This window comes from Mesorhizobium sp. P2_D5 (assembly GCF_056404355.1).
In genome coordinates this window covers 225157-668602 of record NZ_JBFUEE010000003.1, presented here as the reverse complement: position 1 = coordinate 668602, position 443446 = coordinate 225157, and the positions used below count along the sequence as shown (strand labels likewise).

The 443446-nt window shown below is 63.3% G+C and carries 454 protein-coding genes, 1 tRNA gene, 13 pseudogenes and 1 riboswitch (2 of these 469 running past the window's edge); of the genes and pseudogenes, 207 read left to right on the top strand and 261 right to left on the bottom strand.

The window, feature by feature from the left end:
- From AC1DYW_RS16560 to AC1DYW_RS16510, 11 genes are all read left to right on the top strand, one after another.
- Window positions 1-930: the final stretch of an alpha-2-macroglobulin family protein gene (locus AC1DYW_RS16560; protein ID WP_477226936.1), read on the top strand. The gene continues 4551 nt to the left of window position 1, outside the view; the window shows 930 of its 5481 coding nt (coding positions 4552-5481); its start codon lies off the left edge, out of view; its stop codon occupies window positions 928-930.
- A 108-nt stretch (window positions 931-1038) separates the two neighbouring features.
- On the top strand, window positions 1039-3129 hold the full coding sequence (pbpC, locus tag AC1DYW_RS16555) for a penicillin-binding protein 1C (protein WP_477226935.1): 2091 nt from the start codon (window positions 1039-1041) through the stop codon (window positions 3127-3129).
- Between the two features lie 18 nt (window positions 3130-3147).
- On the top strand, window positions 3148-3870 hold the full coding sequence (locus tag AC1DYW_RS16550; RefSeq protein WP_477226934.1) for a M15 family metallopeptidase: 723 nt from the start codon (window positions 3148-3150) through the stop codon (window positions 3868-3870).
- A 167-nt stretch (window positions 3871-4037) separates the two neighbouring features.
- A complete protein-coding gene (locus AC1DYW_RS16545; protein WP_477226933.1) occupies window positions 4038-8327 on the top strand; it encodes an autotransporter outer membrane beta-barrel domain-containing protein in 4290 nt (1429 codons plus the stop codon).
- Between the two features lie 80 nt (window positions 8328-8407).
- Complete coding sequence (locus AC1DYW_RS16540) at window positions 8408-9511, top strand: TIGR03032 family protein (protein WP_477226932.1); 1104 nt, start codon at window positions 8408-8410, stop codon at window positions 9509-9511.
- A 227-nt stretch (window positions 9512-9738) separates the two neighbouring features.
- Window positions 9739-10767 carry a sulfate ABC transporter substrate-binding protein gene (locus tag AC1DYW_RS16535; protein WP_477226931.1) on the top strand — a complete coding sequence of 343 codons (1029 nt, stop codon included), beginning with the start codon at window positions 9739-9741 and terminating at the stop codon, window positions 10765-10767.
- A 22-nt stretch (window positions 10768-10789) separates the two neighbouring features.
- Window positions 10790-11641, top strand: coding sequence for a sulfate ABC transporter permease subunit CysT (cysT, locus tag AC1DYW_RS16530; RefSeq protein WP_477226930.1), 852 nt, complete (start codon window positions 10790-10792; stop codon window positions 11639-11641).
- Window positions 11634-12518 carry a sulfate ABC transporter permease subunit CysW gene (gene cysW, locus AC1DYW_RS16525; protein WP_095091461.1) on the top strand — a complete coding sequence of 295 codons (885 nt, stop codon included), beginning with the start codon at window positions 11634-11636 and terminating at the stop codon, window positions 12516-12518. Before cysT ends, cysW begins: the two co-directional genes overlap by 8 nt.
- A gap of 13 nt (window positions 12519-12531) precedes the next feature.
- Window positions 12532-13572 (top strand): sulfate/molybdate ABC transporter ATP-binding protein, encoded by a 1041-nt coding sequence (locus tag AC1DYW_RS16520; protein ID WP_095091460.1) that lies wholly within the window; start codon window positions 12532-12534, stop codon window positions 13570-13572.
- A 226-nt stretch (window positions 13573-13798) separates the two neighbouring features.
- Window positions 13799-14785, top strand: a complete 987-nt coding sequence (locus AC1DYW_RS16515) for a sulfate ABC transporter substrate-binding protein (protein WP_457152513.1) — start codon at window positions 13799-13801, stop codon at window positions 14783-14785.
- 353 nt (window positions 14786-15138) lie between these two features.
- The gene (locus tag AC1DYW_RS16510; protein WP_013530871.1) at window positions 15139-15588 is read left to right on the top strand and encodes an RrF2 family transcriptional regulator; all 450 of its coding nucleotides are present in this window, start codon (window positions 15139-15141) and stop codon (window positions 15586-15588) included.
- On the opposite strand, the gene AC1DYW_RS16505 is transcribed toward AC1DYW_RS16510, so the two are convergent.
- The 7 genes from AC1DYW_RS16505 to AC1DYW_RS16475 all read right to left on the bottom strand — a co-directional run bounded on the left by AC1DYW_RS16505 (window position 15585) and on the right by AC1DYW_RS16475 (window position 23559).
- Window positions 15585-16124, bottom strand: coding sequence for a gluconokinase (locus AC1DYW_RS16505; protein WP_477226929.1), 540 nt, complete (start codon window positions 16122-16124; stop codon window positions 15585-15587). The two genes, AC1DYW_RS16510 and AC1DYW_RS16505, sit on opposite strands and share 4 nt — an antisense overlap.
- Window positions 16125-16126: 2 nt before the next feature.
- The gene (locus AC1DYW_RS16500) at window positions 16127-17113 is read right to left on the bottom strand and encodes an ABC transporter permease (RefSeq protein WP_457152511.1); all 987 of its coding nucleotides are present in this window, start codon (window positions 17111-17113) and stop codon (window positions 16127-16129) included.
- Complete coding sequence (locus tag AC1DYW_RS16495) at window positions 17110-18090, bottom strand: ABC transporter permease (RefSeq protein WP_457152510.1); 981 nt, start codon at window positions 18088-18090, stop codon at window positions 17110-17112. Before AC1DYW_RS16495 ends, AC1DYW_RS16500 begins: the two co-directional genes overlap by 4 nt.
- Entirely contained in the window at window positions 18087-19634 is a 1548-nt protein-coding gene (locus AC1DYW_RS16490) for a sugar ABC transporter ATP-binding protein (protein ID WP_477226928.1), read from the bottom strand. Before AC1DYW_RS16490 ends, AC1DYW_RS16495 begins: the two co-directional genes overlap by 4 nt.
- Before the next feature lie 79 nt (window positions 19635-19713).
- On the bottom strand, window positions 19714-20841 hold the full coding sequence (locus tag AC1DYW_RS16485) for a sugar ABC transporter substrate-binding protein (protein WP_095091454.1): 1128 nt from the start codon (window positions 20839-20841) through the stop codon (window positions 19714-19716).
- 304 nt (window positions 20842-21145) lie between these two features.
- Entirely contained in the window at window positions 21146-22174 is a 1029-nt protein-coding gene (gene gntR / locus AC1DYW_RS16480; protein ID WP_457154921.1) for an HTH-type transcriptional regulator GntR, read from the bottom strand.
- 155 nt (window positions 22175-22329) lie between these two features.
- Window positions 22330-23559 carry an MFS transporter gene (locus tag AC1DYW_RS16475; protein WP_477226927.1) on the bottom strand — a complete coding sequence of 410 codons (1230 nt, stop codon included), beginning with the start codon at window positions 23557-23559 and terminating at the stop codon, window positions 22330-22332.
- Window positions 23560-23733: 174 nt separating this feature from the next.
- Between AC1DYW_RS16475 and AC1DYW_RS16470 the strand changes: the two genes are divergently transcribed.
- Complete coding sequence (locus tag AC1DYW_RS16470) at window positions 23734-24021, top strand: DUF3175 domain-containing protein (protein WP_457154684.1); 288 nt, start codon at window positions 23734-23736, stop codon at window positions 24019-24021.
- A gap of 18 nt (window positions 24022-24039) precedes the next feature.
- Here the strand turns inward: AC1DYW_RS16470 and AC1DYW_RS16465 are convergent.
- Window positions 24040-24815 (bottom strand): annotated as a pseudogene (locus tag AC1DYW_RS16465) (FadR/GntR family transcriptional regulator).
- Between the two features lie 102 nt (window positions 24816-24917).
- A complete protein-coding gene (locus AC1DYW_RS16460; RefSeq protein ID WP_457154686.1) occupies window positions 24918-25814 on the bottom strand; it encodes an NAD-dependent epimerase/dehydratase family protein in 897 nt (298 codons plus the stop codon).
- Window positions 25815-25933: 119 nt separating this feature from the next.
- On the opposite strand from AC1DYW_RS16460, the gene AC1DYW_RS16455 reads away from it, so the two are divergent.
- Entirely contained in the window at window positions 25934-26872 is a 939-nt protein-coding gene (locus AC1DYW_RS16455) for an NAD(P)-dependent oxidoreductase (RefSeq protein ID WP_457154687.1), read from the top strand.
- Between the two features lie 149 nt (window positions 26873-27021).
- Here the strand turns inward: AC1DYW_RS16455 and AC1DYW_RS16450 are convergent, their stop codons facing one another.
- Window positions 27022-27807 carry a FadR/GntR family transcriptional regulator gene (locus AC1DYW_RS16450; RefSeq protein WP_095091450.1) on the bottom strand — a complete coding sequence of 262 codons (786 nt, stop codon included), beginning with the start codon at window positions 27805-27807 and terminating at the stop codon, window positions 27022-27024.
- Between the two features lie 183 nt (window positions 27808-27990).
- Complete coding sequence (locus AC1DYW_RS16445) at window positions 27991-28980, bottom strand: sugar-binding protein (RefSeq protein ID WP_095091449.1); 990 nt, start codon at window positions 28978-28980, stop codon at window positions 27991-27993.
- A gap of 470 nt (window positions 28981-29450) precedes the next feature.
- On the opposite strand from AC1DYW_RS16445, the gene AC1DYW_RS16440 reads away from it, so the two are divergent.
- The 12 genes from AC1DYW_RS16440 (at window position 29451) to AC1DYW_RS16385 (ending at window position 40308) form a co-directional block, all read left to right on the top strand.
- Window positions 29451-30191 (top strand): ATP-binding cassette domain-containing protein, encoded by a 741-nt coding sequence (locus tag AC1DYW_RS16440; RefSeq protein WP_095091448.1) that lies wholly within the window; start codon window positions 29451-29453, stop codon window positions 30189-30191.
- A gap of 35 nt (window positions 30192-30226) precedes the next feature.
- Window positions 30227-31225 carry an ABC transporter permease gene (locus AC1DYW_RS16435; protein WP_095091447.1) on the top strand — a complete coding sequence of 333 codons (999 nt, stop codon included), beginning with the start codon at window positions 30227-30229 and terminating at the stop codon, window positions 31223-31225.
- 87 nt (window positions 31226-31312) lie between these two features.
- A complete protein-coding gene (locus AC1DYW_RS16430; protein WP_457153249.1) occupies window positions 31313-32080 on the top strand; it encodes an SDR family oxidoreductase in 768 nt (255 codons plus the stop codon).
- A gap of 186 nt (window positions 32081-32266) precedes the next feature.
- The gene (locus tag AC1DYW_RS16425) at window positions 32267-33094 is read left to right on the top strand and encodes a helix-turn-helix domain-containing protein (protein WP_477226926.1); all 828 of its coding nucleotides are present in this window, start codon (window positions 32267-32269) and stop codon (window positions 33092-33094) included.
- Window positions 33095-33227: 133 nt separating this feature from the next.
- A complete protein-coding gene (locus AC1DYW_RS16420; protein WP_184875027.1) occupies window positions 33228-33671 on the top strand; it encodes an SRPBCC family protein in 444 nt (147 codons plus the stop codon).
- A gap of 12 nt (window positions 33672-33683) precedes the next feature.
- Window positions 33684-34478: an FAD binding domain-containing protein gene (locus AC1DYW_RS16415; protein ID WP_457153251.1), complete on the top strand. Its 795-nt coding sequence runs from the start codon at window positions 33684-33686 to the stop codon at window positions 34476-34478.
- 60 nt (window positions 34479-34538) lie between these two features.
- On the top strand, window positions 34539-35021 hold the full coding sequence (locus AC1DYW_RS16410) for a (2Fe-2S)-binding protein (protein ID WP_477226925.1): 483 nt from the start codon (window positions 34539-34541) through the stop codon (window positions 35019-35021).
- An 11-nt stretch (window positions 35022-35032) separates the two neighbouring features.
- Window positions 35033-36400 carry a xanthine dehydrogenase family protein molybdopterin-binding subunit gene (locus tag AC1DYW_RS16405; RefSeq protein ID WP_477226924.1) on the top strand — a complete coding sequence of 456 codons (1368 nt, stop codon included), beginning with the start codon at window positions 35033-35035 and terminating at the stop codon, window positions 36398-36400.
- Between the two features lies 1 nt (window position 36401).
- On the top strand, window positions 36402-37406 hold the full coding sequence (locus AC1DYW_RS16400) for a xanthine dehydrogenase family protein molybdopterin-binding subunit (RefSeq protein WP_457153626.1): 1005 nt from the start codon (window positions 36402-36404) through the stop codon (window positions 37404-37406).
- A gap of 9 nt (window positions 37407-37415) precedes the next feature.
- Window positions 37416-38297, top strand: a complete 882-nt coding sequence (locus tag AC1DYW_RS16395) for an AAA family ATPase (protein ID WP_457153628.1) — start codon at window positions 37416-37418, stop codon at window positions 38295-38297.
- A gap of 5 nt (window positions 38298-38302) precedes the next feature.
- Window positions 38303-39421 (top strand): vWA domain-containing protein, encoded by a 1119-nt coding sequence (locus tag AC1DYW_RS16390; protein WP_457153629.1) that lies wholly within the window; start codon window positions 38303-38305, stop codon window positions 39419-39421.
- Window positions 39421-40308 carry an amidohydrolase family protein gene (locus AC1DYW_RS16385; protein ID WP_457153630.1) on the top strand — a complete coding sequence of 296 codons (888 nt, stop codon included), beginning with the start codon at window positions 39421-39423 and terminating at the stop codon, window positions 40306-40308. The genes AC1DYW_RS16390 and AC1DYW_RS16385 overlap by 1 nt, the downstream gene beginning before the upstream one ends.
- 51 nt (window positions 40309-40359) lie before the next feature.
- Here AC1DYW_RS16385 and AC1DYW_RS16380 read toward each other — a convergent pair whose 3' ends face one another.
- The 8 genes from AC1DYW_RS16380 to AC1DYW_RS16345 all read right to left on the bottom strand — a co-directional run bounded on the left by AC1DYW_RS16380 (window position 40360) and on the right by AC1DYW_RS16345 (window position 50055).
- A complete protein-coding gene (locus AC1DYW_RS16380) occupies window positions 40360-40890 on the bottom strand; it encodes an N-acetyltransferase family protein (RefSeq protein ID WP_477226923.1) in 531 nt (176 codons plus the stop codon).
- 30 nt (window positions 40891-40920) lie between these two features.
- On the bottom strand, window positions 40921-41328 hold the full coding sequence (locus AC1DYW_RS16375) for a carboxymuconolactone decarboxylase family protein (RefSeq protein ID WP_457153631.1): 408 nt from the start codon (window positions 41326-41328) through the stop codon (window positions 40921-40923).
- A 153-nt stretch (window positions 41329-41481) separates the two neighbouring features.
- Window positions 41482-42978, bottom strand: coding sequence for a sugar ABC transporter ATP-binding protein (locus AC1DYW_RS16370; RefSeq protein ID WP_477226922.1), 1497 nt, complete (start codon window positions 42976-42978; stop codon window positions 41482-41484).
- Entirely contained in the window at window positions 42978-44033 is a 1056-nt protein-coding gene (locus AC1DYW_RS16365) for an NHL repeat-containing protein (protein ID WP_457152276.1), read from the bottom strand. Before AC1DYW_RS16365 ends, AC1DYW_RS16370 begins: the two co-directional genes overlap by 1 nt.
- The gene (locus tag AC1DYW_RS16360; RefSeq protein ID WP_477226921.1) at window positions 44030-46153 is read right to left on the bottom strand and encodes an ABC transporter permease; all 2124 of its coding nucleotides are present in this window, start codon (window positions 46151-46153) and stop codon (window positions 44030-44032) included. Before AC1DYW_RS16360 ends, AC1DYW_RS16365 begins: the two co-directional genes overlap by 4 nt.
- Window positions 46154-46242: 89 nt before the next feature.
- On the bottom strand, window positions 46243-47268 hold the full coding sequence (locus AC1DYW_RS16355) for a sugar ABC transporter substrate-binding protein (RefSeq protein ID WP_457152278.1): 1026 nt from the start codon (window positions 47266-47268) through the stop codon (window positions 46243-46245).
- Between the two features lie 99 nt (window positions 47269-47367).
- Entirely contained in the window at window positions 47368-48354 is a 987-nt protein-coding gene (locus AC1DYW_RS16350) for an ABC transporter permease (protein ID WP_457152279.1), read from the bottom strand.
- A gap of 267 nt (window positions 48355-48621) precedes the next feature.
- Window positions 48622-50055, bottom strand: a complete 1434-nt coding sequence (locus AC1DYW_RS16345) for a DHA2 family efflux MFS transporter permease subunit (RefSeq protein ID WP_477226920.1) — start codon at window positions 50053-50055, stop codon at window positions 48622-48624.
- 118 nt (window positions 50056-50173) lie between these two features.
- Between AC1DYW_RS16345 and AC1DYW_RS16340 the strand changes: the two genes are divergently transcribed.
- Window positions 50174-51175, top strand: coding sequence for an ornithine cyclodeaminase family protein (locus AC1DYW_RS16340; protein WP_477226919.1), 1002 nt, complete (start codon window positions 50174-50176; stop codon window positions 51173-51175).
- Window positions 51172-52689 (top strand): HAL/PAL/TAL family ammonia-lyase, encoded by a 1518-nt coding sequence (locus AC1DYW_RS16335; RefSeq protein WP_477226918.1) that lies wholly within the window; start codon window positions 51172-51174, stop codon window positions 52687-52689. The genes AC1DYW_RS16340 and AC1DYW_RS16335 overlap by 4 nt, the downstream gene beginning before the upstream one ends.
- On the opposite strand, the gene AC1DYW_RS16330 is transcribed toward AC1DYW_RS16335, so the two are convergent.
- The 15 genes from AC1DYW_RS16330 to AC1DYW_RS16260 form a co-directional block, all read right to left on the bottom strand.
- The gene (locus tag AC1DYW_RS16330) at window positions 52654-53454 is read right to left on the bottom strand and encodes a 3-methyl-2-oxobutanoate hydroxymethyltransferase (RefSeq protein WP_477226917.1); all 801 of its coding nucleotides are present in this window, start codon (window positions 53452-53454) and stop codon (window positions 52654-52656) included. The two genes, AC1DYW_RS16335 and AC1DYW_RS16330, sit on opposite strands and share 36 nt — an antisense overlap.
- Before the next feature lie 34 nt (window positions 53455-53488).
- Entirely contained in the window at window positions 53489-53803 is a 315-nt protein-coding gene (locus AC1DYW_RS16325; RefSeq protein WP_477226916.1) for a MocE family 2Fe-2S type ferredoxin, read from the bottom strand.
- An 11-nt stretch (window positions 53804-53814) separates the two neighbouring features.
- A complete protein-coding gene (locus AC1DYW_RS16320; RefSeq protein WP_477226915.1) occupies window positions 53815-54906 on the bottom strand; it encodes a fatty acid desaturase family protein in 1092 nt (363 codons plus the stop codon).
- Between the two features lie 20 nt (window positions 54907-54926).
- Window positions 54927-55841, bottom strand: a complete 915-nt coding sequence (locus AC1DYW_RS16315; RefSeq protein WP_477226914.1) for a sugar phosphate isomerase/epimerase family protein — start codon at window positions 55839-55841, stop codon at window positions 54927-54929.
- A 57-nt stretch (window positions 55842-55898) separates the two neighbouring features.
- Entirely contained in the window at window positions 55899-56987 is a 1089-nt protein-coding gene (locus AC1DYW_RS16310; RefSeq protein ID WP_477226913.1) for a Gfo/Idh/MocA family protein, read from the bottom strand.
- Between the two features lie 181 nt (window positions 56988-57168).
- Window positions 57169-57621: an aconitase X swivel domain-containing protein gene (locus tag AC1DYW_RS16305; RefSeq protein WP_477226912.1), complete on the bottom strand. Its 453-nt coding sequence runs from the start codon at window positions 57619-57621 to the stop codon at window positions 57169-57171.
- Window positions 57618-58868, bottom strand: coding sequence for an aconitase X (locus tag AC1DYW_RS16300; protein WP_477226911.1), 1251 nt, complete (start codon window positions 58866-58868; stop codon window positions 57618-57620). Before AC1DYW_RS16300 ends, AC1DYW_RS16305 begins: the two co-directional genes overlap by 4 nt.
- A gap of 71 nt (window positions 58869-58939) precedes the next feature.
- Window positions 58940-60007, bottom strand: coding sequence for an ABC transporter ATP-binding protein (locus AC1DYW_RS16295; RefSeq protein ID WP_477226910.1), 1068 nt, complete (start codon window positions 60005-60007; stop codon window positions 58940-58942).
- Window positions 60007-60795 carry an ABC transporter permease gene (locus AC1DYW_RS16290; RefSeq protein ID WP_477227088.1) on the bottom strand — a complete coding sequence of 263 codons (789 nt, stop codon included), beginning with the start codon at window positions 60793-60795 and terminating at the stop codon, window positions 60007-60009. Before AC1DYW_RS16290 ends, AC1DYW_RS16295 begins: the two co-directional genes overlap by 1 nt.
- Entirely contained in the window at window positions 60795-61658 is an 864-nt protein-coding gene (locus AC1DYW_RS16285) for an ABC transporter permease (protein WP_477226909.1), read from the bottom strand. The genes AC1DYW_RS16290 and AC1DYW_RS16285 overlap by 1 nt, the downstream gene beginning before the upstream one ends.
- 67 nt (window positions 61659-61725) lie before the next feature.
- Entirely contained in the window at window positions 61726-62787 is a 1062-nt protein-coding gene (locus AC1DYW_RS16280) for an ABC transporter substrate-binding protein (protein WP_477226908.1), read from the bottom strand.
- Between the two features lie 55 nt (window positions 62788-62842).
- Window positions 62843-63817: a PfkB family carbohydrate kinase gene (locus tag AC1DYW_RS16275; RefSeq protein WP_477226907.1), complete on the bottom strand. Its 975-nt coding sequence runs from the start codon at window positions 63815-63817 to the stop codon at window positions 62843-62845.
- Complete coding sequence (locus tag AC1DYW_RS16270; protein ID WP_477226906.1) at window positions 63814-64854, bottom strand: ADP-ribosylglycohydrolase family protein; 1041 nt, start codon at window positions 64852-64854, stop codon at window positions 63814-63816. Before AC1DYW_RS16270 ends, AC1DYW_RS16275 begins: the two co-directional genes overlap by 4 nt.
- Window positions 64855-64857: 3 nt before the next feature.
- On the bottom strand, window positions 64858-65583 hold the full coding sequence (locus tag AC1DYW_RS16265; RefSeq protein ID WP_457151264.1) for a GntR family transcriptional regulator: 726 nt from the start codon (window positions 65581-65583) through the stop codon (window positions 64858-64860).
- Between the two features lie 211 nt (window positions 65584-65794).
- Window positions 65795-65938: a DUF982 domain-containing protein gene (locus AC1DYW_RS16260; RefSeq protein ID WP_477226905.1), complete on the bottom strand. Its 144-nt coding sequence runs from the start codon at window positions 65936-65938 to the stop codon at window positions 65795-65797.
- 129 nt (window positions 65939-66067) lie between these two features.
- Between AC1DYW_RS16260 and AC1DYW_RS16255 the strand changes: the two genes are divergently transcribed.
- Window positions 66068-66325 (top strand): hypothetical protein, encoded by a 258-nt coding sequence (locus AC1DYW_RS16255; RefSeq protein WP_457151265.1) that lies wholly within the window; start codon window positions 66068-66070, stop codon window positions 66323-66325.
- 278 nt (window positions 66326-66603) lie between these two features.
- Here the strand turns inward: AC1DYW_RS16255 and AC1DYW_RS16250 are convergent, their stop codons facing one another.
- The 8 genes from AC1DYW_RS16250 to AC1DYW_RS16215 all read right to left on the bottom strand — a co-directional run bounded on the left by AC1DYW_RS16250 (window position 66604) and on the right by AC1DYW_RS16215 (window position 73713).
- On the bottom strand, window positions 66604-66768 hold the full coding sequence (locus tag AC1DYW_RS16250; RefSeq protein WP_457151266.1) for a DUF3309 family protein: 165 nt from the start codon (window positions 66766-66768) through the stop codon (window positions 66604-66606).
- A gap of 240 nt (window positions 66769-67008) precedes the next feature.
- A complete protein-coding gene (locus AC1DYW_RS16245; protein ID WP_477226904.1) occupies window positions 67009-67713 on the bottom strand; it encodes a hypothetical protein in 705 nt (234 codons plus the stop codon).
- 474 nt (window positions 67714-68187) lie between these two features.
- Window positions 68188-68823, bottom strand: coding sequence for a methyltransferase family protein (locus AC1DYW_RS16240; RefSeq protein ID WP_477226903.1), 636 nt, complete (start codon window positions 68821-68823; stop codon window positions 68188-68190).
- A 502-nt stretch (window positions 68824-69325) separates the two neighbouring features.
- The gene (locus AC1DYW_RS16235) at window positions 69326-70348 is read right to left on the bottom strand and encodes an ABC transporter substrate-binding protein (protein WP_457151269.1); all 1023 of its coding nucleotides are present in this window, start codon (window positions 70346-70348) and stop codon (window positions 69326-69328) included.
- On the bottom strand, window positions 70341-71120 hold the full coding sequence (locus AC1DYW_RS16230; protein ID WP_477226902.1) for an ABC transporter ATP-binding protein: 780 nt from the start codon (window positions 71118-71120) through the stop codon (window positions 70341-70343). Before AC1DYW_RS16230 ends, AC1DYW_RS16235 begins: the two co-directional genes overlap by 8 nt.
- Entirely contained in the window at window positions 71117-71872 is a 756-nt protein-coding gene (locus AC1DYW_RS16225; RefSeq protein WP_095091792.1) for an ABC transporter permease, read from the bottom strand. The genes AC1DYW_RS16230 and AC1DYW_RS16225 overlap by 4 nt, the downstream gene beginning before the upstream one ends.
- A gap of 102 nt (window positions 71873-71974) precedes the next feature.
- A complete protein-coding gene (locus tag AC1DYW_RS16220; protein ID WP_095091410.1) occupies window positions 71975-72583 on the bottom strand; it encodes a YkoF family thiamine/hydroxymethylpyrimidine-binding protein in 609 nt (202 codons plus the stop codon).
- Window positions 72574-72687: riboswitch (TPP riboswitch) on the bottom strand. (Overlaps the previous gene by 10 nt.)
- A 105-nt stretch (window positions 72688-72792) precedes the next feature.
- A complete protein-coding gene (locus tag AC1DYW_RS16215; RefSeq protein ID WP_477226901.1) occupies window positions 72793-73713 on the bottom strand; it encodes a LysR family transcriptional regulator in 921 nt (306 codons plus the stop codon).
- A gap of 145 nt (window positions 73714-73858) precedes the next feature.
- Between AC1DYW_RS16215 and AC1DYW_RS16210 the strand changes: the two genes are divergently transcribed.
- Both AC1DYW_RS16210 and AC1DYW_RS16205 read left to right on the top strand, forming a co-directional pair.
- Entirely contained in the window at window positions 73859-74596 is a 738-nt protein-coding gene (locus tag AC1DYW_RS16210; protein WP_477226900.1) for an SDR family oxidoreductase, read from the top strand.
- Window positions 74597-74780: 184 nt separating this feature from the next.
- The gene (locus AC1DYW_RS16205) at window positions 74781-75875 is read left to right on the top strand and encodes a nucleotidyltransferase family protein (RefSeq protein ID WP_477226899.1); all 1095 of its coding nucleotides are present in this window, start codon (window positions 74781-74783) and stop codon (window positions 75873-75875) included.
- 82 nt (window positions 75876-75957) lie between these two features.
- Here AC1DYW_RS16205 and msrA read toward each other — a convergent pair whose 3' ends face one another.
- Together msrA and AC1DYW_RS16195 are read right to left on the bottom strand one after the other, a co-directional pair.
- On the bottom strand, window positions 75958-76476 hold the full coding sequence (gene msrA / locus AC1DYW_RS16200; RefSeq protein ID WP_477226898.1) for a peptide-methionine (S)-S-oxide reductase MsrA: 519 nt from the start codon (window positions 76474-76476) through the stop codon (window positions 75958-75960).
- Window positions 76477-76610: 134 nt separating this feature from the next.
- The gene (locus AC1DYW_RS16195) at window positions 76611-78155 is read right to left on the bottom strand and encodes a glycosyltransferase family 39 protein (protein WP_477226897.1); all 1545 of its coding nucleotides are present in this window, start codon (window positions 78153-78155) and stop codon (window positions 76611-76613) included.
- Between the two features lie 195 nt (window positions 78156-78350).
- Between AC1DYW_RS16195 and AC1DYW_RS16190 the strand changes: the two genes are divergently transcribed.
- Window positions 78351-79058: a hypothetical protein gene (locus tag AC1DYW_RS16190; protein WP_477226896.1), complete on the top strand. Its 708-nt coding sequence runs from the start codon at window positions 78351-78353 to the stop codon at window positions 79056-79058.
- A 118-nt stretch (window positions 79059-79176) separates the two neighbouring features.
- Here AC1DYW_RS16190 and AC1DYW_RS16185 read toward each other — a convergent pair whose 3' ends face one another.
- The 5 genes from AC1DYW_RS16185 to AC1DYW_RS16165 are packed head-to-tail and all read right to left on the bottom strand — an operon-like array spanning window position 79177 to window position 80827.
- Window positions 79177-79500 (bottom strand): hypothetical protein, encoded by a 324-nt coding sequence (locus tag AC1DYW_RS16185; protein WP_095091790.1) that lies wholly within the window; start codon window positions 79498-79500, stop codon window positions 79177-79179.
- Window positions 79500-79685, bottom strand: a complete 186-nt coding sequence (locus tag AC1DYW_RS16180) for a hypothetical protein (RefSeq protein ID WP_477226895.1) — start codon at window positions 79683-79685, stop codon at window positions 79500-79502. The genes AC1DYW_RS16185 and AC1DYW_RS16180 overlap by 1 nt, the downstream gene beginning before the upstream one ends.
- A complete protein-coding gene (locus AC1DYW_RS16175) occupies window positions 79670-79897 on the bottom strand; it encodes a hypothetical protein (RefSeq protein ID WP_477226894.1) in 228 nt (75 codons plus the stop codon). Before AC1DYW_RS16175 ends, AC1DYW_RS16180 begins: the two co-directional genes overlap by 16 nt.
- 1 nt (window position 79898) lies before the next feature.
- Entirely contained in the window at window positions 79899-80120 is a 222-nt protein-coding gene (locus AC1DYW_RS16170) for a hypothetical protein (protein ID WP_477226893.1), read from the bottom strand.
- Window positions 80120-80827 (bottom strand): glycoside hydrolase family 108 protein, encoded by a 708-nt coding sequence (locus AC1DYW_RS16165; protein ID WP_477226892.1) that lies wholly within the window; start codon window positions 80825-80827, stop codon window positions 80120-80122. The genes AC1DYW_RS16170 and AC1DYW_RS16165 overlap by 1 nt, the downstream gene beginning before the upstream one ends.
- Before the next feature lie 57 nt (window positions 80828-80884).
- Between AC1DYW_RS16165 and AC1DYW_RS16160 the strand changes: the two genes are divergently transcribed.
- Entirely contained in the window at window positions 80885-81982 is a 1098-nt protein-coding gene (locus AC1DYW_RS16160; RefSeq protein WP_477226891.1) for an acyltransferase family protein, read from the top strand.
- 132 nt (window positions 81983-82114) lie between these two features.
- Here AC1DYW_RS16160 and AC1DYW_RS16155 read toward each other — a convergent pair whose 3' ends face one another.
- Window positions 82115-82381: an acyltransferase family protein gene (locus tag AC1DYW_RS16155; protein ID WP_477226890.1), complete on the bottom strand. Its 267-nt coding sequence runs from the start codon at window positions 82379-82381 to the stop codon at window positions 82115-82117.
- On the opposite strand from AC1DYW_RS16155, the gene AC1DYW_RS16150 reads away from it, so the two are divergent.
- On the top strand, window positions 82376-84478 hold the full coding sequence (locus AC1DYW_RS16150) for an acyltransferase family protein (protein WP_477226889.1): 2103 nt from the start codon (window positions 82376-82378) through the stop codon (window positions 84476-84478). The two genes, AC1DYW_RS16155 and AC1DYW_RS16150, sit on opposite strands and share 6 nt — an antisense overlap.
- 2 nt (window positions 84479-84480) lie before the next feature.
- Here the strand turns inward: AC1DYW_RS16150 and AC1DYW_RS16145 are convergent, their stop codons facing one another.
- From AC1DYW_RS16145 to AC1DYW_RS16090, 12 genes are all read right to left on the bottom strand, one after another.
- Window positions 84481-85617 (bottom strand): acyltransferase family protein, encoded by a 1137-nt coding sequence (locus AC1DYW_RS16145; protein ID WP_477226888.1) that lies wholly within the window; start codon window positions 85615-85617, stop codon window positions 84481-84483.
- An 87-nt stretch (window positions 85618-85704) separates the two neighbouring features.
- On the bottom strand, window positions 85705-87819 hold the full coding sequence (locus AC1DYW_RS16140; protein WP_477226887.1) for an SGNH/GDSL hydrolase family protein: 2115 nt from the start codon (window positions 87817-87819) through the stop codon (window positions 85705-85707).
- Window positions 87820-88895: 1076 nt separating this feature from the next.
- Window positions 88896-89369 carry a hypothetical protein gene (locus tag AC1DYW_RS16135; RefSeq protein ID WP_477226886.1) on the bottom strand — a complete coding sequence of 158 codons (474 nt, stop codon included), beginning with the start codon at window positions 89367-89369 and terminating at the stop codon, window positions 88896-88898.
- Window positions 89370-89547: 178 nt separating this feature from the next.
- On the bottom strand, window positions 89548-89862 hold the full coding sequence (locus AC1DYW_RS16130; RefSeq protein ID WP_457155048.1) for a hypothetical protein: 315 nt from the start codon (window positions 89860-89862) through the stop codon (window positions 89548-89550).
- Between the two features lie 8 nt (window positions 89863-89870).
- Window positions 89871-92405, bottom strand: a complete 2535-nt coding sequence (locus AC1DYW_RS16125; RefSeq protein ID WP_477226885.1) for a hypothetical protein — start codon at window positions 92403-92405, stop codon at window positions 89871-89873.
- Window positions 92405-92908, bottom strand: coding sequence for a hypothetical protein (locus tag AC1DYW_RS16120; RefSeq protein WP_477226884.1), 504 nt, complete (start codon window positions 92906-92908; stop codon window positions 92405-92407). Before AC1DYW_RS16120 ends, AC1DYW_RS16125 begins: the two co-directional genes overlap by 1 nt.
- A 3-nt stretch (window positions 92909-92911) precedes the next feature.
- The gene (locus tag AC1DYW_RS16115; RefSeq protein WP_477226883.1) at window positions 92912-93619 is read right to left on the bottom strand and encodes a hypothetical protein; all 708 of its coding nucleotides are present in this window, start codon (window positions 93617-93619) and stop codon (window positions 92912-92914) included.
- 261 nt (window positions 93620-93880) lie between these two features.
- Window positions 93881-96340 (bottom strand): phage tail protein, encoded by a 2460-nt coding sequence (locus AC1DYW_RS16110; RefSeq protein ID WP_477226882.1) that lies wholly within the window; start codon window positions 96338-96340, stop codon window positions 93881-93883.
- On the bottom strand, window positions 96340-96960 hold the full coding sequence (locus AC1DYW_RS16105; protein WP_477226881.1) for a phage connector family protein: 621 nt from the start codon (window positions 96958-96960) through the stop codon (window positions 96340-96342). The genes AC1DYW_RS16110 and AC1DYW_RS16105 overlap by 1 nt, the downstream gene beginning before the upstream one ends.
- Before the next feature lie 550 nt (window positions 96961-97510).
- Complete coding sequence (locus AC1DYW_RS16100) at window positions 97511-98500, bottom strand: Coat protein (RefSeq protein ID WP_477226880.1); 990 nt, start codon at window positions 98498-98500, stop codon at window positions 97511-97513.
- 42 nt (window positions 98501-98542) lie between these two features.
- Window positions 98543-99454, bottom strand: coding sequence for a hypothetical protein (locus AC1DYW_RS16095; RefSeq protein WP_477226879.1), 912 nt, complete (start codon window positions 99452-99454; stop codon window positions 98543-98545).
- A 121-nt stretch (window positions 99455-99575) separates the two neighbouring features.
- A complete protein-coding gene (locus AC1DYW_RS16090) occupies window positions 99576-100148 on the bottom strand; it encodes a hypothetical protein (protein ID WP_477226878.1) in 573 nt (190 codons plus the stop codon).
- 313 nt (window positions 100149-100461) lie between these two features.
- Here AC1DYW_RS16090 and AC1DYW_RS16085 point away from each other — a divergent pair, with 313 nt between their 5' ends.
- On the top strand, window positions 100462-100782 hold the full coding sequence (locus AC1DYW_RS16085) for a YMGG-like glycine zipper-containing protein (protein ID WP_477226877.1): 321 nt from the start codon (window positions 100462-100464) through the stop codon (window positions 100780-100782).
- Window positions 100783-100932: 150 nt separating this feature from the next.
- Here the strand turns inward: AC1DYW_RS16085 and AC1DYW_RS16080 are convergent, their stop codons facing one another.
- Together AC1DYW_RS16080 and AC1DYW_RS16075 are read right to left on the bottom strand one after the other, a co-directional pair.
- A complete protein-coding gene (locus tag AC1DYW_RS16080) occupies window positions 100933-101256 on the bottom strand; it encodes a Bbp19 family protein (RefSeq protein ID WP_477226876.1) in 324 nt (107 codons plus the stop codon).
- Entirely contained in the window at window positions 101253-103040 is a 1788-nt protein-coding gene (locus AC1DYW_RS16075) for a portal protein (RefSeq protein ID WP_477226875.1), read from the bottom strand. The genes AC1DYW_RS16080 and AC1DYW_RS16075 overlap by 4 nt, the downstream gene beginning before the upstream one ends.
- Window positions 103041-103350: 310 nt before the next feature.
- On the opposite strand from AC1DYW_RS16075, the gene AC1DYW_RS16070 reads away from it, so the two are divergent.
- The gene (locus tag AC1DYW_RS16070; RefSeq protein WP_477226874.1) at window positions 103351-103968 is read left to right on the top strand and encodes a class I SAM-dependent methyltransferase; all 618 of its coding nucleotides are present in this window, start codon (window positions 103351-103353) and stop codon (window positions 103966-103968) included.
- Between the two features lie 434 nt (window positions 103969-104402).
- On the opposite strand, the gene AC1DYW_RS16065 is transcribed toward AC1DYW_RS16070, so the two are convergent.
- Window positions 104403-104972, bottom strand: coding sequence for a hypothetical protein (locus AC1DYW_RS16065; RefSeq protein ID WP_477226873.1), 570 nt, complete (start codon window positions 104970-104972; stop codon window positions 104403-104405).
- 139 nt (window positions 104973-105111) lie between these two features.
- Between AC1DYW_RS16065 and AC1DYW_RS16060 the strand changes: the two genes are divergently transcribed.
- Entirely contained in the window at window positions 105112-105483 is a 372-nt protein-coding gene (locus AC1DYW_RS16060; protein ID WP_477226872.1) for a nuclear transport factor 2 family protein, read from the top strand.
- Between the two features lie 260 nt (window positions 105484-105743).
- Here AC1DYW_RS16060 and AC1DYW_RS16055 read toward each other — a convergent pair whose 3' ends face one another.
- The 4 genes and pseudogenes from AC1DYW_RS16055 to AC1DYW_RS16040 form a co-directional block, all read right to left on the bottom strand.
- Window positions 105744-106499, bottom strand: coding sequence for a phage terminase large subunit family protein (locus tag AC1DYW_RS16055; protein ID WP_477226871.1), 756 nt, complete (start codon window positions 106497-106499; stop codon window positions 105744-105746).
- A gap of 291 nt (window positions 106500-106790) precedes the next feature.
- A pseudogene (locus AC1DYW_RS16050) lies at window positions 106791-107435 on the bottom strand (terminase large subunit domain-containing protein); the annotation flags it as partial.
- On the bottom strand, window positions 107377-107784 hold the full coding sequence (locus tag AC1DYW_RS16045) for a hypothetical protein (protein ID WP_477226870.1): 408 nt from the start codon (window positions 107782-107784) through the stop codon (window positions 107377-107379). The gene AC1DYW_RS16045 and the pseudogene AC1DYW_RS16050, both read right to left, overlap by 59 nt.
- The gene (locus AC1DYW_RS16040) at window positions 107777-108271 is read right to left on the bottom strand and encodes a hypothetical protein (RefSeq protein WP_477226869.1); all 495 of its coding nucleotides are present in this window, start codon (window positions 108269-108271) and stop codon (window positions 107777-107779) included. Before AC1DYW_RS16040 ends, AC1DYW_RS16045 begins: the two co-directional genes overlap by 8 nt.
- A 507-nt stretch (window positions 108272-108778) precedes the next feature.
- Here AC1DYW_RS16040 and AC1DYW_RS16035 point away from each other — a divergent pair.
- Together AC1DYW_RS16035 and AC1DYW_RS16030 are read left to right on the top strand one after the other, a co-directional pair.
- Entirely contained in the window at window positions 108779-109048 is a 270-nt protein-coding gene (locus AC1DYW_RS16035; RefSeq protein WP_457153820.1) for a hypothetical protein, read from the top strand.
- A 116-nt stretch (window positions 109049-109164) separates the two neighbouring features.
- Window positions 109165-109470 (top strand): hypothetical protein, encoded by a 306-nt coding sequence (locus AC1DYW_RS16030; protein ID WP_457153819.1) that lies wholly within the window; start codon window positions 109165-109167, stop codon window positions 109468-109470.
- Between the two features lie 141 nt (window positions 109471-109611).
- On the opposite strand, the gene AC1DYW_RS16025 is transcribed toward AC1DYW_RS16030, so the two are convergent.
- Both AC1DYW_RS16025 and AC1DYW_RS16020 read right to left on the bottom strand, forming a co-directional pair.
- Window positions 109612-110049: a VOC family protein gene (locus tag AC1DYW_RS16025; protein WP_457153818.1), complete on the bottom strand. Its 438-nt coding sequence runs from the start codon at window positions 110047-110049 to the stop codon at window positions 109612-109614.
- Window positions 110050-110146: 97 nt separating this feature from the next.
- A complete protein-coding gene (locus tag AC1DYW_RS16020; RefSeq protein WP_457152621.1) occupies window positions 110147-110605 on the bottom strand; it encodes a DoxX family protein in 459 nt (152 codons plus the stop codon).
- 218 nt (window positions 110606-110823) lie between these two features.
- Between AC1DYW_RS16020 and AC1DYW_RS16015 the strand changes: the two genes are divergently transcribed.
- The 5 genes and pseudogenes from AC1DYW_RS16015 to AC1DYW_RS15995 all read left to right on the top strand — a co-directional run bounded on the left by AC1DYW_RS16015 (window position 110824) and on the right by AC1DYW_RS15995 (window position 112507).
- Window positions 110824-111015, top strand: coding sequence for a hypothetical protein (locus tag AC1DYW_RS16015; protein WP_095091787.1), 192 nt, complete (start codon window positions 110824-110826; stop codon window positions 111013-111015).
- A gap of 38 nt (window positions 111016-111053) precedes the next feature.
- Window positions 111054-111338 carry a DUF3606 domain-containing protein gene (locus tag AC1DYW_RS16010; RefSeq protein ID WP_245331371.1) on the top strand — a complete coding sequence of 95 codons (285 nt, stop codon included), beginning with the start codon at window positions 111054-111056 and terminating at the stop codon, window positions 111336-111338.
- Between the two features lie 102 nt (window positions 111339-111440).
- Window positions 111441-111885, top strand: a pseudogene (locus AC1DYW_RS16005) (GFA family protein).
- 126 nt (window positions 111886-112011) lie between these two features.
- Window positions 112012-112248, top strand: coding sequence for a DUF982 domain-containing protein (locus tag AC1DYW_RS16000; protein ID WP_095091372.1), 237 nt, complete (start codon window positions 112012-112014; stop codon window positions 112246-112248).
- Between the two features lie 13 nt (window positions 112249-112261).
- Window positions 112262-112507: a DUF982 domain-containing protein gene (locus AC1DYW_RS15995; RefSeq protein WP_095091371.1), complete on the top strand. Its 246-nt coding sequence runs from the start codon at window positions 112262-112264 to the stop codon at window positions 112505-112507.
- A gap of 21 nt (window positions 112508-112528) precedes the next feature.
- Here AC1DYW_RS15995 and AC1DYW_RS15990 read toward each other — a convergent pair whose 3' ends face one another.
- The 3 genes from AC1DYW_RS15990 to AC1DYW_RS15980 form a co-directional block, all read right to left on the bottom strand.
- Entirely contained in the window at window positions 112529-112819 is a 291-nt protein-coding gene (locus AC1DYW_RS15990) for a hypothetical protein (protein WP_477226868.1), read from the bottom strand.
- Window positions 112820-112975: 156 nt separating this feature from the next.
- The gene (locus AC1DYW_RS15985; protein WP_477226867.1) at window positions 112976-114052 is read right to left on the bottom strand and encodes a sensor histidine kinase; all 1077 of its coding nucleotides are present in this window, start codon (window positions 114050-114052) and stop codon (window positions 112976-112978) included.
- Between the two features lie 154 nt (window positions 114053-114206).
- A complete protein-coding gene (locus tag AC1DYW_RS15980; protein WP_477227093.1) occupies window positions 114207-114554 on the bottom strand; it encodes a hypothetical protein in 348 nt (115 codons plus the stop codon).
- On the opposite strand from AC1DYW_RS15980, the gene AC1DYW_RS15975 reads away from it, so the two are divergent.
- The 7 genes and pseudogenes from AC1DYW_RS15975 to AC1DYW_RS15945 all read left to right on the top strand — a co-directional run.
- A complete protein-coding gene (locus tag AC1DYW_RS15975; protein WP_477226866.1) occupies window positions 114517-114810 on the top strand; it encodes a hypothetical protein in 294 nt (97 codons plus the stop codon). The genes AC1DYW_RS15980 and AC1DYW_RS15975 overlap by 38 nt on opposite strands.
- 135 nt (window positions 114811-114945) lie before the next feature.
- Window positions 114946-115236 carry a hypothetical protein gene (locus AC1DYW_RS15970; protein ID WP_457152616.1) on the top strand — a complete coding sequence of 97 codons (291 nt, stop codon included), beginning with the start codon at window positions 114946-114948 and terminating at the stop codon, window positions 115234-115236.
- Window positions 115237-115333: 97 nt separating this feature from the next.
- Window positions 115334-115407: transfer RNA gene (locus tag AC1DYW_RS15965), tRNA-Gln, on the top strand.
- A gap of 382 nt (window positions 115408-115789) precedes the next feature.
- Window positions 115790-117046 (top strand): glycosyltransferase family 2 protein, encoded by a 1257-nt coding sequence (locus AC1DYW_RS15960; protein WP_477226865.1) that lies wholly within the window; start codon window positions 115790-115792, stop codon window positions 117044-117046.
- 11 nt (window positions 117047-117057) lie between these two features.
- On the top strand, window positions 117058-118104 hold the full coding sequence (locus tag AC1DYW_RS15955; protein WP_095087775.1) for an HlyD family secretion protein: 1047 nt from the start codon (window positions 117058-117060) through the stop codon (window positions 118102-118104).
- Between the two features lie 1232 nt (window positions 118105-119336).
- Window positions 119337-119711, top strand: a complete 375-nt coding sequence (locus AC1DYW_RS15950; RefSeq protein WP_477226864.1) for a hypothetical protein — start codon at window positions 119337-119339, stop codon at window positions 119709-119711.
- A 175-nt stretch (window positions 119712-119886) separates the two neighbouring features.
- Window positions 119887-120144 (top strand): annotated as a pseudogene (locus AC1DYW_RS15945) (CbtA family protein); the annotation flags it as partial.
- A gap of 210 nt (window positions 120145-120354) precedes the next feature.
- On the opposite strand, the gene AC1DYW_RS15940 reads toward AC1DYW_RS15945, so the two are convergent.
- Entirely contained in the window at window positions 120355-121182 is an 828-nt protein-coding gene (locus tag AC1DYW_RS15940) for a DUF4344 domain-containing metallopeptidase (RefSeq protein ID WP_477226863.1), read from the bottom strand.
- A 286-nt stretch (window positions 121183-121468) separates the two neighbouring features.
- Here AC1DYW_RS15940 and AC1DYW_RS15935 point away from each other — a divergent pair, with 286 nt between their 5' ends.
- The 8 genes from AC1DYW_RS15935 (at window position 121469) to AC1DYW_RS15900 (ending at window position 125804) form a co-directional block, all read left to right on the top strand.
- Entirely contained in the window at window positions 121469-122266 is a 798-nt protein-coding gene (locus AC1DYW_RS15935) for an STM3941 family protein (protein WP_477226862.1), read from the top strand.
- Between the two features lie 80 nt (window positions 122267-122346).
- On the top strand, window positions 122347-122490 hold the full coding sequence (locus AC1DYW_RS15930) for a hypothetical protein (protein WP_477226861.1): 144 nt from the start codon (window positions 122347-122349) through the stop codon (window positions 122488-122490).
- Window positions 122491-122521: 31 nt separating this feature from the next.
- Entirely contained in the window at window positions 122522-122806 is a 285-nt protein-coding gene (locus tag AC1DYW_RS15925; RefSeq protein ID WP_457155158.1) for a hypothetical protein, read from the top strand.
- Between the two features lie 80 nt (window positions 122807-122886).
- The gene (locus tag AC1DYW_RS15920) at window positions 122887-123036 is read left to right on the top strand and encodes a hypothetical protein (protein WP_477226860.1); all 150 of its coding nucleotides are present in this window, start codon (window positions 122887-122889) and stop codon (window positions 123034-123036) included.
- Between the two features lie 132 nt (window positions 123037-123168).
- Entirely contained in the window at window positions 123169-123519 is a 351-nt protein-coding gene (locus tag AC1DYW_RS15915; protein ID WP_477226859.1) for a hypothetical protein, read from the top strand.
- 802 nt (window positions 123520-124321) lie between these two features.
- Entirely contained in the window at window positions 124322-124858 is a 537-nt protein-coding gene (locus AC1DYW_RS15910) for a DnaJ domain-containing protein (protein ID WP_477226858.1), read from the top strand.
- A 226-nt stretch (window positions 124859-125084) separates the two neighbouring features.
- Window positions 125085-125318: a hypothetical protein gene (locus tag AC1DYW_RS15905; protein WP_477226857.1), complete on the top strand. Its 234-nt coding sequence runs from the start codon at window positions 125085-125087 to the stop codon at window positions 125316-125318.
- Window positions 125319-125597: 279 nt separating this feature from the next.
- Complete coding sequence (locus AC1DYW_RS15900) at window positions 125598-125804, top strand: hypothetical protein (RefSeq protein ID WP_457155303.1); 207 nt, start codon at window positions 125598-125600, stop codon at window positions 125802-125804.
- 79 nt (window positions 125805-125883) lie between these two features.
- Here the strand turns inward: AC1DYW_RS15900 and AC1DYW_RS15895 are convergent, their stop codons facing one another.
- Window positions 125884-126123: a hypothetical protein gene (locus AC1DYW_RS15895; protein WP_095091359.1), complete on the bottom strand. Its 240-nt coding sequence runs from the start codon at window positions 126121-126123 to the stop codon at window positions 125884-125886.
- Between the two features lie 270 nt (window positions 126124-126393).
- Here AC1DYW_RS15895 and AC1DYW_RS15890 point away from each other — a divergent pair, with 270 nt between their 5' ends.
- Window positions 126394-126690 (top strand): hypothetical protein, encoded by a 297-nt coding sequence (locus AC1DYW_RS15890; protein WP_477226856.1) that lies wholly within the window; start codon window positions 126394-126396, stop codon window positions 126688-126690.
- Between the two features lie 458 nt (window positions 126691-127148).
- Here AC1DYW_RS15890 and AC1DYW_RS15885 read toward each other — a convergent pair whose 3' ends face one another.
- The 3 genes from AC1DYW_RS15885 to AC1DYW_RS15875 form a co-directional block, all read right to left on the bottom strand.
- A complete protein-coding gene (locus AC1DYW_RS15885; protein ID WP_477226855.1) occupies window positions 127149-127406 on the bottom strand; it encodes a PilZ domain-containing protein in 258 nt (85 codons plus the stop codon).
- A gap of 66 nt (window positions 127407-127472) precedes the next feature.
- A complete protein-coding gene (locus tag AC1DYW_RS15880) occupies window positions 127473-127814 on the bottom strand; it encodes a low affinity iron permease family protein (RefSeq protein WP_477226854.1) in 342 nt (113 codons plus the stop codon).
- Window positions 127815-128081: 267 nt separating this feature from the next.
- Window positions 128082-128390 (bottom strand): DUF1236 domain-containing protein, encoded by a 309-nt coding sequence (locus AC1DYW_RS15875; protein ID WP_477226853.1) that lies wholly within the window; start codon window positions 128388-128390, stop codon window positions 128082-128084.
- Between the two features lie 389 nt (window positions 128391-128779).
- Here AC1DYW_RS15875 and AC1DYW_RS15870 point away from each other — a divergent pair, with 389 nt between their 5' ends.
- The 5 genes from AC1DYW_RS15870 to AC1DYW_RS15850 all read left to right on the top strand — a co-directional run bounded on the left by AC1DYW_RS15870 (window position 128780) and on the right by AC1DYW_RS15850 (window position 135332).
- Window positions 128780-128932 (top strand): hypothetical protein, encoded by a 153-nt coding sequence (locus AC1DYW_RS15870; RefSeq protein WP_477226852.1) that lies wholly within the window; start codon window positions 128780-128782, stop codon window positions 128930-128932.
- 417 nt (window positions 128933-129349) lie between these two features.
- Window positions 129350-129565, top strand: a complete 216-nt coding sequence (locus tag AC1DYW_RS15865) for a hypothetical protein (protein WP_477226851.1) — start codon at window positions 129350-129352, stop codon at window positions 129563-129565.
- Between the two features lie 81 nt (window positions 129566-129646).
- Window positions 129647-130651, top strand: a complete 1005-nt coding sequence (locus tag AC1DYW_RS15860) for an aldo/keto reductase (RefSeq protein ID WP_477226850.1) — start codon at window positions 129647-129649, stop codon at window positions 130649-130651.
- Window positions 130652-130917: 266 nt separating this feature from the next.
- Window positions 130918-132132, top strand: coding sequence for an efflux RND transporter periplasmic adaptor subunit (locus AC1DYW_RS15855; protein ID WP_477226849.1), 1215 nt, complete (start codon window positions 130918-130920; stop codon window positions 132130-132132).
- Entirely contained in the window at window positions 132129-135332 is a 3204-nt protein-coding gene (locus AC1DYW_RS15850; protein WP_477226848.1) for an efflux RND transporter permease subunit, read from the top strand. The genes AC1DYW_RS15855 and AC1DYW_RS15850 overlap by 4 nt, the downstream gene beginning before the upstream one ends.
- An 80-nt stretch (window positions 135333-135412) precedes the next feature.
- Here the strand turns inward: AC1DYW_RS15850 and AC1DYW_RS15845 are convergent, their stop codons facing one another.
- Together AC1DYW_RS15845 and AC1DYW_RS15840 are read right to left on the bottom strand one after the other, a co-directional pair.
- Window positions 135413-135745 carry a hypothetical protein gene (locus tag AC1DYW_RS15845; RefSeq protein ID WP_457153404.1) on the bottom strand — a complete coding sequence of 111 codons (333 nt, stop codon included), beginning with the start codon at window positions 135743-135745 and terminating at the stop codon, window positions 135413-135415.
- A gap of 243 nt (window positions 135746-135988) precedes the next feature.
- Window positions 135989-137665 carry a winged helix-turn-helix domain-containing tetratricopeptide repeat protein gene (locus AC1DYW_RS15840; protein ID WP_477226847.1) on the bottom strand — a complete coding sequence of 559 codons (1677 nt, stop codon included), beginning with the start codon at window positions 137663-137665 and terminating at the stop codon, window positions 135989-135991.
- Between the two features lie 89 nt (window positions 137666-137754).
- On the opposite strand from AC1DYW_RS15840, the gene AC1DYW_RS15835 reads away from it, so the two are divergent.
- The gene (locus AC1DYW_RS15835) at window positions 137755-138132 is read left to right on the top strand and encodes a hypothetical protein (RefSeq protein WP_477226846.1); all 378 of its coding nucleotides are present in this window, start codon (window positions 137755-137757) and stop codon (window positions 138130-138132) included.
- Between the two features lie 149 nt (window positions 138133-138281).
- Here AC1DYW_RS15835 and AC1DYW_RS15830 read toward each other — a convergent pair whose 3' ends face one another.
- On the bottom strand, window positions 138282-140270 hold the full coding sequence (locus tag AC1DYW_RS15830) for an AI-2E family transporter (protein WP_477226845.1): 1989 nt from the start codon (window positions 140268-140270) through the stop codon (window positions 138282-138284).
- Between the two features lie 339 nt (window positions 140271-140609).
- Here AC1DYW_RS15830 and AC1DYW_RS15825 point away from each other — a divergent pair, with 339 nt between their 5' ends.
- The 3 genes from AC1DYW_RS15825 (at window position 140610) to AC1DYW_RS15815 (ending at window position 141673) form a co-directional block, all read left to right on the top strand.
- Window positions 140610-140963, top strand: coding sequence for a hypothetical protein (locus tag AC1DYW_RS15825; RefSeq protein WP_095091345.1), 354 nt, complete (start codon window positions 140610-140612; stop codon window positions 140961-140963).
- A gap of 98 nt (window positions 140964-141061) precedes the next feature.
- Window positions 141062-141307, top strand: coding sequence for a DUF982 domain-containing protein (locus AC1DYW_RS15820; RefSeq protein ID WP_095091344.1), 246 nt, complete (start codon window positions 141062-141064; stop codon window positions 141305-141307).
- Window positions 141308-141439: 132 nt separating this feature from the next.
- Complete coding sequence (locus AC1DYW_RS15815) at window positions 141440-141673, top strand: DUF378 domain-containing protein (protein ID WP_477226844.1); 234 nt, start codon at window positions 141440-141442, stop codon at window positions 141671-141673.
- 92 nt (window positions 141674-141765) lie between these two features.
- On the opposite strand, the gene AC1DYW_RS15810 is transcribed toward AC1DYW_RS15815, so the two are convergent.
- From AC1DYW_RS15810 to AC1DYW_RS15800, 3 genes and pseudogenes are all read right to left on the bottom strand, one after another.
- On the bottom strand, window positions 141766-142839 hold the full coding sequence (locus AC1DYW_RS15810) for a D-alanine--D-alanine ligase family protein (protein ID WP_477226843.1): 1074 nt from the start codon (window positions 142837-142839) through the stop codon (window positions 141766-141768).
- Window positions 142840-142863: 24 nt separating this feature from the next.
- Window positions 142864-143480: pseudogene (locus tag AC1DYW_RS15805) on the bottom strand (C39 family peptidase).
- A 198-nt stretch (window positions 143481-143678) separates the two neighbouring features.
- Window positions 143679-144098, bottom strand: coding sequence for a VOC family protein (locus tag AC1DYW_RS15800; RefSeq protein WP_477226842.1), 420 nt, complete (start codon window positions 144096-144098; stop codon window positions 143679-143681).
- A gap of 379 nt (window positions 144099-144477) precedes the next feature.
- Here AC1DYW_RS15800 and AC1DYW_RS15795 point away from each other — a divergent pair, with 379 nt between their 5' ends.
- Entirely contained in the window at window positions 144478-144732 is a 255-nt protein-coding gene (locus tag AC1DYW_RS15795; RefSeq protein WP_477226841.1) for a hypothetical protein, read from the top strand.
- 17 nt (window positions 144733-144749) lie between these two features.
- Here AC1DYW_RS15795 and AC1DYW_RS15790 read toward each other — a convergent pair whose 3' ends face one another.
- From AC1DYW_RS15790 to AC1DYW_RS15780, 3 genes and pseudogenes are all read right to left on the bottom strand, one after another.
- Window positions 144750-145949 (bottom strand): aminotransferase-like domain-containing protein, encoded by a 1200-nt coding sequence (locus AC1DYW_RS15790; protein ID WP_457150700.1) that lies wholly within the window; start codon window positions 145947-145949, stop codon window positions 144750-144752.
- Window positions 145950-146091: 142 nt separating this feature from the next.
- A pseudogene (locus AC1DYW_RS15785) lies at window positions 146092-146544 on the bottom strand (N-acetyltransferase family protein).
- A gap of 284 nt (window positions 146545-146828) precedes the next feature.
- The gene (locus AC1DYW_RS15780; protein ID WP_477226840.1) at window positions 146829-147317 is read right to left on the bottom strand and encodes a hypothetical protein; all 489 of its coding nucleotides are present in this window, start codon (window positions 147315-147317) and stop codon (window positions 146829-146831) included.
- Window positions 147318-147426: 109 nt separating this feature from the next.
- Here AC1DYW_RS15780 and AC1DYW_RS15775 point away from each other — a divergent pair, with 109 nt between their 5' ends.
- Window positions 147427-148023: a DUF922 domain-containing Zn-dependent protease gene (locus AC1DYW_RS15775; RefSeq protein WP_245331366.1), complete on the top strand. Its 597-nt coding sequence runs from the start codon at window positions 147427-147429 to the stop codon at window positions 148021-148023.
- A gap of 2 nt (window positions 148024-148025) precedes the next feature.
- Here the strand turns inward: AC1DYW_RS15775 and AC1DYW_RS15770 are convergent.
- Window positions 148026-148565 (bottom strand): annotated as a pseudogene (locus AC1DYW_RS15770) (RBBP9/YdeN family alpha/beta hydrolase).
- A gap of 108 nt (window positions 148566-148673) precedes the next feature.
- Between AC1DYW_RS15770 and AC1DYW_RS15765 the strand changes: the two are divergent.
- Complete coding sequence (locus AC1DYW_RS15765) at window positions 148674-149153, top strand: Lrp/AsnC family transcriptional regulator (RefSeq protein ID WP_477226839.1); 480 nt, start codon at window positions 148674-148676, stop codon at window positions 149151-149153.
- Window positions 149154-149191: 38 nt separating this feature from the next.
- Here AC1DYW_RS15765 and AC1DYW_RS15760 read toward each other — a convergent pair whose 3' ends face one another.
- Entirely contained in the window at window positions 149192-150730 is a 1539-nt protein-coding gene (locus tag AC1DYW_RS15760) for an acid phosphatase (protein ID WP_477226838.1), read from the bottom strand.
- Window positions 150731-150983: 253 nt separating this feature from the next.
- On the opposite strand from AC1DYW_RS15760, the gene AC1DYW_RS15755 reads away from it, so the two are divergent.
- The gene (locus tag AC1DYW_RS15755; protein ID WP_477227087.1) at window positions 150984-152216 is read left to right on the top strand and encodes a cytochrome-c peroxidase; all 1233 of its coding nucleotides are present in this window, start codon (window positions 150984-150986) and stop codon (window positions 152214-152216) included.
- 183 nt (window positions 152217-152399) lie between these two features.
- Entirely contained in the window at window positions 152400-154841 is a 2442-nt protein-coding gene (locus tag AC1DYW_RS15750; protein ID WP_477226837.1) for a putative bifunctional diguanylate cyclase/phosphodiesterase, read from the top strand.
- An 86-nt stretch (window positions 154842-154927) separates the two neighbouring features.
- On the opposite strand, the gene AC1DYW_RS15745 is transcribed toward AC1DYW_RS15750, so the two are convergent.
- The 4 genes from AC1DYW_RS15745 to AC1DYW_RS15730 form a co-directional block, all read right to left on the bottom strand.
- On the bottom strand, window positions 154928-155986 hold the full coding sequence (locus tag AC1DYW_RS15745; protein ID WP_477226836.1) for a Gfo/Idh/MocA family protein: 1059 nt from the start codon (window positions 155984-155986) through the stop codon (window positions 154928-154930).
- A 34-nt stretch (window positions 155987-156020) separates the two neighbouring features.
- On the bottom strand, window positions 156021-156470 hold the full coding sequence (locus AC1DYW_RS15740; protein ID WP_477226835.1) for a hypothetical protein: 450 nt from the start codon (window positions 156468-156470) through the stop codon (window positions 156021-156023).
- Between the two features lie 23 nt (window positions 156471-156493).
- Window positions 156494-157198 carry an SDR family oxidoreductase gene (locus AC1DYW_RS15735; RefSeq protein ID WP_477226834.1) on the bottom strand — a complete coding sequence of 235 codons (705 nt, stop codon included), beginning with the start codon at window positions 157196-157198 and terminating at the stop codon, window positions 156494-156496.
- 131 nt (window positions 157199-157329) lie between these two features.
- Window positions 157330-157791: an Lrp/AsnC ligand binding domain-containing protein gene (locus AC1DYW_RS15730; protein WP_095091332.1), complete on the bottom strand. Its 462-nt coding sequence runs from the start codon at window positions 157789-157791 to the stop codon at window positions 157330-157332.
- 132 nt (window positions 157792-157923) lie between these two features.
- On the opposite strand from AC1DYW_RS15730, the gene AC1DYW_RS15725 reads away from it, so the two are divergent.
- Window positions 157924-158919: an ornithine cyclodeaminase family protein gene (locus AC1DYW_RS15725; protein ID WP_477226833.1), complete on the top strand. Its 996-nt coding sequence runs from the start codon at window positions 157924-157926 to the stop codon at window positions 158917-158919.
- A gap of 73 nt (window positions 158920-158992) precedes the next feature.
- On the opposite strand, the gene AC1DYW_RS15720 is transcribed toward AC1DYW_RS15725, so the two are convergent.
- Complete coding sequence (locus tag AC1DYW_RS15720) at window positions 158993-159547, bottom strand: cytochrome b (RefSeq protein ID WP_477226832.1); 555 nt, start codon at window positions 159545-159547, stop codon at window positions 158993-158995.
- Between the two features lie 178 nt (window positions 159548-159725).
- On the opposite strand from AC1DYW_RS15720, the gene AC1DYW_RS15715 reads away from it, so the two are divergent.
- A complete protein-coding gene (locus AC1DYW_RS15715; RefSeq protein WP_477226831.1) occupies window positions 159726-160409 on the top strand; it encodes a YoaK family protein in 684 nt (227 codons plus the stop codon).
- Window positions 160410-160437: 28 nt separating this feature from the next.
- On the opposite strand, the gene AC1DYW_RS15710 is transcribed toward AC1DYW_RS15715, so the two are convergent.
- Window positions 160438-160908: a MarR family winged helix-turn-helix transcriptional regulator gene (locus tag AC1DYW_RS15710; protein WP_477226830.1), complete on the bottom strand. Its 471-nt coding sequence runs from the start codon at window positions 160906-160908 to the stop codon at window positions 160438-160440.
- Between the two features lie 125 nt (window positions 160909-161033).
- On the opposite strand from AC1DYW_RS15710, the gene AC1DYW_RS15705 reads away from it, so the two are divergent.
- Window positions 161034-161849, top strand: coding sequence for a p-hydroxycinnamoyl CoA hydratase/lyase (locus AC1DYW_RS15705; protein WP_457150680.1), 816 nt, complete (start codon window positions 161034-161036; stop codon window positions 161847-161849).
- Between the two features lie 37 nt (window positions 161850-161886).
- Complete coding sequence (locus tag AC1DYW_RS15700) at window positions 161887-163401, top strand: AMP-binding protein (protein ID WP_477226829.1); 1515 nt, start codon at window positions 161887-161889, stop codon at window positions 163399-163401.
- Between the two features lie 11 nt (window positions 163402-163412).
- Here AC1DYW_RS15700 and AC1DYW_RS15695 read toward each other — a convergent pair whose 3' ends face one another.
- Complete coding sequence (locus AC1DYW_RS15695; protein ID WP_477226828.1) at window positions 163413-164135, bottom strand: 3-keto-5-aminohexanoate cleavage protein; 723 nt, start codon at window positions 164133-164135, stop codon at window positions 163413-163415.
- A 186-nt stretch (window positions 164136-164321) separates the two neighbouring features.
- On the opposite strand from AC1DYW_RS15695, the gene AC1DYW_RS15690 reads away from it, so the two are divergent.
- Window positions 164322-164516: a hypothetical protein gene (locus AC1DYW_RS15690; RefSeq protein ID WP_167392369.1), complete on the top strand. Its 195-nt coding sequence runs from the start codon at window positions 164322-164324 to the stop codon at window positions 164514-164516.
- A gap of 77 nt (window positions 164517-164593) precedes the next feature.
- Here the strand turns inward: AC1DYW_RS15690 and AC1DYW_RS15685 are convergent, their stop codons facing one another.
- The gene (locus AC1DYW_RS15685; RefSeq protein ID WP_477226827.1) at window positions 164594-166690 is read right to left on the bottom strand and encodes an EAL domain-containing protein; all 2097 of its coding nucleotides are present in this window, start codon (window positions 166688-166690) and stop codon (window positions 164594-164596) included.
- Between the two features lie 251 nt (window positions 166691-166941).
- Between AC1DYW_RS15685 and AC1DYW_RS15680 the strand changes: the two genes are divergently transcribed.
- Window positions 166942-167070 carry a hypothetical protein gene (locus AC1DYW_RS15680; protein WP_477226826.1) on the top strand — a complete coding sequence of 43 codons (129 nt, stop codon included), beginning with the start codon at window positions 166942-166944 and terminating at the stop codon, window positions 167068-167070.
- A gap of 164 nt (window positions 167071-167234) precedes the next feature.
- Here AC1DYW_RS15680 and AC1DYW_RS15675 read toward each other — a convergent pair.
- Window positions 167235-167327, bottom strand: a pseudogene (locus tag AC1DYW_RS15675) (ester cyclase); the annotation flags it as partial.
- Between AC1DYW_RS15675 and AC1DYW_RS15670 the strand changes: the two are divergent.
- Window positions 167293-167691: a phosphatase PAP2 family protein gene (locus tag AC1DYW_RS15670; RefSeq protein ID WP_477227086.1), complete on the top strand. Its 399-nt coding sequence runs from the start codon at window positions 167293-167295 to the stop codon at window positions 167689-167691. The pseudogene AC1DYW_RS15675 and the gene AC1DYW_RS15670 overlap by 35 nt on opposite strands.
- A gap of 86 nt (window positions 167692-167777) precedes the next feature.
- Here AC1DYW_RS15670 and AC1DYW_RS15665 read toward each other — a convergent pair whose 3' ends face one another.
- Both AC1DYW_RS15665 and AC1DYW_RS15660 read right to left on the bottom strand, forming a co-directional pair.
- Window positions 167778-168308, bottom strand: a complete 531-nt coding sequence (locus AC1DYW_RS15665; RefSeq protein ID WP_457152610.1) for a hypothetical protein — start codon at window positions 168306-168308, stop codon at window positions 167778-167780.
- A 121-nt stretch (window positions 168309-168429) separates the two neighbouring features.
- Window positions 168430-168756 carry a DUF1330 domain-containing protein gene (locus AC1DYW_RS15660; RefSeq protein ID WP_095091320.1) on the bottom strand — a complete coding sequence of 109 codons (327 nt, stop codon included), beginning with the start codon at window positions 168754-168756 and terminating at the stop codon, window positions 168430-168432.
- A gap of 174 nt (window positions 168757-168930) precedes the next feature.
- Between AC1DYW_RS15660 and AC1DYW_RS15655 the strand changes: the two genes are divergently transcribed.
- Complete coding sequence (locus AC1DYW_RS15655; RefSeq protein ID WP_457152609.1) at window positions 168931-169623, top strand: winged helix-turn-helix transcriptional regulator; 693 nt, start codon at window positions 168931-168933, stop codon at window positions 169621-169623.
- A gap of 53 nt (window positions 169624-169676) precedes the next feature.
- On the opposite strand, the gene AC1DYW_RS15650 is transcribed toward AC1DYW_RS15655, so the two are convergent.
- Entirely contained in the window at window positions 169677-170075 is a 399-nt protein-coding gene (locus tag AC1DYW_RS15650; RefSeq protein ID WP_184875228.1) for a helix-turn-helix domain-containing protein, read from the bottom strand.
- The gene (locus AC1DYW_RS15645) at window positions 170075-170371 is read right to left on the bottom strand and encodes a type II toxin-antitoxin system HigB family toxin (protein ID WP_457152607.1); all 297 of its coding nucleotides are present in this window, start codon (window positions 170369-170371) and stop codon (window positions 170075-170077) included. Before AC1DYW_RS15645 ends, AC1DYW_RS15650 begins: the two co-directional genes overlap by 1 nt.
- Window positions 170372-170508: 137 nt before the next feature.
- Between AC1DYW_RS15645 and ada the strand changes: the two genes are divergently transcribed.
- The 4 genes from ada to AC1DYW_RS15625 all read left to right on the top strand — a co-directional run bounded on the left by ada (window position 170509) and on the right by AC1DYW_RS15625 (window position 173494).
- On the top strand, window positions 170509-171639 hold the full coding sequence (gene ada, locus AC1DYW_RS15640) for a bifunctional DNA-binding transcriptional regulator/O6-methylguanine-DNA methyltransferase Ada (protein WP_457152612.1): 1131 nt from the start codon (window positions 170509-170511) through the stop codon (window positions 171637-171639).
- Window positions 171640-171647: 8 nt separating this feature from the next.
- Entirely contained in the window at window positions 171648-171884 is a 237-nt protein-coding gene (locus AC1DYW_RS15635) for a hypothetical protein (protein ID WP_457152606.1), read from the top strand.
- Window positions 171885-172187: 303 nt separating this feature from the next.
- Complete coding sequence (locus AC1DYW_RS15630; protein WP_457152605.1) at window positions 172188-172754, top strand: methylated-DNA--[protein]-cysteine S-methyltransferase; 567 nt, start codon at window positions 172188-172190, stop codon at window positions 172752-172754.
- Complete coding sequence (locus AC1DYW_RS15625) at window positions 172751-173494, top strand: 2OG-Fe(II) oxygenase (RefSeq protein ID WP_477226825.1); 744 nt, start codon at window positions 172751-172753, stop codon at window positions 173492-173494. Before AC1DYW_RS15630 ends, AC1DYW_RS15625 begins: the two co-directional genes overlap by 4 nt.
- Window positions 173495-173502: 8 nt before the next feature.
- Here the strand turns inward: AC1DYW_RS15625 and AC1DYW_RS15620 are convergent, their stop codons facing one another.
- The 4 genes from AC1DYW_RS15620 to AC1DYW_RS15605 form a co-directional block, all read right to left on the bottom strand.
- The gene (locus AC1DYW_RS15620) at window positions 173503-174438 is read right to left on the bottom strand and encodes a sigma-70 family RNA polymerase sigma factor (protein WP_457152604.1); all 936 of its coding nucleotides are present in this window, start codon (window positions 174436-174438) and stop codon (window positions 173503-173505) included.
- Between the two features lie 88 nt (window positions 174439-174526).
- The gene (locus AC1DYW_RS15615) at window positions 174527-175462 is read right to left on the bottom strand and encodes an alpha/beta hydrolase (protein WP_477226824.1); all 936 of its coding nucleotides are present in this window, start codon (window positions 175460-175462) and stop codon (window positions 174527-174529) included.
- Window positions 175463-175567: 105 nt separating this feature from the next.
- Window positions 175568-176449 (bottom strand): SDR family oxidoreductase, encoded by an 882-nt coding sequence (locus AC1DYW_RS15610; RefSeq protein ID WP_477226823.1) that lies wholly within the window; start codon window positions 176447-176449, stop codon window positions 175568-175570.
- Between the two features lie 131 nt (window positions 176450-176580).
- Entirely contained in the window at window positions 176581-177168 is a 588-nt protein-coding gene (locus AC1DYW_RS15605) for a dihydrofolate reductase family protein (protein WP_477226822.1), read from the bottom strand.
- Window positions 177169-177279: 111 nt separating this feature from the next.
- Between AC1DYW_RS15605 and AC1DYW_RS15600 the strand changes: the two genes are divergently transcribed.
- The gene (locus AC1DYW_RS15600) at window positions 177280-177702 is read left to right on the top strand and encodes a winged helix-turn-helix transcriptional regulator (RefSeq protein WP_477226821.1); all 423 of its coding nucleotides are present in this window, start codon (window positions 177280-177282) and stop codon (window positions 177700-177702) included.
- Window positions 177703-177774: 72 nt separating this feature from the next.
- On the opposite strand, the gene AC1DYW_RS15595 is transcribed toward AC1DYW_RS15600, so the two are convergent.
- Entirely contained in the window at window positions 177775-178488 is a 714-nt protein-coding gene (locus AC1DYW_RS15595) for a DUF899 domain-containing protein (RefSeq protein WP_477226820.1), read from the bottom strand.
- A gap of 209 nt (window positions 178489-178697) precedes the next feature.
- On the opposite strand from AC1DYW_RS15595, the gene dinB reads away from it, so the two are divergent.
- Together dinB and AC1DYW_RS15585 are read left to right on the top strand one after the other, a co-directional pair.
- Window positions 178698-179945, top strand: coding sequence for a DNA polymerase IV (dinB, locus tag AC1DYW_RS15590; RefSeq protein WP_477226819.1), 1248 nt, complete (start codon window positions 178698-178700; stop codon window positions 179943-179945).
- Between the two features lie 128 nt (window positions 179946-180073).
- Complete coding sequence (locus AC1DYW_RS15585) at window positions 180074-180415, top strand: hypothetical protein (protein WP_477226818.1); 342 nt, start codon at window positions 180074-180076, stop codon at window positions 180413-180415.
- A gap of 70 nt (window positions 180416-180485) precedes the next feature.
- Here the strand turns inward: AC1DYW_RS15585 and AC1DYW_RS15580 are convergent, their stop codons facing one another.
- The 8 genes from AC1DYW_RS15580 to AC1DYW_RS15545 all read right to left on the bottom strand — a co-directional run bounded on the left by AC1DYW_RS15580 (window position 180486) and on the right by AC1DYW_RS15545 (window position 190043).
- Entirely contained in the window at window positions 180486-182087 is a 1602-nt protein-coding gene (locus AC1DYW_RS15580; protein WP_477226817.1) for an FGGY-family carbohydrate kinase, read from the bottom strand.
- 172 nt (window positions 182088-182259) lie between these two features.
- The gene (locus AC1DYW_RS15575; protein WP_477226816.1) at window positions 182260-182985 is read right to left on the bottom strand and encodes an SDR family oxidoreductase; all 726 of its coding nucleotides are present in this window, start codon (window positions 182983-182985) and stop codon (window positions 182260-182262) included.
- 22 nt (window positions 182986-183007) lie between these two features.
- Window positions 183008-184261: a sugar ABC transporter permease gene (locus AC1DYW_RS15570; protein WP_457151763.1), complete on the bottom strand. Its 1254-nt coding sequence runs from the start codon at window positions 184259-184261 to the stop codon at window positions 183008-183010.
- The gene (locus AC1DYW_RS15565) at window positions 184258-185079 is read right to left on the bottom strand and encodes an ATP-binding cassette domain-containing protein (protein WP_477226815.1); all 822 of its coding nucleotides are present in this window, start codon (window positions 185077-185079) and stop codon (window positions 184258-184260) included. The genes AC1DYW_RS15570 and AC1DYW_RS15565 overlap by 4 nt, the downstream gene beginning before the upstream one ends.
- 143 nt (window positions 185080-185222) lie before the next feature.
- Window positions 185223-186299, bottom strand: a complete 1077-nt coding sequence (locus tag AC1DYW_RS15560) for an ABC transporter substrate-binding protein (RefSeq protein WP_477226814.1) — start codon at window positions 186297-186299, stop codon at window positions 185223-185225.
- A gap of 249 nt (window positions 186300-186548) precedes the next feature.
- Window positions 186549-187433: a helix-turn-helix domain-containing protein gene (locus tag AC1DYW_RS15555; RefSeq protein ID WP_477226813.1), complete on the bottom strand. Its 885-nt coding sequence runs from the start codon at window positions 187431-187433 to the stop codon at window positions 186549-186551.
- A 344-nt stretch (window positions 187434-187777) separates the two neighbouring features.
- The gene (locus tag AC1DYW_RS15550; protein ID WP_477226812.1) at window positions 187778-188899 is read right to left on the bottom strand and encodes a L,D-transpeptidase; all 1122 of its coding nucleotides are present in this window, start codon (window positions 188897-188899) and stop codon (window positions 187778-187780) included.
- The gene (locus AC1DYW_RS15545) at window positions 188859-190043 is read right to left on the bottom strand and encodes a Gfo/Idh/MocA family protein (RefSeq protein ID WP_477226811.1); all 1185 of its coding nucleotides are present in this window, start codon (window positions 190041-190043) and stop codon (window positions 188859-188861) included. The genes AC1DYW_RS15550 and AC1DYW_RS15545 overlap by 41 nt, the downstream gene beginning before the upstream one ends.
- Before the next feature lie 123 nt (window positions 190044-190166).
- Here AC1DYW_RS15545 and AC1DYW_RS15540 point away from each other — a divergent pair, with 123 nt between their 5' ends.
- The 16 genes from AC1DYW_RS15540 (at window position 190167) to AC1DYW_RS15465 (ending at window position 208448) form a co-directional block, all read left to right on the top strand.
- A complete protein-coding gene (locus AC1DYW_RS15540) occupies window positions 190167-191054 on the top strand; it encodes a MurR/RpiR family transcriptional regulator (RefSeq protein WP_477226810.1) in 888 nt (295 codons plus the stop codon).
- 78 nt (window positions 191055-191132) lie between these two features.
- Window positions 191133-191915, top strand: a complete 783-nt coding sequence (locus AC1DYW_RS15535; RefSeq protein ID WP_477226809.1) for an SDR family oxidoreductase — start codon at window positions 191133-191135, stop codon at window positions 191913-191915.
- The gene (locus AC1DYW_RS15530; protein ID WP_477226808.1) at window positions 191912-193450 is read left to right on the top strand and encodes a mannitol dehydrogenase family protein; all 1539 of its coding nucleotides are present in this window, start codon (window positions 191912-191914) and stop codon (window positions 193448-193450) included. The genes AC1DYW_RS15535 and AC1DYW_RS15530 overlap by 4 nt, the downstream gene beginning before the upstream one ends.
- Before the next feature lie 139 nt (window positions 193451-193589).
- Window positions 193590-194504: a sugar phosphate isomerase/epimerase family protein gene (locus AC1DYW_RS15525; protein WP_477226807.1), complete on the top strand. Its 915-nt coding sequence runs from the start codon at window positions 193590-193592 to the stop codon at window positions 194502-194504.
- A gap of 163 nt (window positions 194505-194667) precedes the next feature.
- Window positions 194668-195702, top strand: coding sequence for an ABC transporter substrate-binding protein (locus AC1DYW_RS15520; RefSeq protein ID WP_095091300.1), 1035 nt, complete (start codon window positions 194668-194670; stop codon window positions 195700-195702).
- Window positions 195703-195869: 167 nt separating this feature from the next.
- The gene (locus AC1DYW_RS15515) at window positions 195870-197444 is read left to right on the top strand and encodes a sugar ABC transporter ATP-binding protein (RefSeq protein ID WP_477226806.1); all 1575 of its coding nucleotides are present in this window, start codon (window positions 195870-195872) and stop codon (window positions 197442-197444) included.
- Entirely contained in the window at window positions 197441-198415 is a 975-nt protein-coding gene (locus AC1DYW_RS15510) for an ABC transporter permease (RefSeq protein WP_477226805.1), read from the top strand. The genes AC1DYW_RS15515 and AC1DYW_RS15510 overlap by 4 nt, the downstream gene beginning before the upstream one ends.
- 88 nt (window positions 198416-198503) lie before the next feature.
- Complete coding sequence (locus AC1DYW_RS15505) at window positions 198504-199490, top strand: ABC transporter permease (protein WP_477226804.1); 987 nt, start codon at window positions 198504-198506, stop codon at window positions 199488-199490.
- Between the two features lie 528 nt (window positions 199491-200018).
- Window positions 200019-200684: a hypothetical protein gene (locus AC1DYW_RS15500; RefSeq protein ID WP_095091773.1), complete on the top strand. Its 666-nt coding sequence runs from the start codon at window positions 200019-200021 to the stop codon at window positions 200682-200684.
- Window positions 200685-200778: 94 nt separating this feature from the next.
- Window positions 200779-203754, top strand: coding sequence for an OmpA family protein (locus tag AC1DYW_RS15495; RefSeq protein ID WP_477226803.1), 2976 nt, complete (start codon window positions 200779-200781; stop codon window positions 203752-203754).
- Between the two features lie 13 nt (window positions 203755-203767).
- The gene (locus AC1DYW_RS15490; RefSeq protein WP_477226802.1) at window positions 203768-204262 is read left to right on the top strand and encodes a Rab family GTPase; all 495 of its coding nucleotides are present in this window, start codon (window positions 203768-203770) and stop codon (window positions 204260-204262) included.
- 3 nt (window positions 204263-204265) lie between these two features.
- The gene (locus AC1DYW_RS15485; RefSeq protein ID WP_457154433.1) at window positions 204266-205336 is read left to right on the top strand and encodes an adenylate/guanylate cyclase domain-containing protein; all 1071 of its coding nucleotides are present in this window, start codon (window positions 204266-204268) and stop codon (window positions 205334-205336) included.
- 219 nt (window positions 205337-205555) lie between these two features.
- Complete coding sequence (locus tag AC1DYW_RS15480) at window positions 205556-207355, top strand: winged helix-turn-helix domain-containing protein (protein ID WP_477226801.1); 1800 nt, start codon at window positions 205556-205558, stop codon at window positions 207353-207355.
- Window positions 207356-207549: 194 nt separating this feature from the next.
- On the top strand, window positions 207550-207849 hold the full coding sequence (locus AC1DYW_RS15475) for a DUF4242 domain-containing protein (RefSeq protein WP_477226800.1): 300 nt from the start codon (window positions 207550-207552) through the stop codon (window positions 207847-207849).
- Window positions 207850-207935: 86 nt separating this feature from the next.
- Window positions 207936-208139, top strand: a complete 204-nt coding sequence (locus AC1DYW_RS15470; protein ID WP_477226799.1) for a DUF1127 domain-containing protein — start codon at window positions 207936-207938, stop codon at window positions 208137-208139.
- A 39-nt stretch (window positions 208140-208178) separates the two neighbouring features.
- Complete coding sequence (locus AC1DYW_RS15465; RefSeq protein ID WP_477226798.1) at window positions 208179-208448, top strand: hypothetical protein; 270 nt, start codon at window positions 208179-208181, stop codon at window positions 208446-208448.
- 132 nt (window positions 208449-208580) lie between these two features.
- Here the strand turns inward: AC1DYW_RS15465 and AC1DYW_RS15460 are convergent, their stop codons facing one another.
- Window positions 208581-210083 carry a helicase HerA domain-containing protein gene (locus AC1DYW_RS15460; RefSeq protein ID WP_457153091.1) on the bottom strand — a complete coding sequence of 501 codons (1503 nt, stop codon included), beginning with the start codon at window positions 210081-210083 and terminating at the stop codon, window positions 208581-208583.
- A 419-nt stretch (window positions 210084-210502) separates the two neighbouring features.
- Between AC1DYW_RS15460 and AC1DYW_RS15455 the strand changes: the two genes are divergently transcribed.
- The gene (locus tag AC1DYW_RS15455) at window positions 210503-210808 is read left to right on the top strand and encodes a hypothetical protein (protein WP_095091288.1); all 306 of its coding nucleotides are present in this window, start codon (window positions 210503-210505) and stop codon (window positions 210806-210808) included.
- Window positions 210809-210827: 19 nt separating this feature from the next.
- Here the strand turns inward: AC1DYW_RS15455 and AC1DYW_RS15450 are convergent, their stop codons facing one another.
- Window positions 210828-211580: a GntR family transcriptional regulator gene (locus AC1DYW_RS15450; protein WP_477226797.1), complete on the bottom strand. Its 753-nt coding sequence runs from the start codon at window positions 211578-211580 to the stop codon at window positions 210828-210830.
- A gap of 102 nt (window positions 211581-211682) precedes the next feature.
- Between AC1DYW_RS15450 and AC1DYW_RS15445 the strand changes: the two genes are divergently transcribed.
- Window positions 211683-212228: an autotransporter gene (locus AC1DYW_RS15445; protein ID WP_477226796.1), complete on the top strand. Its 546-nt coding sequence runs from the start codon at window positions 211683-211685 to the stop codon at window positions 212226-212228.
- 49 nt (window positions 212229-212277) lie between these two features.
- Here AC1DYW_RS15445 and AC1DYW_RS15440 read toward each other — a convergent pair whose 3' ends face one another.
- The 3 genes from AC1DYW_RS15440 to AC1DYW_RS15430 form a co-directional block, all read right to left on the bottom strand.
- The gene (locus tag AC1DYW_RS15440) at window positions 212278-213108 is read right to left on the bottom strand and encodes an aldo/keto reductase (protein WP_477226795.1); all 831 of its coding nucleotides are present in this window, start codon (window positions 213106-213108) and stop codon (window positions 212278-212280) included.
- Window positions 213109-213216: 108 nt separating this feature from the next.
- Complete coding sequence (locus AC1DYW_RS15435) at window positions 213217-213849, bottom strand: Vgb family protein (protein ID WP_477227085.1); 633 nt, start codon at window positions 213847-213849, stop codon at window positions 213217-213219.
- Window positions 213850-213895: 46 nt separating this feature from the next.
- Window positions 213896-215116, bottom strand: a complete 1221-nt coding sequence (locus AC1DYW_RS15430) for a helix-turn-helix domain-containing protein (RefSeq protein WP_477226794.1) — start codon at window positions 215114-215116, stop codon at window positions 213896-213898.
- A 453-nt stretch (window positions 215117-215569) separates the two neighbouring features.
- Between AC1DYW_RS15430 and AC1DYW_RS15425 the strand changes: the two genes are divergently transcribed.
- The 4 genes from AC1DYW_RS15425 (at window position 215570) to AC1DYW_RS15410 (ending at window position 218246) form a co-directional block, all read left to right on the top strand.
- Entirely contained in the window at window positions 215570-216322 is a 753-nt protein-coding gene (locus tag AC1DYW_RS15425) for a DUF899 domain-containing protein (RefSeq protein ID WP_477226793.1), read from the top strand.
- 232 nt (window positions 216323-216554) lie between these two features.
- Complete coding sequence (locus AC1DYW_RS15420) at window positions 216555-216830, top strand: hypothetical protein (RefSeq protein WP_477226792.1); 276 nt, start codon at window positions 216555-216557, stop codon at window positions 216828-216830.
- Entirely contained in the window at window positions 216827-217831 is a 1005-nt protein-coding gene (locus AC1DYW_RS15415) for a zinc-dependent alcohol dehydrogenase family protein (RefSeq protein WP_477226791.1), read from the top strand. The genes AC1DYW_RS15420 and AC1DYW_RS15415 overlap by 4 nt, the downstream gene beginning before the upstream one ends.
- A gap of 142 nt (window positions 217832-217973) precedes the next feature.
- The gene (locus tag AC1DYW_RS15410; RefSeq protein ID WP_477226790.1) at window positions 217974-218246 is read left to right on the top strand and encodes a hypothetical protein; all 273 of its coding nucleotides are present in this window, start codon (window positions 217974-217976) and stop codon (window positions 218244-218246) included.
- Window positions 218247-218342: 96 nt separating this feature from the next.
- Here the strand turns inward: AC1DYW_RS15410 and AC1DYW_RS15405 are convergent, their stop codons facing one another.
- The 8 genes from AC1DYW_RS15405 to AC1DYW_RS15370 form a co-directional block, all read right to left on the bottom strand.
- Complete coding sequence (locus AC1DYW_RS15405) at window positions 218343-219200, bottom strand: sigma-70 family RNA polymerase sigma factor (RefSeq protein WP_477226789.1); 858 nt, start codon at window positions 219198-219200, stop codon at window positions 218343-218345.
- Window positions 219200-219673 carry a carboxymuconolactone decarboxylase family protein gene (locus tag AC1DYW_RS15400; RefSeq protein ID WP_095091770.1) on the bottom strand — a complete coding sequence of 158 codons (474 nt, stop codon included), beginning with the start codon at window positions 219671-219673 and terminating at the stop codon, window positions 219200-219202. The genes AC1DYW_RS15405 and AC1DYW_RS15400 overlap by 1 nt, the downstream gene beginning before the upstream one ends.
- A 136-nt stretch (window positions 219674-219809) precedes the next feature.
- Window positions 219810-220808 (bottom strand): bestrophin family protein, encoded by a 999-nt coding sequence (locus AC1DYW_RS15395; protein WP_477226788.1) that lies wholly within the window; start codon window positions 220806-220808, stop codon window positions 219810-219812.
- Window positions 220809-220999: 191 nt separating this feature from the next.
- Window positions 221000-222157, bottom strand: coding sequence for a substrate-binding domain-containing protein (locus tag AC1DYW_RS15390; RefSeq protein ID WP_477226787.1), 1158 nt, complete (start codon window positions 222155-222157; stop codon window positions 221000-221002).
- 80 nt (window positions 222158-222237) lie between these two features.
- On the bottom strand, window positions 222238-223242 hold the full coding sequence (locus AC1DYW_RS15385) for an ABC transporter permease (RefSeq protein WP_477226786.1): 1005 nt from the start codon (window positions 223240-223242) through the stop codon (window positions 222238-222240).
- Complete coding sequence (locus tag AC1DYW_RS15380; RefSeq protein WP_477226785.1) at window positions 223239-224816, bottom strand: sugar ABC transporter ATP-binding protein; 1578 nt, start codon at window positions 224814-224816, stop codon at window positions 223239-223241. Before AC1DYW_RS15380 ends, AC1DYW_RS15385 begins: the two co-directional genes overlap by 4 nt.
- Before the next feature lie 104 nt (window positions 224817-224920).
- The gene (locus AC1DYW_RS15375; RefSeq protein ID WP_477226784.1) at window positions 224921-225673 is read right to left on the bottom strand and encodes a DeoR family transcriptional regulator; all 753 of its coding nucleotides are present in this window, start codon (window positions 225671-225673) and stop codon (window positions 224921-224923) included.
- Between the two features lie 148 nt (window positions 225674-225821).
- Entirely contained in the window at window positions 225822-226442 is a 621-nt protein-coding gene (locus tag AC1DYW_RS15370; protein ID WP_477226783.1) for a TetR/AcrR family transcriptional regulator, read from the bottom strand.
- A gap of 288 nt (window positions 226443-226730) precedes the next feature.
- Here AC1DYW_RS15370 and AC1DYW_RS15365 point away from each other — a divergent pair, with 288 nt between their 5' ends.
- The 6 genes from AC1DYW_RS15365 (at window position 226731) to AC1DYW_RS15340 (ending at window position 234456) form a co-directional block, all read left to right on the top strand.
- Entirely contained in the window at window positions 226731-227228 is a 498-nt protein-coding gene (locus AC1DYW_RS15365; protein WP_477226782.1) for a (2Fe-2S)-binding protein, read from the top strand.
- Complete coding sequence (locus AC1DYW_RS15360) at window positions 227225-228283, top strand: FAD binding domain-containing protein (RefSeq protein ID WP_477226781.1); 1059 nt, start codon at window positions 227225-227227, stop codon at window positions 228281-228283. The genes AC1DYW_RS15365 and AC1DYW_RS15360 overlap by 4 nt, the downstream gene beginning before the upstream one ends.
- Window positions 228273-230531, top strand: coding sequence for a xanthine dehydrogenase family protein molybdopterin-binding subunit (locus AC1DYW_RS15355; RefSeq protein WP_477226780.1), 2259 nt, complete (start codon window positions 228273-228275; stop codon window positions 230529-230531). The genes AC1DYW_RS15360 and AC1DYW_RS15355 overlap by 11 nt, the downstream gene beginning before the upstream one ends.
- 174 nt (window positions 230532-230705) lie before the next feature.
- Window positions 230706-231185 carry a (2Fe-2S)-binding protein gene (locus AC1DYW_RS15350; RefSeq protein ID WP_457151307.1) on the top strand — a complete coding sequence of 160 codons (480 nt, stop codon included), beginning with the start codon at window positions 230706-230708 and terminating at the stop codon, window positions 231183-231185.
- The gene (locus AC1DYW_RS15345) at window positions 231182-232165 is read left to right on the top strand and encodes an FAD binding domain-containing protein (RefSeq protein WP_457151306.1); all 984 of its coding nucleotides are present in this window, start codon (window positions 231182-231184) and stop codon (window positions 232163-232165) included. The genes AC1DYW_RS15350 and AC1DYW_RS15345 overlap by 4 nt, the downstream gene beginning before the upstream one ends.
- Complete coding sequence (locus tag AC1DYW_RS15340) at window positions 232162-234456, top strand: xanthine dehydrogenase family protein molybdopterin-binding subunit (protein ID WP_477226779.1); 2295 nt, start codon at window positions 232162-232164, stop codon at window positions 234454-234456. The genes AC1DYW_RS15345 and AC1DYW_RS15340 overlap by 4 nt, the downstream gene beginning before the upstream one ends.
- Window positions 234457-234684: 228 nt before the next feature.
- On the opposite strand, the gene AC1DYW_RS15335 is transcribed toward AC1DYW_RS15340, so the two are convergent.
- The gene (locus tag AC1DYW_RS15335; protein WP_477226778.1) at window positions 234685-235695 is read right to left on the bottom strand and encodes a zinc-dependent alcohol dehydrogenase family protein; all 1011 of its coding nucleotides are present in this window, start codon (window positions 235693-235695) and stop codon (window positions 234685-234687) included.
- 97 nt (window positions 235696-235792) lie between these two features.
- On the opposite strand from AC1DYW_RS15335, the gene AC1DYW_RS15330 reads away from it, so the two are divergent.
- Window positions 235793-236722 (top strand): LysR family transcriptional regulator, encoded by a 930-nt coding sequence (locus AC1DYW_RS15330; protein WP_457151303.1) that lies wholly within the window; start codon window positions 235793-235795, stop codon window positions 236720-236722.
- Between the two features lie 43 nt (window positions 236723-236765).
- On the opposite strand, the gene AC1DYW_RS15325 is transcribed toward AC1DYW_RS15330, so the two are convergent.
- From AC1DYW_RS15325 to AC1DYW_RS15315, 3 genes are all read right to left on the bottom strand, one after another.
- Window positions 236766-237524: a slipin family protein gene (locus AC1DYW_RS15325; protein ID WP_095091267.1), complete on the bottom strand. Its 759-nt coding sequence runs from the start codon at window positions 237522-237524 to the stop codon at window positions 236766-236768.
- Window positions 237521-238912 carry an NfeD family protein gene (locus tag AC1DYW_RS15320; protein WP_457151302.1) on the bottom strand — a complete coding sequence of 464 codons (1392 nt, stop codon included), beginning with the start codon at window positions 238910-238912 and terminating at the stop codon, window positions 237521-237523. Before AC1DYW_RS15320 ends, AC1DYW_RS15325 begins: the two co-directional genes overlap by 4 nt.
- 108 nt (window positions 238913-239020) lie before the next feature.
- On the bottom strand, window positions 239021-239902 hold the full coding sequence (locus tag AC1DYW_RS15315) for an EamA family transporter (RefSeq protein ID WP_477226777.1): 882 nt from the start codon (window positions 239900-239902) through the stop codon (window positions 239021-239023).
- 96 nt (window positions 239903-239998) lie between these two features.
- On the opposite strand from AC1DYW_RS15315, the gene AC1DYW_RS15310 reads away from it, so the two are divergent.
- From AC1DYW_RS15310 to AC1DYW_RS15265, 10 genes are all read left to right on the top strand, one after another.
- Window positions 239999-240433, top strand: coding sequence for an ATP-binding protein (locus AC1DYW_RS15310; RefSeq protein WP_477226776.1), 435 nt, complete (start codon window positions 239999-240001; stop codon window positions 240431-240433).
- A gap of 305 nt (window positions 240434-240738) precedes the next feature.
- Entirely contained in the window at window positions 240739-241620 is an 882-nt protein-coding gene (locus AC1DYW_RS15305; RefSeq protein ID WP_477226775.1) for a helix-turn-helix domain-containing protein, read from the top strand.
- A gap of 179 nt (window positions 241621-241799) precedes the next feature.
- Window positions 241800-242177, top strand: coding sequence for a nuclear transport factor 2-like protein (locus AC1DYW_RS15300; RefSeq protein ID WP_457151299.1), 378 nt, complete (start codon window positions 241800-241802; stop codon window positions 242175-242177).
- A gap of 134 nt (window positions 242178-242311) precedes the next feature.
- Window positions 242312-242959: a hydrolase gene (locus tag AC1DYW_RS15295; protein WP_457151298.1), complete on the top strand. Its 648-nt coding sequence runs from the start codon at window positions 242312-242314 to the stop codon at window positions 242957-242959.
- A gap of 45 nt (window positions 242960-243004) precedes the next feature.
- Complete coding sequence (locus tag AC1DYW_RS15290; protein ID WP_477226774.1) at window positions 243005-244084, top strand: ABC transporter substrate-binding protein; 1080 nt, start codon at window positions 243005-243007, stop codon at window positions 244082-244084.
- Window positions 244085-244653: 569 nt separating this feature from the next.
- Window positions 244654-244824, top strand: coding sequence for a hypothetical protein (locus AC1DYW_RS15285; protein ID WP_477226773.1), 171 nt, complete (start codon window positions 244654-244656; stop codon window positions 244822-244824).
- A complete protein-coding gene (locus AC1DYW_RS15280; protein WP_477226772.1) occupies window positions 244824-245999 on the top strand; it encodes an acyltransferase family protein in 1176 nt (391 codons plus the stop codon). Before AC1DYW_RS15285 ends, AC1DYW_RS15280 begins: the two co-directional genes overlap by 1 nt.
- Window positions 245996-247102 (top strand): glycosyltransferase family 2 protein, encoded by a 1107-nt coding sequence (locus tag AC1DYW_RS15275; protein ID WP_477226771.1) that lies wholly within the window; start codon window positions 245996-245998, stop codon window positions 247100-247102. Before AC1DYW_RS15280 ends, AC1DYW_RS15275 begins: the two co-directional genes overlap by 4 nt.
- Window positions 247103-247107: 5 nt before the next feature.
- A complete protein-coding gene (locus AC1DYW_RS15270) occupies window positions 247108-248142 on the top strand; it encodes a glycosyltransferase family 2 protein (RefSeq protein ID WP_477226770.1) in 1035 nt (344 codons plus the stop codon).
- Between the two features lie 9 nt (window positions 248143-248151).
- A complete protein-coding gene (locus AC1DYW_RS15265; protein WP_477226769.1) occupies window positions 248152-249984 on the top strand; it encodes an ABC transporter ATP-binding protein in 1833 nt (610 codons plus the stop codon).
- 2 nt (window positions 249985-249986) lie between these two features.
- Here AC1DYW_RS15265 and AC1DYW_RS15260 read toward each other — a convergent pair whose 3' ends face one another.
- The 8 genes from AC1DYW_RS15260 to AC1DYW_RS15225 all read right to left on the bottom strand — a co-directional run bounded on the left by AC1DYW_RS15260 (window position 249987) and on the right by AC1DYW_RS15225 (window position 257370).
- A complete protein-coding gene (locus tag AC1DYW_RS15260; protein ID WP_477226768.1) occupies window positions 249987-251453 on the bottom strand; it encodes a coiled-coil domain-containing protein in 1467 nt (488 codons plus the stop codon).
- A gap of 646 nt (window positions 251454-252099) precedes the next feature.
- Window positions 252100-252372: a cell division topological specificity factor MinE gene (minE, locus tag AC1DYW_RS15255; protein WP_024501686.1), complete on the bottom strand. Its 273-nt coding sequence runs from the start codon at window positions 252370-252372 to the stop codon at window positions 252100-252102.
- Complete coding sequence (minD, locus tag AC1DYW_RS15250; RefSeq protein ID WP_477226767.1) at window positions 252369-253184, bottom strand: septum site-determining protein MinD; 816 nt, start codon at window positions 253182-253184, stop codon at window positions 252369-252371. Before minD ends, minE begins: the two co-directional genes overlap by 4 nt.
- A gap of 60 nt (window positions 253185-253244) precedes the next feature.
- Window positions 253245-254069 (bottom strand): septum site-determining protein MinC, encoded by an 825-nt coding sequence (gene minC / locus AC1DYW_RS15245; RefSeq protein WP_477226766.1) that lies wholly within the window; start codon window positions 254067-254069, stop codon window positions 253245-253247.
- Between the two features lie 219 nt (window positions 254070-254288).
- The gene (locus AC1DYW_RS15240; RefSeq protein WP_477226765.1) at window positions 254289-255362 is read right to left on the bottom strand and encodes a serine/threonine protein kinase; all 1074 of its coding nucleotides are present in this window, start codon (window positions 255360-255362) and stop codon (window positions 254289-254291) included.
- Window positions 255362-255784: a DUF3010 family protein gene (locus tag AC1DYW_RS15235; RefSeq protein WP_477226764.1), complete on the bottom strand. Its 423-nt coding sequence runs from the start codon at window positions 255782-255784 to the stop codon at window positions 255362-255364. The genes AC1DYW_RS15240 and AC1DYW_RS15235 overlap by 1 nt, the downstream gene beginning before the upstream one ends.
- A gap of 198 nt (window positions 255785-255982) precedes the next feature.
- Entirely contained in the window at window positions 255983-256762 is a 780-nt protein-coding gene (locus tag AC1DYW_RS15230) for an RES family NAD+ phosphorylase (protein ID WP_477226763.1), read from the bottom strand.
- A gap of 68 nt (window positions 256763-256830) precedes the next feature.
- Window positions 256831-257370 carry a hypothetical protein gene (locus tag AC1DYW_RS15225; RefSeq protein WP_477226762.1) on the bottom strand — a complete coding sequence of 180 codons (540 nt, stop codon included), beginning with the start codon at window positions 257368-257370 and terminating at the stop codon, window positions 256831-256833.
- A 1399-nt stretch (window positions 257371-258769) separates the two neighbouring features.
- Between AC1DYW_RS15225 and AC1DYW_RS15220 the strand changes: the two genes are divergently transcribed.
- Window positions 258770-259516 carry a bestrophin-like domain gene (locus AC1DYW_RS15220; RefSeq protein ID WP_477226761.1) on the top strand — a complete coding sequence of 249 codons (747 nt, stop codon included), beginning with the start codon at window positions 258770-258772 and terminating at the stop codon, window positions 259514-259516.
- 155 nt (window positions 259517-259671) lie between these two features.
- Here the strand turns inward: AC1DYW_RS15220 and AC1DYW_RS15215 are convergent, their stop codons facing one another.
- The 3 genes from AC1DYW_RS15215 to AC1DYW_RS15205 form a co-directional block, all read right to left on the bottom strand.
- Window positions 259672-260184: an OmpA family protein gene (locus tag AC1DYW_RS15215; RefSeq protein WP_095091251.1), complete on the bottom strand. Its 513-nt coding sequence runs from the start codon at window positions 260182-260184 to the stop codon at window positions 259672-259674.
- Window positions 260185-260194: 10 nt separating this feature from the next.
- Window positions 260195-260854, bottom strand: a complete 660-nt coding sequence (locus tag AC1DYW_RS15210; RefSeq protein ID WP_477226760.1) for a L,D-transpeptidase — start codon at window positions 260852-260854, stop codon at window positions 260195-260197.
- A gap of 169 nt (window positions 260855-261023) precedes the next feature.
- Entirely contained in the window at window positions 261024-261317 is a 294-nt protein-coding gene (locus tag AC1DYW_RS15205; protein WP_477226759.1) for a hypothetical protein, read from the bottom strand.
- A 92-nt stretch (window positions 261318-261409) separates the two neighbouring features.
- Between AC1DYW_RS15205 and AC1DYW_RS15200 the strand changes: the two genes are divergently transcribed.
- Both AC1DYW_RS15200 and AC1DYW_RS15195 read left to right on the top strand, forming a co-directional pair.
- Window positions 261410-261940 carry a FecR domain-containing protein gene (locus tag AC1DYW_RS15200; protein WP_477226758.1) on the top strand — a complete coding sequence of 177 codons (531 nt, stop codon included), beginning with the start codon at window positions 261410-261412 and terminating at the stop codon, window positions 261938-261940.
- 6 nt (window positions 261941-261946) lie between these two features.
- Window positions 261947-263815, top strand: coding sequence for a CHASE2 domain-containing protein (locus tag AC1DYW_RS15195; RefSeq protein WP_477226757.1), 1869 nt, complete (start codon window positions 261947-261949; stop codon window positions 263813-263815).
- Window positions 263816-263838: 23 nt separating this feature from the next.
- Here AC1DYW_RS15195 and AC1DYW_RS15190 read toward each other — a convergent pair whose 3' ends face one another.
- Window positions 263839-264264 carry a globin family protein gene (locus tag AC1DYW_RS15190; RefSeq protein ID WP_477226756.1) on the bottom strand — a complete coding sequence of 142 codons (426 nt, stop codon included), beginning with the start codon at window positions 264262-264264 and terminating at the stop codon, window positions 263839-263841.
- A gap of 691 nt (window positions 264265-264955) precedes the next feature.
- On the opposite strand from AC1DYW_RS15190, the gene AC1DYW_RS15185 reads away from it, so the two are divergent.
- Genes AC1DYW_RS15185 through AC1DYW_RS15175 form a run of 3 tightly spaced genes read left to right on the top strand, consistent with a single transcriptional unit; the run spans window position 264956 to window position 270191 of the window.
- The gene (locus tag AC1DYW_RS15185) at window positions 264956-269074 is read left to right on the top strand and encodes a Pls/PosA family non-ribosomal peptide synthetase (RefSeq protein WP_477226755.1); all 4119 of its coding nucleotides are present in this window, start codon (window positions 264956-264958) and stop codon (window positions 269072-269074) included.
- 26 nt (window positions 269075-269100) lie between these two features.
- Window positions 269101-269532, top strand: a complete 432-nt coding sequence (locus tag AC1DYW_RS15180) for a GNAT family N-acetyltransferase (protein WP_477226754.1) — start codon at window positions 269101-269103, stop codon at window positions 269530-269532.
- Window positions 269529-270191, top strand: coding sequence for a 4'-phosphopantetheinyl transferase family protein (locus AC1DYW_RS15175; protein ID WP_477226753.1), 663 nt, complete (start codon window positions 269529-269531; stop codon window positions 270189-270191). The genes AC1DYW_RS15180 and AC1DYW_RS15175 overlap by 4 nt, the downstream gene beginning before the upstream one ends.
- 48 nt (window positions 270192-270239) lie before the next feature.
- Here the strand turns inward: AC1DYW_RS15175 and AC1DYW_RS15170 are convergent, their stop codons facing one another.
- From AC1DYW_RS15170 to AC1DYW_RS15135, 8 genes are all read right to left on the bottom strand, one after another.
- Complete coding sequence (locus tag AC1DYW_RS15170) at window positions 270240-270389, bottom strand: hypothetical protein (RefSeq protein ID WP_023677295.1); 150 nt, start codon at window positions 270387-270389, stop codon at window positions 270240-270242.
- 14 nt (window positions 270390-270403) lie between these two features.
- Window positions 270404-270721: a DUF2934 domain-containing protein gene (locus tag AC1DYW_RS15165; RefSeq protein ID WP_477226752.1), complete on the bottom strand. Its 318-nt coding sequence runs from the start codon at window positions 270719-270721 to the stop codon at window positions 270404-270406.
- A 184-nt stretch (window positions 270722-270905) separates the two neighbouring features.
- Window positions 270906-271226, bottom strand: a complete 321-nt coding sequence (locus AC1DYW_RS15160; RefSeq protein ID WP_477226751.1) for a hypothetical protein — start codon at window positions 271224-271226, stop codon at window positions 270906-270908.
- Window positions 271227-271470: 244 nt separating this feature from the next.
- Window positions 271471-271989 (bottom strand): DoxX family protein, encoded by a 519-nt coding sequence (locus tag AC1DYW_RS15155; RefSeq protein ID WP_477226750.1) that lies wholly within the window; start codon window positions 271987-271989, stop codon window positions 271471-271473.
- Between the two features lie 257 nt (window positions 271990-272246).
- Window positions 272247-272726 (bottom strand): tetratricopeptide repeat protein, encoded by a 480-nt coding sequence (locus AC1DYW_RS15150; RefSeq protein WP_477226749.1) that lies wholly within the window; start codon window positions 272724-272726, stop codon window positions 272247-272249.
- Window positions 272727-272900: 174 nt separating this feature from the next.
- Window positions 272901-273872, bottom strand: a complete 972-nt coding sequence (locus tag AC1DYW_RS15145; RefSeq protein WP_477226748.1) for an MBL fold metallo-hydrolase — start codon at window positions 273870-273872, stop codon at window positions 272901-272903.
- Window positions 273873-273984: 112 nt separating this feature from the next.
- The gene (locus AC1DYW_RS15140) at window positions 273985-274227 is read right to left on the bottom strand and encodes a DUF680 domain-containing protein (protein ID WP_095091240.1); all 243 of its coding nucleotides are present in this window, start codon (window positions 274225-274227) and stop codon (window positions 273985-273987) included.
- A 321-nt stretch (window positions 274228-274548) separates the two neighbouring features.
- On the bottom strand, window positions 274549-275670 hold the full coding sequence (locus tag AC1DYW_RS15135) for a KamA family radical SAM protein (RefSeq protein WP_477226747.1): 1122 nt from the start codon (window positions 275668-275670) through the stop codon (window positions 274549-274551).
- 163 nt (window positions 275671-275833) lie between these two features.
- On the opposite strand from AC1DYW_RS15135, the gene AC1DYW_RS15130 reads away from it, so the two are divergent.
- A complete protein-coding gene (locus AC1DYW_RS15130; protein ID WP_477227084.1) occupies window positions 275834-276769 on the top strand; it encodes a hypothetical protein in 936 nt (311 codons plus the stop codon).
- Window positions 276770-276798: 29 nt separating this feature from the next.
- On the opposite strand, the gene AC1DYW_RS15125 is transcribed toward AC1DYW_RS15130, so the two are convergent.
- Both AC1DYW_RS15125 and AC1DYW_RS15120 read right to left on the bottom strand, forming a co-directional pair.
- The gene (locus AC1DYW_RS15125) at window positions 276799-278355 is read right to left on the bottom strand and encodes a serine hydrolase (protein WP_477226746.1); all 1557 of its coding nucleotides are present in this window, start codon (window positions 278353-278355) and stop codon (window positions 276799-276801) included.
- Between the two features lie 105 nt (window positions 278356-278460).
- Window positions 278461-280164 carry a BTAD domain-containing putative transcriptional regulator gene (locus AC1DYW_RS15120; protein WP_477226745.1) on the bottom strand — a complete coding sequence of 568 codons (1704 nt, stop codon included), beginning with the start codon at window positions 280162-280164 and terminating at the stop codon, window positions 278461-278463.
- Between the two features lie 134 nt (window positions 280165-280298).
- Between AC1DYW_RS15120 and AC1DYW_RS15115 the strand changes: the two genes are divergently transcribed.
- From AC1DYW_RS15115 to AC1DYW_RS15100, 4 genes are all read left to right on the top strand, one after another.
- On the top strand, window positions 280299-280964 hold the full coding sequence (locus tag AC1DYW_RS15115) for a peroxiredoxin (RefSeq protein ID WP_095091235.1): 666 nt from the start codon (window positions 280299-280301) through the stop codon (window positions 280962-280964).
- Window positions 280965-281079: 115 nt separating this feature from the next.
- Window positions 281080-282222: an NAD(P)/FAD-dependent oxidoreductase gene (locus tag AC1DYW_RS15110; protein WP_477226744.1), complete on the top strand. Its 1143-nt coding sequence runs from the start codon at window positions 281080-281082 to the stop codon at window positions 282220-282222.
- Window positions 282223-282415: 193 nt separating this feature from the next.
- Window positions 282416-284074, top strand: coding sequence for an acyl-CoA synthetase (locus AC1DYW_RS15105; RefSeq protein WP_477226743.1), 1659 nt, complete (start codon window positions 282416-282418; stop codon window positions 284072-284074).
- A gap of 72 nt (window positions 284075-284146) precedes the next feature.
- Window positions 284147-285040 (top strand): hypothetical protein, encoded by an 894-nt coding sequence (locus AC1DYW_RS15100; RefSeq protein WP_477226742.1) that lies wholly within the window; start codon window positions 284147-284149, stop codon window positions 285038-285040.
- Between the two features lie 68 nt (window positions 285041-285108).
- Here the strand turns inward: AC1DYW_RS15100 and AC1DYW_RS15095 are convergent, their stop codons facing one another.
- The 3 genes from AC1DYW_RS15095 to AC1DYW_RS15085 are packed head-to-tail and all read right to left on the bottom strand — an operon-like array spanning window position 285109 to window position 287015.
- Window positions 285109-285321, bottom strand: a complete 213-nt coding sequence (locus AC1DYW_RS15095; RefSeq protein ID WP_127263805.1) for a tautomerase family protein — start codon at window positions 285319-285321, stop codon at window positions 285109-285111.
- A 31-nt stretch (window positions 285322-285352) separates the two neighbouring features.
- Complete coding sequence (locus AC1DYW_RS15090) at window positions 285353-286249, bottom strand: SDR family oxidoreductase (RefSeq protein ID WP_477227083.1); 897 nt, start codon at window positions 286247-286249, stop codon at window positions 285353-285355.
- Between the two features lie 7 nt (window positions 286250-286256).
- Window positions 286257-287015 (bottom strand): SDR family oxidoreductase, encoded by a 759-nt coding sequence (locus AC1DYW_RS15085; RefSeq protein ID WP_477226741.1) that lies wholly within the window; start codon window positions 287013-287015, stop codon window positions 286257-286259.
- A 103-nt stretch (window positions 287016-287118) separates the two neighbouring features.
- Between AC1DYW_RS15085 and AC1DYW_RS15080 the strand changes: the two genes are divergently transcribed.
- Together AC1DYW_RS15080 and AC1DYW_RS15075 are read left to right on the top strand one after the other, a co-directional pair.
- Entirely contained in the window at window positions 287119-288012 is an 894-nt protein-coding gene (locus tag AC1DYW_RS15080) for a LysR family transcriptional regulator (RefSeq protein WP_477226740.1), read from the top strand.
- Window positions 288013-288251: 239 nt separating this feature from the next.
- Entirely contained in the window at window positions 288252-290792 is a 2541-nt protein-coding gene (locus tag AC1DYW_RS15075) for a bifunctional diguanylate cyclase/phosphodiesterase (protein WP_477227082.1), read from the top strand.
- A 13-nt stretch (window positions 290793-290805) separates the two neighbouring features.
- On the opposite strand, the gene AC1DYW_RS15070 is transcribed toward AC1DYW_RS15075, so the two are convergent.
- Window positions 290806-292428, bottom strand: coding sequence for an ABC-F family ATP-binding cassette domain-containing protein (locus AC1DYW_RS15070; protein WP_477226739.1), 1623 nt, complete (start codon window positions 292426-292428; stop codon window positions 290806-290808).
- Window positions 292429-292683: 255 nt separating this feature from the next.
- Here AC1DYW_RS15070 and AC1DYW_RS15065 point away from each other — a divergent pair, with 255 nt between their 5' ends.
- Window positions 292684-292983 (top strand): hypothetical protein, encoded by a 300-nt coding sequence (locus AC1DYW_RS15065; RefSeq protein WP_457150289.1) that lies wholly within the window; start codon window positions 292684-292686, stop codon window positions 292981-292983.
- Window positions 292984-293291: 308 nt separating this feature from the next.
- Here the strand turns inward: AC1DYW_RS15065 and AC1DYW_RS15060 are convergent, their stop codons facing one another.
- Window positions 293292-293990: an SDR family NAD(P)-dependent oxidoreductase gene (locus AC1DYW_RS15060; protein WP_457150288.1), complete on the bottom strand. Its 699-nt coding sequence runs from the start codon at window positions 293988-293990 to the stop codon at window positions 293292-293294.
- Window positions 293991-294151: 161 nt separating this feature from the next.
- Between AC1DYW_RS15060 and AC1DYW_RS15055 the strand changes: the two genes are divergently transcribed.
- Window positions 294152-294781 carry a glutathione S-transferase family protein gene (locus AC1DYW_RS15055; RefSeq protein ID WP_477226738.1) on the top strand — a complete coding sequence of 210 codons (630 nt, stop codon included), beginning with the start codon at window positions 294152-294154 and terminating at the stop codon, window positions 294779-294781.
- Window positions 294782-294921: 140 nt separating this feature from the next.
- Window positions 294922-295410 (top strand): RrF2 family transcriptional regulator, encoded by a 489-nt coding sequence (locus AC1DYW_RS15050; RefSeq protein WP_095091225.1) that lies wholly within the window; start codon window positions 294922-294924, stop codon window positions 295408-295410.
- 212 nt (window positions 295411-295622) lie between these two features.
- Here the strand turns inward: AC1DYW_RS15050 and AC1DYW_RS15045 are convergent, their stop codons facing one another.
- The 3 genes and pseudogenes from AC1DYW_RS15045 to AC1DYW_RS15035 all read right to left on the bottom strand — a co-directional run bounded on the left by AC1DYW_RS15045 (window position 295623) and on the right by AC1DYW_RS15035 (window position 297400).
- Window positions 295623-296042, bottom strand: coding sequence for a cupin domain-containing protein (locus AC1DYW_RS15045; RefSeq protein WP_477226737.1), 420 nt, complete (start codon window positions 296040-296042; stop codon window positions 295623-295625).
- Window positions 296043-296105: 63 nt separating this feature from the next.
- Window positions 296106-296853, bottom strand: a pseudogene (locus tag AC1DYW_RS15040) (SDR family oxidoreductase).
- Between the two features lie 67 nt (window positions 296854-296920).
- Window positions 296921-297400 (bottom strand): carboxymuconolactone decarboxylase family protein, encoded by a 480-nt coding sequence (locus AC1DYW_RS15035; protein WP_457152168.1) that lies wholly within the window; start codon window positions 297398-297400, stop codon window positions 296921-296923.
- A gap of 104 nt (window positions 297401-297504) precedes the next feature.
- Between AC1DYW_RS15035 and AC1DYW_RS15030 the strand changes: the two are divergent.
- A pseudogene (locus AC1DYW_RS15030) lies at window positions 297505-297615 on the top strand (helix-turn-helix domain-containing protein); the annotation flags it as partial.
- Between the two features lie 139 nt (window positions 297616-297754).
- Here AC1DYW_RS15030 and AC1DYW_RS15025 read toward each other — a convergent pair.
- Complete coding sequence (locus AC1DYW_RS15025; RefSeq protein WP_457152170.1) at window positions 297755-298354, bottom strand: YdeI/OmpD-associated family protein; 600 nt, start codon at window positions 298352-298354, stop codon at window positions 297755-297757.
- A gap of 186 nt (window positions 298355-298540) precedes the next feature.
- Here AC1DYW_RS15025 and AC1DYW_RS15020 point away from each other — a divergent pair, with 186 nt between their 5' ends.
- Together AC1DYW_RS15020 and AC1DYW_RS15015 are read left to right on the top strand one after the other, a co-directional pair.
- Window positions 298541-298885: a VOC family protein gene (locus AC1DYW_RS15020; protein ID WP_457152167.1), complete on the top strand. Its 345-nt coding sequence runs from the start codon at window positions 298541-298543 to the stop codon at window positions 298883-298885.
- Between the two features lie 91 nt (window positions 298886-298976).
- Window positions 298977-299588 (top strand): hypothetical protein, encoded by a 612-nt coding sequence (locus tag AC1DYW_RS15015; RefSeq protein ID WP_457152166.1) that lies wholly within the window; start codon window positions 298977-298979, stop codon window positions 299586-299588.
- A gap of 21 nt (window positions 299589-299609) precedes the next feature.
- On the opposite strand, the gene AC1DYW_RS15010 is transcribed toward AC1DYW_RS15015, so the two are convergent.
- The gene (locus AC1DYW_RS15010) at window positions 299610-300083 is read right to left on the bottom strand and encodes a cupin domain-containing protein (protein ID WP_477226736.1); all 474 of its coding nucleotides are present in this window, start codon (window positions 300081-300083) and stop codon (window positions 299610-299612) included.
- A gap of 65 nt (window positions 300084-300148) precedes the next feature.
- Here AC1DYW_RS15010 and AC1DYW_RS15005 point away from each other — a divergent pair, with 65 nt between their 5' ends.
- Complete coding sequence (locus tag AC1DYW_RS15005; RefSeq protein WP_477226735.1) at window positions 300149-300610, top strand: MarR family winged helix-turn-helix transcriptional regulator; 462 nt, start codon at window positions 300149-300151, stop codon at window positions 300608-300610.
- A 59-nt stretch (window positions 300611-300669) separates the two neighbouring features.
- Here the strand turns inward: AC1DYW_RS15005 and AC1DYW_RS15000 are convergent, their stop codons facing one another.
- Window positions 300670-301575, bottom strand: a complete 906-nt coding sequence (locus tag AC1DYW_RS15000) for a S1C family serine protease (RefSeq protein ID WP_095091217.1) — start codon at window positions 301573-301575, stop codon at window positions 300670-300672.
- 241 nt (window positions 301576-301816) lie between these two features.
- Here AC1DYW_RS15000 and yghU point away from each other — a divergent pair, with 241 nt between their 5' ends.
- The gene (gene yghU, locus AC1DYW_RS14995) at window positions 301817-302683 is read left to right on the top strand and encodes a glutathione-dependent disulfide-bond oxidoreductase (protein WP_477226734.1); all 867 of its coding nucleotides are present in this window, start codon (window positions 301817-301819) and stop codon (window positions 302681-302683) included.
- 122 nt (window positions 302684-302805) lie between these two features.
- Here the strand turns inward: yghU and AC1DYW_RS14990 are convergent, their stop codons facing one another.
- Complete coding sequence (locus AC1DYW_RS14990) at window positions 302806-303108, bottom strand: DUF1236 domain-containing protein (RefSeq protein ID WP_477226733.1); 303 nt, start codon at window positions 303106-303108, stop codon at window positions 302806-302808.
- A gap of 871 nt (window positions 303109-303979) precedes the next feature.
- On the opposite strand from AC1DYW_RS14990, the gene AC1DYW_RS14985 reads away from it, so the two are divergent.
- A complete protein-coding gene (locus AC1DYW_RS14985) occupies window positions 303980-304186 on the top strand; it encodes a hypothetical protein (RefSeq protein ID WP_477226732.1) in 207 nt (68 codons plus the stop codon).
- Window positions 304187-304565: 379 nt separating this feature from the next.
- On the opposite strand, the gene AC1DYW_RS14980 is transcribed toward AC1DYW_RS14985, so the two are convergent.
- From AC1DYW_RS14980 to AC1DYW_RS14920, 13 genes are all read right to left on the bottom strand, one after another.
- Window positions 304566-305117, bottom strand: a complete 552-nt coding sequence (locus AC1DYW_RS14980; protein WP_477226731.1) for an isochorismatase family protein — start codon at window positions 305115-305117, stop codon at window positions 304566-304568.
- A gap of 43 nt (window positions 305118-305160) precedes the next feature.
- On the bottom strand, window positions 305161-306771 hold the full coding sequence (locus tag AC1DYW_RS14975) for a WD40 repeat domain-containing protein (RefSeq protein WP_477226730.1): 1611 nt from the start codon (window positions 306769-306771) through the stop codon (window positions 305161-305163).
- Window positions 306772-306892: 121 nt separating this feature from the next.
- Window positions 306893-307669: an exodeoxyribonuclease III gene (locus tag AC1DYW_RS14970; protein ID WP_457152156.1), complete on the bottom strand. Its 777-nt coding sequence runs from the start codon at window positions 307667-307669 to the stop codon at window positions 306893-306895.
- A 4-nt stretch (window positions 307670-307673) separates the two neighbouring features.
- Window positions 307674-308318 (bottom strand): alpha/beta hydrolase family protein, encoded by a 645-nt coding sequence (locus AC1DYW_RS14965; RefSeq protein ID WP_095091212.1) that lies wholly within the window; start codon window positions 308316-308318, stop codon window positions 307674-307676.
- Window positions 308319-308532: 214 nt separating this feature from the next.
- Window positions 308533-309645, bottom strand: a complete 1113-nt coding sequence (locus tag AC1DYW_RS14960) for a tetratricopeptide repeat protein (protein ID WP_457152561.1) — start codon at window positions 309643-309645, stop codon at window positions 308533-308535.
- Window positions 309642-310550: a non-homologous end joining protein Ku gene (gene ku / locus AC1DYW_RS14955; protein WP_457152560.1), complete on the bottom strand. Its 909-nt coding sequence runs from the start codon at window positions 310548-310550 to the stop codon at window positions 309642-309644. The genes AC1DYW_RS14960 and ku overlap by 4 nt, the downstream gene beginning before the upstream one ends.
- Before the next feature lie 204 nt (window positions 310551-310754).
- Window positions 310755-313247 (bottom strand): DNA ligase D, encoded by a 2493-nt coding sequence (gene ligD, locus AC1DYW_RS14950; protein ID WP_477226729.1) that lies wholly within the window; start codon window positions 313245-313247, stop codon window positions 310755-310757.
- A 61-nt stretch (window positions 313248-313308) separates the two neighbouring features.
- Window positions 313309-313533, bottom strand: a complete 225-nt coding sequence (locus tag AC1DYW_RS14945) for a hypothetical protein (protein ID WP_184875376.1) — start codon at window positions 313531-313533, stop codon at window positions 313309-313311.
- A 121-nt stretch (window positions 313534-313654) separates the two neighbouring features.
- Window positions 313655-313807, bottom strand: a complete 153-nt coding sequence (locus AC1DYW_RS14940; protein ID WP_477227081.1) for a Flp family type IVb pilin — start codon at window positions 313805-313807, stop codon at window positions 313655-313657.
- Between the two features lie 201 nt (window positions 313808-314008).
- Window positions 314009-315226 (bottom strand): GNAT family N-acetyltransferase, encoded by a 1218-nt coding sequence (locus tag AC1DYW_RS14935; RefSeq protein ID WP_477226728.1) that lies wholly within the window; start codon window positions 315224-315226, stop codon window positions 314009-314011.
- Window positions 315227-315382: 156 nt separating this feature from the next.
- Entirely contained in the window at window positions 315383-316627 is a 1245-nt protein-coding gene (locus tag AC1DYW_RS14930; RefSeq protein ID WP_477226727.1) for a GNAT family N-acetyltransferase, read from the bottom strand.
- Between the two features lie 3 nt (window positions 316628-316630).
- A complete protein-coding gene (locus AC1DYW_RS14925; RefSeq protein ID WP_477226726.1) occupies window positions 316631-317944 on the bottom strand; it encodes an MATE family efflux transporter in 1314 nt (437 codons plus the stop codon).
- A complete protein-coding gene (locus AC1DYW_RS14920) occupies window positions 317941-319110 on the bottom strand; it encodes a glycosyltransferase family 4 protein (RefSeq protein WP_477226725.1) in 1170 nt (389 codons plus the stop codon). Before AC1DYW_RS14920 ends, AC1DYW_RS14925 begins: the two co-directional genes overlap by 4 nt.
- A gap of 314 nt (window positions 319111-319424) precedes the next feature.
- Here AC1DYW_RS14920 and AC1DYW_RS14915 point away from each other — a divergent pair, with 314 nt between their 5' ends.
- From AC1DYW_RS14915 to gloA2, 4 genes are all read left to right on the top strand, one after another.
- On the top strand, window positions 319425-320594 hold the full coding sequence (locus AC1DYW_RS14915) for a DUF1972 domain-containing protein (protein ID WP_477226724.1): 1170 nt from the start codon (window positions 319425-319427) through the stop codon (window positions 320592-320594).
- On the top strand, window positions 320591-321847 hold the full coding sequence (locus AC1DYW_RS14910; RefSeq protein WP_477226723.1) for a glycoside hydrolase family 5 protein: 1257 nt from the start codon (window positions 320591-320593) through the stop codon (window positions 321845-321847). The genes AC1DYW_RS14915 and AC1DYW_RS14910 overlap by 4 nt, the downstream gene beginning before the upstream one ends.
- A gap of 263 nt (window positions 321848-322110) precedes the next feature.
- Window positions 322111-322344: a hypothetical protein gene (locus AC1DYW_RS14905; protein WP_095091204.1), complete on the top strand. Its 234-nt coding sequence runs from the start codon at window positions 322111-322113 to the stop codon at window positions 322342-322344.
- 168 nt (window positions 322345-322512) lie between these two features.
- The gene (gloA2, locus tag AC1DYW_RS14900; RefSeq protein ID WP_477226722.1) at window positions 322513-322896 is read left to right on the top strand and encodes an SMU1112c/YaeR family gloxylase I-like metalloprotein; all 384 of its coding nucleotides are present in this window, start codon (window positions 322513-322515) and stop codon (window positions 322894-322896) included.
- 199 nt (window positions 322897-323095) lie between these two features.
- Here the strand turns inward: gloA2 and AC1DYW_RS14895 are convergent, their stop codons facing one another.
- Window positions 323096-323998 (bottom strand): LysR family transcriptional regulator, encoded by a 903-nt coding sequence (locus tag AC1DYW_RS14895; protein WP_477226721.1) that lies wholly within the window; start codon window positions 323996-323998, stop codon window positions 323096-323098.
- Window positions 323999-324129: 131 nt separating this feature from the next.
- Here AC1DYW_RS14895 and AC1DYW_RS14890 point away from each other — a divergent pair, with 131 nt between their 5' ends.
- From AC1DYW_RS14890 to AC1DYW_RS14880, 3 genes are all read left to right on the top strand, one after another.
- Window positions 324130-324855, top strand: coding sequence for an SDR family NAD(P)-dependent oxidoreductase (locus AC1DYW_RS14890; RefSeq protein ID WP_457152335.1), 726 nt, complete (start codon window positions 324130-324132; stop codon window positions 324853-324855).
- Complete coding sequence (locus tag AC1DYW_RS14885) at window positions 324849-325334, top strand: RidA family protein (protein WP_457152334.1); 486 nt, start codon at window positions 324849-324851, stop codon at window positions 325332-325334. The genes AC1DYW_RS14890 and AC1DYW_RS14885 overlap by 7 nt, the downstream gene beginning before the upstream one ends.
- Before the next feature lie 138 nt (window positions 325335-325472).
- Window positions 325473-326240, top strand: a complete 768-nt coding sequence (locus AC1DYW_RS14880) for an alpha/beta fold hydrolase (RefSeq protein ID WP_457152333.1) — start codon at window positions 325473-325475, stop codon at window positions 326238-326240.
- A gap of 207 nt (window positions 326241-326447) precedes the next feature.
- Here AC1DYW_RS14880 and AC1DYW_RS14875 read toward each other — a convergent pair whose 3' ends face one another.
- Window positions 326448-327794, bottom strand: a complete 1347-nt coding sequence (locus AC1DYW_RS14875; RefSeq protein WP_477226720.1) for a VpsF family polysaccharide biosynthesis protein — start codon at window positions 327792-327794, stop codon at window positions 326448-326450.
- Between the two features lies 1 nt (window position 327795).
- On the bottom strand, window positions 327796-329850 hold the full coding sequence (locus AC1DYW_RS14870) for a GumC family protein (RefSeq protein ID WP_477226719.1): 2055 nt from the start codon (window positions 329848-329850) through the stop codon (window positions 327796-327798).
- Between the two features lie 315 nt (window positions 329851-330165).
- Between AC1DYW_RS14870 and AC1DYW_RS14865 the strand changes: the two genes are divergently transcribed.
- The 3 genes from AC1DYW_RS14865 to AC1DYW_RS14855 all read left to right on the top strand — a co-directional run bounded on the left by AC1DYW_RS14865 (window position 330166) and on the right by AC1DYW_RS14855 (window position 333282).
- Window positions 330166-331665: a glucosamine inositolphosphorylceramide transferase family protein gene (locus AC1DYW_RS14865; RefSeq protein ID WP_477226718.1), complete on the top strand. Its 1500-nt coding sequence runs from the start codon at window positions 330166-330168 to the stop codon at window positions 331663-331665.
- A gap of 94 nt (window positions 331666-331759) precedes the next feature.
- The gene (locus tag AC1DYW_RS14860; protein ID WP_477226717.1) at window positions 331760-332980 is read left to right on the top strand and encodes an FAD-dependent oxidoreductase; all 1221 of its coding nucleotides are present in this window, start codon (window positions 331760-331762) and stop codon (window positions 332978-332980) included.
- Window positions 332981-333072: 92 nt separating this feature from the next.
- Complete coding sequence (locus AC1DYW_RS14855) at window positions 333073-333282, top strand: hypothetical protein (RefSeq protein WP_457152328.1); 210 nt, start codon at window positions 333073-333075, stop codon at window positions 333280-333282.
- A gap of 70 nt (window positions 333283-333352) precedes the next feature.
- Here the strand turns inward: AC1DYW_RS14855 and AC1DYW_RS14850 are convergent, their stop codons facing one another.
- Window positions 333353-334432, bottom strand: coding sequence for a LacI family DNA-binding transcriptional regulator (locus AC1DYW_RS14850; protein ID WP_477226716.1), 1080 nt, complete (start codon window positions 334430-334432; stop codon window positions 333353-333355).
- 191 nt (window positions 334433-334623) lie between these two features.
- Here AC1DYW_RS14850 and AC1DYW_RS14845 point away from each other — a divergent pair, with 191 nt between their 5' ends.
- Window positions 334624-335655, top strand: coding sequence for a hydroxyacid dehydrogenase (locus tag AC1DYW_RS14845; protein WP_457152326.1), 1032 nt, complete (start codon window positions 334624-334626; stop codon window positions 335653-335655).
- Window positions 335656-335754: 99 nt separating this feature from the next.
- Here AC1DYW_RS14845 and AC1DYW_RS14840 read toward each other — a convergent pair whose 3' ends face one another.
- Complete coding sequence (locus AC1DYW_RS14840; RefSeq protein WP_457152325.1) at window positions 335755-335970, bottom strand: hypothetical protein; 216 nt, start codon at window positions 335968-335970, stop codon at window positions 335755-335757.
- Between the two features lie 431 nt (window positions 335971-336401).
- Here AC1DYW_RS14840 and AC1DYW_RS14835 point away from each other — a divergent pair, with 431 nt between their 5' ends.
- Window positions 336402-337127, top strand: coding sequence for a Crp/Fnr family transcriptional regulator (locus AC1DYW_RS14835; protein WP_477226715.1), 726 nt, complete (start codon window positions 336402-336404; stop codon window positions 337125-337127).
- Here the strand turns inward: AC1DYW_RS14835 and AC1DYW_RS14830 are convergent, their stop codons facing one another.
- Window positions 337128-337421 (bottom strand): hypothetical protein, encoded by a 294-nt coding sequence (locus AC1DYW_RS14830; protein ID WP_477226714.1) that lies wholly within the window; start codon window positions 337419-337421, stop codon window positions 337128-337130.
- Between the two features lie 234 nt (window positions 337422-337655).
- On the opposite strand from AC1DYW_RS14830, the gene AC1DYW_RS14825 reads away from it, so the two are divergent.
- Together AC1DYW_RS14825 and AC1DYW_RS14820 are read left to right on the top strand one after the other, a co-directional pair.
- Entirely contained in the window at window positions 337656-338396 is a 741-nt protein-coding gene (locus AC1DYW_RS14825; protein WP_477226713.1) for an XRE family transcriptional regulator, read from the top strand.
- Window positions 338397-338575: 179 nt separating this feature from the next.
- On the top strand, window positions 338576-340615 hold the full coding sequence (locus AC1DYW_RS14820) for an acyltransferase family protein (RefSeq protein WP_477226712.1): 2040 nt from the start codon (window positions 338576-338578) through the stop codon (window positions 340613-340615).
- A gap of 274 nt (window positions 340616-340889) precedes the next feature.
- Here the strand turns inward: AC1DYW_RS14820 and AC1DYW_RS14815 are convergent, their stop codons facing one another.
- On the bottom strand, window positions 340890-341639 hold the full coding sequence (locus tag AC1DYW_RS14815; protein WP_477226711.1) for an SDR family NAD(P)-dependent oxidoreductase: 750 nt from the start codon (window positions 341637-341639) through the stop codon (window positions 340890-340892).
- A 131-nt stretch (window positions 341640-341770) separates the two neighbouring features.
- Here AC1DYW_RS14815 and AC1DYW_RS14810 point away from each other — a divergent pair, with 131 nt between their 5' ends.
- Together AC1DYW_RS14810 and AC1DYW_RS14805 are read left to right on the top strand one after the other, a co-directional pair.
- Complete coding sequence (locus AC1DYW_RS14810; protein ID WP_477226710.1) at window positions 341771-342664, top strand: LysR family transcriptional regulator; 894 nt, start codon at window positions 341771-341773, stop codon at window positions 342662-342664.
- A 115-nt stretch (window positions 342665-342779) separates the two neighbouring features.
- Window positions 342780-343091 (top strand): hypothetical protein, encoded by a 312-nt coding sequence (locus AC1DYW_RS14805; RefSeq protein WP_477226709.1) that lies wholly within the window; start codon window positions 342780-342782, stop codon window positions 343089-343091.
- A 50-nt stretch (window positions 343092-343141) separates the two neighbouring features.
- Here the strand turns inward: AC1DYW_RS14805 and AC1DYW_RS14800 are convergent, their stop codons facing one another.
- Window positions 343142-343744 carry a DUF6456 domain-containing protein gene (locus tag AC1DYW_RS14800; RefSeq protein WP_477226708.1) on the bottom strand — a complete coding sequence of 201 codons (603 nt, stop codon included), beginning with the start codon at window positions 343742-343744 and terminating at the stop codon, window positions 343142-343144.
- A 245-nt stretch (window positions 343745-343989) separates the two neighbouring features.
- On the opposite strand from AC1DYW_RS14800, the gene AC1DYW_RS14795 reads away from it, so the two are divergent.
- The gene (locus AC1DYW_RS14795; RefSeq protein WP_477226707.1) at window positions 343990-344268 is read left to right on the top strand and encodes a DUF982 domain-containing protein; all 279 of its coding nucleotides are present in this window, start codon (window positions 343990-343992) and stop codon (window positions 344266-344268) included.
- Between the two features lie 123 nt (window positions 344269-344391).
- Entirely contained in the window at window positions 344392-344700 is a 309-nt protein-coding gene (locus tag AC1DYW_RS14790) for a DUF982 domain-containing protein (RefSeq protein WP_457150586.1), read from the top strand.
- Window positions 344701-344818: 118 nt separating this feature from the next.
- On the opposite strand, the gene AC1DYW_RS14785 is transcribed toward AC1DYW_RS14790, so the two are convergent.
- The gene (locus tag AC1DYW_RS14785) at window positions 344819-345517 is read right to left on the bottom strand and encodes a GcrA cell cycle regulator (protein WP_477226706.1); all 699 of its coding nucleotides are present in this window, start codon (window positions 345515-345517) and stop codon (window positions 344819-344821) included.
- Between the two features lie 609 nt (window positions 345518-346126).
- Between AC1DYW_RS14785 and AC1DYW_RS14780 the strand changes: the two genes are divergently transcribed.
- Window positions 346127-346831, top strand: coding sequence for an XRE family transcriptional regulator (locus AC1DYW_RS14780; RefSeq protein ID WP_095091188.1), 705 nt, complete (start codon window positions 346127-346129; stop codon window positions 346829-346831).
- A gap of 78 nt (window positions 346832-346909) precedes the next feature.
- Here AC1DYW_RS14780 and AC1DYW_RS14775 read toward each other — a convergent pair whose 3' ends face one another.
- The 6 genes and pseudogenes from AC1DYW_RS14775 to AC1DYW_RS14750 all read right to left on the bottom strand — a co-directional run bounded on the left by AC1DYW_RS14775 (window position 346910) and on the right by AC1DYW_RS14750 (window position 351608).
- Complete coding sequence (locus AC1DYW_RS14775; protein ID WP_477226705.1) at window positions 346910-347212, bottom strand: hypothetical protein; 303 nt, start codon at window positions 347210-347212, stop codon at window positions 346910-346912.
- A gap of 168 nt (window positions 347213-347380) precedes the next feature.
- Complete coding sequence (locus AC1DYW_RS14770; protein ID WP_477226704.1) at window positions 347381-347554, bottom strand: hypothetical protein; 174 nt, start codon at window positions 347552-347554, stop codon at window positions 347381-347383.
- 315 nt (window positions 347555-347869) lie between these two features.
- The gene (locus AC1DYW_RS14765) at window positions 347870-348886 is read right to left on the bottom strand and encodes an ABC transporter permease (RefSeq protein ID WP_477226703.1); all 1017 of its coding nucleotides are present in this window, start codon (window positions 348884-348886) and stop codon (window positions 347870-347872) included.
- Window positions 348883-349977: a sugar ABC transporter ATP-binding protein gene (locus tag AC1DYW_RS14760; RefSeq protein WP_477227080.1), complete on the bottom strand. Its 1095-nt coding sequence runs from the start codon at window positions 349975-349977 to the stop codon at window positions 348883-348885. Before AC1DYW_RS14760 ends, AC1DYW_RS14765 begins: the two co-directional genes overlap by 4 nt.
- Window positions 349951-350379: pseudogene (locus tag AC1DYW_RS14755) on the bottom strand (ATP-binding cassette domain-containing protein); the annotation flags it as partial. The pseudogene AC1DYW_RS14755 and the gene AC1DYW_RS14760, both read right to left, overlap by 27 nt.
- A 281-nt stretch (window positions 350380-350660) precedes the next feature.
- Window positions 350661-351608, bottom strand: coding sequence for a substrate-binding domain-containing protein (locus AC1DYW_RS14750; RefSeq protein WP_378917828.1), 948 nt, complete (start codon window positions 351606-351608; stop codon window positions 350661-350663).
- Between the two features lie 377 nt (window positions 351609-351985).
- Here AC1DYW_RS14750 and AC1DYW_RS14745 point away from each other — a divergent pair, with 377 nt between their 5' ends.
- From AC1DYW_RS14745 to AC1DYW_RS14715, 7 genes are all read left to right on the top strand, one after another.
- Window positions 351986-352321: an ArsR/SmtB family transcription factor gene (locus tag AC1DYW_RS14745; RefSeq protein ID WP_477226702.1), complete on the top strand. Its 336-nt coding sequence runs from the start codon at window positions 351986-351988 to the stop codon at window positions 352319-352321.
- Window positions 352318-352812 carry an SRPBCC family protein gene (locus tag AC1DYW_RS14740; protein WP_477226701.1) on the top strand — a complete coding sequence of 165 codons (495 nt, stop codon included), beginning with the start codon at window positions 352318-352320 and terminating at the stop codon, window positions 352810-352812. The genes AC1DYW_RS14745 and AC1DYW_RS14740 overlap by 4 nt, the downstream gene beginning before the upstream one ends.
- Window positions 352802-353626, top strand: a complete 825-nt coding sequence (locus tag AC1DYW_RS14735; RefSeq protein ID WP_477226700.1) for an alpha/beta fold hydrolase — start codon at window positions 352802-352804, stop codon at window positions 353624-353626. The genes AC1DYW_RS14740 and AC1DYW_RS14735 overlap by 11 nt, the downstream gene beginning before the upstream one ends.
- 137 nt (window positions 353627-353763) lie before the next feature.
- Window positions 353764-354642, top strand: coding sequence for a pseudouridine synthase (locus tag AC1DYW_RS14730; protein WP_477226699.1), 879 nt, complete (start codon window positions 353764-353766; stop codon window positions 354640-354642).
- Window positions 354643-354691: 49 nt separating this feature from the next.
- Window positions 354692-355438, top strand: a complete 747-nt coding sequence (locus tag AC1DYW_RS14725) for an SDR family NAD(P)-dependent oxidoreductase (RefSeq protein ID WP_477226698.1) — start codon at window positions 354692-354694, stop codon at window positions 355436-355438.
- 42 nt (window positions 355439-355480) lie between these two features.
- A complete protein-coding gene (locus AC1DYW_RS14720; RefSeq protein WP_477226697.1) occupies window positions 355481-356527 on the top strand; it encodes an RNA polymerase subunit sigma-70 in 1047 nt (348 codons plus the stop codon).
- Window positions 356528-356605: 78 nt separating this feature from the next.
- Complete coding sequence (locus tag AC1DYW_RS14715; protein WP_477226696.1) at window positions 356606-357019, top strand: VOC family protein; 414 nt, start codon at window positions 356606-356608, stop codon at window positions 357017-357019.
- A 2-nt stretch (window positions 357020-357021) separates the two neighbouring features.
- Here AC1DYW_RS14715 and AC1DYW_RS14710 read toward each other — a convergent pair whose 3' ends face one another.
- The gene (locus AC1DYW_RS14710) at window positions 357022-357603 is read right to left on the bottom strand and encodes a histidine phosphatase family protein (protein WP_457150571.1); all 582 of its coding nucleotides are present in this window, start codon (window positions 357601-357603) and stop codon (window positions 357022-357024) included.
- Between the two features lie 207 nt (window positions 357604-357810).
- Here AC1DYW_RS14710 and AC1DYW_RS14705 point away from each other — a divergent pair, with 207 nt between their 5' ends.
- On the top strand, window positions 357811-358260 hold the full coding sequence (locus AC1DYW_RS14705; RefSeq protein WP_457150572.1) for a universal stress protein: 450 nt from the start codon (window positions 357811-357813) through the stop codon (window positions 358258-358260).
- A gap of 10 nt (window positions 358261-358270) precedes the next feature.
- On the opposite strand, the gene AC1DYW_RS14700 is transcribed toward AC1DYW_RS14705, so the two are convergent.
- A complete protein-coding gene (locus tag AC1DYW_RS14700; protein ID WP_477226695.1) occupies window positions 358271-359020 on the bottom strand; it encodes a sulfite exporter TauE/SafE family protein in 750 nt (249 codons plus the stop codon).
- Window positions 359021-359041: 21 nt separating this feature from the next.
- Window positions 359042-359239 carry a hypothetical protein gene (locus AC1DYW_RS14695; RefSeq protein WP_477226694.1) on the bottom strand — a complete coding sequence of 66 codons (198 nt, stop codon included), beginning with the start codon at window positions 359237-359239 and terminating at the stop codon, window positions 359042-359044.
- A 136-nt stretch (window positions 359240-359375) separates the two neighbouring features.
- Here AC1DYW_RS14695 and AC1DYW_RS14690 point away from each other — a divergent pair, with 136 nt between their 5' ends.
- The 7 genes from AC1DYW_RS14690 (at window position 359376) to AC1DYW_RS14660 (ending at window position 365166) form a co-directional block, all read left to right on the top strand.
- The gene (locus AC1DYW_RS14690; protein WP_477226693.1) at window positions 359376-360248 is read left to right on the top strand and encodes a LysR substrate-binding domain-containing protein; all 873 of its coding nucleotides are present in this window, start codon (window positions 359376-359378) and stop codon (window positions 360246-360248) included.
- Window positions 360249-360408: 160 nt separating this feature from the next.
- Window positions 360409-360909 carry an Lrp/AsnC family transcriptional regulator gene (locus tag AC1DYW_RS14685; RefSeq protein WP_095091173.1) on the top strand — a complete coding sequence of 167 codons (501 nt, stop codon included), beginning with the start codon at window positions 360409-360411 and terminating at the stop codon, window positions 360907-360909.
- Window positions 360906-362066, top strand: a complete 1161-nt coding sequence (locus tag AC1DYW_RS14680) for a saccharopine dehydrogenase family protein (RefSeq protein WP_477226692.1) — start codon at window positions 360906-360908, stop codon at window positions 362064-362066. The genes AC1DYW_RS14685 and AC1DYW_RS14680 overlap by 4 nt, the downstream gene beginning before the upstream one ends.
- A 105-nt stretch (window positions 362067-362171) precedes the next feature.
- A complete protein-coding gene (locus tag AC1DYW_RS14675) occupies window positions 362172-362960 on the top strand; it encodes an ABC transporter substrate-binding protein (RefSeq protein ID WP_477226691.1) in 789 nt (262 codons plus the stop codon).
- A gap of 93 nt (window positions 362961-363053) precedes the next feature.
- Window positions 363054-363725, top strand: coding sequence for an amino acid ABC transporter permease (locus AC1DYW_RS14670; protein WP_457150578.1), 672 nt, complete (start codon window positions 363054-363056; stop codon window positions 363723-363725).
- A complete protein-coding gene (locus tag AC1DYW_RS14665; RefSeq protein ID WP_477226690.1) occupies window positions 363722-364396 on the top strand; it encodes an amino acid ABC transporter permease in 675 nt (224 codons plus the stop codon). Before AC1DYW_RS14670 ends, AC1DYW_RS14665 begins: the two co-directional genes overlap by 4 nt.
- Window positions 364397-364422: 26 nt before the next feature.
- Window positions 364423-365166, top strand: a complete 744-nt coding sequence (locus tag AC1DYW_RS14660) for an amino acid ABC transporter ATP-binding protein (protein ID WP_477226689.1) — start codon at window positions 364423-364425, stop codon at window positions 365164-365166.
- 103 nt (window positions 365167-365269) lie between these two features.
- Here the strand turns inward: AC1DYW_RS14660 and arsK are convergent, their stop codons facing one another.
- The 11 genes from arsK to AC1DYW_RS14605 form a co-directional block, all read right to left on the bottom strand.
- Window positions 365270-366511, bottom strand: coding sequence for an arsenite efflux MFS transporter ArsK (gene arsK / locus AC1DYW_RS14655; protein WP_477226688.1), 1242 nt, complete (start codon window positions 366509-366511; stop codon window positions 365270-365272).
- On the bottom strand, window positions 366504-367928 hold the full coding sequence (locus AC1DYW_RS14650) for an NAD(P)-binding domain-containing protein (RefSeq protein WP_477226687.1): 1425 nt from the start codon (window positions 367926-367928) through the stop codon (window positions 366504-366506). The genes arsK and AC1DYW_RS14650 overlap by 8 nt, the downstream gene beginning before the upstream one ends.
- 44 nt (window positions 367929-367972) lie before the next feature.
- Window positions 367973-368293 carry an ArsR/SmtB family transcription factor gene (locus tag AC1DYW_RS14645; protein ID WP_095091165.1) on the bottom strand — a complete coding sequence of 107 codons (321 nt, stop codon included), beginning with the start codon at window positions 368291-368293 and terminating at the stop codon, window positions 367973-367975.
- Between the two features lie 63 nt (window positions 368294-368356).
- Window positions 368357-368779, bottom strand: a complete 423-nt coding sequence (arsC, locus tag AC1DYW_RS14640; protein WP_477226686.1) for an arsenate reductase (glutaredoxin) — start codon at window positions 368777-368779, stop codon at window positions 368357-368359.
- Complete coding sequence (locus AC1DYW_RS14635) at window positions 368776-369465, bottom strand: aquaporin (protein WP_477227079.1); 690 nt, start codon at window positions 369463-369465, stop codon at window positions 368776-368778. Before AC1DYW_RS14635 ends, arsC begins: the two co-directional genes overlap by 4 nt.
- 67 nt (window positions 369466-369532) lie before the next feature.
- Complete coding sequence (locus AC1DYW_RS14630; RefSeq protein ID WP_095091162.1) at window positions 369533-369865, bottom strand: ArsR/SmtB family transcription factor; 333 nt, start codon at window positions 369863-369865, stop codon at window positions 369533-369535.
- Window positions 369866-369982: 117 nt separating this feature from the next.
- Entirely contained in the window at window positions 369983-370681 is a 699-nt protein-coding gene (locus AC1DYW_RS14625) for an RES family NAD+ phosphorylase (RefSeq protein WP_477226685.1), read from the bottom strand.
- Window positions 370675-371103: an antitoxin Xre/MbcA/ParS toxin-binding domain-containing protein gene (locus AC1DYW_RS14620; protein ID WP_477226684.1), complete on the bottom strand. Its 429-nt coding sequence runs from the start codon at window positions 371101-371103 to the stop codon at window positions 370675-370677. The genes AC1DYW_RS14625 and AC1DYW_RS14620 overlap by 7 nt, the downstream gene beginning before the upstream one ends.
- Window positions 371104-371233: 130 nt before the next feature.
- Entirely contained in the window at window positions 371234-371596 is a 363-nt protein-coding gene (locus tag AC1DYW_RS14615; protein WP_477226683.1) for a hypothetical protein, read from the bottom strand.
- 209 nt (window positions 371597-371805) lie between these two features.
- Window positions 371806-373239, bottom strand: coding sequence for an aldehyde dehydrogenase family protein (locus AC1DYW_RS14610; RefSeq protein WP_477226682.1), 1434 nt, complete (start codon window positions 373237-373239; stop codon window positions 371806-371808).
- Window positions 373240-373614: 375 nt separating this feature from the next.
- Entirely contained in the window at window positions 373615-374082 is a 468-nt protein-coding gene (locus tag AC1DYW_RS14605; RefSeq protein WP_477226681.1) for a GNAT family N-acetyltransferase, read from the bottom strand.
- Between the two features lie 287 nt (window positions 374083-374369).
- Here AC1DYW_RS14605 and AC1DYW_RS14600 point away from each other — a divergent pair, with 287 nt between their 5' ends.
- Entirely contained in the window at window positions 374370-374960 is a 591-nt protein-coding gene (locus tag AC1DYW_RS14600) for a cation efflux transmembrane domain-containing protein (RefSeq protein ID WP_477226680.1), read from the top strand.
- A 12-nt stretch (window positions 374961-374972) separates the two neighbouring features.
- On the opposite strand, the gene AC1DYW_RS14595 is transcribed toward AC1DYW_RS14600, so the two are convergent.
- The 4 genes from AC1DYW_RS14595 to AC1DYW_RS14580 are packed head-to-tail and all read right to left on the bottom strand — an operon-like array spanning window position 374973 to window position 377503.
- Window positions 374973-375713, bottom strand: a complete 741-nt coding sequence (locus AC1DYW_RS14595) for an SDR family oxidoreductase (protein WP_477226679.1) — start codon at window positions 375711-375713, stop codon at window positions 374973-374975.
- Between the two features lie 17 nt (window positions 375714-375730).
- On the bottom strand, window positions 375731-376720 hold the full coding sequence (locus AC1DYW_RS14590) for an aldo/keto reductase (RefSeq protein ID WP_477226678.1): 990 nt from the start codon (window positions 376718-376720) through the stop codon (window positions 375731-375733).
- A gap of 12 nt (window positions 376721-376732) precedes the next feature.
- The gene (locus tag AC1DYW_RS14585) at window positions 376733-377104 is read right to left on the bottom strand and encodes a DUF2255 family protein (RefSeq protein WP_477226677.1); all 372 of its coding nucleotides are present in this window, start codon (window positions 377102-377104) and stop codon (window positions 376733-376735) included.
- 3 nt (window positions 377105-377107) lie between these two features.
- Entirely contained in the window at window positions 377108-377503 is a 396-nt protein-coding gene (locus AC1DYW_RS14580; protein WP_477226676.1) for a (R)-mandelonitrile lyase, read from the bottom strand.
- A 153-nt stretch (window positions 377504-377656) separates the two neighbouring features.
- Here AC1DYW_RS14580 and AC1DYW_RS14575 point away from each other — a divergent pair, with 153 nt between their 5' ends.
- Window positions 377657-378550: a LysR family transcriptional regulator gene (locus AC1DYW_RS14575; RefSeq protein ID WP_477226675.1), complete on the top strand. Its 894-nt coding sequence runs from the start codon at window positions 377657-377659 to the stop codon at window positions 378548-378550.
- 111 nt (window positions 378551-378661) lie between these two features.
- Here AC1DYW_RS14575 and AC1DYW_RS14570 read toward each other — a convergent pair whose 3' ends face one another.
- The 8 genes from AC1DYW_RS14570 to AC1DYW_RS14535 form a co-directional block, all read right to left on the bottom strand.
- On the bottom strand, window positions 378662-379384 hold the full coding sequence (locus AC1DYW_RS14570; protein ID WP_477226674.1) for an ATP-dependent DNA ligase: 723 nt from the start codon (window positions 379382-379384) through the stop codon (window positions 378662-378664).
- 162 nt (window positions 379385-379546) lie between these two features.
- Complete coding sequence (locus tag AC1DYW_RS14565) at window positions 379547-379885, bottom strand: slr1659 superfamily regulator (RefSeq protein WP_184875499.1); 339 nt, start codon at window positions 379883-379885, stop codon at window positions 379547-379549.
- A 16-nt stretch (window positions 379886-379901) separates the two neighbouring features.
- Window positions 379902-380462 carry a slr1658 superfamily regulator gene (locus tag AC1DYW_RS14560; RefSeq protein WP_206073834.1) on the bottom strand — a complete coding sequence of 187 codons (561 nt, stop codon included), beginning with the start codon at window positions 380460-380462 and terminating at the stop codon, window positions 379902-379904.
- Window position 380463: 1 nt separating this feature from the next.
- Window positions 380464-382830 (bottom strand): SpoIIE family protein phosphatase, encoded by a 2367-nt coding sequence (locus AC1DYW_RS14555; RefSeq protein ID WP_477226673.1) that lies wholly within the window; start codon window positions 382828-382830, stop codon window positions 380464-380466.
- Window positions 382827-384005, bottom strand: a complete 1179-nt coding sequence (locus tag AC1DYW_RS14550) for a methyltransferase domain-containing protein (protein WP_477226672.1) — start codon at window positions 384003-384005, stop codon at window positions 382827-382829. The genes AC1DYW_RS14555 and AC1DYW_RS14550 overlap by 4 nt, the downstream gene beginning before the upstream one ends.
- Window positions 384002-384529, bottom strand: coding sequence for a ubiquinone biosynthesis methyltransferase UbiE (locus AC1DYW_RS14545; RefSeq protein ID WP_425352334.1), 528 nt, complete (start codon window positions 384527-384529; stop codon window positions 384002-384004). The genes AC1DYW_RS14550 and AC1DYW_RS14545 overlap by 4 nt, the downstream gene beginning before the upstream one ends.
- A 162-nt stretch (window positions 384530-384691) precedes the next feature.
- Complete coding sequence (locus AC1DYW_RS14540) at window positions 384692-386386, bottom strand: putative bifunctional diguanylate cyclase/phosphodiesterase (protein WP_477226671.1); 1695 nt, start codon at window positions 386384-386386, stop codon at window positions 384692-384694.
- Window positions 386387-386766: 380 nt separating this feature from the next.
- Window positions 386767-387906, bottom strand: coding sequence for a helix-turn-helix domain-containing protein (locus tag AC1DYW_RS14535; protein WP_477226670.1), 1140 nt, complete (start codon window positions 387904-387906; stop codon window positions 386767-386769).
- A 232-nt stretch (window positions 387907-388138) separates the two neighbouring features.
- Between AC1DYW_RS14535 and AC1DYW_RS14530 the strand changes: the two genes are divergently transcribed.
- From AC1DYW_RS14530 to AC1DYW_RS14515, 4 genes are all read left to right on the top strand, one after another.
- Window positions 388139-388441, top strand: a complete 303-nt coding sequence (locus AC1DYW_RS14530) for a hypothetical protein (RefSeq protein WP_477226669.1) — start codon at window positions 388139-388141, stop codon at window positions 388439-388441.
- A gap of 116 nt (window positions 388442-388557) precedes the next feature.
- Window positions 388558-388788: a hypothetical protein gene (locus tag AC1DYW_RS14525; protein ID WP_477226668.1), complete on the top strand. Its 231-nt coding sequence runs from the start codon at window positions 388558-388560 to the stop codon at window positions 388786-388788.
- Between the two features lie 142 nt (window positions 388789-388930).
- Window positions 388931-389317 carry an ester cyclase gene (locus AC1DYW_RS14520; protein WP_477226667.1) on the top strand — a complete coding sequence of 129 codons (387 nt, stop codon included), beginning with the start codon at window positions 388931-388933 and terminating at the stop codon, window positions 389315-389317.
- A 136-nt stretch (window positions 389318-389453) separates the two neighbouring features.
- The gene (locus AC1DYW_RS14515) at window positions 389454-390515 is read left to right on the top strand and encodes a YeiH family protein (RefSeq protein WP_477226666.1); all 1062 of its coding nucleotides are present in this window, start codon (window positions 389454-389456) and stop codon (window positions 390513-390515) included.
- Between the two features lie 23 nt (window positions 390516-390538).
- Here the strand turns inward: AC1DYW_RS14515 and AC1DYW_RS14510 are convergent, their stop codons facing one another.
- The 5 genes from AC1DYW_RS14510 to AC1DYW_RS14490 all read right to left on the bottom strand — a co-directional run bounded on the left by AC1DYW_RS14510 (window position 390539) and on the right by AC1DYW_RS14490 (window position 394212).
- Window positions 390539-391036, bottom strand: coding sequence for a GAF domain-containing protein (locus tag AC1DYW_RS14510; RefSeq protein ID WP_477226665.1), 498 nt, complete (start codon window positions 391034-391036; stop codon window positions 390539-390541).
- A 265-nt stretch (window positions 391037-391301) separates the two neighbouring features.
- Entirely contained in the window at window positions 391302-391616 is a 315-nt protein-coding gene (locus tag AC1DYW_RS14505; RefSeq protein ID WP_095091143.1) for a GYD domain-containing protein, read from the bottom strand.
- A gap of 281 nt (window positions 391617-391897) precedes the next feature.
- On the bottom strand, window positions 391898-392056 hold the full coding sequence (locus AC1DYW_RS14500; RefSeq protein ID WP_167458376.1) for a hypothetical protein: 159 nt from the start codon (window positions 392054-392056) through the stop codon (window positions 391898-391900).
- 142 nt (window positions 392057-392198) lie between these two features.
- Window positions 392199-393827, bottom strand: coding sequence for a chaperonin GroEL (gene groL, locus AC1DYW_RS14495; protein ID WP_477226664.1), 1629 nt, complete (start codon window positions 393825-393827; stop codon window positions 392199-392201).
- A gap of 70 nt (window positions 393828-393897) precedes the next feature.
- Window positions 393898-394212, bottom strand: coding sequence for a co-chaperone GroES (locus tag AC1DYW_RS14490; RefSeq protein ID WP_477226663.1), 315 nt, complete (start codon window positions 394210-394212; stop codon window positions 393898-393900).
- A gap of 247 nt (window positions 394213-394459) precedes the next feature.
- Here AC1DYW_RS14490 and AC1DYW_RS14485 point away from each other — a divergent pair, with 247 nt between their 5' ends.
- Entirely contained in the window at window positions 394460-394708 is a 249-nt protein-coding gene (locus AC1DYW_RS14485; protein ID WP_457153813.1) for a hypothetical protein, read from the top strand.
- Window positions 394705-394971 carry a DUF1488 family protein gene (locus AC1DYW_RS14480; protein WP_457153814.1) on the top strand — a complete coding sequence of 89 codons (267 nt, stop codon included), beginning with the start codon at window positions 394705-394707 and terminating at the stop codon, window positions 394969-394971. The genes AC1DYW_RS14485 and AC1DYW_RS14480 overlap by 4 nt, the downstream gene beginning before the upstream one ends.
- A 67-nt stretch (window positions 394972-395038) precedes the next feature.
- Here AC1DYW_RS14480 and AC1DYW_RS14475 read toward each other — a convergent pair whose 3' ends face one another.
- The 4 genes from AC1DYW_RS14475 to AC1DYW_RS14460 all read right to left on the bottom strand — a co-directional run bounded on the left by AC1DYW_RS14475 (window position 395039) and on the right by AC1DYW_RS14460 (window position 396980).
- Window positions 395039-395260, bottom strand: a complete 222-nt coding sequence (locus AC1DYW_RS14475) for a DUF6500 family protein (protein WP_477226662.1) — start codon at window positions 395258-395260, stop codon at window positions 395039-395041.
- Between the two features lie 73 nt (window positions 395261-395333).
- The gene (locus AC1DYW_RS14470) at window positions 395334-395525 is read right to left on the bottom strand and encodes a hypothetical protein (protein WP_258595293.1); all 192 of its coding nucleotides are present in this window, start codon (window positions 395523-395525) and stop codon (window positions 395334-395336) included.
- A 5-nt stretch (window positions 395526-395530) separates the two neighbouring features.
- Window positions 395531-395737, bottom strand: coding sequence for a hypothetical protein (locus AC1DYW_RS14465; RefSeq protein WP_477226661.1), 207 nt, complete (start codon window positions 395735-395737; stop codon window positions 395531-395533).
- Window positions 395738-395906: 169 nt separating this feature from the next.
- Window positions 395907-396980 carry a diguanylate cyclase domain-containing protein gene (locus AC1DYW_RS14460; protein WP_477226660.1) on the bottom strand — a complete coding sequence of 358 codons (1074 nt, stop codon included), beginning with the start codon at window positions 396978-396980 and terminating at the stop codon, window positions 395907-395909.
- Between the two features lie 266 nt (window positions 396981-397246).
- Here AC1DYW_RS14460 and AC1DYW_RS14455 point away from each other — a divergent pair, with 266 nt between their 5' ends.
- The 5 genes from AC1DYW_RS14455 to AC1DYW_RS14435 all read left to right on the top strand — a co-directional run bounded on the left by AC1DYW_RS14455 (window position 397247) and on the right by AC1DYW_RS14435 (window position 403572).
- Window positions 397247-398284 (top strand): LacI family DNA-binding transcriptional regulator, encoded by a 1038-nt coding sequence (locus AC1DYW_RS14455; protein ID WP_477226659.1) that lies wholly within the window; start codon window positions 397247-397249, stop codon window positions 398282-398284.
- Between the two features lie 63 nt (window positions 398285-398347).
- A complete protein-coding gene (locus AC1DYW_RS14450; RefSeq protein ID WP_477226658.1) occupies window positions 398348-399595 on the top strand; it encodes an ABC transporter substrate-binding protein in 1248 nt (415 codons plus the stop codon).
- Between the two features lie 197 nt (window positions 399596-399792).
- Window positions 399793-400722 (top strand): carbohydrate ABC transporter permease, encoded by a 930-nt coding sequence (locus AC1DYW_RS14445; RefSeq protein WP_477226657.1) that lies wholly within the window; start codon window positions 399793-399795, stop codon window positions 400720-400722.
- The gene (locus AC1DYW_RS14440) at window positions 400722-401579 is read left to right on the top strand and encodes a carbohydrate ABC transporter permease (RefSeq protein WP_095091133.1); all 858 of its coding nucleotides are present in this window, start codon (window positions 400722-400724) and stop codon (window positions 401577-401579) included. Before AC1DYW_RS14445 ends, AC1DYW_RS14440 begins: the two co-directional genes overlap by 1 nt.
- Before the next feature lie 22 nt (window positions 401580-401601).
- A complete protein-coding gene (locus AC1DYW_RS14435) occupies window positions 401602-403572 on the top strand; it encodes a glycoside hydrolase family 127 protein (protein ID WP_477226656.1) in 1971 nt (656 codons plus the stop codon).
- Window positions 403573-403608: 36 nt separating this feature from the next.
- Here AC1DYW_RS14435 and AC1DYW_RS14430 read toward each other — a convergent pair whose 3' ends face one another.
- The 8 genes from AC1DYW_RS14430 to AC1DYW_RS14395 form a co-directional block, all read right to left on the bottom strand.
- Window positions 403609-404184 (bottom strand): dihydrofolate reductase family protein, encoded by a 576-nt coding sequence (locus AC1DYW_RS14430; RefSeq protein ID WP_477226655.1) that lies wholly within the window; start codon window positions 404182-404184, stop codon window positions 403609-403611.
- 200 nt (window positions 404185-404384) lie between these two features.
- Complete coding sequence (locus AC1DYW_RS14425; protein WP_477226654.1) at window positions 404385-404918, bottom strand: SRPBCC family protein; 534 nt, start codon at window positions 404916-404918, stop codon at window positions 404385-404387.
- Window positions 404915-405283: an ArsR/SmtB family transcription factor gene (locus AC1DYW_RS14420; RefSeq protein ID WP_477226653.1), complete on the bottom strand. Its 369-nt coding sequence runs from the start codon at window positions 405281-405283 to the stop codon at window positions 404915-404917. The genes AC1DYW_RS14425 and AC1DYW_RS14420 overlap by 4 nt, the downstream gene beginning before the upstream one ends.
- Window positions 405284-405371: 88 nt before the next feature.
- On the bottom strand, window positions 405372-406091 hold the full coding sequence (locus tag AC1DYW_RS14415) for a gamma-glutamylcyclotransferase (RefSeq protein ID WP_477226652.1): 720 nt from the start codon (window positions 406089-406091) through the stop codon (window positions 405372-405374).
- Between the two features lie 213 nt (window positions 406092-406304).
- Window positions 406305-407339 (bottom strand): hypothetical protein, encoded by a 1035-nt coding sequence (locus tag AC1DYW_RS14410; protein WP_477226651.1) that lies wholly within the window; start codon window positions 407337-407339, stop codon window positions 406305-406307.
- On the bottom strand, window positions 407339-408319 hold the full coding sequence (locus AC1DYW_RS14405) for a hypothetical protein (protein WP_477226650.1): 981 nt from the start codon (window positions 408317-408319) through the stop codon (window positions 407339-407341). Before AC1DYW_RS14405 ends, AC1DYW_RS14410 begins: the two co-directional genes overlap by 1 nt.
- A gap of 144 nt (window positions 408320-408463) precedes the next feature.
- The gene (locus AC1DYW_RS14400; RefSeq protein WP_167392362.1) at window positions 408464-408616 is read right to left on the bottom strand and encodes a hypothetical protein; all 153 of its coding nucleotides are present in this window, start codon (window positions 408614-408616) and stop codon (window positions 408464-408466) included.
- 252 nt (window positions 408617-408868) lie between these two features.
- Window positions 408869-409777, bottom strand: a complete 909-nt coding sequence (locus tag AC1DYW_RS14395; protein WP_457151667.1) for a LysR family transcriptional regulator — start codon at window positions 409775-409777, stop codon at window positions 408869-408871.
- 112 nt (window positions 409778-409889) lie between these two features.
- On the opposite strand from AC1DYW_RS14395, the gene AC1DYW_RS14390 reads away from it, so the two are divergent.
- Window positions 409890-411104: an MFS transporter gene (locus AC1DYW_RS14390; protein ID WP_457151666.1), complete on the top strand. Its 1215-nt coding sequence runs from the start codon at window positions 409890-409892 to the stop codon at window positions 411102-411104.
- A gap of 62 nt (window positions 411105-411166) precedes the next feature.
- Window positions 411167-411859, top strand: coding sequence for a DUF2270 domain-containing protein (locus tag AC1DYW_RS14385; RefSeq protein ID WP_457151665.1), 693 nt, complete (start codon window positions 411167-411169; stop codon window positions 411857-411859).
- 108 nt (window positions 411860-411967) lie between these two features.
- On the opposite strand, the gene AC1DYW_RS14380 is transcribed toward AC1DYW_RS14385, so the two are convergent.
- Window positions 411968-412111, bottom strand: a complete 144-nt coding sequence (locus tag AC1DYW_RS14380; RefSeq protein ID WP_095091124.1) for a hypothetical protein — start codon at window positions 412109-412111, stop codon at window positions 411968-411970.
- A 33-nt stretch (window positions 412112-412144) separates the two neighbouring features.
- Here AC1DYW_RS14380 and AC1DYW_RS14375 point away from each other — a divergent pair, with 33 nt between their 5' ends.
- Window positions 412145-412417, top strand: coding sequence for a hypothetical protein (locus tag AC1DYW_RS14375; protein WP_477226649.1), 273 nt, complete (start codon window positions 412145-412147; stop codon window positions 412415-412417).
- Here the strand turns inward: AC1DYW_RS14375 and AC1DYW_RS14370 are convergent, their stop codons facing one another.
- The 3 genes from AC1DYW_RS14370 to AC1DYW_RS14360 form a co-directional block, all read right to left on the bottom strand.
- Entirely contained in the window at window positions 412418-415501 is a 3084-nt protein-coding gene (locus AC1DYW_RS14370; RefSeq protein ID WP_477226648.1) for an ATP-binding protein, read from the bottom strand.
- 97 nt (window positions 415502-415598) lie between these two features.
- A complete protein-coding gene (locus AC1DYW_RS14365) occupies window positions 415599-417563 on the bottom strand; it encodes a hypothetical protein (protein WP_477226647.1) in 1965 nt (654 codons plus the stop codon).
- A 48-nt stretch (window positions 417564-417611) separates the two neighbouring features.
- Window positions 417612-418235, bottom strand: coding sequence for a nuclear transport factor 2 family protein (locus AC1DYW_RS14360; protein ID WP_477226646.1), 624 nt, complete (start codon window positions 418233-418235; stop codon window positions 417612-417614).
- A 276-nt stretch (window positions 418236-418511) separates the two neighbouring features.
- Between AC1DYW_RS14360 and AC1DYW_RS14355 the strand changes: the two genes are divergently transcribed.
- Both AC1DYW_RS14355 and AC1DYW_RS14350 read left to right on the top strand, forming a co-directional pair.
- Window positions 418512-419576, top strand: coding sequence for a M35 family metallo-endopeptidase (locus AC1DYW_RS14355; protein ID WP_477226645.1), 1065 nt, complete (start codon window positions 418512-418514; stop codon window positions 419574-419576).
- Window positions 419577-419693: 117 nt separating this feature from the next.
- A pseudogene (locus AC1DYW_RS14350) lies at window positions 419694-419771 on the top strand (IS5/IS1182 family transposase); the annotation flags it as partial.
- Between the two features lie 12 nt (window positions 419772-419783).
- Here the strand turns inward: AC1DYW_RS14350 and AC1DYW_RS14345 are convergent.
- Entirely contained in the window at window positions 419784-420065 is a 282-nt protein-coding gene (locus AC1DYW_RS14345; protein WP_477226644.1) for a hypothetical protein, read from the bottom strand.
- Window positions 420066-420611: 546 nt separating this feature from the next.
- On the opposite strand from AC1DYW_RS14345, the gene AC1DYW_RS14340 reads away from it, so the two are divergent.
- The gene (locus tag AC1DYW_RS14340; RefSeq protein WP_095091117.1) at window positions 420612-420899 is read left to right on the top strand and encodes a hypothetical protein; all 288 of its coding nucleotides are present in this window, start codon (window positions 420612-420614) and stop codon (window positions 420897-420899) included.
- A 92-nt stretch (window positions 420900-420991) separates the two neighbouring features.
- Here AC1DYW_RS14340 and AC1DYW_RS14335 read toward each other — a convergent pair whose 3' ends face one another.
- The 4 genes from AC1DYW_RS14335 to AC1DYW_RS14320 are packed head-to-tail and all read right to left on the bottom strand — an operon-like array spanning window position 420992 to window position 424840.
- Window positions 420992-421237, bottom strand: a complete 246-nt coding sequence (locus tag AC1DYW_RS14335; protein WP_095091116.1) for a MoaD/ThiS family protein — start codon at window positions 421235-421237, stop codon at window positions 420992-420994.
- A complete protein-coding gene (locus AC1DYW_RS14330; RefSeq protein ID WP_477227078.1) occupies window positions 421237-423501 on the bottom strand; it encodes a xanthine dehydrogenase family protein molybdopterin-binding subunit in 2265 nt (754 codons plus the stop codon). Before AC1DYW_RS14330 ends, AC1DYW_RS14335 begins: the two co-directional genes overlap by 1 nt.
- A gap of 2 nt (window positions 423502-423503) precedes the next feature.
- Window positions 423504-423980, bottom strand: a complete 477-nt coding sequence (locus AC1DYW_RS14325; RefSeq protein ID WP_095091114.1) for a (2Fe-2S)-binding protein — start codon at window positions 423978-423980, stop codon at window positions 423504-423506.
- Window positions 423980-424840, bottom strand: coding sequence for an FAD binding domain-containing protein (locus tag AC1DYW_RS14320; RefSeq protein WP_457154204.1), 861 nt, complete (start codon window positions 424838-424840; stop codon window positions 423980-423982). The genes AC1DYW_RS14325 and AC1DYW_RS14320 overlap by 1 nt, the downstream gene beginning before the upstream one ends.
- Before the next feature lie 261 nt (window positions 424841-425101).
- On the opposite strand from AC1DYW_RS14320, the gene AC1DYW_RS14315 reads away from it, so the two are divergent.
- Window positions 425102-425545, top strand: a complete 444-nt coding sequence (locus AC1DYW_RS14315; RefSeq protein WP_457155191.1) for an SRPBCC family protein — start codon at window positions 425102-425104, stop codon at window positions 425543-425545.
- Window positions 425546-425750: 205 nt separating this feature from the next.
- On the opposite strand, the gene AC1DYW_RS14310 is transcribed toward AC1DYW_RS14315, so the two are convergent.
- Complete coding sequence (locus AC1DYW_RS14310) at window positions 425751-426752, bottom strand: NADP-dependent oxidoreductase (protein ID WP_457155192.1); 1002 nt, start codon at window positions 426750-426752, stop codon at window positions 425751-425753.
- 67 nt (window positions 426753-426819) lie between these two features.
- Entirely contained in the window at window positions 426820-427635 is an 816-nt protein-coding gene (locus AC1DYW_RS14305) for an oxidoreductase (RefSeq protein ID WP_477226643.1), read from the bottom strand.
- A gap of 103 nt (window positions 427636-427738) precedes the next feature.
- On the opposite strand from AC1DYW_RS14305, the gene AC1DYW_RS14300 reads away from it, so the two are divergent.
- The gene (locus AC1DYW_RS14300) at window positions 427739-428305 is read left to right on the top strand and encodes a TetR/AcrR family transcriptional regulator (RefSeq protein WP_477226642.1); all 567 of its coding nucleotides are present in this window, start codon (window positions 427739-427741) and stop codon (window positions 428303-428305) included.
- On the opposite strand, the pseudogene AC1DYW_RS14295 reads toward AC1DYW_RS14300, so the two are convergent.
- Window positions 428302-429005 (bottom strand): annotated as a pseudogene (locus tag AC1DYW_RS14295) (IS5 family transposase). The gene AC1DYW_RS14300 and the pseudogene AC1DYW_RS14295 sit on opposite strands and share 4 nt — an antisense overlap.
- Window positions 429006-429066: 61 nt before the next feature.
- On the opposite strand from AC1DYW_RS14295, the gene AC1DYW_RS14290 reads away from it, so the two are divergent.
- Window positions 429067-429648, top strand: coding sequence for a hypothetical protein (locus tag AC1DYW_RS14290; RefSeq protein ID WP_457153184.1), 582 nt, complete (start codon window positions 429067-429069; stop codon window positions 429646-429648).
- Window positions 429649-429799: 151 nt separating this feature from the next.
- Here AC1DYW_RS14290 and AC1DYW_RS14285 read toward each other — a convergent pair whose 3' ends face one another.
- Both AC1DYW_RS14285 and AC1DYW_RS14280 read right to left on the bottom strand, forming a co-directional pair.
- A complete protein-coding gene (locus tag AC1DYW_RS14285; protein WP_477226641.1) occupies window positions 429800-429937 on the bottom strand; it encodes a hypothetical protein in 138 nt (45 codons plus the stop codon).
- 342 nt (window positions 429938-430279) lie between these two features.
- On the bottom strand, window positions 430280-430594 hold the full coding sequence (locus tag AC1DYW_RS14280; protein ID WP_477226640.1) for a hypothetical protein: 315 nt from the start codon (window positions 430592-430594) through the stop codon (window positions 430280-430282).
- 170 nt (window positions 430595-430764) lie between these two features.
- Between AC1DYW_RS14280 and AC1DYW_RS14275 the strand changes: the two genes are divergently transcribed.
- Window positions 430765-432786 carry an amidase gene (locus AC1DYW_RS14275; protein ID WP_477226639.1) on the top strand — a complete coding sequence of 674 codons (2022 nt, stop codon included), beginning with the start codon at window positions 430765-430767 and terminating at the stop codon, window positions 432784-432786.
- 172 nt (window positions 432787-432958) lie between these two features.
- Here the strand turns inward: AC1DYW_RS14275 and AC1DYW_RS14270 are convergent, their stop codons facing one another.
- The 3 genes from AC1DYW_RS14270 to AC1DYW_RS14260 form a co-directional block, all read right to left on the bottom strand.
- Entirely contained in the window at window positions 432959-434392 is a 1434-nt protein-coding gene (locus tag AC1DYW_RS14270) for an aldehyde dehydrogenase family protein (protein WP_477227077.1), read from the bottom strand.
- Window positions 434393-434479: 87 nt separating this feature from the next.
- The gene (locus tag AC1DYW_RS14265; protein WP_477226638.1) at window positions 434480-435124 is read right to left on the bottom strand and encodes a ThuA domain-containing protein; all 645 of its coding nucleotides are present in this window, start codon (window positions 435122-435124) and stop codon (window positions 434480-434482) included.
- A 39-nt stretch (window positions 435125-435163) separates the two neighbouring features.
- Window positions 435164-436186, bottom strand: coding sequence for an LLM class flavin-dependent oxidoreductase (locus AC1DYW_RS14260; protein WP_457153188.1), 1023 nt, complete (start codon window positions 436184-436186; stop codon window positions 435164-435166).
- A 213-nt stretch (window positions 436187-436399) separates the two neighbouring features.
- Between AC1DYW_RS14260 and AC1DYW_RS14255 the strand changes: the two genes are divergently transcribed.
- A complete protein-coding gene (locus AC1DYW_RS14255; protein ID WP_477226637.1) occupies window positions 436400-437605 on the top strand; it encodes an ROK family transcriptional regulator in 1206 nt (401 codons plus the stop codon).
- Between the two features lie 15 nt (window positions 437606-437620).
- On the opposite strand, the gene AC1DYW_RS14250 is transcribed toward AC1DYW_RS14255, so the two are convergent.
- The 6 genes in view from AC1DYW_RS14250 to AC1DYW_RS14225 are tightly spaced (at most 21 nt apart) and all read right to left on the bottom strand, a layout consistent with a single transcriptional unit that may run on beyond the window.
- Window positions 437621-439636 (bottom strand): beta-N-acetylhexosaminidase, encoded by a 2016-nt coding sequence (locus AC1DYW_RS14250; RefSeq protein WP_477226636.1) that lies wholly within the window; start codon window positions 439634-439636, stop codon window positions 437621-437623.
- 21 nt (window positions 439637-439657) lie between these two features.
- The gene (locus AC1DYW_RS14245) at window positions 439658-440134 is read right to left on the bottom strand and encodes a GNAT family N-acetyltransferase (RefSeq protein ID WP_095091103.1); all 477 of its coding nucleotides are present in this window, start codon (window positions 440132-440134) and stop codon (window positions 439658-439660) included.
- Between the two features lie 21 nt (window positions 440135-440155).
- Window positions 440156-441094 (bottom strand): ABC transporter ATP-binding protein, encoded by a 939-nt coding sequence (locus tag AC1DYW_RS14240; protein ID WP_477226635.1) that lies wholly within the window; start codon window positions 441092-441094, stop codon window positions 440156-440158.
- The gene (locus AC1DYW_RS14235; RefSeq protein ID WP_477226634.1) at window positions 441091-441906 is read right to left on the bottom strand and encodes an ABC transporter ATP-binding protein; all 816 of its coding nucleotides are present in this window, start codon (window positions 441904-441906) and stop codon (window positions 441091-441093) included. The genes AC1DYW_RS14240 and AC1DYW_RS14235 overlap by 4 nt, the downstream gene beginning before the upstream one ends.
- Entirely contained in the window at window positions 441903-442805 is a 903-nt protein-coding gene (locus tag AC1DYW_RS14230; RefSeq protein WP_477226633.1) for an ABC transporter permease, read from the bottom strand. The genes AC1DYW_RS14235 and AC1DYW_RS14230 overlap by 4 nt, the downstream gene beginning before the upstream one ends.
- A protein-coding gene (locus tag AC1DYW_RS14225) for an ABC transporter permease (RefSeq protein ID WP_111543179.1) crosses the window boundary here: on the bottom strand, window positions 442802-443446 show its 3' portion. It continues 339 nt past the right edge of the window; only the last 645 of its 984 coding nucleotides appear in the window; its start codon lies beyond the right edge, outside the window — the gene reads right to left on this strand; the stop codon is at window positions 442802-442804. Before AC1DYW_RS14225 ends, AC1DYW_RS14230 begins: the two co-directional genes overlap by 4 nt.

The window sequence follows — 443446 nt, the reverse complement described above, 5'->3', positions numbered from 1 at the left end:
AGCCCGATGGCGGTTGCCCAGTTGGCGGCGAGCCTGGCGCTCTACGGCGACACGCCGCGCGCTGAAGCGACGTTCAAGACTGCGCTCCAGCTCGCCAAGGCGACAACCGACTATGACTACTACCGCTCCGACTATGGCTCGCCGCTGCGTGACGGCGCGGCGATGCTGGCGCTGGCGGCGGAATCGAAGCCGGTGCCGACGATCGTACCGGAGCTTATCAAGCTGGTGACGAAAGAACGCGCCGAAGCCGATTGGACCACCACCCAGGACGAATCCTGGATGCTGCTGGCGGCCCGCGCATTGAAGGAAGGTAATGATTCGATCACGCTGACCGTCAATGGCGCGCCGCATTCAGGCGGTTATTCCAACCAGATCAACGGCAGCGACCTGGTCGACAGCCCGCTCGCCATCGCCAACACCGGCAAGACCCCGCTGCAGGCCGTCGTCACCACCGTGGCGTCGCCGATCCAGCCGCTGCCGGCCAGCGGCGACGGCTTCACCATCGGCCGAACCTACTACAAGCTCGATGGCACCGAAGCCAACGTCACCGAGGCGACGCAGAACGAACGCTATGTCGTTGTGCTCAAGATCTACGAGCAGAACCGCTGGCCTTCGCGCCTCCTGATCACCGACTTGTTGCCGGCAGGCTTCGAGATCGACAATCCGGGCCTGGTCTCCAGTGCGCAATTGTCGAACTTCTCCTGGCTCGCCCAGACCGACGCGGCCCATCTCGAATTCCGCGACGACCGTTTCGTCGCGGCGTTCAACCCCAATGACGGCGATGGCGACCGCAACATCACGCTGGCCTATGTCGTGCGCGCGGTGACGCCGGGCACCTACGCCCATCCGGCGGCGACGGTGGAGGATATGTACCGGCCGCAATATTCGGCCCGCACCGCCACCGGCATGATGGAGGTCAAGGCGCCGTAAGGCGCCGATGGTGGCGATCATGAACAGAACGATGGCGCCAGCGACATCCCCCTTCTCCCCGTCACCAGACGGGGAGAAGGTGCCGGCAGGCGGATGAGGGGCAGCACCATGCTCTCCAGAAAAGTCCTGCGCCGCGCAGCCGTCACCGCAGCTTCCTGCACCGGCATCCTTGCCCTTTCCGTCGCCTCCCTCTGGGAACTCGACCGCGCCTTTCCGCCGCCGCTCCCGGCCGAGCTCACGGTCTCGACGGAAGTCCAGGACCGCGACGGCCAGCTGTTGCGCGCCTTCGCCACGCCGGACGGTTATTGGCGGCTCGAAACCAGGCTCGACCAGGTCGACAAGCAGTTCGTCGACATGCTGGTCACCTATGAGGACAAGCGCTTCTGGGACCATGGGGGCGTCGACGTTCTGGCGCTGGCCCGCGCCGCCGGCCAGTTCGCCACAAGCGGCCATATCGTCTCCGGCGGCTCGACCCTGTCGATGCAGCTCGCCCGACTGATCGAGCCGCGCGAAAGCCGCAGCCTCGGCTCCAAGATCAAGCAGATGCTGCGTGCCATCCAGATCGAGCGGCGGCTGTCCAAGCGCGAGATCCTCGAACGCTACCTGACGCTGGCGCCGTATGGCGGCAATCTGGAAGGCGTGCGCGCCGCCTCGCTGGCCTATTTCGGCAAGGAGCCGAAGCGGCTCACCGTTTCCGAAGCCGCCCTGCTCGTAGCCTTGCCGCAGCTGCCGGAAAAGCGCCGGCCCGACCGCAACCTGCAGATCGCCCACGCCGCGCGCGACCGGGTGCTGACCCGCATGGTCTCCTCCGGCCTGCTCGGCGAGCGCGAGGCGGCGCGTGCCGCCCTCGACGATGTGTCGGGCCTGCGCCGCACCTTGCCGGCGCTCGCCGCGCACGCCGCCTATGCGATGCTGCCTAAGGCCGTGCCCGGCCAACCCGTGCAGCTGACGATCCGCAAGAGCGTCCAGGAGGGGCTGGAGCAGGTCGCCAGGGACGCCGCCACCAAGTTAGGGCCTCGCCTCTCCGTTGCCATGGTGCTGGCCGACGCCCGCACCGGCGACATTCTCGGCGAGGTCGGCTCGGCCAATTTCTTCGATGCCAGCCGCTCCGGCTGGATCGACATGACCAAGATCGTCCGCTCGCCCGGCTCGACGCTGAAGCCGTTCATCTATGGACTTGCCTTTGAGCAGGGCCTGGTGGCGCAGGAAACGCTGATCGACGACAGCCCGGTCGATTTCTCCGGCTACCGGCCGAAGAATTTCGACATGGGCTACCAGGGCGACGTCAGCATCCGCCAAGCGCTGCAGCTGTCGCTCAACGTGCCGGCGATCCGCGTGCTGGACGCGGTCGGGCCAACGCGGCTGATGGCGCGCTTTCGCCAGGCTGGCGTCAGCCCCACGCTGCCGGTCAACGAGGCGCCGGGCCTGGCCATCGGCCTCGGCGGCGTCGGTGTGTCGCTGCGCGATCTCGTCCAGCTCTACACAGGCCTCGCCAATGGCGGCAAGACGCACACGCTGCATGACGGCACCGAGCCGGCCAATGCCGAGCGCACCACCGCCACCATCCTCGACGGTCAGGCCAACTGGCAGATCATCGACATCCTCTCTGGCGTCAAGCCGCCCGAGGGCGCCTCGCAGCGCGGCATCGCCTACAAGACCGGCACCTCCTATGGCTACCGCGACGCCTGGTCGGTTGGCTTCGACGGCCGCTACGTGCTGGGCGTCTGGGTCGGCCGCCCCGACGCCGGCGCGGTTCCCGGCCTCTCCGGCTACGTCTCGGCCGCCCCGATCCTGTTCGAGGGCTTTGTCCGTTCCGGCCTCGCCACCGTGCCCTTGCCGGGCAAGCCTCCCGGCGTCTTCAGTCCCAAACGCGAGGACCTGCCTATGACGCTCGCCCGTTTCGGCACCGGCTCGGACGGCCTGGTGCAGGCGACACCGACCGAACCCGCGCCGACCATCATCTTTCCGCCGGACGGCGCTCGCGTCGACCTCGGCACCAACTCAGCCGCTGCCTCGCCGCTGGTGCTGAAGCTGCAAGGCGGCCGGGCGCCGTTCCGCTGGCTGGCCAACGGCAAGCCGCTGACCGGCATCGACCGCCGCCGCACCGCAACCTGGCAGCCGGATGGCGCCGGCTACTCGACGCTGACCGTGATCGATGCCGCTGGACGCGCAGCAAGCGTGAAAGTGTTCGTCGAGTGAAAGCGTTCCTTGAATAGAATGCGCCAGGCGATTCAGTGCATTGGCTTTTGCGCGCTGATGGTGGCGGCTTTCGCTCTGCCGACACATGCCGACACCCTGCCCGCCGGCTTTGTTCACCTCACCGCCATCGACCCTTCGATCCGCCAGGACATCCGTTACGCCGGATCGGGCAATTTCCTGCGCCGCAAGGTGAACGGCTATGAAGCGCCGGCCTGCATCCTCACCGAGCAGGCGGCCAAGGCGCTTTCGGACGTCCAGAAGGCGATTGCCGCCAATGGCCTGACGCTGGTCGTGTTCGATTGCTACCGCCCTGCCCGTGCCGTCACCGACATGGGGCAATGGTCGCGAGAGGGCGGGCCGCCCGATCCGCAGTGGTATCCGCGGGTCAAGCGAGGCGACCTCATCGCCAAGGGCTATGTCGGTGAACTGTCCAGCCATTCCCGTGGCTCGACGGTCGATGTCGCCATCGCGCGAGCCGACAGCAGATCCGCCTCGAAACCGGCCTGCGGTGCTGTCGAAGCCGACACGCTCGATTTCGGCACCGGCTTCGACTGCTTTGACCCGATAAGCGAGACCGCACACCGCGGGCTCGCCGGCGAAGCCGCGGTAAACCGCAAGATGCTTCTCGATGCCATGCGCACCGGCGGCTTCAAAAACTATGCGCGCGAATGGTGGCATTTCACGCTGGCAAATGAACCGTTCGCCAAGCAGCGATTCGACTTTCCCGTCACCGCCAGGTGAGACAGCCACCAAACCGGTGGAACTGCTGTTCAGCGACCTGATACTTCAACAAGTTGTTGTATAAATACAACTTAAATTGCCCGTCACTAGTGATTGCCCTGAAATCACGCAGACTCGAATTGCAATTCCCTTCCGCAAGGATACGCATGGCCGCTGGAGGGCTTCCAATGGGTTTTACGTCGGGTTTTGACGTCGTGTTCGTGCGCGACGTCGTTCAACTATGTCCAAAGCGTCGCCGCTCGCTGCTTTTGGGCACGGCGCTCGGCTCGACGCTGGTAGCGCTCTGCGCGTCCCCGTCATTCGCGGCAAACTGCACGCAGCCGGCCTCGCCCTCGCCGATCACGGTCAACGGCGCTGCAACGCCGATCTCGTGCACCAACACCGTCGTACGCACTGCAACCGTGGCTGGCGACAACGCCATCGGCATTGTGACGACCGGCAATGGCAACATCGTCGACATCACCAACAGCGGGCCGCTGACCACGACTTCGACTTCACTCATTCCGGGGCCGACTTTCTCGCAGTCTACCGGCGCGCGTGGCATCTATGCCGGCACCAACGGCATTGGCGCTGACATCACCATCAACAACACCGGCACCATCAACTCGTACAGCGACAGCATCAAGGCGACCGACGCCGCCACGAGCGGCACCGTTTTCAGCAGCGACACCCACATCACCATCACCAATTCAGGCAACCTGACCGCAGGCCCCAACGCCGAGGGCATCTACGCCAATGCCGGCTACGGGTCCAACAACGTCGTGACGATCAACAACAGTGGCGTCATCCAGACCGGCGCCAGTGCCTCTCAGATCGGCACATCGTCCGGCATATTCGCCACCGTCGACGGCGACAACAGCCAGATCAACATCGCCAACAGTGGCGCCATCAGCACGATCGGCGACACCGCTTCGGGTATCTCGGCGATCGCCAACTACTACAATGGCGACAATGGCAGCATCGTCATCGGCAACAAGGCAACCATCACCACGACGGGCGCCGGCGCCGATGGCATCCTCGCCAAGGCCGGCAATCCGGACCATGGCGGCACGGTCAAAATCACCAACGCCGCCACCGTCAGTGCCGGCAATATCGGCATCGCCAGCTTCACCTATGGCGCAGGCGGCAACATCACCATCGACAACAAGGGCAATATCACGGCCGGCACAGGCGGCGCCAATGCCTCCGACGGCATTATGGCCGTCGCCTACGGCAGTGACGCGACCATCACCATCACCAATGGTGGTACCATCGACACGACCGCCGGCGGTCACCGGTCTGTCGGCATCCAGGCGACGGCTGGCTACTACGACTACAGCAACGCGCACATTTCAGTGACCAACACAGCCAGCATCACCACTGGCGCCTATTCCGAAGGCATCCTCGCTCGCTCCTATGGCACCGGCGCCACGGTCACCATCGACAACAGCGGCGCCCTCAACGCCGGCTCGCTCGGTATCGTCGCCAACGTCTACGGCGACAGCAGCCAGATCAGCGTAACCAACAGCGGGGCGATCACAACCACGGATCCGAACGCGAATGGTATTACGGCGGTCGCTATTTCCTATGGCAGCAGCGGCGACAGCATTGTGATCGACAACAAGGCCGGCGGCACCATCGACACCAGCACCGGTACGTTCGGCATCTTCGCGCTGGCAGGGAGCAACGGCAATACCGACCCCGACAATGGCGGCACCATCACTATTACCAATGCCGCCACGATAAGTTCCGGCCACACCGGCATCGCCGCCATCACCTATGGCAATGGCGGCGACATAACGGTTTCAAACTCGGCCGCGATCACAGCCGGAAAACTGGGCGACAACGGTTCCTACGGCATCCTGGCTGTTGCCATCGGCAGCGACATAGCCATCGATATCACCAACAGCGGCGCCATCGACACGACCGCCGGCGGTCCTAACGCGACGGGCATACAGGCCTCGGGCACCTATTCCTCGGCCAGCAACGTGCACATTTCGGTCACCAACAGCGCCAGCATCACTACGGCCGCCAATTCCGAAGGCATATTCGCCCAGGCCTACGGCGACGGCGGCATGGTTACCGTCGACAACAGCGGCGCCATCAAGACCGGCGACAGCACCTCGACGAACGGTCGTTCGTCCGGCATCGCCGCCAATGTCAATGGCGACAACAGCCAGATCAGCGTCACCAACAGTGGCGCGATCACAACCATCGGCGTCGGTGCGAACGGCATCACCGCGATCGCCAACCTCTATGGCACCTGCAGCTGCCAGGGCCCCCTTTTCCCGGCCACCAGCAACGGCAGCATCGTCATCAGCAACAAGGCTGGCGGCACGATAACCACGACAGGAAGCTATGCGTCGGGCATCTTTGCACAGGCCGGCAACAAGGATCCGTCCGACCCGGGCAATTCCAATCCCGACGATGGCGGCACGATCAACATTACCAATGCCGCCGTGATCAAATCGGGGGGCAAGGGTATCGCCGCCGGCACTTACGGAGCCGGAGGCACCATCAGCGTCACCAACAGCGGCGACATCGCCTCGACGGCCGGCGAAGGCCTCTATGCCAAGTCCATTGGCGACAACAGCAGCATTGCCGTCGCCAATACGGCATCCGTCGATGCCAAGGGCGGCGTTGCCGGGCTGGCTGCCTACACGAGCGGCGCCGGCAGCAACATCGTCATCGGCAACAGCGGAAACAATGCGGAACTGTTCGGCAGCGTGGGCTTCGGCGCAATCGCTGGCGCGACCGGTACATCGAGCACGATCCTCGTCACCAACGATGGCAAGATCAGCGGCGAGCTTGGCGGCCTGCAGGTCAATTCGACCGGCGGCTCCACGGTCACCATCGGCACGTCGGGCTTTGTCGGCGCCAACAACAACCTGGCCATCAAGTCGACCGCCGGAACAACCAGGATCGACGATGCCGGCGTGATTGCCGGCCGGGTCGAATTGAGCGACGCCGGAAATGTCATGAACGTCAATGATACCGGCGTCTTCAGGGCATTCACCGACAGCAAATTCGGCGCCGGCAGCGATACGCTCAACAATGGCGGCACCCTCTACGCATCGGGCAGCTTCTTTGGCTCGTCACCGAGCACCGTCAGCTTCATCGGCCTCGATAGCTTCGTCAACGGCAGCCTGGGCTCCGGAGCCGGCCTGACGACGATGATCGATGGCGTGGCCGGCGACAAGCTGATCACCAGCGGCAACTTCACCGGCCAGGGCAATTCGAAGCTCGGCGTCGACGCCAACTTTACCACCGGCGTCGCCGACACTCTGACAATCGGCGGCAATTCGTCCGGTCATACCGATTTGGTCGTGAATGTCGTCGGCGCCGGCGCGCCGGCGGTCTTCATCCCCGTAGTCACGGTGACCGGAACAACCGCCGACAGCGATTTCGATCTGGCTGGTCCCGTCAATGCCGGCTTCTTCACCTACGGCCTGTTCCTGCAGGGCAACACACACGGCCTGCGTTCCATCGGGCTTGACAATGCCGGTTTCGAACTGCCTGCCGGCGTGACCGGGGCACAGGATGTGTGGCTGGATACGACCGGCTTCTGGCAGGACCGCATGGCGGATCTGCGCACGCAGGAAAGTGGCGTCCACAATGCGGATATGCCGGAGGAAAAACTCGCCGCGCGCATGGGCGGCCTCTGGGCGCGGGTGTCCGGCGATTGGTCAAATCGCGACAGCAGCGTCAGCTTCACCGATCCGGTCTCGCTGCAGGCCGAGACCCTCAACCTCGATCGCAAGCAGCGCACCAGCGCCTTCCTCGGCGGCATCGACATGGGGCTCGAAGGTGTCGCCGGCGGCGATATACTGTTCGGCGTCATGGGCGGCTACGTCACCTCCAAGCTCGACTTCAAGGCGACGGACGACAGCTGGGACTACAAGGGCGGCACGGTCGGCGCCTATGCTACCTACCTGAATGGCGGCTTCTACCTCGACGGCCTCGTCAAGGCCGATTTCCTCGATGTCGACATCAACGACGTCGGCGGCAAGGCGAGCACCAACGCCACCAATATCGGCGCGCGCCTCGACGCCGGCTACCGCGTCGCCATGGGCCGGGGCTTCATCGAGCCGCAAGCCAGCCTGGAATGGGTCCGCACCAATATGGATTCGGTATCGCTGTTTGGCGGCGACATCGACTTCCAGAACGGCAGCAGCGGCCGCGCCAGGATCGGCGTGCGCATCGGCACCGATATGCAGATGAACGGCATGACCGTCAGTCCGGACCTGACGCTGAGTGTCTGGAACCATTTCGGCGACAGCAACGCCGTCGACATCAACTTCCCCGGCAGCGCCTTCTCCGCCACCGACAGCGCCGGCAACGGCACGTTCGGCGAGGTCGGCGTCGGCGTGAACGTGGCCAGCGCCAGCAACTGGTCCGGCGTGGTCCGCGGCAGCGTCCGCTTCGGCAACAATTACAGCGCCGGCTCCATTGGCGCGGCACTCCGTTACGGCTGGTAGTCCAGCGGATTGCATCTGAACTTCTTGCGCCGGCCCTCGCGGCCGGCGTAGTCATGACTAGGTCCACCCATGGAGCAAGCGTGAGCACATCCAAGGCCACTGACGAGGCCCCGGCGAAACCGCCCGAAGCCGCGTCTCCGAGCGCGGCCGAACAGCGGACCAACATCTCGCTGTCGCGCGGCTTCATCAACTGGATGGAGACGGCGCAGTGCTCGCTGGCCTTCACCTCCTACCAGACCGGGCAATTGTTCCTGGTCGGCCTTACCGGCGACAGGAAGGCCTCGATCCACCAGACCAGTTTCGTCAGGGCCATGGGCGTGACCGTTGCCGGGCAGCGCATCATCCTAGCTTCCGACACGGCGGTGTGGCGGCTGGAAAACATCCTCGGACCCGACCAGGTCGCCAACGCCATTTACGACCGCATGTATGTACCGCGCGCCGCTTCTTACACAGGCGACCTCGACATCCATGAACTGGCCGTGCGCGAAGACGGGCAGATCGTGTTCATCAACACCAAGTTCTCTTGCCTGGCGACGCTGAGCCCGACGCATTCCTTCCGGCCGTTGTGGAAGCCCTCCTTCATCAGCAAGCTGGTGCCTGAGGACCGCTGTCATCTTAATGGTCTCGCCATGCAGAACGGGCGCGCCCGCTATGTCAGCGCGATCAGCCGGTCGGACTCGGTCGGCGGCTGGCGCGACCGCCGCTGGGAAGGCGGCATGATCATCGACATCACCGAGGACCAAGTGGTGGTCGACGATCTGTCGATGCCGCATTCGCCACGCGTCCATGACGGTGCGCTGTGGGTGCTGGATTCCGGCCGCGGCTTCCTGGTCCGCATCGATCCCGGAACCGGACAGCGGCAGAACATCGCCTTTTGCCCCGGCTTCCTGCGCGGCCTGAGCTTTCATGGCCGCTTTGCCATCGTCACCACCTCGCTGCCGCGCGATGGCCTGTTCAAGGACCTGCCGCTACAGGACAATCTGCAGACGCGCGACGCCGAGCCGCGCTGCGCGCTCTACATCATCGACCTGCATACCGGCGGCATAGCCGAGTGGATCGAGTTGAAGGGACACATCACCGAGCTTTTCGACGTCGCCGTCATTGCGGGCTGCCGCTGCCCTTCGTCCGTGCCGCTCAACAGCCCGAACATGGCTTCGCTGATCACCATCGACAGCGAAGGCTGAGCGCGCGAATCGGGCCCGGCAGGCGAAGTCCTTGTCCCGGCCGGTCCAAAGCCTAGATCAAACATCAGGCAGGCTCGCCGTTCGCTCAGTGCAGCCATGAGGAAGAAATTTCTCCGCACAGCGAAATATCGTCGAACATTTTCTTCAGGGGGCCAAAAAAGGCAACATTGAATGCATCTAATTTCTATCAATTCGGTAGATTTGGCGCCGGTTCAACGGAGGCAGAAATGACCAAACCTCATTTCAGGAAACTGCTCGGCGCACTGGTCGCCACATCTGTCCAGTTCGGCACGCTCGGTTTCGCGTTTGCCGACACCACCATCCTCAACGTGTCCTACGATCCGACGCGCGAGCTCTACAAGGCCTATGACGAAGCCTTCGCGGCGCATTGGAAGGCCGAGACCGGCGAGACGGTCACCATCCAGCAATCGCATGGCGGATCGGGTGCCCAGGCCCGCGCCGTGATCGACGGCCTCGACGCCGATGTGGTGACGCTGGCGCTCGAAGGCGACATCAACGCCATCGTCTCCAAGTCGAAGAAGATCAATCCCGACTGGCGCACCAAATTCGAAAACAATTCAGCGCCTTACACCTCGACCATCATCTTCCTTGTCCGCAAGGGAAATCCCAAGGGCATCCATGACTGGAACGACCTGGTAAAGGACGGCACCCAGGTGATCACGCCCAATCCCAAGACCTCCGGCGGCGCGCGCTGGAACTATCTCGCCGCCTGGGCCTACGCCAACGCCAACGACGGCGGTGACGAGGCCAAGACCAAGGAATTCGTCGGCAAGCTCTATGCCAATGCCCCGGTGCTCGACACCGGTGCCCGCGGCTCGACCGTGACCTTCGCGCAAAAGGGCATCGGCGACGTGCTGATTGGCTGGGAGAACGATGCCTATCTGGCGCTCGACGAATTCGGCGCGGACAATTTCGACATCGTCTATCCCCCGACTTCGATCCTGGCCGAGCCGCCGGTGGCGGTGGTGGACGCCAATGTCGACGCCAAGGGCACGCGCAAGGTCGCCGAAGCCTATCTGGGCTGGCTCTATTCCAAGGAAGGCCAGACAATCATCGCCAAGAACCACTATCGTCCGGCCAAGCCCGAACTTGTGGCTCCGGCTGATCTTCCCAAGACACCCGACATCAAGCTGATCTCCATCGACGATCCGCTTTTTGGCGGCTGGAAGAAAGCACAGCCTTATCATTTCGGCGACGGTGGTATATTCGACCAGATCTACAAGCCGGCCCAGTGAGCTAGATCTAGATCAGGACGATATGACCACAGCACCCGCGCAGGCGGGGTGGCGGTTCAGACAGCCGAGTGTCATTCCGGGTTTCGGACTGACGCTCGGCTTCTCGCTTGCCTACCTCACCCTCATCATCCTCATCCCGCTATCCGGGCTGCTCTGGCGCTCGATCGCCCTTGGCTGGCCTGAATTCTGGGCCATCGCCACCGATCGCCGCACCATCAAGGCGCTGGAAATCAGCTTCGGCACCGCCTTCATCGCGGCCGCCGTCAACGTCGTCTTCGGCACGCTGGTCGCCTGGGTGCTGGTGCGCTACCGCTTTCCCGGCCGCCGCATCGTCGATGCCATGGTCGACCTGCCCTTCGCGCTGCCGACGGCGGTGGCCGGCATCGCGCTGACCACGCTCTACGCGCCGAACGGCTGGATCGGCAAATTGCTGATGCCGCTCGGCATCAAGGTCGCCTATACGCCGCTCGGCATCGTCATCGCGTTGGTCTTCATCGGCCTGCCCTTCGTCGTGCGCACCGTGCAGCCGATCATGGAGGAGATCGACAAGGAGGTTGAGGAAGCTGCCGCCACGCTTGGCGCCAGCCGCTTCCAGATCATCACCCGCATCCTGTTTCCAGGGCTGGCGCCGGCCATCGTCACCGGCTTTTCGCTGGCCTTCGCCCGCGGCGTCGGCGAATACGGCTCGGTCATCTTCATCGCCGGCAACCTGCCTTACAAATCCGAGATCGCGCCGCTGCTCATCGTCATCCGGCTGGAGGAATACAACTATCCGGCTGCGACCGCGATCGCGGCGATCATGCTCGCTCTGTCGTTCGTCATGCTGCTGGTCGTCAATCTCGCGCAGACATGGAGCCGCAAGCGCTATGGCTGATCCCGAGATCAAATCCTACGAGCCGCATCACGAGAGCCAGTCGGCGGCCGTCACGGAAAGCCGCCCGGCGCGCGTGGCGCTGATGACCGTTGCCTTCACCTTCCTCGGCATCTTCCTGCTGCTGCCGCTGATCATCGTCTTCAACGAGGCACTGGCGAAAGGCGTCGGCGCCTATACGCAATCGCTGAGCGATCCCGACGCACGCTCGGCGATCCGGCTGACGCTGCTTGTCGCAGCGATCTCGGTGCCCCTCAACATCGTCTTCGGCATCTCCGCAGCCTGGGCGATCGCCAAGTTCGAGTTCAAGGGTAAGGCCTTCCTGACCACGCTGATCGACCTGCCCTTCTCGGTCTCGCCAGTCATTTCAGGTCTGGTCTATGTGCTTTTGTTCGGCGCCCAGGGGCTGCTCGGCGGCTGGCTGAAGGCGCATGGCATCGTCATCCTGTTTGCGGTGCCGGGCATCGTGCTGGCCACCGTCTTCGTGACCTTTCCCTTCGTCGCCCGCGAACTGATCCCGCTGATGCAGGAACAGGGCAATGGCGACGAGGAGGCAGCCCTGTCGCTCGGCGCCAATGGCTGGCAGACCTTCTGGTACGTGACCTTGCCCAACGTCAAATGGGGGCTGCTCTATGGCGTGCTTCTGTGCAATGCACGTGCCATGGGCGAGTTCGGCGCCGTGTCGGTGGTGTCGGGCCACATACGCGGCCTGACCAACACCATGCCGCTGCATGTCGAAATCCTTTATAACGAGTACAACGCCGTCGGCGCCTTTGCCGTCGCTTCATTGCTTGCGGGCCTGGCGCTCGTCACGCTGGTCTTGAAAACACTTCTCGAGATGCGCTACGGCGCCGAGATCGCCGCGACGCGCGGACACTGATAGAGGGGTTTGCATGGAAGTTCGCGTTGCCAACGTGCGCAAGGAGTTTGACCGGTTTCCGGCGCTTCACGACGTGTCGCTCGACATCAAGTCGGGTGAGCTGATCGCGCTTCTGGGGCCGTCCGGTTCCGGCAAGACGACGCTGCTCAGGCTGATTGCGGGGCTGGAGCGGCCGACGCGAGGAAAAATCTTCTTCGGCGACGAGGACGCCTCGCAGAGGTCGATTCAGGAGCGCAATGTCGGCTTCGTCTTCCAGCATTATGCGCTGTTCCGGCACATGACGGTGGCCGACAACATCGGCTTCGGCCTCAAGGTCCGGCACGGGCCGTCGCGACCGCCGGCGCAGGAGATCCGCCGCCGCGCTTCCGAACTGCTCGACCTCGTCCAGCTTTCAGGGCTGGAAAAGCGTTATCCGGCTCAGCTCTCCGGTGGCCAGCGCCAGCGCGTGGCGCTGGCGCGCGCCATGGCGATCGAACCCAAGGTGCTGCTGCTCGACGAGCCGTTCGGCGCGCTCGACGCACAGGTGCGCCGGGAGTTGCGCCGCTGGCTGCGCGAAATCCATGACGCCACCGGCCACACCACCGTCTTCGTCACCCATGACCAGGAAGAGGCGCTGGAGCTTGCCGACCGCGTCGTGGTGATGAGCCAGGGCCGCATCGAGCAGGTTGGCACCGCCGACGACATCTACGACACGCCGAACTCGCCCTTCGTCTATGGCTTTATCGGTGAATCGAGCTCGCTTCCCGTCAAGGTCGAGAATGGCGAGATCTGGCTTGCCGACCGCCCGATCGGACTTGCCGCGCCACACGAGCCCTCGGGCGACGCGACGCTGTTCTTCCGCCCGCACGATGTCGAGCTGCTCGACGGCTGCAGCGGCTGCATCGCCGGCACGGTCGCGGCCAGTCGCCGCGTCGCCGGCACGCGGCGAGTGGAACTCGAGATCGGCGGCGAGCGCCAGCGGGTCGAAATCGAACTGCCGGTCGATCACCCCGCGGCGCAGAAAAGTCGGGTGGCCTTCCGCCCCGGTCGCTGGAAGCTCTTCCCGACCGCTTGATCCAATCCGCCTGCCCATCGTTCGGGAAGGATTGTGCGCGCACGCAGCGTCGTTGTGCCGGCTGGGGCATCGAAAATATCCATGCCAGAAAAGAGATCCTAACAGCCGGCCGTTTTGGCGATATCTTTTCTCGTGGCTAGGGCACGGGCCGCTGCGCGTGCCTCGTCCCGTACCCTGCGCCACGGCTATGGTTCGACCATAAACACATTGCATCGGAGCCCGTTTCATGAAGCGATTTTTCCTTGGCGTCGCCGCCATAGCCGGCCTGTTCCTCGCATCCTCCCAAGCCTGGTCGGCCGACAAACTGCTCAACGCATCCTACGATGTCGGCCGCGAACTGTTCGTCCAGGTCAACAAGGCCTTCATCGCAGGGCATCCAGGCGTCACCGTCGACCAGTCGCATGCCGGCACCTCGGCGCAGGCGCGCGCCATCGCCGAAGGGCTCGGCGCCGATGTCGTCACCTTCAACCAGGTCACCGACATCGATTTCCTGGTCAAGAAGGGCCTCGTTTCGGCTGACTGGCAGAAGGATTTTCCCGACAACGCCTCGCCCTTCTATTCGCTGCCGTCCTTCCTCGTGCGCGCCGGCAACCCCAAGCACATCAAGGACTGGAACGACCTCGTGCGCGACGACGTCCAGGTGATCTTCCCCAACCCGAAAACCTCGGGCAATGCGCGCTACACATATCTGGCGGCCACCGCCTACGCCAAGGAAGCCTTCAAGGGCGACGACGCCAAGGTGAAGGAATTCATCACCAAGCTGTTCAACAACGTTCCGATCTTCGACACAGGCGGCCGCGCCGCGACCACCACCTTCGTGCAGCGCGAGATCGGCGACGTGCTGATCACCTTCGAGTCCGAGACGCGCGGCATCCGCAAGGAATATGGCGACGACAAGTTCGAGCAGGTCACGCCCTCGGTTAGCCTGCTGGCCGAATTCCCGGTAGCGATCGTCGACAAGGTGGCCGACGAGCATGGCACCCGCGATCTGGCCAAGACCTATCTCGACTTCCTCTACACGCCGGAAGGCCAGGACATCCTCGCGCAGAACGGCAACCGGGTCCGCGACGCGACCGTCGCCGCCAGATACAAGGCCGACTTCCCCGATGTCCGCCTGCTGACGGTGGACGACGTCTTCGGCGGCTGGGACAAGGTGCAGAAGGAGCATTTCGCCGCCGGCGGCCTGCTCGACCAGACCTACGGCAGCCGCTGACGGGGCAGCATCCGAGGTGAACGCGAAAGCCGGCGCTGTGCCGGCTTTTTTCGTTTCGTGCGCCGGCAATCCGGTATTCAGCGGACCAAAGCATGATCCCGAACAGCGGAATCCGGTTTTCGCCAGAATCATGTTCGAGCCGAGAAGCAGAGTTCCATCCCGATTCTATCGGGTGGAACATGCTCTATCGGCTTCATCATGCAAAACGTTACAAAGAATCAACGCGTTTGTGCCTAACGTGCCATCTGGCGGCTTGTTTTCGCGAAACGTCATCGCGCGGCGAAAACGTCATTATTTGCACACAAACAGTCGCCAGATGCGGGTGGTTGGGGCTTCAATGGGTTGATCTGGGCATGCTGACTAAAAAAGGCAAATACGGCCTCAAGGCCCTTGTGCATCTGTCCGGCCTGCCGGCTGGCCAACTGGCCTTTGTCAACGACATCGCGGTCGCCAACAACATCCCGAAGAAGTTCCTCGATGCCATCCTGGGCGAGTTGCGCAACGCCGGCTTCGTCCAGAGCCGCAAGGGCAAGGAAGGCGGCTATCGCCTTGCCCGGCCGGCCTCCGAAATCAAGATCGGCCATGTCGTGCGCGTGCTTGACGGACCGCTGGCGCCGATCCCCTGCGCCAGCCGCACACAGTATCAGCGCTGCGAGGACTGCGACGAGGCGACCTGCCAGGTCCGGCACATGATGTTGGAAGTACGCCAGGCGATTGCCGAAGTGCTGGACAATCGCAGCCTCGCCGCCATGCGCGACGCCGACAATGATGATTTTCCGGTCGAACTGACGTCGCAGATTTAGCGCATCTGACGAACCGCGGCAGCGACAAGTTCGCCGACCGGGCGCATCGCGTCGAGCGTCAATGCCCGCTCATCCGCCGCCGGTGGCTCGAGGATGGCGAACTGGCTGTCGACCAGGCTTGCCGGCATGAAATGACCCTTGCGGCCGGCGACGCGTCGCCTCGCCGTGGCAGCGTCGATCTCCAGGTAGAGGAAGACGATCTCCGGGCAGAAGCCGCTCAGCCGCTCGCGATAGCTGCGCTTCAACGCCGAGCAGGCGGCAACCACGCCTTCGCCCTGCCCGACCGACGCCACGATGCGCTCGCCGATCGCGTCGAGCCAGCCTTCACGGAGTTGATCGGTGAGCGGCTCGCCGCTTGCCATGCGCGCAACGTTTTCGGGCGGATGCAACCTGTCGCCCTCGATGAAGATGGCGCCCAGCACGGCGGCCAGCGCGGTGCCGACGGCCGACTTGCCGCAGCCGGCGACACCCATCACCACAATGGCCGGCACCGAACCGGGAGCGCCCGTTGGCGCCTGTTCTGTCTTTTCGTCCACTGTCAGCGGCTTGCCGGCGCGCGGCCGTAGAGCAACAGCATGGCAACGATGACGATGCCATAGATGATCTGCCGCCCCGCCTCCGGCATCTGCATGACCGACAGGATGGATTGCAGCAGCGTGATCAGGATGACGCCTGCAACGGTGCCGAGATAGGAACCGCGCCCGCCCAGGATCGAGGTACCGCCAAGCACCACTGCCGCGATTGACGGCAACAGGTAGGCGTCGCCCATCGATTGCGCCGCCTTCGAAGCATAGCCGGCCAGAAGCACGCCGCCGAAGGCCGAAAGCCCGCCGGAGACGGCGAAGGCGATCATCACCACGCGTCGCGTGTCGATACCCGAAAGATAGGCGGCGCGCTCGCGGTTGCCGATGCCGTAGACGGCGCGGCCGAAGCTGGTGCGGGTCAGTACGAACACCATCGCCGCGCCGATCAGCGCCCAGATGATGACCGCGTTGGGCACGCCCGGAATGGCAAAACCAGTCGCCAGGTAGCGCATCGCGCCAGTCGCCGAATCCTGTGGCGAGAAACCGCCGGTGTAGACCACCATCAGCCCCTGCGCGACGGCGTTGGTGGCCAGCGTGATGATCATCGAGGGGATGCGCAGATAGGCGACGCCGATGCCGTTGACAACGCCGATCAGCATGCCGCAGACGATGCCGAATGGGATGGCCACCGCCACGCCGACCGGACCATAGGCGGCTGCCGCACTGGCCATCATGGCGCCCATTGCGACCGACCATGGCACCGACAGGTCGATCTGGCCAAGCAGGATGACCAGCATCATGCCGGTGGCGATGACGCCGAGGAATGACGCCACCTTGAGCTGCTGCAGAAGGTATTCAGGTGACAGGAAGCTTCTGGAATAGAGGCTGCCGAGGAACAGCAGCAGCACGATGCAGGCAAAGGCCGTCAGCACCGCCGGATCGGCGCGCCGGATGAATCTGGGCATGCGGCCGGCAATGCCGCCAAGCGTCGTTTCGCTCACAGGAACCACTCCAGCCGGTTGCGGACCCGAAACAGGGCGAAGGCGCCGAGGCTGACCGCGATCAGCAGGATAACGCCCTGGAACAGCGGTTGCCAGAGCGGATCGAAATCGAAGACGAAGAGCAGGTCACCGATGGTGCGGAACGCCAGCGCGCCGAAGATCGCGCCGATGGCGCTGCCCTTGCCACCGAACAGCGAGACACCACCGAGCACGACGGCGGCGATCGAGAACAGCGTATAGGCGTTGCCGCTGGCATAGGCTGCGTCGCCGGTATAGGTGAAGAAGGTCAGGAATAGCCCGCCGACTGCGGCAAGCAGCCCGGCCAGTGCGTAGGCGGCGAATTTGCCACGGCGGATCGGCACGCCGGACATGTAGGCGGCCGTCTCCGACGAGCCGGCTGCGTAAGCCGCACGACCGAGCACCGAGCGGCTGAAAGGCACCCAGACAAACAACACCACGGCCAACAGCACGACCAAGCTTGCCGGCACCACGCCGAACAGTCGTCCGGTCAAAGCGTCGGCGAGGTCCTCATTGACCGAGCCGCCGGGAAAAGGTCGCAGCAGCAGGGCAATGCCGAAGTAGACGGCGCCGGTGGCGATGGTGGCGACAATAGGCTGCAGCCTTCCATAGATGACGATGGCGCCGTTGATCGCCCCGCACAGCAGCCCGGTGCCGAGCACCGCGAGGACGCCGAAGGCGGTTTCGATGCCAGTGCCGATGACCAGCCAGGACGCCAGGCAATTGGTCAGGGTGAAAATCATGCCCACGGACAGGTCGATGCCGGCGGTGATCACCACCAGCGTCTGGGCCATGGCGACGAAGGCGAGCAGCACGCCCTTGTTCGCTGCCGTCTGCACGACATTGGCGGTGAAGCCGGCCGGGTGGTTCGAGGTGTAAATGACGAACATGACGATGAAGATGCCGAGCGCCAGCAGCGTCCCGCGCTGCTCGGCCAGCCAGTAGCGCCAATCCTTCACGCGTTTGCTCCCAGGCTCACGGGGCTCTCCTCGCCATGGATGTTGAGCGCGCTGGCGATCAGCGCCCGCTCGGTGATCTCGGCGCCGATCAACTCGCGCTTGACCGCCCCATCATAGAGCACCAGCACGCGGTCACAGCAGCCGATCAGCTCGTCATAGTCGGTCGAATAGAACAGGATCGCAGCACCGGCATCGGCGAGCTTGCGCATCAACTGGTAGAGCTCCTGCTTGGTGCCGACATCGATGCCGCGCGTCGGATCGTTGAGCAGGATGATGCGCGGCTGGCGCATCAGCCATTTGGCGATGACCACTTTCTGCTGGTTGCCGCCCGACAGCGCGCCGACCGGAATGTCGAGCCCCGCGGTCTTGATCGCCAGCAGGCCGACCATGTCGTCGATCAGCCGCTGCTCGGCGGCACGGTCGATGATGCCGGCTTTGGACAGCCGGTCGAGCGCGGCGAAGGACAGGTTTTCGCGAACCGTCATCGGCAACATCAGCCCTTCGGTCTTGCGGTCTTCGGGAATGAGCGCCATGCCGATACCGTCTTCACGTGCGGCGGCGGGGCTGGCGATGGCAACGGGCTTGCCGTCGATGAGGATCTGGCCCGACAGGCCGCGCAACACCCCGAAGAAGGCAAGCAGCAGTTCGCGTTGGCCCTGACCGTCGAGGCCGCCAAGACCGAGGACCTCGCCTGCCCCAACAGTCAGCGAGACATTGTCCAACCGGTCGGTCCATGAAAGCTTGCGTGCCTCCAACACCGGAACGGCGGCAGCCGAAGCGCGTGGCGGCTTCGGCGGAAAGATGTGGCTGTATTCTCGCCCGATCATCAGTTCGACGACTTCATTGTCGCTCTTTGTGCCCGCCGCGTAACTGGCGACATTGCGACCGTTGCGAAACACCGTGCATTGGTCGGCCAGTTCGGCGATCTCGTTCATGCGATGCGAGATATAGAGCAGCGCCAGCCCTTCCGAGCGCAGTCGCTTCAGCACGCCGAAAATCTTGGCGACATCCGTCGCGGTCAGCGCCGAGGTCGCCTCGTCGAGGATCAGGATGCGCGGCTTGCGTGCCAGCGCCTTGGCGATCTCGACCATCTGGCGGCGCGACAGCGGCAGGTCCTTGACCAGCGCCAGCGGGTGGATATCTGCTGCGCCCGCGCGCGCCAACGCTTCCTCCGCAATCCGGCGTTGTGCCTTGCGGTCGATCATGCCGAACCGCGTCGGCGGGTCTGAGATAACAATGTTGTCGGCAACGCTGAGTTCAGGAACCAGCGACAGTTCCTGGAAGATGCAGACGATGCCGGCCTGGTTGGCGGCAGCCGGCGAAGCGAACGTCACCTCGCGGCCATCTAACGTCATGCGCCCTTCGTCGGGCGCAACGACACCGGCCATCACCTTGATCAGCGTCGATTTGCCGGCACCGTTTTCGCCGAGGATGCCGTGAATGCTGCCGGATGAGACCGAAAGCTCGGCCTTTTCCAGCGCCCGCACACCACCATAGCGCTTGGATATGCCTTCCATCCGGAAGAGCGGAATCGCACCGTCCATCGGGCCTCCCGAGGCTCTTTGACGACTAGGGATATCGAGTGGTCGGCGCCGCGGAATATCCCGCGGCGCCTGGGTGCAGCTACTGGTCGGCCTTGGTCTGGCCCATGATTTCCTGCGCGGTGAAATTGATACCGCAGGTCGGGAAGGAATTGCCGACGAAGAAATTGTCGGACTGATCAGGGAAGAAATCCTGACCTGCCTTGAAGTTCGGATCCTCGACGATCGCAAGCGGCAGCTTGACCGACTGCGGGACGACATTGCCTTCAAGGGCTGCGATCGCCGTCTTGATGGCAACCGCCACCTGGGCGGGGCCGGTACCGGCTGACGAGCATTTCAATCCGTCCGCCGCATGGGCCGCGCAGAATTTGCGGAAGCCGTTCTCTGTTTCGCCGCCGAACGGCACGAACGGATGCTTGGCGTCGATCATCGCCTGCACGATGCCGGTGTCGCCACCCTGGCCGGTGATGCCGACGAACGGACCATTGGTGGCGATCGCGTCAGCCGTGACTTTCTGTGCCGTCGGATCGTCCCACTTGCCGGCGACTTCGGTGACGTCCCATTTCTTGCCCGAAGCGTCGAGAACCTCATGGATGCCATTATGGCGATCGGTGTCGACCGACGTGCCGGCAACGCCGCGGACTTCAAGAATCTTGCCGCCTTCGGGTATATGGCCGGTCAGCCATTTGCCCCAAAGTTCGCCAAGGCCCTTCTGATCGACATTGACGTTGATGGCATCCTTGGTATCGAGAATGTTGTCGAAGGCGACCAGCACCACGCCGGCTTCCTTGGCGCGCTTGATGACCGGCGCGAAAGCGGTCGGGTTCTGCGCGTTGACAACAATGGCGTCATAGCCGGAATCGATGAAGTTGTTGATCGCCGAGATCTGCGCCGGCACATCCTCGCCGGTCGACACCACCTTGAATTCCTTCAGCTTGGCGGCGACGTCCTTCTGCGCTGCGTAAGCCTTGGCGGTCTGGATCATCTGGATGCGCCAGGTGTTGGCGATATAGCCATTGGCGAGCGCGATCCGGTATGGGCCATCTTTTTTGGGAAACTTGAAGAACTGCGTATCCGCGGCCCAGGGCGCGAAGCAGTCCGGTTCGGCGGCTGGTCCCTTCACGACTTCGGGGCCGGCGGCCATTGCGGCCGAGTTGAGCATGACAAATGCAGTGGCGGCAACGATGCCACCCACGAGTGACTTGATCATCGATATTCCTCCCAGTTGCAGTTTTGATTGTTGTTGGCTGCCATGCACTTCACGCGTCCGGCCAGACACCTCCTGTCTTGCCTCTCGCGCTTTCTTAAGTCGCCAATGTCGACCCGATTCCCTCCTTTGCCACCTCCAAATCGGAAACAAAAACTATCATATTATACATAATAAACAAGCATCAGCTGTCGCTTATATATAATAAACAGGACTTGGCCTTTGCCGTAAATTTCCATTTTGGGGAATTGGTAGCGCTACCATGACGTTGTGTAAACCGGCATTCACACAGTCGCTTCTGTGTGTTTCAACGGGCAGTGCTCTCGCGGCGCTTGAGTTCGAAGCCGAGATCGACGATCCGTTGTTCCGGCCTGTTACCGGCGATCGCCGCCAGCGCCATGGCGACCGCACGTCGGCCAATCTCATAGCGGTGGGTGCGGATGCTGGTGATCGAAGGAAACGCCACCTGCATCATGTCGAGATCGTTGAAGCCGACGATGCCTATCGTCTTCGGCACCGCGATCGAGGCGCGATGGCACTCGAACAACACGCCGAGCGCGATGTCGTCATTGTTGCAGAACACACCGTCGAGCGTCGGTACCTTGGCCAGCGCGTCGCGGAGCATTTCGCGCCCGAGCGGCACGCTCGACAGCACTGGCGTGGTGGTGACGAGGCGTGGGTCGAACAGCCCGGCGGCCTCCATCGCCGCGCGATAGCCGGCCAGGCGCCGCTGCGAGCGCGGATCCATGCGCGCGCCGATGAAGCCGATGCGGCGGTAGCCTGTCTCGATCAGATGCTCGGTCGCCGTCCTGCCGCCGTCGAAATGCGAGAAGCCGACCATCATGTCGACAGGATCAGGCCCGGTTTCCATGACCTGCACCACCGGGCAGCCGGCGCTCTCCAGCAGTTTTCGCGAGGTCGGTGTCTGGTCGATGCCGGCGACGATCAGCGCTGCCGGCCGCTGCGAACCGAAGACCTGCAGCAGCCGCTCTTCTTCGAGGCCGGAATAATGGGTGTTGCCAAGCTGGATACGGAACGGGCTGGCCGACAGGCTGTCATAGATGCCGCGCACCACCTCGGCAAAGACGTTGTTGGTGAGCGACGGCACCAGCACGCCGAACACCTCGGCGCGCGCCGAAGCCAGTGCCCGCGCATTCGGGTCCGGCACATAACCAAGTTCGTCGACCGCGGCCTGAATCTGGCGGCGCAATTCCTCCGAGACGCGCACCGGCTCGCGCAGGGCGCGCGACACGGTGATGGCGCCGACACCGGCCTTGCGCGCGACATCGGCAATGGTCGGGCGGCCACCGCCCCGGCGCGAGCGCGGCTTGATCAAGGACCCGCTCCCTCGGAAGAGCACCCACCAAAGCGCGCGGATACGATCGTCCTTGCTGTCGTCATCTCACCCGGCTTGCCTTGCCGCACCCACTCGTGTTCTGGCGTCGCGCAGCCTTTCGCCCTTGTCAAGCAACTCGAAGTAGCTCAGCCCGTTCAAGCCATCGCCACGGCACGTTGCCTTGCCTTCCAAAACAACAGACCGATCGCCAGTATGTTCAGCAGATTCCAGGCGATTCCGTTGAGGAATGCCGCGGCGTAGGAGCCGGTCAGATCGTAGATCCAACCCGACATCCAGCCACCGATCGCCATGCCGAAGATCGTCGCCATCATGACGATGCCGATGCGCTGGCCGGCCTCTTTGGCCGGCATGTATTCGCGCACGATGATCGCGTAGCAAGGCACGATGCCGCCTTGCGACAGGCCGAACACCAGCGACACGACATAAAGCGAGGCAAGTCCGTCGAAGGGAATGTAGAACAGCAGTGATAGGCATTGCAGCACCGAGCCTATGAGCAGCGTCTTCACGCCACCGATGCGGTCGGCGAGAAACCCGGAGGCCAGCCGGCTGACGACGCCCGCCGCCATCATGATCGACAGCATGTCGGCGCCGTGCGCCATGCCGTAGCCGAGGTCCATGCAATAGGCGACGATATGCACCTGCGGCATCGACATCGCCACGCAGCAGCCGAGGCCGGCGACGACCAGAAGCACCTGCAAGGCCGCCGGCGACAGCGAGATCGGCTGCACCGGCCGGCTTCCCGGCGAACCAGCTGCGGCAGTCTCCGGAGCACCGCGCCGCAGCAACAGCACCAGCGGCACCATGGTCACCAGGCAGAAGACGCCGATCGCGGCATAGGTGAAGCGCCAGCCTTCAGCCTTCATCAGCGTCGGCATGATGGTTGGCCAGATCGCTCCGGCAAGGTAGTTGCCGGCGGCCGCCGCGGTCACCGCGACACCGCGCCGGCGGTTGAACCAGTGCGAGATATCGGCGATCAGCGGTCCGAAGATCACCGACGTGCCGACACCGATAGAAAGCCCTTGAGCTATGGTGAATTGCAGGATGGAGGTCGACAGCGCCGCGAGCAGGAGGCCGGCGGCGAGCGCAATCGAGGAGAGCAGCGCGGGGATCCAGTAGCCCATGCGGTCGATGGCGCGGCCGACCAGCACGTTGCCGGCGGCGAAACCGACCATGGTCGCGGTGTAAGGCATGGACGCCGCGGCGCGATCAACGCCGAACTCGGCCTGCACAGCGGGCAGCACCACGACGACAGCCCACATGCCGACGCCGCCGATCGTCGCCAGCAGCATCGAAATCGCGAGCCGCATCCAGGCATAGCTGCTGTCGATCCCGGGGCTCGGCCGGCTCAAGTCGGTTCGGGTCAAGGCGTTTCCTGTCGGCGGTCTCGAAAATCGGCTGCCGTTTGCGCCACTATCGGCACATTCGCAACGCGCAGCAGCGCCACGGCAGGCAAATCCGTCGCACCAGACAAGACCAATGGGGAACCGATGCCAAGGTGTGGAGTTTCCCGGCAAGCCACCCTGCAAAGGAGTCCTGCCATGACCGCGAAGAAGAAATGGTCGGCCGAGGTGACCGAGCACAGCGACGCTATGGATCTCGAGGACCACGTCTTCGAATCCGATGACGCCAGGAAAATCGCCGCCTCCCTCAAGCGATCCGCCGAACACAGCCTCCGGCGCAAGGCCGAGCCGTTCCAGTCCGCCATGTCGATGCTGAACTTCTACATCAACCGCGCCGGCAAGAATCTGCCCGCTTCGCGCAGACAAGTGCTTGAGAACGCCAAGGACGAGCTTCGAGCCGCCTTCGGGCGGGAGAAAGAGGATTAGCCGCGACCCATTAGGCTCCTAGCGCGAACGGATGACGCCGTCGGTGTTGGCCAACAACTTGCGCACCGCGTTGCGCGCCGCATCCGGTCGCTGCAGGCGATGTTCCTCTCGATCGCCTCGTGCAGCTTCTGTGCGTGCTGCAAATCATCCAGCTCCCGTGTCGTATAGGCGAACAGGTGGTCGAACGCGGATTCGATGAGCACGCCGAGTGGCACCAAAAGGTCGTTGCCGGATGCCCGCAGGATCGCCAGGTGGAAACGCGTATCGGCACGCGTGCGCTCCTGCAGGCTCGTCGCCTCGCCCATCTCGCGGCAGGCCTGGCTGATCTCGGCCATCTGCTCATCGGTCCGCCGCATGGCGGCAAAGGCGGTCGCTTCCGGCTCGATGATGTGGCGGAACTCCTGCACGGTCTTCAGGAACACCTCGCGATCCGGGGACGTCGCGTACCAGGCGAGCACGTCGCGATCGAGCAGGTTCCAGCGTTCCTTCGGCTCGACCCAGCTGCCGATCTTGGGGCGCGACGCCAACAGGCTCTTGGCCATCAGCATCTTGATCGCTTCGCGCACCGCCGAGCGGCTGACGCTGAAGGTCTCCGACCATTTCGCTTCATTGGGCAGGATGGTGCCGGGCGGGTAGTCGCCGCGCACGATCCTAAGGCCAATCTCGCTGGCCAGCGAAGCATGGACGCTCGAGCCGGGGATGCGCGCCGCGTCTGGTCGGCGAACGCCCGCCGGGCGCTCGCCGGAGGCCGCTTTCGCTGGCGATTTTTCCTTGTTCGGCTTCGCGTCCCGCATAGGCTCCAGAAAGGCCGGATTGCAGGGGCTGTCAAGCGCGGCAAGCGGCTCAGGCGGCAAAGCCGGCCGCTGTGCACAGATCAGCCCGATTGCTCCGACGGATCAGGCCTGCTTGACGTATTTGCGCCAGCTGTGCTCCGGGCGGAAGCCGAGAATATCCCGCGCCTTGCGGTTCGACAGCAGCGTCTCGTATTCGCCGAGGTCGGCCTTGACCGGTACGCTGGGATAGAACCGCTTCAGGAGTTCGGCGGTCGGCAGGTCGGATGAGGTATCGTCATTGGCGGCGTTGAACACCTGATAGCCGAGCCCGTCCTTCTCGATGGCACGCAGGGTGATCTGGCCAAGGTCGCGCGCGTCGACATAGCTCCAGGCGATGCGCTTGCGGAACCCCGGCTCGGCGAACCATTTCGGAAACAGCGAATATTCATGTGGCTCGATGACGTTGCCTATGCGCAGCGCATAGATGTCGATGCCGCTGCGCAGCGCAAAGGCGCGCGCCGTCTTCTCGTTGACGACCTTGGACAGCGCGTAGCTGTCCATCGGATCGACGTCATAATCCTCGTCGAGCGGGAAATACTGGGGATCACGCGGCTCGTTGGCGAACACCAGCCCATAGGTGGTTTCGCTTGAGGCAATCACCACCTTGCGGATGCCGAGCTTCACCGCCGCCTCGATGACATTGTAGGTGCCGAGCGCATTGATGCGGAACACCTCGTTGTCGGTGGTGATCATGATGCGCGGGATGGCGGCGAAATGCACCACCGCATCGACCGGTTGGGCGCGTAGAGACGGGTCGAATTCGTGCAATCCCATATAACTCGACAGCGCGTTGAACACCTGTCCGCTGTCGGTGATGTCGGTGATCAGCGTGCGCACTTTGGGATTGTCGAGCGGCTTTGTGTCGATGTTGAGCACCTGGCAGCCCTGCTCCACCAGATACTGCACGACATGGCGTCCGGCCTTGCCGCTGCCGCCGGTGAACATGATCCGCTTCGTCATTTTGCTCTCCACATCCGCTGGGATTTATGTGTATTGTCAGACAAAATCGCAATCCGCAACCACCCTCGCCTGCAAAACGGCAGCGCTGATCATCAATCATTGCAACAGGACTTGAAGACATGAACACGACTGCCGCGAGCGAAAAGATCGGCTTCATCGGCCTTGGCCTGATGGGGCACGGGATCGCTAAGAACATCGTCGACAAGGGCTACAGCCTGACCTTTCTCGGCCGCAAGAACCGCAAGCCGGCGGAGGACCTGCTTGGCCGCGGTGCCGCGGAAGTATCGACCTCGCGCGATGTCGGGGCGGCATCGGACATCGTCTTCATCTGCGTCACCGGATCGCGCGAAGTCGAGGCTATCATTCGCGGCCCCGGCGGCCTCAAGGAGGGCTTGAAAAAGGGCGCGGTCGTCGTCGACTGCTCGACCTCCGATCCGGTCTCGACCATTGCACTGGCGGCTGAACTCAAGGCGCTCGGCATCGACTACGTCGACGCGCCGCTGAGCCGCACGCCGAAGGAAGCCTGGGAAGGCACGCTCGACGCCATGGTCGGCGCGCCGGACGCCGTCTTCGCCCGGCTGAAGCCGGTGCTGGAAACCTGGGCCGGCCGCATCGTTCATATCGGCGACACTGGTGACGGCCACCGCATGAAACTGCTCAACAATTTCATCTCGCTCGGCTATGCCGCGATCTATTCCGAGGCGCTGGCGCTGGCGCAGAAGGTCGGCATCTCGCCGCCGCGCTTCGACAGCGTCATCCGCAACGGCCGCATGGATTGCGGCTTCTACCAGACCTTCATGCGCTGGACGCTGGAGGGCGACCGCGACGCCCACAAATTCTCCATCGCCAACGCCTTCAAGGACCTGACCTATCTGGAATCGATGGCCGGCGCGGCCGGCATCGCCAACCCGCTCGGCAACGCCACCAAGAACTCTTTCGCCGGCGCCTTCGCCACCGGCCCCGCCGAGCAATTCGTGCCGATGCTGGCAACCCATATCGGCAAGGTCAACGGCGTCGACCTGATGCCGACCAAGGATGGCAAGAAACAGACGATTTGAGGTGAGAACCGGTCCGCGCAACTGACGAAAAGCCAATTGCTTGGCTTTTCGAGTTTCGAACGGTGAAGGCCGGGTCCGCTTCCGGGCGGAAAAAAGGGCCAGTGGACATCTTAGAGGGAAAGCCCAAAGGGCCGGCGGTCACTGCCGCACTACCATCGCCTTGACCGTCCGATCCCTTCATCGGTGTTCTCAAGCAGTTTGTGCACGGCGTTGCGCGCGGCTGTCGGACGCCGCAGCCGGATGTTCTTCTCGATCGCCTCATGCAGCTTCTGCGCCTGCCGCTGATCACCGACCCTCTGCGTCGTGAAGTCGAAGAGATGGTCGAGTGCCGATTCGATCAGCACGCCGAGCGGCACCAGCAGATCGTTGCCGGAGGCGCGCAGGATGGCGAGATGAAAACGCGTGTCGGCGCGGATACGCTCCTGCAGGCTCAAGGCATCGCCCATCTCGCGGCAGGCCTGGCTGATCTCGGCCATCTGCTCGTCGCTGCGCCGCATGGCGGCAAAGGCCGACGCTTCCGGCTCGATGATATGGCGAAACTCCTGCACGGTGCGCAGGAATGCCTCGCGATCGGGCGCTGTCGCGTACCAGGCCAGCACGTCGCGGTCGAGCAGGTTCCAGCGCTCTTTCGGCTCGACCCAGCTGCCGATCTTGGGGCGCGAGGCCAGAAGGCTCTTGGCCATCAACATCTTGATCGCTTCGCGCACCGCCGAACGGCTAACGTCGAAGATTTCGGCCCATTTGGCCTCGTTGGGCAAGATGGTGCCGGGCAGATAATCGCCGCGCACGATCCTGAGACCAATCTCGCTGGCTAGCGAGACATGAACGCTCGCTCCCGAAAAGTGTGCAGCGCCAGCCCTGCGCATGACAACTGGACGGAGGCTGTCTTGTGCCTTGGCCCGGTCGGTTCGCTTCTTTGACTTCTTGTCCGGCATCCACGTTCCAATGCGTCGGCCGTCTGTCGTCCGGACTGGTCCGGACCCGCACGGCACGCCGATCTCGTTGCCGAAAAATCCAGACCATGGACGCGGCAAAGCCGGAGCCTGCCGCCCCAACCGCAGTGTCCCGTTCAGGAATCGACGGGGGGCGCCCGTTGCCGAGCGCCCCAAATCGAGAACCTACTTCTGGATGCAGGTGTCGACCGTGTCCTTGGTGCATTCGTCGAGACCGGTAAACACCGGATCGGCGACGGTCTTGCCTTCGATCAGGTCGATCATCACCGAGGGCGCCTTGTAGCCCATTTCGAACGGCCGCTGGCCGACCAGTGCGGTGACCAGGCCGTCACGAGCAATCGCCACCTCGTCGCCAATCGTGTCGGCTGCGCCGATGACGAAGTCGTTGCTGGCGATGCGGTCCTTGAGCGGCCCGAACAGATCGCGATAGGGCTGCGGCGCACCGAAAAGCGGCCAGCCGCCCATGATGCCGAACGCGTCGAGCTTGGGGTTGGCGGCGAGGATATCGGTCATCGCCTGAACGCCCTTGGCGCCATCGTCATTGGTGAACACCGGGCAGCCGGCGACTTCGGTCCAGCCACCTTCGCCGGCGAGCGCCGCGAGGCCTTCCTTGCCCGACAGTGCGTCACGCATGCCTTGCGCACGACGCAAGATGTTGTCGGCCGCAGGATTGCCCTCGATGGTGCAGATCGTGCCGCCATTCGGCTTGCCCTTCTTGATGTACTCGCCGATCTTCTTGCCCATCAAGTAGTTGTCGGTGCCGAGATAGGTCTTGCGCAGCGCCGCATCTTCCTTGCTGAGGTCGGCATCGACCGTCATGATCGGGATCGTCGGATTGGCGGTCTTGATGGTCTGCGCGATCAGCGGCGCGTTGGATGGCGAAATCGCCATCGCCACGGTGTCGGCCTTGCTCAACATGTCCTGGACGATCTGCGCCTCGCCGGCCTCGTCCGAGGTCGAGGCAGGGCCGGTGTAGAAGCATTCATATTCCGAGCTGGCGTTTTCCTTGTTCCATTTCTCGCAACCCTGGTGGATGGCTTCGAAGAACGGATTGTCGAGACCTTTCACGACAATGACGAGCTGTTTCTTGGCCAAAGCCGGTCCGGCGCCAAGCGCCATCATGGCGGCGGCGGCAAGCAAAAGTGATTTCCTCATATCAGTCCTCCCTTGAAACAGACGGACACGGCGTGCCCGCCACACAGATCGACCGGACGCGTGATGACCGAGGTTCGTTTCGCGAGCTCTCGTATCGCCAAGACAGATCGATAAGCATTTCCAGATGCGGCCTTGGACCGGCTCAACACACGGGGTGCAGCCGAAACCTCGACCGATAAACCTCCACCGATTCCACCCGGCGAACCGCAGGCAGGGACCGGCATAATCTCCTCCGACGCTTAGCTAATATCGGCTCGCCGCCAACGTCAATGCTATTTGTCCTACAAAACGGATTTTTAGAATAATCCAACCTTAATTCGTCCGACAATTGATTGACGCGCGCCGGCTTTTGCGTAAAAGAACGCTAACGCTGTTTCCGGGAGGAGCTGGGAAGAGCGAGGCCAAAGCAGCGCCGGCATTGACGCCGGGAACAGCAGCAGGTCGCAAAGCACGGGGAGGCAAGAAGGCTGGTGGCGGTTCTCGAACTCACCAACATATCGAAGCATTTCGGCGCCATCCAGGCGGTCAACGACGTGTCTTTGTCGATCGAGCCCGGCCAGGTGGTCGGCCTGATGGGCGACAATGGCGCCGGCAAGTCGACGCTGGTCAAGATGATCGCCGGCAATTTCCGCCCGAGCCACGGCACCATGCAGATGGACGGCAAGGATTTGATTCTGCACAAGCCGGTCGAAGCCCGCCAGCACGGCATTGAGATCGTTCACCAGGACCTGGCGCTCTGCAACAATCTGACGGCAGCGGCGAATGTCTATCTCGGCCGTGAATTGCGCCGCGGCGTCGGCCCCTTCCGCATCCTCGACTACGCTTCTATGTACAAGCGCGCCGGCCAGATCTTCGCGGAGCTCAAGTCCGAGACCCGCCCGCGCGACCTCGTCAAGCAGATGTCGGGTGGCCAGCGCCAGGCGGTGGCGATCGCCCGCACCATGCTGTCGCAAGCCAAGATCGTGCTGATGGACGAGCCAACGGCGGCGATCTCGGTGCGGCAGGTCGCCGAGGTGCTCAACCTGATCCGTCATTTGCGCGACCAGGGTATTGCCGTCGTGCTGATCAGCCACCGCATGCCCGACGTCTTCACCGTCGCCGACCGCGTCATCGTCATGCGGCGTGGCCGCAAGGTCGCCGACAAGACGATCGCGTCCAGTTCGCCCGAAGAAGTCACCGGGCTGATCACTGGTGCTATCGAACAGGTTTGATTTCAGCGCGTTCCACCGGCAGATAAAGGTCGATAATGGCAGTCACCCTTGACCAGACGATCGCACAGAAACAGCACACCTTGCTGTCGAAGCTGTTTGCCAGCCAGACCTTCTGGGTGGTGATCGCGGTCATCCTCGCCTGCCTGTTCCTGTCGTTTGCCACCGACGCCTTCGCCACGCAGAAGAACCTCTACAACATCACCCGCAACATCACCTTCGTCGCCATCATCGCGCTCGGCATGACCTTCGTCATCATCACCGGCGGCATCGACCTCTCGGTCGGTTCGGTGCTGTGCCTGTCGTCGATGGTGCTGGCCGTCACCATGCATGCCGGCTACTCGATCGAGATCGGCATCCTGGCCTCTATCGCAACGGCGCTTGCCATCGGCGCCTTCAACGGCATCCTGATCGCCTATCTCGGCTTTCCGCCGTTCGTGGTGACGCTCGGCATGTTGTCGATCGCCCGCAGCCTGGCCATGGTTGCTTCCAACAACACCGTCGTCTTCCAGTTCGGACCGGACCACAACAAGCTGCTGGCGCTGGGCGGCGGCGCCTGGGTGTTCGGCATCGCCAATCCAGTGCTTTACATGATCCTTTTGGCGCTGATCACCGGCTTCATCTTGCGCTGGACCAAGTTCGGCCGGCACATCTTCGCCATCGGCGGCAATGAGCATGCTGCGACGCTGACCGGCGTTCCGGTGCGCCAGATCAAGGTCGCCGTCTACATGATTTCGGCGCTCTCGGCCGGCATTGCCGGTATCATCCAGACCGGATGGCTGGGCGCCGTCACCACCAATCTCGGCACCGGCATGGAGCTTCAGGTCATCGCCGCCACCGTCATCGGCGGCGCCAACCTTGCCGGCGGCGTTGGCACCGCCTTTGGCGCCATCGTCGGCGCGGCGCTCATCGAGGTGATCCGCAACAGTCTCGGCCTGCTCGGCATCAATGCGTTCTGGCAAGGCGTGTTCATCGGCGGCGCCATCCTGCTGGCGGTTCTGTTCGACCGCATCCGCAATTTCCGCCGCAACGACTAGGACCATGATCCCGAAAAGTGGAAACCGGTTTTTCGGACAAACGGAAACCGTTTGTCCAGAGATCATGGTCGAACAGAAGACAGCCTGATGGCAAACTCGCTGTTCAGCCTTGAGGGCCGGCTGGCGCTGGTAACCGGCTCTGGTCAGGGCATAGGTTTTGCCCTGGCGCGCGGCCTGGCTGAACATGGCGCCGGCGTGGTGCTGAACGGCCGCGATGCCGCCAGGATCGGCGGCGCCGTCGAAAAGCTGCGCGATGCCGGCTTCAAGGCGCACGCCTCGACCTTCGATGTCACCGATTTTCAAGCGGTCAACGCGGACATCGCCCGCATCGAAGCCGAGATCGGCGCCATCGATATCCTCATCAACAATGCCGGCGTGCAGTTCCGCGCCCCGCTCGAAGACTTTCCCGAGGAGCAATGGGAGCGGCTGTTCAAGACCAATGTCTCAGGCGCCTTCCATGCCGGCAAGGCGGTTGCCCGCCACATGATCGCGCGCGGCATGGGCAAGATCATCAACATTGGCTCGGTGCAGAGCGAACTGGCCCGGCCGAACATCGCGCCGTACACCGCAACCAAGGGCGCGATCAGGAATCTGACCAGGGGTATGTGCACCGACTGGGCAAAACACGGCCTGCAGATCAACGCGATCGCGCCCGGCTACTTCCGCACCGAAATGAACCAGGCGCTGGTCGACAATCCCGAATTTTCCGCCTGGCTGGAGAAGCGCACGCCGGCCGGGCGCTGGGGCAATGTCGACGAACTGATCGGCGCCGCTGTGTTCCTCGCCTCCGACGCATCGTCCTTCGTCAACGGCCACACGCTCTATGTCGACGGCGGCATGACGGCTTCGGTTTGAGGCACCGACGCCGGCGCGGCCATCCACCGTTGTTCGGTTCACTGCCTATCGCTCAGTCTGAAAATCCACCGGCATCGGCCGTCATCCACCCTCGCCACAGGCCCACGTCTTGACGCGGCCCCGAACTCAGCCGCACAATCCGCCCCGCAGGCGAAGGGAGGCCAGTCGTCTGCGGGAGGAATACCCATGACGGAAGCGATCAGGCTCTACTGGGGCCGGTTCGGACATGTTTCTGTCCTGAATGTCGCAAGCGACTTCGTCACCCATGCCCACGTCGAAGCACATTTGATCATCTGGCTTGAAGGCACTGCCGGCGAGATGACCATCGGCCGCGAGACGGTACGGCTTGGCCCGCGCACCGCCGCCGGCATCAACTCCTTTCAGCCACACAGCCATGTCCTGTCGCGAAACGGCACGCCGGGCCTGTTCCTCGCCTTCTACATCGATCCCGACTGGGCGCGGCGGCGCCGCGACCTGCCTTCGTCCGCACCGCTGTTCTCGCAGGCCGCAATCACGCTGGAACCCTGGCTGCACCAGGCCGCCGCCAGTCTGCTCGATCACCTCATCGACAATGAAAGCGTCGACGATGTCGCCAATTACGAGATCGAGCGTTTCATCGACAGCGTCCTCGATGCCGCGGACGCTTCGGCGCCCCAGGAAGCGCGCGTCCGCATAAACACTATGCAGGATTTCCGCGTCCGCAAGGCAATCCAGCTGATGAGAGCCAATGTCTGCGAGCGCATCTGCTTCGACGACGTGGCGCGTGCCGTCGGCCTGTCGCGGCCGCACTTCTTCGCCCTGTTCAAGGAACAGACCAATCTGACACCCAATGTCTACTGGAACACGCTGCGCATGGAGGAAGCGGTGCGGCAATTGCAGTGGTCGCAGGAACCGCTGATTTCGGTCGCCTGCAATCTCGGCTTCACCACGCAGGGCAATTTCTCGCGCTTCTTCCGCGACCATGTCGGCGTGCCGCCGACGCTCTACCGCGAAGCGGCGCGGATGATCGCCTGAGCCAACCGGCCGCTTTTTCAGGCTCCCACCCTTTTTCAGACTCCTTGATACGGGCTCAAGACGCATTGATAAGCGTCTTTGACTTGGCCGCCCTACCCTTGCCCAACTGCCGCATCTGCAAGGGGACATCCATATGGCGAACGTCACCATCTCAAGCGTCATAGACGCACCGGTCGAACAGGTCTGGGCGCGCATTCGCGACTTCAACGGCCTGCCAGGCTGGCACCCGCGAATGGTGGAAAGCCATATCGAGGACGGCAAGGACGCCTCGACGATCGGCTGCGTGCGCAATTTCCAGCTCGCCAGTGGCGCCCGCATTCGCGAAAAGCTGCTCGACTTCTCCGACAACAATTTCCTCGTCAGCTACTCGATCCTGGAGACACCGCAGCCGCTCACCAACCACAAGGCGACGCTGCAGTTGCGACGCGTGACCGATGGCGACCGAACCTATGCCGAATGGACCGCCAGCTTCGACGCGGCGCCCGAGGAAGCCGGCAAGCTGGCCGAGGGCATGGGCGCCAACGTCTTCCAGGGCGGCTTCAATGCCCTGAAGAGCCATTTCGCCGGCCAGAGCTGAGGGAGCCCGGCTATGGCGCTAGCACTGCAGACTTTTGCGACGGTGAAGGAGGCCAACGCGGCGCTGAAATCCCAGGGCAGCCGCTATCTCGGAGGCGGCACGCTGGTCGTGCGCGCCGCCAATGAAGGCGATGTTTCGGTCTCCAGCCTGATCCGTTCGACCGAGCCGTCGCTTTCATCAATTGCCGTCACTGACAGCAAGGTCCGCATCGGCGCTTCGGTGACCATGGCGGCGGTCGCCCGTCATCCGGATCTCGGTTTCCTTGCCAAGGCCGCACGCGCCGTCGGCGGCCCGGCGGTCCGCAACATGGCGACCGTTGGCGGCAATCTGTTCGCACCGGCGCCTTATGGCGACTTCGCCGTTGCCCTGCTGGCGCTCGATGCCACGATTGGCACCGATGACGGCGAAACGCCGATCGAAACCTTCCTGGCAGGGCGCGACAGCAACCGCGCTATCGTCACTTCGGTCGCTTTCGCGCTTCCGAAGGCAGACGGCTTTCGCTTCCTGAAAGTGTCGCGGGTCAAGCCAAAGGGCGTCTCGGTGCTCAGCATCGCCGCCGTGCTTGAACTGGCCGGCGACGGTGCCGTGTCCTCGGCGCGGATCGCGCTCGGCTGCATGGCAAACCGGCCGATGCGCGCCAAGGCCGCGGAAAAAGCACTGATCGGCCAAAGCCTGACCAAGGACGGCATCGCCCCGGCGCTCGCTGCGGGCAACAAAGGCACCTCGCCCGCCACCGATCCGATCGCCAGCGCCTGGTATCGCAACGAAGTGCTGCCGGTCCATCTCGGCCGGCTGCTGCTGACCTGAAACACCCGTTGGGGGGCGCGCGTCTGTCCGATCAATCGGGCAGGCGCGCAAGGAGGAAACATGGCAAAGGTCCCGGTCCAGTTCACGCTCAACGGCTCTGAAAAGGCCGAATTCATCGACAGCGGCACGACGCTGCTCCACGCACTGCGCGACAAGATCGGCGACACCTCGCCGAAAGGCGGTTGCCATCAAGGCACCTGCGGCGCCTGTTCGGTCATCATCGACGGCGAGCTCCGGCTGTCCTGCCTGACGCTGGCCGAGACGTGCAATGGTGCTGCCATCACGACGACATCGGGGCTTTCGGAAGGTGGCGTCCTGCACCCGCTGCAGCACGCCTTCCTCGACACCTTCGCCACGCAATGCGGCTTCTGCACGCCGGGCATGATCATGGCCGCCAAGGTGCTGCTCGACCATACACCCAATCCCAGCCGCGACGACGTGGTCGAGGCGCTGTCGGGCAACATCTGCCGTTGTACCGGCTACGAGCCGATCATCCAGGCGGTGCTGCGTGCAGCCCGCGCCAATTCGCAGAACGCGGCCTGAGGGAAGCAAACATGGAACTGCGCAAGAGCTACTTCGCCGATGTCCGCAAGGATGATCTGCACGAGATCGGCCAGCCCCGGCCGCGCTCGGATTCACCCGGTCATGTCACCGGCAAGACCGCTTTTTTCGCCGACCGCAGTTTCCCCGGCATGCTGCACCTGAAGATGGTGCGCAGCCCGCATCATCACGCCCGCATCCGCTCGATCGACACCGCCGAGGCGGAAAAGCATCCAGGCGTGGTGAAAATCCTGACCGCCAAGGACGTGCCGCACAATGTCTACACCATCCTGATCCTGATCCAGATTGGACCGGAGGACGAGACGGTGCTCGCCGACGGCAAAGTGCGCTGGAAGGGCGAGGCCGTCGTCGCCGTTCTGGCCGAAACCGAGCGCGCCGCCCAAGAAGCCGCCGCCAAGGTCAAGGTCGACTATGAAGTGCTGCCGGCCGTCTTCGACATGGAGGAAGCACTGAAGCCCGGCGCGCCGCTGGTCAACGAGTACCACGGTCAGAACTATTATCTCTATGACAGCGGCGAATGCCGCAAGGTGCGTTTCGGCGATATCGAGGCAGGCTTCGCGGGCGCGGACCACATCCTCGAGCAGAGCTACCAGTCCTCGCCGATCGAGCATGCGCCGACCGAGACCACCGGCTGCGTGGTGGCGCCCGAAGGCAATGACCGCTTCACCTGCTACACCAACACGCAAGCGATGTTCTTCACCCTCGACAACGCCTCGATTATCCTGCACATGCCCGGCAACAAGCTCCATTTCGTCGGCGGCACCGTCGGCGGCGGCTTCGGCGGCAAGGTCGACGTCATCGTCGAGCCGATCGCCATTCTCGGCGCCAAGCTCACCGACCGTCCGGTTTCCTTCATCTACAGCCGCGAGGAGGAGATGCAGATCTCCTCGCCGCGCGCCGCCGAAAAGGTGGTCATCAAGGACGGCGTCATGAAGGACGGCCGCATCGTCGCGCGCAAGGTCACCGGCTATACCGACGCCGGCGCCTATTCGCGCCATTCGCCTTACGGCGCGCAGAAGGGGGCCGGCCACTATCCCGGCCCCTACACCATCCCCAATGTCTGGATCGACACCTACTGCGTTTACACCAACCGCACGCCCTCCTCCGCCATGCGCGGCTTCGGCGTCACCATTGGCGACTTCGCTCTGGAGGTGCAGATGGACAAGCTGGCGCGGCTGATCGGCATGGATCCGCTCGAATTCCGCTTCATCAACGCCTATCGTGACGGCGACATGAAGGCGCATCGCCAGCCGACCGAGGGTGCGGCGCTGATCGAGTGCATGCAGGAAGCCTCGCGCGCCGCCAACTGGCCGGTGGCGGAAAAATTCATGGCGATGTCTTCCTACGTGAAGGGAGCTTGAGATGGCGATCAGGCGCGGACGCGGCGTTGCCGCCATCAACTATCCAACCGGCATGAACCTTGGCGGCGACCCGACCCAGGCCCTGGTGCATTCGACGCCGACCGGCAATTTCATGGTCACACTGTCATCGGTCGATCTCGGCCAGGGCATGAAGCAGATCATGGCGCAGATTTGCGCCGAGACGATCGGCGTGCCGACCGACCGCGTCGTCGTCGACACCGCCGACACCGATACCGGCCCGCACTGCATGGGCACCTTCGCCTCGCGCGGCACCCACCGCGCCGGCAACGCCGTCATCCAGGCCGCCAGGGAAGCCCGCCAGGTGATGCTGGAAGTGGCCGCAGAGGAGCTGGAAGTGAACGCCTCCGACCTCGAGACCGATGGACAGGGCAACATCCTGGTCAAGGGCGCGCCGCAAAAATCGATCTCGATCTTCGACGTCGCACTGTCGGCTCATTTCAAGCGCGGCCGCTCGATCTCCGGCCGCGGCATGTTCCTGATCCCGCGCTCCTATCCCGAGAAAGAGACCGGCGCGATGAAGCCGTCGACCTGCTATGCGCATGCCTGCACCGTGGCCGAGGTCGAGGTTGATGACGAGACCGGCGAGGTCACAGTGCTGACGGTGAAGAACATTTTTGAGATCGGCCGTGCGCTGAACCCGAAAATGGTCGAGCAGCAGCTCGTCGGCGGCTCATGGATGGGCATCAGCCATGCGCTTTACGAGACGACCGAGCCCTACTATCCCAACCGCGACCATGGCGGCACCGACTTCAACCAGTATCTGATGCCTGGCCCCGGCGATCTTGCCGAGACCGAGATCATCGTGCTGGAGCGGCCGTCGGCCGACGGGCCTTATGGCGCCAAGGGGCCGGGCGAAATGTGCGCAAACCCGCAGATCCCCGCCGTTGCCAATGCCGTCTTCGACGCCGTCGGCGTGCGCATCGACACGCTGCCGATCACGCCCGAGCGCATCCTGCGCGCGCTCAGGGCGCAAGCGGCGAACTGAGTGATCGAAATGCCCGAGGTGAACGCCGAGACATCGCCGACCTCGCCGGAGGCTGTGGCGCAGCACCTGGCCGCCTCGCGCTATCTAGCCGATGACAGCCTGGCAACCGCCATCTTCCTGGCTATCCGGCTGGGCAAGCCGCTCCTGCTCGAAGGCGCGCCGGGCGTCGGCAAGACGGAAGCGGCCAAGGCGATCGCACAGTTGCTCGGCCGCGATCTCGTACGGCTGCAATGCCACGAAGGCATCGACGCCGCGCACGCGCTCTACGAATGGAACTACCAGCGCCAGTTGCTCGCCATCCGCCACGCCGGCGAGCACGAGATCGACATCTATGACGATCGCTTCCTGATCGCCCGGCCGCTGCTGCAGGTGCTGAAGGCGCCGGAGCAGCGCGTGCTGCTGGTCGACGAGATCGACCGATCGGACCATGAATTTGAGGCGCTGCTTCTGGAATTCCTCTCCGATTTCCAGATCAGCATTCCCGAGCGCGGGACCATCCGCGCCACAGCTCAGCCGATCGTCATCCTGACCTCGAACCGCACCCGCGAACTCGCCGAGGCGCTGCGCCGACGCTGCGTCTACCACTGGATCGGCTATCCCGACGCCGAGCGCGAGGCCGCCATCATCATGCTGCGCGCCGGCGATGTGGCGCAAGACACCGCACGCGCAGTGGCGACAGCCGTGCAGAGCATCCGTGCGCGCCCGCTGGCCAAGCCGCCCGGCATTGCCGAGGCGGTCGAATGGGCCAACGCAGCGACCATTCTGGAAAGGGGCGGCAGCCCGTGGCCCGAAGCCTTCCGCCGATCGATCGGCGTGCTGATCAAGGACGAAGAAGACCTGACCTACATCGCGCCGGAGCTTGGCCGGATTGTCGAGGAGGCCATGGCGTGAACGCCCTGCCCCGCGCGGCCGCGCCGTTCCTCGGCTTCGGCCGGCTGCTGCGCCGTTACGGCTTTGCCGTCGCGCCGGAGCAGGTGTCCGGCTTCATGCAGGCCGTGACATTGCTCGGGCCGCGTTCGATGGCCGACATCCGCGAAGCGGCCCTTGCGACGCTGGCGCCGCCGCCAGACCGCCGCGACGAATTCGAGGCGCATTTCCAGAACCATTTCTACGGCAACGCATCCGCCGTGGTCGAAGGAGACGGAGATGAGGAAATCAATATCAAGGATGATGGCGGCGCTGACGTCGAACGGATCGAAGCCGAGCACAGCCAAGAAGGCGGCGAACTGTCCTCGGCCCTGGAGCAATTGAGCGCGCGCGATTTCCAGCGCGACGACGATAGGCTGGCCGCCTTCCGCCGCAAGCTGTCCCCGGCCTTGCCTGCCCGCCGCTCCTTCCGCACCGTGCGCACCCACTCGCGCGGCAAACTCGATCTGCGCCGGTCGCTCAGGGAAATCGTCAGTGCCGATGGCGACGTGCCCTCGCCGCTGCTGCGTCGCCGGCAGACTGTGCCGCGCAAGCTGCTGATCCTGATCGACGTCTCCGGCTCGATGAAGCTGCACACGTCAGACTATCTCAAGCTCGCCCATGCCGCAGTGCAAGGTGCTGACCGCGCCGAAATCTTCACCTTCGGCACCCGGCTCACCCGCATTACCGCCGCACTGCGCATTCGCGACCGCGACCAGGCGCTGGCCCGCGCGGCGGCGCAGGTCGATGACTGGGACGGCGGCACCCGCATGGGGCCGACGCTGCTCGCTTTCCTGTCGGTGCCACGCTTCTCCGCTTTCGCCCGCGGTGCAGCGATCGTCATCCTCTCCGATGCGCTGGAGCGCGGCGATCATGCCGAACTGGAGACAGCGATGCGTCGGCTGAGCGCGCGCGCTTTCCGATTGTCTCTCGCGACGCCGCTCGCCGGCGACCCGCGCTTCTGGCCTGCAACGGCAGCACTGCGCGCCATCCTGCCGGTGCTCGACGATCTCATCGACGGCTCGTCGCTCAAGGGCCTCACCGATTTCATCCTGTCGCTCGCCCGCCCGACCCCGGCGGCGGCGGCAATCTGGAAGAGGGTTTCGTGATGCAGAAAGCAATCGACGCGCATTTCCACATCTGGCGCCAACAGGACCAGCCCTGGCTGGTCGGACCGATGGTGCCGCGCATCTTTGGCCCCTATGAGCCGATCCGCCGCGACTACCCGATCGAGGAATTCTTGGCCGACCAGAAGGGATCGGGCGTCGAAAAAGCCGTCTATGTCCAGACCAACTGGGCCAAGGAGGATTTCGAGAAGGAGGTCGCCTTCCTGCAGAAAACCGCGGATGAGACCGGCTGGCCACACGCCATCGTCGGCTACACCGACATGACCGTGGACGATATCAGGCCCCAGATCGACCGGCTGAAGAAATATCCGCTGCTGCGCGGCGTGCGCATGCAATTGCACTGGCACGAGACGCCGGCCTTCCGCTTCGCCACTTCGGCCGACCAGGTCATCGATCCCAAGGTCCGCGCCAATGTCGCCCGGCTGAAGCACTACGGCCTGTCCTTCGACCTTCAGCTATTCCCTGCCCAGATGAAGGACGGGCTGACGCTGGTCGGCGAGAACCCGGAGACCAATTTCATCCTCACCCATGCCGGCATGCTCACCGGCATGGAGCCCGAAATCACGGAAGCCTGGAAGGCAGGCCTGCGCACGCTGTCGGCCGCGCCCAATTTCCATGCAAAACTGTCCGGCCTCGGCACCTTCGTCCACGGCAACCACCCGGCTCTGATCGCTTACATCGTCGACAATGCGATCGACATCCTGGGCGCGGACCATCTGATGTTCGGCTCGAACTTCCCGATCGAGAAACTGTGGACCAGCCACGCCGAGCTGATCAAGGCGCATCGCGCGGCGGTGGCCAAGCATGGCGCGAAAGCTGAGGCGGATATTTTCTGGAACACGGCCGAGAGAGTTTATCGGCCTGCATAGCACACGCCTTCCCTTCTCAAGAAGGTGGCCAAGCGCCTTTGATGTATCTGCTCACAACGGCCGGCCTAAAACCTGGACCATATGCCGTTTCGCCCCAATACTGACTGGCCCCGCCATCCGCACCAGCTTGAAGCCCTGCCGCTGCCAAAAGCGAAGAGCCTGCTCATTTTCTGTGATCACGCCGAGTTCCACCCACTTGACGTTCTGGGATTTCAGCCACCTGAAAAAGTCGTCGCACAGTGTACGCCCCAACCCTCTTCCGCGAAGTGCTTTGTCGATCATGAACAACGCGATCCACCAACACTCCACTCGCGGATAATTGCGGTCGCAGGCCAGCAAGCCCACGAATTCACCATCGATTGCCTTCACCCCGAATACGAATTTGTCGGCTTCCGTTCGGTTCGGTGGAAAGTTCTCAAATTCCTCCTTTGCGGTGGCAACGTTGGGCGGCTCGCCTCGTTCCAGCACGACATAGTCAGAGCGGCCCTGATACAGCGGCACCAGTCGTGAAGCGTCAATTCCAATCAGGCCTTCAATCTCGTAGCCAGAGAGCGACGTTGGAAATCTGGTGCTTTTGTCCATGAAAGTTCCAGCCGCGGGAAGCAACCGCCCTCACTTCACCTCGAACTGCGGATCGACGGGGATCTGCATCGCCGTGACCAGATGGTTGGTCTGGCCGGCCAGCCCGATGATCGAAACCAGTTCGCCATGCTGCACGTCTGTCATGCCCTTCGCCCGGGCCGCCGCCGTGTGCGAGTGGACGCAGTAGGAGCAGCCATTGGCGGTCGACACCGCGATATAGATCATCTCCTTGGTCAATGGATCGATGGCGCTGTCAGCGACCATCACCACCTTCAACTGTTCCCAGATCCGCTTCAGCGCCGGTGGATCATTGGCCAGCCCCCGCCAGAAATTGTTGACGAAATCGGCTTTGCGAGTCGCGCGGATGTCGTCGAACACCGCCTTCACAGCCGGGATCTTCTCCACCTCGGCATCGCTCAGAAGTTTCGTGGTGGCCATGGCTGGTCCTTTCGTTTGAACGTCTTGTGAATTAAATCAGGTCTTGAGCAATCGCAGCCAATCCATTTGCCCGATTCACTTTTTAGCGACGGAGTGGCGATTTTGCTCAGGAAGCCCAGGAAGCCGCCATTTGCAGGCCGGCCTCACCTGAATCTAGTGAACCGCCGCGTACATGATCTTTTCCTCGGTTGCCTCCGCCGGCGAAAACTCTTCGACGATACGGCCTTGCCGGCAGACCAGGATGCGGTCCGACAGGTTCATGATCTCCGGCAGGTAGGAGGAAATCACGACGACAGCGAGGCCCTCATCGGCCAGCCGGTTGATGATCTGATGGATCTCGGCGATCGCGCCGACATCGACGCCGCGCGTCGGCTCGTCGAAGATGACGATGCGGGGCCGCTGCACTAGCCCCTTGCCGATCACCACCTTCTGCTGGTTGCCGCCGGATAGCTCGACGACGCGTGCATTGTCGTTGATCGCCTTGATGTTCAGCGTCTTCGTCCATTCGGCCGCAAGCTGCCGCATCTCCTGCTGGTCGATCACCCAGGCCTTTTCGCGGCCCGCCGCCAACAGCCCGCCGAACAGGTTCTCGGCAATGCCCATCGTCTCGAAGATGCCCTCGCTCTTGCGGTCCTCGGTGACATAGACGATGCCGTCGGCCACCGCCTCGCTCGGCACGAGATAGCGCACCGGCTTGTCGTCGAGTTCGATCGCCCCGCCACGCAGGAAATCGCGCTTGTAGATGCCGGAGACGATCTTAAACGTCTCGGTGCGGCCAGAGCCGATCAGCCCGAACACGCCGGTGATCTGGCCCTTGAAGATAGAGAACGAATTGTTGCGCACGACATTGCTCATCGAGATGTCCTGCACCGACAGAACCTTCTTGCCGGCCTTGCGCAATTTCGCCTCGTCGCGCTGCCGATAGATCTGCCCCGACAAAGTACGCCCGACCATGGCGGCGACGATCCGGTCGCGGTCGAAGGCGGATGTGTCGTCGGTGATGACCAACTCGCCGTCGCGCAAGATGGTGATGCGGTCTGCGATATCAAGCGCTTCTTCAAGCGCGTGACTGATGAAGACGATCGACACGCCGCTCGCCTTCAGCCGCCGGATCAGCGCGAAGAAATGCCGTTTCTCCTCTGGCGTCAGCGTCGCCGTCGGCTCGTCGAAGATGATGACCTCGGCATTGTGGTGGACGGCGCGCGCGATCTCGACCATCTGCCGCTTGGCGGCACCCAGCGTCGCCACCATCGCGTTCGGGTCGACGGGAAAGTTGAGGGACTGCAGGAACTGCTGCGCCGAAATGTAGGTGCCGCGTAGCCGGTTGAGGAATTTTTCGGCGCCGAGATAGAGGTTCTGCGCCACCGTCATCGACGGCACCAGGCTGGTTTCCTGGAACACCATGGCAATGCCGGCTTCGAGCGCCGCATGCGGCGAGGCGTAGGCGATTTCGGCGCCCTTATGGAACATCCTGCCGGAGGTGGCGTCGACCACCCCGGCGACGATCTTGGTCAGCGTCGACTTACCCGCGCCATTCTCGCCGAGCAGCGCGTGGATCTCGCCCTTGCGCAGGTCGAAGCTGACGTTCTTCACCGCGGGCACGCCGCGATAAGTCTTGGTGACGTTTTCCAGGCGGACGATCGGTTCCATCAAAACCCTCCCGACGCGAGGTCGACGGACAACACGCAGTCGCCGCCCCTGGAGGCGATGAACAGAAGGCCGGCCCTTTCGGCGACGCTGCAAATGCCGTGGCGCGTGCCGTTGGCGCGGCTGTGCAGGCTGAATTGCGGCTGCAGCTTCTGGTCGAGCCTTACCACCAGCCCGTAGGAGCGGCTTGGCGACCAAGGCTTGTGGATGCCCATGGTGCGGATGCCACCGCATTGCAGCGGTTCAAGGAAGCTGCGGCTGGAAGCCAGGGCCGGCGCGATCCAGTAGGCCGGTGGCACCTGATTGATCATGTCCTGCCGGTAGTGCGTTTCCTGCAGCACGAATTCGATCAGCCGGTTGCGCGGCGCAAACAAGGTCAGCCACGCACCGCCATCGGCGGTCGGCGACAGCCGTGCGGGATAGCCGGGCAGATGCGCCAGCACCGTCGAGCGGTTGCCGGTCGCGCCGTCGAAGCGGACGAGCTGGTGGCGCCAGCTTTCGCTGACCAGCACATCCTGCCCTATGGGATGGAGCCCATAGGGAAAGGCGATCTCGCCTGCCACCTTGCGGAACCCACCGCCCGCCGCATCCCGCTTCCACAGCGAACCGGACGCGCCCTTCTTCATCAGGTCGGCGGCCCATTGCGACGGCGCGTGTTCAGCCGAACCGTTGGCCAGCCACAACATGCCATCATCTGCATAGGCAAGTGCGGTGATGCAGCGCATTCCGGCCGGCAACGAAACCTCCTTGCCGGCAATCAACAGCCTGCCACTCTCCAGCCCGACCGTCAGTTCGCCTGATGGCGACAGCGCCAGCGCCGTGACCGGAGATGGAAAAGTCTCGACCACGGTTGGCACAGCGCCGGCAGCGATAGCGTGTATGGCATTGCCGCTGGAGGCTAACAGCCTGTCGCTGGAAATCAGCAGATTGTCCGGCTCGGTCAGCTCAGCGACAGCCGGCGCGTCGTCCAGCCGCGTGTTCGGGCGGAAGGCGCCGTCGAGCGGCGGAATGGTCACCGCCTTGCCGCGAAACAGGTCAAGCACCGGATCGAGGATCATGAGGCCGCCCCCCAGTAGGAAGCGGGGCTGGTCCAGTTCGGGTCGGCGCCTGATATCTTGTAACGACCGATGCGGTTGTTGAGGATACCGCCGACAAACAGATACCCCCTGTGCTCGCGCATCGAGGTGACCATCGGGTGCGCACCGCCGGTAAGGTCGCCCATCGCCTCGACGATGCCGCCCTTTTCGTTGAACTTCACCACGCCGCCGGTGTTGATGTTGGGGAACAGCCATTCATCCTGCGGCAGCCGGCGCGTCATGCGCTTGCGCATGTCGGGATGGCGCAGCGACAGGTCGAAGCTCGGCGTGCGCATACCGAGCCACGCCATCCAGTAGTTGCCGTCGGAGGCGCGGTTGATGTTGTCGGGGTAGCCCGGCATGTCGCGGATGACGCATTCGGCCGTGCCGGCCTTCGGCCCTTCCAGCCAGTAGCGGTGCACGCGGCAGGCCCAGCTTTCGGCGAAGAACAGCGACTTGCCGTCATGCGCCATGCACACACCGTTGGTGTAGCGGTAACCGTCGAGCAGTGTCTTGGTCGAGCCGTCCTTCGGGTCGTAGACCAGCAAGCGGCCGGTGGCGCGGTTCTCGATCGAATCCAGCGCCCAGTCATGGGCGTCGTAGCGCTTGGTCGAGTCGGTGAAATAGATACGGCCGTCGGGTGCCACGTCGCAGTCATTGGGATCACGCAGTCGCGCATCGTCGACGATCGAGGTCCAGGAGCGCGAGGTCTCGGCCGACAGGCGTTTGACCTCGCGCGTCGGCGACACGGAATAGAGCCCCATGGCGCCGACACAGCTGATCAGGTTGCCTGATTTGTCGAAGGCAAGTCCAAGCGGAAAGCCGCCAATATGGGCAAACACTTCCGACCTGACGTAGTCCGGCGCGAAGAAGCGTACGATCTCACCATGGCGGGTGCCGCAATAGAGATTGTCGTCGCGGTCGAGGATGACATCCTCCGGCCCCTCCAGTTCGCCAAGCCCGATGTGGTCGGCAGCCGAGAGCCTGTTGTCGAGTTCGTATGGCGTGCCCGAACCGGGCGCCGCCGACTGTGTCGCGCCCATCTTGAGATAGACCGGCGCGACATAGACCTCGTTCAGCACCTTGTGGCGGTTCTTCAGCCAGCGGATGTCGATGGTCACCGCCACCGCCAGCATGATGCCGAGCACCATCTGGTTGGTTCCGGTGCCATAGCCCAGCCGGATCAGCCCATTGGTCATGGTCAAGACGATGATGGCGCCCATCAGCCCCTTGATCACCGAGCCGCGCCCACCGCCCAAGCTGACGCCGCCGACCACCGCCGCCGTCAGCGCCATGATCTCGAGATTGAGGCCGGTGCCCGGCCCTGCCCCGCTCAGGCGGCAAGCGATGAGGAAGCCACCGATCGAGGCGCAGAAACCTGAGAAGACATAGGTCATGAACACGGTGCGGCGCACCCGAATACCGGCATTGTGCGCCGAGCGCCTGGAGCCGCCGACCGCCAGCACGTGCCAGCCCGGTCGCGAACGGGTCAGCGCGATATGGGTGACGATGGCGAGGATGATTGCCAGCCAGACCGAGACCGACAAGCCCCAGAAGGTGCTGTCGCCGATGAAGTCGAGCACATCCGACGTGGCTGTCGAGAGCTGCACATCAGCGGCATAGGTGGTGACCAGGATGTCGAACAGTGCCCGCCCGAAGATGAAGGTGACCAGCGTAGTGAGGAAGGCGCGCAGGCGGAGATAGCCGACGAGACAGCCATTGATTGCGCCGAAGACGAGGCCGGTGGCAAGCGAAGCGGCCAGCGCCAGCCAGATCGACTGTTCGAGGATGAAGAAGACATAGACGGCCGAGAAGCACGACAGCGCGAAGATCGAGCCGACCGACAGGTCGATGCCGCCGCCAAGCATCACCACCGTCATGCCGGTCACGACCATCGAGAACTCGCCGAGCTGGCGGGTCGATTCCTGCAGCGAGGTCAGCTTGAAGAAGCCCGGAATGATCGAGCCAAAGGTCGCCAACGTCACCACCAGCGCCAGGAACGGAATGGCGTTGTCGGTCCAGCGCTTGGTCAGGATCTCGCCGACAAGATGGTCGGGCACGAGATTGTAGCGCCAGGACTGGAGGCGTTCGCGAAAGGACATCGGGTCACTGCTGCCAAATCTGGGCTGCTAGAGAAAGAGGTGGCCGGGCAATCCGGCCACCTCGTTGATTGGTGTTGGCAAGGATCGGTCTATTTCGCCGCCGCTTCGGCCTGCAGCGCCTTCAGGTCCCAACAGCTGTCGGGCTTGAGGTCGGCCTTGGTCGTCGCCTTCTCCAGGGTGTAAATGTAGGTGTGCGAGGTGCCGGCCGGCTGGCCGCTCTGCAGCAGGAACTTGATGATGGCGTTCATGTCGCCCGACTGACGGGCAAGCTCGGTCATCACCACGGCGCCATAGGTGCCGTCCTGCAGCTTGTCGCAGTCCGCCGCCTTTTCCCCGCCGCCGGTGGTGACCAGGAACACCTTGCCCTCGAGCTTGGCGTCTCGGATCGCGGCCGAAGCGCCGGTGGCGTCACCATCCCAGAAGTCGATGATCGAGCAAATGTCCGGGTTCTGCTGCAGCATCGTCGTCGTCACGTTGCGCGAGGTCGTCGCATCCCAGTTGGAGTCGGGCTTGGCCACCACCTTGAAGTCGGGATGCTTGTCCAGAACCTTCATGATGCCGGCATACTGATAAAGGCTGGAGGAGTTCGCCTGGTCGCCCTGCACCAGGCCGATCTTCTTCGACGAGTTTTCGCCGCAGCCCTTGATCGCCGCTTCGGCCTCGAGCTGGCCTAGACGGTCCCAGTCGCTGCCGACAAAGGCGTCGGCCGGGAAGTTGGCAGGATTGTCGACCAGGAGCACGTAGGTGCCGGCCGCCTGCGCCTTCTTCATCAGCTTGGAATAGGAGTTGAGGTCCGGCGCATGGATGATCAGCACGTCCGGCCGAGTGTCCGACGAAATGGCGTCGGTGATCGCCTGCGCGCCGGCATCGACGACCCAGTTCGGATCGCGCGTCTCGAACACGCCACCCCAGGCCTCGACTTCGGTCTTCAGATAATGCGCCCAGCCCTGCGCCAGGTCGAAGCCCATCGCCAGCGGCACCAGCATGACGCGCTTGCCCTTCAGCGACTGCGCATAGGCGGCCGGGCCCGGATCGTCGGCGGCAAAGGTGGGCGCGACGAAGGCGGTAACGACAAGCGCTGTGGCGGCGGCCAAGAGTGTTTTGATCAGTTTCATGTCACATCCTCTGTTTTGGTCACTGTGGTTCACCGACGGCCCAACCGTCCGCGTTTGGTCAAGTCTTCTGGTTCAAGAATGATCTCTTAGGGATCATGCTTAGATATCGCCCTGCTGCGCGGTCTGTTCGTCACGTGGGTTGATGACGCCATCGACGATGATCGCCCCCAGAAGGATCGCCGCCTTGATCAGGTTCTGGTAGAGCAGCGGAATGTCGATGATGGTCATGGCGTTGAGCAGGATGCCGATCAGCGCCGCCCCGACCAGCACGTTACGCACCCCGCCCCGCCCGCCGGACAGGCCGATGCCGCCGATCACCGCCACCAGCACGATATCGTAGAGCAGCGTCGAGTTGACGACGCGGGTGTTGATCGAATGTAGGCTGGCCGCCGTCAGCAGGCCGGCAATCAGCGCGACGAAGGCCGACAGCACATAGCGCAGCACCAGCATCGGCCGCACAGGAATGCCGATGTTGCGCGCCGCGACCGGATTGTCGCCGGCGAAATAGATGTAGCGGCCCCATTTGGTGTAGCGCAGGAACAGGTAGAACAGGAAGGCGAGGCCCGCGAAGACGAACACCTCGATGGGAATATCGAGGAAGCGTAGGCCGCCGAGCAGCTCGACCCAATGGCCCTGCGGCACCGGCACGGCATCCTGCGTGATCAGTTGCGAGCGGACGTAGCCGAAGACGAAGGAACCGGTCGCCAGCGTCACGAAGATCGCCGGCACGTCGGCATAGGCGACGAGGAAGCCGTTTAGCAGGCCGATCGCGAGCACGCCGGCCAGCACATAGGCGAAGGCCAGCCCATCCGGCGTTCCTGAATTCAGAAGTTGCAGATACCAGGCGACAGACATTGCCATGATCGCCACGGCCGAGAGGTCGATGCCTCGGCCGATGATGACGACAGCCATGCCGAGCGCCAGTATGCCGAGCACCGACACCGAGCGGACGATGGCCACGAGATTGTTTGGGTCGATGAAGCCCGGCAGGCCGATGGCAGCGGCAATAAACAGCACCACGGCGATGGCAAAGACAATGCCTTCCTGATTCAGGCTCCTGAAATTCGGCCAGCCGATCGCGTTCATGTCCCGCTTACGCCCCAATGGCAGCGCTGCCATCCCACGGAAAGCTAATCGGCTTAGCGCCGGTTCGTCAAATGAATCCGCGTTCAGAAGCCCGGCCGGTGGCGATATTCATCGAGTGGACGCATCGATTGCCAAAACTGGCGCAATGCCCGGAAAAGCCTGGATTTTTAGCAAATGATTGCGTCAATGCGATCGCTTGCGAAAGCACCGACCAAGGCGAAAGGGCAAGGCGGAATTTATCTCCGCATCAGGTGGAAGAATTCGATTTCAGTTCCCCCGTGCGTGGCCGGAAACCTCGGCACCCGCACCTGGTGGCAGCGCGAGGAAACGCAACGCCGCCACCAGCCCGATGGCGCCGATCGCCAGAAAGGCGATGCGAAAATCGACGAGGTCGAGCGCCGGCCGGTCCCTGGCGATCTGCGACAGGTTCAGGATCGCCGCCGCCACCGCGACGCCGAACAGCATCGCCACTTGCTGCAGCATGCTGGACAGTGTCGCGGCCGAACTGCGTTGCGCCGCGTCGATATCGGCGAAGGCCAGCGTGTTGAGGGCGGTGAACTGCATCGAGCGCGACAGGCCGGCGATCAGCATCAGTAGGATCACTAGCGCTTGCGGCGTCTGCGGTGAGATCGCCGCGCACGCCATGATCGACGCCGAGGCGATCAGGCCGTTGACGACCAGCACAGATCGAAAGCCGAAGCGCCGCAACGTCGGCGTCGTCACCGTCTTCATGCCGAGATTGCCGAGGAAATAGGCCAGGATCATCATGCCGGCATCGACGGGGCTGAGACCGAAGCCGACCTGGAACAGAAGCGGCAACAGGAACGGCGTGGCGTTGATCGCCACCCGGAAATTGGTGCCGGCGGCAAGCGTCGAGATGGCGAAGGTCAGCACCTTGAACGATGAGAGGTCGAGCAGCGGATGCGGTGCGCGCCTGAGATGGCGCACCGCCAGCCAGCCGATGGCGACACCGAAGGCGATGAGCGCCACCGTCGGCAAGACACCGTCTTCTGGATGCGCGATGCGTTCGAGCCCGTACAGAAGGCAAGCAAGTCCCGCCGATGTCAGGAAAAAACCCGGCCAGTCTAGCGGTTTTGGGTTGGCCTCGCGGTCGCCGGGAATGAAGCGGGCGACCAGCGCCAGCCCGATTACGCCGAGCGGGATGTTGATGAAGAAATTCCAGTGCCAGGACAGATAGGTGGTGATGAAGCCGCCCAGCACCGGCCCGACCACCGGCGCGAACAGCGCCGGCCAGGTGATCAGCGCGGTGGCGTTGAGCAGCTCGGACTTCGATGCATTGCGCAAGACGAGAATGCGGCCGACCGGCGTCATCAGTGCACTGCCCAGCCCTTGCACGACACGTGCGGCGACGAACTGGGTCAGGTTTTGCGAGAAGCCGCAGGCGAGCGAGGCCAAGGTGAAAAGGATGATTGCCAGCAGGAAGATATTGCGCGCACCAAACCGGTCGGCGAGCCAGCCCGACAGCGGCACGAACACCGCCATGGTCAGCATGTAGACGGTGATGCCGATGCTCATCGCCACCGCCGGCACGCCGAAGGAAGCGCCCATCTGCGGCAACGATGTCGAGATGATCGTCGAATCCAGCAACTGCATGAAGAAGGCGATGGCGACGATCAGCGCCACGCGCCGCGCATTGGTGGCCGTTTCGGGTAAGGCTTCACTGTCGGGAATGGCAGTCATGACGGAACCGGTTTGAACAGCAATTAGCCGGCCGCGTCCATAGACGGCGTAACAAACTTTCGTGTCGCGCCACGGCCTGTTATGGATGAGAGGCGACCGGGGAAAGTGCACGCAGCAGATGAAACCCATCTATATCGACTATCTCAATGCCCTCGATATCGACGCCCTTGCCATGTCCGATGGTGAAATCATTGCCGCCGTAGAGGCCGGCCTGGTGGCGCAAGGCAATGGCCAGACGGTGATCGAGCCGCGCGTCCATCTCGAGCCGGACCCGTCCTTCCACGGTCATTTCAATGTCCTGCGCGGCTACGTCGCGCCTCTCGACACCGCCGGCGTCAAGATCGTCGGCGACTATGTCGACAACTACCTGCACGGCCTGCCCTCCGAATTCGGCATCCTCAATCTGTTCGATCCGCGCACCGGCACGCCGCGCGCCATCCTCGACGCCACCGTCATCACCGACATGCGCACCGGTGCCGTCACCGCCATCGGCGCCAAGCATCTGGCGCGCAAGGGCTCAAAAGTGCTGGCCCATATCGGCGCGCGCGGCACCGCCTACTGGAACGTGCGCCTGCTCGACCATCTCTTCGACTTCGACGAAATCCGCGTCCATTCGCGCCGCCCGGAAAGCCGCGACGGTTTCGCCGCAAAACTCTCCGCCGATCTCGGCAAGCGTGTCACCGCTGTGGCCGACTGGAAGAGCTGTGTCGAAGGCGCCGACATCGTGGTCGAGGCCTCGCGGCTGCCGGAACCGCAGCCCTTGTTGAAGACCGAATGGATCAAGCCCGGCGCGCTGGTCGTGCCCTACGGCACCATGAGCGCCGTGGAGCTGTCGCTGACCGACATCATGCAGAAGATGGTCGTCGACGATTGGGGCCAGTGCAAGGGCGGCAAGTTCGGCTCGCTGCGCGCCCATGTCGAGACCGGGCGGCTGAGCGAAAAGACGCTGCATGCCGAGCTTGGCCAGATCGCCGCCGGTCTCAAGGCCGGGCGAGAGAATGACAGCGAGACGATCCTGTTCTGGCACCGCGGCCTGTCGCTGTCCGACATTGCGTTGGGCAAGGCGATGCTGGCCAAGGCGCAGGCGCAAGGCATCGGCCAGCGGCTGCGCTTCGCATGAGTGCGCTCGTCCTCACCGGAGCCGGCGTGGGCACTGCGGATGTCGCCGCTGTGGCCCGCGAAGCGCGCAAGGTGGAGGTCCGATCCGATGTCCTCGGCAGGCTGCAGAAGGCGCGAACAGTGCTCGACCAGGCCGCCGCCTCCGGCCAGCAGATCTATGGCCTCAACACCGGGCTCGGCGCCAATCTCGGCACGACGGTCGAGGGCGACGCCAGCGCCTTCCAGCGCCAGCTGCTGGAAGGACGCAGCGGCGCGGTCGGCGAAGCGCTGCCGGTCGAGACCGTGCGGGCAACTATGTTTGCCCGCGCGGCGATGCTTTCAACGGGAGGCTCCGGACTTTCGCCCACCGTGTTTGTCGCTTTGGTCGACGCGCTCAATGCCGGCGTCCACCCGGTGATGCCGTCGCTCGGCTCGATCGGCGCCGGCGATCTGGTGCTGATGACGGCGCTTGCCCGCCTGCTGACCGGTGAAGGAGACGCCGACTATCAGGGCCGGCGCATGCCGGCGGCCAAGGCGTTGATGATGGCCCGCCTCGTCCCCATCAGCCTGGCGCCCAAGGACGGGCTGTCGCTGATTAACGCTTCGGCTGTTTCAGCGGGCAGCGGTGCGCTCGTGGTGACGGATGCGCTGTCCGCCCTTGCCCAGCAGCACCAGGCCGGCGCGCTGACCATGGAAGGTATCGGCGCCAATCGCACCATCCTCGACCAGCGCCTGCATATGGCGCGGCCGGCGGCCGGCCAGCAGGAAGCGGCCAAGGCCTTGCAATATCTGCTCGCCCGCGACGAGGCACCGGCGCCGACCACCTTGCAAGATCCCCTGTCGATCCGCTGCATGCCCTCGATCCATGGCGCGCTGATCGAGGCGATCGGCCAGGCGAGACATGCCGTCGAGATCGAACTCAATGCCGCCGCCGACAACCCGCTGGTGCTCAGCGACGACGGGCTGGTGCTGTCGACCGGCAATTTCCACACTGCTTCGCTGTCGCTCGCCTTCGAAACGCTCGGCCTGGCGATCGCCCAGAGTGCCGCCGCGAGCGCTGCCCGCTTCATCCAGCTTACTGGCTCCGGCCGTAACGGCCTGCCGAAATATCTGTCGCCGGTCGGCGGCGCCTCGGCCGGCTTCGTGCCGCTGCAGAAGACGGCGACATCGATCCTGGCCGCCATCCGCCACAGAGCCAATCCGGTGATGCTGGATTTCTTGGCCGTCTCGGAAGGCGTCGAGGACCATGCCACGCAGACACCGCTGGCTGTCGCGAAATGCGCTGGGATGGTCGCGCTGTGGCGGCGGCTAATCGCCTTCGAATTGATGGCGGCGGCACAGGCGGTCGACCTGCGCGACGGGCTCACCCTGGCGCCACGCACCGCCGCAATTCACACGGCGATACGCGCGCTGGTCCCTAGCCTGAAGGAGGATCGGCCACTCGGCATCGACGCCGAAGCGCTCTTCGCCGCACTCGCCAACGGACCCTGGCAGGTGACCTTACGCCCGGCCGACCTTGTCGAGGAACAGCCGTAGTTCACCCGGATCCATGTGCACGACATGCCTGTCCTCGGGATAGGCCAGGCTGTTGACGTCGGCGACATATTCGGAGAACGCCGCGATCCGCTCAGCCTGCAAACGATCATATTCGGCGGCGAAATTGCGATAGACCTTGGAGTGGCGAGGCATGTGCCCACGGTTCTGGCCGAGAACGTCGTCGGCGAACAGATATTGCGCGTCGCAGCCGGTCCCCGCCCCCATCGACAGCATGATCAGCGACGTCCGCTCCGAGATCGCCTTCGCCACCTCGACCGGCACCACTTCGATCTCCGCGCCGATGGCGCCGGCGGCCTCCAGGTGCTTCACCGCTGCGAAGACCTCCATGGCGGTGTCGGCTGTCTTGCCAACAGCCTTGAAGCCGCCCGTCCAGGTGGCGCGCGATGGAATGAGGCCAACATGGCCGATGACCGGGATGGCGTCGTCGGCCATCCGCTTGATCGTGGCGTAGCCGGCGCTGCAATAGACCGCGTCTGCGCCGGCCTTATAGAGCCGGAAGGCCCAGCGCAGGAAATCGTCCGCCGTGCCGATCTCGAAGAAATTCTCCCCCGGCATGGTGAACAGGCTGGGCGCCGCATCGCGGTATTGCGGGTTGAGCACCAGTTCGGGCGGCACCGAGACGATGTCGACCCCTGCCCGCTCGGCGGCCTCGGCCTCGTCCATCGTCAGCACGCGCAGCATGGTCAGCTGGCGCTTGCCCTTCATGGCGCGCAGGTCCGCCACCGTCGGTCTTTTTCGGCTCATCGAAAGAATTCCCTCTGTTACGTGCTGCGGCAGGTCAGCCGATCTGGATCATCACTTTGCCAGCCTCGACCTTCACCGGATAGGTCGCGAGATCGACGCACACTGGTGCGCCCTTGGCGGCACCAGTCTTGTAGTTGAAGCGGCCATTGTGCTTGGGACATTCGATGATGTCGTCCATCACCAGCCCGTCAGCCAGATGCGCCTTCTCATGCGTGCAGTAGCCGTCGGTGGCGAAGAATTCGTCATCCGGGCTGCGATAGATGGCGAAGGTGCGACCGCCATGGTCGAAGCGGATGACGTCTTCTTCCTCGACATCATCGACGCCACACGCTTCAACCCAGCCGGCCATCTGGTTCTCCCCTATTCCGCTGCCGCCGGGACGGTCAGCGCATGGAATTCGTCGCGGTACGGCCGTGCCGTCGGCGGCAATTCGCGCTTGAGAAAATAGTCCTCGTACTGGAGCTGTTTGATCAGTACCGGGCAGACCTCGCGATAAGCATGCCACATCGAAGGGTTCGGTTCCGGCAGATCACGCTTGATCAACTCATGCAGCTTCGGCAGCGCATGATAGGGCACCATCGGAAACATGTGATGTTCGACGTGGTAGTTCATGTTCCAATAGATGAAACGGCTGATCGGGTTCATGTAAACGGTGCGCGTGTTCAGCCGATGATCGGTGACATTGTCAGCCAGCCCGATATGCTGCAGCAGGCCGGTCAGCACCATGTGCCAGCTGCCGTAGAGGCGCGGCAGGCCGATCAGCACCAGCGGCAGGAACGACCAGAGGTAGAGCGCCAGCGCAATCGCAGCGAGATAGATAGCGATCTGCCAGCGCGCGGCGATGACCGCCTTGTGCTGCTCCATCTCCGGCACGAAGCTTTTCTCGTCCGGCGAGAGTTTGCCGAACGCATTGCGCACCAGCGTCGGCAGCGAATAGCGGAAATCGAGGGCGCCGGTGAAGGCAAGTGCGGCGCGCAACAGGTCCGGCGGACGCATCACCGCGATCTCGGCGTCGCGGCCAACGATGATCGTGTCGGTGTGATGTCGGGCATGGCTCCAGCGCCAGGTGACCGGATTGCGCATCAGCATGAAGCTCGCGATCTGGTAGACGACGTCGTTCATCCAGCGGGTGCGGAAGGCTGTGCCGTGGCCGCATTCGTGCCAGCGCGAGTCGCTGGAGGAGCCGTAGAGCACACCGTAGACGCAGAAGAACGGCACGCACCACCATGAACCCCAAAACCAGATGCCGCCGGCAGCCGAGCCCAATATGGCGGCGATCCAGATGAGGGTGTCGCGGATCGCCGGCATATCGGAGCGTTGCATCAGCTCCTTCATAGTCTTGCGCGGCACGTCCGTGTGATACCACTCGGCGGAGGCCAGCCCGGTCTCGATCGCGATCCGCGTGCTTTCACCGACCAGGCTGTAGTCGCGCTTTGTCTTGACTGTCGCCATCGTCGCCTCCCGTGCGGTCCTCAAAGGCCGTTGGCGCGGAATTTTCCATCGAGGAATGTCTTGGCGCGTGGCACGTCGTCCTCGGTCAGATGCTCGATGATGACCGGGATGTTCGGGTGCTTTTCGCTGAGCCGCTTGAGATAAAGATCATAATTGAGCGAACCGAGGCCGGGCGCCGGCAATTCGATCTCGCCGACGCCGCGAAAGGTGAGGCCTTCCGAAGCATCGTCATCGCCAATGTCGGCGTGCTTCTCCGACTTGTCGCTGCCGGAGCGCTTGACATCCTTGGCATGCGCGATCCTGATCTTGTCGGTCAGCGTGTCGAACACCTGGTTCAGCACCTGGTCCATGCGGTCGATATTGTGCGCCTCGAAATAATTGGTCGGATCCATAAGCAGGCCAAGACCAGGATGGTCGACCTGCGCGAACATCTTGACCGTTTCCTCGACTGAGCCGACGACATTGTTGACATAAGTTTCGAGAAGGAAGACCGCGCCATGGTCATAGGCCGTCTGGGCAAGGTCGGAGATCGCCTTACGGCATTCCTCGAATCCTTCCTCAGTCTTGTTCCTGGGGTGGTGCACCCAATCGGATTCCGTGTTGTAGGTGCCTGTTTCCGAGATCACGTAAGGAGAGCCGAATTCGCGCGCGTTGCGGATGATCTCCTTGAGATAGCCGACGCGCTTGTCGCGCTCGACCTTGTCCGGGTGGATGATGTTGGTGTAGCCGGAAATGCAGCAGACCGGCAGATTGTGGTCGCGGAACGTATCCCGCACAGTCCTCGCCTTATCCTTGGTGATCTGCCCAGCCGAGAGGTCGATATCCCTGAAATGCAGATCGAGTTGTACCGTGTTGAAATCGAGCGCGCGAATGCGCCTGGCCGCCTCTTCGGGGCCATAGGGAAAATAGCCGGTGAAGATACCCGCCTGCATCATGATGTGAACTCCTCCGGGTAAGCGATTCAGCCGCCACGCAATTCGGCGGCCAGATGTTCAGTCGATCGATATCTCGGACAGCTTGACCGTGCGGCCCTCCGCCATGGAGCGGTAGCCGGCCTCGACCAGCGCCATGGTCTTGACGTTGTCGGCGACGGACAGCGCCGGTGGAGTGCCCGTCTTCACCGCGTGCTGCAACTGTTCCATCACACCAATGAAGGCGTGCGGGAACCACATCGTGTCCCAGTTGGGACTGACCCATTCGCCGCCCGTCGTCTCGGTCGAGGCATAGGTCAGCGTCGAAGCCACGCCCGTCGGCCAGCCGATGGTGCCCTTGGCGACACCCTTGGTGCCGTCTACACGCCAGTTGATGTGCTGGTCGTCCTTGTAGCCCTCCTTCCGGGGACCGGACCAGACATCCTCCAGCGACACGGCGAGCACGCCGGACGGGAAGCGCAACGTTGACACGGTGATACCGTCGGAATGGTCGAATTTCGTGCGCGGATCCTTGCGCGTCAGCGTCGTGATCTCTTGCGGATCGCCGAAAAGGAAACGCAGCACGTCGAGATGATGCACGCTCATGTTGGCGAGCGTCAGCCGGTCATAGTCGGCAAGAAAAGTCTGCCAGTGCGGGATCGCATGCATGTCGATCTGCGCGAAGACGATGTCGCCCAGCGCGCCACTATCGATGATTTGTTTCAGCACGCGCATCGACTGGTCGTAGCGCATGTTCTGGTTGATCGAGAGGATCTTGCCGGACCCGGCCGCTTCGTTGCGCAGCCTGACCGCTTCTTCGACCGACAGCGCCAATGGCTTCTGCGCCAGGATCGCCTTGATGTGCTTCTGCTTCAGCGCATGGCGGATCAACGCCGGTTGCTGGTCGGGCGGAAAGGCAAGATCGACGATCTCGACCCGGTCGTCCTCGATCAGCTGTTCCGGCGTCTCATGAACGGTTGGGATGCCCCAGCGCCCGGCCACTTTTTCGGCGCTGGCTTTCGTACGCGAAGCGATCGCGACCACCGGGAAGCCGGCCTTTTCATAGGCGGCGAGATGGCATTCGGCCATGATCATGCCGGCACCGACGCAGCCAATCCGGTATTCCCTGGTGCGAATCTTCGCATCCGGCTCGAAATCCGTGCCTGCCATCCATTCCTCCCGTGGAGGACTGGATATAACGCGATGGCCTGCGCCTCGGCCAAGGCCGACACCATCATTTCCCATCATGGGGTGTGACGACCGAACCATTCAGACCAGGAATGACGAAGGCCGCGCTGACAAGCGCGCGCCGTCTGTCGAAGTGGCAACGCGAGGCAGCACTTCCAGCCACTCAGTCTGGGCGTCTCCCAATGCTGACGATCGCCCGGCCATCCGCGCCGAGGGCGATCGCTATCCGGTCGCCGGAGGCGACACCGGAAATGTCGCACACCACCAGCGGCATGCTGATGTCGTAGAGGAATTCGGCGACGATGGTGCCCACGGCAACGATCGGGTCCGGACGCTCCAGGAGAATACCGGCAGGCGCCGTGCCCCTGCGGATCGCCTCTGCCAGAACCGAGGATGAGGAGGACGAGCCACGCCCGCTCGGCATCACCAGGATCTTGCCGGTGATATTCTGGCCGAGACCGGGATGCGAATGGTCAATGATGTCGCCAGTCTCGGCGTCGACGCCGCCCCAGAAGCTGAGCGGCTGCGAAAACACCAGCGCCTGGCCCTCGGCCTCACCGGCCAGTTGGAAGGTGCCGAACCGCTCGACGGGCCTCGTTTCCGCCGATTGCGTCATGACGCACTCCGCACGACATGTCCGACTGCAGCCGAGCGGATGCAATCCCGCATGTCGGCGAAGGCCACGGACACGCCGATATTGCCCGGCGCGTAATGCGCCCATTTGCCGGAATTGGTCATCACCACGCCGTCTAGGCGCTTGAGGATCGAGGTGACATAGGTGCAGGTGTCGGCGACCGGGATCAAGCCGAACCCCTCCATGCCTGCCAGCGCGCCCTCCTCCTGCAATCGCGTCAGCGTCGCGCGACCGGTGTTGACATAGATCGGGATACGCCTGGCCGGCGCGATCTCGCGCACCATCGGCAACAGACGCATCCATTCGTCATGGGAAAAGTGCGGCGTGCCCAGTGACACGGCCGCCAGCGGCGCACCATCAGGCACGGTCGATAGCCTGGCCAGCGCGTGATCGATGTCGGCGCGACTGATGCGGATCGAAGCCTCTGGCGCATGGCCTTGGAACGCCTCATCGAGCGTCTTCGCTTCTGGCGTAATGCCGACCGCATGGAACAGCGCCACCGCGCCGGTGGTTGCCGCCGCAGCACCCAGCGCCTTCAGTTGGTCCTCGTCACGCGGTTGTGGCAGGCCGGCGATCACCGGAATCTGATCGCCGCTCGCCTGCCCGATGAACAGCCCGACGCCGACGAACAGGCTGTCGCTCGGCTCCGGCTCAGGAACGGCCAGGTCGAACAGGATGCGGCCGCGCCGGTTCTCGCTCAGATGCAGGCCCCAGGCCGGTGCACGCGCGGTCATGGCGCAGCAAAGGTCGATGAAATCGCCATAACGGTTGGTGCGCGCGCCGATAACCGAATTGGCAAAGACGATGGCATTGGATTCACCCCAGGCGATCTGCTCGCCGAAGCCCGGCCGGAACCGCGTCTGGTAGGGTGCGCAGGTGAACGTCGCCTGGCAGCCGAGTTCGAGATGCGCCTTCATCAGACGCCGCGCCGGCGCTTCCTCCGCCGCCGGCATCTTCACAATGCCGGGATGGATGAGATCGAACGAACCGACATTGAGCGTCGTCGGCACCCGGACACGGCCACCGCCCTCGACCAGCCGTTCGACGAAATCGAGCCCGGCCTTGCCGTGGTAAAGGCAGCCATCGATATGGGCGCCGGCAATATCGAGCAGGCTGCCGGCTCCAACTGCATTGGAAAACGCGACCAGGATTTTCATCGCAGCGGCTGCCGACTGGCCCTGCTCGCCATCGAGCATCGACTGGTCCCGCCCACTCAGTTCCAAGGTCATCGCCACTCCGGACTCTTGCCCGGCTATGCTGTCCCTGATTGCGAACGGTCTGGCAAGACCCGTTGCAGATCTCAGCCCGCAGCGATCAGCACCGTGCTCTCCGGCGACCAGCGCAGCACCACGTCCTGGCCCTCCGACAGCCGCTCGATGCCGGTGTTCTGCACAATGACCTTCAGCGTCTGGCCGGCACGGTCGACGAAGTACGTGCTGTTGTTGCCGGCGAAGATGCGCTTGGAAACCTGGCCCTTGAGCACGTTCGTGTCGGTGGCATTGGAAACCCCGGCATCGGTGGCAATGCGGATGCGTTCAGGCCGCACGGCGCAGCTCGCCTTGGCGCCGACAGCAAGGGTCGCGCCCGCGCCCGCGGCAATCGCGGTGCCGTCCGCCAGGCGGATGCCGCTGCCCGTCGTGTCGCCGCGAAAGATATTGGCGTCACCGAGGAAAGTGGCGGCGAACTCGCTCTTTGGCCGGTCATAAATTTCCTCCGGCGGCCCTTCCTGCACCAGCCTGCCGTCGCGCAAGATGCCGATGCGGTCGCTCATCGTCAGCGCCTCTTCCTGATCGTGGGTGACGAAGATGGTGGTGATGCCGATCTCGCGCTGGATGCGCTTCAGTTCGATCTGCATGTCGACGCGCAGCGCCTTGTCGAGCGCGCCAAGCGGCTCATCGAGCAGCAGCACGCGCGGCTTGGTGACGATGGCCCGTGCCAATGCCACCCGCTGGCGCTGACCGCCCGACAGCTGGTGCGGGCGCCGGCCGCCGAGCTTGCCGAGTTGCACGAGATCGAGCGCACGCTGCACCTCGGCGACAATCACCGCCTTGGCCTCGCCGCGAACCGACAGGCCGAAGGCGACATTGTCGGCAACGCTCATATTGGGAAACAGCGCATAGTTCTGGAACACCATGCCGATGCGGCGCTTCTCGACCGGCACCCGCTCGACGCTCTCGCCGCCAATGGCAATGCGGCCGGAATCGGGAAAGTCGAACCCCGCGATCTGGCGCAGCAGCGTGGTCTTGCCACTGCCCGACGGCCCAAGCAGCGCATAGAAGCCGCCATCGGCGAAATCGATGGAGACATCGTCCAGCGCCTTGTGCGCGCCGAAGCTGCGCGAGACGTTCGATACCTGTACGCCGGCCATTATTTCTCTCCGCCGAATTTGAAGAAGCGCGCCGTGAGCAGCATCAGTGCCATCGACACGACAATGATGATCGTCGAGACCGCGTTGATCTCGGGCGTGAAGCCCTTGCGGATCGCGGCGTAGATTTCGACCGGCAGCGTCGTCTGGCCCGGCGTCGCCAGGAAATAGGACACCACGAACTGGTCGAACGAGACGGCGAAGGCGAACAGCCCACCGGCAATGACGCCGGGCATGATCCACGGCAGCGTGACACGCCACGTCACTTGCCACTGGTTGGCGCCGAGCGAGCGCGCCGCCTCTTCCAGTTCCGGCGCGAAGGTCTGCAGCCGAGCCGAAACGACGACGATGACATATGGCAGCGCCAGCGCCACATGGCCAAGCAGGATGGCATGCAGGCCGCGGCCGATGCCGACGCCGAAGAAGAAGATCAGCATCGCCGTGCCGGTGATCAGCCAAGGAATGGCGATCGGCGGGAAAAGCAGCGCCTGCAGGAATTTCTTGCCGCGAAATTCATAACGATAGAGCGCCAGCGACGCCGCCGAGCCAAGCACCGTGCAGACGATGGTGGTGATGACGGCGATCTCGACGCTGTTCCAGGTGGCGGCAATCAGTTGATCGTTCTGCCACAGCGATGCGTACCACTCCGTCGTCCATTCGAACGGCAATTGGTAGAAGGGCGAAACGTTGAACGACATCAGCGCCATGATGATGATCGGCAAATAGAGGAAGGCCAGCAGGAGCCAGATGTAAAGGCGGCCAAGCCATTCGAGGATGCGGGTTGTCGCCATCACGCGGCCCTCTTGAGTACTGGCGAGGCAGCCGCCAGGATCACCAGGACGACGGCCAGCAGGATGAAGGAGAGCGCCGCACCGAGCGGCCAGTTGAACACGGCGACGAACTGGTCCTCGATGACCGTGCCGTAGAAGGTGCCTGTGCGGCCGCCGAGGATGCGTGGCTCCATGAACGAGCCGACAACCGGCACGAAGATGAGCGCAGCGCCGGCCACCAATCCGGGCATCGACAGCGGAATGATCACGCGCTTCAGCACCTGTAGCCGCGAGGCGCCGAGCGAGCGCCCGGCCTCGATCAGCGAGTCGTCGATCGCCTGCAGCGTCAGGTAGCAGGTCAACACCATGTAGGGCACATAGGAATGCACCAGCCCGATGATCACGGCCGGATAGGAATACATGAGGTCGATATTGATCTTGAACGGCAGCACGGCGTTGAGCGCCGTATCGAGGATGCCGCCTTCGCGCAGCACCATCGCCCAGGAGAAGATGCGCACTAGGCCGTTCGACCAGAACGGCAGGATGACGAGCAGGAAGATCGCCTCGCGGCTGCGGCCCTTCAGCACCTTGGCCAGCACGTAAGCCGCGGGATAGCCGATGACGATGCTCCACAGCGTCACTTCGAGGCCGAGCCGCAGCGAGGCGAGCAGCAGTGTCAGATAGAGGCTCTGCGAGAAGAAGGCGGCATAGTTTCCGAGCGTGAACGCCCACGGCTTCCCCGACAGCGGCAGCTCGGTCATGAACGAGAAGAAGACCATGGCCGAGAGCGGCAGGAAGATCGCCAACGTCAGCCAGAGATAGGCCGGCGCCAGCAGCGGCAATGCCGATCTCAGCCCGCTTCGCGACGCTGTCGCAGCTGCCATGATACCCTCCTCCCCAGGATTGAAAGAACCAGCCGGCGCGAACTGCCGGCTGGCCCGGATGTCGGCTCTATTTCACGTCGACCTTGAGCTGCTGCCACAGCGCCAGATAGGCTTCGCGCTGCGCGTCGGTTATCGGCGCCTGGAACTGGATGCGCTTGGCCACTTCGGGGTCCCCCATCACCTTGCGGTTGAAGGCATCCTCGGGCAGCGCTTCCACCGCCTTCGTGTTGGCCGAGACCGGAGCGCCGACCTTGGTGACCCATTCGACATAGAATTTCGGGTCGATCATGTAGTTGATGAAGGCCTCGGCGCCGGCGACGTTCTTGGCGCCGACCGGAATGGAAAAGGCATCGAGCCAGGCGACGGCGCCTTCCTGCGGCACGACGAGCGAGACCGGGAGCTTGAAATGCGTCTTGGCGCGGTCGGCAGAACCGCTCCAGTAGGTGCCGATGTCGATCTGGTTGGAGGCGACCATCTGGTTCCAGTCGTTCTCCGAACTCCAGAAGGTCTTGATCTGCGGCATCAGCGAGGTGAGCTTCGTCTTGACCGCATCCATATCCTTGATGTCGTTGATGTTCTGGCCGGTGGCGATGGCGCCGAACTGCACCGCCTCGACGGCGTCGTCACGAATGACGACGCGGCCCTTGTGGGCGGCATCCCACATCGCGGCGATGCTGGTCGGTGGCTTGTCGAAGGATTTCTCGTTGATGGCGAGCGCTGTCAGTCCCCACACCCATGGCACGCCATAGACCTTGCCGTCATGGACAAGCATCGGCGATCCCGCCTTGTCCTTGCTGATGTCGGCGTAGTTCGGCAACTTGGACGTATCGATCGGCTGGATCAGCTTTCCGTCCATCGCCTGGTCGTTGAAGGCGGCATTGATCATGACGACGTCATAGAGGCCGGGATTGGTCCGGATCTTGGTCAGCATTTCCTGTTCGGAATTGAAGAAGTCGTTGATGACCTTGTTGCCGGTGGCCTTTTCGAAAGCCTCGACGGCCCACGGCTCGTCGGTTCCGTAGCCCTTCCAGTTGAGCACATGCACTTCGTCGGCCTTGGCGGCAAACGCAAGTGCGGAGGTAAATACGGCGGTCGCCGTCAAAAGAGCAGTCAAGTCAGGCATGCGCATGGTTGGTTCCTCTCTGTGTTTGCCCGCTTCCCGGGCTTGTCAGGCTTTCTGGCAGTTATGCATTGGCCTTCTGTGTCCGGCCCTGTGCGCCCGACGGGTCCGCGGCATGGCTCAGGAATGTCTGGATCTCGTGATCGGTCGGCGCCGAAGAACCGCCATGGCGGGTCACCGAAACCGCCGCCGCTGCATTGGCATAGCGCGCTGCCTCGAAAGGCGGGATGCCGCGCGACAGCGCGCTGACGAAGGCGCCGATATGTGTGTCGCCGGCGCCGTTGGTGTCGATGGCGGAAACTTTGAAGCTGGCAACGGTCTGCACCGAGCCGTCGGCCCGCCGTACGTGACAGCCATTGGCCCCGGCGCGGATGATCACGCCCGCTGCCTTCGGGCAATGGACTTCCAGCAACCGCGCGGCAACCGTTTCAACGTCGCCCGGACCGGCAATCTCGACCGCTTCCGTCGCGTTGCAGCTTAGCCATGTGGTGCGGGCCAGCACCCGTGACAGGATGAGGCGCGGAATGTCCGATATCACCGGCGTCGGATCGAAGACGAAGGGAGTGTCCGCCGGCAGTGTTTCGATCCAGTCGGTGAGCACGTCACGGCTTGCGGGGTAGCTCAGCGTGTAGCCGGAGGTGAACACCCAGTCACCCGGTGTGACCAAGACGGGCGCCATCATGTCGAGGCTGAGCACGCTCTCAGCACCTGGCCACGACACGAAGGTGCGTTCGGCGTCGCTCGAGATCATGGCGACGCAATTACCGCTATCCATCAAGGGCGATGGCGGCGTCAGCGTCTCGATGCCCTCGTTGGCGAAAGCGGCCCGCAGGAAGTCGCCGTTCGGTCCACTGCCGAGCTGGCCGCCGAACACCACCTTCATGCCGGTACGGCTGGCCGCTACCATCATGTTGAAGCCGCCGCCGGCGACCTGGGCGAAGCTCGATGCGGTCTTCTCCGTGCCGGGCGCCGGCAAGGCATCGATGCGGTAGACATAGTCGACCACGGCACTGCCGATATGGACGAGGCGCCCGCTCATGCCGCCGCGTCCTTGCCGGAACCTTTTTTCGCCACCCTTGCCGCCATGAGATCGGAGGCAAGGGCGCGAACCTCCGACATGTCGATGCCAACAAGCCTGGCGATATGCTGCTGCGGCAATCGGGAAAAGCCGGTGCAGGCTCCCGCCATGCCGGCAGCGATGGCGCCGATCGTGTCGGTGTCACCGCCGAGATTGGCGCTGATGACGGCCGCTTGCCACGGATCGCCGCCGGCGACATCCAGCACCGCGAAGGCGGCCGGAACCGATTCCTGGCTGGCGACGCCGGTGCCGACCAGATCGGTGATCAGCCGGATCGCATCCTTCATCACCTTGCCACGCACGATATCCTGCGCCCAGACGATGCGCGCGGCGATGTCGCCGCCGGTTACCCAATGGCCGAGCGTGGCCCCGCGCCTTGCTGCCGCAACGGCGCTGTCGGATGCGGCGCGCCAGCCACCGCCGGCGACGCCACGGCTGACGGCGGCAGCGACTGCGGCGGCCGAAGCAATGGCGATCGAAGTGTTGTGCGTCGCCTGGCAGGTCTCCGCCACCTTGGCGACCAGCGCGTCGAGCGGCTCCAGCGGCATCATGATGCCGACCGGCGCAATGCGCATCGCCGCACCATTGGTGTCGCCGCCGCGCCCTGCTTCCTCCGCCGGCACGCCATTGTTTATGGCATCGATGGCGCGCTTGGTCGACGGTCCCAGCAGATCGTAGCTGCCGCGCGCCTTGACCTCGCGCTCCCAGTCGAGCAGTGCGTTGACCCAGCGCGCATGGTCGAAACGGTCACCGGACTCCACAAGGATGCGGCCAAGCAGCAGTGCCTGCTCGGTGTCGTCGGTGACGGTGCCGGCCAGCAGCCCTTTCGACACCGGATGGTCGGCAACCGGGGCGACGAAATCGTCGACATGGCCATAAAGCTCGGCGATCCGGGCCGGCGACAGGAGTTGCGTCGGCATGCCCAGCGCATCGCCAATCGCCCCGCCGACAAGTGCGCCCATGGCGCGGTCGATCGCCTTGCTGGCTGCATCCGACATCGCTCAGAACCTCATATGCAGCGCGAAATGCGCCGGGTTGAGCAGGCTGGTGACATACTCGATCGGCCGCTCGTCGGCGGCGCGGGTCAACCGCCGGCCGCGCAGGAACGGCGAGCCTTGCGGACAACCGAGGATGGCGGCATCCTCGGCATTGAGCATCTCGATTTCGACCCATTCCTCACCATGGTCAGGAATGAGCCCCGCGTCGCGCAGCGTCTGGTGCAGCGAACCCTCGCGCAGGCCGCGCAGCGGCACGTCCTCCAGTTCCGGCGACAGCGGCAGCCGGCTGCGTTCGATGGAAATGGCATGGCCGTCGCTGGCGTTGGTGCGAACCCGGTCGACGGCGATGAAAAACGGGCTCTCAATGCCAAGCCAGGCAGCCAGGTCTGCGTCCTCGATCACCTCCAGTCGCAGCGTCCGCGTCTCGGCATTGGCGCCGGCATTGGCCAGCGCCCGCGACCAGCCGACCGCGTCGTCGACCGGCATGCCGTCAAAGGTGACGAACGAGCCGATGCCGACCTTGGTGGTGATCAGCCCGCGGCTGGACAGTTCCTCGAGGCCCTTACGAATCGTGTTGCGGCTGACGGAGAAGCGCTGGACCAGCTCGTTCTCGCTTTGCAGGCGGTCGCCGAAGCCGAGCACGCCGGAGCGGATTTCATGCTCCAGAACAGTGGCGATCTGCTCGGGCTTGCCCGTGCCGGGAGACAGTTGAACCGCGCGCCGCTTCATATGCGTACCTGTCTAGTGAACCTGTATAGTCCTGTTCAATATATGGACGTGGGTACCATGTCAACGGGATGCCGAAGGCAAGCCAAACGGCCAGCGAATGGTGCGGAAGTGTCTGCAAGGCGTCGGCGGGCCGGGCAGCATGAACCCGAAAAGCTGATCGTGATCGCCGAAAACACCGCAATCAATCAAGAGGATAGAGCCAAGTCTTGATTCAATTTTGGCCGGACGGCATCGACATCTCACGGGGTTCAACGAGGATATCCGCTTCGATTGCGGCGCTAATGAACGCCGCTCGTGCCGCCGAGGCTTCCTTCCTTCCCTCAAGCACGGCCAGGCAGACCTTACGGGCTGCCATGTGCCTTTGCCCCGAGCGCAATCCTCACCGGCTCATCGAAACGCTGGTCCTGCACCACGCCACCTCCCGAAATCGAACGTGCCGACCTAGTTCCTTGTAGTGTGATAGATTTCCTGAGGAAGGTGCAAGATGTCCGATTCCCAAGGCCAGAAAAGTCCCAGACTGATTGTCGTGGTCGCGTTCGACCGCGGCGATGACGGCGAGTTGTTTCCGGCCTTCGGCCCTGCCGACCAGCAGAGCGAGGACCGTGCCATACGCACGGCCAGGGCGCTGGCGGCAAAACATGTCGGCGTCATCGCCTGGAGCCGCGAGGCCGACCCGACACTTGGCGAGTACGGTCCGCCGAACACCCTGTTCGTCAGCGGCGACGTGCCTGACATGGAGTAATCGATCGGCCCCGGCCCCTGGCCCGAACTCGATGTCGGCGGCAAGCCGGTTTCCTAGACCGCCAAGCAAAAGCCCGCCACGGGCGAACCGGAGCGGGCCTTGGAGGAGGACAAGGGGTGGGACCCTTTCCTCTTGTTTCCACGGGGGGTGTGGACCGCGATCACCTTACAAAGTTTTCCAAACAAGCCGGATCACAAGCCGGCTTGCGAAGTTCACATTCCGGTGCGCGCCGAAATCGATGCGGTCACGGGATTGCGATCGGTTCGGCAAGCAAGCGGCTAGATCCGCCCGAGCACGACAAGCACGATGATGATGAGCAGCACGAGCCCCAGACCGCCGCCGCCATAGTAACCGGTGCCATAGAATGGACCGCCACCGAGGCCACTGAAGCCCCCAAGCAGCGCTAAGACAAGAATAATGATTAGTATGGTTCCCAAGCTCATGGTCTTCCCGCTCCCTTTTGTGCGCTTCTGCGCCAGCTGAACACTGCGCCATTCGCGTGTTGCCGAGATGTAAACGCTCTCGACGCAATGGCGTTCCGCCGCCGCAGCGACGACGGACGCCCGGGAACAATCATGCAGGTGTGCGGAAAGCCCGCCGGGATGGCGGGCTTTCCGACCGGACGGACGCCAGGAGAGTGCGGTTAAAGCCTCACGGCCAGTCCGCTCCCGGCGCTCTTGGCGTCAGCGACGTGCGATCAAAAGGCACAGTTGGCGCAGGTCGCGGTCGTAGTCCCCGGAACTGCCGAGGACATCGACGCAGCGCCTCTTCAACCGTGCCACTTGACTGTCCGACATGTCGGCGACGACACCCGGCAGGTTCGGATGTCCCAAAGTACGCGGTGTTCCGAAGTTGCCCAGGTTCCCTGTTGTGCCCGGATTACCGGGATTGCTCGGGTTGATTGAACCAACGCCTCCGCCAACGCCGACGCCGACTCCACCCGTTCCACCAACACTGGCGCCGAGGTCGGCAGTGATGCCGCCAGCCCCGCCGACATCGGCGCCGGCACCGGCATTGATGCCGTTGCTGCCGCCTACGGAAGCACCGAGGCCTGCGTTGACGCCTCCAGTGCCGCCGACCGACGCACCGGTACCAGCATTGACGCCTTTGCTACCGCCTACGGAAGCGCCGAGGCCCGCACTGACGCCGCCGCCGACCGACGCACCGACGCCGGCATTGACGCCGCCGCTACCGCCTACGGAAGCGCCGAGGCCCGCACTGACGCCGCCGCCGACCGACGCACCGACGCCGGCATTGACGCCGCCGCTACCGCCCACCGAGGCGCCTGCGCCAAGACCGAGCCCTGCAGTATACGCTGGCAGCGAAAGAACGAAGACTACCGCACCACTTGCCAACACACTGGCGACTGTTTTGATCGAAAAAGTCATAACACTCTCCCTGTTGCCGTTGAGATAAGGCAGTCAGCCAGAGGCCGATTGCGAATTAACCTACGCAGGGAGTGAACTTAAGTTTCACAAAGCGCTTCGCCAGCGCGATTGATGGTGTTAATTTTTGAAATTGTAAAAGTATAAAAATAATAAAATTGACGTACAATCTTCGTGATAACGATGTGAAGCGGATCGTTATGATCGATATGTATTTCGAAGTTTGTTAAGAATCGATTTTTATGGAATTTGTTCGAGGCGGCGCCAGGCCAGAGACCGCATGAACTTTTTGGTCAGGCCGCCGCGATGGGTCCCCGAGCCCGTCAGCGAAAGGTCCGCATCAAAACGCAACGCATTGGCGTCACGGCTGCCCCGATGACGTCAATTTGCGCCAGACAGGAATAGAAGGCGGGTCATGCCAAAACGCTGCCTGCGCGATTGCCGACAAAACGACGACGTTGTGCACAGGCCTTGTTGTCAGACGATCCCGTAGTACAGCCTGTAGCGGACGCGCTTCATATAGTCCCGATATTCCGCCGTGGCGGCAAGCAGCGCCTCTTCGCGCAGGATGCGATGCACCTGGAAGAACGTGATGACGGCGTAGACGGCGAGATTGTAGAAGGAAAAGGCCGACAGCAGGAACAGGACATGGCCGACCAGATAGCCGGCATAGATCGGGTGTCGCACCAGGCGGTAGGCACCCCCGGTCATCACGCCGCGATTGCCCGGCAGAATGGCGAACGAACGCCCCAGCGATGCCTTGCCCCAGATCACGAAACTCAACGCCAGGGCTTGCAGCGGCGCGGCGACATAGACCGGGATGATGGCAACGCCCGGCTCGAAGGTGATGAAGCCGACACCGAAGCTGGCAATCACGGATACGATCACCGTGAGCGGGTTCCAGTCGCGAACCTGCGGCCGCCGCGACAAAAGCAGCCAGGTAAAGGTTAGGATCTCGGACGTCGCCACCAGTGCCACATTGATACGGGTCGGGTCGAGCATGAGGTGGTGTATGCCGCGATAGACAAACAGCCCCGCGAAAGCCAGCGCGCAGAGCCGAAAGAAGCCTTCCCGCAGGTCGACCAGGATTTCCCGCTTTCGGGCTGCGGACAAAATCCCTTCGTCGTTGACGTGCGAAAGGGTTTCAATTTTTGACATGAGCAAGGCCAAGCACCCGGTTATCCCTCGGGGCGACCTTTGCACGCAACCATTGCCGTACGGTTAATCAAGAAGATCAGATCGGCAGTAAAGCGCTTATGTGTCTCCGGACGCCAGCGAACGCCTTCAACGATCGTGCGAAACACGAGCAGGATGTCTCCGGCCCCAGGCAAAGATCGCGTCTCTGCTGTCTTCGGCTCCACAGCAAAGCCGCCGAGGCGCTGCGTGCACAATTGGCCGTGCTCAACCATGTCATGTCGCGGGAAACCGGAGCCACCTGTCGCGTGGCGAAACTCTGCGCAGCCGCTTTGTCGCTGCAGGGTGAACCCGGGCGGCATAACCACTCTGCTCTACGAGATCGCGAGGAATTAGCTGGAATCTGCCAATGCGTGCGCGTTTGACGGGAAGCTGCCACGCCACGCGAGTCCTTCGAAGTTTCGAGAATCAGATAGGCTCCCTACCCCAGAGTTGAGTTGCTGAAGTACTCCGCGAATTCAGGGCGTTGCGTCAGAACTTTGCCATCGGCATCGCGCAGAATGCCCGCAGCGAAGAGGTAGTCGCCAATCGCGTGCATCTTGGTCGGATCCATCGTGCCGATTGCGCCATTGTCCCCGCGCAAATAGTGGCCATCGATCAGTGCCTTCAGCGAGGCTTCGATCAGCGCCGGATTTGTCAATGTGTCCTTATTGGCGGCGATCAGAAGTGCGGCAGCCGCATCGGGATGGTCGACGGCGAATTGGTAGCCGCGCCGCGTCGCTTGGACGAAGGCGGCCGCAGGTTTGGGGTTTGCCTGGAGATAGGCCTCGCTCGAGGAGATCAGGGTCGTGTGCTCATCAGGCACGCCATAGTCGGCGTAGACGAAGCTGCGCTGCTTGACGCCTTTCAACCCGGCTTCGACACCTTCCCAGGTCGAGACCTCCAGCGTGAAATCGACCGAACCGTTGGCCAGCGCTTCATAGGCTGAAGTGCCGAGTGTCACCGTCTCGAAATTGCCCTTACCGCCATCGTGGCGGATGATGGTGCCGATCAGGGCGTTTTCCCAGGCGCTGCCGAAGCCGCCATAGGTCAGGCCGTCAAGGTTCCTCGGACTTTTTATCTCGCTGCGTGCCGCGTTGAACACCAGCCGGCCGGTTTCGGATTGCACGACGGCATAGACGCCCTTCAGGTCGGCTCCGGCGGTTTTCTGGGTGAACAGGCTGATGGTGCCGTTGATGCCGAAATCGGCGACGCGGTTGGCGACCAGGGTGCCGGCACCGGTATCGCTGTAGGGCAGGATGTCGACCTCGAGCCCGGCTTCGGAATAGAACCCTTTGTCGCGGGCGACGAACAGCCCGATGTGGTTGGTGTTGACCGTCCAGTCGAGGGCGACGGTGACCTTTTGCGCAGCCGATTGTGCTTGGGCATGGCCAGCTCCGGCCACCAGCGGAAGACCGGAGACAAGGGTGAGCAACAAGGCCTGCCGGCGCGTCAAGTCAGTCATGGTCGTGTCCTTTGGATGAGTGCGGGTTGGGCTCGGGGTTGAGCAGGATGTCGAGTATCTCGGCCTCGATTGCGCTTGTCTGCAACGCGTCAGCGCCGCCAAGGCTGCGCGGGCGCGGCAGCGGCACCTTGATTTCGCGGACGATGCTGGCCGGACGCGCCGACAGCACATAGATGCGGTCGGACAGGAAGACGGCTTCGCGCACATCGTGGGTGATCAACAGTGCCGTCCAGCGATGGCGCCGCCACATCTGCTCGAGCCAGCGCTGCATGGCGGTGCGGGTCAGTGCATCGAGCGCGCCGAACGGTTCATCGAGCAAAAGCATGTCGCGCTCCTGCACCACGGTGCGCAACAGCGCCGCGCGCTGGCGCATGCCGCCCGAAAGCTGCGCCGGAAAATGCCGTTCGAAGCCGGCAAGCCCGAACTCGGCAAACAGCGGCGCAACGCGCGCCCGCGCCGCCTTGCGCCTGATGCCTTGCACTTCGAGCCCAAGCGTCGTGTTGTCGAGGATGCGTCGCCACGGCATCAGCGCGTCACGCTGCGGCATAAAGGCGAAATGCCTGCCGTGGTCGTCGAGCGGCGTGCCGTCGAAGAACATCTCGCCCTCGCCGTGCTGCGCGCCGGTCAGAAGCTGGAACAGCGTCGACTTGCCAGCGCCCGACGGCCCGAGGATGGAGACGAATTCACCGGCGCCGACGCTGAGCGAAATGTCGGCGAGCACGTCGAGCCGGCCAAATGCCTTGCGCACATGCCGCAGTTCGAGCCGGCTCATCGCCACGGCCCCGTCCCGGCGGGGTGCTGGCCGGCGGCCCGTTCCCAGGGCATGGCAAGGCGCTGCAGGAGCACCGTCAGCCCAAACAGAGTGAGCGTGAGCGCGGCGCTGACACCGACGGCGGCCAGCACCAGATCGGGGCGGAAATTGTTCTTGGCGTTGAGCATGTAGATGCCCAGCCCCTTCGCGGCACCGGCATATTCGGCGAAGATGGCGCCGACCACGGCATAGGTGATGGAGATCCTCAGGCCGGCGAAGAAATAGGGCAGCGCCGAGGGCAGTCGCGCCAACAAGAAGACGCGCCAGCGCCCTGCCCCCATGGCGCGCAGCATCTGCCCGATCTCGGCCTCCGTCGCCTCGTAGCCCTGCACCAGCGCCACCAGCATCGGAAAGAAGGTGACCAGCGCCACCAGCATGATCTTGGGCATCAACCCGAAGCCGAACCACAGCACCACCAGCGGCGCGATCGCCACCAGCGGCAAGGTCTGGCTGACGATGAAGACGGGAAACAGCGCACGCCGCAGCGGCCGGAAGAAGTCGACCAGCATCGACAGCGCAAAGGCCGCGCTGAGCGAAAAGGCAAAGCCGATCAGCGTGGCCCGGATGGTCGGAATGGCATTGTCGACCAGCGCTTCGCGATTGAGCATCGCCTGCTCGAACACACGCGAAGGCGCCGGCAGTGTCGTCGACTTGATGCCGGAATAAGTGGCATAGAGCTCCCAAGCCAGCAGCAGCAACCCGACCGAAATCATGGCCGGCGCTGCCTTGACAAGAAGGCTCGCGATCGGGCGGCTCGAAGCGGCTGATGATGAGACCACGGGCATAACCTTTGACGGGGTCGCGAATGCGGCCGCTCAGCTGGCCGACGGGCTGTTCGCCGAGACCGTGACGTCGAGGGTTACGTGGCCGGCGCCTGGCCCGAAGCGGCAGAAGGCTTCGTCCAGCGCCGAAAAGATCGCGCCGGCATCCCCGCGCAATTTCGTGCAGAAATGCTTCGAGCGCTCATAGACGCCGGACTGCTTGAGAAAATCGATGCAGCCGTAGATCTCTTCCATGTGGTCGTCGGTGCCCATCACATAGAGCGAGAACTGCGCTGCCGCCGGCTGGCCGGTCAAAGCCGCGCCACGCACCGCGGCGATTGCCGCATCCTTGCGCGGGCCGAGGGGGCCGACAGGCCCACCAAGCGCATCGGAACGGCAGATCGGATCATCCGGCTCGCCAGGGCAGCCGCGCGAGATGGTGGCTGACAACACGCAATGTTTGCCGCTGCGTGCCGCCGCCACGAACAGGTCTCGCATCGCCGGAAACAGCACTTCGGGCGGCCCGACCAGCAAGGTCGAGATGTCGTCGGTCTCGATCCTGAGCCGATCGCGGTAGGGGTCGAGCCCATCCAGCGCGCCAAGGATGACGCCGACGAAATCGTCGGCCATGGGATATAGGGAAATCTGTGCGCCTGAAAACATCGCCCGCCTCGCTCCGCTGGTATTACCCAGATCAGCTTCTAGGGTCTGTGGGCTTGCCACCCCCGTCTCAGCCCCGACCGTACGGAGCACCCCTGTGGATGCGCGGGTTAAAGCACCATTCGAGTTGAAGCGAAAGCCGTTTTTTTGGTGTGCTCCTCCAAAAAGCATTGCGCCAGGCCTGCGAAACCGGACCGTCGAGCGACAAACTTTCAACCAACAGGCGTTGTCTGGCGCCCGGTATGCGCATGGCGCAGGAAATCGACGAAGGCCAGTACGGTTGGTGCTGTATGACGCTGCTTCTGATAGCAGAGGAACCAACCGGGAAAGGCCGCGCACCAATCATCCAGCAGCGACACCAGCTTGCCGGCATCGATCAACGGGCGCACGAGGTCTTCAGCCCAAAAGGCGATGCCGACGCCCTGCACGGCGGCGGCAATCGCCATGTCGCGGCTGGAGACGACAAGCGGACCATTGACCACGACCGAGAACCATTCGCCGCCTCTGGCGAATTCCCATGCGTAGGGCCCGGCACTGCCCGGCCGGCGCCAATTGATACAGCGGTGCTGGAGCAGATCGGCCGGTGCCGACGGCGATCCGTAACGGGCGAGATAGTCCGGCGAGGCCACTGCGAGCTGGCGCTGCGTGCCGCCAAGCGCCACCGCGACCATGTCAGCTTCGAGAAATTCGCCGAGCCTGGCGCTGACATCATAGCCGGCCTCGACAATATCGACGGCGGCATCGTCGATCGTCACATCGAGCACGATGTCCGGCCATGCCTCATGAAAACGGCCAAGCAGCGGCTCCAGATATGTGGCGGCGGCAACGCTGGGCATATGGACGCGCAAGACGCCGGCCGGTGTGTCGCGCAAGGCCGTCGCATCGCCGACCGCCGCCTCCATCTCGGCCATAGCCGGCGCGAAGCGCGCATGCAGGCGCGCGCCGGCTTCGGTCAAGGAGAGGCTGCGGGTCGTGCGGTTGAGCAGGCGCAGGCCAAGCCGCGTTTCGAGCTGACGGATCGTCTGGCTGAGCGTCGACGCTGAAATCCGCAGATCTTCAGCGGCACGGGCGAAGCTGCCATGCGCCACGACAGCGGCAAAGGCTTTCAGCTCGGCATAGTCGCTACCTCGCATTATGCCAGATTCTCCAATGAGTATGATGGCATCCTATCGCATTTTCGGTATGGCGTCTGCTGCCTAGCTTGAGGACATGCCTCGAACGGCTGCAATAATCGGCATCGAGCACACCTGAATTTCCCTCTGAGCAGGAGCAACGAACATGCAGAAACTCAACGGAAAAATCGCTTTGGTGACCGGCGCCTCCTCGGGCATTGGCGCGGCAACCGCGCTGGCGCTGGCGGAGCAAGGTGCTGTCGTCGCCATCGCGGCGCGACGTCGGCAGCGTCTCGACGACCTGGCGGCACGCATCCGCGACAACGGCGGCGAGGCCTTGGCCATCGAGACCGACATCACCGACGAGGCGCAGGCCACAGCCATGGTCCGGCGCGTGCTGGAAAGCCATGGCCGGCTGGACCTGCTGTTCAATGTTGCCGGTGTCGGCGTCGCCGCACCCTTCCAGAACACCACCACCCGCGAATACCGGGAGATGGTCGACCTCAACATTCTGGGTCTGCTCTACACGATCAACGCGGCGCTGCCGTCAATGAAACGGCAGGGATCAGGCCACATCGTCATCGTTTCGTCGGGCACCGGCCGCTACATCCACCCGTCGGTGGTCTATTCCGGCACCAAGCATGCGGCCAGCGCTATCGCCGAATCACTGCGCCGCGAAATCGGCAAGGACGGTATCCGCGTCACGGTGATCGAGCCGGGCGCGGTCAGGACCGAGTTCACCGCCAATATGCGCGACGATGTTCGGCTGGCTGTCGAGCAAAGGTTGGGCGACATGGAGCAACTGGAGAGCGAGGACATCGCCGCCGCCATGCTCTACGCGGTCTCGCAGCCGCCAAGGGTCAACGTCAATATCCTGACCCTCTATCCGACACAGCAGGCTTGACAATCCGCCGCAGCCCCGTTCCCCGCCGCAATGGATTGCTCCGTGGCGTATGAGCGTGGCGCCAGTCCGACAGTTATAAGTTTTTCGCAATTTTCTTATAACTCACTTGAAATGCGGAGCAAAAGTGCGAGCTATAAGAGAACCGCAAATTTCTTATAACCTAGAGACATTGGTCGAACACACGATGAAATCGATCGACATCGCTTATCACACCTTGTTCGCTGAACTCGTGCAACGAAGCCTGGACGCGTCGTTCCAAACCGACTTCTCGACCGCGGGCAATTTCGTGCGAGTCCCCGTAAAGGGCCGCGACTACTGGTATTTTGAGGAGACTCGGCCGAAGACAACAAGACGATATGTCGGCCCGGCCGACGATCCCGAGATCGCAAAACGCGTCGCCGCCTTCAGGGAAATCAAAAGCGACCTGAAGAGCCGTCGCAAGCTTGTATCGACGCTTGTCCGCGAGGCTGGGTTGATGGAGCCGGAGAAATTTACCGGTGATATCGTAGAAGCCCTTGGCAAGGCCGGGTTTTTCCACCTGCGAGGCGTACTGGTCGGCACCGTCGCGTTCCAAACCTACGCCGGATATCTAGGCGTAAGGCTGCCGGGGGTGGCGCTGCAAACAGGCGATGCCGACTTTGCTCAATTTCACTCGGTTTCCGTCGAAGTCAACGACAGTCTGCCGCCGATCATGGATGTGCTGCGCGATATCGATCCTTCGTTTCGCGAAATTCCAAACCGAACGGATGCCGGTCGCACCACACAGTTCGAAAACGCTTCCCGGTATAAGGTCGAATTCCTGACCCCAAATCGGGGCAGCGACGACTACGCCGACCACGCGAGCGCGATGCCGTCTCTGGGCGGCGCATCGGCGCAGCCTTTGCGATTCCTGGATTTTCTGATCCGCGAACCCGTACGAACCGTCTTGCTGCATCGTTCCGGAGTCCCGGTGCTGGTCCCCTCACCCGAGCGATATGCTGTCCACAAACTGATTGTTGCCTCCCTGCGCCAAAAGAACGCAAACGGTGCCGCAAAGCGGGAAAAGGACGTTCTTCAGGCAAGCTTGCTTGTCGAGGCGATGAAAACTGCCCGCAGGCAAGACGACCTCGCCGCGGTGTTTGCCGAAGCATGGAACCGTGGCACCAGTTGGCGTGATGCGATCCAGCGGGGTCTTCGTATGCTCGATCCCGATCGGCAAGACATGGTCGAAACAATCGTTCGAAGGGCACTTTCGGACATTGGTGAAAAGCTGGACGGCTTCACCAACGCGGCAAGCTGACTGAAAAAGGCGTTTGGAATGCAACGATGCCGCTCGACGACCTCGTCAAGCGGCATGCCTGGCAGAACCGGCGCTGTAGACCCTACGAAACCGCCTTCTCGCGAACCGGCAGCTTCCAGCCCGGTCTGACGAAGTGGCAGGTGTAGCCGTTGGGGTATTTCTCCAGATAGTCCTGATGTTCAGGCTCGGCCTCCCAGAAGGGGCCAACCGGTGCGACCTCGGTGACGACCTTGCCCGGCCACAGGCCAGATGCGTCGACATCGGCGATGGTGTCTTCGGCGATTAGCTTCTGTTCATCGCTCGTGTAAAAGATCGCCGAGCGATAGCTCATTCCGACATCGTTGCCCTGCCGGTTGCGGGTCGTCGGATCGTGGATCTGGAAAAAGCGCTCCAGCAGCGTGCGATAGCTGATCATGGCCGGATCGAAATTGATCTCGATGGCCTCCGCATGGGTGCCATGGTTGCGGTAGGTGGCATTGGGCACATCGCCACCGCTGTAGCCGACACGGGTGGAGATGACGCCGGGATAGCGCCGTATCAAATCCTGCATGCCCCAGAAACAGCCGCCGGCAAGCACTGCGCGTTCGGTCGAAGTCGCCATATCACGTCTCCTCAAAAAGCAATTCCAGGAAAAATGCGTAGTGGTTTTCCGTCTGGAATTGCGCAAAAGCAAGTTGGATCTCCCCATAAATGGGCATTGTCTCTTGCTTCGTCCAGCGGACCGGCCGACCTGCTTCAGTTGCCGGGTTGGGCGAGGCTGTCGATCACACTCGGCAGCTGCGGCGCGCCGGGCGGAACGGCGGCAAAGCTGATCGCCATCGGCGGCGCCTTGAGCGACCAGTCGAAGAGAACGGTTTTGACCGGCAGTTTGCCTAGCCACGCCTGCAGATAGGGTGGCACGTCGCGCCCGGGCCAGACCAGGAGTATGCCGTGATCGCGCAGCCGCTGCTTGGTGATCCAGGGGGCGTACTGCATGTTCAGCTCGGTGAAGATCGACGGCTTGTCATATGCATTGAGGCCCGCCAGCGGCGCAACAATGTTATGGCCGCCGACGATGTCGAGCCGACCGGGCGTCGCCGCGTGCCAGACGGCTTCTGCCTCATCCGAGATCTTCTGCGCCGGCCAGCAGACGGCGTCCATGCGCCCGCGCAGATTGCATTTCGTCCAGCGGATGCCCGCATAGGCACCAGATATGGCGATGATGCAGATGAGCGCGCAGATTACCAGCTTTCGCATCTCGACGGCGCCGAGACGGTGGCCCAGGAAGGCGAGCGCCACGACGCCCGCAAGATTGTACATCGGCGCGCCCCAGGCCTCGCCTGTGCCGGTGAACAGGGACGCCACCATGATGAGGATCGCCGGGCCAAGTCCCATCCACAGGAGATAGACGAGCGTACCGCGCCCGACCGGCTCTTGCGGCGGGGGCGAGCGCCGCAGCAGCCCCGATATCGCCAGCACCAGAAAAAAGCCGCAGAGTCCGGCCGTCTGGACGCCGATATAATAAAAGCGGGAGCGATGCGCCATCACCCACTGATCGCGCCAGGCGGCGTAGGTCAGCGGCAGGAAATCGACGCGGTAGAGCTCGATGGCCAGCGGCGCCGCGACAGCGACGAAAACCGCAAGCCCAAGCCATGGCCAAGGCGTGGCGAGCCGGCTGCGTGCCCGCGCGTCGGACAACAGCCAGATCGCGCCAAACAGCAACAGCAGGCCGGTCGAGAACTTGGCGTAGAGCCCGACGCCCGACACCAGTCCGAGCGCCAGCCACCAGACCGGCCCACCGCCGCGGCCCGCACGCCACAACAGCCAGCAGATAGCGGCCCAGAAGGGCATCTGCGCGTAGTCATGATTGAACTGCGGGGTCGGCCAGCCGAAGAAATAGAGCGACGGCATCAACAGCACGGCGGCCAGCGCACGCCTCTGCCCGAGCATGTCGCGGGCCAGCAGATAGACCAGGACGAACGTCGCCGAGATCGTCAACTGCGCCACGAGATATTGCGGCCAGCGGAACGATCCGGTCAGGAGATGGCTGGTCTCGAGCAGCCATGCCGGAAGTTGCGGATGCTTGTAGGTCAACAGCACCCATTCGCGTCCCCACATGAAGCCTTCGACGACATCGTTGGGCGGTGAGACGTTGATAAGCGCCGGTGCCACCGTCCAGCACAGGATCTGCATCAGGCACAAAAGCGCAAGCAAATGCCAGGGATGACGGATCAGATTGGACAAAACCGATGGGGAATGGACGCCGGCGGCGGGCAATCCCGCCGGCACCAAGTGATCCATGGATCCATCTATCCCCGCCATGCGGCGCTTAAATCACATAGTCCGGTTTGACGAACAGCCCCAAAAATCGAAGCTTACGAAAAAGTATAGCTGTGTGCCATTGCAGCACCAAGATCGGGCAGGAGCATCGGCGCTCCTCTCTCCAGGCAGGACAGCGTTGCACGTCTGACCCTGTATGAAAAAATCCGGGTCCCGATGCGCCACCACCATGCCGTCATCCACTACCGTGCGCTCGACTTCTGGATGGCGCGTGCGGCCGTCCTCGTCATCATCTGCTTGCAGCTTCTGGTCATCAACAACCTCTCCTTCGGGCCGCGCTGGCTGGCGCCGGCGCTAGAAGCCGCCCTGCTGCTGCCCTTGTCGGTGGCGACGGCCTGGACACAGGTCGCCACAAGAAAGGCGGTCGAGGATCACGAATGGCATGCGATCGGCCAGTTTCGCATCATGATCCGCAGAACGGCCCTGACCATGACCGCCATCATCAGCGTCATGAATTGCGGCTCGCTGGCCTTGCTGGTGCGAGCCTTGCTGGAGGGCCACGCCGGCAACAGCGGCACGACGCTGTTGATCGACGCGCTCAACATCTGGGTGACCAACGTCATCGTCTTTGCCCTGTGGTTCTGGAGCACCGACCGGGGCGGACCGCCGACCTGCGGCCTCGTCAAGCTCGCGCAGGCTGATTTCCTGTTTGCGCAGATGACGCTGAACGACCGTGATCTCCGGGATTGGCTGCCCGGCTTCGTCGACTATTTCTTCCTGGCCTTCACCAATGCGACAGCCTTCTCTCCGACCGACACGCTGCCACTCAGCCAACGCGCGAAGCTGCTGATGATGGCCGAGGCCATGATCTCGCTGCTGACCATCGCGCTGGTCGCGGCACGCGCCGTCAACATCCTTGCCTGATCGGGCCGGAACGCAAAAAAGCCCGCCACCTTGCGGCGGCGGGCAGGCTCTGGAGTGCTAGGGATCAACCAAGCATAGGGTCAACGAGCGGCGGAGGGGTTGGTTGCCGTTTGCGGTTTCACTCCTGCACCCCCGGCTTGAACCTGCGAACGACAAACTCGAACAGGATGTCAGAGATCCACATGGCGCAGACGCCGATCAGGAAAGCCGCTGCAAGCGTGGTGGTGTCGTCGGCGGGGTCGGGCATCGGCAGGCCGGCGATCCTGACATAGGACACCACCGGCAGCGTCAAATAGGCCGCGGCAAGCGCGCCGCAGATCGGCGAAGCCACCATTTCGCGCAGCTTGTAGCGATGCCGCGACAGCGCCCGCAGGACGCCACCGGCAAGGCCGGCGGCGACGACCGGTCCCTTGATGCCGAGCAGGTCGAACAGATCGTGCATCACGGCCTCCATCCACAAAGTGCCTGGCCCTTTTCATTGTGCGCCAGGATCGCCGCCACCGTCGCGCCGGAAAGAGTCGCCACTTCTGCCTTTGCCAGCCGGATGGGATGCTCGACCGCGCAGAACGACCCGCCAGCACTTGCGCAGCCGGCCAGCAGGACCGAGAGCACTATGATCTTGACCATTTCGCCAGCCTCCCCCTGTTGTCGGCCGGCGTCCGGCCGGCAACGGCGTCGTCGATCTTCTGGGCTTGGCTGCGCGCGGCGGCGTCGGCGGCATCTTGCCTCGCCTTCTGGCTGGCCTTGCCTTTGGCGTAGGCCGTCCAGAGACCGGCGAGCGCGGCACCCATTGCAAGCAGATACGGCCAGAACTGACCAAGCAGGGCGAGCGCTCCCATCTCATTTCTCCTCGACCGGCGGCGGCGCGACCATGCCGAGCGGACCGTCACGCACCGCGTTGATGATGATCTTGGCAAGCGCAATGGCGCCGCTGATCTGAAGCGCGGTGCGATCGGTGACGCCGAACATCGTCCAGTCGAAGCCGACCAGGGCGCCACCGCAGATGATCGCGATCAGCGTGTTGAGCAGATTGTGCAGCGCGTTGGTGTTGAGGAATTTCATCAAAAGAGGCTCCCGAAAATATCGGTGACGTGCTGCCGGAAGGCCGCGAGCGCTCCGGCGATGAGGACGAGGATGCCGGCCGCGGCAGCAGTCTTGACGGCCGGCGGCACGGGCTGGGCCGCCGGCGCCCCGCCAATGGGCTTTTCGACGCCGGGCGACAACGCGGCCGGCACAGGCGCCGGCGCGGTCACAGGTGTCGCCGACATCAGCAAGGCCTGAGCCCGCACCGACGTGACGCGATCGGACCAGCCGCGCCCGAATGTTGCCCATGTCGGCAGCCGTTTGAGAAACGCCAGCCGCGCATCGCATAGCGCGTCGATGGTGACGCCGGCCGGCCTTGCCCTGGCCGCGGCAAGGGTGGCCGGCCCGATCCGGCCGTCCTGGGCGACGCCCAGGCACGCCTGCAGGGTTTTCGCCGCCCTGCCCGGCCCGCTGTTCACGGCGAAATCGAACACGGCATGGTCGACCCCGTCGGGCAATTCGGCGCCGAGCACCGCATCCCAGTAGTAGCGGCGAAAGACGGTAGCGACCTGCTGGTCGCTGATCTTGCGAAGGTCGGCCTTGGTGGCACTCGCCTTCACATACCGGCGGAAGTTGGCGAGCGTCACGCCCTTCATGGTGGCGCCGCCGGGGTCGGCCGGATTGTCCGACCACCCACCTTCCGATTTCAAGACGAGCGCAAGCGCCCGCGCAAAGTTGCGGTCCATGGCAGTTCCTTTCCGCCCTCTCCGGGCAGGTTGCTGAGTTTTGGAATTTGGCTATAGTTGGCGCAGGACGAGGGAAATAACTTGCTGAACAACAATGCGCGAATATTCGCGCTCGATGGGCTGCGCGGCATCGCCGCGCTGTCAGTCTTCCTTCAGCATTTCGCGACCGACACACCCTGGCATCCCCTCACCTTTGCCTGGTGCGGGCTCATCGGCGTTGAACTGTTTTTCGTGCTGTCCGGGTTTCTGATGGGCAGGAAGTATTCGACTGCGCCAATTTCAGGCTTGGCGGTGATCGACTTCTGGGTCAAGCGCGCGGCGCGCGTCCTTCCACTGTTCTTGATCTGCGTGACGGCAGCCTATGCCTGGCTTTTGCTGACAGGTCGCGACCAGCCTTTTTACGGGTTGAAATGGGATGGATGGTGGCACCATTACGTTTTCTGGGCCGGCCAATCCGTGTTCTGGACGATCCCGAGAGAGATCCAGTTCTATCTGGTTTTTCCGCTGATCTGGTGGATTTGCCAGCGTCTGGGCAATGCTGCCAACTTCCTGCTGCTCGCGGCGGCGGCCATTCTCCTGGGAGCCGCTATCGGCACGCCCGTTCTCATGCAGGCCGCCCCTCTGTTTCTCGCCGGCGTCGTCGCCGGGCGTATCGAGCTTGAGCCGGACAAGTCGTACGATGTCCCATTGGTTGCGCTGCTGGTCCTCTACGTCTTGTCCTGGCCTGGAATGATCGATGTCCTGGAATTGCCAAGATCCCTTTTCGGCGGCACGCTGTACCTTGTCTATCTGCCTTCTCTCGTCCTGGTTTCGACAGCCTCCCCGCTTGCCCAGCGCCTGTTGGGACGGGGCGTGCTGAAGTGGTATGGCGACATCTCCTATTCCCTCTATCTGCTCCATCTGCCCATCCATGTCGCGCTCAAGATGTGGACGCCAATTTCGCTTTTGCCCAAACCCATCTGGTTCGGGCTGACATTGATCGTTGTGACGATCGCCAGCTACTGTTCATTCCGCTACGTCGAGACGCCGCTGCGCAGACGCATATCGCGCCTGGCGCCCAAGCCACCGGCGCCTCAGCAACCGGTTGCCAATGGAGGTGTTAGATCCGGCCAGCCAGCACCGGAGGAAGCCTCGGCGGCGCCGGCGCTCACATAGCGGACGTTGGCGAACATCACACTGGATGGAACAGCTCGGGTTGGGGAAATACCACTCTGAACCCGAAACGCTCGGCGAGTGGTCCCAGGCACTCGGCCGGCTGGATTGTCGAAACCCTGACGCGCATTCCGATCAAGGCATTGCAGACCCTGTCCAGCAGCCATCGCTCGACACGGCAAACCGGCCCCTGTCCATGGACTGGCTGCCGGCCCTTTCTCCAACGGTGTAGATGATGAAGCCCGAAATAACGAAGAAGATGTCGACACCGCCAGGCCCGAAATTGTAGATGTAAGGCGTTGTCCAGTACCCCCGCATCGGCACGAAGGGGTGAAGCACATGACTGACCAGGACCATCAATGACGCGACGGCGCGCAGGAACTGGACGTTCCGATAGTGCATAGCCCCGAAGTCTCCAAAGCCATCCTCTATCGGCGGTTGCCGGGCAATTCCAGCATCGCACCGCCGCCCGATGCGATGACAAGGATTGGGGATTATCGGCACCCGGAAGGCGCAATGGATTGCCTGGAATATGGCCTTCGCGTAGAGACGATTTCTATGAATCAAATGGTAGAAGCCAAGTCGACCACGGATATTGGCAGCAGGTCGGATCATCGTTCAGATATCGACGTCTTGCGGGCGATTGCGGTTGCTGCGGTCGTGCTGTTTCATCTCGGCTGGACGACGGTTAGCGGCGGGTTTGTTGGCGTTGATATTTTCTTCGTAATCAGCGGATATCTGATATCACGCATCATCTGGACTGAGAGCGCGCAAGGTCGGTTCTCACTCAAGAATTTCTACGCTCGGCGCGCTCGCCGGCTGTTGCCAGCCCTGTTTGCAACCATCATCGTCACCTTCGTCGTCGCCGCTTTTCTGTTCATACCGGAGCAATTCCAGGATCTGTCGAGGTCAGCGATATTCTCTCTGCTTGGACTGGCCAACGTCGATTTCTGGATGCAGTCAGGCTACTTCGATTCCGGCGCAATTCTGAAGCCGCTGCTTCACATTTGGACGCTCGCCGTTGAATTGCAGTTCTACGCGTTCTGGCCCTTCCTCATCGCCATGGCCGTTCGAAAAAGCTATTGGGTGGCCTTCTCTTTGATCGCTGCAGCCTTCGCTGCATCACTTGCGGGTTGCCTGTGGATGATGGGGTACGATCCGACGGCGGCCTTTTTCCTCGTCCCATTCCGGGTCTGGGAGTTCGCTACAGGCGGGCTGGTGTTTCTTACCGAGAGACGGTTGTCGAAAGTGTATGCGGACCTGCTCTATGTCGTGGGGCTGGCCGCGATCCTGTTTGCCATCTTCGGCTATTCAGGACGGACGGCTTATCCTGGCGTTGCCGCTCTCGCGCCCGTCCTGGGCGCGGTATTGATGCTGCTCGGCGGTCAAGGCCGGCTGGCAAGACAGGCTCAGTTCAGACCGGCTATCTACCTCGGCAAGATCAGCTATTCGGTCTATCTGGTTCACTGGCCGCTGGTTGTCTTCATGGTGTATAGATTTGGCGCCTTGGAAGGGTGGCAGATCCTCGCCTCGCTTGTTGCAACCTTGGCCCTTGGCGCAGCCAGTTACCATTTCATCGAAGTGCGCTATCGCAAGCCGCGCCCGTTGAAGTTGGGGAAGACGTTGATTTTCGCCTGCCTCACTGCCGGCTTCATGGCAGCCGCCACACAGAGCTGGGCGACAGATGGGTGGGTCTGGCGGATGCCTGCTGCATTCCGTAGTGCTTATGTTTTGGACCTGAGAAAAGAACACACATACACCTTTTCGAACTCCACTCCGTTGCTGACACCGCACGATTTCAAAACCACCAAAAGGCATCTTCTGATCATTGGAGACTCTCAGGGAGCGGATATCATTAACCTGCTCGTTGAGACTGGCGCGGCAAAACAATTCGAAATTATCTATCGCCAACTCGATTGGCGGTGTGGCGTACCGACCCTCCCTGTCGACCTGTCTGACAGGTATTGGAAATCAATAAACCCGTTTGCTGCAGCAGTTATGAAACCCTGCAACGAAGCGTACTCACTCATCCGGTCTACACCGGCGTCGCTAGAGCATGCCGATCTGGTGATGATCGCGCTGTATTGGCAAGATTTCGCATTTCCATACGTCCAGACTTCGGTTGACGAAATGCGATCCCAAACAAGCGCTCCAATCTACGTTGTCGGCAGCAAAAATTTCACAGGCAGCAGCCTTCAGTTGCTTAATAAGCACGGCACCTTTGCAGGCATCGACGAGTACGCATTTCGAGAAATCAGCCCCGTGGCTAGAAAGATCGACACTTTCCTCAAGACGCTATCGCACGTAAGTTATATCGATCCGTTGGTTGCCGTATGCCCGCATAACCAGTGCGAAATATTTACCGACAAATCCGCGCCGGTTTTTTGGGATAGCATGCATTGGACGAAAGCCGGTGTGCAACTTATAGCGGCCAAGAACGGCGTAGCCATCTTCCCGTTTCTCGACACAAAGCAGGCGGCCGGCAAGAACTCACCCTAGGGTTAGGCGGCGACAGGCACTGCCGGCCTCTCGACTTTGACCCCATCAATCTCGACACGCTTTTTGCCGGCGCGTCGCGAGGCAAAGCGTTTGCCCCATTCATTGGTCCAGTTCTCCCATGCGTGGAAAGTCAGCGTTGCGACCGGGACGATACACAGTAACGATATTGCGAGCGCAAGCGCATAGGCCTGAAGTTCGCTGAGCCCTGAGTGCCTAAGCCGTCCGAACAACGGAAAAAGAGCAGCAATAATCGGACCATGCACTAGGTAGACCGAATAGCTGATATCGCCTAGCCATCTCGTTGCCGCGTTGACCAGCGGCTTGATGGGGAACAGGTAGAGCCCAACCAGCAGGCAAAAAAACATCGGCCCTTGCCAATAGATAGCCGGGCCAAATGGCACCCTACCCGTGACAATCACATAGAACTGAAGCGGCACGAACGCCAGCAGGACGGCGCCGATCGCCCGTCTATGGTTCCATTCGCCGGCAACCTGAACCACATGAAACGCGATGATTCCGAACATGAACATCGGCGCCAGGTCAAATATCGATTGACGAATGTAGATGCCCGGGTCTGCCACTAGATCCCCGATGACCGAGCGAAAGACCGTGGCCACGACGAGCGCAATGACAAGCGCTCGGATCGCCAAGGTTACACTTTTGGTCTTGGCGTAAATGAAGGGGAACACCAGGTAGAACGCCATCTCAACACCAATCGTCCAACCCGCAAAGATGATGGAGGTCTGGTAGCCACGGCCTGGGATGAAGTTGAAAATAAACGTCAGGTTCGCCAGGATCGTTTTGAGATTGTAGGGAAGGCCGGCCGGGTTCCACCAATACGAAAAGATTACGACGGCATAGAACAGCGGAGCTATCCGAAAAAACCTCCGCAGCATGAAGCCGAGATATGGCCTCTGTTCGTTGTCGTGCTTCGGCATTGTGAGACAGAGGGAAAAGGCGCTCACAAGGAAGAACAGATTGACGCCCATGACGCCGCTTCGGACTAATGTTTCCGGCCACCATGAAAGCACAAAGCGCGGATTGGGCATCAGCGCGACGTGAGCCATCACGACCCACAGGGCGGCTATACCACGCAGCGCGCTGAGGTAGGGGAAGCGATCCGACTTGCCCGGCGTCATTGTTTTTCCCAGATCGACCCCACCGCCAAACCGTGATGTCCCTGCCGTACATGGATTAGAATTTCGACGCAAGATCACCGCCGGGCGCTAATGCTCGATGTCGCGAAGGTCGGTGACGATGATGGTTTTGCCTGCGCCGTTCGCGCGCGCCCCCATGAAGCCGCCAAGGTATGGCCCGGTGAGCGCCACGGTGCCAAGGTTGGCACCGCTGACGAAGACTTGAAGGTTAGACGTACCGGCCGCAAGGATAAGCCGCCATTGGCGGGCCACACCGCTAAAATCCACGGCGTTAAGAGCGGTCGTTGCGTATGTGGCGGCGCCTGTCAACTGGTAGACGTTGACGAAGCCGGAGGCATCCAGTCCGACGCCGACTCCCATACGGGCTGTAAGGGGGCCAGCACCACCAGAGGCTACTGTCGTGACGCCGTACAGGATGAATTGAGTGTCCTTCGCCATGTTTGAGTTGAAGGTGATGTCGAGCCCACCCGCTGCAAAATGCGGCGAGATCAGGAGATCGTCTTCAATGAAGGCGCTGTCTGGACCGGCCCCATAGTGCGTAATCGTCTGCAAGGCGCGATCCCTCCAAAGGTCACGGCTTTGCGCACCTCCGACGAATGCCTTCTTGGTTCTCGTCCTTCTCGATCTAACGTAGCTAAGGCCGAGGGAGGCTGTCCCGCCACCGGATGCCATGGTGAGCAGATGGAGCCCAACGGGAACGTCCCGCGCGATGCACACTTCGTGATCATGCACAAAGTCACCGCCAAAAGCGGCTGTCGACAGTTGGTTGATACCACCGACCGACACTTGATCCCAAGCGACGTCAACACCGTTCTTGCCGCCAGTCCAGATGGGATAGGCGATGCAGATGTCTAACCCCGGCACGTCGACGCGCACCGCAACCTTGAGGCTCTTGGCGTGGTCTATGGCGTCCGAGATTAACTGGAAGCCTGTCCGTGTGGCCGGCGCAGGGAGGGGCGCATTCGCTGGATCGATGGTAACGGCTCCCTCGATGGTCGATATAAACTGTTCAGGACCAGCAAGACCAGCATGAGGATGCAAGAAGGGGGTCGCCATCTGTAAGCCAATAGCCCGATAGGTGATTACCGTGGGGTGGCATCCATCCGGCACAAGGTCCGACACGCGGTAGCGGCCAGTGCGCACCCATGAGTTGATCATGTCGTAAACCTCGATGAGAGGCGCATCGGTAGCCAGTGCCACGTCCCGCATGATCTGAACGTAGTTCTTCAGTCGGTTTGCCTTGTCGGGCGTCCCCAAGGCGGCAATAGCAAACATCGGATTGGGCGTCTGCAGGATCGGAATTTTGCCGTACTTGATGCAAGCATTGACAAATGCCAGCAGGTTTTTCCGATACTGATCCGGTGTGGTTGGAGGTATGTTCTGGCAGTCATTGATGCAGTGATTACAGATGACGATCTCCGCAGTGCTGACGGCCATCTTGGCTTCGAATGTTGAGCCGGAACCATCGGTGCCCTCAAGCATCTGCTGTGAACGGGAACCGCTGACCGCACGATTGGTGACCGTAACGGCAGAGCTAAAATAGTAATCCCGCAGCACGGATTGCAGCTTGTCCGGGGCGGGCTGTGGAGTAATCCCTCCAAGACCGCTGTCAACACCGAGCATAGTGCTGTCCCCAAAGCACTCAATCTGTGTGGACACGCCGTTCCACATGTCAACGGCCTTTGCCGCCAGCGCGGCCTTTGCGCCGCCGTAGGCAAGCAAAATGTTATTGTCCACATAGGCTTTGACGCTTTGCTGTGTGGGCACTTTTTGATCGCTGTTTGAGTGCATGTCATATTCATCGACGATGTCAGATTTCAGCACCGGATCGGCATCCCCCGTAATGCTGAGGCTGGTAGTGCCGATGACTGGGTCGACAGTGTTAAACTGGTACGTTTTCGCGCCGTTCCCCGACCCCAGTTGCACGTAGACAGTGGTCCCCTTCTGCATAGTCCGCGACGTGCGCGCGTCAGCTGCGCGGTACCATACGCCTTCGCTGGCCGTGTAGATGCCATTGGTTGATTGGTCCGATTGGTTCGTCACCAGCACCCGGTCGCCGACCTCGGTCAGCACGCCGTCGATGGTCTTCAGACCCGACAAGTTGATGTTGGCTGTGGTTGCCAGGCGCACCGGTTCGCGCTCGCCGGTCAACAGGCGAACGGCGGCAGTTGCAGGTCGGGCCATAAGGCTTGCTCCATGAAAAAAGCCTCGCGAAAGCGAGGCTGTGAAAGTTGCGGATTGTGTGGCGGTTTAAATGCGGCCTGGCCCTGCTTTGAAACAGCCTGGCCCGGAATTACCGTGCCAGTGTGCACTCAAGTCCGTTCGGCCGTCATTGTGTGCAGGCGGGAAGGCGAGGCAGGCGCCGAAATGAGAAACGTCGGCCGCAGACGCAATTAGCATGCGCTTAATTAGTTCCGGAAAATTTTAACGAATCGTTGACCGCGCTGTCCCAGAATAGGACGGCGCGGTCAACCCCAACCGGACTGCGCCGGCGGCTCCGGCATACAGCGCCCCCCGCACTGTCGGAGCCGCTACTTACACTCCCTAATATACCAGCGATGGTTGAATCAACTGTTACCGCACGTGCTTTCCACGGCCCTTTCCCGATCGTTAAACTTTGATGGAACGCCGGGATTGGCTTGCCACAGCGGTCCCAGAGCCGTTGAACCGGACGCAGAGGAATTGCGGTGACACTGCGCCTTGCGCAGGGCTGTCGGCCGGCCGGTGGGCGGCGAGGCATGCCTGGATCGGATTGCCGGGCAAACTGGAAAGCCCGCGAAATCCGGAAAACGAGTCAGGTGGCGAAAAGAAACCGTGCACAGTCACCGTATTTGCGCCAACGAATATGGTCTGGTCCCATCTCATCCAAAAGAGGTAGCTTGCAACGCGGTGGCGGACCCGCAATCAGCTTTGGCAAGACGCTCGGCGGCACACGGCAGCAAGCACTGGCCGCCGAAAGGCACAACCGCTACGGAATTAAGCCTACCTAAAGCGCAAAAGCCATCGACATAGCGCAACGAGGTGCCCTTCTGCAGGCGCGAGCGGTGCGACTACAGTGACGGTGCACTTCCCTGTTCGTCTGGCTGCCACTGCGGGTAGGTTGAACGTAGAGGGAGGGAGGATGGCGGCGAAAAGGTGGTGCACTGTCAGCACAATTCCGCGCAATTTGCCGGCTCAGCCCATCCCGCGATGTTTGCACAACTGTCTCTGTCTCTGTCGCTTGCGCGAGGCCGGACCCTGACACACCTGCCGACCACACATTACTCTTGAAGCAGCGGCAGAACCTTTTCGTCCAGGAATTTGAGACGCCTACCCAACATTTCCGCGTTGGCGGGATTCGCCGGAACATTGACAGGAATCAGCTTCGCAACGGACTTCCCCTTCCGAGCGGCTTCAACCCATTCTTCCATGGCGCCAATGTATCCATCCAGCGCCGCATACGGAGTTCTAACGTCGTCGCCTGGCATGTAAGCTGGAGGCACATCACCCACGATCACCCATATCCATGCGGGTACATCTGGCCTTCCAGGCAATATCTCGAAGAGAAAAATGTATACTATGCCCTCGGCACCATATCCAAAATACTCCGCCTTGATATTCTTCCCCCACTCAAAAAATTCAATGTATTCACGGGCCTCGCCAAGGGCAGTGTTAAAATTGTCGTCCGCGTCCGGATCGTCCGCCGCAAGCGGCAAGCGACTGACCTTGCTGAGATCTGGGGCGATTGCATTCATACTCCGTCTCCACCAATCAAGTTCTTCTTGCGCCATCGCCTCTTAGCCCAGCGCGCAAAATCTCAGCATCTTGATGATGCCTTATATGGTCGTCTCGGGAACGAGGCTTCGCATTCAATACGTGATCTCCCCCACCATCGGCCAGCGGTAGATCATGGGAAACGTCCATAAGACGAAACTAACTCAGCTCCGATTCTTTCGGCTCATCAGGCATCTTGGCACGCTTCCACGGCGAGGTTTTTGTATCGCGCCAAGCATGCCAGCCCAACGGCAAATCCGCCAACTGCGCAACAGTTTGATCAAGCTCTACCACCTCGACCAAGGCCACCAAAATTAGGTCATCTTGATCAATCTCAGCCTCACTTCCATAGAATTGCCACGACTCGTCATCGTCATCATGTGATACATACGCAATCCAACCTGCACTACTGAATACTTTCCGAGTAGATATGACGGCCAAATTTTTTTTGTCTTTGAACTTCCAGCTGCCCATCTCATTACCTATTTGTTTGATTTGTCCAAATTCTCAAACCTGGCGAGAATCTGGAGATTTTTGTAGCTATTTGATCCAGGTGATTTCGTCTTGTCGGCAGGATTAACTGGATCTATGTGATCAATATGCGCTTCATTTTTGGGAGGAGTAACACCTCTCCTACTTTGATTTGGTGCAGTTACCTCTATTCCGCTCTTATCTGATCTTAGATAACCACCGTTGATTTTCATGTTTTCCTTAAATATGGCTATTCTCTGCTTCTTTGTTGGTTTGTTGCCTGGAGCAACGTTGGGAGGATCCTCCAAATGTGCATACGGCCTCCTTATTTCGTCTGCCTTGCCAGTCGAAACCGGAATCTCTTCTGTACTAGTTGTCGAGATAGAGCCCGGCCCATTATCCGGAGCGATATCGGGTTTAGCAATGCTGGAGCGCTCGGCGAGCCTTGCCAACACCTGGCTGCCAATTGCACTAAGCCCTTCGGCAAGGACATTGCCGCTGGCACCCCAAAGCGCGCCATTGGCAATCCCCCAGGGGATACTCCCGCCAGTGTTGTAGGCGGATGCGCCGCCGTAAGCGCCACCCGCCGCGCCCCCAGCGGCGGTTCGGGCGGCAAAGCCAGTCAAGCCACTCTCCGTCGCCGCGCCAATCCCTGCCCAGCCCAGCAAAGCGGTTACGCCCTTCGCCAGGCCATATCCGGTCAAGCCGGCGCCGAGGGCCTCTGCCGCCCAACGGGCTGAGCCGGCCCGGTCCTCGGCATCCTCGGTCCGGGTCTGCTCCTTTTTGAGAAGGTCCTCGTAGCTCCCACCCGACAAAGCGGAATCGAGCCCGGCGGAGATCGCGTCCGCACCGCCGGCGGTCCCGCCCTTAGCGGTGAGGCGACCGACATCCCCGAATGCCAAGCCGAACTGCTGCAACAGCGGCATGGTGCTGTACTGGGCTCGGGCCGGATGTTCGCCGATCCAGGCCAGTCCGTTCTTCAGCTCGGCAAGCTGGGCTTCCAACAACTCTGGCGTGATGTTCGAATCCTGGGCCGCCCTGGCTCGCCATTGGGCTTGCGCCGCCAAGGAAATCTGTTCAGCCACCGCCTTGCGCGCGCCCGGGTCGCGAACCGCCAGGACAATCGCACTCAACTCCGCAAAACGCTTCTCGAACGGAACGCTTGGGTCGATGTATTGCGTGGCTCGTTGGCTCGAAACTGCCCGGGGCAGGGGAAGTTTTCTGTCGAAACCCAACTCTTGCTGCGCAGCGAGGGCCCAAGTCACGGCAGCCTGGAAATCCTCAGGCGTCGAGACCTTGCTCCAGTCGGGGGCCGGCCCCGGGAACATCTGGCTGACGTAGTCGACAGGGTCGTCGCGCCTGGCGCCCAGCACCAATTGCGCCGCGCCAGCCTTAATCTCGTATTGCTCGCGCTGTTCCGGCGAGCCATCAGGACCTGGCTCAAAATCCCGAAGCTCGGCATGGATCGCCTGGTTTGGCGCACGGCGCATTTTGAAGAATGCTTCGGCGAGGGCGGTCGTTAGATTGAAGATTTGGAAACGGGCCGCGCCCTCGCCTGCGCCGTAGATGTTGACGAAATCCTGTGCGGTTGGTTTCTCCTCGGGATATTGACCCGTGCTGGCGATGACCGCCGGCGCATTCTGCTCTGCGAGTTGCACCTTGGCGCGGGCATCGACCAACTGCGCGGTGGTCGCCGTGTTGGCCTGATCGAGTAGCGCGGCAACATCGCCTGGCGCCAAATAGGTAATGGCGTCGAGCGATACGGCGGCTATCTGGCCATCCAGCGGTGTCGAGTTGGTTGCGCCAACGGCCTCGGCGCTGTCGTCCTTGGTCCGGCCTCCAGCCTGCGCCGTGCCTAGCATCTCGGCAGCGCGCTTCGGATCCTGCGCGATCATCGCTTGGACCAACGCCTTGGCCGTGTTGCTGCGCCAGGCCACTTCCGCCGCTTGCCGGGCGAGCGGGTTGCCGATCTTGGCGATCAGGTCAAGCCCGCTCTGCCGGATCGCTTCGAAACTTCCGATGTCGTTCGGATTGCTCTTTGCGATCGCGCTGGTCGAGATGTTGTCGACCTCGGTCAACTCGGCCAGTTCATAATCATCACGCCGCGCTTGCTGCCTTGCGGCCATGCGCAGCGAGCCGGGCGCGCGCATCGCCTCCTTCTGGCTGGCGAAAGCGGCGCGCTGGCTCTCGGGCATGGTCGGCAAGGCATCGTCGAACAGCGTGTCGAACAGGCCTGGTTTGACCACGCGGCCGGTGCGCGGATCGACCTGGCCGTACATGGCGTCATGCAGGCCTGCGCCGTCGGCCGGCGCATTGGCCGTCACCTCGTCTTCCGCCTGCGCGATGCGGCCGTTGAAGCGGCGGCGCGCGATCTCGGCGTCGAACGCGTCCTGCCGCTCCTTCATCTGCCGGTAGCGCTCGGCGACGGCGGAAAGCTCGTCGCCAAAACCCTGCATCGCCCGGCCGACCGGCGATCCCTGCGGGTATTGCACCGCATTGCCGGTCTCGAGCCGGCGCTGGGCTATTTGGAGAGGAATGGTCGCCATCAGTAGAGACCCCCGGTGGAAAAGCCGCCCGGTGGCGGCGGGAAGGCGCCCTTGCCGAAGGTCACCGCCTTGGTCGGGTCGTAGAGGCCGGAGAGGCCCGATCCGAGGCTGCGGCCGGCGTTGAAGATCGACGCCGCCACCGCCTGCTTGCCGGAAAAGCGCGAAATGGCACCTTGCGTGCCGAGATTGTTCTGGCGCAGCAGCGCGCTGTACTGGATCGCCTTGAGGTCGAGCTGGCCCTGCCCGGCGTTGGCCGCCAGCACCTCGGCCGGCGAGCCGGCCATGCCGACGCCGGAAGCGCCGGCCTGGGCGCGCGCCTGCGCCTGCAGGAGATCCTGCCTGTGGCGCTCCTGGCCCTGTTCGAAGGCGGCGCTTTGCGCGTCGGCCCGCGCCTGCTGCTCGTAGGCCCTGGCTTGGGCGTCGGCCATCTGCTTCGATTGCCGGCCCTCGGCCAGCGCGCCGCCGACCGAAAGAGCGGTGCCGAGAAGAGCGAGTGTGCACATGGTTCAGCCTCGTTCGCCCAAGGGTTTGGTTGCGGGAAGGAATTGGCTCTTGACGCCCTCGGGGCGCCTGACGTCGGGGGGCCTGACCTCGACGCGCTTGACCGGCGCGCCGAGCGCCGGGCGCGGGTCGAGCGCGCCGCCGGGGCTGAGGAAGGTCAGCAGGAGCCTGTCGGCCTGCAGCGCCGGCCGGCTGAGCCGGGCGGGTGCTGCGGCACGCGGCCCGGCCATGGCAGTGCGGCGGGTGGTGGTCAGGTTCACCTTCAAATCGGCGACGCCGGCGGCGTCGAACAGGCCGTTGGCGGTGGAAATGGCGCGGACGAGCGCATCGGCCTCGAACAATTGCTGGCGCAGCTCTTCGACCAGCCGGTGGACGCAGCGCCAGCGCTCGCCAAGCAGGGCCGCCCTCGCCGTGATCTCGTCGCCAAGCGCTGCGATGTCGGCGCGGGCTTCGCTCTGCGCGACCTCCGCGCGGCGCTTGCCGGCGGTGTCGATGGTCTTTTCCAAGAGCGCGATTGCCGCGTTGCAGTCGTCGAGCGCGGCACGCGCGGCGGCAAGGTCGCCATCGCCGAACACCGCGCGGTCCTCGGCTTGCGCCAGCTCGGCTCTGCGGCGACGCGCGTCGTTGAGGTCGGTGTCGAGCAAGGCGATGACGGCAGCGAATTCGGCAGCCGTCCGCGCCCTGCCGAGTTGCTCGGCATGGGGGGATGTCATGGGGTGGGTCCTTTTGGGGGAGTGAGGGGGCGATCCGCGAAGCGGAAAGGATCAACGCCGACGGGACAGCACCCCCCTCTGGCCTGCCGGCCATCTCCCCCGCAAGGAGGGAGATTGGCAGTTCAGACGTTGCCGCTGCGCCTACAACGTTGGCGATTGGCGAAGGCAGGGGTGCCGTCTGATCTCCCCCCTTGCGGGGGAGATGGCCGGCAGGCCAGAGGGGGGTGGGCGGGAATGCAGCCTTCGGCTTGCGCCTCGCCGCTAAGGCTCCGCGTCGAACACCGGCGTGAAGGCGCGGATGGTGCAGGGTGTCGGGTTGACGTGGCGGATCCTCACCCTTCCCTGCCCTTCCCAGCTGTCGTCGATCGGCACCTCGACATTGCCGGTGAACAGCGTTGCCCCGCCGTCCGGCGCGACGATCGAGGGCATCCGCACCGGCTCCCAGCGGCCGCGCATGAGCGACTGCACTTCGAGCCCCGTTGTGTCGGTCTCGAGCAGCGACAGGATCGCTTTCGCCACCTTCTTGCGGCGGCCGATGATCGAGCCGTCGCGGCCGCCGACATCGAGCTCCAGCGTGTCGGCGCCCGCCGCATAGGGCAGGCCGAGCTGCCATTTGGCGGATGCGGCCGACCCAGGCGGCAAGGTCACGGTGCCGCCGCTGCTGACCGTCAGGCCGCGATAGACCTTTGCGCCGGCCAGCACATCGACGGACTGGCCGGCGAGATGTAGCGCGCCGCCCACCGTGGTCACCGCCGCGCCGGAGTAGGTCAGGCCGCAATCGACCTCGAAGGCGTCGGCGATAGCGCCATACTCGAAGGGCGCGGTCTTGATCTCGATGAAGCGCCTGGTCGCGCCGCCAATGGTGCGCTTGACGACCAGCCAGAGATCGTCGTTGCCGTTCTGGCCGGGCGTCACCACGGCACTTTCGACAATCGCCCGTCCCAATCCGCCGAAGTCGCCGCCCAGGCGATGCCGGTGCATGCCTCGGACTTCCTGCGATGGCTGATGGGTATAACCGCCAAGCTCGCCATTGCCGAGCGGGAACCACAGCAGGGGATCAGGGTCGGTCTGGAAGGCCAGTTCGACCACGCCAAGTTTCGGGATATGCTCGGAGATCTGGCCGACATCGTCGGAGGTGAAACGGCTCTGCGCAGTCTGCGTCAGCTCGGCGATCGATTTGCGCGAGCGCGTGACATAGAGAAACGACTGGCCGGCATCGACCGGGCGGATGCGGGCGCAGCCGAAGGTGCGCGAACGCCGGTTCTTGAACGAGGTCGGCGTCAGCGCCTCGTCGATGCCCGAGCCCGACAGGGCCCGCACGCCGCCCGACGTGCCAATCAGCAGCGCGCCGTCGGATTCGGCGATCCAGACGATGTCGTTGGCCTGGCCGCCGCCGGCCTGCACGAACTCCAGCGCGTCGTCGTCCTTCTCGCCGAGCGCGAAATTGTCGAAATCGCCGGTGGCCGAGGCATAGACCGAAAATTTCCGGCTGAAGGCCAGGCGTTCCTCATAGAGCGAGCCCGACTGGACGTACTTGCCGGGAACGAAGGTGCCGAGCCGCCAGCGGGTGATCGGGCCGAGGTCAGGCAGAGCGAAGCCATAAAGCTGGATGGTGACCACGGTGGTGCTGGTGCGGGCGATGATCTTGGCCCAACGCCAGCGCCCGTCCGAGCCGAACAGGCGGACAGCGCGGCCGACATCGCTGGCCTGGAACCCGGTGCCGCCATTGATGCCGACGGTGGAGGAGGCCGTCAGGTTGAACGGCGTCTGGCTGGCGGCGGCGCGATTGAAGGTCAGTTCGGCGAAGTCGACATCGGTGGCGCCGTCGATCGCCTTCCAGGTGAAGCGATGGTATTCAAATCCGGTCTTGTTGACGAACTCGTAGAAGCGGGTTTCACCGGCGTTCCAGGCGATCTCGCTGGTTCGGGTGTCGAGCGCCACCCATGTCGTGCCGTTGTTCGACCCTTCGAGCACCCAGTTCGTCGGCGTCCTGTCCTGGGTGCCGCCCGAGCGTGCGGTCAGCGTGTAGTTTTCGACGATGACCTGCGCGCCGCCGGCCGTGCGGTAGGTGACGGAACCGGTATCACCGACAGTGCCGACGTGGCTGACGCTGTCCTTGTCGAACACTTTCCACGCGTCCACGGACCCGCTAAAGCCCGACACCGTGCCGCTTGGCGCGGCGTTGGATGTCATCGGCGGCGTCAGCGAACCGTAGTCGGACGGGACCAGCGCCGTCGCATGGGCATTGATCGGGTCATAGGGACCGTCGAGGAACTGGTAGTCGCTCAGGGCCCATGCGGTCTGCGCGGTGCGCGTCAGCACCTTGGTCGGATAGGTCTCATGGGTGATCCACATCTGGTCCGCGGATTGCACGAACTGGAGGTTGAACAGGTCGGCCTCGAGATACGGCGTCACCACCTCGACCGTGCCGACGCGGGCGCCATAGGCGTACACGCGGATGTAGAGGTCGCCGAATTCGAGCGCGTAGGCCTGGTTGGCCGAAAAGATGAAGGGGATCAGCCGCGTCTTCTTCGTCGAAATCTTCACCTCGCCGGCAAAGTAGGTGCCGCCACGCTTGCGGATGCCGCCATGCGGCAGCGTGACGAAGTTCTCGCATTTGGCCAGTGCCGCCCGATAGAAATCGAGCGAGGCGCGTGCATGCAGGCGCGGCGAGATCTCGCCGCGGGTGAAGACGTCCTGGATCGGATAGAGCGTCGTCATCAGCGCATAGTCCTGCTGTCGCCGGGCGCAACCCTGTTGTCGCCGCGCTGGTGCGCCCAGGACGCGGTGTAGGACCGGCCGCCGCGCTGGATGGCGCTGGCGTTGAGTGCGGCGTCAAGCGCCCGGTCGTAGGCCGAGCGGGCAATGTCGATCATGCCCGACTTGTGGGTCAGCGGATGCGCGACCTTGATGGCAAGTGCCGCCACCAGCACTTCGGTGAACAGCGCGTCCCAGTCGTTCGGATCGGTGAGGTTGGCGACATAGCGGATCGCCAGCGGCCCGGGCTGATCGCTGTAGATCAAGTCGGCCTCCTGCCGCCACGAGACCGGCACGCCATCCGGTTCGCCATTGCGGGTCGGCGGCAGCGGCCGCAGGCAGTCGGCCGGCAACTCATAGGCGAAGTTCAAGCTGGACGCGTCGCCGCCGGTGTCCGAGCCCGCCACCGTGGCGCGCAGGATCGCGAACACCCAGGCATATTTGGTCAGCTCCGCCTCCCGCGTCAGGTCGAAATGCAGGTTGATGAGGCGTGCAGCCTTGACGTCCTGGTCGAGACTGTCGATCGGCGCCTCGTCGAGCACGGCAAGCGCCATGTTGGCGATATCGAGTGGGGTGATGGCCATGGGGTCAGCGCCTCCGTGAACGGGGTTGATGGGGATAGTTCGGGCATGAAAAAAGCCGCTGCGAAGCGGCTTGGGATTTTGTGTCGATGAAAGTTTGGAGCTGGCGGGCTATAGCCTGTCAGATTAGCCACTTGTGCCAAATCATGGTGGAGAACAACGCCAAGACGACGAGAGCACACCATACCAGCTGCAAGCCGAACAAGAGCAAACACCACCAGGCGAAACGATCGCCCCGGTCGGCCTGTCGCTTGAGAGCGCCATACTTTGCCCAACTCGAGATTGAATAGAGCATCGAGTACAGGGAATTGCCCCTTGGAGGGTCAGCCTCGATTTCCTCTCCGAGAAGATGGCCTCCGTACAATTGAAACGGCGCGGACAGGACAAGGCCTATGATGATGGCAGGAAAGAACCAGTTCAAATTAATATTCTCGCACCGCAGTAGACCGCCATTCTAGCTGCCCTCGGCAAGGAAACAGTTACGTCACCATTTACAATTCGACTATTCGTGCAGGGAGCGGGAGCTCGTCGCCCCCGCCCCTCGCCCGTTTGATCAGGCCTCGGTCGTCTTCAGCGCGATGAACGTCATCGCCTTCACGCTCGACGCGGTGCGGTCCCAGTTGGCCGCCAGCGCGAGTTCCGCATCGGTGGCGAATTCGCCGGCCGAGGCGGCGTCGAGGAAGCGGGTGCCGGGAACATGCGGCACGAAGTGGCGGCGGCCGACCATTTCGGTGACGCCGCCGCCATGGCCCTGGCGAGGCTTGCGGTCGAACTCCAGCGGCCCGCCCTCGGTGTTAACCGGCAACTCATTCCACAGGATCGCCTTGTCCTTGAACATGAACGCCGTGTAGACGCCGGCCACTACGGGAATGTCGTCGTCGACGACGGCGCGCAGCCCCATGTAATAGGGGATCAGCGGCCCGCCCTGCTGCGACGACGGCACATAGTCGATGAGGTCGGCGAGCTTCAGCGCCTTCATCTGCTTGGAGTGCATCCAGATCGTCTTGAACTTGTCGGCGCGGTCGCCCATCAGATAGGCGGCCTCGATGATGTCGGTGTCGACGATGGAGGCGCCGGTGCTGCGCACCAGATCGCTGCCGTCATTGGCGATGTTGTCGGCGACGACGCCTTTCAGGATGCCGAGCAAGGTCAGCTTGTTGGCGCGCTGCCAGTACTCGGTCTGCCGCTTGACGATCAGCTTCTGCGGATCGTCACCCGCCAGGATCGAGGTCAGGTCCGGAACGCCCCACGCCTGGGCACGGACATTGCGGGCGGCGACCTCGCGGCGCGAGCCGATCTTCTTCATCTCGATCGAATCGGCCGGATCGTCATTGACCGGCTCGGACGGGTCGTTGCCGAGATCCTTCCAGCCGGGCATGTCGACCGAGCGGCCGCCCATCGACAGTTTCGAGGCGATGGCCGGATCGGAAAACAGGATTCCGGCCTGGTAGATTTCGAGCGACTGGACATGTTCCTCGAACGCATATTGCGCATAGACGGAGGGAACGATCGCGTCCGCGATACGGGTGTAGGCATCTGCCATTTTTCTCTTCCTTTTGCGTTGGTTAGCGGTGATCTCTCAAAGTCAGCGAGGATTATTCGGCATCCACCGATCCGGGTTCTCACCGGCTTCGCGGGCCAGCCTCCGGGCACGGGCGGGGTCGCTTTTGACGAGGGCTGAAATCGCCGAAATGTTGCGTTCGCCGGCGGCGTTGCGCTTGAACGGATTGGCTCCGCTGAAAGCAGCGCCGCCGTCGATGGTGTCTTCCGTGAACATCGCCTCGCCGATGGCGTGGAACGCCTTGGCGATCTGCGGATCGGTCAGCGCCCCGTCAGGCAGAAGGATGCCCTTCGCCTTGTAGGCGTCGACCAGGCCGAGCTTCTTCATCGCCCGGTTGGCGACCTCGAGCTTCCGGCGAAAGCCGTCGCTGTCGGTCGGCCCCCAACCCCTGACAAGGTCGTCATGGGTGGCCTCGACCGAGCGGGCGAGCGCGATCTCCTGTGCTTTTGCCTGCTCGGCCATGTAGCCGACGAACTTGTCGTGATAGGCCTGCGCGGTCCTTGGCGAGGCACCGGCTTCGACCGCCCAGGCCTTGGACGCCTGGGCGAGTTCGTCCGAATAGGCGAAATTTTCCGGCAACCCTTCCGGGCGCCGGTACTCGACCTTTTCGGACGAGGTGACCGGACGCATCGCCTCGGGCAGCCGGGCATGAAACCGGTCCCAGTCTTCCCGGGATGCGTCGGGCTGGGGAATGCGCAGGCTCTCACCCTGCTGCCGCTCCAGCTCCGCATAGGATGTGAAAACCCGATCGAGGCTTTCAGGCTTGGTCCAGCCCTTGGTTTCAGCGAGCTTGCGGTTGCCTTCGGAAAGACCGTCAAACCAACTTTGGCCGACAGGCGCGGCGGACCCGTTGTCCGCACCGGCCGGTGACCGTGCCGGGTTGCCCGCCGGCTGCGCACGCGCCGCCACGGACCCGGCGTCTGCCAGATCTGTCATGTGATGTTCCTTTGTGAGGGGTTAGAAAAGAGCCGGCGGCAAAGCTGCCAATCTCCCTCCACGAGAGAAGAGATCGGCCGTCATCGCCGCTTGCGTCAATCGCCTATGTTTGTGGGCGCGCCTAGATATTATCCCCCCAGTTCTCCCACAGCACCGTAATCGTGCCGGTCACCGCGATCGTCCCGTCGGCATCGATATCGGTGCCGGTGGGCAAGGCGAGGTTGAGATAGAGATCGACCGGCGTGGCGGTGCCATCCAGAGTCGCGGCGGCGGCGATGTCGGCGGTCGAGGCGGTGGAGAGTGCCGCACCGGCGCCGTCGAGCGTGCGAGCGGTGGCGGCGAGCACATTGACCATGGTCGAGGCCAATGTCGCGCTCGATGCCGGCGCCGAGCCGAGCGACCAGGTGAGTGCTGCATTGTCGTTGACGGTCGCCGCGCGCGCCGTCAGCACGGCGAACTGCAATCTTGCCGTGCCGCCCTTGATGCGCACCTTGCCGTCGGCGAAGTCGAAGATCTTCTGGCTGGCATAGGCCAGCGCGTCCGTGACCGGCACCGGCATGGCACTGAACGAAAAGACGGTGCGGAAGGCGCCGCCCTGCCCTGATGTGACGGCTTTCAGGCCGGCTTTCGGCGGGGCAAGGCCGGCGTCGCGGGCGGCGGCGCGAACAAGTGTGCGGGGAAGACCTCGGGTCATTGGTATGTCTCCATTGTTTGAGTGAGGAGTGGTGCGCGCAGCGCATGGGAAGCCAATTGCTTGGCTTTCCAAACGACGAACGCCCGGAGCGATAGCGAAGGGCCGGGCGCAGCCAGGCCGAACCGGCAAAGGCTGAATCATTCTGACAAGGATCGGCGCTACCGCCTTGTTCGCATGAGGTGTTTTCGGGCCTCGATCCATCAACGCCCGAGAAACCCTGTCTTATATCGTGAGGCCTGGTGCCCCCGTTCCGCCGCAATGCGGCGGCACGTGGCGAGCGATAGGGATTTCAGGCATTCAAGGGAGACTTCATATGAACTTTCACAAAGCCATCGCCGCCTTGCTGATGACCGCAGCACTTGCAGGCTGCGCACAGACCGAAGGCCAGCAGAGAGCCGGAACCGGCGCGCTGATCGGCGGCGCCGGCGGTGCCCTTGTCGGCCAGGCCATTGGCGGCAACACCAAGAGCACGGTCATCGGCGCGGCCAGCGGCGCGCTGCTCGGCGCGGTCGTCGGCTCGGCCACCACCCCGCAACCGCAGCGCCGCGGCGAACAGATGTGCCGCTACCAGGACCGCGACGGCCGCATCTACACCGCGCCCTGCGACGACCGGTATTATAACGGCGATTATTGATCGTTAGCCCCTTCTCCCCGTTCAACGGGGGGAAGGTCCCGGTAGGGGGATGAGGGGCAGCGCCATGTTGCGAAATGCTGGCACCGCCCCTCACCTGCCTGCCGGCATCCTCTCCCCGTGAACGGGGAGAGGGACGCAGCTTGAGCGTTCCTACCCCTCCTCCGCCCTTGCCGCGTTCTCCAGCGCCACCAGCTGCGCCTCGTCCAGCGTCAGAAATCCCATGATGTGCTGCACCACTTCGGCGCGTGCGTTGCTGAGCGCGCTGTGCAGCTCGAAGCCGTTGGGTGTGCGGGTCCGCGCCATCCACTCGCCATAGGATGGGCGCCTGTAGTAGCCGACCGTCGCCGCGAGGTCGGCCAGCACCATCTCGCCGTCGGTGCCGGAAAACACCCTGAGATACGCCTTGGCCAGCGCCTCGCGTGCCTTGGTTGGGCCGCCTGCCTGCTCGGAATGGGCGAAGCGTTTGTGGCTCATGCGCCGCCACCCGCAGCGCCCCGACCACCCGCCGCTCCCGATGTTCCCTGTACACCTTCACCAGCCGGCCCGGCGTGTCCCTGCAGCATGCCTTGCAACCCGTCGAGCAGCCCGCTGTCGCGCGCCTGCACGGCCGCCGGCACGGCATCCTTGGCCGCCTTTCCGGCGCTGGCGATCGCCGCCATGCCGGCCTGAGCCTGGCTTGCCTTGGCGCGGGCATCGCGCAGGCTGTCGACCTCTTGCCTGCGGCGGAAAATGCGCTGCGGGCTGCGGCCGGCGCCCTGCACGATCTTGATCGCCTCGTCACTGTCGATGTTGTCCATCACGCCGGGATCGAACTGCGCCATCTGCATGGCCGTCGTCACCACCTGGATGGTGTCGCGCGCCTCGGCCGAGCGGCGCAGCACGTCAAGCGGGCCGGTGAAGGTCGGCCGCACGGCCTTGCCGGCGAGGCTCGCCGGCGGCAGGAATCGGCTGTCTTCGTCATAGAGCCCCTTGTCCTCGAGAATGCCGAGCTCGCGGTCGAGATTGGTGGCAAAGCCGGCCTGGATGATCGAGCCGGAGGGCCCGAGCAGCGCGCCCTTTTCTTCTTGCCTGATCAGCGCTTCGGTGGCCGTCATCTGCGGGTTCTGCACCAGTGTCTGGAACAGGTTGACGAACATCATGTCGCGGATCTCGTCGGCGCGGCTCTGAGCGTAGTTGAAGGCATAGGTCGGGTTCTGCCCGGTCGAGATCGGCGCGATCAGCGGCCTGCCATTGTCGTCGATCAGGCCGGGATAGTTCTCGCCGGGACTGAGCACAGGCACATAGTCGAGCCTGGCTTTCGAGGCGGTGGCCGGATCGGTGATCTGCTGCAGCGCGCGCAAGCCCGACCGGCGCACGGCGTTTTCCTCGCGCACGGTGGTCAGCGCCTCGATGGTCGGCGAGATGCCGTACGGATCGCCCTCGTAGCGGCGCCAGTTGAAGGTCGACACCGGGAAGGTGCGAAAGCCGCTTTCCCGCACGATCTCCTCCTCGTCCTCGATGACGTGGTAGGAGGCAAACGCCGTGTCGAGATACTGTGTGTGGTCGCCCAGCCTGTACATCTTGCGCTCGTCGCGCGGCTGGATGCACTGGACCAGCGAGATCTTGGTCTCGCATTTGGCCGGATCGTCGACCAGCATCTTGATGCGCACCGGCAGCTTTTCATAGCCGAGCAGCTGTGCGGCCTGCCGCGCGGTGCGCTCGTAGCGGCGGTGAAAGATGTCGACCTGGCCCCAGCGGTTGCGGCTGAGATAGCCTTCGACCACCGGGATCGAGGCATAGCGGATCAGCGTCGAGCCAAATCCTTCCTCGGCATAGAGATAGGCCGGGCCATAGCGCACGACATTGCGCAGGCAGGCCTGTGTCGCCGGCACGAAGTTCGAATTGGCGGAGTAGCGCAGCGAAAACAGGAAATCGCGCAGGGATTCCGCCCACTCCTTTTCCTCGTCGGTCTCCTCGTCGTTCATTTCGGCGGTCGACAGGCCGTGCCATTTTTCCGACTGCGGAATGATCAGGCTTTCGAGGCCTGCGGCAAGCCGGTTGGCGGCCGAGTTGATGGTGTTGGCGTAGACCCGCGCCCCCCGCCGCTCCTGCCGCTCGGCCTGCGAACCCGCCCCACCGCCGCGGCGGCCGCCCCATATGTCGGGCGCGTCGGGATCGCAGAACTCCGCCACCTGCTCCCACACCGCCTCATACTGGCTGCGCTCGCTCTCGAGCTCGGACTGGCGGGACAGGATATCGCGGGCACGGGAATCGGTCATGGGATGTCTCACTTGTTTGGCGCTGCGGGGCTGCCGATTGATTGGAAATGCAGAGGGACAGCACCCCCCTCTGTCCTGCCGGACATCTCCCCCGCAAGGGGGGAGATCGGACGTCGCGACCGCCTTCTCCAAGCGCGAACGTTGCAGGAAAAGTAAGGCCATGAAGCCGCCAATCTCCCCCCTTGCGGGGGAGATGTCCGGCAGGACAGAGGGGCTGTGAAGGATCGCCAGCCTCTCAATCGCCCCTGTCATCTTTTGCCCACCTGGCGGTACTACGAGTTTCTCGCGGCGGGTTTTGGAGGAGGTCGATGTGACGACGACAAGCCTTGCCGGCACCCTGAAGAACCGCGGCAAACAGGTGGCCAAACGCCTGCTTGGCTATGATTCCCGCAACTGGCTGCGCATCCGCCAGATCGAGGCGTTCACCGTCTTCCTCGAAGCCGGAAACCGCAAAGCCGCCGACGTGATCGAGATCTCGCCCGGCTGGAACCGCACCTGGCGGGCGATGTGCCCCAACTACCGCTGCGTCGATTTCCCCGCCTTCGACATCTGCAAGGACCGCACCGACGAGCAATATTCCATCGTCATCGCCGACCAGGTACTGGAACATGTGCGGCGGCCGCTGGCGGCGGTGCAGAACATCCACACCATGACCCGGTCCGGGGGCTGGGCGATGGTGGCGACGCCCTTCCTGTTCCGCGTCCACGCCAGGCCGCACGACTACAACCGGTGGACACCGGCCGGCCTCAAGCAATTGATGGTCGATGGCGGTTTTTCCGAAGCCAGCGTCAAGGTCCACGGCTGGGGCAACAAGGCCTGCGCCAGGGCCCACATCGGCGGCCCCGTCCGCGCCTACGGCCTGTGGCGCGATCTCAGCAACGACGAGGAATACCCGCTGATGGTCTGGGCGTTTGCCAAGAAGGGGTGAGCTATAAGCATCGAGGGGCGCGACAGCTCTCGACGGACAGCAGCGGCGAAGCTGCCAATCTCCCCCCTTGCGGGGGAGATGTCCGGCAGGACAGAGGGGGGTGCTGTCCCTCCCGCCTATCAGCCAAACACAACTCTGCCTTCGACCGACTTTCGTTGAGAGTGAGATATGGGAAGGTTGGCGATCCTTCCCACCCCCCTCTGCCCTGCCGGGCATCTCCCCCGCAAGGGGGGAGATCAGCTGACCCTCACCCCCGCCTTCTCATCAACCGCGCATGCCGGCGCCAATACCACCACGCCAGCACGCGCTTCCTGAAACTGCGCTTCATCGCGGTCATGGTCTAAAGCCCCAGAAGCACGCGGCGCTGGCCGGTGAGGCTTGCCGGCGCGAGGTCGGTCTTGATGGTGCTCAGCGTTCCCTGGCGCTGTTCGAGCTCAGCCCTGAGCGCCGCCTCGCGCGCCTGCACATCCTTGTCCTCGGCCGTCGGCGTCGGCGGCAGCGGTTTCAGTTCCGGTGGCTTTTGAAACAGGCACATGGTTCCAGCCTTCCCTTGTCCAGTCATAGAGGAAAAAATCTTCGCCGTTCCTGCCGTAACCCGGCAGCAGGCAGCGTTGCGTGGCGCCAAGCCGGCCAAGCCAGCGCAGCGCCAGTTCATTGGCAGCCAAGGCGCGGGCCTCGACCCGCCAGGCGCCCCGCGCCGCGACTTGGCGAGCCAGCACGGTGTGAAAGAATTCGGTGATACCAGGCACGCAGCGCCGCATGCGGCGCGTGCCCCAGCTCCAGGCGATCCACAGCCCGCTACGCTGTTCGGCGGCGCCAAAGCCGGCCTCCGGATTCCCGTCGAGCTCGGCGACATAGGCAAACCCCTGCAACGCCGTTAGCGCCAGCAGCGCCGGCGACCACTGGTCAATCTGGCAGTCGATCTCGGCGCGGTCTTCCGCGCGCAGGTTGGCGGCGATGTAGGAGAGATCGCGCAGCGTGGCGGGGACGATGCGGAGGGTCATGAACTGGCCAGAGCGATGGGGTGCGCTTCCCGCTTTCGGGCGGAGTCTCGAAGGCCCGCGCACTTGACCGGCCCTGTCGCCAGTGACCTACTTCGGACATCGAACACGCAGGCTACCGACAACTGGAGGAGACGGGCGAATGGACATTCGATCGACGCTGACGGAGCTATGCGACGCCTTCAACGCGCACGATCTCGATCGCATCATGGCGTTCTTTGCCGAGGATTGCGTCCTGGAGATGCCGCGGGGGAGCCAGCCCTGGGGAACGCGTTGCGAGGGCAAACGCAATGTACGAGACGCGCTGGCGACACGCTTCGACGGTTTGCCCGATGTCCACTACGGCAACGGCCAGCATTTTGCCGACGCGGCCGCCGATACCGGCATCTCGAAATGGACCCTCACAGGCACCACCCGCGAGGGTGTGAGAAAGGAAGTCCAAGGCTGCGACTTCTACACGTTTCGCGACGGCAAGGTGATCCGCAAGGATTCTTACTGGAAAATCGTGGAGTGACCCACGGGATCAATTCGAGACATCGCAGCTATTCGAAGCGGCGGGAACGATATGGACGGCATGGCGGCCGAAGCCTCGCCACTTCGTCATCCCGGGGCGAAGCAGGAGCGAAGCGACGTCGCGGAGACCCTGGGATCCATGCCGTGACCTCGGCCGACGCATGCAGCGGCGCAGAATTTCTGTGCCGTCGCGACGCTGGAAGTCGCGGCATGGATCCTCGGGTCAAGCCCGAGGATGACGAAGCACGTGGCACTTTGCCCTCACCTAAATTCCCCCAGCGGATCACTCTGCCTCGCCTGTCGCCGCGAGCTCCTGAACTCCGCCGGATCGACCATCGCCTCCCGCAGCATCATCACGCCATAACGGGTCGCCGCCATCAGATCGTCGCGCAGTTTTACAACCTGGCCGTCCCTGCGATGATAAAGTCGAAATTCCTCGAACCAGGGCGCAAGCGTCGAAAACACCTTGAAGCGGCCGGATTGCATGCGGTCGAGCATCTCCATCAGCCCGGCCTCGACCGAGACGGAACCGTCGGGGAACTGCGCGTGGCGGGTCAGCATGTTCAGCCCGTGCGCGGAATATTGCCGGGCAAGCGCCACGCCCGCCCCTTCCAGCGTTTCGCGGCGGCCATCGCGCGGCCACGCCCAGGGCAGCCAGTCGCCCCATGGCTTCAGGGTCAGCGTCTGCATCGCCGGAGTCTGCTGCGAAGCGCGGCAGGCTTTCGCGACATAGACGACGTCGGCCTCGGTATCCCAGGCAAGCTCGACCGCGGCCGACGGATGGTCCCAGCCGAAATCCAGCGCCCCGATGCGCGGCCAGTAGCGCGGCAGCCGGAACGGCGCGCAGGCGATCATTTCCTCGGCCACCGGAAAGATGCGGCCGGAGCCCAGCACCGGAATGCCGCGAGCACGCGCCTCCCGCTCATGCGCCGGATAGGCGGCGACAATCGCCGCGCGCTCCTGGGGTGAATAATGCTCGGCATCGTCGATGGTCATGAAGGTGACGTGACGGGTCATGGTGAACTCCTGAATCACCTTGCGAGGCGAAGGGGTATCGTTTTGTTTAGGCGCGATTTTCGAGCTAGGCGCGGCGGGTCTCTCCTTCTCCCCTTGTGGGAGAAGGTGGATCGGTGCGCAGCGCCGAGACGGTTGAGGGGTGCTGGAAGAAATGCCTTCACTGCCCAGCTGGAACACCCCTCATCCGACCGAGCTTCGCTCGGCCACCTTCTCCCACAGGGGGAGAAGGGAAGTCCTGCGTCCTCACCCCTTCCCCATTCCCTCCACCTCCTCCGCCGACAGGAACAACAGCACCACGTCCGACATGCCGAGCAGCGGGGTGAAGGTGACGATGGTGATGCCGCCGGTGGCGTTGGTGCGGGTCAGGCCTTCGGAATAGATGTCGAGCGGCGGTTCCTCGTCGAACCAGACGCCGTGCAGCGTCTCGCCCTGCCATTTCTCGCGGCCCTTTTCGAAGCTCTTGAACGACAGCACCGATTCATCGGCCTGCACGTCGCCGCCGCCGCCCCAGCGCACCACGACGCTGTCGAGCGCGCCCGGCGCGCCGCGCCCCATGATGGTGTGCACAATAGCGTCGGCCGGGATCATGCCGGTGCCCCAGGCCGCCTGCTGCTGCGGCGGGCCGACCAGCACGCGCTGCGGGTTGTCGCGCGTGCCCTCGCCGGTCACGCCAGCCGCCCACAGCCGAACCGCGCCGTCAAAGACCTTGCCCCGCCACCACGAGGGGTAGCGGCCGGTCAGGTGCATGGCCCATTCGGCGCCGCCGGCCCTTGTCTTGCCAAGCTGGTTGCCGGCCATGAACAGCCGTTCGCGGTTCTGCGCGCCCGCGGCATGGAACTCGGCTTGCCTGGCATAGGGCCGGTAGGCGGCAAGCTGGTTAGTGCGGCGCCTGCGGTCCAGTTCCGCCAGCAGCGCCAGATATTCCGTCTTCGCCATCGAGGTCTTCGAGGAACGGCTTGAGGGCGGCTTCGAGGCCGCGGATACGGCTGCGGATCTCGTCATCGCTTAAGCCGTCCAGTTGGTTGATGGAAACATGCAGACCCTTTGGCAAATCCTTGGGCAGCACCGAAAGCACGATCTTCAGATACTGGTCGGGCTTGTCGGCACGCACCTCGGCAATGACCCCGGCGCCATGGGTGCGGAAATCGGCGCGCACCGCGGCCAGGAAATCATCACCGAGAGTTTTTTTCGCGCGCTTCGGCTGGCGCTTTGCGGCGGGCTTGGTGGCTGGCGTCGCGGTACGGCGCTTCGGCGCCCAGCGAGCCGGCGGCGGTTTGTCAGCCATGCTCGCCCCCTGTGGTCTTTGCCGCGGTCGTCCTGGATTTCGCCACCGTGGATTTTGATCGAGCGGTTCTTTTTACCCTCGATTTCGCCACTTTGGATTTTGATCGGGCGAGGCGCTTGCGCGGCTTGCCGGCTGCCCGAGCCGGCTTGGCCGGACCAGCCTCCGTCTCTGTCGCGCCGGCTGGTGTTGCCGCTTTGGAGCTCGCCACGCCGGAACCCGCCGCACCAGAGTGGCCGGCAAGGCGCAGCCGCTTCATCAGCCGTGCCGCCCCGATCGCCAGGTCGCTGCCACCCAGCGATCCCAGGCCAAAGCCGAAGCCGCCGGCCGCATCGACCGGACCGCCGCGCACCATGCCGATCAGCACGCCGGGCGCGACCTGTTCGATGAGCCCGAGACGCGGCTGCGGCGCCGCCCCCTCGAACGCGCCAATGGCGCTGACGACCTCGCGGCCGTCATCGTCGGTGATGATGGTGGCGTAGCGGCGCATGGGAGTTCTCGTGGATATTGCGAAGGGTCGTCGGGCAAAGGATGGCGTTCCGTCACGCCCCCCTCTGTCCTGCCAACGTTCAAGTGGTTTTCAAGGGCGCATCGATAGACAGACGCCAGAAACAAAAAACCCGCCTCGGCGGCGGGTCGTTGGCGCAAATCAGCACCATGGACAAATATGTAGCATAGCTGCCCTCACCCAGTCAACGATTTTCTGAGAAAAAATTCCTATAAGCCCTTTTTCGACGCCCGCCAACCAAGCTCCCGCGCATCGCTGAAGGGCAGCCGAAAAACAAAAAACCCACCGGCGCGGCGGGTCTGGAGGTCGTTGGCGCAAATCAACACCATACCCAAATCAATAGCATGCCCTCACCGGACAACCCGATCGGCATGCGAGCGGGCGGCAAGGCCAGACTTTCGTGTCGACTTTTCATAAGCCGACATCTGTGAGACCGTTAGCTGAAGCTCATGGAATGATTCGCGTCGTACGGCCTTGTAGGAGAGGGCGATGGACAGACCAACCATGGCATCCGTCTTCAGGGTGCGGCATGCGCCGGCCACGGTTTCGGGTGTGCGAAGCACCGGTCAGGGACAGGCGGACCCGATCATCCGCGTGCGCTCGCTCGGCGAGGCGATCCGCTTCGTCGCCCACGCCTACCCCCAATACGACATCAGTGCCGTCGCCATCGCCGCGGCAGATCCCTCGATCCCCCGCCTCGGGGGTCTGGACGTGAAAGCGCTGTGGCGCGAATATGGCGAGCGCCTGACGCAGGAATAGGCATTTCCAGGCAGCCAGCTCTGTGATCTTTTGCGACCTCGACTACGCCCTGCCCTCACCGCCGGAGCGGAAACGCCGCTGGCGCGTTTTCGATCATAGCCACGGGAGCAATCGCCATGAACGTCGCCAATCTGCAACTCGAAGGCCTGCTGATGGCCGTCGCGTCGATCAACCACCTCCTGGTCCAAAAGGGGGTGCTGACGGCGGAGGAAATAGACCTGGCCTTGCGCAAGGCCGAGGCCGGCGAAATCAGCCAGGAGCGGTCCGAAGGCATGTCCGCGTCAAGCCGCGACGCCGTCAGCTTTCCGATACGGCTGCTGGAACTGGCCAATCAATGCCAGCCGGAGGCGGACATGCCCTCCTTTTCAAAGCTCGCCCGCATGGTCGGCCAGATCAAGGAGCCCTACAACGACCAGATATGAAGGACGCCAACGCGGGCTTGCCGCTGCGGGATGGTCGCGCGCCTGGGCCTGGCTCCCGGCAAGGCGTAGCGGAGACCACGGGAATGCCTGAACGCGCTCTCTGACCCCTGGTCGCCCTTCGTCATTGTCGTCGTATTGCGCTCAGCCGAGTTCTTGGGCGAGTCCGATGAGCAGCCCTTCAGGCCCGCGGATGTAGCAGAGCCGATACACGTCCTTGTACTGGACCACTTCGCCGACGAGCTGCGCGCCGCGATTGCGGAGCCTTTCAAGCGTCTCGTCGATGTCGTCCACGGTGAACATGACGCGGAGGTAGCCCAGAGCGTTGACCGGGGCGTTGCGGTGATCCGCGACGACAGGTGGCGCGAGGAAGCGGGATAGCTCGAGCCGGCCGTGGCCATCCGGTGTGCGCATCATGGCAATCTCGACGCGCTGATCGCCCAGTCCAGTGACACGTCCGGCCCATTCTCCTTCGATCGTGGCCCGCCCTTCGAGCTCGAGGCCGAGCTCGCGAAAGAAATCAATCGTCTGACCGAGGTCATCGACGACGATCCCTACATTGTCCATCCGTTTGAGCGCCATGTGTCCATCTCCAAGGGTTTCGTCTAGGCCGTAAACTCATAAACTGCTTGCCAGGTGAGCAAATGGTTGATCCGGGGCTAGCGACGGGCTCCTGCGCCTACGCCCGGCCCGGCCATCCTGGATTCAGCGAGAGCACCCTGCCCGGGCCATGCACCGCCGCGAACAGCAGTCCGGCCATGAACGAAAAATGGTCGATGAAGAAGCCGAACTCGGCCTGGTTGCCGGCCCAGTGGCTGGGTCCGTGGAAGGAAAAGCCGAGGAACAGCACATAGGCGGCGGCGACCAGGGCCGCCGGCGTGAAGAAGGCGCCGGTCAGCAAGCACAGCACGAGCGCGGCTTCCAGCAGCGCCGCGCACCAGGCCAGGAACAGCGGAAACGGAAAGCCGGCGGCAGCGATATAGCCGGCGGTGTCGCCCATACCCATGAACTTGAAGGTCACGGCCATCAGGAAGACGCCGGCGAAGATCAGGCGGGCGATGAGAAGTGCCGCGGTCTGCCACGGTGCCTGAATGCTTTGCGACTGAGTGGTTTGCGACTGAATGATTTGCGACGACATGGTCTTTTCTCCAGGATTGCAATGGGCTCCGGCCCAAGGACGGGCGACCGGCGCCAAATCCGACACATCAGCCAGATTTTTTGTGGGAATCCCCGATGCAGGCGCCGTGCCCCGGCGCCAAGACACCTCTAACCCGTTGAATCCACTGTTGCGGCAAAACCGATTTCACTTTGCCGGCTGATGTTATGATGGCGCCGCACTCAAACGGGGAACAGGACATGGCCAAGGCATTGACCATCGCTGCGCCGCAACATCCGGTGACGAGCGCCGCCTATGAACAGGAATGCAGGGAGATGCTCGTCCCGCATCTCGACGCGCTGCTCAACAAGGTCGAGGCCGCCGGCTGGGAGCGCGGACAGGCCGCGTCGGCGCTGATGTATCTCGCCGCCAAGCGCCTCACGCCCGCCTGATGCCATAGCGGCAAGGCCGGCGGCACGGCGATATTGTCGTGGCCTTGGAACTCGCGACGGCCGATCTGTGTTATGTCCTGTTGATCGTGGAATCGGGCGCCGACGGCTGCGCGTTTCCACGGCAACAGAAAGCGAGGCCTGAAATGGCTGACGACAAGTCGAAGACGAAGCAGGACCGCAAGCTGGTTTCGAGCGAGGAGCCTTACGAGGTCGCCGCCTTTGCCCGGAAATACGGCATTCCGCCAAGCGAGGCGCAAACCATCATCAAGCGCTATGGGCCGTCGCGCAAGAAGCTCGACGCCCATATGGCGGCCCGCGGCTAGGTCCAATGGGATCGGGATGGGGCTTTGTCCTGGACGAAACATCTGGGACGATCTCCTGTCCCGCCCGGCCCCGCAGCAGACTGACAAGATGGAGGTCGCATCATGTCCGACACCATACGCAGGACCGGCAGTTGCCTGTGCGGCGGCGTGCAGTTCGAGGTCCACGGCGCGCCGCTCAGAATCGGGCTCTGCCATTGCAAGGACTGCCGCAAGGCCAGCGGCTCGGTCTATTCGGGCCTATGCCATCTGGCCGCGCGAGGCCTTCGAGACGACGGGCATCGTCAGTTCCTATGGCACGCGAAGCTTTTGCCCGACTTGCGGCGGTCGTGTTGCCTGGGTCGACGACAACGAGGCCGAGGTGATGATCGGCAGCCTCGACATCGCGCCGACCGATCTCATGCCCGAATACGAGTTGTGGACCAGCCGGCGCGAGACATGGCTGCATGCCTTGCCCGGCACCGAGCAGTTCGAGCATGACCGGCCAACGGCGAACGCCGCTGAATTGCCGCCGCCGAGGCCCTTGTCGGACGCCGTTGCGGGCGACTGAAATTTTGATCTCGAAGGCAGGGAACCCTGCCCTGTTGCCGACGTTAACCGGCGCCTCGTTTTGTGCATGTCGTCCCGAAACCTCCGCGCACTTTCGGACGGCATGCACCAGTCAAGGAGACGACCGTTGAACGACAAGATGTTTCCCCATCCGATCAGACTGAAATTTAGCCCCGGGCGCGAGCGCGTGGTGCGCAGTGCCTGGGAAAGCCTCGAATGCCTCGGCGACTGGCCGGCGGGCCAGGGCCGGCGCTACCGGGCGGCATTGCGCAGCTGCCGCGATGCACTGGATGGCTGGACGCCGCCGGAAAAGGCGATGCGGGCAATGGTCGACGCCGCGCGCGAAGCAAAACTCCTCCATTAGCGGGAAAACAGGAATGGCCGAGCCGATGCTGTCGACACCGATGCGGATCAGGCCGCATGGCTCGGACACGATCCGCGACATCACCACGCTGAAGGATGCCAGCGAAATCCTGATCGACTGGCCGCAGGCCGAGCGCGGCCCGTTCTATCAGGCCGCGCGCGAGCAGGTCGAAGCGGCGCTGGAAAACAAGGCGGGTGCCGCCCAGGCGCAGGAAGCTTTCGTTGCCCTGTGCAACCAGGCCGGCGTGCTGGTTCGCTAATCCTTTCGGCTGCCGTGCCTCCTACTGTGCCGGCGGCTGGGCCGGCACTTCGCCCGGCTTGATGACCGGTGTCTTGCCTTCATCGGGGGCCGGCGTGGCCATCCCCTGATCGCCGGTGGCCGGCGGTTTCAGCACCCCGCCGCAGTCATTGAGCGTGTCCGTCAGATTGTCGCTGCCAGGCTGCTGTTTTGCGCCTTGTTCGGTCTGGACCCGGCATTTGTCGGTCTGCGACCCAGGGTCCTGCTGCTGGCCCGTTTGCGCCGCTGCCGACAGCGCCAGCAGGGTGAATGGCACGATGGCGAGGATTCTCATCTCGGCCTCCTTGTTCCCGTCACGGCCGCTCGCGGCGACCCTTCCCTTCACGGGGACAACGCCTGTCGATGGAAAAGGTTGGCCGTCGGCGAAGCCGGGTTGAGTTCAAGCCGATGCAGCGCCCCAAAGGTTAGGTGAACCGACCGGGCCGGACCCTCACAGGTCGAAAGACGACTCCGCGGCAGCCATTTCGGCGCCGAGCTGCGGAACGACGATCGATTCCACCGGCGCCGTCAGCGACCAGCTGACACGACCCGGGTTGCGCTCCAGGACCGCCGAGCCGTTCAGCGATTGCGGCGCGACCCGCTGCAGGACGACCGTGCCAAAGCCCTTGCGCGTGGCTTCGTCTTGCCGTCCCCCTGGCCGGTCGCCTTCAGGCACCGGCATCGTTTCGTCCCAGACGAGATGGATTTCCCGCTTGCCCGAAGCACCGGCGGCGATCTGCCAGGTGATCTCGAGCCTCCCGGCATCGACCGCCAGCGCGCCATATTTGGAAGAGTTGGTGCCAAGCTCGTGAAATGCCATGCCGAGATTTTGCACGGCGTTCGGCTGCAAGGTCAGCAGCGGTCCCGACAGCGATACCTGTGCCTCGTGGCCGAACGGCTTGAGCTGCTCCTGGATGAGGTCGAAGAGGCTGGCACCCGCCCATTCCGAGTTGACCAGCAGGTCGTGCGACCGCGATAGCGCCATGATGCGGGAGCGGATGAGCTCTTCGAATTCGCGCGGATCGGTCGAGCGCTTGCTTGTCTCCCTGACCATCGAGAGGATCACCGCGAACTGGTTCTTGACGCGATGGTTCACCTCCCGCAACAACAGCCTGATCCGGCGCTCGCTCTCCTTGGTCGCGGTGATGTCGCGGGCGATCTTCGAGGCGCCGACGATCTCGCCCGTTGCGTTTCTGATCGGCGAGACGGTCAGCGATACGGCAATGAACCCGCCATCCTTGCGTCGCCGGATCGTCTCGTAGCTGGCGACGAGTTGACCATTGCGAACCCGGCTGATGATATCGACCTCTTCATCCCTGAGGTGATCGGGAATGAGCATCAGCACCGATTTGCCGACAGCCTCCTCGGCGGTGTAACCGAACATGCGCTGCGCCGCCCCGTTCCAGCTGGTGATGATGCTGTTCAAATCCTTGCTGATGATGGCGTCGAACGATGAATCGACGATAGCCGCCAGCCGTGCGTCGGCGGGAGGGTCGAGCGGACCATCGATGCTTGCCAAATCTGTCATTGCCCACCTTCCCCCGTCACGTCGCTCTCACGGCGTGACAACGTTCCACCCCATGCCCAGCAATGCATGGTGGCGCGTTTGGTTGCAATCGACGGGCGACATTCCTTGGCCGGCGGCGACAGCCACCGAAGTGCGCGGACCAAAAGCTTCGCAATCAGTTCGGTTCGGGGGCGGCGTCGTCCGGGGCGTCAAGCGGAGGATCGGCGTCGGGATCCCGTTGCGGACAATCCTCGTAGCGGTGGTCGCGGCCGCCGCAAAAGGAACAACACATGGCTTCGCGATCCTCGTCTCCGGGTGGCCATTGCGGGGTCTCGTAGGGTTTCCTGCCGTCCATCCCCAGCAATGCGCGACGCGGCATTTGGTTGCGCCGCAAAAAACGGCCAACTGGCTGTTGCGGAACCGCTGGAAGGGATGCGAGTTTCGGGTGACACGTTTGCTTGGTACGTGAAACGCTGAGGTACGCCATGCTCATCCGCCGAATTGCTTTGACGACAGCGGCCATGCTGCTTGCCGCAACCAGCCTCGCCGAGGCCCGGCCCGACACCCGCACGATGGGCTGCCAGGAGCTTCAGCAGCTGATCCAGAGCCGCCGCGCCGTGGTGCTGACCACCGGCCCCAACACCTATGACCGCTATGTCAGGCAATTCGGCATCGAATGCGACTGGCCGGAGGTGCCGACGTCGGCCTATGTCCCGACCCGTGACGGCAGCTGCCCGGTCTACCGCTGCGACCAGGCGATCGGCGATCTCCCGGATTGACGGCGACGGCTTGCCGCCAATTGCCGATCGCCAGTTACTCGATTAAAATAGGATCGCGCTGTTGCGGAACCGCTGGCGGGATGCGAGTTTTGCGTGACACGTTTGCTTGGTACGTGAACCGCTGAGGTAACCACCATGCCCATCCATCGAACTGCCCTGACGACTGTAGCGATGCTGCTTGCCGCGACCGGTCTCACCGAGGCCCGGCCCGACACCCGCACAATGAGCTGCCAACAGCTCCAACAACTGATCCAGAGCCGCCGCGCCGTGGTGCTGACCACCGGCCCCAACACCTATGACCGCTATGTCAGGCAGTTCGGCAACGAATGCGACTGGCCCGACGCTCCGACGTCGGCCTATGTCCCGACCCGTGACGGTCGCTGCCCGGTCCACAGGTGCGCCGAGCCGGTTGGCCGTCTCCCGTGACGGCGACGGCTTTGCCGACCGCCAGTGGCCGATCACAAGAGGATCGCGTTGATCCCGGCGCGCGAACCGGCTAGGGGTGTCGGCGCAGGTTGCATTTTCCCGCTTCGTCTAATGGTAGGACAGCGCCCTTTGAAGGCGTGAATCGTGGTTCGAGCCCATGAGCGGGAACCAAGAAAATCAATGACTTAGACAAAATTCGTGGCGGCGGTACCGATAAGAGACCCAATCCGCAATCTGCGGTCCCGACAAGAGACCCGAAAAGCAACCCACAGAATCCATTTTCTGAATGTTACGCTAACGACGGTCTTCGGATCGGTTCCTCTCGTTTTGCGCTAAACGCTGGCGTGGCGCGTCCTTGCGGCCACCACGTACGTAAGCGCCAGCGCCTCCAGTCAGCAAGGGCAACGCCGACAATGTAGCCCGGCAGCAGCCGGCGACTGGAAGGGTGCGCTTCGTGGTCTATTAAGCAAGCCCGATGAATCCAAGCGCCGATAGTCGTGGTTTCAGCGCTTTCGTGCTTAGCTACCAAGTTACATTTCGGGAGATGGCCAGCATGCTCGCGATGGTGCAAACGCTGTCCGAAACCAATCTGTTCCTGCTTGCCTTTTCGGCGTTGATCTTCGACATACCGCGCTACACCTTGTCGCTGGTGTCATTGGTTCTGTTCGGAACATGGCGGAAGTCGCAGTACGGCCCAGTGCGCTCCGACCATCCTTCGGTGAGTGTGATAGTGCCGACGTTCAACGGCGGGGCTGGACTGCACCCGACAATCGCCTCGTTGCATCGCCAGACCCAACGGCCGGTCCAAATCATCATCGTCGACGACGGTTCGACAGACGATACGCGCGCGACCGCGGAGCAGGCGCGCGCTCTCGGCCTTGTCGACATGGTGATTTGCCATGGTACTCGCTGCGGTCGAAGCGCGGCGATCAACGCCGCAGCCAGGTTCGCAAGCGCTGACCTACTCATGACCGTTGATGCGGACACGATTTTCGAATCCACCGCGGTCGAGCGGCTCGCCTCGGTGTTCAGCGATCCGCGGGTGGGTGGCGCGAGCTGCAACATTGGGATTGTCAACGAGAGCGAATCGCTTTGGACCGGCCTTCAAAGCATCGAGTACCTGATGTCGATTAGCGCTGGGCGGTCCGTGCTCGACATCGTCGGCGCCATCGCGTGCCTTTCGGGCGCCTGCTCGACCTATCGGCGCGAGGTATTCCTGCGGCAGGGCGGGCTCGACGTCGGACCTGGTGAGGATCTGGAGTTCACGCTGCGGCTGCGACGACTGGGTTATGTGGTTCGCTTCGTCCCCAACGCCTGGGCCGGAACGCTCGGTCCGGTCAGTGGCGTCAGCCTGTTGCGCCAACGCGCCCGATGGGATCGTGATGCGCTGCGTGTCCGCCTGATGATGTATGGCGAGCTAGGCTTGTTCCAAGGCCGCGAGCGCCTGAGGGACTCGTTGCAACGGCTGGACTTCATCATATTCGACCTCGTCCCGACCCTGAGCCTTCCGTTCTATCTGGCCTATGTGGTGCTGCTGTTCGGCAGCCAAGCGCTTACGTTCCTCGTCGCAATCTATGTCCTGCTGCTCTGGTTATCATTTTTCAACATGGCACTCGCCTTGGTTATGTTTGACCGATCGGCCAGTTTTTTTCGGCTGGGCTTGGCGCTGATCTTTCCATTCTACCAAGGTGTCTACCTGAAATGCGCCCGCTTCTTCTCCTATTCGTCGGAGATCATCTTTGCCACATCGCGGCATGACGACTTTGTTCCACCGCGCGTCCGTCGTGCGCTGTTCGGAGGCCCCGTTTGAAGGAGGGTGTCATGAACATAACGATCAACCGCCTCGATCCCAATGTGCCTGACCCGATCGAGAGCCGCCGGCGCGCGGCCGGGCGCCTTGTGCGGTTCGCATATGGCGCTACCGTATTTGGCATCCTTGCGTTCTTCGTCGTCTATTTCGGCGCGCCCTTGGTGTTGCTGAGCGGACCCGGCACCGTAACAGCTCCCCGCTATGTGGTCTCACTGCCCCATATCGTACAGATCAAGACCATGAACGTGGTGCCCGGAGCCACGGTCAAGGCCGGTCAAGTGATAGGTACGGTCAACTCGCCACAGGTCGACAGCGTCATCGCAACCTACATGAACGCTCTGGCGGACATCGCGGTTCGCAGGGCCGAGCTACGGGTCAAACTCCGGGTGGCACAGGAATCGCTGGCGTCCTCGCGCTCCTATCTACGACTCACCGAGGAAACCATCGCACACATCGAGGAGATGTCGTCCGCCAGCCTCAGTTATCGCGTCGACATGTACCGCGAGCGAGCGCAAGCCCTCAGGACCGTGGTTTCGCAAGAAGCGGAAATCGCCGAGGCCACTGTTCAGCTTACCGACCTAGACAAATTCAACCAGAAGATTCGCGGTCACATGGATGCCATCGAGGGCAGTTTCGCAGGCGGCGAAGTCCTGGCGCCGGTTGCGGGGGTGGTATCAACCAATGTCGCGTATGCCGGCCAGTCCCTGGTGGCGGGCGCGCCGATCGCCGAGATCCTCGATCCGACGGACATCTTCGTGGACTGGTACGTTCCCAACGAGCGTCTGGCCAATCCCACGATAGACGATCAGGTCCAGGTGTTGTTCGGCAACCGTCGAATTCCTGGGACGATAATCGACATTCTGCCGGTCTCGGATATTTACGCTGGCCGGCAGCCGCAGTTCGGCGGCGACCGACAGGCTACCCAGATTGCGCGAGTCCGCTTCAACAACGGCGTGACCCCGCCGCCGCTCAGCTCAACGGTTTACGTTCACATGTATTACACCCACTTCACCGCCCGAATCGCTAAGTGGTTGATCCAGCTGCTGCGACTCGACTGAACGGCAACACCTGATGCAAATTGAAACCGACCAGTCGCAGTGCCCCGCTTGTGGTGGCGCCCTCAAGCTGTTCCCGGTGTTCCATCATATGATGTGCGCGTATGTTGGCCCGGAATACGATTTTGTGCCATCAGCCGGTGGCTACGGCTGCCCAAAATGCCGACGCCTCATCCTATCGGGCGATTATGCCTGCGAGATTGTCGGAACAAGCGCGCTATGCAGCCGGTGCCACAAAGAGATGGTCGTGTCTTCGGCGGGCAAGGCTCCGCTGTGACGCATGAGGCCTCTCCGAATCTGCAAGAGCCTTAAGTATCGCATCCGCATAGGCATACCCTCGCCGAACATCGGGGGACTGGGGAAGCCCAGGCTGACGCGATAGCGGTGGATCATCGGTCCTGTTGTGACAGCCATTGTGATCGACCTGTTGGTGGTCCTCGGTTGACGGCAAGGCCCTAACCTACGCGGTCACACCATACGAGAACGGACCGTCTTACCCTACCTGGAGGCGGGGGCGGACTTTCGAGCCCGTCTCTGGCCGGCGCCTGTTACCCCAAAGCCCCCCGCCCAATAGGCGTCGGCCTACTTCCATCAGAGATGATCCTAGCTGCTCTCGAAAGTCGGTTTCCAGTCGCGGTTCCGTGCCTGCTGCTGGCCGGCGTAGTCGGGAATGCACGTGAAGAACACCGGGCTGCGGCCGCGACCCTCTGCCTTGCAATCCGAGCAGTCAAAGCGCCCGACCAGATCCCAATGCATTGACCCATGATCAGGCCCGAGCCTGTCGATCAGCAACTGGATATCGAGCTTTGTCGACTTGCAGCACATCGGGTGACCGCAATTGACGTACATCGTTTCGCGAGCGGCCAGAGTGTCGGCGAGCGACGCACCGCTAGCGGAAAAAGGCCCGCCACCGGATAACGATGGCGGGAGCGGCTGCTCGGGGAGTGACTGCCGAGCAGAATCAGAACTTCCACTTTCTGCAACGGGTTCCAGCCTCGCGCACAAAAAAGCCCGCCACCACGAGGCAGCGGGCCAGGGTCTTATGGAGTGCTGGGATCAACCAGCATCGGATCAACGAGCGGCGGTGGGGTTGGTTGCGAACTACAAACGAGGGATGACGCTCAGCGCGGCGGCGATAAGCGAAGGCCGCCGCCCTGCGCGGTGTCCGATTTTCAAGGGGCCGGTATTGGGGTAAATTGCCCTAGGCTCATGCCGCTCACGCCGGGAGCATTATTATGCCTTGGGATAAAAATAGGGCTATTTCCTTTGCGCGAGGACATGCTGGTGCTGGCGGAAGTCATGGCAAAGGTCATTGTGCAAGATCTGTAAGGGAGGCAATTGAAAGCGGCGGCATAACGTTGGTTCCAACTGGTGACGCGAAAGATTACGGACGGAATCTAACAAACGCTGGATTTGTTGAGACAAATATAACCATGCCAATTGCTGGAGACGTTGTAGTTATACAGGGAATAGATGGGCATCTTTCCGGACACATGGCTATCTATGACGGTAGAATATGGGTTTCCGATTTCATACAAAATGAAAGCCTTTACCTAAATCTGGCTTATCGCCAAATAAAGCCTAAATATAAAATCTACCGTCACCCCTGAGAGCACGCCGATGGCGTGGTTTGAAGTGCCGCGAATGAGAGGCCTCAGTCTTCAGCCGCGGGCCTGAACTTCCGGACGATCATCTCGAACAGGATGTCCGAAATCCACATGGCTGAAACGCCAATGAGAAATGCCGCTGTCCTAGACCGCCAAAGCGCTCCGCGCGGCCTGGCGCCTATGGAAGCAGCTCGGAGCGTGGAACGCCTCGATCATAGCCGGTATCGCTTTCCTGATCGTGTTTGCGCTGGTCAAGGTGGCGCTGCCCGACATCAACGAGGTGCCGGAGAAGTTCTCGGCCGTGCTGTTGTGGCAGTTCCGCGTCGCGTCGATGGGGATCCAGCTCATCCTGTGGACGGTGATCGGGCTCTTGTTCGGCGTCGTGGCTGAGCGGAAACTCGCGGCCGCCAGCCAAGCCCGCCTCGCGCGCGCTTGAAATCCCATGCGGTGGCCGCCAAGGTTTCGTGCCCTGGCGGCCATTTTCTTTTTGGCCGTTTAGCCCTGGCTTTTGCCTATCGCAACCGCCGAGGCGCATAGCGAGTTTGGCGATTCGCAACCGGCAAGTCGGGGCACACGGATCTTCGAATCGTGCGCGGCCGGCTTAGCTATGATGAGTTCGGGCCGCACGGCCGGCACGACACCGCCACTATCCACTCGGCCGTAGCCAACCCTTGTCGAACACCTTTTTAGCACGATGACGGTCGACATGTGGCTCGATCAGCTTCTTGTACGCATAACTGACCTGTTGGTATTCGTCTGCGCAATCCTCGGCTCGTTCCTTCGGCAAGTATCCCTTATCGACGATGTAGCCGAACTGCTCCTTGTCGGCACCATAGGCTAAGCACAACTCGTTGTAGAAGCGTTGCGCTGGCGTGCCATGTACGTCCGCAAATTTCGCCATTTGAGGTGGAGCTGTCGCGGCCTCCGCCTCGGTCTTATACGCGTAGGCGGTGCCCCCGACGATCCTGCGTGCCTCGTCCTTATGGAGTTCCAGCGTGATGTAGGCAGACACCTGATCAGCGGCGTCTTCCTCGCGTCCAAACACCGGCACCCGCAGCATCTCGAATAGGGCGTGGCCAAATTCATGGAAACAGGTATCCAACAAGGGACCCGTGACGGCGTCGTCCGGCGTGACGCCGGCCAACGTGGTGTTTGCGGGCATGGTTTTCCGGAGTTGCTCAATGTACTCGTAGCAAATCGTTATCACGTTGTCTTCATACCAGGCATTGGCGTCACCGTCGCATCCCTCCACCTTTACCAGCAAAGGGCGCGGCAGTCGGAACGGACTGAGAAATTGCTGCAACCTCTCCAGAAACCTGACTTCCTTCAGTTGTTCGTAGATCGGCTGATGCGCTGAATTCTTGGGAAGCACATAGCTCACGGTCACCCGGTTGGCTTGAGCGGCAAGTGCTGTCGTCAAGGTGTCCGGCGCGACTACCGCCCAGGTGATAAGCAACAGCAAGATCACTCTCATCACGTTCTCCTCTATGCCATCGCGGCATTGTCTGACGTCTGCGCAGTGGCAGCCCTGCCCTTGTGTCTGGACAACCTCTGCCGTGCCTGCCTGATGCAGTCGCGGCCGACAAATGCTGTCGTTTTCTCACACCCACGCACAATCTGTTACTGATCAGATGACGCGCTAATCATCGCGCTGATCCTGGACGAGGGAAAGTAGGTCACTGTTAAGAGCGGCCGAATGGGCAGAGATTTATTCTCGAATGTCAGCTTGCTGGCGGCAGCGGCGGCCTTCGGGGGAAATCATGCAGGACGCGACCGAACCAGTCGAGCCTCAGACCATAAGAGGGTCACGCGCCAAGAGCCTTTTCTATCTCCTCGGAGGCATCGCCTTCGTTTGGATGGGAGCTCATATGGTCCGCGACTTCGCCGCTCAATCTGGCCTGGTCGCGGTCAAGTACGAAGTTGTGGGATGGGTTGCCATAGTCTTCTTCGGACTGGCTGCGCTGGGCGGCGCATTATCGTTCATCCGCCCGCGTGCTTTGATCCTTGACGGGAGTGGCTTTGCGATCGGCGGCGGCTTTGTTCGATCTCCGTTGAAGATTGCATGGCGGGACATTCAAGGCTTTCACGTCCGGAAGCAGAACCGCTACAAGTCGATCGGCTTTCGCTTCGAACTTGGCGCCAAGTCGCCGTTGAACCGGAGGCCTGGGATGGAGCTTGGCCTGTCCGGTTCGGGATGGCCGCTATCGACTGAGAAGATGGTCGAAGTCCTTAACACCTATCGGCAGCAGGCACTGAGCAACGAAGCCGAGCCGGTGAGCGCGGTGGCCGGGGCTCACTCTGCCATTCTTTCATCGGCCGGAAATTTGCCTTCAGATCGGCCAGCGGGAATGCCTCTCGGGAAGGCCCCCGGGCACGTCATTATTTCCTTCAAGCAAGCGATCATCCTGGGGGCGCTTGTCGCATTTGCTGTAGGGTGTCTGCAGTATGCGCTTGCCCCGTGGCCGAACCCGATCGGCACGCTCGCCCTCGACGCACAAATAGGGGCCATAGTGTCGGCAATCGCCTACCGGCTTGTGTTCGGCTGGCAAGTACGCTAGCGCCGCGATTGCGGCCAGGTGACCAGGGCCCCTACCAGCGCGTGCCCTCTGTCCGCTCGCCTACGCCCTGGCGAAGGAAAATGCACAAGACGCTGAAGATGACGCCAGCAATGGCCGCTGGCGTTTCCGCTACACTCTGGTCAATTGACGATATTTGCGAGAAGATGAATGCAGTTGCGCCGAAGCTGGGGCTGCGGCCCTTACAAGCGAAAGCCGTCGCCTGATGCCGATAAAAGATAGCACCGGGAGGGCCGCGTGAAACGCGCGTTTCTATTTGGGCTCGCGGCCCAGCTAATCTTCATTAGCGCGATCTTTCTACTTTTTGGTGACCTAATGCTGCCAATGACGCGGTCTCCGGTCATTGGCATTCTCGCATTGGGTTTGGGCGTCGCGAGCGCATTTTTCGCTTGGAAGGCGACCCTTCATTCGTCCTGGCTGGTCAAGATCGGGATGTGGATTGCCGGCTTCGTTGCTATCTACGTGGTAATCCCCCTCATCGAAGTCCTCGGCGTGCTGATCATTCCGGTTATTTCAGACTGAGCCACTCCTCCATTAGCGGTAGCTTGTATTTCGCCTGAACTGGAGTCATCATGCAGGGTGGTTTCAAGGGGTGAAATGTCATGGAATTCGCCAGTTGCTATGACCAGAGCGGGATCGTTCTTGCGTTCCTAAACATCACTGCGGTGTTCACAATTCTGGCCGCCTTTGCCGGTGCACGGTTGATTGCAATGTCAGGCGGGACGCCTCCCGAACAGATTCAGACCGCGTAAAAATCGCAAGCTCTCAAGGGAACTTGGGCAAGGTCCACCATCATCCGGCGCCAATCAGGCTGACCGTTAGCGAAAGCACCTCACGAAGCGATGGCATGAAGCGCTGGCAGTGGGCTGGCGAAAGGCGAGGCGATGAAGCGCGTTTGCCTGGCAGAGCTATTGGCAGCAACGGCCGCTCTGTCTGCGCACGCCGATGGCGAGCGCTGGGGCATGATACCGGCGTGCGATTCGGCCGTCAGGATGATGTCGGCACTCAGGACAGCTTCGGCCGTCAGGACAGTTAGGTCTGTTCGCCTATACGACGGCTATCGGCTCCTGCATGCCGAAGAAGATTTCGCCGCCCGCGAAGCAAGGATTGAGTACGCGACGCGGGACGACCACGGCACATTTGTCCATCATTCGGCCCAGTGCCTTTTTTGGCATCGCCGCATGAGTGGGATGAGCATCGACGGAGATGTCGAGGGACACATCATTGTGGACTGAGCCGTTCACCGCGGGTTGGATTTGTCGGGGTGCTCGCGTCCAGGTTTCCTTGCCGGCTCGATCTTGCAGGCTCCATCTTGCAGGCTCCAAGGAGGCACCGAGCCAGGCAGACGCCATCAAAAACAACGAGAGGCAGGCGCGGCGGCGGCCTGTATCATTTTAATACAATCCCCAATTTGTAGACTCGCGCGGTGCACCGGCATTTAGCTAGTCCTGCGCGGGCCAAGGGGAAAAACGCCCGCTGCACGGGAGGAAGCAATGTCTGTGCAAAACGACGATTATCGAACGAACAGGGCCGACTATGCGATTGCCGCGAAGCATGGCGCGGAAGGCGCTCGCGATGAGCTGCTGGCAAGAAAAAAGACCGCCTTGTGGCTGAGAGACAGGCGATCCGCCAGATTGACCGCAAACCCGTCGGAAAGCAGGCCAGGGCCGAAGGCTAGACCGCGCGGTTAGTGCATGTGCCCAAAAGTGGCCCGGTTTTGGGATAGACGAAATGCACAACACAAAGACCCAAAGCGCGTCGCCTGAATACGTTCAAACGCGACGCGCTTTGGCTGGCGATCGCGGCATCTAAACAAGGCTCGCGCCGCCGCTGACTGGTTATGTCAGGCATTTTGACGCTGCATTTACCATCTCAGGTCCACGGACCATGGTCCAGCTTGCGACAGTGCGGTAACAGGCGCACTCTTCGAAATGAACCCGACGACAAGGGCCTGTGATCGCAACTCTTTCGCGGCCAGGCCCTTTGTCTTATTAAGACCAATGCATTGCCTGACAACGATGTCGTGGGAGCACCGATTTGTTCGTTGATTACTATGAACTTTTGGAAATCAGTCCGAACGCCAACTCGGAAACGATAGAACGGATATTTCGTTATTTTGCCATGCGCTACCATCCCGACAACCGGGACACCGGGGACGAATCCCGCTTCAGTGAAATCATAGATGCCCACAATACGCTCAAAGATCCGGTCAAGCGCGCGCAGTACGACATCGAGTATAAAGAGCATTTGAACATTCGCCACGGGTTGAGCGAGGAAGCCAGCAACGCCAAAGGCATAGAACGGGATGCCGTCATTCAGGCCAAAGTGCTCTCGTTGCTCTATGTCAAACGCCGACAAGACGTCAACAATCCCGGCATTGGCGATACAGAACTCGAACGCATGGCAGACTGCCCGCGTGAACATCTGGAGTTTCATCTTTGGTATCTGAAAGCCAAAGGCTGGATAGGAAGGATCGAAAACGGGACGTTCGCGATCACCGTGGAAGGCATCGATCGCACCCATACCGAACATCGTCGTGATCCCACCACCAGACTGCTGGATCATACAAGCTGAAGCGGCAGCTCGCCGTGCTGTAGTTCCATGCCGCCGAAGTGCCTCGCGCATCCCTGGCACTTCTCCGCTCGCCAGGTTGGGCAATGCGGATTGGTTTTTTAGCGACCGCGAAACCAAGCTCGCACTTCCGCGTTGAAGCTCATCCAATATGGGAGCTCAGGGAATGGATTCGGCAACCGCGGCAGTGATGCTTTTGCTTTCGTGCAGCCCGGGGGGAGAAGCTTCCGTGTGCAAACCCATCGATACGGCGTCGACGATGTACACATCGCTTGACCAGTGCCGGGCTTCGCTGGCGCGGAGGCTGGCAAGCTCTCCCAACGGCGAAATCGTCGGAAGGTGCAAGTCGATCGACCCGAACGTCACCGCATCCCTGCCCGCGCAATACACGACGGTCGTGGTCAAGCGAGGAATTGGGCAAGGCACGGTGACCAGCTATCTCGTGCCACGCGAGACAAAATGAAAAGAGCCGGTGCCGGAAGCGCGCGTGGCCGCTTGGCCACCCTGAAGATAATCCCGCAAAGGCAAAACCGGGCGACCCGCATCATCGATGATAAGCAACTCGCCGGGGCAGCCCCAACGCCCTCCCCAGCGAGCCAGTTGCTCCGCGTAGAACGAGAAATGGAGCAACTGGAGCCCTATACGAACCCAGGCTCCAATAAGTTTCACCTCCAGCCATCCTGAAACCATTTTGTCGAACCTGCGTTGACGACCGGGGGCCGTCAGACCCAGGAGATATCCCATGACCGTCAACTGCCGCATCTCGATCGACAACCGGCCGGAAGCCACCGATGCCGTCTTCCAAGCGGTTCCCCGGATCGGCGAAAGCGTTTCGCTGTCGATCAACGGAAATGCGCAGGACCTGCGGGTATCGCGTGTGGTGCATGTGACGAATGGCACGCTGGAAGGTGCGGCGATCGTCGTCGAAGTGACGACCAGCATCCTGTAGGGGTCGAGAGCAGTCGGGTCCCGGCCTGTCAGCCGGCGCCCGCTGCCGTTTGCGACCAACTGACCAGCTCAGTTGCGACCTACTCCTTGTCGCCCTCGGCAATCCCATTGCCGTCGGTGGGCAGGATTCCAAAATCCTGCGACTTCACCCCCTGCTCCGCCGTCAGGAACCCGTCCGAGGCCAGACCGCGCCGCAGCAGTTCCCTGACCGCAGCCGAGCGGCTCGGCATGCGCTTGTCATATCGCCAGTTCTCCAGCGCGGCCAGTTCGTCAGCCGTCAGCATGATCTGCAGTCGTTCGGGGCGTTCCAGTTCAGCCATGGCGCTTCCTCGCTCAGGACCAAGAATGTGTTGAGTTAGTATCTGTCTCACTCAGCTTATAATTATGATAGGCCGCATTATGCGTCAAGACCCTGCGATGGGTGAACGGCGTTTCCCACACATGATAAGCATCAAACGCCGGCTTCGCATTTGTGTAACTATGCTAACTAACTGATTTAATTGAGTATTTTGTATATTTCACTTGCCATGAGTTTACGCCCGGCGCATAGTGCACTCTGAACAGAAAACCGATCCCTTTGGGAGGTTTCGATGCGATATGATTACTCGGCGCGCTTGCGCGATGACGTCAATTCAGCGGTCCTGACGGCATTCAGGACGGCGGGCATCGTCAACATCTCGATGGTTGCGGAGCAGGTCAGGATCAGGAATCTGGCCGAGAATGTCGCCCTCGAGGACATTGAACGCCTGGTCCTGCAGGCGGCTCAACTCATTGGCGCGGCAATCGAATTCGACGGCATGGCCGGTTTGCTCGTGGATGACCTTGCCGACGCAGATGGCGAGCGCATTTCCCCGCTTGACCTGCCTCATCTGGCCTCGATCCAATAGGCAGCCAAAACGGCGGGCTGCCTGTAAGCGCTGCGCCATTCGACCAGACGCAGGACGCTGCCGTCCCGCTCCGTGCCTTGCGGCGCTGTGCGCCTGAGGCGGCTTTCAGTCGAAACGGCTGCGACATTAACCACGTTGCCATCAGCATGGACCCCAAAGCGGGTGTTGAGCGTTTCCCATTATGGAAAATCAACAACACCGATTCTATTGCCACATCGAGACAGACGGAACCTGGGCGGTTTGGGATCGTATTGCCAATGCGCCGGCGAGCTTGGGAGGGCGGGACCTGATTGGTTGCACATCCCAGCGAGCCAACGCCGCGGAAGGCGTGCTGACGCGGATCTATGACAACGGATTGGATGCGGTTGCCGCTCGGATATCAGGGATAGCGCATTCTCGTCAGGGGTAGCGCAGTCCCGACCTGGCCACCCACTGGCCGGGCCAGGGATGATCCTGGTTCAATAAATCTGCACGCCAAGCCGCTCGTTCCGTCTCCACCGCACCACGGCACGATAGCTGGCGTCGTCCGCGGGCACGTGAAGGACGAAACGGTCGGGAATTGTTACGCCTGGGTCCACCCGCAACTCCGCGCCGTGAACGTGCTGATTCCTGACCGAGCAACTGATCTTGGCATCGTCCGTGATAATGATCGCATCCTTCAGAACAATCCCCCGTGCATCAGCGCGTCGTTCTACTGGCGGATCCGTGGGGCTCATCGTTCATTCCTCCTGGAACCCTGCAAGGCGGCGTGCCGCAGATCTTCCTTGTCACGCAATGGGGATTCATGCCGGCCCAATTGTTCGGGCCGCTTCTTCTTCGAGCTTCACAAGCTTTGCCCGGATCTCTTCCGGTTCGGCATGCTCCAACCCGACAACGTCGTTTCGGGTTTCGTCAAGGGCAATGATGATCTCATTGAGTTTGGCGTGGATGGCGGCGGTGTCGCGATAGCCCTGTATGAGGACAACACCGGTGATCACGATGGCCGCAACCGACAGCGCATAGGTAACAGCATTTGTCAGCCCGAAAGGCACCAGCGCAGTGCAAAGTACCATGGCTATGAGCATCACATAGAAACCCGGGGGCCGGGAAAGAAAGTCGGCCGCGACGAACAGGAAGCGGTTCATGCTAACCGTCCCCGTTCCCGACTAGCCAAGCCTCGAGATCGCGCCGGCAGCCTGCTATATTGTCCATCATAGCCTAGCCAAGGCGAAGACAGCGATCAGCGCGGTGACCGCCACGCAGACAGGCACTGCCAGGAGCATGCCCGCCTCCAAAAACCGGGTCTCTTTGTCAGTGAACATTAGTGATTCCTCATATGACTGCAACGGAGAAATGCATGGAGCCCGCTTCCCGAAATAGATCGCGAAGCGGGCTCGCCTGCTGCGGCAGACCTACTCGATGATCTGCACGACCTTGCGGGTATCGGGATCCACGAGAACGGCGTGGTCGCCGATGACCGTGTACTTGTATTTGACGTCGGGCACCTCGATGGCGTGAAGCTCGACCGTGTCCGGAAGGGCCGTGCCGACGTTGAGTTCGACACCCAGCAGGCTGATGGATGCGAGCTTCTGCTTGTGGATGTATTCGCGAACCACCGTCTGCTGTTCCGGCTTGAGAATTACGACGTTTTCCGCGAGGGCAGCACCAATTCCAGCGACCAGCGCGAGGCCTGCGACTGCACTGACAAGATATTTCTTCATGACAAAATCTTTCCTTCTTGCGCCAATTTGGCAGCCAGGTTTGACTGCCAATCACGAGTCAGCAACGAGCCCCACAGCATTGCGTTCCGCCGCTCAGGCTAAGGTCCGGGGGTGGTACGACTGAAGTCTTAGCGGGCAACCTATGCCTGGCCGATACGTTAGAACCGCGCGAGAACTGGGGCCCCGAGCACGAGCCCTTTTCCTCGGCATCAACCGAGAGTCCACCATTTCCCCACACAGCGGGGTACCACCTCTAGCGTCCCCGCAGCGGCGGCGTGGCGTTTCCCACAGCGAGGCGAACAGTGACCTGTATCCAGAGACCGAGCACACATGATGACGACACCCGACCAGCAAATGACAACCATGCTCGCGTCCCCGAGGTGCTTTCCGTGCTTGATCTCATCCCCTCTCCCGACGACCACGAGATTGCTGATATTGTCAGGCGCACAGAACGCCTTGCGATGGCGTTGGTCATCGGAATGGCGATTTGCTTGATCTCCGCACCGGCAGTCTATCTTACCCTGGCCTACTACTCTCACTGACACATAAGGGCTGAGACTTGAGGGTTTGCTCGCCGCACAGGTGCGGCGAGCAAACCCTATCAGCGCAGGAAGGGACGTGGCTGCGCCGATCGGAAAAGTTCGAGGTCGATCCTTGGAGGTCGGTCAGCCGAAGGTAATTCCAATCACCATAAAAGTGATGGCAACCGCGAAGATCGGTGCGAGCAACCAGCGTGCCTGGCCAACACTCCTATCCATAGCTTCCTCCAGCAAATCTGCAGCGGACAACGACCGTGAGAGCCGACTGTTCCCAGCGGCGCCACCGGCAAGACCATTGCGGTTTGTGATCGGACTTAGGTCGCATGCGCCGCTCGACCCAAGCCCAACCCGGGAACATCCGCGGGTGGAACAAGTCGCGCCATCGGAAATTATCCCGTCGCCCAACAGGAGGAGGACGTTGTGAAAGGTCTGCGCAGTCTCCTTGCCGAACTGTCTTTGAGCTGGCTCAGGCGCCGCAAGGCGCAAGCGCCGCAAACCGCCAACCTTAAGACCGCGACCCCCAAGACCTTGAACACGGTCAAAGCCGCGCCCCGCAAAGCTGAACACAAGACAAGGCAGCGTCCGGCCCACAAGCCCAAGCCACTGTCTTCCCGCGACGTGGCCTCGAACATGTGAAGACAGCGCGGCCGAAAGGCTGTGGGAAATGAGCGAGCGGCCGCTATAGTCTGGTGATCCCCCCACCGGAGAACGCCAGCCATGACCCTGAAAACCCACAAGCTCGGCAGCCAAGGGCTGCAGGTCTCGGCCATCGGCCTTGGCTGCATGGGCATGAGCCAGTCCTACGGTCCGGCCGACGAGGGCGAATCCATTGCCACCCTGCACCGCGCCATCGAACTCGGCTGCAGCTTCCTCGACACCGCCGAGGTCTATGGCCCTCATACCAACGAGGCCCTGCTCGGCCGGGCGCTGAAGGGCAAGCGCGACCAGGTGACCATCGCCACCAAATTCGGCTTCCGCATCGAAAACGGCAAGCAGCTCGATGGAACCGACAGCCGGCCCGAGCATATCCGCGCGGCTGTGGAAGGCTCGCTCGGCCGGCTCGCCACCGACCATATCGACCTGCTCTACCAGCACCGCGTCGACCCGGCCGTGCCGATCGAGGAGGTCGCCGGCGCTGTCGGCGAATTGGTCGCGCAAGGCAAGGTGCGGTTCTTCGGCCTGTCCGAGGCGGGTGCGGCCAACATCCGCCGCGCGCATGCCGTCTATCCGGTGTCGGCGGTGCAGAGCGAGTATTCGCTGTGGGAGCGCAATCTGGAGCCGCAGATCATCCCGCTGCTCGGCGAACTCGGCATCGGCCTGGTGCCGTTCTCGCCGCTCGGCCGCGGTTTCCTCACCGGCGAGGTTAGTCGTGCGGAAAACTATCCCGAGGGCGATTACCGCCGCAACGACCCGCGCTACCAGGGCGAAAACTACGACGCCAATGTCGAGGCGGCGGCCAAGGTGCGCGACATCGCGGCGGCCAAAGGCGTCAAGCCCGGCCAGGTCGCATTGGCCTGGCTGCTGCACAAGGGCACCGGTTTTGGCATCGACATCGTGCCGATCCCCGGCACCAAGCGGAGAAAATACCTGGAGGAGAATATCGCCGCCGTCGCAATCAAGCTCGATGCCGCCGAGATGGCCGGGCTCGACGAAGCGCTGGCGCCGGGAAAAATCTCCGGCCCGCGCTACGGCCAGCGCGGGTTGGCGATGGTCGACCGGTAGGGGTCTGGGCATAGCCGGCGGAAATCTGAGCCATTCCAATAAGCCAGAAATACCAACCGGGAGCGCGAGGATTTAAGCGCAGCGCCTCTGCGCACGCTTTCGACTGGCTTTAGCCCGGTGCGGGGCAGCCACGGGGTGGACATTTCAGCCCACATGGAAAATGATCATGTTGCCCTGCACAACACTGCAGTGCTCTGATCTCGACGAACAAGCCTGAGCGTAGAAGCGGATCAACCGACCTCCGGGTCCAGCGAGCGAGGACGCAAATGGACACCCCTGAGGATGCGCAATGGCATCGCGACGCGGGCGGGCAACCCCGTCGATCGGCCGGCTGGCTTGCCCGCGCCGCCGTGTCGGCGGCGTTCCTGCTCGGCATCGCTTTCGGCAGCACTGCGTTTGCGCAGGACCAGCCGCTACCCGTGGTGACGGCGGCCAAGCCGGTGGTCCGTGAAATCGTCGAAGACGACGAGTTCGTCGGGCGATTCGAAGCCGTCGACCAAGTCGCCATCCGCTCGCGCGTCAGCGGCTATCTGGACAAGGTCAGCTTCCAGGACGGCGCACTGGTCAACAAGGGCGACCTGCTCTTCACCATCGACCAGCGTCCGTACCAGGCGGCCTATGATGCCGCCAAATCGCTAGTCGACGTCGCCAAGAGTCTGCTCGAATTCTCCAAGATGCAGCTGGATCGCGCCGACGAACTCGCCAAGACCGGCAATATCTCAACCTCGACGGTCGACGACCGCCGGCGGGAATACCTTTCCGCGCAGGCGCAGATGCAGGGCGCGACGGCTGCGCTGAGGACGGCCAGCCTGAACATGGAATTCACCGAGATCAAGGCGCCCTTGTCCGGCCGCATCGACCGCCGGCTGGTGTCGGTCGGCAACCTCGTGCAGCCGGATTCTACCTTGCTGACGACCATCGTTACGCGCGATCCGATCGACTTCTATTTCGACGTCGATGAGCGCCTGTATTTCAGCTACGCCCGCGACGCGAAGGAGCGCGGCGGCAGCATGCAGGAAGGCGACGGCGGGCTCGAGGTGGTGGTTCGCGTCGCCGACCGCGCGGAGGCGGTATTCAAAGGCAAGCTCGATTTTGCCGAGAACCGGATCGACAACGCGACCGGCACCATGCGGGTGCGTGCAACGTTTCCCAACGCCGACGGCATTCTCCAGCCAGGCATGTTCGGGCGCATCAACGTGCCGGGGTCGCTGCCGCATAGCGGCGTGCTGGTGCCCGACGAGGCGATCGGCGCCGATCAGGATCGCCGCATCGTGTTCCTGGTGGATGAGGCCGGGATGGTGTCAGCGAAGCCCGTGCGCACCGGCCCGCTTCTCGACGGCTACCGGGTGATCCGCCAGGGCCTGACCGGCGACGAGACGATCATCGTCAACGGGCTGATGCACGCCAGGCCCGGCACCAAGGTGAAGGTCGAGATGGTGACGTTGCCGCCCAAGGCCGAGACCGCCGGGTTGCAGCAATGAGGTTCGCACATTTCTTCGTCGACCGTCCGATCTTCGCATCGGTCGTTTCGATCGTCCTGCTGATCCTCGGCGGGATTGCTTATACCCAGCTGCCGGTCGCCCAATATCCCGAGATCGCGCCGCCGACCATCGTCGTTCGCGCGCAGTATCCGGGCGCCGACGCCGAGACGATCGCAGCGACGGTGGCAACGCCGATCGAGCAGGAGATCAACGGCGTCGAGGGCATGCTCTACATGTCGTCCTATTCGTCGGGCGACGGGGCAATGGCGCTGACCATCACCTTCAAGCTGGGCACCGATCTCGACCAGGCGCAGGTGCTGGTGCAGAACCGCGTGTCGATCGCCCAGCCGCGCCTGCCCGAAGAAGTCCGCCGCCTCGGCATCACCACCACCAAGAGCTCGCCCGACCTGATGATGGTCGTGCACATGCTGTCGCCCGACAATACCTACGACCAGCTCTACGTCTCGAACTACGCCCGCTCGCAGGTGCGCGACATACTGCTCAGACTCGACGGCGTCGGCGACCTCACCATCTTCGGCGAACGCGAATATTCGCTGCGCATCTGGCTCGATCCGGAAAAACTGTCCGCCCTGGCGATGACCTCGGGCGATGTGGTGCAGGCGCTGCGCGACCAGAACGTCCAGGTGTCGGGCGGCTCGATCGGCGCGCCGCCGACCAACACCGGCACGGCGTTCCAGTACACGGTCACCACGCAAGGCCGCTTCAACGACGCACGCGACTTCCGATACGTGATCGTCAAATCGGCCGACGACGGCCGCCTGATCTCGCTGCAGGACGTGGCGCGCATCGAGCTCGGCGCCAAGGATTACGTCACCAACTCCTATCTCAACGGCAAACCGGCGGTGGCGCTCGCCATCTTCCAGCGGCCGGGCACCAATGCCCTCGCCGCAGCCGCGCAGATCCAGGACAAGATGAAGGAGCTTTCCCGCGACTTCCCGAAGGGGTTGAGCTACGACATCGTCTACAATCCGACCGAGTTCGTCGCCGAGTCGATCCAGGAGGTCTACAAGACGATCCTCGAGGCGATGGTGCTTGTCATCATCGTCATCATCGTCTTCCTGCAATCGTGGCGCATGGCGATCGTGCCGATCGTGGCGATCCCCGTGTCGCTGATCGGCACGCTGGCGGTGCTCTACGCCGCCGGCTTCTCGCTCAACATGCTGACGCTGTTCGGCCTCGTTCTGGCGATCGGCATCGTCGTCGACGATGCGATCGTCGTGGTCGAGAACGTCGAGCGCAATATCGCCAGAGGGCTGGCGCCCAATCCTGCGTCGCACCTGACCATGGACGAAGTCGGAACGGCGGTCATCGCGATCTCGCTGGTGCTGATAGCCGTGTTCGTGCCGACAGCCTTCATCCCCGGCATTTCTGGGCAGTTCTACCTGCAGTTTGCGATCACCATCGCGGTGTCGACGGCGATCTCGGCATTCAATTCGCTGACGCTTTCGCCGGCGCTGGCCGCACTGCTGTTCAAGCCGCACCACGCCGCGGCGGCGCCGCCGCGCTTTTTCCTGGCACGGTTCGCACGGGCGCTCGCCGACGGCTTCAATCGCGGCTTCGACAGGGTCGCCCATTGGTATTCGAGCATCATCCGCGTTCTGGTCGGCTCGTGGATAACGATCGCCGCCATGCTGGCCGTTTTCGCTGCCCTCATCTGCGCCACGGTCTACATGGTGCAGGCGGTGCCGCGCGGTTTCATTCCGACGCTCGACCAGGGCTATGCGATCGTCGTCGTCCAACTGCCGGACGGCGCCTCTCTGTCGAGGACCGATGCGGTCATTAAGCAGGCGTCGCAGATCATCCAGAAAACGCCAGGCGTCGACTACGCAGTCGCCTTCGCCGGCTTCTCCGGCGCGACCTTCACCAACGCCAGCAATGCGGGCGTGATCTTCGCCAGGTTCAAGCCGTTTGACGAGCGACTGAAAGCCGGCCAGTCGGCGACCAAGGTCATCGGCAATCTGTTCGGTAGCCTGCAAACCATCAAGGAAGCCTTCATCATCGCACTGCCGCCGCCGCCGATCCGCGGCGTCGGCAATGCCGGCGGCTTCAAGCTGCTGATCCAGGAGCGCAACAGCGCCGACATGCGGCAGGTCCTGGCGCTTGCCAACGACATCGCCGGCCAGGCCAACAAGACGCCGGGGCTGACGGGCGTGTTCACGACGTTCTCCGCGTCGAGCCCGCAATTCTTCCTGGCGATCGATCGCGACAAGGCGCGCATCCTGAACGTGCCGATCCCCAACATCTTCGAGACGCTGTCGATCAATTTGGGCACCGCCTACGTCAACGACTTCAACGCTTTCGGGCGCGTCTACCAGGTGCGGGCGCAGGCCGACCAGGCGTTCCGCCTCGATCGCGCCGACATCTTGAAACTGAAGGTGCGCTCGGCGACCGGCGCGCTGGTTCCGCTCGGCACGTTGATCGAGATCCGCGACGTCACCGGCCCGGCGCTGGTCCAGCGCTACAACATGTACGTCTCGGTGCCGCTGCAGGGCAACGCCGCGCCCGGCGTTTCCACGGGCGACGCGCTGGCATTGATGGAAGGGATCACGGCAAAGACGCTGCCGGCCGGTACCTCCTATGAATGGACCGAGCTCGCCTATCAGGAGCGCAACACCGGCAATGCCGCTGTCTATATCTTCGGACTGTCGGTGCTGTTCGTGTTCCTGGCGCTGGCGGCGCAATATGAAAGCTGGGTGCTGCCGTTCGCCATTGTGTTGGTGGTGCCGCTCGGCGTGCTCGCGGCGTTGATCGGCGTGTCTTTCCGAGGCCTGGACAACAACATCCTCGTGCAGATCGGCCTCATCGTGCTGATCGGGCTTGCCGCCAAGAACGCGATCCTGATCGTCGAATTCGCGCGGCAGGCGGAGGAACGCGGCCTGTCGGCCGCCGAGGCTGCCGTCGAAGCTTGCCGGCTCAGGCTGCGGCCGATCCTGATGACCGCCTTCTCGTTCATCCTCGGCGTCGTGCCGCTGATGATCGCAACGGGCCCGGGCGCGGAAATGCGCCAGTCGCTCGGCACCGCGGTGTTCTCCGGCATGCTCGGCGTCACCTTCGTCGGCCTGTTCCTGACGCCGGTGTTCTACGTCACGCTCCGGTCGCTGTTTTCACGGCGCAAGCCCCGTGCCGAGGCCGCGCCTTCGGGGCCGACAGAGGCGCCATCGGAGACGGCCATCGAGTAGGGTTACGAATTCGCCGCGCCGGGCGCGGCTTTATCGGCGCGGCGCGGCAACGATCCCGGTAGCGACGCGCAGTATTGACCTTAACCTGGGAGGAGTAGGGAGATCTTCACGCGCGGCGCGAAAAAACAACGCAAATACAGCTGATTGGTTACGACGTAGGTATTCTCGCAGATATGGTATTGGTCGTCCGGGGATTCCTGCACGCGGTCCCGTGGGATGATGAAGTTATGCGGCAAGTAAATGTAACCGCCGTCGCCCCTCATCCGCACCGAAGAACGAGGTATGGCGCGGCAATCAGAACCACCGCAACACTTGAATTTCGTCTGCGGATCGAACTTGTTTTCGTACCAATCATGGGCGCTGGCGACTGTTGCGGCGGCGATACACACCGCCGTGACGATGAACCTTCGCATGGCCTTCCTCAACTATCTGGCAGGCGCTGCTCCTTTGAGCGTCCATGTATATTAGCGTTCCTTTAGAAATGCCATTGGCCCTCGGCTGACTGGCGCAAGCCGGTCCCATTACCGACTTTCCCGCACCCAATATTCCTGCGAAGGATGATCTTGCTTTTGAGGGCAACTACCGCCCACAATCCAAAGGCTTCAACGGTTTTTATGCGGCCAATTGGCTTCTGCCAGGCCGCATACGGTCGGCCGTCACTCCGGCAACCCTGCGAACCGCATCTGCTTGATCCAGCGGTCGAGGCTTCCGGGTGCGGTCCAAATCTTATCCCACTCCCTTCGTTCTTTACTGATGGATTCACTGGGAGTGTTTTGGAGGAAAACCGTAAGCGCTTCCTTTGCCTCTCGTTTGTTTCCTAGACAAGCCTGGATCCCCGCAAGCATGCGCTGTGCGCCGCTCGGGATCCTGGACATTTTCCGCATCGCCGCCAGCGCTGCCCCACAATCATTCTTTTCCCAGAGCGCCCAGCCCATCTGCCAGTGGAACCAGTCAGGGTGGAAGGGATCGATGCCCTTGGCCTGCTCGATCCGATCGATCGCTTCGTCGGCGCGGCCAACATACAGCAGCACGTTCGTACTCATGACGAGGATATGCGAGTCGCTGGGGTTCAAGGCGATCGCCTGATCGTACTGGGCAAGGGCCTGCTCGACCTCTCCAGCTTCGGTTTGGATGCTGGCGAGGACCTCATGCGCTCCAGCGTCATTAGGAGCGAGCAGGATGGCCTTGTCGGCGTTTTCGGCAGCGAGTTTCAGCGCCTCGTCCCGGTTGTGTTCCTGCGCGTGCCACCCGAATACCGCGTCATTGCGATAGGACCAGGCCAGCCCGATATAGCCGAACTGGGAGTTCGGATCCGCTCCGATCGCCTTGAGGCTGAACTGCCTAAAGAGATCGTTCCCCTCGGCTGAGATATCCTCTCCGATCTTGGCCCTCCCCATCAGGTAATAGCGGAGCGCGCTGACATGCGCGGCGCCGCTCCTTGGCAGCGGGCGCTCGATGCTCTGCCCGACCCGATCCGCAAGCGTTCGGATGATCTCCTCCTGGACGACGAAAAGATCGCCAATCTCCCGGTTGTAGGTGTTGGCCCACACATGCGATCCATCATGCGCATTCAGCAACTGCGCGGTCACTTTCAGCCGGTCTCCAATCTTCTGCTGGCTGCCTTCGAGCAGGTAGTCGACGCCGAGTTCATCTCCGATCTGCCTAATATCAACCGGCTGGCCGCGGTACTTGAAGCTCGAGTACCGGGCGATGACGGCATAGGTCTTGCTCCGCGCAAGCTCGGTGATGATCCCCTCGGCGACGGCATCACTAAGATATCCCTTGTCCCCGCCGGCACTGAAGTCGTCGAAGGCAAGGATTGCAATCCTCGGCATGTCGCTCGAACGAACGGGAGCGGCTTGCCATGTTTCCGCGCCGTAGTATGCGCCGATCGCTGCCGCGACGAGAACGATCGCAGCAAGAATGAAGCCGCGCGGCGAAAACCGTGTCTTGGCTCGTTCCATGCCGGCCGCGGCGTTTGGGTCCGCCGCGGCCGATGGATCGGCATTCAGTCGGTAGCCTCTCTTGGGCAAGGTTTCCACGATCGCATGCGCGTCGTCCCCCAATGCGCGGCGAATATCGGCAATGCATTGGGTCAGGCTGTCGTCGGTCACGAAGGTGTCGGGCCAGACCGCCTGCATCAGCGCGTCCTTGGACACGATCTCGCCCGGTCGCGCCGCGAGCAGGCAGAGCACCTCAGTGGACTGGCTGCGAAGATCGACCGCTTTACCGTCGACGGTCCGGAGTTGTTTGCTTTTCGTCAGCGAGAAAAAACCGCCGAATGTGATCGTTTCAGCAGGTTTCGGGTCAATTTCAGGAGCCTTTCGGGACATTTCACCCTCTTGGCGCGCTTCCTAGCTTATCCCTTTCGGCCTTCGCTTCCAAGTGATCCCACCAGTGCCGGATTGGACGGGAGGATGACATGAAACGCGCCAGGCTCATCATCGCTCTCGCTCTTCTCGTGACAGCGCCAACGGCTGCGAAAGCGGATTCCCGCATCGCGAAACTCTGCGGCTCTGATCACGTCATCGAGGCGGCCTCAGACGACGTCCGTCCCAACCCCGGCGCCTATTATGCCGCCAGCCTTAGGTCGATGGATGACTGCATGTTCACCACCTTCGCTGTCACAATCCTTCTGACCGACCAGGGGGAGCTGGTCAGGATCCCCCAAGTGAAACCCATGACCTCCATGGCCGAGTGCAGAGCTTGGACCCATCAACAGGAGTTCATGCGCGTACTCCCCGGCTATCTCGCCAGCTTCCATTACTGCGACTATGCATCGGAGGCATCAAAACCGTGACCTTGCAGGTTCCTGGTTGTTCACGCTTGGACCGAAGGATGGCACCAGCGCGACCAAGGTCGTCGAGATCGGACCCCGTCCCGCCGGTCAGGGCGAGCGCGTATTTGCTGCGCGTAAATCGTGCCGGTGCGCCCGGTGCCAAGACGCCCCTAGCTCGCGGTTGCTGCCTGAACCTTCTTGGGCGCGGCCCGCTGCCGGCGCATGCGGCGTTTGGTGACGAGCTTGAGGGCAACCGGCGGCTCGTTTGACAGCGCGCCGACCACGGCGTCGACCATGCCATAAGCGACGAAATCCGCGTTCATGTCCTGGCCCAGCCTGGCGGTCGCCTCCTTGTCGTCATTGCCGGTCTCCGACCAGAACACGATGCCCACCCGCAGCGCCGCCTTCGCACGCTTCAGCCGGCGAACCAGGAAACGCGCGTGCTTGACGGAATCCCGGTTCAGGAAGCTGATCACGACGGTGTCGATGGCATCGAGTTCGAGGCGGCGGATGCTCGCCGGTTCCATCTCGGCGAAGCCCGCTTTCGATGCTGTCGCACCCTGCACTTCCAGCACCTGCGCCAGCATCGCGGCCGCGGCATCGTCGAGTTCGCCTCGCCCACCGGCACAAAGCACCGACATGTCAGTGCCATCGGGAAGGTCGGCCTCGTCCACGCCGGTGCCATCGCCATTATCGCCGGGCTCCCCGGCCTCGGCCGGGTCATCCTCCTCGGCCGCTTCCTGTTGCGCCTCATCGTCGAGGTTGGCCACCAGCGTCAGGGCACTGTCCGCCACCTGCCGTCTTTGCAGGTCGCCCATGACGCCGCGCACACGGTCGCGCTCGCCCAGCAGAAGTGCCGGAATGGCCACCTTGTCGTAGAATTCGAACAGATACTTCTCTTCCAGCATCTCCTCGGCGTGGTCGGTGGCTTCCTCCGGATCGCCAGCCAGCAGCCGCTGGTAGAGGCGCGCATGGGGCTCGAGCACGGGCTCGTTGCCGAACAACACGTCGAGGAATTCGAACTGCGGCACGTGTCTGCCCAGCACCACCAGGCAGACAGTGAGCGGCGTCGACAGGACCAGTCCGAGCGGCCCCCAGAGCCAGGTCCAGAAGATGGCGGCCACGATGATCGCCAGCGATGACAGCCCCGTTCGCGAGCCGTAAAGCCAGGGTTCGACGACGTTGCCGGTGACCAATTCCATCACCACGAACAGGGCGGCCGTCCACAGGACGAGCGACCAGCCGGGTGCCACGGCCAGCGCCAGGAACAGCGGCAGCAGCATGCCGATGGCCGGACCGATATAGGGAACGAAACGCAGCGCCAGCGCCAGCAGCCCCCACAGCAGTGCATTGGGAATGCCGAGGATCCACAGTCCGAGCGCAATCGGTATGGCGTAGACGATGTTGACGACCAACTGCATGAGCAGATAGCGGCCCACCCGTTTGGCTGCATCCTGCAGCGCCTCGGTGGTGCGGTGAAGGTCGCCATAGCCGACAAGCCGGATGAAGCGGTCGCGCAGATCCTCCCGTTCGAGCAGCATGAAAATAACCACGACGATGATCAGTCCGGCCGATCCGAGCGGGCTGATCAGCGGACCGACGATGCTCTGCAGGACTTCGAGCGGCTTTTGGCGCGCGACGATCACGACGGGCACCGGCTCGCGCGCCGGCTTGTCCGGAGTGGCCGCGGGCGGCGAAGCGTCCTGCCTGTCTATCTCCTGTCCGACACGCTCGACCACGTCGCTCAACCTGGCAATGATGCCTCCCCCGACGCCGGTTTCCTTGAGTGAACGGATCTTGGTCAGGATGTTGATCTGGTAGGTCGGGATGTTCTGTGCCAGTTCGCTGACCTGCGAGGCGACAATGAAGCTGAACAGGGCGAGTGCCGCGAAAGCGCTGAGAACGCTGACGATGACAGCCGCGATCCTGGGGATGCCGACGCGTTTCAGCGCCGCGACCAGCGGCGCGAGCGCGAAGGTCAGCAACAGCGCGATGGCGATCGGCAGGAAAACCTCGCGTCCGAAATACAGCGCCGCCACCGTCGTGACGGTGGTTGCCACATTGGGCAATGAGGTTCGCGGGTGGGGCGCGGCGGCCGAAAGAATGTCCTCCAACCCATGCGCCGGAGACGCCATGCCGTTTCGACGATTGGTCGCCACTTGGTCTCTCCCCTGCCAACGGTCATGATCGGGCATATTGAGCCGGCGTGCAACTTTCGCCGGTGACGAACTGCTCGTCACCGGCTGCAGGTCGATGATCGGGATGGCGCGAGATGGCCGCGCGACGAAGCAATGGCGCCGGGAAATCTCCGGCCAGTGCTATCCCGGCCGCGCCCTGGCGATGGGGTAGAACGAGCACGTTGGGCCAGAAAAGAAAATTCATGTCCCTCGGTAGATCAACTGCACCGAGAACTGTATTCCCCCAGTCTGACCATAGCTGTCCCCTTGTCGCAGGGACGGTTCTGTGTACTTTCGAAAATCCTCTGGAGAAGACCCGGCATGAGACTTGCAGTGTTAGTCGCGTTGGCCACGGCAGCAACTGGATGTGTGAGCTCTCCCGTCGAGTATGGAGCGTCGCTTTCGACGCAAGACCCGAAATGGGTATCGCCGGAATGTCAACAGGCCCGTGTCGACGCTTCGAACTATGATGCTCGCGAAAAAGAGCATCCCGGTTGGGGGACTGGTGTGTTCCTTGGGCCCTACGGACTGGGGCTGGCCGCAGCCATCAAAGAGCACGAGCAAAAGGAGCGAAAGATCTTCGCCCGCGAAATCCATTTGCGGTGCTCAAGTTTGCCGCTGCCGAAGGAACTCGAGGGCGAGCCGAGCCCCCCCGCCACGACAAAGTATCCATAAGCCAAAGTTGGGCGACGATCCTCACGCTACAGTGATTGGCGGCGATGCAACCTCGCGCCGCCAGAAGCGTTTACGACTGCAACGCAGTCGAGGTTCCAATGCAAACCGCATGGTTCTCCAAACCCGTGGTGGTTTCGGTCGGCGTCACCGGGTCCACCCGCAACCTGTCCAACACCGAGCAGGCCATCGAATTGCTCACGACACATTGGCGCGATGCCGGCAGCCTGAAACATCAGTCCGCGCTACGCGCCTGCCGCCGGGCAACGAGCGGCGAGGTGTCCCCCGATATCGCCAGGGAGGCGTTTGTCGAGGCCGCGCGCGAGGCGCATATCCTGGTCGAGTAAGCCGGGTCGGGTAGGCTGGTTGCATTCACGGACAATAGCGGTCGTTCACAATTTCGTGATCGAAGGAACCGTTTGAAACGGAAGGCGTTTTTTTTCAGACGTCTTTTTGTCAGGCAACCTTAGGAGGCGTTTATGCGTAACATGAACCTCGTCACACTCGCCCTGATCATCCTTGGCGGTCTCAACTTCCTGTCCATGGGTGTAACGGGCTATGACGTAATCGGGACTGTCCTCGGCGGCGCCACGCTGGCCCGCCTGGCCTATCTGATCATCGGCCTTGCGGCCATATGGCAGCTCATGCCAGGCTTCCAGAGCTTTACGGTTGGCGAAGTCGATGCCGAAAGGCATCTCCATCATCATCCGTGACCGGTAAGATGCGGGGCGGCGGAAAACCCGCCGCCTCACATCCCGTAAAGGCCCGATCAGGCGGCCGCCATCAGCGTTCCCCGGCGAAGATTTTAGACCGTTCTCGCGCCATGCCTGGCCAGCGCGTGCTCGATTAGCACGTCGATGGTGTGGCTGTAGCCTGTGCCTGATGCCGCCAGCGCCTTGGCATACATCGAGATGTCGGTGAAGCCGGGAATGGTGTTGACCTCGTTGACGAGCAGCGAACCGTCGGCGCGCAGGAAGAAATCAACGCGCGCCATGGCTTCGCAGCCGAGCGCCTGGAAGGCGCGCCGTGCCATGTCGCGTGCCATGTCGGCAACCGCGGCCGGGACATCGGCGGGCACCTTGACCACCGCGCCGTCGGCATCGAGATATTTGGCCTCATAGGTGTAGAAGCCGTGCTTGCCGGCCGGAATGATCTCGCCGGGCAGCGACACCGTCAACGTGCCGTCGGCCCGCTGCAGGACCGAGCACTCGATCTCACGTCCCTCGACAAATTCTTCCACCAAAACCTTGTTATCATGATGGAAAGCCGCCTCGACGGCGTCGGCGAAACTGGCGCCGTCGACAGCCCTGCTCACCCCGAAGGACGAGCCCTGGCGCGCCGGCTTGACGAAGACCGGCAGACCCAGCCTTGCCCTGACGTCGTCGAAGGACACAGGCTCGCCACCCAGCAAGGTGGCGGAGCGCGCGACGGCAAGGCCGGCTTCGCGCATCAGCCGCTTGGCGACATCCTTGTCCATTGCGGCGGCCGAGGCGAGGATGCCGCAACCGACATAGGCGACATCGGCGACTTCCGCATAGCCCTGCACCGAACCGTCCTCGCCGAACGGCCCGTGCAGCACGGGAAAGACGACATCGACGGGGTCGGGCTGCGTTCCATCCCGCGACACGGCGACCAGCGTTCCCTTGCCGCCGGGCAACAGCGCGACCTCCACGCCGTCCTCGGACACCGGAGCCCCTGCCGCATCGCCGAGGGACGAAGCTTGCAGCAGCCATCTGCCGTCCCTGGAAATGGCGATCGGCACGATCTCGTAGCGCGTCCGGTCGATTGCCTTCAGCACATTGGCGGCCGAAAGGCGCGACACGTCATGTTCGGCCGAACGCCCGCCATAGAGGATGGCCACCCTTGTCTTGCCCGTCATCGAAATCCCTCAACTGTCAAAAAATCAAATGGCAACCGCAATGCCGCGATTGGCGAAGAAGCGGTCGAAATCGACCGGTGCCAACACTGCGTTCTCCTGTGTGGCGCTGGTATGGCCGGACGGATTGTGAAAGCGGAAACCCTGGTCCGACGCCGCGGTGACCAGCACCAGATGGCCTCCCTTCGCCGGCGGCTCGCGCTCGGGCCAGCGGATCCAGCTGCTGACCGAGGCGATGAAGAACCGCGACCGCGCCAGGATCGCCGGAATGTCCGATGTCGCGACATTGGTCATCACTTCGGCCCGCAGGCCGAAGGTCTCCCGCACGAAGCTGACGAAGGGTGCATAGATCAGCCCCTTGATCGATCCCTCGTTGACGACATAGCCGCCATAGGAGGTGCAGCGCCTGGCGAGCTCGATCGTCGGCACGATCTCGCCGCGCGTCGCCAGGATCATCTTCAGGCACGCCATGCCGCAGATATGGCGGCCCAGACTGCGTATTCGTCCGGTGTCTCAGCCCCCGAATTTTGCCACAGCGGATCGCGCCGCAGCGCGACTTCAGCACCTTCGGCGAGCACCTCCATGGTCATGTCCGGCGTTTCCCACTGGCTGAAAAACGGCACGGTTTCAGACAGTGGGCTCATGCGCTTCCTCGATCAGATTCGGATTCTCGTAAACGAGGATACACGGCGATTGGAAACCCGCTCAGAGACCGTTTCGACATTCGCTCTGGCGGTTGAGGCTTCGAGGCCCGGAGCGCCGCGGACATTTGGGTCTGTGAGCACCGGAAGCGCAGAAGACGCCGTTAGATGGCCGCCGGAGTAGAATTTCCCAATAGTCTCTCAGAAGGTGATCGTCACGGACGCGGCGCTGCGCTTTGCCGGGCCGTGATGCACCGCCTCGATGTTGTTGCCGTCCGGATCGAGCAGGAAGGCGGCGTAGTAGCCGGGATGATAGGGCCGCTCGCCCGGCGCGCCATTGTCCGTGCCGCCGGCTGCGAGCCCGGCCTTGTAGAACGCATCGACCATGGCGTGGTCCCTTGCCTGGAAAGCGAGATGATGACGGCCGGTGAGCTTTCCCTGCGCCGCCCGGCTGTCGGCGCTGGAAACGAACAGTTCGTCGGCCCAGAAATAGTCGTCGTCGACACCGCCGATCGGCACATCGAGTACCTGCAGGACCGCCTCGTAGAAACGCCGGCTGGCGGCGAGGTCCCTCACCACGAGTTGGATATGATCGATAAGCCGGCCGCGATGCAGTTCCATGAAAATTCCTCCTTGTGAGCTTGCGAACTTAGGTCCGCACAGGGCGGCGTCAACACAGGTGCCTGCCGACCGCCAGGTCCCACCACACGTCCGGCCATGGAGCCCGCGGTCGATCCTTCAAACGGAAAAGCCCGCCGGGAGGGGGATCCGACGGGCCTTTGGAAAGCTGGTACCGAGCTTTCAGATGTCTGACGGGGGGTCAGACACGGTGACAACTTTTATGTGCCGCAGAGGTTCCACTCGAACAAAAAAGATTGCCAACGGGTCGTCGAATTCACGCAGATTCAAGCGGTGGAGGCGATTTCTTTTCGCAAAACCCCTCTCAGCCGGAACTTTCCCCGCCAAGGCAAGTTTTGAGGCGCGGCTGGGAGGAATCAAATTGGACAGTTTTCAGAGGCTTGAGGCGCTGGTCGACAGCGCCAGTGTCGACGATGTCGAAGAAGCAAACGCCTTGCTGCATCGCTTCAAGGGCAGATCGCAGAAGATCGCGACGGCTATCGACGAATTCATGCTGGATTTCATGACACTGGTCTTCGTCGTCGAGACCGGCGAGGAAGAGTTCGAAAAGCCAATCCGCAAACTGGCTCGCAGCCGGCTTTCGAAGCTCAATCACATGGTGAACGTGGCGGCATAGCTGCGCCCGGCATGGGCTCACCCCTTCAGGATGGCCGCCAGCCGCGGTATGCCCTCGCTCACCGCGCGGCGGTCGGCGAGCGTGAAGGAGAGCCGCAGCGTGTTGCGCCCGGTTGCGTCGGCAAAGAACGCGCTGCCGGGCACGAAGGCGACGCGCGCCTCCTTCACGGCTCGCGCCAGAAGTGCCGTGGCGTCGGCGCCCTCTGGCAGCGTAGCCCAGACGAACATGCCGCCTTCCGGGCGGCTCCAGCTCACGCCTTCAGGCATGTTGGCTTCAAGTGCTGCGAGCAGGCCGTCGCGGCGCTCGCGGTAGGCGCCGATGAGCTTTTCCACCTGGCCGTCGAATACGGCTTCGGCGACGCGGTGCATCACCACCTGGTTGATCGATGGGCTGTGCAAGTCGGAGGCCTGTTTCATCAGCACCAGCTTCTCGACGATATGGCGCGGCGCGCAGACCCAGCCGACACGCATGCCTGGCGAGAGGATCTTCGAGAACGAGCCGCAATAGAGCGTGCGCGCCTTGTCGATAGAGCCGGAGCGAGCACAGTCGAGCGCCAGGATCGGCGGCACGCCCTCGCCGTCATAGCGCAGCGCGCGATAGGCGGCGTCCTCGATGACGGCGATGTCGAGTTCGCCGGCGAGGTCGAGCACCGCCTCGCGCTGCTGGCGGTTCAAGGTTTGGCCGGTCGGGTTGGCGAAATCCGGCACCAGATAGGCGAACTTGACCTTGCCGCCATTCGCGGCGGCGGCCGCGTGATAGGCCGCCGGCGTCATGTTGCCGCCTTCGACCGTCAGCCGGTCGTAGCGCGGCTCGTAGGCGTTGAACGCCTGCAGCGCGCCGAGATAGGTCGGCCATGTCACCAGTGCGGTATCGCCCGGCGACAGGAACAGTTTGCCGAGATAATCGAGCGCCTGCTGCGAGCCGGAGGTGATGAAGATGTTGGCCTCGTCGCAGGCGACGCCGAGCTTGCCCATCTGCCCGGCCAGCCAGCGCCGCAACGGCAGATAGCCTTCCGAAACCTGGTACTGCAGCGCCGCGCCCGCCTCGCCGCCGCCGAGCACCGAGGCATAGGCGTCGCGGATCGCCTCGGCCGGAAACAGCGCCGGATCGGGAATGCCGCCGGCAAACGAGATGATGTCGGGCTGGTCGAGCAGCTTCAGGAGTTCGCGGATTTCGGACGCCTTCATGCGCGACGAGCGCGAAGCCAACAGATTCATCAAGGTCAAGGCGCGCCTCCCGCGACAATTTTGATATAGGTCAACCTAGCTGACCTATATCAGCTCTCCCCGGCAATTTGAATAGAGCCTGACAGCCTTCCGCTATACGCCAGTTGCCGCCGGCCCGGAACCACGCCGGGCATCACAAGGTCTTCTTGTAGCCGAGATGGCTGCCGGTGAAGCCGAGATCCTCATAGAAGCGGTGCGCGTCCGCGCGCGACCTGTCGGTGGTGAGCTGGACCAGGCTGCAGCCGCGCGCCCGGCATTCTCCGATCGCCCATTCGATCATCTACCTGCCGATGCCGCCTGAGCGCCGGTGGCTGGCGATGCGGACCGCCTCGATCTGCCCGCGCCAGGCGCCCTTGTGCGAGAGGCCGGCAAGAAAGGTGATCTGCAAGGTGCCGATCACTTCGGCGCCGTCCACGGCCACCGCCAGCAGCTGATTGGGATCTGCGTCGATAGCATTGAAGGCATCGACATAACCGCGCGCCAGCGGCAGCGAGACGTCCTCACGGCCGGCGCCCAGCGGATCGTCGGCCAGCATGGCGACGATATCAGGCAGGTCGGACGCTTGCGCTCGGCGGAATTCGATCATGGTGCATGACTTACGGCGCAGTGCCGGTGGCGGCAAGGCACTTGAGTTGGCAACGGGAGCGCCGCCCCTCATCTGCCTGCCGGCATCTTCTCCCCGTATAGTGACGGGGAGAAGGACGCCGTCACCGATGATTTCGCCAATCGCCAGCGTTGCAGAAAAGCGCCGGCGTTGAAGCTGCCCATTTCTCCCCGTCACTATACGGGGAGAAATGTCCGGCAGGACAATGAGGGGCAGCGCCAGTGTTTGAGGTTCAGCGACCAGGCTCCACGAACCCGGCAGGCAAATCAATCCGCATCCCCAGCCTTAGCCTTGCCGCACTGCGCCAGCACCTTGCCGATTGCCGCGCTTGAGCCCTTCAGCGGGAAACTGGTCTGGCCGTATTTTTCGGCGCTGACCAGCACATCGCCTTTCCCACGCAGCAGATCCAGCAGCGGATCGGCTTTGGCCAGGTTCACCACGAAGTAGTTGTACATGGCTTCGAGCTGCAGCGTCTTCGTCACCGTCTTGCCGTCGGCCTTGAAGTCGAACGCGCCGCTGATGCCGGGCTCCAGTTGCTGGCCGGTGGCGCCGAGGTCGTAGCTCAGCACCGGCGTGTCGAAACAGGCCAGCATCAGATGCGCATCGCCTTTCGGCCCGCCGCACACCGAGGCGGTCAGCACGCTGCCGCCCTCGTCCTCCTCCATCTCAGCGCTCCAGCCGCCGCAGGACGCGGCCAACGCCGGCTGTACGGCCTGCAACACCGCCACCGCACCCGCGACGATCAGATATCTCATGACTTCCCCCTCAGGCATTTGCGGCCGCACCCATCGGCATTCTATAGGAAAAGCGGTTCCGTGGCATCGCCCGTCGCGGCGTGCCATCCTGATTGTGCGGAGAGCGGTGTTGAGAGCCTGTGTTCGTCTGTGCCTGTCGCTGGCCGCCCTATTGGGCTTGCCGCTCGCCGCCCATGCCGACTGGAAGCCGGTCGAGAAGGTCGAGACCTACGCCATATCAGGCCAGTCCGGGCCGGAGCTCTACCGCTCGATCGGCGACAACGGACCGAAGGTCGGCATTGCCCGCGCCATCGCCCACACCAATTTCAAGCTGACCTGGACCAGGGACTATCAGGCGCGAGCGGGAGCCTGCGTGCTGGTCTCGGCACGGCCGAAGCTCATCATCACCTACACCTTGCCCAGCCCCTCCTCGCCACTGCCGCCAGCAATCCAGAAGAATTGGGAGGTTTTCATTGCCGGCGTCAGCGCCCATGAGAAGGTCCACGGCGCAACCATTGTCGACATGGTGCGCAAGATCGAAGCGGCGACCGTCGGCCTCAGCGTCGCCGACGACCCCAAATGCAGCAAGATCCGCGCCGAGATGACAAAGCGCCTGTCCGGACTGTCTCAGGCACAGCGACAGGCGAGCCGCGATTTCGACCGCATCGAACTCGGCCAGGGCGGCAATCTGCAAAAACTCATCCTTGCCCTGGTGAATGGCGGCTGACGCTAGCCTCGAGCCTCCGAAACCAGACCGTCGAGAAGCGCAGCACCTTCCGGCCAGTCGCCCAGGCCACTCTGCGCGTTGATGTGGCCGAACGCGCCGATGACGGCAAGGCCGCTGCCCCACTGCTTCGCCCTCGCCTCGGCATAGTCCGGCGTGCCATAGGGATCGTTGGTGCTGGTCACCACAAGCGAGGCAAACCGCAGCCGGCCCTCGGGAATTTTGGCAAAGGCCATCCCGTAAGCCGGGAACACGGCCGCCGCCGGATCGGGAACACCGACCAGCAAGGCCGCCTGGACCGACCGCCGCGAGATCTTCTGCCAATGCGCGATCAGCAGGCAGGACAGGCTGTGCGCGACCAGCACCGGCGGCTCCGGCGCCTCGATCACGGCAGCCTCGAGCGCCGCCAGCCAGTCGGTGAAATCCGGCAGGTCCTAGCTCGAGGGCTGGAACCGCCGCATCGCCGGATTGGCGCTTTCCCAGCGCGATTGCCAGTGGGCTGGACCCGAACCGCCGCTGCCGGGCAGGATGATGAAATGCGCCATGTCGCCTTGCTCCTATCTCTTGAAGGAGGATGGTGGCGTCTTGCAATGATCCTGGGAATGGGAAATCATCGGAAAAGTCACGGCATTTCCGATGGATTCAAGGTCGCCATGAAAAACAACGATGAGCGCGCGCCGCTCGACCCGACCGACATCGCCATTGTCGAAGCCTTGCAGGAAAACGGCCGCATCGGCATGTCCGAGCTTGGCCGCCGGGTCGGCCTGTCGCAGCCGGCGACCTCCGAGCGGGTGAAACGGCTGGAGGAGCGCGGCGTCATTGCCGGCTACACCGCGGTGATCGATCCGGCCGCACTTGGCCTCGGCATGATGGCGATCATCCGGGTGCGCACCACGCATGAGCACATCCGGCCCTGCCTGAAGCAGTTCGCCGAGATGCCGCAGATCACCGAGGTGCACCGGCTGACCGGCGAAGACTGCTTCATCCTGAAAGTGGTCGTCCCCTCGCCAGCGCAGCTTGAAACCATCGTCGACGCGGTGGCCCGCCACGGCGCGGTCACCACGGCGCTGGTGCTGCGCAGCGAGGCGCCGAAGCCGATCGGCCGCGACCTGATCCGGAGATCAGGCGGCTAGAGCAATGAGGGCTCGCCGCACCGAGGTCCTGAGCTGTCCTAGCGGCTGAGATCGAGCGCCGCGCTTAAATCGCCCATCGGCGGCTGGTCGTTGTTGCGCAGCGCCTTGTCGCGGGCGACGATGCCGGGCAGCACCGGCAAATCGTAACGCGCGGTGATGAAGCGCAGGATCGACGTCGTGTCGTATTGCGTGTGGTCGACAGTACCCATCTTCGCATAGGGCGAGATGATGAAGGCGGGGATGCGGTTGCCCGGTCCCCAGCGGTCGGCCTTCGGCGGCGCGACATGGTCCCAGAAGCCGCCATTCTCGTCATAGGTGACGACCACCAGCATATGGCTCCATTGCGGGCTTTTCTCCAGGTGCGAGACGACGTCGGCGAGATGCTGGTCGCCGCTCGCCACATCGGCGTAGCCGCCATGCTCGTTGAGATTGCCTTGCGGCTTGTAGAAACTCACCGCCGGCAGCTTGCCGTCGTCGATCGCCTTGATGAATTCGGTCCCGTCGAGGCCGCCATCCCTAAGATGTTCTGCCCGCGCGGCCGTGCCGGGCGCGTATGCCGCGAAATAGTTGAATGGCTGGTGGTGGAATTGGAAGTTCGGCACCGGCGTCGCGTTCTTGCCGTCGAGCGTTGCCTGCCAGGCGCCGGAATACCAGGCCCAGCTGACGCCCTTCAGCGACAACAGATCGCCGATGGTGATGTCGTGCTGCGGCGGCAGCGTAGTCGGCTGCGCCGGATCGGCCAGTGCCTTGTCGCCGCCTTCGGCCGGCTTGTTGGCGCTCGGCTGATAGGGCGGCTGCATGGTGTTGACGGCATGGAAGTCTGGCGTGATGGCACCGTCATTGACGAATTTCGGCGCCCCGCCGAGGGCCGAGGCCGGCGAATTGTCGGCGAGCTTCAGTGTCGTGCCATCGGCCCCGACCACGGCGATCTGCCCCTTGACCGGGCTGGTGTCGGCGTTGGGATAGACCGGCACGCAGGCGCAGGCGAGCATGATATGGTTGAGGAAGGAGCCGCCGAAGGCGCCCTGGAAGAAATTGTCGGCCAAAACGTATTTCTTCGCCACCGCCCACATCGGCAGCACCGAGCCGTCATAATGACCCATCACCAGGCCGCCGGAATCGGCCCAGGCGACGAACTTGTCGTTCTTCCCGCCGTCGATCTGCATCTGCTCCTGATAGAAGCGGTGCCAGAGGTCGCGCGTGATGACGGAGGTCTTCTCGTTGAAGCCGCTGGCGTCGTCGATGGCGAAGCTGGCATTGCTGAGATGGGCCGTCTGCGCCTCGGTCACCGGCGGCGTCACGCCCTTGGCGGTCAGGCCACCCCAGGCCGGCGGCAGTTCGCTCAGCGGCTTGCCGTCGCGGTCGAGCTGGCGCACCTGGCCGGCCGAAAGGTTGGCCAGGCCGTTGGCGCCGGGGAAGCCGCCATAGAGATTATCGAAGCTGCGGTTTTCGGCATAGATGACGACGACGGTGTCGATCTTGTCGAAGCCGGGAGGGGCTGCGTTGGCTGTAGCCGGAATCGAGGCCAGCGCCGTGCCGGCCAGGCAAAGCGAGGTGAAAAGCGTGAACCGCGTCATGGGAGGTCCTCATGGCTAGGGTGATGGCTAGAGGGCAGTGTATGGCTTGGGGGCGACGAGCCATGGCTTCGGACGCTAGGTCGATGCTTTGTCACCTTTGTGACATTTATCGCCCATCCGAACACGGTTGCGTGAGCGGGTGGACCGGTCATCAATCCGTTGCAGTGCGGACCTAATTGCGGAACAAATCGGACTGAACCTTATGACCGCAAGACGATGGAAAGGCTTGATGATCGCGACCGCCGCGGCATCGATGTTTGGCCTCGCCACCATCCTGCCCGGCAACGCCGTCAGCGCCGGTAGCGGCAGTGTCCATCCCGGACCGATGTCGCGCGCGGATGCCTTCGCGCGGGCGCAGGCGCTGACAGCGCTTGGCCGAAAGATGTTCTTCGACCCGTCGCTGTCGGCTTCAGGCAAACAATCCTGCTCGTCCTGCCATGATCCGCACCATGCCTTCGGTCCGGCCTCGGCGGCACCGGTCGAGATGGGCGGTCCGAAGCTGGACCAGCCCGGACTGCGCGCCGTGCCGTCGCTGCGCTACCTTCAGGCGATGCCCGCCTTCACCGAGCATTTCTACGATTCCGAGGATGAAGGCGACGAAAGCGTCGACAACGGCCCAACCGGCGGCCTGACCTGGGACGGCCGCGCCGACCGCGGCCGCGACCAGGCCAAGATCCCGCTGCTGTCGCCATTCGAGATGGCCAACAAGGATGCCGCCGCCGTCACCGCCGGACTGCGAAAGTCCAGCTATGCCGATGAATTCAAGGCCGCCTTCGGCGACACCGTGTTCGACCACCCGGACGACGCCTTCGAGGCCGCTGCCGAGGCGCTCGGCACTTTCGAGCAGAGCAGCACCGACTTCTACCCCTATTCCAGCCGCTACGACGCCTTCCTCGCCGGCAAGGCGACGCTGTCAGCGCAGGAATTGCGCGGGCGCGCGCTGTTCGAGGACGAAACCAAGGGCAATTGCGCCAGTTGCCACCTGAGCGAACCCGCCAATGACGGCGAGCCGCCGCAATTCACCGATTTCGGCCTGATCGCCGTCGCCGTGCCGCGCAACCCGGCCATCCCGGCCAATGCCGACCCCGCCTATTTCGATCTCGGCCTGTGCGGGCCGCTCAGGACGGACTTCCATGGCCGGGCTGAGTATTGCGGCCTGTTTCGCACGCCGACGCTCCGCAATGTCGCGCTGCGCAAAAGCTTCTTCCACAACGGCTACTTCCACACGCTGCGCGACGCAGTCGCCTTCTATGCCAGCCGTGACAGCGATCCCGGCCATTGGTATCCTCGGAATGCCGATGGCAAAATCCGGAAAAACGACGATTTGCCAAAGGCTTACTGGGCCAATCTCAACCAGGACCCGCCCTTCGGCAAGAAGCCCGGCGACAAACCGGCACTGACCGACCCCGAAATCGACGACATCGTCGCCTTCCTGCAAACGCTGACCGATGCCGATCAGCAGGCCGGGGCGGTACCGGCGAACTGATTGCCTGGACCTTGCGCGTGCCCAGTCGCTTTCTCGCATCGGCAAAACAGGTTTCCGGATCTTGCCGGATTGGGGTGCGGGGGCGCCGGGGCCGCAAGGAAGGGCATTGGCTATTGGCGCTTACTCATTAGCGCTTCCTAAACTGCTCTGGGGTATCCCTTACCAATTGATGGTGGGACGCCGATGAACGCATTCTGGCGAGCAGTCGGATTTGTTGTGATCCTTGTCACCGGCGCAGCGATGCTGGCGGCCTTGCATATCGACGCCCAGCGGAACTTCGCGCTTGCCAAGGAACGCTACATCGAGAACTCCCAGGCGGCAGCACGGACAACCGCCAAGACGGTCGAAGACGCCTTGCGGGCCGTCTACGAGAATGTGCGGACGCTGAGCTACCTGCCAAGCGTCCGAAACCTCGACCGGCATGGCACGAACCTCGGCGACGAGGGCCGCGCGACAATCCAGCAGATCTACAACAACCTCGCCAACAACGTCTCCATTTCCGAGGTCTACTTCCTGCCGCTGGATTTCGACCCCGACCGCTTCGATGCCGTGACCGGAAAGCTCGAGGAGCCGATCCTCCAGTTCGACCAGCTGATCGTGAATGCCAGGGCGCGGTCCGACGCAGCAGCCGCAAAGTCCGGAAAGCTTGACGAGAACGCGCTGACCCGGCCCGCCGAAGAGGTCGAGACCTATGAGTACCAGGAACTGGCCAAACAGCTCGCCTGGCTGAAGGCGAACTATCCGAATTCGAGCGCCATTGACGGGCTGAATGTGCCGATCATCGGCACCAAGGAGCTCATCACCTGCGACAACACAGATTTCATCCACACCGGCAATGACGCGGATCGCTCCGGTTTCATCCTTTCGGTCCCGGTCTTCGGCCAGGATGGCAGCCTGCGCGGCTCCGTCTCGGCAATCATGCTCACCTCGGCACTGAGGAAACTGTTGCCGAGCAGCGACTATGTCATCGTCAATTCAAGCTACGGATTTGAATCCGACCAGCACAAGATGTCGACGGCCCTGGCGGCGGATTCCCGTGCCTTCACGGCAGCCGACCCCAATCTGATCTATTCCGAAGTCATCCCGCTCTCGCTCAACGATCCCAGAAGCGCCTGGCGTCTCTGGGCCGGTTTTCCCAACAGCAGATACGACAGCAACATGGACGCCCTGTCGGTGCGGCAATTCGAACTGGCTGGTTATGCGGCGGTCGCGGTGGTCACGCTGCTGGCGCTGGCCTGCTGGTATGCGATCGGACGCACGATGATGATGCAGACCGATGCCGCCGAGACTTTGGAGCGGCGGGTCGAGGAACGCACCGCCGAGATCCAGCACCTCGCCACGCATGACATTCTCACCGGCCTGCCCAACCGGGGCCTGCTGGCCGACACGATGGACGAGGCACTGAGAAGCCTCAGGGATGGCGAGAAGCTGGCCGTCCATTGCGTCGATCTCGACCGTTTCAAACCGGTCAATGACACGCTCGGCCATCCGATCGGCGATGAGGTTCTCGGTGCGGTGGCGAGGCGCCTGAAGCAGCAGGCGGGTGAAACCGCCATGGTCGCGCGAACCGGAGGCGACGAGTTCGTCATCCTCCAGCTCCTGATCGATGGCGACGAAGAAGCGGGTGTGCTGGCAAGCCGGGTCATTCACGCCCTGGCCGTCGAATTTTTGATCCAGGGCCACAAGATCAACATCGGCAGCAGCATCGGCATCGCTGTCTTCCCGGACGACGGACAAAGTTCGGAAATCCTCATCCGCAATGCCGACCTGGCCTTGTACAAAGCCAAGATGGAAGGCCGCGGCACTTGCAGGTCGTTCGAGCCGGGAATGGATGCAAGACTGCAGGAGCGGCGCCAACTCGAATCCGAACTGGCTCTCGGCGTCACAAACGAGCAGTTCGTCGTGTACTATCAACCGCTGCACGACGCCAAGACCTCGAAACTCACCGGCTTCGAAGCCCTGGTGCGATGGAACCATCCGCGCCTCGGCCTGCTGCCGCCGGCGGAATTCATCCCGATGGCCGAGGAGACGGGCGTCATCGACACACTTGGCGAGTGGATCATGCAGCGGGCTTGCGCCGACGCCGCCAAATGGCCCCTGCCCGTCAAGGTCGCGGTCAATCTCTCGCCCGCCCAGTTCAAACAGCAGGGGCTGCCGCTTCAGGTTGCCGCGGCGCTCGCGGCTTCGAACCTGCTGCCGTCACGGCTCGAGCTGGAGATCACCGAATCGGTACTGCTGGCGCACAATGAAAACACCATAAACACGCTGTACAGCCTGCGCGACCTCGGCATCAGCATCGCCATGGACGATTTCGGCACCGGCTATTCCTCGCTGAGCTATCTCAGATCGTTCCCGTTCAACCGCATCAAGATCGATCGCAGCTTCGTCAGCCTGATGTGCGAGAGCGGCGAAAGCCGGGCAATCGTCAAGGCCGTCGCCGAACTCGGCGCAACGCTCGGCATGACCACGACCGCGGAAGGCGTCGAGACCGAGGACCAGTTCAGGCTGGTCAGGGAGAATGGCTGCACGGATGTCCAGGGCTGGTTCTTTGGCCGTCCAATGCCGGCTTCCGAGCTTCATACGCTTTTCGAACAGCCCGAACTGCAAGATGCCTTGACCGCATAAGCAGCACCAACGGGGCAAGTACGTGAGCACCGGAAGCGCAGAAAACCAGCGTTTGCAGGCCGGCATCACTTGGATATCAACAAACCCTATTGCGTGTCGGCATTCGCCTTCAGCTCCGACCGCTTCTCGTCCGACACCACGGCGAGGTCGAGCACCTTTTGCAGGCCGGCGGCGTGGCGGAAGCTGGGCCCGCTCTGCACCCCGCCGGTGACGGCGTCGACGAAACGCTGGTAGTTGGTTGGCACCGAGCCGGCGTCGAGCTCTTCCCATTTGGCGTTCTCGACATTGTCGCCGACGCAGGCCTTGAGCAGCGACCCGTCGAGATTGTGCACCACCTCGATGCCACCCCTGTCGCCATAAATGCGCAGGCGCAGCTCATTGAGATGGCCGGTCGCCCAGCGGCTGGCATGCACCACACCGAAGGCGCCGTTGGAAAAATCCAGCGTCATGGCGAAGCTGTCATTGGCGTCGAGTTCGTAGTCGCCGATGCGGTTGCCTGGCGCCTTGTCGAAGGCGCGCAGCCGGCAGAAGACATGGTCGATGTCGAGAGCCGCACCATAGCTGGCGAAATCGAGGATGTGGATGCCGACATCGCCGAGCACGCCATTCGAGCCGTGGCCGCGCGACAGGCGCCAGAGCCATTTCGGATCGGTGTGCCAGTCGCCCCAGAACTTCGACACCAGCCAGCTTTGCAGATAGGACGCCTCGACGTGCCTGACCGTGCCAATTTCCCCCGCCTGCACCATCTGGCGGGCCTTCTGCAGCGCCGCGACATTGCGATAGGTGAGGTTCACCATGTTGACGATGCCGGCAGCCTCGGCGGCATCGGCCATCTCGGTGGCCTTGCCGAAGTTCTCGGCCAGCGGCTTCTCGCACAGCACCGGCTTGCCGGCGGCGATCAGCGCCATGGTCGTCGGATGATGGATGCGGTCCGGCGTGACATTGGCCACCGCATCGAAGCCGCCCCATTTCAGCGCCTCCTCCAGTGAGGTGAAGCGGTTGGGGATGTTGAAGCCGTCGGCGAATTCGCCGACGCGCGCCGCATCGACATCGACGGCACCAACGATGTCGACGCCCTCGATGGCGCCGAACCGCCTTGCATGTTCTTGCGCCATCCAGCCGGTGCCGAGTATCAAAAGCCGCATTTCTTGCTCCTTGGAATATTCAGAATCCGACGTCTCAGAGGCGCTGCCAGATCGCCTTCAGCGGCGAGCCCATGGCTTGCTCGATCGCCCGCAACTGCTCGCTGGCCAAGGAGGTCACTCCCGGATTGACGACCGTCAACGCGCAGACACCGAACGCCGCCGGCCAGACGTAGCGCAGGTTGTTCAGCGACGTCGGCCGCTGGCAGCACGGCGTGGTGACAGACAGGTCCTCGAAGCGTGACGCAGCGGCCTGGTCCATCGCGTCGCCCCACCATTCCTCCAAATCGCTGCCGCAGAACGGGCAATGGACGCTTTCCGTGTTCGCTCCGGCGTCGAAGAACGTCACGCCTTCTTCGGATTCGACGGCGACATTCTCGGCCAGCGGGAACAGCTCACGCGCAACCTTCATGGTTGCTGCGGCCGCCGGCCCGTCTGGGTGCCAGCGCGGATCATGAGGCACGAAACACAGATAGGTATCGGACATGGCTCCTCCTCCCGGTCGGCGCCTCAGATAGCGCGGATGATGCCGCCGTCGACGCGGATGTTCTGACCGGTGATATAGCCGGCGCCGTCGGACGCCAGGAAGGCGATGGTCGCGGCGACCTCTTCCGAGGTGCCGTAGCGCTGCATCGGCACGCTGTCGCGGCGCTCCTCGGTGGCCGGCAGGCTGTCGATCCAGCCGGGCAGCACGTTGTTCATGCGCACATTGTCTGGTGCATAGGTGTTGGCGAAGATCTTGGTGTAGGCGGCAAGCCCGGCCCGGAACACCGCCGAGGTCGGAAACATCGGGCTCGGCTCGACCACCCAGGCGGTCGAGATGTTGATGATGGCGCCGCCCTTCTGCTTGACCATTTGCGGTGCCACGATGCGCACCGGCCGGATGACGTTCAGCAGATAGACGTCCATGCCGGTGTGCCATTGCTCGTCCGTGATCTCGAGGATCGGCGCGCGCGGCCCGTGGCCGCCACTGTTGACCAGCGCGTCGATGCGGCCATAGCGCTCCAGCGTCAGGTCGACGAGGCGTTGCAGATCATCATTCGACTGGTTGGAGCCGGTAACGCCAAGCCCGCCAAGCTCCTTGGCCAGCGCTTCGCCCTTGCCGGACGAGGACAGGATCGCGACGTTGAAGCCATCCGCCGCCAGGCGCTTCGCCGCCGCCGCACCCATGCCGCTGCCGCCAGCCACGACGACCGCTGTTTTTTCTGAACTCATCTGATTTTTCCTTCTCGGGTTGGCGGGCGCGAAGCCTTGGCAGTTGGCGGTGTATAGCCGGTTTCGTCAGCCAGTTCGAACCAGAAAGCCTGAACCAGCATGCAGAAAAAATCTCTCATGTCGCTGCGAGTTCAGACAGGCAGCAGGGCGTCGGGCTTCACATTGGCGATCGAGGCATAAGTATGCGTTTCCCGGACGCCGGGCAGCGGCAGGATGACCCGCTGCAGGAAATCCTGGAACACCGCCATGTCGGCGATGCGCGCCTTGACCAGATAGTCGAAACCGCCGACCACCATGTGGCATTCGATGATTTCCGGCGCCCGCAACACCGCCTCGGCGAAGCGGTCGAAGACTTGCGGCGCTGTGTGGTCGAGTCGCACCTCGATGAACACGAGCTGTGCCTGCCCGATCCTGGCGGGGTCCAGAATGGCACGCACGGCGCGGATGAACCCTTCGGCGAACAGCCGCTTGACGCGCTGCGCCGCCCCTGTCGGCGACAGGCCGACCCGCCGCGCCAGATCGAGCGTCGTGCGGCGGCCGTCCTCCTGCAACAAGCGCAGCAGCGAGCGATCGATACGGTCGAGATCGTCCATTTCAGGATTCACACATTTGAGCCAGGACTAGCGTGATAGTCACGCCAAAATCGCAAAAACAGCATATTTCATCACGCCGTCAGATCGCAATACCGTTGCCGTGCACTCCAGCCGACAACGAAAGCGGATCCCATGACACCAGCCCTATCGATCTCCCGCAACGCCCAGGCCAAGGGCGATACACCAGTGCTCTTCTTGAGCGAAGCCGAGGTGAAAACCTGCATCGACCTTCGCCAGCTTCTCGACGCGCTGGCCGGCGGCTTCAAGGCGCTGTCCGATGGCAAGGTCGTCAATCCGGCGCGGCCGCAGCTCGATATTCCCCATGCAGGCTATTCACTGGCGATGCCGGCCTGGACGGCGGGCATGCATCTGACGGTGAAGATCGTCAACGTATTCGAGGGCAACATTGCCAAAGGCATCCCCAGCCACCTCGCCACCATCCATCTGTTCGACACGCAGACCGGCATGCCGGTCTGCGTGATGGACGGCACCTACATCACCGCCGTGCGTACCTCCGGCTCAGCCGTGCTGTCGGCGCGCGAACTCGCCCGGCGCGACGCCAAGGTGGCGACGGTGGTGGGCGCCGGCGTGCAGGCCGGCCAGCACTTGCACCTTCTGCCGCTGGTGCGCGACTTCGCCGAGATCCGCGTCGCCTCGAAGGAATTCGCCGATGCGCAGGCGCTTGCCGCGCAGCATCCCGGCGTCGTCGCCGTCCGCGATCTCGAAGGCGCGGTGCGCTCGTCGGATGTCGTCTGCCTGGCGACGCATTCCTACGCACCGGTGATCTCGACCGACTGGGTGCGCCCCGGCACCCATGTCTCGTCGGTGGGCGTCGCACCGCCGGGCGGTGAACTGCCGGTCGACCTCATCAGGCGGGCAAGCCTGTTCGTCGAGACAAGCGAAGCCTTCGCCCCGACCCCGGTCGGCTCCAGCGAGCTCGCCGGTCTCGATCCGCAAACCGGAACCGAACTCGGCGAAATGCTGCTCGGTCTACGGCCGGGACGCGTCAGCGCCGAGCAGGTCACCGTCTACAAGGCGATGGGCGTTGCCATGGAAGACATGGTGGCGGCCGACCTCGCCTATCGCGAAGCGGTTCGGCGGGGATTGGGGCGGGCTGTTGCGTTGTAGCGGGCTGGCCGGGCTCATCGTTAAAGTCGGCGCTGCCCCTCATAGCCCGTACGATGGGCAGGCCGGTTGAATATCAACGCGCCTTGGGCAAGCCGGGCAGCATCTGGCTCAGCAGGCGATCGCCAAGGAAGACGTGATGGAAGATGGCCGCGGCGGCGTGCAGGCCGGCGAGCCAGAGGATGATATCGCCAAGCGTGCCGTGGATGTCCGCCAGCGATGCGCCGGCGCCCCACGGGTCAAAAAACGGACCGATGGCGCCGACACCGTAGACCGTCACCGGGTGACCGCCGAACCATGCGCCGAGCATGGCGGTCGCCGGAACCGCGAACAGAAGCGCATAGAGCGCCCAGTGCGTCACCTTGGAGGCGACGTCCATCCATGCGGGCATCGGCGGTGCATCCGGAACGCTGTCGAACAGGCGCCAGACCAGACGAGCGACCAGCAGCCAGAAAACGGCGAAACCGAGTGACTCGTGAAGCAACAGGGTCGAGGCGCGGGCCTCGGAATAGACCCGCGCCGGCGGACCGCCTTCGGAGACCAGGAAGGCGATGAGCACAAGCAGCGCCGTCAGCCAGTGAAATGCCTGGGCGAGGCTTCCGTAGCGGGTTGTCGTACCGGACAGCGACATGCAAAAGCTCCGTTGGACACAATTGTCGTCAAGTGAACATCCGAGTTTGCCGGTCTTGTGGCGGCGACCTCGCGATGGCGAAGAGGCCGCGCGGGCGACGGCAAGATGCCGCGCGGAGGTGGAACGCTCCGCCGGGATATGAGACGCTGACCGCAAAGCCTGGCCAGGAGATGCAACGATGAAACCCACACTGCCGCTGCTGTTGAGCCTCAATGGCGGCTATGTCGATACGGCCGGGTTCCTGGCGCTGCAGGGCCTGTTCACGGCGCATGTGACGGGAAATTTCGTCACCCTGGGCGCCTCCCTGGTGCTCGGCATCTCGGGCGTGCTGGCCAAGCTTTTGGCGTTGCCGGTGTTCTGCATCGTCGTCATCCTGACCCGGCTGGCCGGCGAGCGCTTGCGCAGGCGGGGACGGCAGGCGCTTGGGCCACTGCTGACGGCCAAGCTCTTGCTGCTGATTGCTGGTGCTGCGCTGGCGATCCGCTTTGGCCCCTTCGCCGGCGGTGATGGTGCGGCGGCAATCGTCACCGGCATGGTGCTGGTCGCCGCCATGGCGATCCAGAACGCGGTGCACCGCGTCCATCTCGCGGCCGCACCGCCATCGACGCTGATGACCGGCACCACCACCCAGATCATGATCGACGTCAGCGATCTTCTGGGCGGCGTGAAGCCAGAGGCCCGCCCTGCCCTCATTGCCCGCCTGCGGCGCATGTCGGTGGCGGTCGCCGTGTTCGCGGCCGGCTGCGCCGCAGCCGCACTTGGCTTTGCCTTCGCCAATGTCTGGTGCTTCGTCGTGCCCCCGGTGATTGCGCTCTTTGCCCTGCTGCTGCGGCTTGCGGACGAGGAACCAGCCAGAGCATGATCCCGATTCCATCGGGATGGAACAGGCTCTAGCCCTCTTCATCCGTCCAGATCAGGCGCAGCAGGCGCAGCAGCGTTGCCCGCTCCTTCTTTGTCAGCCGCTGCAGGAACCGGTCCTCGTGCCGGCGAACCTGTTGCCGCCATCCGGGCATGGCCTCCCTGGCGGCCGGCGTCAGGGCAAGCATCTGCACGCGCCGGTCGCCGGCATGGTCGTCGCGCTCGACTAGCCCGCGCTCTTCCAGTTCGGCAAGCAGCGGTGCCATGTTGGCGCTCTTCATGCCGAGCAGGCGGCAGAGCTCGGCGGCGCGGATGCCGGGCTTCTCGTCGATCAGCGCCAGCATGCCATAGGTGACGGGGCGCAGTGCCGCATCCGCCAGCTCGACCGCGAAATCATTGAGCACAACGGCCGAGGCGCGTTTGAGATTGTAACCGATCTGCGCGTCCAGCGCGTCTTCAGGTGTCGCGACTAGCGCCCTGCTACTGATATGAGCCTCGTCCATGCTGCAACCGATCGCCGCGATCAAGGCCCTTGTCAAGCGAAAAAGACTATGCGACATAGCAAATATGATCGCTATGTTGCATAGCAATTTTCACCAATGCAGCAGCGAAACGGGAGGACCCGACCATGACCGAAGAGACCGTTGCCTTCGACGTCGAGAACGGCATCGCCTGGGTGCGCTTCAACCGTCCGGACAAACGCAATTGCATGAACCCGGCGCTCAACCGGCGAATGATGGAGGTTCTTGACGAGTTGGAATTCCGCGACGATGTCGGCGTGCTGGTGCTGTCCGGCGAAGGCAGCGCCTGGTCGGCGGGCATGGACCTCAAGGAGTATTTCCGCGAGACCGAAGCCAAGGGCCTTGGTGCCATCCGCAAGGCGCAGTCCGAAGCCTATGGCTGGTGGCGGCGGCTGCGCTGGTACGGCAAGCCGACCATCGCCATGGTCAACGGCTGGTGCTTCGGCGGCGGCTATGGCCCGCTCTTCGCTTGCGACCTCGCCTTCGCCGCCGACGAGGCGCAGTTCGCCCTGTCAGAGATCAACTGGGGCATCCTGCCGGGCGGCGGCGCCACCAAGGTGGTGGTCGACCTCTTGTCGATGCGCGACGCCATGTACCACGCGCTGACCGGCGAGCTCATCGACGGCAGGAAGGCCGCCGCCTGGAAACTGGTCAATGAAAGCCTGCCGCTGGCGGATCTGAAGGCACGTGTCACCGAGGTCGCCACGCTCTTGCTGAAGAAGAACCCGATTGCCCTGAAGGCGACCAAGGACGCCATCCGCCGCGTCGCCGAGATGACCTACGACAATGCCGAGGACTATCTCGTGCGGGCGCAGGAGGCGGCCAATTCCCACGACAATGAGGGCCGCAAGGAAGGCATCCGCCAGTTCATCGACGAAAAGAGCTACAAGCCGGGTCTCGGCGCCTACGACAAGGCTAGGTGATCCGCAAAGCACAGGCAATCCTTGGGAGGAGATGCAGATGCCGGCCTGGACGACATCAAACCCCGTGTCCCTGCACGCCAGGGCGCAGCCGGATCGTCTCGCTTGTGTCGACCTGGCCACCGGTCGGCGCTGGACCTATTTCGCGCTGGACGAAGCCATCCAGCGTGCAGTCGGCGTTCTCGAAGCCGGCCATGACATCGCGGCCGGGCAACGGATCGCGACGATAGCCCGCAACAGCGCCGATCTCTTGATCCTGCAGCAGGCCGCGATGCGGCTCGGCGCCATCTTCGTGCCGCTCAACTGGCGGCTTGCCAGCGCCGAGCAGAAGACGATCCTCCAGGATTGCGATCCGGTGTTTCTGTTGCATGACTCGGCCCTCGATATGACGCTGCCCAAAGGCTGCAGGCCGGTCGAAGTCGCGGCCTTCGCGGCGGCGGTCGAGGCGCATCCGCAGGCAGCGCGCCGCCCGTTGCCGGCGGACGATACGCCGTCGATCATCCTCTACACATCCGGCACGTCGGGCCGGCCGAAAGGGGTTATCGTCACCGAGCGCAACGCCTTGGCCACCGCGATCAATTTCGGCGTGCTGGGGCAGGTCGGCAACGCCAGCATCTTCCTCTGCGACGCGCCGATGTTCCATGTCATCGGCCTCATCACCAACCTGCGGCCACCTCTGCTTCAGGGTGGCACGGTGCTGATCTCGCCCGGCTTCGACGCCGGCCTCACCAACCGTCGCCTCGCCGATCCCGCACTTGGCGTCACTCACTATTTCTGTGTGCCGCAAATGGCCAGAATGCTGCGCGACCATCCGGATTTCGCGCCTGCGAACTGGACTTCGCTCACCGCCATCTTCACCGGCGGAGCGCCAAACCCGGCAGCCGATATCAACTGGTGGCTGGCGCGAGGTGTGCGCATGGCCGACGGCTTCGGCATGACCGAAGCCGGCACCGTGCTCGGCATGCCGGTCGAGGCCGACCAGATCGCCCGCAAGGCAGGCTCGGCCGGTCTTGCGGCGCCGACGATCGGCCTGCGCATCGTCGACGACGATGGCCGCGACGTCGCCCCCGACGAACGAGGCGAGATCTGGCTGTCCGGCCCCGGCATCACATCGGGCTACTGGAACCGGCCGGAAGAGACGGCGCGCGCCTTCACCGCCGATGGCTGGTTCCGCACCGGCGACATCGCGCGGCAGGACGGCGAAGGCTTCGTCACCCTCGTCGACCGCCGCAAGGACATGTTCATTTCTGGCGGAGAGAACGTCTTTCCGGTCGAAGTCGAGATGGCGCTGCTCGATCATCCCGACATTGCCGAAGCGGCAGTGATCGGCATCGCCGACCAGCGTTGGGGCGAAGTCGGGCGCGCCTTCGTGGTGGTCAAACCCGGTCGAGTTGTCGACCCGGCCGATCTGGCAAGCCACTGCGGCGCCCGCATCGCCCGCTACAAGGTGCCGAAGGAGTTCTTGCTCACCGATACCCTGCCGCGTACCGCATCCGGCAAGATCCAGAAACACATTTTACGCGGCTGGACATCACCGACCAGCGGGCAAGCCTGAGGCTCGACCGTTTAGCCCGCAGGCGCGGACCGAAAAGACGCCGCGGCCGCCGCAACGATTTCCGCATTGTCCCTGGCAACGCTGCCATCGGCGAGCGTCTTGCCGTCCTCCAGACCGACCCGCGTCGACCAGCGCTTGCGATGCGCAAGCGCGACGAACGGCCAGACCGTGGCGTCGACGCCGTGCAGCAGGATCGGCCGCCGCACCCCGGCACGCTCGAGCACGGCGGCGATGCCATGCGCCTCGTCCAGTGCAGCCGGCAGGTCCTGTATGTCGATCTCGATCAGGATGCGCAGCACGCGGCTGTGGTCGGTAAGACCGACGAAGCGCTCGGCATCGGCCACAATGGCAAGTCCCGCCTCGATGCCAACGCCGCGCTGGAGCAGCAGCTCCATTACGGCGGGCGCATCGACCTCCGACAAATTGACCGACGCATAGTCGGGCAGTTCCTGCCACGCGCCGATCGCGGCGCGGGTCCGCGCGACATCATTCTCGATCCAGGCGCCGGTAGACACGCCAATCAGCGTTCCCGGGCAGGCCCGGCGTACCGCCAGCACAGCGGCATCCACCGCCGCCAGGCTTTCGCGCCCGTCAATGCGCGGATGGATGTGCAGTTCGGCCGCACCGGCGGCGACGCAGGCCGCGGCGTCGCTGGTCATCGCCTGTACATCGAGCGGCAGCCTGGGGTGGAAATCACGTGGACGCGCGCCGTTGATGCAGGCCTGGACGATCATCGATCTCGACTCTGACAAGGGAGGTCGCAGTCTAGCCGCGCAGCAGGACAAGGCAAAGAGCTGGAGACTTCGCTCCTGACAGCGCGCGACATTCGACGGCATTTGAATAAAAGCCGCCTGTGGATATTTACCCCGAATTCCGCCAGGCCCGCCAAGATAGATTAGGGCGGGATCATGGAGAGACCATTGACCAGTGATTTTTCAGCGGCCCGCATCCACCTCGAACGCGCCTATCACTATCTACAAGGCAGTGACGAGACGAGCCGCATGGCATGTGAGGCCCTCGATCTGTTGATCGAAACGGTGGCAGAGGCACAGCACAGGCCGTCCGAGGCTGGAGTGCTGGAATTTCCGCAATCGACGGCGCGGCGAACCGCCTAAGATGTTTTGAGACTCAGGCCGGCTGGCCCGGCCTGAATCTCAACACACCTGAATCTCAATATACCTGGATACCTGGATCACGATGCCTTTCGGGCCGCCACCACTTCGGTCGCGCGCGAAACGATCGCCTCCAGCGGTTCGGGCCGGTGCAGCAGGAACCCCTGGCCGAAGGCGACGCCCATATCGCTCAGCATCGTCAACGTATCCTGCCGTTCGATCTTCTCGCCCACCACAGCGCAGCCCAGGCTGCGGGCAATGCTGGTGATAGCCAGCACGATCTCGCGGTCGAAGCGGCTTTGCGTGATGTGCTCGATGAAGGAACCGTCGATCTTGATCGTGTCGACGGGGAAACGCCTGAGATATTCGAACGAACTCATGCCGGCACCGAAATCGTCGAGGCTGACCCGGCAGTGCCGCTCGCGCGCCTTGCGCACGAATTGTTCCGCGGCGTCGAAATTCGTGACCGCGGCAGTCTCGGTAATCTCGAAGCCGATGCCCGAATGCGGCGCCCCGGTCTCCTCGATGACGCTGTCGACGAACGCCCACAATTGCGGATCGCTCAACGTCTGCGCCGACAGGTTGAAGCCGAGCGTCAGCGCGCCCGAGCGCAAGGCCGCGCCGTGCCGCGACAGCGCGGTGCGGATGATCCAGCGGTCGAGCCTGGAAGCGATGCCGAACCGCTCGGCCACCGGAATGAACTCGCCGGGCGACACCAGGCGGCCATTGCGTGCGGTGAGCCTCGCCAGCACTTCGACATGGCGACTCTCTTCCCAGGGCCTGCCCAGCAGATGGATTTCCTGGCCGAACAGTTTCAGCCGTCCGTCTTCCATGGCATCGACGGTGTCGGCGGCGATGCGCGCCGCATTCAGCCCGCCCGACCCCGATGCCGTCTTGACGGAGAACACAGCGAAACGGTTTCGCCCGGCAGCCTTGGCCGCGTAGCAGGCATCGTCGGCGCAAGCCAGCGCGTCGGCCACCGTGGTGCTGGCGTCATCGACGAAGGCGATACCGATCGAGGCCGCCAGCTTGCGCGTCGATGCGGCCGGGCCGAGATCGGCTTCGCGCACCGCGCCAAGCACGGCGGTGGCGATCCGCTCGGCCTGCGCGGCATCGCAATGCGGCACCACCAGCGCGAATTCGTCGCCGCCCAGCCGCGCCGCATGCGCCGATGGCGGCAGACAAGCACGGATGCCGGCGGCAACGCTCTTCAGCGCCAGGTCGCCGGCGGCGTGGCCGGCAAAATCGTTGAGCGCCTTGAAGTAGTCGAGATCGACATAGAACACGGCGAGCGGCGCACCTGCCGTGATATGGTCGGCGAGCAGCCGGTCGAAGGCGGAGCGGTTCCACAGGCCGGTCAGAGCGTCATGGCGGGCCGCGTAGGCGAGCTCCTGCTCGCGCAGCTTTTCCTCGGTGATGTCGCGCACCGTGCCGAGGATCTGGCCGGCGGACCCCGCGGCGGCGACGAAGCGGACCAGCGATTCGATGTGGCGGATCTCGCCGTCGCGCCTGATGATACGGTATTGATTGGCGATGACGGCGTCCGTTCCCATCGGTGCCCGGTGCGCGCGTTCGGTGGCTTCCTTGTCCTCGGGATGCAGATAGCTGTGCCAAAGGTCGGCCGTTACCTCGTCGGTGTCGGCGACGAGGCCGAACATGTCCCTGGTACGGGTGTCCCAATAGCTCTTGTTGGTGGCGATGTCGTAGTGCCAGATGCCGGTGCCGCTGGCGGCGAGCGCCAGGCGGAAGCGCACATTGACCTTTTCGAGCTCGGCTTCGGCCGCCTTCTGCTTGGTGATGTCGGTCTGCACGCCCATCAGCCGCAGCGGCTTTCCGGACGCATCGCGCTCGACGATGCCGCCGCGATCGAGCACCCACACCCAGTGGCCGTGCTTGTGCTTCAGCCTGAGTTCGGTCTCGATGGCGTCGGTCTGTCCGGCGATGTGGCGGTCGCCGCTGGCCAGCGCCCGCTCGCGATCGTCGGGATGGGTCAGTTGCAGCCACAGGTCACTGGTGTTGGCAAGTTCGCTTTCATCATAGCCCAGCATCCGCGCCCAGGTCGCTGAATAGAAGCACGCGCCGGTCGCAAGATCCCAGTCCCAGACACCAAGATGGGCGCGTTCCAGGGCCTTGGCCCAGAACGTTCCATTACGAGTTTTCTTGTCCTGACGCGCCATCGTCTGTTTCGCTCATCCCCACCAAGGGGGCAATCTGCAGCAAAACCAGAGAAGAAACAGTTACCGAAGGAAGACTGCCCCAGAACGGCGATCCTGCGTTGCCAGCTTGCGTGAGCGTTGCCGGCACGTTCCCGCCTTTCGATTGGCCGGCAAGAACCGGAGTTTTGCCCCCAATGGATCGTCCTAGTGCTTGCCCAGGGTCATCGGCGAAGACCGGTGATCCCCAAGACAAACAGGAAGAGGACCTCCCAATGACCAAACAGGAAGACAACAAGGCCGTCGTCGTCAGATGGTTCACCGACTTCTGGGGTGAAACCTGCGACCTGTCGGTGGTCGACGACATCTATCCAAGTAAAATTTTATTCGCCACACAGTTATAATTCACAATTTGTTGGCAAGGATTCATTGACAACGATGTTGCGCCGCAACGCACCTGCGACATTCGCCGCCATCCGAGGCTTTCGACCGTTGCAGGCTGCCTTTCCATCAGGCTTCGGCCGCGATTGAACGTGGGGCCATCGCCTGGACGGCGATGGCCCAGCGATCAGGCGGCCTTGACCAGGCCGAGCTGGGTGAGGGCGGCGACGCCGTCGTCGAGGCCGATCTCCTCGACGATCCTGCCGTCGACCACTTTCACTGAGAACGGCTCCGCCGCACCGGTTTATATCTATGCCAACTATCTGCTTGCAGCCTACAGGAGCGGACGTCCTGAGCTGGGCAGCGGCATCTCAGCCATGCCAAGCATGCATGTCGCCTTCGTTACGCTCAACGCGCTCTTCCTGACCGGTTTCGGTCGTCGCTGGGCCATCGTCGGCTGGTCCTTTGCGGCCTTCATCCTGTTCGGCTCGGTCTATACCGGCTGGCACTATGCCGTGGATGGCTACCTCTCGATCCTTGTCGTCTCCCTGCTCTGGTATGTGACGGGGCGTTTGCTCCTGCCGCAAACGAGCCGGGACATCGCCGAGCTGGGATCGGCGATCCCCGATCCGGTAGCACAATGACCGGGCCTGGCTGACGCCGGACAGCCGCGCCCCACAGGCCTCGGGCGAGTGGCCAGGCGGCATTGGCGCCGCCTGGCCATTGCCGGCTACTGGCTCGGCGCCATCGCGTGTTCGCATGACACTTTCGGGTTCATGTCGGCGAAGGTGCCGGTCGGGTTGCCTTTCCAGGCCCAGACATGCAGTTCGTAGAACGCGCCCAGGCCATAGCGATTGGGCGCGCTGTTGAAATTGAACAGCTGTCCGTCCAGCGACGCCGGCCCTTTCGAGGTGATGTATTCGACGGCCACCAGCCTCAGCGTGCCGTCGGCCATCGGCTCGTACATCACGGCTTCGGGACGGGCGATGTCGATCTTGTCATCCTTCAGATACTGGCCGCTGACGTAGTGGATGCCCATGGCGCCGCCGGTGATGCCGCTGGCGCAGGGAATAGGCGCATAGCCCTCGGCCGTCGCGGCCTTGACGTCGACAAACCGGCTGTTGGCAGCCCGTACCTTGTCGGCCAGCGGATTGGGGCCGGACGCAGCTGCTTCCTGATGGGCCTGCGCGAATGCGGTGCAGACGGCCAGCATGGCCCCCGCCATGAGAAGCCTGTTTCGGAAGTTCGATATCATGTTCATTCCATTCTTCTTGAAAAAGCACAGCTGGCAGGCGGCCGAAAATACGGAGGCCCGACACGCAAGCGCTGTGACTGTTGTTGCTTGGAGATCCAGCAATCGATGCGACGAATGCCGGGAACGGTCATCCCTTCGGCAGATACGGGATCGTTCCGGCCAGATCGGTGTTGTCGATCATCTGGAAACGGCTGTCGCTGCCATCCTGTCGGGCCGAAACGAAGGGCGCATACGCCGGATCGTTGGTGAAGGCACGCGCCGCCGCTTCCGACGGGAACGCCATCAGGGCGATCAGCGTGGTGTCGAGCGGCTTGCCTTCGAGCGTCTTCACATTGCCGCTGCGCGACAGGTATCTGCCGCCATGCTTGTGGACGAGATCGTGCACCGAGGCGGCATAGGACGGCATCCACTGCGGGTCCTTCACCTTGATGTCTGCGATGATGTAAGCGGTCATGGTCGTCTCCTGGTTGTGGCGCAAGGGGTATCCCGTGCACCGGCCAAGAGGTCGCATGGCAGGACGCCGGCCAACCAGTCCGCGATCTGTACTGGGGTGGTACAGTTTCCGTACTGGCCGCTTCCTTCATGAAGGCCTAATATTCAGCTCAGGTTCGAGGGAGAGGCACCAATCATGACCCAGCACGGATACAAGCAGTTCTGTCCGCTATCGATGGCAGCCGAGGTGCTCTGCACCCGCTGGACCATGGTTCTGCTGCGCGAACTTGTGGCAGGCTCGACCCGTTTCAACGACCTGCGCCGCGGCGTGCCGAAAATGTCACCGACCCTTCTGTCGCAACGGCTCAAGGAGCTCGAACTGGCCGGGATCATCGAGCGCAAGGAAGTGCCGGGCGAGAAAGGCATCTTCGAATATCGGCTGACGGAAGCCGGCAGGGATTTGCGCCCAGTCGTCGAGGCGATGGGCTTCTGGGGACAGAAATGGGTCGAGTCCCGGCTGTCGCTGAAAAACCTCGATCCGTCGTTGCTGATGTGGGACATGCGGCGCAACCTGAACCCCTCGCCGCTGCCCGATGGGCGCACGGTGATACAATTTCTGTATCAGGAGCTACCGGCGTCCAAACGGTCGTGGTGGCTGATCGTCGAGAAGCACGGTGAGGTCGATCTGTGCTGGTACGATCCGGGCTTTGACGTCGATCTCTACGTCTCGACCGACTTGCACACGATGACGGCGATCTGGATGGGGTTGATCACGGTCGAGAAGGCCGGGGCAAAGGTCGCGTTGACCGGCGACCAGCACATCGCGAGGAAAATGCAGACCTGGTTGGGTCTCAGCCCATTTGCGATCGAACCCAAGCGGGCGGCGTAGCAACGACGGCTCGGGCGACGGCGGTCGGCGGCGCTTGGCAGTCCGGCGACGGCTCAGGCGCGCTTGCGGCCTCTGGCATTTGCAAGATGGTAGGGCTGCACGAGGACATCGGCGGGAATGTTCCATTCCTTGTTCAGTTTGAAGATCATATCCAGGGTCAAGGCGCGCTTTCTGTTCAGCACCTCAGTCGCCCGAGGCGACGACCCGATCACCTCGGCCAGAGCCTTTCGCGACAGGTTGAACAGTTCCATGTGTGAGTGAATAGCTTCGACGGGATCGGGTGCCTTAATCGGATAGTGCTTATCCTCATAAGCTTCGATCAGAGTTGCGAGAATGTCGAATCGGTCACCATCGAGGGAGCCAACCTCCGGCTCATTCTCGAAATACTTGGTGATTTCGGCGATCGCCCAATCGTAATCGGCTTCGGTCTTAATGGGTCGAATATTTTCCATCACACCTTCTCCGGATCAATCTTGTCATACTCTTTGTGTGTCCCGACGAATTTGATCAGAACGCGGTGAAACTTGTAGGCGACGTGGACAATCAAGCGAAACTTATTGCCGCCGATGTCGAAAATGACGCGATTGTCACCCACGAAGTCGACTGTCGCCCCAAACGCGTCCTTGATGTCAGCCGGGGTCTTCCAATCAGCATTGCCAACAGCCACATACCAAGCTGTCAAAGGAGCTTCGGCCTGGTTGTGTTTGGCCCAAAAGTCCTTCAGGGCTTTCTTGGCAATTATCTGCATGGCCTGATATAGCAAGTTCCCAATTTGGGAACAAGAGGGTTTCCCCAATCAGGAAAGGCAGTTATGAGGCTTGCGCCTCCTGACACTTGGCAGGAAACGGGTGGCGAGGCCGGCTTTTGGCGGCTTCAATGCCGGGCATGTTCATCACCCTGGCCAAGAATCTGAAATCCACGCCGCTGCCGGTTGCCGACGATCCGCGCTGGGCGCGCATCGTTTCGCGTGACAAATCGGCCGACGGAGAATTCTGGTATTCGGTGGCGACGACCGGCGTCTATTGCCGGCCCTCCTGCCCGTCACGACGCGCCAACCCGAAGAACGTGCAATTGCACGACACTATGGACCAGGCGAAGGCGACCGGCTTTCGTCCGTGCCGGCGCTGCAATCCGGATGGCCCGTCGCTGGAGGCCGGGAACGCCGCGATGGTCGCCGACGCCTGCCGCAGGATCGAACGGAGCGAGGAAGAACCGTCGCTCGCCGAACTGGCGGCCGCCGCCGGGCGCAGCGCCGGCTATTTCCACCGCGTCTTCAGGGCCGTCACCGGGCTGACGCCGAAGGACTATGCCGCCGCGCAGCGCGCCGCCCGCATCCGCCAGGGCCTTGAGGACGGCGCCAGCGTGACATCGGCGATCTATGATGCCGGCTTCAATTCGAGCGGACGTTTCTACGAGAAATCGACCGGCATGCTCGGCATGACGCCGACGCGCTATCGCGCCGGCGGCGCGCATGAAGAAATCCGCTTTGCCGTCGGCGAATCCTCGCTCGGCGCCATCCTGGTCGCATCGAGCCAAAAAGGCGTCGCCTCGATCCTGCTCGGCGACGAGCCGGACACGCTGGTGCGCGACCTGCAGGACCGTTTCCCCAGGGCGCGGCTGATCGGCGGCGACCGCGACTATGAGGCTCTGGTCGCCCGCGTCGTCGGTTTCGTCGAAGCGCCGGCGCTTGGCCTCGACCTGCCGCTCGACGTGCGCGGCACCGCGTTCCAGCAGCGCGTCTGGCAGGCCTTGCAGGACATCCCGGTCGGCCACACGGTTTCCTATGCCGAGATCGCGGAGCGCATCGCTGCGCCAAGGGCGGCCCGCGCCATAGCCGCCGCCTGTGCGGCCAACAGCCTTGCCGTCGCCATTCCCTGCCACCGCGTGATCAGGAAAGACGGCGCGCTGTCCGGCTACGCCTGGGGTGCGGAGCGCAAGCGCGCGCTGCTCGACCGGGAGGCGGTGTCCGGCTCATCGGGCGGGGCGAGACCAGACCATCGGTCTTCTCAGACCTAGGAGACGCAATGCGCGCGATGGCCAGGTCTCCCGACACTACCGCTGATGGGAGCAGCCAAACCCGCGACAGTTCACGCGACCGGCGCGCCGATGACGCGAAATCACTGGTGATGACCGTCGTTAGCCAGATGGTCGATAATGGCAAGGTCGAGTGGAACCTGACCGCGACCGGCGAGATCGAGCTGCGGCTCCTGACCGGCGAAGTGTTCCTGCTCGGTGAAATCTCCGTCACCCGTGTCGCATGACAAAATGGGAATGGTTTCAATATCAGCGCTCTACGGCGCCCCCCTCTGTCCTGCCGGACATCTCCCCCACGAGGGGGGAGATCGGCTGTCACCACGACCTTGGCCAATCTCCAGCGTTGCAGGAAGAGAAGCCGGCGGCAGAACTGCCAATCTCCCTCCTTGTGGGAGATGTCCGGCAGGACAGAGGGGGGCGCCGTAGAGCACATACTTTTGCGCTCGCGATTTGAATTTGAAAGCAAGCACCGGAGTGAGGCACGGCCGGCATGCGACTAGGGTTCAGACACGGATAAAGGAGTGAAGGCAATGAACCCCATGCAAACTCGAACGGCAGTACAGACAGCGATAGCACGCAACGCTACCGCTACCCTCGACACCATCGCCTATGCCATTGGCCAGTCCGCGATCGGCAAGATCCTGGCGGCGCGCAGCGATATCGGCGTCTGCGCCATCCTGATCGGCTCGGACACCGACGCGCTCGAGCAGGACCTTGGCAATCGCTTCCCCGGCAAGATGCTGGTCGAAGACGAGACCGCCTTGCGCGACGATCTCACGGCGATAGCGCGCTTCGTCGAAACACCTAGCGCCGGTCTCGACCTGCCGCTCGACATGCGCCATGGCACGCCGTTCCAGCAGAGGGTGTGGGACGTGCTGCGCACCATCCCGTGCGGCGCCACCATCACCTACACCGCCCTTGCCCGCCGCCTTGGTCAGCCGAACGGTGCCCGCGCCGTGGCGACAGCCTGCGCGGCCAACGCCATCGCGATCGGCATTCCCTGCCACCGGGTCGTCCACACCGACGGCACGCTGTCCGGATACCGCTGGGGCATCGAGCGCAAGCGCGTTTTGCTCGACAAGGAGGCAACGCTATGAACGCCCATGCCAAGGTTGCCGCTTCCGTGGTCGAGGCCGCTGAGACGCGTGTCGCCGCGTACGACTGGCCAGCCCTTGCCACCGAGCTCGACGGCTTCGGCTGCGCGGTGATCGAAAAGCTGCTCTCGCCCGAGGAGTGCCGGCGGATCGCCAGCCTCTATCCTCATGAGCAGCACTTCCGCAGCCACATCCACATGGCCAGGCACGGCTTCGGCAAGGGCGAGTACCGTTATTTCCGCTATCCCTTGCCCGACCTCCTGGGCGGCTTGCGCAGCGCGCTCTATCCCAGGCTGGCCGGCGTCGCCAATCAGTGGAACGAGCGCATGGGGCAAGCCATGCGCTATCCAGCGACGCATGCCGAGTTTCTCGAACAGTGCCATGCCGCCGGCCAGACCCGGCCGACGCCGTTGTTGCTGCAGTATGTACCCGGCGACTTCAACTGCCTGCACCAGGACCTCTATGGCGACCTCGCCTTCCCGCTGCAGGTGGCGATCCTGCTTTCCGAACCGGGCGAAGATTTCACCGGCGGCGAGTTCGCGCTGACAGAACAGCGGCCGCGCATGCAGAGCCGTGTCGAAGTGGTGCCCTTGCGCCAGGGCGACGCGGTTGCCTTCGCCGTCCACAACCGGCCGGTGCAGGGAACCAAGGGCAACTACCGCGTCAACTTGCGCCACGGCGTCAGCCGCCTGCGCTCAGGCATGCGCCACACGGTCGGCATTATTTTTCACGACGCCAAGTGAGGCCGACTTCATCCGGCGTCGGCGGATGCCATATCCAGGATCCAGGGACACGCATAGTAGTCGCTGATATGATCGATCACGCCGCCGTCGGCATGGATCCGCACCAGATACGCCAGCCGCCAGACCACGCCATGCAGCCTGTCGACGAGCAGCACGTTTTCCCCTTCGAAGGCGCCTGGCCGTATGCGCCAGGGCAGCTCGCTGCGCTCAAATTCGGCGAAGTAGGGCGAGCTGGAGAGCAAGCCATTGTAGCAGTCCGAAACGCGCAGCCGGGCATCGGCGCTGGTCAGCGCCCGCACCCCGTCCCAGTCTCGTTTGTTGAACAATTCGACATAGCGGTCGAGCAGCCGCGCCAGTTCGGCATCGTGTAGCGGTGCCGCGATCGGCTGCGCCGGCAAGACGGCGAGCTTGGCGCGACCGCGGTTGAGCGCCGACTTGACACCGCCCGATGTCGAGCCGACCAGATCGGCGATCTCCTCAAGCGAATGGTCGAAGACATCCTTGAGCAGCACGCAGGCGCGCTCCTTCGGCGGCAAATGCACGACCAGCCGCTCGATGGCACGGCCGGCGCCGGGACCGGCGGGCTCGACAGGCAGCACGATCTCGTCGCCGGCATAGCCGGCCTCGGCTCGCTGCCGGGCGCGGCGGCTCCTGATGAAGTCGATGCAGCGGTTGTGGGCGATACGGAACAGCCAGGGCCGCAGCGCCTGCGCATCGTCGAGCAATTCGATCTTGCGATAGGCCTCGAACAGCGCCTCCTGCATGATGTCCTCGCCATCGAGGGCCGAACCGGTCATGCGCGCGCAGTACCGGTGCAGCTTGACGCGCAGATGCGAAACCGTCTCCAGGAACTCTTTGTAGCGCTGGTCGAACAGGCCTTCGGGGTCAAGCCGCGGCTGCATCCCTTGTGCCGGTTCGACGGGTTTGCGGATCTGCTGGTTCATCGCGGCATATCGGTCAGCGTCACCACACCATTGCGCAAGTGCTGCACGTCCACAAGCACGAAGCTCGATACGACCAGCCGGCGCATGCTCACGCCGCTCTGTCGCTGGTAGCTGGTAAGCCCAGCCTCGGCCGCACCCAGGTGGCGAGGCGGCCGATCGCATCGTCGGCTTCCGGCGCCTTGCCGGCCATCATCTGGAAGGAATGCAGCATGCCGTCAAAGACGTCGAGCCGCGTCTCGAGGCCGGCCAGCCTGGCGCGCTCGGCGAACATGCGGCTTTCGTCGACCAGCGTCTCGTCCGCGCCGGCTTGCAGGAAGACAGGTGGAAAACCGCTGAGGTCGGCATAGAGCGCACTGACCAGCGGATCGAGCCGATCGCCATCGTCGATGAAGTTCGTCACCAGCCAGTCGACGGCAGCCTTGGCGAAAGCCGGGTCCTTGTCGCGGTTGGTCTCATAGCTGGCGCCAGTCAGCGCCATGTCGAACCAGCCGGAGATGATCAGCGTCGCGGCAGGCAGCGGCCTGCCTTCCGCACGAAGGCACTGCAGCACGCCATAGGTCAGCACCGCGCCGCAGGAATCGCCGGCAAGTGCGATGTGCCTGGTGTCGAAGCCTTGCCGGGTGCGGTCGGTGAGCCAGTTCCAGGCGGTCATCGCCGCATTGAGCTGGGCCGGATGCTTCGCCTGATGCGCCAGCGGATAGCCGTAGAGCAACGCCCGGCAGCCGACGGCCTTGGCCAGATGCCCGACCAGCTTGCGGTGCGTGTAGATCGAGCCGCCGATGAAGCCGCCGCCATGCGCGTAGAACAGCACCCGCTGCTCGTCCGCGCCCTTCGGCACGATCCACATCGCCGGCACGCCACCGGCATCGACCTCGATATAGTCGACGCCGCCGGGTTCGCCGGTCAGCGCCGTCCAATGCGTGTCGTTGTAGTCGATGATCGCTTGCGGACTAGTCAGTTTGCCGGCATTGGCAGCCAGCGCCGCATAGTGGTTCCTGTTTGCCTCGCTCTGTATGCTCGCCATTATGGTCTCCCGGGGTTGCGGATCGCGGGCCGCGCGACCTTCGAAGCCTAGGACGAACGGGCGGTCGGAAAGGATACGTGGCCGCGGAAGTTTTTTCGCGCGCGGCTAGTGCTCGCCGCCAAACATTGCAGCATGACGCCGGGCGAATTCGACGAACGGCGTTGCCCGCACGCCGAACATCTCGTGCGTCGCCAGATGCACCCGCGATTTCGGCCGCCGCAGCCGCTCGGCCAGTTGCTCGTCCAGCGCATCGGCGAAGTCGGTTGGAACGCCGCCGGCCAGCAGATTGCGGCGCCGCACTTCAGGGCTCACATTGACATAGCGAACCGACTTGCCAATCGCTTGCGATATCCGCGCCGCGACATCGCACATCGTCAGCGCCTCGGGCCCGGTCATGTCGAGGCTCTCGCCTGCATGGCCGCCATCGCGCAGCAGCCGGAAGGCCACCTTGGCGATGTCCTCGACATCGACCGGCGACAGTTCGGTGTCGCCGAGTGCGAGACGGAAGACGCCCTCGGCGGCAATGGTTGGCGCGTCGCGCAGATAGACCTGCATGAACTGGCTGGGGCGCAGATGCGTCCACGCCAAGCCTGCCCCTTCCAGATAGCGCTCGATCTCCTCATGCATCCGCGTGAAGCGGAATTTCATCGCGTCATAGCCGATGTTGGATTCCGCGCCTGAAAACTTCACCACATGGGCGATACCGGCCTGCTTGCAGGTGTCGATGAAGCGGCACTGCGTTTCCGTCATGTCCTCGGCGGCGGTCGAAATCATCAGCACGCGGTCGATGCCGTCGAGTGCAGCGCCCAGCGTTTCAGGCCGGCGCATATCGCCCTCGATCAGTTGTATCCCGGCAAGCTCGTCGAGCCCCGCCGCCGAGGCCCGGGCCGGGTCCCGCACCAGCGCCCTCACCTCATGCTTCTGCCGTGCGAACTCGCGCACGATCGCCTTGCCGTTCAGGCCCGTGGCGCCTGTCACCAGGATCATGGTCTTGTCTCTCCGTTCAGGATTGATGCGCCCGCCCTGCTGGCGACCGCACGTTGAAGACGAAGAGACGCGGGCAAAGGATTCCGCACAAACATCTTTTTATCGGCGAGATGCCTTCGTGATGCCTCGGATCACGCCACTGGCGCGTAGCGGTTGACCACCATCCCGCAGGCATAGGCTTTCGAGCCGAGCAGCCGCAGGGTCTCGAAACCGCCCTGGTCGAAGATCCGCCGTCCCGCGCCCAGCACCGCCGGGTTGACGAACAACTGGAACTCGTCGACCAGCCCTGCCGCGATGAGTGAGGAGGCGAAACCGGCGCCGCCGAAGACGGCCATGTCGCCGCCCTCGCCTGCCTTCAGCGCCTTGACCTCGCGCGGCAGGTCGCCACTCGCCACCGTTGTGCGCTCCCACCGCGAGGCTTTGAGCCTGTCGCTCAGCACCACCTTTCGTGCTTCGACGACGCGTTGCGCAAAGGCATAGAACGGATCGTGCGGAAATTTCTTCGCCGCATTGCCCCAATGGGTCAGGTAACCCTCCTCGGCCATCTTGCGGCTGAGCAGGATGGTGTCGACGCCGGCGAAGACGGCGTTGAAGTCCCGCTTCAGCTCGTCGTCCCAGGCGCTGTCGTCGCCCCATTCCCAGAGCTGCCAGTGATGATCCTCGTCGGCGCCGACAAAGCCGTCGACCGACATCTGCATCTGCAGGATCAGTTTTTTCATGGCCATTCTCCGGTTTGTCCGACACTGACGAATGATTTACTTCTGGAACCATTTGACGCACGGCGGAGAATGATGTCAATAGTAAATTGATTTAAAAATGGAACCATAGACATGTCGACCAAGGGAAAGTCCGGCTGTCCGATCAACCTGTCGCTCGAACTGCTCGGCGACCGCTGGACGCTGCTCATCATCCGCGACCTGATCTTCGCCGGGAAAAAGCATTTTCGGGAATTCCTGCAGTCCGACGAAGGTATCTCCTCGCGCACGCTGGCCGAGCGGCTGCAGACGCTCCAGGACGAAGGCATCCTCACCCGCAGCGAAGACCCTACACACGGGCTGAAAACGATCTACCGGCTGACCGAGGCCGGCATCGACCTGCTGCCCGTGCTGGCGACGCTCGGCGCCTGGGGCAGCAAGCACCGCAGGGCCGATGACAAGCTGTCCCGGATCGCCGACGAATTGGCGGCCGGCGGTGATGCTGCGCTGGACCAGATGAAGGCAGCGTTGCGGGCGGAGCATCTGGCGAACACATGATCGCCGAAGCTATGAAAGACGCCCGGAGGCCAAGGCAGGGCGTTGGCTAACTGTGCGGCGATAAATGGATAATCATCGACCATCATACTGATCGTGAAGACGGACCCAATCGCCCAGCGTATGTGACGGCCCATTTTCATTGCGGCCGACGGGAGTGAGGTCGAGATAGCTATAGGTCCCGATCAGGTTCTCGCCACCACGGCCCCGCACCTGGAAAGTGCAATAGATCTTGCCATCATCATCTTTGTAGAAAACGGTAGCACCACCGCGATCTCTGCCTGATATCGCGACCTCCTCGAAATTGAATAACACCTTGCCCGAGTTGATCTGGTCCTCGGTGAACGATACCTGGAAGTCGAAATTGAAATCGCTTCCGAATGACGACACCCAGTCGAACTGCCAATTCATCCGCGCCTTGAAGTCCAGTAGCTCGGCGAGAGGAGCGCGCGAGCAGACGGCCAGGGAGACGTCGTGATGCATCAGATGCTGGTTGGCGGCGTCGATGTGGTCGCAAAGGAATGAACAGCCGGTGCACCGATAGTCTGCATTGGGCGGAAACATGAAGTGATAGATGATCAACTGGCTGCGGTTCTTGAAGAGATCGGCCAACGATTTCCTTCCCTGGGTCGTATCGAACTCGTAGGGCTTGTCGATCCGCAGCCACGGCAGTGCCCGCCGGTCCGCCGCGAGTTGTTGACGCTGGCGCGTGAACGCCTTTTCTTTCTCGAGATGCGCTTTGTGCGCTTCAAACCAATCCGTGTAAGGCGCGATGATGTGGTCGGTCATGTCGTCCTCCTTCCGCACTCTGGCGTGTGCTGACGGTGTCGTTGCCTGTCTTAAAGACGTTGTTGAAAACCGCGATCCGACGTCGCCTGAACAATTTGTGCTGAAGAACGCGGCTGATAGCACCGGACGCCGACATTCAGCTTGACAGTCGTGCGCGCTTTGTTCTCTATATGTTCCAATCTATCAGCAACTGCGGATGTGCGGTCTGGATGGAAACGACAGCCACCATCCTGCATGCCGATCTCGACGCCTTCTATGCTTCGGTCGAGCAGTTGCTCGATCCGTCGCTGCGCGGCAAACCAATTGCGGTCGGCGGCGGCGTCGTGCTTGCCGCCTCCTACGAGGCCCGCGCCTTCTGCGTGCGCGGCGGCATGCCCGGACGCAAGGCGCGCGAACTCTGCCCGCAGCTGATCTTCGTCGGCGGCAATTTCAGCGACTACCAGCGCCTGGGCGACGCGGCGATCAAGGTGCTCGACGACTTCACGCCCGTGGTTGAGCGCATCTCCATCGACGAAGCCTTTGCCGATGTCGCGGGCTGCACTCACCTGTTCGGATCCCCGCAAGAGATCGCCACGACCATCCGCCGCCGCGTCCGGGCAGAGCTCGGCCTGCCGATCTCGATCGGCGTGGCGCGCACCAAGCATCTGGCCAAGATCGCCTCGCAGGTCGCCAAGCCCGACGGGCTGGTGGTGGTCGACCCAGGCACCGAGATCGCATTTCTGCACGACCTGCCGGTCGGGCTGATGTGGGGCGTCGGCCCGGCGACGAAGGCGCGGCTGGCCGAAATCGGCATCGAGACCATCGGCCAGCTGGCCAGGACGCACAGCGGCGCGCTGATGCGGCTGCTCGGTCCCGCCGCCGGCGAAAAGTTGTCGGCGCTGTCATGGAACCGCGACCCGCGCAAACTGGAGACGAAGCGCCGGGCGCACTCGGCCGGCGCGCAATCTGCGCTCGGCCAGAAGCCCGCCGTTGCAGGGGTCATCGTGCCCACTTTGCTGCATCTGGCCGACCGCGTCGCCAGCCGGCTGCGCGCCAAGGCAAGGCCCGGCCGCACGGTGACGGTGCGCGTGCGCTTTGCCGATCTCAGCGCCGTCACGCGCTCGATCACGCTTGACCAGCCGATCGCGGCGACCGCGATGCTGGCCGAGATCGCCGGCGACCTGGTGCGCGGCGCGCTTGCCGACCACCCTTACGAGAAGACGATCTCGCTGCTGGCGATCTCGGTCTCGCATCTCGAGGAAAGTGCCGAGCTGCAACTCGAACTGCCGCTCGGCCTCGCCGATGAGAAGCGCCGTCCGGGCACTCGAAAAGGCCTGGCACGCTTCGGTGCCGACCGCGCCATCGACAAGATCCGCGAGCGCTTTGGCAAGCAGGCGGTCGGCTACGGCACGGTGGCGCTGGAGGCCGCACGCTCCGTGCCCGACGAATTCAGGGAATTGGCGCAGAAGGAGCTCTGAGGGCCGCCGAAGCCAATCGTGCCCTGCATATGACCGCGCAAGTTGTAACTGGTAGCAGCAAAAGAGTGACTTGATTTCAGGCCCTGGCTATTCGAGTAAGGTGCAGCGGCCACAAGCCATGGAATGCGATGTTCACAGCCTTCATCGTTTGCGCGTCAGTCACAGCTCTCAGCGCGGTCGTCAGTCTCGGTTTCTCCTTGGCTGCCGCCATGAACGAAACCGGCAACGCCCGGACAATAGCTTTCTACGGTTGTGCACGCAGCGTGGCCTTGGTGGTCGCAAGCGCCGTGCCGTTTTTTACGGGTTCGACGGAATGGCTTGAAGCCATCGCCTGGATAATGATCCTTGTGCAGGCTGGGGATGCGATCATAGGCGCCACGATCGATGATCGGATGAAAACCTTCGGCCCGGCCGGCATGTCGCTCGCCAACCTTCTGGCTCTCCTATGGCTCATCCAGTCTGTTCAATGAGACGACGACAGACAGCCTAGGCGCACGTGTGTTCCTCTGCCATTCAACGCCATTCTTGTGGCTGCCTGCTTCAGCCTCTGATCGCCTTGCCGGCTTGCTGCAACTGCTCGAACGCCGCGAAACGCTTGGCGTGCCAGCCAGACAGCGAAGCGTTGGGATGATAGACCTCGCCGAGTTCCGACATGCCCGCCATGGCCGTCACCAGGTCCTTGTATGCTCCTGCGGCGACGGCGCCCAACATCGCCGAGCCGAGCAGCACCGGCTCCGGCGAGGTCGACGCCACCACCACCATGCCTGTCGTGTCGGCCAGCAGCTGGCGCACCAGCGGGCTTTGCCCGGCGCCGCCGCTGACGACGATGGTGTCGACAGGGATGCCCTTCTCATGCTCGGCCCGCACGATCTGGCGCGCGCCGTAGCCCAGCCCGCAGACGCCGGCGACATACAGCCCGACCAGGCTTTGGTGGCTGGTGTCGAGATCGAGCCCGGCAATCAGCGCGCGCGCATCCGGGTCGGCGAAAGGTGCGCGGTTGCCGAGGAATTCCGGCACGACATGGATCTCGCCGACCAGCGCCGGCATTGCTGCGGCGCCCCCACGGCCTTGCGCCTGCAGCGACAGCCAGGCGCTGAGGCCGAGCCCTTCGGCCTGCGCCCTGGCCGCGGCTTCGCCGGCCGCCGGGTGCATGCGCACCAGATGGTCGATGGCTGCACCTGCCGCCGATTGACCACCCTCGTTCAGCCACAGCTCCGGCACCATGGCCGAGAAATACGGACCCCAGACGCCGTCGACGAAGGCCGGTTCGGCGGTCGACGACAGGGTGCAGGCCGAGGTGCCGAAGACATAGGCCATGCGCGACAGGACACTGCCGAAATCGCCGCGCGCCCCGACCGTGCCGACACCGCCGGCATGCGCATCGATCAGCCCGGCCGCCACCGCGGTGCCGGGGGCGAGGCCAAGGTCGGCCGCCGCCTGCGCGGTCAGTCCGCCGCCCAGCGATGCTCCCGCCGGCACGATCTCGGTGCCGATGCGCGCAAACGCCTCGTCGGCCAGCGCGCCGAGGCCGATGTTGCGGAAATAGGTCTCATCCCAGCGGCTCTCATGCGCCAGATAAGTCCATTTGCAGGTCACCGTGCAGACCGAGCGGGCAAGGCTGCCGGTCGCCCGCCAGGTCAGGAAATCGGCGAGGTCCAGGAACTGCCAGGCCGCGTTGAAGGTGGCGGGCATGTTTTCCGCAAGCCATAGGAGTTTCGGTGTCTCCATCTCAGGCGAGATGACACCGCCGACATAGCTCAGCACCGCCGCGTCGCTGCGGTTGATGCGGCGCGTCTGCTCGATCGCGCGGTGGTCCATCCAGACGATGATGTTGCGTTCTGGATTGTTGGACGGACCCACCGGCAACGGCACGCCGCCCTCACCCAGCACCACCAGCGAACATGTGGCGTCGAAACCGATGCCGGCGATCGCCTCGGGCGCTATGCCGGCTTCAGCGACAGCGGCGCGGGTGGCAATGCAGACCGCCCGCCAGATGTCGTGGCTCGACTGCTCGACGATGTCGCCGGCCTCGCGCCAGACCTCGATGTCGTGCTTGGCCGAGGCAAGCAGGTTTCCCGCCTGGTCGAACACCCCTGCCCGCGCGCTGCCGGTGCCGACGTCGATGCCGAGATAATGGGGCATGGGGAAACCTTCGGTTAGGGGAGTAGGGGAGTAAGGCAGGCAGTAGGGGAATAGGCAGCAGGCGAATAGCGACTAGATTTGAGCCCGGACTTTGGACCGCAGAACAACATACTGCCCTACTCCCCTACTCCCGTACTCCCCTACTCCCGTACTCCCCTATTCCCCTACTCCCTTAAAGATCATTGCTCTGCGGCAGGATCACCAGGTCCCGGATAGTCACGTTGCGCGGCCGGGTCAGCATGAACATCACTGCCTCTGCGACCTCGCGCGGCTGCATCAGACCGCCGGCGGCGAGCTCTTCCTCGAGCTTGGCCTTCGGCCAGTCGTCGACCAGCGCGGTCACCACCGGGCCTGGCGCCACGGCACCGACGCGCAGGCCGTGCTTGGCCACCTGCCGGCGTACTGTGTGGACGAAGGCCTGCACGGCATGCTTGGACGCGGTGTAGATCGGCTCCCAGACCACCGGAACCAGCCCGGCGATCGAACTGGTGACGATGATATCGCCGGTCTTGCGCTCGACCATGTGCGGCAACACCGCGTGGATCGAGCGGAAGACGGCGTTGATGTTGAGGTTCAGCATGCGGTCCCAGGTGTCTGGATCACCGGTCAGCACCTCGCCGCCGACATAGGCGCCGGCATTGGCATGGAAGATGTCGAGCTGCCCGGCCTTTTCCAGGATCTGCGGCATCATGGTGGCGACGCTTGATGGCTGCATCAGGTCGATCACCAGCGGGATCGCCTTGGGGCCGAGGTCGGCGCACAGGCTGTTCAGCGTCGCCTCGGCGCGGTCGACCAGCACCACGCTGGCGCCAGCCGCCAGCATGTATCTTGCGCATTCGAGGCCGATCCCCGACGCCGCCCCGGTGACGGCCGCAACTTTTCCGGACAGTTGAGTCATAGCTCTCTTCCTGTTGATGGGTTCAGGCCCGGCCATGGGAAACACGCGAACGGCGAGCCAGCGAGTCGACGATGACTGCTATGGCAAGCACGGCGCCTGTGATCATGTACCGAAGCGACGAGGACAGATCGAGCAGCGTCAAGCCGCTGGCGATCGACTGGATGACGATGATGCCGAGCAGTGCCGAATAGGCGCTGCCGCGGCCGCCGAACAGGCTGGTGCCGCCGATGACGGCCGCCGCGATGGCGTTGAGGTTGACGTCGCCGGTGCCGGCCTGCTGGCTGGCCGACGCAAGCCGGGCCGCCGACAGCACGCCGCCGAAAGCGGCCAGCATCGAGCACAGCACGAAGGCGCTGGAATAGATCAGCCGCACATTGATGCCGGCGCGCCGCGCTGCCTCGCGATTGCCGCCGACCGCCGACATCGAGCGGCCCCATTTCGTCCGCGTCAGCGCGTAGTGCATGGCAATGACCAGGCCGACGAACAGGCCGAACATCCACGGGATGCCGCGCGCCTGGTTGAGGTAGAAGACGATGAGTTCGAGCACGATCGTGATCGCCACCGCCCGCGTGACGATGCCGCCGGTCGAGGGTGCCGACAGGTTGGCGGCGCGGCGGCGCGCAACGGTGCGCAGGCCGGTGATCAGCATGACGATGCCGGGCACAGCCGCCAGCCCGAACGACACGAATTTCGGCATCACCAGAAGCTGGCCGAAATTAACCAGGTTCGAGCCGTAAGGCAGGTTGATCGAGCCGGTGGAGCCAAGGATGTAGAGCTGCAGGCCGAGCACCGCGAGCAGTCCTGCGAGCGTCGAGACGAAGCTCGGCATGCCGAGCCGGTTGAACAGCAGCGCGTAGAGCGCGCCGATGAAGCCGCCGACGGCGACCGCGGCGAGGATGGCGAGCGCCACCGGCCAGCCCTGGTTGACCCACAGCGTGCCGACCAGCGCCGAGGCAAAGCCGCTGATCGAGCCGACCGACAGGTCGATCTCGCCGACCATCAAAACGCAGACGATGCCGAGCGCAATGACGCCGACGGTGGAGGAATCGAACAGCAGATTGACCAGGTTGCTGCTCGACAGGAAGATCGGATTGATGCTGGCGAACACCGTCCAGATGATGACCAGCCCGACGATGACCGGCAGCGAGCCGAGATCGCCCGAGCGCACGCGGTCGACGAAGGCGCGGATGCTGCCGCTCAAGCCCGCCTCGTGCTTGACGCGCACGTCGGCGCGGTCGAGCTGCGGCGGAGCTGCCTGTTCGACTTGACGGCTCATGGGTGTGGCTCCTGGGTTTGATCCTGCCGCGCTTGCCGGCGTTCGGCGCGTCGCGACACCGAATTGTTCGACGCGCCGGTGATGGCGCTGACCAGCTCCTGGTTCGAGGCGTCTGGGGTGAAGATGCCGTTGTTGCGGCCAAGCCGCAGCACGACGATGCGGTCGGCGACCGCGCGCACGTCTTCCATGTTGTGGCTGATGATGACGACGCCGAGCCCGCGGTCGCGCACCCGCTCGATCAGGTTGAGCACTTCGGCCGTCTGTGCGACACCAAGCGCCGCCCTCGGCTCGTCGAGCAGGATCAGCTTGGGTTCGAGCAGCAGCGAGCGGGCGATCGCCACCGTCTGGCGCTGGCCGCCCGACAGCGACGCAACCACTTCGCGCACACTGGGGATGCGCGCCGAAAGCTCGTTCAGCAGCGTCCAGGCGCGCACTTCCATCGCCACCTCGTCCAGCCGCAGCGGGTTGAGCTCGCGGCCGAGGAAGATGTTGGCGACGATGTCGAGGTTCTCGCACAGCGCCAGGTCCTGGAACACGGTGGCGATGCCGAGCGTCAGCGCCGCACTCGGGTCGGCCAGCGTCACCTGCTTGCCGCGATAGCTGATGGTGCCGGAGCTCGGCTGATGCACGCCGGCGAGGATCTTGACCAGCGTCGACTTGCCGGCGCCGTTGTCGCCGACCAGCGCCACCACCTCGCCGGCATGGACATCGAGATCGATGTCGGTGAGCGCCGAGACGGCGCCGAAATTCTTCGAAATGCCGCGCAGGCTGAGCACCAGCTCGCCTGTCGGAACCGGTTCATCCGGGGTATCGATCATGCCTGGAATACCTTTCAAGAAAGGACCGGTTCAAAAAGCGGGTGGGCGCTGCCTGGCCGCCGCCAGAGCTCCAGCCCGATGTATTCGGGATGGGGCTCCAACCTATTTTTCGGCCAGGGAGCGGAATGGGGCAAGGGTCGCGGTCAGTTCCCGATGCCCAGCTTCTTGCAGCCTTCCGCGTAGCGATCGACGCAGAGTTCGGCCGCGGTGTTGATCTTCTTGTCGATGATCTCGGCCTTCAGGTTTTCCTGCGTCACCACCGCCGGCGTGAACAGCTGCGAGGGCGTGTCGTAGAGCGTCATCTCGGCCTTCGGCGTCTCGCCCGAAAGCAGCTTGATGGCGACGTTGGCAGCAGCTGCCGCCACGATCTCGCTCGGCTTGGAGATGGTGTTGTACTGGTCGCCGGCGATGATCAGCTGCAAGGCGGCGATCGTCGCGTCGTTGCCGGTCACCGGGGGTACCGGATCGACGCCGGCTGCCTTGAAGGCCGCGATGGCGCCACCACCGGTGCCGTCATTGGCGGCGACGACGCCGAGGATCTTGGGCCCGAAGCGGGTGATCTGGCCGCCGGCCCATTGCTGCGCCTTCGGCGGCGCCCATTCCGGCGTGTCGAATTCGGCCAGGATCTGGTAGCCGCTGTTGTCGAGGCCTTCATGGATGCCCTTCTTGATCAGGCCTGCCGCCGCGTCGGTCGGCGAGCCGTTGATCTGCAAAACGCCGCCGGTGGCCGGATCGACCTTCAGCGCCTTCAGATGCGCGACCAGCGAGTCGGCGATAGCCTTGCCGATGCCTTCATTGTTGAACGAGACATAGAAGTCGGCCGGTGCGGTCGGGATCGGCCGGTCATAGGCGATGACCTTGATGCCCTGGCTCTGCGCCAGCTTGACCAGCGAAGCGGCGGCGGTCGAGTCCACGGGATCGAGCACGATCGCCTTGGCGCCCTGCGAGATCACCGAGTTGAACTGCTGCTGCTGGCGCGAGGCGTCGGCATCGGCGTTCTGGTAGAGCACCTTGCAGCCCGGGCACAGCTTCTTCATCTCGGCGGCGAAGCCGGGATAGTCGTGCTGTTCATAACGGGTCGAGGCCTGGTCGGGCATCAGGAAGGCGACGGTGGCGTCGGTGACCTCGGCGGCCCTTGCGATCGCGGCGGTGCCGGCCAACAGCGACAGCGCAATTGCTCCCATGCCGGCGGACTTCAATGAAGATGAAAATCGGGTCATTCGGTCTTCTCCGTTTCTGGATATGGTTGTAAGAAGGTCGTTGACTGCTTTGTTGTGAAGACACGCCTCCGCCCTCGCCCCAACTGCAATTGGGAACCAGGGCCCGGCACCGGCCTCTTGGCCGCGCCGACATCCTCCGCTGACGAAGGATTTCTAGGACAAGCGCTCTCCATCGCGGACCGCGTTATGCGGGCCACGTTGTCAGGCGAAAAATGTGGTTCCTCCCTTGGTTCCTCCCTGGCTCCTCCGTTAAGCGGCTTTTCCCGCGTTGATGTTGTCGGCCAGCAGGCGCCTGAAACGCGAGGGCGGCATGCCCTTCTCCGCCAGGAACTGCCGGTTGAAATTGGACAGATTGTTGAAGCCGACCTCGTAGCAGATGTCGGTGATCGAGGCCTGCTCGTCGCTCATCAGGATCTGGCAGGCGAGGTTGATGCGCAGCCGCTTGACATATTGCACCAGCGACATGCCGGTGTGGCGGCGAAACGAGCGTGAGAAGGCGCCGGTCGACTGGCCGGCAATGGCCGCCAGATCCGTCTCGTCGAACAACTGCGTCAGGTTTTCACGGATATATGCCAACGCCTTGTTCATGCCGGCGGTCATATAGCCCGAGGGATCGGGCCGGTAGCTGGCGCTGGCGAGCAGCTGGAACTCCTGGGCCCGGCTGAGCAGGCCCGATATCATCATGAACAGCTCGATGCGGCGCACGCCTTGCGCCTGCATCATCTCTTCCATCAGCGGCGCCAGCTCCTTGCTGGTGCGGCTGGAAAACAGCACGCCGCGCCGCGACGCCTCGAGCAGTGGGCCGAGCCCCGCCAGTTCCGGCAGCACATGCATGGCATCACCAATGAAGCTTTCCGAAAACTGGATGATGCGGCCGCGCAGCGGAATGGAGCTGTCCCTCGGGATATCGCTCACCCAATTGTGCGGCAGGTTCGGACCGGTCAGCACCAGATTGCCTGGCTCGAACTCGCCGATGAAGTCGCCGACGAAATAGCGGCCGTTGGTGAAGATCACCTGATGCAGTTCATATTCGGGATGGAAATGCCAACGCACCGTGTGGAAGGGGTAGCCATGCGACCACGCCTTGAAGGACTCACCGCGTCGTATCTGGACAACTTCCAGGTCCGGTTCCATGTCCGTCTCCTCCGGGCCGGCACGGATCGTTGCCGCGTTCGACCCACATTCCCTAAACCGGCCGAATTGGTTTCGGCTCTGCATTTCGAGACCACGCTACCGGCTCATGACAGCAGGCGCCACCACGATTCAGGGCAGTGGATGATACTTTTTTAACCGGGAAAGGGACACGGAAAGGCAATATTCGGGCAGGATGGGATCAGCACCGCTGACCGCAACGCGCCTGGTTCGGGCCGAAGCAACTGCCCCAGTTGAACCTGCGCTCCCGGCCATCCGCCTCGGATCAAGACACGCAAGCTGGGTCAAAGCCACCTCGTGTGCGACCGCCGTAAGCGGAAACCTCCTCAATCCGTCGCCGACATGACGACGAAGTCCTGGCCGGAGCGGCTGTCGGGATGCAGCGGCGCGTCGGTGAGCACCATCACCATGCCCGGATGCATCCTCGCCTGCATGGCGTCGAGGAAGCTCTTTTGCGTGCTGAGCCGCTTGAGCATGTCTTGCTCATTGTTGAAGAACGAACCGGAACTGGCGCTGCGGCTGATGTCGACCCATTGCCAGTCATTGGCGGCGCCCGCCACCTGCAAGGTCAGCACATGGCTGCCAAGCCCGCCGGAGCCGGTGATGGTCAATGGCGCCTGCGCCACGACCACGCCGTTCTCGATCAGCATGATCTCCTTGTCGCCCGACGAGGCGATGATCGAGGTGACCGGGAAATCCTCCGGCTCGACCCAATCGGCGGCGCGCTTGTGGCCGTCCTTGGAAGCGACGACGTTCTGGAACTGCCCGGCCGCGTAGCCACCCAGCACCATTCCGGGATTGGTCAGTTCGGCCGGGTCGCCGCGCGCGCCCGAAATGATGACCGGCGTGCCGATATGGGTGATGCCAAACAGATTGCTGGAAAAGGCGAGCGGCAGCCGCACGCAGCCATGCGAGGCCGGATAGCCCGGCAGATTGCCGGCATGCAGCGCGATGCCCGACCATGTCAGCCGGTTCATGTTCGGCATCGGCGCATCATTGTAGGTGCTCGACTTGTGGTCCTTGTCCTTTTGGAGAATGACGAAGATGCCGGTCGGCGTCTCATGCCCGGGCTTGCCGGACGAACAGGTCGAGACGGCTATGCGCACGCCGTTGCGATAAACATGCACGCGTTGCTGCGGCAAGGAGACGATGATGGCGACCGGCCCCTTCTTCTGGCGTTCCGGATGCCAGGTGAACTCGCCGGGCTTGAGATCCTTGATGTCCTCAAGCGTCTCGGCGGCGAAGCTTCGCGCCGCCGGCAACAACGCCAGCACGCCGGCGCCAAGAACCAAATGCCGTCTGTCGAGCCCCATGCCGCCCCCCTCGTCATGACCAGCCGTCAGTCTAGAGGCTTTCCGGCCCGGATAGAAGCGGTCATGTTTGGGCGGATCGGGTCGCGCCTCGCTCTCACCCGAACCGGGCTTGCGTCCACGCTCCACCAGCTGCATTCGACTCCACCGCCGCCGCGACGAACTTTACGCCGCGCGCGCCGTCGACGACGTCAGGCACTTGCGCCGCCCGGGCCGGATCGACCGCCGCGCCCGAGCGATGCGCGCGAATGATATCGGCGGCGTCGCGGTAGAAATTGGCGAAGGCCTCGATGTAACCTTCAGGATGCGCCGCAGGCATGCGCGACACCCGCCGGCTCTCCTGCGTCGAGCCATGGCCGCCGCGCACCAGCGTGCGGCTTTCCTCGCCGTAGATGGAGAAGCGCAGTTCCTCAGGCCGCGCGCCCGACCATTCCAGCCCGGCTCTGTCGCCATAGATGCGCACGGACAAATCATTGTAGTGGCCGGGCGATGTCTGGCTGGCCAGGATTGTGCCGCGCGCTCCGCCGGCCCAGCGCACCAGCACATGGGCATTGTCGTCGAGCCGGCGCCCCGGCACCGCGGTGAACAGGTCGGCCGAAACCGCCTCGGCCTCACAGCCCGAGATGTAGCTTGCCAGATTGAAGGCATGCACGCCGATATCGGCCAGCACCGCCGACTGCCCAGCGCGCGCCGGGTCGGTGCGCCACTCCGCCTGCTTCTGGCCTTCGGCGTCGATCGGTCTGGTCAGCCAGTCCTGGATGTAGGCGCCGTGCACCGACACGATGCGCCCGAGTTCGCCGGCCACCACCATCTCGCGCGCCTGGCGGACCATGGCGTAGCCGGTGTTGTTGAGGGTGACGACGAAGCGGCGTTTCTTCGACCGCGCCAGCGCCACCAGCGTTTCGGCGTCGGCCAGCGTCGTCGACAGCGGCTTGTCGCAGATCACGTCGATGCCGGCTTCGAGGAAGGCTGTCGCGATTGGTGCGTGCAGATGGTTTGGCGTGACGATGACGACGGCCTCGATGCCGTCCGGCAGCGCGGCTTCGGCCTGCGCCATGACGCGATAGTCGGCATAGCTGCGCTCCGGCGCGATACCGATCTCGGCGGCCGAGGCGGCGGCGTTCTCCGGGTCGGATGACAGCGCGCCGGCGACCAGCACGATCTGGTCGTCAAGCCGCATAGCCAGCCGGTGCACGGCGCCGATGAAAGCATTGCGGCCGCCACCAACCATGCCGACCCGCAAGCGTTGGCGTGTCGAGCCGTCCGATGTTGCATAGACCATGATTTTCAAACTCCTCCGGACAGGCGATTTCTGGGGGGGCAAGCCTAAGACATCGCCAGAGCTTTCGAACACGATTTCCAATTTCCATATTGTAAAACGATCGTGCCGCGCTAGCCTGAAATCATGAGTGGGGCAGGCAAAACATCGGGACGATCCGTTGCCGACGAAGCAGCGACCCGCAAACGCGGACGCTCGCTGGCGGCACTCGGCTACATCCAGCCGCAGACCTATGAGGAGTTGCGCGCGGTTCTGTCGTCCGGCACCGTGCATTTCCCCAAGCGGTTGCGTCAGGTCGCCATCTTCCTGTGGCAACATCCGAGCGACGTCGCGCTCGGCACCATCGCGCAGGTAGCGGCACAGGCCGGCGTGCAGCCCTCGACGCTGGTGCGCTTCGCCCAGATCTTTGGCTATGCCGGCTTTTCCGATTTCCAGGGCCTGTTCAAGGACCATATCAAAGGGTCGTGGCCGGACGGACGCGGCGAGCAGCGGAGCGAACCCAACGCCGATCTGCATTTCCTGCACGGCATGGTCGGCGCCTCGCAGGCCTCGCTTGGCCGCGTCGAGAGCGGTTTCGACATCGAGAGTTTCGAGAAGATGGTGACGCTGCTGGCGGCCGCCGACCTGATCTATGTCATCGGCTCCAAGCGCGCCTTCCCCGTCACCACCTATCTGTCGCTGACGCTCTCGCAGCAGGGCGTGCGCAACGTGCTGGTCGACAATGTCGGCTCCACCGCGCTCGACCAGGTCGGCTGCATCGGCAGGCAGGACGCCGTGCTGGCGGTGTCCTTCAGCCCCTACAATTCGATCACACCCGACCTCGTCGCCGTGGCGCATGAGCGCAACGCCGGCATCGTCACCATCACCGACAGCACCTTCAGCCCGCTGATCCGGCTGTCGGACACCTGGCTGGAGGTGGTCGAATCCGACTTTGCCGGCTTCCGCTCGCTGGCGGCGTCGCTGGCCGTCGGCATGGCGCTGGTCCACGCAGTCGTCGCGCGCCGCGGCCAATGAGGCGCTGCTGGCACAATTGACTGCCGGGAATTGACGTTCCATATTTCGAAAAATAGAAACTTTGTTCCGGGAGGAGGAATGGAGCTTCAGCTCAAAGGCAAGGTGGTGCTGGTCACCGGCGCGACGCAAGGCATTGGCCGAGCGATTGCCGAAACGCTTGCGCGTTCGGGCGCCGGTGGTCTGCTGGTCACCGGTCGCGAGAAGGCGCGCGGCGATGCCGTGGCAGCTGAGCTTTCGCGGCTCGGCACGCCCACTGTCTTCGTCGCCGCCGATCTCTCCGACCCTGAAGCCCCTGCCCTGCTGGCGCAAGCCTGCATCGATCGCTTCGACCGCATCGACGGCCTTGTCAACGCCGCCGGCCTGACCGACCGCGCGTCCTTCCTCGATGCCGACCTCGATGACTGGGCAGCGCTGTTCGCCGTCAATGCGCGCGCACCATTCTTCCTCATGCAGGCGGCGATTGCCGATATGAAGAAGCGCGGCCAGGGCGGCGCCATCGTCAACATCCTGTCGATCAATGCCCATTGCGGCTCGCCGGAGCTCGCGGTGTACTCGGCCACCAAGGGCGCGCTGGCGACGCTGACCAAGAACGCCGCCAACGCCCACCGCTTCGACCGCATCCGCGTCAACGGCATCAATGTCGGCTGGACCGACACACCGGCCGAACGCACCATGCAGGCCGAGACGCTCGGCAACGGTCCGGGCTGGCTCGACGCCGCCAAGGCCTCGCAGCCTTTCGGCCGCCTGTTCTCGACAAGCGATGTGGCGAACCTCGCCGTCTTCCTGCTTTCCGACACGGCCGGACCGATGACCGGCACGCTGGTCGACCAGGAACAGTGGGTGATCGGGGCGAACCGGTGAGCGTCGCCCCCTCCCCCGAGACACTTGGGCCGGCGCTGCTCGCCCGGTTGCCAACCACCGTCCAGAAACCGGCCTATGACCGCGCGGCGCTCGCGCCCGGCATGGCGCACCTCGGCGTCGGCGCCTTCCATCGCTGCCACCAGGCCGAATACACCGACGATCTGCTGGCCAGCCATTTCGACCGCTGGGGCGTCGTCGGCATCAACATCCGGCCACCCCGCCTTGACGACACACTTGGCCGGCAAAGCTGTCTCTACACGCGGTTGATCCGCGAGAACGGCAACGTCGAGGCGCGCGTCATCGGCAGCATCATAGAGGTCGTCGACAGCCAGGCGAGTGCCGCACCCGCGCTCGATGTGCTGTCCTCCTCCGACATCGAACTGGTGACGACGACGGTGACCGAGAAAGGCTATTGCCACATCCCGTCCAGCGGCGAACTCGATCTCGACCATCCCGACATCGTCCACGACCTCGCCAACCCCGGGATGCCACGCAGTGTGCCCGGCCTCCTGGCGCGGGCGCTGGAAGTGCGCCGGGCGACACATGGCCGGCCGCTGACGCTGCTCTCCTGCGACAACATCCCGGCCAATGGCACTATCCTGGCCAATGTCGTGCAGGCTTTTGCCGAACGGCGCGGCAACGGCCTTGCCGACTGGATCTCGGCCAACGCCGCCTTCCCGTCGGCCATGGTCGACCGCATCGCGCCGGCGGTCACGCAAGCCGACCTCGACGGCGTCGAGCAGCGTTTCGGCTACCGAGATGCGGCGGTCGTCGTCGGCGAGCCGTTCCGGCAGTGGGTGATCGAGCAGAAATTCGCCGGCCGCGTGCCGCGCTGGGATCGGGTCGGCGCCAGCTTCGTCGACGATGTCACGCCGTTCGAGCATCTCAAGATGCGGGTGCTCAACGGCGCCCAGACGACGCTCGCCACGCTTGGCGTGCTGGCCGGCCTCGAACACACATTCGATGCGATCGCCGACCCGCTGCTGTTGGCCTTCGTGCAACGCATGCTTGTCGAAGAGACGCTGCCGACGCTGCTGCCTGTGCCCGGCATGGAACCGCTGGCCTATGTCGCGCAGAGCCTCGGCCGGCTGCGCAATATCGCGATCCGCCACCGCAACCACCAGATTGCCACCGACGGTTCGCAAAAGATCGTCCAGCGCCTGCTCAACCCGATCCGCGACCGCCTGAGCCAGGGCCAAAGCATCGCGCTGCTGGCGCTCCCGGTCGCCGGCTGGATGGCCTATCTGATCCAGGCCTCGGCACGGTTCGGCAAACGCTGGCCGGTGTCGGACCCCTATGCCGGCAAGGTCGCCGACATATCGGACGCAACCGGCCGCGATCCACAGGCACTGGTGGCCGGCATCCTTGCCATCGACACGATTTTCGAGCCCGGCCTTGCCGCGAACGATGTGTTCCGCAGGTCCGTCACATCAACGCTCGGCGAGCTGCTGTCGGACGATCCGATGGCCGCCGTCAGGCACAGTCTGGAACAGGGCGAGGCGGTACGGTTGAAGCGGCCCGCACAATCGGCATAGTGGAAGTCGGTCATGAAGCCACGACGAGAGCAATTCCAGGAAAAGTGTGAAACGGCTTTCCGCCCGGAATTGCGGCAAAAACAAAGGGATAGAACGGTTCCTCGTTCCGTGAAACGATGAACTGTTCAGGGGAGGCATGATGAAACTTGGACTACTCACCGCACCTTTCGCGGAGACGCCGCTTGGCGAGGTCGCCGGCTGGGCAAGCTCCGCCGGCTTCGAGGCGCTGGAAATCGCCTGCTGGCCGAAATCGTCGGGCGCCAGCCGCCGCTATGCCGGCACCAGCCACATCGACGCCGCCTCGACTTCCGCCGCGCAGGCCAGGGAGATCGTCGCCTTGCTGGCGGAGAAGAACCTCTCGGTCTCCGGCCTCGGCTACTATCCCAACCCGCTGCACCCCGACGCCGCACACCGCGAGGCTGTCATCGGCCATCTGAAGAAGGTGATCGTGCTGGCCGCCAATATGGGCGTAACTGTCGTCAACACTTTTTGCGGTGGCGATGCCGCCAAGACCGTCGACGTCAACTGGCAGGAGGCGCTCAAGGTCTGGCCCGAAATCGTCGCCCATGCGCGCGGCCATGGCGTCAAGCTCGCCTTCGAGAACTGCCCGATGATCTTCAGCTATGACGAGTGGCCGGGCGGGCACAACATCGCCTATTCGCCGCAGGTCTGGCGCCGCATCCTGGAAGCCTGGGGCGGCGATGTCGGCATGAATTTCGACCCTTCGCACCTGGTCTGGCAGATGATCGACCAGGCCCGCTTCATCCGGGAATTCGGCCCCTACATGCTGCATGCCCACGCCAAGGACCTGATGATTGATCATGATGGACTCTACGAGCGCGGAATCCTCTCGGCTGGCATAGGCTGGCAGGTGCCGCGCATGCCGGGGCTCGGCGATGTCGACTGGAGCGGCCTCTTCTCCGGCCTCTACCGGGCCGGCTATGACGGACCCATCATCATCGAACACGAGGACAGGCGATTTGAAGGCAGCGACGATCAGGTGAAGCGGGGCTTTCTGCTCGCCCGCGACGTGCTGCGTCCGTTCGTGAAATGACGGCGCAAATGCATGTCGCCCAAAGCGCGGAGGAGCGATTTTGGGACAATGACATGCATGGAACAAGCACAAGAACTTAAGGCGCGCCGCGTGAATCTCTTTCTGCGCGACGCGGTTTAACGGCTTGGAACTGAACTGAAAAACAATGTGGAGGAAGTCTGAAATGAAGAAATATCTGACCATGGTCCCGCTACTTGCCGGCGCGGCCTTCCTGGCCTCAGTGGGCGCCTCGTCCGCCGCTGGCAAATACACCATAGGCATCTCCAACACCGTGCAGGGCAATGGCTGGCGCGAGGAGATGGTGTGCGCCATGAAGGCGCAGGCGCTGGCCTCCGGCGAGGTGGCCAAGCTCAACATCGCCCACCGCAACACCGATGCGGCCGGCCAGCTCGAAGACATCCGCAACCTGATCAGCGCCAAGGTCGACGCCATTGTCGTCAACCCGGCCGATCCGGCCGGCATCAAGGCGGGCCTCGAGGAAGCCACCAAGGCCGGCATCGTCGTCGTTGCCGTCGACCAGGCGGTCACCGAACCGTCTGCCTACATCATCTCCAACAACCAGGAGCAGTACGCCTATCTCGGCGCCAAATGGCTGTTCGGACAGATGGGCGGCAAGGGCGAAGTGTTCTACATGCGCGGTGCCGCCGGCGCGTCCGCCGACAGCGACCGCGACAAGGGCTTCAAGAAGGCGCTGGCCGAATTCCCAGACGTGAAGGTCGCACAGGAAGTCTTCACCGGCTGGCAGCAGGACCAGGCCAAGCAGCAGATCCTTTCTTTCCTCTCGACGGGAACGCCGATCAACGGCATCTGGACCTCCGGCATCGACAACGTCATCGTCGACGCGCTGGTCGAGTCGCAGGCGCCGCTGGTGCCGATCGTCGGTGCCGACAATGCCGGCTTCGTCGGCCAGTTGAGCTCGGTGAAGGGTCTCGTCGGCGCCGCAGTCACCAACCCCGGTTCGATCGGCGGCGCTGGCGTGACGCTGGCGCTGCAGATCCTCGACGGCAAGAAGCCGGCACAACAGACCGTGCTTGTCGAGCCGCAGCTGTGGGAGAACGCCACCGACGAAGGCAAGGCCAAGCTGAAGGCCGCCGCCGACCCGTCGCTGAGCCCCGAATGGCCGGTCTCGATCTCGATCCCCGACTGGACCACCTACACCAAGGACCAGATCGTCGCCTGCAAAGGCCCGGGCGAGTAAGTCTGGGCTTTCGCTAACGGCCGTCGGTCGGCGCCGCCCCTCACCTGCCTGCCGGCATCCTCTCCCCGTATAGAGACGGGGAGAGGAACGTCGTCGTCCGGCAGGACAGTGAGGGGCGGCGCTGACATTCGCAGTGATCCGAGCACGCAACCCGAGAACCACCGGATTTGACCAGCAACCCGCTCCTCGACGCCACCGGCGTCGCCAAGAATTACGGCGCCGTTGCCGCGCTGCGCAACGCATCGCTTTCGGTGCTGCCGGGAGAGGTGCACGCGCTGATGGGCGCCAACGGCGCCGGCAAGTCGACGCTGGTGAAGATCCTGACCGGCGCTATTCCTGCCAATGCCGGGCGTATCCTGATCCGTGGCGAGGCCCGCGACATACGCTCGCCCGCCGCCGCCCGCCGCGCCGGCCTTTTACCCGTCTACCAGGAACCGTCGCTGATCCCCGATCTCGACGTGCTGTCCAATCTCAGGCTGACCGGCACGCCGGTCGAGCCGTTCCGCGCCTGGGTGCGCGAACTCGGCATTCCCGATCTCGATATCCGCGACACCGCCCGCGACATTCCGCTGGCCGTGCTGCGCGTGCTCGACCTGGCGCGTGCGCTGGCCGTCGAGCCCGACGTGCTGCTGCTCGACGAGATGACGGCGGCGCTGCCCGCCAACCTCGCCGAAAAGGTCCTGGAAGTCGTGCGCCGCCAGGGTGACAGCGGCCGCGCGGTGATCTTCATCTCGCATCGCTTCGTCGAGATCTCGGCGCTGTGCGACCGCGCCACCGTGCTGCGCGACGGCGAGACCGTCGGCGTCGTCGACATCGTGCCCGGCGTCGAGGAAAAGATCGTCGAGCTGATGCTCGGCACACGCATCGTCAAGACCCATGTCGCCGCCCGCAGCGCCAGCCAGAAGGCCGCAGCCGCCCCTGCCCGCCCGCGGCTGGCGGTGCGCAATCTGCGCGTCGGAACCAAGCTCAACGATGTCTCTTTCGATCTCGCCGATGGCGAGGTCGCCGGCGTCGTCGCGCTTGAGGGCCAGGGCCAGGACGAGCTGTTCGCCGCTCTTGCCGGCTCGATCCGTCCATCGGGCGGCGCAATAGAGGTCGACGGCCAGCCTGCGAAATTCTCCCACCCGATCGACGCCATCAGCGCCGGCCTCGCATATGTGCCAGGCGACCGCGCCGAGGCGCTGGCCATGCAGCGCTCGGTGCGCGAGAACATCGCGCTGCCCTTCAGTGCCGCCTTGCGCAACTGGGGGCCGATCGCCATGCGCCAGGAGCGCGCCAAGGTGGTCAGCGCCATCGAGCGGCTGCAGATCGACACCCGCGCGCAAGGGGAAGTGCAGCGTCTCTCCGGCGGCAACCAGCAGAAGGTGACCATCGCCCGCTGGATCGCCGCCGACACACGGACCCTGCTGTGCTTCGACCCGACGCGCGGCATCGATGTCGGCACCAAGCAGGAGATCTACAAACTGCTGCGCGAGGTCGCCGGCCACGGCAAGTCGGTGCTGTTCTACACCTCCGAACTGGAGGAGGTGCAGCGTGTCTGCGACCGCGTCATCGTGATCTTCGGCGGCCGCGTCGTCGACATCTTCGCGGTCGAGGAGGCCGACGAGCCGGCGCTGATGCGCGCCGCCTACGGCCTGCCGCGCGGCGCCAAGGCCGACATCGGCATTTTGGCAGATCCCCACGCTTCTTCGCCTGAGAGCGCGAGTTCCTCGGATTCAAACACGCCGGGGCCGACGCCATGAGCCATTTCCTGCGCCGCCAGGGCTGGGTCGCCGGCCTGTTCGCCCTCTTCGTCGTCCTGTTCATCATCACAAAACTGATCCAGCCGGCCTATGGCAGCGGCGATTTCGGCTCGCTCGTACGCGCCGTGCTGCCTTACGCCTTCGCGGTCGCCGCCCAGACCGTCGTCGTCATCGCCGGCGGCATCGACCTGTCGGTCGCCGCCATGATGGCGCTGACCAGCGTCACCGCCGCCTCGATGATGTCAGGCGCCAGCGAAGAATATGCGCTGTTCGTGGTGCCGTTCGTGCTCGCCGTGGGGTTCGTGCTCGGCGCCATCAACGGAATGCTGATCGTCGTCACCCGGGTGCCCGACATCGTCGTCACACTGGCCACTTTGTTCGTGCTGCAAGGCGCTGCCCTTTTGGTACTCGATGCGCCGGGCGGTGCGGCGGCCGAATGGCTGAAGGCGCTGATCTCGGGCACGGTGTCGATACCCGGCCTGCCCGACGGCATCGATGCCTGGCTGCCCAAGGCTTTGCTGCTGCTCATCGTCTGCCTCTGCATCATCTGGATACCGCTCAGGCGGTCACGCCTCGGCCTCTCCATCTATGCCATCGGCTCGAGCGAGCTGGCGGCGTTCCGCAGTGGCGTCCCGGTGGCGCGCACCCGCATCATCGCCTATGCGCTGTCGGGCCTGTTTGCCGCTTTTGGCGGGCTGGCGCTGACCATGAGCACCGGCATCGGTGCGCCCATTCCCGGCCCCTATCTGCTCGCCAGCGTCGCGGCGGTGGTTCTCGGCGGCGTCGCACTCGGTGGCGGCAAAGGCGGCCTCCTCGGCCCCATCGTCGCCGTCTTCGTGCTGCGGCTGGTGCGCACCGACCTGACGCTGCTTGCCATCGACCCCAACGTCACCGCCATCATCGAAGGCGCTATCATGGTCGCCGTGGTGATGTTCGGCGCCTTCATCACCATGCGGAGCCGGCAGTCATGAGCGGGCATGAAATGGGGCGTCGTGGAGCACTATCCCCTCCCGTCAACCGAACCAACATCGGGCGAAACCAATCGCGAGCACGAGCGTCATGAGCACAACCGCGATCTCTCCCCAACCTGTCCCCTTCGGCCGCCGCGTAAAGCGCTTTATGGCCGACCGACCGCTGATCCCGCTGATCATCCTGCTCGTCATCCTGGTGGTGATCCTGCAGATCCTGCGCCCCGGCATCGTCAACGAACGCTGGATCGCCAACACCATCAAATTCGCCATTCCCTTGGCGATCCTCGCCGGCTGCCAGACCATGACCATGCTGACCGGCGGCATCGACCTGTCGATTGGCACGGTGGCGACGATGAGCGCCTTCATCATGGCCACGCAAATCGTCAACCAGGACCCGGCGGTGGCCTTCGCGCTGGCGATGATGCCGGCGGTGCTGATCGGACTGGTCAACGGCATAGGCGTCGGCGTCTTCCGCGTCCATCCGCTGATCATGACGCTGGGCACCAGCCTGATCGGCACCGGCTGCCTGCAGGTCTACCAGCGCACGGTGATCGCGTCGGGCGCCAAGATCCCAGACTTCCTCGCCTGGCTCGGCACCGGCCTGACATATGGCGTACCCAACGCCCTGCTGCTGTTCGTGCCGCTGGCCGCACTCATCGTCTTCACCTTGAGCCGCACCGGCTTCGGCCGCCTGCTCTACGCCGTCGGCGACAATGAGCGCGCGACCCGCCTCTCCGGCGTGCGATACTGGCAGGTCATCACGGCGCTCTACGTCATCTCCAGCGTGCTCGCCGGCATCACCGGCCTGCTCTATATCGGCCTGATCAAGGCCCCCTCCCTGTCGCTCGCCGAACCGCTGGTGCTGCCTTCGGTGGCGGCAGCCGTGATCGGCGGCACCTCGATCTTCGGCGGCCGCGGCGGTTACACCGGCACCATCATCGGCGCCCTGATCCTCACCGTGCTGACGACGCTGCTGACCATCCTGCAAATGCCGGAAGGGGCCAGGCGGATCTTGTTCGGGCTGATTGTGCTGTTCGTGACGGCGGCGTATCTAAGGATTGTGGAGGAAAGGTAGGGGTGGGCGCGGAAGCGAATTTCCGCTTCGCGCCGCGTTTCGGCCACAGAGGCAACAGGCAGCCTTGCCGCCGACAACGGTCGCTGTCCCCGGCATTCTCGAACAGCCATTCTCCGTCCCGAAAGAAGACCCTTCCTTCCAGCTTTGGGCCCGCATCGCAAGCCGGTGGTCGCAGTATACAGCTGGATGTGACGCAGTATATGCGAGCCGACATGTCAGCGAGCTGCGATGGATCGAAAGACTCTTGGAAGCTCATTTGCGCTCCAGCAGCTATAGCCGACTTTGTCTCACTCCCTTGGCAAGTAGACTTCATCCAACTGGCGATTGGCTTAGCCGGCTTTGGCCGCCACTACAAAGAAATACAAGAGTGACACCAATCGGAACTCGTGCCTTTGTTGCTGGTCCAAGAGGCGAAAAGGGGACGCTGGGATCGGCTTAAGCTAAGAAGATTCTAGCTTGCAGCCTTGCTAATTTACTGACATATTTATCTGTTTCCGAGTTTTGCACTATGGCAATTGGGGCAAAAAGATGGCCAAGGAATCTGCGAATGCCGCTTCTCCAGCAGTTAAAGCGGACGTAAATCTGATGGGTAATGCAGAGGGTAACGGGCTGAACTTCATGGCGGCCCAGGCTCGCGAGGGCGGAGGCTCCGGCGACGCTGTAGGTGTCGACAAGATACGCGATCTGCTGTTCGGCAACCAGATGCAGGACTATGACCGCCGGTTTTCCAAGCTTGAAGAACGGTTCTTGCAGCGCTTCAAGGATGTCGAATCCGAGGCCAAGCGCAATCTCGAAATGTACGAGTCAAATGCAAAGAAGCAGGTCGAATCGCTTGCGGCGCAATTGCGGAACGAAAAAGACGCACGAGCCGAGGCCGACAAGGAGATTGACCGGAACCTTCGCGAGCAAAATCAGGCACTTGAAAAGCAGGTGCGCGCGTTGTCGGATCAATTGAGCGAGCTTGAGCGCGATGTTGCGGATCGGATGAATCGAAATGATCATTCGCTGCGTGAGGATATCAAGCAAAAGAATGAAACCGTTCAGATGATCATGGAGAAAATGTTCTCCGATCTCAGCAACGTCAAGACCGACCGAAATCTTTTGGCTGGCCTGTTTGTCGAGGTTGCAAAATGTCTGAATCAGGATCCCGTAGGTAACAAGAACAACTCGGAACGCAGCTGGAAAGTGAGTTGATCGGAATTTGACGTCAACCGTCGACCCAGTCAACCTTCCTCAAAGTACAGCCTCGAACGATACCGAGATTGATCGCGAGGCTCTGGCTAGGCTGTTGGTCGAAATTGCCCGGAACGTCGATCCGGACAATCATGCGCATTTCGACGTTCCAGCCGCCGACCATCGCATGGACACACTTCGCGAGCTGCTGGTCGGCCGCGAAATTTCTGAGCTTTCACGCGTTACGCACCTGCTCGACGAACCCGAGCAGCTTGCGGCCGCAGTGGGGGACGTTCTCCCCAGCGCAGCCGCATCGGCGTCTCATGCGCAACTCGGCGAGGCCTTTGCGCCAGTTGTCGAGCGGGCCGTGCGACGGTCCATCCAGAAGAACCCGCGCACGCTGACGGATATATTATACCCGGTGTTTCTGCCGGCTATTCGCAAGTCGATCGGCGAAAAGATCGACCAGACCTTTCAGTCGCTGAACGAATCTTTAAGGCATATATTTACCTGGCATGGACTTAAGTGGAGATTTGAAGCTTGGAGGACAGGAACGAGCTTCTCAGAAGTTGTCCTTAAGCATTCCCTCTCCTATCAAGTAGAGCATGTCTTTCTCATTAACCGCAATTCCGGGCTATTGATTACACATGTAGCCGCCGAAAATGCAACGAGCGAAGACCCTCAACTAATTTCTTCGATGCTTAGTGCAATTCAAGATTTTGTGAAGGACTCATTCAACGAGAAAGAACAGAGCGGACTGGACACTATCCGTTTCGGGGAGCTTCGTCTTTGGTCGGAAGTTGGACCGTTTGCGACCTTGGTTGCGGTGATCCGCGGAAATCCGCCAGAGGAATTACATGAAATAATTCGCGACGTACTGCTTCGCATCCACGATGAGAGCTCAGAAGCTCTAGAGCAGTTTGACGGCGACAGTTCGCAGTTGGCCGGCGTAGAGGCGCAGCTACAGACCTGTGTTGAACTGAAGCAGGAGGATTCAAACGAGGGATTTCCGTGGCTGGTGGTGGCTGCAGTCCTGCTGGTTTTGGTACCCGCAGGCGGTTGGTTCTTTCTTTCCTGGCAAGCCGGGCAGCGCTGGCAGGCCTATGTGTCGCGACTGGAGACCCAGCCGGGCATCATCGTTGCGGAACACCAGATGCGCGGCGGCCAATTCTATATCGCCGGCCTGAGAGACCCGCTTGCCGCCGACCCGCAGTCGCTGTTGTCCGGAACGCAAGTCGATCCCGCTCGAGTTCATTCGCAGTGGCAATTCTATCAGAGCCTTGAGCCGGAGTTCGTGTTGAAGCGGCTGACGGCGTCGCTGGCCCCGCCGGATACAGTACGACTTTCGATCGTCAACGGTCGCATCGTTGCCGAGGGTGAGGCTCCCGACACGTGGATCGACCGGGCGCGTGCCACCGCCCAACAACTTTCGGCAGGCGGGCCGGTCTTCGATATCTCCAAGGTTCGTGATGTTAGCCCCGAAGCACGCGCAGCGGAGCGCTGGCAGGCCTATGTGTCGCGACTGGGGGCCCAACCGGGCATCATCGTTGCAGATCAGAAGATACGCGATGGCCAATTCTATATTGCCGGCCTCAGAGACCCACTTGCCGCCGACCCGCAGTCGCTGCTGTCCGGAACGCAGGTAGATCCCGCCCGGGTTCATTCGCAGTGGCAATTCTATCAGAGCCTTGAGCCGGAGTTCGTGTTGAAGCGCCTGACGGCGTCGCTGGCTCCGCCGGATTCGATACGGCTTTCGATCGTCAATGATCGCATCGTTGCCGAGGGTGAAGCTCCCGACACGTGGATCAACCGGGCGCAGGCCGCGGCCCAGCAGCTTTCGGCAGGCGGGCCGGTCTTCGATATCTCCAGAGTCCGCGATGTAAGCCCCGAAGCACGCGAGGCGGAGCGCTGGCAGGCCTATGTGTCGCGACTGGGGACCCAGCCGGGCATCATCGTTGCAGATCAAAAGATACGCGATGGCCAATTCTATATTGCCGGCCTGAGAGACCCGCTTGCCGCCGACCCGCAGTCGCTGCTGTCCGGAACGCAGGTCGATCCCGCCCGGGTTCATTCGCAGTGGCAATTCTATCAGAGCCTTGAGCCGGAGTTCGTGTTGAAGCGGCTGACAGCGTCGCTGTATCCGCCGGATACAGTACGACTTTCAATCGTCAATGATCGCATCGTTGCCGAGGGTGAGGCTCCCGACACCTGGATAGACAAGGCGCGCGCAGCAGCCCGACAGCTTTCGGCAGGCGGACCGGAATTCGACATCTCCAAGGTTCGTGATGTGAGCCCCGACGCACGAGCGGCAGAGCACTGGCAATATTATGTGTCGCGACTTGAGGCTCAACCGGGAATCATCGTCGCCCAACAAACAGCGAGGGGTGGACATTTCTACATTTCCGGCCTGAGAGACCCGCTTGCCGCCGACCCGCAAGCTCTGCTGTCCGGAACGGAGGTTGATCCTGCCCGCGTTCATTCACAGTGGCAATTCTATCAGAGCCTTGATCCGAAGTTCGTGGTGAAGCGGCTGACGGCGTCGCTGACCCCGCCGAAATCGGTTCAGGTTTCGATCGTCCAAGGTCGCATCGTTGTCGTGGGTGAGGCTCCTGCCGCCTGGATCACTCGGGCGCAGGCCGCCTCCGAGCAACTTTCGGCGGACGGAGTGGTTCTGGATGTCTCGCAGCTGCGTGAGCTAAACCTTGCAGAACTTAATTATTTGAGAGAAGCCATCCAGACGACCGATATTTTCTTCTCGTCCGGCAAAGTTGTGCCGGGACCAGAGCAGGTGCCGGTTCTCGACAGGTTGGCGGATCAAATCAAGGAATTCGCCCAGAATGCCCGCAAGTCAGGCGTAACAGCGCGGTTCATGTTAACCGGGCATTCGGACGCCACTGGCCGTGAGACGGCCAACGCGTCGATCAGCGCCGCCCGCGCCGAGACAGTTCGCGCGCTTCTCAACAAGCGCGGCGTCCCTCCGGAACTGCTGCTGGTTCGGGGCGCGGGAACTTTTGAGCCGTTGGTGCCTGAAAATATTCAAACTGGTAGCTCCACCAATCGCCGGGTTTCGGTTACGGTAAACCTGGACTAGGGCGGGGCCCACGATGCTGCAAAAAAAGATCTGCATGTTGGGCGGGTTCGCTGTCGGAAAGACGAGCCTGGTGCGCAGGTTCGTGCAAAGCATCTTTTCGGAAACTTACTTGACCACGGTGGGAGTGAAAATCGACAAGAAGAGTGTCGTACTCGCGGACAAAACCGTGGATCTGATTTTGTGGGATTTGGCCGGCGAAGACGATATCGGCTCATTCCGCGTCAGCTATGTGCGAGGTGCGACCGGGCTCGTGCTTGTCGTCGATGGAACCCGCGCCGCCACTCTTGCCGTGGCGCTCACGCTGCGCGAGCGGGTCGAGGCCGAATTCGGGCCCATGCCGTTCGTGTTGCTGTTCAACAAATCCGATCTGGCCGATCGGTGGGCAATACCGGATAGTGAGATTGACGGACTGAGGCAACTTGGATGGCAAATCTATCTGACAAGCGCGCTTTCGGGTGAATGTGTCGATGACGCATTTCGTCAGCTTGCTTCGATGGTCACCGAATAGACCATGCATGGATTGCCAAGAGAAGTCAGAAGCTGGATTTTCAACTTCTTCTATCGTGAGCACTCTGTCGCGTATCTGAAAATTGACGCAGAGCTTTGCATAGTTGCGAAGGGCGGCAATCTTAAACATTACGAACTCTCATCACTTCGCATTGGTAAGCCTGTTGCCGATCAGCTTGCATTCATGGAAGGCTTGCTGCCTTGCCCGGAGCTTCCATTTCATATGGCCATGATCGAACTGCCCGGCGGGCGTGTCGCGGACCTTCATCTTTTTGCTGACGATGACTGCGTGTGGCTGCTCTTTCTTGACGCCACTGCCGAACGCGACAACAGGCAGCGGCTTCAACAGAAGGCTTATGAAATGACGCTCCTGCAAGAGAGGGAGCGTCAACTCAACGAGAAATTACGATCGACGAACGAGGCGTTGAGGGAGAGCCAGGAGGGATTGTCGCGTGAATACCAGCGCGCCGAAACCCTGCTCCTCAACATTCTTCCGGCGTCGATCGCGGAGCGGCTAAAGGCGCACGAACAGATTGCGGACAACCACGCAGAGGTGAGTGTGCTTTTTGCCGACATCGTCGGTTTTACGGAAAGAGCGCGCAGCGTCGGAGCCGTGACGACGCTCGCTATCTTGAATTACTTCTTCAAGGTGGCGGATCAGCTCTCGGAAAGATATGGCTGCGAAAAGATCAAGACAATCGGCGATTGTGTGATGGTGGTCGCCGGCCTGCCCGCCGCGCGATCCGATCATGCGGAAGCCCTTGCGCACTATGCACTTGAACTGCGCGAGGCGGGTCGGCGCGAACGCTTCGCAGGAGAACCGCTAAGACTGAGAATTGGAATTCACTCAGGACCGATCGTCGCCGGCGTCATCGGCAAAAAGCGGTTTGCCTATGACCTGTGGGGCGACACCGTCAATCTCGCCTCACGGATTCAAACGTCCGCCGAGCCCGATGAAATCCGTATTTCGGATGCAACTCACACACTGCTTGGACCAGATTTCGCTTGCGACCCACTCGAGGAAACGGAATTGCGTGGCACAGGTCGTGTGCGCATGTGGCGGCTGCGGGCCTGATTTGCCACTTGGCTGTGCCAACCCTGCAGCGCATTTCATTTCAAGCCAGCGAATGTCATCTTTCGCCAAGCCAACCAAGCAAGACACGTTCCGTGAACCACAAGAATGACAGTCGCGGCCGCCTTTCTTTGCAAGCTTAAGTCGGGTTGCCGTCAACTAGAACGGGGCCGCTCCCATATCTGAGATCGATAAGGTAGACTGCAGCATCGGAAGACGGCGATGCACCATTCGTTTGGACAATTCGAACTTGATGAAGCTGCCCGCAAACTGTCCCTGGAGGGCGTTGGGCAGAAAATCCAGCCGCTTGTCTTTGACTTGCTCGCGTATCTGGTTCGCAACGCAGGCAGAGTTGTACCCAAAGAGGAGTTGATGGACGCTCTTTGGCCGGATGTCATTGTGACAGAAGCTTCGCTTCAACGGGTGGTTAGCCTTACACGCAAGGCCCTTGCAGCGGGCGGATTGCAGGACGCAATACACAGCTACGTCCGCCACGGCTATCGCTTCGCAATCGATGAGCCAGGATTGGGCTACGTGCGGCCTGCCACGTTCGCGGGAGACGACAACCTTGCGCAGGCTCGCAGGCTAGCGTCGGCACGCGATTGGAGCGCGGCAGCAAAGCTCTTCGCAGGTCTTGCGGATATTGAAGCTCTCTCTCCGGCGGATATCGATCTTTGGGCTTTGGTCGTTGAATGCGGAGGGCGGCCGACCGAGGCGATCCCTGTGCTGACCCGCGCCGTTGCTGCTCATATCGAGGCTGGGGATTCAGCGCGCGCCGCCAGATCCGCTGTGACACTTGCCAAGATCCAAGCCGAACGGGGAGCGGCTGCCGTTGCGGAGGGATGGCTGGAACGTGCTGCTTCGCTTCTTTCTCAGTCCAAGGACGCGAGCACGGAATCGTATCTGCTATGGATGAAGTCGCGTCTTGCATCCTCAGGCGGCCGCCCTGAGGAAGCGCTTCAATTGGCTTCGGCCGCCCACTCGATAGCTGAACATTGCGATGACCCTGGCCTGCGAGCCCTGACCCTGACCTACAAGGGATTTTACAATCTGGCGCTTGGCAAGATCGAGGAGGGCAACGAGCAGCAAAACCATGCGGCGGCGATCGCGTTGTCGAGCCAGGTGGACCCGATCACCGGTAGCCTGGTCTACTGCAACATCCTCTGGAGCTGCAGGACTTTCGCCGATTGGTCGCGTGCTCGCCAGTGGAGCGAAGGTTTTGAAAGCTGGTGTACCGCAAGCTTTGCCCAAACGTCAGGGGCCTGTGACCTTCATCGTGCCGAAGTGGTTGCGGCGCAGCAGATTTTGCCCGAGGCCCTGGCTTGCATAAATGACGCGCTTCCTAAACTTTCTGCAGAGGAATCCTGGTCGCTTGGCGAGGGCTTTCGGGTCCGTGGCGATATCTTCGCCATGATCGGCGATCTCGCGTCGGCGCGAGCTGACTACGATCAGGCCTATGCACTCGGCTGGGACGCGGAACCGGGCAATGCCTTGCTGTTGTTCGAAACCGGCGACTTGGAAGGTGCGCTCGCTGCAATTGACCGTGTCTTACAAGGGGTGTCATGGTTCCATCTTCAGCGGCGCGGAAACCTGTTGGTCAATGCAGCCTGCATTGCAGCACGCGGCGGACGCTCGAACCAAGCATCAATCTATCTGACCGAAATCGATGCACAACCACAACGCTGGCGACAACCGGCGACACAGGCGCTGATAGCCGAAACAAAGGCTGCACTCTGCACGCCGGACGACCCGAACAAAAATCGCCTTCTGCTGTTGGCCCGGCAACTCTGGACAAGCGCCGGTGTCGATTATCATGCGGCGAGGATTCGCCTGCAGTTGGCAAGAGCTCTGCTCGGCTCGGGCGACATCAGCGGCGCGAAAGTAGAGATCACGGCGGCCGAAAGATCGGCTCGTCACCTTGGATCGCAGCGCCTGGACCAAGAAGCCGCACTGCTTCGCCACAGCCTTTTGCCCGATAGCCAATCGCTCATCGATGGTCTCAGGCAAGAGCTCATCACCTGAACGCGGCTGGCTTGCCTGCCGCGATGAGCTACGGATCAGCTCTTGCCGCCTAAGCCAGGGCGAAGATCAGCCAATGATAAGCTCGAGATAAGGACGGTCAGTCCCCTCAGCAGGTAATTTTTCCCCGTCATGCAGACACGCATGGCACCAGCGGCGCCGACAATGGGTCGGCGCGATAGCGAAAGGGAAAAATCGTGAACCTCTATGTCATCCGTCGCCCTAGCGCATGGGCATCTCTGCAGGAACTCGAAGCCGCCGGCGCGAAATCAGCAAAGGTGGCCAAGGAACAGATGCCTGGCCAAGTCCGCTGGATCCGCAGTTACGTGGTGAATGAACCCGATGGGCGCATCGGCACCTTCTGCATCTACGAGGCGAAAGACGGCGAGGCCATCCGGGATCACGCCAAGCGCGTCGGCATGCCGGGAGAGGAATTCTACCCGGTGGCCGACACCGTCATCCTTCAAAACGATCCGATTTCAGCAGCGGCCGCCTGACGGAGTCCAGTTGCTGCCTCACGTCATCAGCGTGGGGCAGCATCACGCAACCAACAGGCAATGAACAGACGGCGCTTGCAGGCGGCATGCCCGCATACCAGCACCGCGAATCCTACCGAATGGAGAAAACAATGTTTCACTACCTCAAGCATGTTTCGATTGGGCTGAAGGCTCGCAGAACCGAGAGGGCTTTACGCGCTCTGCCAGACCATATCCTGAAGGACATAGGCCTTCGACGCGATGCAATCTCGTATGCCGTTCGAGAGCATCTGAAGCACGATCGTATTTGATCGTTCGCAACTAGATGGAATTGGAAAATGGAAATTCTTATGAACATGGCGAACATCATGTATGTGGTCGCCTACTTCACGCTGGATATTTTGCGGCTGCGGATACTGACGACTGCAGCAGCAACCTGTCTCGCGGTGTACTTCTACAGCCAGCCGGCGCCGCTCATGAGCGTGGTCGGCTGGAATGTCTTCTTTGTGCTTCTGAACCTCATCCAGATCGGCCGCATCTTGACGTCTCGCTACGTCAAGGTGCGGTCACACTCTCGGCGGGAAAATGCCGGCGGGCGTATGCGAAATGGCCACTCTTGAACGACATTGGCGCTCGAAACCGAGACATCAAGTAATGAGGCGCATGGTTCCGAAAAGGTGCGGCCAGCGGCTGCTGGCGACTGTCGGCACTGGCGCAAATTCGCGGCAGGCCGGAAACCTGAGGCGGCCGCCTCACACCGCCAGGCGCCCCTGCTCCGCCTCCTCGGCATTGGGGTCGCCCGGGGCCGTTGCCCAGGCGAGTTCGACCAGCGTCACGGTGCGCCGGCCTACCCCGTCGAGCTGGCAGACGATGAGGCCTTGCTCCTCGATATAGGTGAGGAGACGCCGGGCACGGCGCAGCGAGTGCGAGCCGTAGGCGCGGGCGATCGCGGCGTCGCTCGGGCAAGGCCAACCCTCCTTCGCCGCCCTGGCGATCATCATGAACACGCCCTGCATATCATCAGGCAGCAGCGAGGCACGCACCGAGACGTCCTGCCAGGCGTCATCCCCTGCTGCCATGTCGGAGCCGAGCCCGGCGCGGGCGCGCGTCAGCATGCGGCGGAACTCCGGCAGATCGGGCACCACCGAGGCAAGGCCCTCGATGCGGCAGCGCACCACGAACTCTTGATAAAGCACGCCTATGACACGGAAGCCCGCGTCGGGCTGCGCCAGGATGGCGCGCAGCACACGGTCCACACGCTCGCGGCGCTCGGCCAGGTCCTCCGCGCTGATTTGCGGCTCCACCGGCTCGGGGCGGATTTCGAGTGCCGCCGACTTCGCCGCCATCAGTTGATCGAGCAGGTCCGGCGACGACCGGCGTTGCGGCCGCACGGTCTCGGGCGGCGGCGCTGCCAGGATGATGGCGCGTGCGTCCTCAAGGGCTGCTTCCGGCAGCGGCATCAGCCGCGGCGTGCCGTTGCGCGGACTGGTGTCGGTCGGGCCGATGCGCAGGCCGAGCGGCCGGCGTGACAACGCCGGACCGAGCGCCATGAACTGGCCGCGCTCCAGGTCGCGAAACGCCTCCGCCTGGCGCCGCTCCATGCCCAAGAGGTCGGCGGCGCGCGCCATGTCGATATCGAGGAAGGTGCGGCCCATGAGGAAATTGGACGCCTCGGCAGCGACGTTCTTGGCGAGCTTGGCTAGCCGCTGGGTGGCGATGATGCCGGCAAGCCCGCGTTTGCGGCCACGGCACATCAAATTGGTCATCGCGCCAAGCGAGAGCTTGCGCGCCTCGTCCGAAACCTCGCCGGCCACCGCCGGCGCGAACAGCTGCGCTTCGTCCACCACCACCAGCATCGGATACCAGTGGTCGCGGGCGACCTCGAACAGCCCGCCGAGGAAGGCGGCGGCCCGCCGCATCTGATTCTCGGCGTCGAGCCCCTCGAGATTGAGCACGGTGGAGACGCGGTGGATGCGCGCCCGCTCGCCGGCGCTCTGCAGGCCGCGCTCGGTATGCTCCTCGGCATCGATCACCAGATGGCCGAAACGGTCACCCAGCGACACGAAGTCGCCTTCGGGGTCGATGATGGTCTGCTGCACCCACGGGGCGCTCTGCTCCAGCAGCCGCCGCAACAGATGCGACTTGCCGGAGCCCGAATTGCCCTGCACCAAAAGGCGCGTCGCCAGCAGCTCCTCGAGATCGAGCGTCGCCGCGGCGCCTGCGGTCGTGTGTCCCATCTCGATCGCAACGGTCATCTCGACTCAGGCGCTCCTTTCGCAGACGGGCTTATCAACCCGATCACAGCCCGTCGAGCGCGCATGGCCGCCCGCGCCGTGTTGCGCACAGGCCAAGGGCCGTCTCCGGATCATCCACAACAAGGGAGCCCTGTGGATAGTAACCACCTGTTCACCATGTGACGGCGTTCCGATTGAAGCCGCGCCGCATCCGCTTAGCCTGACCTTGCATCGCGTCCCCAACGTGGTGCGTCCCAACCGCCCCCTGGCGACCGACGTTTTCAAGTTCCCTCTCGCAGTATATGTCGGTCGCCAACCTCGCCTGATCCCGCCAAGTTCCAACAGCGTCGAGACTCGCCCGCTGGCGCAAACTTTGGGTTGACCGCCCCGGAGCGCGAGGCGACACTTCCCCAACGCTGGAAGTGCGAGGAGGAAAAGCGATGGACGAGCCCGAACGGTGGCGCCACATGTCGACGGCGCCGAGGGATGGCAGCCGCATCCTGGTCACGGTTCGCCCGTCCGAACAGGGGCCGGCGGAAGTCGACCTCGCCTATTGGTCGCGCGCCGACCAGTTCGCCAGCGAAGGCTGGCGCGCGTCGGACTCCTCGCCGGGACGCGTCGTCGAATACGCCGAACCGGAACTGAAATGCTGGATGCCGTTGCCGACAGCCAATCTCAGCCGCGCCTCCATGCCGGCCCCCTGGGAGGGCGACGACGCCCAGCAGCTCGACGGCTCGGGGATTTGAGGCGCGAAGCCTCAGGCCATCAAGCGAAGTCTTGCAGATTGGTTTCCCGGAGCTTGGCGCCTGCCAGCAGGGCTTCGAGCACCTGCTTCTTGAGATTGAGGCACTGCGAGCGGGCAAGTTTGACGATGCCGGAAACGTCGCTCACCTCGCAGGCATGAACCAGGTCCTTCTGCTGACCGATGATCAGCTGCGTGAAGTCGCGCGACCTGAATCCGAGGTGGAGAGCCCTTTCCGACTGGTCGAGTATCTGGCCCAGCAACTGCGCCAGGCGTGAATTTCCGGACAGCTCCGCCAAGGCAAGACGAAAGGCACGATCCGCCGCCAGGAATGCAACGTGGCTGCGCAGCGTCTCCGGCTTCAGCACCTTTCTGGCTGCCTGCCTGACATCTTCGAGCCCGCGCTCGGTGAGGCCCGACGCACCCACCCTGAACACTTCCGGCTCGATCAGACCGCGGACATCGAAGATCTCGGTGACATCGCGCAGCGTCAGTGGCGTGATGACATAGCCACGTCGCGGCTCGCTCCTGACCAGGCCCTCCTGCATCAGCCGGGTCAGCGCCGCGCGGATCGTCGCCTTTCTGATCAGGTATCGATCGCCAATCTGCTTTTCTGTCAGCGTTTCACCGGGGCGAAGCACGCAGGCGACGATGTCGCTCTTCACCTGCTCGTACGCCTGCTCGCTGCGCAGCAGATCGGCGGTCGACGGGGCCGCGGCCGTGCCAGTGGACAGTGCCGGTTTCGTCGATGCGGCAGTCAAATCACGAGGAGTCATGCTTGTTCCGTTCTGGCGATCCGGTTGACGCCGCCATCGACTTTAAGTAGCCTTGAGCATCTCAGAATGATCATCTGGTCACCTCAAAAGGGATAAGTGGAAATGGCTGTTCCGGTTGGCTCGCCTCTCTACGCGGTTGTCGATGATATCGTCAACGCTGCCGGAAGTCCCGATCCCCTCGCACGAATAAGGGCGGTGTTGGGCGACCATACGAACCGTCTCCATGCCTTGGGGGTGCTCGTTCATGAAGAAGAGGACGACGAGGTGCTTCTCCATGCAAGCCGGAATTTGACGATCTATCACATCACGCTGTCGCCTGGTCTGCAGTACCCGCCGCACAACCACCTGATGGACGCGCTGATCGGCATCTACAGGGGTGGCGAGACGAACTTCATCTATCCCGATGCCGCCAGCAAGCTCGATGCCCCGCGACGGCAGGACTCCACCGCGCCCACCGTGCTGCACCTGCCCCGGCATACCGTGCATTCGGTCGCCAACACCGGCAGCGCACGGTCCGGCGCGCTTCATGTCTATCTGGGCGATCTCCCGGCGACCCACCGACAACTCTGGGATCTGCAAAGCAATCAAGCCGAGCCGTTTGACAACGATCGCTATCTGGCCGGCGCTCAGCCCATCGAGCGATCTTGAGGCAGGCGCCCTTCTCCCACAAACAAGGGGGGAAGGGAGAGCCTTCCCCTCAGAACAGGAACGACGCCGTGGCGGGGTTTGGGCCGGTGCGGCCGTTTGGCGAATCCATTCCCCGGATCGCCTGCAGGTCCTGCGCATCCAGCTCGAAATCGAAGACATCGAAATTGGCTGCTATGCGATCCCTGCGGATCGACTTTGGAATGACGATCAGCCCTTCCTGAAGGTGCCAGCGGATGATCGTCTGCGCCGCGGACTTGCCATGCTTGCCGGCAATGCCCTCGATGGTCCGGTCGTTCAGCAGCCGGCCGCTGCCCAGCGGGCTCCAGCTTTCGATGCGGATGTCGTGGCTGGCATGAAAATCCCTGACGCCACGCTGCTGGAACTGGGGATGCAGCTCGATCTGGTTGACCGCTGGCGTCACGCCGGTCTCGCCGATGATCCGCTCCAGATGATCCTGGTTGAAATTCGAAACGCCGATCGACTTGATGCGGCCGGCATGCCTGAGTTCGACCAGTGTCTTCCACGCCTCGACATATTTGTCCTGGCTAGGCACCGGCCAGTGGATCAGGAACAGGTCGAGCTGCTCTATGCCGAGCTTCTCCATCGTCTCGTCGAAGGCGCGCAGCGCCGCATCGCGCTGGTGTGCGCCGTTGCGCAGCTTGGAGGTGATGAACAGCTCGCCTCTCGGCACGTCGGAGCTGCGGATCGCCTCTCCAACCCCATCCTCGTTCCGATAGCCCTCGGCGGTGTCGATCAGACGATAGCCGGCCTCGATCCCCCAACCCACCACCCGGGCGGTGATATCCTGGTCGACTTGCCACACGCCAAGTCCGAGCTGGGGAATGGCGGAGCCGTCGTTCGACGGTATCTGTTCAGGCATGGCAGGTCCTTTGCAAAAGATGATCCGGGCGGTCCCGGCGCATGCCCTATCTAGGTTCGACAGGGAGCAACGACCAGTCGACATCGGTCGAATTCGCCGGGTGCAAGCTCAGCTCGGCCGGCGCACCGCCCGCACCACCCCGGCGGATACGCTGCCGCAGAACAGGCGTCCGCCGCCATCGGATTCCAGCCCCGAGACGCCCATGCCGGCCGGCATGTCGAGCTTCTGCAAAACCTTGCCGGTTTGCGGGTCGACGCGGCGCAGGTCGCTCTGCTCGTCCTCCCAGGTGGCGTGCCACAGCTCGCCGTCAACCCAGGTCACCCCGGTGACGAAGCGGTTGGATTCGATGGTGCGGAGGATTGCCCCGGTTTCGGGGTCGATCTGGTGAATCTTGCGCTCCCGGTATTGGCCCACCCAGAGCGTTCCTTCGGCCCAGGTGAGCCCGGAGTCGCGCCCGCCGCCAGGCGCCGGAATGGATGCCAGCACCTCCCCGGTGTCGGGGTCGATCTTCTGGATGCGATCCCCGGCAAGCTGGAAGAAATGCCGGCCGTCATAGGCGGTGCCAGCGTGCGCGGCGACATCGATCGATCGCAGCGCCTGCCCGCTTTCCGGATCGAAGGCGTTCAGTTTCTCACCGGAGGCAAACCAGACGTTGCGCCCGTCGAAGCTTACCCCGTGCACGGTGTCGACGCCCGGAAAGGGTCCGTATTCGCGCAGGATTTCGGCCGCTGAATGTTTCATGTCTTTGTCCTCACTGAGATGATCGGGCATTTTCGGGGATCATGCTCTAACCGTTTGGCAGCGGGGCCGGGAGTAACAAGGTCGTCGTGAATCCGGCCACAGGCGGCGTCATCCAGCGGCGCGCCCGGCCGTGCCCGAACGACTGCACCTTGCAGGCCTCGCCTAGCTGCTCCAGCGCCCGCTGCACGCTGCGCTGGCCGGTGCCAAGCGCCAGCGCCAGCGCCGAACTCGCCCAGGATTCACCATCGGCAAGCAAGGCCAGCACCGCGGCGTGCCGCTCCTCGATCGGCCGCGCCAGCACCACCACCTCGGGCGCCTGGCGCGGCGCCAGCGCAAAGCCTTGGCTCGTGGCATTGATGTCGGCAAGCGTGCGCAGTTCGGCGCGCAGTCGGCCGATCTCGACCCGCAATCGGGCCCGATGCGATTCATCGGCGTGCCTGCCGCCAAAAGCCTGTGCGATAAGCGTCGCCCGCGACACATCCGCCGGCCATGCTTCGGCCAGCGTACGCGCCAGTGCAAACAGCACCGGGCGCGTTGCCAGCGAGACCATGGTTTCCTGCTGGCGCACAAAATAGCGCAAGGCATCGACGACCAATGCCGGCGACGCCTGCAGCGCCTCGACCTCCTCGAGCAGCAAGGGGCGCTCGTGGCCACGCGCGATCAGCCGCGCCGCCGGCGCGTCCAGCGCCATGAATGCGTTGTCGACCTCGGCCATCAGCCCCGGGATGCCGGCCCGGCGGGCGGCGTGGCGCGCCCACTCCAGCGCGGTACGCGCGGCCCTTGTCTTGAGGCGCCGCATCGCGATGCCGGCGACGGCCAATTCGTGCGCGGCTCTCGAGGCCGGCGGAAGCGGCGCCGGGTCGAGCCCGGCCAGCACGTCTTCAGCCTCGTCGAGGCGGCCAATCAGCAACAGTCGCCGTACCTTGAGATGGCCGGCATGCGCGGCGTTCAGCCGGTCGCCATGCTTTTCCAGCGTCGCCCGCGCAGCATCCAGCGCCTTGGCTGGCCAGCCCAGGTCCCGCGAGACCAGTGCGATCTCCGCCTCGGCGACGACGCATCTGGCGCGCGCCACCGCCTCTTTCGGGCCGAAGGCGCGCGCGGCCCGCCGCAAAAGCGCCTTGGCGCGGTCGAGGTCGCCGAGCTGCGCCATCGCGATGCCGCGCAGCGCCAGCGCCGGCGCGTCCTCGCGCAGAGCGACGCGGTCCAGCGCCCCGAGTGGATCGCCCGCGGCCAGCGCCAATGCCGCTGCCGTGATCAGCGAGTCCATTCAAATCCCGTCACACTTGTAACTCCCACCCCTGCACTGCCCGCCCTAACTTAAGTCATGACCGCCAACCAGCAAGCCGTATCGGCAACAGGCGGCACACCAGGGAAAACAGCAATGACTTGGATGATGACCTAGCCATCAGGACAGGCGAAGGGCGCCGTAGCCGCCGTTGACGCTAATATCGGCACTCGTTAGCCTGAGCATCTCAGATATAGATACTAAGCATCTCATATAGGACAAACGACAATGCCTGACTCCGACGATCTGCCTCTCCTCGCGACGAACGACACGGTCGAGCGCGCCGGGCGCCACCCCTGCTGCGGCGGGCCTGCCCATTCAAATCCCGTCACACTTGTAACTCCCACCGCGGCGTTTCATCGCCATACCCTGCCTCACGATCCGCAAGCAACAACGCGCCGCGCTGGCGCGACAGACTGACAAAGGAGACGAGCAATGACCAAGCACACCGCAATGAAGACCCCACCAATCGTTTCACAGCAGGCGTGGGAAGCCGCGCGCGAAGAACTGCTGGTGAAGGAGAAGGCCACACTGCGCGCCAAGGACGCGCTGGCCGCCGAGCGCCGGCGCATGCCGTGGATGGAAGTGGACAAGGCTTATGTGTTCGACGGGCCGAATGGCAAAGCGAGCCTGCTCGATTTGTTCGAAGGCCGCCGCCAGCTGATCGTCTACCGCGCCTTCTTCGAGCCGGGGGTCCATGGCTGGCCCGATCACGCATGCCGTGGCTGTTCGCTGGGTGCCGATCAGGTCGGCCATCTCGCCCACCTCAACGCCCGCAACACCACGCTTGCCTATGCCTCGCGCGCACCGCAGGCCGACATTGCGCGGCTGAAGAAGCGGATGGGCTGGGAGATGCCCTGGTACACCATCACCGACAGCTTCGACAAAGACTTCGGCGTCGACGAATGGCACGGCCACAACGTGTTCATCCATGACGGCGACCGGGTATTCCGCACCTATTTCATCAACAGCCGTGGCGACGAGGCCATGGGCACCGTGTGGAGCTACCTCGACGCAACGCCGCTCGGCCGCCAGGAGATCTGGGAAGACTCGCCCGAAGGCTATCCGCAGACCGCGCTCTACAGCTGGTGGAACTGGCACGACAACTACGATGCCGCGCCCGACCAGAAATGGGCAGAAGTGTCGGCTGCCGGCGAAGCGGCATTCAGGGACAAGGACGGCCAGTAAGGATCTGCTGAGAGTGTCCGGCAGGTATCCAGCTTGGGTTCCTCGCCCCCGCCAAAGGCGGGGGAGAGGGGGCCGCGAAGCGGCCGGAGAGGGGGCCTTCGTAGAGCGCGATTCCCCCTCTCCGTCTCGGCTACGCCGAGCCACCTCTCCCCCACTTTCGTGGGGGCGAGGAACCCAAGTCCTGGCGAGCAGGTCGCACGCACCAAGGCACAACCATCAAGGGAAAAGGACCATGAGCGATATCCATACCGGTGCCAGCGGCGCGATCCCTGCTGAAGACACAAACCCGACCACCCCTGGCCTCGCCGACTGGCTGTGCCTCGCCGCGGCACCCACCTTCGCCCTGATGGCGCTGTTCAACTGCATTCAGAATGGCGATGCGGCTATCCTGTGCATGGGTGCGAACGCTTCGCCGCTGACCAGCATGCCGGTGATGTATCTCCTGATGAGTGCCTTCCACCTGGCGCCGTGGCTGAGGGTGATGTCCGGCCGGCCGGTCCGGCAATGAAACTGGTCAGGCTGAGAGCGCCGGGTGGCTTGGGCAACCTCGAACTGGTGGAGGAAGACCGTCCTCAGACAGGACCGGGTGACGTGCTGGTCAGGATCCGGGCCTGCTCGTTGAACCTGCGTGACGATTTCGTCGTTCAAGGCAAGATGCCGCTCGCCGACGGCCGCGTTCCGCTGTCCGATGGCGCGGGCGAGGTGATCGAAATCGGTGACGATGTCGATGCGTTCAAGGCTGGAGACAGCGTCGTCAGCACCTTCTACCCCTGGTGGCTGGGCGGTGACATGACGCCTGCGACCAGGCGCGACATACCGGGAGAAAGTTTCGACGGCTTTGCCAGCGAGTATGTGTGCATGCCGGCGCACGCCTTCACCAAGGCCCCGGTGGACTACACGCATGTGGAGGCGGCAACGCTCACCTGCACCGGCGTCACCGCCTGGCGCGGCCTGGTTGTGTGCGGCAAGGTGAAACCCGGCGACACCGTGCTGGTCCTCGGCACGGGCAGCGTATCGCTGTTCGCGTTGCAATTTGCCAAAGCCGCCGGCGCCCGGGTCATCGCCACGTCTTCCGACGAGCAGAAGCTGGAAAGGCTCGGGCGCCTCGGCGCCGACGCCGTCATCAACTACAAGGCCGTGCCGGACTGGGGCCAAAAGGCCCGGGATTTGACGGACGGCCGCGGTATCGATCACGTGATCGAGGTCGGCGGCCCCGCAACGCTGACGCAGTCGATAGCGGCCTGCCGGACGGGCGGCCATATTGCGCTGATCGGCGTCCTGACCGGCTTTGCGGCGGAAATGTCGATCCCGGCCCTGTTTTCGAACCAAATCCGCATCAGCGGGATCTCGATCGGCAGCAGGGCGGACCAGGAGGATATGATCCGGGCCATAGAGGTCAACCGTCTGAAGCCCATCATCGACCGCAGTTTGGCGCTTGAGGACATCGCCGGTGCCTTCACGCACTACGAATCCCAACGGCATTTCGGCAAGGTCTGCCTCGAACTTTGAGCGCCCCGAAAGCGGCATCACCGCACATCCATCAGCAACAGCTAATTGACAGCCCGGAGGAAACGGCGCTGACTGGCTGAACAGGTGGATCGCACAACAGGCGGGCGATATCGACCGCCGGCGTCGCCTTGGGGAGGATGCCATGCCAACCGTAATTGGCCATCACAACATCACGAAGGACAGCAACCACTGGCTCAGTTCACCCAAGCGCAAGGAGCTTTTCGGCGCCCTTGGGATCACCAACATCCGCACGTTCGTCGATCCGCAGAATCCGAAACGAGTGGCCTTGATGATGGACGTCCCGGACATGGATGCCCTTGCGACAATGATGCAGAGCCAGAAAGCCGCTGACGCGATGGTCTACGATGGCGTGGTGCCGGAATCACTGGTGATCCTGGTCGAAGCCAAGGGTTAATGCATGTCGCCTAAAAGTGGTCCGGTTGGGGCAACGACATCCGTAAAGACAAAGGCGTGATGCGCGTCGCCTGAATCCGTTTCAACGCGACGCGCTTTAATGCAAGTGGCGGAGTTTGTCGGGGTTGCGCACCACATAGATTGCCGCGATCTTTCCGTCCTCGATGTCGAGTGCGGTCGTCTGCAGTTCGCCATCGGCTTCCAGCGTGATGAAGCCGGGCAGTCCATTGACGAAACCGACACGAACAAGCGTCGAGGCGTTCTTCTGCAGCCATTCCGCCACACGCTCGTATTGCTGCATCACGGCATCGAACCCCAGGACCACTTCCGTGGCTGCCGGACGCTTCCCGCCGCCATCGGCATGGGCGCTGACATCGGCCGACAGCATCGCGCCAAGCGCCTTCATGTTGCCGCTGCGCGAGGCAGCGAAGAAGGCCTCGGCCAGTTCTAGGCCGCGTTGCTTTTCCACCTTGAAACGCGGTCTCGCCTGGCGGACATGAGTACGCGCGCGGGCAGCGAGCTGACGGCAGGCGGCGGGTTCGCGCTGGATGGCGGCGGCGACCTCGTCGAATCCCAGCCCGAACACATCGTGCAGCAGAAAGGCCGCCCGCTCGAGCGGCGAAAGACGTTCCAGCACCAGCATCATTGGCAGGGTGACGTCTTCCACTTCGTCCTCTTCCACGACGGGATCGGGAAGCCAGGGGCCGACATAAGTCTCGCGCTGGCGGCGCGCGGATTTGAGCTGGTCCAGGCAAAGCCGCGTGACGGTGCGGCGCAGGAATGCCGCGGGCTCGCGCACCTCGCCGCGGTCGGCCCTCATCCAGCGGATGAAGGCCTCCTGCACGACATCCTCGGCATCCGCCATGGAGCCAAGCATGCGGTAGGCGACGCGCATCAACGTCGGACGCAGCGGATCGAAGGCCGTCGCCGCATTCTCGGTCCCTGCGCCCGTCATCAGGCTGCCGCCGCCTTGGCCGCGGATCTTATCGCCGCCGGATCGGCCCAGCCACCGAACCCAACCGCAAGGCGGTTGTAGCCGTTGATCACATTGATCATCAAGGTGAGCTTGACCTGCTCCTCGGGCGTGAATTCGGCCTCCAGGGCCTCATAGGCGCTTTCGTGCGTATGGCCTTCGCAAATCCGCGTCAGCGCCTCGGTCCAGCCGAGCGCGGCGCGTTCACGGTCGGTGTAGCAAGGCGCCTCGCGCCATGCCGACAGCAGGTAGATGCGCTGCTCGGTTTCGCCGTCCTCGCGTGCAAACACCGTATGCATGTTGAGGCAGTTGGCGCAGCCGTTGATCTGCGATGCACGGATCTTCACAAGCTCGGCCAGGCTGGGCTCGAGGCTGGAGGAAATGGCGAAGGATGCGCGCTGCCATTCCTTCATCAGCGAGGGGGCAGCGGCGAAGAGATCAAGTTTTGCGGTCATGATTGGCTTCCTTCTGTTGGTGCCGACCTCATGACGAGTCAGGATCCGCCCGTGTGACATTCACGCCAGGTTTTTATCGCCAACCAGCGCGAGAGATCGCCCCCCGCACCTGGTATCGGGCGTCGGCGACGCTTGCCTAGGTCGCGATATCGTTGACTGGCAGCAATGGCTTGGGGAGGTCAACCTCACCAAGCCCGGTGCGCAGTTCGATCTCGATGTCGCGACAGATTTGCGAGATCGGAACATCGTTGGCGTTGCCCTCGAAAGGGTTGGCACTGCTCTCGCCGACCTGGTCGAGAGACATGTATGCCCACCCCAGGAGTGTGCTGAAGGGGATCGTGAGCCAGATCGCGATCGGGCCGAGTGCGCCACCCAATTTGCCCATGTCGGCAAAGACTGGAACCACGCCAAATGGCAGCAAGGTGCAAAAGATCATGACGAACAAGGAACTGACGATGGCGTATTGCCGGGGATATGGATTGTTCTTGATGCGGTCGCAGCGCGCCTGCTGATCATGGAAGTCGCGGATCAGCTTGATGAGTTCGACATAGACCTGCGGAGGGATTTTGGCCTCCTTGAACAACGCATTGACCTGGACCGATTGCATTTCAAGCAGGATCAGCGCTGGACGAGGCGACTTCAGGACGTCGTCGGCTTGTTCTCCCAACAGCGGACGCAGTTCGTCGGCGATCGAGCCCGCATCCTCCTGGATATGGTAACGCCGCCGGAATTCGACATTGGCCGCCCGCCCCATGGATTCCCACGGCATCGGCCGCCGCAGGGCGAACCGCAGGGCCGTCAACCAGGCGAGATGGCGGTAGATGAGTTGCCTGGCTGTCGGCACATCGTTGAAGTCCCTGCAGAAATTGGACCACAACCGGCTGCTGGCTGTAATTTGCGCAAAGGCTTGCAGCGCTTCACTGCTGCGGGTGAATACCTGTGAATTCTTGAACCCGGCAACGAGTGACACGGTGGTGCCGAGCACGAGCACGACCGACCATGGCACCGAAAACCCGGCGATGCCCGGCACACGGTAGGCCGCCACGGCCAGTGCGCTCACAACCACCATGTAGATGACACTGCCCCGCGACCAGAGAGCGAAATCTACCACCTTGTAGGAACGGCCTACATACATCGGGTGCCCTCGAAAGCGTGGACGACAAGCGAATCAAGCCATCACGCCTAGCATACCGTTTGCTCACCATGAATGGCCGTCTTGGCATGAGGCCGACTGTTGCGAGGCCGATTTCCCAAAGCGCGTCGCGTCCAATCTTACCAAAACACATGGGCACGGGGTCGCCCCGTGCCCATGGCCTTTCACCTACCTCAATTGCACTTCGGCTTGGCGCTGTTGCAGGCGTCGACCAGTTCGGCCGGCGGATCCTTGTGGAACACGGTCTTGAAGGACTCCAGCACGTTGGACTGCACGACCGGCAAGGACTGGACGCCGACCCAGGCGGGCGTGGGTTCACCGATCAGCGCCTTCATCATCGCCAGCGCTTCGGCGACGCCCTGGTCATAGGGGCGCTGCGAACCGGTTGCCTTCAGCGGCCCACCCTTGGCGATTTCGATCGCCGACTGCAGGCCGAGATCGACAGTGGTGATCGGAATGTCGATGCCTTGCGCGCGCATCGACGACAGCGTGTCGAGCGCCGGCTGATCCCACACCGCAAACAGGCCCTTCACATCGGGATTGCCGGTGAGGAAGTCGCCGGCGATCTGCGACACCTTGGAGGGATCGGTGAAATCGACCTGCTTCATGACGATGTCGGGCCGGTTCTTCTTCATCCACTCGCCGACGCCCTTGGTGCGCTCGTTGGTGCTGAAATAGTCGACGCCGAAATTCACCAGGCCGATCGTGCCGCCCTTCGGCATGCAGGAAGACAGGATCTGCGCCGCGATCTGGCCGTTGCCCTGGCTGTCGGCCGAGATCATCGAGGCAAAATCCTTTGGAGATTCGAGGCCAACCGGGATGCTGTCCATGAACACCAGCTTGATGCCGGCCTCGCCCACCTTCTTGTAGGTCGGCGCCGTCGCAGTGAAGTCGACCGGGATGGAAATGATGCCGTCGGGATGCTGTTGGATGGTGTTCTCGATATCGGCGATCTGCTTGTCGACCTGATATTCGGCGGACGCGACGCCGGTCACGGTCACGCCATACTTGGCCAGCGTTTCGCTGATGCCTTGCACCTGCAGTTGCGACCAGTCGAGGTTCACCGTCTGCATGGAAATGCCGACCTTGAACTTGCCGGCCTTGACCTTGGCGGCTTCGTCGTCGCTCAACTTCAACTCGTCGGGCGAGGCTGCCTTTTCACCGTGCGGGCCCTGGCCGACAATGCCCTTGGGACCGAGCGTGGCCATGTCGACGCCGGTAACGCAGGTTTCCGGCGTTTGCGCCGAGCTTAGGGATGTCGAGAGCGCGAACGCGCTGGCGGCGATGCTCAATCCTAGGAAAAGCGAGTGGATTCGTGCCGAGTGCTTCATGACTTTCCTCCGTTGATCGTTGACGTCTCTGGTGCCGTTTGGAGCCGGCAATTTTCTGCTGAAATCCGCGGGCGCGCGCCTTACCTCCTCGTGAAGGCGACCGCGGCGACGATGATTGCTCCCTTGATGACGAGTTGCAGCGACGAGCTGACGCCAAGCAGCACCAGCCCATTGTTGAGCGTGCCGATGATCAAGCTGCCGAGCAGCGTGCCCAGCACGAAACCGCGACCGCCGAACAGGCTGCAGCCGCCGAGGATCACCGAGGCGATGACATCGAGCTCCATGCCTTGCACGACATCGGGCCGTGCCGCGTGCGAACGCGCCGACAGGATCAGCGATGCCAGCCCGGCGAGCGTCCCGGTCAGCACGAAGGCCAGCGTGGTGACCTGCTTGATATGGACGCCGGAATAGAGTGCGGCCGTCGGGTTGCCGCCCGCCGCATAGACGCGCCGCCCGTAGACGCTGTATTGGAGCAGCAGGATGCCTGCGATCGTGACGCCAAGCGTCCACAGGATCGGCGCCGGGATGCCCAGCACCGAGCCTTCGCCGAAGATCGCGAAATAATAATCGTTGGTGATGATGACCGGCTTGGTGTTGGTGACCATCAGCGCCAGACCGCGCGCGCCGCTCAACGTGCCCAGCGTCACCAGGAAGGACGGGATTTCGAGGCGGGTGGTCAAGACGCCGTTGATCAGCCCGATCAGCGCCCCGGTGCCCAATCCCGCCAGCGCGCCGACAACCCAGTTGTTGGCGACGAAAGCCATGGCCAGCGACGCACTCATGCCCGAAAGCGCCAGCGTCGAGGCGACGGACAGGTCGATCTGCCTGGAGATGATGACGAACGTCATGCCGACGGCAATGATCGAGACCAGCGTCGTCTGGCGGCCGATGTTGAGAAAATTGTCGATCGACAGGAACCAGGGCGACGCCAGGCTGAAGACGATCAGCATGATGGCGAAGGCGATGTAGAGCATATAGGGACGCTCGCCCTGAAGCAGATGCCGCAGCGCCGAGCGACCGCCTGTCTGGTTGGCGGCTGCCCCCCTTGCCACTGGTGGATTTGCCGGGCTTTGGGTTTCGGTCATGCCGCGTGCTCTTGCGATGGCTGCGAAAGTTGAATGAGGTGATGGAGATCCTCGGCGCTGCCGAACTCCTGTTTCGAGATCGTCTTCGTGATCGTGCCATCGACGACGATCGAGACGCGGTCGCAGAGCTGAAGCAGTTCGGAAAGATCCGAAGACACCAGCAGCACACCGCTTCCCGCCGCCGCTGCGGCACGAATGACGCCGTAAATCTCCTCGCGCGCACCGACATCGACACCAACCGTCGGCTCGTCGAGCAGAAGCACGCGCGGCCGTGGCTCGTTCCATTTGCCGAACACGACCTTCTGCTGGTTGCCGCCGGACAGGTTCTTCACCATGGTCGATGCGCCTGGCGCCTTGACGGCCAGCCGGTGCATGGCGGCGTCGGCCTGCTCACTCGCCGAGCGGCGCTGCAACCAGCCGAGGCGCGAGAAATACGGCAACCGTGGCAGGGTCAGGTTGCGCTCGATCGAATGTTCGAGGACCAGGCCCTGGACGTGCCGGTCCTCCGGCACCAGTGCGATGCCTCGCCGTATCGCCGCGGCCGGATCGGTTCCGTTCAGCGAAACGCCGTCGAGGCTGGCATCGCCCGACTGGACGGGCAGCAGCCCGAAGATCGTCTGCAGGATTTCGGTCCGTCCGCTGCCGATCAGGCCGGCAAGGCCATGGATTTCGCCGCTGCGCAGTTCAAGATTGGTCCGGTCCAGCCTGTCATTGCTGATACCCTTCAATTCGAGCACGGGCGTTTCCGGTGAACCAGGGCGAGCCGAGGACGGCACGCTTTGCCCGGCTGCCATGCTGTCCGCCTTCAGGACGGCGTGATCCGACCCGACGATCGCGCCGACCAATTGCCTCATATTGGTCTGCGACGTGATAAATGTTCCGGCGTTCTGCCCGTCGCGGAATACGGTCACCCGGTTCGAAATCCGGAAGACCTCATTGAGGCGATGCGTGACGTAGATCACCCCGACGCCCCGCGCGGCAACAGCACGGATCGCCTCGAACAGGATCTTCTCTTCATCGTCGGTCAGCGCCGAGGTCGGCTCGTCGAGGATGAGCAGGCGAACGTCGCCCATCAGCGCCTTGGCGATCTCGGTCATCTGGCGATAGGCAAAGGGCAGCGACCCGACCATGGCACGGGCATCGAGCGGGATGTTCTGTGACTTGAGGAAGGCTTCGGCCTGCGCCACCAACTGGCGTTTTTTCAGGAAGCCGAAGCGGGTCTTCGGCTCTCGTCCCAGCATCAGATTGTCGGCAACCGAAAGCGATTCGACCAGGCTCAGATCCTGGTAGACCACCGCCACGCCGGCATCACGCGACTGGGCGGGTGAAGCGAACGAGACAGGCTCGCCATTGATCGCGATCGAGCCGCCATCATGCACATGCACGCCGCTTAGAATCTTGATGAGCGTCGATTTGCCGGCCCCGTTTTCACCAAGCAGGGCGTGCACTTCACCGGATTTGATTTCGAGACTGACGCCGCGCAGCGCATTGACACCGCCGAACCGCTTGCTGACGCCCTCGACGCGCAGCAAGGGAGTCCCGGACGATGGCGAAATCGAACACTGTTCGATCATGACGCCTGCATTTCCTTCCCTTGACGCGTCCCCTACCCGATCGAGATTGTCTTTTGAGACTTCTCTTACTTTTTTTGTGACTTTTCCATCAGGCCAACGAAATGTCAAACGGAGTCAGGCGGCAGTTGGAATGATTCCGGCCCTACCTCCCCATGTTCGGTGATGACGGCGTCGAAACCGTCCATCGGCGCGAAGAAGGCGCGCTTGAGCTTGCCGATCTTGCTGCTGTCAACGACGAGGTAGTTTTCGCGCGCCAGGTCCATCACCTTCTGCTTCACCACCGCCTCGTGGAAATGCTCGCAGGTGGCGCCACGTTTGGCATCGACGCCGGCGGCCGACAGGAAGGCTGCATTGATGCCGACGCTCTTCAAAATGTCGAAGTCATGCGTGCCCGAGAAAGACGCCGAAGCCGGATGATACACGCCACCCAGCATGATGATCGTCACATTGGCCTTGCGGGTCAGGCGTTCCGCGACATTCATGGCGTAACATATTGCCGTTATTCGATAATCATCGGGAATGAGGTCGATCAGATGGATCAGCGTCGTGCCGCAATCGATGAAGATCGTCTCGTCGGGCCGTATCTTCCGCACCGCGTGTGCGCAGGCTTCGCGCTTCGCCGCCGCATGGCTGTCGGCCGCGGTCGCCAGTTCGTAAGGAGCGTCGGTATCGATCTCGGCCGCCGCCAATATATGTCCGCCGAGAAAGGCGATCTGCCCCTGATTGGTGGCGATGTCACGCCGCACCGTCATCTCCGAGACGCCGAGCAGCGTTGCCGCTTCGCTCAGATGGATAACCCGCCGTTCCGATAGCAGATGGATCAGCCGGGCTGTCCTTTGCGCTTTGCGAGCAGTCATGCGTTAGGCCTGTCGGTCACCTGAAATGTGAGGAATTTAACAACCGCTCTCACTCAGTTGCAAGCGCGGTGTGCGAATCCGCCTGACATGACCAACGGACATGTCTGCTACAGGGCTGTCGCCTGCCCTGGACCGATCGCGCAGAGGATCAGGCCTTGGCGGATTTCCACGCCCCGAACCGCAGACCGTCCATCAGCAGCGACACCAGCCGGCGTGAGCGGTCGCGCCATTGCGGGGTGTCGGGTGCCGAATAGATGCCCGACAGTGCGTGCAGCACGTCGGAAGCGTCGACATCGCCGCGGATCGTGCCCTCGCCCACCGCCGCCTCGACCAGTTGCCGCAAGGCCTGCGAGACCCGGCCCGACGTGTCGGAGAACAGCGTCGAATTGGTGGTCAGCAGGATGCGCAGGCTGGTCGCCAGGCCTCGCTTGGTGGCGATGTAGTCGACGAAGCGCTGCATCCACTGTTCCAGCGCGACATCGGACGGGTATTTTCCGGCGAGTTCGCCAGCAGCCGCGCACAGTCCCTCAGCCTCGCGCCGGTAGACCACCTCGACCAGGTGCTCGCGGGTCGGAAAATGCCGGTAGAGCGTACCGATACCGACGCCGGCTCGGCGCGCGATCTCCTCCAGCGAGGCGTCGATGCCACGCTCGGCAAAGACGGCGGCCGCCACCTCGACCAGCCTGTCACGGTTGCGCTGCGCATCGGCGCGCAGCGGCTTGGCCTCTTCGGACTTGTCTTCAGCAATCACGGACGGCTCGGCAGTCAATTTTTTCTCCACGTCGTGTCGGGGGCTTGAACCCGGCCGGGTCAGCCCCCACGTAATAAACGGAGGCGCCTCCGCTTTAGTGGAGCAGCTTTATCATATAATAAGGCGAACCGGTATGTCACGTGCTGAAAGTAGCCTCCCCCGCCCGCTGGAGGTCGGTGAAGACCGATGAGTGCTATCTCCCCCATACGGGGAGACTACCCAACCTGACCGCAAGGTAACCTTGCTCTTCCCCAGCAAGGCACCAGATCATTCCCATTCGCGTCAAGCAATTGGAGCCAGACGCCCATGACCAGCCTTCCCCTCGCTCTCACCATAAACGGACACCGATACGAACTGGAGGTCGATCCACGCGTCACACTGCTTGACCTGCTGCGCGAGCGGCTTGAGCTCACCGGCACCAAGAAGGGCTGCGACCGCGGCCAGTGCGGCGCTTGCACGGTACTGGTCGATGACAAGCGCATCAACTCCTGCCTGGCGCTTGCCGTCAGCCATGACGGCGCCAAGGTCTTGACCATCGAGGGTGTCTCCCATGGTGAAGACCTGCATCCGGTGCAGGCCGCCTTCATCGCCCATGACGGCTTCCAATGCGGTTTCTGCACGCCGGGTCAGATCATGAGCACGCTCGGTCTGATCGCCGAGGCGCAAGCCGGCGACGATCCCGAGCGCATCCGCGAGGGCATGAGCGGCAATCTCTGCCGTTGCGCTGCCTATGGCGGCATCGTCGAGGCCGTCCTGGAAGCCCAGGAACAACTGGCCAAGGCCGACCGGAGGACCGCGGCGTGAAGAACTTCGATTATATCAGGCCCACCACCATTCCCGACGCCATTGCGGCGGCGGCCGAGCCGGGTTCAGCCTATCTCGCCGGCGGCACCAACCTGCTTGACCTGATGAAGGGCGGCGTCACCAGCCCCGAGCGTATCGTCGACATCTCGCGCCTGCCGGAGCTCAACCGCATTGAGCGGCTGGCCGATGGCGGCCTGCGCATCGGCGCGCTGGTGCGCAATGCTGACCTCGCTCATGATCCAGAGTTCGCCAGATCCTATCCGGCGGTGGCGGAGGCCTTGCTGTCGGGCGCCTCGGCTCAGCTTCGCAATGCCGCCACCGTCGGCGGCAATCTGCTGCAGCGCACGCGCTGCAGCTATTTCTACGACACCGCCAGCGCCTGCAACAAGCGCGAGCCGGGCGCGGGCTGCGACGCGCTGGGTGGCGAGAACCGGCTGCATGCCGTGCTCGGCTGGAGCGACGCCTGCATCGCCACGCATCCATCGGACTTCTGCGTGCCGCTGGTGGCGCTCGACGCCGTGGTCGAGATCGAGGGCAAGAAGGGCCGGCGTCATGTGACGCTGGAGGAATTCCACCGGCTTCCCGGCGAGACGCCGCAGCGGGAGAATGGGCTGGAGCCCGGCGACCTGATCGTTGGGGTGCGCCTGCCGGCGGAGGCCGCCTCCTTCTCCGCCAATGCCCGCTATCTCAAGGTACGCGAGCGCACCTCCTATGCCTTCGCTGTTGTCTCGGCCGCCGCTGCCCTTGTCGTCGAAGGCGGCAAGATCCGCCAGGCGCGGTTGGCACTGGGCGGGGTAGCGGCCAAGCCATGGCGGGCGCGTTCGGCGGAAGCGGTCCTGCTTGGCGCCGATGCCGACGAGACGAGCTTCGTCCGTGCGGCGGACGCCGCATTGGCCGATGCCAGTCCCTCCGGCGACAATGCGTTCAAGATCGAACTCGCGCGCCGCATCGTAGTCAGGGCTCTGATGTCTGCCCTGGCGGGAACGCCTGGACGGCTGCCAGCCCTTCCTGCCTCCCCATTTTCCTCCATTCCCGGAGTGCGCCATGACGCTTGAACTCAGCCTCAATCAACAACCCGCCCATCTCCGGCAGGGCTCCAGCATCGGCCAGCCGCTGACCCGCCGCGATGGTTTTCTCAAGGTCACCGGTGCCGCCCGTTACGCCGCCGACAATCATCCGCCCGGCATGCTCTACGCAGTACTGGCCGTCAGCAGCATCGCACGCGGCCGCGTTGCTTCACTGGATGTCAGGGCGGCCAAGGCGCACGAGGGCGTGGTCGAGGTGATGACGCCTCAGAACCGGCCGCCACTCGCCACCGATCCGGATGCCAAGAACAATCCCTTCATGTTCCGGCTCGACCTGTTGCAGAACGATCGTATCCGCTACCCGAACCAGACCATCGCCGTGGTGATCGCCGAAACGCTGGAGGCGGCGACCGAAGGAGCAGCACTGCTGTCGCCGCGCTATGAAGCGCAGCCGGCGCGCGTTGGCCTCGACGGCGCCGAAAGCTTTGTGCCGGGCGGTGTCGGCATCGGCAGTCCTGCGGTGCACCACAAGGGCGATGTCGAGGCCGGTCTCAAGTCGGCGGCGACGCGGATCGAGGCGACCTACGAGACGCCGGCCCAGTACCACAACGCCATGGAACCACATGCGATCGTCGCCGCCTGGGATGGCGACAGTCTGTCGATCGACACGCCAAGCCAGGGTCTCGCCATGGCACAGGGCCGCATCGCTGGCCTGTTCGGCATCGCACCGCAAAATATCCACATCCGCAGCCCTTTCCTGGGTGGCGGCTTCGGTTCCAAGGGCATGATCTCCGGGCCGCAGGTGCTCGGCATTCTGGCGGCGCGTCTCGTCGGTCGTCCGGTCAAGCTGGTGCTGCGGCGCGAGCAGATGTACGGGCCAGTCGGCCATCGCGCGCCAACGCGCCAGACCTTGCGCATGGGCATGGACAGCGAAGGGCGGCTGACAGCGATCGACCATCACGCCAAGACCGCATCGAGCACGTTCGACGATTTCTTCGAACCGGCCGCCGATGCCTCGCACACGCTCTATGCCAGCCCGGCCATCGCCACTTCGCACGAGGTGGTGCGGCTGGACACGGGCACGCCGCTGTTCATGCGCGCCCCGGGTGAAGCCACCGGCTCGATCGCGCTGGAGAGCGCCATCGATGAGGCGGCCGCGGCCTGCGGCATGGACCCGCTGGAGTTTCGGCTGCGCAATTATGCCGAGGTCGAGCCGATGACTGGCAAGCCGTTTTCGTCCAAGGCGCTGCGCGAATGCTACACGCAGGCATCGGAGCGCTTCGGTTGGCAGCGCCGTCCGCTCCAGCCGCGCCAGATGCCGGACAAGGATGGCTTTCTGACCGGCTGGGGCATGGGCACGGCGACCTTTCCGGCGATCATGTTCCAGGCTGAGGCGCGTGGGGTGCTGAGGGCCGACGGCAGCGGCCTGATGGAGACCGGCGCGCAGGACATGGGGCAAGGCGCCTGGACCGCCTTCGCCCAGATCGCCGCCGACGGGCTGGGGCTCGACATCGACCTGGTCGATTTCAGGGCCGGCAGCTCCGACCTGCCCAACGCAGGCATTGCCGGCGGCTCCGGCCATACGGCAACAGCCGGCATGGCGATCCACAATGCCGGAGCCGCCGTCATCGCCAGGCTCGCCGATCTCGCCACCGGCCATGAAGCCTCGCCGTTGTTCGGCGCCGGCAACGAGGGCGTCCTGGCGCGTGGCGGCCGCCTCTACCGGCGCGACGACGAAAATCGCAGTGAAAGCTATGGCGAGATCCTGGCCCGTGCCGGGCTCGCCGAGATCGATGGGCGAGGCACGGGAACCCCAGACCCGTCGACGCGGGAGGCCTATGCCATGCACGCGCATGGCGCTGTGTTCGCCGAAGTGAAGGTCGATCCCGATTTCGGCCAGATCCGCGTCACCCGACTGGTCGGTGCCTTCGCCGCCGGGCGGGTCATCAATCCGCGGCTGGTGCGCAGCCAGTATTATGGCGGCATGATCTGGGGCGTTTCCTTCGCGCTGCATGAGGAGGCCGTCACCGACCGGCGCTCGGGCCGTATCCAGAACGCCAACCTCGCCGAATACCATGTCCCGGTGAATGCCGACGTGCCGTCGGTCGAGGCGCTGCTGGTCCACGAGGACGACCCTTACGTCAACGCGCTCGGCATCAAAGGCGTTGGCGAAATCGGCATCACCGGCACGGCTGGCGCCGTCGCCAATGCGGTCTGGCATGCAACTGGCGTGCGCTCCCGGCGCTTTCCAATCCGGATCGAGGACCTGCTGGGATGACGAGTGATCCGTGTAGCGGACAGAAGGCCAGTTGCCTGGCTTTCCAAACGACGAATGCCCGGAGCGAAAGCGAAGGGACGGACAGCTGGGAGATCCGGTAGGTCTGCCGGCTGTCCTTGCCTGCCCAACATCAGCTCAATCGACTCCGCGTCAAGCAACTGGAGCCAGACGCCCATGACCAAAACGACAATTCCCGTCCATCTCGATATCAACGGCCATCGCCATACCCTGCAGCTCGAGCCGCGCGTCACGCTGCTCGACGCCTTGCGCGACCGGCTCGGCCTGACCGGCACCAAGAAGGGCTGCGACCACGGCCAGTGCGGCGCCTGCACCGTTCATGTCGACGGCGAGCGCGTGCTGGCCTGCCTGACGCTGGCCGCGCAGGCCGAGGGCCGCACCGTCACCACCATCGAGGGGCTTGCACGGGAGGGTGAACTGCATCCCGTGCAGGCTGCCTTCCTCGAGCAGGATGCCTTCCAGTGCGGCTATTGCACGCCCGGCCAGATCATGTCGGCGGTCGCCTGCATCCGCGAGGGCCATGCCGGCTCGGATGAAGAAATCCGCGAATACATGGCCGGCAATCTCTGCCGCTGCGGCGCCTATCCACACATTGTCGCCGCTGTCCGCCAGGCAGCCGTGGAGGTCCAGTCATGAGAGATTTTTCCTATCTGCGTGCCGGCTCGCTCGAGGCGGCACGCCAGGCAGCCGCCCTGCCCGGCGCCATGCTGCTCGCCGGCGGCACCACGCTCATCGATCTCGCCAAATGCGGTGTCGCCGAGCCCGACAGCCTGGTCGACATCACCCATCTCAAAGGGCTGGACAAGATCGAAGTGAGCGCAAGCGGCGCCACCATCGGTGCACTGGCCAAAATGGGTCATGTCGCCGACCATGCCGACATTAAGCGCCACTTCCCCGCCGTCTCCGAAGCCCTGTGGCAGGCGGCTTCGGCGCAGATCCGCAACATGGCGACAATCGGTGGCAATCTGATGCAGCGCACGCGTTGCCCCTATTTCCGAGATCCCTCGAATTTCCCTGCCTGCAACAAGCGGGAACCCGGCAGCGGCTGTTCGGCTATCGGCGGAGTCACGCGGGGACACGCCGTACTCGGCACCAGCGAAGCCTGCATCGCCATGTATCCAGGTGACCTCGCCACCGCGCTGGTCGCCTTCGACGCGATCGTCCATCTCGGCGAGCGTCGGGTTTCGGTGGACGATTTCTTTCTGTTGCCCGGCGCCACGCCCGACAGGGAACACGCGATCGAACGGGGCGAGATGATCACCGCGATCGATATCCCCGACTCCGCAGCGGCCCGGCGTTCGACCTATCTGAAGATCCGCGACCGCCAATCCTATGAATTCGCCGCGGCAAGTGCTGCCGTCGGCATCGAGTTCGAGGCTGACGGGCGCACCATCCGGGATTTGCGTGTGGCGCTGGGCGGCGTCGCGACCAAACCGTGGCGGGCGCGGGCCGTGGAAGAGGCGCTGAAAGGCAAGGTGCTGGAGCCGGACGCCGTCCGCGCCGCCAGCCTGCTCGCCGTCGAAGGCGCCGTCGACAATGGCGCCAACCACTACAAGATCGAACTGGCGCCGCGCGTCGTCGCCCGCGCCATCCTGAAAATGGGAGAAACCGCATGACCGTTCACAACATGAGACATGGTGATGCGTCCGATGGCGGCGCCGACGCCGTTGGCGGCCGGCTGTCGCGCGTCGACGGCCCGGCCAAGATCACCGGCTCCGCGAAATATGCCGTCGAGCAGCAGCTCGAAGGGCTCGCCTACGCCGTGCTGGTCGAAAGCACGATTGCATCAGGCAAGGTGCGCTCAATCGATACCGCCGAGGCCGAGGCAGCGCCCGGCGTGCTCAAGGTATTGACGCCGGACACCATCATCAGCCTCAGGACTGCCTCTGACTGGTTCGGTACACCGCCGCCCGACAAGCCCTATTGCCCGTTGGCGCGCGACATCACCTTCTCAGGCCAGCATGTCGCGGCAGTCGTCGCGGAAACTTTCGAGCAGGCAGTTGCGGCCGCGGCACTGGTCAAGGTCAGCTATGACGAGACCCCATCCATCGTCGACCTCAGCGACGCCAAGGCCGGTGACGGCATCCCGATCGACGCCATGACCAAGGAATGGGGCGACGCTCAGGCCGCTTTCGCCTCGGCTCCGGTCCGCATCTGCGCCGCCTACAACACGCCGCGCGAATACCAGGCGCCGATGGAGCCTCATGGCCTGATCGCCCAGTGGGAAGGCGACAAGCTCACCGTATGGGAGCCGAGCCAGTGGCTGGACGGCATGGCGCGCACCTATGCCGAATGGTTCGACGTGCCGTTCGAGAATGTGCGGCTCGTCTCGCCCTATATCGGTGGCGGCTTCGGCTCCAAGGCGCTGGCGCTCAGCCATGGCGCGGTGGCGGCAAGTGCCGCCAAGATGCTCGGCCGGCCGGTGAGGCTGGTGATGACGCGGCCGCAGACATTCACCGGCTACGGCGGGCGCGCGGCGACACGCCAGACGGTGACGATCGGCGCAGATACGGGAGGAATAATCCAGTCGATCGTGCATCGTGGCATCAACGAGACGTCGATGGACGGCATGTGGGTCGAGCCGCTCGGATCGGTCACCTCGATCATGTACGCGACGCCGAATTTCTCCTCGAAGCAGAATGTCGTGCGGGTGAATTCGGTGGTGCCGGGCGCCATGCGCGCGCCGGGCGAAAACCCCTCGGCCTTCGGCATCGAGAGCGCCATCGACGAACTCGCTTATGAGGTCGGCATCGATCCGCTGGAGATCCGCCTGAGAAACTATGCCGAGCAGGACCCACACGCCAAAAAAGCCTGGTCTACCAGGCAGTTGCGCGAGGCTTTTGCTGCGGGCTCAGAACGCTTTGGCTGGGCAAGGCGGACACCACAGCCGCGCTCGATGCGCGACGGCAACCAGCTGATCGGCTGGGGTGTCGCCGCCGGCACATATCCGGTGCGGCGCGCCTATGGCGAGGCGATCGTGCGCATTCTCGCCAATGGCTCGGTCGAGGTCGAAAGCTCCTCGATCGACATGGGCCAGGGCACCTACACGATCCTGGCGCAGACCGCCGCCGAGACGGTCGGCGTGCCGGCCGACAATGTCGTCGTGAAGCTGGGCGACTCGCGCTTCCCCCGCGCCGGCGTCGCCGGCGGATCGCGGTTGGCCGGCGTGATGACCGGCGCCGTCTACAAGGCGGCGACCTCGGCGCTCGATCAGCTGGTGGGGCTGGCGATCAGCGATCCGCGCTCGCCATTCCACGCGCTGCAGGCCAACACGCTGGTGGTCGCCAACGGCCGTATCTCATCGCCGCGCGGCGACGGCCCTGATCTCTCCATCGCCGAACTGCTCGGCAGCGTCGGCCGCGACCACATCGAGGCCACCGGCGACACCATGCCGGCCAATTCGACGGCGCAGGATCGCTACAAGAACTACACCACCATCGCCATGGCGCTGCCGCATACGGAGGGCGACTATTCCCGCCACAGCTGGTGCGCGCATTTCATCGAGGTGCGTGTCGACGAGGATTTCGGCACGGTGCGCGTGTCGCGCGTGGTATCGGCGCTGGATTCGGGCCGGCTCTACAACCCCAAACTCGCCGAAAGCCAATGGAAGGGCGGCATCATCATGGGCATCGGCCAGGCGCTGCTCGAGGAAGGCATCGTCGACCGCCGCCATGGCCGCATCGTCAACAACAACCTTGCCGACTATCTGGTGCCGACCAACGCCGACATTCCAGACATCGAAGTGATCTCGGTCGGCATTCCCGACCTGCACTCCTCGGTGCTCGGCGGCAAGGGTGTCGGCGAGCTCGCCATCGTCGGCGTGGCACCCGCGATCGCCAACGCGGTCTTCCACGCCACTGGAAAACGCGTGCGCGACCTGCCGATCACGCTGGAGAAGCTGATTTAGGGGGCGACGGCGACGAAGCTGCGATCTCCCCCCTTGCGGGGAAGATGGTCGGCAGGCCAGAGGGGGGGTACTGTCCCGCCGGCATCTCAACCCAATCACAATCGCGCCGTCCAGTGATTTCCGGTTGAAGGTGGTAACCGCGAAGTTTGGCGATCCTTCCCACCCCCTCTGCCCGGCCGGGCATCGCCCCTGTAGGGGAGAGAGTGGCAGCTCCGCCATCTTCGCCGATCACCACTCCAACCCGAACACCAGTTTGCCGAAGTGCAGGCCGCCGGCGGCCATGTGGGCGTAGGCTTCGGCCGCTTGGTTGGGCGAAAACACCTTGTCGACGACCGGCTCGATTCCAGCTGCACCGATGGCGCGGGCGGCGTCGTGAAGGTCGGACACAGATCCGGTGTTGTTGCCGACCACCCTCAGCGCCTTGATGATGATCGGCAGCAGATTGACCGTAGCCTCGGCGCCGGTGACGAAGCCGAGGGTGAACAGTGTGCCACCGGGCGCGGTGGCGTTGATGGCGCGGGTGAAGGTGGCGGTGCCGCCGGTCTCGACGACGAGGTCGGCGCCGAGGCCTCCGGTCAGCTCCAGCACCTTGCCGTCCCAGTCGGGCGTCGCGCGGTAGTTGATGAGATGATCGGCGCCGAGTGCTTTCGCCCGCTCCAGCTTCTCGTCCGACGACGAGGTGATGATGACCGTGGCGCCGGCGGCTTTCGCCAGCTGCAAGGTGAAGATCGAGACCCCGCCGGTGCCGAGCAGCACGACGACCGAGCCCGGCCCGACATCGGCGGCGCGGATGGCGTTCCAGGCAGTGGTGCCGGCGATTGGCAGCGTCGAGGCCGCCTCGAAGGAGAGATGCGCCGGCACCGGCACGACCGAATTGGCCGGCAGCGCGACATATTCGGCCAGCGACCCCGGCAGCGAGATGCCGCGCATCTGAGTCATCTCGTAAGGGCGCGGCCGGCCACCGATCCAGCGCGGCTTGGCGTGGGCGATGACGCGATCGCCGACGGCCAGTCTCGAAACCCCCTCGCCAAGCGCGACAATCTCGCCGGCGCCGTCGGCGACGGGGATGAGCGGAAAGCTCGGTCCGGGATAATTGCCGCTCGCCACCGCGACATCGACGAAATTGAGGCTCGCCGCACGCTGGCGGATCAGCACCTCGCCGCGCTGCGGTTCGGGGGTGGCCAGGGTGGCGGCTCGGAAGGCGTCCAGCCTGGGTTGGCTCAGTTCGATGGCTTTCATGGTTTCACTCCGGTGCGTCGATTGATGGGTTGAGTGAACCTAGCTGCTGCGTTATCTCTGGATAATCATTGGCTTTTGCATTTGAGTACTGCAAATCATGCAGCAATCCCAAGAACCAGTGGCCCTTGCCGAAATGGCGGCCTTCGCGGCCATCGCCGAAGCGCGCTCTTTCACCAGGGCGGCGGCGCGTGTCGGGCGTGACGCGACCATCCTGTCGCGGCGGCTGCAATCACTGGAGGAGCGGCTGGGTGTCAGGCTGCTCCATCGCACGACGCGCAGCGTGTCGCTGACCGAAGCGGGTGCCGAATTCCTGGTGCGCGTGCGCGCCATCCTCGCCGCTGTCGACGAGGCCGAGGCCGCCGCGTCGGCACATGCAGGCGGCCGCCCGCGCGGCCTGCTCAGGCTGGCGCTGCCCGGCACGTTCGGGCGCATGTGGATCGGGACGCTGCTGCCTCAATTCCTTGCCGAATTTCCCGATGTCCGCATCGAGGCGGAATTCTCCAACCGCTTCGTCGATCTGGTCGCCGAGAATTTCGACGTCGCCGTGCGGCTCGGCGCGCTGGAGGATTCGCGCCTGGTGGCGCGCAAGGTGGCGACGCGGCGCCGGCTGCTCTGCGCCGCCCCCTCGTATCTCGCCCGAAGGGGCAGGCCGGAGACACCGCAGGCGCTGCTCGAACATTCCTGTCTCGGCTTCAGCGGCTTCCAGACCTTTCCGGCCTGGGAAATGACCGACCGCGAGGGCCGGCACGTGCGCGTCGAGGTTTCCGGGCCGTTGGTCTCCGACGATGCCGAGGTGCTGGTCCAGGCCGCCGTGCAAGGCGTCGGCCTGATGATGAGCACCGACTGGCTGGTCGGCCGCGAGCTCGCCGACGGCCGGCTGGTGCCGATCCTGGAGGACTGGACGCTGGCCGACGAGGGCGCGGTTTATGTCGTCACGCCGTCAGCCAAGGGACAAGCCGCCAAGACCCGCGCCTTCACCGACTGGATCGGCAAGCGCTTCGCGCCGGATCCGCCCTGGCTGCGGTGAGGCCGCCGGTCTCCCACAAAAGGGGAAGATCACACGCTCCTCCCTACTTCCCCTGCTGCTTCATGAACTGGCTGAGCAGATCGACCGGCAGCGGGAACACAACCGTGGACGAGCGCTCGCCGGCGATGTCGTGCAGGGCCTCGAAATAGCGCAGTTGCATGGCTTGCGGCTCGGCGGCCAGCATCTTGCCCGCCTCGACCAGCTTGGCCGCCGCCTGCTGCTCGCCATCGGCGTTGATCACCTTGGCGCGGCGCAGCCGCTCTGCCTCGGCCTGCTTGGCGATGGCGCGGATCATGCTCTCGTTCAGGTCGACATGCTTGATCTCGACATTGGAGACCTTGATGCCCCAGGCGTCGGTGCGCTGGTCGAGGATCTCCTGGATATCGCTGTTGAGCTTGTCGCGCTCGGCCAGCATTTCGTCGAGCTCGTGCTTGCCGAGCACCGAGCGCAGCGTGGTCTGCGCCAATTGATTGGTGGCGGCCATGAAGTCCTCGACCTGGATGATCGCCCGTTCGGCGTCGACGATGCGGAAATAGAGCACCGCGTTGACCTTCACAGAGACGTTATCGCGCGAAATCACGTCCTGCGGCGGCACATCCTGCACCACCACCCGCAGATCGACCTTGACCATCTGCTGGATGAAGGGGACGAGGATGATGAGACCGGGACCCTTGACCCCGGTGAAGCGGCCGAGCGTGAAGACCACGCCGCGCTGATATTCCCTGAGGATGCGAATGGCCGCGGACAGGAACATGACCACGACCAGCGCAAGCAACAGATAGGCCACGTAACCGATGCTCATTTTCTCGCTCCATTACTTCCGGCGTCGCGCCGCTGCACGGTCAGTACGAGGCCGCTGACATCGGTGACCTCGACGCTGTCGCCGGGTGCGATGGGTTCGTCGGCCTTCGCCCGCCAGCGCTCGCCCTGGGCCAGTACATGGCCCTCGCCGCCCTCCCAGTCGAGAATCTGGGCCGGCAGTCCGCGCATGGCCTCACCGCCGACACGGGGCAGGCTCTTGCGCGCCGCCCAGACATAGGTGCCCGTCAGCAGCGCCAGCCCAAGCGTCAGCGCGGCAGCGGGACCGATGACGGCCCATGACACGGCGAAGCCCGGACCTTGGGTCTTGAGCAGCACGGTGGCGCCAAGCAGAAAGGCGGCCACGCCGCCGAGTCCAAGCACCACGGTGGGGTTGAAGGCCTCGACGACGAGGAAGGCGACGCCGAGCAGCATCAGGGCGAGGCCGGCATAATTGATCGGCAGGAGATTGAGTGCATAGAGCCCAAGCACGAGGCAGATGGTCCCGATGACGCCGGGCGCCACCGCGCCGGGGCTGGTGAACTCAAAGATGATGGCGTAGACGCCGACCAGCATCAGGATGATGGCGACGTTCGGATCGGTGATGACGGAGAGAAGCTGGATGAACCAGCCGGGTTCCAGCGTCTCGACCCGCAGCCCCTTGGTCGCCAGAACCACTTTCCTGCCCGCTACATCGACGGTCCGCCCATCGGCCAGTTGCAACAACTCGGTGGTGTCGTGGGCGACGAAGTCGATGACATGTTCCTGCAGCGCCGCGCTCGCCGAAAGGCTCGCAGCTTCGCGCACGGCTTTCTCGCCCCAATCGCCATTGCGCCCGCGCAGTTCCGCCAGCGAGCGGATAAGGGCGACGGCATCATTGGTCACCTTGGCCATCATCGCGTCGCCTGCCGGCCGCCCGGTGGCGTCCTTCTGGTCGCCTTTGTCGTTCTGGTCGCTATTGTCCTTGTCGCCGCCCGGAAGCGACGGCAGCCCGCCCATCTCGACCGGCGTCGCGGCGCCCAGATTGGTGCCGGGCGCCATCGCCGCGACGTGGGTGGCATAGAGGATATAGGTGCCGGCGCTGGCGGCATGGCCACCGGCCGGCGCGACATAGCCGATGACGGGCACCGGTGAAGCGAGGATATCGGCGATCATCTCGCGCATCGAGGTGACGAGCCCGCCGGGTGTATCGATCTGAAGGATGAGTACTTCGGCGCCCCGCTTGGCGGCTACATCAAGCGCTTCCTCAAGTTGCCTGGTGCTTGCCGGCCCGATGGCGCCGTCGATTGCGACGCTCAGCGCAACCTTCTCGCTCCCGGCCGAAGAGAAGGGAGAAAAGACAGCTGCGGCGACGAAGGCCGCGGCAAAAAGGGCCACCCGCGCGAAGGTCACGCTCAAAGCTCCGTGGATTCAATATGGGTTGTATTTTGCGAAGTCCAAGAGGAGAGCGACGTCGGCGAATGCGAACGCGGCTGAGCGCACAATCTCCCTTGTGGGGAGCTATTCCGGCGACGGGACCGGCGGCCGCGACGTCAGCGCGGTGCCGAAGGCGGCGGCAATCACCGCGGCGATGCCGGCCAGTTGCGGCGCCGTCAGGCTTTCGTGCAGGAACAGGAAGCCGGCCAACGCGCCCAGCCCGGGCTCGAGGCAGGTCAGCGTGCCGTAGATGCGGGCCGGCATCCTGGTCAGCGCCACCATCTCCAGCCAGAAGGGCAGCGCACTGGAGAACAGCCCGACGAGCAGCGCGCTGGTCAGGATTGACGGTTCGAGCAGCGCGGTTCCCGCCTGTGCCACACCGAAGGGCAGCACCAGCACGGCTGCGATCGCCATGCCATAGGCTGTGGTGCGCGAGCCGAGTTCAGCACCCGCCTTCTGGGCGAGCACGATGTAGAGCGCCCAGAAGCCGCCGGCCGCCAGCGCCAGCATCACCCCGGTCGGATCAAGCGGTTGCAGCGAATGGACGAAAGGCGACAACAGCAAGATGCCGGCCACCGCTAGCCCGATCCAGGCAAAGTCGCTGGCACGCCGCGAGGTCAACGTCGCCACCAGCAGCGGGCCGGAGAACTCCAGCGCCACCGCTATGCCGAGCGGAATGGTGGCGAGCGCGGCGTAAAACAGAAGGTTGAGCGCGCACAGCGTCACGCCATAAGCGATCAGCCATGGCATGGTGGCGCGCGACGGCCGCATCTGCCACGGCCGCAGCACGGCGATCAGCATCAGCGCGCCGACGACAAGCCTGAGCGTCGTCGTGCCCTGCGCGCCGATCAGCGGAAACAGGCCCTTGGCGAAGGTGGCGCCGATCTGGATCGACACCATGGCGCCCATCAGCGCGGCGACCGGCAAGGGCGCCGCTTCGCGACGGGCAACCGGCGTCGATGTCACTTTGGCTCATCCTCCATGCCGCCGGACCAAACCCGCCTGGCGGCATCGCGATAGGCCGAACCGGCCGGCCTGTCGTGAGACAGCGCCGACGTCTTGATGGGGCAAGGCGCCGGCAACCGCCAACCGGTCACTGGTGTCGCCAGCCTCGATGCCAGCCGCGGGCCGGTCTTGACGTCGACGATCTCCGGCCTGGCACAGTCGACCGTGCCGTCCCAGCCGCCGCCGCACTTATCAATCGGGCATCTGGATGCCGTTTCGGTGCAAGCCGCACTCGGCCTGCGCCGCGACTTGCGCAACCTGATCGTCAACGCCGCGACCCATGGCAAGGCATGCCGCATCGACCTTGCCGTGGCCGGCAGCCGTGCAGTGCTCACCATTTGCTATCATGGGCTGGGCATTCCGCCGGAACTCCTGAACAAGGCGTTCAAGCCCTTCTTCCACGTCGATCCCGGCCGCCTGCAATCCATTCCGGGCGCCGGGCCGGGCTTGGCCATCGTCAAGGAATCATCGAGCGCTACGGCAGCACCGTGACGCCGGAAAACCGCAAGGGTGGCGGGCTGGAACAGATGGTTGTGTTTACGGCGGTGTGATTTTGGCAAGGCAGCCGGGGGGCCGTATGGATTGACATGCCGGCGGGACAGCGCCACCTTCGCCTGCCTTGAACCTCAGACGGCCATCCGCGGGGTGATCCGCGGTCGCCGGCGTGGTGGAAGAGCCGGTTGCCCGATGCCGGCCCATGGAACCAGGTGACGCTGTGTTCGCCGCAACGGCGCTTATGGTTTAGGCTCCATCGCTTACATAGGGCTGGTCTTCTAGACATCAGGAGGATTTGATCCGTGCTCGCCCGCGTCGAAGCCGTCGCACCTCTGCCCGAAAATGTGCTCAGCCTGTCGACAGCGCGGCGGGCCTGGAACGGCGTTTCTCTCAACGTCAATGAATGGCGCGGCTCCGGCAGGGTGGCTCACCAGTTTCCCCATCAGACGGAGACCCGCCTGATTGCCCTGCTGGAAGAGGTCGGCAGCCCGTGTGAACCACGGCTGGGCGAGAACCAGCCTTGCCCCGCCGGCTACAGGCCCAGGCACATGGACTTCGCCCCTGCCGGCATGGAGATGTGGGGCTATAGCGCCGACGTCCGCTTCGTTCGAGACGCCACGCTGATGTTCGATTTCGCCGCCATGGACGAAAGGCTGGCTACCCGGTTCGATCGCAAAGCGGTCTCGACGCCGCGGCTGCGTTTTGCCAATGACCGCATCTGGATCCTGGTCAAGCTGCTCGCCGAGGTGGTGAACGACACCGATCCGTCGGCGCAGCTCTACGGCGATGGGCTGACCGTGGCGATCGTGGCGCGACTGTTCGTGGATCCGCTGGAGCCCGGCGCCGACGCCAAGGGCCTGGCGCCCTGGCAGCTTCGGCGTGTCATCGACCATCTCGATGCGCACCTGCCCGAGCGTGTCGACCTCGTGCGGCTGGCGGCACTGGCCGGCCTGTCGCAATCGCACTTCAGTCGGGCGTTCAAGGCCTCGACCGGCATGGCGCCGTATCGCTGGCAACTCGACGCCCGCATCCGGCGCGCGCAGGCACTGCTCATCGACAGCCGCGCCACGCTCGACCAGGTGGCCGAGGCCACCGGCTTTGCCGATGCCGTGCATTTTGGACGCACGTTCCGCAAGCTCATCGGCGCGACCCCGGCGACGTGGCGGCGCGACCGCAAAAGCTGATCGCAACGTGACAGCGGCCGATCGCAAGGCGACAGCGGATTCAGGCTGGAAATAGCAGGATCGAACAGTGCGTTGCGCCCCATGATGGAGCAATAGTCCCTCGACCGGGCAGGCGAGACATCGGATTGAGCACTTTGCGACATCCGCCTCCCCGGAACTCCTGATCCGGAAGGTGGAAGATGACCGCAGAACCGATCAACTATGATGCCCTGATGCAGGCTAACCTTGCCCGCGTGTTCGGCGAGCGCGATGCCGTCCGCCGGATGAGCGCCATTGCAATAATCTATGCCGACGACGCGGTGCTATATGAACCGCATGCGGCGGCAACGGGCCATATCGCCATCAATCAGGCGGTGGAAGCGCTGCTGTCGAGCCTGCCGGCAGACTTCGTCTTCACGGCGACCGGCCCTGCCGTCGGTCACCACGGCATCGGGCGGCTGCGCTGGCAATCCGGCCCGCCCAACGGTCCCGTCGCCGTGACCGGCACTGATGTCGCGCATTTCCAGGGCGACCTCATCCATTCCCTTTACGTTTTTCTCGATCCCGCCGGCGCCTGATGCATGTCGCCCAAAAGTGCGCAGCGGTTTGGGACAACGACATGCACAAAAAACAGAAACTTAAAGCGCGTCGACTGAAGCCGTTTCAACACGACGCGCTTTAACCAGTCGCCCGCAGATCCAAGGAGTTTCCCATGCCCAAAACCGGCCTCGAAGCCCTGCTTCGCCCCGAAGACAGCATCCTGGTGCTGATCGACCATCAACCGTATCAGTTCACCAATCTCAACAGCCACGAACCGACGATGGTCGTCAATAACGTCGTTGGCCTGGCCAAGACGGCCAAGGTCTTCAATGTACCGACGATCCTGACGACCGTGCTCGAGGAGCGCGGCGGCTACATCATCAAGGGGCTGCAGGATGTCTTTCCGGAGCAGAAACCGATCGACCGCACCTTTATCAACACCTGGCAAGACCCCAAAGTCACCGACATCGTGAAGAAGAGCGGACGCAAGCAGCTCGTGCTCGCCGCGCTCTACACCGAGATTTGCCTGGCGATGCCGGCGATCCAGGCGCTGGCCGAAGGCTATGACGTGTTCATCGTCACTGATGCTTCAGGCGGCGTCTCGCTGGAGGCGCATGACATGGCCGTGCGCCGCATGGTCGCCGCAGGCGCAGTGCCGATCACCTGGATGGCGGTGCTGGGCGAATGGCAGCGCGACTGGGCCCGCGAAGACACGGCCGCCGGTGTCGCCGGCGTCGTAGCCGAACATGGCGGTGCCAGTGGCGTCGCCTTCGCCTGGGAAATGCAGCTGCTCGCCACCCGCGCCAAAGCCGGCGCCTGAACAGGCCCGCAGGTCAAGAGGCCCGTACTTCGAGAAAGGCTAGCCATGTCCGCCGCGCCCATCCGCATCGGCTACTGCCTGTCGCTGACCGGCTCGCTCGCGGGCAACAGCCGGTCGGCGCGGCTCGCGCATGACATCTGGCGGGAAGACACCAACAGACGGGGCGGATTGCTCGGCCGCCCTGTCGAACTTGTCTGTCATGATGACCATGGTGACGCCTCGCTCGTGCCTGGCCTCTACAAGCGGCTGATGGACGACGACAAGGTCGACCTGGTCATCGGCGGCTATGGCACCAACACGGTTTTGCCGGCAATGCCGCTGATCATCAAAGGGCAGCGATTCTTCGTCGGTCTGATGGGCCTCGGCGTCAACAACGCGCTCGCCTATCCCAACTATTTCGCCATGATCCCGACCGGGCCGGATCCGAACGCGGCACTGACCGAAGGATTCTTCGCGCTCGCCGCGCAGCAGAAGCCGCGGCCAGCGACCGTAGCGCTCTTGGCCGCCGACGCCGAATTTTCCAGGAATCCCATTCTAGGCGCCAAGGCAAACGCCGACAAATACGACTTCAGCATCGTTCTTGAGGCCACTTATCCGCTGACGACAACCGACTTCAAGCCGGTCCTTGATGCCGTCGCCAAGAGCGGCTGCGACCTCTTGTTCCTCTGTTCCTACCTCCAGGATTCGATCGATCTCGTGCGCGCCATCCATGCGCACCGGTTCCGCCCGAAGATGGTTGGCGCCGGCATGATCGGGCCGCAGAACACGGCGGAAAACGGCGCTCGGCCCGCTGCTCAATGGCTTCGTCAATTACGAATATTGGGTCCCTGTCGCCAGGATGATGTTCCCCGGCGTTCAGGAGTTTCTGAACAGCTACCAGGCGCGAGCCGGCGATGCCGGCGTCGACCTCATGGGGCACTATATGGCCCCGCTCGCCTTTGCGCAGATGCAGGTGGTTGCCCAGGCAATCGAGGCGACCGGCGGCTTCGACGACGCCGCCCTGTCGGCATACACGCGCGAAGCGATCTTCGACACCGTCATGGGCGCCGTCAGCTTCGGTGTGAACGGCGAATGGGCGCGGCCACGCGTCCTCCAGGTTCAGTTCCAAGGCATCTCCGGCCATGAGGCTGGCCAGTTCCGCAACGGATCGAGGCAGATCGTGGTGTCGCCACCAGACTTCGCCTCCGGTGAGCTGATCTTTCCCTATGCGCAAGCCCGCTCTGCCGGGTGAAGGGCTTTGCTTGAGGCTTCCCGTTGGCGGATGCCTGCTTTGGGAGGAGCGAACCGTGCGGGCAACCCACGAAAAAGCCGGCGATCATGCTGCATCGCGCAAAACCCAATAATTCTAATTCATTCCATGCGTAACCGGGAGCCAAATACGTATAGTAAATTATAGATTTTCGAGTTTTGCGCACGATTTAAGAAAGATCTGAGCTTTTCTCATTCTACAAGCCGGGGTTTTTTCCAATCAACCGGAGCGGGCAGATCCATACAGCTCAACGACAGGGTTGAATTGCTGAGGGAAATCACCCAAAAGGGCGAAATCCGGGCAGCTTTGTCAACCTTTATCGCTTGCTCACACAAGTATTTCGGCTTGGTAGATTTTTTGTGTTGCGCTGCACAATGCGGTAGCCGAACCATCCTCTGGGGGACTCGTTTAGCGACTGGACATAGGCCGTGAAGGATTCCCTGGCTTGACCGAATTGAGCTACCTGTCCGTCGATTTCGAGCCCGGCCTGAGCGGACTCGCAAAGCGCGGGTTTGATGGCGCCGGCCCCGTGGCGGGTCTCGTCCGCCTTGGCTTGCCGTTCGAAATGGCCGGCTTGCGGCTTCATCGCGGACATCACGCCGGCGGACGCCGCTGATGGGAAACACCCGCGACATCCAACTGGATGCATTGAGGGCCATCGCCGTGACGATGGTTCTGTACTCCCATTTCTTCGCGGCCGGAGGATCATCCTTCTGGGGCCATATCGGCGTGCGGCTGTTCTTCGTGCTGAGCGGCTTCCTGATCACGCGCCTGCTGCTGGAAGCCCGTTCGGCCGCCGAATTTGAAACCGGCGCCGCGTTGCGAGCCTTCTATATCAGGCGGGCGCTGCGGATATTTCCTCCCTATTTCGCCGTCCTGGGTTTCGTTTGGGTTTTCGACCTGGAACAGGCCAGGCCATCGCTGCTCTGGCATGCGCTCTATCTGTCGAATTTCTGGTATGCGCTGCGCAATGACTGGACGCCCTGGGTGCTGTGCCATTTCTGGAGCCTGAGCATCGAGGAGCAGTTCTATGTCGCCTGGCCACTGATCGTCCTGCTGGTCCCACGCCGGCGCTTCGAGCCGATCTGCGTCGGCATCATCCTGCTGTCGCTGACCTATCGCTTCTACTGGCCGGTCACCGCCACCCCGGCGCTGGCCCGCGACCTGCTGCCGCCGGCATCCATGGATGCGCTGGCGTCAGGTGCGCTGCTTGCCTGCTGGCGGTCCAGAGGTGCTGCCCTGCCGCAATGGATGCGGCTGGGCTGGCCTGCCTTCGCGGCCGCATTCCTGATGATCGAGTGGTTTGTCCCGGCGCCTCCAAGCCCAATGCTGGAATGGGCGCGCTGGCTGCTGCTGCAAGTCCTGCCGCTTGTGCCGCTGATGGCCATCGTCGCCGCCTGTTCGAGCGGCCTTGGCGGCACCCTCGGCAAGCTTGCCGAGCTGCCGCCGTTGCTGGCTTTGGGCCGCATCAGCTACGGCGTCTATCTCTATCATCCGATATTGTTGTCGCTCGCCGTCAAGTCGCAGCCCTGGATTCCGCTCAATGTCTCGGAGCAAGGGCCAGGGCGGCTGCTGGTAGCAAGCGCCGCCACGATCGTCGTGGCCTCGATTTCCTGGGTGGTTTTCGAAAAGCCGCTCAACCGCCTGAAGCGCCACTTCCCCTATGTGGCGCGCACCCATGCCGCGCCGGCACGCGCCGGCCATGCCGGCTGGGTCGCGAGGGCGCCCGGCCGATCGCCCGATGGCCCAGCACCATCGCTCGACCTCCAGCGAACGGATGCGACACGATGACCGCCGCGCCGCTCGTCTCGGTGCTGCTGCCGGTCTACAATGCCGGGCCCTATCTCGCCGCCGCGCTGGGAAGCATCCTGCGGCAGGACTACTGCCGCGTGGAGGTCATCGCCATCGATGACGGGTCGACCGACAATTCGCTCGAAATCCTCGAGCGATACCGTCAAGCCGACAGCCGCATCTCGATCATCTCGCGCGAAAACCGCGGCCTCGTGGCGACGCTCAACGAAGGGCTGCAGAAAGCCCAGGGCGAGTTGGTCGCACGGATGGACGCGGACGACGTCGCCTATCCCTGGCGCCTGTCGCGCCAGGTGGAGCTGTTCGAGCGGCGGCCCGAACTTGGCTTCTGCGGCGCCGGCGTCGACATGTTGATCCGCGGCCGCATCGCCAGAGGCAAGCCCGATCCGGTGTTCCAGTTCGGCCGCATTCCCATATTGGCGATGTTCTTCACCATCTTCATGCACCCGACGGTCGTCTACAACAGGAAGGTCATCGAAGACGGCGATCTCCACTACGACAAGACCTACAGGCACGCCGAGGATTTCGATCTTTTCAGGCGACTGGCCGGCCGCTACCCGGCAGCCATGATGCCCGAAAACCTGGTCGTCTACCGTGTCCATGCTGGAAGCGTGACCAGCCGGCACAGCAAGGAGATGCGCAGAACGCATTTGCGGATCGTGGCGGAGAATCTCGAGCGCGAGGGCCTCGCAGAAACCACGCGAGACCTGCGCGACATCGGCGATGCGGTCAGCTTCGACACCGTTGCCCGTGCGGCCAACTTCATCGTCGCGCTGGAGGAGGAGCTTTGCTCGCTGCCGGCCGAGACACGGCGGAGCTTCGAGGCCGGCGCGCTGAACCTGTTCTATTTCCTCTATCAGCTCGTCGCCGACGAAAAGCAGCCCCAGCTGACGCATGAATTGCTGACGCGGACCGCGAAATGGAACTTTATCCGGCGCCGGGAGAAATATGCGCTGCGGCCGGGCTCCTGGGCGCCCTGGCTCAGCCTTGCCTCGTTGTCGGCCGGCAGGCAGGCGGACGCCCTGGAATACTTCTTTAAATCCGCGCCCGCCGAGACGGTCCTGGCGCCTTATCAGTTGAGTTAGAGGGGATGACCGTCAAAGCCCACCAACCCCTGCAGCGCGATCGTTCGACAGCGCTCGGCGCCGGCCCGGCCAACCCCCGCCCGGAACGATCGGCGCCGGAAGTCAGCTTCATCATCTGTACGCGCAACCGCGTAGCCGTGCTCGAGGCTTGCATCAAGTCGGTGCAGGCCGCGTGCCGCGCCCATGCCGGCTTCGCCGCCGAGCTGGTGGTCGTCGACAACGGCTCGAGCGACCGCACGGCGGAACGCCTGGCCAGCATCGCCGCCATGTCGGACATTCCATTCACGCCGGTTCACGAGCCCCGCCCCGGATTGGCGACTGCCCGTAACGCCGGGTTGAAGCGCGCGCGGGGCCGTGTGCTGGTCTTTGTCGATGATGATTGCGCGGTCCATTGCGACTACCTGCGCGACCTGGAGCGACACTATGCGTCCGGGGAACAATGGCTCATCCGGGGCGGCCGTGTTGAACTTGGCGATCCCAGGGATTTGCCTTTCACGATCAAGCGGTCGCGGGTACGTGAGCGGCTGACGCCGGATGTGCATCCCGGCGGCTTCGTGCTGGGCTGCAACATGACGATGCACCGCGATGTCGCGGCCCGTATCGGCTATTTCGACGAACGCTTCGGCGCCGGCGGACCGTTGCGGTCGGCTGAGGATACCGACTATCTCGTGCGCGCGGTGCTGCTCGGCATCGCGGTCGAGTATGTGCCGGACATGACGATCTTCCATCATCACGGCCGGCGGGATCGCAAATCCATCGAAAAGCTCCACCGCGACTACAGCCTGGGAAATGGCGGGCTCTGCCTGAAACATGTTCGCCATGCGCCCTGGCTGCTGCGTCATTTCTACTGGGCCGCTAGAGCCGCTTTCCGGGAATCGGCGGGCGGGCCTGCGTTCGATCGTGAACTCGACCTGTCGCACTGGCCGATCGTCGGCATGAATTTGCTCGGCGCCGTCAGATTCGCGGTTCTCCTGCTGGCGAGACGGGCGCAGGGTGCGCCGGTGCGACAAGATCAACAGGCAAATGCCGAAGCGAGTTGAACCACCATAATGCCATTGCTACCGCCAAGCCTGCCGATGCTGTTCCGGACGTTCGGAAAGAAGCAACTGCGCCTGCTTCCGGCCGTGGTGGTCCTCGGCCTGGTCGGCGCTGTCCTCGAAGGTTTCGGCATCGGCCTGATCATCCCGTTGCTGGGCATTATCATGGGACACGGGGACGCAGCGGGAATGGGCGGCTTCTCCGCCGTCCTCCAGCATGTCGGATCGGGCCAGAGCGAGCGCGACCGGCTTATCGTCATTTCGATCGCCATCCTCGGCTCGATCGTCCTGAAGAACATTTTCGCCTTCGCCAACACGCTGCTGACGACCTTCATCTATGGCAAGGCAAGTCATTCGATCCGCAGCGCCTTGTCGGAGCGGTTGTTGCGGGTCGGCTACCCATTCTTCCTGCGGCAGAGTCCGGGACGGCTGCTCAACATCATCTCCAACGAATCCTGGCGGGCATCGGATGCGATCCAGATCATGCTGTCGGCCATCGTCAGCGCATCGGCCGCCATCATCCTGCTGGCTTTTCTGCTGCTGCTTTCGTGGCGCATGACGTTGTTGGTCACGCTGGGACTGGCCATCGTCCAGATCGCGCACGCCGTCCTGTCGGCCAATCTGAAAGGGCCCAGCCGCAGCGTCGCCTCGCGCAACAGCCACCTTGCATCGCAGATGCTCCATCTGGTGCATGCCGGACGCCTGATCCGCATCTTCGGACAGGAGAGCCGGGAGAAGGCGACATTCGATACGGCGTCCGATGCGGTCCGCCGCGCCTCCTTCGTCCTGCTTGTCCGCCAGGGAGCGTTGCCGCCGCTTACGGAGGTTCTGCACGCCGCGCTGTTCCTGGCGGTGGTGATCGGCGCCTGGCTGGCGCAGGTGAATTTCCCCCTGATCATCGCGTTTGTCATCCTGCTCTACAGGCTGCAGCCGCATATGCGGGCCCTGCAGGGGTCGTGGAGCCAGTTGCAAGGCCTGAGCGGATCGCTCGAAGAGGTGACATGGATGCTGGATCCGTTCGGCAAGCCTCAACCGCCGCAAGGCGATGGGCCGTTCCACGGCCTGCGCCAGGGCATCAGGTTCGATGACGTGACGTTCACCTATTCCGGCACGGACCGGCGTGAGGTGGTGCTGCATTCGGCGACTTTTGATATCCGCGGCGGCCGCTCGACGGCACTGATCGGCCGCTCGGGCGCCGGCAAGACAACGATCGTCAACCTTCTGTGCCGCTTCGTGGAACCGGACACCGGCAGGATTCTCGTCGATGGATCACCGCTCGACGGGATCGACGCCAGCCAGTGGCGCCAGCACATCGCACTGGCCAGCCAGGAGCTGGAGCTAGTCGATGGCACCATTTTTGAAAACATAACCTACGGGCAGGACGCGGCCACGGCCGCCGAAGCCGAGCGTGCCGCGAGACTGGCCGAGGCGCACGAATTCATCGAACGGCTCCCCCTCGGTTACGACACGCTCGTCGGCTACAGGGGTATCAACCTCTCGGCGGGACAGCGGCAGCGGATCGCACTGGCCAGGGCCCTGGTGCGCGATCCCGATCTCCTGATCCTGGACGAGGCCACCAACGCCATCGATGGGCTATCGGAGGCAGCCATCGTCGAGACCCTGAAGTCGAGAGCCGGCCGCCGCACGACCATCGTCATCAGCCACCATCACAGCACCATCTCGTTCTGCGACGACGTGGTGATCCTGAGTGGCGGCCGGGTGAAAAAGCAGGCGCCTTTCGGCGCCCTGGCATCGCTCACCATGGACGAGCTTTACCAGCACGAGCCGCTCGCCGCCCCAGGCGGAGCGGGAGCGAAGCGACGCCGCGGCGAGCCTGCAAAATAGAGCTACGGCGTCGCGCGGAGGTTCCTGCGGGCGCGCCGCCTGCCCGTTGCACGTGCTTTCTCCGCCACCACCCCGGTGATCTCAACCACGGTGCTCTCACGCGGTCTCCCGCTGGTGGCCTTGTGGAGCCGCTCGTAGGGCAGCAATTCCTTGATCCTGGCATTGAGCGACACGATTTCGTCCCTGAGGTCCTCGCATTCCTGCCTCTGGACATCGAGCTGTATCTGTTCCGACGCCTGTTGCAGCACAAGCTGTGAAAAATTAGCGTTCACTTTCGAAAGGCTCGCCTTGTCGCTTTCGTTCTCTTCAATGAGCGCGGACAATTTTTCATCGGCGATTTTCTTTTCGGCCAGCGTGTCGTTCAATTCAGTCTTGAGCCTAGCGATCTCGCCGGTGGCATCGCTGTTCTCGTTCGAGGCCCACTCCAGCCGCGATTGCAGGTCCTCGATCTCGGAACGCAACCCGCGTATTTGCGTCTGGCTGCGCGCCAGTTCCGCTTCCCGGTCGCCTTCCACCATGCTGGCCGTTTCGGTCATTCCCGAAAGCTTCGCCTGCGCGGCCTCGAGCGACTTCTGGAGCCGCATTTCCTCTTTCTCGCTCTTGGCGAGCGCGGCGAGCAGTTCCGCAAACCGCGCTGCTTCGCTGGCATGGATCGCCGAGAGCTCGTCGAGCCTGTGGCGCGCCTGGGATTCCCGCTTCAGCGCCTTGTCGAGTTCCATCGACAGGCTGACATGCTTTTCGCGCAGCATCTTGCTTTCGCGCAAGCGCCTGTTGGCCTCGACGGTCCTGGCGGTCAGCCGCTTGGCGATGTCGCCGAAGTCCGCGTCGCGCTTTGCGCTCGCATTGGCTGCCTCCGCGAGTTCCAGCCTTGTCGCGGCAAGCGTCGCGCGAAGCGCGTCCCTGTCCTGGACCAGGCTTGTCTCGCGCTGTTGCAGCACTTCGCAGGTGCTTTCACGCTCGCGCAGCTTTCGCCCCGCATCGTGCAGCTTTTCCGACAGCGTTCTTTGTTCGGCGAGGAGGCCGGCATTGGCCAGCTCCAGCTCGTTGGCGCGAAGAATGTCGCCATGGAGGATGTTGAGGTATTCGCGCGTCAGGTGATGGGAGGTCGCGATCTCCGACAGCTTGCCGGTGATCTCCTCCATATAGTCCCTGGCGTCATGGAACAGCCCTTCGAAGGCGCTCAACGCAGCCAATCGGGTCTGGGCGTGGGACGTCAGCCGCGGCCCGGTTTCGGGACTGTCCGGATTGCCCGCACCGTCTGCATTCTCCGCGCCATCCGTGTTTGCCGCATTGGCCTCGGGTGGCGGGTCGTCGGGAGCCGCCGCGGAATCCGGGACCTCGTCGCTCTTTGGCGGCGCCTCGTCCTCGGCGTTGAGACTAGCGTCCAGCGCATCCGCCAGATCGATCTGCAGTTCCTGTAGTGCGGTATCTACGTCTTCAGCGCGCTTGATCAAGCCCTTGAAGTTCATGCCCGAACTCCCCTACCCATACCCAACCCAGTACTTAACAAAATGCTAATGTATCATTACATCCGCGGCTTCCGTATGGGAAGCCCCGCCTGTAGAATGCTGAAACTAGGGGATTTCTCGCTTGCGTCCAGTGGCCTGAAGTCGCCGCCGCGCACCATTTTTCGTGGCAAAGCCCGCGCCGCCGCGCGTGAGCTCCAGAGGTGCCTCGGAGAAAACTTGTCTCATTCCGGCTTACCATACGGCAAGATGATTGCCGCAGGCGAGACTGACCACGCTACCCCAAAAGTGGAGGTACCAAACGTAGGTGGGTTGGCGCCGACCCTCCACAAAATGTAGGTTTCTCGCCCTGCGGAAGGGGGGGACAGGCTCGACCCCCAAATGAATTCAGAGGAAGCTTGCTGGCGTGGCAGGCCCCCTCTCCGACCGCTTCACGATCTCCCCACCTCCCCCTTGTGGGGGTAAGCCATCGGTTCGCGAAGCGAATTCATCGTGCCGGTGGCACGATCAAAGGCAGCGAACGCCGGGACGCTGCGCAGCAGCGGGGACCCGGCAGACGAGACCGCAGGTCCGGGTGGGGTGCCTGGCGCCGCCTCCCCGCTCCGATCCGCTTTGCGGATCGACCCTCCCCACAAGGGGGAGGGTAAAATCAGCCCGCCATCGCCAGCGGCACGGCGCTCTTGTTGGGGATCTGGATGTCGATCTCCAGCGTCGACATGGTCTCGCCGCGGTCCATCGAGACCTGCAGATAGTCCTGGTCGATCTGCACATGCTTGGCGATGACGGCCATGATCTCCTCGCGCAGGATGGAGACGAGGTCGGGCTGGCTGCGGTTACGGCGCTCATAGGCGAGCAGCACCTGCAGCCGCTCGCGCGCCACCGGCGCGCTGGAGCGCCGCTTGAAGATGTCGAGCAGGTTCATGCCGCCCTCCTTCCCAAAAGACGATCGAGGAAACCCTTGCGTTCGAACGGCACGACGACGGGCAAGTCCTCGCCCTCGAGCCGCCTGGCGGCGTCGATATAGGCCTTGGCCGCCGCGTTGAGCGGCTCCGACAGCGTCACCGGCGAACCGAGGTTGGAGGCCCTCAGCACATCCTGGCTCTCGGGAATGATGCCGAGCAGCGGCGTCGACAGGATCTCCAGCACATCGTCGATGGAGAGCATTTCGCCGCGCGCGGCACGCGCCGCGTCATAGCGCGTGACCAGCACATGCTTGGCGATCTGCTCCCCATGCTCGGCCCGCAGCGTGCGGGCATCGAGCAGGCCGATGATGCGATCGGAATCGCGCACCGAGCTGACTTCCGGATTGGTGACGATGACCGCCTCGTCGGCAAAGCGCATGGCGAGCTGCGCGCCGCGTTCGATGCCGGCCGGGCTGTCGCAGAACACATAGTCGAACACCGAGCGCAGCTTGTCGATGACTTCGCCGACGCCGTCCTCGGTCAGCGCATCCTTGTCGCGCGTCTGCGAGGCCGGCAGCAGGAACAGCGTCTCCACCCGCTTGTCGCGGATCAGCGCCTGCGAAAGCTTGGCCGAGCCCTGGATGACGTTGACGAGGTCGAACACCACGCGCCGCTCGGCGCCCATGATCAGGTCGAGGTTGCGCAGGCCGACGTCGAAGTCGACAAGCGCCACCTTCTTGCCGGTCTTGGCGACCGCAGCACCCAGGGCTGCCGTCGAGGTCGTCTTGCCGACGCCCCCCTTGCCCGAGGTGACCACCACTACCTTGCCCATGAAAATGCCTCCGTTGTTGTTATGTCGTTGGTCGAGCGGCCCTGCCGGCCGCAACAAATGTCAGCTGAGCGGCGCGACGCGCAGCCCGTCCCCGTCGAGAAATGCCTGGATTGGCTTGCCACGCGAAACCCCTTCCATCTCCTCGGCGGTGACGTACCAGCCGTCGACCGCCAGAAGCTCGGCCTCGTTGCGGCGGCAGAAGATGCGCGCGCCCTTGTTGCCGAGCGCGCCCGCCGAAGCGCGCCCGCGCAGCGTGCCGTAGACATGGATCGAACCCGCGGCGATGATCTCCGACCCGGAAGCGACCGAGCCGAGCACGATGACATCGCCATGCGGATGCACGATCGCCTGGCCGGAGCGGATCGGCGACTTGATCATCAGCGTGCCCGAAGCCTCCTGCCCAACCTGCGGCTCGCTCTCGCCTGCTTTGCTTGCGCCAACCTTGTCAGCCTGCGCGCGCCCCACATCCGCGCGTCCAGCACCTGCACGTTCCGCGTCCGCACGAACCTCTGGCGCCTTGCCCTCGGCCTCCGCCCTCGCCTTGCGGCCGGGCAGCAGCCCATCGGTCGTCGCCTCCTTGGCGCCGACCAGCACCGGCGGCAATTCGGCGCCGAGCGAAGCCCCTTCGAGCTCGATGGCGTAGATGCGGATGCCGCGCAGGCCAAGTTCCGCCACCAGCGCCGCGATATCGCTCGCCCCGGGCTTCAGCGTGTTCAGATCGAGCAGCACCGGCCGGCCGCTGAAATAGCCGGGCGAGTTGCCGATCCAGTGGTCCAGCCCCTCCAGCCAGGCCCCCAAAGGCGCCTCCGGCGTCAGCGTGAAAGCGACGAACGAGCGGGCGCGAAAGCGAATGGATTTGGCCTCGAGGGGAGCGGCAAAAGTCACTGGCGGCGAATCCTTACTGATAGGTAAACGCTAGCGAGTGAATGGTTAACGAATGATTAACGGGGGGAATGGGTGGGCGGCGGAATGGGTGTTCCTGACAGGGTTTGCCCGAGGTTCGAGTATCACCACTCGTTTTCATGGAATCGGCTGGTACCGAGGGGCTTGTGAGCCGATATCTTCGGAACCGACTGGGGTGACGTCGACCGACCGTCCCGGCGGTCACAGCTGCTCGGCAACACGAACGGCTTCAGAAAGAGTTGACGGCGAATAGGCCCGCTCCCTCCTCCACTGAGCGCCAACGCACTTCTCGACTGCAAATTCGCCTTTGTGGGGCACTACTCGAAATTGCTTTTTAGCACGGTGCAACACAGGATGTTGGCCAATGCGCCATTCTGGAACTTTGCTCCTGACGTTGTTTAATTTAGCTGCGAGGTCGGCAACAGACGAATAGCGGTCTCCTAATGCCTTGGCGCAGCACTTTCTTATGATGGTCATCAGAGCGGTTGGCGTCCAAGCGGGCAGCGTCGAGCAGTCAAGAATACGACTTCGAGCAATTCTGGACTCGATAATCGATGTGGCAAATGCCTGTTGATCCCAACCGGCAAGCTCATCGTATTTTTTCTTTTCCCTGTCACTAAGCCAATCGCGTTCGTGATAAGGCAAATGGCCGCCCAAAACCTGATAGAAAACCATTCCAAGTTGATAGATGTCTCCTTGGCGGTAGAAGCACTTTTGATCAAGCTCCTCGGGCGGTCGATAAAGGAGCGAATGCCGGGTTGACGTCTTAGCGTAGCCATCATCGTTCTGAACCACTACCGATCCAAAATCTCCGATCACAAATCGATCGTCCGAAAGACAGAAGATATTGGACGGCTTCAAATCGCGATGCAGATACCCATTGCCATGCAGGAAGCTTGCGCCAGCTGCGATCTGGCTTAGAACATCGATTGCCTCGACTGTGCCGAATTTGCGCTTCACCAAGGCATCATCTAGATCGCCAGATGCACAATACGGCGTCATAAAAAATGCATCGTCCTTATCGATGCTCTCAGCGTGATATACCTTGAGGATGTGCTCGGAATCGAGATTAGCGAGCAGCGCAGGTTCGGCGTGATCGCCGCCACCCCAATGGTAGAATTTAACTACGACATTGCGCTTGAGCAACTTGTTGTGACCGATGAGCACATGACCATTTGCGCCCTTGTCAATCATATTGCAGAATTCAATGTCCTTTGACAGCTCTTCGGCCTTTAATCTGATTGCTGGTGGTAAAGGCGAAAAATCCAATGCCATTAGAACTCCTTGGCACGCTTGAGGTGATACACTCCACAGCGATATGCATCTTCTTGGTATTTCAAGATTCCACCTGGAATACCTCCCAAGTTCGTCTTTGCGAATTTTGATAGTGCGACCGGATTAACAAAAACCACCTCACAATCGGAGAGCTGAAACAACGTTTCTATTTTGAATGACACAGCTCCTCCTCCCCTTTTCCCCCCTTTCGCCCTTGCCTTGATGGCAAACACGTCAACACCATGCTCATGAGCAAATGTCTTCACCGCCTGGAGAAGCCCCTTGACTGCGCTGCTGTCCTTGTCGTCGCCCAAAGAGAGCTTTCTGGTCTTGCAGCCTATGTGATGGGGATCGTCGCCCTTGACCGAAACCAAGACTAGCCTAGCCTCGCTGGCCTTTAACTCGACTCCACATACAATCACTCGAAATCTCCTTCACTGTGATCGGCTTGGTTCGATCTGATTCGTTATCAAAGGTTGATTGACGGGTAACTCCTAAGGCAGACGCGTACGCTTCGTATCGGATGCACTCTTCATGCAGACGCCCGATGCGCCTTCGGCAGCAGCATGGCACGAACGTGTGATCAGAAAGACAATGCTGGGATCGATCTGCTACACTCACTAACTCTTTGCAAAATTCTCTTTCACGAAATATGTATTATCAACCTGTTCTGACACCATCGTTATCTTATTGACCTCATACAGGGTGCAGTTTAACAGCGCGGCCGCATCAAGGTCGAATAGCGCGATATTGTAACCGTTTTTTCCAAAGTTGCTCTTATAGGCGACACCGTCGAGGCCCTCGCGCTTGAATAGCTCCGCGATTATCTGAGTTGGCACATAGTCGGCGTAGTCGTCACTGCGTGTGATAGGTTTTGCGAAAGCTCTATCGATGGAGGACCACACAGCTTCCTCACGCTCGACTGCGTCGGGCTCCTCAAAATAGAGGTTCATCTTGTTGTGTCCGCGAGAACAGTCAATGATTGTGAGCGACCGCAGCGTGCGAAACTGGGCGACAGATACATGCGATCCGATCCAGGGCCGGACCTCCGCAATAGCGGTGTCTCGTTCGGTTGCTAGATACAGGCACGGTATACCTTTCGGGTTGGCACGACCGTCGCTTGCCCGGTCTCGCAACGGCTTCATGCGCTCTGGCGGATAGGCGCTCAGCACCTCGAAGGTCGCTCCTTCCTCACCTTCCTCACCTTCCTCCCGTTGGCCATGACCAAGTTGCGAACGCCAGAAGAGATAACCCTCCTTGAAATCTGTTCGGCGCTTGGCGCTGGTCGCCAGAACGGTTTCCAGAAACCGTTCTGTTTCAGGAGTGCGCACGAAACGCAGTTCACGGCTGACAGTCCGATGAAACTCCCAATAGCTGCGCCAAGAAGCAAATTCCGCCAAGTGTTGTCCCCCAGATCCCGCACCGCCAACGGTGCACGCTCACAGTCGATACATGGGCTCAGTTAAACTCATTCAATCCGCGCAGCATCTTCATCGAGACGCACGACCCACCCACCGGCGCCGTCGTCGCGCGGGCCTTTGGGCACTAGTTCCTTCTCACCCAAAGTTAGACGGTGGTCTCGGATGGACGAAATGTCCCCGAGAACCGCCAGTTTCAGCATGTGGCGTTCGACGCCGACGAAAGCGGGCCTCATGCTTAGCCGCGACAACGTCTCTTGATCGGATCCAGAAAGCCCGTCCGCCGGCAAAACCCCCCCGCGGGTTACAAATCCTCCAATAAGCTCGTCCTGGGGTTCGACTGGGAAACTGCCAACCACCCGGTGTGTCGAGGCCGCTTCCAAGGCGGCGGTCGCCCGGGTGCTTGCTTGCGAGTGCATGTTCGGGAATCGTCTGGTCACCAGATCACGAAGCGCGGTGGCAAGCGTCGGCAACTCCAGGCGGTCGAGCATGCTTGCGTAGTGCATTCGAATCACGCCCACTTGCAACTCGTCGATTTCTTTGGGAAGTATTTCGTCGCCTTCTTCGTCCGGGTCGTGAACAGAGAGCATGGGCGCCCAGTCAAGCGGCGCTGCGAACCCCCACCGCGTCGCAATAGCATAGCGCTTGAAAGGGGCTAGCCCGTGTCTTCCCCAGATCTCCGCGCGCTCGGCCTGAGCGAAGGCACGTCGCAAAGTCTGATTAGGGCCGCTCCTTTCGTGGCAGCCCTTGGCCTCTACGATGGCCATTCCCGGTAAAGAGCCCCACGCCACCCAATCTGGCAGATCGCCGCGTTTACGCGGCACACGCCGAAGCTCGCCGCGCATTGGACCCGAAAGGCGCATCGGCGGCTTTGTAACGTGAGCGAAGTGCGTGAGGTTTAGATGGAGTGTAGCGTAAGCTCGGGCCACGAACCGCCCAAACAGGCCCGACAGCGCGGTCTTCACCTCCCGCGACTGGCCAAGCGGCTCTCGGAACCGGAATTCGGCAGAAGCCGTAGCTAAGAGTGGATGGAAGAGGCCCCACAACCCTACTGCAGGCCCCGGACTTTGAAGAATTTCCATCAAGCCGGCGTCTTCCACAGCGCGCGTAGGTATGTCGACTGTGGCGCCTAAACTTGAACCTGAAGCCGGCGTAAAATTATGAGTGAAAATCGGCATTTTATCCCCCATCTTTGCCCAGTAAGAACTTTGCAGGCAGTAATCGACTTAGCAAGACGAGAGACAGGGGGGAGAAGTCGAATTTACAAAATAATATTGTCGGCGCGATTTTTCCTCTGCGATGATTTGTGCTGTTGCGATCAAAGGCCGTCTTCAAAAACATAGTGGTCTTTTGATACCGGCTGCCTGCTCGTTGCGGCGAACTGGCTTCTCCACGACCTTGGTAGGATAGATTAACCAGTTGGTCGCGTCACCAATTCTGCATGCCGTGGTGCAGCGCTATTACGCTGAGGCGCCCCGCCATTGCCGGCCCTTCCAGCCCCCGACCTGTGTCCTTGGCGGTAAACGTCGCCGCCCGACGACATTCGCATCGCGGCCGGGGCTTGCTTGGTGTCGGAGCAGGTAGTCGTGCAATCATCGCCGGTCGGCACCTTGCTGCCTCGGCACATCACGGCTGCAAGTGCCGGTTCGCAAGCACAGGTTGACGGCAGCAGATTATGAAGCAGCCCGCCCCAAGCGCAAAACACCAACCTGACCCGCAATAGGAGTCCAGGCGGGATCGATTGGCGGGCAATTGGGAATCCTCCCCTCGCAAGCACTCACTGCGACGCGATTATGAAGCAGGTCTTTCGACCGCCGTGGGCAGCCGATTGCACCCGTGCATGGAGTTTGTTGACAGGATGGAACACAGTGGCATTGCCACGAGTGGAACGACGGCCTTACAAACGCCTGACGACGAACTCTCAGGAGGGCAGGCGCTACTATGAGTGGCTGGTTGCATACTCTTCCACTCGCTTGGATGGCTCTCGTCGTGTTCGGGGCCACCTATATCGTCTCGTTCATCTTGCACCAGGGCATCGCCGCTCTTTCCGTGGGCTCCACGGCGCGGTCATTCAAGGCGCTTTCGCCTGGCATGTTGCCGCCGCTCGGTATCATCTTTGGCTTGTTTGTGGCGTTCACCGCGGCTCAGGTCTGGAGCGACAACGATCACGCCAATGCGGCAGTCAATCGCGAGGCCAGTGCATTGCGGTCGGTCGTGCTTCTGGCGAGCAGCTTTCCGGGCGAGCCCGAGGCGCGCTTGCGGACGCTGGTGCACAGCTATATCGAGGAAACGACGAGCCAGGAGTGGCCACTGATGGCCGAGGGCGCGGCGACCGTCACCATAATCCCGCCTGCGCTTAACGAGGCGCTGCGGACGACGCTGGCTTTGACGCCAGGCAATCCCGGCCAGGAGATCGCGCAGCGCGAGATGACGAGGTGGCTTGAAGACGCCTTCGAGGCGCGTCGCCAACGGGTTCTCGTCAGCTCCGCGCAAGTCAACCCCACGAAGTGGGCCTGCCTGATCCTGCAAGCCTTCTGTGCTCTTCTCGCGATCGCGATCGTTCACAGTGATAACCGAATGGCATCGGCGATCGCTCTTGGAAGTTTTGCGACGGGCGTGGCGGCATCCGTTCTCTTGATTCTCGCCCACGATCGGCCCTTCACGGGAGAGATCGCAGTGTCGCCGCAGCCGTTGCTGCAAGTCATGCCGGAATCCAAAGCGGGCGGCGGCGGATGATACAGGTAGGAGTGCAGAGACGGGTAGATTCCCGCTCTGGTGTGGCGCCGGTGACAGCGGTTAAGCCAATCTCTTCGGCCGACATGAGGCGCAAAGCAGCCATGCCGTCGTCGCGTTGTGAGACTCTGATTTAGTGACAAGCAAAACAGCAGCCCCTACGACTCGTCCCTCTCATCGCGCAAATTAGACACAACGCGGCGGTTCTGCGACCTGCAGGCGGAGTTGGGGCAGTCGCGGACGAGCCTGTCCTTGCCGTAGCCCTTGGCCCACATGCGGTTGCGGTCTATGCCGCCGGCGGCGAGGTAGTCCATCACCGCATCGGCGCGCTTCTGCGACAGCGCTGTTTCGCTCGCGCCGGGATCGTCGGCGAAACCCTGCAGCTTGAGCAGCCAGCGCGGATTCTTTGCCAACCAGGCGATCTGGGTGTCGAGGGTGGCCTTGGCGACAGAATCGAGCGCGGCCGAACCTTGCGTGAAATAGATGCGGCGGCCGACATTGAGGATAAAATCCTCCTCGCTGCCCGGCTGCACGTTCTGGAAGCCGGCAACCTCGGCGTTGGTGACGTCGGGCGTGGGAGGGGCCAGCGTGTTGCTGGTCGAGCAGGATGCGGCCAGCACCAGCAGGCTGGCGGCGAGCAGCCGGCGCGTGTTTTCAATCATGCGGCTCATGAGGCGCCAATCATTCGACAGTGGTGGAAGCGGGCGCCTGGTCGGCGATGTGCGGCAGGACCTCCACCGCGGTGCCGATCGGGCACCGCTGGTAGAGGTCGATGATGTCTTCCGGGAACATGCGGATGCAGCCGCTGGAAGCGTCGGTGCCGATGCTCCATGGCTCCAGCGTGCCATGCAGGCGGTAGCCGATGTCAGCGCCGTCGCGGTACAGATAGAGCGCGCGCGGCCCGAGCGGATTGTTGGACGCGCCGCCTGCGATCATGGGCGGTAGCTCCGGCCTGCGCTTACGCATTTCGGGGGGCGGGACCCATTGCGGCCACAGCGCGCGGCGGTCGATCGTCGCGCGGCCGTACCATTTGAAGCCCTCCTTGCCGACGCCGACGCCGTAGCGGATGGCGGTCTTGTTTTCCATGATGAGGTAGAGGAAGTGGTGGCGGGTGTCGACCACGACGGTGCCGACCGGCTCGCTGCTGAAATACTTGACGATCTGGCGATGCCATCTCTTGTCGATCTTGGCGAAGTTGGTCTTGCGATAGACAAAATTGTTGTCAATAGCGGTGCCGGCGAAAAAGGATTTTGCCGTCGCGGCTTGAACAATATTGCCGGTTGCGCCAGCCGCGACCAGCGCCAGGCCGCCGAGCACGACCCCCCTGCGTGATAAAACCATCGGCAATCCCCACTGCCTTGAGCCTGGCGGACCATAGTTGAGAATTAGTTCGCCTCAAAGTGGAAAATGCTGCGTTGCTTCAGTCCGGCGTTACCGGTCTATCCACTTTTGATCCGAACCCAAGACTGTAGACGCTCTCCGATCGGCACCGACTTCAACAAAATAATGGTCAGTGAAATTTGACTCGCCGCTCGCCGCGACGAACCTCAATACGCGCCTGCACCTTACGCTCGTGCTTCTCGACCGCCTCACGAGTGTCGAAAGGCCCCTCACGCTTGCCGGGTTTTTCGCCCTTCTTGCCTGGGCGCTCCGTCATTGCCGGTCCCTCCAGCGCCTCGACCGTGTCGTTGGCGGCAAACGTCGCCGCCTGATCGACATTCGCATCGCGGCCGGGGCCTTGCTTGGTGTCGGAGCAGGTTTGTCGTGCTAGGATCGCCGGTCGGCACCCTGCTGCCTCGGGCAACGCGGCTGCAAGTGCCGGTTCGCACGTACGCCGCCAGGCTGGCGGCGCAAGATTTTGTTGCCGGAGGTTTTTGCAAGAGCAAGGGGACGTCGATGAGCGCAAGGGACCGATTTTTCCGTAGCCTGGTGGCTGGCCTGTTTGCCGGTGTCTTCTGGGTGGATGCCGCCTTGGCGCAGGGCGCGGGGTGTGCGTTCGCGCCGGAGGGCGGCACGTCCCGACAGATCCTGAGGTGTCAGGAAGGCCTTACCATCATTGTCGAAGGTGGGGCTCGGTTCACGCTGGCGGACCGCGATCGAAACGGCAAAGTCGATACCGTCAGGTTGCGGCGCAAGGCGCTGCTGCTCGATGCTCCAGCCGGCTCGATCCCGGGTGGCTTCGCGGTTGTCACCCCACAGGCGATCGCCGCGGCGCGAGGCACCAAATGGGCGGTCGACGTCGGCGGGGGCAAGACGTCTGTCTTCGTCCTCAGAGGCCGCGTCGCGGTGAACCGGCCGGCGTCCAGAGCCGGCGTTGTGCTGGCGCCGGGCGACGGCGTCGACGTCGAGGCCGGAACAGGACCACTGACCGTCAAGCGCTGGCCCGCCAAGCGCGTTTCCGCCTTGCTGGCCCGTTTCGGCCAGTGAGCGGCAGTGAGCCGGCGAGCGCTTCCGACGCTGATCGCGCTTATCCTGGCGGGTCTTTGGGGCGCCGGCCTGGGCTTCGCGCACTGGCGCGGCAATTTGTGGTTTCTCGATCGCGTCGAAGCCACGATGACCGATCTTCGAACGCTTGTGCGAGGAACGGCAAAGCCACCGGAGCTGATCACCATTGTCGCGATAGACGACGAAGCGGTGCGGCACGAGGGTGCATATCCCCTCAGCCGCGCCACGCTTGCCCGGCTTGTCGATACGATCGCGCGCCTTGGACCGAAAGCCATTGCGCTCGACCTGCTGCTGGTCGATCCCGGGGAAAAAGACAACGATGAGGCGCTCGCACGTTCGCTGAGCGGGAGTGCGAGCGTCATCGCTGCCGCGGCGGTCTATCCCGGAGGTGAACAATGGACGGTGGCCAAGGGCGACGGACCCATCGCCGGCGTGCCGAATGCCGAGCGGTTCCTGTGGCCGCTGAAAGCATTCTCGGATGCCGCCGCCGTCGGCGTCGTGAACGTGGCCACCGACAAGACGGGAACGCCCCGCTTCGTGCCGTTGCTGTTTCGGGCCGGAGACCGGCTGGAAACGTCTTTCCCCTTGCGTGTTGCCGCCATGGCAGCAGGAGGGGATCCAGAAATCGCCGCCGATCATCTATCGCTGGGCGGACGCTCGATCCGGACCGACATTGGTCACATCCTGCCTCTGACCTTCTATGGCCCCCGCGGCACGATCCGCACGATCAGCGCGGCGACCGTGCTGGACGGCCAACTCGATCCCGGCGCGATCCTGAATAGAATTGTGGTGATCGGAGCCACGGCAACCGGCACCGGCGATGTTTACCCGACACCGTTCGATCCAATACTCCCGGGCGTCGAAGTCATGTCGACGGCGATTGCCCATCTGATGGCCGGCGACGCAGTCGTGCGGGACCAGTATGTCCGGCTTGCCGATGCCGGCTTTGCGGTGGTGCTGCCAATGGTCCTTGTCGGGCTGTTGGCATGGCGGCGAAACGCGGGGGGCCTCGCGGCGATCGCCGGCGTGGTCCTGGTCTGGCTGGTGGTCAACATGACCGCCTTCCTGCACCACATCTGGCTGAGCGCCGCGTTGCCGATGACCGCCGCCATTCCGCCGGCCATCCTGTTCGGGGCCGCGCAGCTTTGGCTGGGCAGGAGCCGGGCGCAATTTTTCGCAACGCAGAGCCAATTGCTTCAGCGCGTTGAAGCCCCAGGCATGGGGGAGTGGCTGGCCAAGCATGGCGACTTCCTCTCGGAGCCCGTCCGGACAGACGCCGCCATCCTGTTCATCGACCTGTCCGGCTTCACCGGATTGAGTGAAACACTTGGACCGACCGCCACACGCGAACTCCTGAACAGTTTTCATGCGTTGGTCGGCGAAGAAGTGACGCGTTGCGGTGGCGTCGTCACCAGTTTCATGGGCGACGGAGCCATGATCCTGTTCGGTCTGCCGGAACCGGCGGCGAATGACGCCTTCAATGCCGCCCGCTGTTGCGTGGGGCTCTCCAGCCGCACCAGCGATTGGCTGGCGTCGTTGCCTGCATCGACCGCATCCCGGCTCGGCTTCAAGATTGGAGCCCACCACGGAACGATCGTGGCCTCTCGGCTCGGCGGCGAAGGCCGTCAGCACATCGCAGCCATAGGTGACACGGTCAACGTTGCCAGTCGCCTGATGGAGATCGCGGCCGACCAGGATGCCGAGGTCGCGGTGAGCGACAAAATGCTCGATGCCGCCGGCCGCGACTGCGCGTTGTTCAAGTCCGGTACTTTGAAAGGGCCTGTGGAAACACAGATCCGTGGGCGATCCGGCTCGCTCGCAATCTGGCTTTGGCAGAGTGCAGGGACGCCGCAGTAGAGCGTCGCCGCCAGGCCTGCGGCTCACGCCGCGAGTTGGACCTCACGGGCGGCCGCGATCATGACACTCGCGAGCAAGCCGTAGGCTGCCTCCCAGGCCTCGCGCACCGCCGGTGTAAAAGCGGGGCCGAGGCCGGCCGCCAGCGTCTCGATCAGCGCTTGCCCGACGATCGGGTAATGATGCTCTTCGACACCGTAGGTGACGTGACGCTTGGCGAGTTCGCGCACGGTGGGCAAAATGGTGTCGGCACGATCCAGTCCATGCACGACGAAGCCCAGGCTCGCCATCAGCTTGGCGCCTTGCTTGGTCATGTCTCTCACCGGAAACAGCGCCCGAAGATTCCCGTCGATCGCGAACAGGCGTTCATAGAACAAGGCGGCGGCAGCCGCACGGATCGGGACGACCTCACGAAAACTATCCTGGACAAGTCGAATCTGGTCGGGTGTCATCGGCGCGCTCTCCTCTGGTTCTGGTCTGGGTGAGCCTCGACCATGCGCCCGGGGCGTTTCGCATCCATGTCGCCTGTCGCGCCTATGTGTTTCAGTTATGTCTCAATTTGGTTTCAGGTTGCATTCGATTGTTTTCAAACTCCTTCCAGGCACCGCAATGTTCGGCAGCCCATCCCTCAATGCCGCTTGAAATACTGCACCTCGCACTCGTGCTTCTCGGCCGCTTCGCGAAGGGGGCGCTGTGGAGATCGACGGCGGAGGCTTCACCCTCCCCCAAGGACCAACAAGGGAGAGCAGCGCAACAAATCCAAGCTAACGGGTTCCTTCGGGCGCCGGCGCGTTGGTTGACGAAGCATCAAACGCAAAAACCCGCCTGTGCGGCGGGTCATTGGCGCAAATCAGCACCATGGACGAATGTGTAGCATAGCTGCCCTCACAATATCAAGAATAAATTCCTATCGCTCGCCCCCCGGCACAAAAGCCGCCGACACCGCCGGACTGGCCGTCGAGAGGCCTGTTGACCTGAGTTCGGAGCCCTGAGGCGGAGGGTACGAAGATCGCCCAGACACAATCCAGAAACAATATTCAACAGTTCGGAAAAACTGGCGAAAAGATCGCATGGCATAACCTCCCGCGGCGGCCGGAAACGGCTGCGGTAGCCGTTGCTCGGCCAAGACGGGAAAGAATGGACATGGACCAAGGTTTCGATATCGCCGAACTGGACGCGGCAAGACCGGACAGCCAACCGGAAACTGGCCTGGCAATCGTCGATACGCTCGTGGAGGCCGCTCACGGCTCCGGAAGGGGCGCGCGCAGCCAGGTCCTGACGGGCGCCGACTTTGCCCGGCAGGGGCAACCCGGTGAGCGGCTCGATACCGTCTTCGAAGAGCTCGCCGAGACATTTGCCGCGTTGCCGGCGGTGATCTCCGACGGGCGTGTGTGGACGTATCAGGAGCTGGACAACCGTGCCAACCAGTTCGCCCGCCTGCTGGTCAAGCGAGGCGTGCGAAGGGGTGACCGGGTTGGGCTCATTCTCGACCGGTCGGCGGAGACCTATGTTGCCGTGCTGGCGGTGATGAAGGCAGGCGCGGCCTTCGTGCCGCTGGCCACCGCGTTTCCCCAGGAGCGGATGACGCTCATCATCGAAGACGCCAGCGTCAGCCTGATCGTCACCATCGCCGCCTACGCGTCGCGAGCCGATCAACTGCCCGTTCCCCACCTGTTGATCGACAGCGCCGCCACCGAGATCTCCAAACAGTCGAGCGCGCCGCTGAAGCCGGATGCGAGGACCGCTGTATCGGACGACACCTGCTACATCCTCTACACCTCGGGCACCACCGGCAAACCCAAGGGCGTGGTCATCAAGCACCAGAGCTTCGTAAACTTCATCCGCGTCGCCGCCGCATCCTACGGATACCGGCCGGGCGATCGTGTCTACCAGGGCATGACCATCGCCTTCGACTTTTCCTCCGAAGAGATCTGGGTGCCGTTTGTCGCCGGCGCGACGGTCGTGCCGGCGCCAGGCCAGATGCCTCTCGTCGGCGAGGAACTGGCGGATTTCCTGCGGCTCCATGACATCACCTGCATGGCCTGCAGCCCGACCCTGTTGTCGTCGATGGCGAGCGACGTGCCCAGCCTGCGCACGCTGCTGGTGGGCGGCGAGGCCTGCCCGCACAATCTGGTGGTGCGCTGGTCGAAGCCAGGGCGGCAGATCCTCAACACCTATGGCCCGACCGAAGCCACCGTCACCGCAACCATGGGCGCGCTGACGCCCGACAGTCCGGTGACGATCGGCGCGCCGCTGCCGACCTACTCGATCGTCATTCTCGACGCTTCGCTGCCGCAGCTTGCCGAGCCGGGTGAACTGGGTGAGATCGGCATCGCCGGCATCGGGCTTGCGGTCGGCTATCTCAACCGGCCGGATCTGACGCACCAGAAATTCATCGCCGATTTCGTCGGCCTGCCCAACAACCCGTCGCAGCGCATCTACCGGACGGGCGACCTTGGCCGCATCAACGACAAGGGCGAGATCGAGTATAACGGGCGCATCGACACCCAGGTGAAGATCCGCGGCTATCGCATCGAACTCGGCGAGATCGAGGCGGTGCTGCTGGACCAGCCGGAGATCGCGCAGGCTGCCGTCACCACCTGGGAGATCGAGCCCGGTCGCGTCGAACTCGTTGCCTATTACGCGCCAAAACCCGGCCTGCCGGCGATCTCCCGCGCCGATCTCGCCCAGGTGATGAAGCGACGCCTGCCGGACTACATGGTGCCCTCCTACCTGGAGGAACTGCCGGCGATCCCGATGACGGTCTCCAACAAGGTCGACCTTCGCCAGCTGCCGAAACCGACAAGCCTTCGGCTTTCGGCCGATCGCGCGATGGTGCCGCCCGGCAATGACGACGAGCGTTTCCTGGCCGACGCACTGGCCGCGGTGCTGAAATTCGACGAAGTGTCCGTCGAGGACAATTTCTTCGACGATCTCGGCGCCAATTCGCTGCTGATGGCCCATTTCTGCGCGCGCGTGCGCACCAGGAAGGAATGGGCGACGACGTCGATGCGCGACATCTATCTCTATCCGACCGTGGCGCGCCTCGCCAAACACCTAAGCGTGGCGGAAGGGATGACGACGGCCACCAATGAGCGCGTTCTCACCCGCAAGGCGTCGAATTTTGCCTACTGGACCTGCGGCGCGGCGCAGCTGCTGTTTTACGGGCTCTACAGCTATGTGGCGCTGTGGGCGTTCAATGACGGCCTCAACTGGATGTATGACGCGCTCGACAATCCGCTGCAGCTCTATTTGCGCTGCGTGGCGCTTTCGGCCGCCGTGTTCTTCGGCATGTCGGGCTTCGCCGTCATCGCCAAATGGGTCCTCATCGGCCGCTGGAAGGCCGAGGCGTTTCCGATCTGGGGCCTACGCTACTACCGCTTCTGGGTCGTCAAGACATTGATCCGAACCGCACCCGTCGTGCTGTTCCGGGGCAGCCCGCTCTACAGTTTCTATCTACAGCTTCTCGGCACCAAACTCGGCAAGAACGCCGTCATCGAATCGAAATCGGTGCCCGTCTGCACCGACCTCATTTCGATCGGCGCCAACACCATCCTGCGCAAGGAATCGATGATCCTCGGCTTCAGGGCCCAGTCCGGCTACATCCACACCGGCCCGTTGACCATCGGCCGCGATGCCTTCGTCGGCGTCGGCTCCACGCTCGATATCGACACCAGGATCGGTGACGGCGCCCAGCTCGGCCATTCGTCCTCGCTGCACCGCGGGCAAAGCATCCCCGACGGCGAACGCTGGCATGGATCGCCAGCCGTGCCGACCACGGCGGACTATTGCAAGGTACGCAATGTCGATCCGTCCAACATCCGGCGCTTCCTCTTCGAAGCGGTCCAGCTGATTGGCCTGTTTGCCATCGTCACCCCGCTGCCGCTCCTGTTCCACAGCTATTGGGAGAACGTCGGCGACGACTACCAGGAGACCATCGGCATTGTCGCGATCGGCACCACGGTCACGCTTTTCGGCTACATCGCCGTGGCCTTTCTTGCGGCAACACTGGTGCCGCGCCTGTTCAGCCTGATCCTGAAGCCCGGTCGCACCTATACGCTCTACGGCTTCCGTTACTGGCTGCAGACGGTCGCCGAATTCTCGAGCAACTCCCGCGTGCTCGGCCTCCTGTTCGGCGACAGTTCGGCAATCGTGCACTACATGCGCGCCATCGGCTGGAACCTCAACAAGGTGGTGCAGACCGGTTCCAACTTCGGCAGCAACCAGCAGCACGAAAACCCGCTCCTGTGCGAGATCGGCACCGAGACCATGGTGTCGGACGGACTTTTCATGATCAACATGCACAAATCCGCCTCCGCATTCCGGCTGGAGCAGACGCGGATAGGCGAGCGCAACTATCTCGGCAACAACATCTACTACCCGCCGGATGGACGCACGGGCGACAACGTCCTGCTCGGCACCAAGGTGATGATCCCCATCGACGGGCCGTTGCGCGAGAATGTCGGCCTTCTCGGTTCGCCTTCCTTTGAAATCCCGCGCATTGTGAACCGCGACAAGGAACTCATCGCCGGTGTCGACGAGGACGACCGGCGCCGGCGCATCCCACTGAAGAACCGCCACAACATGGTGACAATCCTGCTGTTCGTGGCAACGCAATGGGTCATGCTGTTCGCCACACTGGCGATCTGGGACCGCGCGCTGAACTACTATACCGAATGGGCGGAGGTCGCCCTCTTCGTCGCCGTGCTTTTGACGTCCGCGATCACCATTCCGTTCTACATCCTTGTCGAGCGGGCAAGCCTTGGTTTTCGCAGGCTGAAGCCGCAGATGACGACGATCTACGACGTCGCCTTCTGGCGCCATGAACGCCACTGGAAGCTTGCGGATTCGCCGATCGTGCGCCTGTTTGCCGGCACGCCATTCCGGCCGATGATCCTGCGCATGCTGGGCGTCAAGGTCGGCAAGCGGGTCTATGACGGCGGCAGCAACCTGACCGAGCGTTCGCTGGTCGAAATCGGCGATGACGTCACGCTCAATGAAGGCTGCGTCATCCAGGCCCATTCGCTGGAAGAAGGCGCGTTCAAGTCCGATTACATCCGCATTGGCAAGGGCTGCACGCTTGGACCTTCCGCATTCGTCCATTACGGCGTCGTGATGGGTGAAGGATCGGTGGTCGATGTCGACTCCTTCGTCATGAAGGGCGAAGTGCTGGAGCCCAACTCCATCTGGCGAGGCAACCCGGCCAAACTGCATCGGTTCGTGGAGCCGGTCACGGACGATGGCTCCAGGGCATCGGCTTGAAGGCCGGAGAAATCCGTCTCGTTTCCGTGACCAAGGCCAACCAGGCCTTGGTCATGTCCCTGCAACTGGCTCCGGACCAGATCGATTTCGTTGCCAGCAATGCAGAGTCCCTGGACGAAGCCATGTCTGACAGCGACGCGCGGCCCCGCGTCGTGATGGCTGGGGATCGTGTCGTCGGCTTCCTGATGTACGAGGCGCCGCAGGATGACGACGAGGCGCGGATCTACCGCTTCATGATCGACCGCACCTGGCAGGGCAGAGGCTACGGCAAGGCTGCGTTGCGTGAAGTGCTGGACGAAATCGGAAAGCTCGGCCACATCAGGCAGGTTTCAATCTGCTACGAACCGCACAATGAAGCCGCACGACAGCTCTACAGTGCCGCCGGTTTCGTGGAACAAGGGCTCGACGAGGATGGAGAAATGATCGCCGACCTCGCCTTCGCGGCGGATGATCGTTGACGCGGCCGCCCTCCCCTGAAAGCGCGCTTGCGCAAACATCCCTGCTGCAGGCGATGGTCGCCATCGCGCCCAAAAGTGTCCGGATCGGATGCCGGGTCATACAAGACGGAGACGAGGCCCACCTGCTGCCCGAGGAAGCACGCTCCATCCCCGCGCGCCAGCCGGCCATGCGGCGCGCAAGCGGAGCGGCGCGCTGGATCGCACACGGACTGCTGGCGGATGTTGGTGTGAACGACTTCGCCATCCTGCGCGCGCCATCCGGCACGCCGGTCTGGCCCGGCGGGATAACCGGTTCGCTCGCCCATGACGACGAAATGGCCGTAGCGGCGGTTGCGCCTGTTGCCGACATCGGCGGCCTCGGCATCGATGTCGAGCCCGCCCAACCCTTGCCGCACGACCTCCTCGCGCTCGTTGCGACCCCTGCGGACCGGACAGACGCTGCGGACCCGCATCTTGCCGGTCGCCTCCTGTTTTGCGCCAAGGAAGCAGTCTACAAGGCGGTCTATCCGCTCGATCGGCAGGTCCTGGGCTACGAGGACATAGAAGTCGACCTCAACGCAGGCCGAGCGACGACCAAAGGCGGCCGCAAGCTCACCCTCGCCTACTGCGTTGCCCCGCGCGTGGTCGTCCTGGCGTTTGTTGACCGGGGGGCGGTTTAGGTCTCGTGCGGACGGTGGAAATGGGTGACAATCGTGACCCGCTACCCCTCAGTGCCGCTTGAAATACTGCACCTCGCGCTCATGCTTCTCCGCCGCCTCCCGCGTATCAAACGTGCCAAGGTTGCGGCGCTTGCCGGTCTTTTCATCTTTCTTGCGCGAATAGAGGCGGTATTTTCCGTCCTTGAGTTTTCTGATCATCTGGCTCTCCCTGCTTAGTACCGCCGTTTGCCCTTGAGGTTGCGCGCGGCTTGCTCGACCGCCGCGCGGTCGTGGCCCAGCCTGTCGATCAGTTCCTGCGCCTCGTCACCCGATATGCCGGTGCGCATTGCCAGCGCCTCGACCGCCAGGACGTCGGAGCTGGCGATCTCGCTTGTCTCCGGCAGCGCATCGCCGGCCGTCAGCGGCAGCGCCGCCTCCCGGTCGATCTCGGCCGCGGCCTGATGCCAGTGCCGCTCGGGATCGCCGCCGCCTTCGCGTTCCCAGATCTGGTATGCTCGCTGCTGGATCTTCTCATGCCGTTCGTCGCCCATGATCATTCCTCCGTTGCGTCAGGGAGGAACGCCGCACCAGTCCGAATGATCCAAAAAATCTGCGTGATCATTTGCTCCGTTGCGGGGGTGGCGCGAGGCGCTGGGTAGCGCTGGCCACGAGGTCATTCCAGGCCGCGGGCGAGCCCACCGCCTGGATGTCGGCCGTTCCCGGCCGGCCTTGTTGTCAGTGGCCCCAGATTCCCTGGCCGTAGCCGGCTGACATGTCCGAGTTCGCACTTCCTCCCAGGGCCGGTGCGCTGTTGGCAGTGCCGATGCTCTTCGTGCCGCTGAGGTCGAGCGTGTTGACGCCATCGGACCCCATCGAATGGTAAACGCTGCTGCTCGGATAGGCGTCGGGGCCAGGGATGTAGTCCGTGCCATAGTTGTCGCTACCGGCGAAGGCCGTGCCGGAGGCAAGCAAAACCGTGGCAATGGCCAAAACGATCTCTTTCATTTCAAGCTCCATCTTTGAAAGTTGACATTTGGCCGCCCGCACCGCGTTCATGAGGCCTTCCCTTGATTGCTCTCGGGCGAAACCAGCCAACCGCGATGCCTACGGATTTGCGGCGGCGGCTTCAGCGTACGGTCGTGTTGGTCCTGCGTGCGCTGTTGGCCAATTCATAGGGGCGTGGTGTTTGCACCGGCGTGGGACGGCGCGTGGTACCAACCACCGCAAACGTGGAATTTTGCGTTGAATGCAGCCGGGAAGCGCGTCGAACACTGCCCGGGAGCGCAAGGCCGTGGCACTTTCAGATCGGCAGGCTGGTGTGGCCGTGCTGGGGATAGGCCGCCATGAGTGCGTCGACCGTGTCTTTGTCGCCACCCCGGGACTTCACGAAACCAGTGAGCACCCTGTCCAGCGAAATCCTGCCGGCGCCTGATATGGCCAGCACGAACATGCCACCGGCAATGGCGAGATCCTTTTCGAAATGCAGCAATTCGTTCTGGTTGGCGAAGTTGGTGTGGAAGAGTGTCGCCGTTGCCAGGCAGAACAGGCCGAGACCGATGGCGCCCAGCCGCGTCAAAAGGCCCAGCCCGACCGAGAGCCCTGCCCCCAGTTGCAGAGCAATCGTGGCAACAAACAGCGGCAGGCTGACGCCCAGCGCGGCCATCGCCTTGGCGGCGCCGTCGAAATGGGTGGCCAGTGTCAGGCCTTCATGCAGGAAGAGCAGGGAAAGCAGCAGGCGGCCGGCAAGTAGGGTCACATCACCAGCGTATAGCTTCGTGGCGAGGAGGTGCAGCTTCGCGGCAAGTTCAGTCGGTGTCATGGTCGGGCTCCAATTTTTCTAACAGGCAGACGCCGCGTCCGGTCGAACAGGCGCAATGGCGCTGCCAAGCGTCTGATTGAAAAAGGCCGGAGCCAGCGCAAGGGAGGGGATGCCGGCTCCGGCAATGGGCGCCAGCCACGAGCGCCCAAACTATGGTGCTTAAGAGGGATGGCGCGGCGCCAAGCCCCCTCTCCGGTTCGGCTTCGCCGAGCCACCTCTCCCCACATTCGTGGGGGCGAGGAACAGCCCTCTGGGCCTTACTTCGTCACCTTGGTGTCGATGGCCTTCTGCAGGTCCGACAGTTCCTCGCAGCCGGCCGGACAGAGTTTTTCCAGCGACGCCAGCTGTTCGTTGGCCTTGGCCATATCGCCGGTCTCGACATAGAGCTCACCCAGATATTCGCGGGCCGCCTTGTGGTCGGGCTTCAGCTCCAGCGCCTTGGTGTAATAGGTCAGAGCGGTCTTGTAGTCGCCGGTCTTGCGCAGCGTGAAGCCGAGCAGATTGTAGACGTCGGGCTGCTGTGTGTCCTGCGCCAGGTCGCGCAGCTGGGCCAGCGCGCCAGTATAGTCCTTGGCCTCGATCTTGGCCTTGACGGCGGTGAGGTCAGGCGCGTCAGCGCCCTCGATGTCGTCGACGGCATAGGCGGGCATGACGGTCGCGACCGGAACCACGGTCAGCACCGCAACGGCGCCGAGCAGGCCGAACAGGGCATGTTTGCCAAAAACAGAATGTTTCATTGTCTTTCTCACTTGGATTGAGTGCTAGTGTTGAGAGACCGTTTCGAAATTCGCTCTGGCGAGTCAGCTGATGGTGGTTTCGAGAACCGCAGCGCAGCGGACGTCCGGTCCATGAGCAACGGAAGCGCAGAAAACGCCTTCAGATGGCCGCCAGAGTGGAGTTTCCAAACGGCCTCAGATCTGGACCGGAGTGAAGCCGTAGGCGTTGCCGTCCTTGACGAAGACGCCGGTGCCCGGGAATGGAAAGTGCGAGCCCGAGATGCGGATGTTGTCGGCAATCACGCGGTCGATGATCTTGTGGCGCGTAGTGATCGCCGTCGGCCCGTCCTGGTCGTAGCTGCCCTGCCATTCTGGATGCGGCGCCAGAAGGGCCGGCACATACATGGTGTCGGCCGAGATCATGATCTGCTCCTTGCCGGAGTTGGCCAGGTAGACCGAGTGGCCGGGCGTATGGCCGGGCGCGGCGATGATGTGGATGCCGGGCGCCACCTCGGCGCCGTCATCGACCAGCTTCCAGTTTTTCCATTTCGGGAAGTTTTCAGCGATGCGCTTGCCCGCTGGCTTGCGGCCCTCGGGCAGCTTGGCCAACCGGCTGGGATCGGTCCACCAATTGTATTCGGTGGCGTTCACGATGAGCTCGGCATTTGGGAAAACAGGCGCGTTGGTGCCCTTTTCCATCAGGCCCCAGACATGGTCGGGGTGGAAATGCGAAATCATGATGGTGTCGATCGCCTTGTAGTCGATGCCGGCTGCGGCCATGTTGGCCGGCAGGTGGGTGGCGTTGGTCTGCCACTGGCCGACACCAGAGCCGGCATCCATCATGATCAGCTTGCCGTTCATCTTGAGCACGACGACGGTGAGCGGAATGGGCATGAAGTCGGTGGTCAGCCCCGCCTTGGCGAGTGCTGCCTTGGTATCGTCGACCGAAACATCCTTGATGAAGGCCGGGTCATGCGGCTTGCGCCAGATGCCATCGTAGATGGCGGTGATCTCGATGTCGCCGACCTTGTATTTGTAGAAACCGACAGTCGGCTCCACCGGCGTTTCGGCAAAGGCCGGTCGGGTGAATTCAAGCTTGCCGGCAAGGCCGAAGGCGGCAGCGGCGGCGGCGGATCCAAGCAGTGTGCGTCGTGTCATGCTGAACATGGTGGTCTCCTCTGTTGGTGGGTGCGGAAGGGATTACGGAGGGCCAAGCCCCAGGCCATCCCGATGTGGTTGAGTCCGAACCGTTGGGATTCGGTCTTGACCCCTGGCGAACTCAACGGCCCCAGATGCCTTGGCCTGGTTCGCTCGCATTCGATTGCATCGTCGCGTGCCGCGGCCCGGTCGTGACCTTGGTGTCGACGCCGTCTGTAGGTGCGATGTAGGGGATCGACGCGGTGGCGTTGGTGTCGACGGAAGCGACCGGTGAATTGGCGTTGTTTGCGCCGTGGTCACTGCCGGCAAAGGCAGCGCTCGAGGCAAGCAGCATGGCAGCCACGCTGAGAGCGAGCTTGGTCATTTTCGTAGGTCCTTGTTTCGTTTCTTCGGGTTGCGGGCCGGGCGAATGGCCTCGCTGAAGGGAAGACCCGGCAGGGCGGGCCTTTATTCCCGGTGCGACAAGATTTTTATGAAATAATCGAATTCAAGTGCTCAGTGGCCACAAGGCTTGGGTTCCTCGCCCCCATGTCATGGGAGAGGTGGCTCGGCGAAGCCGAACCGGAGGGGAATGGCGCTGACCTAAGCAAATTGCGCTCTTGAGAAGGCAGAGCTCTACGACGCCTCCTCTTCGCCCGCTTCGCGGCCGCCTTTCCCCCGCTCCGTTGGGGCGAGGAACCCAAGCTTAGGGTCCGTCGACAAGCTCCGCATAGCCCCTCACCTCGCCATCCAGCCCGCGAATGCGCCAGTCCGTGCCGTCCTGCGCCTCGACATAACACGGCCCGATCGGCACCTTGCCACCGCCTTCCGGCAGGTCGAGCACATAGACGGGGTTGCAGATGCCCGACAGGCGGGCGCGCAGTGCGGCGGCCAGCGCCTGGCCTTGCGCGATGGTGGTGCGGCGGTGGGCCATGCCACGCGCGAGGTCGCCATGATGCAGGTAGTAGGGTTTGACGCCGAGCCGGTACATCAGCTCGCGGCAGAGCTCCTCCAGCACCTCGACCGTGTCGTTGACGCCTTTCAAGAGTACGCTCTGGTTGAGCAGCACGAAGCCGGCTTGCCGCAAGGTGCGGCAGGCAGCTTCCGTGGCGTCGGTGATCTCCCGTGGATGGTTGAAATGGGTGACGACCGTGACCATCAGCCGGCCCTGCAGGGCCGCGACCAGCCCCGACGTGATGCGCGAGGGCAGCGCCACCGGCACGCGCGTGTGGATGCGTAGGAGACGCACATGCGCGATCGCCTCGATGCAGGCGCGGATTTCAGCCAGCGCCTTGTCCGGCAGCGACAGCGGATCGCCGCCGGTCAGGATGACCTCGCGGATTTCGGGGTGATCGGCGATGTAGGCCAAGGCCGGCTCCAGCGCCTCGCGCGTATAGCCGCGGCCGATCGAGGTCAGCGATTCCTTGCGAAAGCAGAACCGGCAATAGACCGCGCATTGATAGGTCGGGAACAACAACACCCGGTCGGCATGGCGATGCGTCAGCCGTGGCACCGGGCTGAACGCGTGGTCGGCGATTGGATCGTCGAGCTCGCCCTCCTGCTCCACGAGTTCGTCCGGCGACGGGATGACCTGCGCCCGGATCGGGTCGGCGGGATCGTTCCAGTCGATCAGGTCGAGATAGGTTTTCGGAATGCGCACCTTGTGGTTCGCGGCGGCGGCTTGCGCCGCCGCGCGCTCGCCCGGCGACAGCGGCAGGGGCGCGAGATCGCGCACATGGCGCACGCCGGCGCGGACGTCGGTCTGCCAAGTGGCGTCGGAGGTGTCGATGCGCTCGACTGCATCGGAGAAGTTGGCGTCTGAAGTCATCTGATATCTCGGGGTAATTTCTGGCGGAGCTATCGGCCCGATGGCCAGGCGGGTCAACCACCTGCATGCCGCAGACCCGCCGACGCGAGCCCATAGGTATTTAAGCAAAATGGCACTATTCTGCGAGGTATTCTGCGCAGTCCGGGGGTTTCAGGGAACACAGATGGACTTCAATACGGGCCATGGCTACCTGCTCATCGGCGGCCTCATCCTGGTTGGCGCCGGCCTGCTGATCCTGTCGCTGATCGTCAATCTGCGCGTCGCCCACAGCGTGCGCGACGACGTACGCCACCGCGAAAAGCTGCTGGAATACTACCGCAACATCTTTTCGCAGCTGGGCGTGATCCTGATCGGCATCGGCGTGTCGCTGTTCATCTTCTTTTTCCAGCAGAATTACCAGGACCAGCGCAAACGCGAAGCGGAACTCCAGCAAGTTCTGGCCAAGCTGGCGGCACGCATCGCCCACGGCGCCCCCATCGTCGGATCGCTCGGCCAATTCGACGCTCTGCTGGATGAAGGCGGGGCCTACGTCAGCCCCGAACTTGGTGGAACCAACGCCGCGATCGGAGCGCAGGGGGCAGCGCTCGGCAAGCAGGTCGGCGAGATCGCGCTGGTCGAGCGCGACATCGACGTCCGGGACTTCGACGTCCTCAACCTGTCGCGCGATTTCGAATCGTCGTTCGTCGTCAACGAGCTCGATCCCACACTGTGGTTCGACATCGTGCGCGACGAGAGCGAGATCAAATATGCCACCACCCAGCTCGCCCTCGACTACAAGGACCTGCAGGATGCGATCGGCGGCCAGCCGGTCGAGCTTGCGATGGCCAATCCTGAAACGGGGCGCAAGATCAAGCACGAGGTGCTCGACGTCTTCTACGATGCCGATCTCCTGCGCCAGCGCAGCAGGCGGTTTCTCGGCCGTGCGTGCTGGCTCTTCAGCCACGGGCGCAGCTTCGTTGGCCTTGCACCGGTCGATGCGATCGAAGCCGATGCGAGGTCGCATCAGGAATGGATCGACCGGTCCAAACCCTTCCTGACGCAGGCGAAGTCGGGCACCGGCGATTGCTTCAAACTGCTCCAGTACGGCCCGTCGCCTTGAGCTGCCGCCGGCACTGTTCGATTTGACGGTCAGTCGCCCACGCGCCGCAGCGTGCCGAGATGATTGTCGTCGAGGAAGCCTATGGTCATGGCCGACGCCTTGCCGTCCGGGCCGACGACGAAGCTCACGCCGGTTGGTCTGTCCGGGGTCTCGGCATCTGGAAAGGTCAGGAAAATGTCTCCGTCGAAATGGGTCAATGAATAGGACCGGGCTGCAGCCGGGCCTACCCTCAGCACGAGGTCGTCTCCCGCTTTCGATACGATTGCGTCGCCAACGAAGTCGTTGGCGTAGCGGCCGGCATAGGCGCTGGCCGGCCCGGCCGGTCTCGCCGGAGACAGTGGCGTTGCATAGGTGGCCTTGGCTGCCGCCACCGCCGGGCCGAACAGGCCTGCATAGATATCGTCCCACGCCTTGACCCAGTCCTTCTCGACCGTGCCGTCGAAGACGAGATCGGCGAAGCTATCGGACAATCCTTCCGGCAGGCCCGTCGGAAAGGCGTTGGTGATGATAACGATGCCAAGCTTCTCCTTCGGGAAGACTGTCACCAGGGTGCGCGCGCCGACGCTGAAGGCGCCGGCGTGACCCCAGCTCAGGCCGTGCCGGCCGAATTCGACATTCCAGCCGAGGCCGTAGAACGAGGCACCTCCAGAGACGGGATTGTTGCCGCGCGCCATCAGCGGAACATGCGTCTGGTCCAGCGCATCAGCGGCAATCAGTGTCTTGCCGGCGTAGACGCCGTTGCCGATGATGAGGCGCACCCATTGCGAGAGGTCACGTGCCGTGGAACTGACGCCGCCGGCAGGCGCCTGCGCATCCGGATCGCGCTCTATCTTCGCGGCCCAGGCGCCATCGACCCTGACGTGAAGCGCGGCGCGGTTGGCGTGCTTGACGAAGTCCGATTGGCGGGAACTGGTCGAGGCCATGCCAAGCGGACGGTAGAGCTTCTCCTCGGCGACCTCCTCCCACGGCTTGCCTGTCGGCGTCGCGGCCGCCACGGCACCCTCCGTCAATCCGAAATTGCTGTAGGAATACCCGGCGCGAAAGCTCGACGATGGCGGGACGAACCGCAGGCGATGCAGGATCTCGGCGCGGTCATAGCCAATGTCCTCGAGGTCGTCTCCGGCGGTCCCGGGCAGTCCGCTGCGGTGCGAAAACAGGTCGCGGACGGTGAGTTGGCTGGTTGGATAGGGATCGGCCAGCCGGAAGGCCGGATCGAGGTCGGCGATCTTCGAATCCCAGGACACGATCCCGTCGCTGACCAGCGCCGCCACGACCGTGGCGGAGACCGGCTTGGAAAGCGACGCGATCTGGAACACGGTGTCGGCGTCGACGACCTCGGGCTTGCCGACCTCGCGATGGCCGAAACCCCTAAGGAAGATCACCTGGTCATCGTGCACGACGGCGATGGCGAGACCGGGTACGGCACCGTCCGCGACGGCGGCTTCGGCAAGCGCTTCAAGCTTGGGCAGGGCAGCCGTGATCCGCTCGGGCGTGATGCCGTCGGCCGGCGCCGCCTGCGGCCAAAGCACCATGGCGGCGATGAGTGCCCAAATCCTCCAATGACGGAGATTCTGATCCAGCCGCATGAGCGAGCCTCCTCCCAGGCATTCCCGTTGCGATCATACAGGCCCGCGCGGGTGAGGCCAGCCCACGCGCCATCCGTCATGGGGGCGCGTAATCGGTTCCTGCCGTCAACCCTCGGGGCCCATGCGGGCAAGGCAGCGGGCCTGGTCGCGCGGGCGGCCGAGCTCCTGATAGCGCGAGGCCGCCTCGTCGAAGGCGGCGAGCGCGCGGATCTCGTGGTTCTGCGCCCGCCGCTGCACACCGCGCGCTTCCCAAAGGGCGGCTGCCCACGGGCCGCCATGCCACATGCCGGCGATGCGCTCGGCGTCGTTCAGGCGGCGGTCGACCTGGTCCAGTTCGCCCGCCTCGGCAAGCGCGATCGCAGAGGCCGTGCGCAGCGCCATCGAACAGGGCTGGCAGGCGCCGTGGGTCAACAGCCGGTCGCCGGCGAGGATCTCCTGCGCCACCATCTTGGGTGTCGCCGCTGCCCGCACGGCCAGCGCCTGCATGCGCATGATCAGGTGCGGCGACAGCCATGAGCGTTCGGCGTCGGTGAGACCGCGTTGGATGAGTCGGCTGGCGCGCCATTTCTGGCCGCGCTCCAGCGCGATCTCGGCCAGCCGCTCTATGGCGAGCACGCGGCCGGCCACCGCGTCCGCCTCGAGCAGCAGCCGCTCGGCCTCGGTCAGGTGGCGCTCGGCCTCGTCGAGGTCGCCCGAAAACAGCGCCGCCTCACCCAGAAGCAGGCAGGCAAGCCCGCGACCGGCACTCGATCCGGCCTCCTCGGCCACGGTGAGCAGTTCGCGGGCAAGGCCTGCGACTTCGGCATGGCCCGAGGCGCTGCAGAGGCAGAATTCGGATAGGCAAAGGTGGCCATCGAAGACATGCTGCACGAAGGCCGGTTTGGCGCGAACCCATTCGATGAATTCGGTGCGGAACAGTTGCGGCCACTGCGCCCGCATCATCGAGGCGATGCCGAGCAGCGCGCTCGCCTCGCCGACTTCGCGCGGCAGGTCGGCGCCGAGCGCCAGGTCGCGGGTGTGCCTGGCGATCTCGCTTGCCTTGTCGAACTCGCCGCTTTGCAAATGCACCAGGCCCCAGGCGAGCGAGGTGCGGATGCGCTCCGACGGGTTGACGGTCGCGGCGCCGGAGAGGGCCAGCGCCTTCTCGTAAAGGGCGATGGTCGCCGCACTCGGCCCAACGCCGAGTTCGGCGTGCAGGTTGTCGCGCAGCTGGTTGAACTGGCGGATGGCCTCGACACGGTTGCCGGCATCGAGTGCCGCCTGCATCAGCGCGCACTGGGCCTGCTCGTCGGCAGGGTCGAGCGCAATCAGGCGCTGCCATAGGCCGCCGGCGCGCAAAAGATCGCTGTAGCGCTGCTGCGATTGCGCGCGCGGTGTGTCGAGCCACTCGACGAAAAGATCGTCCGGCAAAAGCCGGCCACCATAAAGGTCGGCGGCGCGCTCATAGGCGCTCCGGTCACCACCTCGCAGCGCCGCCCTGGCGGCGGCCTCGAAGCTTTCGGCGTCGATCTCGAGCTCGGCATGCGGGGCAAGCGAGACGATGTCGTTGCTCACCTCGATCAGGTCGTGGGCTCCCAGCGCGCGGCGCGCGAAATGAATGGCCTTGCGCAGATTGGCGCCGGCCGCCTCGGGATCGGCGTCGGGCCAGAAAATTTCCATGGCCTGCTCGCGGTGGATGCGGTGGGCAGACCTGAGCGCCAGCAGCTTGACCAGGGCCGAGGCGCGGTCGCGCCGCCAGTCGGCCGCCGGGATCGGGCGACCATCGACGCTGACGGCGAAGCGGCCGAGCAGATGGATCGAAACGCGCATACAGGCACCATCAGGAAAGCCAGCCCTGGGGCGCCAGAGCCGTCACCAACCAGGGAGCGTCGGGGAACGCTCGCGGAACATAGGTTTCCTAATTTGCCCCCGCAATCGAATTCCAACCGGAAAGGAAAGCAACCATGTCACTCCGTATCGCAGACATCGCCCCCGACTTCACCGCCGAGACCACCGAAGGCACGATCAGCTTCCACGAATGGCTGGGCAAGGGCTGGGGCATCCTGTTCTCCCACCCCAAGGACTACACGCCGGTATGCACGACCGAACTCGGCTACATGGCGCGCCTCAAGCCCGAGTTCGACAAGCGCGGCGTCAAGGTCATCGGCCTCTCGGTCGACCCGGTCGAGAAGCACGCCGGCTGGGCCAAGGACATCGCCGAGACGCAAGGCATGGCGCCGAACTTCCCGATGATCGGCGACCCGACGCTCGCCATCTCGCAGCTCTACGACATGTTGCCGGCGTCGGCCGGCAACAGCGCCGACGGACGCACCGCCGCCGACAACCAGACGGTGCGCAACGTCTATGTCATCGGCCCGGACAAGAAGATCAAGCTGGTGATATCCTACCCGATGACGACGGGCCGCAACTTCGACGAGGTGCTGCGCGTGGTGGACTCCCTGCAGCTGACGGCCAAGCACCGCCTAGCGACGCCGGTCAACTGGAAGCCAGGCGACGACGTCATCATCGCGGGATCGGTGTCGAACGACGAAGCGAAGCAACTCTACCCTCAGGGTTGGAAGGAGCCGAAGCCCTACATCCGCATCGTGCCGCAGCCAGTCCTGACCTGACATCGACCAACCTACCTGGACTTGGACGGCCAACACTTTGGCGGCGAGGACACGGGAAGTCCCGCCGCCACGACGGGAATGATCGATCAACCGGGAAACATGGCTGGGAACAAAGATGAACACTGCAAGCAAACCGCGCATCGTCGTGCTGGGAGCTGGTTTCGGCGGCCTGGAACTGACGACGCTGCTTTCCGAAGCGATGGACGACAGCATCGAGGTGACGCTGATCGACCAGAGCGATTCCTTCGTGTTCGGCTTTTCCAAGCTGGACGTGATGTTCGGCCTGAAGACGCCGCAGGCCGTGCGCCTGCCCTACAAAAGCTACGCCAAGCCCGGCGTCAGGATGCTGAAGCGCACGATAACCTCGATCGACCCCGAAAGGCGCCGGGTGACCACCAATGACGGCGTGTTCGACGCCGACCACCTCGTCGTCGCGCTGGGTGCCGAATATGATTTCGACGCCACGCCAGGGCTTTCGGGAACCAACGAGTTCTACACCGTGGCGGGGGCGGAGCGGCTGCGCGGTGTGCTGCCGACCTTCAGAAAAGGCAAGGCGATGGTCGGCGTCTGCGGGGCGCCCTACAAGTGCCCGCCGGCACCCAGCGAATGTGTGCTGATGCTGCACGACTATCTGGTCAGGCAGGGCGTGCGAGAGGCCTGCGAGATCGCCCTGGTGCTGCCGCTTGGCAGCCCGGTACCACCCTCGCCCGACACCTCGCGAGCGCTGCTGGCGGCCTTTGCCGAACGCGACATCAAGTTTGTCCCCGGCAGGCGCGTCGCCTCCGTCGACAATGCCCGCAATGTGGCGGTGCTCGACGACGGCACGGAAATGCCGTTCGATCTCTTCCTCGGTGTTCCCAAGCATCGCGTGCCGCCAGTGGTGCTGGAAAGCGGCATGGCCGAGAACGGTTGGATCCCGGTCAATCCGCGTACGCTCGAAACGAGATACGAGAATGTCTATGCCGTCGGCGACGGCGCCAACACCGGCACGCCCAAGGCCGGCGTGTTCGCCGAGGGTGCAGCGCGCGCCGTTGCTACCGGGCTCATCGCAAAACTGCGCCAGAGCGGCAGCGGCTCGCTCTATGACGGCTTCGGCACCTGCTATATCGAGTTCGGCGGCGGCCGCATCGGCAAGGTCGAGGTCGATTTCTTCTCAGGCCCAGCACCAACCGGCACCTACTTCGAGCCCTCGGTGGCGCTGCGCGCTGACAAGGAGACTTTTGGATCGAGCCGCCGCTCGCGCTGGTTCGGCCTCTAGGGCCAGAGGCTGAAGAGCGCTTGGGGCCGGATACCCCTCGGCGCGGTCCTGGCGTCCGAAGCGGGCAGGCGAGCCCCTACCCCGTTTGCACCAAGCGTCGCGGCGATCACCTCATCGACCATCAGTGCGATCTTGGCTATCCTGTCGGCAATGGCGATTGTCCACGAGGACGCCGCCACGGAGGGAGGCTGCGATGGTTGGAGCTTCGGCCGGCTTGCCGCGCTACGCGGATGCCGTTCAGCGCTTTCGTATCGAGGATGAAGTCGCGCGCCTTCATGGCGACCCGTCGACCGGCATCAATGCCTGCGTCGAATGCTGCGATCGCCACGCCGGGCAAAACCGGCTGGCGCTGCGCGCGATCTCCGCCAATGGCGAGCTGCGGGAATTCAGCTTCGATGATCTTCGCGATATGTCGGCGCGCGTCGGCAATATGCTGAAATTGGCCGGCGTCGGCCCCGGTGACGTCGTCGCCGGCATGCTGCCGCGTATTCCCGAACTGGTGGCGCTTATCCTCGGTACCTGGCGCATCGGCGCGGTCTACCAGCCTCTGTTCACCGCCTTCGGCCCGAAAGCTATCGAGCACCGACTGAAGACCAGCGGTGCAAAACTCGTCGTCACCAACACCGCCAATCGCGGCAAGCTGGACGAGGTGGAGGATTGCCCCCGCGTGGCGACCATCCTTGCCCCTGGCGAGACCTTGCCGGCGGGCGACATCGATTTCCGCGCCGCGTTTGCCGCCGCCTCGACTTCCTGCGAGCCGGTCATGCGCAAGGGCGACGACCTGTTCATGATGATGTCGACCTCGGGCACGACGGGCCTGCCCAAGGGCGTGCCGGTGCCGCTTCGCGCCCTGCTGGCCTTCGGCGCCTATATGCGCGATGCGATCGGTTTGCGGCCCGACGACGTCTTCTGGAACATCGCCGATCCCGGCTGGGCCTACGGCCTCTATTACGCGATCACCGGCCCCTTGCTGCTCGGCATCACCACCACCTTCAACGAGGGCGCCTTCACCGCCAACAGCACCTACGACATCATCGAGCGCCTCGGCATCACCAGCCTCGCCGGATCGCCGACCGCCTTCCGACTTTTTCTGGCCGAAGGCGCGGCGCCCGCCGCCCGCATCAAGGGTCGGCTGCGCGTGGTGAGCAGCGCCGGCGAGCCGCTCAACCCGGAAGTCATCCGCTGGTTCGACGCCCATCTTGGCGTGCCGATCCACGACCATTACGGCCAGACCGAGAACGGCATGTTGGTCAACAACCATCACGGCCTGTCGCACCCGGTGCGCCCCGGCTCGGCCGGCTTTGCCATGCCGGGCTACCGCATCGTCGTGCTGGACGATGCCGGCCAGGAGCTCGGCCCCAACCAGCCCGGCATCCTCGCCGTCGACATCGCCAACTCGCCGCTGCGCTGGTTCGATGGCTACCACCAGGCGGAAACGCCGGCGATTTCGGGCGGCTATTACCGCAGCGGCGACACGGTCGAGTTCGAGCCGGACGGCTCGATCAGCTTCATCGGCCGCGCCGACGACGTCATCACCTCGTCGGGCTATCGCATTGGCCCGTTCGACGTCGAAAGCGCGCTCATTGAACACCCGGCGGTCAACGAGGCAGCGGTTGTCGGCGTGCCCGACCCGCAGCGCACCGAGATCGTCAAGGCCTTCGTCATCCTTGCATCTTCGTTTCGCGGCAGCCCGGAACTGGCCGAGGAACTGGCGCAGCATGTCCGCAAGCGGCTCTCGGCCCACGCCTATCCGCGCGAAATCGACTTCGTCACCGAATTGCCGAAGACGCCGAGCGGCAAGATCCAGCGGTTCTTGCTGAGGAAGGCGGAGGTGGAGAAGCGGAAGGGGTGAGGCGTGCCGCGCAATAGCCGCAAAGCTGCTCGATGGCTCCCAATCTGTCGATCGCCATAAGGGGGCTATGTCATGCGGTTGGTCTGGATGATCGTTTTCGCACTCGCGACCGGAGCGGCTTTCGCGGCCTCGCCGGAGGACGACTATGTCGCCGCACGCGACAAGGCGATTTCCGCTATCGCAGCGCTGGAAAGCGCAAACGAGCCGGTGGAAACGCTCGATGCCGCCGGGACGAAAGCGCTGGCCGATCTGGAAAAGCGGCTTTCAGCCCTTCTCGGCCCCCTGGCGGTTTCAGGTTTCCCGGCGACCGGCACGATCAATCTCGAAAGCCTTAGCGATGCCGATATCGGGTTCGGCATGCTGGACGGGTTGCGCTACACCAAAGGCGACGACGGCCCGAGCCTGGTAGCAACGACGCGGGGGCTTCTCGAGCGGTGGCTCCAGTCCAGAGGCGCAGAGATGGATACGAGCTTCAGACTGCCCACCGGCATCGACGAGGCGCTGAAGCTCGATGCCTTCTACACCCAGGCGATCAACAGCGACGCCGCGTTCACGGGGACGCTCGACTTTCCGCTGAAGAAGCCTGAAGGCGCCGACATCGCCTTTGCGCGGCTCGGCGGCTGGGCGCAGGACATAGGACCGAACCCCGACCAGCAGGTCATCGTCACGCTCGTCAAGGGCAACAGCGTCATGATCGCCTCGGCCCCCGCGGCACCGCCTGTTCCGAAGATCGCCGCCTGCGACGCCTTGTGGGCCTCGGCGGACGCCGCCGCCCAGAAGTTCCAGGAGGCCTACCAAGCCTCGGACCTCAAGGACCAAAAGTCGTATGACGCCGCCAATGCCGCCTGGGAGAAAGGTGACGCCGACTATCGCGCCTGTGTGGGCCAGCACCTGCCGGGCGAGCCGGTCTTCCCAGCGCTTCTCGCCCAAGCCCAGGAGCTTGCCGATCACATGGCCGGCAAGTAGGCCCTCCCGGCGCGTCGGCGCCGCGCCTTCCTCAGCCCCGCCGGCCAAGGTAAGGCGCGGTTCGGGCGCTACTCCTTCGCGCGATAGGCCTCCGGCACGACGAAGACTTCGTCGGCACGGCCATAGCCGCCGTCGGCGACCTCCTCCACCAGCACCATCGTGTAGGGCCGGACGCCTTCGCCGAAAAAGTCGACGAACATTGCCGTGGTTCGATGGATGAGGTCTTCCTTCTGCGCCTTGGAGAGAGCCGCTTGCGGCATCTTGATGTTGGCGAATGGCATGATCGTTTTCCTTGGTCTTTGAGGGTTGGGTTCAAGCAGTCGGATGGAGCAGGTCGGCAAGGCCGATCCGTTCCATGAGTTGCGCGCGGACGCGATCGGCGACGCCATTGACGACCGCCGCACCATCGTCAGCGGGGTCGACGTGCACGCGCAGCGGACGCCTTCCGTGCGGCATCGCCACGAGGTCGACGATGGCCGCCGCGATATCAGCCGGGTCGGCATCCGCCGGCTCAAGTGCGGCCAGCCCCTTCAGCACCTGCTGATCGACGCCGGCGTAGGGGCCGGACCAGTAGAGCGCGGCGCACTCCGCATCCGCCGGCGCTGCCGCATGATGAAAATGCTCGGTGCCCTTGGTGAAGGCGCCCGGCACGACGATGGTCGTCTCGATGCCGAAGCGGGCGAGTTCCAGCGCATAGCTCTGCGCCAGTGCATCCATACCGGCCTTGGCCGCGAAATAGGCCGCGAGGAAGGGCGGCGTGCCGCCCCGCGTGCTGCTCGAGCCGACCCAGATCATCTGGCCCCTGCCAAGAGAGCGCATATGCGGCAAGGCCGCCCTGTTGACGCGCTGTGTGCCGACGACGTTGACGTCATAGAGCTGCGCCAGCTGTTCGGGCGCGAAAGCCTCGGTCGGTCCGAACCCCATATGTCCGGCATTGTGGATGAGCACGTCGAGCCGGCCGGCCTCGCTAACGATCAGCCGGACTGCCGCCTCTGCCGAGGCGTCCGAGGTCACGTCGAGCGCGATGGGGTAGAGCGCCACGCCCTCATCACGAGCAAACTTTTCCATCTCGGCGGCCGCCGCACCGCCGCGCGCCGCCGGGTCGCGCATCGATGCATAGACCGTGTGGCCCGCGCTTGCGAGCGCCCGCGCCGTCATCGCGCCGAAGCCGCTGGAAGCGCCTGTTATCAAAATTGTCTGTTGCATGATTGTCGCCTCAGACCACGCCGCCATTGGCGCGGATAATTTGCCCGTTCACCCAACCGCTATCCGGCCCGGCCAGGAACGACACCAGCCCGGCGATGTCTTCGGGCTGGCCGAGCCGGCCGAGTGGGATCATTTTGCCGATGGCCTCGATTTGCGCTTCGCTCTTGCCATCCGTGAACAGGGCGGTCTCGATCGGTCCGGGCGCCACCGCGTTGACGGTGACGCGGCGCGCGCCAAGTTCCTTGGCCAGGATGTGGGTCATCGCCTCGACGCCCGCCTTGGTGGCGGCGTAGACGCCGTAACCCGGCTGGTAGAGGCCGACGACGCTGCTTGAGAAGTTGATGATACGACCGCCGTCGCGAAGCCGGCGCGCACCTTCCCGCATGCCGCGGAATACACCGCCGAGATTGATCGCGACCTGCATGTCGAACGAGGCGTCATCGGTCTCGGCGATCGGCGACGTCTTCATGATGCCGGCATTGTTGACGAGGATGTCGATGCCGCCGAATGCCTTCTCGCCGGCATCGAACAGCCTCGTGAGGCCGGCCGGATCGGCGATATCGGCCTGCACGGCGATCGCCTTGCCGCCGCCGGCTTCGATCGCCCGGACAAGCTCTTCGGCCTCCGCGCGTCCCCGCGCATAGTTGACGACGACGGCGACACCGTCGCCGGCGAGCCGTCGCGCGATGGCGGCACCGATGCCCTTGGAGGCGCCGGTCACGATCGCCGCTCTGGTTTGAGTGCCTGTATCTGTCTGCTGATTTGTCATGGAAGTGTCTCCGCGTTGTTGGTGACACGGATATAGGCCAAGCCATCTTCCGGATAATCAGCCGCCTATTGACATGACTATTCGGAAACTGCGAACAAAGACCATGGATCGTCTGGACACCATGCGGCTCTTCGTTCGCGTCCTGGAGCGGCGCAGCTTCACCGCCGCTGCGGCAGATCTCGGCCTGCCGCGCTCGACCGCGACGGAAGCGATCCGGCGGCTCGAAGAGCATCTCGGCGCGCGCCTGCTGGAGCGAACGACGCGGCAGGTGAATGCCACGCAGGACGGCGAGGCCTATTATCGGCGCTGCCTGTCCATCCTCGCCGAGATCGAGGATGCCGAGGCCGCCTTCCGCAATGCCGAGCCCTACGGGCTGCTGCGCATCGACGCCAGCACGCTGCTCACCCGCACATTCCTGTTGCCGCGCCTGCCCGAGTTTCTCGCCCGCTATTCCCGCATCGACTTGCAGATCGGCCAGAGCGACCGGCTGGTCGATCTCGTGCGCGAGGGCGTCGACTGCGTGATACGTGTCGGCGAGCCCCCCGACAGCGGCATGATCATGCGGCGCCTGGCGATGGTCCGCGAGATCACCTGCGCCAGTCCCGCCTATCTCGAACGCCACGGCATGCCGATCTCCCCCGATGCGTTGGACGGTCACCAGGCAGTCGGCTTCATCTCGTCGCGCACCGGCGAGACCCTTCCATTCGAATTCACCGTCGCCGGCAAGACCCGCAATATCCGGTTGCCGGGCCGCGTCGCCGCCAACAATTCCGACACCGCCGCCGATCTGGCACGGCTTGGACTTGGCCTCATCCAGGCACCGCGCTATCGCTTCGAGAAGGACCTTGCCGATGAGACGCTCGTCGAGGTGCTGGCCGACTACCCGCCCTCGCCGACACCGCTGTCGGCGCTTTACCCGCAAAACAGGCAGCTCTCGCCGCGGCTTCGCGTCTTCCTCGACTGGGCATCGCGCATCTTCGCAGATGCGAACCTTTAGCCTTTAGTGGTTGGCAGTTCAGCCTGCGAGCTGAAAGGCCGGCATAGGCACGATGCTGAAACTTCACGCTAGCCTGGAAGGTTAAATTTAAGCGTTTGCTACTAGGATCGACCGACGAGCTATTGTCCAGCAAAGGTACCCGGGTCGAATTGGCCACAACGCGATACAGTCTCGGCCGCTTGAGACAGGCCGTTTTTTCTACCGCCAACTTGCCGGCGGCAATAGCCTTTGTTGTGCTCATGGTCTGCGCCGTCGTTGCCGACCAGCAGAACAGGAAGGTCTCCGACCAACTGGCGCGCGCCGATGTGCTGGCCAAGGTCAACGTCATCCGCGCCAAGCTCGAAGGCAACATAAACGGCAATCTCCAGCTTGTTCAGGGGCTCGTCTCGGCCATCGTTACAGAGCCCTACATGGGCCAGCAGAGATTTGCGTCGCTCGCAGGCAATCTGTTCGAGCAGAAATCGCAATTGCACAACATCGCCGGCGCGCCCGACCTGGTCATCTCGCTGATGTTCCCGATGGAAGGCAACGAGAAGGCAATCGGGCTCGACTACCGCAAGAACGAGGAGCAACGCCTGGCAGCGCTTCGGGCGCGCGACCAGCGCGTGCTGGTATTTGCCGGACCGGTCAAACTGGCGCAAGGCGGGCGCGGCTTCATCGGTCGCATCCCGGTCTTCGTGCCGACGGCGGGAGGCGGCGACCGCTTCTGGGGCATCGTCTCGGCAGTCGTCGATGTCGACCGGCTCTACGCGGCAAGCGGACTGGCCGACCCCGATCTCGACATCGATGTCGCGCTGACCGGCAAGGATGCGCTGGGCGGCGGGGGCGAACGTTTCTTCGGCAACGGCACTGTCGTCGCCGGCAAGCCCGTATCGGCCGATGTGCAGTTGCCTTCGGGTTCCTGGCAGATTTCGGCCATCCCCAAGGACGGCTGGCCAGCGGCTCCGAAAAATCAATGGACCTTGCGGGCGCTCATGGCATTTGCCGGCGCGCTGGTGGTGCTGCCGATTCTCGTGGCCGGGCGGCTGTTTGGCGAAAGGCAAAGGAACGACGCCGAGTTGAGGCGCCTGTCCGGTCGCCTGGAGCTGGCGCTGGACGCCTCGGGCATCGGCGTTTGGGAGCACGACCTCGCCACCAACGAACTGCTGTGGGACGAACGCGTCAACGAAATCTATGGCAAGCCGGCCGACGGCAAGCCACGCGGCTATAACGACTGGGCGCTGGCGATCCACCCAGAGGACATCGAGCGGGCAAAGCAGGACTTCGATTCGGCCGCGACGACAAAAGGCCCCTACTTCTCGCAATACCGGCTCCTGCGCCCCGACGGCGCCGTCCGTCATGTGCGCACGCGCGCCAGCTTCTTCCAGGACATCGGCGGCACGCCCAAGCTGATCGGCGCCGAATGGGACGTGACCAGCGACGTCCTGCTCAATGAGAACCTCATTCGCGAGCGCCAGCTGTCGGAATCGAAGAACGCCGAGCTGAAGCTCGCCAAGGCGCATATCGAGCATGTGGCGCTGCACGATTCACTGACCGGCCTGCCCAACCGCCGCTATCTCGACGAGATGCTGGCCGAAACCGGCCAACACGACCGCATGGCGCTGCTGCATCTCGACCTCGACCGCTTCAAGCAGATCAATGACACGCTCGGGCACGCAGCGGGCGACGCGATGCTTATCCATGCCTCGAAGGTCATCAAGGCCAATGCCGGCTCCGCGGATTTCGTTGCGCGCATCGGCGGCGACGAGTTCGTCGTGGTGAGCCATGGGCGTGACGACGACGAACTCTCGGCACTCGCCGACCGGATCATCGAGGAGATGCGCCAGCCTGTCTATTACCGGGGCCATCAGTGCCGGTTCGGGGTCAGCATCGGCATTGCCGCCAACAGCGGCGTCGACGCAAAGCAGTTGCTCGTCAACGCCGATCTCGCGCTTTACCGGGCGAAAGGCCGTGGCCGCAACCGCTACGAGTTCTTCAACGAGGAACTGCAGAGCGAGATCGTGCGGACCAAGCAGGTCGCCGACGAGATCCTGGGCGGGCTGGAGCGGGATGAATTCGTCGCCTACTACCAGCCGCAGTTCGACGCCAGGACGCTCGAGATCGTCGGCGTCGAAGCGTTGTCGCGCTGGAAGCACCCGCGGCGTGGCATCCTGGCCCCCGACGCCTATCTCAAGGTGGCCGAAGAGCTCAATGTCGTGGCGCTGATCGACCGCATCGTCCTCAAGGATGCGCTGGAGAATTTCGAGCGCTGGTCGCGCAGCCACCTCAACATCCCGCGTGTCTCGGTCAACGTCTCGGCCAGGCGCCTGGAGGACAAGGACTTGATCAAGGGTTTGCGCGAGCTCGCCATCAAGGAAGGAACCGTGTCGTTCGAGCTGGTGGAGTCCATCTTCCTCGACGAGAACGACGATCTCGTCACCTGGAACATCGAGCACATCAAGGAGCTCGGCATCGACATCGAGATCGACGATTTTGGCACCGGCTATGCCTCGATCGTTTCGCTGCTCAAGTTGCGGCCGCGTCGCCTCAAGATCGACCGCCAACTGGTCACGCCCATCACTGGCTCAATGGCCCAGCGGCAGCTGGTGTCGTCGATCATCGAGATCGGCAAATCGCTCGGCATCGAAGTGGTTGCCGAGGGCGTCGAGACGATGGAGCACGCGCGCATCCTGAAGGAGCTTGGCTGCGATATCCTGCAAGGCTACTTTCTTGGCCGCCCGATGGAGGCGAAGGCCTTCAAGACCTTTGCCCAGTCGCGCAAATGGCTGGCCGCGGGGTAGTGGCTCGGCGCCCTTAGCTCCTGAGCCCCGGCGCTTCCTGCCCCGTCCGCTCGACATATTCGGTATAGCCACCGCCATAAGTGTGGATGCCTTCTGGCGTCAGTTCCAGCACGCGGTTGGAAAGCGCCGCCAGGAAATGCCGGTCGTGCGACACGAAGAGCATGGTGCCTTCATACTGCGAAAGCGCCGTGATCAGCATCTCCTTGGTGGCGATGTCGAGATGGTTGGTCGGCTCGTCGAGCACCAGCAGGTTGGGTGGGTCGAACAGCATCAGCGCCATCACCAGCCGCGCCTTCTCGCCGCCTGACAGCACCCGGCATTTCTTCTCGATTTCGTCGCCGGAAAAGCCGAAGCAGCCAGCGAGTGCCCTGAGCGGCGCCTGGCCGGCCTGCGGGAACGCGTCCTCGAGCGTCTGGAACACGGTGCGCTCGCCTTCCAGCAATTCCATGGCGTGTTGGGCGAAATAGCCCATCTTGACGCTTGGGCCGCGCGCCACGGTGCCGGCGTCGGGCTCGGACGCACCGGCGACCAGCTTCAACAGCGTCGACTTGCCGGCGCCGTTGACGCCCATGATGCACCAGCGCTCGCGGCGGCGGACCTGGAAATCGAGCCCCTCATAGATGCTGCGGCTGCCATAACCCTTATGGACGCTCTTCAGCGTCACGACATCCTCGCCACAGCGCGGCGCCGGCTGGAAGTCGAACGACACAGTCTGGCGGCGCTTGGGCGGCTCGACGCGGTCGATCTTGTCCAGCTTCTTCACCCGGCTCTGCACCTGGGCGGCGTGCGAGGCGCGCGCCTTGAAGCGCTCGATGAAGGCAATCTCCTTGGCCAGCATCGCCTGCTGGCGCTCGAACTGCGCCTGCTGCTGTTTGTCGGCGATCGCCCGCTGCTGCTGGTAGAATTCGTAATTGCCGGAATAGGCTGTCAATGAACCGGCGTCGATCTCGACCACCTTGTTGACGATGCGGTTCATGAACTCGCGGTCGTGCGAGGTCATCAGCAATGCGCCATCATAGTTCTTCAGGAAGGATTCCAGCCAGATCAGGCTTTCGAGGTCGAGATGGTTGCTCGGCTCGTCGAGCAGCATGGCGTCGGGCCGCATCAGAAGAATGCGGGCCAGAGCCACGCGCATCTTCCAGCCGCCGGAGAGTTTGCCGACATCGCCGTCCATCATCTCCTGGCTGAAACCCAGGCCATCGAGCACCTCGCGCGCGCGGCCGTCGAGCGCATAGCCATCGAGCTCCTCGAAACGGTGCTGCGCCTCGCCATATCTGGCGATGATGTCGTCCATCTGGTCGGCCTGGTCGGGGTCGGCCATGGCGGCCTCGAGTGCGGCCATCTCGGCCGCCACGTCGCTCACCGGCCCGGCGCCGTTCATCACTTCGGCCACCGCGCTGTGGCCTTCCATGTCGCCGACATCCTGGCTGAAATAACCGATGGTGACGCCACGATCGACCTGCACCTGGCCTTCGTCGGGCTGTTCCCGCCCGGTGATCATGCGAAACAGCGTCGTCTTGCCGGCGCCGTTGGGGCCGACGAGGCCGACCTTCTCGCCCTTCTGCAGCGCCGCCGACGCTTCGATGAAGACAAGCTGACGGCCATTCTGCTTGCTGATGCTTTCCAGTCTGATCATGCGATTTCCGGGGGCTTGGAACTTGGAAGGATTTTCCCCGGGGCCATACGCGATGGCGGGCGCCAGAGGAAGAGGCACAAGCGCCGCAGCGGCAACACTTCCCTCCTTCTTGTGGGAGAAGCCAAGACCGTCCCCGGACACAATCCAGAAACAAGATTCAACAGTTCGGAAAAACTGGCGAAAAGATTGGCTGGCATAAGCATCCCCGCTGCAGCCGGAATGGTCGCGGCACAACGCCAACGGATGTTACCGGCAATGCAACGAGGTTCTAACGGATGGACGGGTGCCCTGCTCGGCATGTCGCTTGCCGTCACCGCGATCGGACCGTCGGAAGCAAAAGCCGCCATCACCCGCAGCGAGCACTGCGACCGGCTCAGTCATCAACTCGACGAAGTCATCCAGACCAAAGCCGAGACAGCCGAGGTCGCCGAGGCAACGACACTGCAGAAGACAGCCATCCGCTTCTGTGCCGAGCGCAAGCAGGCGCAAGGCATCAGGACGCTGGCCAACGCTCTGGAGCTGCTTGGGGTGACGCCGGACGATGAGGCTGAGTGAGATCATATCTCAGGAAGCACAGCCACAAGCACACCGGCAACAAGCACTGCAAGGCTTATTGATAGCGCTTTCTTTCTGGCTTCCTCCCAGGAGAGGCCGCCACTCGCAAAAGCGAGGGCGGCTTTTTCTTGCGTGCAGTTTCGGCAAAAGTGCGGAACCGTCTTTCGCTGCAATTGTGTGAAACCAAGATGTTAGCGCAATTCAACGATTCAGATGTTGAAGTGCTTTGCGCGACACATCGATTGGAGCCGGCCGATCATTCCCGCGTTCGTACAGACCACCATCTCGCCTGGTCAGGGTACCATCCGTCACCACGGCAGCCTTTTGCCGTCGCGAAAGAAACCGCCGGTCGGCCCTTCGTCCGGCAAGGTCGCCGCCCAGACGATGCCCGCTGCTCCTTGCGCAACGGGGCGCCCGCCCGGCCCGCCCATGTCGGTGGCGACCCAGCCCGGGCAGACGGCGTTGACCAGGACGCCGGCGCCGCGCAGTTCAGCCGCCAGCACGCAGGTCAGCGCGTTGAGCGTCGCCTTCGATGTCGAATAGGCCGGCGCCCCCGCCCCCATCGAGGCCAGCGAACCACCCTCGGAAGAAACGTTAACCAGCCTGCCATGGCCACCGGCCTTGAGCAGCGGCGCGAAGGCGGACGCAGCCCGCCAGGCACCGAAGACATTGGTCTCGAACGCCTCGCGGATCACCGTCCAGTCCGGCAGCAAGGCCCGCGAACCGGCGTCGTAGTGGATCGCGGCGTTGTTGATCAGCACGTCGAGACGGCCGAACTGGCGCTCGACATCCGCCGCCGCCAATGCCGCAGCGTCGGGCGCCGCGACGTCGAACGCGATGGCCTCGACATGGCCATCGAGGCCTCGTGCCGCCGCTTCGCCTCTGGCGAGGTCGCGCACGCCGAGCAGAACGGTGAAGCCGAGCTTCGCCAACTGGCGCCCGGTCTCGAGCCCGATGCCGCGATTGGCGCCGGTAACCAGCGCGACCTTGCTGGATTGCGTGTTCATGTGCTGCTCCTGGGATGTCGATTGCTTCGGGAGAAAGATGGCACGAGCAGAAGTGATTTATTAGGTGGCCGGGATCGCAGTCTTCATGCGATGGCGTGCAGGAATCGGGTGGTGGCCGGGCGGCACGCCATGCGATGGTTGATCCATCACGAGGACCAGCCATGCTCACGCTTCATGATTATCTGCCATCGCAGAATGGCTGGAAGGTCCGGGTTCTGCTCGGGCTGCTCAATATCCCCTATGACAGTCGCAAGGTCTCGATTTTCGAGGGCGAGAGCCACACCGACGCCTTCCTTGAACTCAATCCTGCCGGTGCCGTACCGGTGCTCCAGCTCGAAGACGGCAGTGCCATCGCCGAATCCAATTCGATCCTGACTTACCTCGCCGAAGGGACGCCCCTTCTGCCGGCGGACCGCTATCAGCGCGCCAAAGTCATGCAGTGGCTGTTCTTCGAACAGTACAATGTCGAACCGGTCATCGGCTCGCTGCGCTTCTGGACCTTGACCGGACGCCTCGAGCGCAACCAGGGCATGGTTGCAGGCAAGCGCGAAGCCGGAGCCCGCACCCTCGCCGCCATGAACCGCAGCCTTGGCGACACCCCGTTTCTCGTCGGAAACGACTTCACGATCGCCGATATCGCTGTCTATGCCTACAGCCATCGCGCCGAGGATTGCGGCTTCTCGCTGGCGGACTATCCGGCGGTCATGGGGTGGATTGGCCGCGTGCGCGACGCCATCGGTCCCGGCTATCCGGTCCATCCCTACAGCATTGACCCGCATTCCGGGGCCTGAACGGCTTACCTCTTGCCCTGCGGACGATGCTGAAACCCCACTCAAGCGGGACCGGGAACCCGCCTGTTTACACCGCAGGAGAATAGGGATATTTTGTATCCTTAATAAAGCTCGGTCAGTATCGACCCCGGAATTCATCGATGATCCTGAAAAGCCAAGTCGAATGGGCGCTGCACTGCTGCGCCATTCTCGCAGGCCTGCCTGCCGGGCGCTATCTCTCGACAAAAGCGCTTGCCGAGTTCCACGGCCTTCCCAAGGAGTATCTCTCCAAGGCCCTGCAAAGCCTGTCGCAGGCGGGGCTGGTCCATACGACGCTGGGTCCGTCAGGTGGATATCGATTGGCGCGGACACCGGCTGAACTGACCTTCCTGGATATTGTCGAAGCGGTCGAGGGCAAGACGCCGACGTTCGTGTGCAACAACATCCGCGCAAACAACCCATGCCGTCCGCAGGACTATTGCGAAAGCAGCCCTTGCGCGGTGTCGCGCATCATGTGGGAAGCCGACGAGGCCTGGCGGGCAAAATTGCGCAGCGTCAAGCTTTCCGATCTCACCGAGGCCCTGGCGCAGGAGATTCCAGCCGAACTCTGGAAGAGCAGCTTTGAATGGGTGCTGGAGCGCGCCGGATGAATGGAAATGGCAGATCGTGACGGATGGCTAGTCCTTCTTACAGACAACAGGCGGGCCATCGGGCACCCTGAGGATGCCACGCGAAAATGCCGGCCACGGGAGCGTGGAGAGCACTGGGCGGTGATCACCCGACATTGACTCGCCGGCATGATTTCAGCCTACCGGCACGGCCGGACGCAAGGATGGGCGCCCGGCCTACTTGCCTGGTCGGCCTACTTCTTGACAGGATAGATCAGTTCCTTCTGGTTGGTGTCGACCACGAAGACTGCCAGTAGTTTTGCGGGCTTGGTCTTGCTGCCGTTCTCGCTCACACTGTGGCGATCGCCCGGCAATTCCGAAAAGCTCTCGCCGGCCTTGTAGACCTGGACCGGGCCGTCATTGACCTGGCTGCGGATGGAGCCTTCCAGAACCGTTGCATAGATGAAGGCGGAGGTCGGATGGGTGTGCGCTTCCGAGTGACCGCCGGGACCATATTCGACCAGAATGCCCTTGATGCTCTTGCCGGGGACATTCGGCAGTTCATGTTCATAGACGAGCGTGACTTTGGCGGCCTTCCCGCCTGTGTCCTCGGCTGCGGCCGGGCTTGCCAAGGCAGCCGTGACGATAAGGGCGGCAACGATTGATTTGATCATTTCGAAACTCCTTTCATGCGTTGAGTGGAACGCCGCCCCCGAAGCTGCGGCGCATCGTGACGGTCATTTCCGCGCCGAGGTGGCGAACCATTGCTCGAAGGTGATGCGGCCGAGACGGGGATTGTTGTCGGAGACGAGCGACGTGTCGTTCAGCCTCGCGCCGAAGTAGAGCGCATCCGGATCAGTCACGACCTTGCGAGGATCGCCGGCAGCCTTCAGGTAGCGGGCGACGAGCTCGCTCATTCGCACGCGCTCCGGACCGGAAATCTCGATCATGCCGTTGATCGGCGCGGCGAGCGCGACACCGGCCATGACGTCGGCGACGTCATCGGACGCGATGGGTTGTACATAGGCCGGCGACAGATGCACGGCGTCGCCGACCGTACCCGATTGGGCGATGCCAGCCAGGAACTCCATGAACTGCGTGGAATGAACGATCGTGTAGGGAATGCCGGAAGCCTTGATCAGCTCTTCCTGGGCGAGCTTGGCGCGGAAATAGCCGACGTCCTGCTTCGGTTCCGACGACCGAGAGCGCGATGTGATGCTTGACGCCGGCAGCCTTGTCCGCCGCGAGCAGGTTGCGGCCCGACGTCTCGAAGAATTTCATCGCGGCCTTGTCCTCGAAGGAGGGTGAGTTGGCGAGGTCGATCACGACCTCGGCGCCCGCGAGCGCTGCCTCCAGACCTTCGCCGGTGATGGTGTTGACACCGGTATTCGGGGAGGCGGCGATCACCTCACAGCCCTGCTTGCGCAGGCGTTCGACTGTCTTGGAACCGATGAGGCCGGTGCCCCCGATGATGACGATTTTCATAAGACTTCTCCGTTAGCGGCCGCCACGTCGAGCCGCATCGATTGATGGGTCTGCCAGAAGGACGGGGTTAGTTCAGGCCTGCCTTGTCGAGGCGGTAGAGTTTATCCGCAGAGCCGGGCACGGTCTTGAAGGCGACGTTGGCACGGTTCCAGGCGTTGATGGCCATGATCGAGAAGGTCAGGTCGGAGATTTCCTTTTCCGAAAGCTGCCCACGCACCCGCTCGTAGAGCTCGTCCGGAATACCGCCCTCGGGGAGCTTCGTGACGGCTTCAGTCCAGGCAAGGGCGGCGCGTTCACGAGGAATGAAAAGGTTCGATTCCCGCCAGATGGCGACATGGTAGAGCCGCAACTCGCTCTCGCCGTGGATCTTTGCTTCCTTGACATGCATGTCGAGGCAGAAGGCGCAGCCATTGATCTGGGACGCCCGGATATGGACCAGATCGCGGATCTTCTCTTCGATCACGCTGCGCGCCTCGGCCATGCTGAAGTCGAGAAACTTCTTGAATAGCTCAGGCGATTGTTGGGCGACGTTCAGGCGCTGTGTCACTGCTCTCTCCTTTTGAGGACATTTAATATCCTTAAGGATATATGATATCCATAATCCTGTAAAGCGCCTCCCGCCTGGGATGCGGGACATAAGGTTTATGTCGAATGGTATGGGTGAGAGTGGACATCGTATCGGGAGTGCGAACGTTCCCGCGAGTGGCGGAGACAGGGTCCTTCTCGGCGGCGGCGAATGACCTCGATCTGACGCAGCCGGCCTTAATCAGCGCCTTGATCGACTGCATGGCACCCGAAAGCCCGAGGCGGCCAATACCCACCGTGGCTGGAGTAATTCCAAGAAAGTGTGAAACGGGTGCGGCTACACGCAAAGCGCCGGCAGTCCGGCGCCTGAAAGGACTTACTTCTTGCCCTGCGGATGGATCGTCTCGCCGCGCTTCAGCATCGCGACGAAGGTCTCGATCTTCTTCTTGCGGCCAGCTTCGGTCTTCATGTTGTGGGTGCGGAAGGCAAGCGCGAAGCGGTTCTGTGCGCTGAGCTTTGCCAGCATCTCTTTCGCCTTGGGTTCGGCATCTATGGCTGCCTGCAGGTCATCGGGGATTTTCATCTCCTTGCCGCTGCCGTAGGCGCGCGCCCAGCGGCCGTCGGCCTTGGCTGCCTCGACCTGTCTCAGCCCATGCTCGGTCATGCGGCCCTCCTCGACCAGCCGCGCGACATTGTCGATGTTGATCAGGCTCCAGATGCTCTTCCTGCCGCGCGGCGTGTAGCGCTGCAGGAAACTGTTGTCGTCGAGCCCCTTGCGCACCGCGTCGATCCAGCCAAAGCACAGCACCACGTCGATGGCCTCTTTCGGCGTGATCGACTTCAGCCCCGACCCCACCTTGTGGACCTTGATCCACACCTCGGTTTCCGCGGCGTGGTGCTTGCCGAGCCAGGCGTGGAAGCTGGCCGCGTCCGGGAACTCCCTGACCTTGTCGGGATCGACCCAGACCGGCGCCATCAGCCGGCCTGCCCGTTCGTTCCGCATCACCGACATCTTGCCTCCAGCCAAACATCATCCGTCAACATCGTGACATGGGTCCCTGTCAGTTTTCGGCAGCAGCAAAACCTGCTGGCGGATGACGATGGAACGCACCACCCATCGCCGCGTTCCGGCTTCAGTGCAACCGCCGGATGGAGGTTCCCGATGACAATCCAGACCATTTTCGCCCATGTCAGCTGCGCCGACCTCGAAGCCAGCATCGGCTGGTATGCAAAGCTCTTCGGCAAGTCGCCGCTGCGCCGGCCGATGCCGGGCCTGGCCGAATGGCAGTTCAGCGACAGCGCTGAGGTGCAGCTCTTCGAGGACAGGGACAAGGCCGGCACCAGCACGCTGACGCTCGGCGTGCTGCCGCTGACGCCCGAGCGGCAGCGGCTGATGGATGCTGGCCTCGACCCTGGCCCGATCGAGGAAGCCGACGATTTCTACATCATGCGCCTGCGCGACCCCGACGGGAACCTGGTGGTGTTTGCGAGTGCGCAACTCGACTAGGGCGCCCCCGGGCCAAAATATTTTCCTCCACCCCGCTGTCGAAATCTCGCAGACCTGCGATGGTCCTGTTCCACACGCTTGGGAACGCATCATGAAATCTCTGCTCTTCGCCCTGGCGATGCTGTTGCCCACAGCTGCCCTCGGCGAACCGATCGACACCCTGAAAATCATCACGGCGGTGACCGGCGACTTCAACGGCGACGGCGCCGTCGACCTTGCCATGGTCGTCGAGACCCAGCCCGGCAATCCGATGGACATCCACTTCTTCCTCAGGGACAAGGAGCACAATTACCTCAAGCCCGTCGAAATCGTGCACGAGCAGATCCTCGGCGAATGGAACGGTTACGACCGGCCGGGCTACGAAAATTCAGACACCGAGCCGGAACTGACGATGCTGCCGAACGGGTCGATCAAGTTCTATCTGCCGGCGATGCCGATCGGCGGCCAGCGGACCAACATGACGCTGACCATCGCCTGGCGCAACGGTGCCTTCATCGTCGCCGGTTTTGCCTATGACTACGAGGACTTCCAGCAGGATAATGTCGCCAGCGCCTGTGAGTACAACGTGCTGACCGGCAAGGGCACCAGCAGCAAGACGCAGCCTGACGGCAGCTCGAAGCACGGGACCGTCTCGGTGGAAGGCCGAACCGTCGCCTTCAAGGACTGGAACCCGGGTGCTGATTTCAGCGCTTGCGACGGGTGACCGGCGTTTCTTCGACCGGCTTCACGTCGGTGGCGGCGCTGCCGGCGTCAATCCGTGCCGGCGCATGATGTCCATCATTTTGAGCTTGTCGGGCGGGCCGCCGGCGGCAGCATTGAGCACCGCAAAGGCCTCGCGAAAATAGTCCGGGCCGATCGCCGCCGGCGTGATGACGCAAAGCGCCTTGGCATCCCTGGTGCCATTGTTGTCAAACCGGTGTACGGCGCCGCGTGGAATGCATAGCGCCTCCCCTGGCCCGACCTCGATCGCCTTGCCGTCGACGGTCCAGGTCAACACTCCGTCGACGCCGTAGATCGTCTCTTCGTAGTGGTCGTGGCTGTGCGCCGGCGCCGGCAGCCGCTGCGCGCCGGGCACCATCAGTTCGAAGGCGGCGACGCTGCCATTCGAATTGTCGCCTGACACCAGGAAGCGAACCGACAGCCCCTTGGTACCGATGGTTTCGTTGGCTGGATTGACCTGAAGATCCAAGGCTGGCATTGCACAAGCTCCCCGAGTAAATTACATTTACCGCATATGAGTAAACTCAATTTACCGAATCGTCAATGGCCACATCCGCTGAAGTTCTGCAGACCAAGACCGAGGACCTGCTGATCGGCGCGCTGCTGCGCGTGCCGGCGCAGGCGATCCAGCGCCGGCTGATCAAGGAACTCAACGCCGCCGGCTTCGACGAATTGCGCCTGCCGCATATGGCGGTGCTGCAGTTTCCCGGGCCGGACGGCGCGCGCCCGGGCTCCATCGCCGAGCGCGCAGGCATGAGCAAGCAGGCCATCAACCAGTTGCTCAGCAGTCTCGAAGGTTACGGTTATCTCATGCGCTCCGACATTCCGGGCGAAGGCAGTGCGCGCGTGGTGCGGTCCACCGAACGCGGACACGCCGCCTTCTGGAAAATGGTCGATATCCTGCGCGACATCGAGGAAGAGTGGCGCACCGAGCTCGGACCGGAACGCTTTGCCCAGCTGAAGGCGCTGTTGTTTGTCGTCTGGGACAGCCCGCTGGCGCGCTGAGCGGCCGACTGGGAGCAAGGAACCCGGCCGATGCCTGGAGCAAGGAACCCGGCCGATGCCTACTGCAGCTGCGGCTTCTTGAGGAAACTGCCGCGGTCGGCCGATTTGACGCGCAGCCAGGTTTCGCGGCCGTCGCGCAGCACACGCATCGGGATCTCCGCGCCGGCCGAGCCGCTCTCCCACAGCTTGCGATAGAAATCAGCCAGCCCATCGACCGCGCCGTCACGGATGTCGGAGATGATGTCGCCCTGCCGCAGGCCGGCTTTGGCGGCCGGGCCGCCTTCGGTAACGCTCATCACCACCACCTTGCCGTCGCTTTCGGCCGACAAGGCGCCGAGCCACGGGCGCGGCGGCCTGGCCACATGGCCGCGCGTCAGGAGATCGTCGAGAATGGGCGGCAACAGGTCGATCGGCACCACCATGTTGATGTCGGCGACCTCGCCGTTGCGGCTCATCTGCAGGCGCAGCGAACCGATGCCGAGCAGCGAGCCGTCGGCGCCGAACAGCCCGGCACCACCCCAGGACGGGTGCGCGGGCGCGATGAAGATCGCCTCGTCGAGCAGATACTCCCAATAGCCGGCGAATTCCTGCTTGGTGACGATCCTGGCCTGCACCGACTGGCCGACGCCGTCGGCCAGCACCACGGCGTCGCCGATCCTGGCCTTGCCGGCATCGCCCAGCGCCACCGCCGGCAGGCCGAGCGGCGCCAGCGCCTGCACCAGGCCGAAGCCCGATTCCTGGTCATAGGCAAGCGCGTGCGCCGGGATGACGCGGCCGTCATGACTGGTCAGCCAGACCTCTTCCGCTTCGGTGATGAGATAGCCGATGGTCAGCACCAGCCCGTCGTTGCGGATGACGACACCGCTGCCTTCCCTGAGCGTGCCAAGGGCACCCGCCGTAAAGGCATCCTCCGGAACGGTGGCCCGCACGGCAACGACCGAGCGCGGATTGGGATTGATGGTCATGCTGTCATTCCTGGATAGGTGATAATTCTATAGGTATGCCGCAAGAGAGATGGTGCAAGGGGTGAGAAGCGGTTCGCGCGGCCACTGGCATGATGAATTCGCTTCGCGATCCGGCTGATCACCCCACCAGGGGAAGGGAAAACGGAGCCTCCGTCAACAATAGTTCAACGCAAGTTGAACTTCCCCCTCTGAAACCCTAGTTGTAGGGCGACCTGCCCATCCTTCCCCACGAGGCCCCGAGATGACCGACTACACCCCGCCGAAAGTATGGACCTGGAGCAAGGCGAATGGCGGCGCCTTTGCCAGCATCAACCGGCCGATCGCCGGGCCGACGCACGACAAGGACCTGCCAGTCGGCAAGCACCCGCTGCAGCTCTATTCGCTGGCGACGCCGAACGGCGTCAAGGTGACCGTCATGCTGGAGGAACTTGTGGCGCGCGGCCACAAGGGCGCCGAATATGATGCCTGGCTGATCCGCATCAACGATGGCGACCAGTTCGGCAGCGGCTTCGTCGAGGTCAATCCCAATTCAAAGATTCCCGCCTTGATGGACCGCAGCGGCAAGACCCCGGTGCGCATCTTCGAATCCGGCTCGATCCTCGTCTATCTCGCCGAAAAATTTGGCGAATTCCTGCCGACCGAACAGCCGGCCCGCGCCGAGGTGCTGTCCTGGCTATTCTGGCAGATGGGTTCGGCACCTTATCTGGGCGGCGGCTTCGGCCATTTCTACGCCTATGCGCCGGAGAAGTTCGAATATGCCATCGACCGCTTCTCGATGGAGGTGAAGCGCCAGATGGACGTGCTCGACCGTCGGCTGGCCGAGTCCGAATATCTCGGTGGCAAGGACTACAGCATCGCCGACATGGCGGTTTGGCCCTGGTATGGCGGGCTGGCGCTCGGCCGCATGTACAATGATTCCGGCGAGTTTCTGTCCGTGCAGGAGTATAAGCACGTTCAGCGCTGGGCCAAGGCGATCGACGCACGCCCGGCGGTCAAGCGCGGCCGCATGGTCAACCGCGCCTTCGGTGAACCCGCCATGCAGCTGCATGAGCGCCACGACGCCCGCGACTTTGAGACGAACACGCAGGACAAGCTGGCCGCCGAATAGGCCACGGCAAAGCCTGCCTCAAAGGAAAGCCCGCCACCGACGCGAATGTCTGGTGACGGGCTCCTCCCAAGACAACCCAACGCGGGCAATCCCGGTGTGTCGGCCTATGCGTCGGGCCCCACTCAGTGCAGGACTTCGACGATCTGGCGTGTCTCTGGATCGACCAGAACGGTCTGGTCATTGATCACGGCGACGCGATATTTGACGTCGGGCACCTGACGCAATTCGACCGTGTCGGGCACCGACGAGCCGAGCTTGAGTTCGACGCCCAGCAGGTTCACCGACGCAAGCGGCTCCTTCTTGATGTATTGGCGAACGACCGTCTCCTGCTCAGGCTGGACGACGACGACGTTTTCCGCCATCGCCACGCCAATGCCGCCCATCAGGACGATCGCGGCCGCAGCACTCGAAAGATAATGTTTCATCATAGCCTCCATTGTATTCATCGGAACTCCGCCCTGGATGAAAACTCCGCCGCCACCGTGAGGTTCCATTTCAACTCCCGAATTGAAAGCATCACGAAAACGACCTGATATTGGCGCTTGTTGATCCAGCTATTGGTCTAAGAGGCACAAAAGCTTCCGGAGTTCGTAGATAAATTATGAAGATCGGTGCTGAATCGCATACAGAACTGCCAACAGCTACACGGGTCACCGGAGAACGCCCCATGGCATGGGCTTCAAAGGTCGTCGCCACCGGCGCTGGATCGGCCTCAATATTTTCATTGCCTAGCCAACGTAGAGCGCACCGTGTCGTTCCAGCCGCCTTTCTTGTTTTCGCCGAAAGCTCCGACACGAAAGAGGCCCGCCTTGCTGGGAGCAAAGCGGGCCTTAGACGGTGTGGCCGGAGGTGGCAGTCCTCACAGGTCACACTCTAAACGCGAAGCGCCGGCGCTTGGTTCCAGCCTTGGAATACTGCGCCCCCGTGGCGGCGGTGGTGGCGGCCGTTGCCGCGCTGTGCCTGTGACGTCAGGGCTGCCAGCGCGGGCCATTTTTGGTGCCGCGATTGCGGCGAAGACGCTTGGCCGGCTAAGTTTTTTCCCGATCCCGACCACGCGAAACGACCGCGTCATTATATCGCGTTTGACTAAAATACCGGAACGTCCAATGCACATTGCCGGAACCGAACAGGGCCCCTCGGACCTTTGCGGCTAGCACCTAAGACCTTGGTCCTAGGCGAAAACGCAAACGGCCGATGTGGCCCGGATTGACGTCCGGAGAAGGGAACATCTCGCTTTGGCTGTCGTTTGTCGCGATATCGCCGGCGCCGCCGGATCCATATCGGGAGGACAGAACGATGCCGCATCGATCCACCGTCGTCAAAACAGGCAACGGCCCGGTCACGGCGATTGCCGTGCTGATGGTGGGATTGATGGCGGTGGGGATGGTGTTTCTCGTCCTGGGCGGCGCGCTCTACCTCAACGAGCAGCCGTCGGATCAACGTGCGCTGTCGTCCCTTCCCGCCCGATCGATTCAGGCGACCGATCGCAACGCGGCAAACTGATCGGACTGCGCGCTCGGCGGAACATCCAGCCGCCCTTTCGAATCGACAGCGACCCGCCGGCCAGTTTGGCGTTGAGGAAAATCGTCCGATGCGGCGAAAGAGAAACTGTTTCGCGCCGTGATGACCAGGACGCCGAATCTGCACTTTAGTCCCGGCCTATTCCGCTTTCGCGGAAGTGTCGGCCGGCGGGCGATGTGCAATGATGTCAATGCGGCGGTACGAGCCGCCCTGGTTGACGCGGGCGCCCGAGCCATCCCAACAATGCGCCCCCCCGTCCGCGTCGACCACGGCAGGCCCTTGGCGGTCTCGTCCGGTCCGCGGTGCTGGACAAGTTGTCGCGCGAAGTGACGATCAGCCTGCCGCCAAATTCCTTACAGCTTCAGCCGCCGACCAGTGCCTTCGTCGTGACCAGATTGACGCCGGCTTCGGCGAATTCATCGTTGTGGCGGGTGATGATATGCCGGGCGCTCTCACTGGCGCTGTCCAATGTGCTGTGCGCATCGGAGACCACGGTGACGCCAAGCCCTCTGGCCATCGCGCCCTTGACGGTAGCAGCCACGCAAAAATCGGTCTGAGCGCCCAGCAGCACGACAGCACCGGCGCCCTGCCCGGCTACCCATTCGCCAAGGGCTGCATTACTGAAGGCATTGCCGACGCTCTTGGCGAAAGTCGGCTCGTCCACGGCCTGGCCGAGAGCGGGCCACACCGGCCAACCCGGTTCACCCGGCGCCAGCGGATCGCCCGCCGGTCCGTCATGCCTGACAAAGGCGACCTTGCGCCCGCCGCGCCTCGCCCAGTCGATCACCGCCCGGGCACGCTCGGCAATGGCTGACGCCTCATGGATCGGCGGCTCGTGCACGCCGTCGAACATGCCGGTCTGAAGGTCGATCACGATGAGCGGCGCTGTGTCCGCGAGGCTGGATGCTGACATGGTTTTTTACATAGCACGGCGGGCAAGGTGATCAAGATTCCATTCACCCCGGCGCCCCTGCAAACAGCACCACGCCGTCGCCGCCTGCGGCCGGCCAGTCGCGGATGGTACGGTCGTAGCCGCCGGTCAGCACCGTGCCGTCGGCGGCGAAGGCCACCGCATAGATCGGGCCGGTCTGGCTGTCGAACATGGCGACCTGATTGCCGGTTTCCATGTCCCACAGGCGCGCCGTGCCGTCGAGCGAACCGGAGACCAGGCGCTTGCCGTCGGCCGACAGCGCCAACGTGTAGACGGTGCCCTCATGGCCATCGAAGCGGCGCACTTCGCGGCCGCTGTCGAGGTCCCAGAGCTTGATCGTGTAGTCGCCGCTGCCGGTGATTAGATGATGGCCGTCGGCGGTGAACACGGCGCCATAGGTGCCTTGCTCATGCCCATGCCAGCTGCGCAGCTGCTTGCCGCTGTCGATGTCCCAGAGTTTGAGCGTGCCATCGATGCTGCCCGAGACGGCGCGAGTGCCGTCGGGCGAGACGGCGACAGCGCTGACCGACCAGTCGTGCCCGCTCATCACATGCAGCACGGTGCCCTTTTCTAGGTCCCAGACGATGACGTTGCCGGTCTCGTGGCCGGTCACGGCACGCTTGCCGTCCGGGCTGATCGCCAGCTTGTTCACACCGCCATTCTCGCCCGCCGAAAAGACATGCAGCACAGCGCCGTCGGAAAGGTTCCGCTGCACCATCTCGCCGTCGTCGCCGGCGGTCAGCGCGCTGACGCCATCGGGCATGAACAGCGCCGTGCGCACCATATCCTTGTGGGCGCCGAGGGTGCGGATCAGATGCTTGCCGGCGATGTCCCAGAGCTTGATCGTGTGGTCGGTGGAAGCGCTCATGATCGAGTGCCCGTCGGTCGCCACGGCCAGCCAGACGACAGCGTCGCGATGACCCTCGGGCTCGGTCGGCAGCGGTGGCGGAGGTGGGGGCAGAGGCGCGACGGTCGGTGGCGGGATCACAGCGACCTCCGGCGGTGCCGGAACGGGCGTAGGCGGCGTTGGCGGCGCGAACGCGGGCGGAGTCAGCGGCTCTAGGGCCGCGGGCGGGTTGACCGCTTCCGGTGGTGGGGCGGGCGGAGATGGCGCCGGCGGCGTGGCTGCCGGTGGAACTGCCGGTTCCTGGACCGGCGGCGCACTGGCGACGTCCTGCCCCTTCGGCTCGGCAGGCTTGGGTTCATTCTGCTTGGGTTCGTTGGGCTTGGGTTCGCCGGGCTGGCTGGCAATTTCGCCACCGCGATCATGCCAGGGGCCGAACCGGTCGACGGCCAGCACCGCAAGCACAACCAATGGCAGGGCGAGAAACACCTTGCGCAGGCCGGGCCTGCCGGTGTCTTGCACTTCCGCCGCACGGCCGAACAGCGGCGCGCCGGCCTGATGGTTCGGGCGCCCCGGCAGACGACCTGCCCAGAACAGCAGAGCGTCAATCAGGCAAGCGAGTGCCGCCACCACCAATGCGGCCAACCGGATGGAGGCGGAAGCCTCGGCGGAAGGCGAGACACCGCGCCAGACGACGACTGCATCGCCAAGCACCAGCCAGGCGCGCCAGACGCAAGCCACGGCCACCACCAGCAGGATGATTGCAATCAGCCTGTCGACGACTCTGTTCATCGGCCCCCCTCGGCACCATCGCAGGCTTCGCCCCACGCCGCAAAGTTCAGTTCACGAGATTACCAGTGGAAAAGGTGTTCGCAAAATGGCGCATGCGAAAGCGGCGGCGTCGAGGTTCCCATCAAGCTGACCTGAGCTCCACCCAGACCGGCGCATGGTCGCTGGCGCCGTCTTGCCCGCGCACCTCGCGGTCGATGCCGGCGGCGGTGAGACGGCGCGACAGTGTCTTCGACAGCAGGATATGGTCGAGCCTGAGCCCCGCGTCGCGCGGCCAGCGGTTTCGGCGATAATCCCAGAACGTATAGAGCGTCTCCTTCGGGTGCTTCTTGCGCAGCGCGTCGGTCCAACCCTGCTCGATCAGGCGCTCGAAGGACGCCCGGCTTTCCGGCTGCACCAGCGCGTTGTCGTCATAGGAGCGGGTGGCGTAGATGTCGCGCGGCTCGGGCACGATGTTGTAGTCGCCGGCCAGCACCACCGGTAGGCCGGTGTCCAACAGCTGCTCGGCGTGTGCCTCCAGCCGTTTATGCCAGGCGAGCTTGTAGGCGAATTTCGGGCCGGGCTGAGGGTTGCCGTTCGGCGCATAAAGGCAAGCGATGACGATGCCGTCCACCGCCGCCTCGATGTAGCGGCTCTGCTTGTCGGCATCGTCGCCAGGCAGCGCATCGCGGGTCAGCACCGGTTCCGAGCCCCGCGCCAGGATGGCGACGCCGTTCCAGGTCGGCTCGCCCTTCCACACCGCGCCATAGCCCGCCGCGGCCAATGCCGAACGCGGAAACTGCGTGTCGCGCGCCTTCAGTTCCTGCAGGCACACGACATCAGGCTTTGCCGTCGCCAGCCATGCCAGCAGGTTCTCCAGCCGGCTGTTGACGTTGTTGATGTTGAAGGAGGCGATTTTCATCGGCTCAGGAAACGATCCGGCCCGTCCACGCCTTCACAGCCTCGGCCAGCGTCTTCAAATGTTCGGCCGCCGAAAATCCTGAAACGCTCTTGCGCGGTTTGAGATCATGGTCGCCATCCTCCAGCCAAACGATTTCGATCTGGTCGGAAAGCGCGTAAGTCGCGACCTCGTCCTGCGTCCCGAACTCGTCACGTGTGCCCTGGAAGATCAGCGTCGGCGTCTTCAGGTTGGCGAGATGTTTGGTCCGCAATTGCTCGGGCTTGGCCGGCGGATGAAAGGGATAGCCGAGGCACAGCAGGCCCGATATCTCGCCCTTGGCAAACATCTCGTCGGCGACCATCGAGGCGACGCGCCCGCCCATCGACTTGCCGCCGATGATGAGTGGGCCGGTTACGCCCTTCGTCCTGAGGTCGGCGATCGCCTTGACATATTCCGGGTTCACCGTCTCGGCCCGCGGCGGCGGCTTGCGATGCCCGTAGCGGCGGGCTGCCATGTAGTGGAATTCGAAGCGCGCGACCTGGAAGCCAGTCGCCGCCAGCGACTTGGCGGTGGCCGTCATCGAGGGAGAATCCATCGACGCGCCGGCGCCATGCGCGAGCAGGATGGCGACGGGGGCGGTCTCGGGGCCGTCGAAGAGGAAGGTGGTCATAGGGCGGCCTTCCCCGAGAGGTCGTGTTCCGTCCAACCCCCCTCTGTCCTGCCGGACATCTCCCCCGCAAGGGGGGAGATCGGCAGCTTTGACGTTCCGCTCAATGTCCAACGTTGGCGATTGGGGAAAGCGGTGGCGACATCCAATCTCCCCCATTGCGGGGGAGATGTCCGGCAGGACAGAGGGGGGTGTTCAAGCGCCAGCATCAATCCCCTCACCCAGCCGTCCGCGCCAGTTGCAGATCCACGAACTGCACCCCCTTGGCCGCCACGCGCGCCCATTCGGAATCCGTGTCGAGTTCGAGATAGCGCGCCCAGTTGCGGCGCGCCTCTGGCAGATTGCCGGCGTCGAATTCCAGCCGGGCCAGATTGAACACCGGATCGGCGTAGGTCTTGTCGAGCGCGATCGCCTTCTGGAGGTGCCTTCGCGCTGAAGCCTCGCGGCCTTGCTCGCTCATCAGCCCGGCAAGATTGAACCACGCCTCGACGAAGGCCGGATCGAGCTTTATCGCGCGGGCATAATCGTGCGCGGCTTCCCTCCCGTGCCCGCCGGCGCGCAGGCAGTTGGCGCGGTTGAAGGCGGCAATGGCATCCGTAGGGTCGATGGTGAGACAGCGCTGGTAGAGCACCGCCGCCGCGTCATGGTCGCCGCCCTCCTCCGCCGCTTCGGCCTCGGCGAACAGCTCTTCCAGCGTGTCGTCGCCCTCTGAACCGGCGTTGCCCAGATCGAACAGCAATTGTCCGTCGAGCTCGCTCTGGCCGCCCTCGAGATAGATCGCGTCGGGCCGCCCATGCTGCGAGCCGACATTGAGCGACTTGGCGGTCAGCGAAGCCACCGGGCCCGAGCGATGCACGGAACGCGCTATCGCGCCCCACGTTGCACCCCCGGCCACCAGCCCGGCATATTTGCGCGCCAGGATCAGGTCGCGGAAAGAATAGGGTTCGCGGTCATGCTCGAAAGCATCGAACAGCGACAACAGATCGAGGTCGGCGCCGGACAGCCGCGACTGCTCGATCAACGATTGCCTGGAGAGCGAGGACGCCTCCGGGGCCGTCATCAACCCGAGCAGGCGCAGGAATCCGTTCTCGCTGATTGGCGTCCGCCCGGCGGTCCGCTCGGCGGCGACGCGGCGCTCGATCTCGGCATCGCCGGCGTTTGCCAGATGGGTCCGCCCGAACACGACATGCGTGGTGCGCCTGGTGACACCGCGCCGCAACTGGCCGTGCTGGCGCTCGACCTCGCGTGCCGCCAGCCTGAGCGGAAACGCCGCCAGCGCGCCGATTGTGCCGAAGACGGCCCCCGGGACCAAACCGGCCTGTGCCGTCATTTCTTGCTCTTGCCGACCGCCTTCAGCAGATTGGCCTTCAGCGGATTTTCAACAGCACCGCCCGCTGCCGCCTTGACCTTGGCCGCCGGCTTGGCGACCTCGTCGGCCTTGCTCTTCGACTTGGCCGGCGGCTTCGACTGCGACAGGCTGGCCTTCAGCGCGTCCATCAAATTGATGACATTGCCGCGCTCGGGGGCGGCTGCAATGATCGGCTTGTGGCCCTTCAGCTTCTCGCGAATCATCGCCATCAGTGCGATCTCGTAGCGATCCTCATAGTTCTTCGGATCGAAGGTGGTTTCCTTCTGCTTGATCAGCGCCTCGGCCAGCTGCAGCATTTCCGCATCGGGTTTTCCGGCCGGAATGTTGCCGAAATACTCAGCTGTTCCACGCACTTCGTTCGGGTTTCTCAAGGTACACACGAACATGCCGTTCTCGCGCGCGCCGATCGTGACCACGCGCTCGCGGCTGGACAGCACCAGCCGTGCGATCGCCAGCTTGCCGGATTTGCGCATCGCTTCGCGCAGCACCGCGAAGGTTTCCTCCGCCATCGCGCCGTCGGGCGCGAGGTAATAGGGCGCGTCCTGATAGATGACGTCGACCTCGCCCTCGTCGACAAAAGCCTCGATGTTCATCGTGTGGTTGGACTCGATGCGCACCGCGTCGAGGTCTGCGTCATCGATGATGATGTACTGCTTGTCCTCGTATTCGTAGCCCTTGACCAGATCCGAACGCTCGACCAACCCCAGTTCCGGATCGACCGGCTTCATGTTGATGCGGTTGTGGGTCTTCTTGTGCAGCTGGTTGAAACTGATGCGTTCGCTCGCGCTGGTGGCGGGGTATAGCCGCACCGGACAGCTGACGAGGCTGAGCTTGAGGTAACCTTTCCAACTTGCCCTGGGCGCCATGAAACACTCCTACGCGGCCATGCACTGTCACACCTGTGCAGCGCTGTTCGTCCGAAGGACGAGCGACGCCACTGAAATCCTACACCGACCCCGCACAATACAGGCAAATCCCTGACGAAATCTTTTAGGTCGGCACAGGGTCGAGGGCGGAGAATAATTCAAATTGTCGGGACCGTCGATGGACTTGGGTGCCTCGCCCCCGTTTCATGGGCGCGAGGAACCCAACTTCGGAAGGGGCAAATCCCGCGCGAACTCATCGATCTCCGCCCATGGATCGCCGGATGTCGCCAAGAGCCCCGGCAGCGAGGAATAGTTCAGATCCTGCGGTGCATCGATCGACTCCAGATCCGCCCAGCTCACCGGTGTCGAGGCCGGCAGATTGGTGCGGGCCCGCAGCGAATAAGGAGCGGCCGAGGTGTGGCCGCGCGCGTTGCGATGATAGTCGATGAAGATGCGCTTCTTGCGGTTGTCCTTGCCCATGGTGGTGGTGAAGGTGTCGGGGGCGGTTGCCGCAAGATGCGTGGCGATGGCGCTGGTCGCCTGGTGCAGCTTCTTCCAGTTCTGCTTGCCCGTCACCGGCACGGTGATGTGGATGCCGCTGCCGCCCGAGGTCTTGGCGAAGGGCACCAGCCCCAGCCCCTCGAGCTCGCCCTTGATATGCACCGCCGCCTCGACCACCTCGCGCCACGAAATCCCCTCGCCCGGGTCGAGGTCGAAGACGATCTGGTCGGGCTTGTCGAGACTGGTGCGATGCGTGCCCCAGGTGTGGAATTCGACGACGCCGAACTGCGCCAGCGCCAGATAGCCCTTGGCGCCTTCGACCGAGAGATAGGACTTTGTCTCGCCCTCGGAATTGGTCGCCTCGAAGGTCACCACCGAGGGCGGCATGCCGGTGAAGGCATGGCGCTGGAAGAAGCAGTCCTTCGGCAGGCCGGTCGGACAGCGCACCAGCGACACCGGCCGTCCCAGAATGTGCGGCAGCATGAAGTCGCCGACCAGCGCGTAGTAGACGGCGATGTCGAGCTTGGTTGGTCCGGTCTTGCCGAACAGCCGCCGCGTCGGGTTGGTCACCCAGATGGTGGCGAGGTCGGCCTCCGAGATCAGCCGCTTGCGTTTGGCCGATACCGGCGTCGACAGGCCGACATCCCTCAAGCCGCGAAACACCGCGTGGCGCAGCGCATTGTCCGCGGTGCGGTTGGCATAGTGGATATGCGCCGAAAACAGCGGCCGCACCCAGTGCATCTCGCGCATGATCTCGCGCGGCACCCCTTCGGGCGCCGTCGCGCCTGATGTGAGCGGCCCCAGCCTGGCAAGCAATTCAGCAGCGGTCCCGGTATCGAAGCCGGTGCCGACCTTGCCGCGATAGTGCAGTTCGCCGTCCTCGAACTCGGCAAGCCCGAGGGCTGCCAGCCCCTCGGCGGCATCCGAGACAGTGTAGCCGGCGATGACGAAGTCGTCGGTCTGGAGCGCCTTGGTCTTGGTCCAGCTTTTGGTGCGGCCGCTCTGGTAGGTCGCGGAGGCGCGCTTGGAGACGACGCCTTCCAGCCCGAGTTCCGACGCCTGGTCGTAGAGCCCCTGGCCCGAGCCTTCGACATGGTCGGAGAACTGGATGGCGGAATTGGCGCCGAGGCCGGACAACATCTGTGCCAGCAGCGCCTTGCGCCGGACCAGCGGCGCCTTGGTCAGGTCCCAGCCGTCGAGATGAAGCAGATCGAAGGCATAGAAATGCAGTCTGCTGCCGGCGCCTCCAGCCAGCGCCTCCTGCAACAGCGCGAAGCGGCTGATGCCCTTGGCATCAAGCACGACGATCTCGCCGTCGATGATGGCGCCGCGGCACGGCAGTTTGGCGAAGGCATACGGCAGGTCGCCATAGCGCTTCGTCCAGTCGATGCCGCCGCGCGTGATCAGCCTGACCACGCCGTCCGCGAGATGCGCCATGGTGCGGTAGCCGTCGAATTTGATCTCGTGCAGCCAGACCTCTCCGGTGTCCTCGCCATCGGGCGGCTTTGGCACCTGCGTCGCCAGTTGCGGCTCGATGCGGCCGAGTGCCGGCGCCTTGAATGCGCCCGGCAGCGTGCCCGGCTTCAGCGAACCCGGCTTGGGCTTGGCCGCCGGTTGAACGGCCGCCACCAGCTCCTCGATGCGCTTGCCGGACTTCACGCTTTTCGGCCGAGCTTCCAGAATGTCGAGCGCGGTGTCGGCGGCAAGGTCGCGCTCCTTGAACAGCAGCCAGTTCTTCTTGTTCTCGTCCTCGCCGGGTTTTGGTTTGAGCCTGGTCAGCATCCAGCCGCCATTCAGCTTCTCACCGGCCAGCCGAAACTTGAAGGCGCCGGTCCGCAGGCTCTTCTCGACATCGTCCATCGGCGCCCAGCTGCCAGTGTCCCAGACGATCATGGGGCCGCCGCCATATTCGCCCTCGGGGATGACGCCCTCGAAGTCGATATATTCCAGCGGATGATCCTCGGTCTCGACCGCCAGCCGCTTGTCTGCCGGATTGAGTGACGGCCCGCGCGGCACCGCCCAGCTCTTCAGCACGCCGCCGACCTGCAGCCTGAGATCATAGTGATCGGCGGTGGCGTGATGCTTGTGGACGACGAAGCGGTTGCCTTCGCCGGCGACGAGCCCGCCGGCGGGTTCCGGCGTTTTCGAGAATTCGCGCTTGGCGCGATAGGCTTTGAGCTTGGGTGGGGTTGTCATGGCATGGATCGAAGCGCGGCCGCCAGATGCAAGCGTCCCGACAGGGCGCAGCTTTTGAGTCTCAATCGTCGGTGGCCGGCGTCAACTCGAGCTCGGCCGGCGACAGGCCTTGCTGCAGTTGGGCGAGCCGGAATTCGTCGACCCAGTAGGCTTCGCCGTCGACCAGCACGCGCGCCTGATAGGCGCCGGCCGAAAAACTCTGCGCGGTGATGTAGACCTTGTGGCGGTCGAGCGCCTTGCGCACCGCGGAGCGCTTTGCATTCTGGCCGATGACGGGACTGAACATGACGCTGCCCTCGGTCGCCCCGACACCCACATGGCCGCGGTCCGCAGCCTGGCGACTGGAGTTAAGGATGACGGAGACCCGCCGTCCTGTCAATTTCGCGGAGACGAACCAGGCCCGAGGCTTACGACCCGCTGCTGTTGACCGCGTTGCCGATCACCTTGAATTTGGTGTTGACCGCATTGCCGAGCGCGCCGGCGCCGGCGATGATGGCGAGTGCGATCAAGGCGGCGATCAGGCCATACTCGATGGCAGTCGCGCCGGATTCGTCGCGGATGAAACGGGAAAATAATTTTGCATATTATTCCTGTCTTCTAATCCCTCTCGCATCCAATAAACCCTACTGATTGCAGTTCGGTTAAAATTTGACCAAGCTATTGAAGGTGCTCGGACCCCGGCTTGAATCAAAACATCAAGTCGTGGGGCTGCCTGCTGCCGGAGGCGGGACTGATCGAACCCTCGCCTCGGAGAACTGGCTTCAGTCCTTCAATCGCCGCAGGCGGCGCGCCATGCCTTGGATGGTCTTGAGCAGCTGTGGTCTCGTGCGCACGTAACGCTCAGCTCGGCTGCGAAACAGGATGGCGGCATTCGCCCCCCTGCCCCGCAGTGTCATCGGTTCGCAAATCTCGGACAGAACCGAATTCGCGGCACCAATATGTTCCTTGTAGCCCTGACCGCCGACCGACAGGTCGAAGTAATCGAATCCCCGCTCGCGCCCCCACATCATCAGCTTGGCAATCGTCGTCAGGCCGGGTGACACGTTGGCGACCGCATCCTTGTCGATCGCAAGCAGGATGCCATGAAGAGTGCCTTTTCTGGCCAGCACGAGCATGGAGGCAAGCCAGGCTTGTCCGACGCGCAGTCCAAAGAGCCGCACCGATCCGTCGGACAGGCCCTGGAGGGCCGCGTTCCGGTAGAAGTCGACGGCCGATTGCTGCGTCAGGAGATCGAAACGCGCAAGCTCGCGAAAGCGCTTCAGCCGCAGCTCAAGCAGCGTGCCGAAGAGCTCCTCCGTCAGGGCGGGCGTGTCGGCCTCTACCAGGCTGAGGCCGCCCAGTTGTTCAAAGCGGCGGCAGTGCTTGCGGAAGTCCTTGGCGAAGGACGGCCTGCAAATGCGCTTGATGAGATCCTCGGGCTCGCCGTGCAAGACGAGGCCCGAGGCGACCTGGATGGAATCGCGCGTCGCCGAAAGCAGAGCCAGCGGATTTGCCACGCCAAAGACCTGTTGCGGGATACCGGCGATGTGGATGCGATCCACCGGCGGCAGCACCGAACAGACTGCCGCCCAGGCGGCTTCGGCGCCCTGCCTGGTCCACGGGCTGGCATCCGCCAGCAGCGGCGCGGAATAGTCGCAGACGCCGCAGCTCAGCCATTCGACCACATAGTGGCGGTAGGCCCTGCGCCGCATCAGCGGCACCAGCATTCTGGGCTCGCCGGTCGCGGCCTCGCTCACCTCGACGACGAGCAGTTCCGCACTCTTGGGCATCAGCCGCGTGGCGATCCCTTCGGCCCAAGCGTAATGCTGATGGGCGGTGCAGATGCCATTGGCCTGCCACTCCAGCCAAAGCGGCTTGACCGCCTCGAGGCTGGTGTGCAGCCGCGCCGTGTAGACACGTTCGGCGGCATCGGCAGTGGCAGCAGGAGCAGAAGCCTGCGCCGCCGATATCGGTGCCCTCCGCATTGCCTGGCTCGACATATCTGCCTCCCACCTTTCTCCCGCGACGACCGGATAGGGTCGCCGGCGATCCTGTTTTCAGCCGCATGGACCCCGCCTACCCGCGTTCTTCCAGACCAGACAGGCGCATCAGCGCGACCCTCTTTGGTATGGATCAAGCGCGAAATGCGGCCGCGCTCAGCCCTTCGACCTGCGCAAGCCACGCACTACGCCCTGGGCGGTCTTGAGCAGCCGCGGATGAGACCGCACGAAAAGCTCGGCCCGATCGCGAAGCGAAGCGACGGCTGCTACGCCCTTGCCGAGCGGCGTCAGCGTTTCGTCGATCTTGGCCAAAACCGAACTCACGGCGCCGAACTGTTCCTTGTAGGGCTGGCTGCCGACCGATAGGTCGAAATAGTCGAACCCCTGCCGCAGTCCCCACGCCATCAGTTCGCCCATGAGCCCCAGGCCCGGTGAGGCGTTGGGCACCACCTCCAGGTCCATTCCGATCAGCAGGGCATGCAATGTGCCTTGCCGGACCAGCATATACTGGACAGAGACCCAATCCTCGCCGACCCGCAGTCCGAAGATCCGCACCGATCCGTCAGACAGGCCCTGGAGCGCTGCGTTTCGGTAGAAATCGACAACCGCCGGCTGCGCCAGGAGATCGAAACGCCCCAGTTGGCGAAACCGCTTGAGCCGCATCTCGACCAGGGCGCCGAAGACGAGATCTACCAAGGCCGGCGTGTTGGCCTCGATCATATCCACGGTGCCGTGCCGTTCGAGCCGGCGCCAGTCCTTGTAGTAGGTTTTGACGAAGGACGGTCTGCCATGGCGCTTGATCAGGGTCGCCGGGTCGCCATCCAGCACGAGGCCGGATGTGATCAGGCTGGACTCTTGCGCGACCGCCAGAAGCGCCAGTGGATTGGCCACTCCATAGACCTGCCGTGGAATTCCCGTGATATGGATGCGGTCCGCGCGCGGCAGGATGGAGCGCACCGCCGCCCACGCCGCTTCGGCGGCCTGCGGGGTCCACTGGTTCCTGTCCGACAGAAGCGGCGCCGAATAATCGCAGACGCCGCAGCTCAACCATTCGATCACGCGATGTCCGAGCCTCGATCGCCGCATCAACGGCACCAGCATCTTGAATTCGCCGGTCCCGGCGTCGGTCACCCCGACGATGAGCAGCTCGGCGCCGTCAGGCACCAGCCGTTTGACGATCCCCTCGACCCATGCATGGAGCTGATGGGCGGAGCACGTCCCATTCGCCTGGCATTGAAGCCAGAGCGGCTTGACGGCCTCGAGACTGGTGTGCAGCCGCGCCGTGTAGGTTCCCACCGCGATGCTTCGGGAAGCATCGCTAGCTTGCCCGGCCGGTACTGGCGCTCCAGCGGTCGGCGCATCGGGCGGCGCAGTCGTCAACGTCTGGATCGACACGTCCATCTCCTACCTTTTTCCCGTGGCGAGCGGGGCGGGTTCGGTGCGTCGCCACGATTTCGGCTGGCTGTCATGCCGGCCATCCGCGCCCTCAAGCGCGAGTATGTGGCGGTGAGCGAAATACCATGAGGCCACGAGCACGACGGTCTCGGAGACCGCGGCACCTGCAAGCGACCATGACGGGGAAGCGATAGCGAGCAGGATTGCGATCAAGACCAGGCCAACGACCGCGCCGGCCGTTGTGATGAACGCCACGACCCGGAATTCGCCGAGTATCTCGAGGACGATGCGCGGCATGATGTAGAGCATGATCGGTACGAAGTTCGCCACGGCGAGAAGGCCAATGACGCTGACCGAAGCTCCCGCGAGCGACTGGGATTTTATCGTCGGCAGGACAAACAGGATGCAGGCTCCGTAAACCAGGCTGCCGAGCCCCATGACAAGCGACCATAGCTTGGCATGCATCCACACGCGCCTGACTTCATTGTTCCCCATCATCTTGGCAAGCTCGGGCTGCAGCATGTTCACAAAGGCCAGGCTGACGATGCGCAGTGGGGCAAAAAGGACGATAACCGCCGCGATGGGCGCATAGGCCGCCGGACCGGCAATGCCCGCGACCAGCAGCGCCAGGCACTGCCCCTGGATGTTGGTGGTCGTCGCGCTGAATCCCGACCAGCGCAGTTGGCGCCAGAGCCTGGCATAGCGTCGCCGCACGGGCGCTCGGAAACTGACGCGAAGCGGACGGGGCGCCAGGCGTGCAAGCACCGCTATGCCGATCACATTGGCCGCTGCAAGGGCATAGAACACCATTTGCAGCACGTTCGGCGCCGTCAAGATCGCCAGTGCGGCCATTGCGGCACCGGCAACCGTGAAGGCGAAATCGCTTATGCTGACGACCACCTGTTGGCGCCGCGCGAAGAATGCCGTGCGCATATGGCTGCGCAGCGACCACGCCCCGACGAAGCAACCGGCGGCGATACTGCCCGCGTCACCCCACAGCAGCATCAGCAGCGCGGTCGCGGCGCCCATGATCGACGCGACGACGACCGCGGCCCCTCCAAACGTCACGTCGTGCGCGTCGACGCCGGCCCTGTTGGTGCTCTTGCCCATCCAAATGCTGGCCGGGATGGCAGTCAGTGATCTGATGTAGGACAGGCCAACGCCCCCCATCACCATCGCGATGGCGAAGATGCCGTAGCCTTCCGCCGACAGCTCGTGCAGCAGGGTGATGTTCAACGCGAAGTGAAAGCCGCTCTGTATGGCTTCGCCGCCGATCATCAGCACAAGGCGCCGCAGCAGATGGCCTGGAAACACGAACTTCACGGACTGGTCTCCGCTTCGCGGGCGGCATGCGCCCGGCCAGGCTTCGCCAGCGCCACCCTCAACTTGTCGGTAGCGATCGCCGCGATCGCCGCCGCCGCCACCGGCTCGCTGAAAATCTCCTCGTATCGCAACCGGCCTGCGGCGACGAAACCGCGCCAGTCATCTGGCCGAAGGACGATCTCCCGCAGTTTGTCGGCAAGGGCGGCCGGGTCGCCGGGCGGAACATGCCAGCCGGTCTCGCCATCGCTGACCACTTCGACCAGGCCGCCAATGGCAGACACCAGCGGCGGACGGCCATAGGCCATCGCCTCGATGGCGACGCGCCCCAGCGATTCGGGACGCCGCGACGGCACGGTGACGATGTCGGCCCAGCGGTAATGCGCCGAGGGGTCCGTTACGACCGGCAACACGCTGACCCGTTCGGCCAGGCCCATGCTTTCGACCAGTTCGGCCAGCGCGCGTTCGCGCTCTACGCTTTCGAAGGCGCCGCCGACCAGCCGCACCTCGATCCTCGACCGCAATTCCGGTGACATCGAAGCGATCGCCTGGAGCAGAACCTCCTGGCCCTTGATCCTGTTGACGCGGCCGAGCAGCAGCACCCGCAAAGGGCGCTTGCCGTCATAAGTCATTGGCTCGGCCGCCGCCGGCCCCGCGACACCGTTGTAGACGACATGCGTGCGCGAGACCTTGGGATCGCCGAACGCGGCGCGTGTCGCGCGCGAGTTGAAGATGAGATCCGCATGGCTCCAGCGCATCAGGCCGACGAGTATCCTGCGCATGACGCCTTCGGGGATCTCGTGGATATGCAGGATGGCCTTGTCGGGGAGAAGGCGCGCGGCCAGCGCATAGTCGGCGACGATCGAGGTGTTGACGTAGGTGAGATCACAATCCCGGAGGCGCCGCCATGCCCGAAGCGCGGCCATCGGCAATCGCGCCATCTCGACCGTCGCCAGCCGCAGGATGGCCTGGCGCCTCAGCACCCAGAGCGGCTCGAAGACGATGCGGCTGGCATGGCGTTCCAGGATCTGCACGATCGGCCCGCTGCGCGGCAGCACCACCTCGATGTCGGCGGACGGAAACGCGGCGCGCAGCGCAGCAACGCTCTCCGCGAAGCTGCGGTCGGAACCATAGAGTTCATAGCCCTGATGAACGCAGGCAATCCGCATCTTTGTATCCCGCCAGGTGCCGCAGCCATCGCACCAGGCGCTGGAATGCGGGAACCTTTTCGCAAGAACCATGCCTGATTGATCCGCCCGACTGGCGGACGCCCAATCCCTGGCAATGCCTCGTTTCGACACAGATACGCACAGAAGGGTTGACCGATAATGAAACAACCACGGGGTTCAATACAGTTTTTTTACAACCCCGCGCGATGATCATCCGCCCGAACGCCGAAATCGTCGGATGGCATGGAAGTTGCCCATCCGATCTGATGATGCAGCAATCGCTAATATATAAAGTTCCGAAAGTGCCAGCGGCCATGAAACCAGAGACGCCTGCCATTCTGATCCTGGGGACGCGCGGCATACCCGCTGCCCATGGCGGCTTTGAAACCTTCGCCGAAAGACTGGCATTTTTTCTTGCCGGGCGCGGCTGGAAGGTCGGCGTCTATTGCCAGGAGGAGGTCGCGCGGATCGACCAGCGGGTACGCAGCGAAACCTGGCGGGGCATCGAACTCATCCACGTCCAGGTTGCGTCGAAAGGGCCGCGCGCGACCTTGGAATTCGATTGGCAATGTGTGCGCGACGCCGCCAGGCGGCCGGGCGTCTGCCTGGTGCTCGGCTACAACGGCGCGATTTTCCTGACCTGGCTCAGGCTGAAGGGGCGCAAGATCTTCACCAATATGGACGGCATCGAGTGGCGACGCCCCAAATGGGGGATGGCGGCGCGCAGCTGGTTCTGGCTCAACGAATGGATCGGCGCCTGGGCCTCGCATCGCCTGGTCGCCGATCATCCCGCCATCGCGGACCATCTGGCGACGCGCCGGCCGCGGAGCGCCATCGCCACCATCGCCTATGGCGCCGATCCGGTGACATCGGCGCCCGAAGCGCCGGTCCGGGCCCTGGGCCTGGAGCCGGGGCGCTATCTGATCTCGATCGCGCGCATCGAACCCGACAACAACATTCTGCCGATCGTCGAAGCCTTTTGCAGCCGCAAGCGCGACATGAAGCTGGTGGTGCTCGGGACGCTGACCGACGAAATCCCCTATCATGTCGCCGTCCGCAAGGCGGCGAACGGATCGGTGGTTCTGCCGGGCGCCATCTACGACCAGGCGACTGTGAAGGCATTACGCTATCACGCACGAGCCTATCTGCATGGCCATACCGTCGGCGGCACCAACCCGTCGCTGGTCGAGGCGCTGGCGGCCGGCAACATGGTGATCGCGCACGACAATCCGTTCAATCGCTGGACCGCGGGTGCCGCCGCGATCTACTTCACCGACACCGACAGTTGCGCCGAGCGGATGCAACAGGCGCAGGACGATGACGCCCTGGTCAGGAATTGCGGCATCGCGGCAAGGGCCCGCGCCCGCGAAGCCTTCCGCTGGGAGGATGTCCTGGCTGCCTATGAGCGTGAAGCCTATCGGCTTCTCGGTGTCACCGCCGACGACGCCGTCGCGGCCAATCGCGCATCGCCCGGCACTGCATGAAGGTCTGGTCGCGCCGGCGGGTGCTGCGGACGGCGCTGTCGACCGCGGCACTTGGCTCTCTCCCGATCGCGCCGTTCGCCCGCGCCGCAGAGCCTCCCTTTCGGCGCGGCGTCAACGCCTGGCCCTGGTTCTCGCTGACACGTGAATTCCCGGCGCCGCGGACCGACTACGGCTGGCCGCCCTTCCAGGCACAGCGGCCGGTTCCGACCACGGACGACCTACGTCGGTTGCGCGACACCGGGCTCGATTTCATCCGCCTGCCGGTCGATCCCGGCCCGTTCCTGGCGGCCGACGCCACCACGCGTGGCCTGTTGCTGGACATGCTGGACGCGGCGGTCAGCGCCACCCTCGATGCGGGCCTCGGCATCATCGTCAACGTGCAGGCCAATGGCGCCACCCATTACTGGAATCCCGACCGCATGGTCGCCAGCGTCACCGCGCCCGCCTTCGATCTCTATCGCGGGCTGGTCGGCGAACTCGCCGGCAGGCTGGAGCGCTTCCAGCCCGGCAAGGTGGCGCTCGAAGCCGTCAACGAGCCGCCGCAGGCCTGCGCTTCGGACGTCTGGTCGCAGGTCCAGCTCGCGCTTCTGACCGCGGCAAGGGCATCGGCTGCAACCTTGCCGCTGGTGGTCACCGGAGGCTGCGGCTCGATGGTCGGCGGGCTGACCGCGCTCGATCCGGTGCCGCTGTCGCCGTTCGAGCCGATCCTGTTCACCTTCCACTTCTATGAGCCCTATCTGTTCAGCCATCAGGGCGCGCCGTGGATGCGCGAGCCCGTCTACCGCTCGCTCAACAACGTGCCGTGGCCGGCGTCCGCCGGCTCATTGGAAGCGACGCTGGCGTCGGTCAGGGCGCGCATGGCGCAGGATACCGAAACGACGGATGAGGCCAAGAAAGCCGCTTATGCGGAAACCGAGCGCGTGCTGAAGGTCTATTTCGACGCCCAGCCCGGCCGGCGCTTTGTCGATAAATATCTCCGCCAGGTTCGCGCCTGGGGCAACAGTCACGGCCTTGCGCCGGAACGCATCATCATGGGTGAGTTCGGCGCGCTGCGCACCGACGCCCGCTATGTGGCGGCGCCAAATCCCGATCGGGCGCGCTACATCGCCGATGTGCGCCAGGGCGCCGAGGATCTCGGCTTTGGCTGGGCATTCTGGAATCTCTTCGACGGCATGGGGATGATGGACGACACCACACGAGCGCTCGACCCGGATATCATCGCGGCACTTGGCCTGACCATGCCGGCGGACTAGGGTCAAAACCCAATCACTCCGAACGAGTTCGGCCCGCAGCCGACTTTACGTTCCCCATGGCGCGATTGGCAACTTTGCGCCGCAAGTTGGACGTAGTGTCCAATTTTGCGGTTGCCCGAAAGCAGACATCTCCAGCGACCATCTTGGGGGTCGGGATGCGCCAGGATCGCGCTATGCCGGTAGAGACGACTTCAATCTCATCGGTATCGCCAGAGCCGCGAAACTGTGGTAGCCGCCGCTCAACCAACCAAAGGACGACACCAGTGAACGAACCGACCGTGGCCCAGGCGACCGAAAGTATCTATGTCTCGCTCCGGGCGGACAATGCCGACATCGACGCACATATCGCGACGCTAAAGGCGGCGCTGACACGAGAAGGGGTAAAACAGGCGGTGTTCGATCCGACCAAGTTGGCGCAGAACAACCGCTCGGGCCGCAAGTTGATGCAGGCTTATTTTCGCCAGCGCGGCGTGAGCGTGAAGTTTTCGGACCAGTAGAGCCGCGCGCGGGTCTCAAGCGCGTCGGCGGCAACATCATGCCGCCGATTGGGCGCAGATGAAAATTCGTATGGACGAGGCGATCCTGGCGAACGGCGACATCAACAAAATGCCGCGCACCCGATGGCGACCTTGGCCTCAAATCCCAGCTTGGCTAGAGTTCGTGGCATGCTGAACGCCATTCACCACGTCGCGCTCATCTGCACCGACTACGATCGGTCGCGACGGTTCTACGTCGAACTCCTCGGCCTCGATCTGATCCGGGAGGTCTATCGGGAGGAGCGGCAGTCATGGAAGGCCGATCTGCGGATCGGATCCGTCCAGCTGGAATTGTTCTCCTTCCCTGCACCAGTGATGCGGCCGTCCCATCCAGAGGCGACAGGCCTGAGACATCTGGCATTTGCCGTGGAGAATCTTGATCCCGTAATCATGCGCCTGGAAGCCGCCGGCGTTCCCGTCGAGCCAATCCGGATCGACCCATATACAGAGCAACGGTTTACCTTTTTCAGCGACCCGGATGGATTGCCGCTGGAACTCTACGAAGCCCCATAAGGAACGGTTCGCTTTCGCGACCACGTCATCGGAGGTGGGAACGGCACTCGGCAGATCCGCCAACTCGGATGCGTCACCGGGGCTCCTTGCCACGGGCCAGGAGGCCGACCGCTCCGCGCCGACGCGGCACTGCGGGAAGCTCTACATTTGGCTGTCTGGATGAAATTGAGGCCACGCTATCCTATGATAGCCGCCGTGGTCATCGCAGCGGAATCCAAAGGGGACTCTTCCAGGCCTTCAGTTCCTCGAGAAATACCTGCAGCTTCGCCGGCAGAAATCGGCGTGTCGGATAGACGGCGTGCACGAAGATTTCCGGCGACGACCAATCAGGAAGAAGCCGCACGAGTTCTCCGCTCGCGATCCGGGCATCGCAATAGGTTGATGGCAGCAGGCCGATGCCGTGGCCCCTATAGGTGAAAGCGCTCACTGCCTGGAAATCTCTCGCCGCCACCGACCCGGTGACGTGGAGCTTGATGGATTTCTTGCCGCTGACCAGATGCCATTCCACCTCGTTGTTGCGCGCCTGCAGGAGGACGCATTGATGCTGGCGCAAATCCTCCGGCCGCGATGGCGGAAGCCGACCGTGCAGATATTCCGGCGCGGCCACGACATAGCGCACGCTCTTTCCGATGCGCTGGGCGATCAGGCTCGAATCCCGCAGTTCGCCGAAGCGGATGGCGACGTCGATGTTCTCGGCTATCAGATCCAGGAACAGGTTGGTGATGAACAGGTCGGCCTGGATACGCGGATAGGTCTTCAGAAACGAGGACAGGAACGCATAGAACGGTTCCTGGCCGAGGATGACCGGCGCTGATATCCGCAGAAGACCCTCCGGCTTCTTCTGGATTTGGGTCAGCACCCGTTCGGCGTCGAAGAGCTGGCTCAGCGGCTCGCTGCATTGATTGAAATAGGCACGGCCCTGCGCCGTCAGGCTGAGCTTGCGTGTCGTCCGCTGCAGCAGGGTCACGCCGAGCCGCTCCTCCAGCGCCGTCACCTTGCGGCTGACGGTGGAGACGGGCATGCCGAGCGCGTGCGCGGCACGGCTGAAGCTTTCGAACTGCGCAACCCTTACGAACACGGCAATGTCGTTCAGATCGGCCATGTCCCGATTTTTGCATAGGTGGAAAACACATTCCAGATATTTCCGCCTAATCGAGAAATCGCGCCTGCACTACATCGGTCCCATTAGGGCAATCCAGCAGCACTGACGCTGCCCACCCTTTGGAGATGAAAATGCAGACGCGGAAAACGGCCGTAATCACAGGGGCTTCTCAGGGCATCGGTGCCGGCCTCACCAACAGCTTTCTCGAAAGGGGCTACAACGTCGTAGCGACCTCGCGGCAGGTCAGCCGGTCGACGGAGCTGAACGCATCCGACCGCCTAGCCCGCGTCGATGGCGACATCGCCGACCCGGATACCGCCAAGACCGTCGTCGAAGCCGCGCTTGCGCGATTCGGTTCGATCGACGCCCTGGTCAACAATGCCGGCATCTTCTTCACCAAGCCCTTCGTCGACTACACGGTCGAAGACTACCGTCGCCTCGCGGCAACGAATCTCGAAGGATTTCTGCACCTCACGCAGCGCGTCGTGCGGCAGATGCTGGCGCAGAAGCGTGGTGGTAGCATCGTCAGCATCACGACACCCCTGGTGGATCGCCCGATCGCCGGTGTGAATGCATCGGTCGCCATGCTGACCAAGGGAGGCATCGAAGCCATGTCGAAGAACATCGCCATGGAATATGCAAAGGAGCAGATCCGTGCCAACACGGTCGCCCCCGGCGTTGTCGACACGCCGTTGCACAAAGACAACCCGAAGGACTTTCTGAACACGCTCTCGCCCATGCACAGCATCTCCGGCGTCCAAGAAATTGCCGATGCGGTGCTCTTCTTGACAGAGGCGCCGCGCATAACCGGGGAGGTGCTGCACGTCGACGGCGGCGCACATCTGGGAAGATGGTGACCTCGATGAGCACGCAAGCCAGTGCAGACCAGCGGCTGAGCGATCTCGGCATCGCGCTCCCTCCGCCGCCCACCCCCTTCGGCGCCTATGTCGAAACCGTGAAGATCGGCAATCTGCTCTATCTGAGCGGCATGCTGCCGGTCGTCGGGCGCGAGCCGCAATATGTCGGACGCGTCGGTGGCGCGCTCTCAGCGGAGGACGGGAGAGAGGCCGCGGAGATTGCTTGTCTTAGCGCCTTATCCGCGGCCAAGGCGCATCTCGGCTCGCTCGCCAAGATAATCGGCGTGGCGAAGCTCGGCGTCTATATCGCGACGGAGGGCGACTTCCGGGACCATCCGAAAGTCGCCGACGGAGCGTCCGAACTCCTCGTCAAGGTGTTCGGCACCGGGATGCTCTCGGGCCGCGTCGTTCTTGGCGTCGCCAGCCTGCCCCTTGGCATGCCGGTCGAAGTCGAGCTCGTCTTTGAAATCGCGGCGTAGGCGAGCAAGGCAGTGCTTTGCAACACATGGAGGGGATTCTCGGCCTCTATGCCTACGCGAGCGAATTCCTCGGCGCGAACCACCAACTTCCGACCTAAACAACGTCCTCAACCCCTTGAAACACCACAGGAGCCTCTCATGTCCACACTACGAAAGAACTTTGTCATTGCCCTCATGGTTGCCTTGAGTGGCACCATGGCTCGCGCTGATGCAAAGCCGGCCGCGAAAGATATCGTCATTGTCCACGGCGCCCTGGTGGATGGCTCAGGCTGGCGAGCCGTCTACGACATCCTGTCCAAGGATGGGTTCCATGTCACTGTCGTGCAGGAGCCACTCACGGGTCTCGCCGAGGACGTTGAGGCCACCAAGCGCGTCATTGATCAGCAGACGGGGCCCATCGTCCTGGTCGGTCACAGCTATGCCGGTTCGGTGATCACGGAGGCAGGCGCCGATCCGAAGGTCAGTGCGCTCGTCTATGTGGCCGCACTCCAGCCCGATGTAGGGGAAGCCAGCGGGCAGCTTCTGTCCAAGTTCGCCGCGCCAAGCGACGCCATGCGGGCCACCCCGGCCGCCACGGCCACCACGGGCAAGTATTTCTTCATGCAGCCGGCGCTGTTCGCTGCGACCTATGCCCAGGACGTCCCGGCAGCGGACGCTCAATTCCTGGCCGATTCACAGCAGCAGCTCGCGGAGAAAGCTCTGGGAGCGCCGGTCTCCGTTGCCGCATGGCGAACCAAGCCCAGCTTTGCGATCCTGACCACCAAGGATCATGTCGTGAGTCCAGAGCTTCAACGCTGGATGTATCAACGCTCGGGCGCGAAGGTGACTGAAGTGGCCGCAAGCCACGCTGTCTTCATCTCTCAGCCGGCTGCGGTCGCTCGCGTGATCGAGGCTGCCGCAAAGTAGACGAAATCGACCTAGGAACATTGAGCTCGTCGCCCGATCCGCCTTGGGGCGCACATACTATCAGCCGGCTGAAGTTCCCGGTCAGGCTCGACGTCCGCTTTCTCGCATTTGTCACCTGGAGCTGTCCGTCCGCTTCCGGCCCATCTCGGCCATTGGCGGCAGCCAGTTGACTGAGCGTTGTGAAACGGCTTTCCGCCCGCAATTGCATCAAGAAGATGTGGAGCGGTTCTGCAATTCCGCGAGAGGACGAACCCCGCCGACCGGCCTGATCACCGATCGCGCCGGCCGGTAAAGGGCAAGGCACAGCACCGCGACCTTGGTGAGCAGCGTGGTCTTGGAGGAGATGCTTTCCGAGGTGTTGAGAAGAATGAGCCAGCCCACCACCGGCAGCCAGACGCCAGGATGGCAGCGGCGCGCCACCTCATGCATGAACAGCCCGAAGCTGGACATCATCAAAAGGGTGAAGAAGGCGCCTTGGTAGACCGTCATGCGCACGAATGGGTTCTCGATACCCCATTCGAGGCCGTTGATCCGGCGCAGGCTCTCGACGAGATCGACACTAGGCCCGACAATCACATCGCGCAGTTCCAGATAGTTGAAGATCTCGAACATCTCGACGCGGGCATTGGCACTGCCGCCATCCGACACGAAGCGGCCAAGCAGCGCATCGAAAAAGCCCTGCGAGGCCAATACGGCGATGGCAACCGGCAGCAGCGCGGCCAGCATCATCGCCAATGCGGCGCCGAGCAGGTTGACGCGTCCCGTGCGCAATTTGCGAAAGCCGTGGAAGAGCAAATAGCTGCCGCCGAGGAGTATAGTCACTACCATCGCCGACCGGCCGCCGAACGCAACGAGCGCCGCGCATTGCAGGCCGATCATCGCCAGCCGCAGCGGAGCCGGCAGCGATCTTGAACCGCTCAAAAGGGCAAGCACGTAGACAGACGTCACCGTGGCATTGACCAGCGGATGCCCCTGCAGCGCGCTCGAACGCGGATCCGTGGCAAACACCTCGCCATCAAAACGATAGGGAAACACCAGTGTCTTGGTGGCGAATTCGACAAGGGCGAGCAGCCCATTGACCGTCATGACCGCATGAATGACGGTGGGCAGTCGGGCGAACGTCCATTCGTCATCCTCGCCCAGCATGAGCACCAGCAGCCCGGAAGCCACGAATGTGTCGATCATGCCGGCCATGCCTGGACGTTGCCGGACGATGACGACGACAAGGAGCACGACGGCGATGACGCTCATCAGTGCCGTGGCGGGGCGCCTGTCAGCGACATGGACGCAATAGCCGACTGGATTGCCGAACGTGCACGAACGCCAGGCAAACAGCAGAATGATGAGATAGGTGGAGGGATGTATCTTGGTCGCCGCGCTGCCTGACAGGCCGTCGTAATTGTAGCCCAGCAGCCACAGCATGCCGCCCGAGACGGCGAACAGCACCAGCACGGCTGCGATCAGTCCAAACTGGGTCACCGCATCGACGGAGGTGCCGGCGCGGGGCGCGGCAGCGCCGAAATTCGAGGCTGTTCCGCTCCAGCCGGAGGTCATGTTAGGCCACCTCGTCGACCAGCAATGCGCCTGTCGGCAACCGCCCCATGACGGAAATCGCCTGCATCGTCGCCGTCACATCGCGCATCGGCGTGGCGTTCAGCCTGGCGACGAGCACGATCTCGTCGACCATGGCGACAAGCGGCGAGGCATTGAGATTCTCGGCGAGCGCGCCGCCATCGACGACAACGAGTTCGAAACTCCGGCTCGCCTGCGCCAGCATATGCTGCGCGAAGTAGACGCCGTGCGCTTCCTGAAATATCGCCTTCGGCCGGCCCCTGCCCAGAAGGGCGACGTTGCTGCCCGGGGCGTAACGGCTGACGGCTTCAAACGCATATTCGCCGCGCAGCACATCTAGTATCCCGGGCTGCGGGTCCTTCTGGCCGTTGCTGGTGTTGGTATCGACGAACAGGACCCGGCTGCCCCTGGCCGCCGCGGCGTTGGCGAGCAGCCGTGCGATCCTGTTGCGTTGCTGGCCGTCTTCCGGCGGCGACGTCACCAGGATCGACGGCACCAGCGGCCAATCCGGAGGACGCCGGCCCGAACTGAACATGCGCCGGAGCGCAAGGCCGACGACGGCGTCGGTCTTCTGGCTGGTCGCGACGGCCGGGCTGGTGCCGAAAGGCCACCAGCGCCGTCCCGCCTTCGCTCCCGCCGGCAGGATGCCAAGCACGGGGGCATCGATCGTGAATTGCATCTGGGCGCTGGAAAGCACCGTCGGCGAGGAGTATTCCGCAATCAGCGCCAGGCCGGTGCCCAGCCCCAATCCGCCGAACACGGCGCCAAACAAAAGCAGCCCCAGTGGCGGCCAGCTTTTTTTCTGGGCGGGCATGGCGTCCGAAATGACGCGAGCATTGGTGCTGTCGACGTTGATCTGCTCGCGCGTTTCCTGTGCCCGCTGCAGGTAGGTTGCGTAGACGGAACGCACCGCCTCGAGATCGCGCTGCAATTCACGCAGCCGCACCGATGCCTGGTCGGTGTCGAGCGATTTGTTCTTGAGGCTGGCGACTTTCGTTTCCAGCGCCTGCTGGTTGGCAACCGCCCGCTCGTAATCGGTCTCGGTGGCCGTCTGGATCCGGCCGAGTTCGCGCGCGATCAGCTGCCGCGTGTCACGCAGTTGCTGCAGCGCGGCAATCATCGACGGATGTCGCGGCCCCAGTTCAGTGCCAAGCTGCGAGACCTGGTCGACAAGTGTTGCTTCCTGCGACCGCAGGCTCGAAATCACCGACGAGCGCATCGCTTCCGAGGTTGCATCGGCTGTGCCGCTCTGCTTACGCATCTGGTCGACCTGCGCCTTCAGCGTCGCGGTGCGGCTTTGCGCCGCCGAAAGCTGCGTGTTGAGCTCGGTCAGTTCTTGGTCGCTGACCAGATTGCCCGCCGCCATCACCATGTTGTTGGCGGACTTGTAGGCCTCGACGGCATTCTCGGCCTGCTGAACGCGCTTGCGCTGTTCGTCCAGCCGCGCGGTGATCGCCTTCGACGCATCGGTGGCGGCTTGCGCGCGCGCGCTCGCCTGGTCGGCCAGATAGGCTTGCGCGATGGCGTTGGCCAGAAGTGCCGCCTTGTCGGGGCTCTTGGCGGTGACGATCACATCGATGACCAGGACCTTGTCCGCCCGCTTCACCGCCAGGCGCCGGCGCAGGGCGTCGAGCGTTGCCACCGTCCTGTCGGTCGCGGCCGAACCGGAACCGAGGGCGCGCGACAGCATGCCCTGCCCGTTGAATTCCGGATCCTCGGTCAGTTTGGTCGCCGCGATCGCCCGCTGCAGCACGCCCGTCGACTGGACGACGCTGACCTGGCTTTCAACCTGCGTGATGCCGCCATCGGGCGCCAGCCCGCTCGGATTGATATCGTTGGTGACCACTTGCAGGTCTTGCGGATCGATGATGATTTCCGCCACAGAGCTGTACAGCGGGGGTGTGAGGAGGCCGTAGAGCAGGGTCGCGAGCGTCAGCAGCACGGTCGTGCCGATGATCCAGAGACGGCGGCGCACCAAAATGCGCTTCAGATCGCCAAGCTCGACGGTCGAGGGTGCGTATGATCCCGCTGATTCCACCGATCCTGCTTCCGGAAAGTATTGCTGAGGCACCATGGGCAGAGATGATAGCATAGCTGCCTCCTACAATACTCCATTTGCCTGCAAGACCAAATCGCGGGCATGAACCTAGCTATTACTCCAATTGTTAAAACATTATTAATTATGTTTGGAACCCGCATGAATTTTGGCACGGAGTTTGCTTAGGTAGACGTACTGGGGTGTTGACACCGCGCAGCTGAACGAGAGACGGACGAAAATGGGGCAACACTTCAACCGGGCCGACACCAGTGTCCCATGTTCTGACGTCGGGCACGAAAATTCCAGGTGTTCAACATGCGGCTAAGCCTGCGCCTGGACGGCGATTGCGTCCGTGGCTTCCATGTCCTACTCGCTCAACGCCTGGCCGCACTCGCGAATGTCGAGCTGTCCGTCGATGCCCGGCCGGCTGGCGGCGGTATCCCGCGCAGCGCCGAGGCCTTGTTCCAACTTGAAACAGCAATCCATGGCCTGCCCCGCGATGGGCTGGCAAAGCGCGTGCCGCGCTCGGCGCTCGCCCGCTACGGCGCGCCGCCTGCTTCGGTCGATCTGGTCGTCGACCTCTGCGGTGACATTCAGCTCGAAGGCCCACGGATCTGGCACGTCACCTATGGCGGCGCCAGCGGCGAAGCGGCCCTGCTCGCCTTGATCCTCGCCGGCCAGACGCCACTCGCCCGCGTCGAGGAAAACGGGGCTGCGATTGCCGCCGGGCGTCTGGGAACCGAATATGGCGGTATCGCGCTGGCGTCCTTCCAGGACATGCTGGCGCGTACGGCAAGTCTGATCGTCGCTGCGATGTCAGGCGCAGCGTCGGCCGTGCCGGTTCTGCCCGAGCCGGCGCAGGCCGGTGCCCCGCCGCCGATGCCCTCGGCTTCCAAGCTTGGCGTCAGGGCGGCAAAGGCGCTGGCGCGGCGGATCGTCCAGAAGATCTACCATCTTTGCTACAACGCGCCGCACTGGAAGGTCGGCTGGCGCCAAACCAAGGGCCGGGATCTGTACGACCTGCGCGCCCATCCGGGATCGGGCTGGCAGGTGCTGCCGGACGATGGCAGCCGCTTCTACGCTGATCCGTTCCCGATCCTGTATCAGGGTCAGCTGACCCTGTTCGTCGAGGACTATATCCACCGGCTCGGCAAGGCCATCATCTCGGCTGTGCCGTTCGGTCCGGCCGGCCCGCTTGGCCGCCCTGAGCCGGTGCTGGAACTGCCCTACCATCTCTCCTACCCCTTCGTCTTCGAGCGCGACGGCGAGGTCTGGATGGTTCCGGAAAGCTGCGCCAACGGCACGGTCGATCTTTACCGGGCGACTGCCTTTCCCGGCGGCTGGGTCAAGGAGGCGACGCTGTTGTCCGGCGTCGTTGCCAGCGACGCCACCCTGGTCGAGCACGGCGGCAGCTGGTGGATGTTCGCCACGGTCCGGGACGGTGGAGGCGCCTTCTCCGACACGCTGCATCTGTGGTCGGCGCCGGATTTTCGCGGCCCCTGGACGCCGCACCCGAACAATCCCGTGCTGATCGACATCGCCTCGGCGCGGCCGGCCGGCCGCATGGTGAAACGAGGCGATCAGTTGCTGCGCCCGGTGCAGGACTGTCGCAGGAGCTATGGCGCGGCTCTCGGCATCGCACGCATCTCTCACCTCGATTTGATCGGCATGGAGCAGGTTGTTGAGACGATCTTAAATCCAGGTGCGCTATGGGATGGGCGCAAGCTCCACACGCTCAACGAGGCGGGTGGTTTCGAGTTCATCGACGGCTCGGCGATTGCACCGCGCTGGAAGCAACGAGGCGGGCGGTATTAACCTAAACATTGGTTACTACCAGTCGCGCCTGCAAGTTGCTTGAGGTTGATTTGGGTCCGGACGTATTTTCCACCACAGATTGCAGAGCGGAAAGATGACCAGCAGAAAGGGCGGCGAAATGAGTATCGCAGAGGCTGGCCCAGCCGAAGTCGATGTGGCGATTGTCGGCGCCGGGCTGGCCGGAACCACCTTGGCAACGGTGCTTGGAAAAGCCGGGCGCAAGGTGGCGTTGATCGAGCCGCACCGCGTCCATCACGACGAGTTCAGGGCTGAGAAGATCGGCACGAAGCAGATGAAGCAGTTCGAGAGACTGGGCCTCGACGCGACGCTTCTGCCTCTCGTCACCCCGATGGACGAGGTCCACGTCTTTCGCCTCGGACAATTGTTCGCGCGTGAGATGCATCGCGAGTTTGGATTTTCCTATGGCGCGCTGATCAACGGCCTGCGGGACGCGCTGCCGCCGCAAGTTCCGTTGACGGTGGGCAAGGTCGCCGAGATCACCACCGGACCGGACAAGCAGCGGCTTGTGCTCGCCGACGGCTCCGTCATCGACGCGCGGCTTCTGGTGGTGGCCACCGGCTACAGTGAAGCGGTGCGGCGCGCCATCGGCGTTAACCGCATAGAAGAATCCAAGGCATTTTCGCTGTCGATCGGCTTCGATCTCGCCATCGCGCCGCGTGACTTCGCCTATCAGTCCGTCACCTGCTACGCCAAACGGGCCGGGGACCGTGTCGCCTACATCAGCGTCTTTCCGATCGGCAACAAGATGCGGGCGAACATGTTCGTCTACCGGCTGGTGGCCGAGCCGTGGACAAGGGCGTTTCGCCAGGACCCGCAAAAGATGCTTTGCGAGCTGATGCCCGAAATATCAGCGCAATGCGGGAACTTCGAGATGGCAGGCCCTGTCGAGGTCAGGCAGATCAATCTGACCACGACGCAAGGCCATCGCCGCGATGGTGTCGTCTTCATCGGCGACGCCTTCTGGACCACATGCCCGACACCGGGCGTCGGCATCGAGCGGGTGATGACCGATGTCGATCGGCTCCATTCGGTTCACATTCCGCGCTGGCTCGAAACTCCAGGCATGGCGGCGGACAAGATCTGCGCGTTCTATGACGACCCGGTCAAAATCGCCTCCGATGAGAACGGCATGCGGGTGAGCTACTATGCCAAGGAGATCACCACCGGCACAGGGCTGGAATGGCGCATCCGCCGCCTGCGCAACAACACTGCGCGCCAGCTGATGATCGTCGGCCGCAAGATACGGCATTTGGGCCTGCGGCGGGCAAATGCCGTCGCCGGCGAAGCGTCATAGAACACCCCGCCCGCATCACCCCGGCCTTGCATGCTTCGCGCGCGTACGCGCAGGAGGCGGGAACGATATCGCCCGTCAGGTGTTAGAAACTTATGACAAACACCATGGAACCCCACGGTCACGGGATGGTGGCCGATATTTTGGCCTTGGAAGTTGCCAATGCCAGGCAGCGCATCAACCGGACCGAGCTCGCGATTCAACGCACAGAAGAAATGCTGGCCGAGAACATCGCGCTGCAACGGCGTCTGGTCGAGGCCGCGGAGCGCCTAGTGAAGATTTCCGGTGCAACGGCGCCGCTGTAGCCGGTAGCGGCGATCGCCTTCCATGCAGGCCGCCAGGGCCAGGTGCAGCGCAACTGCCTGCCAACACTGGCTATTGTCGGTTTCCTCCCCGGGAACGCAGGCTGTTGTCTGGCGAGCCAACGGATTCCCGTATGAAAACCTGGCAAGGCTCGAGCCGTGCTCTCGGCGGCCCCTCCCCGCCTTCAATCCTGGCAAACAGTGCGTCCATGGCGTGGCCGGCGATCTGGCGCACCGGCTGCACCACGGCGGCGATGGCCGGCCATGTTACCTGCATCCACTCTGCGTCGTCGAAGCCGACCAGCGAAATGTCGTTGGGGCAATGCCAGCCACGCCGGCGGAACTCGGACAGCGCCACCAGCGTGCCCTTGAGGAACAGCGAATAGACGGCACTCGGACGTTGGCCCCCGCCCCCACCTTCGCCTTGATCGAAATAGTCGCGCAATTGCGCCCGCAGCGGTTCGACATCGCTCTCGGCAAGCACGACGTCGATGCGCACATCCGGCGCCAGCGCCAACGCGGTGCCGCGAAAGCCGTCGAGGCGGGCGTGCATCGTGGCTGCCTGTTCGCCAAGGCCGACAACCAGGATATGGCGGTGGCCCTTGCCGATCAGTTCGCGCGCCACCTCGGCACTGGCCGCCGCACTGTCAGCCGACACGGTGTCGAAGGCGTCGTCCGACAGCACTCGGTCGATCAGCACGCCGGTCATGCCGTTGGCCTTCATGAACCCGGCCGCCGGGCCGTGCTCGTTGCGCACCGGCGCCAGCACGACGCCGGCCACCCTCCAGTCATGCATGCGTTCGAGGATTTCTTTTTCGCGCACCTCTGATTCACGGCTCGATGCGGCCACCAGCGTATAGCCGCGCTGCTCGGCCAGGCTTTCGAGCTGGGTGACCATCTGGCCAAAAAACTCGCTCTCGAACTCGGGCATGATGGCACCGATGATGCGGCGCTTGGCCCGCCGCATGTCGGAGGCCAGCGGATCGACGCGGTAGCCCAAAAGCTCGACGGCATCGAAGACACGCTGGGCATTCTCGGGCTTCACCGTGGTGACGCCGGCCATGACCTTGGAGACGGTGGCTGCCGACACGCCGGCATGGCTTGCCACGTCGTGGATCGACGGACGCCGCCGCTGGCCCTGCCTATGCGCCATTGGTCCTCCTCACGAGGCGCGGACGTCAGCATTTTTCGTCCGCCACCAATCGGGTAAATCGATTTTTCGCGATTGTAAATCGTTTAATCGGAGGTATTTTGTCTCCGTGCGTGTCGCAAAAGTGTGCAACGGGATAACGACATGTGCAAACTAAAAATGTGCGATGAGGTTCGCGCCCGGAGGAGATTGCCATGTCAGACAGCACCTTGCCGCTGGTCATCAGCGCGCCGGAACCGCGCACGCTCGACCTCATCTTCACGCCCCCGCAGTTGGCACGCTTTCGGAAAACATACCGTATCGTCGAGGCGACGCCCGATGGCGTCGCAAAATTGCCGGCCGATGTGCTGGCCGAAGCCCGCTACATCGTCGGCCAGCCGCCGATCGCGCCTGAAACGCTGGACAAGATGAAGGCACTGCGCTGCGTCTTCAACGTCGAGACCAACCTGATCAACAATATGCCCTACGAGACGCTGTTTGCGCGCGGCATCCATGTCGTCACCACCGGACTGGTCTTCGCCGAGCCGGTGGCCGAGCTTGGCCTTGCCATGGCGCTCAACCTTGCCCGCGACATCGTCGACGCCGACCTCGCCTTTCGCCAGGGCAAGGAGCTGTGGGGCGGCGACGGCAACCGGACAGCCAGGTTGCTGTCGGGGGCCGATGTCGGCATCGTCGGTTTCGGCGATCTCGGCCGCGCGCTAAACCGGCTGCTGTCGGGCTTCCGCACCCGCACAAAAGTATTCGATCCCTGGCTGCCGCCGTCGATCCTGATCGACAACGGCGTCGAGCCGGCCTCGCTCGACGAGGTGCTGTCGCAGAGCGACTTCGTCTTCGTTGTCGCTTCGGTGACCAGCGAGAACCAGGGATTTCTCGGCGCCGATGCCTTTGCCAGCATGCGCGAGGGCGCGGCCTTCATCCTGCTCAGCCGCGCCGGTGTCGTCGATTTTCCCGCCCTGATGGCGGCGGTGAAAAGTGGCCACATCGTCGCCGCCAGTGATGTCTTTCCGGAAGAACCGCTGGCGCAAAGCCATCCGGTTCGTGCCCTGCCCGGTTTCCTGCGCTCGGCACACCGCGCCGGCGCGCTCGACATCGCGTTCAAGCGCATGGGCGACATGGTGCTGGAGGACATGGACCTGATCGACCGCGGCCTGCCGCCGCTACGCTCCAAGCGGGCCGAGCGAGAAACAGTGTCAAGGATGCGTTCGAAGCCGGTGGACAAGAACTGAAGCTGTCCGGGTTGGCGCGCTATTCGATCCGGAACGATCCCGGCCCTCTGGCCTCGCAACTCGATGCCCGGGTGTCCTAGGACATGACCCGGGCTTCGGTCACTGGCGGGTCCGCCTGAAACTCTCAAGCAACTCGGTTTCATTGCTGCAGCCATTCTCGAACAGCGAGAACACCGTGGCTGCGAGCCGCTGCACGTCCGGCTCCGATGACTTCGGGTCAAGTTTGCGATCGGAGCAGACCTGATCGAAGACGCGTTGGCACAGTTTCAGATCGGAAGGATAGAAGCCGGGATGGCGCTTGTTGAGGCTCGACATGAGAAGCCCTCTCTCTTGGAGCAGCGGCCACTTGCCTGACGGTGTCCGCGCCGCCAACCGTAAAAATCGTACACTTTCCCGCCTGCAGAATAAAGACGCGAGTCATCAGCCACGCCTCGAAGGGATGACCAGACGTGACATGGCGCCTTTGTCGTTAGCCGGCGGATTTTATCGACCGTCGCTGTGATCCGGCATTCTCAAGGGATATGTCGGTTTTGTACCAAGACGTGTTTGGTACGTTTCCGACACTAACGTTCAGGCCGAACTTTGCGTATGCGAACATTGGTGGGGGTCGCCGTGCATCGAATTTCATACCGCATTCCTGGGTTTTTTCCTTCAAACTCCCTATATACGGGCGATCGTCGGCACGTTGATACGGGGCGCGGACGGCTGGGAGATGGGATGGCTCTTGCCCTGCATTGGGCCGCGCCATGACCGATCCTGAAAAAAACCACCAATACCGAAACCAACTATTGCGGCGCATGCCGGCGGATGACTTGGCGCTGCTCGAGCCCCATATGCAGCGCTGTGACCTGCCTTTGCGCCAGATACTGGTGAGCCCCAATATTCCAATCGAGGCCGTCTACTTCATCGAACGGGGCATCGGTTCGGTGGTCGCCAGCACGACCAGCGGCCACGAGGCCGAAGTGGGCTTCATCGGCTTCGAAGGCATGACGGGATCTTCGCTGGTGATGGGCGACGACCGTGCGGTCCATGCCTGCTATGTACAGCTCGAGGGCGAGGCCATACGCATCGAAGCCGGCCCCTTTAACGCAGCACTTGCAGCAAGTGCGACCTTGCGGATGTTCCTGCTGCGCTTTGTCAACGCGCTTCAGACCCAGGCCGGTTGCACCGCACTCGTCAACGCAAGGCTGAAGCTCGAGGAGCGGCTGGCGCGGTGGCTGCTCATGTGCGACGACCGGGTGCCTGGCGAAACCTTGGCCATCACGCACGAATTCCTGGCCATCATGCTTGGCGTTCGGCGGCCAGGCGTCACCGTTGCCCTCCAGTTGCTGGAAGGGCGAGCGCTGATCCGATCGCGACGCGGCGAGATCGTCATACGCGACCGCGCCGGATTGGAAGAACTCGCCAATGGCAGTTACGGCGAAGCCGAGGCCGAATATGTCAGGCTGGTCGGCGAGATCGATGCCGACTGATCAAGGGCGCCGCGCCGCCGGCTTGCCCGATGATGTCACCTTGCCGGGCCGTGTCGCACCGACTTCATAGTCGTCCACCGCGCTGTTCCGGCCAATCGGTTCATCTCTGCCAATTGGCAACCCGGCATGCTCCAGGCTTGCGAGCTTGCATTTCGTCTGTTCGGCCGCCGCTCCGATAAGGCAATCGATGGTGAACATGGCGCCGGCGTGATCGCTCGCGGCCACCGCCTGGCGTATCTTGCTCAATTGCGCTTGCGTATAGTCCAGAAGCTCGACCAGGCCGGTGTGATCCAAACCGCCCTCCATCACAGGATGTCGAGTGGCCGATCCAGGTCGCTCTTGGCACTGGATTACGCCCATTTGGCTGGCTTGCATAGCCAAACTGTCAAAACCGTACAGTCTTCGTGTCACCGGACCGGCCGCGCTATTGGCCCAAAGTCCCTCTTCGCGAAACCGTCACCGCATGCGAGTTTGGCAAAATATAAGTTATCGCTTGAATAAGCATCCGTACGTCGCGGGGGCGATGTCGTGCCAATTCGCGAGAATCTCGCCGCCAATCTCAGGCGGCTGGTCCAACGCCACGCTTCCGTGAGTGCGGTGTGCCGTGAGCTTGGCATCAACCGCACCCAGTTCGAGCGCTATCTGCAAGGCCAGGCCATTCCGAACAAAGCCACCGCCAGGCTGATCTGTGGCTTCTTCAAGATCGACGAGAACGATCTTTATCGCGAGTCCGCTGCCGCGGCAGCCACCGACAGCCACGCATCGCTGCGCCAGAGACTGTATGAGACCATGGTGCATCCCCCCTCGCCGGCCATCGCCGGTGGCACCTATTTCACCTATTTTTCGGTTCCCGGCCGCCCCGACCTTTTGACGCGCTCGATCACCTTCGTGCAGCGTGAGACCGAGTTGGTCACCTTCAGGCGCGTGACGCGGTGGGCTCCAGACGACAGCCAGGGCGCAGCGCGGGCGCCCGACAACCACTACGGCGTGGTGATCTCGCGCCTGAACTGGATCTATTTCAGCGGCATCAACAGCCGCCCGACCGGCGAGCCGTCGATCATGGCCGTGCAATGGGCCCCCATCTCGGAGCCGGTTCTGGTCGGCAGGGCCATTGTCCTGACGGGATCAGGGCCAGCCTTCGTTTCGGTCATCATGCGGCGGGACGTCGCCAGGATCAGCCTGAGACAGGCAATGCGGATGGCCCACGTCGTCGGCCTCGATGACCCCGGCTTCGATCCTCTGGTGGCAAGCCTCGCGCGCGAGGCTTGATGCACCAAATCCGGTGCAGCTGACGGCTCGGCGCGGCGGGTGGGAGAGGACCTCCCTTTTCTTGCCATGTTGCACTGCGAAAGATTTGTTGCATTGCGATGTCAACCTGCCCGGCCGACACTTGCGACGGGCTGGGACAAGCGGTGGGCCAAGAGGCGGGCTTGCACGAAGGAGCCGTCTTGGCAACATCGTTCCGGCCGGACATACAGGGATTGCGCGCGCTCGCCGTCGGCGGCGTCGTGGCCTATCATTTCGGGCTCTCCGCCCTGCCCGGCGGCTTTGCCGGCGTCGACATCTTCTTCGTCATCTCCGGCTGGCTGATCACCACCCACCTCACGCAGGAGATCGGCGACACCGGCAGGCTCGACCTCTGGCGCTTCTATGCCAGGCGCGCGCGGCGCCTTTTGCCGGCGGCACTGTTCGTCATCCTGGCGACGCTTGCGGCCGGCTATTTCATCCTGTCGCCGCAGGAGCAGGCGCTTTATTCGCGCGGCGCCATGTTCGCCTCCGCCTACGCCATCAATCTGTGGCTGCTGCGCTGGTCGTTCGACTATTTCGCCACGGATGCCACCAGCAATCCCTTCATCCACTTCTGGTCGCTGTCCGTGGAGGAGCAGTTCTACCTGGCCTGGCCGGCGCTGCTTCTGCTGGCAGCCTGGCTGCGTCCCGGCCGGCGAACGGCCGTGGCCGTGATCGGCGTCGCCGGCCTCGCCTCCTTCGTCGCTTGCGCCTGGCTGACCAGCGCGGCACCGGCATGGGCCTTCTATTTTTCGCCGTTGCGTGCCTGGGAGTTCGCCGCCGGCGGCCTGGCGACGCTGGTCCCAGTGACGTTCCTGCTGCACCGTCCGCAGCTGCGCGCTGCCCTTGGCTGGCTCGGCCTGGCGCTGATTTCGGCGGCCTATCTGTGGCTGAGCGAGGACCTGCCCTTTCCCGGCTACCTGGCGCTGCTACCGGTTGCCGGCACGGTGCTGGTGCTGTTGGGCGGGGCCGGCGAGGAGCAGGCCGGCATGCTGGCCACGGGGCGAACCAATGGTCAAGCCTACAGCCCGGTCGCCGCTCTGTCGCTGCCGCCCCTGCAATGGATCGGCGCGCTCTCCTATTCGCTCTATCTCTGGCACTGGCCGGTGATCGTCTATGCGCAGATGCTGGTGCCGGATCTCAGCGCGCCGCAGCGCCTCGGTTGCGGCGCGCTGGCCTTGGCGCTGTCGGTGTTCACCTATCACCTGATCGAGAACCCCGGACGGCGCGCCGGCTGGCTGACGGCAAGCGCCAAGGCTCCTTGTTTCAGCGCAATTCCGGACGCAAAACCGCGTCTCACTTTTCCTGCAATTGCGCTGGCTCCGGCGCTGGCGCTGACCGGCGCCGGCGTGGCGGTCGCCTTTGCCAACGCGCATCTGGCCCAGCGCAACATCGACCCTGAGCAGCGCGGCATCGAGCAGGCGGCCGAACAACCCTCCATCGCGCGCGCCGTCGACAAGAGCTGCCTGCTCGACTTCCACACGGTGACGCCCAAGCCCTGCACGTTCGGCGCCACCGATGCCGCCCACACCATCGTGCTGTTCGGCGATTCCCATGCCGACCACTGGTCGACGCCGCTGATCGAAGCGGCCAGGCGCAACGATACTAAGGTGGTCACCTATCTCAAATCATCGTGCCGCGCCTCGCGGCTCTCGACCTTCAACACCGTGCTGAAACGCGACTACACCGAATGCGACGCCTGGCGCGAGCAGGCGATATCGGACATCATCGCCCGCAAGCCGCGGCTGGTGGTGATCTCGGAATTCTCCATCGGCAATCTGACGCGCGACATGCCCGCCGCCAGCCGCACCGCCGAGACCGCGCGCTGGCAGGCCGGCCTGCGCTCGACCTTGCAGGCGTTCAGCCGGGCCGGCGTCGAGGCCGCGGTGATCCGCGACACGCCGATCAACACCAGCTTCGCCGATTCCTGCGTGGCGCGCGCGCTGTGGTGGCGCGAGGCGCCGTCGCCGCACTGCGACACGCCAAGGACCGAGGCCGCCAATGACGGCGCGGCCGCCACCGAGCGCGCCGTCGTGACAAGCGTGCCCGACACGCTCTATGTCGACCTCACCGACCATTTCTGCGGCCGCACCTCTTGCCACGTCTTCATCGGCGGCAAGCTGGCCTTCCGCGACCGCCACCACCTCGCCACCGCCTTCGCCGAGACGCTGGAGCGGCCGCTGGAGAAGGCGTTGTTTTAAGTGATGGTGGCGCGGGTCGCCTTTCTGTGAGGCCGGTGCTGCCCCTCATCCGTCTGCCGGCACCTTCTCCCCGTGTAGTGACGGGGAGAAGGGAAATCGCCGCAACCTTCGTTCTTCGTTCTCACCGCTGACGATTGGCGAAACCATACACAACAGCGTCCTTCTCCCCGTCACTATACGGGGAGAAGTGCCCGGCAGGGCGATGAGGGGCAGCGCCACGGAAGACAGTCAGGTGCACCTTCAGCAACCTCATCCTTCCGATCTAGTCGCGCCCCTATCGCCACCCACCCGACGCCGCAATCCGCTCTCCCGTCAGCCAACCGGCCTCTTCGGACGCCAGAAACACCGCCACCCGCGCAATGTCGTCGGGCTGGCCGAAGCGGCCGAGCGGGGTGACCGCCACCAGCGCCTCCTCGTGTTCGCTACCGACAATGCCGACACGCTGCAGCCCTTCGGTGTCGACACCGCCTGGCGCGATCGCGTTGACGCGGATGTGGCGGGCGCCAAGCTCGCGCGACATCGACAGCGTGATCGAATCCACCGCCGCCTTGGTGGCGGCATAGACCAACGAATTGGGCTGCGGATTGACACTGGCGACAGAGCTGATGTTGATGATGCTGCCGCCGGCCGGCCCGAAATGCCTCACCGCTTCCTGGATGGTCAGCACGACGCCCAGCACATTGGTGTCGAATTCGCGGTGGAACTCGGCCTCCGTCACCGCCTCCAGCGGCTCGAACTGGAACACGCCGGCATTGTTGACCAGGATGTCGACGCCGCCGAACGAGGACTTTGCCGCTTCGAACAGGCCGCGCACGTCAGCCGCTTGCGCGACATCGCCCTTCACCGCCACCGCCCGGCCGCCGGCATCCGCGATGGCGGTGACGACGCGCTCGGCCCCTTCCCGCGATGAGGCATAGTTGACCACGACAGCCGCGCCCGCCGCCGCCAGCCCCTTGGCGATGGCTGCTCCTATGCCCTTTGATGCGCCGGTGACGATGGCGACCTTGCCGTTCAGACTGCTCATCCATTCTCTCCTTGATCCTGACGATGAGCGGTATTTAAGTGCGCATAAAAAGCGTATTAGCCTGACCTCATGCCATTCTTTCTTGCCTGGAATTCCGCAATCAGCCCTTCTCGACATGGGACGATGCCGCCATGACCACAATCCTCGAAAAGACCGCCGGCCTCGTCGCCTTCGTGCGCACGGTGGATGCCGGTTCGTTCCAGGCCGCCAGCCGGCTGATCGGCTCCAGCCCGTCGGCCGTGTCGAAGAGCGTGGCCAAGCTGGAGCGGCGGCTCGGCGCAAAGCTCATCCAGCGCTCGACGCGCAGGCTGGGGCTGACCAGCGAAGGCCTCGCCTATTACGAGCGGGTGGCGCCGCTGCTGCGGGCGCTCGACGATGCGCAGGACATCGTGCAGAGCACCGGTACGGCGCGCGGCCTGCTGCGTGTCACCGCCCCGGTCGAACTCGGCCGCGGCCTCATTGCCTCATGGGTGCAGCTGTTTCTGGCAGAGCAACCGGAAGTGAAGCTGGAACTCAGCGTCACAGACCGTCACGCCGACCTGATCCGCGAGAACTATGACGTGGCGGTGCGCATGGGCACGCTGGCCGATGCCGGGCTCACGGCGCGGCGCATCGCCAGCCTGCCGATCGTGCTGGTGGCCGCCCCCGCCTATCTCCAGCGTCGAGGCTTGCCAGCCTCGATCGCCGATCTGCGACACCACGATTTCGTCCGCTATGTCTCGGCAGGTCGCCCTCGGGCCATCACTTTCGCCGACGGCACCAAAATCGTGCCCGACGGCCGCTTCGACACCGACGACGGCGGCGCCATCCGCAACGCGGCACTTTCCGGCGCCGGCATCGCCCACCTCCTGCAAGTCGCCGTGCAAGACGACATCGACACCGCCCGACTCATGCGCGTCCTGCCAGATGTGCCGATGCCAACCATGCCGGTCCACATCGTACACGCCTTCGGCCGGCAACTGCCGGTGCGGGCAAGGCTGTTCGTGGAGTTTTTGGCAAAGCAAATGGGGAGGTTGGGAAGGTGAAATGTCTGCCGGGCACGGCCCCGGTGCCCGCATTGCTCATCACATCTTTAAGAATCTGTGGAACGGGGCCGCGCCTCGGGGATTATATTAGGCTAACCTTGAAAAGGAGGTAGCCATGAAGAAGCTCCTGCTTGCTTCGGTTATCGCCATTGCTTCGGCGGCGGCGATGATCGCTCCCGCGAATGCCGGTAGTCGCATCACGATCGGCATCGGCGGCTATGCCGACGACTATTACGGCAACGGTTATTACAATGGTTATGGTGACTACGGCGATCGCTACGCCTATCGCCGCTACTACCAGGACGAGTCCTACGACAACGGCTACAGGCCGCGTTACTACCACCGGTACCACCGTTGTCACATCGAACTGGTCAAGCACTGGCGCCATCACCACAGGATCATCGAGGAAATCCGCGTCTGCGGATGACCTGATCTTGTGAGAACTGATCCGGCCGGCATTGCCGGTCGGGTCGCCGGTCACCCTGCCCTTCTCCCCATCATCATCCCATAGTGCACCGCCAGCAGGTCCAGGCCGACCTTCAACAGCTTCGTCACCACATCCCGCCCCTCGCCGGTCTGCTCGGCCAGGCTCTTGATCGAGCCGCTGGCGCAGCAGACTTTCTGCACCACGGCGGCCACTTCCCAGTGGCAGAGCGCCTTGGTGGCGGCGGCGTGAGCGCGGCCCGCGTCGAGCACGCTGTCGGCGATGCCGCCGCCGTGCCGACCGCCGTCGACCCGCTCGCTCCAGCGCATCGGTTTCACGCTTGCCTGCTGGCTGCAGCGGAAATCCTCGCGATAGCGCAAGCCGGCCTCGCGCTGCTGGCGCGACAGCGAGGTGATGCCCAGCAGCGGATCCACATTGCGCACCCGCACGATGCCGCCGGTGGAGGTGTAGCCGTCATTCGACACCTCGTAGACGCGGCTTGCTTCCAGCGTGCCGGCGGCCAGCCGCGTGCGGCCGAAGCCATCGTCCTTCAGCGCGAAATCATGGCCGATCTCGCGGCGGATGCGCACCTGCTCGGCCTCGCCCTTCGGCAGTTTTGGCGCCTGCGGTCTTGCGGCTCTGGTTCTCGTGCTCACGGGAGACTCCTGGTTGGAATTGGGTTCTTGGACTGGGCCGTGCAGAACCTGTGTTCTGACGCGCCACCCCTCGCGGCGAGCAGCTCGCGGTTGGCGCGGCGTTTTGCACAGCTAGATGCGGAGCTGCGCTCTGGAGGGGCAAAACCGCGCCTTGCCGAGACCGCGGCCATATCCGCGTCCGGACTAATGGAACCAGCGCGAACTTTCGACGTTATGTCGCGTCCATACCAACGGGAGGTTTGCGTATGACAGCTTTCATGCCGGTTACGCTGCGCTTTTGCGACAGCAGAACCATGTTGGTCGGCTCGGTGGCCGAGGCCGCCGACGCGCTCAGGCAGCAATGGCCAGACAAGACAGCACCAGGCTATGTCGAGGCGGCCAGGCTCGTCGCCTTGGCGGTAGACGGCACTTGCAGCCAGCGCATCGCCTTCGACGCCCTCACCAGGGCGGCTGGCCAACAGAATATATTGGTGGCCAGGCCAAGAAGCCGCGCCCATGCCTGGCTGGACGCCGTGGTCCCGTGAGAGTTGTGAGGTTGGTGGGCCGGGCCGGGCCGAAAATGTGATGCAACCGCCAGCCAGCGTGGCGCGTTGACAAGAGCGGGGTTTCCAGCCCCGCGCAGAGTGAAGGTGAACGCCGTGGGTACGATGAAGACCGGAGTGCCGCTCAAGGTGCGGATCGACGGGCAGATCGAAGAGATCGACTGCGTCAACGACGCCGCCGACTTCCTGCAGCGCTGGCCGCTCGAGCGGCGCGGCCATGTCTACCGCAGCGCCCTCAACGCCTGCAGCGCTGCCATCGCCGCGCAGATTTCCGAATCCGACGCCATGAAAGTGTTCACCGGCTTTGCCAGGGTTGCCGACATCCTGGAGGCCGAAGGCGGACCGGCCATGACGCTCGAGACCAGGACCGTGCAAAGCCGCATGCCCAAGCAAGGCCGGCAGATACCGAAATAGGGCGACGAGGTTTCTTTCTCCTCGTTCACGGGGAGAAATGCCCGGCACGGCTATGAGGGGCAGCACCAGCGCTTCGGTGGGATGCTTGAAGATCATATCTGTTTTCAATCCCGCCACCTCAGCGCCGCCCCTCATCCGCCTGCCGGCACCTTCTTCCCGTAAACGGGGGGAAGGAATACTCAGCCGCCTGCGCCTCAAAAACGCGGCGGCGAAAGCGGGCCTGGTGGTAGGGGCAATAGCTTTTCAGCGCCTTGGTGCGCATGCCGCAGCACAGCATGTCTGCGCCAGGCCGGCTGCCCGGCGCATCGTTTTCAGGATCTTCTTCCAGCGTCAGGTCCAGCGGCGCGCGGCAGCGGCCGAACAGGCAGTCGATGAAACGCATCGCCACGCCATGCGGCTGGCGGCCGAGGGCCGCACGAGGCGGCACCGGCATCTCCAGGCGATAGGCTTCGCCATCGGCGACCAGCACGCCCACTTCGCGCACCGACAGGGGTTGCGGCAAGCGCTTCGGCCGGACCGGCGTGCCGGCGATGCCGGTGGCAAGCGCGACGTCGATCGTGTCGAACACCTTGGCGATGGCCCCGCCCGTTCCGTCCGCCCGCTTGCTCGCCTTGCGTTTGCGGGCCGGCAGCCGCTTGCCATTGGCAAAGCCGATCGCACTCAGCATGGCGTTGCGGTGCACGATGCCGATGATGGCGTTGCGCGACACGCGCGCGCCGCGCAGCACAGTGAAAGCCGCCGCGATCTTCGAGGCGGAAAGCCCGTCCTTCAGCCAGCCGGCGATCACTTGCAATTCGGCGTCGGTATAGCTTGCCATCCCAAGGCTCCTTCCAAAGTTCTGCCTTCGGCCGAGCGCCGTCGGGCAAGCGTCAGGGCTGGGCCCGGTTGCCTGGGCCGCAGTCAGGGTTGTCTGTTCGGAGGGCCGGCTGGCGCCGGCTTTAGCCTCAGCGGGAGCGGGCTCGCCGCCTGGCCGGTTCAGCGAGGCGCGAAAGCCGCGCCTCGGCCGTTTTTCTGTCGGAGGCGGAAACCGCCCTGCCCGCCAGCGGATCGAACAGGATGACGGTGCCATCCTGCGTGCGGATGCATGACCGGTCAGCTGGACCGTCAGAATCCTGGCCAGCGCCATCTCGATCGAATTGGGGGCCGGAGCCGCTGGGAGCGGCGGCTCCGGCCGTTCCGGTCGCCGGTGACGGGCGGACCGGATCCGAGGCCGATGCAATCAGGCAAGGCGCCTCGGGCTTCGCCCTGGCCGGGGAGGACGGCCAGGACGGAAGGCTGGCGGTGGTGACCGCCGGGTGCGCCTCATGCGAGGCCGGCGCCACGGCGCCATCGAATCTGGACAGGTTTTGCATGTCCGTATATAAGCATAACTCAAAAAAATATGCAAGCCATTCTTTCATAGACGAGAGCCACTTTCATCGCTCACATGCGCGCCATGGCAAAAACGCAACTGTCAATCAAGGTCGGGGCGGCGATCCGCCAGGCGCGCAAGCAGCGCGGCTTGGTCATGCGCCACATTGCCGAGCACAACGACACCGATGTCGCCGCCGTCGGCAATTGGGAAACCGGCCGCAACCTGCCCAAGACCGAGAACCTGTTGAAGACCGCCGCCTTCCTGCGCGTCGACCCGGTGGCGTTGGGCAAGGGCGAGGTCGTCTTCCTCGACGATGCCGGCCCGGTCGCCGACGTGGAGATCGTCACCGATGCTGGCGCACCGCCCGCCGGACCGATGGATATCCCGGTGTTGGGCGCCGCCGTCGGCGGCGATGACGGCGACTTCACCTTGAACGGCGAGCCGGCCGGCTATGTCCAGCGTCCGCCCGGCATCCGCAACCTCCCCAAGGTGTTTGCGCTGCACGTGCTGTCCGATTCCATGGTGCCGCGCTACGAACCCGGCGACATGATCTACTGCGGCGGCCGTGAGGCGGTGCCCGGCGACCATGTCGTGATCGAGACCTTTCCCGAAGAAAACGAGCGCAACGGCAAGGCATTCATCAAGAAGCTGGTCAAGCGCACCACCGCCGAGCTTGTGGTCGAGCAGTACAATCCGCCGAAGACGCTGACCTTCAACCGCTACGCCATAAAACAGGTCTGGCGCGTCATCCCGCTCAAGGAACTGCTGGGGTATTAGGGGCTTTTTTCCTTCTCCCTTCCGGGAGAAGGAGCCACCGTCGGCGCCCACCCTCCCTCACCCATCACGGCCAGCGCATCAAGCCCGCCTCGCTCCCTCGAGCGGCGCCTCGCGGTCGTTCAGCATCCGGGCTTCGCTGCGCACGCGCTGGCGCTCGTCGATGAACGCCGCCTGGATCGAAATGGCCACGCCCGGCAGCCCGTCGGCGCGGCAGGCCGAGCAGACGATGCGGCCTGAAAGGGCGGCCAGCGGCGTATTCCCCGACACCCCGAACCGCTTCAGCTGATCGGGCCGCCACCATCTGTTGCGGCCGCAATCGGCGCACTCGACCGATATCGAGGCGACATGCGCGATTACTGCTTCCTTGCCTGGCAATGCCATCGCCCCTGCCTCGTCTTTTGTTCCTGATTTGTTCCCATAATCCTGTGTTTTGGGCCGCGAGTCGAGTCGCCCATCTCAAAGATTCCCAAAAGTTTTTCTTCTACATTTATTTGAGTTATGCTTATATCAACTCACAAATGTGAGTCGGGGCGCGCACCGCCCGCCGCATCATATCCGGGAGTGACGATGGACGCCCTTGCCGCCGATTTCGCCCGCGCCTGCGGTTACACCGGCGACAGCCCTGCTCTGCTCGAAGCTTTCGACGCGATCCGCCGCAACGGCATCGAGCGCGCCCGCCAGGATCATGTCAGGCGCAAGGCCGTCATCGATGCACTGAAACATTCGCAGGCGCTGTTCCTGGCGGCGATCGGTCCGGCGCTGTCGGCGCAAGAAGCCATCGAGGATGCCCCGCCCGCTTCATCGCCTTCTGGCGCAACATGCCGCGCTGGCGCCAGGAGCGGCGCCTGCCCGACCTCATCAGAGCCAGACAGCAGCGCCTGGTGGCACGCTACTTCCGCCGTTACGGTCACCGGCTCTGGGCGTTGGAAGCGGCCTGACGAGCAGGCATCCAATAGCTTGCCTCCCTATCCGTCCAGCACCCTCATCCGTCTCGGCGCTGTGCGCCGACCCAACCTTCTCCCCGAGAGGGACAAGCGACTATCTTCTCACACGCGACTTCAGCCAGCGGTCGAACGCCACCGCCAGAATCAGGATCAGGCCAATGACGATGCTTTGCGTGTAGGACGAGACGTTGTTGAACTGCAGCCCGTTCTGCAGCACGCCGATCAGGGCGGCACCCACTACCGTGCCGCCGACCGAGCCGATGCCGCCGAACAGCGAGGTGCCCCCGATGACCACGGCCGAGATCACCGTCAGCTCGTAGCCAATCCCGGCCACCGCTTCCGAGGAGTTGAGCCGCGCCGACAGCACGAAGGCGGCCAGACCGGCGAAGAAACCGACGATGACATAGACCGAGACCAGGATGCGGTCGACCCGCAGGCCCGACAGCCGTGCCGCCTCGGCATTGCCGCCGACGGCATAGACGGCGCGGCCGTAGCGCGTGTAGCGCAGCACGATGTGGCACAGGATCGCGGCCGCCGCGAAGATCAGCGCCGGCACCGGCACCGGGCCAATCAGGCCGGTGCCGAACCAGCGCATCGAAGCGTCGAAACCCGATATCGGGCCGCCATTGGAAATGGTCAGCGTCAGCCCGCGAAACACCGTCAGCCCGCCCAGCGTGACAACGAAGGGCGGCACTTTCAGCCTGGTGATGGCAAGGCCCTGCACGCCGCCTGCTGCAGCGCCAACCACGACGGCGGCCAGCAATGCGGCGAACCAGCCATAGCCCTGCGTGCCTGAGGTCGACAGCGACAGCGTGTTGGCGGTGCCGCCCTTGGCGACCACGGCGGCGACCATGCCGCAGAAGGCAAGCAGCGAGCCGACCGACAGGTCGATGCCAGCGGTGAGGATGACGAAGGTCATGCCGAGCGCGATCAGCCCCGTAATCGAGATCTGCCGCGTGATGTTGAACAGGTTGATCGGATCGATGAAGCTCGGCTTCAGGACGGTAAAGACGACGACCAGCGCGGCCAGGAACAGCAGCGGCCCAAAGCTCATCAGCAGCCGCGCGATGTTGATGCCGCTACGCTGGTTCTGCTCTCCCGCCACGCTCATCGTGCCTGCCCCGTCGCATCCGGCCCCTTCGTGTCCCGCTTGTCGAGTGCCATCAGTTCCATCAGTTTTTCCTCGCTTGCCTCGATCCCCGGCATCTCGCCGGTGATGCGCCCCCGGCGCATGGTGACGATGCGGTCCGACACCGCCAGCACCTCCGGCAGTTCGGACGAGATCATCATCACCGCGATGCCGCGCACCGCAAGCTGCACCAGGATTTGGTGCACCTCGGTCTTGGCGCCGACATCGACGCCGCGCGTCGGCTCGTCGACGATCAGCACTTTCGGATCGCGCGCCAGCCAGCGCGCCAGGATCACCTTTTGCTGGTTGCCGCCAGACAGGCCCTCGATCGCCTGTTCGACCGAGGCCATGCGGATCGACAGCATCTTGCGAAAACCGGCAAGCGCATCACGTTCGCGCCGCTCGGCCATGAAGCCGAAGCCGTTGCTGAACGTGCCGAGCGAAGCGACGGAGAAATTCGGCAGGATACCGAGTGCGGCAAAGATCGCCTGGTGCTTGCGGTCCTCCGGCACCAGGCCGATGCCGAGTGCTATGGCATCCGCCGGTGACGCGGGAGCGATTGGCTTGCCGTCGAGCGTGATGATGCCCGCCGCGATGCGGTCGGCGCCGAAAATGGCGCGTGCCAGTTCCGTGCGGCCGGAGCCGACGAGGCCCGCAACGCCGAGGATCTCGCCAGCCTTGAGATCGATGTCGACGCCGTCGAGCACGATGGCATGCGGCGCCTCGGGGTCGCGCACCGTGCGCAACCCGCGCACCGACAGCACGACATCGCCGGCGACCGCGCGTTGCGCCGGCCGCGCATAGAGTTCGGATGCGGCACGGCCGACCATCTTCTCGATGATCTTCGGCAGCGCGATCGGCCCGCCCTGGCGGTCGAGATGCCCGGCCAGCCTGCCGTCGCGCAGCACCGTCATGCGGTCGCAGATGGCGGAGGCCTCTTCCAGCCGGTGCGTGACGAACATGATGGCGACCTTGTCCCTGCGCAGCCGGTCCATGATCGACAGCAGTCGCTGCACCTCGGTCTCGGTCAGCGCCGAGGTCGGTTCGTCCATGATGATCAGCCGACTTTCCAGCGACAGCGCACGGGCAATCTCGACCAGCTGCTGTTCGGCCACCGACAGCGCCGACACCAGCGTCATCGGATCGATGGAGAGACCGACGCGGGCGATGATCGCGCGGGAATCTTCCTCCATCTTGCGCCAGCTGACCAGCCCGAGCGGACCGATCGGTGCGCGGCCGATAAAGATGTTCTCCGCCACCGTCAGAGTCGGGATCAGGCTCAGCTCCTGGTAGATGGTGACGATGCCGAGCCGCTTGGCATCCTGCGGACTGGACGGATGATAGTCGGCGCCGTCGAAGGTGATGTGCCCGCTCGACGGCGGCATGACACCCGACAGGATCTTGAGCAGCGTCGACTTGCCGGCGCCGTTTTCGCCAAGCAGGCCGAGGATTTCGCCCGGCCGGATGTCGAGCGAGACGTCGCTCAGCGCGGTGACGCCGGAGAAATGCTTGGTGACGCCCTCGACGGCTAGCAGGACGGGCGGTGACGATACGGCTTCAGCTAACGGCAATGGTTGCTCCCTGAGTCATCGAACGTCAGCGCTGCCCCTCACCCTTACCCTCTCCCCGGAGACGGGGAGAGGGGGTCGCCAGCGTCAGAGCGATTGCCTTCTCCCCGTCGCTACACGGGGAGAAGGTGCCGGCAGGCGGATGAGGGGCGGCGCCAGCTTCAGCGATCTGTGCGCAACCTGCCCAACTACTTGGTCTCGCCAATCCGCTCGGCCTTGTCGAGATTGTCCTTGCCGATGACGATTGGCGTCAACAGCACCAGCTTCTCCTTCGGCTCGGTCTTGTCCTTGGCGTAAGCCACCGCAATGCGTACCGCCGTGCGCGACTGTTCGCCGGGGAACTGCTCGACGGTGCCGGCGAGCTTGCCGTCACGTACAGCGACCAGAGCTTCCGGCAGCGCGTCGAAGCCGTAGATTTTCACGTCGGTGAAGTTGCGCGCCGCACACGCCTCCATGGCGCCGAGCGCCATGTCGTCATTGGCGCAGACGATGGCATCCGGCTTGCCGTTGGCGGCAAGGCCGGCCTCGGTGACCGACAGCGCCTCGGCGCGGGCGAAGTTGGCGGTCTGCTCGAATACGATCTGGTACTTGTCCTTCAGCGGGTCGAGCACATTGTGGACACCCTTGTTGCGATCGATCGCCGGGCCGGCGCCGGGCTGGCCCTGCAGATGGAAGATCTTGGCGCCATTGGGGAACGCCGCCACCATGGCGTTGGCCTCCGCCTCGCCGCCCTTGACGTTGTCGGCGCCGACATGGGCCAAAATGCCTTCGACGCCGTCGACACGGCGGTCGATCGTCACCACGGGAACACCGGCCTTGACCGCTTCCTCGATTGCCGGCGCCAGCGCGTTGACGTCGAGCGGCGAGATGACGATGGCGTTGACCTTCTGCACCAGCGCCGCCTCGATGTCGGCGGTCTGCTTGGTGGCGGAGTTCTGGCCGTCGCTCTCGGTCAGGTTGACGCCTTGCGCGGCAGCCTCGGCCTTGATCTCGTTCAGCATGTGCACGAAGAACGGAAAGCCGAGATTGGGCACCGAGCCGAGGATGGTGAGCTTGTCCTCGGCAAACACCGAGGGCGCGGCAAGCATCATGGCGCCAAAGGCCGCGGACGACAGCAGGAATTCACGTCTGTTCATAGGGTTCCTCCTCCACAGGGACGCATCATCCCCAAGGCCGTGATTGGTCTTGGGAAGGGATCACGCGCCGGTTCAAAGTGTTGGAGCATCCTCCGTGCGCCCGAAAACGCGTGCCGCTCCAGCTGGTCGCCGCTGTTGAAAAGTGCCTCCCATCGACGTCAGCGCGGGGATGCTAACCCAGGGTCATCCGTTTGCGCAATAATCGATAGAACGGAACTGTTGGGCAAATTATCGGAATTGTCGGATTTTTGGATTTCTGGGGCCGGCAACGCCTTGCCCTTCGCGGCCAGCGTCCTGTTTGCGAGCGTTTTCCCGATTGACGCGGCAAGCGGCGTCTTTTATAGAACCAAATAGTTCCAGAACTAAATGGTTCCGTAATGGCAATTCAAACCTCCCTCGACGACACATTTGCCGCGCTGGCCGACCCGACGCGCCGCGCCATCCTTGCCCGGCTGCTCGAGGGCGAAGCCTCGGTCGCCGAACTGGCGCAACCTTTCGCGCTGACCGTGCGGGCGATCTCCAAGCATGTCGGCGTGCTGGAGCAGGCAGGCCTGGTCACCCGCAGCCGGTCGGCGCAAAAGCATCTGAGCCGCATCGAACTCAGGCCGCTGCGCGACATCGACCGCTGGCTGGACGGCTATCGCAAGCTTTGGGAAGGCCGCTTCGACCGCATGGAGGACTTGTTGCGGCGCGACGCGGACAAACCGGAATGAGCGCGCCCATGGCCTCGACGGACGACCGCAGCTTTGCCATCGAGCGGACTTTCCACGCCCCGGTCGAGCGTGTCTTCCGGCTGTGGACCGATCCTGCGCTGGTGGCGCAATGGTGGGGCATCAGGGACTGCACCATCCCGCATTGTGTGCTCGACCTGCGCGTCGGCGGCCGCTGGCGCATCGACATGCGCACCTCGAGCGGCGCGCTCTACCGCAACCAGGGCAGCTATCTCGAAATCGTGGAGAACAGCCGACTGGTCTATTCCGACGAGCCGGATCCCGAATTGCGCGAATGGGCCGGCAAGCCGCCTGGGCAAAGCCGCCATACGGTGATCTTCACACCGGATGCGCAGCGAACCCACGTCCATTTCGAGGTGACGCTGGCCAGCGTTGCCGACCGCGAGCGCCTGCTGGCGCTCGGCATGCGCGGCGGCTGGACGCAGAGCTTCGACCGGCTCGAGCAGCTGATAGGAGGCAACCATGCTGGCTGAAAACGCTGAGCCGACCACGCAGGCCGTCCTGTCGCGGGATGGAACGCCGATCGCCTGCGAGCGCCGTGGCCGGGGCCATCCGCTCATCCTGGTCGACGGCGCGCTCTGTTCCCGCACCATGGGCCCGAGCCTTCCACTCGCCAGGGCGCTTGAAGGCAGCTTCACCGTGTTCCGCTACGACCGCCGTGGCCGTGGCGACAGCGGCGACACCACGCCCTACGCGGTCGAACGCGAGATCGACGACATCGAGGCCGTGCTCCAGGCAGCCGGCGGCAGGGCGTTCGTCTGGGGCATGTCGTCAGGCGCCATGCTGGCGCTGATGGCGGCAAGCCGCCTGCCCGGCATCGGCAAGCTGACGCTCTACGAAGCGCCGCTGATCGTCGACGACAGCCGCGAGACCACGCAAGGCGACTGGGCAACGATCCGGGCCGCGATCGCTGAAGACCGGCGCGGCGACGCGGTGACCGCCTTCCTCAGATCGGTCGGCATGCCCGGCCTGCTGATTGTCCTCATGCGGCTGACGCCGATCTGGTCGAAGCTCAAGGCGGTGGCGCATACATTGCCCTATGACGGCGCCATCGTCGCCGGCGATCAACGCGGCAAGATGCTAGACCCTGCCCGCTGGGCTTCGGTGCGCGTGCCGATCCTGGTGACCGATGGCGGCAAGAGCCCGCTCTGGATGCAGCGTGGCAACAAGGCGCTGGCCGAGGCGTTGCCCAATGCCCGCTACCGGACGCTGGCCGGCCAGAACCACATGCTGAAACCCGCCGCGCACGCACCCGTGCTGACGGCGTTCTTCAACGGGCGGGAATAGCCTCTTCCCGGAAGAGCAGCTTCGTGGAAGGAGACAGCCCGCCATCGTCGCATGTGAGCGGGCCTCGCCGCATCCGGCTTGCGAAACCGTCGTGGCCCGTGGCATCTGTCTGACACAACGGACCGATCCCCAGCAGCATGGCAGCACGACCACCACCGCCCAACAGCAGGCCACCTGCCCGCAACGCTAGCACTGGCAAGCCGCACACTGGCAAACCGCCTGGCGTCAGCCTCAACCGCGCTTTGTCGAAGCTCGGCCTGTGCTCACGCACGCAGGCCGAGGTGCTGATCGCGGAGGGACGCGTGCGCGTCGGCGGCAAGGTGGTGCGCAATGCGGCCTTTCGCGTCGACCTCAACCGCGACCGCATCGTCGTCGACGACCGGCCCGTGGTTGCCGAGCGCAAGGTCTATCTCATCCTCAACAAGCCGCGCGGTATGGTTACCACCCGCGACGACCCGCAACAGCGCGACACCGTCTATGCTTGCCTCGACGGGCTCGACCTGCCCTTCGTCTCGCCGGTCGGCCGGCTCGACAAGGCGAGCGAAGGCTTGCTGTTGATGACCAACGACACCCAGTTTGCCAACCGGCTGATGGACCCAGCCTCGCATCTGCCCAAGACCTACCACGTGCAGATCGGCACGGTGCCCGACGCCGCGATGCTGGAAGGATTGCGCGCCGGCGTGACCGTCGACGGCGAGACCCTGACCACGAACGCGATCGAGCTTCTGCGCAGCGGCGGCCGCACCGCCTGGCTGGAGATCGTGCTCGACGAGGGCCGTAACCGCCACATCCGCCGCCTGCTGGCCGCGCATGACATCGAAGTGCTGCGGCTGATCCGCATCGCCATCGGTCGCCTGCAACTCGGCGACCTCGCCAAGGGCACGGCGCGGCACCTGACGCCGGAGGAATTGGCGCTGCTGGCGGGGCAAGTGGCGGGTGCAGGCCCCATCAACCGCGACACCTCCAAAAAATTCTTGCCCCCCACCGATGATTTCCGCTCACCCGCGCTGTCCTGATCTACAGGCGCTGGAATGGTCCGGCGGCCGGAAGAAAACGAGGTGATCCATGGCATCGTTACAAGGTCAGAATGTCGTCGTCGTCGGAGGCAGCCGGGGCGTCGGCCGCGCGATCGTCGAAACCACACTCAGCGAGGGCGCGACGGTGCTCGCCGTAGCCCGGGGTGCAGCCGATCTGAAACAGCTGTCCTGGGAGAAACCCAGAGTGAAGACATTGGCGGTCGACGCTACGCAGGAGATCGCGCCCGATGCGGTGTTCGCCGCGTTGGAGCCGGATGTTCTGGTGATCTGCGCCGGCGCCCTTGCCCCGTCGGCGCCGGTCCAGGACCAAAGCTGGGACGACTTCTCCGCGAACTGGGACATGGACGTCAAGGCATCGTTCCTGTTTTGCAAGGCCGCACTTCAGGGCCGGCTGAAGCCGGGTAGCCGGGTGGTGCTGATCTCCAGTGGCGCGGCGCTCAGCGGCGGGCCGCCGAACTCCGGCGGTTACTCCGGCGCCAAGCGCATGCAGATGTTCCTTGCCGCCCATTGCCAGAAGGAAGCCGACCGGCTCGGCCTTGGTCTGCGCTTCATGGCGCTGGTGCCGATGCGGATCATGCCGGACACCGGCGTCGGCCAGCGCGGCATCGACGGCGTCTCGGCCTATCTCGGCATCAGCCCGGCGGATTTCCTCGCCAGCATGACCGACATGCAGACACCGGCCGATGTCGGGCACGCCGTGGTCACGCTCGCCGGTGGCAAGCTGCAAGGCGTCTCCTTCACCGTCAGCGGCAGCGGACTTGCGGCGGCGGCATGAGGCGCGCAGGATGCCAGTCGAATTCAACACAATGGGCTCGACATGACAGACGCTCCTGGCCCGCTTGAGCCAATGGGCGAGCAGGGCCAGCCGATCCTCGACCGGCTGGCCTTCGAGCGCCTGACAATGGCCCATCGCCGCGCACTCAAGCTGCATTGCTACCGGATGATGGGCACGCTGCACGAGGCCGACGACCTCGTCCAGGACACGTTCCTGAAAGCCTGGCGCCGCCGGTCGCAATTCGATGGCCGCGGCTCGCTGCGCGGCTGGCTCTACACCATCGCCACCAACAGCTGCCTCAACGCCATCAAGGCGAGGTCATCGGCGCATCGCATTGTCGAGCAGCCCGGACGGCCGCCGTCCGAGGGGCGCGCCGCTGCCGGGCCCGCCGCCGAACTCGCCTGGCTGGAGCCCTACCCGGACAACGAGCTGCCGGACCTTATCGACGGCGAGCCGGGCCCGGAAGCGCGCTACGAGACCCGCGAAGCGGTGCAACTCGCTTTCGTCGCCGCGATCCAGTCCTTGCCGCCCAGGCAGCGCGCCACCATTTTGCTGTGCGACGTGCTGGGCTGGTCGGCGCTCGAGAGCGCGCAATTGCTGGGCGGCTCCGCCGCTTCGATCAACAGCGCCCTGCAGCGGGCCCGCGCAACGCTTGGGGCACGCTATCCGCAGGGGCGTCCGCTGCAGCGATCACGGCCCTCCGGCGAAGAGGGCCTGCTGCTGGAGCGCTACATGCAGGCCTGGCAGTCCGCCAACCTCGACGGCTTCATCGAGCTGCTGCGCGAGGACGCCACCTATCACATGCCGCCATGGCTGGACTGGTATCAGGGCCGCCAGGCGATCCATGGTTTCTTCAAGACTGTCTGGGGCAATTTCGCCGGCTACCAGCCGGTCGCCACCCGCGCGAACGGCCAGCCCGCGGTCGCGATCTATGCGCGGCGCCATCAGGATTCCGAATGGCGCGCCCAGTCGCTGCATATCATCGAGCCCGCCGACGGCGGGATCGCCTCGCTGACGGTCTATGTCGGCCCGCTTGGCCCCGACCTTTTTGCTTCCTTCGGCCTGCCGCCTGTCTGGCCGGCCTCCTGACGGGAAGCTGTCAGGAGGGCTGGTCTATATCTGCGCACGAGCCCGACGGTGGCTCCAGCAAATCAGGGAGCAAATGCGATGAATTTCGTCTCGGTCCGCATCATCACGTCGGATGTCCAGCGCCTCGTGCGATTCTACGGCGAGATCACCGGCATGCCCGTGACGATCTACACCGAAGACTTCGCCGAACTGGCGACACCGGCCTGCACGCTGGCGATCGGCAGCACGCGTACCTTGCAGCTGTTCGGCCGCGACGTCGCCCGCCCCGCCGACAACCACACCGCCATCATCGAATTCCGCGTCGGCGATGTCGATGCGGAATTCGCCAGGCTGTCCGACACCATCAAGGACGCAACCGTGCAGAAGCCAACCACCATGCCCTGGGGCAACCGCTCGCTGCTGTTCCGCGACCCGGACGGCAATCTGGTGAATTTCTTCACGCCCGTGACCGCCGAGGCGATCAAGAAGTTCGACAAGCAGGGTGTTGCCTAGAACTATTTCTGGTTCCACTTGCGAATGACCGGCTCGGTCAGATCGTGCTCGTAGCCGAGCACGCTGATGCTTGCGGTGTCCAACACGAACAGCGCGCCGCCTTCCGGCGGCAGGCCGATCCAGCGCGCCGCCAGCACGCGCAGGAAATGCGCACTGGAAAACACCAGAATGTCGGCATTGGCCTTGCGCAGCGCGGCGATGATCGTGTCGGCCCGCGCGCCGACATCGGCCGCCGTCTCGCCCTTCGGGCAGCCATCGCGAAACACGTTCCAGCCCGGGCGCTCGGCCAGGATCTGTTTTGTCGTCAGCCCTTCATAGGCGCCGTAGTCCCACTCCTGCAGATCGTCGTTCTTGACGCTCTCGGCGCCGAAGCCGGCCAGCACGCTGGTGTTGTAGGCGCGCTGCGACGGGCTCGACCATACGGCCGAAAAAGACAGGCCTTTCAACCGCTCGGCGACGCCGCGCGCGGCCGCCTCGCCGGCCGGCGTCAGCGGCATGTCGGTGCGGCCGGTGTGCTGCCCCGAAAGGCTCCACGCCGTCTCGCCATGGCGGACCAGATGGATCTGCGGATATGCGCTGCTCATATGGTGTCCCTCAAATCGCCGGCACCTTAGAGGAGGACGCGGCAAAGGGGAATCCGGCCAACGCGAAAGTGTGCAATCGCCTGGCCTTGATCCGCATCGAGCTGGCCCCTGTGATGAGCCCGGTGGCGCAACTATATCAAGGTCAGCCTCTACAGGCTCTCACCACCACAAGGGCGTGTCGGCCCTGGCACAACAGGTCACATCATCATGTACACACATTTGCTGATCGCCACGGACGGATCGGAACTGGCCGACAAGGGCGTTGCCCACGGCCTGGCGCTGGCCAGCCGCCTCGGCGCCACCGTTACCTTTGTCCACGTCACCGAGCCATTCCCGATCTTCGCCTGGGGCGGCACCATGGCCGGCTATGCCGCCGGCGATGAATTCGTCGCCTATCAGGAAGGCGGTCGCCGATACGCCAAGGACGTGCTCGACAAATGCAAGGCGTCGGCGGAGCTGGCGAATGTGCGCGCCGAGGTGGTGCATATCGAGGACAAGAAGCCCGCCGAGGCGATCCTGGAACTGTCGAAGGCTGAGGGCTGCGACCTGATCGTGATGGCCTCGCACGGCCGCCGGGGACTGGGCAGGCTGCTGTTGGGAAGCCAGACCGCGGAGGTGCTGTCCTTAACCGAAATCCCGGTCCTGGTGGTTCGGTAGGTCTGCGCGGCTAAAACACCACCTCCCCCGCGAGATAGACTCCCAGCGCCAGCAGCCCGACGAAGAACACCGTGCGGAAGGTCTCGACGCTCATCCGCTGGCGCAGCGCCTGGCCGACGACCATGCCGGCCAGCGCCGGCGCAAGGGCTGCGACCGATCCCGCCAGTTGCACCGTCGGTGATGCGAAAGCTCCCGTTCTGAACAGTCCGATGGCCAGCGCTGCCGTCGAGACGGTGAAGGACAGGCCGAGCGCCTGGATCAGGTCTTCCCTGTCCAGCCGCAGCGATTGCAGATAGGGCACGGCCGGGATGACGAAGACGCCGGTGGCGCCGGTGACCAGCCCGGTCGCCACGCCGACCAGCGGCGACGCCCAAGCCTCGTGGCGGGCCGGCGTGGTGAAGCCGGCCCTGGCGAGGCCGACAAGCGCATAAAGCACCAGCGCCGCGCCCAGCCCCGCCGAGGCAAATCCCGTGTGCGAGCCGGTCAAAAGTCCGGCGCCCGCGACGGTGCCGAGCACGACACCGGCCATCATCGTCCACAGCCGCTTGCACAGGCCGCCGAACGACGGACCCGTCAACAACTGCCAGAGGTTGGTGACCAGCGACGGGATCAGCAGCAAGGCGGCGGCTTGCGCCGGCGGCATCGTCACCGCCAGCAGCCCCATCGCCACCGTCGGCAAGCCCATGCCGACCACGCCCTTGACCACGCCGGCCGCGAGAAACACCGCACCGATCCAGGCGAGGACACCGGCGCTCAGCACGATCGCACCTTCAGGGCAGGATCAGTCATGCAGCAGCATGTCCGCGGCATCGGCCTCAGGGCTGGACTTTGCCGGCGCGGCATCGCGGCTGATGGAGGTCGTCGCGCATCCTCGCAGGCCGGGCTCCGCCCGCACCATCGCAAGGCAGTCCACGGCGACGGCCAGCACAACAGCCGTGCTTTCAAGAATGCCGGGACGGCCAGAAGTTCGTTCGCTCATCAGACATCTCCACCGAAACTGTTTGACGCAGATGCGGGCCGGTCACAATGTGGAAATTGCGCTATCAGCCTTCGGCCAGGACGAAGGCTGATACCTGGGATTGCGCGGCTGCCGAACCGTTTGCAGGGGCAAAAGAATGCGCTTCGATCTGGTCGATCTCCGGCTGTTCCTCCTGGTGGCCGAGCGTGGCAGCATCACCCGTGGCGCCGAACGCGCCGGCCTTGCCCTGGCCTCGGCCAGCGCCCGCATCAAGGGCATGGAGGATCGCCTCGGCACGCCGCTGCTGGATCGCCGCCGCCGTGGCGTGGTGCCGACGGCGGCCGGACAGGCGCTGCTGCATCATGCGCGCGCCGTGCAGAACCAGATCGAGGCGATGGCCGGCGACCTCGGCGCCTACGCCACCGGTCTTCGCGCCCGTGTCCGGCTGCTCGCCAACACCGCCGCCACAGGCGAGCTGCTGCGCGATATCCTGCCGGCTTTCCTTGTCACGCATCCCCAGATCGACATCGATCTCGACGAGCGCCCCAGCCATGAGATCGCCGAGGCGGTGGCCAGCGGTGCGGCCGATCTCGGCATCGCCGCGACATGGGCCGGCCTGTCGCATCTCGAGCAGAAACCGTTCTTCATCGACCGGTTGGTGGTGGTCGCCGCGCGGAACTGGCCCGGCCTCGAAGGCCGCACCACCAGCCTCGCCGACATTCTCGGTGAACCCTTCGTCGGGCTCGGCACCGGCCATGCGCTGCAGGAGCACGTCACACGCCAGGCCGCCCGCCTTGGCGGTCATCTGCATGTCCGCATCCGAGTGCCCGGCCTCGACAATGTCTGCCGCCTCGTCGCGCAAGGCGCCGGCATCGCCGTCGTGCCGGAAAGTGCGGCGCGCCACTCGGCACGCACGCTGCGCAGCCTGCGGCTCACCGACGACTGGGCAACACGCCAGCTCAATCTGTGCGCCCGCCGCTTCGACGAATTGACGCCGCAAGCGAAATTGCTGGCTGCCGCGCTGGTCTGAACCCGGCAACCCAATAGCGCAACCGCAACCGCGCCAGACGACGCACAATGCCGCTTGGTGCGAAAACAACACCTTGCTTTTCAAAAATTCGTGACATAGCTTGTTTTCATATAGGCAAATAATTTGCCGATCTTTTTTCTTTTTATGAAAGACAGAGCCTTTGCGGGAACATCTCGATCTGACCGATCGGCGGCTGGTCAAACAGCTGTCGCAGGACGCGCAGCCGGGCATCAACCGCCTCGCCGAGATGTTGGCGATTTCGGTGCCGACGGTGCGCACGCGGCTGCGCAATCTGCTCGACCGCAATCTGCTGAAGATCGTCGGGCTCTTGAACCTGACCGAGCGCCCCGAGCTAATCTCGGCCATTGTCGGTATCAATGCGCAAGGACGCGGCCGGGCCCGCGAGTTGGCGCAGCGCATTTCCGAACTGCCCTTCGTCAACTCGGCTTCGGTGGTCACCGGGCGCTTCGACATCATCGTCGACGTGACCGTGGCCGGTGACGTCGCCGATCTCTACCGCGTCACCAGCGAGCTGATCCCGGGGGCCGGCGAGCCGGGCGAAGTCGTTCGCAGCGAGACCTTCGTCGTCATGGCGTCCTGCAACAAATGGGTCAGCCTGCCGGAAGGCTGCTGGTCGGACGATCGCAAGGAGCCGGCATGAGAATAGCGGTTCTCGGCGGCCTCGGCCTGCAAGGCCGGGCGGCCATCGCCGATCTCGTCGCCAGCGGTGCCGAGGAGGTGATTTGCGTCGACACGGCGCCGAACGGTGCGGCTCGCCTTGACGGCCTGACCGACCTTGCCCGCGTGCGCTTCGTGGTACCGCAGGGAGCGATCGGCCCTGCCTTGGCCGGCGTGCTGGCGAATGCTGACGCGGTCATCGACCTGTTGCCGCAGCCACTGATGCGTGAGGCGGTCCAGGCCGCGATCGCAACGCGCACGCCGCTGGTCACCACCAATTACGGCAAGGCCATCGCCGACCTGGCGCCGGCCGCCGAACAGGCTGGTGTGCCGATCATGGCCGAATGCGGGCTCGATCCCGGCATCGACCTTGTGCTCTACGCGCGCGCCGCAAGGCAGTTCGATACCATCGCCGCGATCGATTCCTATTGCGGCGGCATCCCCGAACCGAAGGCGATGGCCAAGCCCCTTTGCTACAAGGTGAGCTGGAACTTCGACATGGTTCTGGTCAGCCAAAACCGCGACAGCGTGATGATCGAGGACGGCGAACGCGTCGCGGTGCCGGCCGGCCGGCAGCACGACAACTCCTTCATCCACGAGATCGAAGTGGCGGGCCTGGGCGCATTGGAAGCCTTCCCCAATGGCGATGCGCTGCACTATGTCGAGATGCTGGACGCGGCAAAAGGGCTGCGCCGCTCGGGCCGTTATACGCTGCGCTGGCCGGGATGGTCGGCCTTCTGGGCGCCGCTGAAGGAGCTGGGCTTCCTCTCCGAAGACAAGGTGCCCGGCACCGGCTCCAGCCCGCGCGAATTCCTCGGCCGGCTGCTCGGGCCGCAATTGCAGTACGGCCCCGATGAAAAGGACCTTTGCGTGATGCGCAATGTCTTTTCCGGCCTCGAAGGCGGCCGCCGCAAGACGGTGACCTCGGACCTGATCATCGAGCGCGACCTGGCCTCCGGCCTGTTCGGCATGAGCCTCGGTGTCGGCTATCCCGCCAGCATCGTGGCGCAGATGCTGGCGCGGCGCGAGATCACCAAACCAGGCCTGCTCAACCCGCTGCTCGATGTGCCGGATGGCCGCTTCTTCGACGAGTTGGCCAGGCGCGGCATCACTGTGACCGAGACGGTGGCCTGGGACTGAGGGTTTTCGAACGGTGGCTGCCGCCGGCAACGGCGCTGCCGCTCAAAAAAGCACCCCGAAGGGTGAACCAACAACGTGGAACAATAAAACAAGGAGGAATGCCAAATGAAGATTGCCAGACTTTTCGTCGCCGGCCTTGCGCTCGCCGGGCTCACCGCGGCGGCCAGCGCCGGAACGCTCGACGACATCACCAAGCGCGGCGAGTTGCGCGTCGCCGTGCAGACACAGGGACCGCCCTTCTCGCTGGTCGGCGCCAATGGCGAACGCACCGGCAGTTCCGTTGAACTGGCCGAGCTGATGGCCAAGGAAATGGGCGTCAAGATCACCTTCCTCGACTTCGACTGGGACGGCCTGATCCCGGCGCTGCTGTCGGGCAAGGCCGACCTCCTGGTCGCCGACATGACGCCGACGCTGGCGCGCGGCATGAAGGTCGCCTTCACCAAACCTTACATGTATACGGGTAGCACCGTGTTCACCAAGGCAGACAGCAAGTTCAAGACCACCGAGGACTGCAAGGCCAAGGGCACCAAGATCGCCGTGCTGCTCGGCGCCACCGGCGAGAAGGAGGCCAAGGCCGTCTTCACCGATGCCGACATCAAGAGCTACAAGGGCGGCGGTCCGCTGCTGCTCGACGCCGTCAACAACGGCCAGGCCGATTGCGGCGTCAACGACGTCTCGGCGGTGAAAGGCCAGTCGACCGCCTATCCGGCCGGCACCTTCACCATCATGCCGGAGCTTTTGTCGAAGGAACCGCTTGCCTTCGCCACCCGCTATGACGAGCCGGACCTGCTGGTCTGGATGAACCTGTTCCTCGACCAGGTCAGCATCGACGGCCGCCTGCAGAAGAACCTCGACTACTGGGTCAATTCCGACGCCTGGAAGAAGGACCACTAACCAGCCTTGGAATCCAGGCGGTTTTGCGCGCGTCTTGAGCGCCGCGAAGCCGCCTGGCCTTTCGTTTCGCCCGCTTTGGGGGACCGCCCAGCGATGCTCGAGAATTTCAGTTTCCGCACCATCGTCGAGTACCTGCCCCTGTTCGGGCAGGGCCTTGTCACGACCGTGTGGCTGTCGGCGCTGTCCTTTCTCGGCGCGCTCGCCGTCGGCATCGTGCTGTGCGCCATGAACCTGCAGCGCGGCTGGCTGTTTCGTGCCCCGGCCAAGGCCTATATCGACGCCGTGCGCGCCACGCCCTTGCTGGCGCAGCTCTATTTCCTCTATTTCGGCCTGCCCCGGCTCGGCTTCGTCCTGCCCGAATTGGTCGTCGGCATCCTCGCGCTATCACTCAACAGCGGCGCCTATGTCGCTGAAATCATTCGCGCCGGCATATTGTCGATCCCGCGTGGCCAGGTCGAAGCCAGCGTCGCCTCGGGCATGACCTATGTCCAGCGCATGCGCCTGGTCATCCTGCCGCAAGCCTTCAAGGTGACGATCCCGCCGCTGCTCGGCCAGGCGATCGTGCTGGTCAAGGATTCCGCATTGCTGTCGCTGATCTCGGTCGCCGAGCTGACGCGCGCCGGCCAGTTGCTCGCCTCCGACCGCTTCATGCCGGCGGAAGGTTTCCTCACCATCGCTGCCTTCTACCTGCTGCTCTACTACTGCCTGAAAGGGCTGGCTGCTCTCTCCGGTCGCTGGCTCGGCACAGCGGGGGCGCGGACATGATCTGGCAACAGCTGCAAAGCCTCGCCGGCAGCTATCCGCTGGCGCTGCGCGGTCTCGGCATGACTGTGGTGCTGTCGCTGATCAGCCTGGTGCTCGGCACCTTGCTCGGCTTCGGTCTCGGCATCCTGCGCACCGGCGGCAACCGGCTGGTGAGCAGCGTCATCGGCGCCTGGGTCGACCTGATCCGCGGCACGCCGTTCCTCGTGCAGATCTTCCTGATCTTCTTCATCCTGCCGGAGCTCGGCATCGAGCTCGACGCCTTCACCGCCGGCATCATCGCGCTGACCAACCTTGCCGCCTGCTTCATCTGCGAGATCGTCGCCGCCGGCATTCGCTCGGTGCCGACCGGCCAGGTCGAGGCAGCTCTGGCATCCGGCCTGTCGCGCTGGCAGCGCATGCGCCAGGTGGTGCTGCCGCAGGCGATGCGCATCGTGCTGCCGCCGCTGGTCGGGCAATATGTGCTGCTGATCAAGGACTCTTCGGTCGTCTCGGCGATCGGGCTCACCGACCTCACCCGTGTCGGCTGGCTGGTGGTGCAGCGTGTGCCCAACGGCCTGCTGGTCTTCTTCCTCGTCGGCGTCGGCTATTTCATCGTCTGCTATCCCCTGATCATGCTCGCCCGCCGGCTCGAACACCGCATGGGCGCGGCGCATGGCGAGGTGCAGCTATGACAGCGAACCCCAAAGGTCCGGCAAATATGACCAAAACCGGTATGATCGACTTTCGCGGCGTCAACAAATGGTTCGGCGCGCTCAACGTGCTCAAGGACATCACGCTCAGCGTCGAGCCGCGCGAGGTGGTCGTCGTCTGCGGCCCGAGCGGCTCGGGCAAGAGCACGCTGATCCGCTGCGTCAACGGCCTGGAGGCGATCAAGGACGGCGATCTCGTCGTCGACGGCCAGCGCCTCGGCGACCCCGCCACCAACATGACGCAGCTGCGCACCGAGATCGGCTTCGTCTTCCAGTCGTTCAACCTCTATCCGCACAAGACGGCGCTCGAAAACGTCACGCTCGCCCCCATCCATGTCCGCAAGATCCCGCGCGCCGAAGCCGAAAAGGCCGGGCGCGAATTGCTGGCCAAGGTCGGGCTGGCCGACAAGGTCAACGCCTATCCGGCGCAGCTCTCCGGCGGCCAGCAGCAGCGCGTCGCGATCGCGCGCTGCCTCGGCATGCGGCCAAAGATCATGCTGTTCGACGAGCCGACCTCGGCGCTCGACCCCGAGATGATTTCGGAAGTGCTCGACGTCATGGTGGCGGTCGCCGAGGAAGGCATGACCATGATGGTGGTGACGCATGAGATGGGCTTTGCCCGCAAGGTCGCCCAGCGCGTGGTGTTCATGGATGCCGGCGCCATCGTCGAAAGCGGCACACCAGACGAATTCTTCTCGCACCCCAAGACCGACCGCAGCCGGGCTTTCCTCAGCAAGATTTTGCGACATTGAGGCAAGAGCATGATCCCGAAAAGTGGGATCCGGTTTTCGGAAAAGATCATGCTCAAACACAGAGATAGAGTTCTATCCCGATACCATCGGGATGGAACAGGCTCTAACTCGCCTCTTCCGGACTGCCGCCAATCGCAAACGCAACCCGGCCGGCGCGCCGTCTCAGCAGCGCAATGGCGAGGAAGGCGATGACGCCGCTCGCGGCGACGACCACCAGCACCCACAGCGAATTGGCGACGGATGTCCGCGCCATCATGAAGGCGAGCGCGAACGGCGCGAAGGCCGAAGTGAACTGGCGGGCGGCACTGGCCCATCCCAGCCGCGCGCCATAGCCTTGGCGGCCGAAGAGCTCGAGCGGCAAGGTGCCGCCGACGATGCTGGTGAGGCCGGAACCGAGGCCGAACAGCAGCACGAACAGGAAAGCGCCGGGCAGCCATGGCGTGGTCAACAGCAGCGTGCACAGCCCGGCCGTGAGCAGCGACGCGGCAATGACGGCGAGATGCGTTTGTTGAAGCCGCCCGCCAAACAGCATGTTGATCAACCGGCTGGCGACTTGCGCCGGCCCGAACAAGGTCGAAACGAAGAGACCGGCCGTGCCGAGCCCAAGTGCCGCCGTCAGCGGCACCATGTGGATGAGGATCGCCGACAGCACGAAGCCCTCGGAGGCGAAGCCGGCCAGCATCAGCAGGAACACGGCCTGCCCGCGTCGCGGATCGAGTGCCGCGCCCGCTTCATGGGCCGGCCCGCGCTCTTGCGGCGCGGCCGTTGCGTGACGGCGCGACAGGCGCATCAGCCAGGCGTGGATCGGCAGGCAGAGCCCGAGATTGAGCGCCGCGAACAGCAGATAGACCTCGCGCCATGTCAATTGCGCATGCAGCGCCGAGGTCAGCGGCCAGAACAGCGTCGAGGCGAACCCTGCGATGAGCGTCAGGTGGGTGATGCTGCGTTGCGGCCGGGGAACCCCGATCTGCACGATCGCCACGAAGGCGGCGCTGTAGAGGACGAAACTGGAGGCCAGTTCCATCGCCAGCAAGGCCAGAACAAAGGTCACGCGTCCGGGCGAGACGGCGCACAGCGCCAGCGCGACGGCTGCCGCGACCGAGCCGATGGTCATGATGCGCCCGGCGCCGAAGCGGTCGGCCCAGCGCCCGGCCGTGGGCGCGAACAGGCTGCCGGCAAACAGCGAGGCGGACAGCGCGCCGAACACCCACCCTTCCGTGAGCTCGAACTCCCTGGCCATCGCCGGCGCCAGGATCGAAAAGCTGTAATAGAGCGTGCCGTAGCCGATGATCTGCGTCAGCCCGAGCGCCCATATCGCCTTGCGCAGGACAGACCGGTCAGGCATCGACGCCCACGGCTTCCGTCGCCCTGGCGCCAACCGATGGGCCCGTTGCGCAGCCGCAGCCCGACGCACCCTTTGCCTTGGCGTCCGCATCCTCGACGCAGCAGGCATCGACATTGGCGGGCGCGGGCCCGCCGCAACAACCAGCACTGTCCGATCCCGTCACGACATCGGCGCTGCACACGCCGGTCTCCGGCAGCACCAGCCGCACCTCGCGCGCCGCGACATGGTCTCCGGCAATGTCGGCGACCACCGAGCGGACCTGCTCGTAGCCGGTCGCCATCAGGAAGGTCGGGGCGCGTCCGTAGGACTTCGAGCCGACGATGGTGAAGCCGGGTTCGGGATGGGCAAGTTCCTGGATGCCATGCGCGGGAACCGTGCCGCACGAGTGGAAATTCGGATCGATCAGCGGCGCCAGCGCCGGCGGCGCTTCGACGGCGGGATCGAGCGCGAGGCGGATTTCGCCGAGGAACGACAGGTCGGGCCTGAAGCCCGTGGTGACGACGATGCGATCGACGGAAAGGCTGAATGGCTTGCCGGCCAGGCTGGCGTCGACGGCAAGCCCCTCGCCTTGCATCTCGATGCGGTTGACGGCGAAAGCCGCCAGCATGTTCAGCCTTCCAACCGCCATCGCCTGCTTGGCGGCGAGGCCAAGCGCGCCACGTTCGGGCAATTGGTCGTTCAGCCCGCCGCCAAGCAGCCGGTCGACGCTGGCGTGACGCAGCGCCCAGAAAATCTCGGTGCCAGGCGCTGCGTCCTGCAACTCCATGAGCGCCAGGGCGACGTTGATCGCCGAATGCCCGCCGCCAATGACGAGGACACGCTTGCCCGCATAGCTGTCCCTGGCCTTGCCGACCACGTCGGGAATGCCATAGGCAATGCGCTCGCAAGCCGCGCCTTCGCCGGCAACCGGCAGCCCGTCGACGCCGATGGGGTTTGGCCGCGACCATGTTCCGGACGCGTCGATGACGGCGCGCGCGAGAACGCGGTGCTCGCCGTCCGCATCGCGATAACGGATGACGAAGGGAGCGTCCTTGCGACCGTCATTGGCAACCTTGTCATGTCCCTGGCGGGTGATCGCGGTGACCTCGGCTCCTAGCTTCAAATTGGCGGCGATGCCGGCAAGTGCGGCAAGCGGCGCCAGATAATCGCGCACGATCTCGCCCCCGGTCGGCAGGCCTCGCATGTCCGGCGCCGTCCAGCCGGAGCGGTCGAGCAGCGCCCGCGCCGCCGCGTCGATATTGTATTGCCATGGCGAGAACACCCGCACATGGCCCCATTCGAGCAGTGCAGCGCCAACGCTTTCGCCACGTTCGAGGATCAGCGGGCGGATGCCGCGTTCGACCAGATGCGCGGCGGCGGCGAGGCCGACAGGGCCTGCGCCGATCACCGCGACGGGAAGGTTTGCCATCATGTCCATATATTCGATCCTTCCGGTATCTTCGAATTACAAAGCGAAAAAAATCAGGCCAGCGCTTTGCCGACGGCAGGCGCGCAGGCGGCATCCGCGCAGCACTCGTCGGCGAGATAGCCGATCAGCGCATTCATGCCCGGATAGTTGGCGCGGCAGATCAGCGTCGTCGCTTGCCGCTCCTGCGTCACAAGGCCGGTGTCGACCAGCCGCTTGAGATGATGCGACAGCGTCGAGGACGGAATATCGAGCTTGCCCTGGACGCTGCCGACGGCAAGCCCGTCGTCGCCGGCACGGACAAGGATCCGATAGAGCTGAAGCCGCGTCGGATTGCCGAGCGCTTCGAGCTGGGCGGCTGCTTTTTCGAGTTTCATGGAAATAAGCTACGCTGCGCCTGTCGAGCCGTCAACCTAATTTCGAAAAATATGGAAATACCGTCAGCCGACCCGCTTGCCCGAAGCGTCGATGACCACCTCGCCATCCTCCTTGGTGAACGCGCCGATGTCCGGGTTGGGCAGGATGTCCAGCACCTTTTCCGACGGCCGGGCCAGAACCACGCCGAGCGGGCTGACCACGATCGGCCGGTTGATCAGGATCGGGTGCGCCAGCATGAAATCGAGGATCTCGTCGTCGGACCATCTCGGGTCGGCAAGGCCGAGTTCGGCGTAGGGCGTGCCCTTGTCGCGCAGCAACTCGCGCGGTGTCATGCCCATGGAAGCGATCAACTCGACCAGCTTTTGCCGTGACGGCGGCGTCTTCAGATACTCGATCACCTCTGGTTCCTCGCCCGACTGCCGGATGATGGCCAGCGTGTTGCGCGAGGTGCCGCAATCGGGATTGTGATAGATGGTGATGGTCATTTCGCGGCCTGCATCTGTCTGGTTGGTTTCGGTTCGGCAAGCAGCCAGCCCGCCAGGGCCATGGCCAGCAGCGCGCCCAGCAATTCGGCTGCTACGAAACCCGGCAGGTCGACCGGGCGGATGCCGGAAAACGTGTCCGACAAGGCACGGGCGATGGCGACGGCCGGATTGGCGAATGAGGTCGAGGCCGTGAACCAGTAGGCGGCCGTTATGTAAAGCCCGACCAGCCAGGGGATCGCGTCGGAACGAAAGCGCAGGCCTGCCAGGATGGTGAAGACGAGCCCGAAGGCGGCGACTGCCTCGGCGAGCCATTGCCCGGCTCCGGTCCGCACCGTCACCGAGGCCTGCAGGATCGGCAGTTCGAACATGGCGTGCGCCAGGAATGTCCCCGCGATGCCGCCGACGATTTGGACGACGACATAGGCGATCGCTGCCCTCGCGTCGATTTCGCGGCGGAGCGCGAACACCAGCGTGACGGCCGGATTGAAATTCGCGCCTGAAACCGGCCCGAGTATCGTGATCAGCACGACAAGGATCGCTCCCGTAGGCAACGTGTTGCCGAGCAGCGAAATGGCAATGTCGTGCGTCAGCCGGGATGCCATGATGCCGGAACCGACCACGGTGGCGACCAGCAGCGCGGTTCCCAGCGCTTCGGCAACGCAGCGGCGTGGCAAGTCGTTCGCCACGGCGCTCAGCTGGCCTTCGGCAGGGTGCGGGCGATCTCGTACAGCCACTTCGCTCATCGGCGTGCTCCTAGCAGTCACAGGTCACGGCATTGATGACGGGACGGCAGAGTTCCGGCGCGCCGTTGCAGCAATCTTCCATCAGATAGGCCAGGAGGTCCCGAAACCCGGTCATGTCGGCGACGTAGCGCACGATCCGGCCATCGCGTTGGGGGTGGATCAGCCCGGCATGGGCGAGCACCTTCAGATGCGCCGACATGGTGTTCTGGACCGTATCCAGCCTTGTGGCGATCTCGCCCGCCGGAATGCCTTCCGGACCGGCGCGGACGAGCAGCCGGAAAACATCCAGCCGCGTCTCCTGGCCAAGGGCCGCCAGCGCGTTCAACGTGCCTTTTTTATCCATATATCCGAATCCTTGGATTTATGGATATCGACTCTCCCGCGACCTGTAAAGCGGGATCCCGGACGGCTGCAACCAAGCGGGTCTTCACCACGGATGCAATCCGCCCTTCGCCAGCCATCAGGTGACGGCCAGCACCTTGCCCGTATCGTGCTCGCGCACGAAATCCACGCGGGCGCCGTCCCAGTGATAGCTGTAATGCCGGCCCTGCACCGGAATGGTGATGGCGTCCGGCCAGAAGATGCCGATGCAGCCGCCGCCCGGCATGCGCACGCTGTTCCACACCAGCCCGTCGCTGCCGGTCGCCCGCAGCGCCCGCCCCTCCGCTTGCGAGGCGGTGTAGTCGTCGGGATCGAGCACGCCGGGCACCGCGTTCACGTCGTCGAGGTCGCGGTCGACGCTGCCGACCAGCACGCGGAAATCCGCCGTCCAGCCCGAATCCTCGTTGGTCGCGCGCATGAATTTCTGATGGTGGTGAATGGTCTCGGCGAGCGCCACCTCTTCGCTGTCGCCGGCATAATAGATCCCGTAGCTGCCATCCGAGAACCGACCGGGCCGCAGGGTCGAGCAATGCACGAAGGGCGCCATCACGAAGCTGGCGCCAGGGCCGGAAACCCGCCTTGTGGCCGCCACCTTGCCAAGGTCGCCGATCTCGAGCCTGATGCGCGGGTTGGTCTTCGCCTCGACCGCGGCCAGCGCCTCCCAGTCACGCGGGTCGGCAATGTCCTCGAAGAGGTCGATGGGCGGATGGATGGAGCGGATGATGCGGAAGGTCTGGTGCCAGTGGACGCGGCGCCGAACCGCGAGCCCACTCACCATGCACCACGCTCCGCATCGAGCCATTCGCGCATCGCGGCAAGGTCGGAGATTTCGCCGCGCAGCATCAGGTCGAGCGCCGACTGGCCGCCGAAAGCGGCATTGGGCTTGCGGATCCAGGCATAGCCGCGCGCCGGCTCCGTAAAGAGATAGCGCAGGCCTTTGTGAATGCCCATCAGATGCGCCATGCGGGTGCGCAGGTCGCGGTCGATCCTGCCGATGCCGCCCTCCTTCCAGCGTGCCCCAGTCTTCCAACGTGCCCATGTGCGCGCGGACATGCCGCCGAGCAGGATGCAGGCCTCCAGGTCGGTGAGGTTCCAGGCCTTGAACAGGTTGACGGTGGTGCGCGCCAGCGCGCCCGCCTCTTCATCCGAAATGGCGTTCCCAACCGTGGCCGGCGTGGTGACTATGGGCTGAAGCTGCATTTTGCGTCCTCGCTATTGGCAGATATATAGCATGAATTCGCCAATTGGCAAGAAACTGATCCAATGGTGGATCAGACGCATTCCTTGAATCCCCATCAGCGCTTAGCCAAAAGCTCTGGGCCGCGCGCAATCAGGTTTTTGGAACAGTCGAGACGCGAGCCAGGATTTCACACCGCTCCAATGCATAATTCCAGGCGGAGAAAGGCGGATCAACCCGCAGCCCCGGCGGTGTCTTTATGAACGGATCCGAGCCAAACAAACTGTATTTCTCAAACAGCTCTTCGGCAGTCGCTCCGGGTTTGAAAGCATCTTCCAGTTCGCTGTCGACTATGGCGCGGCACCGCTCCACCGCCCCATCGTAGGTTGGAAATTTTCCGTCGAGGTAACGGTGGCTCTCATCGCGATAATGAAAATGATCGTCGACAAAAACCTGGTAGTGGCTCTCGTCGGTCTCTTGTCCTTCCAGCTTCGGCTGGGAGCTCCCCACACTCAAGGCTCGAATCCTCCCGCTGCCTGCAATCCAGCCTATCACCAGTCGCTTTCGGCGAGCAACGAAGCCATGTCGCCCCGGCGGCTTGCTTGCGCTGCATCCAGGCAGGCAGCCCGAGACCTCCAAACAGCAAGGGCGCGGCCAACCGTGCGGACCGCGCCCCGAATTGCAGGACGGGCCGACATTGCCGCCGGCCCGGAACTGCGTCGTGCCTATTCCGCCGCCTCGTAGCCGGCGATGCCCTTGATCTCGAGGAAATCCTCAAGACCGTATTCGGCATATTCGCGGCCGTTGCCCGACTGCTTGTAGCCGCCGAACGGCAGGCCGGCGTCCCAGGTCGGATAGTTGATATAGACATTGCCGGTGCGCATGCGCGCCGCCACTTCGCGCGCTTTCTTCATGTCCTTGGCCTGGATGTAGGAGGCAAGGCCGTAGACCGTGTCGTTGGCGGTTTCGATCACCTCCTCGACGCTGTCATAGGGCATGATCGCCAGCACCGGTCCGAAGACCTCCTCGCGCGCGATCCGCATGTCGTGGGTGACGTCGGCGAACACGGTCGGCCGGACATAGTAGCCGCGGTTGAGTTCGGCGGGACGGCCCGGGCCGCCGGCGACCAGCGTGGCACCTTCTTCGATGCCGCTCTGGATCAGCTCCTGGATCTTGTCGAACTGGACCTGGCTGACGACCGGCCCGAGCTTGGTGCCGGCCGCATCGGCGGGGCCGACCGTGAACTTTTCCGCCGCGGCCTTGGCATAGCCGGCAGCCTCGTCATGGCGGTCGCGCGGCACGAACATGCGCGTCGGCGCATTGCAGGACTGGCCGCTGTTGCCGAAGCAGCCGGCGACGCCCTTGGTGACGGCCTTTGCGAGGTCGACATCGCCAAACAGGATGTTGGCCGACTTGCCGCCGAGCTCCTGATGCACGCGCTTGACCGTGTCGGCGGCGGCCTTGGCCACCAGGATGCCGGCGCGGGTCGAACCGGTGAACGACATCATGTCGATGTCGGGGTGGCTGGACAGCGCCTGGCCGACGCCCGGTCCGTCGCCATTGACGAGGTTGAAGACGCCCTTCGGCACGCCGGCCTCGTCCAGGATTTCGGCGAAGATGATGCCGTCGAGCGGCGCGATCTCGGACGGCTTCAGCACCATGGTGCAGCCGGCGGCAAGGGCGGGACCGACCTTGCAGGTGATCTGGTTGAGCGGCCAGTTCCACGGCGTGATCAGGCCGACGACGCCGATCGGCTCCTTGACCACCAGCGAGCTGCCCTTGACATGGCGGAACTCGAACGACTTCAGCACGTCGGCCATCTTCTGCAGATGCGCGAGGCCGACGCCGACCTGGCTGTCGAGCGCGAACTGGCGCGGCGCGCCCATCTCGCGCGACACGGCGAGCGCCAGATCGGCACTGCGTTTCTTGTAGACCTCGATGATGCGGTTCAAGAGCTCGAGCCGCTCGCCGACTTCGGTGAAGCCAAAAGTGTTGAAGGCGCGCTTGGCGGCGGCCACCGCCTTGTCGACATCGGCCTTGGAGCCGAGCGAGATCTGCGCGAAGGCATCCTCGTTCGAGGGGTCGATGACGTCGAATGTGTTGGGCACAACAGGATGGACCCACGCGCCATCGATATAGAACTGCAGATTGTGTGACATGGTTTTCTCCTTGGGCTGCGCCGCATGGCTTCGCCGGCCGTCATATGTGGCTGGAGATAACGATGCACAAACGCCGCTGTCAAACGCAAGAGCCAAGTGATTGAGCCAGCCGTGTGCAATATGCCCGTTACGCTTTAGCGGAAGCGGTGAAGAACCCGCCGTCGAGTTCCTTCGCGCCCCCCTCCGTCCTGCCGGACATCTCCCCCACAAGGAGGGAGATTGGCAGCTTGGGCGCCGGCGCTCTTCCTGCGACATCCGCAATTAGCAAAGGCCGTGTGGTGGCGGCCGATCTCCCCCCTTGAGGGGGAGATGTCCGGCAGGACAGAGGGGGGCGCCACAGGGCGCTACCTTTGAGCCGTGTACTGGCCACCCACATCAGCCTGCCAGTTTCTTGCTCATATAGACCGTCACCCCGTTCATGAACGGCTCCTCCCGGTCGATTGTGTAGCCATACTTTTTGTAGAGCGACACGTTGGCCTCGAAGGCGCCGTTGGTCAGCAGGCGAAGCGCGGGGCGGCCGGCTTCGGTCGCCCTCCGCTCGGCATGCTCCAGCAAAAGCCGGCCGATGCCCCTGCCCTGCGCCCGCGGTGCGACGCAGACATTCTCGATCCAGAGATGGTCGTCGGCCAGGATCGTTTCGATCATCCCGACAATGCCGTCCGCCTCGACGGCGAGATCGAACTGATGCACGGCGACAGCCTTGTCGTAATCGGCGCGCATCGGCAGCGGCTCGCGGCCGATCACCGGCACCCATTTGGCATAGGCGGCGCGCACGATATCCCTGGTCGCGGCAGCGTCCGCCGGCTCGGCCGGGCGAAGCCGGATGGAAGAATTGATGGTCATGAAAATGCTCCAGACATGAAAAACCCCGCCGGCGGATGTCGCGGGCGGGGCTGGAAACGAACGAACCGGATCTATCGTGCCGGTCTTTGTCGTCGCGCAATCAGCTTGCCGCTCCGCACTGTGCAGGGGCGGCGTCGCTTGGTGTTGGCGGGCGCAAAGACGAACATGGGGGTCAAGCTGGAGCAGGAAGCGCGCCGTTGTCAAGACGGCCGCTCAATCGGCAATGTCTCACGTCATGGAATCCCTATATGCCTTGCGGCAACAACAATTTGGCCGATGGACACGATATGACCGGGACGCTGAGAAATGCGGTGCGGATGGTCGCCATCCTGAACCTTGGCTATTTCGGCATCGAGTTTGCCGTGGCCGTTTGGATCAGATCGGTATCGTTGTTCGCGGACAGCATCGATTTTCTGGAGGACGCATCCGTCAACCTGCTGATCATGGTCGCGCTGGGCTGGACCATCCGCAATCGAGCGCGGCTCGGGATGGCGCTGGCGGGCGTACTTCTGATCCCGGCTTTGGCGACCCTTTGGACCGCTTGGGAGAAATTCAACGTTCCAATCCCGCCAGCGCCCGTTCCGCTGACGCTTACCGCGGCCGGCGCGATCCTCGTCAACCTGACATGCGCGCTCTTGCTCGCTCGCTATCGCCATCACAGCGGCAGTCTTACCCATGCGGCATTCCTGTCGGCCCGCAACGATGTCCTGGCGAATGTCTCGATCATTGCCGCCGGCCTGGTCACGGCCTTCGTGTGGAACTCAGCCTGGCCAGATATCATCGTTGGCCTTGCAATCGCCGTCATGAATGCGGATGCCGCCCGCGAGGTCTTCACGGCTGCAAGACGCGAGTTCGCGCAAAGCCATATTTCAAGCTGACGCACTGCGCCTTCAATACTCCTGCGCCGTCGGTCGAAACAGGATCTCGTTGATGTCGACCTCGTCCGGCTGGCTCATGGCGAACACCACTGTCCTGGCGAAGGAATCGGCGGGGATGGCCACCCGGTCGTAGAGCGCGCGCACGCCTTCGGCGACATCGGGCTCGGTGACGCTGTCCGGCAATTCCGTCGCCACGGCGCCCGGCGAGATGATGGTGGTGCGGATGTTGTAGGGCTTTACCTCCTGGCGCAGGCCCTCCGAGATGACGCGCACCGCGTGCTTGGTCGCGGCATAGACGGCGCCGCCCGGCCCCACCTTGTGGCCGGCGACCGACGAGACGTTGATGATATGGCCGCTCTTCTGCGTCTTCATGTGCGGCAGCACCGCTGCAATGCCGTAGAGCACGCCCTTGATGTTGACGTCGATCATCCGGTCCCAGTCCTCGACCTTGCCGCGTTCCAGCGGCGAGTGCGGCATCAGTCCGGCATTGTTGATGATGACGTCGACGCGGCCATGCATCTCGACCGCATGGTCGACCAGACGCCGGACCTGGGCGACATCGGTCACATCGGTCGCGAGGATGGCGTCCTTGCCCAGCGACAGTCCTGCCGCCAGCGCCTCGAGCCGGTCGAGACGGCGCGCGCCCAGCACCAGCTTTGCGCCCTCCTTGGCCAGAAGCCGCGCGGCCGCCTCGCCCAACCCGCTGCTGGCGCCGGTGATGACGACGACCTTGCCCTTGATGTTCTCTGTCATGGGATTTTCCTTCCGCTTCAGCGATCGATCCTCGCCGCTTGTTGTGGCGAATAGCGCTCTCCCTGCACGGCAATCGCCGAGACCGCGTTCTCGATGCCGCGAAGATCGTCCACGCTCAGCACAACGGCGGCCGATCCGATGTTCTCCTCGAGGCGATTGAGCTTCGTGGTGCCGGGGATCGGGACGATCCATGGCTTGCGAGCCAGCAACCAGGCGAGCGCGACCTGTGCGGGGGTCACCTTCTTCCCGGCTGCGATCTTGACGATCGCATCGACCAGCGCCTGGTTCGCCTTGCGGGCCTCCTCTGCAAAACGCGGAACCGTGTTTCGGAAGTCGCTGCTGTCGAACGTCGTGCTGGCGTCGATGGCGCCGGTGAGGAAGCCCTTGCCCAGCGGGCTGAAGGGCACGAAGCCGATCCCCAGTTCTTCCAGGACCGGCAGGATCGCCTCCTCGGGTTCACGCCACCACAGCGAGTATTCGCTCTGCAATGCCGTGACCGGCTGCACCGCATGCGCACGACGGATGGTGCGCACGCCCGCTTCGGAGAGGCCGAAATGCTTCACCTTGCCTTGGCTGATCAAGTCCTTCACCGCGCCGGCCACCTCTTCGATAGGCACGACCGGATCGACCCGGTGCTGGTAGAGGAGGTCGATATGGTCGGTCCTAAGCCGCTTTAGCGACGCCTCGACGACCTCGCGAATATGCCCCGGCCGGCTGTCCATGCCGTCGTGTCCGGCTGTACCGGCAATGTCGATGCCGAACTTTGTGGCAATCACCACCTGGTCGCGGATCGGCTGCAGCGCCTCGCCGACGACCTCCTCGTTCTTGAACGGGCCATAGACCTCCGCGGTGTCGAAGAAAGTGACGCCGCGCTCGAACGCGGAGCGGATCAGGCGGACAGCATCCGGCGTCTCCATCGGTTGCCCGTATGAATGGCTCATCCCCATGCAGCCCAGCCCGATGGCCGAGACTTCGAGGCCACCCTGGCCCAGTTTGCGCTTTTGCATCTCAGTTCTCCTTCATGTCTTCGCTAGGATTCTGACGGTCGCGGCGCGGGCGCGCGCGCTGATCATCGGGGCGAGGTATGGGCTCGCCGCATATTTCGCCCGGTAGGCATCGTCGATGCGGTCGTTGACCGGCCCTTCGACTGCTTCGAAGGTGACATCCCTGGTCATGCCGGCGGCGGTGATCCGACCGGCCTTCTGCTTGATCGCAGCCTGGTACCAACGCGACTTCTGGCCGTTGCAGCCGCGCACATAGAGTTCGCCATCGGTCACCACCGACCAGATCCAGGTCGGCGTGCCAAAGGTCACACGATCATTGCGCAGCGGCGCGATGTGCAGATCGTCGGTCGCGGCGATCCTGCCGAGTTCGTCCTTCGACCACGTCATTTGTCATCTACCATATTGCGCGTCGCTGACATGCTCCATCCAGTCGACGGCCTTGCCGGCCAGCGCTTCCTGGACGGCGATGTGGGTCATCGCGGTGGTCGGTGCTGCGCCATGCCAGTGCTTCTCGCCCGGCTCGAAGCGAATAACGTCGCCCGGCCGGATTTCTTCGACCGGGCCGCCCTCGCGCTGCACGCGGCCGCAGCCGGCGGTGACGATCAGCGTCTGGCCGAGCGGATGGGTGTGCCAGGCGGTGCGCGCCCCGGGCTCGAAGGTAACGGCGTTGCCGGCCGCACGCGCCGGCGCGATGGCTTGAAACAGCGGATCGATGCGCACCGTGCCGGTGAACCAGTCGCCCGGACCCTTGCCGGAGGCTTGAGAGCCGCTTCGCTTGATATCCATGGTTTTGTCCCTTCTCGATGCGGGCCAGACGCGGCCGCCGGCCTCAGAGCCGGCACCTTTGGGCCGCCCGATTGCGATGATGCCAATTTAGGGCCTGCGATTGATCGCGATTATCTGCTATATCCGGCATGTACTTATGAGAAGGGCTCATGAATGCCGCGCGACAATCTGAACGAGCTGACCGCCTTCCTCGCCGTCGCGCGTGAGCGGAGCTTCACCCGAGCGGCAGCCAGGCTGGGCGTCTCGCAATCGGCGCTCAGCCACACATTGCGGGCGCTGGAGGAGCGGCTGGGCGTGCGGCTCCTGACCCGCACAACGCGCAGCGTCTCGCCGACCGAGGCGGGCGAGCGCCTGGCTCGCAGCATCGGGCCGAGGCTCGACGAGATCGAGATGGAACTCGCCGCCTTGAGCGCATTGCGCGAAAAGCCCGCCGGCACCATCCGCATCACCGCCGGCGAGCACGCCGCCGATGCGGTCCTGTGGCCGGCGATCGCCAGGCTGCTGCCCGACTATCCCGATATCAGGATCGAGATCATCGTCGATTACGGCCTGACCGACATCGTCGCCGAGCGCTACGACGCCGGCGTGCGGCTGGGCGAACAGGTGGCGCGCGACATGATCGCGGTGCGCATCGGCCCCGACATGCGCATGGCGGTGGTCGGCGCGCCGGCCTACTTCGCCGCCCGGCCAAAGCCGCGCGCGCCGCAGGACCTGACCACGCACAATTGCATCAATCTGCGGCTACCGACCTATGGCGGGCTCTATGCCTGGGAATTCGAGAAGGCGGATCGCGAACTGAAGGTGCGGGTCGAGGGCCAGCTGGTGTTCAACACTGCCGCGCTGCGGTTGAATGCCGTGCTTGCCGGCTTGGGTCTTGCCTATTTGCCCGAGGACCAGGTGACGACCGATCTGGCCGACGGCCGGCTGGTGCGGGTGCTGGCCGACTGGTGCCCGCCCTTCCCCGGCTACCACCTCTATTACCCCAGCCGGCGACAGGCGACGCCGGCCTTCTCGCTGCTGGTCGATGCCTTGCGCTATCGCGGCTAGATGGAGTTGACGAAAGTATCTGGTGGAAGACGAGCGGCCGAGCAACGACCTCGGCATGTTCTAACTTATGTCACCCAAAGGTGCGCAGTGGTTTTGGGTGAAGCGCCCAATTCAGGAACCGGCCTCCTCGAAATATTTGGCCTTCAGCCATGTGTTCGACGGTCCGCTTCTGTAGCGGCTGTCGGTGCGCTTCGAGATGATGATCTCAAGCTTGTCGATCTTGTCGATGGCGCGGAAGATCGCGAGCGCATTGCCCTCGAAATGCTCGCTGTACTGGATCTTGCCGAGACCGTGCTCGACCAGTTGCCACAGCGCCTGCTTGCGCTGCAGCAGGGGCAAGGACGTTAGATTGCGACCGTTGAGATGGAGGATGTCGAACGCGACGAACACCAGCCGGCTCGGTTCGTTCCAGATAGCCGCTTCCAGCGCAGGGCAATCGGGAGCCCCCTGCTCGCCTGGCACAATGACCTCGCCGTCGATAATGGCAGACCGGCATGGCAGCTCGGCGGCCAGCGCGATGGGCCAGTATTTCGTGGTCCAGTCTCGGCCGTTCTTGCTGTAAAGACGCACGCCGCCTTTATCGATGATGATCTGCGTTCGGTACCCGTCAAGCTTGATCTCGTGAACCCATCCCTCACCTTCGGGCGGCCGCTCGACCAGAGTCGGGATCTGCGGCGGAATAAATTCCAGCCGGCCGCCGATGACCTTGGCACGCTTACTCAATGACGCCACCTTTGACCGAGCAGCGGCGGCTGATCGGCACAGGCAGCCCGACATCCTCCCAACCTGGACGCCTGCCGCCTGTGCCGAGCCCCCGCCGAGCATTGCCAGCATCTGCGCACGGGGCCGGATTGTCGTTAGCTTCGCATCCAAAAATTTATCCTGGCGTACATATCGCACTCGGTGCGGCGCTCTTGCATCATCACCGACCGGCCTGTCCTATCCAGGATTGCCGCCGGCCCACGCAGTCCTCTGGCAAATTTAGGGTGACCCTGGTTAGTCCATCAGAAGCACCAGGGCGGGATGCAGCTTCTTCAGGTTCGGCAATGATTTCGATTGCCAGGGTATGTCGGGCGTTCCACGCACGACGAGCCGAACATCGGGATGCTTGCGCACCTCGATAGTAAATTTCGCCAGCAGGTTGATGCCGGAAGAGTTGAGAAAGTGAAGGTCCTTCAAGTTGAGCGTAATGGAAGGGGGATTTGCGGCAAGAACACTGGTCGCCAAAGCCGTGACAGGCGCACCGGCTTCGGAACTTGCAAGCCGCATGGCGCCGTCGAAGAAAATTTCGCTTCCTTCGATCCACACGCGGTAGTCGTCTGTCTTGATTTCCATGGCCTTGCTTCGTGACCTAGTTGTGAGTTTGCGAGATCGGAATGGAGGCATATGTTTCCAGGCAAATCCGATCGGTTTCGTCGACGGAGCTGAATATCCAGGCCAGGCGTGCGCCATAGTCGCTCATCAACGTCAGCAATCCGAGTCCGGAGCCTGTCACGTCGGGGTTGGCAGCATTCGCTTCAATTCGCTGTATCAGCAGGTCTCTGGGGTCCCCAACCGTGATGTCCGCCAGGAGGCTTTGGAACTCGGACGCGTCTTCACCATCGAGGTCATTCGACACCTTGAGCTTGAAGCACTCCGAATCCATCGACGCCTCGATCACGATTTCACCCGGTGCGCGAAACTTGACAGCATTTTCGATGAGCTCGTTGGCCAGGTATCCGATGCTGTGCCGCACTTCCCTGTAGTCATTGCGGGACGACTGAAAGCGCAATGCGAAAAGATCGGCGATGAAGTCCGAAGTCGTAGCGCAATGACGCCAACTCAAGTCGAGAGGTCCGTCGAACAGCCGCACCCGGCTGACGCTTTCCATCATTCCGATTGCAAGGTCAGGGGTACCGAACAGCGTGGTCATCCTATGTGTGCCTTATGATCACGAGGGTGATGTCGTCGTGGATCTTCTGGATTCCGATATGGGCCATCAGATCCTCGATGATCCCGGTTTTGATTTCCTCGGCGCTGCTGCCATGACGTTTTCGGGCGCTCTGGCAGAGGCGCTCGAACCCGAACAGTTTTCGGTCATGGTCTTCCGCCTCGGTCACACCGTCGGTGTGCAGCACGATCACATCGCCAATCCCAAACAGGATGTTCCGCGTGGCAATGAACTTCGAGATGTCTTTCTCCAGACCAACCGGCAGACCCAGATCTATCGTATCGATGCGTTCGACTTCGCCACCCGCACGGACAACGAGAACATCCTCATGCTGGCCCGATAGCGTTACCCGCTCATCCTCGAAATCAAGAAAGGCCAGCGACAGATGCTTGTCGGTGTTCGTCCGCTCGATATTCTTATAGATCGCTCTGTTCAGCCGATCCAGAAACTGGTGTGGATCCGCTTCGTTGGTCTCCTGCAGCGCGCGTGCAACGGATTGGACCATCAGCATCAGCACGCCGCTCTCGAGACCATGACCGGTCACGTCGCCGATGCCGATCTTGACCCGTGATCCATTTTGCAGGACGTCGTAATAGTCACCCCCGACCTCGTCGGCCGGTCGCATGTAGGCCGCGATCTCCAGCCCTGGAATCGCTCGGAGTTCGAATGGTTTCGGCAGCACCATCATCTGGATATGCCTGGCGACTGCGAGCTCGGCACCGAGGCGGACGTTCTCGTCCCGCAACTTTTCGTTGAGTGCGGATATTTCCTGATTTGCGTCCCCGAGCTCCCTGGTTCGGTCGTCGACGAGCTGCTCGAGGTTTTCCGTGTGAAAGCTGATCTGCTCGGCCATCCGGTTGAAAGCGATCCCTGCCGCTCCGACCTCGTCGCGCGTCGGAATGCTCACGCGGACTGAATAGTCTTTGGATTGGAGCCGCTGGGCCGCGCTGGCAAGCGCTCTGAGGCCTGCGGTGATGCGCTTCGAAATTCCGAGCACGGCCGCGAAAACAATCAGAAGCGAAACGATGATCGCGCCGATCTGAAAGAGCAGGATACGATTGGTTGCCCGCGAAATACTCTGTTGCGCGGCGAACAGGGACGCATAGATCTCCCGTTCAGGAACGACGATCCCGACCGACATCGTTTCGGACTTGATCGGTCCCGAACTCCACAGATTGGTTGGCTTCAATCTCTTGAGGACAACGATGTAGGGTACGCGCTCGCCTTTATTGTCGAGCATGATATGTTGAATGACGCCGTCATTGTTCTGGTCGAGAGGCAGCGACGCGATTGCCGGCTGCACACTTCCCCGCAAGGACCTCTCCAGGCCAGTGACGCCTTGCGTGCCCGCATCGCTCGATGAAGTCAGGCCGATGATAGCCTGGCCCGACGGATTGATCGCCACCACGTTGCCGGTCGACATCGTGAGGAAGCCGAACCCGGTTTCAGCGATCTTCACACGTTCGACGACTTGCGCGAGCTGGTCGAGAGTGATGTCTGCCCCCGCCGTACCGGCGATACCGGTGCGATCGCGCGTCCACAGCGGGTGGAAAAAGCTGACGATCAGCTTTCCCGTGATTGCATCGGTGTAAGGCGCTGTCTGGGTAATGTCGTCAGGGACGGGACGAGAGGCCGGATTCCCGGCCCATTGCTGCCATGAACCATAGATACCCGGAAAGAAGAACTCCCAGAACTCCGCCTTGTTGTGGCCCGGATAAAGCTTGTCGAAGGTCTGTGCCTGGTCTGTATACGGAACCGTCCTGAAGATCGGCCTTTCTTTAGGGCCAATATAGTACATCTGCAATTTGGACGACCCGCTGGCCATGAGAGTCGGCGCGACGAGATCGATCACGGTACTGTCTTCTATTTCCTTCTGAACGCTCGGCAGCGGGGTGTGGTCGGCACCCAGTAGGTAGCCCCAGACGCTTACCACCGAAGGCGCGCCCGGCAGATTCTGCGACCAATCGCCCCGCGCGTCGTAGACGACCTTCACGGAGCCCGGCGCCTCATGCGAAAGCGTCGCTCCGACCTGTTGCTGCCTGCTCGGATCGTCGATCTGGGCCTGCAGCACGCCGGCCAACGCCTTGACGTCGCCATGAACGCGGTCGAGCAGCAGGTCGACGCTCAACGCCGTCGATTGGGCGTACGAACGAATGTATTCCTGGTTTGCGGTCGTCAGGCCCTCGCCAACTTCCGAGGTGGCATCGCGCGACAGCTTTTGGACGTTCCAAAGCGCCAGACCACCGCTCAGCAGGAGGTCGAACAAGACGGCGCCGCCAACGACCAATACGAATTTCGCTCGAAAGGAGCGCAAGCCGAAGCGCGGTGTAGGCTCATCGTGGGCGTTCATTGCGGCCGTCGCCCCGATGCGACCCAAATCGGCCAACCGGCATAACCCTTGGGATGGAGCGCAGCGAAAATGTGGTCCTGGAAGCCCTGCCGGAACCGTGCAACGAACTCCGGTCCGTCGCCGCGTCTGGTCGCCATCTCGCCCGCATAGACATCCGCCCAGGCTACAATGACATCGGCGAAGTCCTGCGGATCACCGTCCAGGTTAGTGACCATGAAGGTCTCGACACGTATATCTTCGAATCCAGCTTCGATCAGGTATCGCCGACTCTTGGGCCCAAGCTCGACGTCCATCTCGAAATGCCCGAACAGCTTCGCCACCTCGTTGTAGGTCCAGCGAATGCTCTCGGAGCGCGGCTCGCCGAGGCAATGCGAATTCTTCTCGTTGGTGATATAGACCCGCCCGCCCGGCTTGCATATGCGGTAGAGCTCCTTGAGGATGAGTTCAGGTCGATTGAAGATCTGAAGGGAATGCCGGCAGGTGACCAAGTCAAACTGCGCTTCGTCAAGCAGCATCTCCGACGCATCGCCATAGGTATATTCCACGCCCCGGATATCGAACTCCCGCATCACGCGTCGCGCATAGTTGAGGCTTGACATGGAGTGGTCGAGGGCGACGATCCGCGATGGCTCGAACTCCTTCTGCACCAGCAAGGCGAAATCACCGATCCCGCAACAGATGTCGGCCATGACGATCCCGGGCCTCATGCCGTGTCGCGGCAAGATTGCACGCTCGTGGCGCCAGGTCATCTTTGTTTGTGTGCGCAGGATCGGAACGAACCCGCCTTCCTCGAGGAAGCCCTGCCCAGGATAGAATTTACTGTCATACTCCTCGACCGTGATGTTCGGTTCGATTCCGCTCAAGCGACCGAATTTTCGTGAGGTCCATCCGACGACGCTTGACGTGATGACGACGAATTTGAGATCTGGTCGAGCGCGACAGGCGTCAAGGATGATCTGCGAAAAGGCGTGAAACGCGGCGTTGTTCATCTGCGTCAGGCGTCTGACATTGACGTAGAGAACGCCGCGCACACGACTGATCGCATCGCGAAGCAACGCTATGCTGGGCCCAAGCTCATCGATCGCCTGAGGCCGGACCACCCCCGATATGGAGAACTCCTGATTGTTCGCGTCGTATTGCGCCTTGAAGCGTGGGTGAAGGTCGTAAGGGCTCAATGTTGCAGGCCTTCGAGAGGAAGATCCACGACAAGCTTGATTGCATCCCCATCGGCTTCCTCGACCCTGAGCGTTGCGTTGTAGTCGACAGCCAGTTCCAGGAGTACGACCTCCCGGCTTGGCGCGATATCGCCAGACACCGAATTGAGGTATCGCTCCCTGGCCTCGAATCCTGCGACTTGCGACATCGCTTCTTCGTAGAATTGGCGCTCCCCTGGCACGCATGGGAATGTCAGCTCGATCCTGTCCGTGGCGCCATGGCGAGACACCCTGCATGCCAACTCGCCGTCGGCATGGCGCGTACGAAAGGCAATTTCCAGCAGTTCGTTGAAAGCAGAGGAAAAGAGATTTGAATGCCGGACCGAGTCTGATCTATTTTGACTGATCATCCGGGCCATGTATGTCGAGACATAATCGCAGTGTCTCCAAGCGGAGACAAAGGCTTTGATTTCCATGTCGATCTGGATCATGGGCTCAAAAGTCGGCTCGCCAGCCAGGTCATGTTGAACAGGTACCATCGGCATCCTCACTTATTCCATCAGCATCTGAGCCCTGGTGGGGCGATGGCCTCCGAGGCGGAAATTTGACCGTCTCGTAATCAGTCAGTCCGGCACTGACTCGAAGAATTGCGTGGCATCTGCGTCGATCGTTTCCACAACTGTCCACTTACAAAAGGGTGCAAGGCGCTAGAGCGCCCGATTTGATTTCTCCATCTCCCGTACCACCTTCGGCGGGGACCGCCTGATGAAATCGCTGGTTGCCTCGGCTCCGAGCGGCCGCCCCAAGAGATTACCTTGCAGGCAATCACAATTTTCCTTGATCAGCCACCGCGCCTGAGCCGACGTCTCCACCCCCTCGGCAGTGACACTTATTCCCAGGCCGTGCGCCAGATTTATGATGGATCGCACGATCGTTTGGCTTTTGAGATCGGCCTCCAGGTCCGCAATGAAGTACTGATCGATCTTCAAGGTGTCGAAGGGAAAGTTCTTAAGGTAGCTCAACGACGAATAGTATGTTCCGAAGTCGTCGAGCGAAATTCGTATTCCCAAGACGTTCAGAGTATTCAACGTATCGATATTGTCGATCGTCTTCTCAAGAAGGACCGTCTCGGTTATCTCAAGTTCTAGTCTGTCGGCCCGGATTCCAACTTCGTCGATAACCTGAGCGACCGTGTCCGTCAGCGTACCGCTAAGGAACTGAGCCGGCGAGAGGTTCACCGCGACTGTCAGCGAAGAAGGCCACTTCAATGCCTGGCGACAGGCTTGCTCGAGCACCCATCGTCCAATCTCATCCATCAGACCGTCGGCTTCGGCGATCGGTATGAACACGCTGGGCGGAATGATTCCGACGTCGGGATGCCGCCACCGCAGCAGCGCTTCGAAACCGATCGTCGACGAGGGAGGCCGAATGAGCGGCTGATACTCCAGATAAAGCTCGCCTCGCTCCAGCGCGGTTCGAAGGCTGCGCCTCAGGTTCTCGCGTTGCTCGAGCAAGAGCAGCATCGAACGGTTGAATGTTCGAGCGCAGCCGCGTCCATCGGTCTTGGCAGCGTAAAGAGCAATGTCAGCGGCTTTCATCAACTGCTCGCCATCGGTCCCGTGCTCGGGCCCGAAAGCAATTCCGATACTCGAGCCGACGAAGACGGGAATGCCGTTGATAACGAACGGTTGCTTGAATGCGTCGACCAGCGACCCGGCGAGGCGCTCTGCCTCTGCTGGCTGCTCTTTTCCCAATTGGATGACAGCGAACTCATCGCCGGCATACCGGTACGCGGACTCACCATCCTGCAGCGCGTCGCGGATACGACCCGCCGCGAGCTGAAGAAGTGTATCGCCTGCTCCATGGCCGAGCGTGTCGTTGACCGCTTTAAAATCGTCAAGGTCTATTTGCAGCAGGGCGGTTTTCGGCTTTGGTCCGCCGAGGGCCACCATTGCTTGCTGCAGCCGCTCGCCGAATCGCCGCCGATTTTGCAGTCCGGTCAGCGCGTCGTGCGTTGCCTGATGGAGCAGAATTACATGCTCTTGCTCCTCCGCAACGCTCCGCCCGCCATGGTCCCTTGATTCGATGATTCCGGCACCATCTGCGGTGCTGAAGACAAAAACGGACCGGGGCGCTCCGCCCGATGATCGCGGCAGGTCGAGGCTTGCCGGAGAGCCACCCTGGAACACACGAAGAAATTCGTCGCGATAGTTCGCATCGAGAAAGCTCGGGTAGATCTCCCAGACGGCGGCGCCCAGCACCACCGCGCCTCCGTACACGCCTTTGAGCCTGGTTGCGTAGTGCGTCAGGCGGAAGTCGCGGTCATAGAACGACAAAAGTTCGGCCGTGTTCGCCAAAAGGTCGAAGAGAATCCCTTCGCCGGCACGTGGAGCATCGCTCAAGGAAGGCTCCTCACTCTCCCTGCCGACGCCTGATGCCTCTGGGCGCAAGAGCCACCTCCATAAGCGGCGCAGATTCGCGCCGCCCAGTTTAAAAATAGCATAAACGTCAAGCTTGGCAAACTTTCAACTCGCTGTCTTAACAAGCGCCGCATGCAGCATAGTTGCAATAAATGCTCCGCACTGATTGGCGGCAAATTGTCGATAACGATCAACAGTCACAGTTCGTTAACAGATCGTGAACTGGCGGGAATCAGCTATGCGATTTGATAGCGCTGTGGACGCGACATGAAGATATTGTGGTGGTCGATGAGGCAGCGTAGCCTTCCGGCCCCGGCAAGCCTCTTTTGAGCCCGCCCCGTCAGGATCGCCGATCCTCGCATTCAGTTTCCGAGCGCTTTGAGCCAACCTTCAAAGGAAGAGGCCTTCTCGTGTCCAGCAGGCGAAACAGAGTGCGCGGGGCGCGACAACACCACGGTGCCCCGGCCTTCGCGGGGACTGTAGCCGAATTCCTTGCTGAATGCCCGGCTGAAATTAGCCGCTGAACTAAACCCGAAGGCTTCGGCAATTTCGACAATGCGCCGCCTGTCCGTCGCATCGCTAAGCGCAACATGGGCCGCCAGAAGGCGGCGGCTTTGTATGTAATGGAGAACCCCACCGCTCGGTTCGAACAACTGATAGAGACGAGAGCGCGAGACGCCGAGCGCCCGGCACATTGAATCCGGTGTCAGATGAGCCGCATCCAGATTGTTTTGGACGTATCGGCGGGCTCGCTCCATCAGCGCGACACTCGCCAATTGTTCGGCGGCCGCAGCATGTTCGGCCGGAGGCGCGAGGCAGGCAATGATCATGCTGCGTGTTGCGTGTACGATGCGGGGCAGGTCATCAACCGTGAGACTGCGCAGGCTTGCTTCGATGCTGTTGACGTAGTCGACCAGAAGGTTGGCAAAGTTGCCTGACAGAATTGAATTGTTCCTTGCGTCGAGGTTTGCCGCGGCGTCAGAGAACAAATCACGCGGAAGATAGAGAAGGAGACTTTCGGAGTCTGTTGTCCTCCCGCGAAACGGGTAGCCAAGCGATCTGATCTCCAATTTCCCCGGTTGGCCTTCTGCAATGCGGCGATCGACCTCCGTCCACGACCGGCCGGTACGTGGCAAGGCGATATACCAGTGATCGATCGCGCTGGACCGAAGTTTCGCGGCAGAACGCATGTAACTATGCGACGTCGCGTGCTGTTGAACGATCAGCATGCCACCGAGATTCCAAGCCGTGTGGTTGGCGGGAAAGCCATCGTCCAGCGATTTGTCATCCGGCAACCTGACCTCGACAAGCGGTGCCATATGCGTTTGCCAAGCGGCGAATTGATCCTGCGGCGCCAGTTCGAGCGTTGAAAAGAACAGCGGTTCGAGCACCGGCGCGAGTGACGGGGCAGCCTCATTGTGGGGTTGAGCCTCGCGCGGCCAACGACGTCGATCACGCTCCGGCGTCTGCCCAGGGGGCTCGTCTTGCCTCTTAGTGTCCATCGTATGGTGCCATATCCGATTCCGGTATGCCCATGCCCCTCTCAATCATGTGGTGTATCTCAGGCTTCTAGCAAGACTGGCGGAACTCTAGTCCACTGAAACGGCGATCACGCTGGATTACAGTAAGAAATAAATGCCGAGATAAGTTTCTGGATGCGAAGCTAACGACACTCTTCAACCTGGTGCTTATAGAATCGGGCATCATGAAATCGTAGTTGAGGAGGCCGTCAAAATGAACACAAAGCTCGACAGCGAAGCTCGTCGCAAGATCATTCTTGATGGATACGGTAACAACGAACCGTTGAAGGATATTGCGGCAAAAATAGGGTGTTCACTGGCCAGCTTGAAAGTCACCGCCAGCAAGATCGGTTGCACTCGAACTCCGAAAGAGGCGGCTGACTTTCGACGTGGGTTTCATATCCCGGAGGACAAACGGCGGGACTACCATCAACTCATGACTGTTGGGCAGTATAAAGCTCGCGAGTGCGCGCTGATTTTGGGACTTTTAACACAGCAATCATCCGGCCGCGAGTAAACTTATTCCAATACACTATCGACGATAGTGTCACTCGAACAGTCCATCGCCTCGGTGGTTCATCAGCAAAAGACCCTCCGCAAGCACGGGCGGAGGGCTCTGAAAGGTTCGCGCAGATGCTGCGCCGGCGCTCCAATCGCACCTGCCTGAGCCATCATGATCTGGCGATTTGCGAACGTGTGTTCAACCAGGTATGCGCGGATGAGGATCTCGATCCTTTGGATCCGAAAGCCGAAATCTTGGCGGTAATGGTTGTGGCCCTTGTTCGAAAAGCGGACACCAGCGAGCACGAACTGCTGGAAGCCGTCAGATCTCGTCGGCAAAAGGTCGCGAGAAACAGGCACTAGTGCATGCCGTCCAAAGCATGCTGCGGTGTTGGTGCATCGACAGAAACCTAAGGCGCATGATTCCGTTCAGTCGCGACGCGCTTTAGCCAAGGCACCGGAGTTGATAGAAGTCGGCATGGCATAATCCATCGGAGCAATCGCCGTGACCGACACCAAGCTTGCCGACACCTATCGCGGCTATATCGCTTGCCTCAACAATCAGGACTGGAGCAGCTTGCACCGGTTCGTCCATGACGAGGTGCACTACAATGGCGACCGGGTCGGGCTGTCCGGCTATCGCAAGATGCTGGAGCGGGATTTTTCCGAGATCCCTGACCTCTATTTCGACATCCAGCTGCTGATTTCCGACGCGCCTTTCATAGCCAGCCGGCTTCAATTCAACTGCACGCCAAAGGGGAATTTCCTTGGCCTGCCTGTCAACGGCAGGAAGGTCTCCTTCAGCGAGAACGTCTTCTATGAATTTCTCGACCGCAGGATCAGGCACGTCTGGTCGGTCATCGACAAGGCGGCCATCGAAGCGCAGCTCTAGCGGAAGAGGACGGCGGCGGCTTGCGCGATGAGACCAGCAATCGTTCGCTAGAATCGATCATTCTAACGAAAATAATTCGTTGGAAAGATCGGTTCAGGAATGGCATTCCTCCGGCATACCCGCCTGGAGCATTGCATTGTCCACCCTTACCCACATCGCGAACGATATTCCGAATGGCCTGATTTCCGCCGAACTCGCCCAAGGACGAAAGTCCCTCAATTCGGTGTGGAACGGCGTTGTGCCCGGCATCGTGCTGGTCGCGATGATCACAGGCGTCGCCTTCTCGGCCCGCAATGTGTCCGGCTTCGCTCTGTTCAGCCCGATGATCCTCGCCGTCGTCGCCGGCATGATCTATTCCAACGTGCTCGGCACCCCCGCCCACGCCAAGGCCGGCATCGCGTTTTCGCAGCGCCGGCTGCTGCGCTTCGCCATCGTGCTGCTCGGCTTCCAGCTGACGCTTGGCCAAGTGGTGTCGATCGGCGCCGGCGGCGTGGGCATCGTGGCGCTGACGCTTGGCTCCACCTTCCTCTTCACCATCACGCTTGGCCGGCTGATCGGCGTCGACGCCAAGCTGGCGCAGCTGATCGCCGCCGGCACCTCGATCTGCGGCGCCTCGGCCATCGTCGCCACCAACATCGTCACCGACGCGCGCGACGAGGACGTCACCTACGCCGTCGCCTCGATCACGCTGTTCGGCACCGTCGCCATGCTCGGTTTCCCGCTGCTGGCGCCATTGCTCGGCCTCGACCAGCACGCTTTCGGCCTGTGGGCCGGCGCCTCGATCCATGAGGTGGCGCAAGTCATCGGCGCCGGCTTCCAGAACGGCACCCAGTCCGGCGAGATCGCCACCGTCGCCAAGCTGACCCGCGTTGCCATGCTGGCGCCGATGGTCATCGCGCTCGGCCTGATGGCGCGCCGCAAGAGCAGCAATCAGTCGGCGGCACGACCGCCGATGCCCTGGTTTGTCGCCGCCTTCGTCGCCGTCGTGGCGTTAAACAGCCTCGTCAGCGTGCCGGCCGACGTGAAGTCGGCGATGGCGCTCGCCACCACCATCATGCTGACCATGGGGCTGGCCGCCATGGGCCTGCAGGCCGACATTTCGCAGCTGCGCTCGCGCGGCCTGCGCCCGCTGGCGCTGGCCTTCTCGGCCTTCCTGTTCATCGGCTGCTTCAGCCTGATGCTGGTGAAGCTCGTCTGAGGCGCTCTAGGGCGTTCGAACCTTCAGTCCTCGAACGAGCTCGCGGCGGCATAAATCGCCGCCAGCGTCTCGATGCCGGCCTGGTCGACCTTGTCGAAGCGGCCGGGCAACGGGCTGTCGAGATCGAGCACGCCGAAGACGCCGTCATCGTCCTCGAGCAGCACGACCAGCTCCGAACGCGAGTCGGCATCGCAGGCGATATGGCCGGGAAAATCATGCACGTCCTCGATCAGCATCGAGGTGCTCAGTTCCACCGCTGTTCCGCAGACACCCTTGCCGACCGCGATGCGCACGCAGGCCGGCTTGCCCTGGAACGGCCCAAGCACCATCTCCTCGTCGGATTGCAGGAAATAGAAGCCGGCCCAGTTGAGGTCGGGCACCATCTGGAAAATCAGCGCCGCGGTGTTGGCGGCGTTGGCAATCGAATCGCGTTCGCCCTCGAGCAGCGCCTTCAGTTGCGCGGCGAGGTCGCGGTAGAACGCAGCCTTGTCCGAGGTGTCGATGGCCTTGGCCGCAAACATCGCTTGTCTCCGTATCGAGGATCGCGGTTCGTTTCGGCAAGCTCTCTGCACCAAACGACCACTGGGCGATACTAGAGGAATTCCAGGAAAAGTGTGAAGCGGTTTTCCCGGGAAAAGCGCGTGCGCGCTCCCTAAGGGAATTGCGTCAAAACAAAGAGTTAGAATTCCGGTCGCTGCGAAAGTCGCGAGAAGGATGCCCGGTCCGATACTCGGCAGCACGGCACGTCCATCGAACCGTGCTGCCTTGATCAAGAAGGCAAGTCCTTCAGCCGGCGGGCTTGTACGCGCCAGCAGCCTTGTTGGCAGCCGCGAGCACTGCCTTCATATCGAGTTCTTCCAGTACAACCATATCTGTCAGCGAGCCGCTCGCTCGCACCGCAAGGGATATGCCCATCCCTGCGACCTGGTCCGGCACCTCGCCATTGACGACGACGTCATAAATGCCGCGCGTGAACATCACGCTGGTCATCTTGCCGCCAACGCTTTCAAAAAGCGCCTTGACCGCAGCTTGCCTGTCTGACCCCTGCATCAATCCTTTGGCGGCGTGAGGCGCATAGCTTGCCAATATGGTCACTTTCATGACTATTCCTCCCAATGTCATTGTCTCGTGACTGCTCAACAAATTCGAGCCGGCACGAAGTGATTTTTTCGGTAGCAACTGCAGGCGCCCTTGGACGCCTTGACGGCCAAGGGCCTACTGCCCGCCAAATATGCGCTGAAGCTAATATAATGACAATACCGGACACCCCGACACCGCCGACAGGAACTGGCTGGACGCGTTCGGCCGGCGCGATGGGCCCGCGCCGCTGACGCGCTAGGTGATACTGGCGTTGCGCGGAAGCAGCGACGGCTCCGCAGCGCTCACATCGGTCGTTTGGGCTCGCTCTTTGAAGGCGCTGCCGTGTCGGAATCGGACTTCTTGTGCTTGTCGGCGGCAATCCTGCGGATGCGGTCGAAGCGGCTTTCCTCGGTGATTTCGGTCGTAACGACCGTCTCTGGCTTCTGCACGAACGTGATCATGGATCCGTCTCCTGGGCTAGAGGCCTGCGCGCCGGGGGAGACTGCCCCCGGCGGTAATATCCGGCTCCTAGAACCGGCGTAGATTCATGTCAGGCCGGGTCGAAAACGGTGGTTTCCGAGCAGGCCGGCATCACCTGAAACTTTAGTAGCCGCCCATGCCGCCGCCATTGCCTGCAGGTGCGGCATCCTTGGCCGGGATGTCGGTGATCATGGCTTCAGCGGTGATCAGCAGTGCCGCGATCGAGCCGGCATCCTGCAGTGCGGTGCGCACCACTTTCGCCGGATCGACGATACCTGCCTTGATCATGTCGACATAGACCTCGTTCTGGGCGTCGAAGCCCTGATTGTGGTCCTTGCTGTCGGTGAGTTTGCCGACCACGATCGAGCCTTCGACGCCGGAATTCTCGGCGATCTGCCGGATTGGCGCTTCAAGAGCCCGCAGCACGATCGAGATGCCCGCCGTGACGTCGTCATTGGCGCCAGCGAGACCCGCAAGCGCCGACCTTGCGCGCAGCAGAGCCACGCCGCCGCCGGGCACGATGCCTTCTTCAACCGCCGCGCGCGTCGCATTCAGCGCGTCGTCGATGCGGTCCTTCTTTTCCTTGACTTCCGACTCGGTGACGCCACCGACGCGGATGACGGCAACGCCGCCGGAGAGCTTGGCTAGCCGCTCCTGCAGCTTTTCCTTGTCGTAGTCGGACGTCGTCTCCTCGATCTGACCCTTGATCTGGGCGACGCGCGCCTGGATGGTCGCCTTGGTGCCGGCGCCGTCGATGATCGTGGTGGTGTCTTTGTCGATCAGCACGCGCTTGGCGCGGCCGAGCATCTCGATGGTGACGTTTTCGAGCTTGATGCCGAGATCCTCGGAAATCATCTGGCCTGATGTGAGCACGGCGATGTCTTCCAGCATCGCCTTGCGGCGGTCACCGAAGCCCGGCGCCTTGACGGCCGCGACCTTGAGGCCGCCGCGCAGCTTGTTGACGACCAGCGTGGCGAGCGCCTCGCCTTCGACGTCCTCGGAGATGATCAGCAGCGGCCTGCCACTTTGCACCACGGCTTCGAGGATCGGCAGCATCGCTTGCAGATTGCCGAGCTTCTTTTCGTGGATGAGGACATAGGGCTCTTCCAGCTCGACGCGCATCTTGTCGGCATTGGTGACGAAATAGGGCGAGAGATAGCCGCGATCGAACTGCATGCCCTCGACGACGTCGAGTTCGGTGTCGGCGGTCTTGGCTTCCTCGACGGTGATGACGCCGTCATTGCCGACCTTGTCCATCGCCTTGGCGATCATCTCGCCGACGCTGGCATCGCCATTGGCGGCGATGGTGCCGACCTGGGCGATCTCGGCCGACGACTTGACCTTCTTGGCCCGCGCCTTGATTTCCCCAACCACGGCGGTGACCGCCTGGTCGATGCCGCGCTTGAGGTCCATCGGGTTCATGCCGGCAGCGACCAGCTTGGCGCCTTCGCGCAGGATCGAGGCAGCCAGCACCGTGGCGGTGGTGGTGCCGTCACCGGCGAGGTCGTTGGTCTTCGAAGCCACTTCACGCACCATTTGCGCGCCCATGTTCTCGAACTTGTCGGCAAGCTCGATTTCCTTGGCGACAGTGACGCCATCCTTGGTGATGCGCGGCGCGCCATAGGCCTTGTCGATGATGACGTTGCGGCCCTTGGGGCCGAGCGTGACCTTCACCGCATTGGTGAGGATCTCGACGCCGCGCAGCATGCGGTCGCGTGCATCGGTGGAGAATTTGATTTCCTTGGCAGACATTTTTTTAATCCCGTTCGTGTGGTGGAGTGAACCGCTCGCCGGAGCCTGGCAAAAGCCGGCTCCTCATTGGTCAGGCGGCCTTCTTGGCCTCGACGGCCTTCTCGATGACGCCCATGATGTCGGCTTCCTTCATGATCAGCAGGTCCTCGCCGTCGATCTTGACCTCGGTGCCCGACCATTTGCCGAACAGGATGAAGTCGCCGGCCTTGACGTCGAGTGGAACAAGCGCGCCGTTTTCGTCGCGTGCACCGGGACCAACGGCGATGACTTCGCCTTCCTGCGGCTTTTCCTTGGCATTGTCGGGGATGATGATGCCGCCCTTGGATTTGGTGTCGCCTTCGGCGCGCCGGATGACGACGCGATCGTGGAGTGGCCGAAACTTCATGAGAACTTCCTTCTGGGGGCCGGCACAGGCGGCCGCGCCCCTCCTATAGGCGCTTTGGCACTCGATAGATAGGAGTGCCAAAAATTATTCGCGGCCGGAATAAATATTCAAAAGTATTATTTCGGATTGCCGTTTCGTGATATCGCCGATTGGTCAAATAATTCAAAAAATTGAATTTTGCCGATTGAGTGCCTATTTATCGGACAAGTTCGTTTTCTCAATTTCAGGCACAAGGGAGATTTCTTCGATGGCCGAAGGCAATCAGACGATCATGGAAAAAGCTGAAGCCCGCTTTGTCGACAAGCAGAAGAAAACGGCGGAGCGCAACAAGGCAACCGCTGAGTACATGTCCGAGGCACGGGCCAGGGAGATCAAGACCGCAAGGCTGCGGGAGCTGCGGTTGGCCAAGGAAGAGGCAGACCGCGTTGCCGAAGCGCTGAACCCGACGCCGAAGAAGAAGCGGGTGGTCAAGAAAGCCACGGAGGCCAAGACATGAGCCTGACCTTCCCCAACCGCAGCCGAAGCTATGACGAAGCCGGCAAGCGCATCCGTTTCGTTGGCCATGACGGCATGTTCCAGATCTCCTTCTCCGTCGCCGCCGATGCGATGACCAGGATGCAGCCGGCGACCGCGACCAATGAAGCCGGCTATCTCGCCACATTCGATACTGAGAGCAGCGCCATCCGTGACGTGGCGTCGAAGGCCTACGACCGCACCCGCAAGAGCATGTACGTGCTGACGGCCGCCGATTTCGGCTGATCAGCTTGGTGCATGCCACTCAAAAACGGCCCCGGTCGTGAGACAACGACATCCATGGAAACCAAGATTAAATATCCATCTTCTCGACCATGGTGCGTATCTTTTCAGCCTTTTCAAAATGGTCGAGGCGGTGAGTTCTGATCCACCATTCGGCGGCTTCCATCAAAAGGTCGGGGTCGTCGTTCCTGTTGGCGAAGAACGCGTAGAACGATACGCCGACGCCAGGCCCTTTCTCGGAAATCTTGCGATCACAGACCTCCAGTATCTTCTGCTTCAGGCTGGCTCTCACGGGAATCCTCGGTTTGCGGTGTGGCGAGCTCTTGCCGGCGGCAAAGTGCTGACCTCGGCGGCGACTGCGCAGGTCAGGACTTGCGCTCTGCCCTTTCCCGGCGCTTGACGTCACGGACGTTCATCTGCACGACCATGTCCTCGGCCTCGCGCGGGCCCATCCCGACCATCACCTTTTGCCGGATCACGGCAGGCTGGCCGGTGAAGACATCGATGATGGTCCAGCTCTGGGGCAGTTCCATGCGCAGCGTGTAGCGATTGGCCATGCTGGTCAGCCCTGCATCATGAAAAACACCGTGGCCAGGATCAGCACCGTCCAGGCGATGACCGACAGCTTCAGTAGCATGCCGCCATGCGCGGCCAGAAGCTCCCGCAACCGCAACGCCACACCTGCCGACGAAACCGGCGCCTTGACAGTGGCAGCAGGCGGCTTGACGCCAAGTTTTCCAAACACAGGCAACGGCGATGGTTCACGCACGAAAACGACCTCGAATGACGGGGAAGGAGTTGGAGCAAGAATGCTCGCTTGCCTTGCATAGCACTCTTTTCTCGAGCGCCCTGCATGCCAAATGCAGATAGGGACGGCGTTGGTGAAAGATGCGCGGCGCCCGTCGACCAAGGCCGTACAACACGCCGGAGCTTGGCCCTCAGGCCGCGGCGCTGCGACCCTTCGCGGCGGCGTCGGACTTGAAGATGCGGAACGTGTTGCGCCCTGCCGCCTTGGCGGCATAGAGCGCAGTATCGGCCTGCATGAACAGGTCGCACGGTGCACCAGCCTGGGCGAAGGCGATGCCGACCGAGGCGCCGAGCCTGAGCGACTGGCCGCAAGCGCTGACCGGCTTGCCCATCGCCTCGATGATGCCGCGCGCCAGGCCGGAGACCGCTCCGCGGTCGAGATGCGGGCCGAGCAGGACCGCGAACTCGTCGCCGCCGACGCGCGCCACCAGATCCGCCTCGCCGCAGCTCCCGGCAAGCCGCTCGGCGGCCGCCTTCAGGCATTCGTCGCCGACGACATGGCCGAACGTGTCGTTGACGGCCTTGAAGCCGTCGAGATCGATCAGCAGCAGCGCGCCGAGCGGACGGCCCTCGTCCGTATGCGCAAGCCGCGCCTGGAACCGGCCGCGATTGGCCAGCCCCGTCATGACGTCATATTCGGCCAGATAGCGCATCCGGTCAGACAGGATCTTTTCCTCGGTGATGTCCTGCTTCATGCCGAAGATCCGCACCGGAACGCCGTCCTCGCACTCGACCGTCGCGGTGATGCGGATCCAGCGGCTGCGGCGGGCAAGGGTGGTGATCTCGGCATCGAGGGTGAAGCCGTTGCGCTCGGCGATCGCCCTGCCGCGCAGGCTGTCCAACGCCTTGCGCGACTCCGCCGGATAACACTTGATGATCTCCGAGCGATCGAGCGCTGAGCCGCGCGGCAGGTCGAACAGGTCATAGACCACGTCGGTCCAGGTAAGCCGCTCGTCGGGCAGGCTGCATTCCCACACGCCAAGGCGCGCGGCTGCCGAGGCGCGGTCAAAGATTTTGCGGCTGTGGGCCAGCGAAAGCTCCTGCCTGGCAATYAGTTTGGCCTGCGCCGCGATTTCCGCCTTGAGCCGGGCGATCGTGGCGGCTTGACGACGTTCGTCGGAGCGGCTGTCGTGCCTTGCCCCCCTGCCGGGCTGCGAGACATCGGTTCGCGCCGGGCCTTTCGGGGTGTAGGGCGTATCGGGCATGGCGGAGCTCTGCTGTCCTGGCGAGCGACCACCATGGCGCGCAAGCGATTAACACTTCACTGACGGGTGGCCGGGCTTCGCCGGAATTTTGCCGCGAAAATCCCACCCACGGGCGCCGGCAATTTTTCCCTTGAACAAGCTCTGGATGTAGCCTAGCCTTACTTGAGAAAAGGTTTTTCCAACAGTTTTGACCGGGTTGGCCGCAAGGCTGGCTCTTTCTCTGGACTGTAAGGGAAAACCTTTTCCCACTAAGGATTTTTGGCGCGATGGCATCGGAGCCTGTCCCGGTCTTTTCCAAGCCAGTCACATTGCGTGACGTGGCGGCGCAGGCCGGCGTCAGCGTCGCCACCGCTTCCAAGGCGCTCAACGACCAGGGGCGCATGACCGCCGAGACGCGCGAGCGCATTCGCGAGACCGCCCGGCGTCTCGGCTTCCGGCCCAACAGCCTGGCGCAGAGCCTGCTCAGGCGGCGCAGCTTCACCGTCGGCCTGCTCACCAACGATACCTATGGCCGCTTCTCGCTGCCGCTGATGTCGGGCATTTCGGACGCGCTGGTCGACAATGGCGTCTCGGTGTTCCTGTGCAATGTCGAGGAGGATCCGCGCCTCGGTCAGATGCATGTCGACGCCATGCTCGACAAGCGCGTCGACGGCATCATCGCCACCGGCAAGCGCATCGACCGCCATCTGCCGGTCGACCTCAGCAATCTGCGCGTCCCGGTGATCTATGCCTTCACCCAGCCCGATCCCGACGCCATCGCCTTCGTCTCGGACGATGCCGGCGGCGCCCGGCTGGCCGTCGAGCATCTGTGCCGGCTCGGCCGCCAGCGCATCGCCCACGTGACGGGGCCGGCGAGCTTCGCCGTGGTGCATGCGCGGGCGCAGGCCTATCGCGACGTGCTGGCCGAGAACGGCTTGCCGGTCACCGAGCCGCTGCTCGGCGCCTGGTCGGAAGGCTGGGGTCACGAGGCGGTGGCGCAACTGTTCAACAGCAAGAATGAAAGGCCGGACGCCGTCTTTTGCGGCAACGACCAGATCGCACGCGGTGTCATCGATGCCTTGCGCGAACGCGGCCTCAACGTTCCCGGCGATGTCGGCGTCATCGGTTTCGACAATTGGGAGATCGTGGCCGAGGCGACGCGCCCGCCGCTGACCTCGGTCGACATGAACCTGGCCGCCCTCGGGCGCGAGGCAGGGCTGACCCTGCTGTCGCTGGTCGGCGGCCAGCCCGCCGCGCCGGGCATTCGAAAACTGCCGTGCCGGCTGGTGGTGCGGCAGTCATGCGGCCATCCGCTGGATGGCTGAAAACCACGCGCCGCGAGATCGGTGCCAAGCCGCGGACCGCGGCGAACCCTGGAGGAGGAGAACATGAGGAACCTGATTGCCAAACTGGCCCTGGCCGCTGCCGTACTGGGCGGCGGCATCAGTGCCGCGGCCGCCGAGACGGCGAACATCTGGGTGCGTGCCGACGGCTCGAATTTCATGCCGAGGATCGTCGACGCCTACAACAAGGCGCACACCAACCAGATCAAGCTGGACATCATCCCCAATGCCGAGATCATCCCGAAATATGGTGCAGCGGCCGCCGGCGGCACGGCGCCCGACGCGCTGTCGCTCGACCTGATCTACACGCCGTCCTTCGCCGCCGCCGGCCAGCTCGAGGACATCACCGACTGGGCGAAATCGCTGCCCTATTTCTCCAGCCTGTCGCCGGCGCATGTGAAGACCGGCACCTACAAGGACCACATCTACGGCCTGCCCTTCTCCGCCGACGCTTCGGTGCTGATCTGGAACAAGAAGCTGTTCAAGCAGGCCGGCCTCGATCCCGAAAAAGGCCCGACCAACTGGGCCGAGATCGCCGCCGACGCCGAGAAGGTCAACGGGCTCGGCGGCAACATCAAGGGCTTCTACTTCTCCGGCAATTGCGGCGGCTGCAACATCTTCACCTTCACGCCGCTGATCTGGGCGTCGGGCGGTGATATCCTCAGCGAGGACGGCTCGAAGGCGACGCTGGACAGCCCGCAGCTGCGCGGCGCCATCGATCTCTACCGCTCGATGGTCAAGAAGGACCTGGTACCGGCAGGCGCGCAGACCGATACCGGTGCCAACTTTTTTGCCGCCTTCGCCGCCGGCAATATCGGCATCTCGCCGTCCGGCGCCTTCGCCATCGGCGCGCTCAACACCCAGTATCCCGATGTCGACTATGGCGTCACCTTCCTGCCGGGCAAGGACAGCGGCTGGTCGTCCTTTGCCGGCGGTGACAATTTCGTCGTCACCAAGGGCACCCCGAAACTCGCCGTGGTGAAGGAGTTCCTCGATTTCGCCTATTCGCTCGAGGGCCAGACCATCCTGGCCAAGTACGGCAGCCTGCCGGTGCGCGGCGACATCGCCAAGGAAGCGCTGAAGGATCTCGATCCGCGTTACCAGATCGCCGCCGAGGCCATGGCCAAGGGCCGCACACCCTATTCCGTGGTGTTCAACGATTTGATCAACTCCGCCAACGGTCCGTGGACGCAGATGATCAACGAGGTCTTCTTCGGCGACGATGTCGACGGCGCCATCGCCAATGCCCAGGAGACGATGCAGTCGATCATCGACCAGGCGCCGCAGAAGTAGCGGACGCCTGCCGGCCGCCCGCCTGTCTCCCTGGGCGGGTGGCCGGCGCGCCGCTCCTTACCCTCCCCCTTTTGTGGGAAGGGTCTCTGCGAAGCAGCGGGGTGGGGGGCGGCGCCGGCCCACAACCCGGACCTGCGGTCCAACCTCCCCACAAGGGGAAGGTAGGGCGGCGCGCCGGATGCAACGGAAGAGCAAGCATGACCTCCATCACAGCAGAAACCCCTGCCCCACCACGCGCCCGAAAGCTCACCGGCGCCGGCCGCCGGCAGTGGATCGGCCTGCTCTATGTCGCGCCGGCCGTCGCGCTGGTCGTCGTCTTCTTCCTCATCCCGCTCGGCATGACGGCGTGGATGTCGCTGCACAACTGGCCGCTGATGGGCGAGCGGAGCTATATCGGCCTCGGCAACTATGTCGCGATCCTGCACGACACCAGGTTCTGGAATGCACTGCGCTTCACTGGCTGGTACACACTGGTCGTCACCATCGCGATCTTCGCGGTGGCGTTTCCGCTGGCGCTGTTCGTCGAACGGCCGCGTCCGCTGACCAATCTCTATCGCACAATGTTCTTCATGCCGGCGGTCGTCGGCTTTGCTTCGGCCAGCCTGCTCTGGTCATGGCTCTTGAACGTCGATTCCGGCCTGTTCAGCCCGGCCGCCTACGATCTCGGCCTGATCGACAAGAAGTTCAACCTGCTGGCCACTTTCCAGCCTGCCTTCTGGTCGATCATCGCCATGGTCGTCTGGAAGGTCGCCGGCTTCACCATGATCATCCTGATGGCCGGCCTGCAATCGATCCCGCAGGATCTGCAGGAGGCGGCGGTCATCGACGGCGCCGGGCCGTTCGCCCGGTTCAGGGCGATCACGCTGCCGCTGATGCGCCGCACGCTGGCGCTGGCGCTGATCCTGTCGGTCGCCGGCTCGATCCTCGCCTTCGACCAGTTCTACATCATCCTGCGCGGCGGCCCGCGCAACCAGACGCTGACGGCAGTCTACTGGATCTTCAACCAGTCCTTCGTGTCGTTCAAGCTCGGCTATGGCGCCGCGCTGTCCATGGTCCTGCTGGTCATCCTGGTGGCGCTCAGCCTCGTCCAGCTGTGGCTGCTGCGCAAGCCGGAGGGTCTCGACTGATGGCGCAGGCCACCTCCCGCAACCGCAGGCTCGCCGCCCGCATCGCCGAGCATTCGACCGGCATCATCGCCTCGGTGCTGTTTGCGGCGCCGATCGTGTGGGCGGTGCTGTCGGCCTTCAAGCCGGCGCAGGAAGCGCGCCTGCCGCCCCTGCCGCCGTGGCCAACGTCGGGCGTCTCGCTGGAGAACTATGTCACGCTCAACAGCTTCGGTGACGGGCTCTGGATCTCGGCGCAGAACAGCATCTATGTCTCGGTGATGACCGTCGTGCTGTCGGTCGCCGTCAGCGTGCTGGCCGGCTATGGCTTTTCGCGGTTCCGGTTCCCGTTCAAGGACCTGTTCTTCGTCCTCATCCTGTCGACGATCATGATCCCGTTCCAGTCGATCCTGACGCCGATCTTCCTGGTGCTGACCAAGCTTGGCCTGCACAACACGCTGACCGGCCTGGTCGGCGTCTATGTGACGCTGCAACTGCCGTTCTCGATCTTCATGATGCGCAACGCCTTCGACGCGGTGCCGCGCGAGATCGAGGAAGCCGCCCGCATGGACGGCGCCGGCAATCTCACCATGCTTGTGAAGGTGATGCTGCCGCTGGTCTGGCCGGGTGTCGTCACCATCGCGCTCTTTGCCTTTCTCGGCGCCTGGAACGAGTTCCTCGCCGCGCTGGTGCTGATGACCGACCAGTCCAAATTCACGCTGCCGGTGATGATGACAGCACTTCAGTCGGGCCGTTTCGGCGCCATCGACTGGGGCGCGGTGCAGGCGGGCGTCACCGTGATGATGGTGCCGTGCCTCATCCTGTTCCTGGTTCTGCAGCGCTTCTACATCCGCGGCCTGATGGCCGGAGCCGTCAAGTAATTCGACCGAATGGAGTAAGTTCATGACCGCATCGCCATCCACCCAAACCGTCGGAGCGGGCAAGACGGGCAAACCCAAGCTCGCCTTCCGCCCGCTGCCTGTGCCGCAGGTCGACGTGCAGGGTTTCTGGGGCGACCGCGCCGACGCCGTCGCCAGCGCCACCGCCGGCATCCTTTACGACCGCTGTGTCGAGGCCCGAATGCTCGAGCAGATCGACCCGGACCGGCCCTCGCCCGGTGTCGTCATCCCCTTCCATGTCAGCGACGGCTTCACCGCCAGCACGGTGACGACGCAGATGTTCTGGGATTCCGACTGGGGCAAGACCATCGAGACCGCGGCGTATTCGCTCTACCGGCGCAAGAACCCCGAGCTGGAGAAGAAGATCGATGCCGTCATCGACATGTATGAGAAGCTGCAGCAGCCGGACGGCTACCTCTCGAGCTGGTATCAGCGCATCCAGCCCGGCCTGCGCTGGACCAATCTGCGCGACTGCCATGAACTCTATTGTGCCGGCCACCTGATCGAAGGCGCAGTCGCCTATTACCAGGCCACCGGAAAACGCAAACTGCTCGATGTGATGTGCCGCTTCGCCGACCATATCGCCACGGTGCTGGGGCCGCGGCCCGGCCAGAAACATGGCTATTGCGGCCACGAGGAGATCGAGCTGGCGCTGGTCAAGCTGGCGCGGGTGACCGGCGAGCAGAAATACATGGAGCTGGCGAAATACTTCATCGACCAGCGCGGCCAGCAGCCACATTATTTCGACGAGGAGGCCCGCGCCCGCGGTGCCGATCCGAAGGATTTCCACTTCAAGACCTATGAGTACAACCAGTCGCACATTCCTGCACGCGAGCAGGACAAGGTCGTCGGCCATGCGGTCAGGGCAATGTACCTCTATTCCGGCATGGCCGACATCGCCACCGAATATGGCGACGACACGCTGCGGACGGCTCTCGACCGGCTGTGGGACGATGTCACCACCAAGAGCCTCTACATCACCGGCGGACTGGGGCCGTCGGCGGACAATGAGGGTTTCACCAGCGATTACGACCTGCCCAACGAGAGCGCCTATGCCGAGACCTGCGCCGCGGTCGGGCTGGTGTTCTGGGCCAGCCGCATGCTCGGCATGGGGCCGAACGCCCGCTACGCCGACATCATGGAGCGCGCCCTCTACAATGGCTCGATCTCGGGCCTATCGCTCGACGGCTCGCTGTTCTTCTACGAGAATCCACTCGAAAGCCGGGGCAAGCATAACCGCTGGAAATGGCACCGTTGCCCCTGCTGCCCGCCCAATATCGGGCGCATGGTCGCCTCGATCGGCAGCTATTTCTACAGCCTGGCCGACGATGCTGTTGCCGTGCATCTCTATGGCGACTCGACCGCTCGCTTCGACATATCAGGCATCCCGGTGAAACTGACACAGGCGAGCCGTTATCCCTGGGACGGCGCCGTCGAGATCACGCTCGAGCCGCAGGCGCCGGTGGAGTTCACACTGCACCTGCGCATCCCGGCATGGAGCACCGGCGCCGAAATGACGGTGAACGGCGACCCGGTCGGCCTGGAGGATGTCACCAGCGACGGCTATGCCGCGATCCGGCGCACATGGAAAAAGGGCGACCGCGTCCTTCTCGGTCTCGAAATGCCGATCGAGCGGCTCTACGCCAACCCGCAGGTGCGGCAGGATGCCGGCCGTGTCGCGTTGTCGCGCGGTCCGCTGATTTACTGCGTCGAGGCGACCGACAATGAAAGCCAGCTGCATCGCCTGACGCTGCCGAGGACGGCAAGCGTCGAAGCGCGGCAGCGGCCGGAGCTTCTCGGCGGCGTGGTGACGCTTTCGGCCACCGCGCAAGCCGATGCCGGCGACGGCTGGCAAAGCGGGCTCTACCGGCCCGCGCCGCCGGCCACCACCAAGACGCGCCTGACCGCAATTCCCTATTTCGCCTGGGACAACCGCGAGCCCGGCGAAATGCTGGTCTGGCTCAGGGACGGGTGAGACAGCCTGTGGAGTTTCCAAACAGGCTCTGAGCGCTCAGCCGATCTTGTAGACCAGGCTCAGCCGCCCGCCTGGCAATTGCTCGACCTTGGTCAGTTCCAGGTCGCGCCGCTGAGCCGTCGTCGAAAACAGCACCTTGCCCTCGCCGGCAATCAGCGGATAGAGGACGAGGCGCAGCTCATCGACCAGCCCGGCCTCGGTAAGGCTGTCGACGATGGTCGAGCCGCCCATCAAGTAAATGTTCTTGCCGGGCTGGCGCTTCAGTGCCGCGACATCGTCGTTCGACCTGAGAAAACGCGTCATCGGCCAGTTGGCTGAATTCAGCGTGTTCGACAGCACATAGTGCGGCGTTTTGGCGGCAAAGCGTGCCCAGGGCAGCTCTTCCCGCGCCGCTGGCTTGCCAGTCATCGGCAGCGGCTCGTTGGGCGCGTTCTGGATCGCGGTCCAGTACTGCTCGTAGCCAGGATACATACGGCCACCAAGCAGGCAGGCATCGACCTGATCCGTCAGCCCATAATCCTCCGACCAGGCATGCACCCAGTCGGCGATGCCGGTCGGTCCCTCCGCCTTGCCGTCGACGGAAATCTTCATGGCGGCGATCAATTTACGCATGGCATTCTCCTTGGCGCACAAAGGCGCGGTTGTGCGGCCCGCGGGCCGGCGGTTCAAAAATTTCGGGAAATGTTGGGAAATGCCGCTGCGGGGCAGCGGTCGTCATGCGGGCAATCGCCCGCTCGTCAAGCATCGGTCAGGCAAGTCTCGAAGTGTCCGGCGCTATCGTCTCCTTTCCACGGGTTTCGTGTTTTTCCTGTTCAGGCCGGCAGGCGTCGGTCGTAGTCGAGCCTCAATCTCGCCCAGCCGTCCCAGAACGGCTCCGGCTGTTCTCCGCGCAGCCTCGCGGCGAGAATGTCGAGATGCATGTGCCAGCCGGGGGCGATGTTGAGCATCAGCGAGCGGTCACCCAAGCGGCGATGGACGATGGTAAGCAGCACATCCTTCCCTTGCGGGGTCAGTGCGAAGGTGACGCCGCCGGTGCTGCCCCAGGTGATGCCGAGCCGGTGCGGCGGATCGATCTCGGTGATCTCACCCGGCATGGTGTGCACAGCCGGAAATCCTGGCGGGCGCTCGCCGGCCGGCTCGGTCAGTTCGTCGTTGCGCCAGGTGAGTTCGAAGGGCGAGCCGGCCTCGCTTCCCATGGGGCCGGCGGCCAGCCATTGGCGGCGCAGTTCTGGGTCGGTGATGTAGCCCCAGATGCGCTCGGCCGGGCCGGGCAGCAGCCGTTCGATCGTCAACGTGGCCGGCTCGGTCAGCACGCCATAGCCATTCTCGGCATGTCGATCGGTCATATCTCGTCTCCCTTCTTCTGTGTCGAGGATTTGCGCGCGTCGTCTTCGCGCAGCAATCGTTCCAAAATGTCGAGCCGCCCCGTCCAGAAGCGCGAGTAGGCTCCAAGCCACTCATGCGCGCTGGCCAGCGGACCAGCCTCGAGGTGGCAGATATGCGTGCGGCCGAGCACTTCGCGACGGATCAACCCGGCATTTTCCAGCACCTTGATGTGCTTGGAAGCAGCCGCCAGCGACATCGCGAACGGTTCGGCCAGCTGGCTCACCGTGCGCCCGCCACCCGCGAGTTCGCGCAGCATCTGCCGGCGCGTCGCGTCGCCAAGGGCGTGAAAGACCTGATCCATCTCGTATGTAAGTAATTCAACCATGTGGTTGAATATGCGCATGCGGCTTTTGATTGTCAACCGTTTGGTTGAATATTATTTGGCGGCGCTGAAAATGGCTGGCCTTTGCGCCTCAGCCGGCGTCGGTGCGACCGATCTCCTCGGCCACCAGTTCCTGCAACTGCCACAGATTGCGGTCACGGATGCCGCAGGCTTCGAGATGGCGGATCGTCTCGAACAGGTACTCGGCACCCGAACCCCAGTGGCCGACGGCCCTGGCCAGCGTCGCCGCGATCGCCTGCTTGTCGAGTTTGCCGGCGTAGCGCGGATTGGCGGGATCGACGACGAAACCGAGCGCGCGGCTCATGCCGCCTTCTGTCCTGACCTGCAGCCAGCGCGGCACGTTGACAGCCGGCAGGACGGTCATCTCGCGGCGCAGCAGCGCTTCCAGGTTGGCCGCCACCGGCTCGGCGATCTCAAAAACCATGCCCTGGCACTGGCCGCCGCGGTCGAGCGCCATCATCAGGCCTGGCTGCTCGACAGTGCCCCGGAAGCGCTTGACCGTAAAACAGAACGAACGGTGCCAACCTGTCGCAACCGCACGCTCGCCGCCGCTCACCTCGCCGACCGGCTTCCACAGCAGCGAGCCATAGGCGAACAGTTTTACCGGTCCAGGCGGCGCGCCGGCCAGCACCTCATCGCGGATGCGCGCATAGTCGGCGTCGGTCATGTAGACCATGCCCGGCGTCGGCCCGGCATCTTCGACCGCGCGCATCGTGCGGGCAACGAGCGCCTCGGTCAGCGCCATCGTCGCCGCCTTGCGCGGCGATGCGGCAGAAATCGGCTTGTTCATTCTCGCCTCTCAGGCATGACCGCCATGTTGCCCAAGGGCGAGGAGATTCTCAAGGCGCGGACTCAAAATCTGAACCGGCGCGCGCAACCGCTTGAAAGGATTCGTAAGTCTCGACTGCCCTAACGCGCCGGACGCGACGGCCCTGCCTGTATGCGTGCTTGCACAAGTCCCGACCGCACCCAGAAGCTCCTCGGCGTCGTCGCCTGCAACGACCTAGTGCGGCGGATGATCCGGCCGGTCGTTGCAGCCGTCGACATAGGGATGGACCGACCATTTGGAGCCGGGTCGCGCCTGCTCACTTTTGGTGAGCGGATCCTGGGATTGCGCGTAGCCATCCTGGTAGCCGCGAATGATCCCGTCGATATCGGGGGGCCAGTCACCGTCCCACGGCCCTCCCAGGATCTGCGCCTGTTGGACCGGATGCAGTTCGTTGTGGCCTTCATGAAAGCTGTCGTGGATATGTCCGGCGTCATAGACCCATCGGCCGGTCACACCCAGGATTGTCGCTCCGGTTCCATCGCCCTTGTTGACCTCGATGCTGGGCAGGCCGGCATCGCTCGGGCTGGCCGTGTCCGAACTGCTGAAGGCCGCGCCAAGCAGCGCGGCAAGCAAGGCGAGAAGCGCCAGGATGTAGGCAACGACCACGCCGACGCCCGACATGCAGAGTGCTAGCGCCGTCAGGGCTGCGATCAGCGCGAGGATGTTGACGGTCTGCAGGTCGTGGATCGACGCGCCCTCGAACTCCACGTGCAGTGCCTCTGATTTTACCCCGGTCGCCTTGTCCTCCGCCGGATTCCCGGTGAACAGCAAGCCGTGCGAGGAGGTGGTGGCGGTTTCAGCCATCAGATAGCCGAACGGAACGCTGGCGCCGGCAACGGCTTGGCTGACGCCGACGGGGTTGTTCGGCAGCAGCAGGTTAAGGCTGTAGTCGGAGTCCAGGCTTCCGGGCCATGTCTTCTCCGACGGCGGCTCGATGCTGATGACCATGCCGACGACGCTGACCGGGCTCTTGTCGCCGAGACAAACCAGCCGGTTGTTGAGCCACCAGTCGCAATAGGCGAGAATCCAGACAATCCCGGTCACCACAAGCGCAATCGGCAAGCACCACGGCTCGCCCATCGCGATCAGCACCACAGCCATGACGGCCGCGAATATGCCGCTGGTGATCGCCGCGCTGATGTACTGGTTGACCGAGATCACCTTGTCCGCGGTCGTGCACGTGGTCCAGGATTTGTCGTCGGTGGCCATCACGGCTCCACTCTGCTGAGGACAGTCAAGGTGACGCCGCCGCTGGCGTGCTCACCCTCGTCGAACGCATTCAAATTGAGGGCTTGCCGGCCGGTCCAGCCGTTCGGCGGGGTGGCGACCGCGGTGATCGTCACCTGTTCGCCCGGCGCCAGCGACGGCTGGTCAGGCGAAATCTCGACCTTCCATCCGGGCGGCAGCGGATGAACCGCCGGCAAATGTGCTGCCAGCCGGCGCTTTTGCTCGGCCTTGACGGACTCCTCGGTCGGTTGCCGGTCGTCACGACAGGGGTTGAGCGGCGGAATGGTGTAGGCGTCGACGGTGAAGCGATACCGGTGCGGCCGGCGGGTGGCGTTGCGCAGCTCGAATTGAAATGTCGCCGGCGACTGCGCCAGCCCAATGTCGGTGTTTTTCTGTCCGAGATTGTTGGCGAAGTTGGCATCGTCGGCCGGGTCGAGCAAGGCCTGCAGGCAATAGTGACCTGCTTCCCGGGGCGTATGCCAGTCGAAGGAGACGAACCCGGGCTGGCTGGCGGATCCGATCACCCCCACCGAGACCGGCCGGGTGTCTATCGGGTTCGACACGGTTCCGATGCCGAACGACAGATAGGACAGATGAACCGGCATCTTGACGACGACGGCATCCTTGGAGGCGTTCCAGACGCGGACGCGCACCTCGTAGTCGGTGTCAGCCTGCAACTTGCCGGCGGGAACGGGCACCCCACCCTTGCGCACCTCGATGTCGGGATTGTCCCAGGTCACCGCGAGGCCAAGGCCGATCAGATAGTATTGATCGTAGATCAGCGGATCGGGCCGGCAGAATGCGGGATGGTCGATCGGCACGCAATGTGCCCGGGACCCCTTCTGGTCGACCCGACGGTCACCCCCCAGCCGCCACCGGCGACAGAAGCGGTGAGCCATCTCGATCAGCGCTGGAATCCAGGCGGAGAACAGTGCTCGCAGGATTGCCGCTATTCCACGCATCGACTCCCTTTCTGAAGCTAACGCAGGGCAACGCCTGATTAACGACGGGATTCGCGCGGCAACAGCGCTTTGGACTGGTTGGACGACTGGTGCCGCTTGTAACTCTGGTCAGACGAATAAAGCGGAACTTGAACGGTACGCTGGCTATTTCCGCGCGAAGAAACCGCGCGCGAACTGTACGATGCGCTTGTGAAAGACGAGCGCCAATATTGCGACAACGGCAAGTATGTAGAGAGCTTCGGTCGATCCGTCGCCGCCGTCAGGTGAAATACCTAACCACCTCTCGATGAAATCCATGTACAGATTCCCCCGTGCGAACTTTTGAGCGTGATCCAGCATAGCTCTTCATCTTGGCCCAGTGTCAAGCAATGAATCATTGCCGTCTCGGACGAATCCGACAAAGAACCATTTGCCAGCATGACCTGCGGCAATCGACATGTTGTCTAAAGATTGCCTAAAAATTGTGCCGGCTTATTGATGTACGTCTGAAGAAAATCTTTGTATCTCAATCATTTCAGGGTCGTTTTTGCAAATTGTGGTCCACCCGCACTACGACACCAGGGGCATCGGCACCTCAAGCCCTTCGATCAGCGCGTCGCGAAACAGCGCGATGGGTCGGCCGAGCCGACCGGCCGGCGGGCGATGCAGCAGCCAGGCGCGCACCTGCGGCTTGAAGTCCAGACAGTCGATGACCTCGACCGCGTCACGCCACCGGCTGTCGGCGAAGGCACCCGGCGTGACGATACCGATGCCGTGGCCGCGCGCCACCAGCGACATTCTGAGGTCGACGCTGAGCGCCTCCACCCCGACCTGGAACGGCAGCCTTGCGCCCTCGAAACTCTGGCGGATGAAGGCGCGAAACCCGCAGCCGTTTTCGTTCATCACCCAGGGGAAGCGAGACAGCGACGCAAGGTCGGCGGGCCGCGGCACGCCAAGGCCGCGCGACGCTACCAGCAGCACCGACTGCAGGCCGAGATCGTCCTGGACCAGTTCGTCCGGCGGCGCCACGCCCTCGGCGAGGCACACCGCGACCGCGTCAAGCTCGCTGCGCGCCACCTGCTCCACCAGTCTCGGCGACCAGCCGGAGGTGATGCGCAGCGTCAACTGCGGAAAGGCCGCGCGCAGGCTGTCGAGCGGCAGCGCCAGCGCGGCATCCGAGAGATAGGGCATGATGCCCAGCCGGAACTCGCCCCTGACCTCGCCTTGCGGCGACACCCCAGCCTTGAGATCTTCGAGCGAGCGCAGCACACGGCGGCCATGCTCATAGGCCTCGCGGCCGGTGGCGGTCGGCTTCAGCGGCTTCGACTGGCGGTCGAGCAGCGCCGTCGCCAGCCCGTCTTCCAGATTCTGGATGCGGCGCGTCACGCCCGGCTGGGTGAGGTTGAGCCTGGCCGAGGCACCGACGATCGAGCCGGTTTCGACCACGGCAATGAAAGCTTCGAGATCATGGATGTTCATGCGCTCCTCGCATAATCATTATCGAATTGATTCAATTGTAGCATGATAATGCTTCGGCATAAAGTCTTCCCACGATATGCAGTTTGCTGAGGACCCAATGCCTGATACGCCAATGCCTAAGACGGTTGATGAGGTGGCCGGGCCGGCCGCGACCATAACCGGCCCGCAGACACTGCTCTTTGCCACCGCGGTCGGCATCATCGTCACCAATCTGTTCGCCCCGCAGACGCTGGTCGGCCTGATCGGGCCATCGCTCGGCACCAGTGTGGCAAGCGCCGGCCTCGTCGCGATGGCCACCCTGCTCGGCTACGCCGCCGGCCTGTTCTTTCTGGTGCCGCTTGCCGACCTCTCGGAAAACAGCATCCTGATCCTGCGCATGCTGATCGCGGCGGCCCTGGCGGCCGGCGTCGCCGCACTGGTGCCCACCGCCGCCGCGCTGCTGATCGTCCTGTTCATCCTCGGTGCTGCCTGCTCGGCCATCCAGATCCTGGTGCCGATCGCCGCCTCGATGGCTCCGCCCGGACAGGATGGCCGCGTCATAGGCGATGTCATGAGCGGGTTGATGGTTGGCATCCTGCTGGCACGCCCGTTGGCCAGCCTGATCGCCGATGCCTGGGGTTGGCGCGCCTTCTACGGCCTCAGCGCCGCGGCCCTCGTCATGCTCGCCTGCGTGCTCGCCTTCACCCTGCCGCGGCGGCGGCCGACGGCGAGATCGTCCTATGGCATGCTGATCGCCTCGCTGCTCCACCTGCTGCGCGACGAGCCGGTGCTGCGGCGACGGGCGCTGACGGCGGCCCTGGTGATGGCAGCGTTCAGCCTGTTCTGGACGGCGGTGGCGTTGCGCCTGGCTTTGCCGCCCTTCGATCTCGGCCAGCGCGGCATTGCGCTGTTCGCGCTGGTCGGCGCCGGCGGCGCGCTGGTGACGCCGTTGTTCGGCCGCGCCGGCGATCGCGGCTGGACGCGTTCCGCCACCATCGCCTGCCACCTCTTGCTGGTCGGCTCGATGGCGCTCGCGGCGTGGTCCGGCTCCGTCCAGGTGGAAGCCCCATGGGGACCTTTGATGCCGATGGGTATCGGCGCCGTGTTGCTCGACATCGGCGTCACCGGCGACCAGACGCTTGGCCGCCGCGCCATCAACCTGCTGCAGCCCAGGGCGCGCGGCCGCCTCAACGGTCTGTTCGTCGGCATCTTCTTCATTGGTGGCGCCATCGGTTCGATGCTGGCCGGCATCGCCTGGACCTGGGGCGGATGGCCAGCGGTCTGCGCCATCGCCGCCGCCTTCGGTCTCGCCGCCCTCCTGGTCGACTGGATCGGCGGGACCGAGTAACCGAGTGACCGACAGGGAACAATGTTGCCGGCAAAGTGTTCTAGTCCTTGCCGGAGGATGTCATGAACGATGCGTCGGCAAAACCCACGGGCCTCGTCCTTTCATCGACGGAGCGCGTGAACACGCTGTCGCATTTTCACCGCGCCGAGATCGCCCGCATGGCGGGATGGCGCGACCGGCTCGACCGGACGACGAACTGGGCGATCACTGTGGTGGCGGCGCTGCTTTCGGTATCGCTGTCCACGGCCAGTGCGCATCACGGCGTGCTGCTGTTCGCCATGCTGCTGATCCTGCTTTTGCTGTGGATCGAGGCGCGCCGCTATCGGTTCTTCGACTTCTACCGGGCTCGCGTGCGGCAGTTCGAACGTCATTATTTCGCGCAGATCTTTTCCCCGCAGCCCGATTTTGCGTCTGACTGGCTGCTCATCGTCGGCGAAGGCCTGCGCGCGCCGAAGTTCCTGCTGTCGCAGCGCGCTGCGCTGGCGCGACGCCTGCGGCGAAACTACATCTACCTGTTCCTGATCCTGCTGTTGGCCTGGGTGGTCAAGATATCGACCCCCAGCCTTCAGACCGTGGGCCTCAAGACCGGGTTTGTCGGTTCGCTTCGTGAGGCCGTCGAAAGCGCCGCCCTTGGCCCCATTCCCGGTGTCGTTATCGTGGTCGTCGTGGCGGCATTCTATGCCTGGCTGCTCGCCATCGTCTTTTTCGCAGCCCGCGACGACGGCGAACTTTCCTTCGGCGACGTCCACGTCTGACGCCGAACTCTGGCGACCGGCGGCTGCAGCGCGAATGCCGGCCGGCGCGTTGTTCTGGTCAGTTCGCTGAGGCGTTTGAGTGCGCCAAGCCGGGCAGCGGCAAGCCCGCTAGATGCCGAAGAATTGCCTGCCGATCATGTAGCCCAGCGCCGCCGCGACCAGCGGAAACAGCGTCGGCGCGACCTTGCCAAGAAGGGAGACCTGCTGGGCCTTCGCCGGCGTGTGGCGTGCATTGCCGAGATTCTTGGTCATTGCTTGCCTTAGGTTTGAACGATTCATTAGCAAATGCTGATTAACATCATGGCCGCATTAACGGCCTGCAAAGAAATTAGATCAAATAGCCGACCATTCCTGCCGCCGCACAACGGCGCCGCCGGCACGGCGGTGGCGTCACCCGTGACATTAGCCTGCGGATTTGGTTCAAGCGCGCATTTCTCAATCGCGAGCCGTCGTATGCGGTCGAGGGCAGCTGTTCCGCTCTCGACCCATGATTACAATTTTCGCGACGAAAAGAAGCCTCTCGTCGAGATTGCCGGCACAGACGTGATGCACTGCTGATTACTCCACATCTTCTGCGGTGAACCAATCGTTGACCTCCCGCAATTCCGCACGAGCCTCTTCGAACCGACCCTGTGACCGCAAAAGCTTCGCCAGACTGTTGGTCGCCTGCAACTCCCAACTCCTGGCGTCCTGCTGCCTGGCAAAGGCGATCGCCTCGCGGAAAGAAGCCTCCGCCGCTCTGTCTCCTGCTCCATTTGCAAGTTCGATCTCACCGCGAATGCGCAGCAAGGCGGCTGTAAAGTAGTGCTCGCCAATCTTTTCGGCTTCGCGCAGACCTTTCTCAACGGTCACTGCCGCTATACTGAATTGCCCGGAATTCATGAAAGCCTTGGCCAGCAAGCCTAAATAACACGATTTGTCGACCTCCTCATCTTCAAGATCACTCTCGGTCAATGCCATCATATGGCTACCCACCAGACTGTCATCGAGGCTCGATGCAGCCAGGCCGCCAAAAAAGCGCGCCACCCTTGCCCAGAGATTGAAACCGTTTTCCTGCGCCAGCGGCAGGAGTTCATCCGCCAGTCGAGCGATCGAACTGCTCTCCTCGCGGAAGGCGAACAACACGCACCCGTTTCCCAGGCAGGCGGCCAGACGATAGGCGGACTGCTGCCGAACGGTCGCCTCCGCCTCGAGGTAGAGTTTCAGCGCTTGGCTGCGATATCCCAGAATATGCAAGGTCCAGGAAAGGTAGATCATGGCCATGCTCGGAAAGTCGCTGCCGACCTTGTCTGCGCTGTCCTTGTGGCTGAGAGCGCGCTCAAGATATTGCCGGGCCGCCACCAACTCGCCCTGAGAGAACAGACTCATCCCCTTGAACTGCAGACCTATGACGAGCGCGTTTAGGTAACCGCCCTCCTCGCCGACCCGAATTAACTCATCACTGGCCGCGAGGGCCTTACCGAACTGACCTGAGTTGAAATGGGTACCGAAAAGCCCGTCGAGCGCCCTGATCGTCGATTCCGGCTCGCCAAGCTTCCCGCTCAGTTCTATGGCCCGCTGATATGCCGCACTGCCCTCGCCCGTCACGTAGCCTAGCGCAGCGTAGAGCACGTCGCCCAGCTCCAGTTCGAAGCGAAGCAGCCTGCGGCTACGATCGTCGGATTCGGGCAAGAGTTTCGCGGCTTCAAGCCCCTTCCTGAAGGTACGCACCGCGTCGACTTTTGCCCAAGTCTTGGCCGCCTTCAGCCCTGCCAGCAACCAGTAGTCAGCGGCGCGGTCGAACAGACCTGCGTCTGCGAAATGCTCAGCGAGCACTTCGGGATAGGCAAAAGCCGCGTTGTGGTCGCGCAGTTCGATACATTCGGCAATCAATCGGTGAATCTGCTGCGCGCGCTCGTGCAGCATCGTGCCTCTGGCGGCCTGCTGCAGGAGCACGTGGGTGAACGAAAAGCCCGCGCCGGCTGTCCCCCGCTCGGCGACGATCAGCCCCGTGCGCACCAGGTCGCCAACCGCGGCGCGCAACTCCGCTTCGGGCCAATCGCAGATCTCGCGCAATATGTCGAAATCGAATTCGCGGCCGATCGCCGCTGCGATCTGCGCAATTTCCTTGGCGCGCCCCAGCCTGTCGAGGCGGGCAAGCAGCGAGAACTGCAGGGAGTTCGGAATGTTGGTCGTAGGTGACAGACGTTTCGGCTGCGATACGTCCAGCCGCAATCCTGTTTCGACCACGCTCCGCGTAAGCTCTTCGATATAGAGAGGGACGCCTTCACTGCGGTCGAGCACCACCGAAACATCAGCAGCGAGCGCATTCGGACTGATGTCATGGACAATCGCTTCGGCATCCTCGCGGCCGAGCGCTTCAAGCCTGATGTGATGCACGTCCGGCCCGTCGACCCACGGAACGCTTGAGTGGTTCCTGCTCGACACAAGCAACAGCGCAGGAGTCGAAGCCAGGCTGGCGACGATCTTGTGGAGAAGGTCGCGCGAGGTCGCGTCGGCCCATTGTTCATCTTCGAACAAGATCAGGATCGGGGTAGCACGCGCCAGATAACTGACCAAATCGATGAACGCTTGCTCGGCAATGTTGCGCTGTCGTTCGGCGCTTATCCCTTCAAGCCTGTCCGGCATAGTCGTCGGTAAGCCGAGCAGGCTTGAGAAGATCGCCAGCGCGACGTCGCTGGACACAGAACCTATTGACAATCCGTTGCTGAGCTTTCGCAGCTTTTCTTCCGTCGAGTCACCGTCCTCGATCGTTGCGATCCTCTGCAGCTCCGCGAGGAATGGATAAAGGGTGCTGTTCTCAAAGGTCGGAGAACATTGCATGGTCAGCTGCGGAAAGCTGCGCAGGCGCTGCTGGATCTCATTGAGCAACCGGGATTTACCGATTCCCGACTCCCCCGAGACCAACACCGCATTGCCGCGCCTGTCGCGCACGACGGTCTCCCAGCGCTCCATCAGCAGTCGCAATTCGGCATTGCGGCCGCACAGCTTGGTCATGCGCGCACGCTTTGCAAAGCGAGTCGGCACCATGCGCGCCCGTTGCACCTGCCAAACCTGGACTGGCTCGGCGAATCCCTTCAGCTCATGTTTGCCGAACGTGGTGAAATCAATCGCGCCGCTCGCGGCCTCGAAGGTCGCCGCGTCGACAAGGATCGTGTTCGGCTTGGTCAGGACCTGCAGCCGTGCCGCTAGATGCGCGACGTGGCCGAAGGCGACGGTGGACACGCCGCTCGGCGCGCCGACGAACTCCCCCACCACGACCTGGCCGCTCGCGATACCCACCCTCACTTGCAACGGATATCCCTGACTTGCCGAGATGGTGCCTACCGCATCGACGATCTCGAGTGCCGCTAGCACGGCGAACTCGCTGTCGTCCTCGCCAGCTATTGGATAACCGAAATAGGCTTGGACGGCGTCGCCGATATAGCTGGCCGTCACACCCTTGCGGCGGCGGATGACGCTGCTGCAGGTCTGCAGAAAGCTCTCGATCAGGCGTTGGAAGTCCTCGGGATCCAGGCGGTCGGCATATTCGGTTGACCCCACCATGTCGCAAAACAGAATGGTGAGATAACGCCGCTCTGCAACAGACTTCCCTGGGCTGCCGGGCAAAATCGGGCTAGCCAATGGAACCGGTGTGGTCACGGCTCTGGGACCCTCCTTGGTGCGGCGACCATGTAGCACCAGTCATGTTATCGCAAATCCCGGCGCTCATCAGCCGCTTTCGATCGCGTCGAGTGGATCATCGCAGCTCGTCGCACTGAACGTCGGCGTAGATCAAATGATCTGCCGAGCCAAATGCCGCTTCGCTCTGGTCGAAGCAGAACCGTTTGGGCACCAAGCGTATCAAGGTGCGTCGGTTGCACTCACCAGGCAGATCGACTTGGAAAGTGCGCGGCGACATCGACGGCGTCGGATCGCTCCATTTCGTGTGACCGGCAAACGAAACGTTCTCAACCAACAAGCTGGAACCGGCTGCGCTGACCGAACCGGAGATGGCCTCGGCGTTGGTACCCTTTGCCTGTTCGATGCTGGGATAGTCGCCGCCTTGTGGCGGTTCCCCATTTGCCGGAATCGCGTCCGTCCTGACGGCCACATTGATCCTGATATCGTCGCGCTCCGGAACACCACCGTAGCTGTTGCGAAAGGTCCAGCTTACGCGAAGGACACGCGTCTTCGCCTCCTCTCCGGGCGGCCGAGGCAACACCTGAAGCGTGGCATCGGCGAGCGAAGAGCCTTCATCCTCCGCCTCTGGCGCCGGGCAGCTAGTGTAGAGTGGGCGGTAGCCACATTCGGAGCCACCGGCTCCCCATAAACAGTCGCTCAGCTTCCGCCAGTCCTCTGAGCTCAGTCGCGGCGCGCGGGAGGACAGGTCATTGCCGGACCCCGGCAACATCCAGGGATGGACGCCACCGCTGCCGGCCGCCCAGTCCGTCCGGTGTGCGGCGATCCCTGCGTAGATGATCTCTTCCTCGCGCAGCTCGAGCAATTGGACCCAGGTTGGCGACGTAACCGTCGGCTCATGCCCCACTGCGTCCGCGGCAAAACGGCGGCCCGTGATTTGTGTGGTAAGCGTGTGGCAGCTTGTGCAGTTGCCCGTTGGATCGTCGACCGTCCTGGCATGGCGAAGTTCATTGGGGTAGGTGCTGGTGTAGCCGGAGCCGACCACGCGGAACGGCGCGCCCGGCAACCGCGGCCGATGCGGTAGAAAATCTCCCAGGCTGAAGGCGGTCGATTTGGGATCGTCGGCTGAACGGAACCCTACCCTGCTCTGTGCAATGTGCGGATCGATCACATAGGGGCTTTTGTTGTCATGGCATGCATGGCACGAGATCTTGAACGTCGAATCATAGATTTTCTCCGCCGCAGTCCTTCCGACATTATCCGAATAGTTTCGCCCGCCTGGCGGAACGAAGGGCTTTGACCAGTCGAACACGCTCTGGTCCTTGCGGCCGTCGAAGAAGATAATTTCTCCGGATTTCCGATTGAACCCGATGGTGCCGAAGACAGAAAATCTCGGATCCGATCGCGTCCAGTAGGGATCGGTGCTGACCTCCTGGCTGATATTGGATTTTCTGCAGAGGAACAGCCATTCAACGTTGCCGCGCACGACCCTTACGACACGTGAGTTCAGCCCACAGTAGGTCGTGCTGCCAGTCAGCGAAGGCTTGTCGCATTTGGGCAATGTCGCCGTCCATTTCACCACCTCTCCGTTTTCGTTCCTGTGCTCGAACTCCAGCGGAGAACCTGGTTTTGTCGGATTGGGCTTGAGGTCGACGACATTGCCATCAACTTCCAGTGGGATGACCTTCATTTGTGGGCTGTCGCAATCGCCGTCGGGAATAGGACCGAACACCGCCCGCGCTTCATCGCCAGACCTGGTTATGACGTCGGTGCTCTTTGAGGCTGGCGCCCAAAAGATGTCAGGGTTCCATCGCGTAACGGCTTCGGCAAACGACTTCCCATCGAGTTCAGCCGGAGCGAAATCGACGCCGCGAGGTCGCAGCAGCTTGACAGCGGAACCGCGCGGCAATTGTGACACCGCGCAGCCGCTCGCCTTGCTGCAAACCACGTCGGCCTGATCGGAGCCTTGCCTCTCGCCGGCTCGCGGCGTCGATACAAAAGCTGCATGTCGAAGCCCGATCGTCCCGGACAGCAGGAGAAGCGCAATGCCGAGGACAGCAGCGATCAGCGCAACGGCACGCATTTCAGCCCACTGGAGCGTGCCAGTGAACCCATAGCCGATCTTTGGGCGTCATCGCTTCTTGGCTGCGACAGAGCCAGCAGCATAGTCGGCGTGGACAGTAAGCGATTGAAATCGCCAGATGTCGTCGTCGCCCTTTACAAAAGAGGCCCGGGCATCCGCCGAATAGTCAAGAACCGGTGCCGGAGAGTGGGAGTCCTGCAGAGTGACCAGGACTATCGATTTGGTATTCACTGTCTTACCATCAACCACATCGAACAAGGTGTTGGTCACGAGATGCCGGGTCTGGAGCTTATCTGTTTCCAGTTTCTTAACTATTATTTTCATCTGCTCAAGAAGATCGTCTGGCGACTCCGAACCAAGGTCGAGTGTCAACTTGAGGATACTGCTGCTTGTACTGCAAATCTCGTAGTAAGACGATTGCGGTTTCGCAAAGAGGGCGGTGAACGCGGCTGCATTTCTTTCGTCGATCGTCCAGGCATAGCGGGACAAAAGATCTTGAATTGCTTGACGATCTTCGGCCGGAGGATTCTCGAGATTCCAACCGGGAGTAGCCTCTGTTCCGCAGGAATCAGCTGAAGCAGTGCCGCTGAAAGCAAAACAGAACCCGAAAACCAGGGCAAAAAACCTCAAAATCGCGCAGCTGGTTATTATGCCTTTCCGACGCTCGCTCATGATGGCCCCCTCTTATGGAGCTTGATGGAAAAGTACCCATTCATCTTATACCACCCCAAAGAAGGTGTCAGCCGAAATCGATGGCATACGAGGCCACGGACATGATTTCGTGTTCCTGTTTTTTTGAATTTGCGGTAAGTTGCAATGCCCGGCCTGCAGCAATTTCATTCCTAACTTGCAAGGTAGGCCGTGGGCGTTTCCGGTATGTTATCGCAAACTAAAAACTCACTTAGACGAAGCAATAGAGTCTAATCGTGGTTATATAGGAGCATAAAAATGCCGAGTATTGTTCGAAATATTGTATTGGCACTTTCGTGTTTTTTTAGCGTTGTGCCTTTGGCGTTTGCGCAGCAAAATCAGGAAATTGAGATAGTTCTGCAATCGCGCCTGCCTTCTTATGGAAACGATACCCCCCTAATTATTGACTTTACTCTCACGAACCGATCAGGCAGCCCGATCAGGGTGCTCAGGTGGACCACGCCAATCAACGGCGTCTCCGGCGAAATATTTTCAGTGACGAGAGGGTCGCAGCCAATTCAGTATATCGGCCGTTTGGTGAAGCGAGGAGAACCGACTGAGGCTGATTTTATCAATATTGAACCCGGACAATCGATTTCGGTGCCCGTCGATCTGTCATTGTACTACGCCATCTATGAAGCAGGGAACTATGCGGTTACCTACGATACAGAGGGAGTGGGTCTGCTGATTGGCCGTCCAGGTGCCCTGAGACGGGCAGCAGTTTTGAGCAACGCCGCCACGTTCAGGCTTCTGTCAGGTCGGATTCCTCCGGAACGGATACCGCTCTCGGCTCCCAAATTCGACCAGTGTGACAGCCCTCAACAGGATGATATTGGCGCTGCGCTGGCGGAAGCAAATAACATAGCATCGGCTGCCCTGCAGGTTTTGCAGGCCACGCCCTCGGCCCAGCAACCGAATTCCCAACGATATCTGACATGGTTTGGGGCGCATACCGTAGGACTGTACGCAAAGGCCACTGGAAATTTCTCGAAGATTACGGATGCTCTTGCAAACAAAGCAATATCGTTTGGATGCCACGGCAGCGACTGCGAATCGGGAGACTATGCATATGTGTACCGTAATCAACCTTACAGTATCTTTGTTTGTCCAAAGTTCTGGCTAGCCGCTCTGAAAGGAACGGATTCAAGGTCTGGAACGATTATACATGAAATAAGTCACTTTTTCATCGTCGCATCAACAAACGACTATGTCTATGGTCAGGATGCCGCTAAGGTACTCGCGGCCGAAAACCCGCCTAGAGCCACATCAAACGCTGATAATCACGAATACTTTGCTGAGAATAGCCCGGAGCTTCCGATGTGAGGAACACCACACGCTACTGATCTAGGCCGTGAACCCATAAACCGGGAAATGGTCGAGATTGGCGAATTGTGGAATGTCGGCTATCGGCCCGCGGGTTGGGCGAAAGCGATCTCGCCGCCACGCGTCGATGATCGGCGCGTGCTGAATGGAATTTTCTGGGTCCTGCGCTCCGGCGCGCCGCGGCGCGACCTGCCGCTCTGGTCTTGATCAATGCGCCACGCCGTCGGATGCGTGCAGGAGTATCCAGGTCAAGCCGATGCGGCCGTCGAACTGGGATGCAAAATGTTCGGCGGCGATGTCTTCCAGGCCGTCATCGACAAGAGCTTCTATGCTTCGTCGCAGCAGCGCGAGTTGCATCTCGCGGGCGTGTGCAAGGTCTGCCTCTCTCATGATTTCCGTGACGTGGTAGGCGACAACGGGCTGGCCGAGGCAGGACGTGAGCGCGCTCGCTTCCGACGTCACTGCCGTAACTGCATCTTCGATTTTCATTCTGGCGCTCCTCATCAAACAAGATGCTGGCGCCTCCCTATGAGACGACGGTGTTCCGTCGTTCCTTTTCAATTTCGACTGTCGCGAGTGGCAGGTGTGCGCGAAAGGAGAATTACCTCTTGTTTCAGTCTCCCTGAGTAGCCTCGCTACCCAAATCAGTATGCTGCAAAATTGAATTAAAGGCGACCGGATAGTTAATCGATGGTTAATGGCGGCGTTCGCATCTCAGGCGTTCGCGCATGAAACATCGGGCAGGTCCGCCTTGCGCCTCTTTTCGGACATTGAGACCAGCGTTGCTGTGCGCTCAGAAACGGACTCTCGCGATCCAGAACCGCAGCTGGGTGGACCAGCAAGCGCGCCGACGAGCAGCCGAGCCGAGCAGCGGACGCTCTCGGCGGAAGAGTCTAACACCTGGGTCCCAAGCCAATTTCCGCCTGCTGCGCTCCACGTTATTGCAAGACGTTCAAATTTGAGCTTTCGCACTCATGCTTTGTCGAGAGTATCTCCTGTAGTCATTTAAACCTTCTGCGCCGTAAGGAGAACGCAATGACTCGCAATCACGTTGAACGTCTTGGAGAGTTCAGGGAAATCCTGGTCGCGACTCGACGCGAAGGAGTCCGTAACGTGCACCATACCCGCGACGCAATGCGGGCAAGTGGCTTTCAGATCGGGGACAGCGACGGCTCCAGCTACGGAGCCGAGTTGAAGGCGCTCCAAGAGGAAATTGAGGCAGTCGACCGCGCCATCGAAGACGAGAAGCGGTTGGCCTTGGCCCTCGAGAGCGCGGCTCAATCCCGCCGACCGACTAAACCGAGAATCGTGAAGGCAACATAGGGTCGGGTTCGGCCCTCGGCGCCCGTCGCGTCGATCGCCTGCGGCATGGTGTCGGGCTCGTCGCTAAGCCACAGCAGCGAGACGCTTGTCAATTATCCCCCTGCCAGCCTCGGCAGCAGGAAAATTTCCGACCCTTTTGGCAATTCCTTCGACCAGGTGTCGCGATAGATCGTCCCGTCGATGGCGACGGCGATGCCGCGGTCGATCAAGGGCTCGATGCCGGGATACTGTTCAGCCAGTTTCCTGAACAGCTCCCTTATGTCCTTGGCCTCGATCTCGACCTTGTTCTTGCCTCCGGCGGCCGCGCCAAGCGATCCCCAGAGCGTCACTTCGACCATCAGCCTGCCCGTTCCGCCTCGATCGCCGCCAGGATGCGCGGTGGCGACATCGGAATATGTGCCATCCGCACGCCGGCTGCATTCGACACCGCATTGGCGATCGCCGCCAGCGGCGGCACGATCGACGTCTCGCCGACGCCGCGCACCCCGTAGGGGTGGTTGGGGTTGGGGATCTCGAGGATCTGCGTGTCGATCATCGGCAGGTCAGAGCAGACCGGGATGCGGTAGTCGAGGAAGCCGGGATTCTGCAGCCGCCCGTCCTTGCCGTAGATATACTCCTCGTTGAGCGCCCAGCCGATGCCTTGCGCGGCACCGCCCTGATACTGTCCCTCCACATAGGTCGGGTGCACCGCCTTGCCGGCATCTTGCACCACCGTGTAGCGCAACACCCTCGTGGCGCCGGTCTCGGGGTCGACCTCGATATCGCAGATATGGGTGGCGAAGGAGACGCCGGCTCCGTCGGCAACGAGTTCGCTGTGGCCGGCGATCGGTCCGCCGGTCGTGCCCGACGCGGCGGCAATCTCCCTCAGCGACAGCTTGCCGAGATTGCCGTGCTTGTCACCCTTGGCAACCGCGTGGCCCTGTTCCCAGACCACGTCGTCGACGGAGATGTCCCACATCTGCGCGGCGCGTTCGCGCAGGATCTTGATCGCGTTGCGGGCGGCCGAGATGGTCGCCATGGAAGACGAGAACGTGCCCCGGCTGCCATCGGTCATGTCGTTGTAGCCGAGGCTGGAGGTGTCGGCGACGATCGCCTTGACTTGGGCGTAGTCGATGCCGAGCTCCTCCGCCGCCACCAGCGACAGCGACGCGCGGGAACCACCCACATCGACCGTTCCGACGGCAAGCGAGACCGAGCCGTCCATGCCGATGTTGAGGTCGGTGCAGGTCTGGCCGCCGAAGTTGAACCAGAAGCCGCAGGCCATGCCCCTGCCCTGGTTCTTTCCGAGCGGCGCCTTCATGTGCGGATGGTTCTTCACCGCCTCCAGCGTCGGGCCGATGCCGATCGGGCCATAGACCGGGCCGTAGGACGACCTGGTGCCTTCCTGCGCGGCGTTCTTTATGCGGAAGTCGACCGGGTCCATGCCGATCTCTTTGGCCAGTTCGTCGACCGCGCTTTCCACCGCGAACGCCGCCATGGGTGCGGAGGGCGCGCGATAGGCCGCCGTCTTCGGCCGGTTGACCAACACTTCGTAGCCGACCGTCTTGACGTTCTCGAGCCTGTAGCAGGCGAACGCCGTCATGGCGCCGATCTCGGCCCAGGAGCCCGGATACGGACCACAGGAATAGCGCAGCGTCGCTTCGGCGGCGGTGATGGTGCCGTCCTTGCGGGCGCCGATCTTCACGTCGATCGAGGTGGCGCTGGTCGGGCCCGAGGCGCGGAACACCTCGTCGCGGGTCATCACCAGCTTGACCGGGCGCCCCGCCTTGCGCGACAGCGCCAGCGCCACCGGCTCGGCCCAGACATGGGTCTTGCCGCCGAAGCCGCCGCCGATCTCCGAGGAGGTGACGCGCAGCTTCGAGGCTTCCATGCCAAGCAGTTGGGCGCAGTGTTGGCGATAGACGAAATGCCCCTGCGTGCAGACCCAGAGGTCGGCGGTGCCGTCGGAACTGACGCTCGCCACGCAGGCATGCGGCTCGATATAGCCCTGATGCGTCTGCTCGGTCTTGAACGAGCGCTCGACGATGAAATCGGCGTGCCCGAAACCCTGATGGACATCGCCATGGCCAAACTGGCTGCGCTTGGTGACGTTGGACGGCTTTACCGGCTTTTCCTCGAGGCCCTCGGTGAAGATGGCGTCGTTGATGAGCGGCGCGGAGTGCTTCATCGCCTCGTCGACATCGGTAACATGCGGCAAAAGCTCATAGTCGACCTCGATCAGCTTCAGCGCCTGCCTCGCCGTGCGGGCGTCGACGGCTGCCACCGCGGCCACCGCATGGCCGTCATAGAGCGCCTTGGTGCGCGCCATGCAATTGTCGAGGATGTCGTACATGGCGGCATCGCCATCGGTGAGGTCTGGCAGGTCGGCCGCGGTGATCACCGCTTTCACGCCGGGGAGCTTCTCCGCCTTCGACGTGTCGATCTTCCTGATCGTGGCGTGGGCGTGGGGGCTTCTGAGGACGCGCCCGACCAACTGGCCGGCCATGTTGAAATCCGCGCCGTAGCGCGCGCGGCCCGTCACCTTGTCTACGCCGTCGGGGCGGATAGGACGTGTGCCGACGGAGGCGAAGTTGCGAGTGGAGTAACGCGGATCGAAATTCATCGTCATGCTCCCTTCATCACGTTTGCCGCGTCCTGAACGGCACGCACGATCTTGTCGTAGCCGGTGCAGCGGCAGAGGTTCCCGGCGAGGCCGAAGCGGATTTCCTCCTCGGTCGGATCGGGGTTCTTGGCCAGCAGGTCCTTGGCCGCGATCAGGAAGCCAGGCGTGCAGATGCCGCATTGAAGTGCTGCATGCTCCAGGAATTTCTGCTGCAGCGGGTGCAGGCTGTCGCCATGCGCCATGCCCTCGACGGTCTCGACGCGGCGGCCCTCGGCTTCCGCACCGAGCACCAGGCACGAACACACCAGCCGGTCATCGAGGATGATGCTGCAGGCGCCGCAGTCGCCGGTGCCGCAGCCTTCCTTGACGCCCGTCAGCCCCAGGCGATCGCGCAAGACGTCGAGCAGCGTCTCGTCCGGCTGGCAAAGGTACTCGACGCTGTCGCCGTTGATTGTGGTTGAGACTGCTACACCAGCCATCATTTGCCTCCTGCACGAGCATAGGCGGTCGTGGCGGCCCGCTTGGCCAGCACACCCGCAACTTTCCTTCTGAATTCGATGGTGCCCCGCTTGTCGTCGATGGGGCGGCAGGCGCCAAAGCAGACCTTGGCGAGCCTTTCAAGCGCGGCTTCGTCCAGCGTCCTGCCGATAATGGCCTCGGCCGCCTCTTCCACAAGCAGCACGGTGGGTGCCGCGGCGCCCAGCGCCACACGGGCCGCTGTGACGACGCCCCGTTCGTCGAGCGTCAGGTTCACGCCGGCGCTGACCACCGCAATATCCATCTCCGTACGGGGAATGAAGCGCAGATAGGCATCGCCCGAGCGCGCTGCGCGCTTGTCGAGCAGGATCGCCTCGATGATCTCGCCTTTAGCCAGCGACGTCTTGCCCGGCGCGGTCGGCACGCTCCCCACGGGAATCGTTCGCCTGCCCCCCGGGCCGACTACCGATGCCCTGGCGCCGGCCGCGACCAGCGCCGGCACGCTGTCTGCAGCCGGCGAGGCGTTGCAGAGATTGCCTGTTATCGTGCAGCGTCCCTGCACTTGCTTCGAGCCGATCAGCTTGGCCGCTTCGACGACGCCGGGCCATGCCTTCTTCAGGGCAGAGCTCTCGCCCAGGACGGCACAGGGAACAGCGGCACCGATGCTGAAGCCGTCGGCCGTTTCCCTGATTTCACTCAAAGCCTCAATCGCCTTGATGTCGACGATCAGGTCGGGTTCGACAAAGCCGCCCTTCATCCTCACCAGTAGGTCGCTGCCCCCGGCAAGAATGGCGGCCGTACCTGTCGACCCGGCCAGCAGGCCAACGGCATCTTCGATTGAAAGCGGACGTATGTAGCGCATCGTCTCCCCTTGGTCTTCGCGATCTCAGCGAACCGTTATAAACAGTCTCCTCATAATGGCTATCCGGTTCCGCATTTGCGTCGATTAGGCCAGGCGCCGCAAAATCGAGTCCCACATCAACCTGAACCGGGGTACGCCAGGTCGTGCGCAGCCGGACAGGCTTGCGGCCAGGCTCTCAAAAATCCGAGAGCGTGTGTCGGACTGGCCAAGTCTCGTTCGTCCTGGGAACATCGAACAGCCATCGTGAAAGGATAATAGGATATGCCCGGCACCGTACGTTTGCATCGCGTTCTGACGACCAGCCCGGAGAAGGTCTATCGCGCCTTCGTTGAAGCGGACGCGCTGGCGAAGTGGCTTCCGCCGAACGGCTTCACCTGCACTGTCCATCACTTCGAGGCAAAGGTCGGCGGCACGTTCAAGATGTCCTTCCGCAACTTCACGACCGGCAACAGCCATTCCTTCGGCGGCGAGTATCTCGAACTCGTTCCGGCCGAACGCCTGCGCTACACTGACAGGTTCGACGATCCCAACCTGCCCGGCGAGATCCAGGTGACCGTAATCTTGAAAAAAGTGTCGGTCGGCACCGAAGTTGACATCACCCAGGCAGGCATTCCGGACGTCATTCCGGTCGAGGCCTGCTATCTCGGCTGGCAGGAGTCGCTCAGGAACCTGGCAAGGCTCGTCGAACCCGAGATCAATCAATGATAGCAGTTCCAGGACAACTGCACAGCGCAATTGCGTAAGAAACAAATAGCTGCTGCGGTAGATGCGGCGGCCGGAGACCGGCCGTCGATCAACGTCAACGCCAGCTCTCCTCTCGTTCTTGTCTTCGGCGCTAATCCGCTCGAATGTCGCGCACGCCGTGTCCCAGGCGTTGGCCGAGCATCGGAACCGCAGGAACGATGTAGCGCTATCTCACCTTGATGACGACCTTGCCCTTCGCACGCCCGCTTTCGACGTAAGCCAGAGCCTCATTGGTCGCTTCGAATGGAAAGACCCGATCGACAACCGGGCGGATGGTTCCGGATTCGATGAGAGCGGTGATCTTGCCCAGCTGATCGCCCTGCGCCCACATGAAAAGGAACGAAAACGTCACCCCACGGCGCCTGGCCTTGGTCCGAATACCGCGACTCAACAGTCGCAGTATCAATCTCAGCATCAAGTTCAGTCCCTTTTCCCTGGCAAATTCGGGATCCGGTGGGCCGGAGATGGAGATGAGCTTCCCACCCGGTTTCAGCACATTCAGGGATTTTTCAAGCGTTTTGGCGTCCTGGCTGTTCAAGACGACGTCGTAGCCCGACAGGGCTTTCTCAAAATCGTCTTTCCTGTAATCGACGACGACATCGGCGCCGAGACCCCTGGCCAGATCGGCACTCGCCGCACCAGCGGTTGTGGCAATCGTCGCGCCGAGATGCTTCGCCAGCTGTATGGCGAATGTCCCCACGCCGCCGGAGCCAGCCTGAATGAAGACCTTTTGCCCCTTCTTCAAACCTGCCCTTTCGACAAGCACTTGCCAGGCGGTCAGACCGACCAGGGGGATCGAGGCCGCCTCTTCCATGCTGAGATTCTCGGGCTTCAAGGCCACGTCGGCTTCGTTGATGGCGATGATCTCGGCGAATGTCCCGATCCGGCCATCGCGCGGCCGCGCGTAGACCTCGTCGCCGGGTTTGAACTTGCGGACCTTTGATCCCACACGGTTCACCTTCCCGGCCACGTCGTGGCCCAGGATGAACGGAGGGCGATACGGCAGGATGGGTTTGAACTCCCCGGTTTTGATCTTGGAATCCAGGAGGTTCACCCCTGCGGCATGGATTTCGACCAGGACATCGTTGTCCGCGAGCTCCGGCTCGGGCATCTCGGCCAGCCGCAGAATGCCCTTCTTGTTATATTTATCGACGACGAATGCCTTCATGGCAGTGACTTTCTGAAAGGGATTTTGGTGTTTCTCATGGGCGTGAAATCTCTTGCCCCGCTGATGTTCAGACCGGCAGGCGGAACTGCTTGCGCAAGCTCTTGTCGAATATCGCCGCGGGCGCAAAACGGGGCAGGATGCTGACCTGCCGCGCAGCCCTGCCGGCGGTGTAGCGGCGTCGCGGGCGAGCATCGGTCGCGGCCCTGACGACCACCTCCGCCACCACTTCCGGCCGATCGGCCTTGGGCATCACATCGCGAAGCAGAGCGTCGACCCCGGCCCGGGCCAGATCGTATTCTTTCAACAAGGAATCCGGCTCAATCCCGTTCTGGTCGAAGACGGTGCGCACGAATGCCGGCTCGATGACCGAGACGCGAATATTGAAGGCACGAACCTCGTGATCGAGCGATTCCGAATAGCCTTCGAGCGCGTGCTTGGCCGCCGAATAGTGCGCGGCATACGGTGCTGGTACGAGGCCCAGCACCGAGCCGATGTTGATGATACGCCCTTGGCCGCGTCCCCGCATCGACGGCAACACCGCATTGGTCGCGCGCATGACGCCGAACAGGTTGACGTCGAACATCGACTGCACCTGTGCGACCGAGGATTCCTCCGCGCCGCCAAGCAGGCCGACACCGGCATTGTTGACCAGGAGATCGATCCGGCCGGTCTGTGAGAGCACAGTCGAAACGAGCGCAGCGACGGCCTCACCGTCGGTCACGTCGCAAACCAGCATGGTCACGCCGTCCGGGCCGTTGCTGGCTTTGCGGCGGCTCGTGCCGAAGACGGTGAACCCTGCCCGCACCAAGGCCTCGGCGGTGGCGCGGCCAATGCCCGAGGAGGCTCCCGTCACGACAGCGGTTTTTCCGGAATTCATATTCATTTCGTGCTCCAAACTCATGAGGGCTAGTTTTGTCGCGCCAGTTGAATTACACTCATAATATCAAATTATGGTCATAATGCAATAGTGGAAAGGGATCGCAGCCATGCGCTACGAAAAGGGCCGAAAGGACGCGTCACGGGGCCGGATCATGGAGGTCGCCGCCGACCGTTTTCGCGGTGACGGCATAGCGGCGTCCGGACTGGCAACCATCATGAGCGACGCCGGGCTGACCAACGGCGCCTTCTATCCGCACTTTCAGTCCAAGGCGGAGCTTGTCCGCGAAAGCGTGGCGGCGGCCATGGAGATCCAGTCGCAGCAACTGGCGGAAGCACTGGCCTCCGGTGGCCCGGAGATGGGCATAGAGGCATATCTGTCCGCCGAGCACCGGGACAATCCGGGAAAGGGCTGCGCGTCCGCCGCGCTGCTGCCGGAGCTCGCGCGTCAGCCACCTGAAACGCGCGAAGTCTATACCGACCACTTGCTGACCTTGGTGCGCCAGTTGGCTGCAGCACTGCCGCAGGCCAAGGACCCGGAAGGTACCGCACTGGGTGTCTTTGCAACGCTCATCGGTGCGCTGCAACTGGCCCGCGCGGTGGAAGGAACCGAATTGTCGGATCGTATTCTTGCGGCGGGGAAAGATGTGGCGCGGACGCTGATCCAACAGCGTTAGGACGTAGACTCATTATCGTGTAGCCAGATGCGGACTGAGACGAGTTTGAGGGCAGCGAGGTAGTTTTCCGCCAGTTCGTCGTATCGGGTTGCGATCCGGCGGAACTGCTTGGCCTTGTTGAAGAAGCGCTCGACGAGGTTGCGTGCCTTGTAGGGGAAGGCGCTGAAGCAGATCGGGTCCTTGCGGTTGGCCTTGGGAGGGATGTTGGCCCAAGCCCTTCGCTCGGTGACGGCATTGCGCAAGGCGTTGGCATCATAGCCCTTGTCGGCAAGCAGCATGGCCCCTTCCGGCAATTCCGTTATCAAGTCCGCTGCGGATGCGATGTCACTCATCTGACCTGCCGTGAGCATCAGCTTGATCGGCCTGCCTTTGGCATCGACAAGAGCATGGATTTTGGTTGTCAGCCCGCCTCGGGATCGACCGAGACAATGATTGCGATCCCCCTTTTTGCCGTCGCACCCTGTTGGTGGACGCGAACAATAGAGGTATCGATCATCTGCACCTTGCCGTCGTGGGCTTTGGTGACCGCACCCATCAGGCGGTCCCAGACACCGGCTTTGCGCCAGCGGTTGAAGCGATTGTAGATCGTGGTGGGCGGTCCATAGCGTGCCGGCGGGTCGGCCCAGCGCGCACCGGAGCGCAATACCCAGAAGATGCCATTGAGAACCCGCCGATCATCCACGCGCGGCACGCCTCGCAGCTTGTTGGGCAGATGCGGCTGGGTCGCGCGCCATTCGAAGTCGGTTAGGTCGTATTGGTTCTTGAGCAGTCTGAATCACAAACTGGCGCAACATGAAAGCCGCAGGCTTGACCGCACCGTGGAAGGCGGACATGAAAGGTCGATGACGAGCGAAGATATGCCCCAGTTGTTCTACCCAGGCATGCCGGAGCGCACGGAGCCTTGGACAGGTGACTACGAGATATTATGGAGCATCTACATACGCTGCAACAACAGGCAGAAGCTGCGCCGTGTTCACATCCCTGCACTAGAAGCGATCATTGGCCAGCCCCACGGTGGACGAGGTTGGGTCATCGAGAAAGAGAACGACAATCCGGGAGAATTGAGATTGATGGCCACCGAAATCCTGGCCGGCTCCTACTCTGATGCCATGCTCCTTTCGTTGCTCAGGAAGCTTTACGCGCTCAGGCCACACTGGCATCTCACCGCAAGGCTAAACGCTGAGCATCCTCGCGGCGTCTATATTATGGCCACCTATGCGGAGAAGGAACCCAGCAGCGCCGCCCCTGCCGTATCCAACATCATGGTTGAGTTGCAGCCGGACTTCTCATGCTTGATCGATGGCACCACATCGCATCGCAGCGGGAGCGGCAAAGCGTTTTGATGACCTCCTGTGGTGAGGCCGTTGGACGGACGCCTCTTACCATTCTCAGACGTCGATCGCTTATGGGTATACGGCCTAGGCGGTGCCCCAAGTCCGCTGCTGCCACGCCACACCTTGACGATCTCACCGAAGCTCGGCGCCTGGGGTTGCTCTAAACATCGAGAGTGACGATCATGCCGCGGACTTCGGCCATTTCCAGGAGCAGGTCCTGCAGGTTTTCGTCCAGCACGGCACCGGTCCGCGCCAAGAGCTCGGCAATGCACTCTCTCATCGATATTGACGGCGGCACCGGTTTTCTCGGAAAGCAGCCGCCCGATGGCCGTGCGGATCAGGTCATCCCGATCAGACATCGTGTCATCTCGCAATGCAGCCTCCCTCATGCTCCCCATGCCTCACCCGCGCTTTCAACGACAGGGCGTGGTTTCTCTTACGGTATGATTTTTTGACGCCACATCCGCGGCTGTGCTTACGCGGACGGCAGCAACGGCTCGTTGCCGGGCTGGATGGCTTCGACGGCGGTGGCGCACGGTGTGGGTTTGTATGCCGCAAGCCCAGAATGCGCTGTAGGGAAGCACAAAAAACGCCTTCAGATGACCTCCGGAATAGAGTTTCCAAACAGGCGCTGAGCGGCTTATTTGCCGCAATGATGATCGTTGATCTTGTTCAGCGCATTCGCGTCGGGCCCAACGCGGTCGTAGGAGCACGGTCCGGCCGCCGTGGTAACCAACAGCTGGTCATAATAACGCGGGCCGCCGAAAAGGAAGTTGATGAGGTTGTCATCGGCGGGGACGTAGCGTTCGGATTGGGCCTGCTGGTGGTGATGCCGATCGCCGGCGAACGCCGAACCAGAAAGGCCTGAGCCTATCGCGATAGCGAGAGCCAAGATCGCAAAGCATTTCGTGGTCATCGGCAACACCTCCTGGCTATCCTGAATCACACCATACATCCAAAATCGCCAGGCGGACAAAAGTTCCCAACGGCGCGGTTTCGCAAGCCAGGCCCGGACGCCGTGCCGCAGGAAGACCAAATGCCGCCGAAGACCCATCGCGATTGGCTCTTGCCGAAGCCCGCCGCCTCGCTCATCCATGGGATTGCAACGACAGCTTGGAACCAGTGATGACCGATGCCAGCCTTTGTCTAGTCGAAGCGACGATCGAGCAATTGCGCCGCGCGCTAGATGGCGGCGCTGTCACCAGCGTCGAACTGGTCGGGGCATATCTCAGGCGCATCGCGCATTTCGACCGCCACGGCATTACCCTCAACGCGGTCCCGGTGCTCAATCCAGCGATGTTCGAGGAGGCCGCCGCCTCCGACCAGCGCCGCCGCAACAGTGCCACGCTCGGACCGCTCGACGGCATCCCCTACACCGCCAAGGACAGCTACAAGGTCGCCGGTCTGACCGTGGCCGCCGGCTCGCCGGCCTTCGAGCATCTCATCGCCAACGAGGATGCTTTCACCATCGCCCGGCTGCGCGCCGGCGGCGCCGTGCTGATCGGCCTCACCAACATGCCGCCGATGGCCAATGGCGGCATGCAGCGCGGCGTCTATGGCCGCGCCGAAAGTCCCTACAATGCCGACTTCCTGACCGCCGCCTTCGCGTCGGGCTCGTCCAACGGCTCCGGCACGGCGACATCGGCCAGCTTCTGCGCCTTCGGGCTGGGCGAGGAAACCTGGTCGTCCGGTCGGGCGCCGGCCACCAACAACGCGCTGGTCGCCTACACGCCGTCGCGCGGCATCATTTCGGTGCGCGGCAACTGGCCGCTGGTGCCAACCATGGATGTCGTGGTGCCGCATACGCGCAGCCTGCCAGACATGCTCGAACTGCTCGAAATCATCGTTGCCGACGATCCCGAGACGCGAGGGGATTTCTGGCGCGCGCAGCCTTGGGTCAAGTTGCCGAAGAGCTCCGATGTGCGGCCGCGACGCTATACTGATCTGGCGCTTGCGGGGTCGCTGAAAGGCATGCGCCTCGGCGTGCCCAAAATGTATATCGGCCGCGACAGCGGGGCGGATCGGCCGATCGAGACCCGCGCCTCGGTGCTTGCGCTGTGGGAACAGGCGGCGGCGGATCTCACGCGGCTAGGCGCCGAGGTGATTGAGGTCGATTTTCCCGTCGTCTCCAACTATGAGCGCGACCGCCCCGGCGCGCGCACCATGGCCGAGCGCGGCCTGGTGCCAGAAGAATTCGCCAACCGCGAAATCTGGGATCTCTGCATCTGGGGCTGGGACGATTTTCTGCGCGCCAATGCCGACCCGGCACTGCCCGATCTCGTCTCGGTCGACGGCGCAAAGATCTTTCCACAGCCGCCGGGCACACTGCCCGACCGCTATGAGGGCGGCTTTGACTTGGCGGAGTACGTTGAGCGGGCGCGATCCGGTGTCACGCCCGCAGTGGACATTCCGACAGTCGAGGACGGTCTGAAGGGACTAGAAACGACAAGGCGGATCGATTTCGAGGACTGGCTGGACCTCCACGGCATCGATGCCGTGGTGCTGCCCGCCGCCGCCGATATCGGGTCGGCCGATGCCGATGTCAACGAGGCGTCGGCCGCGCTTGCCTGGCGCAATGGCACCTGGGTCGCCAACGGCAATCTGGTCTGGCGCCATTTCGGCATTCCGACCGTCACCGTACCGATGGGAACGATGGCCGACATCGGCATGCCGGTCGGCATCACTTTTGCCGGCAAGGCCTATGATGACGAAAAGCTGCTGCGCATGGCCGGCGATTTCGAGCGCTCCAGTCAGCGCCGCACCCGTCCTCCGCGCACGCCCGAATTGGCCGACGATGTCTTTGCAGGCCGTCCCGGCCAAGCCCTGAACAGCGAGGCGCCCCCGCTCGCCATCACGCTTGTCGCCGAGACGCGGGCTTCGGGTGATCAGGACGAGATTGTCATCACGCTCGACCTGCCTGGCGAAGCGACCGATACGGCCAGCATCCAGCTGCACGTCAACGGAGAGGCCGTCGCGCTGCAGAGAAGCGGCGCGCGCTTCAGCGGGAGTGCGCTTGTCCCGGCCGCCGAGCATCACCGCTTCCACAGCGTCTGGCGCGGCTCGTATGGCTCGATCGTGACAGCGGTGGTGCGGCTGGAGGATCGCCGCACCGCCGGCGCGTACGCGGTCACGGGCGGCATCGGGTGACTGCGGCCTTGCGGATCGCGCGGCGTCCAGAGACTGTTTCGAAACTCGCTCCTGCGAGTCATATGGTGGTGTTTTCGAGAACCGGAGCGGAGCGTACATTTGAGTACCTGAGCACCGGAAGCGCAGAAAGCGCCGCCAGATGGCCGCAGGAGTAGAGTTTCCAAACGGTCTCTCAGTCCGTCCTGATCCAGACGCCCTTGGTATTGAGATATTCGTCGAGATGCTCGGCCCCGCCCTCGCGCCCGTAGCCGCTCATCTTGTAGCCGCCGAAGGGCACCGCCGGGTCGATTGCATGATAGGTGTTGACCCAGACCGAGCCGGCGCGCAGGCGGTTTGCCAGCTGGTGCGCCTTGCCGACGTCGCGGGTGAACACGCCGGCACCCAGCCCATAAGGCGTGTCGTTGCCGCGCCGAACCACCTCGTCCAGCGTGTCGAAGGGCAGCGCCGAGATGACCGGGCCGAAGATCTCTTCGCGGGCAATGCGCATGTCATCGGTAACGCCCGAGAACACACTGGGCGCCATGAAGTTGCCCGCACCGAGCCCGCCTTGCGTGATGCGGTTGCCGCCGGTGACCAGCCGGGCACCTTGCCTGGTGCCGTCCTCGATGTAGCCGGTGACGCGTTCGAGCTGCTTGGGCGAAATCAGCGGCCCGATCTCGGTTTCAGGGTCGGCCCCGTCGCCGATCCTGAGTTTTGCCGCATAGGCCGAGACCCGTTCGACAAATTCCTCGTAGATCGGCCGTTCGACGAACAGCCGCGACCCGGCGATGCAGATCTGGCCGGAATTGGCGAACACAGACATTGCCGCTACCGGCACGGCGCGCTCGAGATCGGCGTCGGCGCAGACGATGACCGGCGACTTGCCGCCAAGTTCCAGCGAGACGCGCTTCATGTTGCCGGCCGAGGCGCGCAGGATGCTCTGGCCGGTCACTGTGGAGCCGGTGAAGACGATCTTGTCGACGTCCATATGGGCGGCGAGCGGCGCGCCGGCTTCCGCGCCGGTGCCGGTGACAATGTTGACGACGCCGGGAGGCGCGCCGGCCTCCATCATCAGCGCGCCGATCAACAGCGGCGTCAGCGGCGCTTCCTCGGAAGGCTTCAGCACGATGGTGCAGCCGGCCGCCAGCGCTGGGCCGATCTTCCAGATCGACGCGGCTGTCGGCGCATTCCAGGGAATGATCGCGCCGACCACGCCGACCGGCTCCTTGCGCGTGTAGGAGACGATCTCGCCCGGCAGCGAATTGCCGATCGAGTGGCCATGGATCGACGTCGCCATGCCGGCGTAGAAGCGCAGCATGCCGAGCACGCGGTTCTTGTTGGCCAGCGTGCGCACGATGGGCATGCCCATGTCCGTCGTGTCGGAAAGCGCGATCTCCTCCCAGTGACGCTCCATCAGGTCGGCAATCCTGAGCAGCAGCAGCTGGCGCTCATAGGGCTTGAACCGGCTCCAGGGTCCGTCGAAGGCGCGCCGCGCCGCCGCCACCGCGAGGTCGATATCGCCTGAATCGGAGAGCCGCAGGGTCCCGATCACGGCGCCGGTGGCGGGATTGCGCGTCTCGAAAGTCCGGCCGCCGAGCGCGTCGCACCAGAGGCCATCGATCAGCATCTTGCGGTGCCGGCCATCGATCGGCGTGTGCAGCGGCAGGTCTTTAACCGATACCGTCAAGGTCCCGTCCTCCCTTCCGCATCCAACCTAGCGGGCGGCCCAGACAAGGCCGCGCTCGACAATCAAGGCCATTTCCGGCACCGCGAACTCGTCGGCATTGTGACCCAGCGCGCTGTAGAAGACCTTTCCAGCCCCATAGCGACGCTTCCAGACCACCGGCATGACGACGCCGCCTATTCCCGGAAAGTGCTGGTCGGTGAAGGTGGTTGTGGCGAGCACCTCGTTGCCCGGATCGACATGCATGTAATACTGCTCCGATCGGTAGGCGAAATCACGGACGCCGCTTGTGATCGGATCATCCGGCCTGGTGACGGCGACCGTATAGTCGATGATGTCGCCGGGATGCGCGACCCACTGGCCGCCGGTCATGAACTGATAATCGGTTTCGTTGCGGAAACTGTCGCACATCGTACCGTGAAATCCGCCAAGGCCACTGCCCTGGCGAACCGCGAGAACCAGATTCTGAAGTTCGGCCTTTTCGATCGTCGACATCGTGATCACGGGCACGATGAGATCGAATGCGCTGAGCTTCGGATCGGCGAACATCGCCGTGCCCTCGCCCAGCGTGACGTCGAATCCGTTGCGCTCGAGCAGACCGCGCACGACCTTCGCACTCTGTTCCGGCGTATGCCCTTGCCAACCTCCCCAGGCGATCAAGGCTTTCTTCGGCATGTTGTCCTCCCTGTAGCAGTCCGCCTTGATCGATCGGTGTCAGCGCCAGCCCAGCGCCGGAGCGACATGGGTCAGGATCGCCTCGATGACATGGGCATTGTAGTCGACGCCGAGCTGGTTGGGCACGGTGAGCAGCAGGGTGTCGGCCTCGGCGATCGCCTCGTCCTTCGCCAATTCCTTGATGAGCACATCCGGTTCGGCGGCGTAGCTGCGCCCGAAGATCGCCTTGGTGTTCTCCTCGATGAAGCCGATCTGGTCGCTGCTCTGGTTGCCGCGCCCGAAATAGGCGCGGTCGCGATCGTCGACCAGCGCGAAGATGCTGCGGCTGACCGACACGCGCGGCTCGCGCTGATGGCCGGCCGCCTTCCATGCCTCGCGGTAGACCCGGATCTGCTCGGCCTGCTGGATGTGGAACGGCTTGCCACTCTCGTCGAATTTGAGCGTCGAACTCTGTAGGTTCATGCCCAGTTTCGCCGCCCATTCCGAAGTGGCGTTGGTGGCCGCACCCCACCAGATCCGCTCGCGCAAGCCTTCAGAATGCGGCTCGAGCCGCAGCAGGCCGGGCGGATTGGGGAACATCGGCCGTGGATTGGGCTGAGCGAACCCCTCGCCCCGCAGCGTATCGAGGAACACCTCGGCGTGATGCCGCGCCATGTCGGCGTCGCTCTGTCCCTCCGCCGGGGCGTAGCCGAAATAGCGCCAGCCGTCGATCACCTGCTCCGGCGAGCCGCGGCTGATGCCAAGCTGCAGGCGGCCGCCGGCGATGATGTCGGCAGCACCGGCGTCCTCGGCCATGTAGAGCGGATTTTCGTAGCGCATGTCGATGACCGCGGTGCCGATCTCGATGCGGCTGGTCTTCGCGCCGACGGCTGCCAGCAGCGGGAACGGCGAAGCGAGCTGACGAGCAAAATGATGGACACGGAAATAGGCGCCGTCCGCGCCCAGTTGCTCGGCTGCGACGGCTAGGTCGATGGACTGCAGCAGCGCGTCCGATGCCGACCGCGTCTGTGATTGCGATGAGGGCGTCCAGTGCCCGAATGACAGGAAACCGATTTTTTTCATGCCTTGCGATATATGGAAGTGGCGGATGGAATGCAAAGCCGTTGCTCGCCGATCTCGGCGTCGGCCGGCTGCGCTGATGGCATCAAATAATGCTGATCCGCGCGTGGCACGTGGCGCTGCCATTGCGAAACCCGCTAGAAGTGGTAGCTACCATTGCGTATAATTAAATCAACTTGATTTGTTTTCTGCGGAAGGTTCGTTGGTAACGCGCACATGCCCCCTAGAAAAGCCATCGCTGGCACCAATCTCGAACAGGCCAAGTCACACAATCGCCGCGTCGTGATCGAAGCGATCAGGACCAACGGTGCCTTGTCGCGGGCGGCAATCGCGCGCCTGACGGCACTGAGCACGCAGACAATCTCCAACATCGTCGAGGAACTCGAGCGGGAACAGCTGCTTCGCGCGCAAGCCACGCTGAAAGGCGCACGCGGCCAGCCGGCGGTCCCCTACTCCATCAATCCCGACGGCGGCTATTCGATCGGTTTGCAGCTCGACCACCAGCTGGCGGTCGGCGTCATCACCGATCTGTCAGGCACGGTTCGCGCCCGCATCGAGCGCCCGGTCGACCGGCCGGCGCCGGCGCAGGCGATGCCCTTGCTGGCCGCGATAGCCGGCGACCTGATGCGCAAGTTTCGTTTCGACCGCAGCCGCCTGCTTGGCATCGGCATGGCGATGCCGGGTCCGTTCGACGTCGAGGGCATGACCTCGGTCGGGCCGACCGCCCTGCCCGGCTGGCAGGATTTCCCCGTCGCCGAAGAGCTGCAGCGGCTGACCGGCATTCCAGTAACGGTCGAGAACGATGCCACCGCCGCCGCCATCGGCGAGCGGCTCTATGGCGTTGCCCGCAACCTCGGCAGCTTCGTCTATTTGTTCATCGGCACCGGCCTTGGCGCCGGCCTGTTCCTGGACGGCCATCTCTACAAGGGCAGCCGCCACAATGCCGGCGAGATCGGCCACATGATCGTCAAGCCCGGCGGCCTCGAATGCGGCTGCGGCAAGCGCGGCTGTCTCGAACGCTATGTCTCGTTGCGCGCCGCCTATGAGTGCCTGGAAATCCCCGACCCCGATCATGCCTCGCCGGAATTGCTCCAGGCATTGCTGGCCAATGGCGACAGTCTGGAAGCATGGGTCGTCCAGGCAATCGATCCGCTGCGCCAGGCGATCAACATGCTCGAACTCGCGCTCGATCCCGAAACCGTGGTCCTCGGCGGTTTCATGCCGGTCGGCGTCATCGAGCTCCTGGCCAGCCGGCTCGACCCCTTGTACCTCTCGGTCAGCTCGACCAGCGCCCGCACCGTGCCGCGTGTCCTTGTCGGCGCCGCCGGCAAGGACACTTCGGTTCTTGGTGCCGCCGCGCTGCCGATCTTTTCCGAGACCAACCCGCAGTTCGACGTCCTGCAAAAGCCGCACGCCGGCTAGGCGAACTGGAGGTTGCTAGGTCGCCCCGTAGAGCACCGGCATCAGCCCGGCGAGCGCCTTGAACCGTTCCCAGGACTTTCTCTCCGGCTGCGTCCAGCCTGTTTCCGCCAGCGCCGAGATGCGGGGAAACACCAGCCGGTCGAAGACGGCGCGGTCGGTCATCGGCTCCGACCAGATGCAGGCCTGCACGCCGAGCAGTTTCGTCTTCTGCGCGTCCGTCCAGCCCTCGACAGGATCGAAGCCATACAGCTTTTCCGGATCGGACCAGCCGGCCCAGGCCGCACCCGGTTCCGACCAGGCCGGACTGTTGGCCATGTCGAGGTAATAGACCTGGCCGGGGCACACCACCATCGCATAGCCCTCGCCCGCAAGTGCGGACGACGCTTCGACCGTTCGCCAGCCGCAGAGGTAGCTTTTCTGCTTGTCGATGACATTGCCGTGCGCCGCCTCTTGCCAGCCGCCGGTGACGCAGCCGCGAGACGCAAGGAACGATTGTATGCGCTTGAGAAACTCGGCCTGCAGCACCGCCGCGCCCGAGCCGTCGATCTCATCGGCGCCGTGCGTGTTGGTGACCACGTTGAGACGCTTGGCATGAGCGACCGCCAGCCCCTCGCCGCCAACCTCGGTGAGCCGCGCCAGCGCTTGCGGCGAACCGGACCAGGCGCCCAGCGGCACCTCGTCGGCGCCGACATGGATGGTCTTGAACGGAAACAGCTCGATCAAATCGTCGAGGATTTTCTCCAGCACAATGTAGGTCTCCGGCCGTGCCGGATTGATGCAATTGTTGGGAAACCCCTGCACCGAGAAATACTCGCCGCTCTCGCCGGGATCGCGCAGCTCCGGTATCGCCTGCAGCATCGCATAGCAATGCCCCGGTACGTCGATCTCCGGCACGACCGCGATGCCGAGTTGGCCGGCAAGGTCGACGACCTCGCGCACGGCAGCCTTGGTGTAGTAGCCCCCGCTCGGCTCGGGGCCCGAGCCCAGCAAGGGTGGCACCGGCAACCCATGGCCGCGCCACGCGCCGACTTTCGTCAGCTCGGGATAGGCCGATATTTCGACCCGCCACGCCTCGTCGTCGGACAGATGCCAGTGGAACCGGTTGAGCTTGTTCCAGGCAAGGATGCGCAGGAAGGTCTTGATCTCGGCCGTTGCGTAGAACTGCCGGGCGACGTCGAGATGCGTGCCGCGCCAGCCCAGCGCCGGCTCATCGCGGATTTCGCCTTCGGCCGGGAAGAGAAACGTCTCGGGGTGCGATCGCGCCCCGCGCAGGATCTGGCCGAGCGTGACCAGCCCGTAGAACAATCCGGTTCTCGTTCCCGCCGAAACCGCGACCCCATCAGCTGAAAAGCGGATCGCATAGGCTTCCGGGCCAAATCCGTCCGTGATGCCGAGATCGACCGGCAAGCCGCCTTCGGCCTCGTTGCGCACAATGCCTTCGACGGCAAACAGGCTGTCGACAAGGTCACCGAACGCGCCGGCGGCATCGGCGGCTGCCGTTCCCTTCGGCCGAAGTGCCAGACCTTGCGGAACAGCGCGTCGGCCGGAGACGGAAACGGTGCGCGGCCACGGTATGATCGAAACCGGCACAGGCGCCTGCGCGGGCACCGGATAGATTTCGGCGCCGCGCTTCAACACCGCATTGTCGCCGATCGCCTTGGTCGGACCTAACGCAACTGGGGCAACGGTGCCATCGGCAAGCACGAGGTAGGCAGCGGTGGCGCCGTCGGTCCAGTGCCGCAGCGGATAGCTCAGCCCGTGCGCGGTGACGGTCCATGTCTCACGCGGCTGCAGCACGAAACCGTCTGGCGGCGCGAATTCGGAATGGTTGGACAGCCGTTCCGAAAGCCTGCCGCCTTCAACGGTGACGGCCGGATCGATGCGGGCCGGGCCGCTGACGCACAGCCGAAAACCTTCGATGGCCTTCGACGACAAATTGGTGAGCGTCAGCGAATAGGCGAGCTTGTCGGTGGCGGTGGCCGGTGCCCAGGTCGTTTCCAGACGGAATGCGGATTTGGATTGAAGCGTCATGACAAGCTTTCGAACAAGAGATCAGGGATGGGTGTTGAGCAAGCCGGCATAGACCCCGGGTTCGGAGTCCGGGATCTGCGTCGCGCCGACGGTGCGCTCATAGAATTCGGACGGACCGACATCGCCGATGATGGCGTAGCCATAGCCCATGACGCGCATGTCGAGCAGCGTTGCCAGCAGCAGCGCGTGGCCGATGCCGGCGCCGCGCGCGGCCTCGCCGACGCCGGTCGGGCCGAAGAAGCCACGCGCGATCGAATCATAGACGGCAAAGCCGACCAGCTCGCCGTCGCGTGTCGCCAGGAAGCACGAGGCCGGCTGGCGCGAAAATGCCACCGTCGTCTCGCTCGACCAGCCGGCGTTGAAGGTTTGCCGCACCCAGCCAGTCACCAGTTCGAGTTCCGGCGCCAACGCCCGGCGAATGGTGACGGCGGCACGGCCGACACGCGCATCGAGTTCGGGATCGGGTGAAAGCAGCGAAAGATTGACCAGATAATCCATGGAGACCCTATGGCGTTGATTTCAGGACATCGCGCCCAGCGCGCGCACGAAATGGTTGGGGCCGACCTTGTTGACCTCAGTCGAGGATGGCCGGCTCAAGCGTCGCACCTCCTCGGCGTGACCGAGAAAGCGGGCGCTGTCTCCAGCCACGAACGGCCGATCGGGATCCGGCACCGCCGAAAGCAGCAATTGCGTGTAGGGATGGCGGGCATCGCCGATCACCGAGAGTGTATCACCCCACTCGACCATCTGGCCGGCGAACATCACGATCACCTCTTCGGCGACATGGGCGGCGGTGGCGATGTCATGCGTGATGTAGAGTAGCGCCAGTTGCCGCTCCTGCTTTATGCGCGCCAGGAGTTCGAGGATGCCGAGGCGGATCGAGACATCGAGCATCGAGGTCGGCTCGTCGGCGACCAGCACGTCGGGCTGCACGGCGAGCGCTCGCGCGATGTTGACGCGCTGGCGCTGGCCTCCCGACAGTTCATGCGGAAACTTGTGCGCGGTCAGCGCCGGCTCGAGGCCGACCCAATTGAGGAGATCGGCGACTCCCCGCACTTGTTCCGCTTTGCTCCTGGCGTGGCCGTGCAGCGCCAGCGGTCGCGCCAGATGATGCTGTACCGAAAACACCGGGTTGAGCGAGGCGAACGGATCCTGGAACACCATCTGCACGGCGCGGCGGTAGGCCTTTTCCTCGGCGGCCGTGCCGGTCCGCGTGATGTTGCGGCCGCGATAGAGCATCTCGCCGCCGGTCGGCGTGTCCATGCGCGCGATGATGCGCGCGCAGGTGGTCTTGCCGCAGCCGGATTCTCCAACCAGCGCCAGCGCATGGCCGCCCTTCAGCGACAGCGAGACACCGCGCAACGCCTGCACCAGGCCGAAGCTGCGCTCGATGCCGTCCAGCCTGACGATCGGCTCGGCCGCGATGGCTGCTGGGGGAACAGTCATCACGGCGTTCATGCGATCGCGTCCTTCACGGGGGGATGGCCGGGCAGTTGCGGGATCGCGCCCCAGAGCTTTCGCGTGTAGTCGTGCGCCGGCGCGCGGCTGACCTGCCGGACATCGCCGACCTCGACCAGTTCGCCCTTCAGCATCACCCCGATGCGGTGGCAGAGTTGCGCCATCAAATGCAGGTCATGGGTGATGAACAGCACCGAGAAGCCATAGCCGCGCTGCAGGTCGATGACCTGTTCGAGGATTTCGCGCTGCACGACCACATCGAGCGCCGTCGTTGGCTCGTCCATGATGATCAGCTCCGGCTTCAGCGCCAGGCAGATGGCGATGACGATGCGCTGGCGCATACCGCCTGAGAACTGGTGTGGATAGTCCGTCAGCCGGCTGGCCGGAATGCCGACCAGCTTGAACATCTCTTCGGCGCGCGCCCGCGATTTTTCGCGCGACGAGCCGGTATGCCGGCGCAGCACGTCGTGGAACTGCGCCTCGACCCGCATCAGTGGATTGAGCGAATTCATCGCGCTCTGGAACACCATGCCGATCCGTCGCCAGCGCACCTCCTGCAGGCGGCTTTCCGGCAGTTTCAAAAGATCCTGGCCGTCGAGCAGGATCTCGCCGCCCGCCACCCAGGCCGGCGCCTTGGCCAGCCGTGTGATGGCGTAGGCGATCGTGCTCTTGCCGCAGCCGGATTCGCCGGCGAGCCCGAACAATTCGCCGCGGCCGATGTCGAAGGACACGTTCTTGACGGCGCGGAAGGCGCCCTTGTCCAAGAGATAGTCGACGCTGAGGTCGCGGATTTGCAGCAGCGCCTCGTTCACCGTGCCGCCTCCAGTTCGCGCCTGCGCAGACGGCTGAGGCGCAGCCAGCGGCTGAGCGCCGGACCGGAGCGCAGCTGCGGATTGGCGATCTCGTCGAAGGTGAAGTTCAACAGCGCCAGGCCGAGGCCGACCAGCGCGATGCCGGCGGCCGGCGCGCTGATGTCCCACCAGGCACCGACGATGATGGCGGAGGAATTCTGCGCGTTGTAGAGCATCGTCCCCCAGGTGACGTTGAGCGGATCGCCGAAGCCGAGATATTCGAGCGTCGTCTGCGCGACGATGGCGTAGATGATCGAGCCAACGATGTTGATGCCGATCAGCGGCACCAGATTGGGCAGGATCTCGACGAAGATGATGCGCCAGGACGGCTCGCCGACCATGCGCGCCGCGGTGACGAACTCGCGGTTGCGAAGCGCCATCGTCTGCGACCGCGTCATGCGCGCGCCCCACGGCCACGAGGTCAGAGCGATGATCATCATGATGGCGACCGGACCGACCGTGCCGGCGAAGGAGGCAAGCAGGATCAAGAGCGGGATATTGGGGATGACCAGCACCGCATTGGTGATCAGGTCCAGCGTCGCATCGGTGCGGCCGCCGAAATAGCCGGCGACCAGCCCGATGATGGTGCCAAGTGCGGTGATGAACAGCCCGGTGGCAAAACCGACCGCCAGCGACGGGCGCGCGCCCCAGACGAATTGCGCATAGACGTCGCGGCCCATCTTGGTGGTGCCGAAATAGTGCTCGACGGTCGGCGGCTGGTGCGAGCGGCCGACCCGCTCGCCCGGATCGGTCGGCGCCAGGATGGGTGCGAAGAGCGCCATCAGGCAGAGCGCGGCGACGATGATCAGGCCGGCGACGGCCTTCTTCTGCCGCCACAGAAGTTGCCAACCGAAATTCATGCCCGTTCCTCCCGGATGCGCGGATCGACGACACCGTAGAGGATGTCGACCAGCAGATTGGCGCCGAGCGTCGCCATCGTCATCAGCAGCAGCTGGCCCTGGATGACCGGATAGTCACGAGCCACGCTGGCGGTGAACAGCGTCAGCCCCAGGCCAGGATAGTTGAAGACGATCTCGGTGACGATCGAGCCGCCGAACACCGCGCCCAGCATCAGCGCCAGATTGGTCAGCACCGGCAGCATGGCGTTTCGCGCCGCATAGGAGAACATCACCGCGGTCTCGCCGAGCCCCTTGGCGCGGCCCATGGTGACATAGTCCTCGCCGAGCACCGATATCATCGAGGAGCGCATCGTCGTCTGGAATTCACCGATCAGATAGGGCGACAGCGTCAGCACCGGCATCACCGCGTGCCAGAAGACGCTGCCGAAAAAAGTGAAGTTCAGGCCCGGATCGAGGTCGGGATTGTAGGCATAGCCGACCGGGAACCAGCGCAGCGTCACGCCAAAGGTGAACAGGGTCGCCAGTCCGATGATGACCGGCGGGATTGCGATCAGCACGACAGAAAACGGCGAGACGAACGCATCGAAGCGTCCGCCTCGCCGCCAGGCTGCCACTGCGCCGAGGGAGACTCCGACGCAGAG

Bases quoted from the DNA above. Each gene is read 5' to 3' on its own strand.
- AC1DYW_RS15070 (WP_477226739.1), bottom strand. From the start codon at position 292,428: ATGATCAGACTGGAAAGCATCAGCAAGCAGAATGGCCGTCAGCTTGTC.
- AC1DYW_RS14565 (WP_184875499.1), bottom strand. From the start codon at position 379,885: ATGGAAATCAAGACAGACGACTACCGCGTGTGGATCGAAGGAAGCGAA.
- AC1DYW_RS14410 (WP_477226651.1), bottom strand. From the start codon at position 407,339: ATGGCCACCGACGACAAATCCTGGACCACGTGCACGACCGCGGACAAG.
- AC1DYW_RS15600 (WP_477226821.1), top strand. From the start codon at position 177,280: ATGTCGACCAAGGGAAAGTCCGGCTGTCCGATCAACCTGTCGCTCGAA.
- AC1DYW_RS16550 (WP_477226934.1), top strand. From the start codon at position 3,148: ATGCGCCAGGCGATTCAGTGCATTGGCTTTTGCGCGCTGATGGTGGCG.
- AC1DYW_RS16055 (WP_477226871.1), bottom strand. From the start codon at position 106,499: ATGACCCGTCACGTCACCTTCATGACCATCGACGATGCCGAGCATTAT.
- AC1DYW_RS16060 (WP_477226872.1), top strand. From the start codon at position 105,112: ATGGACATTCGATCGACGCTGACGGAGCTATGCGACGCCTTCAACGCG.
- AC1DYW_RS15730 (WP_095091332.1), bottom strand. From the start codon at position 157,791: ATGGACGATCTCGACCGTATCGATCGCTCGCTGCTGCGCTTGTTGCAG.
- AC1DYW_RS14340 (WP_095091117.1), top strand. From the start codon at position 420,612: ATGACTCGCAATCACGTTGAACGTCTTGGAGAGTTCAGGGAAATCCTG.
- AC1DYW_RS15535 (WP_477226809.1), top strand. From the start codon at position 191,133: ATGGAGCTTCAGCTCAAAGGCAAGGTGGTGCTGGTCACCGGCGCGACG.
- AC1DYW_RS16265 (WP_457151264.1), bottom strand. From the start codon at position 65,583: ATGAAGCGGCGCGCGGTTCAACTGTCTCCCGGCACGGGCAAGCCCGAG.
- AC1DYW_RS14855 (WP_457152328.1), top strand. From the start codon at position 333,073: ATGACAAACACCATGGAACCCCACGGTCACGGGATGGTGGCCGATATT.
- AC1DYW_RS14345 (WP_477226644.1), bottom strand. From the start codon at position 420,065: ATGAAAATCGAAGATGCAGTTACGGCAGTGACGTCGGAAGCGAGCGCG.
- AC1DYW_RS16045 (WP_477226870.1), bottom strand. From the start codon at position 107,784: ATGGCTGACAAACCGCCGCCGGCTCGCTGGGCGCCGAAGCGCCGTACC.
- AC1DYW_RS16130 (WP_457155048.1), bottom strand. From the start codon at position 89,862: ATGGGCAGCTGGAAGTTCAAAGACAAAAAAAATTTGGCCGTCATATCT.
- AC1DYW_RS15420 (WP_477226792.1), top strand. From the start codon at position 216,555: ATGAGCGATATCCATACCGGTGCCAGCGGCGCGATCCCTGCTGAAGAC.
- AC1DYW_RS15825 (WP_095091345.1), top strand. From the start codon at position 140,610: ATGAGACTTGCAGTGTTAGTCGCGTTGGCCACGGCAGCAACTGGATGT.
- AC1DYW_RS16305 (WP_477226912.1), bottom strand. From the start codon at position 57,621: ATGACGCAATCGGCGGAAACGAGGCCCGTCGAGCGGTTCGGCACCTTC.
- AC1DYW_RS15125 (WP_477226746.1), bottom strand. From the start codon at position 278,355: ATGCGGCTGGATCAGAATCTCCGTCATTGGAGGATTTGGGCACTCATC.
- AC1DYW_RS16445 (WP_095091449.1), bottom strand. From the start codon at position 28,980: ATGAGGAAATCACTTTTGCTTGCCGCCGCCGCCATGATGGCGCTTGGC.
- AC1DYW_RS15790 (WP_457150700.1), bottom strand. From the start codon at position 145,949: ATGAATCTGTTGGCTTCGCGCTCGTCGCGCATGAAGGCGTCCGAAATC.
- AC1DYW_RS16330 (WP_477226917.1), bottom strand. From the start codon at position 53,454: ATGAGCCGAAAAAGACCGACGGTGGCGGACCTGCGCGCCATGAAGGGC.
- AC1DYW_RS16425 (WP_477226926.1), top strand. From the start codon at position 32,267: ATGACGGAAGCGATCAGGCTCTACTGGGGCCGGTTCGGACATGTTTCT.
- AC1DYW_RS16135 (WP_477226886.1), bottom strand. From the start codon at position 89,369: ATGAATGCAATCGCCCCAGATCTCAGCAAGGTCAGTCGCTTGCCGCTT.
- AC1DYW_RS15915 (WP_477226859.1), top strand. From the start codon at position 123,169: ATGAAGCGCGTTTGCCTGGCAGAGCTATTGGCAGCAACGGCCGCTCTG.
- AC1DYW_RS15265 (WP_477226769.1), top strand. From the start codon at position 248,152: ATGCCATTGCTACCGCCAAGCCTGCCGATGCTGTTCCGGACGTTCGGA.
- AC1DYW_RS14735 (WP_477226700.1), top strand. From the start codon at position 352,802: ATGCTGGCTGAAAACGCTGAGCCGACCACGCAGGCCGTCCTGTCGCGG.
- AC1DYW_RS14750 (WP_378917828.1), bottom strand. From the start codon at position 351,608: ATGAACAGACGTGAATTCCTGCTGTCGTCCGCGGCCTTTGGCGCCATG.
- AC1DYW_RS15635 (WP_457152606.1), top strand. From the start codon at position 171,648: ATGCGCGCGATGGCCAGGTCTCCCGACACTACCGCTGATGGGAGCAGC.
- AC1DYW_RS15755 (WP_477227087.1), top strand. From the start codon at position 150,984: ATGTTTGGCCTCGCCACCATCCTGCCCGGCAACGCCGTCAGCGCCGGT.
- arsK (WP_477226688.1), bottom strand. From the start codon at position 366,511: ATGCCTGACCGGTCTGTCCTGCGCAAGGCGATATGGGCGCTCGGGCTG.
- AC1DYW_RS15835 (WP_477226846.1), top strand. From the start codon at position 137,755: ATGAAACGCGCCAGGCTCATCATCGCTCTCGCTCTTCTCGTGACAGCG.
- AC1DYW_RS14935 (WP_477226728.1), bottom strand. From the start codon at position 315,226: ATGTCGAGCCAGGCAATGCGGAGGGCACCGATATCGGCGGCGCAGGCT.
- AC1DYW_RS14965 (WP_095091212.1), bottom strand. From the start codon at position 308,318: ATGACCACCTTCCTCTTCGACGGCCCCGAGACCGCCCCCGTCGCCATC.
- AC1DYW_RS16195 (WP_477226897.1), bottom strand. From the start codon at position 78,155: ATGGATCACTTGGTGCCGGCGGGATTGCCCGCCGCCGGCGTCCATTCC.
- AC1DYW_RS15275 (WP_477226771.1), top strand. From the start codon at position 245,996: ATGACCGCCGCGCCGCTCGTCTCGGTGCTGCTGCCGGTCTACAATGCC.
- AC1DYW_RS14415 (WP_477226652.1), bottom strand. From the start codon at position 406,091: ATGAACAAGCCGATTTCTGCCGCATCGCCGCGCAAGGCGGCGACGATG.
- AC1DYW_RS14385 (WP_457151665.1), top strand. From the start codon at position 411,167: ATGAACGATGCGTCGGCAAAACCCACGGGCCTCGTCCTTTCATCGACG.
- AC1DYW_RS15630 (WP_457152605.1), top strand. From the start codon at position 172,188: ATGAACCCCATGCAAACTCGAACGGCAGTACAGACAGCGATAGCACGC.
- AC1DYW_RS15165 (WP_477226752.1), bottom strand. From the start codon at position 270,721: ATGGGCGACGAACGGCATGAGAAGATCCAGCAGCGAGCATACCAGATC.
- AC1DYW_RS16215 (WP_477226901.1), bottom strand. From the start codon at position 73,713: ATGCGAGGTAGCGACTATGCCGAGCTGAAAGCCTTTGCCGCTGTCGTG.
- AC1DYW_RS15660 (WP_095091320.1), bottom strand. From the start codon at position 168,756: ATGACCGCTTACATCATCGCAGACATCAAGGTGAAGGACCCGCAGTGG.
- cysW (WP_095091461.1), top strand. From the start codon at position 11,634: ATGGCTGATCCCGAGATCAAATCCTACGAGCCGCATCACGAGAGCCAG.
- AC1DYW_RS16350 (WP_457152279.1), bottom strand. From the start codon at position 48,354: ATGAACGCGATCGGCTGGCCGAATTTCAGGAGCCTGAATCAGGAAGGC.
- AC1DYW_RS16320 (WP_477226915.1), bottom strand. From the start codon at position 54,906: ATGGCGACAGTCAAGACAAAGCGCGACTACAGCCTGGTCGGTGAAAGC.
- AC1DYW_RS16100 (WP_477226880.1), bottom strand. From the start codon at position 98,500: ATGGCAGATGCCTACACCCGTATCGCGGACGCGATCGTTCCCTCCGTC.
- AC1DYW_RS15860 (WP_477226850.1), top strand. From the start codon at position 129,647: ATGACCCTGAAAACCCACAAGCTCGGCAGCCAAGGGCTGCAGGTCTCG.
- AC1DYW_RS14400 (WP_167392362.1), bottom strand. From the start codon at position 408,616: ATGGATTTCATCGAGAGGTGGTTAGGTATTTCACCTGACGGCGGCGAC.
- AC1DYW_RS14770 (WP_477226704.1), bottom strand. From the start codon at position 347,554: ATGTTTCAGTGCATCGATGACGGCCTTGCGCCTGACATGATCCTGGCG.
- AC1DYW_RS16090 (WP_477226878.1), bottom strand. From the start codon at position 100,148: ATGACCCGAGGTCTTCCCCGCACACTTGTTCGCGCCGCCGCCCGCGAC.
- AC1DYW_RS15225 (WP_477226762.1), bottom strand. From the start codon at position 257,370: ATGCTCTCTGTTCACGACCCGGACGAAGAAGGCGACGAAATACTTCCC.
- AC1DYW_RS15930 (WP_477226861.1), top strand. From the start codon at position 122,347: ATGCACAAGACGCTGAAGATGACGCCAGCAATGGCCGCTGGCGTTTCC.
- AC1DYW_RS14325 (WP_095091114.1), bottom strand. From the start codon at position 423,980: ATGGCTGGTGTAGCAGTCTCAACCACAATCAACGGCGACAGCGTCGAG.
- AC1DYW_RS14695 (WP_477226694.1), bottom strand. From the start codon at position 359,239: ATGAGCGAACGAACTTCTGGCCGTCCCGGCATTCTTGAAAGCACGGCT.
- AC1DYW_RS15025 (WP_457152170.1), bottom strand. From the start codon at position 298,354: ATGGCGCCGGTCTGGGTCGATCCCGACAAGGTCAGGGAGTTCCCGGAC.
- AC1DYW_RS15615 (WP_477226824.1), bottom strand. From the start codon at position 175,462: ATGGCGAGCATACAGAGCGAGGCAAACAGGAACCACTATGCGGCGCTG.
- AC1DYW_RS14780 (WP_095091188.1), top strand. From the start codon at position 346,127: ATGCGCGCCATGGCAAAAACGCAACTGTCAATCAAGGTCGGGGCGGCG.
- AC1DYW_RS15290 (WP_477226774.1), top strand. From the start codon at position 243,005: ATGTCCGCCGCGCCCATCCGCATCGGCTACTGCCTGTCGCTGACCGGC.
- AC1DYW_RS14455 (WP_477226659.1), top strand. From the start codon at position 397,247: ATGGCATCGGAGCCTGTCCCGGTCTTTTCCAAGCCAGTCACATTGCGT.
- AC1DYW_RS15050 (WP_095091225.1), top strand. From the start codon at position 294,922: ATGATCCTGAAAAGCCAAGTCGAATGGGCGCTGCACTGCTGCGCCATT.
- AC1DYW_RS14610 (WP_477226682.1), bottom strand. From the start codon at position 373,239: ATGTCACACAATCTGCAGTTCTATATCGATGGCGCGTGGGTCCATCCT.
- AC1DYW_RS15075 (WP_477227082.1), top strand. From the start codon at position 288,252: ATGGTCTGCGCCGTCGTTGCCGACCAGCAGAACAGGAAGGTCTCCGAC.
- AC1DYW_RS15425 (WP_477226793.1), top strand. From the start codon at position 215,570: ATGACCAAGCACACCGCAATGAAGACCCCACCAATCGTTTCACAGCAG.
- AC1DYW_RS14545 (WP_425352334.1), bottom strand. From the start codon at position 384,529: ATGCCGATGGTACCTGTTCAACATGACCTGGCTGGCGAGCCGACTTTT.
- AC1DYW_RS15000 (WP_095091217.1), bottom strand. From the start codon at position 301,575: ATGACCATCAATCCCAATCCGCGCTCGGTCGTTGCCGTGCGGGCCACC.
- AC1DYW_RS14470 (WP_258595293.1), bottom strand. From the start codon at position 395,525: ATGGCCAATCGCTACACGCTGCGCATGGAACTGCCCCAGAGCTGGACC.
- AC1DYW_RS14850 (WP_477226716.1), bottom strand. From the start codon at position 334,432: ATGGCGCATAGGCAGGGCCAGCGGCGGCGTCCGTCGATCCACGACGTG.
- AC1DYW_RS15160 (WP_477226751.1), bottom strand. From the start codon at position 271,226: ATGAACGCGGTGCGGGCGGCCAAATGTCAACTTTCAAAGATGGAGCTT.
- AC1DYW_RS14835 (WP_477226715.1), top strand. From the start codon at position 336,402: ATGACCGATCCTGAAAAAAACCACCAATACCGAAACCAACTATTGCGG.
- AC1DYW_RS16065 (WP_477226873.1), bottom strand. From the start codon at position 104,972: ATGACCCTCCGCATCGTCCCCGCCACGCTGCGCGATCTCTCCTACATC.
- AC1DYW_RS14365 (WP_477226647.1), bottom strand. From the start codon at position 417,563: ATGCGTGCCGTTGCGCTGATCGCTGCTGTCCTCGGCATTGCGCTTCTC.
- AC1DYW_RS15430 (WP_477226794.1), bottom strand. From the start codon at position 215,116: ATGGACTCGCTGATCACGGCAGCGGCATTGGCGCTGGCCGCGGGCGAT.
- AC1DYW_RS16400 (WP_457153626.1), top strand. From the start codon at position 36,402: ATGGCGATCAGGCGCGGACGCGGCGTTGCCGCCATCAACTATCCAACC.
- AC1DYW_RS15855 (WP_477226849.1), top strand. From the start codon at position 130,918: ATGGACACCCCTGAGGATGCGCAATGGCATCGCGACGCGGGCGGGCAA.
- AC1DYW_RS14490 (WP_477226663.1), bottom strand. From the start codon at position 394,212: ATGAAGTTTCGGCCACTCCACGATCGCGTCGTCATCCGGCGCGCCGAA.
- AC1DYW_RS15155 (WP_477226750.1), bottom strand. From the start codon at position 271,989: ATGACACCGACTGAACTTGCCGCGAAGCTGCACCTCCTCGCCACGAAG.
- AC1DYW_RS16125 (WP_477226885.1), bottom strand. From the start codon at position 92,405: ATGGCGACCATTCCTCTCCAAATAGCCCAGCGCCGGCTCGAGACCGGC.
- AC1DYW_RS16515 (WP_457152513.1), top strand. From the start codon at position 13,799: ATGAAGCGATTTTTCCTTGGCGTCGCCGCCATAGCCGGCCTGTTCCTC.
- AC1DYW_RS15210 (WP_477226760.1), bottom strand. From the start codon at position 260,854: ATGGTTTTATCACGCAGGGGGGTCGTGCTCGGCGGCCTGGCGCTGGTC.
- AC1DYW_RS15850 (WP_477226848.1), top strand. From the start codon at position 132,129: ATGAGGTTCGCACATTTCTTCGTCGACCGTCCGATCTTCGCATCGGTC.
- AC1DYW_RS15990 (WP_477226868.1), bottom strand. From the start codon at position 112,819: ATGAGAATCCTCGCCATCGTGCCATTCACCCTGCTGGCGCTGTCGGCA.
- groL (WP_477226664.1), bottom strand. From the start codon at position 393,827: ATGTCTGCCAAGGAAATCAAATTCTCCACCGATGCACGCGACCGCATG.
- AC1DYW_RS14360 (WP_477226646.1), bottom strand. From the start codon at position 418,235: ATGAGCGAGCGTCGGAAAGGCATAATAACCAGCTGCGCGATTTTGAGG.
- AC1DYW_RS14420 (WP_477226653.1), bottom strand. From the start codon at position 405,283: ATGGTTGAATTACTTACATACGAGATGGATCAGGTCTTTCACGCCCTT.
- AC1DYW_RS14985 (WP_477226732.1), top strand. From the start codon at position 303,980: ATGCCGCATCGATCCACCGTCGTCAAAACAGGCAACGGCCCGGTCACG.
- AC1DYW_RS16485 (WP_095091454.1), bottom strand. From the start codon at position 20,841: ATGATCAAGTCACTCGTGGGTGGCATCGTTGCCGCCACTGCATTTGTC.
- AC1DYW_RS15415 (WP_477226791.1), top strand. From the start codon at position 216,827: ATGAAACTGGTCAGGCTGAGAGCGCCGGGTGGCTTGGGCAACCTCGAA.
- AC1DYW_RS14980 (WP_477226731.1), bottom strand. From the start codon at position 305,117: ATGTCAGCATCCAGCCTCGCGGACACAGCGCCGCTCATCGTGATCGAC.
- AC1DYW_RS14975 (WP_477226730.1), bottom strand. From the start codon at position 306,771: ATGAACAGAGTCGTCGACAGGCTGATTGCAATCATCCTGCTGGTGGTG.
- AC1DYW_RS15875 (WP_477226853.1), bottom strand. From the start codon at position 128,390: ATGAAGAAATATCTTGTCAGTGCAGTCGCAGGCCTCGCGCTGGTCGCT.
- AC1DYW_RS16020 (WP_457152621.1), bottom strand. From the start codon at position 110,605: ATGTCGTCGCAAATCATTCAGTCGCAAACCACTCAGTCGCAAAGCATT.
- AC1DYW_RS14875 (WP_477226720.1), bottom strand. From the start codon at position 327,794: ATGACCTCCGGCTGGAGCGGAACAGCCTCGAATTTCGGCGCTGCCGCG.
- AC1DYW_RS14625 (WP_477226685.1), bottom strand. From the start codon at position 370,681: ATGGTGAGTGGGCTCGCGGTTCGGCGCCGCGTCCACTGGCACCAGACC.
- AC1DYW_RS14300 (WP_477226642.1), top strand. From the start codon at position 427,739: ATGCGCTACGAAAAGGGCCGAAAGGACGCGTCACGGGGCCGGATCATG.
- AC1DYW_RS14810 (WP_477226710.1), top strand. From the start codon at position 341,771: ATGACCACAATCCTCGAAAAGACCGCCGGCCTCGTCGCCTTCGTGCGC.
- AC1DYW_RS14690 (WP_477226693.1), top strand. From the start codon at position 359,376: ATGCGCTTCGATCTGGTCGATCTCCGGCTGTTCCTCCTGGTGGCCGAG.
- AC1DYW_RS15445 (WP_477226796.1), top strand. From the start codon at position 211,683: ATGGCTGTTCCGGTTGGCTCGCCTCTCTACGCGGTTGTCGATGATATC.
- AC1DYW_RS15780 (WP_477226840.1), bottom strand. From the start codon at position 147,317: ATGAGATATCTGATCGTCGCGGGTGCGGTGGCGGTGTTGCAGGCCGTA.
- AC1DYW_RS16025 (WP_457153818.1), bottom strand. From the start codon at position 110,049: ATGGCGCTCAAACGGATGGACAATGTAGGGATCGTCGTCGATGACCTC.
- AC1DYW_RS16435 (WP_095091447.1), top strand. From the start codon at position 30,227: ATGGCAGTCACCCTTGACCAGACGATCGCACAGAAACAGCACACCTTG.
- AC1DYW_RS16380 (WP_477226923.1), bottom strand. From the start codon at position 40,890: ATGGACAAAAGCACCAGATTTCCAACGTCGCTCTCTGGCTACGAGATT.
- AC1DYW_RS16365 (WP_457152276.1), bottom strand. From the start codon at position 44,033: ATGATCCTCGATCCGGTGCTTGACCTGTTTCGCGGCAAGGCGGTGACC.
- AC1DYW_RS14555 (WP_477226673.1), bottom strand. From the start codon at position 382,830: ATGAACGCCCACGATGAGCCTACACCGCGCTTCGGCTTGCGCTCCTTT.
- AC1DYW_RS14725 (WP_477226698.1), top strand. From the start codon at position 354,692: ATGGCATCGTTACAAGGTCAGAATGTCGTCGTCGTCGGAGGCAGCCGG.
- AC1DYW_RS14440 (WP_095091133.1), top strand. From the start codon at position 400,722: ATGGCGCAGGCCACCTCCCGCAACCGCAGGCTCGCCGCCCGCATCGCC.
- AC1DYW_RS15055 (WP_477226738.1), top strand. From the start codon at position 294,152: ATGCTCACGCTTCATGATTATCTGCCATCGCAGAATGGCTGGAAGGTC.
- AC1DYW_RS14710 (WP_457150571.1), bottom strand. From the start codon at position 357,603: ATGAGCAGCGCATATCCGCAGATCCATCTGGTCCGCCATGGCGAGACG.
- AC1DYW_RS14805 (WP_477226709.1), top strand. From the start codon at position 342,780: ATGAAGAAGCTCCTGCTTGCTTCGGTTATCGCCATTGCTTCGGCGGCG.
- AC1DYW_RS15645 (WP_457152607.1), bottom strand. From the start codon at position 170,371: ATGCAGATAATTGCCAAGAAAGCCCTGAAGGACTTTTGGGCCAAACAC.
- AC1DYW_RS14265 (WP_477226638.1), bottom strand. From the start codon at position 435,124: ATGCCGAAGAAAGCCTTGATCGCCTGGGGAGGTTGGCAAGGGCATACG.
- AC1DYW_RS15550 (WP_477226812.1), bottom strand. From the start codon at position 188,899: ATGCAGCTGGTGGAGCGTGGACGCAAGCCCGGTTCGGGTGAGAGCGAG.
- AC1DYW_RS16180 (WP_477226895.1), bottom strand. From the start codon at position 79,685: ATGGTCAAGATCATAGTGCTCTCGGTCCTGCTGGCCGGCTGCGCAAGT.
- AC1DYW_RS15135 (WP_477226747.1), bottom strand. From the start codon at position 275,670: ATGACTTCAGACGCCAACTTCTCCGATGCAGTCGAGCGCATCGACACC.
- AC1DYW_RS15710 (WP_477226830.1), bottom strand. From the start codon at position 160,908: ATGGACGAGGCTCATATCAGTAGCAGGGCGCTAGTCGCGACACCTGAA.
- arsC (WP_477226686.1), bottom strand. From the start codon at position 368,779: ATGACCATCACCATCTATCACAATCCCGATTGCGGCACCTCGCGCAAC.
- AC1DYW_RS16220 (WP_095091410.1), bottom strand. From the start codon at position 72,583: ATGTTTTCAGGCGCACAGATTTCCCTATATCCCATGGCCGACGATTTC.
- AC1DYW_RS14740 (WP_477226701.1), top strand. From the start codon at position 352,318: ATGAGCGCGCCCATGGCCTCGACGGACGACCGCAGCTTTGCCATCGAG.
- AC1DYW_RS16490 (WP_477226928.1), bottom strand. From the start codon at position 19,634: ATGGACGGTGCGATTCCGCTCTTCCGGATGGAAGGCATATCCAAGCGC.
- AC1DYW_RS14590 (WP_477226678.1), bottom strand. From the start codon at position 376,720: ATGCAAAAGCGCAAACTGGGCCAGGGTGGCCTCGAAGTCTCGGCCATC.
- AC1DYW_RS16410 (WP_477226925.1), top strand. From the start codon at position 34,539: ATGGCAAAGGTCCCGGTCCAGTTCACGCTCAACGGCTCTGAAAAGGCC.
- AC1DYW_RS15650 (WP_184875228.1), bottom strand. From the start codon at position 170,075: ATGGAAAATATTCGACCCATTAAGACCGAAGCCGATTACGATTGGGCG.
- AC1DYW_RS16325 (WP_477226916.1), bottom strand. From the start codon at position 53,803: ATGGCCGGCTGGGTTGAAGCGTGTGGCGTCGATGATGTCGAGGAAGAA.
- AC1DYW_RS15215 (WP_095091251.1), bottom strand. From the start codon at position 260,184: ATGAGCCGCATGATTGAAAACACGCGCCGGCTGCTCGCCGCCAGCCTG.
- AC1DYW_RS15665 (WP_457152610.1), bottom strand. From the start codon at position 168,308: ATGAACATGATATCGAACTTCCGAAACAGGCTTCTCATGGCGGGGGCC.
- AC1DYW_RS14315 (WP_457155191.1), top strand. From the start codon at position 425,102: ATGCCCGGCACCGTACGTTTGCATCGCGTTCTGACGACCAGCCCGGAG.
- AC1DYW_RS14645 (WP_095091165.1), bottom strand. From the start codon at position 368,293: ATGAAACTCGAAAAAGCAGCCGCCCAGCTCGAAGCGCTCGGCAATCCG.
- AC1DYW_RS15480 (WP_477226801.1), top strand. From the start codon at position 205,556: ATGCACCATTCGTTTGGACAATTCGAACTTGATGAAGCTGCCCGCAAA.
- AC1DYW_RS15085 (WP_477226741.1), bottom strand. From the start codon at position 287,015: ATGACAAATCAGCAGACAGATACAGGCACTCAAACCAGAGCGGCGATC.
- AC1DYW_RS15940 (WP_477226863.1), bottom strand. From the start codon at position 121,182: ATGAGAGTGATCTTGCTGTTGCTTATCACCTGGGCGGTAGTCGCGCCG.
- AC1DYW_RS15260 (WP_477226768.1), bottom strand. From the start codon at position 251,453: ATGAACTTCAAGGGCTTGATCAAGCGCGCTGAAGACGTAGATACCGCA.
- AC1DYW_RS15620 (WP_457152604.1), bottom strand. From the start codon at position 174,438: ATGAACCAGCAGATCCGCAAACCCGTCGAACCGGCACAAGGGATGCAG.
- AC1DYW_RS15995 (WP_095091371.1), top strand. From the start codon at position 112,262: ATGGCCGAGCCGATGCTGTCGACACCGATGCGGATCAGGCCGCATGGC.
- AC1DYW_RS15585 (WP_477226818.1), top strand. From the start codon at position 180,074: ATGTTCACAGCCTTCATCGTTTGCGCGTCAGTCACAGCTCTCAGCGCG.
- AC1DYW_RS16545 (WP_477226933.1), top strand. From the start codon at position 4,038: ATGGGTTTTACGTCGGGTTTTGACGTCGTGTTCGTGCGCGACGTCGTT.
- AC1DYW_RS14775 (WP_477226705.1), bottom strand. From the start codon at position 347,212: ATGGCATTGCCAGGCAAGGAAGCAGTAATCGCGCATGTCGCCTCGATA.
- AC1DYW_RS16335 (WP_477226918.1), top strand. From the start codon at position 51,172: ATGAGTGCGCTCGTCCTCACCGGAGCCGGCGTGGGCACTGCGGATGTC.
- AC1DYW_RS15885 (WP_477226855.1), bottom strand. From the start codon at position 127,406: ATGAGCCCCACGGATCCGCCAGTAGAACGACGCGCTGATGCACGGGGG.
- AC1DYW_RS14680 (WP_477226692.1), top strand. From the start codon at position 360,906: ATGAGAATAGCGGTTCTCGGCGGCCTCGGCCTGCAAGGCCGGGCGGCC.
- AC1DYW_RS15705 (WP_457150680.1), top strand. From the start codon at position 161,034: ATGACCGAAGAGACCGTTGCCTTCGACGTCGAGAACGGCATCGCCTGG.
- AC1DYW_RS16430 (WP_457153249.1), top strand. From the start codon at position 31,313: ATGGCAAACTCGCTGTTCAGCCTTGAGGGCCGGCTGGCGCTGGTAACC.
- AC1DYW_RS14230 (WP_477226633.1), bottom strand. From the start codon at position 442,805: ATGAATTTCGGTTGGCAACTTCTGTGGCGGCAGAAGAAGGCCGTCGCC.
- AC1DYW_RS14535 (WP_477226670.1), bottom strand. From the start codon at position 387,906: ATGGACACTAAGAGGCAAGACGAGCCCCCTGGGCAGACGCCGGAGCGT.
- ku (WP_457152560.1), bottom strand. From the start codon at position 310,550: ATGGCGCCCAGGGCAAGTTGGAAAGGTTACCTCAAGCTCAGCCTCGTC.
- AC1DYW_RS14660 (WP_477226689.1), top strand. From the start codon at position 364,423: ATGACCAAAACCGGTATGATCGACTTTCGCGGCGTCAACAAATGGTTC.
- AC1DYW_RS16165 (WP_477226892.1), bottom strand. From the start codon at position 80,827: ATGGACCGCAACTTTGCGCGGGCGCTTGCGCTCGTCTTGAAATCGGAA.
- AC1DYW_RS14485 (WP_457153813.1), top strand. From the start codon at position 394,460: ATGGCCGAAGGCAATCAGACGATCATGGAAAAAGCTGAAGCCCGCTTT.
- AC1DYW_RS15920 (WP_477226860.1), top strand. From the start codon at position 122,887: ATGGAATTCGCCAGTTGCTATGACCAGAGCGGGATCGTTCTTGCGTTC.
- AC1DYW_RS15455 (WP_095091288.1), top strand. From the start codon at position 210,503: ATGGACGAGCCCGAACGGTGGCGCCACATGTCGACGGCGCCGAGGGAT.
- AC1DYW_RS15405 (WP_477226789.1), bottom strand. From the start codon at position 219,200: ATGACGGGCGCAGGGACCGAGAATGCGGCGACGGCCTTCGATCCGCTG.
- AC1DYW_RS15580 (WP_477226817.1), bottom strand. From the start codon at position 182,087: ATGCCCCATTATCTCGGCATCGACGTCGGCACCGGCAGCGCGCGGGCA.
- AC1DYW_RS14250 (WP_477226636.1), bottom strand. From the start codon at position 439,636: ATGACGCTTCAATCCAAATCCGCATTCCGTCTGGAAACGACCTGGGCA.
- AC1DYW_RS16210 (WP_477226900.1), top strand. From the start codon at position 73,859: ATGCAGAAACTCAACGGAAAAATCGCTTTGGTGACCGGCGCCTCCTCG.
- AC1DYW_RS14595 (WP_477226679.1), bottom strand. From the start codon at position 375,713: ATGACAGAGAACATCAAGGGCAAGGTCGTCGTCATCACCGGCGCCAGC.
- AC1DYW_RS15465 (WP_477226798.1), top strand. From the start codon at position 208,179: ATGAACATGGCGAACATCATGTATGTGGTCGCCTACTTCACGCTGGAT.
- AC1DYW_RS14450 (WP_477226658.1), top strand. From the start codon at position 398,348: ATGAGGAACCTGATTGCCAAACTGGCCCTGGCCGCTGCCGTACTGGGC.
- AC1DYW_RS14720 (WP_477226697.1), top strand. From the start codon at position 355,481: ATGACAGACGCTCCTGGCCCGCTTGAGCCAATGGGCGAGCAGGGCCAG.
- AC1DYW_RS14260 (WP_457153188.1), bottom strand. From the start codon at position 436,186: ATGAAAAAAATCGGTTTCCTGTCATTCGGGCACTGGACGCCCTCATCG.
- AC1DYW_RS16040 (WP_477226869.1), bottom strand. From the start codon at position 108,271: ATGCGCCGCTACGCCACCATCATCACCGACGATGACGGCCGCGAGGTC.
- AC1DYW_RS14745 (WP_477226702.1), top strand. From the start codon at position 351,986: ATGGCAATTCAAACCTCCCTCGACGACACATTTGCCGCGCTGGCCGAC.
- AC1DYW_RS15110 (WP_477226744.1), top strand. From the start codon at position 281,080: ATGAACACTGCAAGCAAACCGCGCATCGTCGTGCTGGGAGCTGGTTTC.
- AC1DYW_RS15605 (WP_477226822.1), bottom strand. From the start codon at position 177,168: ATGAAAAAACTGATCCTGCAGATGCAGATGTCGGTCGACGGCTTTGTC.
- AC1DYW_RS15400 (WP_095091770.1), bottom strand. From the start codon at position 219,673: ATGACCGCAAAACTTGATCTCTTCGCCGCTGCCCCCTCGCTGATGAAG.
- AC1DYW_RS16185 (WP_095091790.1), bottom strand. From the start codon at position 79,500: ATGCACGATCTGTTCGACCTGCTCGGCATCAAGGGACCGGTCGTCGCC.
- AC1DYW_RS15985 (WP_477226867.1), bottom strand. From the start codon at position 114,052: ATGACAGATTTGGCAAGCATCGATGGTCCGCTCGACCCTCCCGCCGAC.
- AC1DYW_RS15840 (WP_477226847.1), bottom strand. From the start codon at position 137,665: ATGTCCCGAAAGGCTCCTGAAATTGACCCGAAACCTGCTGAAACGATC.
- AC1DYW_RS15575 (WP_477226816.1), bottom strand. From the start codon at position 182,985: ATGACTCAACTGTCCGGAAAAGTTGCGGCCGTCACCGGGGCGGCGTCG.
- AC1DYW_RS14305 (WP_477226643.1), bottom strand. From the start codon at position 427,635: ATGAATATGAATTCCGGAAAAACCGCTGTCGTGACGGGAGCCTCCTCG.
- AC1DYW_RS14765 (WP_477226703.1), bottom strand. From the start codon at position 348,886: ATGAGCGTGGCGGGAGAGCAGAACCAGCGTAGCGGCATCAACATCGCG.
- AC1DYW_RS14560 (WP_206073834.1), bottom strand. From the start codon at position 380,462: ATGACCACGCTGTTCGGTACCCCTGACCTTGCAATCGGAATGATGGAA.
- AC1DYW_RS15725 (WP_477226833.1), top strand. From the start codon at position 157,924: ATGACACCAGCCCTATCGATCTCCCGCAACGCCCAGGCCAAGGGCGAT.
- AC1DYW_RS14405 (WP_477226650.1), bottom strand. From the start codon at position 408,319: ATGCGTGGAATAGCGGCAATCCTGCGAGCACTGTTCTCCGCCTGGATT.
- AC1DYW_RS16280 (WP_477226908.1), bottom strand. From the start codon at position 62,787: ATGCGCATGCCTGACTTGACTGCTCTTTTGACGGCGACCGCCGTATTT.
- AC1DYW_RS15295 (WP_457151298.1), top strand. From the start codon at position 242,312: ATGCCCAAAACCGGCCTCGAAGCCCTGCTTCGCCCCGAAGACAGCATC.
- AC1DYW_RS16535 (WP_477226931.1), top strand. From the start codon at position 9,739: ATGACCAAACCTCATTTCAGGAAACTGCTCGGCGCACTGGTCGCCACA.
- AC1DYW_RS14375 (WP_477226649.1), top strand. From the start codon at position 412,145: ATGCTGATTAACATCATGGCCGCATTAACGGCCTGCAAAGAAATTAGA.
- AC1DYW_RS16405 (WP_477226924.1), top strand. From the start codon at position 35,033: ATGGAACTGCGCAAGAGCTACTTCGCCGATGTCCGCAAGGATGATCTG.
- cysT (WP_477226930.1), top strand. From the start codon at position 10,790: ATGACCACAGCACCCGCGCAGGCGGGGTGGCGGTTCAGACAGCCGAGT.
- AC1DYW_RS14815 (WP_477226711.1), bottom strand. From the start codon at position 341,639: ATGAGCAGTCTGAACGGCAAGGTCGCCATCGTCACCGGCGCATCAAAG.
- AC1DYW_RS15100 (WP_477226742.1), top strand. From the start codon at position 284,147: ATGCGGTTGGTCTGGATGATCGTTTTCGCACTCGCGACCGGAGCGGCT.
- AC1DYW_RS15655 (WP_457152609.1), top strand. From the start codon at position 168,931: ATGACCCAGCACGGATACAAGCAGTTCTGTCCGCTATCGATGGCAGCC.
- AC1DYW_RS14585 (WP_477226677.1), bottom strand. From the start codon at position 377,104: ATGACGTGGTCGAAGGACGAACTCGGCAGGATCGCCGCGACCGACGAT.
- AC1DYW_RS15395 (WP_477226788.1), bottom strand. From the start codon at position 220,808: ATGTATGTAGGCCGTTCCTACAAGGTGGTAGATTTCGCTCTCTGGTCG.
- AC1DYW_RS14630 (WP_095091162.1), bottom strand. From the start codon at position 369,865: ATGGATAAAAAAGGCACGTTGAACGCGCTGGCGGCCCTTGGCCAGGAG.
- AC1DYW_RS14435 (WP_477226656.1), top strand. From the start codon at position 401,602: ATGACCGCATCGCCATCCACCCAAACCGTCGGAGCGGGCAAGACGGGC.
- AC1DYW_RS16450 (WP_095091450.1), bottom strand. From the start codon at position 27,807: ATGCCGGACAAGAAGTCAAAGAAGCGAACCGACCGGGCCAAGGCACAA.
- AC1DYW_RS15520 (WP_095091300.1), top strand. From the start codon at position 194,668: ATGAAGAAATATCTGACCATGGTCCCGCTACTTGCCGGCGCGGCCTTC.
- AC1DYW_RS16460 (WP_457154686.1), bottom strand. From the start codon at position 25,814: ATGACGAAGCGGATCATGTTCACCGGCGGCAGCGGCAAGGCCGGACGC.
- AC1DYW_RS15890 (WP_477226856.1), top strand. From the start codon at position 126,394: ATGCGATATGATTACTCGGCGCGCTTGCGCGATGACGTCAATTCAGCG.
- AC1DYW_RS14575 (WP_477226675.1), top strand. From the start codon at position 377,657: ATGCCGCGCGACAATCTGAACGAGCTGACCGCCTTCCTCGCCGTCGCG.
- AC1DYW_RS14335 (WP_095091116.1), bottom strand. From the start codon at position 421,237: ATGGTCGAAGTGACGCTCTGGGGATCGCTTGGCGCGGCCGCCGGAGGC.
- AC1DYW_RS16455 (WP_457154687.1), top strand. From the start codon at position 25,934: ATGAACACGACTGCCGCGAGCGAAAAGATCGGCTTCATCGGCCTTGGC.
- AC1DYW_RS14970 (WP_457152156.1), bottom strand. From the start codon at position 307,669: ATGAAAATCGCCTCCTTCAACATCAACAACGTCAACAGCCGGCTGGAG.
- AC1DYW_RS16015 (WP_095091787.1), top strand. From the start codon at position 110,824: ATGGCCAAGGCATTGACCATCGCTGCGCCGCAACATCCGGTGACGAGC.
- AC1DYW_RS16370 (WP_477226922.1), bottom strand. From the start codon at position 42,978: ATGGAACCGATCGTCCGCCTGGAAAACGTCACCAAGACTTATCGCGGC.
- AC1DYW_RS15820 (WP_095091344.1), top strand. From the start codon at position 141,062: ATGCAAACCGCATGGTTCTCCAAACCCGTGGTGGTTTCGGTCGGCGTC.
- AC1DYW_RS14510 (WP_477226665.1), bottom strand. From the start codon at position 391,036: ATGTTTGCGGCCAAGGCCATCGACACCTCGGACAAGGCTGCGTTCTAC.
- AC1DYW_RS15380 (WP_477226785.1), bottom strand. From the start codon at position 224,816: ATGATCGAACAGTGTTCGATTTCGCCATCGTCCGGGACTCCCTTGCTG.
- AC1DYW_RS15545 (WP_477226811.1), bottom strand. From the start codon at position 190,043: ATGGTCTATGCAACATCGGACGGCTCGACACGCCAACGCTTGCGGGTC.
- AC1DYW_RS14395 (WP_457151667.1), bottom strand. From the start codon at position 409,777: ATGAACATCCATGATCTCGAAGCTTTCATTGCCGTGGTCGAAACCGGC.
- AC1DYW_RS14330 (WP_477227078.1), bottom strand. From the start codon at position 423,501: ATGAATTTCGATCCGCGTTACTCCACTCGCAACTTCGCCTCCGTCGGC.
- AC1DYW_RS14845 (WP_457152326.1), top strand. From the start codon at position 334,624: ATGTCAGACAGCACCTTGCCGCTGGTCATCAGCGCGCCGGAACCGCGC.
- AC1DYW_RS15330 (WP_457151303.1), top strand. From the start codon at position 235,793: ATGCAGCAATCCCAAGAACCAGTGGCCCTTGCCGAAATGGCGGCCTTC.
- AC1DYW_RS16230 (WP_477226902.1), bottom strand. From the start codon at position 71,120: ATGAGCCGGCTCGAACTGCGGCATGTGCGCAAGGCATTTGGCCGGCTC.
- AC1DYW_RS14380 (WP_095091124.1), bottom strand. From the start codon at position 412,111: ATGACCAAGAATCTCGGCAATGCACGCCACACGCCGGCGAAGGCCCAG.
- AC1DYW_RS15065 (WP_457150289.1), top strand. From the start codon at position 292,684: ATGCAACGAGGTTCTAACGGATGGACGGGTGCCCTGCTCGGCATGTCG.
- AC1DYW_RS16140 (WP_477226887.1), bottom strand. From the start codon at position 87,819: ATGGCCCGACCTGCAACTGCCGCCGTTCGCCTGTTGACCGGCGAGCGC.
- minE (WP_024501686.1), bottom strand. From the start codon at position 252,372: ATGAACCTGCTCGACATCTTCAAGCGGCGCTCCAGCGCGCCGGTGGCG.
- AC1DYW_RS14240 (WP_477226635.1), bottom strand. From the start codon at position 441,094: ATGAACGCCGTGATGACTGTTCCCCCAGCAGCCATCGCGGCCGAGCCG.
- AC1DYW_RS15120 (WP_477226745.1), bottom strand. From the start codon at position 280,164: ATGCGCGTTTCGATCCATCTGCTCGGCCGCTTCGCCGTCAGCGTCGAT.
- AC1DYW_RS15145 (WP_477226748.1), bottom strand. From the start codon at position 273,872: ATGTTCAGCATGACACGACGCACACTGCTTGGATCCGCCGCCGCCGCT.
- AC1DYW_RS15490 (WP_477226802.1), top strand. From the start codon at position 203,768: ATGCTGCAAAAAAAGATCTGCATGTTGGGCGGGTTCGCTGTCGGAAAG.
- AC1DYW_RS16470 (WP_457154684.1), top strand. From the start codon at position 23,734: ATGACCGCGAAGAAGAAATGGTCGGCCGAGGTGACCGAGCACAGCGAC.
- AC1DYW_RS15900 (WP_457155303.1), top strand. From the start codon at position 125,598: ATGACCGTCAACTGCCGCATCTCGATCGACAACCGGCCGGAAGCCACC.
- AC1DYW_RS15960 (WP_477226865.1), top strand. From the start codon at position 115,790: ATGCTCGCGATGGTGCAAACGCTGTCCGAAACCAATCTGTTCCTGCTT.
- AC1DYW_RS15540 (WP_477226810.1), top strand. From the start codon at position 190,167: ATGAGTGGGGCAGGCAAAACATCGGGACGATCCGTTGCCGACGAAGCA.
- AC1DYW_RS14990 (WP_477226733.1), bottom strand. From the start codon at position 303,108: ATGAAACATTATCTTTCGAGTGCTGCGGCCGCGATCGTCCTGATGGGC.
- AC1DYW_RS15375 (WP_477226784.1), bottom strand. From the start codon at position 225,673: ATGACTGCTCGCAAAGCGCAAAGGACAGCCCGGCTGATCCATCTGCTA.
- AC1DYW_RS16355 (WP_457152278.1), bottom strand. From the start codon at position 47,268: ATGAAACTGATCAAAACACTCTTGGCCGCCGCCACAGCGCTTGTCGTT.
- AC1DYW_RS16170 (WP_477226893.1), bottom strand. From the start codon at position 80,120: ATGAAATTCCTCAACACCAACGCGCTGCACAATCTGCTCAACACGCTG.
- AC1DYW_RS14505 (WP_095091143.1), bottom strand. From the start codon at position 391,616: ATGAAAGTGACCATATTGGCAAGCTATGCGCCTCACGCCGCCAAAGGA.
- AC1DYW_RS15355 (WP_477226780.1), top strand. From the start codon at position 228,273: ATGACGCTTGAACTCAGCCTCAATCAACAACCCGCCCATCTCCGGCAG.
- AC1DYW_RS15130 (WP_477227084.1), top strand. From the start codon at position 275,834: ATGGACTTCAATACGGGCCATGGCTACCTGCTCATCGGCGGCCTCATC.
- AC1DYW_RS15435 (WP_477227085.1), bottom strand. From the start codon at position 213,849: ATGAAACATTCAGCGGCCGAAATCCTGCGCGAATACGGACCCTTTCCG.
- AC1DYW_RS16190 (WP_477226896.1), top strand. From the start codon at position 78,351: ATGCGCCACCACCATGCCGTCATCCACTACCGTGCGCTCGACTTCTGG.
- gloA2 (WP_477226722.1), top strand. From the start codon at position 322,513: ATGCTGAACGCCATTCACCACGTCGCGCTCATCTGCACCGACTACGAT.
- AC1DYW_RS16245 (WP_477226904.1), bottom strand. From the start codon at position 67,713: ATGACTTTTTCGATCAAAACAGTCGCCAGTGTGTTGGCAAGTGGTGCG.
- AC1DYW_RS15935 (WP_477226862.1), top strand. From the start codon at position 121,469: ATGCAGGACGCGACCGAACCAGTCGAGCCTCAGACCATAAGAGGGTCA.
- AC1DYW_RS15760 (WP_477226838.1), bottom strand. From the start codon at position 150,730: ATGACGCGGTTCACGCTTTTCACCTCGCTTTGCCTGGCCGGCACGGCG.
- AC1DYW_RS14255 (WP_477226637.1), top strand. From the start codon at position 436,400: ATGCCCCCTAGAAAAGCCATCGCTGGCACCAATCTCGAACAGGCCAAG.
- AC1DYW_RS15200 (WP_477226758.1), top strand. From the start codon at position 261,410: ATGAGCGCAAGGGACCGATTTTTCCGTAGCCTGGTGGCTGGCCTGTTT.
- AC1DYW_RS15750 (WP_477226837.1), top strand. From the start codon at position 152,400: ATGAACGCATTCTGGCGAGCAGTCGGATTTGTTGTGATCCTTGTCACC.
- AC1DYW_RS14580 (WP_477226676.1), bottom strand. From the start codon at position 377,503: ATGGATATCAAGCGAAGCGGCTCTCAAGCCTCCGGCAAGGGTCCGGGC.
- AC1DYW_RS15450 (WP_477226797.1), bottom strand. From the start codon at position 211,580: ATGACTCCTCGTGATTTGACTGCCGCATCGACGAAACCGGCACTGTCC.
- AC1DYW_RS16315 (WP_477226914.1), bottom strand. From the start codon at position 55,841: ATGATGCAGGCGGGTATCTTCACCGGCTATTTTCCCTATGGCCCCGAA.
- AC1DYW_RS16310 (WP_477226913.1), bottom strand. From the start codon at position 56,987: ATGGCAGGCACGGATTTCGAGCCGGATGCGAAGATTCGCACCAGGGAA.
- dinB (WP_477226819.1), top strand. From the start codon at position 178,698: ATGGAAACGACAGCCACCATCCTGCATGCCGATCTCGACGCCTTCTAT.
- AC1DYW_RS15170 (WP_023677295.1), bottom strand. From the start codon at position 270,389: ATGATCAGAAAACTCAAGGACGGAAAATACCGCCTCTATTCGCGCAAG.
- AC1DYW_RS15555 (WP_477226813.1), bottom strand. From the start codon at position 187,433: ATGGAACCGGACCTGGAAGTTGTCCAGATACGACGCGGTGAGTCCTTC.
- AC1DYW_RS14715 (WP_477226696.1), top strand. From the start codon at position 356,606: ATGAATTTCGTCTCGGTCCGCATCATCACGTCGGATGTCCAGCGCCTC.
- AC1DYW_RS15270 (WP_477226770.1), top strand. From the start codon at position 247,108: ATGACCGTCAAAGCCCACCAACCCCTGCAGCGCGATCGTTCGACAGCG.
- AC1DYW_RS14320 (WP_457154204.1), bottom strand. From the start codon at position 424,840: ATGCGCTACATACGTCCGCTTTCAATCGAAGATGCCGTTGGCCTGCTG.
- AC1DYW_RS16030 (WP_457153819.1), top strand. From the start codon at position 109,165: ATGAACGTCGCCAATCTGCAACTCGAAGGCCTGCTGATGGCCGTCGCG.
- AC1DYW_RS15610 (WP_477226823.1), bottom strand. From the start codon at position 176,449: ATGATCCTGGTGACAGGCGCCACGGGCCTGAACGGCAAGGCGATCGTG.
- AC1DYW_RS14885 (WP_457152334.1), top strand. From the start codon at position 324,849: ATGGTGACCTCGATGAGCACGCAAGCCAGTGCAGACCAGCGGCTGAGC.
- AC1DYW_RS15095 (WP_127263805.1), bottom strand. From the start codon at position 285,321: ATGCCATTCGCCAACATCAAGATGCCGCAAGCGGCTCTCTCCAAGGCG.
- ada (WP_457152612.1), top strand. From the start codon at position 170,509: ATGTTCATCACCCTGGCCAAGAATCTGAAATCCACGCCGCTGCCGGTT.
- AC1DYW_RS15060 (WP_457150288.1), bottom strand. From the start codon at position 293,990: ATGAACACGCAATCCAGCAAGGTCGCGCTGGTTACCGGCGCCAATCGC.
- AC1DYW_RS14930 (WP_477226727.1), bottom strand. From the start codon at position 316,627: ATGGACGTGTCGATCCAGACGTTGACGACTGCGCCGCCCGATGCGCCG.
- AC1DYW_RS15895 (WP_095091359.1), bottom strand. From the start codon at position 126,123: ATGGCTGAACTGGAACGCCCCGAACGACTGCAGATCATGCTGACGGCT.
- minD (WP_477226767.1), bottom strand. From the start codon at position 253,184: ATGGGCAAGGTAGTGGTGGTCACCTCGGGCAAGGGGGGCGTCGGCAAG.
- AC1DYW_RS14920 (WP_477226725.1), bottom strand. From the start codon at position 319,110: ATGCGGATTGCCTGCGTTCATCAGGGCTATGAACTCTATGGTTCCGAC.
- AC1DYW_RS16095 (WP_477226879.1), bottom strand. From the start codon at position 99,454: ATGACAGATCTGGCAGACGCCGGGTCCGTGGCGGCGCGTGCGCAGCCG.
- AC1DYW_RS15570 (WP_457151763.1), bottom strand. From the start codon at position 184,261: ATGAGCCGTCAAGTCGAACAGGCAGCTCCGCCGCAGCTCGACCGCGCC.
- AC1DYW_RS15185 (WP_477226755.1), top strand. From the start codon at position 264,956: ATGGACCAAGGTTTCGATATCGCCGAACTGGACGCGGCAAGACCGGAC.
- AC1DYW_RS15190 (WP_477226756.1), bottom strand. From the start codon at position 264,264: ATGACACCCGACCAGATTCGACTTGTCCAGGATAGTTTTCGTGAGGTC.
- AC1DYW_RS16375 (WP_457153631.1), bottom strand. From the start codon at position 41,328: ATGGCCACCACGAAACTTCTGAGCGATGCCGAGGTGGAGAAGATCCCG.
- AC1DYW_RS15105 (WP_477226743.1), top strand. From the start codon at position 282,416: ATGGTTGGAGCTTCGGCCGGCTTGCCGCGCTACGCGGATGCCGTTCAG.
- AC1DYW_RS14570 (WP_477226674.1), bottom strand. From the start codon at position 379,384: ATGCTGGCAATGCTCGGCGGGGGCTCGGCACAGGCGGCAGGCGTCCAG.
- AC1DYW_RS16155 (WP_477226890.1), bottom strand. From the start codon at position 82,381: ATGCACTATCGGAACGTCCAGTTCCTGCGCGCCGTCGCGTCATTGATG.
- AC1DYW_RS15970 (WP_457152616.1), top strand. From the start codon at position 114,946: ATGCCCATCCATCGAACTGCCCTGACGACTGTAGCGATGCTGCTTGCC.
- AC1DYW_RS15505 (WP_477226804.1), top strand. From the start codon at position 198,504: ATGAGCACAACCGCGATCTCTCCCCAACCTGTCCCCTTCGGCCGCCGC.
- AC1DYW_RS16300 (WP_477226911.1), bottom strand. From the start codon at position 58,868: ATGACCTTGGAACTGAGTGGGCGGGACCAGTCGATGCTCGATGGCGAG.
- AC1DYW_RS14675 (WP_477226691.1), top strand. From the start codon at position 362,172: ATGAAGATTGCCAGACTTTTCGTCGCCGGCCTTGCGCTCGCCGGGCTC.
- AC1DYW_RS14425 (WP_477226654.1), bottom strand. From the start codon at position 404,918: ATGACCGATCGACATGCCGAGAATGGCTATGGCGTGCTGACCGAGCCG.
- AC1DYW_RS14860 (WP_477226717.1), top strand. From the start codon at position 331,760: ATGACCAGCAGAAAGGGCGGCGAAATGAGTATCGCAGAGGCTGGCCCA.
- AC1DYW_RS16340 (WP_477226919.1), top strand. From the start codon at position 50,174: ATGAAACCCATCTATATCGACTATCTCAATGCCCTCGATATCGACGCC.
- AC1DYW_RS15240 (WP_477226765.1), bottom strand. From the start codon at position 255,362: ATGGCATTGGATTTTTCGCCTTTACCACCAGCAATCAGATTAAAGGCC.
- AC1DYW_RS16080 (WP_477226876.1), bottom strand. From the start codon at position 101,256: ATGAGCCACAAACGCTTCGCCCATTCCGAGCAGGCAGGCGGCCCAACC.
- AC1DYW_RS16225 (WP_095091792.1), bottom strand. From the start codon at position 71,872: ATGATTTCGGTCGGGTTGCTGCTGCTGGCTTGGGAGCTCTATGCCACT.
- AC1DYW_RS15015 (WP_457152166.1), top strand. From the start codon at position 298,977: ATGAAATCTCTGCTCTTCGCCCTGGCGATGCTGTTGCCCACAGCTGCC.
- AC1DYW_RS14445 (WP_477226657.1), top strand. From the start codon at position 399,793: ATGACCTCCATCACAGCAGAAACCCCTGCCCCACCACGCGCCCGAAAG.
- AC1DYW_RS14785 (WP_477226706.1), bottom strand. From the start codon at position 345,517: ATGGCAAGCTATACCGACGCCGAATTGCAAGTGATCGCCGGCTGGCTG.
- AC1DYW_RS16395 (WP_457153628.1), top strand. From the start codon at position 37,416: ATGCCCGAGGTGAACGCCGAGACATCGCCGACCTCGCCGGAGGCTGTG.
- AC1DYW_RS14525 (WP_477226668.1), top strand. From the start codon at position 388,558: ATGCTGCGCCGGCGCTCCAATCGCACCTGCCTGAGCCATCATGATCTG.
- AC1DYW_RS14880 (WP_457152333.1), top strand. From the start codon at position 325,473: ATGTCCACACTACGAAAGAACTTTGTCATTGCCCTCATGGTTGCCTTG.
- AC1DYW_RS15385 (WP_477226786.1), bottom strand. From the start codon at position 223,242: ATGACCGAAACCCAAAGCCCGGCAAATCCACCAGTGGCAAGGGGGGCA.
- AC1DYW_RS15800 (WP_477226842.1), bottom strand. From the start codon at position 144,098: ATGGAACTGCATCGCGGCCGGCTTATCGATCATATCCAACTCGTGGTG.
- AC1DYW_RS15700 (WP_477226829.1), top strand. From the start codon at position 161,887: ATGCCGGCCTGGACGACATCAAACCCCGTGTCCCTGCACGCCAGGGCG.
- AC1DYW_RS14355 (WP_477226645.1), top strand. From the start codon at position 418,512: ATGCCGAGTATTGTTCGAAATATTGTATTGGCACTTTCGTGTTTTTTT.
- AC1DYW_RS14840 (WP_457152325.1), bottom strand. From the start codon at position 335,970: ATGTCGAGCCTCAACAAGCGCCATCCCGGCTTCTATCCTTCCGATCTG.
- AC1DYW_RS15390 (WP_477226787.1), bottom strand. From the start codon at position 222,157: ATGAAGCACTCGGCACGAATCCACTCGCTTTTCCTAGGATTGAGCATC.
- AC1DYW_RS15715 (WP_477226831.1), top strand. From the start codon at position 159,726: ATGAAACCCACACTGCCGCTGCTGTTGAGCCTCAATGGCGGCTATGTC.
- AC1DYW_RS15955 (WP_095087775.1), top strand. From the start codon at position 117,058: ATGAACATAACGATCAACCGCCTCGATCCCAATGTGCCTGACCCGATC.
- AC1DYW_RS15365 (WP_477226782.1), top strand. From the start codon at position 226,731: ATGACCAGCCTTCCCCTCGCTCTCACCATAAACGGACACCGATACGAA.
- AC1DYW_RS16385 (WP_457153630.1), top strand. From the start codon at position 39,421: ATGCAGAAAGCAATCGACGCGCATTTCCACATCTGGCGCCAACAGGAC.
- AC1DYW_RS16075 (WP_477226875.1), bottom strand. From the start codon at position 103,040: ATGACCGATTCCCGTGCCCGCGATATCCTGTCCCGCCAGTCCGAGCTC.
- AC1DYW_RS15280 (WP_477226772.1), top strand. From the start codon at position 244,824: ATGGGAAACACCCGCGACATCCAACTGGATGCATTGAGGGCCATCGCC.
- AC1DYW_RS15720 (WP_477226832.1), bottom strand. From the start codon at position 159,547: ATGTCGCTGTCCGGTACGACAACCCGCTACGGAAGCCTCGCCCAGGCA.
- AC1DYW_RS16295 (WP_477226910.1), bottom strand. From the start codon at position 60,007: ATGGCCGGCGTACAGGTATCGAACGTCTCGCGCAGCTTCGGCGCGCAC.
- AC1DYW_RS15345 (WP_457151306.1), top strand. From the start codon at position 231,182: ATGAGAGATTTTTCCTATCTGCGTGCCGGCTCGCTCGAGGCGGCACGC.
- AC1DYW_RS15470 (WP_477226799.1), top strand. From the start codon at position 207,936: ATGCCCGCATACCAGCACCGCGAATCCTACCGAATGGAGAAAACAATG.
- AC1DYW_RS14280 (WP_477226640.1), bottom strand. From the start codon at position 430,594: ATGTATGGTGTGATTCAGGATAGCCAGGAGGTGTTGCCGATGACCACG.
- AC1DYW_RS14275 (WP_477226639.1), top strand. From the start codon at position 430,765: ATGACCGATGCCAGCCTTTGTCTAGTCGAAGCGACGATCGAGCAATTG.
- AC1DYW_RS15485 (WP_457154433.1), top strand. From the start codon at position 204,266: ATGCATGGATTGCCAAGAGAAGTCAGAAGCTGGATTTTCAACTTCTTC.
- AC1DYW_RS14895 (WP_477226721.1), bottom strand. From the start codon at position 323,998: ATGGCCGATCTGAACGACATTGCCGTGTTCGTAAGGGTTGCGCAGTTC.
- AC1DYW_RS15340 (WP_477226779.1), top strand. From the start codon at position 232,162: ATGACCGTTCACAACATGAGACATGGTGATGCGTCCGATGGCGGCGCC.
- AC1DYW_RS14430 (WP_477226655.1), bottom strand. From the start codon at position 404,184: ATGCGTAAATTGATCGCCGCCATGAAGATTTCCGTCGACGGCAAGGCG.
- AC1DYW_RS15695 (WP_477226828.1), bottom strand. From the start codon at position 164,135: ATGATCGTCCAGGCCTGCATCAACGGCGCGCGTCCACGTGATTTCCAC.
- AC1DYW_RS15010 (WP_477226736.1), bottom strand. From the start codon at position 300,083: ATGCCAGCCTTGGATCTTCAGGTCAATCCAGCCAACGAAACCATCGGT.
- AC1DYW_RS16110 (WP_477226882.1), bottom strand. From the start codon at position 96,340: ATGACGACGCTCTATCCGATCCAGGACGTCTTCACCCGCGGCGAGATC.
- AC1DYW_RS15325 (WP_095091267.1), bottom strand. From the start codon at position 237,524: ATGAGCATCGGTTACGTGGCCTATCTGTTGCTTGCGCTGGTCGTGGTC.
- AC1DYW_RS15980 (WP_477227093.1), bottom strand. From the start codon at position 114,554: ATGGCCGCTGTCGTCAAAGCAATTCGGCGGATGAGCATGGCGTACCTC.
- AC1DYW_RS16235 (WP_457151269.1), bottom strand. From the start codon at position 70,348: ATGACTGACTTGACGCGCCGGCAGGCCTTGTTGCTCACCCTTGTCTCC.
- AC1DYW_RS14605 (WP_477226681.1), bottom strand. From the start codon at position 374,082: ATGACCATCAATTCTTCCATCCGGCTTCGCCCGGCCGAGCCGGCGGAC.
- AC1DYW_RS16510 (WP_013530871.1), top strand. From the start codon at position 15,139: ATGCTGACTAAAAAAGGCAAATACGGCCTCAAGGCCCTTGTGCATCTG.
- AC1DYW_RS16420 (WP_184875027.1), top strand. From the start codon at position 33,228: ATGGCGAACGTCACCATCTCAAGCGTCATAGACGCACCGGTCGAACAG.
- AC1DYW_RS16255 (WP_457151265.1), top strand. From the start codon at position 66,068: ATGTCCGATTCCCAAGGCCAGAAAAGTCCCAGACTGATTGTCGTGGTC.
- AC1DYW_RS16275 (WP_477226907.1), bottom strand. From the start codon at position 63,817: ATGAGCGGGCGCCTCGTCCATATCGGCAGTGCCGTGGTCGACTATGTC.
- AC1DYW_RS14890 (WP_457152335.1), top strand. From the start codon at position 324,130: ATGCAGACGCGGAAAACGGCCGTAATCACAGGGGCTTCTCAGGGCATC.
- AC1DYW_RS15525 (WP_477226807.1), top strand. From the start codon at position 193,590: ATGAAACTTGGACTACTCACCGCACCTTTCGCGGAGACGCCGCTTGGC.
- AC1DYW_RS16145 (WP_477226888.1), bottom strand. From the start codon at position 85,617: ATGACGCCGGGCAAGTCGGATCGCTTCCCCTACCTCAGCGCGCTGCGT.
- AC1DYW_RS15140 (WP_095091240.1), bottom strand. From the start codon at position 274,227: ATGACCAAGCTCGCTCTCAGCGTGGCTGCCATGCTGCTTGCCTCGAGC.
- AC1DYW_RS15510 (WP_477226805.1), top strand. From the start codon at position 197,441: ATGAGCCATTTCCTGCGCCGCCAGGGCTGGGTCGCCGGCCTGTTCGCC.
- AC1DYW_RS15735 (WP_477226834.1), bottom strand. From the start codon at position 157,198: ATGAGTTCAGAAAAAACAGCGGTCGTCGTGGCTGGCGGCAGCGGCATG.
- AC1DYW_RS16205 (WP_477226899.1), top strand. From the start codon at position 74,781: ATGAAATCGATCGACATCGCTTATCACACCTTGTTCGCTGAACTCGTG.
- AC1DYW_RS15685 (WP_477226827.1), bottom strand. From the start codon at position 166,690: ATGGCGCGTCAGGACAAGAAAACTCGTAATGGAACGTTCTGGGCCAAG.
- AC1DYW_RS14500 (WP_167458376.1), bottom strand. From the start codon at position 392,056: ATGATCACGTTCGTGCAGAAGCCAGAGACGGTCGTTACGACCGAAATC.
- AC1DYW_RS14790 (WP_457150586.1), top strand. From the start codon at position 344,392: ATGAAGACCGGAGTGCCGCTCAAGGTGCGGATCGACGGGCAGATCGAA.
- AC1DYW_RS15310 (WP_477226776.1), top strand. From the start codon at position 239,999: ATGGGGCAAGGCGCCGGCAACCGCCAACCGGTCACTGGTGTCGCCAGC.
- AC1DYW_RS14670 (WP_457150578.1), top strand. From the start codon at position 363,054: ATGCTCGAGAATTTCAGTTTCCGCACCATCGTCGAGTACCTGCCCCTG.
- AC1DYW_RS15625 (WP_477226825.1), top strand. From the start codon at position 172,751: ATGAACGCCCATGCCAAGGTTGCCGCTTCCGTGGTCGAGGCCGCTGAG.
- AC1DYW_RS14600 (WP_477226680.1), top strand. From the start codon at position 374,370: ATGACCGGGACGCTGAGAAATGCGGTGCGGATGGTCGCCATCCTGAAC.
- AC1DYW_RS14530 (WP_477226669.1), top strand. From the start codon at position 388,139: ATGAACACAAAGCTCGACAGCGAAGCTCGTCGCAAGATCATTCTTGAT.
- AC1DYW_RS16120 (WP_477226884.1), bottom strand. From the start codon at position 92,908: ATGTGCACACTCGCTCTTCTCGGCACCGCTCTTTCGGTCGGCGGCGCG.
- AC1DYW_RS15335 (WP_477226778.1), bottom strand. From the start codon at position 235,695: ATGAAAGCCATCGAACTGAGCCAACCCAGGCTGGACGCCTTCCGAGCC.
- AC1DYW_RS15500 (WP_095091773.1), top strand. From the start codon at position 200,019: ATGGCCAAGGAATCTGCGAATGCCGCTTCTCCAGCAGTTAAAGCGGAC.
- AC1DYW_RS15460 (WP_457153091.1), bottom strand. From the start codon at position 210,083: ATGACCGTTGCGATCGAGATGGGACACACGACCGCAGGCGCCGCGGCG.
- AC1DYW_RS15815 (WP_477226844.1), top strand. From the start codon at position 141,440: ATGCGTAACATGAACCTCGTCACACTCGCCCTGATCATCCTTGGCGGT.
- AC1DYW_RS15410 (WP_477226790.1), top strand. From the start codon at position 217,974: ATGCCAACCGTAATTGGCCATCACAACATCACGAAGGACAGCAACCAC.
- AC1DYW_RS14915 (WP_477226724.1), top strand. From the start codon at position 319,425: ATGAAACCAGAGACGCCTGCCATTCTGATCCTGGGGACGCGCGGCATA.
- AC1DYW_RS16115 (WP_477226883.1), bottom strand. From the start codon at position 93,619: ATGACATCCCCCCATGCCGAGCAACTCGGCAGGGCGCGGACGGCTGCC.
- AC1DYW_RS15950 (WP_477226864.1), top strand. From the start codon at position 119,337: ATGCCTTGGGATAAAAATAGGGCTATTTCCTTTGCGCGAGGACATGCT.
- AC1DYW_RS16105 (WP_477226881.1), bottom strand. From the start codon at position 96,960: ATGGCCATCACCCCACTCGATATCGCCAACATGGCGCTTGCCGTGCTC.
- AC1DYW_RS14665 (WP_477226690.1), top strand. From the start codon at position 363,722: ATGATCTGGCAACAGCTGCAAAGCCTCGCCGGCAGCTATCCGCTGGCG.
- AC1DYW_RS16290 (WP_477227088.1), bottom strand. From the start codon at position 60,795: ATGGCGACAACCCGCATCCTCGAATGGCTTGGCCGCCTTTACATCTGG.
- AC1DYW_RS16250 (WP_457151266.1), bottom strand. From the start codon at position 66,768: ATGAGCTTGGGAACCATACTAATCATTATTCTTGTCTTAGCGCTGCTT.
- AC1DYW_RS14270 (WP_477227077.1), bottom strand. From the start codon at position 434,392: ATGCTGATCGATGGCCTCTGGTGCGACGCGCTCGGCGGCCGGACTTTC.
- AC1DYW_RS15740 (WP_477226835.1), bottom strand. From the start codon at position 156,470: ATGTCCGATACCTATCTGTGTTTCGTGCCTCATGATCCGCGCTGGCAC.
- AC1DYW_RS15560 (WP_477226814.1), bottom strand. From the start codon at position 186,299: ATGACCCGATTTTCATCTTCATTGAAGTCCGCCGGCATGGGAGCAATT.
- AC1DYW_RS15565 (WP_477226815.1), bottom strand. From the start codon at position 185,079: ATGATCGATACCCCGGATGAACCGGTTCCGACAGGCGAGCTGGTGCTC.
- AC1DYW_RS16085 (WP_477226877.1), top strand. From the start codon at position 100,462: ATGAACTTTCACAAAGCCATCGCCGCCTTGCTGATGACCGCAGCACTT.
- AC1DYW_RS14865 (WP_477226718.1), top strand. From the start codon at position 330,166: ATGCGGCTAAGCCTGCGCCTGGACGGCGATTGCGTCCGTGGCTTCCAT.
- AC1DYW_RS15300 (WP_457151299.1), top strand. From the start codon at position 241,800: ATGACCGCAGAACCGATCAACTATGATGCCCTGATGCAGGCTAACCTT.
- AC1DYW_RS14910 (WP_477226723.1), top strand. From the start codon at position 320,591: ATGAAGGTCTGGTCGCGCCGGCGGGTGCTGCGGACGGCGCTGTCGACC.
- AC1DYW_RS16360 (WP_477226921.1), bottom strand. From the start codon at position 46,153: ATGTCCTTTCGCGAACGCCTCCAGTCCTGGCGCTACAATCTCGTGCCC.
- AC1DYW_RS16415 (WP_457153251.1), top strand. From the start codon at position 33,684: ATGGCGCTAGCACTGCAGACTTTTGCGACGGTGAAGGAGGCCAACGCG.
- AC1DYW_RS16260 (WP_477226905.1), bottom strand. From the start codon at position 65,938: ATGGCAGCCCGTAAGGTCTGCCTGGCCGTGCTTGAGGGAAGGAAGGAA.
- AC1DYW_RS15845 (WP_457153404.1), bottom strand. From the start codon at position 135,745: ATGCGAAGGTTCATCGTCACGGCGGTGTGTATCGCCGCCGCAACAGTC.
- AC1DYW_RS16035 (WP_457153820.1), top strand. From the start codon at position 108,779: ATGGACAGACCAACCATGGCATCCGTCTTCAGGGTGCGGCATGCGCCG.
- AC1DYW_RS14945 (WP_184875376.1), bottom strand. From the start codon at position 313,533: ATGTTCAGTCCCGTCATCGGCCAGAATGCAAAGCGCTCCGCGGTGCGC.
- AC1DYW_RS15765 (WP_477226839.1), top strand. From the start codon at position 148,674: ATGAAAAACAACGATGAGCGCGCGCCGCTCGACCCGACCGACATCGCC.
- AC1DYW_RS16175 (WP_477226894.1), bottom strand. From the start codon at position 79,897: ATGGGAGCGCTCGCCCTGCTTGGTCAGTTCTGGCCGTATCTGCTTGCA.
- yghU (WP_477226734.1), top strand. From the start codon at position 301,817: ATGACCGACTACACCCCGCCGAAAGTATGGACCTGGAGCAAGGCGAAT.
- AC1DYW_RS16345 (WP_477226920.1), bottom strand. From the start codon at position 50,055: ATGACTGCCATTCCCGACAGTGAAGCCTTACCCGAAACGGCCACCAAT.
- AC1DYW_RS15810 (WP_477226843.1), bottom strand. From the start codon at position 142,839: ATGACGGGCAAGACAAGGGTGGCCATCCTCTATGGCGGGCGTTCGGCC.
- AC1DYW_RS15440 (WP_477226795.1), bottom strand. From the start codon at position 213,108: ATGCCTGAACAGATACCGTCGAACGACGGCTCCGCCATTCCCCAGCTC.
- AC1DYW_RS14480 (WP_457153814.1), top strand. From the start codon at position 394,705: ATGAGCCTGACCTTCCCCAACCGCAGCCGAAGCTATGACGAAGCCGGC.
- AC1DYW_RS14650 (WP_477226687.1), bottom strand. From the start codon at position 367,928: ATGGACATGATGGCAAACCTTCCCGTCGCGGTGATCGGCGCAGGCCCT.
- AC1DYW_RS15350 (WP_457151307.1), top strand. From the start codon at position 230,706: ATGACCAAAACGACAATTCCCGTCCATCTCGATATCAACGGCCATCGC.
- AC1DYW_RS14620 (WP_477226684.1), bottom strand. From the start codon at position 371,103: ATGCAGCTTCAGCCCATAGTCACCACGCCGGCCACGGTTGGGAACGCC.
- AC1DYW_RS14310 (WP_457155192.1), bottom strand. From the start codon at position 426,752: ATGAAGGCATTCGTCGTCGATAAATATAACAAGAAGGGCATTCTGCGG.
- AC1DYW_RS15595 (WP_477226820.1), bottom strand. From the start codon at position 178,488: ATGACCGACCACATCATCGCGCCTTACACGGATTGGTTTGAAGCGCAC.
- msrA (WP_477226898.1), bottom strand. From the start codon at position 76,476: ATGGCGACTTCGACCGAACGCGCAGTGCTTGCCGGCGGCTGTTTCTGG.
- AC1DYW_RS15045 (WP_477226737.1), bottom strand. From the start codon at position 296,042: ATGATCAAATCAATCGTTGCCGCCCTTATCGTCACGGCTGCCTTGGCA.
- AC1DYW_RS14245 (WP_095091103.1), bottom strand. From the start codon at position 440,134: ATGGATTATCTGGTCAATCTTTCGCTGCTTTCACCCGATCCCGAACTC.
- pbpC (WP_477226935.1), top strand. From the start codon at position 1,039: ATGCTCTCCAGAAAAGTCCTGCGCCGCGCAGCCGTCACCGCAGCTTCC.
- ligD (WP_477226729.1), bottom strand. From the start codon at position 313,247: ATGACAACCCCACCCAAGCTCAAAGCCTATCGCGCCAAGCGCGAATTC.
- AC1DYW_RS16270 (WP_477226906.1), bottom strand. From the start codon at position 64,854: ATGTCGGATGCAGCCAGCAAGGCGATCGACCGCGCCATGGGCGCACTT.
- AC1DYW_RS14795 (WP_477226707.1), top strand. From the start codon at position 343,990: ATGACAGCTTTCATGCCGGTTACGCTGCGCTTTTGCGACAGCAGAACC.
- AC1DYW_RS14730 (WP_477226699.1), top strand. From the start codon at position 353,764: ATGGCAGCACGACCACCACCGCCCAACAGCAGGCCACCTGCCCGCAAC.
- AC1DYW_RS15115 (WP_095091235.1), top strand. From the start codon at position 280,299: ATGTCACTCCGTATCGCAGACATCGCCCCCGACTTCACCGCCGAGACC.
- AC1DYW_RS15975 (WP_477226866.1), top strand. From the start codon at position 114,517: ATGCTCATCCGCCGAATTGCTTTGACGACAGCGGCCATGCTGCTTGCC.
- AC1DYW_RS14960 (WP_457152561.1), bottom strand. From the start codon at position 309,645: ATGACGGCACAGGCCGGTTTGGTCCCGGGGGCCGTCTTCGGCACAATC.
- AC1DYW_RS15680 (WP_477226826.1), top strand. From the start codon at position 166,942: ATGACCAAACAGGAAGACAACAAGGCCGTCGTCGTCAGATGGTTCACC.
- AC1DYW_RS14705 (WP_457150572.1), top strand. From the start codon at position 357,811: ATGTACACACATTTGCTGATCGCCACGGACGGATCGGAACTGGCCGAC.
- AC1DYW_RS15080 (WP_477226740.1), top strand. From the start codon at position 287,119: ATGGATCGTCTGGACACCATGCGGCTCTTCGTTCGCGTCCTGGAGCGG.
- AC1DYW_RS15880 (WP_477226854.1), bottom strand. From the start codon at position 127,814: ATGAACCGCTTCCTGTTCGTCGCGGCCGACTTTCTTTCCCGGCCCCCG.
- AC1DYW_RS15020 (WP_457152167.1), top strand. From the start codon at position 298,541: ATGACAATCCAGACCATTTTCGCCCATGTCAGCTGCGCCGACCTCGAA.
- AC1DYW_RS15150 (WP_477226749.1), bottom strand. From the start codon at position 272,726: ATGAAACATTCTGTTTTTGGCAAACATGCCCTGTTCGGCCTGCTCGGC.
- AC1DYW_RS16520 (WP_095091460.1), top strand. From the start codon at position 12,532: ATGGAAGTTCGCGTTGCCAACGTGCGCAAGGAGTTTGACCGGTTTCCG.
- AC1DYW_RS16285 (WP_477226909.1), bottom strand. From the start codon at position 61,658: ATGGCAGCTGCGACAGCGTCGCGAAGCGGGCTGAGATCGGCATTGCCG.
- AC1DYW_RS15745 (WP_477226836.1), bottom strand. From the start codon at position 155,986: ATGCGGCTTTTGATACTCGGCACCGGCTGGATGGCGCAAGAACATGCA.
- AC1DYW_RS15005 (WP_477226735.1), top strand. From the start codon at position 300,149: ATGGCCACATCCGCTGAAGTTCTGCAGACCAAGACCGAGGACCTGCTG.
- AC1DYW_RS14390 (WP_457151666.1), top strand. From the start codon at position 409,890: ATGCCTAAGACGGTTGATGAGGTGGCCGGGCCGGCCGCGACCATAACC.